Source organism: Sphingomonas sp. CFBP 13714 (assembly GCF_014842205.1).
GTDB lineage: Bacteria > Pseudomonadota > Alphaproteobacteria > Sphingomonadales > Sphingomonadaceae > Sphingomonas > Sphingomonas aerolata.
Genome location: NZ_JACYVG010000001.1, coordinates 505943 through 881940, shown reverse-complemented (window position 1 = coordinate 881940; position 375998 = coordinate 505943). Strand labels below are relative to the sequence as shown.

Annotated in this window: 345 protein-coding genes, 4 tRNA genes, 1 pseudogene and 1 riboswitch (1 of these 351 cut by a window edge); of the genes and pseudogenes, 162 read left to right on the top strand and 188 right to left on the bottom strand. The window is 67.6% G+C overall.

Annotated elements, in window-relative coordinates:
- The first annotated feature begins 86 nt into the window (after positions 1-86).
- The 4 genes from IFT54_RS04240 (at position 87) to IFT54_RS04225 (ending at position 4407) form a co-directional block, all read left to right on the top strand.
- Positions 87-1547, top strand: a complete 1461-nt coding sequence (locus tag IFT54_RS04240; RefSeq protein ID WP_197984544.1) for a hypothetical protein — start codon at positions 87-89, stop codon at positions 1545-1547.
- Between the two features lie 222 nt (positions 1548-1769).
- The gene (locus tag IFT54_RS04235) at positions 1770-2537 is read left to right on the top strand and encodes a glucose 1-dehydrogenase (RefSeq protein ID WP_192069722.1); all 768 of its coding nucleotides are present in this window, start codon (positions 1770-1772) and stop codon (positions 2535-2537) included.
- Positions 2534-3430, top strand: coding sequence for a glycosidase (locus tag IFT54_RS04230; RefSeq protein ID WP_192069657.1), 897 nt, complete (start codon positions 2534-2536; stop codon positions 3428-3430). The genes IFT54_RS04235 and IFT54_RS04230 overlap by 4 nt, the downstream gene beginning before the upstream one ends.
- A 254-nt stretch (positions 3431-3684) precedes the next feature.
- Positions 3685-4407 (top strand): HNH endonuclease, encoded by a 723-nt coding sequence (locus IFT54_RS04225; protein ID WP_192069656.1) that lies wholly within the window; start codon positions 3685-3687, stop codon positions 4405-4407.
- Positions 4408-4568: 161 nt separating this feature from the next.
- Here IFT54_RS04225 and IFT54_RS04220 read toward each other — a convergent pair.
- A pseudogene (locus IFT54_RS04220) lies at positions 4569-4895 on the bottom strand (toll/interleukin-1 receptor domain-containing protein); the annotation flags it as partial.
- A gap of 59 nt (positions 4896-4954) precedes the next feature.
- Between IFT54_RS04220 and IFT54_RS04215 the strand changes: the two are divergent.
- From IFT54_RS04215 to IFT54_RS04205, 3 genes are all read left to right on the top strand, one after another.
- On the top strand, positions 4955-6676 hold the full coding sequence (locus tag IFT54_RS04215; RefSeq protein WP_192069655.1) for an ATP-binding protein: 1722 nt from the start codon (positions 4955-4957) through the stop codon (positions 6674-6676).
- Positions 6677-6678: 2 nt separating this feature from the next.
- Complete coding sequence (locus IFT54_RS04210; RefSeq protein ID WP_192069654.1) at positions 6679-7581, top strand: hypothetical protein; 903 nt, start codon at positions 6679-6681, stop codon at positions 7579-7581.
- A gap of 229 nt (positions 7582-7810) precedes the next feature.
- Positions 7811-8941, top strand: a complete 1131-nt coding sequence (locus IFT54_RS04205) for a methyltransferase (RefSeq protein ID WP_244648507.1) — start codon at positions 7811-7813, stop codon at positions 8939-8941.
- Between the two features lie 450 nt (positions 8942-9391).
- Here IFT54_RS04205 and IFT54_RS04200 read toward each other — a convergent pair whose 3' ends face one another.
- The 9 genes from IFT54_RS04200 to dcm all read right to left on the bottom strand — a co-directional run bounded on the left by IFT54_RS04200 (position 9392) and on the right by dcm (position 22392).
- Positions 9392-10117 carry a hypothetical protein gene (locus tag IFT54_RS04200; RefSeq protein ID WP_192069652.1) on the bottom strand — a complete coding sequence of 242 codons (726 nt, stop codon included), beginning with the start codon at positions 10115-10117 and terminating at the stop codon, positions 9392-9394.
- Positions 10118-10139: 22 nt separating this feature from the next.
- On the bottom strand, positions 10140-11915 hold the full coding sequence (locus IFT54_RS04195; RefSeq protein WP_192069651.1) for an AIPR family protein: 1776 nt from the start codon (positions 11913-11915) through the stop codon (positions 10140-10142).
- Positions 11916-11917: 2 nt separating this feature from the next.
- Positions 11918-12931 carry a PD-(D/E)XK motif protein gene (locus IFT54_RS04190; protein ID WP_192069650.1) on the bottom strand — a complete coding sequence of 338 codons (1014 nt, stop codon included), beginning with the start codon at positions 12929-12931 and terminating at the stop codon, positions 11918-11920.
- A complete protein-coding gene (locus IFT54_RS20875; protein WP_192069649.1) occupies positions 12915-15731 on the bottom strand; it encodes a Z1 domain-containing protein in 2817 nt (938 codons plus the stop codon). The genes IFT54_RS04190 and IFT54_RS20875 overlap by 17 nt, the downstream gene beginning before the upstream one ends.
- Positions 15728-17230: an ATP-binding protein gene (locus tag IFT54_RS04180; RefSeq protein ID WP_197984543.1), complete on the bottom strand. Its 1503-nt coding sequence runs from the start codon at positions 17228-17230 to the stop codon at positions 15728-15730. Before IFT54_RS04180 ends, IFT54_RS20875 begins: the two co-directional genes overlap by 4 nt.
- Positions 17227-19125, bottom strand: coding sequence for a sigma-70 family RNA polymerase sigma factor (locus tag IFT54_RS04175; RefSeq protein ID WP_192069648.1), 1899 nt, complete (start codon positions 19123-19125; stop codon positions 17227-17229). The genes IFT54_RS04180 and IFT54_RS04175 overlap by 4 nt, the downstream gene beginning before the upstream one ends.
- 18 nt (positions 19126-19143) lie before the next feature.
- On the bottom strand, positions 19144-20442 hold the full coding sequence (locus tag IFT54_RS04170) for a type II restriction endonuclease (protein WP_192069647.1): 1299 nt from the start codon (positions 20440-20442) through the stop codon (positions 19144-19146).
- 276 nt (positions 20443-20718) lie between these two features.
- Positions 20719-21171: a DNA mismatch endonuclease Vsr gene (locus IFT54_RS04165; protein ID WP_192069646.1), complete on the bottom strand. Its 453-nt coding sequence runs from the start codon at positions 21169-21171 to the stop codon at positions 20719-20721.
- 3 nt (positions 21172-21174) lie between these two features.
- Positions 21175-22392, bottom strand: a complete 1218-nt coding sequence (gene dcm / locus IFT54_RS04160) for a DNA (cytosine-5-)-methyltransferase (RefSeq protein WP_192069645.1) — start codon at positions 22390-22392, stop codon at positions 21175-21177.
- A 573-nt stretch (positions 22393-22965) separates the two neighbouring features.
- Here dcm and IFT54_RS04155 point away from each other — a divergent pair.
- Positions 22966-24075 (top strand): hypothetical protein, encoded by a 1110-nt coding sequence (locus IFT54_RS04155; RefSeq protein WP_192069644.1) that lies wholly within the window; start codon positions 22966-22968, stop codon positions 24073-24075.
- Positions 24076-25673: 1598 nt separating this feature from the next.
- Here the strand turns inward: IFT54_RS04155 and IFT54_RS04150 are convergent.
- Positions 25674-25826, bottom strand: coding sequence for a hypothetical protein (locus tag IFT54_RS04150; RefSeq protein WP_192069643.1), 153 nt, complete (start codon positions 25824-25826; stop codon positions 25674-25676).
- 175 nt (positions 25827-26001) lie between these two features.
- Here IFT54_RS04150 and IFT54_RS04145 point away from each other — a divergent pair, with 175 nt between their 5' ends.
- Entirely contained in the window at positions 26002-26217 is a 216-nt protein-coding gene (locus IFT54_RS04145) for a hypothetical protein (RefSeq protein WP_192069642.1), read from the top strand.
- Positions 26218-26261: 44 nt separating this feature from the next.
- On the opposite strand, the gene IFT54_RS04140 is transcribed toward IFT54_RS04145, so the two are convergent.
- Positions 26262-26447, bottom strand: coding sequence for a hypothetical protein (locus IFT54_RS04140; protein WP_192069641.1), 186 nt, complete (start codon positions 26445-26447; stop codon positions 26262-26264).
- A gap of 60 nt (positions 26448-26507) precedes the next feature.
- Between IFT54_RS04140 and IFT54_RS04135 the strand changes: the two genes are divergently transcribed.
- Positions 26508-27062, top strand: coding sequence for a hypothetical protein (locus IFT54_RS04135; RefSeq protein ID WP_192069640.1), 555 nt, complete (start codon positions 26508-26510; stop codon positions 27060-27062).
- 247 nt (positions 27063-27309) lie between these two features.
- Positions 27310-27807: a hypothetical protein gene (locus IFT54_RS04130; RefSeq protein WP_192069639.1), complete on the top strand. Its 498-nt coding sequence runs from the start codon at positions 27310-27312 to the stop codon at positions 27805-27807.
- A gap of 301 nt (positions 27808-28108) precedes the next feature.
- On the opposite strand, the gene IFT54_RS04125 is transcribed toward IFT54_RS04130, so the two are convergent.
- The 3 genes from IFT54_RS04125 to IFT54_RS04115 form a co-directional block, all read right to left on the bottom strand.
- Entirely contained in the window at positions 28109-28798 is a 690-nt protein-coding gene (locus IFT54_RS04125; protein WP_192069638.1) for a replication protein A, read from the bottom strand.
- 19 nt (positions 28799-28817) lie between these two features.
- On the bottom strand, positions 28818-30083 hold the full coding sequence (locus tag IFT54_RS04120; protein WP_192069637.1) for a tyrosine-type recombinase/integrase: 1266 nt from the start codon (positions 30081-30083) through the stop codon (positions 28818-28820).
- A 159-nt stretch (positions 30084-30242) separates the two neighbouring features.
- Positions 30243-30329, bottom strand: a tRNA-Tyr gene (locus IFT54_RS04115).
- A 126-nt stretch (positions 30330-30455) separates the two neighbouring features.
- Here IFT54_RS04115 and IFT54_RS04110 point away from each other — a divergent pair.
- Together IFT54_RS04110 and rlmB are read left to right on the top strand one after the other, a co-directional pair.
- On the top strand, positions 30456-32105 hold the full coding sequence (locus IFT54_RS04110) for a M20/M25/M40 family metallo-hydrolase (protein WP_192069636.1): 1650 nt from the start codon (positions 30456-30458) through the stop codon (positions 32103-32105).
- Between the two features lie 21 nt (positions 32106-32126).
- Entirely contained in the window at positions 32127-32873 is a 747-nt protein-coding gene (gene rlmB / locus IFT54_RS04105; protein WP_031440547.1) for a 23S rRNA (guanosine(2251)-2'-O)-methyltransferase RlmB, read from the top strand.
- Positions 32874-32909: 36 nt separating this feature from the next.
- Here rlmB and IFT54_RS04100 read toward each other — a convergent pair whose 3' ends face one another.
- Entirely contained in the window at positions 32910-33227 is a 318-nt protein-coding gene (locus tag IFT54_RS04100) for a 2Fe-2S iron-sulfur cluster-binding protein (protein WP_031396278.1), read from the bottom strand.
- 72 nt (positions 33228-33299) lie between these two features.
- Here IFT54_RS04100 and IFT54_RS04095 point away from each other — a divergent pair, with 72 nt between their 5' ends.
- The 8 genes from IFT54_RS04095 to IFT54_RS04060 all read left to right on the top strand — a co-directional run bounded on the left by IFT54_RS04095 (position 33300) and on the right by IFT54_RS04060 (position 45518).
- Entirely contained in the window at positions 33300-33923 is a 624-nt protein-coding gene (locus IFT54_RS04095; protein ID WP_192069635.1) for a DNA-3-methyladenine glycosylase family protein, read from the top strand.
- A gap of 223 nt (positions 33924-34146) precedes the next feature.
- Positions 34147-35454 carry an Nramp family divalent metal transporter gene (locus tag IFT54_RS04090; RefSeq protein WP_192069634.1) on the top strand — a complete coding sequence of 436 codons (1308 nt, stop codon included), beginning with the start codon at positions 34147-34149 and terminating at the stop codon, positions 35452-35454.
- Positions 35455-35584: 130 nt separating this feature from the next.
- Entirely contained in the window at positions 35585-38011 is a 2427-nt protein-coding gene (locus IFT54_RS04085) for a glycogen/starch/alpha-glucan phosphorylase (protein WP_342354757.1), read from the top strand.
- Positions 38008-40170 carry a 1,4-alpha-glucan branching protein GlgB gene (gene glgB / locus IFT54_RS04080; protein WP_192069633.1) on the top strand — a complete coding sequence of 721 codons (2163 nt, stop codon included), beginning with the start codon at positions 38008-38010 and terminating at the stop codon, positions 40168-40170. Before IFT54_RS04085 ends, glgB begins: the two co-directional genes overlap by 4 nt.
- A 59-nt stretch (positions 40171-40229) precedes the next feature.
- Positions 40230-41492, top strand: a complete 1263-nt coding sequence (glgC, locus tag IFT54_RS04075) for a glucose-1-phosphate adenylyltransferase (RefSeq protein ID WP_031396272.1) — start codon at positions 40230-40232, stop codon at positions 41490-41492.
- A 43-nt stretch (positions 41493-41535) separates the two neighbouring features.
- Complete coding sequence (glgA, locus tag IFT54_RS04070) at positions 41536-42981, top strand: glycogen synthase GlgA (protein WP_192069632.1); 1446 nt, start codon at positions 41536-41538, stop codon at positions 42979-42981.
- Positions 42978-44597 (top strand): alpha-D-glucose phosphate-specific phosphoglucomutase, encoded by a 1620-nt coding sequence (locus IFT54_RS04065; protein ID WP_192069631.1) that lies wholly within the window; start codon positions 42978-42980, stop codon positions 44595-44597. The genes glgA and IFT54_RS04065 overlap by 4 nt, the downstream gene beginning before the upstream one ends.
- Positions 44598-44663: 66 nt before the next feature.
- A complete protein-coding gene (locus IFT54_RS04060; protein WP_192069630.1) occupies positions 44664-45518 on the top strand; it encodes an HpcH/HpaI aldolase/citrate lyase family protein in 855 nt (284 codons plus the stop codon).
- Between the two features lie 7 nt (positions 45519-45525).
- On the opposite strand, the gene IFT54_RS04055 is transcribed toward IFT54_RS04060, so the two are convergent.
- Genes IFT54_RS04055 through IFT54_RS04040 form a run of 4 tightly spaced genes read right to left on the bottom strand, consistent with a single transcriptional unit; the run spans position 45526 to position 49092 of the window.
- On the bottom strand, positions 45526-46116 hold the full coding sequence (locus tag IFT54_RS04055) for an ABC-type transport auxiliary lipoprotein family protein (RefSeq protein WP_081874269.1): 591 nt from the start codon (positions 46114-46116) through the stop codon (positions 45526-45528).
- 8 nt (positions 46117-46124) lie between these two features.
- Positions 46125-47087 (bottom strand): MlaD family protein, encoded by a 963-nt coding sequence (locus IFT54_RS04050; protein ID WP_031396265.1) that lies wholly within the window; start codon positions 47085-47087, stop codon positions 46125-46127.
- The gene (locus IFT54_RS04045; protein WP_031396264.1) at positions 47087-47983 is read right to left on the bottom strand and encodes an ABC transporter ATP-binding protein; all 897 of its coding nucleotides are present in this window, start codon (positions 47981-47983) and stop codon (positions 47087-47089) included. The genes IFT54_RS04050 and IFT54_RS04045 overlap by 1 nt, the downstream gene beginning before the upstream one ends.
- Positions 47983-49092 carry an ABC transporter permease gene (locus tag IFT54_RS04040; protein WP_031396263.1) on the bottom strand — a complete coding sequence of 370 codons (1110 nt, stop codon included), beginning with the start codon at positions 49090-49092 and terminating at the stop codon, positions 47983-47985. Before IFT54_RS04040 ends, IFT54_RS04045 begins: the two co-directional genes overlap by 1 nt.
- Positions 49093-49154: 62 nt before the next feature.
- On the opposite strand from IFT54_RS04040, the gene IFT54_RS04035 reads away from it, so the two are divergent.
- Positions 49155-49835 carry an HAD family hydrolase gene (locus IFT54_RS04035; protein WP_192069629.1) on the top strand — a complete coding sequence of 227 codons (681 nt, stop codon included), beginning with the start codon at positions 49155-49157 and terminating at the stop codon, positions 49833-49835.
- Positions 49836-49844: 9 nt separating this feature from the next.
- On the opposite strand, the gene IFT54_RS04030 is transcribed toward IFT54_RS04035, so the two are convergent.
- The 3 genes from IFT54_RS04030 to IFT54_RS04020 are packed head-to-tail and all read right to left on the bottom strand — an operon-like array spanning position 49845 to position 55547.
- A complete protein-coding gene (locus IFT54_RS04030) occupies positions 49845-51113 on the bottom strand; it encodes a DUF445 domain-containing protein (RefSeq protein ID WP_244648505.1) in 1269 nt (422 codons plus the stop codon).
- Between the two features lie 57 nt (positions 51114-51170).
- Positions 51171-54326, bottom strand: a complete 3156-nt coding sequence (locus tag IFT54_RS04025; protein ID WP_031440559.1) for an efflux RND transporter permease subunit — start codon at positions 54324-54326, stop codon at positions 51171-51173.
- A 6-nt stretch (positions 54327-54332) separates the two neighbouring features.
- Positions 54333-55547 carry an efflux RND transporter periplasmic adaptor subunit gene (locus IFT54_RS04020; RefSeq protein WP_107930422.1) on the bottom strand — a complete coding sequence of 405 codons (1215 nt, stop codon included), beginning with the start codon at positions 55545-55547 and terminating at the stop codon, positions 54333-54335.
- A gap of 217 nt (positions 55548-55764) precedes the next feature.
- Here IFT54_RS04020 and IFT54_RS04015 point away from each other — a divergent pair, with 217 nt between their 5' ends.
- On the top strand, positions 55765-56505 hold the full coding sequence (locus tag IFT54_RS04015) for an SIMPL domain-containing protein (protein WP_192069628.1): 741 nt from the start codon (positions 55765-55767) through the stop codon (positions 56503-56505).
- 67 nt (positions 56506-56572) lie between these two features.
- Here the strand turns inward: IFT54_RS04015 and IFT54_RS04010 are convergent, their stop codons facing one another.
- The 3 genes from IFT54_RS04010 to IFT54_RS04000 form a co-directional block, all read right to left on the bottom strand.
- Positions 56573-56830 (bottom strand): GlsB/YeaQ/YmgE family stress response membrane protein, encoded by a 258-nt coding sequence (locus tag IFT54_RS04010; RefSeq protein WP_031393003.1) that lies wholly within the window; start codon positions 56828-56830, stop codon positions 56573-56575.
- A gap of 102 nt (positions 56831-56932) precedes the next feature.
- Positions 56933-57232: a CtrA inhibitor SciP gene (sciP, locus tag IFT54_RS04005; RefSeq protein WP_031393004.1), complete on the bottom strand. Its 300-nt coding sequence runs from the start codon at positions 57230-57232 to the stop codon at positions 56933-56935.
- Positions 57233-57334: 102 nt separating this feature from the next.
- Entirely contained in the window at positions 57335-57562 is a 228-nt protein-coding gene (locus IFT54_RS04000; protein WP_031393005.1) for a hypothetical protein, read from the bottom strand.
- A gap of 136 nt (positions 57563-57698) precedes the next feature.
- Between IFT54_RS04000 and mnmA the strand changes: the two genes are divergently transcribed.
- Both mnmA and IFT54_RS03990 read left to right on the top strand, forming a co-directional pair.
- Entirely contained in the window at positions 57699-58823 is a 1125-nt protein-coding gene (gene mnmA, locus IFT54_RS03995; protein WP_192069627.1) for a tRNA 2-thiouridine(34) synthase MnmA, read from the top strand.
- Positions 58824-58838: 15 nt separating this feature from the next.
- Positions 58839-59087: a UvrB/UvrC motif-containing protein gene (locus IFT54_RS03990; protein WP_031440563.1), complete on the top strand. Its 249-nt coding sequence runs from the start codon at positions 58839-58841 to the stop codon at positions 59085-59087.
- 118 nt (positions 59088-59205) lie between these two features.
- On the opposite strand, the gene IFT54_RS03985 is transcribed toward IFT54_RS03990, so the two are convergent.
- The 3 genes from IFT54_RS03985 to pdxH are packed head-to-tail and all read right to left on the bottom strand — an operon-like array spanning position 59206 to position 61556.
- Entirely contained in the window at positions 59206-59997 is a 792-nt protein-coding gene (locus tag IFT54_RS03985; RefSeq protein WP_192069626.1) for a PhzF family phenazine biosynthesis protein, read from the bottom strand.
- 36 nt (positions 59998-60033) lie between these two features.
- The gene (locus IFT54_RS03980) at positions 60034-60981 is read right to left on the bottom strand and encodes a cation diffusion facilitator family transporter (RefSeq protein WP_037529981.1); all 948 of its coding nucleotides are present in this window, start codon (positions 60979-60981) and stop codon (positions 60034-60036) included.
- Positions 60978-61556: a pyridoxamine 5'-phosphate oxidase gene (gene pdxH / locus IFT54_RS03975; RefSeq protein ID WP_031440566.1), complete on the bottom strand. Its 579-nt coding sequence runs from the start codon at positions 61554-61556 to the stop codon at positions 60978-60980. Before pdxH ends, IFT54_RS03980 begins: the two co-directional genes overlap by 4 nt.
- 113 nt (positions 61557-61669) lie before the next feature.
- Between pdxH and ku the strand changes: the two genes are divergently transcribed.
- From ku to IFT54_RS03955, 4 genes are all read left to right on the top strand, one after another.
- Positions 61670-62569: a non-homologous end joining protein Ku gene (gene ku, locus IFT54_RS03970; RefSeq protein WP_192069625.1), complete on the top strand. Its 900-nt coding sequence runs from the start codon at positions 61670-61672 to the stop codon at positions 62567-62569.
- Positions 62570-62634: 65 nt separating this feature from the next.
- Complete coding sequence (ligD, locus tag IFT54_RS03965) at positions 62635-65136, top strand: DNA ligase D (RefSeq protein WP_192069624.1); 2502 nt, start codon at positions 62635-62637, stop codon at positions 65134-65136.
- Positions 65137-65374: 238 nt separating this feature from the next.
- Positions 65375-67882: a circularly permuted type 2 ATP-grasp protein gene (locus IFT54_RS03960; RefSeq protein ID WP_192069623.1), complete on the top strand. Its 2508-nt coding sequence runs from the start codon at positions 65375-65377 to the stop codon at positions 67880-67882.
- Positions 67879-68781 carry a transglutaminase family protein gene (locus tag IFT54_RS03955; protein WP_192069622.1) on the top strand — a complete coding sequence of 301 codons (903 nt, stop codon included), beginning with the start codon at positions 67879-67881 and terminating at the stop codon, positions 68779-68781. The genes IFT54_RS03960 and IFT54_RS03955 overlap by 4 nt, the downstream gene beginning before the upstream one ends.
- 117 nt (positions 68782-68898) lie before the next feature.
- On the opposite strand, the gene IFT54_RS03950 is transcribed toward IFT54_RS03955, so the two are convergent.
- Positions 68899-69048, bottom strand: coding sequence for a hypothetical protein (locus IFT54_RS03950; protein ID WP_192069621.1), 150 nt, complete (start codon positions 69046-69048; stop codon positions 68899-68901).
- A 92-nt stretch (positions 69049-69140) separates the two neighbouring features.
- Here IFT54_RS03950 and IFT54_RS03945 point away from each other — a divergent pair, with 92 nt between their 5' ends.
- From IFT54_RS03945 to IFT54_RS03920, 6 genes are all read left to right on the top strand, one after another.
- Positions 69141-70073, top strand: a complete 933-nt coding sequence (locus IFT54_RS03945; RefSeq protein ID WP_082451212.1) for a DnaJ C-terminal domain-containing protein — start codon at positions 69141-69143, stop codon at positions 70071-70073.
- Between the two features lie 7 nt (positions 70074-70080).
- Positions 70081-71046 carry a YihY/virulence factor BrkB family protein gene (locus IFT54_RS03940; protein ID WP_192069620.1) on the top strand — a complete coding sequence of 322 codons (966 nt, stop codon included), beginning with the start codon at positions 70081-70083 and terminating at the stop codon, positions 71044-71046.
- The gene (gene fabI, locus IFT54_RS03935) at positions 71043-71846 is read left to right on the top strand and encodes an enoyl-ACP reductase FabI (RefSeq protein WP_107930438.1); all 804 of its coding nucleotides are present in this window, start codon (positions 71043-71045) and stop codon (positions 71844-71846) included. Before IFT54_RS03940 ends, fabI begins: the two co-directional genes overlap by 4 nt.
- A gap of 77 nt (positions 71847-71923) precedes the next feature.
- Complete coding sequence (locus IFT54_RS03930; RefSeq protein ID WP_192069619.1) at positions 71924-72340, top strand: endonuclease domain-containing protein; 417 nt, start codon at positions 71924-71926, stop codon at positions 72338-72340.
- Positions 72337-73404 (top strand): chorismate synthase, encoded by a 1068-nt coding sequence (gene aroC / locus IFT54_RS03925; protein WP_192069618.1) that lies wholly within the window; start codon positions 72337-72339, stop codon positions 73402-73404. Before IFT54_RS03930 ends, aroC begins: the two co-directional genes overlap by 4 nt.
- Positions 73405-73460: 56 nt before the next feature.
- On the top strand, positions 73461-73979 hold the full coding sequence (locus IFT54_RS03920) for a hypothetical protein (RefSeq protein ID WP_192069617.1): 519 nt from the start codon (positions 73461-73463) through the stop codon (positions 73977-73979).
- 72 nt (positions 73980-74051) lie between these two features.
- Here the strand turns inward: IFT54_RS03920 and IFT54_RS03915 are convergent, their stop codons facing one another.
- The 4 genes from IFT54_RS03915 to IFT54_RS03900 form a co-directional block, all read right to left on the bottom strand.
- Positions 74052-75341, bottom strand: a complete 1290-nt coding sequence (locus IFT54_RS03915; protein WP_031440105.1) for an adenylosuccinate synthase — start codon at positions 75339-75341, stop codon at positions 74052-74054.
- 30 nt (positions 75342-75371) lie between these two features.
- Positions 75372-76472 (bottom strand): ATP phosphoribosyltransferase regulatory subunit, encoded by a 1101-nt coding sequence (locus IFT54_RS03910; protein ID WP_107930444.1) that lies wholly within the window; start codon positions 76470-76472, stop codon positions 75372-75374.
- Positions 76473-76511: 39 nt separating this feature from the next.
- A complete protein-coding gene (gene serA / locus IFT54_RS03905; RefSeq protein ID WP_192069616.1) occupies positions 76512-78089 on the bottom strand; it encodes a phosphoglycerate dehydrogenase in 1578 nt (525 codons plus the stop codon).
- Between the two features lie 194 nt (positions 78090-78283).
- Positions 78284-79438: a phosphoserine transaminase gene (locus IFT54_RS03900; protein ID WP_192069615.1), complete on the bottom strand. Its 1155-nt coding sequence runs from the start codon at positions 79436-79438 to the stop codon at positions 78284-78286.
- 234 nt (positions 79439-79672) lie between these two features.
- Between IFT54_RS03900 and IFT54_RS03895 the strand changes: the two genes are divergently transcribed.
- The gene (locus tag IFT54_RS03895; protein ID WP_192069614.1) at positions 79673-80338 is read left to right on the top strand and encodes an extensin family protein; all 666 of its coding nucleotides are present in this window, start codon (positions 79673-79675) and stop codon (positions 80336-80338) included.
- A gap of 46 nt (positions 80339-80384) precedes the next feature.
- A complete protein-coding gene (locus IFT54_RS03890; RefSeq protein WP_056407191.1) occupies positions 80385-81278 on the top strand; it encodes an LOG family protein in 894 nt (297 codons plus the stop codon).
- Positions 81279-81381: 103 nt separating this feature from the next.
- On the opposite strand, the gene IFT54_RS03885 is transcribed toward IFT54_RS03890, so the two are convergent.
- On the bottom strand, positions 81382-82086 hold the full coding sequence (locus IFT54_RS03885; RefSeq protein WP_192069613.1) for a c-type cytochrome: 705 nt from the start codon (positions 82084-82086) through the stop codon (positions 81382-81384).
- Positions 82087-82224: 138 nt separating this feature from the next.
- Between IFT54_RS03885 and IFT54_RS03880 the strand changes: the two genes are divergently transcribed.
- Positions 82225-83127, top strand: coding sequence for a prephenate dehydratase (locus IFT54_RS03880; RefSeq protein WP_037529881.1), 903 nt, complete (start codon positions 82225-82227; stop codon positions 83125-83127).
- A gap of 1 nt (position 83128) precedes the next feature.
- Here the strand turns inward: IFT54_RS03880 and nudC are convergent, their stop codons facing one another.
- Genes nudC through IFT54_RS03865 form a run of 3 tightly spaced genes read right to left on the bottom strand, consistent with a single transcriptional unit; the run spans position 83129 to position 86440 of the window.
- Positions 83129-84034, bottom strand: a complete 906-nt coding sequence (gene nudC / locus IFT54_RS03875) for an NAD(+) diphosphatase (protein ID WP_244648503.1) — start codon at positions 84032-84034, stop codon at positions 83129-83131.
- Positions 84031-85398: a serine hydrolase domain-containing protein gene (locus IFT54_RS03870; protein ID WP_192069612.1), complete on the bottom strand. Its 1368-nt coding sequence runs from the start codon at positions 85396-85398 to the stop codon at positions 84031-84033. Before IFT54_RS03870 ends, nudC begins: the two co-directional genes overlap by 4 nt.
- A 10-nt stretch (positions 85399-85408) precedes the next feature.
- Positions 85409-86440, bottom strand: a complete 1032-nt coding sequence (locus IFT54_RS03865) for an A/G-specific adenine glycosylase (RefSeq protein WP_446740655.1) — start codon at positions 86438-86440, stop codon at positions 85409-85411.
- 26 nt (positions 86441-86466) lie between these two features.
- On the opposite strand from IFT54_RS03865, the gene IFT54_RS03860 reads away from it, so the two are divergent.
- The 12 genes from IFT54_RS03860 (at position 86467) to IFT54_RS03805 (ending at position 99003) form a co-directional block, all read left to right on the top strand.
- On the top strand, positions 86467-87075 hold the full coding sequence (locus IFT54_RS03860; RefSeq protein ID WP_192069611.1) for a DUF721 domain-containing protein: 609 nt from the start codon (positions 86467-86469) through the stop codon (positions 87073-87075).
- Positions 87076-87738 carry a DsbA family protein gene (locus IFT54_RS03855; RefSeq protein WP_042466643.1) on the top strand — a complete coding sequence of 221 codons (663 nt, stop codon included), beginning with the start codon at positions 87076-87078 and terminating at the stop codon, positions 87736-87738. It begins immediately after the preceding gene.
- 19 nt (positions 87739-87757) lie between these two features.
- Positions 87758-88492: a thioredoxin domain-containing protein gene (locus tag IFT54_RS03850; RefSeq protein ID WP_031396513.1), complete on the top strand. Its 735-nt coding sequence runs from the start codon at positions 87758-87760 to the stop codon at positions 88490-88492.
- Between the two features lie 135 nt (positions 88493-88627).
- On the top strand, positions 88628-92023 hold the full coding sequence (locus IFT54_RS03845; RefSeq protein WP_192069610.1) for a chromosome segregation SMC family protein: 3396 nt from the start codon (positions 88628-88630) through the stop codon (positions 92021-92023).
- A gap of 47 nt (positions 92024-92070) precedes the next feature.
- Positions 92071-92256 carry a hypothetical protein gene (locus IFT54_RS03840; protein WP_031394247.1) on the top strand — a complete coding sequence of 62 codons (186 nt, stop codon included), beginning with the start codon at positions 92071-92073 and terminating at the stop codon, positions 92254-92256.
- Positions 92257-92317: 61 nt separating this feature from the next.
- A complete protein-coding gene (locus tag IFT54_RS03835) occupies positions 92318-93562 on the top strand; it encodes a putative DNA modification/repair radical SAM protein (protein ID WP_192069609.1) in 1245 nt (414 codons plus the stop codon).
- 63 nt (positions 93563-93625) lie between these two features.
- Positions 93626-94537 carry an HNH endonuclease gene (locus IFT54_RS03830; protein ID WP_192069608.1) on the top strand — a complete coding sequence of 304 codons (912 nt, stop codon included), beginning with the start codon at positions 93626-93628 and terminating at the stop codon, positions 94535-94537.
- Positions 94538-94636: 99 nt separating this feature from the next.
- Complete coding sequence (locus IFT54_RS20375) at positions 94637-94915, top strand: hypothetical protein (protein ID WP_056673976.1); 279 nt, start codon at positions 94637-94639, stop codon at positions 94913-94915.
- Positions 94916-94920: 5 nt separating this feature from the next.
- On the top strand, positions 94921-95352 hold the full coding sequence (locus IFT54_RS03820; protein WP_192069607.1) for a periplasmic heavy metal sensor: 432 nt from the start codon (positions 94921-94923) through the stop codon (positions 95350-95352).
- Positions 95349-95954 (top strand): RNA polymerase sigma factor, encoded by a 606-nt coding sequence (locus tag IFT54_RS03815; RefSeq protein WP_446740654.1) that lies wholly within the window; start codon positions 95349-95351, stop codon positions 95952-95954. The genes IFT54_RS03820 and IFT54_RS03815 overlap by 4 nt, the downstream gene beginning before the upstream one ends.
- An 80-nt stretch (positions 95955-96034) precedes the next feature.
- Entirely contained in the window at positions 96035-97828 is a 1794-nt protein-coding gene (locus tag IFT54_RS03810; RefSeq protein ID WP_192069606.1) for a copper resistance system multicopper oxidase, read from the top strand.
- Positions 97825-99003: a copper resistance protein B gene (locus tag IFT54_RS03805; RefSeq protein ID WP_192069605.1), complete on the top strand. Its 1179-nt coding sequence runs from the start codon at positions 97825-97827 to the stop codon at positions 99001-99003. Before IFT54_RS03810 ends, IFT54_RS03805 begins: the two co-directional genes overlap by 4 nt.
- Here IFT54_RS03805 and pnuC read toward each other — a convergent pair.
- From pnuC to IFT54_RS03790, 3 genes are read right to left on the bottom strand one after another with little or no spacing between them, the layout of a single operon-like run.
- On the bottom strand, positions 98934-99551 hold the full coding sequence (gene pnuC, locus IFT54_RS03800) for a nicotinamide riboside transporter PnuC (RefSeq protein ID WP_192069604.1): 618 nt from the start codon (positions 99549-99551) through the stop codon (positions 98934-98936). The two genes, IFT54_RS03805 and pnuC, sit on opposite strands and share 70 nt — an antisense overlap.
- The gene (locus IFT54_RS03795) at positions 99548-100699 is read right to left on the bottom strand and encodes a phosphotransferase enzyme family protein (protein ID WP_446740657.1); all 1152 of its coding nucleotides are present in this window, start codon (positions 100697-100699) and stop codon (positions 99548-99550) included. The genes pnuC and IFT54_RS03795 overlap by 4 nt, the downstream gene beginning before the upstream one ends.
- A 14-nt stretch (positions 100700-100713) precedes the next feature.
- Positions 100714-103026 carry a TonB-dependent receptor gene (locus tag IFT54_RS03790; RefSeq protein WP_192069713.1) on the bottom strand — a complete coding sequence of 771 codons (2313 nt, stop codon included), beginning with the start codon at positions 103024-103026 and terminating at the stop codon, positions 100714-100716.
- A 70-nt stretch (positions 103027-103096) separates the two neighbouring features.
- Positions 103097-103185, bottom strand: a riboswitch (TPP riboswitch).
- A gap of 164 nt (positions 103186-103349) precedes the next feature.
- Here IFT54_RS03790 and IFT54_RS03785 point away from each other — a divergent pair.
- The 13 genes from IFT54_RS03785 to IFT54_RS03725 all read left to right on the top strand — a co-directional run bounded on the left by IFT54_RS03785 (position 103350) and on the right by IFT54_RS03725 (position 116565).
- Positions 103350-104072 carry a FadR/GntR family transcriptional regulator gene (locus IFT54_RS03785; protein ID WP_192069603.1) on the top strand — a complete coding sequence of 241 codons (723 nt, stop codon included), beginning with the start codon at positions 103350-103352 and terminating at the stop codon, positions 104070-104072.
- Positions 104073-104279: 207 nt separating this feature from the next.
- On the top strand, positions 104280-105524 hold the full coding sequence (locus IFT54_RS03780; RefSeq protein WP_081874419.1) for an outer membrane beta-barrel protein: 1245 nt from the start codon (positions 104280-104282) through the stop codon (positions 105522-105524).
- Positions 105525-105528: 4 nt separating this feature from the next.
- Complete coding sequence (locus tag IFT54_RS03775; protein ID WP_192069602.1) at positions 105529-106353, top strand: SLBB domain-containing protein; 825 nt, start codon at positions 105529-105531, stop codon at positions 106351-106353.
- Between the two features lie 280 nt (positions 106354-106633).
- Positions 106634-107716: a glycoside hydrolase family 5 protein gene (locus IFT54_RS03770; RefSeq protein WP_244648501.1), complete on the top strand. Its 1083-nt coding sequence runs from the start codon at positions 106634-106636 to the stop codon at positions 107714-107716.
- 106 nt (positions 107717-107822) lie between these two features.
- The gene (locus IFT54_RS03765; protein ID WP_052381000.1) at positions 107823-109136 is read left to right on the top strand and encodes an ATP-binding protein; all 1314 of its coding nucleotides are present in this window, start codon (positions 107823-107825) and stop codon (positions 109134-109136) included.
- Positions 109120-110496, top strand: a complete 1377-nt coding sequence (locus IFT54_RS03760) for a GNVR domain-containing protein (protein ID WP_166746296.1) — start codon at positions 109120-109122, stop codon at positions 110494-110496. The genes IFT54_RS03765 and IFT54_RS03760 overlap by 17 nt, the downstream gene beginning before the upstream one ends.
- Entirely contained in the window at positions 110493-111380 is an 888-nt protein-coding gene (locus tag IFT54_RS03755) for a CpsD/CapB family tyrosine-protein kinase (RefSeq protein WP_192069601.1), read from the top strand. Before IFT54_RS03760 ends, IFT54_RS03755 begins: the two co-directional genes overlap by 4 nt.
- 11 nt (positions 111381-111391) lie before the next feature.
- The gene (locus tag IFT54_RS03750) at positions 111392-112123 is read left to right on the top strand and encodes a WecB/TagA/CpsF family glycosyltransferase (RefSeq protein WP_192008078.1); all 732 of its coding nucleotides are present in this window, start codon (positions 111392-111394) and stop codon (positions 112121-112123) included.
- Entirely contained in the window at positions 112120-112950 is an 831-nt protein-coding gene (locus IFT54_RS03745; RefSeq protein WP_197984541.1) for a polysaccharide pyruvyl transferase family protein, read from the top strand. Before IFT54_RS03750 ends, IFT54_RS03745 begins: the two co-directional genes overlap by 4 nt.
- A gap of 3 nt (positions 112951-112953) precedes the next feature.
- Entirely contained in the window at positions 112954-114408 is a 1455-nt protein-coding gene (locus IFT54_RS03740; RefSeq protein ID WP_192069600.1) for a lipopolysaccharide biosynthesis protein, read from the top strand.
- Complete coding sequence (locus tag IFT54_RS03735; protein ID WP_192069599.1) at positions 114401-115471, top strand: hypothetical protein; 1071 nt, start codon at positions 114401-114403, stop codon at positions 115469-115471. The genes IFT54_RS03740 and IFT54_RS03735 overlap by 8 nt, the downstream gene beginning before the upstream one ends.
- 296 nt (positions 115472-115767) lie before the next feature.
- On the top strand, positions 115768-116010 hold the full coding sequence (locus IFT54_RS03730; protein WP_031396237.1) for an XrtV sorting system accessory protein: 243 nt from the start codon (positions 115768-115770) through the stop codon (positions 116008-116010).
- A gap of 150 nt (positions 116011-116160) precedes the next feature.
- Positions 116161-116565 carry a hypothetical protein gene (locus tag IFT54_RS03725; protein ID WP_192069598.1) on the top strand — a complete coding sequence of 135 codons (405 nt, stop codon included), beginning with the start codon at positions 116161-116163 and terminating at the stop codon, positions 116563-116565.
- 66 nt (positions 116566-116631) lie between these two features.
- On the opposite strand, the gene IFT54_RS03720 is transcribed toward IFT54_RS03725, so the two are convergent.
- A complete protein-coding gene (locus IFT54_RS03720; protein WP_159512269.1) occupies positions 116632-117933 on the bottom strand; it encodes a UDP-glucose dehydrogenase family protein in 1302 nt (433 codons plus the stop codon).
- A gap of 223 nt (positions 117934-118156) precedes the next feature.
- Complete coding sequence (locus IFT54_RS03715) at positions 118157-119311, bottom strand: GumK N-terminal domain-containing glycosyltransferase (protein WP_192069597.1); 1155 nt, start codon at positions 119309-119311, stop codon at positions 118157-118159.
- Positions 119312-119395: 84 nt separating this feature from the next.
- Here IFT54_RS03715 and IFT54_RS03710 point away from each other — a divergent pair, with 84 nt between their 5' ends.
- Positions 119396-120526 carry a glycosyltransferase family 4 protein gene (locus IFT54_RS03710; protein ID WP_107930486.1) on the top strand — a complete coding sequence of 377 codons (1131 nt, stop codon included), beginning with the start codon at positions 119396-119398 and terminating at the stop codon, positions 120524-120526.
- A gap of 288 nt (positions 120527-120814) precedes the next feature.
- On the opposite strand, the gene IFT54_RS03705 is transcribed toward IFT54_RS03710, so the two are convergent.
- The 4 genes from IFT54_RS03705 to IFT54_RS03690 all read right to left on the bottom strand — a co-directional run bounded on the left by IFT54_RS03705 (position 120815) and on the right by IFT54_RS03690 (position 123458).
- Complete coding sequence (locus tag IFT54_RS03705) at positions 120815-120955, bottom strand: hypothetical protein (protein ID WP_156360375.1); 141 nt, start codon at positions 120953-120955, stop codon at positions 120815-120817.
- A gap of 202 nt (positions 120956-121157) precedes the next feature.
- A complete protein-coding gene (locus tag IFT54_RS03700; RefSeq protein WP_192069596.1) occupies positions 121158-121658 on the bottom strand; it encodes a PilZ domain-containing protein in 501 nt (166 codons plus the stop codon).
- 1 nt (position 121659) lies between these two features.
- On the bottom strand, positions 121660-121983 hold the full coding sequence (locus tag IFT54_RS03695; RefSeq protein ID WP_192069595.1) for a hypothetical protein: 324 nt from the start codon (positions 121981-121983) through the stop codon (positions 121660-121662).
- A gap of 83 nt (positions 121984-122066) precedes the next feature.
- Positions 122067-123458: an exopolysaccharide biosynthesis polyprenyl glycosylphosphotransferase gene (locus IFT54_RS03690; RefSeq protein ID WP_234387659.1), complete on the bottom strand. Its 1392-nt coding sequence runs from the start codon at positions 123456-123458 to the stop codon at positions 122067-122069.
- Positions 123459-124007: 549 nt separating this feature from the next.
- Between IFT54_RS03690 and IFT54_RS03685 the strand changes: the two genes are divergently transcribed.
- Together IFT54_RS03685 and IFT54_RS03680 are read left to right on the top strand one after the other, a co-directional pair.
- Positions 124008-124952, top strand: coding sequence for a GGDEF domain-containing protein (locus tag IFT54_RS03685; RefSeq protein ID WP_192069594.1), 945 nt, complete (start codon positions 124008-124010; stop codon positions 124950-124952).
- A 102-nt stretch (positions 124953-125054) separates the two neighbouring features.
- Positions 125055-125936 (top strand): polysaccharide deacetylase family protein, encoded by an 882-nt coding sequence (locus IFT54_RS03680; protein ID WP_192069593.1) that lies wholly within the window; start codon positions 125055-125057, stop codon positions 125934-125936.
- Positions 125937-125948: 12 nt separating this feature from the next.
- Here the strand turns inward: IFT54_RS03680 and IFT54_RS03675 are convergent, their stop codons facing one another.
- The 7 genes from IFT54_RS03675 to IFT54_RS03645 form a co-directional block, all read right to left on the bottom strand.
- A complete protein-coding gene (locus tag IFT54_RS03675; RefSeq protein WP_056673914.1) occupies positions 125949-127262 on the bottom strand; it encodes an HlyD family type I secretion periplasmic adaptor subunit in 1314 nt (437 codons plus the stop codon).
- Positions 127259-129019 carry a type I secretion system permease/ATPase gene (locus tag IFT54_RS03670; protein ID WP_192069592.1) on the bottom strand — a complete coding sequence of 587 codons (1761 nt, stop codon included), beginning with the start codon at positions 129017-129019 and terminating at the stop codon, positions 127259-127261. The genes IFT54_RS03675 and IFT54_RS03670 overlap by 4 nt, the downstream gene beginning before the upstream one ends.
- Before the next feature lie 3 nt (positions 129020-129022).
- Positions 129023-136246, bottom strand: a complete 7224-nt coding sequence (locus IFT54_RS03665) for a peroxidase family protein (RefSeq protein WP_192069591.1) — start codon at positions 136244-136246, stop codon at positions 129023-129025.
- 369 nt (positions 136247-136615) lie between these two features.
- Positions 136616-137290, bottom strand: a complete 675-nt coding sequence (locus IFT54_RS03660; protein WP_192069590.1) for an SCO family protein — start codon at positions 137288-137290, stop codon at positions 136616-136618.
- Positions 137287-138348, bottom strand: coding sequence for a multicopper oxidase domain-containing protein (locus tag IFT54_RS03655; protein ID WP_192069589.1), 1062 nt, complete (start codon positions 138346-138348; stop codon positions 137287-137289). The genes IFT54_RS03660 and IFT54_RS03655 overlap by 4 nt, the downstream gene beginning before the upstream one ends.
- A gap of 26 nt (positions 138349-138374) precedes the next feature.
- Positions 138375-139571: a multicopper oxidase domain-containing protein gene (locus IFT54_RS03650; protein WP_192069588.1), complete on the bottom strand. Its 1197-nt coding sequence runs from the start codon at positions 139569-139571 to the stop codon at positions 138375-138377.
- A gap of 157 nt (positions 139572-139728) precedes the next feature.
- Positions 139729-140355: a LuxR C-terminal-related transcriptional regulator gene (locus IFT54_RS03645; protein WP_192069587.1), complete on the bottom strand. Its 627-nt coding sequence runs from the start codon at positions 140353-140355 to the stop codon at positions 139729-139731.
- Between the two features lie 311 nt (positions 140356-140666).
- Here IFT54_RS03645 and IFT54_RS03640 point away from each other — a divergent pair, with 311 nt between their 5' ends.
- The 5 genes from IFT54_RS03640 to IFT54_RS20870 all read left to right on the top strand — a co-directional run bounded on the left by IFT54_RS03640 (position 140667) and on the right by IFT54_RS20870 (position 145615).
- Positions 140667-142121: an ATP-binding protein gene (locus IFT54_RS03640; RefSeq protein WP_192069586.1), complete on the top strand. Its 1455-nt coding sequence runs from the start codon at positions 140667-140669 to the stop codon at positions 142119-142121.
- Entirely contained in the window at positions 142111-142713 is a 603-nt protein-coding gene (locus tag IFT54_RS03635; RefSeq protein WP_192069585.1) for a response regulator transcription factor, read from the top strand. Before IFT54_RS03640 ends, IFT54_RS03635 begins: the two co-directional genes overlap by 11 nt.
- A 68-nt stretch (positions 142714-142781) precedes the next feature.
- Positions 142782-143150, top strand: a complete 369-nt coding sequence (locus IFT54_RS03630; protein WP_183937015.1) for a phosphonate transporter — start codon at positions 142782-142784, stop codon at positions 143148-143150.
- Between the two features lie 9 nt (positions 143151-143159).
- Positions 143160-144449, top strand: a complete 1290-nt coding sequence (locus IFT54_RS03625; protein ID WP_192069584.1) for a sensor domain-containing diguanylate cyclase — start codon at positions 143160-143162, stop codon at positions 144447-144449.
- The gene (locus IFT54_RS20870) at positions 144446-145615 is read left to right on the top strand and encodes an AMP-binding enzyme (RefSeq protein WP_192069583.1); all 1170 of its coding nucleotides are present in this window, start codon (positions 144446-144448) and stop codon (positions 145613-145615) included. The genes IFT54_RS03625 and IFT54_RS20870 overlap by 4 nt, the downstream gene beginning before the upstream one ends.
- Positions 145616-145632: 17 nt before the next feature.
- Here the strand turns inward: IFT54_RS20870 and IFT54_RS03615 are convergent, their stop codons facing one another.
- Complete coding sequence (locus IFT54_RS03615; RefSeq protein ID WP_192069582.1) at positions 145633-145800, bottom strand: hypothetical protein; 168 nt, start codon at positions 145798-145800, stop codon at positions 145633-145635.
- 200 nt (positions 145801-146000) lie between these two features.
- Positions 146001-146213 carry a hypothetical protein gene (locus IFT54_RS03610; RefSeq protein WP_192069581.1) on the bottom strand — a complete coding sequence of 71 codons (213 nt, stop codon included), beginning with the start codon at positions 146211-146213 and terminating at the stop codon, positions 146001-146003.
- A 429-nt stretch (positions 146214-146642) separates the two neighbouring features.
- Here IFT54_RS03610 and IFT54_RS03605 point away from each other — a divergent pair, with 429 nt between their 5' ends.
- On the top strand, positions 146643-147602 hold the full coding sequence (locus tag IFT54_RS03605; protein WP_192069580.1) for an alpha/beta hydrolase: 960 nt from the start codon (positions 146643-146645) through the stop codon (positions 147600-147602).
- A gap of 9 nt (positions 147603-147611) precedes the next feature.
- Here IFT54_RS03605 and IFT54_RS03600 read toward each other — a convergent pair whose 3' ends face one another.
- Positions 147612-148625, bottom strand: coding sequence for an alpha/beta fold hydrolase (locus IFT54_RS03600; protein WP_192069579.1), 1014 nt, complete (start codon positions 148623-148625; stop codon positions 147612-147614).
- 37 nt (positions 148626-148662) lie between these two features.
- Entirely contained in the window at positions 148663-149427 is a 765-nt protein-coding gene (locus IFT54_RS03595; protein WP_192069578.1) for a hypothetical protein, read from the bottom strand.
- Between the two features lie 190 nt (positions 149428-149617).
- On the opposite strand from IFT54_RS03595, the gene IFT54_RS03590 reads away from it, so the two are divergent.
- The 8 genes from IFT54_RS03590 to IFT54_RS03555 all read left to right on the top strand — a co-directional run bounded on the left by IFT54_RS03590 (position 149618) and on the right by IFT54_RS03555 (position 158201).
- Positions 149618-150958 (top strand): alpha/beta hydrolase, encoded by a 1341-nt coding sequence (locus tag IFT54_RS03590; RefSeq protein ID WP_244648499.1) that lies wholly within the window; start codon positions 149618-149620, stop codon positions 150956-150958.
- On the top strand, positions 150955-152493 hold the full coding sequence (locus IFT54_RS20865; RefSeq protein ID WP_192069576.1) for a GMC oxidoreductase: 1539 nt from the start codon (positions 150955-150957) through the stop codon (positions 152491-152493). The genes IFT54_RS03590 and IFT54_RS20865 overlap by 4 nt, the downstream gene beginning before the upstream one ends.
- 10 nt (positions 152494-152503) lie before the next feature.
- Positions 152504-153307 carry an SDR family NAD(P)-dependent oxidoreductase gene (locus IFT54_RS03580; RefSeq protein ID WP_037531123.1) on the top strand — a complete coding sequence of 268 codons (804 nt, stop codon included), beginning with the start codon at positions 152504-152506 and terminating at the stop codon, positions 153305-153307.
- Positions 153304-153816 carry a peptide-methionine (S)-S-oxide reductase gene (locus IFT54_RS03575; protein ID WP_192069575.1) on the top strand — a complete coding sequence of 171 codons (513 nt, stop codon included), beginning with the start codon at positions 153304-153306 and terminating at the stop codon, positions 153814-153816. The genes IFT54_RS03580 and IFT54_RS03575 overlap by 4 nt, the downstream gene beginning before the upstream one ends.
- On the top strand, positions 153813-154310 hold the full coding sequence (locus tag IFT54_RS03570) for a metallophosphoesterase family protein (RefSeq protein WP_192069574.1): 498 nt from the start codon (positions 153813-153815) through the stop codon (positions 154308-154310). The genes IFT54_RS03575 and IFT54_RS03570 overlap by 4 nt, the downstream gene beginning before the upstream one ends.
- A 32-nt stretch (positions 154311-154342) precedes the next feature.
- Positions 154343-154663: an HNH endonuclease signature motif containing protein gene (locus IFT54_RS03565; RefSeq protein WP_192069710.1), complete on the top strand. Its 321-nt coding sequence runs from the start codon at positions 154343-154345 to the stop codon at positions 154661-154663.
- 151 nt (positions 154664-154814) lie between these two features.
- Complete coding sequence (locus tag IFT54_RS03560; RefSeq protein ID WP_244648497.1) at positions 154815-157685, top strand: TonB-dependent receptor domain-containing protein; 2871 nt, start codon at positions 154815-154817, stop codon at positions 157683-157685.
- 150 nt (positions 157686-157835) lie between these two features.
- Positions 157836-158201 carry a DUF4440 domain-containing protein gene (locus IFT54_RS03555; RefSeq protein ID WP_192069573.1) on the top strand — a complete coding sequence of 122 codons (366 nt, stop codon included), beginning with the start codon at positions 157836-157838 and terminating at the stop codon, positions 158199-158201.
- A 38-nt stretch (positions 158202-158239) separates the two neighbouring features.
- Here the strand turns inward: IFT54_RS03555 and IFT54_RS03550 are convergent, their stop codons facing one another.
- Genes IFT54_RS03550 through IFT54_RS03540 form a run of 3 tightly spaced genes read right to left on the bottom strand, consistent with a single transcriptional unit; the run spans position 158240 to position 162236 of the window.
- The gene (locus tag IFT54_RS03550) at positions 158240-160462 is read right to left on the bottom strand and encodes a molybdopterin cofactor-binding domain-containing protein (RefSeq protein WP_192069572.1); all 2223 of its coding nucleotides are present in this window, start codon (positions 160460-160462) and stop codon (positions 158240-158242) included.
- Positions 160459-160950, bottom strand: coding sequence for a (2Fe-2S)-binding protein (locus IFT54_RS03545; RefSeq protein WP_192069571.1), 492 nt, complete (start codon positions 160948-160950; stop codon positions 160459-160461). Before IFT54_RS03545 ends, IFT54_RS03550 begins: the two co-directional genes overlap by 4 nt.
- On the bottom strand, positions 160947-162236 hold the full coding sequence (locus tag IFT54_RS03540) for a cytochrome c (protein ID WP_192069570.1): 1290 nt from the start codon (positions 162234-162236) through the stop codon (positions 160947-160949). The genes IFT54_RS03545 and IFT54_RS03540 overlap by 4 nt, the downstream gene beginning before the upstream one ends.
- Before the next feature lie 210 nt (positions 162237-162446).
- On the opposite strand from IFT54_RS03540, the gene IFT54_RS03535 reads away from it, so the two are divergent.
- Positions 162447-163469 carry an alpha/beta hydrolase gene (locus IFT54_RS03535; RefSeq protein WP_192069569.1) on the top strand — a complete coding sequence of 341 codons (1023 nt, stop codon included), beginning with the start codon at positions 162447-162449 and terminating at the stop codon, positions 163467-163469.
- Here IFT54_RS03535 and IFT54_RS03530 read toward each other — a convergent pair.
- The gene (locus IFT54_RS03530; RefSeq protein WP_192069568.1) at positions 163432-164376 is read right to left on the bottom strand and encodes a 3-keto-disaccharide hydrolase; all 945 of its coding nucleotides are present in this window, start codon (positions 164374-164376) and stop codon (positions 163432-163434) included. The genes IFT54_RS03535 and IFT54_RS03530 overlap by 38 nt on opposite strands.
- A 105-nt stretch (positions 164377-164481) precedes the next feature.
- Between IFT54_RS03530 and IFT54_RS03525 the strand changes: the two genes are divergently transcribed.
- Positions 164482-165276, top strand: coding sequence for a ThuA domain-containing protein (locus IFT54_RS03525; RefSeq protein ID WP_192069567.1), 795 nt, complete (start codon positions 164482-164484; stop codon positions 165274-165276).
- Between the two features lie 2 nt (positions 165277-165278).
- On the opposite strand, the gene IFT54_RS03520 is transcribed toward IFT54_RS03525, so the two are convergent.
- Positions 165279-165950 carry a DUF6445 family protein gene (locus IFT54_RS03520; protein ID WP_192069566.1) on the bottom strand — a complete coding sequence of 224 codons (672 nt, stop codon included), beginning with the start codon at positions 165948-165950 and terminating at the stop codon, positions 165279-165281.
- 113 nt (positions 165951-166063) lie between these two features.
- Between IFT54_RS03520 and IFT54_RS03515 the strand changes: the two genes are divergently transcribed.
- Complete coding sequence (locus IFT54_RS03515; protein ID WP_192069565.1) at positions 166064-166747, top strand: HPP family protein; 684 nt, start codon at positions 166064-166066, stop codon at positions 166745-166747.
- Positions 166748-166785: 38 nt separating this feature from the next.
- On the opposite strand, the gene IFT54_RS03510 is transcribed toward IFT54_RS03515, so the two are convergent.
- From IFT54_RS03510 to IFT54_RS03500, 3 genes are read right to left on the bottom strand one after another with little or no spacing between them, the layout of a single operon-like run.
- Entirely contained in the window at positions 166786-168606 is a 1821-nt protein-coding gene (locus IFT54_RS03510) for a methyl-accepting chemotaxis protein (protein ID WP_166746330.1), read from the bottom strand.
- Entirely contained in the window at positions 168596-170635 is a 2040-nt protein-coding gene (locus IFT54_RS03505) for a TonB-dependent receptor plug domain-containing protein (RefSeq protein WP_192069564.1), read from the bottom strand. The genes IFT54_RS03510 and IFT54_RS03505 overlap by 11 nt, the downstream gene beginning before the upstream one ends.
- A gap of 2 nt (positions 170636-170637) precedes the next feature.
- Positions 170638-171126: a YfiR/HmsC family protein gene (locus tag IFT54_RS03500; protein WP_192069563.1), complete on the bottom strand. Its 489-nt coding sequence runs from the start codon at positions 171124-171126 to the stop codon at positions 170638-170640.
- Positions 171127-171368: 242 nt separating this feature from the next.
- Here IFT54_RS03500 and IFT54_RS03495 point away from each other — a divergent pair, with 242 nt between their 5' ends.
- From IFT54_RS03495 to IFT54_RS03485, 3 genes are read left to right on the top strand one after another with little or no spacing between them, the layout of a single operon-like run.
- Entirely contained in the window at positions 171369-172454 is a 1086-nt protein-coding gene (locus tag IFT54_RS03495; protein WP_244648495.1) for a Ca2+-dependent phosphoinositide-specific phospholipase C, read from the top strand.
- Entirely contained in the window at positions 172451-172591 is a 141-nt protein-coding gene (locus IFT54_RS03490; RefSeq protein ID WP_192069562.1) for a hypothetical protein, read from the top strand. Before IFT54_RS03495 ends, IFT54_RS03490 begins: the two co-directional genes overlap by 4 nt.
- Before the next feature lie 40 nt (positions 172592-172631).
- On the top strand, positions 172632-173015 hold the full coding sequence (locus tag IFT54_RS03485; protein ID WP_192069561.1) for a barstar family protein: 384 nt from the start codon (positions 172632-172634) through the stop codon (positions 173013-173015).
- 178 nt (positions 173016-173193) lie between these two features.
- Here the strand turns inward: IFT54_RS03485 and IFT54_RS03480 are convergent, their stop codons facing one another.
- The 3 genes from IFT54_RS03480 to IFT54_RS03470 form a co-directional block, all read right to left on the bottom strand.
- The gene (locus IFT54_RS03480) at positions 173194-176163 is read right to left on the bottom strand and encodes a TonB-dependent receptor (RefSeq protein ID WP_244648493.1); all 2970 of its coding nucleotides are present in this window, start codon (positions 176161-176163) and stop codon (positions 173194-173196) included.
- Between the two features lie 134 nt (positions 176164-176297).
- A complete protein-coding gene (locus tag IFT54_RS03475; RefSeq protein WP_192069559.1) occupies positions 176298-177188 on the bottom strand; it encodes a FecR domain-containing protein in 891 nt (296 codons plus the stop codon).
- Positions 177185-177700, bottom strand: a complete 516-nt coding sequence (locus IFT54_RS03470; protein WP_183936912.1) for an RNA polymerase sigma factor — start codon at positions 177698-177700, stop codon at positions 177185-177187. Before IFT54_RS03470 ends, IFT54_RS03475 begins: the two co-directional genes overlap by 4 nt.
- A gap of 269 nt (positions 177701-177969) precedes the next feature.
- Between IFT54_RS03470 and IFT54_RS03465 the strand changes: the two genes are divergently transcribed.
- The gene (locus tag IFT54_RS03465; RefSeq protein ID WP_244648491.1) at positions 177970-179277 is read left to right on the top strand and encodes a glycosyltransferase; all 1308 of its coding nucleotides are present in this window, start codon (positions 177970-177972) and stop codon (positions 179275-179277) included.
- Here the strand turns inward: IFT54_RS03465 and IFT54_RS03460 are convergent.
- A complete protein-coding gene (locus IFT54_RS03460; RefSeq protein WP_192069557.1) occupies positions 179225-180151 on the bottom strand; it encodes a phosphatase PAP2 family protein in 927 nt (308 codons plus the stop codon). The two genes, IFT54_RS03465 and IFT54_RS03460, sit on opposite strands and share 53 nt — an antisense overlap.
- Before the next feature lie 214 nt (positions 180152-180365).
- Between IFT54_RS03460 and IFT54_RS03455 the strand changes: the two genes are divergently transcribed.
- From IFT54_RS03455 to IFT54_RS03445, 3 genes are read left to right on the top strand one after another with little or no spacing between them, the layout of a single operon-like run.
- Entirely contained in the window at positions 180366-180893 is a 528-nt protein-coding gene (locus IFT54_RS03455; RefSeq protein ID WP_037532513.1) for a sterol desaturase family protein, read from the top strand.
- Positions 180890-181675, top strand: a complete 786-nt coding sequence (locus IFT54_RS03450; RefSeq protein ID WP_342354756.1) for a fatty acid desaturase — start codon at positions 180890-180892, stop codon at positions 181673-181675. The genes IFT54_RS03455 and IFT54_RS03450 overlap by 4 nt, the downstream gene beginning before the upstream one ends.
- Positions 181672-182427: a sterol desaturase family protein gene (locus tag IFT54_RS03445; RefSeq protein WP_031393428.1), complete on the top strand. Its 756-nt coding sequence runs from the start codon at positions 181672-181674 to the stop codon at positions 182425-182427. The genes IFT54_RS03450 and IFT54_RS03445 overlap by 4 nt, the downstream gene beginning before the upstream one ends.
- Before the next feature lie 147 nt (positions 182428-182574).
- Here the strand turns inward: IFT54_RS03445 and IFT54_RS03440 are convergent, their stop codons facing one another.
- The gene (locus tag IFT54_RS03440; RefSeq protein WP_166746342.1) at positions 182575-182844 is read right to left on the bottom strand and encodes a hypothetical protein; all 270 of its coding nucleotides are present in this window, start codon (positions 182842-182844) and stop codon (positions 182575-182577) included.
- A gap of 209 nt (positions 182845-183053) precedes the next feature.
- Positions 183054-183146: transfer RNA gene (locus IFT54_RS03435), tRNA-Ser, on the bottom strand.
- Between the two features lie 162 nt (positions 183147-183308).
- On the opposite strand from IFT54_RS03435, the gene IFT54_RS03430 reads away from it, so the two are divergent.
- Together IFT54_RS03430 and IFT54_RS03425 are read left to right on the top strand one after the other, a co-directional pair.
- Positions 183309-184058 (top strand): DUF1134 domain-containing protein, encoded by a 750-nt coding sequence (locus IFT54_RS03430; protein ID WP_056407073.1) that lies wholly within the window; start codon positions 183309-183311, stop codon positions 184056-184058.
- Positions 184059-184221: 163 nt separating this feature from the next.
- Positions 184222-184572, top strand: a complete 351-nt coding sequence (locus IFT54_RS03425) for a hypothetical protein (protein ID WP_056673819.1) — start codon at positions 184222-184224, stop codon at positions 184570-184572.
- 111 nt (positions 184573-184683) lie between these two features.
- Here IFT54_RS03425 and pyrC read toward each other — a convergent pair whose 3' ends face one another.
- Entirely contained in the window at positions 184684-185718 is a 1035-nt protein-coding gene (pyrC, locus tag IFT54_RS03420) for a dihydroorotase (protein ID WP_037532401.1), read from the bottom strand.
- Between the two features lie 82 nt (positions 185719-185800).
- On the opposite strand from pyrC, the gene ygfZ reads away from it, so the two are divergent.
- Complete coding sequence (gene ygfZ, locus IFT54_RS03415) at positions 185801-186553, top strand: CAF17-like 4Fe-4S cluster assembly/insertion protein YgfZ (RefSeq protein WP_192069556.1); 753 nt, start codon at positions 185801-185803, stop codon at positions 186551-186553.
- A gap of 542 nt (positions 186554-187095) precedes the next feature.
- Here ygfZ and IFT54_RS03410 read toward each other — a convergent pair.
- The 19 genes from IFT54_RS03410 to IFT54_RS03320 form a co-directional block, all read right to left on the bottom strand.
- A complete protein-coding gene (locus IFT54_RS03410) occupies positions 187096-188220 on the bottom strand; it encodes an OmpA family protein (protein ID WP_031396246.1) in 1125 nt (374 codons plus the stop codon).
- Between the two features lie 118 nt (positions 188221-188338).
- On the bottom strand, positions 188339-188842 hold the full coding sequence (locus IFT54_RS03405; protein WP_192069555.1) for a DUF2793 domain-containing protein: 504 nt from the start codon (positions 188840-188842) through the stop codon (positions 188339-188341).
- Between the two features lie 17 nt (positions 188843-188859).
- Entirely contained in the window at positions 188860-191040 is a 2181-nt protein-coding gene (locus IFT54_RS03400; protein WP_192069554.1) for a phage tail protein, read from the bottom strand.
- Positions 191028-191453: a peptidoglycan endopeptidase gene (locus IFT54_RS03395; RefSeq protein ID WP_159512221.1), complete on the bottom strand. Its 426-nt coding sequence runs from the start codon at positions 191451-191453 to the stop codon at positions 191028-191030. Before IFT54_RS03395 ends, IFT54_RS03400 begins: the two co-directional genes overlap by 13 nt.
- Positions 191450-192283 carry a DUF2163 domain-containing protein gene (locus IFT54_RS03390; protein WP_192069706.1) on the bottom strand — a complete coding sequence of 278 codons (834 nt, stop codon included), beginning with the start codon at positions 192281-192283 and terminating at the stop codon, positions 191450-191452. The genes IFT54_RS03395 and IFT54_RS03390 overlap by 4 nt, the downstream gene beginning before the upstream one ends.
- A 240-nt stretch (positions 192284-192523) precedes the next feature.
- Entirely contained in the window at positions 192524-194800 is a 2277-nt protein-coding gene (locus IFT54_RS03385; protein ID WP_192069553.1) for a DUF2460 domain-containing protein, read from the bottom strand.
- Positions 194801-195033: 233 nt separating this feature from the next.
- Positions 195034-195588, bottom strand: a complete 555-nt coding sequence (locus IFT54_RS03380; protein ID WP_192069552.1) for a tail tape measure protein — start codon at positions 195586-195588, stop codon at positions 195034-195036.
- Positions 195581-195775 carry a phage tail assembly chaperone gene (locus IFT54_RS03375; RefSeq protein WP_192069551.1) on the bottom strand — a complete coding sequence of 65 codons (195 nt, stop codon included), beginning with the start codon at positions 195773-195775 and terminating at the stop codon, positions 195581-195583. Before IFT54_RS03375 ends, IFT54_RS03380 begins: the two co-directional genes overlap by 8 nt.
- Positions 195775-196089, bottom strand: coding sequence for a gene transfer agent family protein (locus tag IFT54_RS03370; protein WP_192069550.1), 315 nt, complete (start codon positions 196087-196089; stop codon positions 195775-195777). Before IFT54_RS03370 ends, IFT54_RS03375 begins: the two co-directional genes overlap by 1 nt.
- Positions 196090-196337: 248 nt before the next feature.
- Entirely contained in the window at positions 196338-196745 is a 408-nt protein-coding gene (locus IFT54_RS03365) for a phage major tail protein, TP901-1 family (RefSeq protein ID WP_159512218.1), read from the bottom strand.
- 13 nt (positions 196746-196758) lie between these two features.
- On the bottom strand, positions 196759-197142 hold the full coding sequence (gene gp17 / locus IFT54_RS03360) for a tail completion protein gp17 (protein ID WP_192069549.1): 384 nt from the start codon (positions 197140-197142) through the stop codon (positions 196759-196761).
- A complete protein-coding gene (locus tag IFT54_RS03355) occupies positions 197139-197486 on the bottom strand; it encodes a head-tail connector protein (protein ID WP_192069548.1) in 348 nt (115 codons plus the stop codon). The genes gp17 and IFT54_RS03355 overlap by 4 nt, the downstream gene beginning before the upstream one ends.
- Positions 197487-197597: 111 nt before the next feature.
- Complete coding sequence (locus tag IFT54_RS03350) at positions 197598-198590, bottom strand: phage major capsid protein (RefSeq protein WP_192069547.1); 993 nt, start codon at positions 198588-198590, stop codon at positions 197598-197600.
- 129 nt (positions 198591-198719) lie between these two features.
- Positions 198720-199088, bottom strand: a complete 369-nt coding sequence (locus tag IFT54_RS03345) for an HK97 family phage prohead protease (protein ID WP_192069705.1) — start codon at positions 199086-199088, stop codon at positions 198720-198722.
- The gene (locus IFT54_RS03340) at positions 199085-199390 is read right to left on the bottom strand and encodes a DUF6127 family protein (RefSeq protein ID WP_192069704.1); all 306 of its coding nucleotides are present in this window, start codon (positions 199388-199390) and stop codon (positions 199085-199087) included. The genes IFT54_RS03345 and IFT54_RS03340 overlap by 4 nt, the downstream gene beginning before the upstream one ends.
- Positions 199390-200511 carry a phage portal protein gene (locus IFT54_RS03335; protein ID WP_192069546.1) on the bottom strand — a complete coding sequence of 374 codons (1122 nt, stop codon included), beginning with the start codon at positions 200509-200511 and terminating at the stop codon, positions 199390-199392. Before IFT54_RS03335 ends, IFT54_RS03340 begins: the two co-directional genes overlap by 1 nt.
- 371 nt (positions 200512-200882) lie before the next feature.
- Positions 200883-202205, bottom strand: coding sequence for a DNA-packaging protein (locus IFT54_RS03330; protein WP_192069545.1), 1323 nt, complete (start codon positions 202203-202205; stop codon positions 200883-200885).
- Positions 202205-202762 carry a hypothetical protein gene (locus tag IFT54_RS03325; protein WP_192069544.1) on the bottom strand — a complete coding sequence of 186 codons (558 nt, stop codon included), beginning with the start codon at positions 202760-202762 and terminating at the stop codon, positions 202205-202207. The genes IFT54_RS03330 and IFT54_RS03325 overlap by 1 nt, the downstream gene beginning before the upstream one ends.
- A gap of 139 nt (positions 202763-202901) precedes the next feature.
- On the bottom strand, positions 202902-203771 hold the full coding sequence (locus IFT54_RS03320) for a 3-hydroxyacyl-CoA dehydrogenase NAD-binding domain-containing protein (RefSeq protein WP_192069543.1): 870 nt from the start codon (positions 203769-203771) through the stop codon (positions 202902-202904).
- A gap of 90 nt (positions 203772-203861) precedes the next feature.
- Here IFT54_RS03320 and IFT54_RS03315 point away from each other — a divergent pair, with 90 nt between their 5' ends.
- Entirely contained in the window at positions 203862-205013 is a 1152-nt protein-coding gene (locus IFT54_RS03315; protein ID WP_192069542.1) for a DUF1176 domain-containing protein, read from the top strand.
- Positions 205014-205136: 123 nt separating this feature from the next.
- Here IFT54_RS03315 and IFT54_RS03310 read toward each other — a convergent pair whose 3' ends face one another.
- From IFT54_RS03310 to ispG, 3 genes are all read right to left on the bottom strand, one after another.
- Positions 205137-205613: a GNAT family N-acetyltransferase gene (locus IFT54_RS03310; RefSeq protein WP_192069541.1), complete on the bottom strand. Its 477-nt coding sequence runs from the start codon at positions 205611-205613 to the stop codon at positions 205137-205139.
- Positions 205610-206512 (bottom strand): DMT family transporter, encoded by a 903-nt coding sequence (locus IFT54_RS03305; RefSeq protein ID WP_342354755.1) that lies wholly within the window; start codon positions 206510-206512, stop codon positions 205610-205612. Before IFT54_RS03305 ends, IFT54_RS03310 begins: the two co-directional genes overlap by 4 nt.
- Before the next feature lie 452 nt (positions 206513-206964).
- Complete coding sequence (ispG, locus tag IFT54_RS03300; protein ID WP_031440350.1) at positions 206965-208104, bottom strand: flavodoxin-dependent (E)-4-hydroxy-3-methylbut-2-enyl-diphosphate synthase; 1140 nt, start codon at positions 208102-208104, stop codon at positions 206965-206967.
- Between the two features lie 115 nt (positions 208105-208219).
- Between ispG and IFT54_RS03295 the strand changes: the two genes are divergently transcribed.
- The 4 genes from IFT54_RS03295 to IFT54_RS03280 all read left to right on the top strand — a co-directional run bounded on the left by IFT54_RS03295 (position 208220) and on the right by IFT54_RS03280 (position 211808).
- A complete protein-coding gene (locus IFT54_RS03295; RefSeq protein ID WP_192069539.1) occupies positions 208220-208741 on the top strand; it encodes a DUF1993 domain-containing protein in 522 nt (173 codons plus the stop codon).
- Between the two features lie 84 nt (positions 208742-208825).
- A complete protein-coding gene (locus tag IFT54_RS03290; protein WP_192069538.1) occupies positions 208826-210007 on the top strand; it encodes an acyltransferase family protein in 1182 nt (393 codons plus the stop codon).
- A gap of 8 nt (positions 210008-210015) precedes the next feature.
- Positions 210016-210945, top strand: coding sequence for an isoaspartyl peptidase/L-asparaginase family protein (locus IFT54_RS03285; RefSeq protein ID WP_192069537.1), 930 nt, complete (start codon positions 210016-210018; stop codon positions 210943-210945).
- Complete coding sequence (locus IFT54_RS03280) at positions 210942-211808, top strand: S1/P1 nuclease (RefSeq protein ID WP_192069536.1); 867 nt, start codon at positions 210942-210944, stop codon at positions 211806-211808. The genes IFT54_RS03285 and IFT54_RS03280 overlap by 4 nt, the downstream gene beginning before the upstream one ends.
- Positions 211809-212035: 227 nt before the next feature.
- Here the strand turns inward: IFT54_RS03280 and pal are convergent, their stop codons facing one another.
- The 9 genes from pal to IFT54_RS03235 all read right to left on the bottom strand — a co-directional run bounded on the left by pal (position 212036) and on the right by IFT54_RS03235 (position 220296).
- Positions 212036-212563, bottom strand: coding sequence for a peptidoglycan-associated lipoprotein Pal (pal, locus tag IFT54_RS03275; RefSeq protein ID WP_031395926.1), 528 nt, complete (start codon positions 212561-212563; stop codon positions 212036-212038).
- Between the two features lie 52 nt (positions 212564-212615).
- Positions 212616-213971, bottom strand: a complete 1356-nt coding sequence (gene tolB, locus IFT54_RS03270) for a Tol-Pal system beta propeller repeat protein TolB (protein ID WP_192069703.1) — start codon at positions 213969-213971, stop codon at positions 212616-212618.
- A gap of 200 nt (positions 213972-214171) precedes the next feature.
- A complete protein-coding gene (locus IFT54_RS03265) occupies positions 214172-215248 on the bottom strand; it encodes a cell envelope biogenesis protein TolA (protein ID WP_192069535.1) in 1077 nt (358 codons plus the stop codon).
- A gap of 27 nt (positions 215249-215275) precedes the next feature.
- A complete protein-coding gene (tolR, locus tag IFT54_RS03260) occupies positions 215276-215713 on the bottom strand; it encodes a protein TolR (RefSeq protein WP_037531582.1) in 438 nt (145 codons plus the stop codon).
- A 35-nt stretch (positions 215714-215748) separates the two neighbouring features.
- The gene (gene tolQ, locus IFT54_RS03255; protein ID WP_031440027.1) at positions 215749-216441 is read right to left on the bottom strand and encodes a protein TolQ; all 693 of its coding nucleotides are present in this window, start codon (positions 216439-216441) and stop codon (positions 215749-215751) included.
- On the bottom strand, positions 216438-216899 hold the full coding sequence (locus IFT54_RS03250; RefSeq protein WP_031440026.1) for a YbgC/FadM family acyl-CoA thioesterase: 462 nt from the start codon (positions 216897-216899) through the stop codon (positions 216438-216440). The genes tolQ and IFT54_RS03250 overlap by 4 nt, the downstream gene beginning before the upstream one ends.
- Before the next feature lie 93 nt (positions 216900-216992).
- Complete coding sequence (locus IFT54_RS03245) at positions 216993-217793, bottom strand: hypothetical protein (RefSeq protein WP_192069534.1); 801 nt, start codon at positions 217791-217793, stop codon at positions 216993-216995.
- Between the two features lie 132 nt (positions 217794-217925).
- A complete protein-coding gene (locus IFT54_RS03240; RefSeq protein WP_031440024.1) occupies positions 217926-218945 on the bottom strand; it encodes an NAD(P)H-dependent flavin oxidoreductase in 1020 nt (339 codons plus the stop codon).
- 97 nt (positions 218946-219042) lie between these two features.
- Positions 219043-220296 carry an aspartate kinase gene (locus IFT54_RS03235; protein ID WP_107931452.1) on the bottom strand — a complete coding sequence of 418 codons (1254 nt, stop codon included), beginning with the start codon at positions 220294-220296 and terminating at the stop codon, positions 219043-219045.
- 52 nt (positions 220297-220348) lie between these two features.
- Here IFT54_RS03235 and ubiG point away from each other — a divergent pair, with 52 nt between their 5' ends.
- Positions 220349-221089, top strand: a complete 741-nt coding sequence (gene ubiG, locus IFT54_RS03230) for a bifunctional 2-polyprenyl-6-hydroxyphenol methylase/3-demethylubiquinol 3-O-methyltransferase UbiG (protein ID WP_192069533.1) — start codon at positions 220349-220351, stop codon at positions 221087-221089.
- A 386-nt stretch (positions 221090-221475) separates the two neighbouring features.
- Positions 221476-222975 (top strand): glycosyltransferase family 39 protein, encoded by a 1500-nt coding sequence (locus tag IFT54_RS03225; protein WP_192069532.1) that lies wholly within the window; start codon positions 221476-221478, stop codon positions 222973-222975.
- Here the strand turns inward: IFT54_RS03225 and IFT54_RS03220 are convergent.
- Genes IFT54_RS03220 through IFT54_RS03210 form a run of 3 tightly spaced genes read right to left on the bottom strand, consistent with a single transcriptional unit; the run spans position 222857 to position 225603 of the window.
- The gene (locus IFT54_RS03220) at positions 222857-224053 is read right to left on the bottom strand and encodes a glycosyltransferase (protein ID WP_192069531.1); all 1197 of its coding nucleotides are present in this window, start codon (positions 224051-224053) and stop codon (positions 222857-222859) included. The two genes, IFT54_RS03225 and IFT54_RS03220, sit on opposite strands and share 119 nt — an antisense overlap.
- 18 nt (positions 224054-224071) lie before the next feature.
- Positions 224072-224596 (bottom strand): DUF2141 domain-containing protein, encoded by a 525-nt coding sequence (locus tag IFT54_RS03215; RefSeq protein ID WP_192069702.1) that lies wholly within the window; start codon positions 224594-224596, stop codon positions 224072-224074.
- 23 nt (positions 224597-224619) lie between these two features.
- The gene (locus tag IFT54_RS03210) at positions 224620-225603 is read right to left on the bottom strand and encodes a hypothetical protein (RefSeq protein ID WP_244648489.1); all 984 of its coding nucleotides are present in this window, start codon (positions 225601-225603) and stop codon (positions 224620-224622) included.
- Positions 225604-225781: 178 nt separating this feature from the next.
- Between IFT54_RS03210 and IFT54_RS03205 the strand changes: the two genes are divergently transcribed.
- Positions 225782-226873, top strand: coding sequence for a glycosyltransferase (locus tag IFT54_RS03205; RefSeq protein WP_192069530.1), 1092 nt, complete (start codon positions 225782-225784; stop codon positions 226871-226873).
- On the opposite strand, the gene IFT54_RS03200 is transcribed toward IFT54_RS03205, so the two are convergent.
- From IFT54_RS03200 to pyrE, 5 genes are all read right to left on the bottom strand, one after another.
- Complete coding sequence (locus tag IFT54_RS03200) at positions 226818-227885, bottom strand: AI-2E family transporter (protein ID WP_192069529.1); 1068 nt, start codon at positions 227883-227885, stop codon at positions 226818-226820. The two genes, IFT54_RS03205 and IFT54_RS03200, sit on opposite strands and share 56 nt — an antisense overlap.
- 1 nt (position 227886) lies before the next feature.
- Positions 227887-228882, bottom strand: coding sequence for a signal peptidase I (gene lepB, locus IFT54_RS03195; protein ID WP_031439337.1), 996 nt, complete (start codon positions 228880-228882; stop codon positions 227887-227889).
- On the bottom strand, positions 228879-229301 hold the full coding sequence (gene acpS, locus IFT54_RS03190) for a holo-ACP synthase (RefSeq protein WP_031396115.1): 423 nt from the start codon (positions 229299-229301) through the stop codon (positions 228879-228881). Before acpS ends, lepB begins: the two co-directional genes overlap by 4 nt.
- Before the next feature lie 135 nt (positions 229302-229436).
- The gene (locus IFT54_RS03185; protein ID WP_107045503.1) at positions 229437-230177 is read right to left on the bottom strand and encodes a pyridoxine 5'-phosphate synthase; all 741 of its coding nucleotides are present in this window, start codon (positions 230175-230177) and stop codon (positions 229437-229439) included.
- On the bottom strand, positions 230174-230758 hold the full coding sequence (pyrE, locus tag IFT54_RS03180) for an orotate phosphoribosyltransferase (protein ID WP_107045502.1): 585 nt from the start codon (positions 230756-230758) through the stop codon (positions 230174-230176). Before pyrE ends, IFT54_RS03185 begins: the two co-directional genes overlap by 4 nt.
- A gap of 269 nt (positions 230759-231027) precedes the next feature.
- On the opposite strand from pyrE, the gene coxB reads away from it, so the two are divergent.
- From coxB to IFT54_RS03125, 11 genes are all read left to right on the top strand, one after another.
- Positions 231028-232215, top strand: coding sequence for a cytochrome c oxidase subunit II (gene coxB / locus IFT54_RS03175; protein WP_426290273.1), 1188 nt, complete (start codon positions 231028-231030; stop codon positions 232213-232215).
- A 1-nt stretch (position 232216) separates the two neighbouring features.
- Positions 232217-233881: a cytochrome c oxidase subunit I gene (gene ctaD / locus IFT54_RS03170; protein WP_031393246.1), complete on the top strand. Its 1665-nt coding sequence runs from the start codon at positions 232217-232219 to the stop codon at positions 233879-233881.
- A 272-nt stretch (positions 233882-234153) separates the two neighbouring features.
- Positions 234154-234795, top strand: coding sequence for a L,D-transpeptidase family protein (locus IFT54_RS03165; RefSeq protein ID WP_192069528.1), 642 nt, complete (start codon positions 234154-234156; stop codon positions 234793-234795).
- Between the two features lie 102 nt (positions 234796-234897).
- The gene (locus IFT54_RS03160; RefSeq protein WP_192069527.1) at positions 234898-235797 is read left to right on the top strand and encodes a heme o synthase; all 900 of its coding nucleotides are present in this window, start codon (positions 234898-234900) and stop codon (positions 235795-235797) included.
- Positions 235794-235937, top strand: a complete 144-nt coding sequence (locus IFT54_RS03155) for a hypothetical protein (RefSeq protein WP_166746380.1) — start codon at positions 235794-235796, stop codon at positions 235935-235937. Before IFT54_RS03160 ends, IFT54_RS03155 begins: the two co-directional genes overlap by 4 nt.
- Positions 235937-236476, top strand: a complete 540-nt coding sequence (locus tag IFT54_RS03150; protein ID WP_031441785.1) for a cytochrome c oxidase assembly protein — start codon at positions 235937-235939, stop codon at positions 236474-236476. The genes IFT54_RS03155 and IFT54_RS03150 overlap by 1 nt, the downstream gene beginning before the upstream one ends.
- Before the next feature lie 29 nt (positions 236477-236505).
- Complete coding sequence (locus IFT54_RS03145; protein WP_031441784.1) at positions 236506-237432, top strand: cytochrome c oxidase subunit 3; 927 nt, start codon at positions 236506-236508, stop codon at positions 237430-237432.
- 280 nt (positions 237433-237712) lie between these two features.
- Positions 237713-238096, top strand: coding sequence for a DUF983 domain-containing protein (locus tag IFT54_RS03140; protein WP_031441783.1), 384 nt, complete (start codon positions 237713-237715; stop codon positions 238094-238096).
- Positions 238093-238725, top strand: coding sequence for an SURF1 family cytochrome oxidase biogenesis protein (locus tag IFT54_RS03135; RefSeq protein WP_342354751.1), 633 nt, complete (start codon positions 238093-238095; stop codon positions 238723-238725). The genes IFT54_RS03140 and IFT54_RS03135 overlap by 4 nt, the downstream gene beginning before the upstream one ends.
- A gap of 11 nt (positions 238726-238736) precedes the next feature.
- On the top strand, positions 238737-240137 hold the full coding sequence (gene thrC, locus IFT54_RS03130) for a threonine synthase (protein WP_192069526.1): 1401 nt from the start codon (positions 238737-238739) through the stop codon (positions 240135-240137).
- The gene (locus IFT54_RS03125; protein ID WP_056017567.1) at positions 240134-241009 is read left to right on the top strand and encodes a class I SAM-dependent methyltransferase; all 876 of its coding nucleotides are present in this window, start codon (positions 240134-240136) and stop codon (positions 241007-241009) included. Before thrC ends, IFT54_RS03125 begins: the two co-directional genes overlap by 4 nt.
- 123 nt (positions 241010-241132) lie before the next feature.
- Here IFT54_RS03125 and IFT54_RS03120 read toward each other — a convergent pair whose 3' ends face one another.
- Genes IFT54_RS03120 through IFT54_RS03110 form a run of 3 tightly spaced genes read right to left on the bottom strand, consistent with a single transcriptional unit; the run spans position 241133 to position 242777 of the window.
- Positions 241133-241774 (bottom strand): heme exporter protein CcmB, encoded by a 642-nt coding sequence (locus IFT54_RS03120; RefSeq protein ID WP_056407012.1) that lies wholly within the window; start codon positions 241772-241774, stop codon positions 241133-241135.
- Positions 241774-242358 (bottom strand): heme ABC exporter ATP-binding protein CcmA, encoded by a 585-nt coding sequence (gene ccmA, locus IFT54_RS03115; RefSeq protein WP_192069725.1) that lies wholly within the window; start codon positions 242356-242358, stop codon positions 241774-241776. Before ccmA ends, IFT54_RS03120 begins: the two co-directional genes overlap by 1 nt.
- On the bottom strand, positions 242355-242777 hold the full coding sequence (locus IFT54_RS03110; protein WP_244648487.1) for a metallopeptidase family protein: 423 nt from the start codon (positions 242775-242777) through the stop codon (positions 242355-242357). The genes ccmA and IFT54_RS03110 overlap by 4 nt, the downstream gene beginning before the upstream one ends.
- Before the next feature lie 47 nt (positions 242778-242824).
- Here IFT54_RS03110 and IFT54_RS03105 point away from each other — a divergent pair, with 47 nt between their 5' ends.
- Positions 242825-243121 (top strand): 4a-hydroxytetrahydrobiopterin dehydratase, encoded by a 297-nt coding sequence (locus tag IFT54_RS03105; RefSeq protein ID WP_031394518.1) that lies wholly within the window; start codon positions 242825-242827, stop codon positions 243119-243121.
- A gap of 123 nt (positions 243122-243244) precedes the next feature.
- Here the strand turns inward: IFT54_RS03105 and IFT54_RS03100 are convergent, their stop codons facing one another.
- On the bottom strand, positions 243245-244030 hold the full coding sequence (locus IFT54_RS03100) for an SDR family oxidoreductase (RefSeq protein ID WP_192069524.1): 786 nt from the start codon (positions 244028-244030) through the stop codon (positions 243245-243247).
- 53 nt (positions 244031-244083) lie between these two features.
- Here IFT54_RS03100 and IFT54_RS03095 point away from each other — a divergent pair, with 53 nt between their 5' ends.
- Together IFT54_RS03095 and IFT54_RS03090 are read left to right on the top strand one after the other, a co-directional pair.
- Positions 244084-244845, top strand: coding sequence for an ABC transporter ATP-binding protein (locus tag IFT54_RS03095; RefSeq protein ID WP_192069523.1), 762 nt, complete (start codon positions 244084-244086; stop codon positions 244843-244845).
- Positions 244842-246380, top strand: coding sequence for an ABC transporter permease/substrate-binding protein (locus tag IFT54_RS03090; protein ID WP_192069522.1), 1539 nt, complete (start codon positions 244842-244844; stop codon positions 246378-246380). Before IFT54_RS03095 ends, IFT54_RS03090 begins: the two co-directional genes overlap by 4 nt.
- A gap of 114 nt (positions 246381-246494) precedes the next feature.
- On the opposite strand, the gene IFT54_RS03085 is transcribed toward IFT54_RS03090, so the two are convergent.
- From IFT54_RS03085 to IFT54_RS03030, 12 genes are all read right to left on the bottom strand, one after another.
- Entirely contained in the window at positions 246495-249140 is a 2646-nt protein-coding gene (locus IFT54_RS03085) for a TonB-dependent receptor (protein ID WP_192069521.1), read from the bottom strand.
- Positions 249141-249205: 65 nt separating this feature from the next.
- Positions 249206-251617 carry a DUF3772 domain-containing protein gene (locus IFT54_RS03080; RefSeq protein WP_192069520.1) on the bottom strand — a complete coding sequence of 804 codons (2412 nt, stop codon included), beginning with the start codon at positions 251615-251617 and terminating at the stop codon, positions 249206-249208.
- A 389-nt stretch (positions 251618-252006) separates the two neighbouring features.
- Positions 252007-254043: an acetyl-CoA carboxylase biotin carboxylase subunit gene (locus IFT54_RS03075; RefSeq protein ID WP_192069519.1), complete on the bottom strand. Its 2037-nt coding sequence runs from the start codon at positions 254041-254043 to the stop codon at positions 252007-252009.
- Between the two features lie 55 nt (positions 254044-254098).
- The gene (locus tag IFT54_RS03070; RefSeq protein WP_192069518.1) at positions 254099-254470 is read right to left on the bottom strand and encodes a lysozyme inhibitor LprI family protein; all 372 of its coding nucleotides are present in this window, start codon (positions 254468-254470) and stop codon (positions 254099-254101) included.
- Positions 254461-255504 (bottom strand): biotin synthase BioB, encoded by a 1044-nt coding sequence (gene bioB, locus IFT54_RS03065; protein WP_192069517.1) that lies wholly within the window; start codon positions 255502-255504, stop codon positions 254461-254463. The genes IFT54_RS03070 and bioB overlap by 10 nt, the downstream gene beginning before the upstream one ends.
- Positions 255505-255617: 113 nt before the next feature.
- Positions 255618-257762 (bottom strand): methylmalonyl-CoA mutase, encoded by a 2145-nt coding sequence (gene scpA / locus IFT54_RS03060; protein ID WP_031441845.1) that lies wholly within the window; start codon positions 257760-257762, stop codon positions 255618-255620.
- 122 nt (positions 257763-257884) lie between these two features.
- Positions 257885-258670, bottom strand: a complete 786-nt coding sequence (locus tag IFT54_RS03055) for an enoyl-CoA hydratase-related protein (RefSeq protein ID WP_192069516.1) — start codon at positions 258668-258670, stop codon at positions 257885-257887.
- Between the two features lie 130 nt (positions 258671-258800).
- Positions 258801-259220, bottom strand: coding sequence for a methylmalonyl-CoA epimerase (gene mce, locus IFT54_RS03050; protein ID WP_192069515.1), 420 nt, complete (start codon positions 259218-259220; stop codon positions 258801-258803).
- On the bottom strand, positions 259217-259735 hold the full coding sequence (locus IFT54_RS03045) for a hypothetical protein (RefSeq protein WP_192069514.1): 519 nt from the start codon (positions 259733-259735) through the stop codon (positions 259217-259219). Before IFT54_RS03045 ends, mce begins: the two co-directional genes overlap by 4 nt.
- Positions 259732-259938: a hypothetical protein gene (locus tag IFT54_RS03040; RefSeq protein WP_031396136.1), complete on the bottom strand. Its 207-nt coding sequence runs from the start codon at positions 259936-259938 to the stop codon at positions 259732-259734. Before IFT54_RS03040 ends, IFT54_RS03045 begins: the two co-directional genes overlap by 4 nt.
- Positions 259935-260243 (bottom strand): hypothetical protein, encoded by a 309-nt coding sequence (locus tag IFT54_RS03035; protein WP_056406982.1) that lies wholly within the window; start codon positions 260241-260243, stop codon positions 259935-259937. The genes IFT54_RS03040 and IFT54_RS03035 overlap by 4 nt, the downstream gene beginning before the upstream one ends.
- Before the next feature lie 59 nt (positions 260244-260302).
- On the bottom strand, positions 260303-261829 hold the full coding sequence (locus IFT54_RS03030) for an acyl-CoA carboxylase subunit beta (RefSeq protein WP_192069513.1): 1527 nt from the start codon (positions 261827-261829) through the stop codon (positions 260303-260305).
- Between the two features lie 101 nt (positions 261830-261930).
- Here IFT54_RS03030 and IFT54_RS03025 point away from each other — a divergent pair, with 101 nt between their 5' ends.
- Positions 261931-263325 (top strand): helix-turn-helix domain-containing protein, encoded by a 1395-nt coding sequence (locus IFT54_RS03025; protein ID WP_192069512.1) that lies wholly within the window; start codon positions 261931-261933, stop codon positions 263323-263325.
- A 296-nt stretch (positions 263326-263621) separates the two neighbouring features.
- Here the strand turns inward: IFT54_RS03025 and IFT54_RS03020 are convergent, their stop codons facing one another.
- Positions 263622-264023 (bottom strand): acyl-CoA thioesterase, encoded by a 402-nt coding sequence (locus tag IFT54_RS03020; protein WP_031441838.1) that lies wholly within the window; start codon positions 264021-264023, stop codon positions 263622-263624.
- A gap of 170 nt (positions 264024-264193) precedes the next feature.
- Here IFT54_RS03020 and clpB point away from each other — a divergent pair, with 170 nt between their 5' ends.
- Entirely contained in the window at positions 264194-266773 is a 2580-nt protein-coding gene (gene clpB / locus IFT54_RS03015; protein WP_107930690.1) for an ATP-dependent chaperone ClpB, read from the top strand.
- Between the two features lie 73 nt (positions 266774-266846).
- Here clpB and IFT54_RS03010 read toward each other — a convergent pair whose 3' ends face one another.
- Together IFT54_RS03010 and IFT54_RS03005 are read right to left on the bottom strand one after the other, a co-directional pair.
- The gene (locus IFT54_RS03010) at positions 266847-269882 is read right to left on the bottom strand and encodes a TonB-dependent receptor domain-containing protein (RefSeq protein WP_192069511.1); all 3036 of its coding nucleotides are present in this window, start codon (positions 269880-269882) and stop codon (positions 266847-266849) included.
- 404 nt (positions 269883-270286) lie between these two features.
- Entirely contained in the window at positions 270287-273364 is a 3078-nt protein-coding gene (locus tag IFT54_RS03005; protein WP_342354750.1) for a TonB-dependent receptor domain-containing protein, read from the bottom strand.
- A gap of 367 nt (positions 273365-273731) precedes the next feature.
- Here IFT54_RS03005 and IFT54_RS03000 point away from each other — a divergent pair, with 367 nt between their 5' ends.
- A complete protein-coding gene (locus IFT54_RS03000; RefSeq protein WP_244648485.1) occupies positions 273732-274283 on the top strand; it encodes a hypothetical protein in 552 nt (183 codons plus the stop codon).
- A gap of 15 nt (positions 274284-274298) precedes the next feature.
- On the opposite strand, the gene IFT54_RS02995 is transcribed toward IFT54_RS03000, so the two are convergent.
- From IFT54_RS02995 to xseA, 3 genes are read right to left on the bottom strand one after another with little or no spacing between them, the layout of a single operon-like run.
- Positions 274299-275150, bottom strand: a complete 852-nt coding sequence (locus IFT54_RS02995; protein WP_446740653.1) for a M23 family metallopeptidase — start codon at positions 275148-275150, stop codon at positions 274299-274301.
- Positions 275147-275347, bottom strand: a complete 201-nt coding sequence (locus tag IFT54_RS02990; RefSeq protein ID WP_031441717.1) for a DUF2093 domain-containing protein — start codon at positions 275345-275347, stop codon at positions 275147-275149. Before IFT54_RS02990 ends, IFT54_RS02995 begins: the two co-directional genes overlap by 4 nt.
- A 31-nt stretch (positions 275348-275378) precedes the next feature.
- Positions 275379-276842: an exodeoxyribonuclease VII large subunit gene (xseA, locus tag IFT54_RS02985; protein ID WP_446740652.1), complete on the bottom strand. Its 1464-nt coding sequence runs from the start codon at positions 276840-276842 to the stop codon at positions 275379-275381.
- On the opposite strand from xseA, the gene purD reads away from it, so the two are divergent.
- Together purD and IFT54_RS02975 are read left to right on the top strand one after the other, a co-directional pair.
- Positions 276841-278112 (top strand): phosphoribosylamine--glycine ligase, encoded by a 1272-nt coding sequence (gene purD / locus IFT54_RS02980; protein WP_192069509.1) that lies wholly within the window; start codon positions 276841-276843, stop codon positions 278110-278112. The genes xseA and purD overlap by 2 nt on opposite strands.
- Before the next feature lie 135 nt (positions 278113-278247).
- Positions 278248-279072: a hypothetical protein gene (locus tag IFT54_RS02975; RefSeq protein WP_192069508.1), complete on the top strand. Its 825-nt coding sequence runs from the start codon at positions 278248-278250 to the stop codon at positions 279070-279072.
- A 41-nt stretch (positions 279073-279113) separates the two neighbouring features.
- Here the strand turns inward: IFT54_RS02975 and IFT54_RS02970 are convergent, their stop codons facing one another.
- Complete coding sequence (locus tag IFT54_RS02970; protein WP_192069507.1) at positions 279114-279371, bottom strand: hypothetical protein; 258 nt, start codon at positions 279369-279371, stop codon at positions 279114-279116.
- A gap of 183 nt (positions 279372-279554) precedes the next feature.
- Between IFT54_RS02970 and IFT54_RS02965 the strand changes: the two genes are divergently transcribed.
- On the top strand, positions 279555-279956 hold the full coding sequence (locus IFT54_RS02965) for a hypothetical protein (protein WP_192069506.1): 402 nt from the start codon (positions 279555-279557) through the stop codon (positions 279954-279956).
- Positions 279957-280032: 76 nt separating this feature from the next.
- On the opposite strand, the gene IFT54_RS02960 is transcribed toward IFT54_RS02965, so the two are convergent.
- On the bottom strand, positions 280033-281334 hold the full coding sequence (locus IFT54_RS02960) for a hemolysin family protein (RefSeq protein WP_056019046.1): 1302 nt from the start codon (positions 281332-281334) through the stop codon (positions 280033-280035).
- 140 nt (positions 281335-281474) lie between these two features.
- On the opposite strand from IFT54_RS02960, the gene IFT54_RS02955 reads away from it, so the two are divergent.
- Entirely contained in the window at positions 281475-282149 is a 675-nt protein-coding gene (locus IFT54_RS02955) for an OmpA family protein (RefSeq protein ID WP_056406963.1), read from the top strand.
- A 325-nt stretch (positions 282150-282474) separates the two neighbouring features.
- Here the strand turns inward: IFT54_RS02955 and IFT54_RS02950 are convergent, their stop codons facing one another.
- Together IFT54_RS02950 and IFT54_RS02945 are read right to left on the bottom strand one after the other, a co-directional pair.
- On the bottom strand, positions 282475-282903 hold the full coding sequence (locus tag IFT54_RS02950) for a nucleoside deaminase (RefSeq protein WP_192069696.1): 429 nt from the start codon (positions 282901-282903) through the stop codon (positions 282475-282477).
- Between the two features lie 79 nt (positions 282904-282982).
- Complete coding sequence (locus tag IFT54_RS02945) at positions 282983-283216, bottom strand: hypothetical protein (protein WP_031395039.1); 234 nt, start codon at positions 283214-283216, stop codon at positions 282983-282985.
- A 227-nt stretch (positions 283217-283443) separates the two neighbouring features.
- Here IFT54_RS02945 and rpmB point away from each other — a divergent pair, with 227 nt between their 5' ends.
- Positions 283444-283734, top strand: a complete 291-nt coding sequence (gene rpmB, locus IFT54_RS02940) for a 50S ribosomal protein L28 (protein ID WP_031395040.1) — start codon at positions 283444-283446, stop codon at positions 283732-283734.
- Between the two features lie 239 nt (positions 283735-283973).
- Here rpmB and IFT54_RS02935 read toward each other — a convergent pair whose 3' ends face one another.
- Positions 283974-285008 (bottom strand): esterase-like activity of phytase family protein, encoded by a 1035-nt coding sequence (locus IFT54_RS02935; RefSeq protein ID WP_320481848.1) that lies wholly within the window; start codon positions 285006-285008, stop codon positions 283974-283976.
- A 205-nt stretch (positions 285009-285213) separates the two neighbouring features.
- Here IFT54_RS02935 and IFT54_RS02930 point away from each other — a divergent pair, with 205 nt between their 5' ends.
- Entirely contained in the window at positions 285214-285600 is a 387-nt protein-coding gene (locus tag IFT54_RS02930) for a glycine zipper 2TM domain-containing protein (protein ID WP_056406961.1), read from the top strand.
- A 592-nt stretch (positions 285601-286192) separates the two neighbouring features.
- Here IFT54_RS02930 and phbB read toward each other — a convergent pair.
- The 4 genes from phbB to IFT54_RS02910 all read right to left on the bottom strand — a co-directional run bounded on the left by phbB (position 286193) and on the right by IFT54_RS02910 (position 292283).
- Positions 286193-286915 carry an acetoacetyl-CoA reductase gene (gene phbB, locus IFT54_RS02925; RefSeq protein ID WP_031439092.1) on the bottom strand — a complete coding sequence of 241 codons (723 nt, stop codon included), beginning with the start codon at positions 286913-286915 and terminating at the stop codon, positions 286193-286195.
- 34 nt (positions 286916-286949) lie between these two features.
- A complete protein-coding gene (gene hemH / locus IFT54_RS02920) occupies positions 286950-287957 on the bottom strand; it encodes a ferrochelatase (protein WP_107930706.1) in 1008 nt (335 codons plus the stop codon).
- Positions 287954-290146: a molybdopterin cofactor-binding domain-containing protein gene (locus IFT54_RS02915; RefSeq protein ID WP_192069505.1), complete on the bottom strand. Its 2193-nt coding sequence runs from the start codon at positions 290144-290146 to the stop codon at positions 287954-287956. Before IFT54_RS02915 ends, hemH begins: the two co-directional genes overlap by 4 nt.
- Positions 290147-290594: 448 nt before the next feature.
- Entirely contained in the window at positions 290595-292283 is a 1689-nt protein-coding gene (locus IFT54_RS02910) for a class I adenylate-forming enzyme family protein (RefSeq protein ID WP_192069504.1), read from the bottom strand.
- Between the two features lie 94 nt (positions 292284-292377).
- Here IFT54_RS02910 and lgt point away from each other — a divergent pair, with 94 nt between their 5' ends.
- From lgt to IFT54_RS02880, 6 genes are all read left to right on the top strand, one after another.
- Positions 292378-293286, top strand: coding sequence for a prolipoprotein diacylglyceryl transferase (gene lgt, locus IFT54_RS02905; protein WP_056407438.1), 909 nt, complete (start codon positions 292378-292380; stop codon positions 293284-293286).
- Between the two features lie 141 nt (positions 293287-293427).
- Positions 293428-294480: a class I SAM-dependent methyltransferase gene (locus IFT54_RS02900; protein WP_192069503.1), complete on the top strand. Its 1053-nt coding sequence runs from the start codon at positions 293428-293430 to the stop codon at positions 294478-294480.
- Complete coding sequence (locus IFT54_RS02895; protein ID WP_192069502.1) at positions 294477-294986, top strand: GNAT family N-acetyltransferase; 510 nt, start codon at positions 294477-294479, stop codon at positions 294984-294986. Before IFT54_RS02900 ends, IFT54_RS02895 begins: the two co-directional genes overlap by 4 nt.
- A 291-nt stretch (positions 294987-295277) precedes the next feature.
- Positions 295278-296042 (top strand): peptidoglycan editing factor PgeF, encoded by a 765-nt coding sequence (gene pgeF / locus IFT54_RS02890; protein ID WP_192069501.1) that lies wholly within the window; start codon positions 295278-295280, stop codon positions 296040-296042.
- A 76-nt stretch (positions 296043-296118) separates the two neighbouring features.
- Complete coding sequence (locus IFT54_RS02885; protein ID WP_373928262.1) at positions 296119-297462, top strand: cystathionine gamma-synthase family protein; 1344 nt, start codon at positions 296119-296121, stop codon at positions 297460-297462.
- A 148-nt stretch (positions 297463-297610) separates the two neighbouring features.
- Positions 297611-298129 carry a phosphoribosyltransferase gene (locus tag IFT54_RS02880; protein ID WP_031440516.1) on the top strand — a complete coding sequence of 173 codons (519 nt, stop codon included), beginning with the start codon at positions 297611-297613 and terminating at the stop codon, positions 298127-298129.
- Between the two features lie 181 nt (positions 298130-298310).
- Here the strand turns inward: IFT54_RS02880 and murA are convergent, their stop codons facing one another.
- On the bottom strand, positions 298311-299594 hold the full coding sequence (murA, locus tag IFT54_RS02875; RefSeq protein WP_031440515.1) for a UDP-N-acetylglucosamine 1-carboxyvinyltransferase: 1284 nt from the start codon (positions 299592-299594) through the stop codon (positions 298311-298313).
- Positions 299595-299715: 121 nt separating this feature from the next.
- Here murA and IFT54_RS02870 point away from each other — a divergent pair, with 121 nt between their 5' ends.
- Positions 299716-300504 (top strand): Crp/Fnr family transcriptional regulator, encoded by a 789-nt coding sequence (locus IFT54_RS02870; protein WP_081874263.1) that lies wholly within the window; start codon positions 299716-299718, stop codon positions 300502-300504.
- 54 nt (positions 300505-300558) lie between these two features.
- On the opposite strand, the gene clpS is transcribed toward IFT54_RS02870, so the two are convergent.
- From clpS to IFT54_RS02855, 3 genes are all read right to left on the bottom strand, one after another.
- On the bottom strand, positions 300559-300945 hold the full coding sequence (gene clpS, locus IFT54_RS02865) for an ATP-dependent Clp protease adapter ClpS (RefSeq protein ID WP_081874265.1): 387 nt from the start codon (positions 300943-300945) through the stop codon (positions 300559-300561).
- Between the two features lie 236 nt (positions 300946-301181).
- On the bottom strand, positions 301182-302066 hold the full coding sequence (gene phaP, locus IFT54_RS02860; RefSeq protein WP_192069500.1) for a phasin family protein: 885 nt from the start codon (positions 302064-302066) through the stop codon (positions 301182-301184).
- A 133-nt stretch (positions 302067-302199) separates the two neighbouring features.
- Positions 302200-303957: a PHA/PHB synthase family protein gene (locus IFT54_RS02855; RefSeq protein ID WP_192069499.1), complete on the bottom strand. Its 1758-nt coding sequence runs from the start codon at positions 303955-303957 to the stop codon at positions 302200-302202.
- Positions 303958-304222: 265 nt separating this feature from the next.
- Between IFT54_RS02855 and IFT54_RS02850 the strand changes: the two genes are divergently transcribed.
- Both IFT54_RS02850 and IFT54_RS02845 read left to right on the top strand, forming a co-directional pair.
- Positions 304223-305431 carry an LL-diaminopimelate aminotransferase gene (locus IFT54_RS02850; protein WP_166746410.1) on the top strand — a complete coding sequence of 403 codons (1209 nt, stop codon included), beginning with the start codon at positions 304223-304225 and terminating at the stop codon, positions 305429-305431.
- A gap of 271 nt (positions 305432-305702) precedes the next feature.
- Complete coding sequence (locus IFT54_RS02845; protein ID WP_192069498.1) at positions 305703-306131, top strand: acyl-CoA thioesterase; 429 nt, start codon at positions 305703-305705, stop codon at positions 306129-306131.
- A gap of 4 nt (positions 306132-306135) precedes the next feature.
- On the opposite strand, the gene IFT54_RS02840 is transcribed toward IFT54_RS02845, so the two are convergent.
- Positions 306136-306537: a winged helix-turn-helix transcriptional regulator gene (locus tag IFT54_RS02840; RefSeq protein WP_244648553.1), complete on the bottom strand. Its 402-nt coding sequence runs from the start codon at positions 306535-306537 to the stop codon at positions 306136-306138.
- A gap of 236 nt (positions 306538-306773) precedes the next feature.
- Here IFT54_RS02840 and IFT54_RS02835 point away from each other — a divergent pair, with 236 nt between their 5' ends.
- From IFT54_RS02835 to IFT54_RS02820, 4 genes are all read left to right on the top strand, one after another.
- On the top strand, positions 306774-308894 hold the full coding sequence (locus tag IFT54_RS02835; protein WP_031394869.1) for a RelA/SpoT family protein: 2121 nt from the start codon (positions 306774-306776) through the stop codon (positions 308892-308894).
- Positions 308895-309485: 591 nt separating this feature from the next.
- Positions 309486-311297 (top strand): DUF885 domain-containing protein, encoded by a 1812-nt coding sequence (locus IFT54_RS02830; protein WP_192069496.1) that lies wholly within the window; start codon positions 309486-309488, stop codon positions 311295-311297.
- Between the two features lie 71 nt (positions 311298-311368).
- Complete coding sequence (locus IFT54_RS02825) at positions 311369-312361, top strand: glycosyltransferase family 2 protein (protein WP_192069495.1); 993 nt, start codon at positions 311369-311371, stop codon at positions 312359-312361.
- Between the two features lie 858 nt (positions 312362-313219).
- Positions 313220-313459, top strand: a complete 240-nt coding sequence (locus IFT54_RS02820; RefSeq protein WP_192069494.1) for a hypothetical protein — start codon at positions 313220-313222, stop codon at positions 313457-313459.
- Between the two features lie 39 nt (positions 313460-313498).
- Here IFT54_RS02820 and IFT54_RS02815 read toward each other — a convergent pair whose 3' ends face one another.
- Together IFT54_RS02815 and IFT54_RS02810 are read right to left on the bottom strand one after the other, a co-directional pair.
- Positions 313499-314227: a class I SAM-dependent methyltransferase gene (locus IFT54_RS02815; protein WP_056406929.1), complete on the bottom strand. Its 729-nt coding sequence runs from the start codon at positions 314225-314227 to the stop codon at positions 313499-313501.
- 16 nt (positions 314228-314243) lie between these two features.
- Positions 314244-314669 (bottom strand): GtrA family protein, encoded by a 426-nt coding sequence (locus IFT54_RS02810; protein ID WP_192003263.1) that lies wholly within the window; start codon positions 314667-314669, stop codon positions 314244-314246.
- A gap of 91 nt (positions 314670-314760) precedes the next feature.
- Between IFT54_RS02810 and IFT54_RS02805 the strand changes: the two genes are divergently transcribed.
- On the top strand, positions 314761-316551 hold the full coding sequence (locus IFT54_RS02805; protein ID WP_192069493.1) for an AcrB/AcrD/AcrF family protein: 1791 nt from the start codon (positions 314761-314763) through the stop codon (positions 316549-316551).
- A 312-nt stretch (positions 316552-316863) separates the two neighbouring features.
- Here the strand turns inward: IFT54_RS02805 and IFT54_RS02800 are convergent, their stop codons facing one another.
- The 6 genes from IFT54_RS02800 to IFT54_RS02775 form a co-directional block, all read right to left on the bottom strand.
- Positions 316864-317484 (bottom strand): MarC family protein, encoded by a 621-nt coding sequence (locus IFT54_RS02800; RefSeq protein WP_192069492.1) that lies wholly within the window; start codon positions 317482-317484, stop codon positions 316864-316866.
- Complete coding sequence (folD, locus tag IFT54_RS02795; RefSeq protein WP_183936131.1) at positions 317481-318371, bottom strand: bifunctional methylenetetrahydrofolate dehydrogenase/methenyltetrahydrofolate cyclohydrolase FolD; 891 nt, start codon at positions 318369-318371, stop codon at positions 317481-317483. The genes IFT54_RS02800 and folD overlap by 4 nt, the downstream gene beginning before the upstream one ends.
- A gap of 10 nt (positions 318372-318381) precedes the next feature.
- Positions 318382-318678, bottom strand: a complete 297-nt coding sequence (locus IFT54_RS02790; protein WP_056406921.1) for a DUF167 domain-containing protein — start codon at positions 318676-318678, stop codon at positions 318382-318384.
- Positions 318675-318977, bottom strand: a complete 303-nt coding sequence (locus IFT54_RS02785) for a YggT family protein (RefSeq protein ID WP_031395935.1) — start codon at positions 318975-318977, stop codon at positions 318675-318677. The genes IFT54_RS02790 and IFT54_RS02785 overlap by 4 nt, the downstream gene beginning before the upstream one ends.
- A 179-nt stretch (positions 318978-319156) precedes the next feature.
- Complete coding sequence (gene argB, locus IFT54_RS02780) at positions 319157-320074, bottom strand: acetylglutamate kinase (RefSeq protein WP_031440509.1); 918 nt, start codon at positions 320072-320074, stop codon at positions 319157-319159.
- 218 nt (positions 320075-320292) lie between these two features.
- Positions 320293-320937, bottom strand: a complete 645-nt coding sequence (locus tag IFT54_RS02775) for a queuosine precursor transporter (protein WP_031440508.1) — start codon at positions 320935-320937, stop codon at positions 320293-320295.
- Positions 320938-321111: 174 nt separating this feature from the next.
- Here IFT54_RS02775 and IFT54_RS02770 point away from each other — a divergent pair, with 174 nt between their 5' ends.
- Positions 321112-322377 carry a NupC/NupG family nucleoside CNT transporter gene (locus IFT54_RS02770; RefSeq protein WP_031440507.1) on the top strand — a complete coding sequence of 422 codons (1266 nt, stop codon included), beginning with the start codon at positions 321112-321114 and terminating at the stop codon, positions 322375-322377.
- Between the two features lie 241 nt (positions 322378-322618).
- Here IFT54_RS02770 and IFT54_RS02765 read toward each other — a convergent pair whose 3' ends face one another.
- The 3 genes from IFT54_RS02765 to IFT54_RS02755 all read right to left on the bottom strand — a co-directional run bounded on the left by IFT54_RS02765 (position 322619) and on the right by IFT54_RS02755 (position 324744).
- Positions 322619-323173, bottom strand: coding sequence for a fasciclin domain-containing protein (locus IFT54_RS02765; RefSeq protein WP_056406915.1), 555 nt, complete (start codon positions 323171-323173; stop codon positions 322619-322621).
- 84 nt (positions 323174-323257) lie between these two features.
- Positions 323258-324205, bottom strand: coding sequence for a diaminopimelate epimerase (gene dapF, locus IFT54_RS02760; RefSeq protein ID WP_192069491.1), 948 nt, complete (start codon positions 324203-324205; stop codon positions 323258-323260).
- Positions 324190-324744, bottom strand: a complete 555-nt coding sequence (locus IFT54_RS02755) for a DUF6456 domain-containing protein (RefSeq protein WP_244648551.1) — start codon at positions 324742-324744, stop codon at positions 324190-324192. Before IFT54_RS02755 ends, dapF begins: the two co-directional genes overlap by 16 nt.
- Positions 324745-324888: 144 nt before the next feature.
- Between IFT54_RS02755 and IFT54_RS02750 the strand changes: the two genes are divergently transcribed.
- From IFT54_RS02750 to IFT54_RS02740, 3 genes are all read left to right on the top strand, one after another.
- Positions 324889-325452 (top strand): helix-turn-helix domain-containing protein, encoded by a 564-nt coding sequence (locus IFT54_RS02750; RefSeq protein WP_031440838.1) that lies wholly within the window; start codon positions 324889-324891, stop codon positions 325450-325452.
- A 49-nt stretch (positions 325453-325501) separates the two neighbouring features.
- On the top strand, positions 325502-326200 hold the full coding sequence (locus IFT54_RS02745) for an EI24 domain-containing protein (RefSeq protein WP_192069490.1): 699 nt from the start codon (positions 325502-325504) through the stop codon (positions 326198-326200).
- Between the two features lie 65 nt (positions 326201-326265).
- Positions 326266-326607 (top strand): hypothetical protein, encoded by a 342-nt coding sequence (locus IFT54_RS02740; RefSeq protein ID WP_192008188.1) that lies wholly within the window; start codon positions 326266-326268, stop codon positions 326605-326607.
- A 5-nt stretch (positions 326608-326612) separates the two neighbouring features.
- Here the strand turns inward: IFT54_RS02740 and IFT54_RS02735 are convergent, their stop codons facing one another.
- Both IFT54_RS02735 and queG read right to left on the bottom strand, forming a co-directional pair.
- Entirely contained in the window at positions 326613-327599 is a 987-nt protein-coding gene (locus tag IFT54_RS02735) for an MlaA family lipoprotein (protein ID WP_244648480.1), read from the bottom strand.
- A gap of 125 nt (positions 327600-327724) precedes the next feature.
- The gene (gene queG / locus IFT54_RS02730) at positions 327725-328876 is read right to left on the bottom strand and encodes a tRNA epoxyqueuosine(34) reductase QueG (protein ID WP_192069489.1); all 1152 of its coding nucleotides are present in this window, start codon (positions 328874-328876) and stop codon (positions 327725-327727) included.
- Between the two features lie 38 nt (positions 328877-328914).
- Between queG and IFT54_RS02725 the strand changes: the two genes are divergently transcribed.
- From IFT54_RS02725 to msrB, 4 genes are all read left to right on the top strand, one after another.
- Positions 328915-329832: an ABC transporter ATP-binding protein gene (locus tag IFT54_RS02725; RefSeq protein WP_244648478.1), complete on the top strand. Its 918-nt coding sequence runs from the start codon at positions 328915-328917 to the stop codon at positions 329830-329832.
- Positions 329829-331058: an ABC transporter permease gene (locus IFT54_RS02720; RefSeq protein WP_192069487.1), complete on the top strand. Its 1230-nt coding sequence runs from the start codon at positions 329829-329831 to the stop codon at positions 331056-331058. The genes IFT54_RS02725 and IFT54_RS02720 overlap by 4 nt, the downstream gene beginning before the upstream one ends.
- 97 nt (positions 331059-331155) lie before the next feature.
- Positions 331156-332403: a cytochrome P450 gene (locus tag IFT54_RS02715; RefSeq protein ID WP_192069693.1), complete on the top strand. Its 1248-nt coding sequence runs from the start codon at positions 331156-331158 to the stop codon at positions 332401-332403.
- A gap of 62 nt (positions 332404-332465) precedes the next feature.
- Positions 332466-332972, top strand: coding sequence for a peptide-methionine (R)-S-oxide reductase MsrB (gene msrB, locus IFT54_RS02710; RefSeq protein ID WP_031439784.1), 507 nt, complete (start codon positions 332466-332468; stop codon positions 332970-332972).
- 13 nt (positions 332973-332985) lie between these two features.
- Here the strand turns inward: msrB and IFT54_RS02705 are convergent, their stop codons facing one another.
- On the bottom strand, positions 332986-333600 hold the full coding sequence (locus IFT54_RS02705; RefSeq protein ID WP_082451190.1) for a CHAP domain-containing protein: 615 nt from the start codon (positions 333598-333600) through the stop codon (positions 332986-332988).
- A gap of 344 nt (positions 333601-333944) precedes the next feature.
- On the opposite strand from IFT54_RS02705, the gene IFT54_RS02700 reads away from it, so the two are divergent.
- Positions 333945-334733 (top strand): SDR family oxidoreductase, encoded by a 789-nt coding sequence (locus tag IFT54_RS02700; protein WP_031392879.1) that lies wholly within the window; start codon positions 333945-333947, stop codon positions 334731-334733.
- A 160-nt stretch (positions 334734-334893) separates the two neighbouring features.
- Here IFT54_RS02700 and IFT54_RS02695 read toward each other — a convergent pair whose 3' ends face one another.
- A complete protein-coding gene (locus IFT54_RS02695) occupies positions 334894-337152 on the bottom strand; it encodes an NADP-dependent malic enzyme (protein WP_031394701.1) in 2259 nt (752 codons plus the stop codon).
- Positions 337153-337303: 151 nt separating this feature from the next.
- Here IFT54_RS02695 and mutS point away from each other — a divergent pair, with 151 nt between their 5' ends.
- The 3 genes from mutS (at position 337304) to IFT54_RS02680 (ending at position 341442) form a co-directional block, all read left to right on the top strand.
- Positions 337304-339883, top strand: a complete 2580-nt coding sequence (gene mutS, locus IFT54_RS02690) for a DNA mismatch repair protein MutS (protein WP_192069692.1) — start codon at positions 337304-337306, stop codon at positions 339881-339883.
- Positions 339884-339974: 91 nt separating this feature from the next.
- The gene (locus tag IFT54_RS02685) at positions 339975-340961 is read left to right on the top strand and encodes a cation diffusion facilitator family transporter (RefSeq protein ID WP_192069486.1); all 987 of its coding nucleotides are present in this window, start codon (positions 339975-339977) and stop codon (positions 340959-340961) included.
- A 52-nt stretch (positions 340962-341013) separates the two neighbouring features.
- Positions 341014-341442 carry a glycine zipper 2TM domain-containing protein gene (locus IFT54_RS02680; protein ID WP_192069485.1) on the top strand — a complete coding sequence of 143 codons (429 nt, stop codon included), beginning with the start codon at positions 341014-341016 and terminating at the stop codon, positions 341440-341442.
- A gap of 78 nt (positions 341443-341520) precedes the next feature.
- Here IFT54_RS02680 and IFT54_RS02675 read toward each other — a convergent pair whose 3' ends face one another.
- Positions 341521-342549, bottom strand: coding sequence for a polyprenyl synthetase family protein (locus IFT54_RS02675; protein WP_192069484.1), 1029 nt, complete (start codon positions 342547-342549; stop codon positions 341521-341523).
- Between the two features lie 101 nt (positions 342550-342650).
- Between IFT54_RS02675 and IFT54_RS02670 the strand changes: the two genes are divergently transcribed.
- From IFT54_RS02670 to IFT54_RS02655, 4 genes are all read left to right on the top strand, one after another.
- Positions 342651-342929 (top strand): chorismate mutase, encoded by a 279-nt coding sequence (locus tag IFT54_RS02670; protein WP_031439230.1) that lies wholly within the window; start codon positions 342651-342653, stop codon positions 342927-342929.
- A 142-nt stretch (positions 342930-343071) separates the two neighbouring features.
- Positions 343072-343731 carry a dTMP kinase gene (locus IFT54_RS02665; RefSeq protein ID WP_192069483.1) on the top strand — a complete coding sequence of 220 codons (660 nt, stop codon included), beginning with the start codon at positions 343072-343074 and terminating at the stop codon, positions 343729-343731.
- 21 nt (positions 343732-343752) lie between these two features.
- Positions 343753-345057 (top strand): nicotinate phosphoribosyltransferase, encoded by a 1305-nt coding sequence (gene pncB / locus IFT54_RS02660; protein ID WP_192069482.1) that lies wholly within the window; start codon positions 343753-343755, stop codon positions 345055-345057.
- A 53-nt stretch (positions 345058-345110) separates the two neighbouring features.
- Positions 345111-347546: a hypothetical protein gene (locus IFT54_RS02655; protein WP_192069481.1), complete on the top strand. Its 2436-nt coding sequence runs from the start codon at positions 345111-345113 to the stop codon at positions 347544-347546.
- 22 nt (positions 347547-347568) lie between these two features.
- On the opposite strand, the gene IFT54_RS02650 is transcribed toward IFT54_RS02655, so the two are convergent.
- The 7 genes from IFT54_RS02650 to IFT54_RS02620 all read right to left on the bottom strand — a co-directional run bounded on the left by IFT54_RS02650 (position 347569) and on the right by IFT54_RS02620 (position 353230).
- Positions 347569-348888: a M20/M25/M40 family metallo-hydrolase gene (locus IFT54_RS02650; protein ID WP_192069480.1), complete on the bottom strand. Its 1320-nt coding sequence runs from the start codon at positions 348886-348888 to the stop codon at positions 347569-347571.
- Positions 348889-348954: 66 nt separating this feature from the next.
- Positions 348955-349030, bottom strand: a tRNA-Val gene (locus IFT54_RS02645).
- A 75-nt stretch (positions 349031-349105) separates the two neighbouring features.
- Entirely contained in the window at positions 349106-350056 is a 951-nt protein-coding gene (locus IFT54_RS02640) for a hypothetical protein (protein ID WP_192069479.1), read from the bottom strand.
- Between the two features lie 100 nt (positions 350057-350156).
- Positions 350157-351590, bottom strand: a complete 1434-nt coding sequence (locus IFT54_RS02635; RefSeq protein ID WP_192007935.1) for an NAD(P)(+) transhydrogenase (Re/Si-specific) subunit beta — start codon at positions 351588-351590, stop codon at positions 350157-350159.
- Positions 351591-351618: 28 nt separating this feature from the next.
- Complete coding sequence (locus IFT54_RS02630) at positions 351619-351912, bottom strand: NAD(P) transhydrogenase subunit alpha (RefSeq protein ID WP_031394789.1); 294 nt, start codon at positions 351910-351912, stop codon at positions 351619-351621.
- Between the two features lie 69 nt (positions 351913-351981).
- Entirely contained in the window at positions 351982-353103 is a 1122-nt protein-coding gene (locus IFT54_RS02625) for an NAD(P) transhydrogenase subunit alpha (protein WP_192069478.1), read from the bottom strand.
- Between the two features lie 4 nt (positions 353104-353107).
- Positions 353108-353230 (bottom strand): aa3-type cytochrome c oxidase subunit IV, encoded by a 123-nt coding sequence (locus tag IFT54_RS02620; protein WP_031396100.1) that lies wholly within the window; start codon positions 353228-353230, stop codon positions 353108-353110.
- 207 nt (positions 353231-353437) lie between these two features.
- On the opposite strand from IFT54_RS02620, the gene IFT54_RS02615 reads away from it, so the two are divergent.
- Complete coding sequence (locus IFT54_RS02615; protein WP_031439238.1) at positions 353438-354853, top strand: sigma-54-dependent transcriptional regulator; 1416 nt, start codon at positions 353438-353440, stop codon at positions 354851-354853.
- A gap of 42 nt (positions 354854-354895) precedes the next feature.
- Here the strand turns inward: IFT54_RS02615 and IFT54_RS02610 are convergent, their stop codons facing one another.
- The 7 genes from IFT54_RS02610 to glmM form a co-directional block, all read right to left on the bottom strand.
- Positions 354896-355780, bottom strand: coding sequence for a bestrophin family protein (locus IFT54_RS02610; protein ID WP_031396098.1), 885 nt, complete (start codon positions 355778-355780; stop codon positions 354896-354898).
- A 104-nt stretch (positions 355781-355884) separates the two neighbouring features.
- Positions 355885-356943, bottom strand: a complete 1059-nt coding sequence (folP, locus tag IFT54_RS02605; RefSeq protein ID WP_192069477.1) for a dihydropteroate synthase — start codon at positions 356941-356943, stop codon at positions 355885-355887.
- Between the two features lie 156 nt (positions 356944-357099).
- On the bottom strand, positions 357100-358242 hold the full coding sequence (locus IFT54_RS02600) for a site-specific DNA-methyltransferase (RefSeq protein WP_037531642.1): 1143 nt from the start codon (positions 358240-358242) through the stop codon (positions 357100-357102).
- Positions 358243-358419: 177 nt separating this feature from the next.
- Entirely contained in the window at positions 358420-359058 is a 639-nt protein-coding gene (locus IFT54_RS02595; RefSeq protein ID WP_192069476.1) for a ribonuclease HII, read from the bottom strand.
- Complete coding sequence (gene thiD, locus IFT54_RS02590) at positions 359046-359837, bottom strand: bifunctional hydroxymethylpyrimidine kinase/phosphomethylpyrimidine kinase (RefSeq protein WP_192069475.1); 792 nt, start codon at positions 359835-359837, stop codon at positions 359046-359048. The genes IFT54_RS02595 and thiD overlap by 13 nt, the downstream gene beginning before the upstream one ends.
- A 212-nt stretch (positions 359838-360049) precedes the next feature.
- A complete protein-coding gene (locus IFT54_RS02585; protein WP_031395385.1) occupies positions 360050-360265 on the bottom strand; it encodes a DUF1272 domain-containing protein in 216 nt (71 codons plus the stop codon).
- Entirely contained in the window at positions 360265-361605 is a 1341-nt protein-coding gene (gene glmM, locus IFT54_RS02580; protein ID WP_056673574.1) for a phosphoglucosamine mutase, read from the bottom strand. The genes IFT54_RS02585 and glmM overlap by 1 nt, the downstream gene beginning before the upstream one ends.
- Positions 361606-361674: 69 nt before the next feature.
- Here glmM and IFT54_RS02575 point away from each other — a divergent pair, with 69 nt between their 5' ends.
- Together IFT54_RS02575 and IFT54_RS02570 are read left to right on the top strand one after the other, a co-directional pair.
- Positions 361675-362949 (top strand): dicarboxylate/amino acid:cation symporter, encoded by a 1275-nt coding sequence (locus IFT54_RS02575; RefSeq protein WP_056406869.1) that lies wholly within the window; start codon positions 361675-361677, stop codon positions 362947-362949.
- Positions 362924-363916 carry an aldo/keto reductase gene (locus IFT54_RS02570; RefSeq protein WP_192069474.1) on the top strand — a complete coding sequence of 331 codons (993 nt, stop codon included), beginning with the start codon at positions 362924-362926 and terminating at the stop codon, positions 363914-363916. Before IFT54_RS02575 ends, IFT54_RS02570 begins: the two co-directional genes overlap by 26 nt.
- A gap of 170 nt (positions 363917-364086) precedes the next feature.
- On the opposite strand, the gene IFT54_RS02565 is transcribed toward IFT54_RS02570, so the two are convergent.
- The gene (locus IFT54_RS02565) at positions 364087-365880 is read right to left on the bottom strand and encodes a peptide MFS transporter (RefSeq protein ID WP_183936093.1); all 1794 of its coding nucleotides are present in this window, start codon (positions 365878-365880) and stop codon (positions 364087-364089) included.
- A gap of 164 nt (positions 365881-366044) precedes the next feature.
- Here IFT54_RS02565 and IFT54_RS02560 point away from each other — a divergent pair, with 164 nt between their 5' ends.
- Both IFT54_RS02560 and IFT54_RS02555 read left to right on the top strand, forming a co-directional pair.
- Positions 366045-366620, top strand: coding sequence for a nitroreductase family protein (locus IFT54_RS02560; RefSeq protein WP_192069473.1), 576 nt, complete (start codon positions 366045-366047; stop codon positions 366618-366620).
- 37 nt (positions 366621-366657) lie between these two features.
- Entirely contained in the window at positions 366658-367014 is a 357-nt protein-coding gene (locus tag IFT54_RS02555; RefSeq protein WP_031394568.1) for a GntR family transcriptional regulator, read from the top strand.
- A gap of 35 nt (positions 367015-367049) precedes the next feature.
- Here the strand turns inward: IFT54_RS02555 and IFT54_RS02550 are convergent, their stop codons facing one another.
- Entirely contained in the window at positions 367050-367880 is an 831-nt protein-coding gene (locus tag IFT54_RS02550; protein WP_192069472.1) for an arylamine N-acetyltransferase family protein, read from the bottom strand.
- 434 nt (positions 367881-368314) lie between these two features.
- Positions 368315-370027 carry an acyl-CoA dehydrogenase gene (locus IFT54_RS02545; protein ID WP_192069471.1) on the bottom strand — a complete coding sequence of 571 codons (1713 nt, stop codon included), beginning with the start codon at positions 370025-370027 and terminating at the stop codon, positions 368315-368317.
- A 46-nt stretch (positions 370028-370073) separates the two neighbouring features.
- Between IFT54_RS02545 and IFT54_RS02540 the strand changes: the two genes are divergently transcribed.
- Complete coding sequence (locus IFT54_RS02540) at positions 370074-371078, top strand: L-threonylcarbamoyladenylate synthase (RefSeq protein WP_192069470.1); 1005 nt, start codon at positions 370074-370076, stop codon at positions 371076-371078.
- A gap of 89 nt (positions 371079-371167) precedes the next feature.
- Here IFT54_RS02540 and msrA read toward each other — a convergent pair whose 3' ends face one another.
- Positions 371168-371710 carry a peptide-methionine (S)-S-oxide reductase MsrA gene (gene msrA / locus IFT54_RS02535; RefSeq protein WP_031395728.1) on the bottom strand — a complete coding sequence of 181 codons (543 nt, stop codon included), beginning with the start codon at positions 371708-371710 and terminating at the stop codon, positions 371168-371170.
- 92 nt (positions 371711-371802) lie between these two features.
- Between msrA and galE the strand changes: the two genes are divergently transcribed.
- A complete protein-coding gene (gene galE, locus IFT54_RS02530; protein ID WP_192069691.1) occupies positions 371803-372783 on the top strand; it encodes a UDP-glucose 4-epimerase GalE in 981 nt (326 codons plus the stop codon).
- A 12-nt stretch (positions 372784-372795) separates the two neighbouring features.
- Here galE and IFT54_RS02525 read toward each other — a convergent pair whose 3' ends face one another.
- From IFT54_RS02525 to folK, 5 genes are all read right to left on the bottom strand, one after another.
- The gene (locus tag IFT54_RS02525; protein ID WP_192069469.1) at positions 372796-373548 is read right to left on the bottom strand and encodes a phosphatase PAP2 family protein; all 753 of its coding nucleotides are present in this window, start codon (positions 373546-373548) and stop codon (positions 372796-372798) included.
- Positions 373549-373554: 6 nt separating this feature from the next.
- Positions 373555-373824 (bottom strand): DUF1488 family protein, encoded by a 270-nt coding sequence (locus IFT54_RS02520; RefSeq protein ID WP_031395725.1) that lies wholly within the window; start codon positions 373822-373824, stop codon positions 373555-373557.
- 175 nt (positions 373825-373999) lie between these two features.
- Positions 374000-374419: an HIRAN domain-containing protein gene (locus tag IFT54_RS02515; RefSeq protein ID WP_056406850.1), complete on the bottom strand. Its 420-nt coding sequence runs from the start codon at positions 374417-374419 to the stop codon at positions 374000-374002.
- Between the two features lie 87 nt (positions 374420-374506).
- Positions 374507-374582, bottom strand: a tRNA-Lys gene (locus IFT54_RS02510).
- Positions 374583-374601: 19 nt separating this feature from the next.
- Positions 374602-375078, bottom strand: coding sequence for a 2-amino-4-hydroxy-6-hydroxymethyldihydropteridine diphosphokinase (gene folK, locus IFT54_RS02505; protein ID WP_192069468.1), 477 nt, complete (start codon positions 375076-375078; stop codon positions 374602-374604).
- 22 nt (positions 375079-375100) lie between these two features.
- Between folK and IFT54_RS02500 the strand changes: the two genes are divergently transcribed.
- On the top strand, positions 375101-375772 hold the full coding sequence (locus IFT54_RS02500; RefSeq protein WP_192069467.1) for a uracil-DNA glycosylase: 672 nt from the start codon (positions 375101-375103) through the stop codon (positions 375770-375772).
- A 6-nt stretch (positions 375773-375778) separates the two neighbouring features.
- Here IFT54_RS02500 and aguB read toward each other — a convergent pair whose 3' ends face one another.
- Positions 375779-375998 carry the final stretch of an N-carbamoylputrescine amidase gene (aguB, locus tag IFT54_RS02495; protein ID WP_031395228.1) on the bottom strand. It continues 641 nt past the right edge of the window, so 220 of the gene's 861 nt are visible here — the last part of the coding sequence; the start codon falls outside the window, past its right edge; the stop codon is at positions 375779-375781.

The following is a 375998-nucleotide window of genomic DNA, read 5'->3' as shown; positions in this document are numbered from 1 at the left end:
CGGGTTCGCTCGACGCCCCGGGGATTACCGTAATGCCATTCCTATTGTCTCGCCTCGCTTGCGTGGCGGTTCGGTCCACGGCTCGCTTGACGTCCGTCTTTGACGCCGTGAGCGGGCGCGCAATTGGCAAGACTGCCCGGCGCTGGCTTTACCTTGTTCATCGCTGGGTCGGCATTGCCAGCTGCCTGTTCTTCGCGATGTGGTTCCTGTCCGGGTTGGTGATGCTCTACGTGCCCTATCCCTCCCTCTCTTCAGCTGAGAAGCTGACCGGGAGCGAGGCTATCGACTGGGCAGCGGTGGACGTACCGCCACCGCTTGAGGGTGGATATCTACCGCAGGAGCTTATGCTCGAAATGCGCGACGGCACGCCTGTCTGGCGCGTCGCACAGTGGGATGGATCGCATGTGACGGTCGCAGCCCATCGGGGGGCAGTTCTGCCGCTGGTTGACGCGCTGTATGCCGCTCGGGTCGCCGGTCGCTTTGCACATGCAACTGTAGAGCGCGTTGATCATCTGGCACGCGATCAGTGGACGGTTGCGGGTGGCTTTGACCGGCATCGACCGGTCTGGAAGGTCGCGCTCGCCGACGCGTCCGGCACGGAGGCCTATGTCTCCTCGAGTACGGGCGCCGTCGTGCAGGTAACAACCCGCCGCGAGAGGTTCTGGAACTGGCTTGGTTCGGTGCCGCACTGGCTTTATCCGACGGTGCTGCGACAGGATCAATCGGCCTGGCGTCAGGTCGTGCTGTGGGTGTCAGGCCCCTGTATCGCTGCCGCGGTAGCGGGCATGTGGATCGGCATCTTGCGGACGCGCATCGGCGCACGCCGCTTCAGGGGCGGACGGATGACGCCCTATAACGGCTGGATGCTCTGGCATCATATCGCAGGGATGGTTGGTGGTGTCTTCCTGATCGCCTGGATCTTCAGCGGGTGGCTGTCGGTCGACCCCGGCCATCTGTTTGGTGGGACAAAACCGGTCCAGGCCGCGATGCGCGTCTATCAGGCATCCGATCAGATGCCGGTCGTATCGCTCGACCGACTACGCGCCGTAGGTTCCGGTGCAGTGATCGCGCAACTTATTGATAATGCCGGAACGCCACTTGTGTTGCTCGCCTATCGTGACGGCCGGCGATCCGCTGTGGATGCGGTCATGCTCACCCCGTCGCGCCCGACCACGCACGCCCTGATGACTGGAGTCCGTCGTCTGGCAGGCTCCACGCGGTTGATCGCGATCGACCGCCTGACGACGCCTGATGCGTATTGGTATGCGGTCGCAACCCTGCCACAGCTGCCGGTGCTCCGGCTGCGTTTCGCTGATCCGCCACAGACGTGGTTTTATATCGATCCCGCCACCGGAGAGATTCTGAAGACCGTCGATAAGCGGCAACGGGCATACCGTTGGGCATTCGACCTCCTCCATAAATGGGATCTCGGCGTGCTCACTATGTACCGGCCGGCCCGGGATATGCTGATCTGGCTGTTCTCGATCGCAGGCGGGGTGACGTCGATAAGCGGCATCTGGCTGGGATGGAAACGGCTCAGACGATGACGGATGGACCCAGTCCCGGTCAGTCACAGGTCAATCGCCCCTTCATGAAACCGGACGTCCGTTCATCGACGATAAGTGGGCGTCCAGAACACGAATTACCCAGTTTGAAATACTCGCGCTCAAGCCCGCTCAAGCCTGCTGCAGCCGCACAGGCGAAAGGTACCTTTATGGCAGCGAATTCATGCAACTCGATGTCACGCCGCAGGTTCAGCGGTGATGACCATGTTCGACAATCAGATTGCTATCGTCACCGGCGGTGAATCCGGCATTGGTGCGGCCTGCGCCAAGTTGTTGGGCGACGCCGGGGCCCGCGTTGTGATCACCTATTTGAAGGATGCCGCCGCGGCGCACGCGGTCTGCACCTCGATCGGTGGGTCCAACCGCGCGATCGCGGTGCAAGTTGATGTCAGTGATGAAGCCGCGGTCGAACGACTGTTCGCGGAGGCCGAAAAAACGTTCGGCATGGTCAGCTTGCTGGTCAATTCGGCCGGATTGAACATGAGCGGCGTGATGCTCGTTGACATGGAACTTACGCAGTTCGACCGGGTCATCCGTTCCGATCTCTACGGTCCGTTCCTCACCTGCCGACGAATGGTGCGCGCGCTCGAGGCAAAGAACGCGACGGGGCGGATCGTCAATATATCGTCGATTCACGAACGCGCGCCGCGACCGGGCGGCGTCGATTACGACTCAGCTAAGGGTGGCCTGTCGCAGTTGACGGCCACGCTTGCACTAGAGCTGGCGCCGAAGGGCATTGCGGTGAATGGCGTCGCGCCTGGGATGATCCTTACGCCGATGAATCAATCCGCACTGGATCATCCGGACGAGCTGGCGGCGAAAGAGGCGGCAATCCCTTGGAAGCGCGCCGGTCGGCCCGATGAGGTCGCGGCGTTGGTCGCTTTCCTGCTGTCGCCAGCCGCGGACTATATCACCGGCACCACGGTAACAATCGACGGCGGCTTGTCATTGACTGTGGCGCAAGGCGCATGACGATCGCCTATGCGGTCGAGCAGCTCGACACGGTGACTATCTCCGCTACGTCTGCGATCGACGGCATGGACATGATGAGCCCGTTCGTCTGGAGGGAAGGCAATCTCTACCGGATCATGGTTCGCGGCGTGCCGCATCCGCTCGGGCCCAGCGATCCGACCGGTATCATTGCGCGCGGAGAGAGCCGCGACGGGCTGGTCTTCACTATGGATCCGGGGCTCGCAATCACACCCGGGCCGGGTGCTGAGGACATGGGCGGATGCGAGGATCCAACCGTGCTCGTTGCCGGCGACGAATATCTCGTCTATTACACTGGCGTGGACGCTGCGCGCGCGCAGGGATGCATGATTTTAGCTGCGGGGCCCGACCTGACCGCGCTGGTCAAGGAAGATCTGGTGCTGAAGGCACCACCCGGCGAAGGCAATATCAAGGAAGCGACGCTCGCACAGACTGCGACCGGAGATTGGCGCCTATTTTACGAATATGCGGCCAAGGGCGCGTCGCGGATCGGCATGGCGGGCGGGCCGACCCCGAAGGGTCCTTGGACTGTCCTCCCCGACCCTTTCGGCATCCGCGAGGACAGCTGGGACAATTGGCATCTGTCGACCGGGCCTATCTGGCAGGCGGCGGGGCAAGATCCGGTGATGTTCTACAACGGCGCGACGCACGACGCGCGCTGGCGGATCGGCTGGATCAGCTTCAGTACGGATTTCGCGCGGGTAACGGGGCGTGGGCTCGAGCCGCTGCTCGTGCCGCCACCAGCGCTGACCCGCGAGGCCACCGACATCGCGTTTGCCGCATCGAGCGTGACGGAGGGCGACCGGATCGCGCTGTACTACTCGCTAGAAGACCGGATGCTACGGCGGGCGCTAATCAGACGATATGGCGGTTAAAGAATTGAAAGCCGTAAGTGTAGATTGCGAGTCTGCGTCGTCCGCAATGACCCAGATGCGGACATTCGCGCGTGCTTTACCGCCACCTAGCTTCTGCCGTTCATTCAGCTTCCAAATTCACCTGAACAGTGCTGATGCGGCCTGGTAGAGGCGAACGCGGCGGACGCCGACCTCCGCCGGTGCTGGCGCCTCTTGTCACCGAACATCGCACGACTGTTGCCTTCAGCCGTGCGGTCCGGGCATGAACGGCTGGAATGGCAAAGCAGCAACTTAACGCGATCACACGCGAGGCGATTTGGAAGGCGCATGGCGGCCGCTGTTTTTACTGCGACCACCCCGTGCGATTTGCGGACATTGAAATAGACCATTTCATTGCGGAGTCGACATCGGTTGGTGAGCTGGAAAGATTGATTGAAGCTGGTGTGCTGCCGCATGGATTTGACATCTTAGGCCATGAAAACCTCGTTCCGGCCTGCTCGCGTCACAACTGCGAAAAGCATGACCTACAGTTTACAGACCGGTTCATCGCTTTGCAAATAGTGAGGATCGAAAAGGCAGCAAAAAAGGTGCGTCGTGACCTGAGTCACACCCGCAAGCTCTACAAGCTCGATCAAATTCTGAGGCATCTTCAAAAAGGTATTGATGACGGATCATTCTCGCCTGAGGAAGCGCTTGACTATATGCGCAAACTCGATCGCGCACCATCCATGAGTGAATTCATGAATACAGCTGTGCCGCCAGAGGGACCACAGCTCATGTTTACCGATCGCGCCATAACGCATATGCGCCAGCAAGGCCTCTCTCTTGAGCGACTGGCATACGCGCTGCAGGCGGCTGCACGCTCGCGTGGCCTGCGCATCAGATCAACGGACGATCAGGGAAACCTATTCGAGGTCCGGCTCGATCAGTCGCACCGGCTGATCTACCGCCAAGCGGGCGAGTACCTTATTGTTGAAGCGCTTGAGCGGCATCGTTGAGGCCCACAAAGCGACATTGGCGGGCAGTCGTCCGCTCCCTAAAAGCGAACGCTCGTTCATCGTTTATGCACCGGTGACGGACATCGCATTACCGGCGATCTAGGATCTCTGACCCTGCGGCCTTAATCCCCCGGCGATGGGACGGTGTTGACGTTTGACCTTTATCGATCGCGCAACTTCACCAACTCTGCGACAATTTCGGCGGTAGACATAAGGCTCGTATTGAGCGCCATACGTCCCGCCAGCGATGGTGATCGTTGCGCCACCTCATCCTTGGTCAACTTGTGCCAAATTGGTAACAGACGGCCGGTACCGCTGGTCGCCTTCTCCAGTAGTCCGTCCAGTTCGTAGTTTGGCCAAGGTTTGGCGAAAAGATCAGGTGAGAGAACTGCTACACCAAAATACGAGCCAGCAAGCCCAGCATCAATCTTTTGCCGCAAGCTGTCCCCCCACTCGATGGCGGCGGTGTCGTACCAGATGTGGAGGCCAGCCGTCTTGGCCTGTCTAGCTCTATACGTTGAGCGGCTATGTGGTTAAGTCGTCTAACATGGACGAAAATACCACGATTGATCAGGCGACTATCGAAGATGCCACCGGTTTTGAAGAGAGGGCGGACCAACTCTCCGTGAGCGAACTTCGCGGTGAAACCGTCGTAGAGGATATTTTCGACCAGATCAGACGAGAGTTAATAACCCGAGGCCTCGTCTTGCTTGAGGGGCCACGCGGTTGCGGTAAGACGCACATGATGCGGTACGTCGAGTTGGTCTGCGAGGACGAGATTAATAAGCCGTTCGCCGTGTACGTAAGCTTCAATAGGTACCTTCGCCTAGAGCCCTTGCTCGGAATCAGGACGGACGCGCTCAATCTTTTTCAATCTTGGGCACTCGCTCTTCTCGTTCGCGCCACTCATGAAAAGGTGCGGCAGCTGGCACCCGCTGCGGATTTAGATCCCGAGCGCTTGCTAAATGTCACGTCCGAGCAATTGGATCTGCTGATTGCTAGGTTAGAGCGCGGCCAACAGCCCAATCAAGAGGAAGAGCTCACGGCCGAATCCTTGAGAGTCGAGGTTGTCATCAGCTATTTAAGGCTAGCCGCCGCAGCTTGCGGGCGTCGGCGAACTGTCCTCTTGTTGGACGATGCGGCTCTGACGCTAAGTCGGGACTTGCTCATCGAATTCTTCGATCTCGTCCGCGTCCTGAAGACGCACGACATATCCCCGAAGGCCTCCGTATACCCGGGGACGACCGAGTATGGTCCGCGCTTTCATGCCGATCACGAAGGCAGGAGGGTTGCGGCTTGGTTGCCGGTGGACGATCCTCGATACCTGAACGTAATGCGCAATATTGCCGCTGTTCGCTTCCACGACGTCGGAGATGTTCCAGCGGAGGTAAACACCGTACTGATGTACGCGGCGTTTGGCGTACCGCGTGCGTATTTAACGTTGCTACGAGCTTGGCAATTGCGGAAGGGCGGGAATCCTCAGGCTGTGCTGAACGAGGTCGTACGTGAGCATAGGGATGCTCGCCTTGCTGAGTACCGGTCGCTCGCGGCGAAGTTGCCAACTCTGGCGACACTAGTGCGCACGGGAGAGAAGCTCTTCGACGAGGCGGTGGCCTCGCTGGTAAAGCAGAATCGTGAGTTGGCCGATCAGAACGAGAAGCAACTGCTGCTTGGTGTGCCATCGGCGGATCTTAGTCCGATGGCGCAGCGTATGATGAATCTCCTGAACGAAGCAGGTCTCGTTCGGCAGGAAAGTCCGGTGTCTCACGGAGAAAACCGCGTTTACATGCGGTTCATGCCGCACCTTGGAGCCTTGATTGCCGCGCGCGCCTTCGAAAGCGGAAAGGGTGGTGGTTCGCGACGGATTGTAGAAGCCCTTTCGAGGCCAAGCACGAAACACCCGGTGCGACGTTCATTAAAAAACCTTATTGGTGACTTAGTGGGCGATCTTCATCTCGACGAGCCGCCTTGCCAAAACTGCACCGCGCAGCGTCTCAGTCCTAATCAAAAGTTCTGCCACGTCTGCGGCCATAAATTGCTCGACGAATCCACTTTCGAGCGGTGTATGCGGCTGCCTATCGACGAGGTGCCGGGCCTGAGTGATTTCAAGCTTGCTCGTCTTCGGGAGCAGGAAATCACGACGATTGGCGCGCTTGTTGCGCTCTCTGATCCGGGGACGGCAATTCGTCGCGCCAGAGGAATGGGGCCACAACGCGCCGCACAGGTAATTGATACCGTCCATCAATATGTCGATGAGTTCTTAAGCTAGATATGTCGCAAATGCAGGATTGGAGAAGCATCGTCACGGTGCAAGCGATCGGACGGCCTGAAACGAAGGTCATGTTCAGACAAGAGAGAGTCGATCCCGACGCGAGTCCAATCGACGTTTTTATTCGCAACACCGTCGCGATCAACATGCTGTATATCGGACACGTGCGCGACGGCATCACCATGGCCCCCGAGCTCGGATCTTTGGTGCTGTTGGGTTACATGTCGGCCGTAGAGAGTTATTTTAGAGCTGTTCTGCGTGGCGCGATCCACATCGATCCGAAGGCTCAGAAGGCCGTCGAAGCGATGCAGGTCACGTATGGCGCGGCCCTACATCATTCACGCGAACTATTGCCCGAAGCCTTGTTCGAGGGAGTGTCGTTTGCTGGGAGGAAGGGCGCTATCGGTTTTGTTCGCGACGTGCTTGGCCTCAGCGGCAATCTGCCGGCGACGGTGGAGTCCGCGCTAGATCCCTTTCTGTCCATCTGCGAGATCCGGCATTGCTGCGTGCATCGATTCGGGAAGCTCGGCAGTCAGAACGCTATCAAGCTCGGGCTTGGCGATCATTCCACGCTTATTGAGCAACCGTTTGAGCCGACATTGGATCACCTTCAAGAGATTGCCGATGCACTTTTGACGTTTTCGAAGACCATTAACAATTGGCTCTGGACGGAGCTGTTGCGTCGAACCGTCCGCAAGACGCCGCGGGACACCGGTGTCATTGAGTGGAGCTGGTTTTGGGAAGATGATGCACAGGCGTTTCGTGAATATCACGGCCTCTTCGCCTCTACTCTCGACAGTCCTCCATCTCCTTCCGATGAGGTCGCATATACTGCATTCGCACGAGAGTTCGGGCCGCCAGGGGCGCCCTTCTTTCAGTTGGCTGAGGATAATATCGCAGACTAGGTAGAGAGAATGACGGCTATCGAGCTGCGGGAACGGACGTTGGAACCGTCGTCGACACCGCGCCGCCGCTCCCCCGAGAGTGCTGCCGAAACCTGTTGAACCGGTAGATAGTGGTGGTACCGGAGTTCTTGCAGCGATGCCGTTCCGGCGTGGCGATGATTTGCAGGTGGGAGTATGAGGCGAAGTGCTGTGCCGATTTGACAGTCCCGAATGGCTCGGGGGGTTGCTGATGGACAGCTTGAGCGTAACTGCGCCTTCGTCGATCCTCGATCTCGGTTGCGGAGGAGGTGCCCTTTCGATTGCTGCGCTGTCTCGTTGGCCAAGCGGACGCCTAATTACCGTGGACGTCGATGTAGGCACGGCGGGCGAGCTTCAGCGCGCACTCATACGTCATCCCGGGATTTCCCACCGCCACGTAGTCGCCGATATGCTTCGAACTGCGTTCGATGGCTTCCATGACATGACCGCCGGAACCGTGGACCTCGTCATCTCGAACCCGCCTTATCGGAACGCCAAATGGACGCCGGATTTAGCTCTCATTCTCGAGCGAGCCGGCCTACCTACGCCGAGCAGCATTGGTGCAGAGGTGCCGATGGACCTCATGTTCTTAGCGCAGGCTCTTCACTTTGTACGTCCTGGTGGCAGTTTGGGATTCATTCTGCCGGACTCGTTGGTCACTGGGCAAGCGATGACTCCCTTTCGCGAGGCTCTGCTCAAGCTGCACAGTGTGCGCCGGGTCATACAGCTTCCTCGGCGCGCCTTTAAGAACACCGATGCTCAAGCTTATATCGTTGTGGTGGAGCGCAGCGGGCGGGGCGCACTGGTGCGATTGGACCGAGTGGCAGCCGACGGCTCTTGGCAAGATCCGGTGCACGTCACGGGAGAGCAGGCTGTGCTCCGTCTTGATCACGGCTATCACCGCAACACGCAAACCGAGGTACGGAGCGGACGCACGTCTCTTCGGGACATAGGCGTTCAGGTTCATCGCGGGGATCTTAATTCGTCTGAAATTCGTCGTTTGGCCTGCCCGACGTTTCATACGGTGAACTTCCAGGGCTCCGGCGCCTCGGTTTTACTCGGCGGCTCCGCACCTCGCGGTGACGGCGTCTGGGCGTCGCCGGGAGACCTGCTAGTCGCTCGTGTTGATCGCAATCTCGAGAGGAAGATCGCTGAGGTCGCCGCGGGATACGCCCGGCTCTCAGACTGTGTGTTCCGATTGCGGTGTCCTGAGGGTATGACGCGGAGGGTCCTCAACGGCCTGTTGTCTTCCGAGGGTCAAGCACAGCTTTCTGCTCGTGCCCGCGGGACTGGTGCTCGGCATATTAGCATGCACTCACTATTAGATATCAGAGTTTGTTAATAGGATCCTGTTGCCGGTATGCGCCACAGCCGTTGAGCATCACCCCGAGCCCGTACGACAACAGGAGTACTACGCGGAATCTGGCTCCACGCTTCGAAGGCTAGCGGTCCAACGATCCAGCCGACGGTAATCATTGGAGCGCGTCTGTCTCGGTGAGAATGTTGTGCTAACTTACGGCTGCCAGCCGGGCATCGATCAGCGGCCACGCGTCCTAACACGCGCGGTGCAGCGCAAGTGCGGCAGCCATGCTATGCCGGTCACGCCATTCAAAAGCAGAGCGACGCTCGGCGATCGATGACGCGGCGAAGTTTGAATTTATAGATCCCATTCGCCGTCAGCGAAAAAAGCTTGGCATCCAGTCCATTAGACAAAGCTACCGAGTTTTCCATGTCCGCGCCTGTGGTATCGCTCGTTGGCGTTAGATCAGCACCCCCTACACCTCGTTCAATATCACGATCGGGGCGCAATCACCCCGCGAATGGTATGCTCGAAGCCAACTCCAGCTATTTCAGGCGGCGGCGGTTCGGGAAACGCTAGAATAATGTCGTCCCACTGCGGCTCACCGGCCGCGATCGTTGCAATTTCCTTCTGCGCAGCAGCGGCTTTACTACGAAGTGCTTCGTCGGATTGCACAACGTACATTTCCGGTTCGTCCTCCCAGCCGGCCGGTTGCTTCTCCAAATAAGTCCCGAGTTGCGATGTGAGGTCCCGGCCGGCTGCTGGATCGATGTCGAGGGCTGCAAAGCCGGATCCCGGCGCCACCTCAATACCGAACAACCAGGAAATGCGCGCCGCTGCCAGCCCGGTTCCAGGAGCCAGTACAAGCAGTACCGTACCGTCCGGTCTAAGTGCAATCAGCAGCAAAGCGCCTGCGGTCGCCCGTTCGGTTACTGGATTGTCTCTGTAATAGACACGGTATTCAGATCGCGTGGGGTGACGCGCGCGTGAGTCGTACCAGGTAAGATCGCCGCGCTCAGTCAGGAACGCTCCATCATCAGGCATCCAGACAAAATCGGTGTCGATACGACGTGGCTGCTCCGCACCAAAAGCTTCCCGCAGAGCCTTCGGTGCGTTGAATTCATGCTGGTTCGACCGTGAACGGTCGGCCTCCACCGCGGACAGTCGTTTGAAAACAACATGCGTGAATTCGGAAGCCAGAGCACCTGATATTTTCATAGTTTTTTGCTATCGTTCGTGATCATGTAAGCTCCGGTATATTCGTTGGCGGTTGGGTATATTTTCGGCTGCTCACTTCGGCCCAGCATTCTTCCTTTTTTGCCCATTCCGAAACCATCCGCTGTCCGGATGATTTACGCAGCGCCTTGTCGACTTCGCTGGCGAGCAGCGCAACGTACTGAAGCAGTGGTGTCGACAGCCCCTGCCTGACCCAGACCGCATCGAGCGACAGTTTGCCGGCCGTAAGCTGAGCCAGCGTGGCTACGGTATAGGAAACGATATTGGCCTGAAACGAGGCATAGTTACCCGACCGCACTGCTTTATGAACACCCTTGAAGAGTATCGCCTGAGCAATCAGGCGCTTGTAGCCAGTGGCGTTAACCGGATCAGGACTGGTATCGGCAATATCGGCCATGAATTTCTCAAAGTTTTTCTGAGATCCAAGAGATACCAAGTGAGGTTTCTGTTCCCATGCGTGCACATATTTTGCAAGATCGGTCTTGATTATCTTGCGGGACGGCGGAATGGCGTCTTTGAGTGCTTTAAGCCTTGCTGGCGTGTTGCCCTCGCGCGAAAGCATTACGTTGTAACTGCCGGAGGCCCGTTCATAGAACCATCGTCCGACGCCGTCAGGAAGGTATGTCGAGAGAGCGAGCTTTTCGAGTTCGATATGGAAAGGACGGTTCGCAAAAAGGTCGGAGACCTTCACTGCATTCTGTGAATTGGCGTAGCGTGATATATCGCTGATCAGCGCTTCTTCCGCCACCGGATCATGAACGCGCATCACGATGATTTTGGCCGGCACTCGCACGCGTGAAAGATCGATGTGCCGCTCTTTTCTTTCGGTAAAATATATCGACGCGGTTGTCTGACCTCCGTTGACGATCTGCATGCCACTTAGTGATGAAATGCCAACCGATCCGTCGGCCGCGCGGCTTAACGCTGCTGAATCCGCAACGAGCACGATGCCGTTATTGTATGCCATGAACCGCTCGGGAGCATCGCGCAGAGTGTCTCGTATACCGCGATTGACCTTTCCGGTCTGGCTAAGGAACGAGCGTACGTTAGCTTCCAGCAGCCGCGCGCCATAGCGCTCGTAAATGAGTCGCAGCGCCGCACCGGGAATCGCGGCAAGCGCATAGTCATAGTCCTCAGTCTCCCCGGGCACATACACGCAGGGCAGAGGGGCGCCACAGACCTCTTCAAAGTTGACGATAAGCTCGTCGCGCGGCTTCCCTTCGGCCCAGTGCCGGTACAACCGTTCAATATCCATAACCTCGAGCCGCACCGATTTACCGGCAACCTCGCGTGGTTTGAAGCTCTTCGATTTGGCGACCCGATCCGTTAGAATATAGACTCGGATCTGGTCGAGGGAGGCGTAGCAGTCCTGGATCGTCAGGATGAACTCAAGTGCGTCGTCGGCAGGATCAAGGGCGCTTGCCAGCTTACCTTCGACCGACTTTGCAAGAAAGCGAAGGCACTGGTCCGCCGCTGCCTTGATTTCGCTGTCGGGGATCGCCTCGACCGTATCGAGCCCGTCGTAGATAGTGACGAACAGATCGATCTCATCGGCATCGTCGGACACGGCAAAGCCGCTTAATCGCAGTGTAGCGTTGCCGATCTTCCGTTCAACATGCAATGTCAGCGGGTCGAACGTCATGCCAATGTCGGACATGTGCTCGGTCACGATACCGGTAAAAGCCGCGTCCGGACGAAGGTATTGGCCGGCAACCATCTTCTCGCTGACCTGCGCTCTGACATCGGCCTGCGTCTGAACAAGAAATTCCTCAAGCGTCATTTTCAAAAGACTCCGTGCGACGTCAGATCGGCAACCGTAATCGACGGCACACTGACGAGATCGAGATCGAGGACATATTCGGCTGAGCGGATTTCGGGCTTGGTCAGGCTCCGCATCAGTCCGGGAAAAAGGTCATCGACAGGAAATATGCGGATGTCGACTACCTCGAAAGCGCGGACATATTCGGCGGATACAGAGTCGAAATAGCCGGCATTAAGCAGCTGCAGTTCAAACGCGTTGATCGACACCGTGTGGGCATCCAGCAGCGCGCGGCATTCGGCGACAATCTCGGGCAGCTTGCGTCCTGTCTGCTGAATGCAGAGGCGGACTGCAGCAAGGAGAACGACCCGGCCCAAGGCCGCGTCGAGCTGCTCGAGCGAGCTGATCGACGCAGGGAAACCATTGACCGACAGGCTAGTTTTCACCTCAAGTCCATGGACCGCAAAGAGAAAATCCTGCAGCGATCGTGCCGGCCCCTGCCACGCGTCGACGACAGACCCGGCATCGGCACCAGCTGCGACCAGCGCTTCGATCATGATGAGCTCGCCAGCAAGCCCAAGCTCCGCCTCAGCAGAAAGGATGCCTGCCCGCGGCGACCGCATAAAATCCTGCCATGCTCTGATCCGCGCGAGCAGAAGGCCGAAAAGCCAGGACTCGGCGCGACCGGCATGGACGGCTAGCGATCCAACGATGTCCGCTGCCATCTGCGTGAACATATCATCGGGTGCGTTCGGCTGACGGCTGACACCGATCCACTGCGTAAAAGAGCTACCTGCTGCTTCGGGTACCGCACTGACGGTGAAGCCCCGGCCTGCCGGCAGATCCGCGCGCTTTGGCATCGTGATTCCGCTGAATCCGACAAGCAAGGTTTCGTAGCCTCCGGGGTAATGGATGCCCGCACGAAAGCGCGGTCCCGCGCCACCGAGCGGAATGGTCACCCACCCGTCAGCAACGTCCTGCCCCGCCAGTGCCGACCACGCGAGACGCAGTTCTTCCGTGTCAGTCGGCACCGCCATACTCCAGGTTCCAGGCAACATTATTCACCTTGTACTCAACCTTCACGCCTGACTTGCTCGCGGGGAAGCTGATTCCAAACGCTACGACGGGCGGCAGACCCGCCATGTCCGAACGAGCTTCCGCCGGGTCGAGCAGGTAGAGCAGCAGCAGCGCACGTTTCGGGTTTCCGGCTACGCCCTGGCCGCCCTCGCCGCGGATGCGTCGGATCGCAGGCCCAGATGGCTGTGAGGGCGCTTCGCGCGACTTAAGGCGGGCTGCATCGGCCTGCCATGCGTCTCGCGTAGCAGCGAGTGCTGCATTCCACGCCGGCTCGCTCAGATCCAGTGCTTCATCACGCGGCGAAAGAAGGCGACCGATCGCGTAACGCCCTGTCTGGTTCGACCTCCGCACAAGCATGTCGACGTTAAGCCCAGGCACGATCTCATCGGCCTGGCCCTGTCCTCCTCCAACAATCGCGACTGTCCAGTCGATCAGTTCGCCATTGCCGTTCATTGCGGTGACAAACTCCGCAAGCAATCGGCTGTTGACCTTGTAGGCGTCAGGATGTGTTCGATAGTCGGTGAGAAAAGCGATCACTTCGTCGGACGTGACGTTTTCCCAGAGCCGCCCCTTCCACGTCTGACCGGACAATCCGCGCTCGCGCACCGGATCATCCTCGCCGGCACCGAGCCGGGCAACTAGTCTTCTCGCTGCCTCGTAATTGCGCTGCAGCGTGTCCCGGTCGGAAAAGAGCGAGATGGTTTCCACGACCTGTCCCGAGAAGGACAACATCAGACTCTTTGCTGAGCGCATTTTAAGCCGTGACGTCACCATCAGCACTGGATGCGACTGTACTTTCAGGCCAAACTCACGCGGCGTTGAGCCGCTCGCGGCCATCAGGTCAAATTCCTCGCGCAGCTCTTCGGATGCATCGGCGATATGCCCGAACCACTCAGTCAGTTCCTTTGTGGTGTAAAGCCGACAAAGATCGATATAACCCGGCCGGTAGCCGAACCAGCGCCCCATCTGCATAAGCGTATCGTACATTTTGGACGTGCGCAGGAAGTAGCTGGTGCACAAGCCTTCGAGCGTAAGGCCCCGCGACAACTTATCGCCGCCAATCGCTATGACTTTGAGGCCTTTGCCCCCCTGATCGGCATAATCAAGTGCGTCTTTGGCAGTGCCGTTAATCATTCGCACGTCTGTATCGGCGATCACATCGGGCAGAACCTCGAGTACCTCTGAGAACTCGGGCAAATCAGGGATGTCGCCAAAAATCGGAAAATCTTCGCGGGCAATTGCGCTGGTCGGTATGAAGTCCGTCTCCCACAGCCGGCGCATCTGCGCTTCCGACTTTTCATGACCGACACGTCGCGTCAGACGCTGCTTTAGCGCTTTGACGTACTCCTCGACCTGACCGTGCACCGCTTTCTGAACTGAAGTGAACCGCGTGACATGGACCAGCATTGACGCGTGATCGTCGCCCTGACCGCGCAGTTTGCGCGTCGCGATCGTCAGAAAAAACGAGTCGATCGCCTCCTGCAGCGATTGCGGCATTTCACCCGGATAATGGCCGTTCTTGTGCGAATGCGGCATCCATCCGGACTTGCCGTCCTCCGAGGCGTGATCGTCAACCTCGCGGTACAGTGGCAGACCTGTTGTCCGACCTTCCGGGGAGAGAAGACCGAAGACTTGTGCAGGGCCGACATAGCTCGAGGGCGCTGCAAGGTTGACGATAAACGAGCTGGGGAAAAGATCCGGACCCTCGAGCTTCGTTTCATTCTGCTCGTGGATGAAAATGTTCGCAAAGGGCGTCGCCGTATACCCTACATAGGCGGAGCGGGTGAACGCGTGCAGAATTCGGCGCACAGCACTGTTGATCGCGGTGGGCTGATGCTCTTCGTCCGGAATGCCATCGTCATCGTACAGCTGTTCGCCAGTATCGACCGAAGCATGATCGGCTTCGTCGTCGATCAGCAGTAGCGGCAGATGCGTTACGATTTTTCGACCGGTTTCCTTCTCCTGAGCATCGGCAACATGATCATGAATCCAGCGCAGCAGCCGGTTAAGTACGGTCTTGTTCTTCTTGACCACGAACAACCAGGGACGCTGTTCGGGAGAAATTCCGAGGGAGGCGGCGCGGGTTGCGTTGAAATCGCCTTTGTCGGTGCGGTTGGTGACATAGTTTGGCCGGATCGCAGGATCCTTGTCGATCAGTCCGACGCCGATCGCGCGGGTATCCGCCGCAACCGGATGCGTTTCATAGCCGAGGAACCCCTCGTCGAGCCGCATCTGGGTCTGCGAGCGCAAATTATTGTGCAGCCCGGCGAGCACGATGATGATTTTGTAACCAGCGTCCGCAGCCTTGCAGATCAGGCCGGTATAACTCCCCGTTTTACCCGACTGTACATGGCCAACGACGAGGCCGCGCCGGTCCCATGGCCCGCCACGCCGAGGATCCTCCAGCAGACCAAGGATCGTGTCGGTCGATTTGTCGAGCGCATCAACAGCTGTCCACGACATCCGGCCCTCGAGCATCTCGCTGTACCGCCGCCAGTAGCGCCAGTCGTTCTTGCGGTCAGAGTCGAGCCAGGCGACGTGACCGACATCGCTTTGGATGGTCTTGTCGCTACCGATCCATACGCTGAACCGCCGCACCAGTTCGGCGATTGCTGTACTGCGGTCGTAGCTGTCGCGATAGCGCGGGAAACTCACGAGAAACTCGTCAATCCGTTCACTGATCAGCGCCGGACTGATCGTTTGCGGATCATCTTCGAGCAGGAGTTCTTGTGCGAACTTGACGACCTTTTCGGTGCTCACGCTGATGTCTCCGGGCTCATTTCGAGGGTTGCAATGTAGGCTGGCCAGCTGTCGAACGGCTCGGTTCGCGCAAGCTGCGCGCGTGCGGCTTCGAGTGACAGGCCTTTGTGGCGAACGAAACCAGACAGGACCCGCTGCATGAGGCGGTGAACGTCTTCCGGCGGATTGGCCGGAACCGCGATTGGCGGTGTATCGCGAGCTTCCGCCGTATCGAGCCAGATCTGCTGAACGGGTACTGTTTCTTCGATAACGCGCAGCATCGCGCGAAGAGCTCCGGCGGAAGCGCCGGCATCCTCAAGAACGGCTGCAATTGCAGGATGCGTTGTATCTATCCGGTAGCGGATGCCGTCCTTCGTCCGGTCGGCGTGCCATGCCTGAACCAGCGGCTCGCGCTTGCCGACTGCCTGCGGCTTTCCGCGGAACGCAAAGACGCGCCGCGCTCTTGCGCGCACGTCTTCTGCCAGAACAGTCAGACGTGGGCGCGCCTCAAGTGGCGGTCGTGCCGTCGACTTACGGATGTCTATCTTCCAGTCGGCATCTGCAGCGTTCGGGATATCGATTCGGATCCGGGCAAGGCGATAGGGTTCGTCCTTGGTCCATGAGCGCCCCCGGCCAAGGCCAAGCCAGCTCCCTGCCAGCAGCAGCCGGTCATTGCGATAAACGTAAAAGCCCTGTTGCGTCGTCCAGCCATGCGGTCCAGCGGCACTTTCCCAGGTTTTTGGGTCCAGCCGATCGCGATGCGGCAGGACGAAACCCTGCACCCGGATGGGGCTGCCGTTGACGGTGAACCGATCCTCGCCCGAACGCCACGTATCAAGCCGGCCTTCCAGGAACGGGTCCCAAGGGCGTACCGGATGATCGTTGATCAGGATTCTAAGTTTACGGCTTTCAAGAAAGCGGTGAAAGACCATGCCGAGATGGCGTTCGACCGCGTCCATGACGTCGAGGAACTCCTGTTCGTCATGCATTGCGGAGACGATCCGGTCAGGGATTTCCCAGAGGACCGCTGTACCTGCCTCCTTTCCCTTGAACGGCGCGAGCCGTTCATCTGACCCCGGGTGTAAGCCTTCCAACAGCGACCAGCGCCCTTTCACGTCGGCGAGCAGCACGTCGAGGTCCCACCGCAGCGCGCTGGTTTTTCCGTCACGCCTGCTGACCACGGTCAGCCGACGGCACTGCGAGAACGATGCAGTTTTCAGCCCCAGCCCGAAGCGGCCGAGATCGGCGACGCTGCGTGTCTCTAGTGGACTGCGTTCGCCGAGCCGCATTGCCAGATCAAGCTCGCTTTCGTTCATCCCGCGACCATCGTCGATGATCAGGATCGAGCTGTCAGTCCCCGCCCAGAGGAACTGAATCGACACTGTACCAGCACCGGCCGAGATACTGTTGTCGATGATATCGGCAATTGCTGTGGCGGGCGAATAGCCTAGTCCACGCAGCGCCTCGACCATCGCGCTCGCGCGCGGGGGAGCATCTCTTGATCCCGGTTGCTCGGTCATCGTAAGACACGCAAGTGCGGAGTGTTCCGCGTGGATCGCATCTTCAGCGCCTTAAGGGCCTTGCTTTCAATCTGACGAATTCTTTCCCGTGTCACCGACATTTTTGTTCCGACTTCTTCAAGAGTCTGCTCGTCTATACCTGAAATGCCAAAGCGGCAGCGGATAACGTGTTCTTGCCGAGGCGTGAGCGTTTCAAGCGTCCGAGCAATAATACGCTGATTTTCCTTTGCTACGACTGTAGCGAATGGATTTACTTCATCGTCATCAACCAGCTGGCTGACAATTCTTCGGACTTCGAGTTCCTCAATACTAACTGTGGGATGCCGCAGACGGTCGAGCAGCTCTGCTCTTGCAGGCGACACACCTACCGCCGCCGCCAGTTCGTCCGCGCGGGGTCGACGTCCGAGGCTTTCTATCAGTCGTGTCCGGGCGCGGGCTATTCGCTGGACCTGTTCGTTCAGATGCACAGGTATTCGGATCGTGCGTGCGTGATCCTCGGCGGTGCGGCCACAGGCCTGACGGATCCACCACACGGCGTAGGTCATGAAGCGGTAACCCCGGCTGACGTCAAAGCGTTCGACCGCGCGCATCAACCCAATGCTACCGTCCTGGATCAGATCCTCTAGTAAGACCCCCGGTCGCATCGACCAGTCCGCGTAGCGAAGTACAAGCGGCAGATTAGCTTCGGTCACCCGATCCCGGATCCCAAGATATTTTGCAGTAGCGGCCGTCAGCTGGCTCCGCAGTACGTCCCCTGCGGTACTTCCGGCCAGCGCCGTCGTGAACGTGGCGACCAGATGAGGATCGAGATCGAGATCGATCATGGCCTCGGCATTGGCTTTGCATGTGCCGTCGCGCGCCGCTTTCAGCGCAGCCTTAAGACTTTGCTCCGACTCCTCTTCTACTTCATTTGCAGGCAGCTCGCCCGCTTTATCGTCCGAGAGCACTTCCGCTTCGTCATCGTCCTCGGCTTCCGCTGCACCGAGGCTATGTCCAGCGAGCGGGAGCGCGTGAAGTAGTGTGGTGAACACCTGACGCTTGGCCTCGCGCAACGCGTTGAACATCGACTGTTCGGCACTGCGATCAGGCACAGGTAGTCTCGATACTTCGAGCTGGTAGAGCTCGCTGGACGGCCGCCATGTCCGAAGTGCCTCAACGGCTTCCGCGATCTCGATTGTAACCGCTTCGTCACTGTGCGCGCGAAACGGCTCCGAACTGCCGAACAGTGCCGTCTCGAAGTCTGTCGTACTGGTCGTGATGCCGAGATCTTCCAGCAGCGTTCCGAGGCCTGCGAGGCGTCGGGTAACCCTCGCCAGGTTAGGCCATCCAACGAGAGGATCGCGCAGCGCTTCCCCAATCATCCGCAAGGCGCGTGCGCTGGAATCACTGCCGGGCAGGGGCGTTACATCGGGCAGTTCAATCGCTATGTCGTGCCAGTCGGCATCAGGATTAAGCGCTCTGGCGGAAGAGATCGCCGCCTGTGTTTCGATCAGCTGGCTGAAAACCGTAGCGTCTGCTGCAGCGGCTTCGAAGACGTCCTCGGCTTCCCAGATATCGCCTTCGTCGTGCTGTCGCTCGGGCAAAGTCCCGCTTACCACGACGGCGACTGCGGGAGGTTTGGCAGGCGGCGACGGGACTGTGAGAACCTCGGCCAGGTGCCGGTGCCCGGCGTGCAGCGCCAGATCGGCGGCGGTGCGACCGCTCTGATCTGCCGCAGCATCGGCGCCCTCTTCAAGCAGCAGTCGGCAGATCTCGGCCCGCCCCGCCGCTGCTGCCAGCATAAGCGGCGTCAGGCCCTTGTCGTCACGGCCATCGAGCGGTGTCCCTCGGCGGACGTGCAGAAGCACCGACGTCAGCGACCCCTTGAGGAGCGCCATTCGAAACAACGGATTCATGCCCTGAGCCGTTGCCACCTAAGCAGCCGTCCGGTCAGCGTACGTTCCTGGCGTGGTTGGCGCCACTGTATCCACTGCAGGACCGCTTGTTCTTGCGCATTCCAGACCGCGGACGTCGCCGATGAAGCTCTCAAGTGTCTGCAACGATGGCTGGACCGATTTCGGGAATTTTTCAGTTAGTCCCGCGGGTACGACCAAGCGCACACCGGCGTTGGTCATTTCTGCGAACTGAGCTTCGGAGACACCTTCCTGTAAAGTCAGCAGATGTTTGGTCGGTATCCGATCGGCTTCGTTGAGGATCTGCCGCCACCGGTCGCGGCAGGTCGTTTTGACTGCCAGCATGCGCAGCTGACCAGCCGGAAACGAAGCGTCGCGGTAGGCCGCTGTCGAGGGAAACAGGAAATCGGGCTTTTTGCCAGGCTCCGATTCTGGCTGATGAGCGAATTGCGTGACCTCGTTCAGACCTTCTTCCAAAAAGATTGAGCGCGCATGAAGCTCGAGCGAATTTCCTGACCGAGCTTTTCTGCGCTGCAGGACCGTCTGCGCCCGGGTGAGAAAGGCATCGATCGTTGTGAACCCGGCCAGAATATGCGGAAGCTCGATTGCCTGTTCGACGCTGCGGAAGATTTCAAATTCGCACTCGCGCCTGCGCAGCAGGCGTTGATCGGGGTCGAGGCAAGTGTCATCGCGCAGCTCGCTGACTTTGCGGATGATCTCGACGCCCGTCGGGAACCTGAGCTGCCATTCTTGTGGAATCTCAGCGTCCTTAAGCCAGCAGCTTGTACGCATAGCTGGAGTTTCGGCAAACCGTCCGGCCTGGGCCGCTGGCCAGACCAGCCAGCGGCCCGGGTCGACCGGTCCGACGCGTTCTTCGACCAGCTCCTCTTCCACCGCATCGCGGCATACCCACACGTAGCAGTCAGATGTTCCGCCTATAGCGACGGCAAAGATGGTGAGAGCACCAGTGCTTTCGGGATCGAGCAACGCTGACGTGGCGCCTCCAAATCCCGTCACACGCGCTTCGTCGCGCCCGCGCTTCGCTGCCGTGTCGTGGAAGCGATTATTGTACCAGATTGCTCGTACGATCCGGCGCTCCGCATGTGAGTCAACCGACAGCTCGAACCGGGCGTCGGGATTTTTCACGTCGGGGCGGTTTAGCGTCGGAAAAACGCCAAACAGAAAATTACGGGGAATATACGGTCCCGCCTGATGGCTGTGATTGGCCAGCGTATCGTTCCCGGAGAGGCGCTTGATGTACCAGACGCGGTCTTCGCCGCCATAAACATTCAGCCATTCAAGAAGTTTATTCGCCGCCACCCGTCCCCCAGTCTCAGCTTCATCCGATAGTGCAAAGGTTTAACCATTTTCTTCGGATCCGCATCAATTTTCGGCGTAAATCCTGATCGTTGGCATCGTTTGACCAGCCGCAGTCAAAGCTGAATTTCCGGCCGGCGTAATCCGGGTTTTTCCCGGATTGCGGAGATCGCAGGTGACAGTTAAGGTCGTCTTACTGTCCTTGCCGCTATACCAGCGCGCTCGTCACACTTGGCCAGCATATGCGATTGTCACAAAGGCATTGGCGGCCGAGCGGCACTAACTGCCACGCAGCGTCATCGTTTTCTCGTCGCCTTTTATCCATGTCGCCAAGCCAAGCATCGCCGCGGAAAAGTCTGGTCTGGTCCGGCCCTTCAGCGCGCATTCCCAGACCGTTGCCACCCGCCAGTCGTTTTCGAGCAGAGTTAGTTCAGCGCGTGCGTCGTTGACGACATTGCGGTCGATCTTCGCGCGCCAAAACTCCTCCCGCGTCGCCGGCCACCGAAACAGGTGGCAGTCGTGATGATGCCAGAAACACCCGTTGACGAATACGACCGCACGGTAACGCGGAAACACAAGGTCCGGCTTCCCCGGCAGGTCTCTGACATGGAGCCTGAAACGCAGTCCGCTGGCATGCATCGCACGTCTGATCTGCAGTTCCGGACGGGTGTTGACCGCTTTGACCGCCGCCATGTTCCGGCTGCGCGTCGACGGATCGTGTACGTCGGCCACGTTTCAGGCCGCCGCACGCAACTCAGTTGCCTCTACCAGTCTCTGAATATGTGGCTGCATAATTCGGGCTACTTCCTGAAATACTGGAACCGCGACCGAATTGCCGAACTGCTTATAGGCCTGTGTGTCGGAGACCGGGATACGAAAGTCGTCTGGATATCCCATAAGCCGCGCGCACTCACGCGGGGTAAGTCGCCGGGGATTCTTATTCCTGCCCTGGCTAATTAATATTTCAGATCCGTCTTTATAATAACGGGCGGAGAGAGTCCGCGCGACATCGTTGCCGGTGACAAGGCCAAATCCAAAGCCGTTGCCGGCAGCTTTATGCTTGTCGGCATAGCTCTGCAGATACTGCCAGAGCTTATCGGAGAGCGTATATTTACCGTTCACGACAGCATTCTCGCCGAGGGTATAAGCGCTTTCGGGGGATTCCGATCCGTTGCCGGGGTGTAGAATGTCTTTCAGAAGGACGCTGCCCTTTTCAGGCAGGCTGAGGTCACCCCACGAGAAAGGAACATCGTCTCGGAAGCCGACGATTACGATGCGCTCGCGATGCTGGGGTAAGAAGTGTTTGGCATCGATAACTTTGTGCCAGACCTTGTAACCAAGCTCTTCGGTCAGCGTCTTGATGATTACCTCGAATGTCCGGCCCTTATCGTGGCTGGTAAGATTTTTGACGTTTTCGAGCATAAAGGCAGCGGGACGCCTGGCCTTAAGAATTCGGGCGACGTCAAAGAATAACGTACCCTGCGTTTCATCTAAAAACCCATGCAGTCGGCCAAGCGAATTTTTTTTCGAAACACCGGCGAGCGAAAAAGGCTGGCACGGAAAACCAGCCACCAGCACGTCGTGGTCCGGAATATCCGCAGCATGGATCTTCGTAATGTCACCGTGCAGTGGGTGATTGTCGCGAAAATTCGCCGAATATGTCTGCTGTGCGTACTTGTTCCACTCAGAGGTGAAAACGCAGTGGCCCCCGATTGCATCGAAGCCTTTGCGGAGGCCCCCGATGCCGGCGAACAGGTCGATATAGTTGAATCGACTTTGTTCGACCGGGGCAACTCCCGCCATCGACCGCAATATCCTGAGCGCCGCCTCCCGCGGCTTGCCCTCGCCATTTTCCCAACGGTACACCTGCCTCGGACTGTATCCCGTCATTGTCGCCAGTTCATCGACCGACAAACCAGCTTGTATACGAAGGGCAGCAAGCTCGTTATGCATGAAAGTCCTCTAGGGCGATTTTTGACATAGTGTCGCAATTCAACCCATAAAACAAGATAGCCGGCGCAATAAAGTTCTGCATTTGTTCCCTTTAGTGGCGGCGAAAATGGTCCTAGCTCCGCTACCTTGGGCTCGATTTTATAGGTTCACCCGAGCAGGTTTTCGATGCTGGTTGCTAGATCTGAGTTGGTCAGCGATCTCGCGCCGCTGCCCCTTACCGGCGTCAGACGTGTCCTGCGCACGCAGGCTGGCTGAACGCGTCGGCACGCTTGCGCATCAAACAAATGCTGCGACCAGCCGACACCGTCCAGCCCCTCATCGTACAAGAAATTCTCGATGCAGAGCAGCGTCCGATCGTAGATGAATCGCTCAAGTCAAAGTTACCTTGCCGATCCGCAACGACCGCACTTCCAAAAACTAATGGCGGCTGGCGCCCTCATACATCAGTGTCGCATTATGCAAGCCCACCAAGCCGTCGTGGTAGATATTCTTTGTAAGTTTCTAGAATGTGGACAATTTGACACATAAGAAGAGCCGATTTAAAAAAAAGGGCATATCTAAATGTCGCGAAGTATGTCGAAAACGCTGCGTGGAAAATCGGCGTTGGACGCCCTTGCAGCCTACTTTGCACCCGCCTCAGGTGGTTGGGGCGAACCTGAGGAGTTGCGTGGTCGTAGTCGCGACGACTACGCCAATCATCAAGCCGTATCGACATTTCTGAGAGAGCTTTTCGAGAAGCGATCGCGCCACGTCTATCTCGAAGATGGTGAAAAGATACCGCTCGGGCGGGCACGATTTCGACCATATCAGGGCGATCCTGACGTTAACGGTGACGAGGGTACTGTGGGCTTCCATCCGTACACCATTAGTCTCGACGGCATCCGCATCAGGATAAGTGCACCAGGAGTTCTCGATATGGCCGATCGCTGGGGTGATGCTGCAGGCTTTGGCACGTCGCCGGATGCCGCGTTCGATCAAGCCAACTGGGAAACCGATGAGTGGGATCTACCCGAACCGATAATGCCGTTAGCCATCAAAAACATACAGGAAAGGACACTAAAGAAATACGCATCTTCACTTTCAGCCAGATTGTTAGATCCGGGGCCAACAAACCGCCAGTATGCGGAGTTAGCGATCGTCAATCACTACCGATCCGTGTTTTCATCCGCGGACGTTCCCAAGATATACTGGTTTAATGGACCGGAGTCCGCAATTTCAGCGTTGCCATTGGAAGGCAAAGGCGGCTTGGGTAATCGAAAGACACTTCGGGATCGGGCATTGATGAAGTTCGATATGCAATCCACGGTACAGCTACTTGGTAAAAAAGATAAACTTCGCGACGATCTTTATAATTTAATTCTAAATGAGATGCATTATGATCTTGACGAAGCGTTGCTGCAATTAGTAATTAATGCAAATAGGCAAGATGCCTATTCTAAAATGGGCTTAGCAACCGATTACTCTCTGCTCGCTTGGTACGAAACATTGCAGTTGCGGGGTGTAAAATTGCCGGAGGTCGTCTTGTCCTTCATGCAGATGACTAACGAGACGTGGCTACTGTTTCCTATGCGACATGCAATACATGCAGTTGAGCGGCCGGTCTCGATCAAGACAACGAAAGAAGGCATCCGATTGGTTGGATTCTCCAATGGCGAAAGCCTAGAATTAAATAGGAGAATATGAGTCTATTCTCAGGTGCGGTCAGGGGCGGAACTTGCAGTAGACGTACGCGCCCCCACCGACGGCAAGTGCTCCAGCACCTACTCCCATTACAGCCGGTGCAGTTACCGCGCCCGCTGCAGCGCTGGCGACGCCCGCGATGCCTGCGCTAGCGGTGCTGGCAAAGCCGAGCGCGTTCGCGCTAACCGTCCCAAGCGTGCTGGCAATATAGCCCGTGCCGCCCACGCCAACAGACGAAAGAATAAATCCGCCACTGCTGTGCTCGACCGCAGCGATTCCGAAATAGCTGGCGGCGGGCCCTGCCACAGCCATGAGGCCCCCAGTACTCACCGCCGCGACCCCAGCGCGCGCAGCAGTGTTCGCACTCGCAAGCTTAGAACCGGCGATCGCACGTGCCGAATTGAGCCTGACACCGACCGTCTTGCGCCCGGAGGCGATACGGGCGGCTGCGCTATCACACCATGTGACGGTTCGGGGCTGAACCTTGCTGACATGCTTAGCATCTGCAGGTGCCGCCCAGGCCGAGCTAAGGATTAACGCAGGAGCAGCTAAGCGACTAAGGATTTGACCGGCTTTCATGACGTCTCCTAATGTTTGTCGACCAGCTTACACGCGAAACTTGGGGGCCGCGAGATGCTTCCGCGGGAGCGAGTTAGATCGCGCCAAAAGCGATCTCCTTGCCAGAAATGGCTTAGCATCAAGAAACTTTAAACGACTGCACCGTGGTTCTGACCCTCGCGCACGCCTCCAAATTACCCGTGGACAAGTCCTCTTCGAACCAAACATCCTCTACGACGTACTCTCGGCGAAATCCGCCGGCTTCGCTTACTTTGAGAACGGCACCTTTTGGCGGCAGTGCGCCGATCCTGAACGTGCGCCGACGTTGCTCGTTATCAATTAACCTCAAGTCAAACATCTAGCGCCTTTCAATGGAATCGAGAGGGTGACGCTTTAACCGATACCCGTGGCGAAAGGTGAAGGATCTAAGATCGCATCCGACGTTACCCTTTTTCTTCAGCACAGGGGCACACCGCGGACCGTGGTATCGCCCACCAAGATCTTGGCTAGGCCCGGGCCAACGATAGTGTTCACACGGCCTAGGACTGTCTCGACCGCATTGCCTGGAAAGGCGATCTCAACGACATGCGAATTGGCAACAGGCGCGCCGTCGACATCGACGACAATCGGTTGTGGCACGAGCTGGACACGGTAAATCATGTCTCCTCATAGTACTGTGGACTCATCCCGACTAGATTATGCAGGGATCGCGACGATCTGCGTCGGTTGTGATCACGACCACACCGATACCGACGTCTCAACCTTCCGATTCAGCCAGCCAGATCGCGATCAGCCCAACCTTCCCCCTTGTTCTGGGGGTGAACAACGCAAGCCAAACACGGTCGACCTTCGTAGGCTTGAAAAGTGCGATGCAACCTGCCCATGCGGCCGGTTAGTCAAGGCCCGCGAGCTGGGGCCACGACGTACAGATTACCACTGGCGCGCGTCCGGTACACCACCAGCTCAGCCGCATCGTTGCCACTGGCAATCTGTAGCCACACTGGCCCCCGTCCAGGATCAACAACCTGATAATCGGGCGCGGCCTACAGCAGGGCCTGCATGTCGTCAGGCATTGGCCTCGGCTGCATGTCAGCTACCGGATAATGGCTGGTCATGAACGGGAGCACATCATGCCCGCTGCGCAGCCGGGCCATAATGCCCGTCAATTCCCCGCTATCGCCTGCGTCGACGTTCACGTCCCTTCCCCCGGCCGTTAGCCGGCCTCTGTCCCTCCGCGATTATCAGCAGCACATCAACCGGATGTCGATGGTCGCCATCATCATCGTCGGCAACGCACAGAAGCGGCTCGCGTTAAGCTGGCCTGGCAGGCACAACCCGACAATACAAAGCGATATACCAGGGAACTGAAACATGATCGATCATCTCGCCGGCCGGCAGAAGAACCCATGGGCGATCAAGTATTCCCGCCTGAACAGTCTTATCGATGCTGCCGCGTCCATCGAGGAACGTAACGCCCTCCAAAAGGCGCTGCGCGATCATTGCGATACCCGGTTCAAGCCAGTGGTCAGCCAACGCATGCTGGAAGTGCAGACGGAACGAAACGCCATAGCGTACGCACGGCAATGACCCGATGACGATCCTGCACGGCCCGATACACCGCGGGCGGCAGGCTATCCGATCTCCTCGACCTTCTGGACACGATCGATCGTGGATCCGCCGTTGTCGATCGCCTTCCTGGTGAGCGCCGCATCGCGTGCCGCCGCCTCGTCGGCATGATGCCCCTCATAGACGCTTTCAACCCGGTTATCGTTGGGAAAGAGGCTACTCACCGTCACCTTCCAAAGCCTGTCCGTCATCGTCCCATCTCCCTATGCCGGTCGCCGTGGGCCTTATCGCCCACGCCCACGTTCCTTGCCTTGCTCGCGGTCCTGACGCTCCTTCTCGCGGCTCGCCTTGATCTTCTCCAACGCCTCGGCCTGACGCTTCTCCTGTGCGGTCTGGGGCAGCTTACCGTCGGCATCTGTCTTGCCGGCCATCCGGTCACTGATCGTCCGTCCGTCCAGAAGCGGCGCTTGCGACGGCTCAGCCAGTGCGCGATCCTGCTGAGCCGCAAGTCGCCCGTCACGCTCCGCTATGGCGCCAGTTATTTCAGCGACGTGAATCGGAAGACCGCAATTCCGCTTTCACGAAGCGCCAGCCGTGCATCCGCCATGCTGTCGTCTGAACAAACGGCGGCTCAGCGGTTCTCGCCGCCAAAAAGCAGATTGGCAGGTTTCCACCCGAAAGCATTCCTTCGGCCCCTCCCGCGCCTCCTGAACGAACGGCTGCTTACCGCCGATCGCTTCCCAAAAGCGGCCGGGCCGCTATCCACCAGATTGCGTTGGCCCGTGTCCCCCACCCAAATCCAGCGCAAGAACCCCCGCCTCGCCCGCGAGCTTTCTGCGTCTCTTTTGATGCAACTCGAATTATGATGCGAGCCTTGGGAGAATGCGGCTTTCTGGGCCCCTTTTAGAGATCCTCCCCTGATGCAGATTGATGCACCTACGCATCGATCTCGAAGCCGTTTACCGCCGCGACGGTCCTGATGCAGATTCAGAACGGAAAGCCGGCACTCGGTCCGTCGGAAGCGCAATAACTGCTACCTTGTCGGGCGGCGAAAAACGTTACAGTCCGCCAAGGTAACGACGCTCGCTAAAACACCAGGTGCTTTTGAGGCAGATGAGTATCAGCCCAGACCTTGCCACATCGCTGACAGCGATTGGCTCCATTATGGATGGGGCGACTGATCCGTGGTGGATCATCGGCAGCGCAGCGGTCGCGCTCCACGGGGCTGATCCAGATAGTGTTGGAGACGTGGACGTGCTGTTGAGCGTCGCTGATGCCCGGCGTATCTTTCCGACGATCGGCATTGAGCTTCGCAGAGGATCTGCGCATGCTTTATTCCGCTCCAGCATTTTCGGCAGGTGGACGGAGACAGCACTACCGGTTGAATTCATGGCAGATTTCTATCGCCATTCTGGCACGGCCTGGGTGCCGGTTCGCCCGACAACCCGGCAGGCGGTTGAGCTAGACGGCACTATGGTCTTCATTCCTGAGCAGGCGGAAATGGAAACCATGCTTGCAAAATTTGGCCGGCCCAAGGATATCGAACGCGCCCGCCGCCTTGCCACACAAGCTGAACGTCATTCTGGAAACCGGATCGTTTTCGGGAAATAGTGCGCTGCGGCACGTCGGCTATCGCTATCGCTATCGCTATCGCTATCGCTATCGACCTTTCCTTGAAGTGGTTCGTCCACCTTTCTCTATCCCGGACGTTCATGTGGCGCCGTGATCAGGGCATCGCCGCCTTGCCATGTGCTTGGCGCTGATACGCATCCTTCCCGGGATGCACGGGACGGCGCAAGCCGGCACGCTCACCCGCGGTCGCTGGATGCTGAACCCGTTGGGCTCGGGGCCTCTTGGGCCTAGTGGAGCTTCAAACTGCGCACGCCGTAGGCGTTCCTTCTATATTTAGATCTTACAGGGCCTCTGTGTGACCGCTTGGCGGATTTGCACTATCAACGAAGGCACGGACGCGGGCGAGGATAGCCCGAAGCTCTGGGCTCTGCACCTCGGCGATCACGTCGTCGACCGTTGCCGTGTCGAGCTTCTTCTGCCGCGCCAGCCTCTCGGCAACGGCGCGGACGAATTCGCTCGGCCGGCGCAGCAAGCGGCGGACGCACTCTCGCACCGTTGGCGGCTGCAGCAGGATGAAGGCGTTCGAGATTTGCTCGCTTTGCTGCTCGTCAGGCAGCGCGTCCTCGATCGGTACGCACCGCCGGATCCAGTCCAGGAAGCCGCACGCCTTCAGGCGTTCCAGTGCCTCTCCGACGGCGCTACGCGAGCGATGTATCCGGTCAGCGATCCACTGATAGGTAGGGTCAAGCCGGCCGTCCTTGCGGCCGCGCAGGCGAAGCAGACAGCGCAGAACCTCGAGCCCGACCGCGCCGAGGGCGCCATTGCGCTTGCCCGGCAGCTTGGTTTCATGATCGAACGCCTCGGCCGCGCGCATGCGTGCGTTATGCTCCGTCTTGGGAAACATGTTGTGCGTGCGCCAGAGGGAGACCTCCGCGCCGCCAGCGTTTCGGCTGTTGCGACGAACCGGCGAACCGGATCGAGCCCGGTCGCGAATTCCCGTGGTCACCTCGTTGAAGGAGCGCGCGGTCATGCCGCGGCTCCTTTCGAGATCAGGCGTGTTGCCGCAGCCCCGTCAAAAGCGCTTCCGCAGGGACGAGCCCCTGAACCAACATATCGGCCCACTCCTGCGCCAACTCGCGGCGTCGAGGCATATACGCGGCGCGATTGTATGCCGCCTCCACTCCTTCCGGCACGTGCGCGAGCATCAGATCGATGATCGGTCGATCGCCAACACGATTCTCCACCGCCGCCAGCTCGTTCATGATGGTCGAGTATGTCGACCGCCATCCGTGAGGGACATGCAGCCCCGAAAAGCCGGCCTCGCGGTATGCCTTGCTGACTGTGCTGTCGCTGATGGGCTTGCGCGGATGACGCACGCTCCGGAAGATTAGCGGCTGATGCGCACCGGTGAACTCCATCGCCAGCTTGACCAAAGCGACCGATTGCCGCGCCAGTGGCACGATAAACTCGAACGCTGCGTCTTCCTTGCGCTCGAGCACGAGCTTCATCTTGGCGGCCGGTATGCGCCAGATCGGATTGGCGCCGTCGAGGTCCTCGAACTCCTTCGGCTCCGCCATCCTGAGCACGCCCGAACGCACTGCCGTGAGCGCCAGCAGACGAGACGCCAGCTTGGTCAACGGGTGTCCTGGCTGGGCTTCTACCGTGCGCAGTACCGTCCGTGCAGCGTCTACCGTCCGCACAGCGGGAAACTTGCCCTTCTTGACCTTCGACAGCGCTCTGGCTGCCACAGTTGCAGGGTCGTTGGTGGCGATGCCGCTCGCTATAGCTCGCGCAAAGATTTCCGAGATCCGCTGGCGCACGCGATGAGCCGTCTCGATTGCCCCACGCTGCTCGATTGGGCGCAGGACCTGCAAAACGAGCGGCGTGGTGATCGAATCGATCGGCAAGTTGCCCAGCTTCGGGAAGACGTCCTTGTCGAGACTGCGGCGAACGATCTTCGCGTACCGCGGAGACCATGTCCGTTCCTGGCTCGCATACCAGTCGTTTGCAACCGTTTCGAAGGTACTGCCGGCCCGCGCCAGATGCGCCGCAAATCGCTGACGCTTTTCCACCGACGGGTCGATGCCGGCGCGTACCTGCCGGGCGGCGCCCTCGCGCATCCCCCGCGCCTCTGCGAGAGTAAGCTCTGGATAGGGGCCAAAAACTAGGCGTTTCTCCTTCCCTGCAAACCGATACTTCCAGCGCCAGCTCTTGTAGCCGGTCGACGTCACGTAGAGATGCAGTCCCTGTGAATCGGCCAGCTTGTACGGCTTCTCCGAGGCCTTCGCCTTTTTGCAGGCCGTATCGGTCAGCATCCGGTGCCCCCAAGGGCTTCAAGCCGTGCCCCCAAAGTGCCCCCGAATCGCGCGCGTTCCATAGACATGCTTTGGAACGCACTGACACAACGAACAAGCCCCTGGCAGGGCCTATTCGGTCTCCGAAGAGACCGAATGGGATCACATGAAATAAAGGGATGGTGGACAGGGCTGGATTCGAACCAGCGTACGGGAAACCCGGGCAGATTTACAGTCTGCTGCCTTTAACCACTCGGCCACCTGTCCAAAGGGGCCACTCTTTCGAGCGAGGCGGCTCAATGGCGAAGCTTGTCGGTGCTGTCAACGCGGGTTGCGCCAACTTCCGCCCCCGCATAGCCTTTCATGTATAAAAAATTGCCCAGGGGGACCTTCATGCACCAATCGCGCCCGTGCCGACTTGCCATTTTCGCCGCGACCGTAACGATCATCGCGCTCAGCCCCGCGGCCGCCAAGGAACGTGGCGGCACGACGAAGCCCGATCAGCCCATGGTCAACCGCATCATCGACGAAGGGACCAATCACAGCCAGGTCATGGTGACCGTCCAGCATCTGACCGACGTGATCGGCCCGCGGCTCACCAATTCGCCGTCGATGCGCACGGCGGAGGCATGGACGCAGCGTCGCTTCGCCGACTGGGGCCTTACGAATGTCCACAAGGAAGGGTTCGCCTTCGGTCGCGGCTGGTCGATCGAACGGTCGAGCGTGCGGATGACGACCCCGCGGGTGGTGCAGCTGACCGCGATCCCCGTCGCCTGGACCCCCGGCACGAACGGCACCGCGTTGAGCGCGCCCGTGATCGTCGCACCGATGGCGCGCGAACGCGACTTCGCGAAATGGCGCGGCAAGCTCAGCGGCAGAATCGTGATGCTCACGCGGCCCGGCACCGGTGACGAACCTACCGAGCCCGCCTTCAAGCGGCTGAGCGGCGAGGATATCGCGAGGCTCGACCGGTTTCAGCAGCCGAATTACGACCCCGATGCCGCCGACCGCCGGATGAAGCGGCTCGATTTCTCGAAGAAACTCGATGCGTTCCTGAAAAACGAAGGCGCGGTCGCGACCGCGACGATGGCCTATCACGACGGCAAGCTGGTCAGCGGCGAAGGCTATCTGTTCGGTGTCGGCGACACGCCCGCACTGCCGGGCGTACAGATCGCCGCGGAGGATTATCGACGCCTCGCGCGGCTCGCCAAGGCAGGCCCCGCCCCGACGCTCGAGATCGTCAGCGACGTCCGCTTCGACGACAGCGATGCGCAGGCGTACAACATCATCGCCGACATTCCCGGGACCGATCCGAAGGCCGGCTATGTCATGGCGGGCGCACATCTCGACAGCTGGGTCGCCGCGGACGGCGCGGCCGACAATGCGGCGGGCTCGGCGATGATCATGGAGGCCGCCCGCATCCTGGCCGCAACCGGCGTCCGCCCGAAGCGGACGATCCGGTTCGCACTCTGGTCGGGCGAGGAGCAGGGCATTCTGGGTTCGATGGCCTATGTCATCCGCCATCTGGCGACACGCGGCAGCCCCAACGACCCGCCGCAGACCGGGATGCAGAGCTATTACGGCTTTTCGCAGAAATGGCCGATCACACCGCTGCCGGGTCATGCCGACCTCGCCGCCTATTTCAACATCGACAATGGCTCGGGCAAATTGCGCGGCCTCTATGCGGAGACCAACCCCGCGGTCGTGCCGATCTTTCGCGACTGGCTCAGCCCGTTCGCGTCAATGGGCGCGTCGAACGTCGTCCTGCGGCCGACCGCCGGCACCGATCACGTCTTCCTGCAGCAGGTCGGCGTGCCGGGGTTCCAGTTCATCCAGGATCCGCTCGATTATGGCAGCCGGATCCATCATACGTCGGCCGACACCTTCGATCACCTGAAGGCCGACGACATGCGCCAGGCGTCGATCGTGCTCGCATCGGTGTTGCTCAGCGCGGCGAATGCGGACAAGGCGCTGCCACGCACGCCACTGCCGACCAAGCCGGTGCTGACCGACCCTTATGGATATAGCGATGACGATGACTGATATGATGACGGGAGCGCTCTGATGGCAGCACGCAAGGGCCACCGGCCGAGCAAGGCCCCCGCGGGGCGTCCGCGCTTCTGGGGCAAGCATGCGGTGGGCGCCGCGCTCGCCAATCCCGAACGCACGGTGCGCAAGATCATGGGCACGCGCGAGGCGCTGGCCGGGTTCGACCTGCCCGCCGCCGTGCCGGTGACCTTCGCCGAGGCCACCGATCTCGCGCGACTGGTGCCGGGCGACGCCCCGCATCAGGGCGTGGTGATCGAGGTCGAGCCGCTCGAGGACATGTGGCTCGCCGACCTGCTCGAACATGGCAAGGACGACAACCGTCCGCTCGTCATCCTCGACGGCGTCACCGATCCGCACAATGTCGGCGCGATCCTGCGCTCGGCGGCGGCGTTCGATGCGCTCGGCATCGTCACCCCCGACCGCAACGCGCCGCCCGAATCGGGCACGATCGCCCGTGCCGCGTCGGGCGCGCTCGAGACGGTGCCGTGGATCCGCGTCGTCAATCTCGCCCGCGCGCTCGAGGAAATCGCCGAAGCCGGTTTCTGGCGGATCGGCCTCACGGGCCATGCGACGCAGACCTTGTCCGAGGCGATGGGCACGCAGCGCGTCGCGATCGTGCTCGGCGCCGAGGGCGAGGGCATGCGCAAGAACACCGAGGATCACTGCGACGAGCTTGCCAAGCTGCCCATCTCGGAAAAGGTCGAGAGCCTCAACGTCTCGAACGCCGCCGCGATCGCACTCTACGCGGTGACGACGCGCTAACCTTCTCCCTCTCCCCCGCGAGGGAGAGGGACCGGATCAATCCTCGGCGGCGATCCGGACCTTCAGCCCGTCAAGCGCGTCGGTCATGTCGATCTGGCACGACAGTCGCGAATAGTCGTCGCGGTCGCTGGTCGAATCGAGCAGGTCGTTCTCGTCTTCGCTCATCGGCTTGAGTTTGGCCGCAAATTCCGGGTCGACATGGACGTGGCAGGTGGCGCAGGAGCAGCAGCCGCCGCACAAGGCAAGGATCTCGTCGATCCCGGCGTCGCGGATGACTTCCATGACCGAAAGACCCGTTTCGCCCATGAGCTCGCGTTCTTCCCCGTCCCGCGTCACGACGATAAGCTTGGGCATGCTGTCCTCCGAAAAACCGTGCGCGGTCCATGCCGCGCGCCGCCGCCCCGATCAAGCCGCAAGGTTCGCGTCATGGGCCTGAACGCCGACCAGTTGCAGGCTGCCATGACCGCGCTGTGTGCGATCGAACCCGCCTTCGCGGTGGCGGTCGCGAACAAGGGCTACCCTGCCCCGCGGATTAGCGAGCGCGGCTTCGCTACCTTGCTTCGCACGATCCTCGGCCAGCAGGTCAGCGTCGCCTCCGCGCAATCGGTCTGGAACAAGCTCGACGCGCTCGTCGGCGGTGCCGCGGACCCCGCCAACATCGCCGCCGCCAGCGACGAGACGCTGCGCAGCGCGGGGCTGTCGCGGCAGAAACTCGGCTATGCCCGCAGCCTCGCCGACGAGGTGACGAGCGGCCGGCTCGACCTGACGAACCTGCCCGCCGACGACGAGGAGGCGATCGCCGCGCTCGTCCGGGTCAAGGGGATCGGCCGCTGGTCCGCCGAGATCTACCTGCTGTTCGCCGAGGGCCGCACCGACATCTGGCCCGCGGGCGATCTCGCGGTCCAGATCGAGATCGGCCGCATCCTCGGCCACGACGCCCGCCCGAGCGAGAAGATGACTCGCGAACTCGCCGAAGCCTGGCGCCCGCACCGCGGCGCGGCAGCGATCTTCCTCTGGCACCATTACCAGGCGGACATGAAGGTGATCTGACCGCGACCGCTTAAGCGTGGCCATGCCCGCGAGACCCCACTCGCCCCTCCCGTCATCCTGACGAAAGTCAGGATCCAGAGCCAAGCAGGCCGGCGCCCGTAACCCTGGATCCTGACTTTCGTCAGGATGACGGAAGCAAGAAAAGCGGTGCGCCGCCCGCCCGATATCCGCCTACCAACCGAACCGCTTGTCCCCCTCGCGCGCATCCGGCAAAGCACCCGCGATGCCGCCGCCCAGTTCCGCCCTCGCCCATTCGCTGTCCGACAGCTATCGCACCGTCGCAATCCCCGAAGGCGCGCCCTTCTGGCGGCGGCTGTTCGCGTTCGTCGGGCCGGGCTATCTCGTCGCGGTCGGCTATATGGATCCGGGCAACTGGGCGACCGACATCGCCGGCGGCTCGGCGTTTGGCTACACCCTCCTGTCGGTCGTATTGCTGTCCAACCTGATGGCGATGGTGCTCCAGGCGCTGTCCGCACGGCTCGGCATCGTCGCCGGGCTCGACCTCGCCCAGGCCTGCCGCGCGCATTATTCGAAGCGCGTTTCGGTCGTGCTCTGGTTCCTGTGCGAGATCGCGATCATCGCCTGCGATCTGGCCGAAGTGCTCGGCACCGCGATCGCGCTCAAACTGCTGTTCGGCCTGCCGCTGGTCTGGGGTGTCGTGCTCACCGCGCTCGACGTGTTCCTGATCCTCGCGCTGCAACGCTTTGGCTTCCGCAAGCTCGAGGCGTTCATCGTCGCGCTGCTGGTGATCATCGCCGGCTGCTTCATCTTCGAGCTGTTCCTCGCGCGGCCCGACATGGCGGGCGTGCTCGGCGGGCTGGTGCCGACGACCGAGATCGTCACCAACCCGGCGATGCTCTATATCGCGATCGGCATCCTCGGCGCGACGGTGATGCCGCACAACCTCTATCTCCACTCGTCGATCGTCCAGACGCGCGCGTTCGCGGCGACCGAGGCGGGCAAGCGCGACGCGGTGACGATGGCGACGATCGATGGCACGATCGCGCTCGGCCTCGCCTTCTTCATCAACGCCGCGATCCTGATCCTCGCGGCCGCCACCTTTCACGTCGCGGGGCGCACCGACGTCGCCGATATCGACCAGGCGCATGCGCTGCTCGCGCCGATGCTCGGCATGGGGGCTGCGAGCGTCGTGTTCGCAGTCGCGCTGCTCGCCTCGGGGCAGAATTCGACCGTGACGGGCACGCTCGCCGGCCAGATCGTGATGGAGGGATTCCTTGATCTGCGCATGCCCGTCTGGGCACGGCGGCTCGTCACGCGGCTGCTCGCGATCGTTCCCGCGGTATTCGTCGTCGGCGCCGCGGGCGATGCGGGCGCGACGCGGCTGCTGGTGCTGAGCCAGGTCGTGCTGAGCCTCCAGCTCCCCTTCGCGGTCGTGCCGCTCGTCAAGTTCACCGGCGACGCGCGAATCATGGGATCGCTGGTCAGCCCGGTCTGGCTGAAAGCGCTCGCCTGGGTCATCGCCGCGGTCATTATCGGCCTCAACGCGACGCTGCTGATCGGCATGCTCTGAGATAAACTGACATGGATCAGGGGATGTACGGCTAACTGGCCGATCGCGTCCCGCGACCTCGCAAGTCCGCGTGACAAAGGTGTCCGCGCGGCTAGGATCACCGGTGACGACAACGAGATCCGGAATTCGCGTGACCGCAAACCCCGCCCTGCAGCGCTCCGTCCAGACGCTGGCCGATTCGATCCTCGACACGCTCGTCCACCGGATCGGCAAGGATGCGCAGGCCGCGCTTCCGCACGACTGGCTCGCGGCGACGATCCTGACGGTGCGCAACGACATCGTCGAACGCTGGATGGCATCGACCAAGGCGGCGCATGCGGCGGGCGCCAAGCGCGTCTATTATCTCAGCCTCGAATTCCTGATCGGCCGGCTGCTGCGCGATGCGGTGACCAACCTGCAACGCAGCGGCGAGGTATCGCGGGCGCTCGCGCTGCACGGCGTCGATCTTGCCGCGCTCGAGGAGATCGAGCCCGACGCAGCACTCGGCAATGGCGGCCTCGGGCGGCTGGCGGCGTGCTTCATGGAGAGCATGGCGAGCCTCGCGCTCCCTGCTTACGGCTATGGCATCCGCTATGTGAACGGCATGTTCCGCCAGCGGATCGACGATGGCTGGCAGGTCGAGATGCCCGAAAGCTGGCTCGCGCACGGCAATCCCTGGGAGTTCGAACGCCGCGAGAGCGCCTATTTCATCGGCTTCGGCGGCGAAGTCATCGCGACCGACAGCGGTCAGGTTCACTGGAGTCCCGCCGAGGCGGTCGAGGCGATGGCGGTCGACACCCCCGTCGTCGGCTGGCGCGGCGAACACGTCAACACGCTGCGACTGTGGACCGCGCGCGCGTTCGATCCGATCAAGCTCGACCGGTTCAACGCGGGCGACTTTTCTGGTGCGCTTGCGGACCAGCTCCGCGCCGAGACGCTCACGCGCGTGCTCTATCCCAATGATTCGACCGCCGCGGGGCAGGAGTTGCGGCTGCGGCAGGAGTATTTCTTCTCGTCCGCCTCGATCCAGGACATCGTCCGCCGCCACATCCAGTATTTCGGCGACATCCGCACGCTGCCCGACAAGGCTGCGATCCAGCTGAACGACACGCACCCCGCGGTGTCGGTCGCCGAGCTGATGCGGCTGCTGATCGATCATCACGAATTCGCGTTCGACGAGGCGTGGAAGATCACGCGCGCGACCTTCGGCTACACCAACCACACGCTGCTGCCCGAGGCGCTGGAGAGCTGGCCGCTGCCGCTGTTCGAGCGCCTGCTGCCGCGCCACATGCAGATCGTCTACGCGATCAACGCAAGGCTGCTGCGCGAGGCACGCGGGGTCACAGGGATAGACGACCGCGCGATCGCCGCGATCAGCCTGATCGACGAGGGTGGCGAGCGGCGCGTGCGGATGGCGAACCTCGCCTTTGCCGGATCGCACAGCGTCAATGGCGTCGCAGCACTCCATACGCAGCTGATGAAGAAGACGGTCTTCGCGGATCTCCACCGCCTCTATCCGACGCGGATCAACAACAAGACCAACGGGATCACCCCGCGCCGCTGGCTTCAACAGTGCAACCCGGGCCTCACCACGCTGATCCGCGACGCGATCGGCGACGGCTTCCTCGATGATGCCGAACGGCTGATCGATCTCGATGTTTTTGCCGACGATCCCGCGTTCAGGGAGCGGTTTTGGGCGGTGAAGCGTTCGAACAAGGTGGCATTGGCAAATCATATCAAGGACAGCATGGGGCTGCGCATAGACCCCGACGCGCTGTTCGACGTGCAGATCAAGCGCATTCACGAATATAAGCGCCAGTTGCTCAACATCATCGAGACGGTCGCGCTGTACGACCAGATCCGCAGCCATCCCGAACGCGACTGGACGCCCCGCGTGAAGCTGTTCGCGGGTAAGGCGGCGTCGAGCTATCACAATGCGAAACTCGTCATCAAACTGGCGAACGACGTCGCGCGGCGGATCAATTCTGATCCGTCGGTGGGCGGACTGCTCAAGGTAGCATTCCTGCCCAACTATAATGTGTCGCTCGCGGAGCAGATCATCCCCGCCGCCGATCTCAGCGAACAGATCTCGACCGCCGGGCTCGAGGCGTCGGGCACCGGCAACATGAAGTTCGCAATGAACGGCGCGCTGACCATCGGCACGCTCGACGGCGCGAATATCGAGATCAAGGACCGGGTCGGCGACGACAACATCTTCATCTTCGGGATGACCGCGGACGAGGTCGAAGCGAAGCGCGCATCGGGCTATGATCCGCGCAGCGTGATCGACGGGTCGAAAGAGCTCTGCCAGGCGGTCTCGGCGATCGCCTCGGGCGTGTTCTCGCCCGATGATCGTCAGCGCTACGCCGGGCTGATGGGCGGGCTGTACGAGGGCGACTGGTTCATGCTCGCCGCTGATTTCGACAGCTATGCCACCGCGCAGCGCAGCGTCGACACGCGCTGGAACGATCGCGACGCGTGGGTCGCCTCGACCGTGCGCAACGTCGCGCGCGTGGGCTGGTTCTCGTCGGACCGGACGATCCGTGAATATGCCCGCGATATCTGGACGGTAATGTGAAGCCACCCGAAGGCGCCATCGTTGCCCTGCTGGAGGGGCGTCACGACGATCCCTTCTCGCTGCTCGGCGTGCATGCCGGCCCTGGCGGCACGTTCGCGCGCGCGTGGCTGCCGGGTGCGACGACCGCTGAGGCGCATGCGCTCGACGGCAAGACGCTCGGCACGCTCCCCCGGATCGACGATCGCGGCCTGTTCGAAGGGCCGATCGACGGCGATCCGCAGCCGGTGAAATATCACGCCGAGGGCGGCGGCACGGACTGGTGGGTGACCGACCCGTACAGCTTCGGCCCGGTGCTCGGCCCGATCGACGACCTGCTGATGGCGGAGGGCAATCACCACCGCCTCCATGACAAGTTGGGCGCGCACCTGATCGAGCACGAAGGCGCGCCGGGCGTGCATTTCGCGCTCTGGGCCCCCAATGCGCAGCGCGTCTCGGTGGTCGGCGACTTCAACGACTGGGACGGCCGCCGCCACGCGATGCGCAGGCGCGGCGACGTCGGCGTCTGGGAGATCTTCATCCCCGACATCGCCGAATATCGCGCGTATAAATACGAGATCGTCGGTCCCGATGGCCGGCTCCAGCCGCTGAAGGCCGATCCCTTCGCCTTTGCCAGCGAACTGCGTCCCGCGACCGCGTCGATCACCCGCACGCTCGCGCACGAATGGGCGGATACGAGCCACCGCAAACACTGGGCCTCGGTCGATCCACGCCGCGTGCCGATCAGCATCTACGAGGTGCATGCAGGATCATGGGACCGCGATGCCGAGGGCTGGTTCCTGACCTGGGATGCGCTCGCCGACCGGTTGATCCCGTACGTGGTCGAGATGGGCTTCACGCACATCGAGTTCATGCCGATCAGCGAACATCCCTATGATCCGAGCTGGGGCTATCAGACCACCGGGCTCTATGCGCCGTCCGCGCGGTTCGGCGATGTCGAGGGGTTCGCGCGGTTCGTCGACGGCGCGCATCTGGCGGGGATCGGCGTGCTGCTCGACTGGGTTCCTGCGCACTTCCCGACCGACGCGTTCGGGCTCGCGCATTTCGACGGTACCGCGCTCTACGAACATGAGGATCCGCGGCTCGGCTTCCACCCCGACTGGAACACCGCGATCTACAATTTCGGGCGGCGCGAGGTGTCGTCCTTCCTCGTCAACAACGCGCTGTTCTGGGCTGAGCGCTATCATATCGACGGGCTTCGCGTCGATGCGGTCGCGTCAATGCTGTACCGCGATTATTCGCGCGAGGCGGGCGAATGGATTCCCAACGACACCGGCGGGCGCGAGAACTGGGAGGCGGTCGCGTTCCTGCGGGACATGAACCGCGCGGTGTATGGCCAGCACCCCGGCATCTTCACGATCGCCGAGGAATCGACCTCCTGGCCGGGTGTCTCCGTCCCCGTCGGCGACGACGGCAAGAGTGGTGGCCTGGGCTTCGGGTTCAAGTGGAACATGGGCTTCATGCATGACACGCTCCAGTACATGGCGCGCGATCCGCTGCACCGGAAGCACCATCACGGCGAGATCAATTTCGGACTCGTCTATGCGTTCAGCGAGAATTTCGTCCTGCCGCTCAGCCATGACGAGGTCGTGCATGGCAAGGGCTCGCTGCTGACCAAGATGCCCGGCGACGACTGGCAGCAATTCGCGAACCTGCGTGCCTATTATGCGTTCATGTGGGGCTATCCGGGCAAGAAGCTGCTCTTCATGGGGCAGGAATTCGCGCAGCGCCGCGAATGGTCCGAAGGTCGCGCGCTCGACTGGTGCCTGCGCAACAGCCGCAGCCATGAGGGCATCCGCAACCTCGTCCGCGACCTCAACACGGTCTATCGCGACAAGCCCGCGCTCCACGCGCGCGACTGCGAAGCCGACGGCTTCGAGTGGCTGATCGCCGACGATGCCGCCAATTCGGTCTTCGCCTGGCTGCGCAAGGCACCCGGCGCGAAGCCCGTTGCCGTCATCGCCAACATGACGCCGATCGCGCGCGCGCCTTACCGCATCCCGCTGCCACTCGACGGCCGCTGGTGCGAGATCATCAACAGCGACGCGCATGAATATTGGGGCAGCGGGCTTGGCAATCTCGGCGGCGTGGTCGCGGAGGACGGCGCGGCGTGGGTCACCTTGCCCCCGCTCGCGACGATCATGCTCGAGTTTGAGGGCTGAGACGGAACAAGCCGCGGGTAACGGGGCGTTATACGGCGGACGATTAGGGAGAGACGGACATGGTTGAACGGCGGGGACAGCCACTGGCGCGCGACGCAATGGCGTATGTGCTGGCCGGTGGTCGCGGCAGTCGGTTGATGGAACTGACCGATACCCGCGCAAAACCCGCGGTGTATTTCGGCGGCAAGGCGCGGATCATCGATTTCGCGCTGTCGAATGCGATCAACTCGGGCATCCGCCGGATCGGCGTCGCGACTCAGTACAAGGCGCATTCGCTGATCCGCCATCTTCAGAGCGGCTGGAACTTCCTGCGCTCCGAACGCAATGAGAGCTTCGACATCCTGCCCGCGTCGCAGCGGATCAGCGAGTTCCAATGGTATGAGGGCACCGCCGACGCGGTCTACCAGAATATCGACATCATCGAGAGCCACGCGCCCGAATACATGGTCATCCTGGCCGGCGATCACATCTACAAGATGGATTACGAGCTGATCCTGCAACAGCATTGCGAGACCGGTGCGGACGTCACGATCGCCTGCCTCGAAGTGCCGCGCATGGAGGCGGTCGGCTTCGGCGTGATGGCAGTCGACGAGCATGACAATGTCACCGCGTTCGTCGAGAAGCCGGCCGATCCGCCCGCGATCCCGGGCAATCCGGACATCGCGCTGGCGTCGATGGGGATCTACGTCTTCCACACCAAGCTGCTGTTCGACGAACTGCGCCGCGATGCGGAGACGCCGGGATCCGCACGCGATTTCGGCAAGGACATCATCCCCTACCTCGTCAAGCACGGCAAGGCGGTCGCACATCGCTTCTCCGACAGCTGCGTCCGCTCGGGCAGCGAGGTCGAGGCCTATTGGCGCGACGTCGGCACGGTCGACGCCTATTGGGAGGCCAATATCGACCTCACCGACGTGGTGCCCAAGCTCGACCTCTATGACCGCAGCTGGCCGCTCTGGACCTATTCGGAGGTCACCCCGCCCGCCAAGTTCGTCCATGCCGACGACGGACGCCGCGGCGAAGCGGTGTCGAGCCTGGTTTCGGGCGACTGCATCATCTCGGGATCGTCGATCCACCGCAGCCTGATCTTCACGGGCACGCGTGCGCACAGCTATTCGATGCTCGATCAGGCGGTGATCCTGCCGCATTGCGAGATCGGCCGCGGCGCGCGCCTGTCGAAGGTCGTGGTCGATCGCGGCGTCGTCATTCCCGACGGCCTCGTCGTCGGCGAGGATGCCGAACTCGACGCGCAGCGTTTCCGCCGTACCGACAGCGGCGTGGTGCTCGTAACCAAATCCATGATCGACCGGCTGATCGCGTGAGGGTGTATACGACGCTTTCTCGATCAGGACAGGGGCCCGGCTGATGCGTGTTCTCTCGGTAGCGTCAGAAGCCTATCCGTTGATCAAGACCGGTGGCCTTGCGGATGTCGTCGGCGCGCTGCCGGCGGCGCTCGCGCATCACGGCGTGGCGATGACGACCTTCCTTCCCGGCTATCCCGCGCTCGCCGCGGTCATGCGGACGGCAAAGGTCGCCCACCGCTACACCGACCTGCTCGGCGTCGAGGCGCGGATCCTCGCGGCTAGCATCGGCGACCACCCGCTGCTGATCCTCGACGCGCCCGGCCTGTTCGCGCGAGGCGGCGGTCCGTATGGCGACACGACCGGCGCCGACTGGGTCGACAACTGGCTGCGCTTTGCCGCGTTCAGCCGGGCCGCCGCCGACCTCGCCTCGGGCGTTGTCGATGGCCAGCATTTCGACATCCTCCATGCGCATGACTGGCAGGCAGCGATGGCGCCCGCCTATCTGCGCTACGCCCCCGGGCCGGGTGCGCCGGCAAAGACGATCGTCACGATCCACAACATCGCCTTCCAGGGCCGCTATGGCGCGGAGATCTTCGCCGACCTCGCGCTGCCCGACGCGGCGTTCGCGCTCGACGGGATCGAATATTATGGCGGCGTCGGTTTCCTGAAGGCCGGGCTCGAGGCTGCTGATGCGATCACCACGGTCAGCCCGACCTATGCCGCCGAGATCCGTCGCGGCGAATTCGGCATGGGCCTCGAAGGGCTGATCAACGTCCGTGCCGATCGGCTGACGGGCATCGTCAACGGCATCGATCCCGCGGTCTGGAACCCCGCCACCGATGCCGCGCTGCCGTCGCGCTACACCGCGCGCACGCTCACCCGCCGCCGCATCAACAAGCGCGCGGTCGAGACGCTGTACGGCCTCGACACCGGCGACGGCCCGATCTTCACCGTCATCAGCCGGCTCACCTGGCAAAAGGGCATGGACGTCCTCGTCGCGGCGATCGACGAGCTGGTGGCGCTCGGCGGCCGGCTCGCACTGCTCGGGTCGGGCGATAGCGGGCTGGAACACGCCTTTCTCGCCGCCGCCGAGCGGCATCCCGGCCGGGTCGGCGTTCGCATCGGCTATGACGAGCCGGTCTCTCATCTGCTTCAGGCGGGTGCCGATGCGATCCTGATCCCGTCGCGCTTCGAACCCTGCGGCCTGACTCAGCTTTACGGGCTGGCCTATGGCTGCATCCCCGTCGTCGCGCGCACCGGCGGGCTGGCCGACACGGTGATCGACGCGAACGAGGCGGCGGTCGCCGCGGGCGTCGCAACCGGTATCCAGCATGACGGCATCACGCCCGACGCGCTCAGCCATGCGCTGCGCCGAACGATCGCGCTCTATGCACGCCCCGATCGCTGGGCCATGTTGCAGCGCAATGCGATGCGCGCGGACTTCTCGTGGGACGAGAGTGGCCGGCGTTATGCGACCCTGTATTCGAGCCTTGTGGAGCCTACATGATCCGTACCGTTACTAGCACGCCTTATACCGACCAGAAGCCGGGCACATCGGGTCTGCGCAAGAAGGTGAAGGTCTTCCAGCAGGCCAATTATGCTGAAAACTTCGTCCAGTCGGTGTTCGACGTGGTCGAGGACAAGGCCGGCGCGACGTTGGTGATTGGTGGCGACGGCCGCTTTCTCAACCGCGAGGTGATCCAGGTCGCAATCCGCATGGCCGCCGCGAACGGCTTTGGCCGCGTGATCGTCGGGCGTGGCGGCATCCTGTCGACGCCCGCCGCCAGCCACATGATCCGCAAACGTGGCGCGATCGGCGGGCTGGTTCTGTCCGCCAGCCACAATCCCGGCGGTCCCAACGAGGATTTCGGGATCAAGTACAACATCGCCAATGGCGGTCCCGCGCCTGAATCGATCACCGACGCGATCAACGCACGGACGCTCGAGATCGACCGCTGGCTGACCGTCGACGCGGCCGACATCGATCTCGACCAGGACGGTGAGGTCATGGTCGGCGACATGCCCGTCGAGGTCGTCGATCCGGTCGAGGACTATGCTGCGCTGATGGAGACGCTGTTCGACTTCGACGCGATCCGCGCCGCCAGGCTGACGATGGCGTTCGACGCGATGAGCGCGGTCACCGGGCCTTATGCGACAGAGATCCTCGAACGCCGGCTGGGCTTTGCCGCGGGCACGGTGCGCAACGGCACCCCACTGCCCGATTTCGGCGGGCATCATCCCGACCCCAATCTCGTCCACGCGCATGAGCTGTACGAGACGATGATGGCGCCCGACGCCCCCGATTTCGGTGCGGCATCGGATGGCGATGGCGACCGCAATCTGATCATCGGCCGCCACCGCTTCGTGACCCCGTCGGACAGCCTCGCGATGCTGGCGGCAAACGCGCACCTCGCCCCGGGTTATGCCGGTGGCCTCAAGGGCATTGCCCGCTCGATGCCGACCAGCGCGGCTGCCGACCGCGTTGCCGAGGCTCTGGGCATTCCTGCGTACGAGACGCCGACCGGCTGGAAGTTCTTCGGCAATCTGCTCGATGCCGGCATGGCGACGATCTGCGGCGAGGAAAGCGCCGGGACCGGGTCCGATCATGTCCGCGAGAAGGACGGGCTCTGGGCGGTGCTCCTGTGGCTCAACATCCTCGCGGTCCGCGGCGAGAGCGTCGATGCCATCGCGCGCGATCACTGGGCGAAGTTCGGCCGCAACTATTACGCGCGCCACGATTATGAGGGCATCGAGACGCCGCGCGCCGACGCGCTGATGGCCGCGTTGCGCGCCAGCCTCGCGACCCTGCCCGGCAAGCAGTTCGGCGACCTCACCGTCGAGACCGCGGACGAGTTCGCCTATACCGACCCGACCGACGGCTCGATCAGCCGCAACCAGGGCGTCCGCATCCTGTTCGCAGGCGGCAGCCGCGTCGTGTTCCGTCTCTCGGGCACCGGCACCACCGGCGCGACGCTGCGCGTCTATCTCGAACGCTATGAGCCCGTCGGCGGTGATCTCGACCGCGAAACCGGCGACATGCTGGCGAGCATCGTCGCGGCGGCCGAATCGATCGCGGGGATCGCGCAGCATACCGGCCGCAGCGCACCCGACGTCGTCACCTGATCGCGTCACCCCGCGGCAGGCGGGCCGGGGTTCAAACCCCGGCCATAGTCTTCTAGGCTGGGCGTCATGACCCTTCGCCGTCGCCGCAGCGCGCTCTACATGCCCGCCTCTAACCCCCGCGCCATCGCCAAGGCCCGCAGTCTGGCCTGCGACGTCGTGATCCTCGACCTCGAGGATGCGGTGGCGCCCGACGAGAAGGCGACGGCGCGCGACCGTGTCGTAGCCGAGGTCGGCACGGGGGGTTTCGGCACGCGCGAACTGGTGGTGCGGATCAACGCGCTCGATACCCCATGGGGCGCCGACGACATCACCGCCCTGCGCGGTCTCTGCGTCGATGCGGTGCTCGTGCCCAAGATCTCCGGCGGTGTCGATCTTGCCGCCGTCCGCGGAGCATTGGGTACGGACGGGCCGCCGATCTGGGCGATGATCGAGACTTGTGGCGGCGTGCTCGAACTACCGGCGATCGCTCGTGCGGCCGCGGGATCGCGGCTCACCGCGCTGATTGCCGGCACCAACGACCTCGCCAAGGAGCTGCGCTGCCGCCCGGGCGTCGATCGAACGCCACTCATTCCCGCGCTGATGGCGATCGTGACGGCCGCACGCGCGGCCGGGCTGGTGGCGCTGGACGGCGTCTGCAACGCGCTCGACGATCCGGCGCGCCTCGCGGTGGAAGCCGAACAGGGCGCAGGCCTGGGCTATGACGGCAAGACGCTCATCCATCCGGCGCAGATCGCGGCGGCAAATATCGCGTTCGGCCCCACCCCCGACCAGCTTGCCTGGGCTCGGACAATAGTCGACGCGTTCGCGGACGGCGCCACGGCTGACAAGGGCGCGATCCGCCTGAACGGTGAGATGGTCGAACGACTCCACCTCGCCGAAGCGGAGGCGATGCTCGCGCAGGCGGATCAGCCCGAAGGCTGACCCGGGCTCAGCGCGGGCGGCCGACCCAGTCCGCGACCTGCTGTGCGACGCTATTGGCCGCGGTGTTGATCCCCGCCGCCGCGGACGGTGCATCGATCGCCGCGACCGGGACACGCGCCTCGAAGCGACGCTTCTCGACCGACTGCATCCCTGCCCGCGTCAGTGAGGCATCGAACGTCACGACCGCCTCGCGCGTCGTCGCGTCGAGCCCGAAATTGCGAAGTTCCCCGCCCAGCATTGCACTTGGATCGCCGACCGCCTGGACCGTCGACAGCACGACCATCCCGGTGCGCGCGGCGACCGTGTCGGACATCAGTCGCGCGAACAGCCGCGCGGGCGGCTCGGCCCATTGCGCGTCCTTCACATAGGCGATTGAAGTCGCGGTCGCCTGCACCGGCACGCGCGCGGTCGCCAGCGCCTGCGGCACCGTCGGCACCTGCAGCGTGATCGACTTCGACGTCGCCGAATTCTGGTTCTGCCCGACCGCGACCGCGGACTGCGTCGTCAGCGTCAGCAGGGTCGGCGGCGGGGCGGCACCAAAGCTGATGCAGGCGCTGAGCGGCAAGGCCGCGAGGAGGATGAACAGCGGTGTCTTCATGGCGGTCATCACTTACCCTTATAGTCCGGAAGCTTCTGCTGCCCGACGAGCGAGCCTGCCCCCTGCTGGTCGACACGTTCGGCAACCGAGGACAGCGCCGCGGCGGTGGTGCGCAGATCGTGGACGAGGCGGTTGGCTTCGGGAATGGTCGTCTTCGAGAAGGCCTGTAGCCCGGGCCGCGCATCGCCGATCGCCGCGTTCAGCGTTTCGGCGCTGGTCTGTGCCGACTGGATCGCCTTGTTCAGATTGGCCATCGCCGGTTTCACGTCTTCGGACAGCACCCCGTTGGTGGTCTGCGCGAGCACGCCGAACTGCTGTGCGGCATCGCCCGCCTGCTGGATCGCAACCCGCGTCTGTGCCAGCGTCGCGGCGATTTCCGGCCCGCGATCGGCCAGCGCATCGGTCAGGCGATTGGTGTTCTCGAGGATCCCGGCGATCGACGCCTGGTTGCGATCGGTCAGCAGCCCGGTCAGCCGCTCGGTCAGCGTCGACAGACGCTCGAGCAGCTGCGGTGCCGAATTGAGGATCGCGCCAAGGCCACCCTGCTTGGTCGGGATGACCGGCACGCCATACGGGCATGGCTGGCCGTTCGAATCGGGGCAGCCGACCGCGGGCGCACCCTTGCGCGCGCCATCGAGCGACACCTGGCTGACGCCGGTGAACCCGACGCCAGAGATCGACGCGGTCGTCCCCTGGAGCACGGGCGTCTCCTCGTTCACGCTGATGCGGACGCGGACGAACTGCGGGTCGTTCTTCCACAGCGAGATCGACTTCACCTGTCCCGACGGCACACCTGAAAAGGTAACGGCGGACCCGCGCGCCAGACCATCGACCGACTGGCGGAAGAAGATGTCATATTCCTTCTCTTCCGTGCCGCCGAGCCGCGCGATCCACACGGTGAACAATGCGAGCATCGCCAGCAGGATCAGCACGACGGCGCCGACAAGGACATGGTTCGAACGGGTTTCCATCAGAGCGTCCTTGCTTCTTTCTCGGCATATGTCGCGTCGGCGTCGTCCGGCGCGGACTGCTTGGACTGGACTTCGGTCGGGTGGGCATCGGCGACCGCGTCGGCGCTGCGATGCGCCTCCTTGGTCGCCACCGCGGCGCGGCCGCGCGGCCCCTTGAAATATTCCTCGATCCACGGATGGTCGAGCGCGAGCAGTTCGTCGATCGTGCCGACCGCGATCACCTTCTTGTCGGCGAGCACCGCGACACGGTCGCAGATCGCGTAGAGCGTATCGAGGTCGTGCGTGATCAGGAAGACGGTCAGGCCCAGCGTCTTCTGCAACGACTGCGTCAGCGAATCGAACGCCGCCGCGCCGATCGGGTCGAGCCCGGCGGTCGGTTCGTCGAGGAACAGCAGCTCGGGGTCGAGCGCGAGCGCGCGGGCGAGCCCGGCGCGCTTCTTCATGCCGCCCGACAGTTCGGCGGGAAACTTGTTCGCGGCATCCGCGGGCAGGCCGGTCATCACGACCTTGTACGCCGCGATCTCGGCGAGCAGCGCGGGCGGCAGGTCGGGATAGAATTCGCGCAGCGGCACTTCGACATTTTCGGCGACGGTCAGCGTCGAGAACAGCGCACCGCCCTGGAACAGCACACCCCAGCGCTTGCGGATCTCGGTCGCCTCGGTCTCCTCGCGGCCGATATTCGATTCGCCGAACACCGTGATCGCGCCTTCGGCGGGCGTCTGCAGGCCGATGATCGAGCGCATCAGCACCGACTTGCCGGTCCCCGACCCGCCGACCACGCCGAGAATCTCGCCACGCCGGACGTCGAGGTCGAGGCCGTCATGCACGACCGAATCGCCGAACTCGTTCCTCAGCCCCTTTACGGAGATGATGCTGTCGTCAGTCTTGCGGGCCATTAGTCCCAGCCGATCCAGGTGAAGAATACCGCGAAGAACGCGTCGAGCACGATGACGAGGAAGATGCCCTGCACCACCGCCGAGGTCGTGCGCAGCCCGACCTGTTCGGCGTCAGCCTCGACCTGCATGCCCTGGAAACAGCCCGCGACCGCGATGATCGCCCCGAACACCGGGGCCTTGATCAGCGCGATGTACAGATCGGTGATCGGCACGACCTCACGGATCCGGGCGATGAAGGTGACGGGCGGGATGCCGAGCTGGATCCAGCAGAGCAGCCCACCGCCGATGATCGCGATCAGCGACGCATAGAAGGCGAGCAACGGCATCATCACGATCGCCGCCAGCACGCGCGGCAGGACCAGCGCCTCCATCGGCGACACCCCGATCGTCCGCATCGCGTCGATCTCTTCGGTCAGCTTCATCGTGCCGAGCTGCGCGGCAAAGGCGGAGCCCGACCGGCCCGCGACCATGATCGCGGTCATCAGCACGCCGAGTTCGCGCAGCGTCAGACGCCCGACCAAGTTGATCGTGAACACCTCTGCGCCGAACTGGCGGAGCTGGACCGCGCCCTGCTGCGCGATGACGACGCCGATCAGGAAGCTCATCAGCCCGACGATGCCGAGTGCGGCGATGCCGACGACCTCGAACCGCTGAACGACCGCGTTGAAACGGAAACGCTTGGGGTGGCGAATGACGCTGCCGAAGGCGATCGTCGTCGCGCCCAGAAAGGCGAGCAGGCCGAGCATCGTCCGGCCGGTCAGCACGACCGCGTCGCCGATCTCGCCCAGCACGCGCTTTACCGAACCAACCGGCTTGCCGCGTGCCGCCAGCGGCTGGTCGGAGGCGACGACCTGATCGAACAGATTCTGGCCGTCGGCATCGAGCCCGTCGATCGTCGCGTCGTTGCGTGCGGCGAAGCGGTGAACGATCCAGGCGCCGATCGTGTCGATCCGGTCGACCTGGCTCAGATCGACCCGCTTGATCGACGCAGCATCGACCGCCTCGAGCCGATCGGGAAGATTTCCGATGTTGGCGAGCGACAGATCGCCGGTGAAGCGAAGCGTACCCGTGTCGGCACCGTCCTGCTGAAAATCGGCCATCGCGCTCATCGGCGGCACCTTTGCGGCAAACGGACTGGATCGGCAAGACGAATGCTGTGTAAGCCGGCCCAATGACCCAGCTTCTCGCCATCTACGACATGGACAAGACGATCACGCACGCGCCGACCTGGACGCCGTTCCTGATCCACACCACGCGGACCGGCGGCGCGCCGTGGCGACTCGCGCTGGTGCCGGTCGCGGCGCTCGCGGCGGCGGGGTATCTCGCCAAGCTGATGAGCCGGGGCCGCCTGAAGCACATCATGCAGCGGATGATGCTCGGCAAGACGCTGACCCCGGAGCAGGAGCGTCGTGCCGCCGAGGCGTTCGCCGACCGCGTGATGCGCGACGGCGTCTTCGCCGCCGCGCTCCGCCAGATCGAGGCGGATCGCGCGGCGGGATACAGGCTGGTGATGGCGACCGCCTCCTACCGCTTCTATGTCGAGTCGATCGCCGAGCGGCTCGGCTTCGATGCGGTGATCGGTACCGAGAGCCTGCGCGACGCGAACGGCCATCTGCTCGCCGGCATCGACGGCGAGAATTGCTACGGCCCCGCCAAGCTCGCGATGATCGAGCGCTGGATGGCGCGTGAGGGGATCGCGCGGCACGATGCGCATGTCCGCTTCTATTCGGACCATGTCTCCGATGCGCCGACCTTTGCCTGGGCCGACGAGCCGTTCGCGGTCAACGCGCATGGCCCGCTCCGCCTTCTGGCAAAGGCAAAGGGCTGGCCAATGCCCGACTGGGAGCGATAACCGGGGCGACTAGAGGATCCGGTCGACGGTGTGGATCACCAGGCCGACGAGGCCGCCCACGATCGTGCCATTGACGCGGATATATTGCAGGTCGCGACCCACCGCATTCTCCAGCCGGCTGGTGATCGTCTCCGCATCCCAGCCGCGCACCGTCTCCGACACGAGCCGGACGATCCCGTCGCCATAATCCGCCGCGATGCCGACGACCGCGCGGCGGACGAACCGGTTGATCGTATGCGACAGGCGCGGATCGTGGAGCAGTGTCTCGCCGAGCTGGCGCAGCACGTCGCCCAGCTTGCCCGCCATCGCCCGCTCGGGATCGCGCGCGATCGCCAGCAGCGCGCCGCGCGCCTGCTCCCACAGACCGTCGAGCCAGCGCTGCATCGCGGGGTTGTCGAGCAGGTCGTTCTTCATCGCCTCGACCCGCTCGCGCATGCGGCGGTCATATTGGAGGTCCCAGGCCAGCCGCTCGAGCGCCTCCTCTGCCTTCAGCCGCAACGGGTGCTGCGGATCCTCCGCCATCTCGGCAAGCAGGCGGTCGAACCCGTTGATCAGCTTGTCCGCGACCGTGGTGTCGAGCCCCGTCCAGCGCAGGATCGAACCCGACTTCTCATGCACCATCGCCCGGACGAGATGGTCGTTCGCGGCCAGCGTGACCGATGCCCAGCGGATCGCCGCCTCGAGCAACGGGGCGTGACGACGTTCGGCGATCGCCGCCTTGAGCAACTGGCCGAGGATCGGCGATATCTCGGTCTGGCGCAGCTTGGCGCGGATGCCGGCCTTCACCATACCGCCGAGCCGCGCGGGGTCGAGGCCTTCGAGAATCTGCGCGACCAGCTTCGACGCGCCTGACCGGAACCGCCCCCCTGCCCCTTCGGGCGGATCGGTCAGCCAGTGTGCGATCGCGCCCGCGACGTCGAGCCGACGCATCCGGCGCGAGATGACCGAGGGCAGCAGGAAGTTGTCGCGCAGGAATATTGCGAGCGTGTCGCCGATCCGGTCCTTGTTCCGCGGGATGATCGCGGTGTGCGGGATCGGCAGCCCGAGCGGATGGCGGAACAGCGCGGTGACTGCAAACCAGTCCGCCAGCCCGCCGACCATCGCTGCCTCGGCAAAGGCCCGGACGAAGCCGATCGCAGGATGCCGGTCGACCAGCGCGCGGCTGACCAGGAACACGACCGCCATCAGCACCAGCAACCCAGTCGCGACGATCCGCATGCGAATGAGAGCCGGGTTGGTCGCTTCCTTGGCCAGGCGCACGCGGGAATTCGATGTCATGTCCGAAACAATCCCCGAGCGCAGGGATAGTTCACCCGTGAGGTGTCACGCCGGCGATCATTCCGCCGGCTGTGTCCCGCCATCGCCGTCGCGAAAGCCGATCTTGGGCGATGCCGGCCCGAGCGCAGGTGCGTTGGGGCCGGCGATCCCGACCACTTCCGCGCCGTCGTCGCCGGGCCGGAAGGTGAGCAGACGACGACCCAGTCGTGGCCCCGCCCAGCGCTCGATCCCGACCGCGATGCTGAACGTCGCCGGCACGATCAGCAGTGTCAGCACGGTCGACATCACCAGACCGCCGATCACGGTGATGCCCATCGGCGCGCGGAACGATCCGTCGCCGCCGATCGACAGCGCGGTCGGCACCATGCCCGCGACCATCGCTACCGTGGTCATGACGATCGGCTGCGCGCGCTTGTGCCCGGCATCGACGATCGCCGTCCAGATATCGACGCCCTTGCCCATCTCCTCGAGCGCAAAATCGATCAGCAGGATCGAGTTCTTCGCGACGATCCCGAGCAGCATCAGCAGCCCGATATAGACCGGCATCGAGATCGGATGACCCGTCACCCACAAGGCGAGCAGCCCGCCGAGCGGCGCGAGGATCAGCGACCCCATGTTGACGAACGGCGGCAACAGACGGCGGTAGAGCAGCACCAGCACCGCGAAGACGAGCAGCACGCCGGCCACCACCGCGACGATGAAGTTGCTGATCATCTCGGCCTGCCACTTGGCCTGGCCAAGGACGAGTTCGCTCACCCCGATCGGCAGCGCGTTCATCGTCGGCAGCGCATGGATCTGCTTCTGCGCATCGCCGCTGATCACGCCAGGCGCGAGATCCGCGCCGATCGACAGCTGGCGCTGCTGGTTGACGCGGTCGATCTTGGTCGGCCCCGAGCCCAGCCCGATATCCGCGACGAGGCTGAGCGGCACCGATCCGCCCGTCGCGGTGGCGACCGGCAGGTTCTGGATCGTCGCGAGGCTCGTCCGCGCATTCTGGTCGAGCGCGACGCGGATCGGGATCTGGCGATCGCTGAGCGAGAAGCGTGCGCTGTTCTGGTCGATATCGCCCAGCGTCGCGATGCGGATCGCACTCGACAGGCCCTGCGTCGTCACGCCGAGATTGGCGGCGAGATCGAGCCGCGGTCGGATGACGATTTCAGGACGCTGCAGGTTGCCAGCGACGCGCGGTGCGACGAGCGAGGGCAGTTTCGCCATCTCGGTCACGATCTTCTGCGCGGTCGCGTCGAGCTTGACCGGGTCGTCGCCGCCCAGCGTGATCGTCACGTCGCGATTGCTGCCGCCCCAGCCGAACTGCGACCGGAACGACACACGCGCATCGGGGATCGCCGCGAGCTGCGGTGCGAGACTCCGCTCGAACGCGGTGCTCTTCATCGAGCGATCGTCCTTGAGCGTCGCGGTGACGCGGCCATTGCCGACCGCGGTGCGGGCATAGACCGATGCGACATCGGGTTGCGCCTGGAGGATGCTCGCGACCCGGGTCACGACCGCCTGAGTCTGCGCCAGCGTCGTGCCGGGGACCATGTCGATCGTCGCGGTGCTGGTGTCGCTGTCGCGCGGCGGCTGGAAGGTCGAGGGCAGGACGAAGAACATCGCGATCGTGATCGCGGTCGCCGCCGCACCCGCGACGACCGGCAACCAGCGGTGCCGCAGCGTGAAGCGCAGCGACGCCATGTACCAGTCCATCAGCTTGCCTTCGCCGTGGCTGGCGGTGCCGTGCGCCTTCAGGAAATAGGCCGCGATCATCGGCGTGATCAGACGCGCGACCGCGAGACTCATCAGCACCGAGGCGACCACGGTCAGACCGAAATTCTTGAAGAACTGGCCCGAGATACCCGGCATCAGCCCGACGGGCAGGAACACCGCGACGATCGACATCGTCGTCGCGAGCACCGCCAGCCCGATCTCGTCGGCGGCGTCGATCGACGCCTGATAGGCGGATTTTCCCATCCGCATGTGCCGGACGATGTTCTCGATCTCGACGATCGCGTCGTCGACCAGCACGCCCGCGACCAGGCTGAGCGCGAGCAGCGTCATCTGGTTCAGCGTGAAGCCGAGCAGGTCCATGAACCAGAAGGCGGGAATCGCCGACAGCGGAATGGCGAGCGCGGAGATGATCGTCGCGCGCCAGTCGCGCAGGAACAGGAACACCACGATCACCGCGAGCACCGCGCCCTCGATCATCGCATCGATTGCGCTGTGATATTGCTCCTCGGTATATTTCACGCTGTTCGAGCGCAGTACGAAATGCACTGCCGGGTTGCGCTTCTCCAGCGCCTCCAGCTTCTTGACCGCATCGTTGAACACGGTGACGTCGGACGCGCCCTTGGCACGCTGGAAGTCGAAGCTGATGACCTGGCGACCGTTGATCGCCGCCGCGGTCCGCTGTTCGGCATAAAGGTCGCGGACCTGCGCGATGTCCGCCAGCCGCACGGTCCGCCCGCCGACCGAAATCTGCGTCTGGCCAAGGTCATAGGCGTTCTTGGCATTGCCGAGCACGCGGACCGACTGTTCGGATCCAGCGATCTCCGCGCGGCCGCCCGCCGCGTTCAGATTGACCTGACGCAGCTGCGCGTTGACCTGGCTCGCGGTCAGCCCCTGGCTCTGCAGCTTGACGGGATCGAGGATCACGCGAATCTCGCGGCTCACCCCGCCATTGCGGTTGACCGCGGCAAGCCCCGATACCGACAGCAGCTCCTTGGCCACGGTATTGTCGATGTACCAGCTGAGCTGTTCGACCGTCATGTCGCTGGCGATCGCGGAATAGCTCGCGATATCCTCATCGGTGGTGTTGGCGCGGAACACCTGCGGCTCGAGGATACCTTCGGGCAGGTCGCCGCGGATCTGCGCGATCGCGTCGCGAACGTCGTTGACCGCGCGGTCGATCGGCGTGCCGATATTGAGCTGGATGACCGTCTGCGACGTGCCTTCGGTGACCGTCGAGCTGATCTGGTCGATGCCCTGCAGCGTCCGCACCGCCGCCTCGACCCGCTGCGTGACCTGGGTTTCCAGTTCGGTGGGCGCCGCGCCCGGCTGGCTGATGACGACGATCGCGATCGGGAAGTCGATATCCGGATCGTTGTTCACGTCCATCCGCATGAAGCTGACGATTCCCGCCAGCGTCAGCGCGAGGAACAGCACGATCGGCGGTACCGGGTTGCGGATCGCCCAAGCCGAGATGTTGCGGAAACCCATGGTGCGTCAGCCCCGTTTGATACTGGTGGGTGTCGTCGTCGCGCTGGTCGTCGCCTTGGTCACAGGCTTGACCTTCTGCCCCGGTGCGAGGAACCCGCCGGCCGACTGGACGACGCGTTCGTTGCCCTGCAGCCCGCCTGCGATCGTCACCGCACTGTCGGAAACCTGACCGATCTTCACGTCGCGGCGCACCACCTTGTCGTCGGGACCGACAACATACACGAAACTGCCCTTGTCGTCGCTCTGCAACGCCGAGTCGGGAAGCTGCGGCGCGACCGTCGCGCCACCGACGATCGACGCCGCGGCGAACCCGCCCGGGCGCAGCGCCGGATCATAGGCGAGCGCGATTCGCGCGACGCCCTGGCGCGTCTGCGGGTCGATCACCGGCGACACCTGCCAGACCTCTCCCTTATACCCCTTGGCCGAACCGACCGGCGTGACGGTCGCGCGCGCCCCCACCGGCAAGCCGAGCAGATCGCTTTCGGCCAGCGCTGCGCGCATTTCCATCTGTCCGCCCATCGCCATGCGGAACAGCACGCCGGTCCCCGAGCTGACGATCTGCCCGGGCTCGACGCCGCGGGTCAGCACGAGGCCGGCGGCCGGTGCACGGATGTCGAGTCGCCCGTTGCGCGCGCGGGCCTCGCCGAGCGACGCCTGCGCCACCTTCACGCGCGCCGCCGCCGCATCACGCGTCGCCGCCTTGCGCTGGAGATCCGCCTTCGAGATGAACCCACGATCGACCAGCTGCTGCGCGCGGTCGAGCTCCGCCTGCGCGATCGTCTCGTCCGACCGCGCCACGGTTACGGATGCCGACAGCGATGCCGCGGTCTCGGTCTGGACCGAGCGATCGACCGTCGCGAGCACCTGCCCCGCCGCGACCCACTGGCCAGGCTCGACCAGCACGCGCGTGATCATGCCGCCCTCGCCCGCGACGCCGACGGGCATTTCGCGCCGCGCGGCCAGCGTACCGGTCGCGGCGATCACCCGGTCGACGGTCTGGCGGCCGGGCACGATGACGGTGACGCTCGGGATCTGCTCGGTCGGTGCGCCGGGCGCCGCTGCATCCTTCTTGCCCGATCCGAACGCGAACCAGGCGATGGCCAGCGCCACGAGGATGACGACCACCGCGATGATGATGTTGCGACGGGTATGCGACGGCGGCGTCTGATCCGTCAGCACCTGCTGCGGCTCGCCGCCGATCGTCCTGGCTTCGTAGTTCATGCGCGCGCTATCCCCGTCCCGACCCGAATCCGCCGGACCACTCGCCAGCTGTATTATATAAATAGATCACCGTGCTCAAGCCCCCCGGCACGCCGCGCAGCCAAATGTCAGACATGACCAGGATCGCACCTGTCTGCAAGCTGCACGCGATGTTCAGCCTGCGTTGACCCGGCTTCGATCAATCGCGAAAGCAGGCTGACTTACAGGGAGACACGATATGACCAGGTTCACCATGATCGCGACGCTGGCGGCGGTTCCGCTCGCCGCCGCGATCCCCGCCGCCGCTTCTGCACAGGCGCAGGCGTCGACGGTCGAACCGATGGTCCCCGCGACCGGGACCGTGCTCGACGTCAGCGCCGAGGGCCGCACCACGCGCGTGCCCGATGTCGCGACGATCCGTGCGGGTGTCGTCTCGCAGGCGACGACCGCCGCGGCCGCGCTGGCGGACAATGCGCAGCGGATGAATCGCGTCCTCGCGGCATTGAAGAAGGCCGGGGTCGCGCCGCGCGACATCGCCACCGCGACGGTCGGGCTCGCGCCGCAATATCGCTATGCCGACAACCAGCCGCCGGCGGTCACCGGCTATCAGGCGACCAACAGCGTCTCGATCCGCTTCCGCGACGTGGCGAAGTCGGGCGCGATCCTCGATGCGCTGGTCGCCGAGGGCGCGAACCAGATCGACGGGCCCAATCTGTCGATCGACCAGCCTGATGCGGCGCTGGACGAGGCCCGGGCCGACGCGGTCAAGCGTGCGCGCGCCCGCGCCGAGATCTATGCGCGGTCGGCCGGCATGCGCGTCTCGCGGATCGTCTCGATCACCGAGAATGGCGAGAATGCCGGTAACCCGAACCCGCCGGTGTTCATGGCGCGCGCCGCGATGGCCAAGGACAGCACGCAGATCGTCGCGGGCGAGAAGGACGTCACCGTCTCGGTCTCGGTCCGCTTCCTGCTGAACTGAGCGCACAGAAAAAGGGCCGCCCGGTCGCCCGGACGGCCCTTTTTTCAACGCTGTGTAGCGACCGCTCTTAGCGGACGCTGCCGCGGCGCACGAGGTTGACGATCGCGAGCAGCACGATCGCGCCAAGCAGCGACACGATGAAGGAGGTCAGCGTCAGCGGTGCGCTGTTGATCGAGCCACCCGACAGGATCAGGCCGCCGATGAAGGCGCCGACGATGCCGACGATGATGTTTAGGAAGATGCCCTGCTGCGCGTCGGTGCGCATGATCATGCTGGCAATCCAGCCGATGACGCCGCCGATGATCAGCCAAAGAATGATACCCATTTTACTTTCCCTCCGTTGTTCCCGTAGCCGGGCGATGGCGGAAAGACGTGCGAGCACGGACGTTTGTTCCGCCCGCGTTTTGATTATGTAGGCTGATTCGGGTCAGTATTTTTGCTGCCTTTCGTACAGCGACTTATAGTGCTGGATCCGCGTCACGCGCAGGCCCGGCATCCCCGACCGGTCGATCGCGCGCTGCCATCCGGCAAATTCCTCGACCGTCAGTCCATAGCGGTCGCAGACCTCGTCGACCGACAACAGACCGCCATTGACCGCGGCGACGACCTCGGCCTTGCGGCGTACGACCCACCGCGTCGTGCTGGGCGGCGGCAGCGAATCCAGCGTCAATTGCTCGCCAAGCGGTCCGATGACCTTGGCAGGGCGGAACTTCTGGTTCTCGATCATTTACAACCTCTGATCGGGGCGGGGGCCCCCTCTCGATACGTGGCTACGACCCGTAGCCAAGGGAGTTGAAGAATGGCTGAAACGCCGCGGTAAACGCCGCGGTCATTCCTGTTTCCATCGCGTCAAGGCATCCGCCATTGGCCCGTTGAACGCCCCGTGGACGGGGGCGAACAGCTTGGGATCGATCGCACCCCGCGAAAACCCGGCCTGAACCGCCGCGGTCGGGCTCGCCGCCTGACGCGCGGCGATCCCGACGATCAACACCGCCAGGTCACCGGGCAGAACGGTCAGCTCGGCCTCTCGATCGAAACGGGGGAAGCTCAGATCCAACGCGACACTCGCAAAACACCAACTAGAGGTTCCGTCTAAACGCCGGGGAATGAAAACGAGGTAAAGTTCGGGACAAAGAGTTGTCGCGCCTGTCGCTTTTTTTGCAACGCCTCGTCGCAGAGCCTATGGTGTACCGATGGAACAGGCGGATTTTCAGCTCGGCGGGGCGACACCAGGGTCGGGGTCGCTGGCCGGTCGACGGATCGTCGTCGCGATGTCGGGCGGGGTCGACAGCTCGGTCGTCGCGGCGCTCGCGCATGCCACCGGCGCGGAGACGATCGGCGTGACGTTGCAGCTCTACGACCACGGCGAGGCGGTCGGCCGCGCGGGCTCGTGCTGCGCGGGCCGCGACATTCGCGACGCGCGCGCGGTCTGCGACCGGCTCGGCATCGCGCATTACGTCTTCGATCATGAATCGAGCTTTCGCGAACAGGTCGTCGACACCTTTGCCGACGCTTATCTCGCGGGGCGCACGCCGATTCCTTGCGTCCAGTGCAACATGGGGCCCAAGTTCACCGACCTGCTGAAGCTCGCGCGCGATCTCGGCGCGGACTGCCTGGCGACCGGCCATTATGTCCGCCGCGTCGAGGGTGCACGCGGCGCCGAACTCCACCGCGGCGCGGATCCTGCCCGCGACCAGAGCTATTTCCTGTTCGCGACGACGCAGGCGCAGCTCGACTATCTGCGCTTCCCGCTCGGCGGCCTGCCCAAGGCGCGCGTGCGCGAGATCGCGGCCGAACTCGGCCTCGGCGTCGCGGCCAAGCCCGACAGCCAGGATATCTGCTTCGTCCCCGACGGCGATTATGCCGGACTGGTCAAGAAGCTGCGCCCGGAGGCGGATACCGCAGGCGATATCGTCGATATCGGCGGCATGAAGCTCGGCGAGCATCGCGGGCTGATCCACTTCACCGTCGGCCAGCGTCGCGGACTGGAGATCGGCGGCAGCCCCGAGCCGCTTTACGTCGTGCGCGTCGAGCCCGACACTAGGCGCGTCGTGGTCGGCCCGCGTCGTGCGCTCGCGGTTTCGGCGGCGCAGCTGAGCGACATCAACTGGCTCGGCGACGATTTCACCGGGCCGCTCACCGCCAAGGTGCGCTCGATGGCCAAGCCCGTCCCGGCCCGCCTGATCGGCGACCGCGTCGTGTTCGACGCACCCGAATATGGCGTCGCACCGGGACAGGCGACCGTCCTCTATGCCGGCGACCGCGTGCTCGGCGGCGGCTGGATCGCGTCGACCGAGGCGGCACTCGCCGCCGCCTGACGCGTTGGGCGTGGCATGGATATCGACGACCTGCGCCGCCAGATGGAAGCCGCCGCCGCGGCGATGGACTTCGAGACCGCGGGGCGGCTGCGCGACCAGATCAGCCTGCTCCGCGGCGGCGGCACCGTCGCCGACACCGCGGGGCTCACCCGCCAGCAACCCGGCGCGATGGGTCTGGGCACCAGCCAGCAGCGCCTGACCCCGCCGCCCGGCTGGGTGAAACCCAAGAAGCCTGACCCGATGACCAAGGGCCGCAAGCGCTAGCCGCCACGCCGCTCCTCTTCCGTCATCCTGACGAAAGTCAGGATCCAGGGTAACGAAGCAAGACGATCCTGGCTCTGGATCCTGACTTTCGTCAGGATGACGTAGAGTTAGACCGTGATCACGGCAGCAGGAACGTGCCCTCGATCACCGTCACGCATGCACCGCCAAGCACCACCCGGTCGCCTTCGAGCCGGCAGGTCAGCCGCCCCCCGCGCGCGCTCGCTTGGAACGCGGTGAAACTGTCCCCCAGCATCTGCGCCCAGTACGGTACCATCACCGCATGCGCCGACCCCGTCACCGGGTCCTCGTTGATTGCATAATAAGGCGTGAAGACGCGGCTGACGATCGCGGTCGCGGACCCCTTCGCCGCGACGATCGCGACGATCGGAAACTTCGCCAGCGCGACGAAATCGGGTTTCAGGTTGCGGACGATCGCCTCGTCCTCGACGATCACCAGCGCATAGCCCTTGTCGTGCCACAAGGTCTCGACCGGCGAATCGATCGTCAGTGCCGCGACGATCTCCGGCATCGCCTTTGGCGCGGGCGCCCAGGCGGGCAGCTCGAGCGTGTATCCGCCATCCGCGCAGGCGACCTCGAGGATCCCGGCCTGCCGCGTCGCGAACCGGACCCGGTCGCGCGCACTATCCGACGACAGCACGAAATGCCCGCTCGCCAGCGTCGCATGCCCGCACAGCGCGACCTCTGCGCCCGGCGTGAACCAGCGCAGGTCGAAATCGACGCCCTCTTCGGCCGAGGGGACGATGAACGCGGTCTCGCTGAGGTTGTTCTCCTGCGCGATATCCAGCAGCACAGCATCGTCGAGCCACGCCGACAACGGCATCACCGCCGCCGGATTGCCCGCAAAGGCCGTGTCGGCGAACGCATCGATCTGCGCGAACGGTATTCTCATGCTGCTGGCCCTCTGCCCGTTGTCGATCGCCGCAGGTTAAACCCGCTTGCCAAACCAATGCGGCGTCACGTCCGCCTCGACCAGCGGATTGTCGGTATCGACATGCCCCTCGGGATCGAGGTGGATCAGCACCTCGACCTTCGGAAACGCGGTGCGAAGGTTGCGCTCGACCGCCTCGACGATGTCGTGGGCATGCGCGACGGTCAGGTCGCGCGCGACCTCCATGTGGAACTGCGCAAAATCATGGCTGCCCGACCGGCGGGTGCGGAAGTCATGGATGCCGCGGATGCCGGGCTGACGCGCCGCCACGTCGAGGAACTGTGCACGCAGATCCTCGGGCCATTCCTTGTCCATCAACTGGTCGATCGCGTTCGACGATGCCGAGAACGCACCCCAGGCGAGCCACAGCGCGATGACGATGCCGAAGATCGGATCCGCCCCGCTCCACCCCAGATACTGGTCGAGCACCAGCGCGACGATCACCGACCCGTTGAGCAGCACGTCCGACTGGTAATGGACATTGTCCGCAAGGATCGCGACCGATCCGGTCTGGCGGATGATCCGGCGCTGATAGGCGAGCAGGAAGACCGTCGCGACGATCGCGACGACCGACACGCCGATGCCGAAATCGGCGCCCGTGGTGGGCTGAGGATCGTTGAACGCGAGGATCGCGCGCCAGGCGATGCCCGCCGCCGACGCGGTGATCAACATGACCTGGAACAGCGCGGCGAGCGCCTCCGCCTTGCCGTGGCCGAAGCGGTGGTCGTGATCGGCGGGCGTCGCCGCGAGCCGCACGCCGTACAGCGTGACGAGGCTCGCGAGCAGGTCGAGCGCGGTATCGGCCAGCGAGCCGAGCATCGCCACCGATCCGGTCGTCCACGCCGCAAAACCCTTCAGCAGCAGCAGGAAACACGCCATCGCGACGCTGGCGAGCGCCGCGCGCGTCGCCAGCGGGATCACCCTGCGGCGTTCGTCCTGGGTCATGGGAACAGCAATCCTTCGGTCCAGCCTTCACCGTCGCGCACGAACAGTCGCCGCTCATGTAGGCGGTGTTCGCGGTCCTGCCACAGCTCGATGCGATCGGGCGCGATCCGGTACCCGCCCCAATGCGGCGGCCGCGGCACGTCGCCACCCTCGAACCGCGCCTGCGCCTCGGCAAAACGGCGTTCGAACGTGTCGCGCGTGTCGAGCGGGCGCGATTGTTCCGACGCCCATGCCCCGAGTTGCGAATCACGGCCGCGCGTCGCGAAATAGGCGTCCGATTCCGCATCGCTCACAAGGCTGACGCGCCCCTCGATCCGGACCTGCCGGCGCAGCGACTTCCAGTGGAAGAGCAACGCCGCATGCGCGTTCGCGGTCAGCTCGCCCGCCTTGCGGCTCTCGCGGTTGGTGTAGATGACGAAACCATCGGGGCCATGCCCTTTCAGCAGCACCATCCGCACCGACGGACGTCCCTGTGCATCCGCAGTGGCGAGGGCTACAGCGTTGGAGTCGTTGATTTCTGTTTGCCTGGCCTCGGCGTACCAGGCCTCGAACAGCGTGATCGGGTTATCGGACATGGCAGCGCCATAGCGAAACTTGGCGGGCCGGGAAACAGCGCACGGCACGGCGCTCACGGAACGACTCGCCACGCCGACGATTGAACCGGTTTCGCAACGAAGGAAACCGCACCGTGGCAGCGCGCGCCTATTGGCAGGGACAGATCCGGCTCGCGCTGGTCTCGATCCCGGTCGAAATCTACTCCGCCACCAAATCGGGTGCGGCCGTCTCGTTCAAGCAGATCCACGAACCCTCGGGCCAGCCGATCCATTACGACAAGGTCGTCACCGGTGTCGGCCCGGTCGACGCGGACGAGATCATGAAGGGCTATGAGGTCCAAAAGGGCGAATATGTCCTGCTCGACCAGGACGAGATCGACGCGGTGAAGCTCGAATCGAAGAAGACGCTCGAACTGACCCAGTTTGTCGATGCGAGCGACATCGACGTGCTCTATTATGAGAAGCCCTATTTCGTCGTCCCCGCGGACGATCTGGCGGAGGAGGCGTTCATCGTCCTGCGCGAGGCGCTGCGCCGTACGAAGAAGGTCGGGCTCGGCCAACTCGCGATGCGCGGCCGCGAATATGTCGTCAGTCTCAAGCCGTGCGGGCGCGGCCTGGTGCTCGAGACGCTGCGCTACGCGGACGAGGTGCATAAGGCGCAGGGCTATTTCCGCGACATCCCCGACGACAAGCCCTCCGAGGAGCTGCTCGAACTCGCCGAGGCGCTGATCGAGAAGCGCAGCGGCGACTTCCACCCGCAGGACTTCCACGACCGCTATGTCGACGCGCTGAAGGACCTGATCGAACGCAAGCGCAAGGCGAACGGCAAGACGATCATCGACGACAAGGACGGCGGCGAGAGCAAGGGGTCTAACGTGGTCGACCTGATGGCGGCGCTGAAGAAGTCGATGGAGAAATCGGGCGGCACGGCCGCGGCTGCGAAGAAGGCGCCCGCCAAGAAAGCCCCGGCCAAGACCGCGACCAAGACTGCGACCAAGACTGCGACCAAGACCCCGGCCAAGAAACGTGCGTAACGCCCCCTGGTGTGCCCCCGCGAAGGCGGGGACCCAGCCTGGGCTCCCGCCTTCACGGGAGACCGATGGTGGCTGACACCCCCGACCCCCTCGCGCTCTACAACGCCAAGCGGGACTTCGCGAAGACCGCCGAACCCGCCGGCACGCTGACCTCCGGCAACGGCAACAGCTTCATGATCCAGAAGCACGACGCCACCCGCCTCCACTGGGACCTGCGCCTGGAGGTCGACGGCGTCCTCAAAAGCTGGGCGGTCACCCGCGGCCCCAGCCTCGACCCGGACGAAAAGCGCCTCGCGGTCCGCACCGAGGACCATCCCCTGAGCTACGCCACGTTCGAAGGCGCGATCCCCGCGGCAGAATATGGCGGCGGCACGGTGATGCTGTGGGACCGCGGCACCTGGGCCCCGATCAAGGGGAAGTCGGCCAAGGACCTCGACAAGGGGCATCTCCATTTCGTCCTCGATGGCGAGCGGATGAAGGGCGAATGGCTGCTGATCCGCCTGAAACCCCGCGCGAAGGAAAAGCGCGAGAACTGGCTGCTCCGCAAGATCGACGACGCCGCGGCGGGCGGCACCGACACGCTGGTCGACGAAGCGCTGACGAGCGTCTCGACCGGGCGCACGATGGCGGAGATTGCCGAGGGGAAGAAGCCGGCACGCGCGAGCAAACCCGCCCCTCCCCCGTCATCTAGGCGAAAGCCGGGATCCAGAGCCAAAAGCGTCGCGGCCCATACTCTGGATCCTGGCCTTCGCCAGCATGACGGCACGCTTCCCGAATTCCGCGACCCCCAGCTCTGCACGCTCGTCGACGCCGTCCCCACCGGCACCGCGTGGCTGCACGAGGTCAAATATGACGGCTACCGCGCGCTCGTCGCGGTCGCGAACGGCGAGGCCAAGGTCTTCACTCGCACCGGCCTCGACTGGACCGACAAGTTCGCCGGAATCGCCGCCGCCGCCGCAAAACTCCCCCTGAAGTCGGCGTTGATCGACGGCGAGATCGTCGCCTTCAAGAACGGCCACCCCGATTTCTCGACGCTGAAGGACGCGATCTCCAGCGGCGGCGACATGACCTTGTTCGCGTTCGACCTGCTCGAAGTCGACGGCGAGGATCTGACCGGCCTGTCCAATCTCGACCGCAAGGCCCGCCTCGAACCGCTGATTCCGGCCGATGACGACCGCCTGCGCTATTCCGACCATGTCGTCGGCGCTGGCGAAAAATTGTTCGAGACGATGTGCCGCGAGGGCCTCGAAGGGATCGTCTCGAAACGCGCCGACGCGCCCTATCAGGGCAAGCGGACCAAGGCGTGGCTCAAGGTCAAATGCACGCACCGTCAGGAATTCGTCATCGTCGGCTGGCTCCCGTCCGACAAGAAGCGCGGCTTCAAGTCGCTGCTGCTCGGCGTCCGCGACGGCAAGACCTATCGCTATGCGGGCAAGGTCGGCACCGGCTTCGACCAGGCGCTGATGGACGAGCTCCGCGGCAAGCTCGAGGCGCTCGGCCGCAAGACGCCGACCGTCGAAGCCCCGAAAGCCGCGGTCCGCGGCGCGCACTGGGTCACGCCCGAGCTGGTCGCGGAGATCGCCTTTGCCGAAACCACCCCCGACGGCGTGCTGCGCCATTCGAGCTTCATCGGCCTGCGCGAGGACAAGGCGGCGAAGGACGTCGTCGCGGAGACCCCCGCCCCGCTCCCCGATGCCGCGCCTGACACCACGAAAAAGATCACCAACCGCGACCGCGTGATCTTCGACGAGTCCGACGTTACCAAGGGTGATCTCGCCGATTATTATACCGCGCTGTCGGGCCTCATCCTCCCCTTCGCGGGCAACCGCCCGATCAGCCTCGTCCGCTGTCCGCAAGGCCGGTCGCGCGCCTGCTTCTTCCAGAAACACGATGCCGGCAGCTTCGGCGACGCGGTCCATCAGGTACCGATCCGCGAGAAGGACGGATCGACCGAGAACTATCTCTATGTCGACGATGCCGACGGGCTGGTCGCCTGCGTCCAGATGGGGACGATCGAATTCCACGGCTGGGGATCCTCCAATCAGACGCTCGAAAAGCCCGACCGCCTCGTCTTCGATCTCGACCCCGACGAGGGGCTCGACTTCGACGATACCAAGAAGGCCGCAGAGTATCTGAAGACGCAGCTCGCCGAACTCGGCCTCGTCAGCTTCGCAATGCTGTCAGGCGGCAAGGGCGTCCATGTCGTCGTCCCGCTCACCCCCAGGGCGGAATGGCCCGCGGTCAAGGATTTCGCCGACCGTTTCGCGCGGGCGCTGGCAAGTGCCGAGCCCGACCGGTTCGTGGCATCGATGGCCAAGGCCAAGCGCAAGGGCCGGATCTTCATCGACTGGCTGCGCAACCAGCGCGGCAGCACCGCGGTGATGCCCTATTCCGCCCGCGCCCGCGCCGGCGCGCCTGTCGCCGCCCCTGTATCATGGAGCGAATTACGCGACATCGACACCGCCGCCCGCTGGGGCGTGCGCGACGCCGAAGAGCTGATCGCGCGTGCCGAGTCACGCGGGTTGAAGGGCTGGGGTGTGGCGGACCAGGTCCTGCCGGATTTCTGAAGGCGCGGCAGCCTCCCCTAACCCCCGCACTCCACCCCAGCGAAGGCCGGGGCCCAGTTGGGGGACGCCCGTGATAAAGGGTAGCAAGCCGTTACGCCCCTCCGCCCAATTGGGCCCCGGCCTCCGCCGGGGTGGAAGGCGTAGGCGAAACCCGCCCCGCAGACACGCTTTTAGGTTGCACCGCGGCGGCGAAAGGTGAAACACCCCCGCCACGCATCAAGGGCAGCAAGGCATGGAGATGGCGACGCAATCCACGCCCCCGACCGATACGGCGCAATCGAGCGCCTATGACGCGACACGCCATGCCGAGCGCTGGATCGCCGACTATTGCGCGCGCAGCACCGCCGCCGACATGCTCTGCCCCGCCGCCGACGGCAGTATCGACCCCGCCTGGACCGCGACCTTCGCCGAGCTCGCGATGGTCGCCTCGGACGATCTCGGCCATGTCCGCGAACGCGTCCAGCGTCACGCGGTCGATATCGGCACCGGCTTCCGCATCGCCGACGAACCCGACGAGCGCCCCTGGCCCGTCTCCCCCGTCCCGCTGCTGATCGAGGCGGACGCCTGGGCGCGGATCGCCGCGGGCGTGGTCCAGCGTGCGACGTTGATGGAATCGGTGATCGCCGATCTGTACGGCGAGGGAAAGCTGGTCGCGGACGGCCATATCCCCGCCGCGCTCGTCACCGGCAGCCCGTTCTTCCTGCGGCCGATGGTCGGGCTCGACCCGCCCGGCGGCCGCCACCTCGATTTCATCGCGATCGATCTCGGCCGCGGTCCGAGCGGCGAATGGCGCGTGCTCGCCGATCACCTGCGTGCTCCCGCGGGTGCGGGCTATGCGCTCGAGAACCGGCTCGCGGTCGGCCGCACGCTCGGCGGGTTGCAGGCGCGGTTGAACGTCCAGCGTCACGCGCCGTTCTTCGCCGCGTTCCGCGCGGGGCTGGCGGCGATGTGCAAGCGCACCGATCCGCGGATCGGGCTGCTCACCCCCGGCCGGTTCAACCCGAGCTATCCCGAACAGGCGCATCTCGCGCGCTATCTGGGGCTGCTGCTCGTCGAGGGCGCGGATCTCGCCGCGCTCGAGGACAAGCTCTATGTCCGCACGATCGGCGGGTTGAAGCGGATCGACGCGCTGTGGCGGCGGCTCGATCCCCGGCTGCTCGATCCGCTGGCGTTCGACACGCATTCGCAGATCGGCGTGCCCGGCCTGATCGACGCCTATGCCGCGGGCAATGTCGTGCTGTCGAACGCGCCCGGCTCCGCGGTGCTCGAGGCCCCCGCCTTCTCGGCCTTCCTGCCGCAACTCGCGCGCACGATCCTCGGCGAAGACCTGCTGCTCCCCAACATCGCGACCTGGTGGTGCGGGCAGGACGCGGCGCGGACCGCGGTCGAGGCCGATCTCGACCGGCTGCTGATCGCCCCCGCCTATCACACCCGCCCGCTCGGCTTGCCCAACGGCGCGACCGCGGGTGCCGACATCACCGGCGCCGACCGTGCCGCGCTGCTCGCCGACATGGCGCGCCGCCCGCAGGATTATGTCGGGCAGGAAATCGTTCGCCTCTCGACCATGCCCGTCGTCGTCGGCGACACGCTCGAGCCGCGCCCGTTCACGTTGCGCGTCTTTGCAGCACGCGGCGGCGACGGCGAATGGACCGTGCTGCCCGGCGGGTTCGCGCGGATCGGCGAGCATCCCGACGCACGCGCCGCGGTGATGGGCGAGGGCATCTGGTCCGCCGATGTCTGCGTCTATGGGCCCGAGCCGGTCGCACCCGTCTCGCTGCTCACCGCGCCCGATTCGCTCCACGTCCGCCGCAATCCCGGCACGCTGCCCAGCCGCGTCGCGGACAATTTCTACTGGCTCGGCCGCTATCTCGAGCGCGGCGAGGCGTTGCTGGCCGCGATCCGCGTCATGCTCGGCAATTCGATCGACGCGGACGGCGGTGCGGTGCTGTCGGCGCAGACCGTCGGCAAGCTCGTCGGGCTGATCGTTGGCAGCGGTGCCGCACCGCATCCCCCCGCACTGCGCCGCGCCGACCTGACCGCGTTCGCGCGCACCGCGATGGAGGACGAGGGCTGGCAGTCGGTCGCGACGATCAACCGCCATGCGCGTGCGATCGGCGAGGGATCGCGCGACCGGCTGTCCTCGGACATGGTCCGCCTGCTCGAGGCGCCCTTCCCCACGCATCGCGGGATGCTCGAACGCGCCGGTTCGCTCCAGCGCCGCTATGCCGCGATCGCCGGGCTGTCCGCCGAGCATATGGGACGCACCGCGGCGTGGCGGTTCCACGATCTCGGCCGCCGGATCGAGCGCGCGATGGCGATGGCCCGCGCGATCCGGCTGTTCGGCATGCCCGGCGCCTCGCCCGACGACCTGTCGGTGCTGCTCGACCTCGCCGACAGCCAGATCACCTATCGCCAGCGTTATCCCACGGGGATCGCACGCGTGCCGGTGATGGACCTGGTGGCGCTCGACCCCGGCAACCCGCGCAGCCTCGCCTTCTCCGCCGACCGCATCGCCGCGCGGCTCGCCGAGTTGCCGGTGCTGAGCGACGACGAGATGGCCGAACCGCAACAGGCACAGGCGACCGCGCTCATGGCGATCGTGATGACCGCAACCGCCGCCGAGCTGGACGCGGATACGCTGGGCGATGTCGAACGCCGGCTGGCGGGCGTGTCGGACGCGCTGGCGAGACGCTATTTCCTCCAGGGCGCAGAACCGCTCCGCACCAGCGAACTGACGCTCGCATGATCTACGACATCCGTCACGTCACCACCTTCGACTATGGCGCGAGCGTCAAGTTCGCGCGCTGCAACCTCCGGCTGAAGCCCATCGACTGGCCGGGCCAGCATCTCGACGCCTACACGCTGTCGGTGCATCCCGCGGGACGCGTCAGCCCCGCGCGCGCCGAGGCGGGGCTCGCCAACGTCACCCGGCTCGTGGTCGACAGCCCGGTCCGCCACCTGACGATCGAGAGCCGGTCGCGGATCACGGTCGACCGGCTCATCCCCGTCCCCGCCGCCGGCGACCCGACGCTCGCCGAGATCGCGGCGCTGGCGCGCGCCAGCACCGACCTGTCCGCGGCGAGCCCCGCCACCTATCTCTATCCCTCGCCGCTGATCCCGCTCGACCACGCGATCGCCGACTATTGCGCGGCCGATCTCGACCCCGCGCGCGGCGCGCTGGAGGCGGGGATCGCGCTCGCCCGCCGGATCCAGCGCGAATTCGTGTTCGATGCGGATGCGACGCTGGTCGACACTCCGCCACATGAGGCGTTCCTCCACCGCAAGGGCGTGTGCCAGGATTTCGCGCAGATCATGATCACCGGCCTGCGCGCCGCCGGCCTGCCTGCCGCCTATGCGTCTGGCTATATCCGCACCATCCCGCCCGCGGGCCAGCCGCGGCTGGTCGGCGCCGACGCGACGCATGCCTGGGTCCTGCTGTGGTGCGGGCCGGTGCATGGCTGGGTCGGGATGGATCCGACCAACGGCATCTGGATGGCCAGCGACCATATCGTCATGGCGGTCGGCCGCGACTATGCCGAGATCGCGCCGGTCGACGGCGTGGTGCTGGGCTCGGGCGCACAGAGCATGGACGTCAGCGTCGACGTCGCGCCGCTGGACGAGGCACCGGTCCGGGTCGCCGGGTAACCCGCTTCACGGTCGTCATCCCCGCGAAGGCGGGGACCCATATGCTAGAACGGTTGCGATAGTCTCGCAGGACTGCCGGTATGGGTTCCCGCCTACGCGGGAATGACAAAACGCGCGTCAGTCCTTCCCCTCATGCGGGTTCGGATAGGATCCACCGCCACTCTCGCCGCCCTTGTCCTTGGCCGGCGCATCGTTCACCCCGTCCTTCTGCTTGGCACCATCATCGCCCTCGGGCACGCCCTGCATCGGTTGCTTGTCAGCCATCATCGTCTCCTCTCGCCCGCCAAACGCACGGCACGGGAATTGCGTTGCGCCCGCGCCGGCCCCACATAGACGCGCAAGACAGAGTGGGGACCTAAGTGGCCGATCCGTACAAGACCCTGGGCGTTGCCCGCGACGCGAACGAAGCCGACATCAAGAAGGCGTATCGCAAGCTCGCCAAGGAGCTTCATCCCGATCGCAACAAGGACAATCCGAAGGCATCGGAGAAGTTCAGCCAGGTCACCAACGCGTACGACCTGCTGAACGACAAGGACAAGCGCGCGCGCTTCGATCGCGGCGAGATCGACGGCGACGGAAACCCTGCCGCGCCGTTCGGCTTCGGTGGCGGCGGTGGTGGCCGTCCGCAGCCCGGCGGCGGCTTTCGCAGCGAAGGCTATGAGAGCGGCGGCCCCGACATGAGCGACATCTTCGAGGGGCTGTTCGGCGGTGCCCAGCGCGGCGGTGGCGGTGGGTTCGCGAGCGGCTTCGGCCGGCGCCCGCAGCCCAAGGGCGAAAACGTCGCCTATCGCCTGCAGGTCCCGTTCGTCGACGCGGCGACGCTCGAGCCCCAGCGCGTCACGCTCTCCGATGGCAAGACGCTCGATCTGAAACTGCCCGCAGGCGTAGAGAGCGGCACGCAGATGAAGCTCAGCGGCAAGGGCGAGCAAGGCCCGGGCGGGGCGGGCGACGCGATCCTGACGATCGACGTCCAGCCGCACCGCTTCTTCACGCGCGACGGCGACGACGTCCGCATCGACCTGCCGATCAGCCTCGCCGAGGCAGTGCTTGGCGGCTCGATCAAGGCGCCGACGGTCGAAAAGCCGGTCATGCTGACGATCCCCAAGGGCACGACCTCGGGCAAGACGCTGCGCCTCAAGGGCAAGGGCTTTCACAAGAAAACCGGTGGCCGCGGCGATCAGCTCGTCACGCTGATGATCGACATTCCGGCCGACAACAAGGCGCTTGCCGACTTCGTCGAGGGCTGGGCGAAGAGCAATACCGGGAACCCGCGGGGGGCCATGGGCGTCTGAACGCCTTGTGAACGACAGCAATCTTACGCCCGAGGCGCGCGCCCATGATCATGGCGGCACGCGCAGGCGCCTCAATCGCGGCATGGCGAAGGTCAAGCCGGGCAGCCATGCGTTCGAGGTCGTCAAGCGTGCCGCGGTCGGCGTGTTCAACGACGGTTTCATCCACGCGGGCAACCTCGCCTATCTCGCGCTGATGACGGTCTTTCCGTTCTTCATCGTGGCGGCTGCTATCCTGTCGCTGTTCGGCCAGAGCACGGAGACGATCCGTGCGGTCGAATCCTTCCTCCATGTTCTACCCCCCAACGTCGCCGACCTGTTGCGCAAGCCGATCGCCGACGTGCTCGCCGCGCGCACCGGCTCGCTGCTGTGGCTCGGCGCGCTGGTCGGGCTGTGGACCGTCGGCAGCTTCGTCGAGACGATCCGCGACATCTTCCACCGCGCCTACGGGATCAAGGCGACCGCACCCTTCTGGAAATCACGGCTTGGCTCGTCCGCAGTGATCGTTGGCTCGGTGATCATGGCGCTGCTCTCCTTCCTGGTGCAGGGCATCCTGACCGCGGCCGAACAGTTCATCTACCGCCTCGTCCCCTTTGCGCAGGACGCCGCCGGATGGGTCGGCCTGTCGCGGTTGATCCCCGCGCTACTGATGTTCGGCGCGCTCTACATGCTCTTCTATTCCGTGACGCCGTCGCGCTATCGCTATTCGAAATGCCGCAAATGGCCCGGCGCGCTCTTCACGGCCGTCTGGTGGATCAGCGCGACCGCATTGCTGCCGATCGTCCTGTCGAGCCTGGGTGGCTATGACCTGACCTATGGCAGCCTCGCGGGCGTCGTCATCATGCTCCTGTTTTTCTACGTCATCGGTCTGGGGCTGGTATTCGGGGCCCATTTGAACGCAGCACTGGCGGAACCCCTCGAAACAGCGCTAGAGCAATCGGCTGACGAGGTAGAGGCGAAGGCGAGAACGGCGTGAACGGTTTGATGGCGGGCAAGCGTGGGTTGATCATGGGGCTGGCGAACGACAAGTCGCTGGCCTGGGGGATCGCCAAGAAGCTGTCCGAGGCCGGCGCGGAGCTCGCGTTCAGCTATCAGGGCGAGACGATGGAGAAGCGCGTCCGCCCGCTCGCCGAGCAACTGGGCGTCGCGCGGCTGTTCGACTGCGACGTCTCGGACATGGGCGCGCTCGACGCGACCTTCGCCAAGCTGGCAGAGGAATGGCCGACGATCGACTTCGTCGTCCATGCGATCGGCTTTTCGGACAAGAACGAGCTGCGCGGCCGGTTCGTCGACACGAGCCTCGACAATTTCCTGATGACGATGAACATCAGCGTCTATTCGTTCGTCGCGGTCGCGCAGCGGGCGGCGAAGATGATGAACCCGGGCGGCTCGATGCTGACGCTCAGCTATTACGGCGCCGAGAAGGTCATCCCGCACTACAACGTCATGGGCGTCGCCAAGGCCGCGCTCGAGACGAGCGTGCAGTATCTCGCGGTCGATCTCGGCCGCGACAATATCCGCGTCAACGCGATCTCGGCCGGCCCGATCAAGACGCTGGCCGCGAGCGGGATCGGCGACTTCCGCCTGATCCTGAAGTGGAACGAATTGAACTCGCCGCTCAAGCGCAACGTGACGATCGACGATGTCGGCGGTGCGGGACTGTATCTGCTCAGCGACCTGGCATCGGGCGTCACGGGCGAAACCCACCATGTCGACGCCGGCTACAACGTGATCGGCATGAAAGCCGAAGACGCCCCCGACATCGCGCTGGTGTAGGCGGAAGACGCACAGACTACCCCCTCTCCCTTTAGGGGAGAGGGAGGGGCCCGTGCGAAGCATGGGAGGGTGAGGGGATGAAACGGCCACCCGGCGTCGCAGCTCGAGACCGTCAACGTGATGCACGCAAAGCGCCCGCCGAGCCCGAACATCGCCTCTGGCAAATCCTCCGCAACCGCCAGCTGGCCGGCCTCAAATTCCGCCGCCAAGTTTGGATTGGTCCCTACATCGTCGACTTTCTTTGCGCCGAGATCGCGCTCGTCATCGAAATCGACGGCGACACGCACGCAACGCCGGATGCGCAGGCCTATGACAAACGCCGAACCGCGCTATTAGAAGCCGAAGGCTACCGGATATGCCGGTTCGGGAATGATGACGTGATGACGAATATCGATGGTGTTGCTGCGGCGATCGTCGCCCGCGCCAACGCCCCCTCACCCTCCCACCGCGTCGCGGCGGGCCCCTCCCTCTCCCCCGAGGGGAGAGGGTTTTGAGCGTCAACAGCTTCGGGCGGATGTTCCGCTTCACCACCTGGGGCGAGTCCCACGGACCCGCGCTCGGCGCGGTGGTCGACGGTTGCCCCCCCGGCATCCCCTTCACCGAAGCCGATATCCAGCCCTGGCTCGACAAGCGCCGTCCCGGCACCTCGCGCTTCACCACGCAGCGGCGCGAGCCCGATGCGGTGCGGATCCTCTCGGGCGTGTTCGACGGCCGCACGACGGGCACGCCGATCAGCCTGATGATCGAGAATGTCGACCAGCGCTCGAAGGATTATTCCGACGTCGCCAAGGCCTATCGCCCCGGCCACGCCGACTATGCCTATGACGCCAAATACGGGTTTCGCGATTATCGCGGCGGCGGCCGCTCATCCGCGCGCGAGACCGCAGCGCGCGTCGCTGCCGGCGCGGTCGCCCGGCTCGTCGTGCCCCAGGTCCGCATCCGCGCCTGGGTCGAGGCGATCGGCGGCGACGCGATCGACCCCGCCAACTTCGACCACGCGCAGATCGACCAGAACCCGTTCTTCTGCCCCGACGCCACGGCCGCGCTGCGCTGGGAAGCGCTGGTCGACGCCGCGCGCAAGGCGGGATCGTCGCTCGGCGCGGTGATCGCGTGCGAGGCGACCGGCGTCCCCGCGGGCTGGGGCGCGCCGCTCTATGCCAAGCTCGATGCCGAACTCGCCTCGGCGTGCATGAGCATCAACGCAGTCAAGGGGATCGAGATCGGCGACGGGTTCGCCGCCGCCGCGCTGTCGGGTGAGGCCAATGCCGACCCCATGCGACCGGGCGCAGAAGGCCCCGAATTCCTGGCCAATCATGCCGGCGGGATTGCCGGCGGGATCGCCACCGGCCAGCCGATCCGGCTGCGCGTCGCGTTCAAGCCGACCAGCTCGATCCTCACCCCCGTCGAGACGATCAGTCCGTCCGGCGAGGCGGCGACGATCGCTACCAAGGGCCGCCACGACCCCTGCGTGGGCATCCGCGGAGTCCCCGTGGTCGAGGCGATGGTCGCACTTGTCCTTGCCGATCAGGCGCTGCTCCACCGCGGCCAATGCGGCTGACGGGGGAACATAAGTCGAACCGGAACGCTGTGTCTCCAACACGATAGGAGAGAAACATGCGTATTCTGACCTCGATCGCAGCGGCAGCCCTGATCCTTCCGGCCGCCGCCATGGCCCAGACCACCGGCGGTACCGCAGGTGGCACTATGGGCGGCACCATGGGTGGCGGCACGATGGGCGGCGGCACGATGGGCGGCGGTACCATGGGTGGCGGTACCATGGGTGGCGGCACCACCGGCGGCGCGATGGGCGGCATGTCCACGGGACCGACGACGCAGTCGGGCACCACGGCGACCGATTCCGCGACCCAGACCCGCACCCAGCGCGGCACCCGCGCCCGTAGCCGCACGCGCGGCACGACGGGTACGACGACCGGTACGACCACGGGCCCCGATACGGTGACCGGCACCGGCACCACGACCGGCACGACCTCCGGTTCGATGTCGACCGGCAGCACCGGCCCGGGCACTATGGGTGGAACGATGGGCGGCACGGCCGCAGGTGGCACAATGGGCGGCACCATGGGCGGGACTGCAACGACCGGCGGCACCGTCGGCGGCACGCCACCACGCTGAGCCACACGGGCTGATCCCCAAAAAGAAAGGCCGGGCAATCGCCCGGCCTTTTTCGTGTCAGCGACCGTCGCCTCAGTCGGAGAACGGATCCCGTACCAGGATCGTGTCCGCCCGCTCCGGACTGGTCGAGACCAGCGCCACCGGGCAGCGGATCAGCTCCTCGATACGCCGGATATACTTGATCGCCTGCGCCGGCAGATCGGCCCAGCTGCGCGCACCGGCAGTCGTTTCCTGCCAGCCTTCCATCGTCTCGTAGATTGGCTCGACCAGCGCCTGGTCGGCGGCATGCGCCGGGAAATAATCGAGCGTCTCACCGCGCAGACGATAGCCGGTGCAGATCGACACGGTCTCGAACCCATCGAGCACGTCGATCTTGGTCAGCGCGATCCCCGTGATGCCGCCGACCGCCGCCGACTGGCGCACCAGCACCGCGTCGAACCAGCCGCAGCGACGCTTGCGCCCCGTCACCGTCCCGAACTCATGCCCGCGCACGCCCAGCCGCTCGCCGGTCTCGTTCTCGAGCTCGGTCGGGAACGGCCCCGACCCGACCCGCGTCGTGTACGCCTTGGCAATTCCGAGCACGAACCCGACCGCGCTTGGCCCCAGGCCCGAACCGCCCGCCGCAGCGCCTGCAATGGTGTTCGACGAGGTGACGAACGGATAGGTGCCGTGATCGACGTCGAGCAGCACGCCCTGCGCGCCCTCGAACAGGATCCGCTTGCCGGCCGAGCGCGCCGCGTTCAGGTCGCGCCACACGGGCTTGGCGAACGGCAGCACGAAGCCGGCAATCTCGCGCAGCTCGGCGATCAGCGCCGCACGGTCGATCGGCGGCTCGCCGAACCCGGCGCGCAGCGCGTCGTGATGCGCGGTCAGACGGTCGAGCTGCGGCCCCAGATCGTCGAGATGCGCCAGGTCGCACACGCGGATCGCACGGCGACCGACCTTGTCCTCATAGGCCGGACCGATGCCGCGGCGCGTCGTGCCGATCTTGCCCGCGCCGCTCGCATCCTCGCGCAGACCGTCGAGATCGCGGTGGAACGGCAGGATCAGCGCGCAGGTATCGGCGATGCGCAGCGTCTCGGGCGTCGCGACGACACCCTGTGCGCCGAGCCGGGCGATCTCGTCCTTGAGCGCCCAGGGATCGAGCACCACGCCGTTGCCGATGAACGACGGCGTGCCGCGGACGATGCCCGAGGGCAGCAGCGACAGCTTGTACACATTCTCGCCGACGACGAGCGTGTGGCCTGCATTGTGACCGCCCTGGAACCGCACGACCATGTCGGCACGCTCGGCGAGCCAGTCGACGATCTTGCCCTTGCCTTCGTCGCCCCATTGCGCGCCGATGACTGCTACGTTGGCCAAACTCTATCTCCTGAGAATTACCCGCAGCGCCTACAGCGCGCGGGGCGCATCCGCCACCCAAAGATGCGTGCAGACCTGCGCTTCGGGGGTATCGCCCGCGTCGAGCGCAGCGACCGTGACCCAGCCCTGCGCCCGCATCGCCGCGCCGTCGGCGGCCGGCGTACCCAGCGGCAGGAACAGGCGGCGGCGATCGACGCTGACGACCCGGTCGACCAGCGGGTCGGCGAACAGCGAGAAACCCGTCGCGGCTTCCTCGGCCCCGCTTTCATGCACCACGGTATAGGTGCCGCCACGCCCGACCTCACGCGCGCTGCCATCCGCGAACAGCGAGAAGCCGAGCCAGGTCTGATATTCGAACCCGTGCCGCTCGGTCGGGTCGAGCGTCAGGGCGACGCGGCCATCGAGCGCCGTGGCGATCCGCGTGAGCGCGTCGAGCCGCGACGCGAGCGCGCCCGTCGTATCGAACATCCGCAGCCGCTCCATCGCCGGTTCGAACGGCCCCGCCGCCTCGATCAGCGGCAGATAGGCGGGCGCGAGCGCGGCGACCGCGCCGGCATCCTTCGCGTCGAGCCGGTCGCGCAGCGTCGCGACCTGGTCGGGCGCGACCGGCAGCGGGCCCGCCGCAAGCGTCGACACCAGATCGGGGAGCGTGAAGTCGATCGACGCGCCGCGGACCTCCGCCGCACCGAGCATGTCGACCGCGACCGCGACGACCTCCTGCGCGGCGGCGACCGAATCGAGCCCGATCAGCTCGCAGCCGATCTGCCGCGTCTCGCGCGCGGGCGCGAGCTGCGACGCGCGCAGCTTTAGTACCGAGCCAGCATAGCTCAGCCGCACCGGCCGCGGATGATGCCCCATCCGCGTGGCCGCGATCCGCGCGACCTGCGCGGTGATGTCGGGCCGAATCGCGAGCGTACGCTGCGACACCGGATCGACGAACCGCACCGCATCGTGCAGCCCGCCCGCCTTCAACCGCATTTCAAGGCCGTCGGCAAATTCGGCCAGCGGCGGATCGACGCGCTCATAGCCGTGCAGGCGTGCAGCCTCGAGCACACGCGCTTCGAGCGCGGCTGCCGAATCGGCGAAGGGGGGCAGGCGGTCTCGAAAACCTTCGGGGAGCAAAGCAGTCATGCGCGTGCCTCTAACCACTTCGCCCCCCGTTCGCGAGCCTTAGAAGTTGAGACCCATCGCGGTCTTCACCCCCGGCAACGCGCGCACCTTGGTCAGCAGCTCCGGCGTCACCGCCTCGTCGACCGACAGCAGCAGCACCGCCTCGCCGCCCGCCTGGCGGCGGCCGAGATGGAAGGTGCCGATATTGACCCCCGCCTCGCCCAGCGCCGTCCCGAGACGACCGATGAACCCCGGCGCATCCTCGTTGACGACATAGAGCATCGGCCCCGCCAGATCCGCCTCGATCTTGATGCCGAGCAGTTCGACCAGACGCGGCGCCGAATCGCCGAACAGCGTGCCCGCGACCGAGCGCTCGCCATCCTCGGTCCTGACCGAGACGCGCAGCAGCGTGTGGTAATCCGCCTCGCGCTCGGTCCGCACCTCACGCACCTCGAGCCCGCGTTCGCGCGCCAGCACGGGCGCGTTGACCATGTTAACGGTGGCGGTCTGCGTCTGGAGATAGCCCGCCAGCACCGCGCTGGTGATCGGCTTGGGGTTCAGTTCGGCCGCCGCGCCCTCGGTGTGCACCGAGATCCGCGTCACCGCGCCATGCGTCAGTTGCCCGACCAGCGCACCGAGCTTTTCCGCCAGCGCCATGTACGGCTTCAGCTTGGGCGCTTCCTCCGCCGACAGCGACGGCATGTTGAGCGCGTTGGTGACGCCGCCCGACATCAGGAAATCGGCCATTTGCTCGGCGACCTGGATCGCGACATTGACCTGCGCCTCGGTCGTCGACGCGCCGAGATGCGGCGTGCTGATGAAGTTCGGCGTATTGAACAGGGGCGAGGCCTTGGCGGGCTCCTCGACGAACACGTCGAGCGCCGCGCCACCGACCTGGCCCGAATCGAGCGCCGCCTTCAGCGCAACCTCGTCGATCAGCCCGCCGCGCGCGCAGTTGATGATCCGCACGCCCTTCTTGGTCTTGGCGAGCGCCTCGGCCGAAAGTATGTTGCGCGTCTGGTCGGTCAGCGGCGTGTGCAGCGTGATGAAGTCGGCACGCGCGAGCAGCTCGTCGAGCGTGACCTTCTCGACGCCGATCTCGATCGCGCGCTCGGGGGTCAGGAACGGATCGAACGCGACGACCTTCATCTTGAGGCCACGCGCACGGTCGGCGACGATCGAGCCGATATTGCCCGCGCCGATCAGGCCGAGCGTCTTCGACGTCAGCTCGACGCCCATGAAGCGGTTCTTCTCCCACTTGCCCGCCTGGGTCGAGGCGTCGGCTTCGGGCAGCTGGCGGGCGAGCGCGAACATCAGCGCGATCGCATGCTCGGCGGTGGTGATCGAGTTGCCGAACGGCGTGTTCATCACGACCACGCCCTTGGCCGATGCGGCGGGGATGTCGACGTTATCGACGCCGATGCCCGCGCGGCCGACGACCTTCAGGTTGGTCGCATGCTCGAGGATCTCCTTGGTGACCTTGGTCGAGCTGCGGATCGCGAGGCCGTCATAGTCGCCGATCATCGCCATCAGTTCGGCGGGCGTCTTGCCGGTGATCTCGTCGACCTCGACGCCGCGCTCGCGGAAGATCTGGGCGGCGCGGGGATCCATTTTGTCGGAAATGAGGACTTTTGGCATGGGATTGCTCCTGGGAATGTCGGGGGAACGGAGGTGCGTGCTTGCTTAGAAAAGCCCTTCCTCTCCCAACCCCGTCACCCCGGCGGACGCCGGGGCCCATCGTTGCGGTCCGCGCCATGAGCGGATGCTCCGTATCCATGGGTCCCGGCGTGCGCCGGGATGACGGACAGGGGGTTGAGAAAGGCTAGGCTAGATCAGCCGGCTTTCGCCGTCGCGTAGGCCCAGTCGAGCCACGGCCCGAGCGCCACGATATCGGCGGTGTCGACGGTCGCACCGCACCAGATGCGCAGGCCCGGCGGCGCGTCGCGGTAGCCCGCCACGTCATACGCAGCCCCCGCCTTTTCAAGCGCCGACGCCATCGCCTTGATCATCGCCTCGTCCGCACCCTCGACCGTCAGGCAGACGCTCGTCTTTGAGCGCGTGGCCGGATCGGCGGCGAGATGGCCGAGCCAGTCGCGTTCCGCCACGATCTTATCCAACGCCGCGGCATTGGCGTCGGACCGCGCGATCAGCCCGTCCTCACCCAGCGACTTCGCCCATTCGAGGCTGAAGATCGCGTCCTCGACGGCCAGCATCGACGGCGTGTTGATCGTCTCGCCCTTGAACACGCCCTCGGCGAGCTTGCCCTTCGACACGAGGCGGAACACCTTCGGCAACGGCCAGGCAGGCGTGTAGCTCTCGAGCCGCTCGACCGCGCGCGGGCCGAGGATCAGCACGCCGTGTGCGCCCTCGCCGCCGAGCACCTTCTGCCACGAGAAGGTCGCGACATCGATCTTGGTCCAGTCGATGTCATAGGCGAACACGCCCGACGTCGCATCGGCGAACGACAGGCCTTCGCGGTCGTCGGGGATCCAATCCGCGTTGGGCACGCGCACGCCGCTGGTGGTGCCGTTCCAGGTGAACAGCACGTCGTTCGACCAGTCGACCGAGTCCAGATCGGGCAGCTGGCCGTAATCGGCGCGGATCACGGTGGGGTCGATCTTGAGCTGCTTGACCGCATCGGTCACCCAGCCCTCGCCGAAGCTTTCCCAGGCGAGCGCGGTGACGGGCTTGGCGCCCAGCATCGTCCACATCGCCATCTCGTACGCGCCGGTGTCGGAGCCGGGGACGATGCCGATGCGGTGCGTGCTCGGAAGCTTCAGCAGCTCACGCATCAGGTCGATGCTGTACTGGAGGCGGGTCTTGCCGATCTTCGAGCGATGCGAGCGCCCGAGCGAATCGGTGGCGAGCTTGTCCGCGGACCAGCCCGGAGGCTTCGCACAGGGACCGCTGGAGAAAAAGGGGCGTGCCGGCTTGGTTGCAGGCAGCACAGGCGCACCTGTGGCGGTGGCATAGGTCGTATCAGTCATGTATCTCTCCTCACAGAGAGCACGCGCGGCGTTGGGACCGCGTGGCCCGTCGCCGGCCCTAACGACGTGGCGCGGCGAGTCAACCTTGTCCGCGCATGCGCTTCCGTCGCCACGCTCCCCCCGTTCGCCCCGAGCGAAGTCGAAGGGCAGCGCCGCACACGCCCACGCCTCGACTCGCCGCAACGCCGCCCCGCAACGCGTGACAAGCCGGTGCCACGCGGGGATGATGGCCCCATGTACCGCGTTCTTTACCCTGTCCTGCTCGCGCTCGCGCCCATTCTCGCGCTTGCCGCCTGCGGCCGCGCCGATCGCCCCGCCGCGCCGCAACAGACCCGCCCCAACCTCTCGGTTCCGAGCAATCGCGAAACCGCGCAATGCCTCGCTGACCTGCGTCAGCTCCACGTCTCGTTCCAGCTCCTGCCCGACCGCGAGACCGGTCCCGGCTGCGGGCTCGCGGGCACCGTCAAGCTGGTCGATATCGGCGTCCCGGTCGCCAACCTCACCGCGGTCCGCTGCGGCGCGGCGCGCGCGCTGATCGGCTGGACGCGCAACGCGGTCGCCCCCGCCGCCTATCAGATGCTCGGCAGCGAACTCGCGCGGATCGACAGCATGGGCAGCTATGCATGCCGCAACGTCGTCGGCTCGACCCGCAACGCGAGCCGCCGCTCGGGCCATGCAGTCGCCAACGCGGTCGATATCGGCGGGTTCGTGCTGAAGGACGGACGACGGATCAGCATCCTGAACGACTGGTCGTCGCCCGACCCGCAGGTTCGCCAGTTCCTCCAGACGATCCGCGCCTCGGCCTGCAAGCGGTTCGGGACAGTGCTCAGCCCCGACTATAACGCCGCGCACCGCAATCACCTCCATCTCGAGGACGATCGCGCGAATTTCTGCCGCTAGTACACCGGTCTAGCCCTGCGCACGGCTTTCGACTAAATCCGCCGAAATGACAGATACCCGCATTCCCTCACGCGTTTTCGCGAACGCCAGCCAGGACGCTGAAACCGCCCGCGAGATCGTTTCCACGCCGCAGACCCAGCATCCGCATTACCGGCTCGCGTTCCAGGACATGGACTTCCTGCTCCGCGAAGACCTTCGCCCGGTGCGCTTCCAGCTCGAGCTGCTCAAGACCGAACTGGTGCTCGAGGAAGCGAAGATCGCCTCGACCTTCGTCTTCTACGGCTCGGCACGCATCCCCGAGCCCGCCAAGGCACAGGCGCTGCTCGAACTCGCCAGCGACGAAAAGTCGAAGAAGATCGCCGAGCGGCTGGTCGAGAAGTCGAAATATTACGACGTCGCGCGCGAACTCGCCGCCAAGGTCAGCGTCCTGCCCCGCGACGAGCGCGGCTGGCGTCAGTTCGTGGTGTGCTCGGGCGGCGGTCCGTCGATCATGGAGGCCGCCAACCGCGGCGCGACCGATGTCGGGGCCGAGTCGATCGGGCTGAACATCGTCCTCCCGCATGAGCAGGCCCCCAACCCGTACGTCACCCCGTCGCTATCGGTGCAGTTCCACTATTTCGCGCTCCGGAAAATGCACTTCCTGCTCCACGCCCGCGCGCTGGCGGCGTTCCCGGGCGGGTTCGGCACGTTCGACGAACTGTTCGAGCTGCTGACGCTGATCCAGACGGGCAAGATCCAGCCGATCCCCGTGCTGCTGTTCGGTCGTCAGTTCTGGGAGCGCGTGGTGAATTTCGACGCGCTGGTCGAGGAAGGCGTGGTCAGCGAGAAGGACCTGTCGATCTTCCGCTATGTCGAGACCGCCGACGAAGCCTGGGCCGCGGTCCAATCCTTCTACCGCGAGCGCGCTGCGGCCGAAGCCGCAGAAGCCGCAGGAGCCTGACCCTCTGCCCCCTCTCCCCTCAGGGGGGGGGGCGGGGTGAGGGGCCGCCAGGCAGCGCACACCCGAAACAGCCCCTCTCCTCACCGAGGAGAGGGAGCCGCGATTACTGCTCCGTCCGCGCACCCTTGCGTGCGGCTTCCGGATCGACCGATGGCGCACCCGAGGCGGCCGTGCCGGTGTTCGCGATATCGGCGGTATCGCCGCCGTTCTCGACCGCAGCCTCGGCGGCGTTGGCGGTCGCAGGCTGATCTCCAGCAGCGGCGGGTTCTGCACCGGCGGCAGGCGCTGCCGGCAAGGGCAGGTTCGACCCCTTCTGGTTGAGATACAGGATCACGTTCGCGCGGTCCTCGGCACTGCCCAATCCCGCAAAGGTCATCTTGGTGCCCGGCGCGAACTTGCGCGGGCTGGTCAGCCACGCGTTCATCTTGTCGAAGTCCCACTTGCCGCCGACGCCCTTCAGCGCGTCGGTGAAGGCATAGCCGCCCTTGCCCTGCGCGATCCCTTCGCCCAGCGTCGCGTACAGGTTCGGACCGATCCCGTTCGCGCCGCCCTGGTTGATCGTGTGGCACGCGGCGCACTTCTTGAAGACCTCGGCGCCCTTGGCAGCATCGGCGGTCGGCAGCAGCGACGCGATCGCCACCTCGGCAGCGCCACCGCCGGCACCCTCCTCGACGACGCCCTCGATCGCATAGCCCATCTTCTCGGGGCGCTCGCCGTGGAACAACATGCCCCCCACGATCGACAGCCCAAGCGCCGCACCACAACCTGCGAGCACCCAGCCGGCGATCGTATTGGTCCTGTCGTCCATAAAGCGCACCCACCCCTATTTGATTTAGGACAGCCATAGAAAAGCCTGACCGACACCGCAAGCAAACGCTGCGCCCCGTCTTGCGCGGGCGCCCCGCGCCCTTGATTGCATCCGGCCCGCTGGCTACGCGCCGTGGCGATGGAAAACTTCGCCGCCCCCGCCCGTCCGATCGTCGCGCGGATGACCCAAGCCGCGATGGCGGAGCCCGCGCGCGCGGTCGCGTTTCAGGGCGCGCCCGGCGCCAACAGCCATGTCGCGGCGACCGAGGCGTTTCCGGACGGCCTGCCGCTGCCCTGTTTTGATTTCGCCGATGCGATCGACGCGGTGAAGGACGGCCGCGCCGACTGTGCGATCATCCCGATCGAGAATTCGCTCCACGGCCGCGTCGCCGATATCCATTTCTTGCTGCCGGAATCGGGGCTGGTGATCACCGGCGAGCATTTCCTGCCGATCCGCCACGCGTTGATGGGGATCGGACCGCGCGATGGTATCCGCCAGGCGATGAGCCATCCCCAGGCGCTCGGCCAGTGCCGCCACTGGCTCAAGGCGCACGGGATCGAGCCGGTGAGCTACCCCGATACCGCGGGCGCCGCGGCCAAGGTCGCCGAGCTTGCCGACCCGACGATCGCCGCGCTCGCGCCGCCCGCCGCCGCCGCGCTCTACGGCCTCGATCTGCTCGCGACCGACATTGCCGATGCCGATCACAACACGACCCGCTTCGTCACGCTCGCGCGCGGCGGCAAGCCACCGGCGGCGCAGGAGCCGGCAGGCGGCGACTGGATGACGACGCTGATCTTCGAAGTCCGCAACGTCCCCGCCGCGCTCTACAAGGCGATGGGCGGCTTCGCGACCAACGGCGTCAACATGACCAAGCTGGAAAGCTACCAGCGCAACGGCAGCTTTGCCGCGACCGAATTCTACGCCGATGTCGTCGGCAAGCCCGGCGACGCCAATCTCGACCACGCACTAGAGGAACTCGGCTTCCATTCGAAATGGCTCCGCGTGCTCGGCACCTACCGCCAGGCGCGCACGCGCGGCTGAGTCACCCCTTCGCCCAGACGCTCAGCAGCGTGTGCGCGATCGCATAAGCTGGCGGCGGCAGGAACGGTCCCTCTTCCCCGCGCAGCACCGCGCGCACCATCTCGCGCGGCACCCACATCGCATCCTCCAGCTCGTTCACGTCGAGCGTGATCGCATCGTCCACGGCCTCCGCGACGCACGCGATCATCAGCGAGGAGGGGAAGGGCCAGGGCTGGCTCGCGACATAGCGGACACGGCCGACGCGCACGCCCGATTCCTCGGCGATCTCGCGCGCGACCGCCTCCTCGATTGACTCGCCGGGCTCGAGAAACCCCGCCAGCGCTGAATAGCGCCCCGGCGGCCACCCCTTGCCGCGGCCGAGCAGCGCGCGCCCGTCATGCTCGGCGATCATGATGACGACGGGATCGACGCGCGGGAAATGCTCGGTCGCGCAATTGGGGCATTTGCGCGCCCAGCCTGCGCGGAACATCGCGGTCGCGGTCCCGCACTTCGCACAGAAGCGGTGCCGGACATGCCAGTCGAGCACGCTGCGCGCCGCGGCATAGGTCGCCGCCTCGCCCGGCGCGAGGCTGCCCAGCACCGCCATCAGCGCGGGCGAGCGCATCGCCGGGGCGTTGTCGACCCCCATGCCCGCCAGCAACGCGGTGAAATGCGGCCGCCCGCTCTCGTCGAGGCCCAGCAGGATCGGCTCGGCATCGTCGGGCAGGTCCGCCATCGACGTCCATTCGAGCCGCCCCTCACCCGTCACGGCGGGCAACAGACCGTCGAGCGCGAGCAGCCGCGCCCGCCAGTCGCCCTGCGCCGCCGCCAGCGCGTCCGCATCGTGCCGCAGCGCATCGGCACGATCGAGCGTCCCGCCGGTAAAACCCGGTGCGACATCGGGCATGAGATCCGCGGTCAAGTTCATCGGCGCGCGCCCCCCGCGGATCCGCTTCGCGCGACATCGGCGACCAGCGCGCCGACCACCTCTTTCCGCAACGGCCATTTCTCGCCGGGGAAATAATTGACCATCACCGTGCTCCGGACATGACGGACCGGGTCGACCCAGGCAAACGTCCCCGCCGCGCCGCCCCAGCCATAGGTGCCCTTCGACGCGCCGCCCGGCACGTCGGCGAGATACACCGACCCGCCCGCGCCGAACCCCATTGCGTTACCTACAGTCGCCGCACCGGTCCCGGTGCCGATCCCGCCGAACGACACCCCCTTGGGCATCAGGTTCGACATGCCGAGCGCGACCGTCTCGGGCTTCATCACCCGCACGCCGCCCAGCGTCCCGCCATTCTGCAGCATGTGCAGGAACCGGTCATAATCGCGCGCCGACATCACCAGCCCCGCGCCGCCATAGGGAAAGCTCGGCCGCTCCGCGAACACCGACGTCGCCGCGGGGTCGAGCGGGGTACGGTTGTCGCCGACGAACGCATAGTTGGTCGCCAGCCGCTTCACCTGATCCTGCGGCACCATGAAGAAGGTCGAAGTCATCTTGAGCGGCGCGAACATCCGCGTCTGCAGGAACCGCTCGAACGACATCCCGCTCGCCACCTCGATCACCCGGCCCATCACGTCGAGCCCGATCGAATAGCTCCATTTGGTACCCGGCTCGGCGACCAGCGGCAGCGTCGCTGCACGGTTCGCGAAATCCTCGAGCGAGGTCGGGCGGACCTTGGCCATCTGCGTTTCCATCTGCGCATTGACCGACATCGGCAGCACGCCGCGCTGCTCATATTCCTTGAGCAGCGGTCCCTTCACATTGATGCTGTAGCCGAGCCCCGCGGTGTGCGTCAGCAGCATGCGGATCGTGATCGGCGTCGTCGCGGGCCGCGTCGCCAGCGACGTGTCCGGGCTGGTCGCGACCGTCATCGTCTTGAATGCGGGGATGTATTTGCTCAGCGGATCGTCGAGGTTCAGCTGACCGTCCTCGACCAGCATCATCGCCGCCATACCGGTGATCGGCTTGGTCATCGAATAGACCCGCCACAGCGAATCGGCGTTGGCGAACGGCCGCCCCGGCTCGTCGCCGATTTTGCCGCTCGCCAGGAACAGGGTCGGCCGGTCGCCCAGCCCGAACGCGCCGACGATACCGGGCATCTTGTTGTCGCGGACATAGCCGTCGAACAGCCGTTCGAGGCTCGGCAAGGCGGCGCGTGCGGGATCGCCCGCGCGTTCGGTGACGGCGATAGGGCCGGGCGCGGCCTGTCGCTGCGCCTGCCCCAAGGCTGCGGTCGTTGCCAGTGCGGCAATCACGCCGGTCGAAATCCAGTGTGCACGCGTCATGCAGGCCTCCCTATCGCGCCCGTATAGCCTGGGCGGCCTTGGCGAAAACGGTCGGCAGCCCGGCGGTATCCAGGGTCTCGACGGGCCACCATTCGCCGGGTTGATGCGCCTCCACCCGCGCCACCGCAAGACCGAGTTCGAGGTCGAAATGCGTGAAGCCATGCGTGACGCGGTCGTCGAGCATCTGCCAGTCGGCCTGTGCCGGTGCGGCCTCGAACCCCGGCGGCTGGTCGGTCCAGGGCCCGGTCGGCAGCGCGCGCATGCCGCCGAGCAGCCCGGTGTCGGGGCGACGCACCAGCAGCACCTGTCCGTCGCGCTCGAGCCAGAAGATCGTCCCGTGACGCTGCGGCTTGGCGGCCTTCTTCGCCTTGACCGGCAGCCGTTCGGGCTCCCCTTGCGCAAAGCCGTCGCAGTCGGGGCGAAGCGGACACAACAGGCATTTGGGACTGCGCGTCGTGCAGATCGACGATCCCAGATCCATCATCGCCTGCGCGAAATCGCCGGCTCGCATGTCGGGCGTGATCGTATCCGCGGCCGCACGGATCGCCGGACGCGCGGCGGGGAGCGGCGTCGTGATCGCGAACAGCCGCGCGACGACACGCTCGACATTGGCATCGACCACCACCGCCCGCTCGCCGAACGCGATCGCCGCCACCGCCGCCGCGGTATAGGCGCCGAGCCCGGGGAGCGTCCGCAGCTCGGTCTCGGTCCGCGGAAACACGCCATCATGCTCCGCGACCACCGCCTTCGCCGCCTTCACCAGGTTGCGCGCGCGGGCATAATAGCCGAGCCCCGCCCAGGCGGCCATCACATCGGCATCGTCCGCCGCGGCGAGGCTTTCGAAATCGGGCCAGCGCGAGGTCCAGGCGAGGAAGCGCGGGGTGACCGCGGCGACCGTGGTCTGCTGCAACATCACCTCCGACAGCCAGACACGATAGGGATCGACCGTCTCGCCCGGCCGAGCGCGCCACGGCAGCACGCGACGATGCGCGTCATACCAGTCGAGCAGGGCGACAGGGACCGAAGAGCGCTTGGCGTTCACGCGCCGCCTATGGCATGGGTGCCGCGATGAGCAACCCGCCCGGTATCACCACCGAACAAAAGTCCGCGACCGCGGCCAGCGCGACGGACGTTCCGCCCGCGCGCAAGACCGCCGTCCGCAAAGCTGCTGCCCGTAAACCCAAAGTCGACGCCGATGCGCCGCGCGCCAACCGGTCGCGCGCCGTCGCCGAGCTGCTCCCCGCGATCGGCGGCGCGGCGTTCCGGCGCTTCGGCTTCATCCAGTCGTCGGTCGTCAGCCGCTGGCCCGAGATCGTCGGCGAGCGCTTTTCCGGTGTCAGCACGCCCGAATCGATCCGCTTCCCGATGGGACAGAAACAGGATGGCGTCCTGACGCTGACCGTGCGCGGCGCGCATGCGCCGATGATGCAGCACGTCATTCCCGAGATCACCGAGCGCGTGAACCGCTTCTTCGGCTATGCCGCGGTCGCGCGCATCACCATCCGCCAGGGCGAGGTTGCCAAGCCGCGCGTCAAGGCGGCGCCGCCCCCGCTCCGCACCGTCCCCGCCGATCTCGGTCTCAGCCTGAAGGGCATCGCCGATCCCGAACTGCGTGCGGTCCTCGAATCCCTCGCTGCCGGCGTCGCCTCGACGAGCGGCCTTCCCAGGATCAGCTGAATGCGTCTGTTCTTTGCGTTGTTTGGTCTCGCGCTGCTCACCGCGGCCGCGCCCGCCCCGAAGCCCGTGCCCGTCACCCGCACGGCGAGCGGCACCTATGTGCTCGGCAGCCCCGCAGCCCGGGTCAAGCTCGTCGAATATGCCAGCTACACCTGCTCGCACTGTGCCGATTTCTCGACCCAGTCGCAGGCGGTGCTGAAGGGCAAGATGATTGCGTCGGGATCGACCAGCCTCGAATTCCGCCACATGATCCGCGACCGGCTCGATCTCGCCGCGGCGGTGCTCGCACGCTGCACCGGGCCACGTGGCTTCTTCCCGACATCGGCGGCGATCTTCGCGGCGCAGCCCGCCTGGCTCGAAAAGGGGATCGAGTTCCAGCAGGTCAACGCCGCGCGCATCAACCTCTATCCGCGACCGGCGCAGCTCAAGGCCTATGCCGATGGCGCGGGGCTGACCGATCTGGTCAAGGCGCGCGGGCTGTCCGCCGCCGCGATCGACGCGTGCTTTGCGGATACGGCGGAGATCGACCGGATCCTCGCCATCACCGCGGCGGCACCGCCCGAGGTCGATTCGACGCCGTCCTTCTTCATCAACGGCAAGGTCATGCCGCATGGCGGCTGGGCCCAGCTTGAACCCGCGCTGCGCACTGCCGGCGCCCGCTAATTTCGTTGGAGTATCCCGCATGAAGTTCGTCACTGCCATCGCCGTCCTGCCGCTCGCGCTCGCTGCCTGTTCGGGGGGCGACTCGTCGAACACCACCCAGGCCGCAGCCCCCGTCGCCGCGGCGACCGCCCCCGCCGGTCAGAACTGGACCGAAACCGTCGTCAAAACCGACGAGGGCTATCTGATGGGCAACCCCAATGCCCCGATCAAGCTGGTCGAATATGGCGCGCGCTCGTGCCCGACCTGCGGCGCCTTCGCGCGCGAGGCGTTCAAGCCGCTGACCGACAATTACGTCTCGACCGGCAAGGTCAGCTTCGAATTCCGCGACTTCCTCGTCCACGGCGCGCCCGACGTCGCGCTGACGCTGCTCGGCCAGTGCGGCGGGACCGCGCCGTTCTTCCCGATCCTCGAGCAGATGTACCAGAACCAGAACGCCTTCCTCGACAAGCTTCAGACGATGCCCCCGGCGATGCAACAGAGCCTTGCCAATCTCGCCCCGACCGCGGTCGCGACCAAGCTCGCCGAGCACATGGGGGCGATCGACTTCGTCAAGCAGCGTGGCATCCCCGAGGCCAAGGCGCGCGCCTGCCTCGCCGACCAGAAGCAGCTCGAGATCATGGCCAAGCCGACCGAAAACGCGATGCAGTCGGGCACCGTCACCGGCACGCCGACCTTCCTGCTGAACGGCAAGAAGATGGAAAACGTGCTGTCGTGGAGCGAGATGGAAAAGGCGCTGAAGGCCGCCGGCGCGTAAGCCGCATCCCGTCCGGCGGGCATTCGGCAGTTCGGAGTGTGTCCCTGCGAAGGCGGGGACCCAGTCCGGGCTGCCGCCTTCGCGGGAGACCAGAAGCGCGCTACGCTCGCCAATCGTGAAGGGAGAGCGCGCGCCATGCAGATCAAACGCCTCCGCATCACCGGGTTCAAGAGCTTCGTCGAACCCGCCGACCTGGTGATCGAACCCGGGCTGACCGGCGTGGTCGGCCCCAATGGCTGCGGCAAGTCGAACCTGCTCGAGGCGCTGCGCTGGACGATGGGCGAGGCCAGCGCCAAGTCGCTGCGCGGTGCCGGCATGGACGACGTGATCTTCGCCGGGACTGCGACCCGCCCCGCGCGCGATTTCGCCGAAGTGTCGATCCTCGCCGAGATCGCCGGCCCCGACGGCGCCGACGAACGCGAGATCGTCCGCCGGATCGAACGCGGCGCAGGGTCCGCCTACCGGATCGACGGCCGCGACGTCCGCGCGAAGGACGTCGGGCTGCTCTTCGCCGACGCCGCGACCGGGGCGCACAGCCCCGCGCTGGTCAGCCAGGGCCGGATCGGCGCGGTCATCGCCGCCAAGCCCGCCGACCGCCGCGCGATGCTCGAGGATGCCGCCGGGATCGCCGGACTCCACGTCCGCCGCAAGGATGCCGAGGCGAGGCTGCGTGCGACCGAGGCCAATCTGGCCCGGCTCGACGCGGTCATCGCCGACCAGGACGCACGCGCCGCCGCGCTCAGACGCCAGGCGCGCGCCGCCGAACGCTATCGCCTGTTGTCGAACCAGATCCGCGTCGCGGAGGCACGGACGATCTTCGCACGCTGGCGCGACGCCGCTGCCGCCGCCGAGTCGGCGACCGCCGACGCCGCGCAGGCCGAGGTGCGGGTGGCCGCCGCCGCCGCCGCCGAATCCCTTGCGGCGAAGGCGCAGCACGACGACGCCGCCGCGGTCGCCACCGCTCGCGCCGCCGCGCTCGCCGCGCGCGACCATGCCGCCGACACCGGCCATAGGCTGGCCGGCCTGCGGACCGAACGCACCGCGCTCGACCGCCGCCTCGCCGATCTCGCCGACTCGCGCCGCCGTATCGCCGAGGACCGGCTGCGCGAGGGTAGCCTCGCCAGCGACGCCGCCGACGCGCTCGCCCGCCTCGCGACCGAGATCGCCGCGCTCGATGCCGCGATCGCCGCCGCCACCGCCGCGCTTCCCGCGCTCGATGCGGCGCAGGCCGAGGCCGAACGCGCCGCGCGCGACGTCGAAGTCGCGCTGGCGCAGGCGATGACCCGCCATGCGAGCGATGTCGCCGAGGCGCGCGTCGCCACCGCCGCGCTCGCCGCCGCGCGCACCCGCGCCGATCGCGCCGCACGCGACACAGCGCAGGTCGATGCGGCGCACCGCGCACTTGGCGATTCCGCCCCGCTTGAGGCGGATCGCGCCGCCGCCGCCGAGGCGCGTCTCGCCGCGCTGGAGGACGCCGCCGCCGCCCGCCATGCGCTCGCGCAGGCCGATAGCGACGAACGCGCCGCAAGTGGTTTGCGCGATGCCGCCGAGACCGCGCGCGCCACCGCCCGCGCCGAGCTCGCCGCGCTCGACAGCGAGGCCGCCGCGCTCACCCGCGCGACCCAGCGCGGTGGCCGCGACCGGCTGCTCGACCATGTCACCGCCACGCCGGGGCTGGAGCGCGCGCTCGCCGCCGCGCTCGGCGACGATCTGGATACCGACCCCGCCGCCTGGGCCGGCGCTGTGCCCGCACTTGGCGATCCCGCGCCCCCGCCCGGCACCACCGCGGTTGGCGCCGACGTCGACGCACCCGCCTCCCTCGCGCGCCGGCTCGCGCAGGTCTTCGTCACCGACCGTGACGACGGCCAGCCGCTCGCGGTCGGCCAGCGCCTCGTCACCCGCGACGGCGTGTTGCGCCGCTGGGACGGCTTCGTCGCACAGGGCAGCGGCGCCGCGGCCGCCGAACGGCTCGAACGTCGCAATCGCCTGCACGCGCTGGAGGCCGCGCGCCCGGCGGCCGCCGCCGCGCTCGCGACGCACGATGCGGCGCGCACCGCGATCGACCAGCGGATCGCCGCGCACCGCCAAGCCGCCCAGGACGCCCGCGCCCACCTGTCGGCGGCTGAAACCCGCATCCGTGACGCGCAGCGCAGCGAAGATCGCGCCGCCGCCGCGCTCGAACGCCGCGCCGGACAGCGTGCCGATCTCGACCAGCGCGCGCACCGCGTCCATGCCGAACAGGCTGACGCCGCCGCGGACCTCGCCGCCGCCGACGCCGCGGCCGCGGCATTGCCCGACGGCCGCGCCAGCGCCGACGCGGTCGCGACGCTCCACCGCGACGCCGAGGCCCGCCGCGGCGCGGTCGCACAGGCGCGCAGCGACCGCGCCGCACAGGACCGGCTGCGCGCCGAAACGCGCGAACGCCTCGCCGCCGCACAGGCCGATATCCGCAGCTGGCGCGCGCGCGCGGGCGAAGCGGCAACCCGCATCACCGCCTTGGACCGCCGCGCCCGCGACGTCGCCGCCGATGCAGAGGCACTCGCGGACCGCCCCGCCACCCTCGATGCCGCGATCGCCACGCTCGATACCGAGCACACGGCTGCGCGCGCGGACGCCGACACGCTCCAGACCGCCGAACGCGCCGCCGAAGCCGCGCTCCGCACCGCCGACGACGCGCATCGCCGCGCGGCCGAAGCGCTCGCCGAGGCACGCGAGCACCGCGCCGGCGCGCTGGTGCGCGTCGATACGCAGGACCAGCACCGCCGCGAGCTCGGGCGGCTGTCGGGCGAGCGTTTCGCCTGCCCCGCCCCCGTCCTGCCCGAACGCCTCGACTTCGCGGCCGCCGATGTCCGCACCCCCGCGGACGAGAGCCGCGCACAGGACCGCCTGACCGCCGAGCGCGAGCGGATCGGCGCGGTCAATCTCGTCGCCGACCAAGAGCTCGCCGCGCTCGAGACCGAGGCAATCGACAATGCGGCCGACCGCGACGAGCTGGGTCAGGCGGTCCACCGGTTGCGCGGCTCGATCGGCACGCTCAATCGCGAGGGGCGACAGCGATTGCTCGCGGCATTCGAGACGGTGAACGGCCATTTCCAGCGGCTGTTCGCAACGCTGTTCAACGGCGGCAGCGCGCATCTCGAACTCGTCGATTCGGACGATCCGCTCGAGGCGGGGCTCGAGATCCTCGCCCAGCCCCCCGGCAAGCGGCTCCAGTCGCTGACGCTGTTGTCGGGCGGCGAGCAGGCGCTGACCGCGGTCGCACTCATCTTCGCGCTGTTCCTGACCAATCCCGCGCCGATCTGCGTGCTCGACGAGGTCGACGCGCCGCTCGACGACGCCAATATCGACCGCTTCTGTGACCTGCTCGACCGGATGGCGCGCGACACCGCCACGCGCTACCTCGTCGTCACGCACAATGCGGTCACGATGAGCCGCATGCACCGGCTGTTCGGCGTGACGATGATCGAACCCGGGGTCAGCCGCCTCGTCTCGGTCGATCTTCAGGCCGCCACCATCCTCGTCGCGGCATAAAGGCGTCACCCGCTGCGAAACGCGAGCAATCGCGCTATAATGGTCGGATGTTCCTCGACGACTCGACGATCTGGCCGCGCAAGGACGATCTCCCGCCGCGCAAACCCGCCTTCCGCCACGAGAAGGCGCTCAGCCGCATGCTCCTCGTCTATGCGCTCGCGCTGATGCTCCTCCCGATCAGCCTCGGCAGCTTCGTCGACATCATCCGCTACGTCGCTGGCCTGTTTGGATAATCCCCCGGACAGTTGATCCGCATCAATCGACAGGCCCCTGCGCGGAACGTAAGATGAACGCATGGCCCAGCTCGACACCCGTGAGAAACTCGAGATCCTGGCCGATGCCGCGAAGTATGACGCATCCTGCGCGTCGTCGGGCACCGCCAAGCGCAATTCGAAGGACGGCAAGGGGCTCGGCTCGACCGAGGGCATGGGCATCTGCCACGCCTATGCGCCCGACGGCCGCTGCATCTCGCTGCTCAAGATCCTGCTGACCAACAGCTGCATCTTCGATTGCCATTATTGCATCAACCGCAAGAGCTCGAACGTCCGCCGCGCGCGTTTCACCGCCAAGGAGGTCGTCGACCTGACGATCGCCTTTTACAAGCGCAACTATATCGAGGGGCTGTTCCTCTCCTCGGGGATCATCGCTTCGTCCAACTACACGATGGAGCAGATGGTCGAGGTCGCGCGCAGCTTGCGCGAGGATCATCATTTCCGCGGCTATATCCACCTCAAGACGATCCCCGATGCCGATCCCGAGCTCGTCCATCAGGCGGGACTCTATGCCGATCGCCTGTCGATCAACGTCGAGCTACCGACCGCAGGGGGGCTCAAGCGGCTCGCCCCAGAAAAGGACGGCGTCCGGATCGAGACCGCAATGCGCGAGGTCAAGGCCTCGATCGTCGACGGCAAGGACGCCAAGGCCAAGTACAAGTCCGCGCCCCGCTTCGCCCCCGCGGGCCAGTCGACGCAGATGATCGTCGGCGCCGATGCCGCGACCGATGGCGACATCGTCCGCAAGGCCTCGACGCTGTATGACCGGTTCGGTCTTCGCCGCGTCTATTATTCGGCGTTCAGCCCGATCCCCGACGCCAGTGCGGTGCTCCCGCTGCAGCGCCCGCCGCTGATGCGCGAACACCGGCTCTATCAGTCCGACTGGCTGATGCGCTTCTACGAATTCCAGCCACACGAGGTCGTCGCCGCGGCGGACGACGCGACCGGCATGCTCCCGCTCGACATCGATCCGAAACTCGCCTGGGCGCTGAAGTTCCGCGGCAGCTTCCCGGTCGACGTCAACCGTGCGCCGCGCGAGATGCTGCTCCGCGTCCCCGGGCTCGGCGTGAAGGCGGTCAACGGCATCCTGACCAGCCGCCGCTGGCGCCGCCTCCACCTCGCCGATGTCGCGCGGCTGACCGTTTCGGTCGCCAAGATCCGCCCGTTCATCATCGCCGAGGACTGGCGCCCCGTTGTGCTGTCCGACCGCGCCGAGCTCCGCCCGATCGTCGCGCCGAAGCCGCGCCAGATGGAAATGTTCGCCTGATCTTCCCGTCGGGGCGTGCGCTGTCGCGGCTGGTGGATCGGGAGTGATGCGCTAAGGTCAGCAATGGCCTTTGGCGTTTTCATTCACCGCTCGGACTCGATCTACGACGACAGCCCGGCCGAACGATACCAGTTTCCCGCCCAGTATCTGAGCCGTGCGCAGCCCAGTATCGGCGACTGGATCCTCTATTACGAACCCCGCAAGGTCGCCGCCACGCGCGGCTATTTCGCGGCCGCCAAGGTCGAGCGGATCATCCCCGATCCGTCGACGCCGGCAATGTATCGCGCGCTGATCGAGCCCGGCTCCTATCTCGATTTCGCGACCCCCGTGCCCTTTGCCGGCGTTGACGGTCCAGTCGAACGCGGCGTTCTCAACGATCAGGGGCGGATATCCGGCCGTGCCCAGTCGGCGGTGCGCCCGATCTCCGCTGCCGACTTCAATCGGATCGTCACGCTCGGCCTCGACGACGAGGCCCCGCTGCTGCCGCGCACCGGCGATGCCGTGGCCGACACAATAGACGATGGCCATTGGCACGAGGAGCGCAGCCCGTTCCTGATCGAGGGCGAGCGTCCGCGCATCGCCAGCCTCACCTCCCGGATAGTCCGCGACCGGATATTCCGCCGCACCGTCCTGCGCGCTTATGACGAACGCTGCGCGATCACCGGGCTGAAGCTGATCAACGGCGGCGGCCGCGCCGAGGTCGAGGCGGCGCATATCCGCCCGGTCGAGGCGAACGGCCCCGATATCGTCAGCAACGGGCTCGCGCTGTCGGGCACCGCGCATTGGATGTTCGACCGCGGGCTGTTGTCGCTCGCCGATGATCTCGCCATCCTCGTATCGCGCCAGGCCAATGATCCCGACACGATCCGCGGGGTCGTCAACGCGAGCGGCTATGCCACCGCGCCGGCCCGCGCTGCCGATCGGCCGCACCCCCATTTCCTGCAATGGCACCGCGCGCACTGCTTCAAGCAGTAGCGTCGGCATCGCGGCGGCAAGCCCATTCTCGCCAGCCGGCAAAAATCATGCGGGATCGCGCGCGGCGGTGCGTATGTCTGGATGCAGAGGGAGCAGACGATGCAGGATCCTGTCGATGAAGGACTGACCCGGCTGGCGGCGATGCCGGTGCCGCGTGCGCTCGATGGCGTCGAGGCGTCGGTGTTCGAGAGCATCGCCGAGAATGCGCGCAGTCGGCACACCAGCCTCCTGGTCGGGCGCTGGTCGGTCGGTACCGCGCTAGTGCTGGGACTGATCGGCGGGGCAGCACCGATCGGCCATGGTGCGCCGGCGCAGGCGTCGATCCCGATCGGAATCGACGGCGCGCTTGCCCCCTCGACCTTGCTGCTCGGGCAGTGACGTCCGTGGTCCGGCGTGCGGCACCGACGATCGTCCTCGCCTTCCTCGCGGCGATCGCCGGGGTGTTTATCGGCGGCTGGATCCGCGCGCCGGGTACAGCGCACGGCACCGAACTCCACACGCTGCTCCACCGCGACGTGGTGCTCGACGCCCCGCAGGAGGCGGCGCTCGACCGGCTCGAGGCCGAGTTCGCGGTCCGCCGCGCGGCCCTGGAAGCGGAACTGCGTGCCGACAATGTCCGTCTCGCCGCCGCGATCGAGCGCGAACATGCCAATGGCCCCGCGGTCGCCGCCGCGGTCGACCGGTCGCACCGGACGATGGGCGCGCTGCAAAAGGCGACGCTCGCGCATGTCTTTGCAATGCGCGGCGTGATGCGCGCCGACCAGACCGCGGCGTTCGATCGGGTCGTCGTGCAGGCGCTGACCCCCGCGCATTGATCCCGCCCCGCCCCGACAGGACCGCGCGCCGCACGAGCATCGATCTCGATGCGTATGACGACGCCGCGCTGGTCACCGCGCATCTCGCCGGGCCCGCGGCGGACCGGCAGGCGGCGTTTGCGGCGCTGATGCGGCGGCACAAACAGCCGCTCTACCGCCTGATCCTCGCGCAGATCGGCGATCCCGACGAGGCGCTCGATTTGTTGCAGGACAGCTTTGTCGCGGCGCACGCCGCGCTGTCCCGCTATGACCGCGACCGGTCGCTGCGCGCGTGGCTCGCGCGGATCGCGATCAACAAATGCCGCGACTGGCACCGTCGCCGCCGGGTCCGCCATATGCTCGCCCGCGTGTTGCCGATCGAGGCGGGCGAGCGGGTCGCGGATGGGGCGGCGGATACGGAGACGAACGCGATCGGCCGCGACGACCTCGCGCGGACGCTGGCCGATATCGCGCGGCTCCCCGCCCCGCTGCGCGAGCCGCTGCTGCTATGCACGATCCACGAGCTCAGCCAGGCAGAGGCCGCGCAGGCGCTGGGGATCAGCGCAAAGGCGGTCGAGACCCGGATCCGTCGCGCCCGCGCCGCGCTCGCCGCCGCGGCCTGATTTGTCTAACGTCATGAGGGGCAAGCCGATCGGCGGCGTATGACCTGACAGACGTGGCCGCTCCCGGCCCGAGGATCCGCATGACCCGACCGACCCGCCGCCAATTCCTCCGCGACGCCACGCTTGGCGGCGGCGCGCTCGCGCTGCCCCGGCTGCCCGCCTGGGCCCAGCCCGTGTCCACAGGGATCGCGACCCCGCTGCCGGTGCTGTCCGGCACCGATATCGCGCTGACCGTGGCGCATCTGACTCGGACGATCGACGGCACGCGCAGCCACGCGATCGGCATCAACGGCACCAGCCCCGCGCCGCTGATCCGGCTGAAACAGGGGCAGCAGGTCCGGTTGTCGGTGACCAACAGCCTCGACGAGGAGACGTCGATCCACTGGCACGGGCTGCTCGTACCGTTCCAGATGGACGGCGTGCCCGGGATCAGCTTTCCCGGCATCCCGGCGCGAACCACCTTCACCTACGACTTCCCCGTCGTGCAGGCGGGGACCTATTGGTATCACAGCCATTCGGGGCTGCAGGAGCAGATGGGGCATTACGGCCCGATCGTGATCGACCCCGAAGGTCCCGATCCGATCGTGTCCGACCGCGAACATGTGATCGTCCTGTCGGATCACAGCCCACTTCACCCGCATGCCATCTTCCGCAGGCTGAAGCTCCAGGGCGGCTATTTCAACTATCAGAAGCAGACGCTCGGCGGCCTGCTCGCGGGTCGGGATCAGCCGGCGGGCGAACGGCGGATGTGGGGCGGGATGCGGATGGACCCGACCGACGTGTCCGACGTCACGGGCGCGACCTACACCTATCTCGTCAACGGGCATGGCCCCGCGGACAACTGGACCGCGCTGTTCACGCCCGGCGAGCGCGTCCGCCTGCGCATCATCAACGCCTCGGCGATGACCAATTTCAACGTCCGTATTCCGGGGCTGAAGATGACCGTCGTGCAGGCCGATGGCCAGAACGTGCGCCCCGTCGCGGTCGACGAGTTCCAGATCGCGGTTGCCGAAACCTATGACGTGATCGTCGAACCCGCCGCGCCCGTCGCCCACACGCTGGTCGCCGAGGCCTGGGACCGGTCCGGCATGGCGCGTGCCACGCTAACGCCGCGCATCGGGATGGTCGCTGCGGTTCCTGCGCTGCGCAGACGCCCGCTCGCGACCATGAAGGACATGGGCATGGGCGACATGGCCGCGATGGATCATGGCGCGATGGGCGGCATGGTGGGGATGGACCACGGCACGATGCCGGGCATGGACAAGCCCGCGCAGTCTCCCGCCGGCGAGGCGCCGATGCCCGCTATGAGCCACAGCATGCGCGACTTTGCCAACGCGCCGGGCCTGCCGAAGACGCCGACCGTACAGACCGTCGCGCCGATGCCGATGGATCGCACCGGCGAGCCGCCGCAGGGCCTTAGCGACACCGGCCACACGGTGCTGGTATACCGCGATCTCGTCGCGCTCGAGCGCAATCCCGACCTGCGCGCGCCGTCGCGGCAGCTGCAGATCCACCTGACCGGCAACATGGAACGCTATATGTGGGCGTTCGACGGCGTAAAGCTGAACGAGGTAAAGGCGCCGATCCCGTTCCGCCAGGGCGAACGCGTCCGCGTGACTTTGGTGAACGACACGATGATGGCGCACCCGATCCATCTGCATGGCCATTTCTTCGAGCTGGTGACCGGGCACGGCGATCATGCGCCGCGCAAGCACACGATCAACGTCGCCCCCGGTGGCACCGCGACCTTCGACCTCACGGCCGATGCGGTCGGCGACTGGGCGTTCCATTGCCACATGCTCTACCACATGCACGCGGGCATGATGCAGGTCGTCACCGTCCGCCCCGACAGCGAAGCGGGAGCAGCGGCATGAAGACGCTCGCTCTCTTCCTCGCGACCGTCACGGCCACGCCCGCCGCGGCACAGATGCACGACATGCACGGAATGAAGATGCCCGGCATGGCGATGCCCGCCAAACCCGCGCCCAAAAAGCCCGCACCAAAAAGGCCGGCACCCAAAAAGACCGCCCCGGCAAAACCCGCGGTACGCAAAACGACGCCCGCGCGTGCGCGCGCTGCGAAGCCCGCTGCATCAGCAATGCCGGCGATGGACATGTCCCCGACCGCCGCCTGTTCGGCCGAGCATGCCGCAATGGGCCATTGCAAACCCGCCGCCGGTGACGCGACCGCCCCACCGCCAGCCATCTCAGCCGCCGCCGACCCGTGCCCGCCCGAACACGCCGCGATGGGCCATTGCACCCCGACCGCGTCTGACGGTCCCGCCGCCCCGGCGGGCACCGACCAGCCCGCGGGCACCGCACCGCCCCCCGCGCCGCCGACCACGCTCGCGGCGGCGCGCTTCTACGATCCCGCAACGATGGCGAAGGCCAACCGGATGATGCGCGACGAGCATGGCGGCATGCGCTTCAGCCAGATCCTCTTCAACCTCGCCGAGCTGCAGGTGCGCAACGGTCGCGACGGCTATCGCTGGGACGGCGCGGGCTGGTTCGGCGGCGACATCCACCGCCTTGTCGTCAAGACCGAAGGCGAAGGCGGTTTCGGCGACCGAGTCGAGGCCGCCGAAGTGCAGGCGCTCTATTCGCGCGCGCTCGATCCGTACTGGAACCTGCAGGCCGGCGTCCGCCAAGATCTCGGCGCAGGCGCCAAACGGACCTATGCCGCGCTTGGGGTCGAGGGTCTGGCGCCCTATTGGTTCGACGTCGAGGGCACGGTGTTCCTGTCCGACAAGGGCGAAGTGCTGGCGCGTGCGGAGGCCTGGTACGACCAGCGCATCACCCAGCGCGCGATCCTCCAGCCGCGTGTCGAGCTGAACCTCGCCGCGCAGGACATGCCCGGCAGCCGGATCGGCGCGGGGCTATCGACGGCGGAGCTTGGCGTGCGGCTGCGCTACGAGATCCGCCGCGAATTCGCGCCCTATGTCGGGCTGTCCTGGGAGCGGCGCTATGGTCCCACCGCGCGTTATGCGCGCAGCGATGGCGATACGACCGGCGGCGTCTCGCTCGCGCTCGGGGTGCGCGCCTGGTTCTGACGCGCCGCCTGCCACTGTCGATAGCCCAGCAGCGCTAGCAGGATCATCGCCGCGTAGAGACCCGCGGTCAGCATCAGCCCCTTCACGACGAACATCCCGACATAGACGATGTCGACGACGATCCACAGCAGCCAACTCGCACTGTGCCGCCGTGCGGTCCAATATTGCGCGACGAGGCTGAAGCTGCTCAGCGTCGCATCGATCCAGGGCAGCGCCGCGTCGGTATAGCGGCTCATGACGAACCCGATCACCAGCGCGGCACCCGCACCGGTGCAAAGCCCCGCCAGCGCGGGGATCGGCCGTAGCGGCACGACGGCGACGTCGCCCGCATTCTGCCGCCCACGCGTCCAGTTGCGCCACCCATAGACCAGCGCGCCGGCGAACACCGCCTGCAGCATCATGTCCGCATAGAGCCGCACGTCGAGGAACAGCTTGAAGTACAGCGCACAGGCCAGCAAATTGACCGGCCAGCACCACAGCCGCCGCACCGCGGTCAGCCAGATGCCGAGGAAACTGACGGCGACCGCGGCGATCTCGAGCATCGTCACGCGCCGTGCTCCGCATCGGCGATCCGGCGGAGGAATGCCTGCCCCGGTTCGGACAGGAACCACGCCGCATGGCCGATCAGATAGCCGTCCCAGGCCAGCGCCGCCGCGCTCATGTCGCCGAGCACCCCTGCGAAATACGCGACCTCCGACAAGGCGAATTCGAGATGCACCAGCGGCAGCAGCCGGACGAGCGTCGCCCGATCCTCCGCACCGAACGCGGTCGTCGCTGCATAGCCCGCCAGCAGCGCACACGCCGCCTCGGGCTGGCCGATCGCGGCATCCGCGCCCTGCCCGAGCGCCAGCCAGGCGACACCGCTGCGTTCGAGCGCGATCGCCAGGTCGTGCAGCGCGCAGGTCCGGTCCGCCAGCCCGAAATCGATGACGGTCCGCACGTCCTCCGCCTCCCAGAGCAGGTTGGAGGGATGCCAGTCATTATGCGTCCACAAGGGCGGCTGCGCGGCGAGCCGTGGCTGCAACCCGTCGCCGAGCGCGCCGAACAGCGATGCGAGCTCACGCCGCCACGACCGCGGGGCGAGGAACGCGGCGAGCGCCGGCCGCGCCGCGACATAGCGTTCCGCCGCCGCGATCGGGTCGGGATCGGGCAGGATGGTGAAGCTGGCGACCAGCGGTTGCGGCGGTCGCGCCGGCGCATCGAACCCCTGCGACGCGCGGTGCAGCTGCGCCAGCGCCACACCTGCCGCACGCGCCTGCGCCAGCGACAGGAACGGCGTCCAGGAGGGCCGGTCGCGATACAGATCGACGCCGGCGGCCCTGCGATGCAGTTCATAGGTCCAGTCGCCGCGGGCCAGCGCGCCGCTATCGCTGGCGGCGAGCCTCATGATCTCGGGCACCGCAATGTGCGGGCGCAGGTGCGCGATGAACCGGTGTTCCGCGCCGAGCTGATCGGGCGTCCGCATCCGGCGGTGATGCCGCTTGAGCAGGAACATCCCCTGCCCGGTCTCGATCAGCGCCGCCGCGGAGAAGGGCCGCGGCGAATGCCAGTGCACGCGCTCGAGCAGACCGGCGGCCGGAAACTGCGCGGCCACGGTCGCGGCTTCCTCGGCGGTGATCGCCGGCCAGCTTGGCGCAGCCATGTCGGTGCCCATCCCGTGGACCAGATGCGCCGCCGGCGAGCCCGCGCCGATCATCGCGCCCGCACCGGTCACAGGCCGCGCGAGATGGTCGCCATGACGGCCGCACCACTCCCGACATAATAGGTCGGCGCAGATCCCGCGATCAGCGTCCCGCCGCGCCCGATCACGTCACGCGCATTGGTCGAGACCGACTGCACGCCCGCCAGCACGCGCGGATCGGTCACGTTGATCGCGTTCAGCCGCAGGTCGGTCCGCTTGCCGTCGAGCATCGACGCCAGATGCACGCCGACCGACAGGTCGAGCGTCGCATAGCCCTTAATGCTCTCGTCATTGACGAAGGTCGCATATTGACGGCCGACATATTTCACCGCGACGCTGCCGAACAACCGTCCGTCGTCATAGGTCCCGCCGCCACCGACCTGGACGGTCGGGCTCGAGACCGCATGCCGGCCGCGGGTCGGCAGATAGTCGTCGCCGACCGGCAGGTCGTCGCTGATCCGCGCGCGCAGATATTCGCCCGAGACATAGACGCTGACGCCGCGCGCCGGGCGATAGTCGATCTCGGCATCAATCCCGTAGGAGCTCTGCCCCCCGGCATTCAGCGTCGAATTGACCAGCGCGCCACCATTGTTGATGACCGTCGCCAGCTGGCGGTTCCGGAAATCATAATGGAACCCCGTCACCGATGCGGACAGCGCGGGGCCGATATAGCGATAGCCCAGCTCCTGCGAGACCGCATATTCGTTCTTCAGCGCGGTCGTCCCCGCGCTGACGAGCGCACCGCCCGCATAGCTGTCGTAGAGCGTGAATTCGTTCGGCGTGCGGAAGTTGGTGGTGATGTTGGCGAACAGCTGCTGCCGGTCGTCGATCTCGTAATGCACCGCCGCCCGCGGCAGTGCGGCGAAGCTGTCGAGGCGAACGCGGTCCTGCGGGCCGGGCAGGTAGTTGCGCCCGCTGCGCAGCACATTGACGCCCTTGAACCCGATATCGACCGCAAGACGCGGGGTCAGCGTGATATGGTCGGCCAGGAACGCCGCCTTGGTCACCGTCACGGTCCGCTGGTTCTCATAGGCGAGCAGCCGGCCGTCCGCGGTCCGGATCGCCTTTGCGCGATAGCCCCAGCGATCGGCCGGTTCGCCGTCGGCGCCGACCGCGGTGTAGGACTGGACGACGCGGTCGGTGCCGTGATCGAACCACAGCCCCGCGGTCAGCCGGTGGATGCCGCGCTCGATCGTCAGCGTGTTGACCGTCCCGGCGCGGCGCTGGTCGCCGGTATAATTGCCCAGCGCCGTCGCGACCCCGTTGACCGCACCCGGCAGCGCGATCGGATCGGCGAGCGGCTCGATGCCGAGGAAATTGCCGGTCGTGGCAAGCTGCGTCCCATAGGGCGAATTGCCGTAGCCGAACTGCAGATAGCTGATGCTGTCGAGCGTCACCCCCGCGCCCAGCGCCAGATGCACCGGCGCCGACGCATAGAGGTTGCGGAACGGCGCGCGGTAGAGCCGCCAGTAATTGGTGTTGCCCGCGCTGTACCGCGCATCGAAGTTGAAATCGCGTCCCTGCGCGCGCCATTCGGCGAGCGTCGGGCTGCGATAGGTCGACGAGTTCGCGTCGTTGAACGACAGCGCCAGGCTCGCGCGGTTGCCGTTCCCCCATTCGCCGAGCAGCTTGGCATCGACATGCTGGCGCGTGTCATAGCCGGCACCGCGCCAGTTGTTCGCGCGCGTGTTCGAATAGGAGACGAAGGCTCGCAACCCCGTCTGGCCGATCCGCCCGGTATCGAGCCGGACGAAGCCGCGCCGCGCCGCATAGGATCCGATCGACAGGTCGACGAGCCCGCGCGGCGCCGCACTCGGATCGTCGAGCCAGAGCGACAGCGAGCCGCCCGCACCGCCCAGTGTCGGCGACGCGATATCGACCGCGCCCTGCGCCAGCGCGATCCGCTGGAGATTTTCGGTATCGGCGAACTGCGAGGGATAGGCGTAATAATAGCCGATGTCGTTCTGCGGCGCGCCTTCCATGGTCACACCGATCTCGTCCTGCCCCAGCCCGCGCAACGTCAGGCTCGAACTGGTCGACAGACCGTAGGGATCGCTCGACGCGACGGTCGCGCCGGGCAGCAGGTTGACCAGCTGGAACGCGTTGAGCGTCGGCGCCTGCTTGGTGATGAACGCAGCGGCGATCGCGCTTTCGGATTTGGGCACCGTCTGGTCGGGGAGCAGCCCCTCGGGATCGAGAAGACCGACGACGCGGATATCGACCGGGTCGGCGCCGTTTCGCGCATCCGCCTGCGTCTGCGCGCCGGCGGGGGCGAAGGCCACCACAGCAGCAAGTGCGACTGCCAGCGCACTGCATGCAACACGGGGCGGCCGGCCCGTCATCAGGTCAAATCGAAGGATCATCACGGTCTTGCGTCCACTCCACACGGAGGGACGACGGACGCGCCGCCAGCCCTCCCTACGCCGGTATCAACCGGATCAGGTTCAGCGGGTCATGGGCTGCAGCCCACCTCTCAGCCGCGCGTCAGCGGCCCCCCGGGGAGCGCGCCGTCTAGGCGGTTCGGTCCTCCGGCGATAGCGTTATTGCCCGTTTGCTCGTCCGCAGCGTCTTCCCGGCACACGCGCGACAGAATTATATGACAATCCACCCCGCCCAGACGCTTGCAGTGGGTGACAGCCGGACCGGTTTGCGCCACACAGGCTTTATGGAGCGTGTGCTGACCGACGTCGTTGCCCTGGAGAATCGGGATCTGGGACGGAACCTTACGCATGGCATGCTCGACCTGCTCGGCAAGGCCATCGTGACCGGCCAATATGCGGATCGTCCCTTCCCGACCGAGGCGGAGATCGCGGTGGCGCATGGCGTCAGCCGATCGGTGACCCGTGAGGCGGTCAAGATGCTGACCGCCAAGGGACTGGTCAGCGCGCGCCCGCGACAGGGCACGATCGTCCAGCCAGCGAGCAGCTGGAACCTGTTCGACACCGATGTGCTGCGCTGGCTGCTCGACCGCAAATTCTCGGTCGAGCTGCTCCAGCAGTTCAACCAGTTGCGGATCGGGATCGAGCCCGAAGCGGCGGCGCTCGCGGCGCTGTACCACACCGAACAGGACATGGTCGCGATCGAGGCGGGGCTGGCGCGGATGGCCGCTGCGGAGCGCAGCTATGACGATCCACTCGACGCGGACATCGCGTTCCACGTCGCCGTCCTGCGCGCGTCGCGCAACCCCTTCTACGCACAGTTCCAGTCGGTGGTCGAAACCGCGCTTCGCACCTCGATCCGCTTCACCAACCGGATCAAGGGGCGCAGCGCGAACATCGCCGACCATGCTGCGGTCGCCGTCGCGATCGCCGCGCGCGATGCCGATGGTGCGCGCGACGCGATGCGACGCCTGATCGGCGACGTTCTCAGCCTGATCGCCGAGGCCTGACACCCGAATCGTCGCGACCTGGTGTACGATCAAGGGACAGCACCGTGCGACGCCGTCACTCGACCTGATCGCGCTTTTCACTTATCGAGACGCGGTGCCCTTGGGCCCGGTGCCGCGAGTCGAGATTTGACAAGCGCCGGAATAGCTCGAAGGACGAAATGCGACCGCGCATCATGCGGGTAGCAATTGAAAACATGACGGGAAACAATGCGAAGGGCTCGAGACGAGCGAACTGCACGGATCGGCAAGGTCGCGCTCGCGGCGGCCATGACCGGCGGTTTGGTGAGCGGTGCGCAGGCACAGACGGTCAACGTCAACACACCCGTCAGCGTGCCCGTCGCGGGCAATGTCGACCGGTTTCGTGTCGTGCCGGTGATCACCAGCGTCTATGACAGCAACGTGCTGCGTCTCAACGACGCGCGCGGGAGCGGGCCGCGCGACAATATCCGCGTTTCGCCGGCGCTGGCCGTCGACCTGAATCGCATCTTCGGACGCACCCGCGTCACCGCCGGCGGCACGGTCGGCTATGATTTCAACACCCGGTTCAGCGGCCTCGATCGCGAGCGGATCAACCTTACCTCGAGCGTGACGACCCCGGTCGGCGCGCCCTGCAGCGTGACCGGCAGCGCGGCGCTCGAACGCGCGCAGTTCGATCTCGGCGACACCAACACCGTGGTGACCGAGAGCTTCCTGCGCCAGGTCTATGACGTCGGCGCGAGCTGCCGCGCCGCGGCGGGTTTCTTTCCCGCGGTGGGCGTCAACCGCGTGTCGCTCACCAACAGCAGCCGCAAGGTTCTGGACACGAATCAGTCCGCGCTGCGCGCTGGGATCGGCTATGGGCGGCCCAGCCTTGGTACGCTGCAGCTCATTGGCTCGGTTGCGAAGATCGCGCGCCCGGGTATCGAGGATCTGACCGGGATCGACGATTCGACGATGATCACCGACGTCCAGCTGGTCTTCGAACGTTCGGTCGCGCCGCGCGTCAGCTTCCGACTTGGCGGCGGCATCACGCATGCCGACCCCAAGCGCGCGGCCGTGCCGTCCTTCAGCGGCCCTTCATTCGACGCACAGGTGACGATACGCCCGGTGCCCCGGTTCACGATCGTCGGCTCCGGCCGCCGTGCGGTGCAGAATCAGAGCTCGTTTGGCGCGACCTATATCATCGCCGACAGCTATAATCTCAACGTGTCCTATCTGCTCTCGGCGCGCAGCACCGCCACGCTGTTCGCCCAGCGCGCGCGACGCGACCCGCGCGGCGAGGATCTGGCGCTCACGCTTCAGCCACCACGCGGCAAGGACAGGCTGAACGTCGTCGGCGGAAGCTATGCATTCGATTTTCACCGGTCGCTACGGCTCAGCCTGAACGTCGCTCACCAGCGCCGCACGGCTGACAATGCGATTTACGACTATACGGCCACATCCGCATCGGCGGGTGTCACGGCCCGTTTCTAAGGGGATGATGATGAAGATCCGCATGGCGCATTCGCTTGTTCTGCCGTTGCTCATGGCCGCTGCGGCCGCCGGGGCGCAGGTACCAACCGCGCGCCCGACACCCGCCCCGGCGGGTGCCGTACCCAACGACGGCTATCGCCTGGCCCCCGATGACGAGGTCGAGGTGACGATTTTCGGCCAGGGTCCGGGTCAGGTGGTCAAGACGCGCGTCAAGAGCGACGGCACGATCACCCTGCCGTTCCTCGGCGCGGTCCAGGTGCGCAACCAGACCGCGCGTGAACTGGCCGCGGACATCGCCGCCCGGCTGCGGAGCGGCGGCTATTTCGTCAAGCCCGTCGTCAATGTCGAGGTCACGCAGTTCGTCAGCAGTTCGGTGACCGTGTTCGGCGAGGTCGGAACCCCCGGCATCTATCCGCTCGATCTGCAGCTGACCGTTGGCATGACGCTCGCCCGCGCGGGCGGCACGCGTGGGACCAGCGCGGACTATGCGATCCTGAAGCGCGTCGGCGATCCGGTCGAACACCGTATCCTCCTGTCGGACCTCAGCGGCGAATGGAGCGCGGCGACGCTGCTCGAGGCGAAGGACACGCTCTTCGTTCCGGTCGCGCCCGTCATCTATGTCTATGGCCAGGTGAATTCGCCCGGATCCTTCCCGTTGAAGACCGGGATGACGGTTCGCCAGGCGCTTGCCCGCGCCGGTGGTCCGACGCTCGCCGGATCGACACGGAACGTCACGATCTTCCGCGACGGCGAGAAGCTGAAAAAGGTCGATCTCGACGGCGAACTGAAGGCCGAGGACTCGGTCTTCATCAATGAAAAATGGCTCTAAATCAGTGATCGGCGTCCGGGGGTCGGAATGTCTCGTTTCATGCGATGCCCTGCGCGTTCGTCGTCGCCAGGTCCGTTTCGCAACAGCCTGACGTCTGCGGTCACGGCCTGAGAAGAGGGCGTTCCGGCAACGGGGCGCCCTTTTTCATGCCCTACTGCCCCGCCATGTCCGTCGCCGCCCGCACCAGCACGCCTTGCCATCCGGGCCAGCCGTCGCGATTCCCCCGGCGTTGGTCGAGTGACGCTTGCACGGGTCACCGGCTTGGGTGATGGGCGTGCCGATGCGACATAACGGCCTGTTCATTGCGCTGGGAGGCGCTGCGCTGGTCGCGACGGCTGGCGTTGCGGTCATGATTGCGCCCGCGCGCACCGGTCTGCCGATCACGCTCGATCCCGCCGCCGATGCCCCCTCCGCGACAGGGCCGCGCAAGCCCGCGCATCCGCGCTATACCGGCGTCAACATCGCGACGGGCGGCTTTGCCTCCAAGCGCATTCCCGGGCGCTACGGCTTCGACTATTTCTACCCCAAGCCACAGGAGACCGCGCCCTTCGTCGCTGCGGGCATGAATGCGATCCGCGTGCCCGTTCTCTGGGAACGGCTGCAACCGCAGCCCAATGCCCCGATCGACGCCGCGGAACTCGCGCGGCTCGACGAATCGATCGCTGGGCTCGGCGGGTTCGGCCTGATCATCCTCGACGTGCACAATTACGCCAAATACCGCGGCCAACGGCTCGACCAGATCGACCCGCGCGGCGCGATGCTCGCCGACCTCTGGACCCGCCTCGCCCGCCATTATGCCGGGGACAAGCGTATCGGGTTCGGCATGATGAACGAACCCAATGGCCTGTCCGCCACGGCGTGGCGACCGATTGCGGAGGCGTCGTTACAGGCGATCCGCGCGACAGGCGCGCGCAATCTGGTACTTGTCCCGGGGACGAACTGGTCGGGTGCCCATTCCTGGACAAAAGGCAGCGACTCGAACGGCGAGGCGCTGAAAACGCTCGTCGACCCGGCGAACAACATGGCGTTCGAGATGCACCAATATCCGGATGCCGACTCTTCGGGAACGCATCCGGAATGCGTGTCGCCAAAGGCCGCCGCACAGGCATTCGACTCGGCCACCGCCTGGCTGCGCGCCAACAAGGCACGAGGATTTCTCGGCGAATTCGGCGCAAGCGGCGACCCGAACTGCCTCGCCGCGCTCGATGCGGTGCTCCGCACACTTGACGCGGGCTCGGACGTCTGGCTCGGTTGGACCTATTGGGCAGGCGGCGCCCTGTGGGGGCCGTATATGTACAGCGTGCAACCCGACAAGACCGGGGACAAACCGCAAATGTCTATCCTGATACGGCACAAATCTTAATGATCACAGGGTATAGTGGCCCCGTGGAGCCGTACGGCAATCCTATTGTGCGTTGCAGCAACGTCGCGTACCCGCTCCCCGGATCGGCAAGGCAGATACAAGAATTATGTTGAAGTCATGGATTGCATCGCTGACGCGCTGGCTGGACGGCCGCGGATGGGCCGAGCCCCCCGTGATCGAGCTGACGCATCGCTACACCCCGCCCGCCGCGCCGGTCGTCGACCTGCCCGCGGATCCCGCGCCGGCAAGCACCGCGACGCGGCTGATCGGCGACCGGCGCAGGATCGCGGACACGTTCGATGCCGCACGCCCGGTGCGGACCCGCGGCGAGCTGTTCGGACGCGCGGTCGAGCTCGACCATCTGCTCGCCGCGACGCTCGACTTTCACCAGCATGCGGTGATCCACGGAGCGCGCGGCTCGGGCAAGACGTCGCTGGTGCGCGTGCTCGGCGAGCATGCGGATGAATCGGGCGCCGTCGTGCTCTATTTCGCGTGCGAACCGCATGCGACCTTCGCCGACATCATCAGGCTCTATCTCGACGCGCTCCCGCCCGCAGCCTTCGCGCCCGGCGGACAGCGTGCCTTTGCGCAGAAGCTCGAACAGATGCCGGAGAATTTCGGCCCGCGGGCGTTCGTCGATCTGGTGGCAGACCGCGTCACCGCGCCGACGATCCTGATCTTCGACGAGTTCGACCGGATCGAGGATGCGAGCGTGAAGAGCGACGTCGCTGCGGCGATGAAGCTGCTGTCCGACGCGCTCGTGCCCGTGCTGTTCGTGCTGGTCGGAATCGCGCGGACCGTGTCCGACGTCGTCGCTGGCCACCCGTCGCTGCGCCGGCACATGCGGATCGTGTCGCTGGGCCGGATCGGCGCCGACAGCGTCGACGCGCTGATCGCACGCGGCGAGGCCAATACCGGCGTCCGCTTCGATACCGATGCGCGTGCCATGATCGCCGATGCCGCCTGTGGCTCGCCCTATCACCTGCGCATGCTGGCCGGGCATTCGTCGCTCGCCGCTGTCAGCAGCGACGCGGATATCGTCACCAAGGCGCATACCCGCACCGGCTTCGTCGATGCGTTCAGCCACTGGGCGCAGATGAACGAACCCGATGCGCGGCTGTTCGCGAAGGTCGTGCTCGGCTGCACGCTCGAACAGCGCGATGCGCTCGAGGCCTTGGCGCGCACTGCCGCGACGATGGACGTCGTTTTGCTTGATACCGATCGATATGATCGTGCCATTTCGATGCTAGACCCCGCATTGGTCCGCGAACGGGGCAATGACGGCGAACACGATGGCGTGTATTTCCGTGACAGTACCGCGCCGCAGATGCTGATCGCGCTGTTGATGACGACCCCTGTTTCCACCACGGCGGCCCGGCTTGGCGCACCGCAGGAGAGCAACCTTGCTAATACCCGCTGATCTGATCGCGTCGCTCAAGGCGCGCTGGCGTATCGAGCTGGCGATCATTCTGCTGATCGTCGTGCTGGTCGCACTCTGGACGGCCGTCACGCCCAAGACCTATGTCGCGCAGTCCTCGCTGCTGTTCGACGGCGGCCCGGCCCAGTCGGTTACCGACGAGGCGGCGCCGCAGCAGGATGGCGTGGCCGCGCTCGTCGCGACCCAGGCCGACGTCCTGCAGAGCGAGGCAATCGCCGCCGCGGTCGTCCGCGACCTCAAGCTTGCCGCCAACCCGCAGGTTGCTGACCAGTGGCGTGCGCGCACCGGTGGCACCGGCGACGTCAACGCCTGGTATGGTCGTCAGCTGCTCGGCGGGCTCGAGGTCATACCCGGCCGGACCTCGCGCGTGCTCGCGATCCGCTTCAAATCGGCCGATCCGCAATTCTCGGCCCAGGTCGCCAACGGCTTTGCCACCAGCTACCTCGATGCGCGCCTGCAACTGCAGACCGATCCCGCCCGCACCTATTCGCGCTGGTTCGAGGATCGCACGCGCGAGGTCCGCACCGCGCTCGAGCAGGCGCAGGGCCGGCTGACCGCGTTCCAGCGTCGCACCGGGATCGTCGACACGACGACCAACAACACCGACGCCGCCCGCCTGACCGAACTGTCCGGCCAGCTGACCGCGGCCGAAGCGGCGGCGGCGGATGCCGGCGCACGCGCTGGCGGCGGCAGCACCGGGCTCGACGTGCAGTCGGCCGGTGTCGTCCAGGGTCTGCGCACGCAGATCTCCGCCAAGACGGCCGAAGTCGCACAGCTCAGCGCGGATCTTGGTCCGAACCACCCGCAGCGTCAGGCCGCCGAGGCGGAACTGTCGGCACTGCGTCGCCGGCTCGCGGTCGAGACCGGGACGAGCACCAATGCGGTGCGCGTCGCCAGCGGTGCGGCGAGCAGCAAGGAAAGCCAGATGCGCGCCCTGCTGAACCAGCAGCGCGGCAAGATGCTGTCGCTGGCGGGCGACCGCGCCGAGCTCGACGTGCTCCAGCGCGACGTCGATTCGGCGCGTGCGGCCTATGACACCGTGACCCAGCGTCTCGGCACGATGCGGCTGCAGAGCGAAGCGCCGTCGACCAACGTCGTCCAGCTCGACGTCGCGCAGCCGCCGATGTTCCCCTCCTCGCCCAACGTGCCGATGCGGTTGGCGCTCGGCCTCGTGCTGGGCGGAATGCTGGCGGCGGGGACGGCGCTGGCACTAGAACTGTGGCGGCCGCGGGTGCGGACGTCGAGTGGCGCAGCGACGGCCATGGGTGTGCCCGTGCTGGGCTCGGTATCGTTTTCGCAGTCGCGCGTCGCGTCGCTGCTGGGTGGAAGGCAGACGTCATGAGGCTTCGTTCGAGCGAAACGGCAAATGTCGTTCGTCCCGCGGTCGCGCCGGGCGCCGAAGCGCCCAGCCAGCGGCAGCTTCTGGGCAAATTGCTGTCGCTGTCGCCCGAGGCGCATCGCCAGATCGAGCATCGCCAGGCTGAAACCGGGCTGTTGTTCGGCGAGGCGGCGGTCGAGCTCGGCTTTGCAACCGAGGAGCAGGTGCGCCGCGCGATCGAGCTGCAGCAGGGCTTCACCGTTCTTCCCGAGGGCGATGAGCGCGTCGATCCGCTCGTCGTCGCAGCATTCGCGCCCGACGATCCCATCGCGGTCACCGCGCGCGACATTCGCGCGATCGTGACGCGCGACGTCCGTCCCGACGGCTCCCCGCTTCAGGGGATCGCGATGATCGGGATCGACGACGAAACGCTGCATACCACCGTGCTCACCGCCAATCTGGCCGTCGCCTGCGCCCAGGCCGGCTATTCGACGCTGCTGGTCGATGGCGGCATCGGCGCACCGCGTCAGCACGGGCTCTTCCGCCTGCCCAACCGCACCGGTCTGTCGACGCTGCTGTCGTCGGGCGGCCGCGTTGAGGCGATTGCCCAGACGACCGCGATCCCTGGCCTGTCGCTGCTGTCGGCGGGTCCGAGCGTCCCCAACGCGTCGGAGCTCTTCGATCGCCAGCGGCTTGCCAACACGCTCGATCCGCTGCGCGATCATTATGGGCTGGTCATCTTCGATGCCGGCCCCGCCAGCGCGACGCAGCTCGAGGCGTGTTTCGGACTCGACGCGGCGATCATCGTCGCGCGCCGCAACCGGTCGGACGCGCGCGCGCTGCGCAACGCCGCGGCCGTGCTGCAGGAGCATGCCACCCCGGTGCTCGGCTCGATCCTGATCGATTGAGCATGGTGGGCATGATGGAGATTCGGCGAATCGGCCACATCGATGTGGTCGCCACCGATGTACCGGGTGCCGTTGCACAGGTCGTTGCCGCGGTAGAAGGCGACGGTCCGGCCATCTTCGGCTTCTGCAATGCGCACAGCGTCAACCTTGCGCGGGCGGATCCCGCCTTCGTGACCGCGACGCGGGCGGGCGTGTTCTTCAACGACGGCAGCGGCGTCGATATCGCCAGCCGGCTGCTCTACGGCACGCGCTTCCCGGCCAATCTCAATGGCACCGACCTGACGCCCGCGGTGCTCGCCGCGCTGCCGGCGGGAACGGGCGTCTTCCTGCTCGGCAGCCCGCCAGGCGTCGCGCAAAAGGCCGCTGCGATCCTGGCGGAGCGCTTCCCGAACATCCGCATCGCGGGCAGCCATCACGGCTTTTTCAGCGCCGATGAGGCACCCGCGCTGTCGGAGCGGATCCGCGCATCGGGGGCACGGCTCGTGCTCGCCGGCATGGGACAGCCGCGGCAGGAAAAATGGGCGGCCGCCAATGCGGGCACCGTCGGTGCGGTGATCCTGTGCATCGGCGCCTTTCTCGATTTCACTGCGGGCCAGTTCGTCCGCGCGCCGCTCTGGATGCAGCGCGCGGGCATCGAATGGACCTTCCGCCTTCTGCAGGAGCCCCGACGGATGGCGTCACGCTATCTCGTCGGGAACGCGACCTTCCTGGCCGCGACGCTCGGACAACGGATGAAGCGATGAAACAGATGATGCCTCCTCGCCTGCACCGCGCGCTCTCGCGTCTGCGCCATGCGCCACCGCCGTCCTATGACGACCGCTATCCGCGCGTCGACGTGTTCGAATGGCGTCCCGCGGGCAGCGCGATCAACTTCGGCGACCGGCTGGCGACGGTCGTCGCCGAGCGTGTTCTCGCGCTGCACGGCCGCAGCCTCGACGAGGAGACGGCGCGCGACGCGACGCTGTTCACGGTCGGATCGGTTATGCATTTCGCCAAGACCGGCGACACCGTCTGGGGCTCGGGCGTCAACGGCAAGATTCCCGCCGACCGCCACGCCTTCGACGCACTCGACATCCGCGCGGTCCGCGGTCCGCTGACGGCGGCGTTCCTTTCGGAGCGCGGGCTGGACGTCCCGGCGGTCTATGGCGACCCCGCGCTGCTGCTGCCGACGCTGTTCCCCGACCGCTTCAAGCGGCATAGCGCCCGGCCGGTCCTGTTCGTCCCCAACCTCCACGACCTCACGCTCGCGCCGACGCTCGGCCTGCCGTTCGTGTCGCCGCTGCGCGGCTGGAACGCAGTCGTCGAGCAGATCGTCGGCGCCGATCTGGTGCTCGCAAGTTCGCTCCACGGCGTCGTGATCGCCGAGGCCTTCGGCATTCCCGCGCGGCATGTCCGCCTGACCGAGACCGAGCCGCCGTTCAAATATGACGATTATGCGCGCGGGACCGGACGATCCGGCATCGACTCCGCGAACAGTGTCGCCGAAGCGCTCGAAATGGGGGGCGCACCGCCGATATCCTTCGATCCCCAGGCGCTGCTCGCGACATTCCCGCACGATCTGTGGGAGTGAGTCATGGCTGCCCCCTCATTAGGTAAACAGGTCGGACGCGGCGCAATCTGGTCAGTCGTCAACAGCGCGCTCGTCCAGGTCATCAACCTCCTGGTCTTCCTGGTGACCGCACGGTTCGTCCCGGTCGCCGATTTCGGCATCCTCGCCACCTGTCTGCTCTTCGTCGAGCTGTTCAAGCAGATCTCGGTCGAAAGCTTCGCCACCGCGATCGTCTCGCGCGGTGCGCCCGACGCCGGCGACTACAACGCCTGCTTCCTGCTGATCCAGATCGGCGCGGTGATCGGCGCGGCGCTGATGCTGCTGTCGGCGCAGTTCATCTCGGAGATCATGCACAATGAGCGGATCGAGTTCGCGCTCCGGCTGACCTCCGTCCTGCTGCTCAGTTCGGGACTGTCGCGCACGCATGAAGCGTGGATGACGCGCCAGTTGCTGTTCAAGCCGCTCGCGATCCGCTCGATCCTCGCGCTGCTCGTCGGCGGCGGTGCGGGCCTGTTCCTCGCGATGAACGGCTGGGGCCTGACCGCGCTCGTCGTCCAGCAGCTCACCACCTCCCTGCTGTCGACGATCCTGCTCTGGGTCGTCAGCGACTGGCGGCCGAGCCTGCGCGTCGAACGCGCCAAGCTGCTCGCGACCTGGCGCTATGGCCGCCATGTCGCGATCACCGGCTTCACCAACTTCGCCAACACGCAGAGCGACACGTTCTTCTCGTCCTATTATCTCGGCGCGTCGGCGACGGGCATCTACAACGCGGCCAAGCGCATCCTGCTCGGCCTCAACCAGCTGATGGCATCCGCACTGTCGCGCGTCGCGCTGCCGACCTTTGCCGGGCTTCGCGACGACGAGGAACGGCTCCGCGGCGCGTTTCTGAACGCGGTCTCGTTCACCACCGCGATCACCGCGCCGATGTTCCTGTCGCTCATCGCGGTCAGCGATCTGGTCGTGCGCGTCGCGCTCGGCGCGAAATGGATGGAGGCGGCACCGATCATCTCGATCATCGCCGGCACCGCCTATCTGACGACGATCGGCCAGTATAATCAGGCGATCATCCTGGTGAAGGACAAGCCGCACTGGCAGACGGTCCTCACCTCGATCTACGCGGTCAGCAACATATCGCTGTTCCTCGTCGTCGTGCGCTATGGTCTTCAGGCGCTGGCGATCGGCTTCACCGTCCGCGCCGTCCTGCTCTACCCGCTTTCGGTCGGGGCGGCCCTCCACCTGCTGAGGATAAAACCGATGGCCTATGCTGCGCGCATAGCACCCTCGCTTGCCGCATCCGCGGTGATGGTCGGGGCGCTGCTTCTGCTGCACCGGACGATCGACGTCCCCTCCCCGCTGCTCGCGCTGGTCATCCACGTCGCGGTCGGCGCTATCGTCTATGCTGCCGCACTGTTCGTGATCGGCCGCCGCGACATGCTCGCGCTCATCCGCTTCGCGCGGACGGCGGTGGCCCGTGGCTGATCCGCTCCGCGTCCTCGCCTGGCCCGCCGGTGATCCGAGCGACCTCAACCCCTATGTCCGCCGCATGTACGGCGCGTTCCGCGCGCCCGCGGCCTCGGTCACCGCGTTCCGTCCGCTGATGCGGCGCATCCCCGCCGCGGACATCTTCCATATCCACTGGCCCGAGGGAATCTTTGAAGGCTCGGGCAGCAACAACCCGGCGATCGTCGCAGCGAAGGCCGCGCGCGTGCTGAACGCCGCGCGGGGGATCCGTCAATCGGGCGGCAAGCTCGTCGTGACCGCGCACAATGTCACGCCGCACCGCGACCTGACCGGCTGGCGGCACCGGATCTGGCACTCCTATCATGCGCGGCTTCTCGGCCAGATCGATCACCTGATCGGCCTGTCCGCGGCCTCGCTCGAGCGCTATCGCGCCGCGCATCCGGCGATCGCCGCGGTCGCGGGGACGATCATCGCGCACCCGCATTACCGCGAGGACTATCCGGCGATCCCTCGGGCCGAAGCGCGCACGGCCTGGGCGATTCCCGACGGTATCTGGGTGCTCGGCATGATCGGGTCGCTGCGCCCCAGCAAGAATCTGGTCGAGGCCGCCGAGGCGTTCCTCGCGATCCGCCGGCCCGATGAGATGCTGCTGATCGCCGGCGATGCGGGCGATGACGACATCGCCGCGCAGCTGACCGCGGTCGCGGACCGGTCCGACGGGACGATCCGCATCGTGACAGGTCCGCTCGACGATGCGCGCTTCGCCTCGGCGATCGCCGCCTGCGACGCGTGCCTGATGAACCAGACGTCGACGCTCAATTCGGGGACCGCGCTTGTCACGCTGTCGCTCGACCGTCCGCTGCTCGCCCCGGCGGTCGGCACGCTGCCCAGCCTGGCGGCGGAGATCGCCGGCGGCTGGGTCACGCTGTTCGATCCGCCGCTCGCGCCGCCGGCGTTGCGCGCAAGCATCGACACGCTTCGCACCAGCCCGCCGGGCGGCCGCCCCGATCTGGAGCCGCTCGACCCGATGCGACTGTCCGAGGCAATGCTCGCGCAATTCAGGAAGGTGGCGTCGGGCTGACTTTTGGCGCGAAGCCCTTCGCATCGTCGATCTTCGCCGCCTTGCGCAGCGCCGCCTGACGCTGGCTGGTTCCCGATCGCAGCTGCGTGGTCGCCAGCCAGCTAGGCCTCGACGTTGCGCCCGCTCAGCCTCTCCCGCAGCGCGGCGGTCGTCGTCAGGGCAGTCCCAGCGCGAGAGCGGGGGCAAGAGACTGCATTTGCCCGAGACGATGAGAAAATCTAGAAGGACCGGGCATAGGGATCGCCTCTGACGGAATGTGGCGCCGGCCGGGTTCCGGGCGGCTTGGGAAGTATATCATGGAAACAATTTACGATTGGCTGAGCGTCGCGGTATTTGCGGGCCTGGCGCTGCTCTATCTGCAACGCTCGATGGAGGATGAGCCGGTCGATACGGTGTGGCATTATCTGCCGCCCGCGATCGCCTGTGCGTTGAGCAACTGGCTCGGCAACGAAGGCTATGCGATCCCCGCCGTGCTCGTGCTTGCAGCCAGTGTCGGCTATATCATCTACGTGCTGCGCCCATCCCTGCCCGGGCGCTGATCTGGCCGGCCAGACGCGCCGGCCCCGGCAGCAGCGGTTGATCATGGTAGAACAGGATCTCCATTACCCTAAACCCGCCGCTAACCAGGTTTGAAGAGACCTCCTTTGCATCGGCCGAGTGAAGGATCGGGTGCCAACGGAGAATTTCCAATGCCCCTGATCCACGACGCGCATCGCGCCGTCGCGTCCGCCGCGACGGCGCCAGCCACTCGCCCGCATGCCCTGAACCGTGTCCTGCCGTACTCTGTTTATGATGGTGGCCGACCCGGCCGCATCGGCGCTGCCCTGCGCGGCATGGTCGGCATCGCAGCGCTGGCGATGCTCGCCGCCTGCGGATCCGCGGTCGAAGCGCCCGAACAGGCGGGAATCGTCGTCGTGAGATCGGGGGCCGGACCGAGCGAACCCGGTATCGCGGTTGCGGCAGCGGCACCGCCTGCAGCGGCGACCAGTGCCGACGCGGGCACACCGGCCACCAGCGATACCGACGATGCGGTCATCCCCCCCGACACGATGCGGGACCCGGATCATATGCAATATGCCAGTCTGGTCGAATAACCGGACTGGCCCTTGGCTTAATTAGACAGGCGGCGCACCGATCGGCGCGCCGCCCGTCCCGGTCGATCAGCGGCCGACCGCGTGATAGGTCAGCCCGGCCTTCTCGACCATGTCGCGCGGATAGATGTTGCGCAGGTCGACGAGCACCGGCGACGCCAGCAGCGACTTGACGCGCTTGAAGTCGAGCGCGCGGAAAATGTCCCATTCGGTCACGATGACAAGCGCCTCGGCGCCCTCCATCGTCTCATAGGGACCGGTGCAATAGGTCACGTCCTTGATGACCGCCTTCGCCTGCTCATGACCCTCGGGATCATAGACGTTGATCGTCGCGCCCGCATCCTGCAGCGTCTGGATCAGCGCGATCGCCGGGCTGTCGCGCATGTCGTCGGTGTTCGGCTTGAAGGTCAGGCCGAGCACCGCGATCGTCTTGCCGCGAACGTCGCCACCGACGGCGGCGATGACCTTGCGACCCATTGCGCGCTTGCGATTGTCGTTCACCGCGACGACCGCCTCGACGATGCGCTGCGGCGCGTCGTGATCCTGCGCGGTCTTGAGCAGCGCGAGCGTGTCCTTGGGGAAGCACGAACCGCCATAGCCCGGACCGGCATGCAGGAACTTGGAGCCGATACGGTTGTCGAGGCCGATGCCGCGCGCAACGTCCTGCACGTCCGCGCCGACCTTCTCGCACAGATCGGCGATCTCGTTGATGAAGGTGATCTTGGTCGCGAGGAACGCGTTGCCGGCATATTTGGTCAGCTCGGCAGCACGCCGGCTCATCTCGACGAGCGGCGAACGACCGAGGGCGAGCGGACGGTAGATCTCGCGCATGACCGCAAGACCCTTTTCGTCGTCGCTGCCGATCACGACGCGGTCGGGACGCTTGAAATCGTCGATCGCGGCGCCTTCGCGCAGGAATTCGGGGTTCGACACGACCGCGAAATCGGCATCCGGATTGACCCGGCGGATGATCCGCTCGACCTCGTCGCCGGTGCCGACCGGGACCGTGGACTTGTCGACGATCGCAGTGAAGCCGTCGATCGCGCCGCCAATTTCCTCGGCGGCGGCATAGACATAGGACAGGTCGGCATGACCGTCACCGCGCCGCGACGGCGTACCGACGGCGATGAAGACCGCGTCGACACCCTTCACGCTCGCGGCAAGATCGGTACCGAAGCGCAACCGCCCGGCCTCGACGCCGCGCGCCACCAGTGCATCCAGACCCGGCTCGTAGATCGGCATGATGCCGTTTTCGAGCGCCGCGATCTTGCCGGCATCCTTGTCGATGCAGATCACGTCATGTCCGAAATCGGCGAAACATGCGCCCGACACCAAACCAACGTAACCCGATCCCACCATCGCTATGCGCATTATAATCCCTCAGACGATGTTGGTCCCTACGATCGTCGTACGGACATTGATATTCGGCGGAACTCCTAGAAGATGAACCGCCGGCCATCAATAAGGTGGTTCACCTGATGCGGCGGGCCGGTACGCTGCTCCAGCGATCCGTGCCGATACCGATCAAACGCCAATATCCGAGAGGGTTGGCGGGCCGGCCCGCGCCCGCGGGCGACGCGCCAGCCCCGCTCATTTAGTCCGCGACGATGCGGGCGTCAGGGTAGTTTTCGGGACGAAGCACGCGGTCGGCGACCTCTGTCCAGGTCGAGAAATGCCGCGCGGGCACCTGTCCCGCCAACGCCAGCGCCTTTTCGGTCGCCGCGATCATCGACGCCGGATCGTTCGACACATAGCCGGCGCGGAACGGATTCGTCCCGACCGCAAAATCGGGGCAGACCGCGGGGATCTGCAGATATTCATATTGTCCCAATTTCAGACTCGACTCGGCAAGATACTCGACCCCCGGCGCCAGCCGGTAGGGTGCAATGCCGATGCTCGCATGCTTGATATAGGGCAGCGTGGCGCGGAACGGCATTTCCTTGTGGACGAACACGTTGTCGGGCCCCTTGAAGCTCTTCCCGCAGCCGATCACGTGGAAATGCACATCGGGAAACTGCGGCGCGACCGCATGGAAGAAGCTTTCGTCGAACAGCATCGACCCGACCGCGACGGCATTGCGCTGCGCGGTATAGGGCGACGGCCCGACGGTCTCGAAGTCGGCGGAATCGATCCCGAATTCGGCGCGGTACAGGCGATCCTTCGCCCACAGGAAATCCGACACCATCTTGGTCGACCGCAGGCAGACATGGTCGATATGTCGCGCATTCTTGACCAGATGGCTGCGGACATAGGGATGCGCACCGACGGTATCGAGCCGGTCGGTGGCGTAATAGATGATCTTCGCGGTCGGGTTGAGCCGCTTGATCCGGTCGATGAAGATCGCCGCGACGCTCGATTCGATGACGATATAGTCCGCCGCCTGGAATGCGCCGTCGATATCGGCATTGGGCAGCCTGGCAAACAGCGGAAACAGCTTCGCCATCACCGCATCGGCGACCGCATTGTTGGTCGCAAAGGGATGCAGCGGCGTCCGCCAGAGATAGCAATTGACGCCGTCCACCTTGTGCCAGGCATTGGCCTGGTCCCACAGGAACAGGCGCGAATCGCCCTTCTTCTTCGAGATCAGGCTGAACCGGGTCGAGATGAACGACACGTCGCAGCCATCCTGCGCCAGCGCATGCGCGACCTGATGGATGCTGGCGCGCTTGGGCGTCCGGTAATCCTGAAATGCCGACAGGATGACGACACGGGAACGCTTTGGCTGCGCCGGCGCTGGCTTATCGGACATGCATGACACTCCATCGACTTTGGGCTGGACGGTTGGCCGTAATCAGACAAAGGGGCTGGCAATCTGGATCACGTTGGGAAGCCGATGCACGTTCTTCACGTCGTTCGTCAATTTTATCCGGCCATTGGCGGGCTGGAAGACGCCGTCAGCAATCTCGCGGTCGCGCTCAAGCGGGACTGCGGAATTACCACGTCGGTGGTCACGCTCGACCGGGAGTTTTCGCGTCTCGACGCGACGCTGCCGCCGCGCGACACCTATCAGGGCGTGCCCGTGCAGCGGATCCCGTTCCGCGGCTCGACGCGCTATCCGCTCGCGCCCACCGTGCTGCAGCATCTCGGCGAGGCGGATATCGTCCATGTCCATGCGATCGATTCGTTTTTCGACGGCATGGCGCTCACCCGTCCGCTCCACCGCCGGCCGATGGTCGCCTCGACGCATGGCGGCTTCTTCCACACCGATTTCGCCAGCCGGCTGAAGCTCGCCTATTTCGCCAGCGTCACGCGGGCGTCGTCGCTCGCCTATGACCGGATCATCGCCTCGAGCGAAAGCGACGCCGCCCGGTTCAACCAGATCGCCGCGAGCAAGACGGTGACGATCGAGAATGGCGTCAATATCGGCAAATGGCAGGGCGCAGCGTCGCCACAGCCGACCCGGACGATGATCTATATCGGACGCTTTTCCTCGAACAAGAACATCACCGGCCTGATCGACCTCGTGGCCGCGCTCGGCCGGCTTCACGGCGACTGGCGGCTGATCATCGCGGGCGGCCCGGCCGACGTCACGCCTGCACAGATCGAGGAGCATATGCGCCGGACCGGTACCGAACGGGCGGTCACGCTCGTGCCCTCGCCCAGCGACGAGGGTATCAAGGCGTTGATCGGCGAGGCCAGCTATATCGGCTCGGCGTCACGCTATGAAGGCTTCGGGCTGAGCGTCGTCGAAGGCCTGTCCGCTGGCCTGACCCCGATCGTCAGCGACATCCCGCCCTTCCGCCGGCTGGTCCGCTCGTCCGGCAGCGGCATCCTGTTCGACATTGACGATGTCGAGGCGGGCGCGGCCCGGATCGAAGCCGCACACCGCGATGCGAGCGCCGCCTATGAATCGAACCGCGCGAACAACATTGCCGCGAGTCTGGCCTATGACTGGCGCAGCGTCGCGCGGCAGTTCGCCGATGTGTATGAAGATGTCCTGCGGAAACGCGGCGTGCAGGGCTGAGAAAGTCGGGGTACTTGGCCGCGTATTCCGGGGCGATTCGCTGAGGAGGAGCGTATCGTCGCTCAGCATCGATTACGATGCCCACATCGCCAAAGCCGAGTTTACCGCGAGCGTACAGGCCCTGTTGCTTCAAGCGGGTCAGGCGAACGCTTAGGGCTGATAATCACCGCGGCACTACGGCGAAGGCGAACCGTCATATCTCGAGCGCCGAAGCATTTTGGCAATTCGACGACCGGAATCGTCAGACACAGGCGGACGCGAGATTAGCGACCGCCCATGTGCTTGAAATCAGGCCAGGAAGAATGCCATCAGGACGATCAACGCCCAGAGCGCAACGCTGACCGCGAGGCCGGTGATGAGACCGAGCACGGCCGAGGGGATTTCGGGATAGGATGGGGCCTGGATAGCCGGGCCGGGAAGCGCAGTCATGAACACTCTCCTCAGCGGTCGTTTCAACCGTCTTGTCTCAACATGGGACAGGGGTCATAAATAATCAATACTAATATCTAGACTAGCGCAAAATTAGCTAAGATCCTGAAAATCTTGTGCGTTAGGCGGCCCGGCAAGGCCGGCAAACGCCCCCGGAGCAGGGTTGCAACGCGCAGACCACCACACCGGCGTCAGCGTCAGTTCAGAACGATGAAAGTCCGCGCAGCAGCATCGTCGCGAGAGCCCAGCATGCGCAGCTCGCCACGACCAGCAGGATAAGCCGCACCGGCGCTGCAAAGCGCTGCGGCGGCGCCAGCGCCGCACCCGCGGCGGGCATGGGCACCACCGCGCTGTCGGGGATCAACGACAGGACTGCAGACTCGCAGATCGTGTGCGTGAAGGCCGACTGGATCTGGTCGTTCGTCAGCAGGGGCTGGAATGCGCAGCCATGCGCTTCGCCGTCGCGCCATGCGATCCGCGCGGTCGCCTGCCCCGCACCGGCCAGGCCGACGCGGATATGGGCGCCGACCGGCAGGACGCTGGCGCTGGAAAAACGGAAACCGCCTTCGGACAGATCCTCGACACGGACGTCGATCGCCCGCGCATCGGCCGCACGGACCGTGCTCGCGCGCGCTATTGCCGCACGACTCGGCTTTCGCCGGCGCTCGGCAACCGGCTCGATCGCCGTCATCTCCGCCCGCACGCTAGATGATCCAGGCAAGGACACCAGCGAGCGCCGCGGCGAAGACCGCCACGCCGGCGATGGTCGAACCGGCCCGGATCGCGCGTTCACCCAACGAGGCGGGCTCGACCGGAAGGAGCCAGTTCTCATAATCGATCCGGTCGCCGGCCAACGGGTTGGCGGCACGCGGGTCGACGACCTGAAGCTCGGCCGTGAGCGGGTCTGCGACGGAACGCGCCCCGTCGAACGAATCCGTCGTAGCGCCGGAAAGCGGATCGCCGCCACGAAACGCCGCATGTGGCGATACGGGGTCAGCCAGGTTAGCAAGAGGTGCGTGAAGGGGCATGACGACACCATGCCATACTGGTGGTTAAGAAAGCGTATGTTAAATTGCTGTCGCGGCATTTTTTGTACGTGTTTTACGGTGCACTAGAACGCATTGCGGTGCACAACGACCCGTACCGTAGACACGAGAATGCCAAAGTCGCGCCACACGGACCAGCCCAGGATATATTCCAGATCGGCCTGAAGGCGCTGCGTCAGATCGTCGCGGCGATGCGTCGCACCCCGGAATCCGCGCACCTGCGCGAGACCGGTGATCCCCGGCTTGAGCGCGTGACGGTGCCAATAGCGTTCATCGACCTCCCAGAACAGCTGCTGCCCCGCCAGCGACCCCAGTGCATGCGGTCGCGGCCCGACGATGCTCATCGATCCGAGCAGCACGTTCAGCAGCTGTGGCAGCTCGTCGACGCTGGTCGCGCGGATCACGCGACCGACGCGCGTGATCCGGTCGTCGGTGCGGGACGCCGAAACGCTGCCGCTCGCGTCCGACTGCTCGACCCGCATCGACCGGAACTTGAACACCTTGAACAGCGCGTTGCCCCGCCCGACGCGATCCTGCCGGAAGAAGACCGGTCCGCGGCTGTCGATCTTGATCGCGGCGGCGGTAATCAGCAGCAGCGGCAGCACGACGATCAGCGCGGGCACCGCAAAGGCCAGATCGAACGTCCGCTTGATCATCCGGTTGCGCGTGCTCAGCGGTCCGACCGCGACGACCAGCGTCGACCGCCCGACGAAAGTGTCGAGCCCGATCGCGCCGACTTGGTCGATTTCGTTCGAAATAATCTCGCCGCGAATGCCCGCCCCCTTCAGGAGCATCGCCCATTCGCGCTCCTTGTCGGGCCGGCAGGCGATCACGACGCGGTCGACACCACGCAATTGACGCGCGAGTCGATCGAGCATCATCGGATCCTGCATGTTCGGGCGAAGGTTCGCGGCCCGCGTCTCAACGACTTTGCAATGTGCAGGCACGGCGAATTCGACGTCGTCCAAGATCACCAGATCGGTGGTCACGTTGCCGCCAATCGTCAGGCGGACAAACCGGTCGATGACCAATCGAAAGACTGCCAGAAGCACGAAGCTGCCGAGCATTCCGATGCTGATGACACCACGGGATTCCGCCTGCACCGCCCGAAAATAGTAGGAGATGAACAAGAAGCTTGAAAAGGCTAGTAAAAGCGCCGTCGCCGAGCGCATGATGCCGGCCCGGGCCTTGCGCAGCACGTCAATCGAGTAGGCGCCATTGTTGAACGCCGTCAACACGTATATCGGCGCCGTGACGATGACGACGTTCATGTGCGACGTTACAGCAAAACGGCCATATTTTGCAAATATACCGAGCTCGAATGCAGCAACGACCGCGAGCAGATCAGCAAACACCAACAGGATATAAAGAGCGATGCGCAGTTGGTGACGATGCGAGGTCGAGCCAAAACGATCGAACACTGCACCGCGCGTGCCGGTAACTTTAGTATTTTCCACAGTGCCAGCTCCCTGCCCGCCACAATCTCGACTTATGCTCAGCAGGGCCAAGGCTCTGCCATAGGCGGTTTGAAGAAACCAGAGCCGAGATGCGCGGCTCATCCCATCGGGGCGCCACCCGGTCGGCACGCACCGCGCCGCCTGCGCAACGCGGCCCGCCACCGCGATGCCACCGCCACCACCTTGCCGTCGCCGCAGCACCCCCAGCATGCGCGCAGCACCGCCCAGCAGCCCGGTGCGGCTCCCCCGGCAATGGACTGAAACCGGTACGACCGGACTCCCCCCTTGGCGCAACATACCCCTCTATAGCGGACAACCGGCGCCGGCGGGCCGTCCCATCCCGGAACATGCCCCCCATCATAAGAAAAACCGCGCCGTTGCCGCCCGCGATCAGCCGCCGCCCGTAGCCGCGACACGCCCCCGAACGCGGAACCGATCGCCGCGCAAGGATTGATCGCACGCTCTTTCGCGCTAGGGGGCGTCGGAATGAAACGGACGCGCGCGATCCCGCGTTGTACATTCCAGTACATAAAAAGGTTCGAGACAAGCATGCCAGAGGCTTTTCGTGCGGCGCGCGACGCGCTCGCCTTTCTCGAGGCACATCGTCTCGCACCGGTTGCTGAAAATTATACCTTCGCGCTTGCCGTGGTCGCCGATCCCGGATCGGACCTGGCGCGCGCCGTGGCGGCCGAGACGGATGGCGGCCTGAGGCTGACCGCACGCGCGCTCGAAACGCTCAGCGAACGCCATCTTGCGATCAAGCGCGACACGACCGCCGAACGCGACAGCGCGGTCACCGCGCGCGCCAACCAGCTTGGCGCGCTGACCACCGATGCGCAGACGCTGACGCGGTCGCTCAGCCACGACGTCAGCGCGATGGCGAGCGAGGCGGAGAACTGGCCCGATGCGACGCTGCTCGTGACCCGGCTGGCCGATGCCGAACGCGAGCTGGCCGAGCTGCGCCGCGACGTCGCCCGGCTCCAGTCCGACCTCGGTTCGCTCGGTACGGCGCGGCACGATCCGATGCGCGACGCAGCCACCGGCGCGCTGACGTCCGAGGGCGCGCGGCCGATCTTCGCACAGCTGGCCGAACAGGCGCGAAGCTATGTCCTCATGATCTTCAGCGTCGCCGATCTCGCCGGGGTCAATCAGCGCTTCGGCCACGCCGTCGGCGACAATGTGCTGAGCGCCTTTGTCGCGAACCTGCGACGGGTGTTTCCCGACGAGGAGATCATTCGCTGGACCGGCAATGAATTCGTCGTGGTCGTCACCGATGTCGCCCTGACGGCAGCCCGCGATCTCGCCGACGAAGCCATCGCCGCCTTCGAAACCCGCCGCCTCAGGCTGCGCGGCAGCGGCGCATGGATCGGCCCGGTCCGCGCACTCGCGGGACTGGTCGTCGGCCAGGGCGACGACCAGGACGCCGCCCTGAGCCAGGCCCGCGCCGATCTGTACCGTGCCACCGTCGAGGGTTTCGCCCCTGTGGACAGCTGAGCGGGTCGGACCCGACGGCTCGCTCGCTCCGGCTGCGATCATGGATTCGATAAGTATCGGCATTATGGCGTTTCTATCCCGCGATCCACGCGTTCCAGCGCGATGAGCACTTCGCACCATGGCCGCTACGCCTATCGCCCGATCGTCGACCGCCCGGACTATGACTGGCCCGACGGCCGCCGCCTCGCCATCTATTTCGGGGTGAATTACGAGGTGTTCGATTTCGGCGGCGGGCTGGGTCCGGAACTGGCCCCCGCGCAGACCGACCCGGACGTGATGAACTATGCCTGGCGCGATTATGGCAACCGGGTCGGGGCGTGGCGGTTGTTCGACCTGTTCGATCGGCTGGGCCTGCGCACCACCGCGCTGCTCAACGCCGACGTCCTCGATCGCTGCCCCGGGCTCGCCGAGGCGTGCCGCGACCGCGGCGACGAGATCGCGGCGCATGGCGGCACCAACGCGACCGCGCAAGGGTCCCTTGCGCGGTCGCGCGAGAACCAGGTGATCGCCGACGTGACCGAGCGGCTGGCGACACTCGGCGTACGTCCCACCGGCTGGCTGGGTCCGTGGATCTCGGAGAGCGACGCCACGCCGGACCTGCTCGCCGAAAACGGCTATCGCTATGTCCTCGACTGGGCGCATGACGACCAGCCAACCCGGCTCGCAACCTCTCATGGCGGGCTGCTCTCCATCCCCTATTCCCAGGAAATCAACGACCTGCCCGCGATCATCGCGCGCAAGCAGGAGGCGGTGACGTTCGCGGCCATGATTCGCGACGGCGTCGAACAGCTGCTGTCCGAATGCGACCGGCGTCCACTCGTCCTCGGCATCGCGCTCCATCCCTATATCATGGGACAGGCACACCGCGTCCCCGCACTGGCCCGCGTACTGACCGAACTCCGCGCGGCGAACGATCCGCGCATCTGGTGGACCACCGCCGGCGACATCGCCGCGCATGTCGAGGCGAACGGGCTGGCCGCCTGACCCCGCACTCACTCAGGCTTCACGACCGCCGCGCCACAGGCTCTCCTTCAACGGGCCGATCAGGTAGTCGAGCGCGGACCGTTTCCGGAGCGGCACGAGGATCTCGGCGGGCATGCCCGGCGTCAGTGCGCCGGGCCCCTTCAGCGCGACGAGCGTCCGATAGCTTTCCGGCAGGAGCGACGCCTCCGCCCGGAAGAAGCGGTTGCCGGTCCGCTCCTCGGTGAAGCTGTCCGCCGACACCGTGTCGATCCGGGCGTCGAGCGCGGGCATCGCGCGGTCGTGGAATCCGGTGAAGCGGACCTGCGTCGTCTGGCCGGGGCGCATGTCGTCGGCATCGTCGGGCGAGACCTGCACCTCGATGACCAGCGCCCTGCGATCGGGGACGATCTCCATGAGCGTCTGCCCCGGCGAGACCACCCCGCCGATCGTGTAGATCGTCGGGCCGACGATCGTGCCGGCGACCGGCGCGCGCACCATCGAACGGGCGAGCTGTTCGCGCGCCGCGAGCAATTTGGGCTGCAGCTCGTTCATCCGCACCAGCAGATCGCGCAGGCTGCCCTCCACCTCCTCGATCTGGCGACGATCGACACCCGCGGCCGAGAGTTCGGCTTCGCCGATCGCATCGCGCGTCTGGAGGATCTGCGCGCCCAGCGCGCCATGCTCACCGTCGAGCGCGGCCTGCGTACGCTCGAGCGCGCGGATCCGGTTGATCGAGGCAAAGCCCTTGGCGGCGATGACCCGCATCCCCGTCAGCTCGTCGTCGAGCAGCGCGCGTTGCCGGCGGTTCGCCGCGATCTGCTCCCCGAACCCGCCAATCTGTTCGGCATTGGCGTGGGCGCGCCGCATCCACACCGCCTTCTCGGTCTGCGCGGTCCGCAGGCGCGCCGCCAGCAGCAACCGCTGCCCGCGCAGCGCATCCTCCGCCAGCACCCGGTCCGCCGCCGGCAGCGCGCGGAACTCGACCGGCTCGGCCATCACCGCGCGCCGGTCGCGTTCGGCGAGCAGGCGTTCGCGCTGCGCAAACAGCATCATCAGCTCGGCGGTCATCCCGCGTTCGAGCGCATGCAGGTCCGCCGACGCGATCTCGAGCAGCACCTGCCCGCGCGCGACCTTCTGGCCTTCGACGGCGCGCAATGCCGTGACGATGCCGCCGTCGCGATTCTGCACCGCCTGCCGCTTGCCCGACACGATCACCGCGCCGCGGGCATAGACGCCTGCGTCGAGCGGCATCATCGACGCGCCCCCCAGCAGCCCGATGAAGAACAGCGCCGCGACGCGCAGGCCGCGCCGGATCTCAACCCGCGCCGAATCGTCGATCATGCTCATGACACAGCCCCCTTCAGTCCGACGACATTGCCGCGGCTCCCGCCGGCGCGGCGCGCCAGCTCGGCCAGAACCTCCTCGGCCGGACCTTCGCAGTCGACCGACCCGGCGTTGAGCACGAGCAGCCGATCCGCGGCGGCCAGCACGCTGGTGCGATGCGCCGCGATCACGATCGTCGCGCCGCGCTGGCGACTGGTTTGCAGCGCGCGCATCAGCGCCGCCTCGCCCTCCGCGTCCAGCGCGGCATTGGGTTCGTCGAGCAGAAGGATCGGTGGGTCGTCGAACATCGCCCGCGCCAGCGCGATCCGCTGCCGCTGACCCGCCGACAGCGCCAGCCCGCCGCGCCCGATCGGACAGTCATAGCCGCCGGGCAGCGACAGGATCAGCGCGTGGCACCCCGCGACCTTGGCCGCGTCGATCACCCGCCGGTCGAACGAGACCGGGTCCACCGCGTTCGGATCGGCGAACCGGGCGATGTTCTGCGCCACCGTGCCCGTCAGAAAGCCGGGTTCCTGCGGCACATAGCCGCGATACCGCGCAAGCCGCTGCGCATCCCAGAGGATCGAGTCCGCGCCGTCGAGCAGCACCTGTCCGGATTCGGCCGCGATCCCCCCGGCGAGGATGCGGATCAGCGTCGTCTTGCCCGCCCCCGACGCGCCGACGATGCCCAGCATCTGCCCCGCCTGCAGGTCGAAGCTCACGCCCTTGAGCAGCATCGCCGCGCCATCGCCGCTGCGCGTGGTGATCTTGCGCGCGGTGATCCGGCCGAGCGGCGCCGGCAGGACGGTCGCGGGCGCCGCCGCCGCGTCCGTGTCGAACAACTGCTTCAGCGATTTCAGCGCCTCGTTCGCGCTCTGCAGGTTCGACCAACCGCCGATCAGCAGCTCGACCGGCTGCAACGCACGGCTGAGCAGCACCGATGCGGCGATGATCGATCCGACCGAGATCTGCCGCTGGACCGCGAGGATCGCGGCGAGCCCCAGCGCCAGCGACTGGAGGAACAGCCGCATGAACTTGGCGATCGCGGCATAGCGCGCGGTCGCCATCTGCGCCGCGGCCAGCGCTGCCTGCCCGTCGCTGCGTTCGGTGATCTGCCGGTTGACCATCGCCCGGCCCATGCCCAGCGCGCGGACGAGCTCGGCCTGCTGGGCGATATCCTCCTGGACGATCGCCGACCGGGCATTGGCGGTGTGCGCAACGGTCATCAGCCCGCGCGTCCCCCGCTCGGACATCCATGTCAGCACCGCGAGGCACGCGCCCGCAGCGATGATGAACAGCCCCAGCAGCGGATGGATCAGCACCGCGGCCAGAACATAGATCGGCGTCCAGGGCGCATCGAAGATCCCGACCAGCGTCGGCGCGGTGATCACCTGTCGCAGCGTGTCGAACTCGCGCATCGCCTGTGCCGTCGTCGGGTCGCGCTGCCGGGTGTGACCGCGCTCGATCAGCCGCGCCAGGATCGCCCGCGACACGCGCTGGTCGAGCCGCAGCGACACCTTGACCATCAGCCGCGACCGCAGGGCCTCCAGCACCCCGATCGTGGCGATCGCCGCCCCCAGCACCAGCGTCAGGATCACCAGAGTGACGACGCCCCCGGTCGGCACCACCCGGTCATAGACCTGCATCATGTACAGCGTCGGCGCGAGGTACAGGATGTTGACCAGCGCGCTGAACAGCAAGGCGGCAAGGAGATGCGACCGACAGCGCGTCACCGCATCCCGTACCGGCTGCGCCAGCCGGTCCCCGAACATCTGCATCATCGATCAGAACCCGAAATCGCTGTGGTCGATCGTCGTCGCGTTCACCCCGGTGAGCGTGATCGTCTGCGTGCCGATCGTGATCACCGTGTTGACGCCGACCTGCGAAATCAGCACCTGTGCCCCGAAATTGGCGGCGGTGATGCCGCAACCCGAAACATCGAGCAGGTCCTGTCCCCCGGCCGCATCGAAGTCGAAATCGACCACCGTGTCATTGCCCTGCCCGGTCACGAACACGAACACGTCGTCGCCCGTGCCCCCGGTCAGCCGGTCGCTGCCGGTGCCGCCGACGAGCCGGTCCTGCCCCGCGCCGCCCAGCAGCTGGTCGTTGCCCCCCAGCCCCTGCAACAGGTCGTCGCCGTCGAACCCGGACAGGATATTGCCCGCGCTATTGCCCGTCAGTGCGTTCGCGTCGGCATTGCCGTTGCCGTGCACCCCGGAAGTGCCCGTCAGCGTCAGGTTCTCGAGCCCGTCGGCCAGCGTGAAGGTGATGCTGCTGGTGACGAGATCGACGCCGTCCCCGTCGGTCTCGTCGACGCTGTCGCCCAGAGTGTCGACGATGTAGATATCGTCGCCGAGACCGCCTGCCATCACGTCCGCGCCGGTGCCGCCGTCGAGCGTGTCGGCGCCGCCACCGCCGAACAGCTGATCGTTGCCGGCCATCCCGCGCAGCGTATCGGCCCCCTCCATGCCCGACAGGATGTTGACGCCGGCATTGCCCGTCAGGATATTGGCGTCCGCGCTGCCCGTCGCATCGATCGCCGCCACCCCGCTCAGCGTCAGACGCTCGACCCCGGACCCCAGCGTGAAGGACACGCTGCTGGTGACCGTATCGAGACCGTCGCCGCCGGTCTCGTCGACGACGTCGCCGATATCGTCGACGACATAGCTGTCGTTGCCACGCCCGCCGGACATCACGTCCTGGCCCGTGCCGCCGTCGAGCGTATCCGTGCCCGCGCCGCCGAACAGCTGGTCGTTGCCGGCAAAGCCCGACAGCGCGTTGGCGCCGTCATTGCCGGTGATGACGTTATCGGCGGCATTGCCCCGCCCCGCGATTCCCGCCGTCCCGGTCAGGGTAAGGCGTTCGACGCCGGCGCCGAGCGTGTAGGTGATGCTGCTGGTGACGGTGTCGATACCGTCGCTGCCGGTCTCGTCGACGATGTCGCCGGTCGTGTCGACGCTATAGAGATCGTCGCCGTCGCCGCCCGTCATGATGTCCGAGCCGGTGCCGCCGTTCAGGATGTCCGCGCCCGCACCGCCGTTCAGCCGGTCGTTGCCCGACAGCCCGATCAGCGTGTCGTCGCCGTCGAGACCCGTCAGCGTGTTCGCCGCACCATTGCCCGTCAGGATGTTGGCGGCGGCGTTGCCCGTGGCGCTCGGCGAACCGCTCCCCGTCAGCGTCAGATTCTCGACACCGGCGGCGAGCGTGAAGGTCACGCTGCTCTTGACCAGGTCGACGCCGTCGCCATCACTCTCGTCCACGACGTCGCCGACATTGTCGACCGTATAGATGTCGTCACCCGTGCCGCCGGACAGGCTGTCCGCACCGGTACCACCATCGAGGTCGTCCGCGCCGCCGCCACCGAACAGCTGGTCGTTCCCCGCAAGCCCGCGCAGCGTGTCCGCTCCGTCCAGCCCGGTCAGCCGGTTCACCCCGGCATTGCCCGTCAGGACGTTCGCATCGGCATTGCCCGTCGCGTTGATCGCCGCACTGCCCGTCAGCGTGAGATTGTCCACCCCGGCCGCCAGCGCGAAGCTCACGCTGCTGTTGACCAGATCGACGCCGCCGCCATCACTCTCGTCGACGGCGTCACCGACATTATCGACCGTATAGGTGTCGTTGCCGAGCCCGCCCGCCATCGCGTCCGCACCGGTGCCGCCGTCCAGCCGGTCGTTGCCGCCGCCGCCGGTCAGCCGGTCGTCCCCCGCGAGCCCCGCCAGACTATTGTCCCCGTCATTGCCGGTGACGACGTTCGCAGCGGCGTTTCCGGTGGCGTTCAGCGCCGCGATCCCGGTCAGCGTGACGTTTTCCAGCCCCGTCGCGAGCGTGTAGGCGATGCTGCTGATGACGGTGTCGGTCCCGTCGCCCCCGCTTTCGCTGACGACATCGCCGGTGCTGTCGACGACATAGGTGTCGTCCCCAAGCCCGCCCGCCATCGTATCCGCGCCCGCTCCCCCATCAAGGAAATCGGCACCGGCGAGCCCCGTCAGTGTGTTGGCGGCACCGTTGCCGGTCAGCACGTTGTTGCCCGCATTGCCGGTACCGCTGATCCCCGCGGAGCCGCCGAGCACCAGATTCTCGACGTTCGCGCCCAGCGTGTAGCTGATGCTGCTGGTCACCGTGTCGGTGCCGCCTTCGCTGCCCTCGACGACCGTGTCGCCGCCGTCATCGACGACATAGGTGTCGTCGCCCAGCCCTGCCGCCATCCGGTCGGCCCCGCTGCCGCCGTCGAGGCTGTCGTTCCCGTCTTCGCCGAACAGACGGTCGTCTCCGTCCAGCCCGAGCAAAGTGTCATCGCCGCCGCGCGCGAAGACGAGGTCGGCGTCCTCCGTGCCGGTGAGCGCGTTGGCCTCCTCGTCGCCGAGGATCGCGTAATCGGGGATCGCGACCGCCATCGTCGCGTCGGAATAGACCACCGCCTCCGGCTGGTTCGTCCCCTGCGTGCTGAACCCGCGATTGTCGGTATAGTTGGTCGCGACGCGCAGCGGCTGGCCGATATCGTCGACCGTGACCTTGTACGTGTCGTCGGTCGCCCCCGCGATATCGACCCACGTCCCTTCGACCTGACGCTGCCACTGCCGCGCAAAGCTCGTCGTGCCGTCATAATCAATGAAGCTGCCCGTCGTGACCGTCAGCACCTGATCGATTTCCGGCTCGACGTTATCGATTCCGAAGCTGCCGACATGCTGGCGGTTGATCTCGGCGACGCTGTCGGCGAACTGGATCCGCTCGACGTTGCGCAGCATGTCGCTGCCCTCGTCACCGACATTGTCGACGACGCTGACCCGCCCGTCGGGCCGCAGCGTGATCGTGAAGTTGGAGCGGTTGCCGATATAGACCGCGGTATCCATCCCCGACCCGATCGTCGCCGCACCCGTGGCATAGCCGTTGACGGTCTCGCGGTAGACGATCTCGCGCGACGCGACGAGCTGGCCGGGGTTGATCGTCCCGTTCAGCAGCCGCGCCTGGATCTCGGTCAGCGAATCCGCGCGGAACAGCTCGGCGCCCGACCCGTCCTTGTTTTCGCGCACGCTGATGAAGACGTGCATAAAGGCGTCGCCGTCGATGATGTCGTTGCCCGCGCGCCCCTTGATGACGTCCGCACCGCCGCCGCCGATCAGCAGGTCGTCGGTCGTGCTGCCGTCCATCACCAGCGCATCGACATCGTTCGCATCCCAGGTCTTGAAGCTCAGCAGCTCGCGCAGCCCGGTGATGAGCCGCACGCCGTCCTCGTACAGGTTGTTGCCGAGGATCCGGGGATTGTCGTCGCCGAGCAGGTCCGGGAAATTGGCGCCCGTGCTGACGAGGCCGAGCGGGATCTGCCGGCCGGTCAGCGTGTCGGCATATTTCCAGCCCGACAGCGCCTCGACCAGGTCGTTGCGGTCGCGCAGCGTGAACGCCTGCTGGTTGACCGCGGCACTCAGCCCCAGATCCGAATTGGCGGCGGTCGTATCACCCTGGTGGATGACCCAGTCGAACCCGGCCATGCCGTTGTTGCGCTGGATCCCCGCCCCCTGGATCATGATGTCGTCGCCGCTCTCCCCGTCATAATCGGTGTCGTTGCCGCCGCCGTTCAGGATGTCGTGGCCGATGATCGGGCTGTTGAAGAACAGGTTCGAATTCTCGCCCGTCACGCTGTCGAAGCCGTCGCCGCCCTCGATCCAGTCGTCGCCTTCATTCCCCATCAGACCGTCGCTGCCGCTGCCGCCCAGCAGGAAGTCGTTGCCGCGGCCGGCGAACATCTCCTTCGCGTCGGTACCGCCGACCATGAAGTCCTGGCCGCCGCCACCGAACATGATGTCGAGCCCGGAGCCGCCGCTGACGACGTCATTGCCCTCGCCACCGCGCAGGAAATCGTCGCCGAACGGATCCTCGATGATGTCGTCGCCGTCGCCGGCATAGACCTGATCGGATTCCGTGCCCGCGTTCAGGTAATCGTCGCCGCCATCGCCCCACAGCGTATCGATGCCCTTGTCGCCATAGAGCCGGTCATTGCCCTCGGTCCCGCCGAGCACGACATGCTCGCCGCCGCTATATTTGAGCATCCCGCCATCGTCATGGCCGTCGCCGTCGACGTCCGCGCCCGGGGCGATCCGATCCACCTTGGGATCGAACGCCTGCTGGAAACTGTCCTCCCAGACCGGATCGAACGTGCCGCCCGCCAGATACGTGCCGTCCTCGCCGATATTGGTGACCTGCGGCGTCAGCGGATCGAGCTCGAGGATATAGTCCGCGGTGTTGAAGATCTGGCCGTCGATATGCGTCGAATGCACGTCGCCCAGATCGGAATTGCGCATCACGAGATCGGCGAAGCTGCTCTTCTCCAGCTCGTTGAGCATGTTCATGCCCTGGGTGCGGCTGAGATAATAGAAGCGGTCGCCGTTCTGCAGGCTTTCGAGCTGGTGCTCGAACACATAGTTGAACGTCGAACCCAGCATCCCGCCGAATTCCATCTTCTCCTCGGCCAGACCGCCGATCCACAGATCGACCAGGTTCAGCCCGGTTTCGTGGCTATTGACCCCGTCGACGATGCTGGGCGCCCAGTTGCCCTTGCTCTGCAGGAAGTTGAGCCGATCGGCAGGGGCCTGGAGCACATGCTCCTCGACGCCCATCGCGTCATTCGCATGGACGACGATATCCGCGCCGCCCATCACCAGCAGGGTCGCGGCGGCGCGCTTGCCCTCCAGCGTCGTCTCGCCGGTGATCAGCGGATGCGTGCCATAGGCGGCGACAAAATTGACGATCGACAGCGGGTTTTTGATGTTCTGCGCGAAGTCGAACCAGCTCGTATAGGGTTTGAGCTGCGACTCGTTGGTCGAGGCATAGAGCTGCGCACGCACCACGTTGAACGCCGCCACCCCCGCATCGCGGCCGCGCGCGATGTTGAGCGCGGCGAGGTCGAGCGGCAGCCCGACCAGGAAATTGCGCAGCGAATCGGGCACGAACTCGTCGATCTCGCTCCCCTCGACGCGCGTCATCCCGCGGATGATCGCGCCGGCGGCGATTTCGGCATCCTCCTCGCCGGTGACGGGATCCAGACCCGCTTCGCCAAAGGCCTGCGGGTTCAGGAACGCCTCGACCAGGCTCAGCGACTGGGTCGACAGCGTCGGATCGGTGATCTCGATCGTGTCGGTCAGCATCGAATGGCCGAACCGGTACACGGCATGCGCGAACTCGGCGGTGATCGCAGGATCGATGTCGGCGGTATTGCTGAAGATGAACGGATCGATATTGGGCTGGATCTGGCGCGCGAATTCCTCGAACACCAGATGCTGATACTGCATCTCGGTGCTGAACCGCCCCGCCTGGAACAGCCGCTCGCCATCCCAGTCGAGCGCGGCGATCGCCTGCGTCTTCGCCGTCCCGGTCAGCGCCTCGATCGCATCGAGCTCCGCCTGCGTGATCGCGCTGCGCGTGCCGTCCGCGACGGGCCGCAGCCATTCGTTGACGATGGCAAGGTCACCCGATGCGATGATCGTCAGCTTGTCCGCCTCGACCACGCGGTTGTGCTCGGAATGGAAGACCGTGTGGACCGCGGTCAGCCCGATATTCTCGTTGCCGCGGCCGTCGCCCGTGACGAAATGCGCGTCGAGCATCTCGTTGTCATAGGTCAGCGGGTTGTTGTCGTCGGCGATCAGGTCGCGCGCGTTGATCACGCCGTCCAGATTGACGTCGCGCAGGTCGTCGAGCGTGATCGCGTGGTCGCCATCCACATCGACGATCCGCCCCTCGCCCGCGACCAGGTCGGCCTCGTCGGACACGCCGTCGCCATTAAAGTCGAGCATGTCCGTATCGGCGGTCTGCCGCACCGCGGGCGTCGCCGGATTGTGATCGAGGTCGACCAGCACCGGCTCGGCATGATGCGCGATGTCGTTGAGGAACGCGTGGCCGGTGAAATAGGCATTGGCCGGAACCGCCACGCCCTCGGCCGTCCCCTCGAGCAGCGTGCCGTCCTTCAGCATGATCTGGGCATAGCCGTTCGCGCCGGGGATGAACCGGCCGTACGCGTCGGTCAGCAGCAGCGGCACATTGTGCACGTCGTAATCGTCGAGCCGGATGCCGAGCATCGTCAGCGCCTGCGCCTTGGTCTCGGCCCAGTTCGCCATCCCGCCGATCGCGCCGTCGAGCAGCCGCCCGGTCGAGACCGCATGCGAATCCTTCACCCCGTCGCCGTCCGAATCGACCGAGAATTTATACTCGCGCAGGAACACCTGATGCGACGCATGCGACGTATAGGTCTGGTTCTGGTCGATGAACGGCGTCGTCGTGTTGACCGTCTCGGTCCCGCCGACGACCGGGTTGCCGTTGGCGTCATATTGCGTCGACCGGGTCAGCGGCATGAAATTGGGGCCGCCGGGGACATAGAGCGGATCGTCGGGCTGCAGCGGGATCAGCACCGTGCCGTTGCCGCCCTTGGTGATCAGGTCGAGCCCATGATCGAAAAACTGGCCGAAGAACGTCATCCACGCGTTGAACGACGGCGACAGGCCGATGTCCGGCGACAGGTTCGGGATCGACGCCAGTTCCTCGTTGGTCGGGATATAGCCGTCGGGCGGCGCGTCGCCGCCATGCGCATCGGCATAGGCCGCCTGCGCATGCGCGTTGACGTACCAGGCGGCGATCGCCGCGGGATTGGTGTTGGTCATGTCGGCGATCAGGTTGCTGATCAGCCGCGGGTCGGCATCGACCACGCTGCCCGGCGTGCCGTAATCGGTGTTGGTCAGGACCGGCCCGCCGGGCCCGGTGCCGAACGTCGCGCCGTCGTTCAGGTTGCGGAACACCGGCGTCGTCAGCCGCGGCAGCAGCTGGTCCGCCGCGCCCAGCACCGCATTGCCCGGCAGCAGGTTGTTGTAGCTGCCGTCGACGGTCCGCAGACCATAGGGGATCAATTGCGCCTGGGGACCCAGGATATCCACGAGTGACTCGCCAGCGGCATTGCGCTCGCTGATCCTGATCTGCGCCAGGATGAAGTTCAGATCTCCCAGATCGACGGTAAAGTCACCAGACATGATGCAATTTCCCCTCTGAATGACGAAACGCGAAACGTCTCGAGCGATCGTGATCGGGTCGTGATCGAAGACCGGCACACGTCGTGACGCCAACCTTCCATTCTTCGTTCGGCGGGATAAGGCCCATGAAGGACCTACGCCGGCCCCTGGCAGCCTAGGCCCTGTCCTAGGCCGAACGGCCGGGTTCGGCGCCGCTTCGCCTGGCGATGGACCCGAACACGCTTCGGATCCCGGTCTGTGCGAGGTCGAGCGGGGCCATGCGCGGCGCTACCCCGCCGCCAGTGAGGGGGGGCTCGTTCCGGCGGCGGGGTCCCGATCCGGCGAGCGAGTCAGCCGGTCGAGACGATACTGGACACAAGAGCCGCCGGGTCAGCCCCGGCGGCGTGCCAGATGACGGATCATGTCCTCGAGCGCGACCGACGGCTGGTCGTGCATCGCATAGCCCGCGACACGCGTGTCGGGCGCGAGGACATAGATGAGCGAGGAATGGTTGATGCTGTGCCCCATCTCGCCGGGCCTTGGCGGGATATGCTCGCGCGCGACGTTGAACGCCTGGGTCGCGGCGGACAGCTGCGCGCGCGTCCCCGTCGCGACCACCAGCCGCCCGTCGAACTTCTTCGCCAGCGCGCGCATCGCAGCGATGCGATCGAGCTCGCCGTGGCCGTGATGCGGGGCCGCCTGCAGCGCCATCGCCGCCGCCGCGCCCGGCCGGCGGAATCGCACCACGCCGAGCGGCGGCACGTCGATGTCGACGAACAGCGCACGCGCCGCGATCCCCGACTGGCGCAGCCGTTCCGCCGTCTGCACCATCCGCGGAATGGCCATCGGGCAGCTCGCGCGGCAGCGGCTGTACCCGAAGAACAGCAGCGTCCAGCGATCGCGAAAGTCCGAAGGCCCGATCGGGCGGCCTGCGACATCGGAAAAGTCGAACGCTCCGCCCAGCTGCGTGGGCATTGCCGCATGCGTCGCATGGCCGGGACGTGCGGACGGGGGGGCGGACGGGGGGGCGGACGGGGGGGCGGATCGGGTCGGGGGTGTGGTCATGATACGACAATCTGCGTCTTGGCCACGCCGCGGCCATTGTCCTGGACGCGGCGGGTGATCCAGTGGAGATATTCGATCGTTGCGTTGATCGCGCCGCGCTGAGTCGCGGTGATCAGGAAATCGAGCCGAGCGGCGCTGGTCAGCTCGATCGGCGTGCCCGCGGGAAAGACGATCGGCGCATTCCAGTTTTCCTTGCCCAGCCGGTGCCCGTCGCACGACACGCAGGTCACCGGCACCTGGAACGTCACCCGAAGGATCGAGTAGCTCGCGTTGAGCAGCCGGATCAGGATCGTGTCGCCGACCCGCGCCTTGGCCGCGACTTTCTGATCGGTCATCGTCTTGGTCGGGAACACACCGTTGATCAGGAAATATTTGGGCTCGAACCGGTTCAGCCCGACATTCTCGCCGCACATGCCCGCATCATGGTTGTTGCTCAGCACATTGTGCCAGCGCGCATCCATGTCGTCGCACACCCAGAGCCGCTCGACCTGATAGCGCTGGTACGGCGCATTCGCCATCGGCGACGAATAGAGATAGCCGGGCCCCTCCGGCGGATCGACGATCAGCCCGCCGAACATCCCCATCTCGAAATGCAGCGGCGTGTTGCGGTGGCAGTGATAGAAGAAGGTGCCCGGGCTCGACGCTTTCCACTGATAGGTGAACTGGTTCGCCACCTCGAACGACACATGGCCGACGCCGTCATGCATCGTCGTCGGCTCGATGCCGTGATGGTGGATCGTGTGCGCATGCTTGGCGGTGAGCAAAGTGACATGCACGATCTGCCCCTGCCGCACGCGCATCAGCGGCGAGGGATAGGGCGATTTGATGCCGCTCGCCGGATCCTCGAACGCCCAGTAGCGCAGCCGTACCCCGTCGGGCGCAACCAGTGTGCCGCTGGTCGTCACCTGCCGGACGAAGCTGATGTCGGGCGTCAGCCGGTCGGGCGTCGGCAGGCTCGCCTTGAAGACGTTGCAGCCGAACGTCTGGAAATTGGTGACGCCCTGTGCCGCGGTCTTGGTCCAGTCGATCCCCGACGGACTGATACTCTCATCGCCCATGGTCATTCCCCATCGTCTCGACCGGATCAGAAGGCGTAGATCGGGCTGGTCATCGTCCAGTGCGTGACCAGTCCCTGCGGATAATTGCCCCCGCCCGCGGTCTGCGACATCTCGGTGTGGCAGTGCATCACGTATTTCAGCGGGAACGGCTCCTCCCTCGGTGGCCAGACCGGTACGTCGGGCGGCCGCTCGAACGGCAGGATCATGTCTTTGCGGTCCATCGGCTGCATGACCCACACGTCGCGTTCATAGACGTTGGTCTCGCAATAGGGGACGCCGCTCGCATCCGCCTCGGTACATTCGAACAGGTGATTGCCGTGGATGTGCGCCGAATGCGTGCACAGCCCGGCATTCATCACCCGCAACAGCGTCGGCTGACCCTGCTTCCCGACCGGCTCGATCGCCTGCGCGGCCGCCCTGTCGACGCTGGCCGTGGTGTCGTGGACCGCGGTATCGAACCCGCTCAGGCCGTTGATGTGGAAATAATCGGGCAGGAACGCATCGATCAGCGCCTGGCCCGATATCCGGTACCCCGCCGCCACGCGCGCGTTGATCGCCGAATCGGTCTGCGAGAACAGCCACAGCTTGTCGCGTGCGGGATCCCCCGCCTTCCACCGCTCGCCGGGAAAGCGCGGATGCCGCCCGAACGCATCGAACACCGCGGCGATCTGCGGCGTGTGCATCGCGCGACTGAACGGCGTGGCCGAGCCCGCAACCGTCGTGCCCAGCGCAGGGTCGACGATGAAGGCGCCGTGCAGCCCGAGGATGCGGTTGAGCGGCGGCTCATACGGGTCGTGATAGAGATAGGAGCCGCCGACCGGCGCGACGAAATCCGGCACCTGCCGCGTCTGGCCGGGGGGAATTTCAGAGACCGTCGCCTGCGGGATGCCGGTGATCGCAAAACCGTGCGGGACGAGGTCGTTGTTCGTGATGCTGATCGAGACGGGTTCGCCCTCGCGGTACCGCAACACCGGCTGCGGCTGGCCGCTTTCGTGAAAATAGAACACCATGTAGACGATCTTGCCGTCGATCATCTCCTTCTCGACCGGCTCGATGACCAGCCGGAGCGACTGCGCAAGATCGGACGCCGCCGATAGCGACATCGGCGTCGGCGCCGGGCTGCTGAGCGGCGTGTCGGTCGGCGTGATCATCTGCTGCGCCGTCGCGGCGAGCGCCACCGTCGTTGCGCCGGCCCCAATCTTCAGAAAGTCCCGGCGCTCCATCGACTATCCCCATGACGTTCGCGCAGCGCAATATCTGCCCGATTTCCCGGTATTTAGGTGCCAGACGCTGCTGCAGGATCAAGTAGGCCGCTCGGTCTAAGACCATGGACGATGCAGGGCCCGGGCGGGTCGCCGCGCGGCATGGCTGTAGGCCGGGTCAATAGGCCTGCGCATGCACCGACGCCACCGCACCGGTCCGGTTGTGCACCCCGAGCGCCTTGAACAACCCCGACAGATGCACCTTGATCGTCCCCTCGGCGAGGTTGAGCGCATGCGCGATCTCCTTATTCGACGCGCCCCCGACGAGCAGTTGCAGCACCTGTTGCTGCCGCCGGGTGAGCGCGCCCTCGGCCCGCACCGAGTCCGGTTCGGGCGCCGACAGGTCGCCGACCATGTCGGGCAGATAGATATGGCCCGCGGCGACCATCCGCACCGCCTTGGCGATCTCGTCCATCGGCATGGATTCGAGGATATAGGCGTGCGCGCCCGCGCTGATCAGCGACAGGATCTTCATCCGCTCGCGCGTCTGCCCGACGACGATGATCCGAAGGTGCGGGTAAGACAGGCGCAGCCGGCGCATCATCCCGTGACCCTGGCCGTTCAGAACATCGGTATTGATGACGGCGAGCTTGGTGCAGTGCGCCCTCAGGAGATGCGCCTGGACGCTGCTCCAGTTCGATGTCGTCAGAACCGTATCGGCTAGATGCTGCTGGCTGAGAATGCTCGATATGGCGTAGCGAAATATTTCGGCATTGCTTGCGACAATAGCGTTGGATCTATCCAATTCATCATTGTGAATGATCTGCTCATTCATGACGCCCCTCCATTGGATGTTTTTGTAATATTACGCGATAATCTTACCAAAGCTGCCTAGATCATTGACCGAGGCTGCGACCACGCCGGGTCTTAGGCAAGTCCGTACGGATACGGACCCCAGACAGTCTGTTCAGGCTTGGCACACCATGACCACCACACCGGCTTTGCTTCAATTTGAGACGGTTGCACTGCGCGAAGACCCCGGCAGGTGTCTGGAAACCCCTGTGCGGAAAGCGTAGCATTTTGGTTCTTTCCGGCGGATTCGAATTTGGAGCGATCGTGCAGCGGCTATGGGCCATCGTCGACCAGCAGGAGACCGCGTCCGACTGGCGCTGGAACCTGCTGCAGGGCGTGGGTTTCGGCAGCGCCGCGCTGGTTGCCACGGCGGTCGGCCGAAACCTGTTCGGGATCGACCTGCCCTTCACCTTCGCGCTGGCGGCGATCGCAATCGGCGCCGTCCTCGGGGGTGCGCTAACCGCATGCGTAGGCGCCGCGACGACGATTCCCACCGCACTGGTGTTCAGCGCGCACCATCCGCTCGTGACGCCGCTGAACACGCTGGTCGTGACCGGTTTTGCGATCGTCCTTGCGCTGTTCGGCGGTCGCATGACGCTGCTGCGCCAGCGCGCCGGCCTCGCGCACCGCCGGTCGCACCAGCGCGAACTCTGTCTCCACTCGATCTTCAACACCACCCCCGCAGCGATGCTCATCGTCGACGCGGCGGGCGACATCCTCGCGATCAACCGGAGCGCGCGCGGCATCCTCGGGATCACCGACCCCGATGGCGGACGCCTGCGGCTCGCGGACCTGCTTCCCGGCCTGCCCGACCTGTCCGGCGAGACCGCGACCGCGCACGAGCTGTGCCGCGCCGATGGCACGCGTCTCGCGCTGTCGCTGTCGAGCGGCCCGCTGCCGTTCGCCGCGACCGGGCTGCGCACGCTCCATCTCCGTGACGAGACCGAACAGGTCGCCGCCGCCGAACGGCTCGCGCTGCTGCAGGCGGAGCTCCACCAGCTCGCACGCGCCACCGCGCTCGGCCAGCTTGGATCGGCGATCGCGCATGAACTGAACCAGCCGCTGGCGACCGCCGCGAACTTCGCCACCGTTGCGCAGGCGGCGCTGGCGCGCGGCCGCGACACCGTCGAGGTCGGCGCGGCGCTCGACGGCGCGGTCCAGGAAATCTTCCGGGCGGCCGCCGTGCTCAAAAGGCTGCGCCGGTTCGTCGAGCGCGGCCCGCTGCAGGCGCAATGGGTCGATGCGCGCGACATCATCGCGGAGGGGGCGACGCTCGGCATGCTCGCGGTCCGTCAGGCCGGAGCGGAGCTGAAGGTCAGTATCGCGCCCGATCTCGGCGAATTGTGGATCGATGCGATCCAGATCCAGCAGGTCCTGCTCAACCTGATCGCCAATGCGGCCGATGCGGTGTCCGACACGGCGGTCCGCGTGATTGATCTGCGCGCCGTCTCGGGGCCGGACGGGCAGTGCACGATCACCGTCTCGGACACCGGCCCCGGCATCGCACCCGGCCAGGAACAGGCGATCTTCGCCCCATTCCGGACCAGCAAGCCCCACGGTCTCGGTGTCGGGCTCGCCATCTGCCGCGCGATCGTCGACGCGCATGAGGGGACGATCACCGCCGCGACGAACAGCGGCGGCGGCGCGACCTTCCGCGTCTCGCTGCCGCAGCGTCCTGGTATTGGGTCCAGTGGAGAAATGGTCGCCCATGCCGCGTGATCGGCCGATCTACATCATCGATGACGAGCCCCAGATGTGCCGCTCGCTCGAAATGCTCCTCGCGCTGGAGGATTTCGAGACCCGATCCTTCCCCAGCGTCGAGGCGTTCTTCCACGACCTCCCGCGGCTTCCGCCCGGGATCATTCTCAGCGACGTCGCGCTGGGCGGCCTCAGCGGTCTCGAGCTGTTGCAGACCCTCCCATCGCTCGACCGGTCGGACCCGGTGATCCTCGTCACCGGTCACGCGGATATCCCGATGGCGGTAGCGGCGATGAAATCGGGCGCCGCCGACCTGCTCGAAAAGCCGTTCGAGGCGCAGCGGCTGCTCGGCGCGGTGGCGGCGGTCCGCGACCGGATCCTGCAATCGACCCTGCTCGAGCAGCGCCTCGCCTCGCTCTCGCACCGCGAACGCCAGGTCCTGCGCCAGATCGTCGAGGGACTGACCGCGAAACAGATCGCGACGCGGCTGGATATCAGCCCGCGCACGGTCGAAACCTACCGCGAGCATCTCATGCGCAAGACGGGCGCGACCAGCCTGGCGCAGCTCGTCCGGTTCGCGGTCGAGGCGCGCGTCACATGCGTGCCGTTGTAAGAAACAGGTGATCTTAGGCTATGCTTAACCCCGCCGCCCCATAGCGTCGTCGCAGGGAGACCGTGGCTATGGTACTGGAACAATACAGTTTTGATAATGTCGCGCTGCCCGAGCTCGACACGATGCGCGTCGAGGACCGCGACACCCTGCCGTTCGGGGTGGTCGGGTTCGAAGCCGACACGCTCGTCCAGGTCTATAACGCGACCGAGGCGCGGATGTCGGGCCTGGATCCGGCGACCGTGATGGGCGTGCCGTTCTTCGATGCGGTGGCGCAGTGCATGAACAATTTCATGGTCGCGCAGCGGTTCGAGGACGAGCCCGAGATCGACGACATCGTCCCCTATGTCCTCACGCTGCGGATGCGCCCGACCAGGGTCCGGCTGCGTCTGCTCGCGACACCCGGCATTGCGCGCCGCTATATCCTCATCGAACGCTAAGCCGCTTCGATGAGCGATAGGTCGAGCGAGGAAGAGCTTCTCGAGTTTCTGTACGCCTGCCCCGTCGGCCTGATCGAGTGCGACAGCAGCGGCGCGATCGCGATGATGAACCCGCACGCGATGCAGCATCTCCTGCCGCTCGCCGGGCCGCGCGATCCCGGTAACCTGTTCGCCGCGCTCGAACATCATGCGCCCGAATTGCACAGCATCGTCGCGGCCTATGCGCCGGCGACGGGGCGGATCTGCGACGGCCACCGGATCTTCGTCGATCTCGCCGCGCGACGGCGCACCACCACACCCAAGGTGCTGGCGTGCACCCTGGTCAAGCTCGGCCCCGATCGGCTGATGGCGACGCTGTCCGATATCAGCGAACAGGTCGCCCAGGAGGCGCGGCTGCGTCAGGCGGATACCTGGTTTGCGACCCTGCTCGACAGCGTCAGCCATTATGCTGCGCTGACGATCACCCCAAGCGGCGAGATCCAGTCCGCCGACGCCTGCTTCGCCCGCCAGACCGGGCACGCCGCCGCCGATGTCATCGGACGCCACCTCTCCGAGATCGGCGGGAGCGAGGCGAGCGGCGGCGATCTTCGCCTCGACGAGCAGTTGCTGATCGCCGCGCGCGAAGGCTGGCATCTTCAGGAAGGATGGCAGCAGCGCGCGGATGGCGAGCGCTACTGGTGCCAGCGGCTCGTCGTCGCGCGATCCGAACGGGGCGAGCCCCGCGCCTCCGGCTTTTCCGTCATCCTGCGCGACGTGCCGCGGCGTGGCGAGGCGGCGGCGGACATGCGCCGCCTGTTGAACCATGATCACCTGACCGGCGCCGCCAACCGACGGCATTTCGGCGAGGTGCTGAAACGCGAACAGCGGCACTGGCGCGAGCTGCGGCACTCGCTGTCGCTGATCGTTCTCGACCTGGATCATTTCAAGGCGGTCAACGACACGCACGGCCACCCGGTCGGCGACACGCTGCTCCGCCGCGTTACCGATGTCTGTACCGCGCTGCTCCCGCCCTGCGGAATATTCGCGCGGCTCGGGGGCGAGGAGTTCGGCGTCCTGCTGCCGCGATATGACGAGGATCAGGCGGCGGCGCTCGCCGAGGCGATGCGCGCGGCGATCGCCGGAATCGCGGTCGACACGCCGCGCGGTGGCTTGAACGTCACCGCCAGCCTGGGCTGCGCCACGCTCAACGAAACCGACGGTTCGATCGATGCGCTGCTCGCGCTCGCGGATGATCGCCTCTACGCCGCCAAGCATGCCGGACGGAACCGGGTCCGCTCGCGCGAGACCGCGACCGCGTGACCCGGCCCGGACTGTCGCGCGCCGCGGTGCACCGCATCGCCTGCGCGGTTGTCGCGACCGAGATGGCGCGGCTGCGCGATCCGGCCCCGCCGGCTGCGACACGGGGCGACTGGCCCGAAGCCATGCCGATCGGCGACGAGGGCCTCGGGCTCGATTCGATGGAGCAGCTCGGCGCGCTGGGCGCGCTGGCCGAGGCGTTCGACCTCGACGACGATACGCTTGGCGAGGGTCCGCCGCAGACGGTCGGCGCCTGGACCGACTGGATCCTGCGTGCGCACGCTCCGGGCCCCGGCCGGATCGCGGTGCGGACGTCCGGCTCGACCGGCAGCCCGCGCCTGTGCATCCACGCCGTCCCCGACCTGCTCGACGAGGCGGCAGTCTTCGCGACACGGTTCGCCGATCGGCGCCGGGTCGTCGCCTTGGTCCCCGCCGATCATCTCTACGGGCTGGTCTGGACCGCGCTGCTGCCCGACGCGCTGGGCGTTCCCGTCGTCGTGCGGACGATCGGCGCACCGCTGTCGCTCGAGGCGGGCGATCTCGTCGTCGCGGTGCCCGACCAGTGGCGCGCGCTGTCGCGGATGATGCGCCACTGGCCGGGGGATGTCATCGGCATCAGTTCCGCCGGGCCGCTCGACGACGCCATCGCCGCCATGCTGCTCGCGGCGGGGCTTGCCGGGTTGGCCGATATCTACGGCGCCTCCGAAACCGGCGGTATCGCGATGCGCACGCTGCCCGCGCTCGATTATGATCTGCTGCCCCGCTGGCAGCTCACCGCCGCCGACCCGGATGACTGGCGGCTCGTCGACTGCGACGGCCGGCACCACGACCTACCCGACCATGTCGCGCGTCTCGGCGAGCGCGTCATTCGCCCGGTCGGCCGGCGCGACGGGGCGGTCCAGGTCGCCGGGCACAATGTCTGGCCAGGGCGCGTCGCCGGCGTGCTGCGGACGGTGGAGGGTGTCGCGGACGTCGCGGTGCGGCTGCACGGCAATGGCCGGTTGAAGGCGTTCGTCGTGCCGCACCCCGGTCAGGACCCCGCCCGGCTGTCCGCGCGGATCGAGCAATTCGCGGCGAACCGGCTCACCGATCCCGAACGTCCGAAAGCCTATCGCTTCGGCACGGCGGTGCCGCGCACGGCCTTGGGCAAGCTCGAAGACTGGGGCTGATGCGGCCCCGACAGCGTCTAGCGCCCAGTCAGCGCATAGCCGCGGGTCTTCTCGCCGAGTGCAGCAAAGATCGCGGCCTGATCGAGCAGCAGGTGACGCTGTTCGTCGGTCTTCGCAGCCGCAGCCGCGGCCAGCGCGTCGATCGTCAGCCGCTCATAGTCGGGGGTCGGGTCTTGGTCTGGCATGGGTCTGCCGTTCATTCCTCTTCACGATGTCCCGTGACGATAAATGGCCTGCCTCCGGCCGCAACCTGCTTAAAACGCTGCTTAACTGGCCAGAGAGGTCGCGCATGTCCGGGCGCCGTCGCACGGCTGCGGATACTATTCCGGCATCGGCATCGCGGATTTTCGCCGTCACGGTCGCCGTCACGGCCGTGTAATCTGAGTTAAGATTCTGACCCATATAGACGCGTGACAACAAACCCGTCCTGCCACATCGCGCGCAGCACTGGATCGAGAATCTCGTCATAGGGGCAAAGCGCGAGATGGGCGACCGGATCGCTCGCGGCGATACGGCCGTCATTTCTGGCTTTCAAACAGTCTCTTGCGAAATCCGGCATCCTGCGGCCCCACTGCTGTCGTCGCGTTGTCCGATCCATGCTCAGATCCTTACAAAAGGGGCAATGGCTTGTCCCAAACCGACACAGCGCCCCGCGCCGCGCGGGGACATGGTTCGCCACGCCGCGAGCCGCACGGTCCGCACTGTCTCTACAGAATCGACGATCGCGGCCGACGCTCTACGCAAGTACAGCCGGACCAGCGAGACTCACCCGACGGCCGGACGCGGTAGATGAACCAGCAACGCCCGCCATCGCTCGCAAGGATGTTCGCCAAACGTCTGAGCCTGTATGCCCTCCGACATTGCCGCACTGCAGCAAAGTCTGTGAACATTGCAGCGGCCATTTATCGCACCCGCCTTTAACCTTCCCCACAGCCGCCTATCTCAAGGAAAAAGCATCCGGCCACCATTGTGCAGTGATAGCGCTATCGATATCATCCCGAAAACAGTCGAAAAGGGGAGAGCGGATATGCGCATCGGATGTCGCGGCAACGAAGTCGTTCGAGGGACAGGACGTCGTCTTGCATGGCTGGTCGGCCTGACGATCGCAGTCGCCCCGCCCGCGCTGGCGCAGTCCTCCGACACCATGGCGTCGATCGCCATTCCCGCGCAGCCCGGCGCGATCGATCTCGGCACCGGGAAACTCCCCGGAGCGACCGCTCCCGAAGCCTGGCACAGTCAATATGGCAGCGTGTTCGCGCGCAACGTCACGGTCGCGACGCTGACCCCCGTCCTGCCCGATCCCGCCAAGGCCAACGGCACCGCGGTGATCGTCGCGCCGGGCGGCGGGTTCCGCACGCTGTCGATGGAAAATGAGGGCTGGGACGTGGCGCGCGCGCTCGCCGCGCGGGGCGTCGCCGCGTTCGTGCTCAAATACCGGCTGAACCAGACGCCGGCGGATCTCGAAACCTTCGCACGTCCCACCCCCGCGGGTGCCCCCCCGGGCGCAATGCCGCCACGCCGGGATCCCGCGGCGATGATGGCGGGCCTCGCGCCGCAGATCGCCGATGCGCGCGCGGCGTTCGCGCTCGTCCGCAAGCGGGCGGGCGAATGGCATGTCGATCCGGCCCGCATCGGCATGATCGGCTTTTCGGCGGGCGCGATGCTGACGATGGCGACGACACTGGCAGGTCAGGACGCGAAGCCCGCATTCATCGGCAACATCTACGGCCCGCTCGCCGCGATGACGGTGCCCGCCGACGCCCCGCCGATGTTCGTCGCGCTGGCGGCGGACGATCCGCTGTTCGGCAATGCCGGCTACGGGCTGATCGACAGCTGGCGCACCGCCAAACGCCCGGTCGAGTTTCACCTGTACGAACAGGGCGGGCACGGCTTCGGCATGTATCCCAAGACCACCACGAGCACCGGCTGGTTCGACGAATTCGCGCGCTGGATGGCAATGCACGGCTGGATCAAGCCCGCGCAGTAACCGCGCCCCTCACGACGCGATCGCCGCCTCCAGCGTCTGCAGGAACCGCGCCGGCGCCTCGACCTGCGGCGCATGACCCAGCCCCTCGAGGCGGATCAGCCGCGCGTCGGGGATGCGTCGTGCGGCGGTCACCGCCGCCTGCGGCACGGTCTGCACCTGCGCCCGCCGGTCGGGTGCCGCGCGGTTCGCCCGGAACGCGGTCAGATCACGGTCGCCAATGATCAGCCGCACGGGCATCGCCAGCCGCGGCAGCTCGGCCGCGACCGGCTGGGTCTGGATCATGTCCGACAGCCGCGCCTGCGCATCGCGCACGACATCGCCGTCAGGACCGGCATATTGCCCCGCCAGCATCGCCACCCAGCGATCATAGGCCGGGCGCCATTCCCCGTGATAATAGTTGCGCAGCTGATACGCCTTGATCGACGCGGCATCGGTCTTCGCCTCCTCGGTCCGCAGCGCGCCGAGATCGGTATAGGGCACGCCCTGCGCCAGCGTGTCGTTCAGCCCGAGCGGATTGACGAGCACGAGCCGCGCCACGCGTTCGGGATGGAGCAGCGCGAACCGGGTCGCGAGGATCCCGCCGGTCGAATGGCCGACCAGAATTACCTTGCCCGCCCCGGCCCGGTCGAGCAGCCCGCGGGTCAGTTCGGCCATCGCATTGAAGCTGTACTGATAGCCCTTGGGCTTGGACGATTTGCAGAAGCCGACCTGATCGGGCGCGATCACCCGGTAGCCTGCACCCGCAAGCCCGCGCGCGGTCTCGTCCCAGGTCGCGGCGCAGAAATTCTTGCCGTGCAGCAGCACGACCGTCGTGCCGTTCGCGCGCGCGGTCGGTGCGAGGTCGAGATACGCCATCCGCACCGCCTGCCCCTGCGACGATCCGTCATACCAGCGCAGCGACGCGGGATAGGCAAAGCGCTCGAGATTGGCGCCAAGCGGCACGGTCTGGGCAAGGCCCGGCGTGGCGGAGGCGGTGAACGCAGCGATGGCGGCGATCGCGGCGGGGATTTTGAAACGGATCATCCGCCTCTAACGACCGGCCGCGGCGAGGTGTCCCGTCCTACAGGCCCGGGCCGTCCGCGTCATATTTGAGTTCGAGATACCGCCCCTGGATCGCGATCTCGTCGAGGCTGGTCCGCCCGAGGCATTCGCCGGCGCGCGCGAGCTCGGCATCGATCAGCCGCAGTCCGTTGATCAGGTGATCGTCGGGCGTCCGGCCATCCGCCTGCATTTCGCGCCGCGCTGAAATGCCGACCATCCGCCAGCTGTCGACCAGCGCGGGCAGCTCGACCGCGACCAGCTTGCGGATCGACGCCGCGGCCGGGCTACGCGGATCGAGCCGGGCGAGGCGCGGCGCCAGCGCCTCGAACCGGCTGCCCAGGGCATCGGCGAGCCGCAGCGCGGGCAGCGGCATCCCGCGGCGTTGTGCGGCGAGCCAGATCCCCGCCTGCTCGGCGAGCCCGGCCAGCCCGGCCTCCACCAGCGCCTCGCGTCCCGGTGCGCGCGGATCGGCCTGCGCGACGATCATGATCACCAGCAGCAGCATCAGCGCCGCTGCGACGGCAAGCGCCAGCATCGCCGGCAGGACCGCGGCGAACGCCGCGCCGCCGAGCAGCGAAACAATCGCCGCGAGGACCAGCCGGACCATCAGCCGCTTCTGCCGACGCGCCCTCGCCTCGCGCTCGCGCCGCGCCTGCTCGCGGCCCTCGGGAGACAGCCGCCGGAGCAGCTCTTCGGCCTGGGTGAGCCCGACATCGGCGAACCCTGCCGCGACGCTGCGGGCACGGTCGATCATCGGGGCGCGCTGACCGCTATTGTCGTCCATCGCGCGAGGATGCCGGTCTTTGCGCGCCCGGTCCAGACCCGCGCGGTGCGACAGACGCACCCAAAGTGATCGCAGATCGACGTCAAATTGATCTATGTCAATCACGACGGCCGGTGCGATGGAACGGTTCCGCGCCTGCATCGTCCGGTAGGGGTCAGTTTCGCGAGGCCCCATGACCCCACCCACCTTGTTGTTTTTACACGCTCTTGGCGCCAGCGCGCGCGAATGGCAGCAGGTCGCCGATCACCTGTCCGACCATGATTGCGTCGCGCTCGATCTGCCGGGGTTCGGCGACGCGGCCGATACGGGGCATGCCGATGTCGGGACGATGACCGACTGGCTGGCGCAGGAGATCCGCGCCCGCGATCTCACCGCCTGCGTGCTCGTCGGGCACAGCATGGGGGGCAAGATCGCCACGCTCGTCGCCGCGCGCGCCGCCGCGGGCGAGCCGGGTCTTGCGAACATCCTCGGTGTCGTGCTCGTCGCCGCCTCGCCCCCCTCGCCCGAACCGATGGACGAAACGCGCCGGGCGGAGATGATCGGTTGGTTCGCCGATGGCCAGGCCTCGCGCGAAAATGCGGAAACCTTCGTCGATGCCAACAGCGCCGAGACGCTCCCGGAGGCGCTTCGCGATCAGGCGATCGACGACGTGCGGCGATCGAACCGCGCGGCCTGGCTCGGCTGGCTCGAACGCGGCAGCCGCGAGGACTGGGCCGTCGCGGTCGGACAGCTCTCGCTTCCCGCGCTGATCATTGCCGGGACCGAAGACGGCGATCTCGGCGAGGATGCGCAGCGCCGGCTCAACCTGCCGCATTATGCCAATGCCCGGATGCGCATCGTCCAGGGTGCCGCGCACCTCATCCCCTATGAACAGCCCCGCGCGCTCGCCGCGCTGATCCGCGAGCATGCGGCACTGGCGACGACGGCTGCGCTGCCCGAAGATTTCGCCCGGCTGCTCGACTCCGATCGCGTCAGCAGCGGAACGCGCGCCGCGATGCTCGACCGGATCTACCCGATGCCCGTCGGTACCGCGTTATGGGACGACGCCGACCATGCAACCGTCGCGGCGCTGGTGGCCCGGATCCTCCCCGATTGCGGCGCCGACCGTGCGCTGGCGGGTCGCATCCTCGACTCGGTCGCGCAGGGTGTCGGCGACGGCTGGCGCTTCGCCGAACTGCCGGACGACCGCGCCGCGTGGTCGCGCGGGCTCGCGACGCTCGATACGGCAACCGGCGGTTTCGTCGCGCTGGCCAATCCGGACCAGGACGGCTGGCTCGATCGCATCGCCGGCGGCACGGTCGGCATCGAGGAGGACGCGACCCGCCTGTCGCCCGTGCAGATGCGCCTCTGGTTCGAGGATGTCCGCGCCGAGACGGTCCGCATCTGGATGGCGCAGCCCGCGACGATGGCGGCGATCGGCTATGACGGCTTTGCGGTCGGCGGCGATGGTCCCCGCAAGCAGGGCTATACCCGCACCGGCGCTGACGATCCCGAAGCGTGGCAGCGCCCGTCGCAGGAGCGCGGGGCGTGACGACGAGGCAGTATGGAGCGAACGACGTCGTCGATGCGGTCGTGATCGGCACCGGCGCGGGCGGTGCGCCGCTCACCGCCCGGCTCGCACAGGCGGGCCTGTCGGTCGTCGCGCTCGAGGCGGGCCGCGCCTTCCGCCCCGACGAGCATGTCGCCGACGAGGTCGCGGCCGACATCTACTGGATGGAGGAACGGCTGAGCGGCGGATCGACGCCGACCGCGTTCGGGTCGAACAATTCAGGCATGGGCGTCGGCGGCTCGACGCTGCACTGGGGCGCCTTCTGCCCGCGTCCCGATCCCCGCGACCTGCGGCTCAGGACGCTGACCGGCGAAGGCGCCGACTGGCCGATCGATCCTGACGAGCTGACCCGGTACATCGTGGAGGTCGAGGCGTTTACCGGCGTCTCGGGCCCTGCCGACTATCCGTGGGACGCCACCCGCCGTTACGCCTATCCCCCGGTCGCGCGCAACGCCGCCGCCGACGCCATGGCGCGCGGCTGCGCGGCGCTCGGCATCACCGCGACCGACGCCCCCGCCGCGCTGGTCTCGCGCGATCGCGACCAGCCGCACTGGGGACAGCGCCAGGCCTGCGTCAATTGCGGTGCCTGTCACCAGGGCTGCCGCAACGCCGCCAAGACGAGCATGGACACGACCTATCTGCCCCTCGCAGTGGCGCATGGGGCCGAGATCCGCGCCGGCGCGCGCGTGATCGCGTTCGACTATGACGGCCGCGGCCGGATCAGCGCGGTGGTGTACAGCCAGAACGGGCAGGAGCATCGCCAGCTTTGCGCCGCGGTCTTCCTGTGCGCGGGCGGGGTCGAGACGCCGCGGCTGCTGCTCAACCTCGGCATCGCCAATTCGAGCGGTCAGGTCGGGCGCAACTTCATGGCGCATGTCGCAACCCAGATCTGGGGCCGGTTCGACGCCGAGATGCGGATGAACCGCGGCTATCCCTCGTCGCTGATCAGCGAGGACATGATGCGACCCGGCGATGCCGGCTGCGCGGGCGGCTATCTGATCCAGAGCCTCGGCGTGCTCCCCGTCAACCTCGCCACCGGGCTCGCCCGCGGCGCGGGCCTGTGGGGCGAACGGCTGCAGACGCTCCTGCGCGGCTATAACCGGATGGCCGGGATCGGGATCAACGGCGAATGCCTGCCGCATGCCGACAACCGGCTGACGCTCGCCGACGAGGTCGACGCCTTTGGCCACCGCAAGGCGCGGATCGACTTCAGCTATCACTCCAACGAACAGGCGATCGATCGCCACGCGCGGCGCACGCTCACCGACATCTGGGCGGCGGCAGGCGCGCAGGACATCTTTGCGGTCGATCGCTCGGCGCATACCATCGGCACCTGCCGCATGGGGCATGACGGCGACACCGCGGTGGTTGATTCCGACGGCCGCAGCTTCGACATTGCGAACCTGCGGATCTGCGACAATTCCATCTTCCCGAGCGCGCTGGCGGCCAATCCCGCGCTGACGATCATGGCGCTGTCGCTGCGCACCGCCGACCGTTTTCTCGCATCCGACGATTGAGGAGTTTCACATGGATCTGGGTATCAAGGGGCGCATTGCGCTGATCAGCGGCGCGGATTCCGGCATGGGCAAGGAAACCGCGCGACTGCTGCTCGAGGCCGGCGTGCGCGTCGCGATCACCGATCAGCCGGGCGGCACGCTCGACGCGGCGCTCGCCGAACTGTCGCCGCTCGGCGAGGTGGTCGCGGTGACCGGCGACGTCACCAGCCTCGATGATGTCCGCGCGATCTGGGCCGAGGTGCGCGAGCGGCTCGGTGATCCCGACATCTATGTCAACGCCGCGGGCGTGACGGGCGCGACCGGCGACTTTCTCGACGTCGACGATGCGGGCTGGGAGCAGACGCTCGACATCAACCTCATGGGCGCGGTGCGCATGTGTCGCGAGGCGATTCCGGCGATGCGCAAGGGCGGCTGGGGCCGGATCGTGCTGTTCGCGTCGGAGGATGCGGTGCAGCCCTATGTCGACGAACTCGCCTATTGCGCGTCGAAGGCGGGGATCCTCGCGCTCGCGAAAGGGCTGTCCAAGGCCTATGGCGGCGACAATGTCCTCGTGAACACCGTCTCGCCCGCGTTCATCGCGACGCCGATGACCGACAAGATGATGCGCAAGCGCGCCGAGGAACGCGGCGAGAGCTTCGACGCGGCGATCGACAGCTTCCTCGAGGAGGAACGCCCGGGCATGGTGCTCAAGCGCCGTGGCAAGGCCGAGGAGGTCGCCGCCGCCGTCGCCTTCCTCTGCTCGGAGCGCGCGAGCTTCATCAACGGCGCGGGCATCCGCGTCGATTCCGGCTCGGTGTTCACGATCGCCGGATGACGAAACAGCGCGTGCACCGGATCGGGTTCGGCGGCGGGTGCCACTGGTGCACCGAGGGCGTCTTTCAGGCGCTCCGCGGCGTGCAGACGGTCGAGCAGGGCTTCCTCCAGTCCGAGGCCCCGTCGGACGCCTGGGCGGAGGGCGTCATCGTGACGTTCGATCCCACCGTCATCAGCCTGGCGACGCTGGCCGAGGTGCATCTGCGCACGCATTCGGCGAAATCCGGCTATTCCCCCGCCGGCCGTTACCGCAGCGCCATCTATGTGTTCGAAGACGACCAGCGCCCCGACGCCGAAGCCGCGATCGCCCGGTTCGCGGCCGAGACGGCGGCGCCGGCCCGCACCCTGGTCCTGCCGTGTCTGGGGTTCCGGCCCTCGGACGCGCGCTACCAGGATTACTACCGGACCGATCCTGACCGGCCCTTCTGCCGCCGTTATATCGATCCCAAGCTCGACTATATCCGCACCCATTTCGCCGCCGTCGCTCTGCCCGCGGAGCCACGCGCGTGAGCGTCTTCTTCACCGCCGACACGCATTTCGGCGACCACCGCACAATCAACATCGCGCGCCGGCCGTTCGCCGACACCGCCGCGATGGACACAGCGCTTGTCGACCGGTGGAACGCGGTCGTCGGGCCGCAGGACGTGGTGTGGCACCTTGGCGACGTCGCGCGTCGCCCCACGGACGTGGCCGGGCTGCTCGCGCGGCTGAACGGGACCAAGCACCTGCTGCGCGGCAACAACGATCCCGATGCGACGCTGGCGGCGCCGGGCTGGGCCAGCGTCGCCGACTATGCGGAGATCCTGCTCGACGACCGGCGGCTCGTCCTGTGTCACTACCCGTTCCGCAGCTGGAACGGCCAGCACCGCGGCGCGCTCAACCTCCACGGGCACAGCCATGGCCGGCTGAAGCCGATGCTCCGCCAGTTCGACGTCGGCGTCGATGTCGAGGGTCACGACTATGCGCCGGTCCGGCTCGACAGCCTGCTCGCGCCCCGGCGATAGGTGCGAGGGGAATGGGCGGGCGCGTGAAACGGATGGCCGGACTGGTCGAGGCGGCGGCACGGGCCGCGCAGGCGACGGACGACCTGCCGTGCGCCCTGTGCGGCCGCCCGCTTGGCCACCGTGTCGAGCGCCATCACGTCGTCCCCAAGAGCGAGGGCGGCACACAGACCGTGCCGGTGCACCCGATCTGCCACCGCACCATCCATGCCTTCGTCGCCAACCGCGACCTCGCCACCAGTTACACGACGATGGACCAGCTCCGCGCGCGCGAGGATATCGCCCGCTATCTGCGCTGGATCGTCGACAAGCCCCCCGACTTCCGCGCCCCCACGCGCAAGCGCAGCGCCCTTTGAACGGACCTTGGTGGTGTATCCCGCAAGCAACACCCGTTTCGCAATTTACCATTGCTGATCGTAACGGAGCAGCAACATATGGTCATAAAAACCATTTTCGTCGTAACCATGGTGCACCGCCGTAAAACGGGGTGTCACAAGGGGGACAGAAATGCGTTGGACGAAATGGATGATGCGCTCGTCGCGGTTGGCGATGGGCGCGGGCCTGCTGATCGCGGCCAATGGCGCCGCGGCGCAACTGGCGACCGCCCCCCAGACGCCCACCGCGCCGGCAGCGACCGAGGCCCCCACCGAAGACATCATCGTCACCGGATCGCGCATCCGCCGCGACCCGCTCGATCAGCCATCGCCCGTCATCACCGTCGATGAGAACGCGATCGCGCGCACCGGCCTGTCGTCCGTCGCGGACGTCCTGCAGCGCCTGCCCGCCTCGTCGGGCGGCCTCAATTCGAAGTTCAACAGCTCGGGCAATTTCGGCAACCCGCCCGATGGCGGCGGCGTCGGTGCCGGCTCCGCGGTGCTCGACCTGCGCTATCTCGGCCCCAAGCGGACGCTCGTGCTCGTCGACGGACTGCGCTTCGTCAACGGCGCGTCGGCCAGCGGCATCCCGGCGACGGTCGATCTCAACTCGATCCCGTCCTCGATGATCGAACGGATCGAGGTGCTGCAATCGGGCGCCTCGACGCAATACGGGTCCGACGCGATCGCCGGCGTCGTCAACATCATCACCAAACAGAACCAGAAGGGGTTCAAGGGATCGGCGCAATATGGCCAGTATCTCGGCGACAATGACGGCAAGACGCAGGATTACCAGCTGAGCTACGGCTTTGGCAGCCAGGGCGTGCACGTCGTCGCGGGCGGCTATTACACCAAGCAGGAATCGGTCAGCGCTGCCGACCGCGACATCTCGCAATTCCCCAATCCGGGGCAGACCAGCTGCGCCGAACCCATCGGCGGCTGCTCCAGCTTCACGCCCTTCGGCCGGTTCCTGGTGAACGGCCAGAACATCACGCTGCGCGGCCCCGTCGCCAGCGGCCGGCCGGTCTATGACCCGACGCTCGCGACCGGCGACTTCAAGGCGTTCACCGCCGCCGACCGGTTCAACTTCGCCCCGCTCAACTATTTCCTGACGCCGGTCGAGCGGTTCGGCGGCTTCGTCAACACGCGCGCCGAATTTTCGGAGGCGCTCAACCTGCGCGTGAAGGCGGTCTATAACCGCCGCAATTCGCAGAACCAGGCGGCGTTCCTCCCGCTCGGCATCGGTCCCGACGTCGGCAACGGCAACATGCTCGACACGCTCTCGGTCGATGCCACCAACCCGTTCAACCCGTTCGGCGTGACGCTCGTCCCCGGGCAGAACTACACCGCGATCTTCCGCCGCCTCGTCGAGGCGGGGCAGCGCACCTACAGCCAGCAGGTCGACACCATGTCGCTGACCGGCACGCTGGACGGCAAGTTCCAGATGTTCGGCCACAACTGGTATTGGGATGCGAGCGCGGTCATCGGCTATAATGATGCCAAGCAGCTGTTCACCGGCAACATCAACGCCGCGCGCCTTGCCCGCGCGATCGGCCCGATCAGCCAGTGCACCGGGGAATGCGTGCCGTTCAACTTCTTCGGCGGGGTCGGCTCGATCACCCCGGCGATGCTCGGCTATATCGGCTTCGACGAACGCGACCGCAGCCGCCAGAAGCTGAACGACTATACCGCCAATATCTCCGGCGAGCTGTTCGACCTGCCCGGCGGGCCGGTCGGCATCGCGATCGGCTATGAGCATCGCTATCAGTTCGGCAGCTTCACGCCCGACCCGATCATCCAGGCGGGCCTCGGCGCGGACATCCCGGCACAGGCGGCGAGCGGCAAGTTCAACGTCGACGAGGTCTATGGCGAAATTCGCCTGCCGCTGCTGCGCGACATTCCCGGCATCGCCTCGCTCGAACTGAACGGCGCGGTCCGCCATTCGAACTATTCGACCTTCGGGGGCAATACGACGCTCAGCGGCGGCGCGCTGTGGAAGCCCGTCAGCGACCTGCTGCTGCGCGCCCAATATGCCGAATCGCTGCGCGCACCGTCGATCGGCGAGCTGTTCGGCGCGCAGTCGCGGTTCGACGCCTCGATTGACGATCCCTGCACCAGCGCCGCGGGCGGGCTGTTCCAGTCCAACGCGACCGTTCGCGCGAACTGCGTTGCCAACGGCGTCCCCGCCAGTGGCAGCTACGCCGAACCCTCGGGCCAGTTGCCGGTGCTCACCGGCGGCAATAGCGAGCTGCGCCCTGAAACCGCCCGGACGCTGCTGTTCGGCGGCGTCTACAGCCCCAGCTGGGCCCGCGGCGGTACGCTCTCGGCGCTCAGCCTCGAGGTCAATTATTACGACATCAAGGTCGACGACTCGATCGCCTCGATCCCGGCCCAGGTGCTGCTCAGCCGCTGCGCGCAGACCGGCGACGCGCTTAGCTGCGCGGCGGTGCGGCGTGCCCCCAGCGGCATCGTGACCGCGATCAACGGCCTGCTGCTCAACACCGGCGGCATCCGCACCAAGGGCATCGACGCGACGCTGACGGTCCGCTCGGGCGAAACGGGCGCCGGGCGCTTCGGCCTCTACGTCTCGGGCAACTATCTGCTCAAGTACAGCGAGCGCACGCCCGCGACCGACGGCTTCGTCACGACCGACTATGTCGGCACCGAACGCGGCTCGCCCGATCAGACCTATCCGCACTTCAAGGGACTGGGCACGATCGACTGGTCGGTGGGGCCGGTCACCGCCAGCGTCACCGGACGCTATATCGACAATGTCGACGAGATCGCTGCGGAGAACGCCCTGAAGAGCCGCCTCTACGGCGACGTCCAGCTCCAGTTCCGGCCGGCCTGGCTCGATTCGAAACTCGCGCTGACCTTCGGCGTGAACAACGTCTTCGACAAGGATCCCCCCGCCTGCTTCAGCTGCAGCCTGAACAACTTCGACCCGACGACCTATGACATCCCGGGCCGGTTCGGGTACCTGCGGCTCTCCTACGGGCTGTAGGACAAGGGCTGCCGACCGGCGCGTCGGTCGGCAGCCACACAGGCGTCGGAAACATAGGATGCTCCGATCGCCAAAAGACCCTCGTCTCACCGATTGTGAGGAACGAAGTAGGCCGTCCCCGCGCTCGACCCCGACAGAAGGAGACGAGCAATGGACGACACCAGGGTCTGGGCATTTGAAGAAAGCCTGTGGACGGGCGACGCGGACCAGTATCACACGCTGATCGACGACGAATGCGTGATGGTGCTCCCCGAACAGCCCTTCGTGATGACCGGCGCGCAGGCGATCGAGGCGGTCGCCGATACGCCGCGCTGGTCGGAGGTCCGGTTCAGCGAACAGCAGATCATGCGCCCGCAGGAGGGCCTGATCGCGATCGCCTACAAGGCCGAGGCGAGTCGCGAAGGCGCAACCGGCTATACCGCCTATTGCACGACGACGATGCGCCGGCTCGAGCATGAGGAATGGCGCGTGGTCCAGCACCAGCAGACGCTCGCCCCGGTCACCGGCGGCGCCTGACCCGACCAATACGGCGGTCGCCCGACGACCGCCGATGATCAGGAGCGCGTCGCCAGCCCCCCCGCCAGCGGCATGCTCCTGGTCCTGACCCCCGTCGCCGCCGCCAGCGCATTGGCGAGCGCGGCGGCGGTGGGCCCCTGCGCGCACTCGCCCGTGCCGAGAAACGGCGCACCCGGCCGGTCGATGACCTCGACGGCGACGCTGTGCGGCACGTCCGCGAACCGCAGGATCGGATAGCCGCTCCAGTCATAATCGGTCCGGCGCGTGCCGTCGTGCCCCGCAGCCTCGTAGGCGGTCCAGCTCAGCGACTGGAGCACCCCGCCCTCGACCTGGTTGCGGATGCCGTCGGGATTGACCGCCTCGCCGCTGTCGACCGCGACGACCGCGCGGTGGACGATCAGCCGCCCCTCGTCGGGGATCCGCTCGACATCGAGCGCGACGGCGCAATAAGCGCCGTGATTCTTGTAACGCGCAAAGGCGATGCCCCGCCCGCGATTGGGCCGGGGCCGGTAGCGGCTCCAGCCGAACCGCGCCGCCGCCCGTCGGATCACGTCTGTGGCGCGCGGATCGTCGAGGTGCGCCAGCCGAAACGCGACCGGATCGCGCCCCGCCGCCGCCGCCAGCTCGTCCATCGCGCTTTCGAGCGCGAAGATGTTCAGATGCGCGCCCAGCCCGCGCAACGCCGACACGCGCACCGGCATGTCGGGCAGGAAATGGCTGACGATGCTCTGGTTGGCAAAGCGATAGAGCGGGATGGCGTTGCGATCGCCGCCGCCATTGGGCTGCGGGATCGGCTTGGGCGGCGTCGGCGCGAATGGCGGCACCACCTCCACGCCTGCGAGCAGGTCGCCCGCCGCGACGGGCCGCGTGCTGTGCGTGTTGCTCCACACCTGATGCCGCCAGTCGACGATCCGTCCCGACGCATCGAGCGTCGCGTCGATCTGCGCGAGCATTGCCGGCCCGAGCGGTTCCCAGCCATGTTCCTGCTCGCGGCTCCATTGCAGCCGGACCGGAACGCCGGGCATCGCACACGCGACCAGCGCGGCATCGCCCGCGACGTCGTCCGCCCCATTATGCCCGTAACAGCCCGCCCCCTCGCGGTGGACGCAGCGGACGCGGTCGGCGGGCATCGCGACCAGCTCGGCGATCGCGGTGCGCAGCGGCTCGACGCCCTGGCTGTGCGTCCACACCGTCAGCTGCCCCTCGGCCATCAGCGCCACCGCGCAGGACGGCCCGATCGCACCGTGCATCAGATACGGCCGGTCGTACCGCGCCGACAGCCGCCGCACGCCCGGCGCGGCGGACGCGTCGCGCCGCGTGTCGATCACACTGCTCTCGCGCCGCATCTCCAGCAGTCCCGCGGGCATCGGCGGCAGCGCGGGCACGGCCGCGTCGCGTGCCCATGCGCCCTGATTGGCGACGCGCAGCGCCTGTTCGAGCGGCCATTCGCGCGGACCGACGATCGCCGCGAACCGCCCGACCTGAACAACCCGCGCGACGCCCGGCTGCCGTCGCAGCGCGGCAAGATCGGGCGTCAGCCGCGTCCCCGACGACGGCCCGCGCAGGACGCGCGCATGCACCATGTCCGGCAGCCGCATGTCCTGCACATAGCTTGGCAGCCCGGTCAGCTTGGCGGGCAGGTCGACGCGCGGGACCGGTCGCCCGATCAGACGCCGCGCCGCCACGGGCTTGCGCGGCACGTCGGCGCGTGCACGCACCGCCAGCGACGTCGACGCGGCAAGCTCGGCATAACTCGCACGCCGTCCCTGCCCGTCCAGCACGACACCGTCGCGCGTGAACAGCGTCGTCGCCGCCACGCCCCAGCGCGCCGCCGCGGTCTCGGCGAGCAGCAGCCGGACACAGGCGGCAGCATTGGCGATCGCGGTCCCGCTCTGCTCGAGCGTCTGGCTGCCCGCGGTCACGCCCTCGTTCGGGGTCAGCGCGGTATCCGCGGTGATCAGGTCGACCCGCCCGATCGCGACGTCGAGCTCGTCCGCGGCCAGCTGCGCCATCGCGGTCTTCACGCCGGTCCCCAGTTCGACCTTGCCCGTGAACACCGTGACCTGGCCATCGGCACCGATGCGGATCCACGCGTCGAGATCGGGGAATTTGGCGAGCGTCCCCGGCAAATCGGGCGCGACCGTCGGCGGTCCGCCGCTGCCCTCGCCGCCGCCGGTCTGCGCCCTCGCCGCGGTCGGCGCGAGCGCGAAGGCGACCAGCAGCCCGCCGAGTATGTCGCGCCGCGACGACTGTCCGCTCACGTCACCGGCTCCGCAGGCTCGACCACCCCGCCGCCGCGCATCACCGCCGCGCGCCGCACCGCGCGCAGGATCCGCATATGCGTCCCGCACCGGCAGAGCGACGGCGCCATCGCGCTGCGCAGCTCGGTTTCGGTCGGCGTCACCGTCTTGCGCAACAGCCCCTCGGCGCGCGCGATCATCCCGGGGATGCAATAGCCGCACTGCGCCGCCTGCTCGTGCAGGAACGCGCGCTGGACGTCGCCCGGCGCCGCCGCGCTGCCCAGCCCCTCGACCGTCGTGACCGAGCGCGCACCGACCGCACCGACGGGCAGCAGGCAGGCAAAGACCGGCCGGTCGTCGACCAGCACGGTGCACGCCCCGCACTGCCCCAGCCCGCACCCGAACTTGGCCGCATGCAGCCGCAAATCGTCGCGCAGCACATAGAGCAGCGGGGTGGCGGGATCGACATCGACGCGCGCGGTCGCCCCGTTGACGGTCAGGTCGATCATTCACCCTCCTTGCGCGCCGCGGCGACGTCTTTCTCGAGGTCCGGCCAGGCCGGCCCCGTCCCGTGCCGGGCCTGCAGATAGGCGACGATCTCCGCCACCTGCCGGTCGTCCAAGGCATCGGCAAAGGCGGGCATGTACGGCCCACGCGGTGCGACCGGCGGTTTCAGCCCCTTGAGGATGACCTGGATCGTGTCGCGCGGGTTCGCCTCGTGCAGCGGCGTGCCGAGCGGCAGCGCGGGACGCCCGGCGACCATCATCGCCGCCCCCGGCTCGTGGCAGACCGCGCACGCCCCCGCATACAGCCGCGCGCCCTCGGGATGCCGCTGGCCTGCGAGCGTTCTACGATCGGGCAGCCGCGGCTCGGCCCGCGCGGCGGGCGCAGCGCGCATCTGCCACGCATGATAGGTCGCGAGCGCGCGGACATCGGCCGGCGCCGCGCGCGCGAGATTATAGGTGACCGGCCCCATCGGCCCCGCCGCCGCGGCATGCGCCGTACTGAGCCCGGTGCGGAAATAGGCGTCGAGCCGCTCGACGGTCCAGGCACGGACCGCGGGCGAGCGCGCGTTGATCGGCGGCGCATACCAGCCGCCCGACCAGCCGCCATCATAGGCCCGGTCGCCGCGCTTCTCCTGCTGCAACAGCCCGCGCGGACTGTGACAGGCGGTGCAATGCGCCAGCGTCTCGCCGATATAACGCCCCCGGTTCCACGCGGCCGACTGGCGCGGATCGGCGACCACCGGCTGCGGATCGAAGAACAGCAGCTTCCAGCCCGCCAGCAGCGGCCGGAAACCGAGCGGCGGAATCATCCGGTTCGCGGGCGGCACCGCGCGCACCGCCGGCCGGGTCATCAGGAACGCATAAAGCGCGTCCACGTCGCCGTCCGCCACGCCCGCATAATGCGTATAGGGAAAGGCCGGATAGAGATGACTGCCGTCGCGCCCCACGCCCTCGCGCATCGCCCGGCGAAACGCGGCCGGCGACCATGATCCGATACCGGTCGCGTCATCGGGCGTGATGTTGCTGCCATAGATCGTCCCGAACGGCGTCTTGATCGGATAGCCGCCCGCATAGGGACGCCCGCCCGCCGCCTGATGGCAGCTGACGCAATTGCCCAGTCGCGCCAGATTGGCGCCGCGCGCGACCAGTACGAGATCGAACTGCCGGGGATCTGGGCGCGTCACGCGGGCGATGGCGGGCCGGTATGCGATTGCGGCAAACGCGATCCCGCACAGACCCAGCAGCACGACGGCGATGACGACGATGCGCCTGATCCCGGGTCGGCTCATCCTCGCCTAGACCCCTGAGCCGCCAAACGCCGTCCTATGCATCGTCTCGTCTCCCCCGTGTGACATCGGACGCAGGGGCCGATCGGACGGGGATTGAACGATCCGGATGCCGACAATCTCCCCGCGCCGGGAGATAATCCCGACCCGCACACCGATTCGCACCCCGCCCGCGCTGTGCTAGGCTGACCCGACACTATGCGGGGGGCGGAGATGCGCGAGATCCTGACGGCGGCGGCCCTGCTGGGCGCCGTGTTGACCGTGTCGGCGACAGTTGCGCAGACCCCCGCGCAGACCACACCCCCACCAGCCCCCGCGCAAGCACTCCGGGGAACGCTGGCCGGCCCGTTCGAACTCCGGTCGCAGCGCTTTCCCGGTACGGTCCGGCGCTACTGGGTCTATGTTCCGCCCGGCTATGATCCACGCCGCCCGCCCAATCTGCTGCTGTTCCAGGACGGACAGCGCGCGACGAATCCGGCAGGGTCGCTCAGGGTGCCCGCGGTCCTCGACACGCTGATCCTGCAGCACGCGATTCCGCCGACGCTCGGCATCTTCGTGACCCCCGGTCACCGCGCGGCGCACTATCCCGACACGCTCGGCATGGCCAACCCGGATCACCGGGCGGAGGAATATGACGCGCTGTCCGACGATTATGGCTGGATGACCCTGAACGAGCTGCTGCCCGCGGTCGCGGCACGCTGGCGGTTCGCCGATGATCCCAAGCGCCGCGCGATCGGCGGCACGTCGAGCGGCGCGATCGCCTCCTGGACGATCGCCTGGCGGCATCCGGAAGCGTTCGGCAACGTGATCAGCTTCATCGGCAGCTACACGTCGATCGGCCTCACGCTCGGCCCGGACGGCACGCCGCGCACGCTCGGCGGCGACCTCTATCCCGGGCTCATCCGCAAGAGCCCGATCCGCCCCTTGCGCATCGTCCTGCAGGACGGGGCCGCCGATCTCGACAACGAACATGGCAACTGGTTTCTCGCCAACCAGCAGATGGCAAAGAGCCTCGCCTGGGCGAACGCGCAGGCCGATGCGGAGCACCGCCCGGGCCCGCGCTACGACGTCAGGACAGCCTGGACGCTTGGTGGCCATTCGGACGCGGACGGCGGCGCGATCCTGCCCGACATGCTGCGCTGGATCTGGCGCGACCAGACCGCAGCCGCGGACGCCCCGCCCCCTACTGCCCCGGCCCCTACTGCCCCGAGACGACGATCTTCGGCAGGGTCGTGATCGGCTCGACCGTGATCGCGCGGAACCAGGTCTCGGCGCCTTCGGATTGCAGCTGGATCCGGCCATGTGTCAGCGGCTGCCGGCCGTCGGGGCCGATCGTCGCCAGATCATGCACTTCGCCGACCGGGACGCCGTTGACGACATGCACCGCGCGGTCGCCGACCACATAGAGGTCGAGCGTGTTCCAGGCGCCGATAGGCCGTTCGGCATCGGTCGCCGCCTCGACGTTCCAGGTCGGCGTGCCGTTGATGATGTCGATCTCGCGTCCCCCGGCACGGAAACGGAGATGCGGTTCGACCAGCGACGGGTCGAACGTCACCCCGGTACGGCCGCGCAGCTTGCCGCCGACCGCGACGATCATCCCGGTCGATCCGGTCATGATCTCGAACTCGACCGAGGGCCGCCACGTCCCGAAGACCTCGCCCGGCGCGCCATGCGTATGATAGAGCAGGCCATTATTGCGCGGCTGCGTCGCGCGCGGCGCCCAGGTTTTGGCGCCCCATTTGAACTGCAGCCGCAGGTGATAGTCGCGGAGGTCGGCCTGGTGGACCAGGCTGCCCCAGGTCTCGCCCTTCACCCAGATCGCCGGCGCCCCGTCGACGCTGCGCACCGCGAAATCACCCTTCGTGTCCCGGCTCGTCCCGATCGGCGGCGTGCCCGGCTTTGCCTGATAGGTGATCGACGGGTCGGGATAGCCGAGCCACGCGGTCCAGCCCTCGAGGCTGCGCCCGTCGAACAGCGCGGTCGACTTGCCCGTCGCCACGGGAACGTCGGTCAGCCTGAGCCGCTGCGCCGCCGCGGCGGGCTCGCCCGCGATCGCCCGCGCCCGGTCCTGTGACGTCTGCGCGGTCGCAGGCGTGGACACCAGCATCAGCGCGACCAGCGCGCGCTTGAATTTTCCAGACATTCGCTCTCAACTCCCCCGTCATATTTATGACCCAGCATAGCGCGTTATCGCTAACAGTTGAACTCCGATGGTCCCGCGCGCTAGGACCGGGCGGGAGATTGCACGATGCTCAAGATGTTGGCGCTGGCCGCCCTGCTCACCACGGCGCAGGCCGCGCCCGATCCGCATTTGCCGAAGGCCACGACCGACACCGTCGCCCCCGTGCTGCCCAAGGGCCTGCAACGCGCGGTGCTGATCGTGTCGAAGACCAATGGCTGGCGGCATATCGAACATATCCCGCATTCGAACCGCGTGCTCGCCGACATCGTGCAGGGCCTGGGTCGCACGAGCTACGCGACCGAGAATGCGGCGGTCTTCAACGACGAACAGCTGCGCCACTTTTCCGTCGTCGTGCTCAACAGCGCCAGCGGTGGATTCCTGACGCCAGACCAGCGCGCGGCCTTCGCCCGCTTCGTCGCGCGCGGCGGCGGCGTCGTCGCGCTGCATGCTGCGGGCGACGACAGCCACACCGACGCCTGGTATAGCGACACGGTGATCGGCACGAAGTTCATGGGCCATCCGGGCGGCGAGGATCAGTTCCAGCGCGCGCGGCTCGTCGTCGATCGCCCCGACCATCCGGTCATGGCGGGGGTGCGCCTGCCCTGGACCGCGGTCGACGAATGGTATTCGTTCAACGCCAATCCGGCCGCCCGCGGCATGACCGTGCTCGCGACGCTCGACGAGGCGAGCTACCGCCCGGGCGCCAAGCTCGCGATGGGCACGCACCCCGTCATCTGGACCAACCCGCGCACCAAAGGCCGGGTGGTCTATTCGGCGCTCGGCCATTTGCCAGAGGCCTATGACGACCCGACCTATCGGCGCGTGCTCGTCAACGCGATCCGCTGGGCGGGCCGGCAATAGCCTCATTCGATCGCGAGGAACGCGGTGACCGTCAGCCGCCCCGCCGCCGGATCCGCCGACAACACCGCATCGCCCGCGATCGCGCCGCTGTGCAGCACATAGCTGCGGTACAGCAGCGCCCGGTTATAGGCGGCATCGACCAGCGCGGTCCGCTCGAACAGCGCGGTATCGTCGGCGATATAGCCGTGCGGCGGCATCGCCGCGACCTCACGGCCGAGCCGTTCGAAAAAGTCGGGCGCGCGCGTCTCGTCGACCGTCTCGAACCCGGTGGCGCGGTGACGGAAGAAGGCGGTTCCGTCGCGGTTCGTCGGCGACAGATAATGGATCAGCGCGATCCGGTCGCGCGCATAGGCATCGACATGCGGCAGCCGTTGCCGGATCTCGAGCGCGTCGGGCGTCACCGTGACGATCGAGAATTGCGCATCGACGACATGGATGCGGCGGCACGGCCCGAAATCGCGGCCCAGCGCGCGGGCGATCCGCGGAAGCTGGTCGGCCAGATAGCGCTCGGGCAGCGCCGCGCGGAGACCGGGATAATGCTCGCCCGCGGATCCGAACGCCGCGTCCGCCGCCGCCTTGCGCAATCCGTCCGGATCCTCGGCAAAGCCATCGATGATCACGAGCGGCTCCGCCTCGCGGCCGATACGCCGCCTGGTCACATCCCCCAGCATCATGACTCGCCATCATCCATCGTCACCGTCCTCTAGCGATCCCGGTGACGCGCGACATAGCGAAATGCACGGGCGCAGCGTAGGGGCGGCACGCTCAGCCACACGGACGATCGCTCATGCCCCTGCCCCATGCCAAAGCCTTCTGGGCGAAGGCTTTTCCCGCCGACCGCCTGCTCGGGGGCGTCGGTGCCTGTATCGGCATCGCGCTGACGATGCTCGTCTGCGTCGCGCTGCTCCCCGTCGGCGACGTTCCTCAGATCGTCGCGCCGCTGGGGGCGTCGGCGGTGCTCGTCTTTGCGGTCCGGTCCAGCCCGCTGGCACAGCCCTGGCCGGTCATCGGCGGCAACACGCTGTCCGCCGCGATCGGCGTCGCCGCGTTTCAGCTCATCCCCGACGCCACGCTGGCCGCGGGTGTGGCGGTCGGGGCTGCGATCCTGGCGATGTCGCTGCTCCGCTGCCTGCACCCGCCCGGCGGCGCGGCGGCGTTGACCGCAGTGATCGGCGGGCCCGGCATCCATGCGGCGGGCTATGCCTTCGCGCTCGTCCCCGTCGCGCTCAACTCTGTCGTGCTCGTGCTGGTCGCCGGCCTCTTCTACCGCGTGACGCGGCACCCCTATCCGCATCACGCTACGCTGCCCCCCGCCGCGATCGCGGCCGAACGGCGCGCGGCTGGATTTCACCCCGACGACATCGACTCCGCGCTCGAGGACATGCACGAAAGCTTCGACATCGCCCGCGACGATCTCCACGCGCTGCTCGCCAAGGCCGAACTTCACGCGCAACGCCGCCAGCGCGGCTGAGCGCGGACCGGGTCTCGCGGCGCGTCAGTCCGAAAACGTCACGCCACCTGCCGTTGCTGCCGCTCGGGGCCTGCGTCATCGCCGAGGAAATGGCGGGTAAAGGCATGCGCGTCGTCGGCCAGTGACTGCAGCGTCCGCTTGAGCATCGCGCCGGTCCGCTGGACCTCGTCGACCGAAGCGAGGTTGCGATCGACCGACGATGCGATCTGCTGGCTCGCCTCGGTGAGCATCTGGCTGCGGTCCTCGACCGCCTCGATCCGCCCGTTGAGCTGTTCGATCGCCTGCGCCTGCGCACGCGACATCGCCGCCACCCGGCCCGCGCCGTCGTCCATGCCGTTGATCAGCGCCCCCAGACTGCCCGTGCTCGCCACCACCGACCGGATCTGGTCCTGGACCGCCTCGATCTTCGAGCGCACGTCGCCCGCGCTCGCGCCCGTCCGCGTCGCCAGCGACTTGATCTCGGCCGCCACCACCGAAAAGCCCGCGCCCGCAGGTCCCGCGCGCGCCGCCTCGATCGTCGCGTTGAGCGCGAGCAGGTTGGTCTGCTTGGTGATCGCGCTGATCACGTCGACGATCTGCTCGATGCTGCTGGCCTGTTCCTGCGACAGCGCGACGGTGTCGTTGGCACTGCGCGCATGGTCGCTGATCGACCTTGCGGCCAGGCTGGTTCCCGCCACCTCCCGGTCGATCTCCTCGAAGGTGTGCGCCAGCAGATGCGTCTCCTTGCCCGCCTCGAGCATCTCGGTCGCGAACAGCTGCGCGATCGCGTCGAGCTCCTGCGCCAGCCGGCGATTGCCCTCGATCGTCTCGTGCAGGCTGATCGCATTCGCCTCGAGCAGCGCCATCGCCTCCTGCGCCTCGCGGATGATGCCGCCGACCTGGCGTTCGAACGCCTCGGCCAGCGCGGCCAGCGTGGCCTCGCGCTCGCGCCGCGCCTGCGCCTCGACCTCGGCGATCGCGCTGGCCTGGCGCGCCTTTTCCTCCTCGGCATGGCGACGCAGCACCTCGGCCTGATCCGCGAGGCGTTTCGCATCCTCGCGCTGCGTCTGGAACGTCGTCAGCGCGGTGACGACCAGCCCCAGCTCGTCATGCCGCTTGAGCGTCGACAGATCGATCGCGGCCTCGTGCATCACCGCATCCGTCGCCGCCGCAATGTCGGTGATCGAGCCGATGATCGATCGCCCGATCACATAGGCCATCACCAGGCTGCCGCCCGTGCCGACGAGCAGGACGAGCAGCAGGATCGCGATCGTGACATGCGTGACCAGCAGCGCCCCCGATGCCGCCTGCCCGGCGCGGCCGATCCCCGCGGCGGTCACGCGCCGGATCCGCGCATCGATCTGCTGCGCATTGGCACGAAACGGGTCGACCATCGCCGCGGTGCTGGCAAAGTCGACTTCGAGCATCGACGTCAGCACGTCGACGGTCGCGGTATATCGGTCGAGATCGGCGAGCACCGGGCCCAGCTGGGCGCGTTGCCCGGCGTGGCTGCGCCGGTAGCCGACCAGCGCCGTACGGACCCGGGCCAGGTCGCGGTGAATCGCCGCCACCTGCCCGTCGACCGCGATCGTCGGCGTCGCCGCCTTCGTCACCAGCAGGTGATAGACGTTCGCGTTGGCGATATCGAACCGCTGCGTGATCGCGTTGAGCTGCTTGATATCGCGCATGTCGCGGTTGACGATGTCGTCGACGCTGCGCCCGGTGATCAGCAGCGCCGCGGTGCTGGCCAGCGCCATCACCACGAACAGCACCAGCATGATGACCGGCGTCGCTGCGACCTTGACCGCGATCGGCCGGTCGGCGAGCGCCAGCCTGCGGTCGAGCCGGTCCGACAGCCGGAAGAACGCGTTAAAGCGCAAGTCGCACCCCTGCGCGCACGCGACGATCCGCCGGGATCGGCGATACCGCGGCGCCGTCCGCCAGCGCCAGATTCTCGCCCGCGACATAGACTTCGAGCGCGGAGGTCAGCCGCAGCCCCGCCCGCGCATCGAGCGCCACCGCATCGTCGACCCGGTAGAGCAGCAGCTGCGGCGTCGACGAGAAGGCGAATTGCCGCGTCGACGACGTGTACCGGGCGACACCCGACAGCGACAGTCGCCCGATGTCATAGCCGAGCGCCAGATTGGCCTTGTGGACCGGCGTCGTCGACTTGGGCGACAGCGCATAGGGGATCGGCAGCGTCAGCGACGCCAGCTGCTCGTCGGTATGCGTCCAGGTATAATTGGCGCGCCATGTGAGCGCACCGACCGCCCCCGACGCCGACACCTCGGTGCCATAGGTGGCATAGTCGCCGATCGCCGTGAACCGCGCGACGAGCGAGGGCAGCGGGGTCAGGAACAGCTCGGTCTGCAGGCCGTCGCCCGGCGACGCGATCGCATTGTCCGTCTTCGTCACGAACGCGTTCGCCTCGATCTGCGTGCCGCCGATCGTCCGCGCATAGCCGACCTCGCCGCTCCACACGCCGACCGGATCGATCCGCGGCGATCCTGCCACGAAGATCGGCACCGGCGCCGGGGTGATGATCGGCAGGCGGATCCCGTAATTCACCAGCGACGGCAGCTGGTAGCCGCGACCGCCATTGATCCGCAGCTGGCCGCGCGCATCGGTCTGGACGAGCAGTGCGACGTTGAAGCTGAACCGGGTGAAGGCCCGGTCGAAATCGCTCGCCACGTCATAGCTCGGCTGCGCGATCGCGCCCGCCTGGTGCAGCCAGAGCCGGTCGATCCGCGCCGCCGCGGTGATCGAAACCGCCTCATCCGGATGCAGGTCGAGCATCGCATTGGCCGATCCGACGTCATACGAGATCCGTTCGGCGAACTGATAGGCCGAGCGCAGCCGGTTATTGCGATATTCGCCGCCGAGCCGCAGCGTATCGCTCTTGCCCAGCCGGACCAGCGTCGACGCCTGGGTGACGATGATCCGGTTCTTGAACCCGAGCGGCTCGGTCGCATCCGCCGTCGCGCCGACGCCATATTGCACATCGAGCCAGTTGACATAGCCGCCCAGCGTCACGCCGCCCCAGCCCGTGTCGCGCGTGGCCGAGGCATGGACGTTGTCGCTGCGATAGCGCTGGTTCGACAGCAGCTGGCTCGGCAGATACTCGGCCTGCCGATTGGTCGAATGGCCGCCGCCCAGCACCGTCTCCAGTCCGTCGAACGAACCGGTGATGTCGCCCGACACCTGGTCGCTCGCGACGTCGCTGACCATCGCCGGGCGCAGCAGCGTCGCCGGGATGCGGCGCTCGTCCTCGCGCGCGCGGACCCCGGCCAGGCGGATGCCGATTGCCGGGGTGACGGGCAGCGTCACCGACCCGGCGAGCCGGCTGATGTCGTGATTGCCCAGCTCGGCGGTCGCGGTGACGGTCGGCGTCTGGCCGACGCGCCGGGTGATGATGTTGACGACGCCGCTGGCGGCGTTGAACCCGAACAGCGCGTTCGCCGGCCCGCGCACCAGCTCGATCTGCTGGATCTCCTCGAGCTGGACGCCCAGGAGATTCCAGTCGGTCATGCCATAATGATCGAGATAGACCTGGCGTCCGTCGACCAGCACGAGCAGCCGCGCATTATAGGTCTGCACGCCGCCGCGCACCGACACGTCGCTCTGCCCCGCGGTCCAGCTGTTCACGTCGATGCCGGCATGCGTCTTCAGCAAACCGGGTACGTCGCGGGCCGGCGACCGGGCGATATCCTCGCGCGTGATGATGATCGCCGAGGCGGGCAGTTCGGACGCGCGCTGGGGTTTGCCCGTGACGCTGGTCGTCACCGGCTCGCCGATCGTCTCCTGCAACGCCTGGTAATCGACGGCCTGCGCACCTGCGACGGCCGGGCACAGCACTGCACCGGCCATCAGCATGGCGCGCAATCCGGTGGCGAAAGTCGAAACGGTCATCGTTAAATTTCCTTGATCAGCATCAGGAATGCCGACCCGAATCTGATATTGGCAGCGCGCGCCGCGGCGCGATTGACGGTGATCTGGGTCTTGGGACCCGAAGTGATGCCGACCACGCACCGCGCGGTCTGCACGCAGGCGGGATCCGACGAGATCGTCAGGACCGACGATCTGGCGGCCGCGGCGGCGATGCCGGCATGCTCCGGGCGCAACCCCGTCGTGACGAAGGCGAGGCGGAATCCGGCCAGCGACCCGATCGCGCCGACCGGCACGCGGCGGGCGCGGATCGCGCTGCGTCCGGCGGCCAGCCCCGATCCGATCGCCCGCTCGATCGCCGCCGCCTCGGCCTCCGATGCCGGATTGCCCGGCTCGAACACGATCGCCGCGGCGACCGTCCCCGCCGGACCGGGCTGAAGGAACGACACGACCCGCGCCGCGATCGGCACGTTCAGTTCCGCGGACAGCGGCGTCGCGCTGCCCAGCGCGGCCACGCCGCACATCCATATCCAAGGTCTAAACACGCTGTCCCCCACTGAGGGGACAGCGATTATCACCCGATATTGTCCAATTAGTTAATGGCTTAGAGACCGCGATACACAATCTGCGGCCCCATCCCGCGGGCCGTCGCACGCCAATTAGGACGGTCGCGTAACAGAACGGTCTTCTGCGCGTCATCTGGTGCGGCCATAGCCCCCCGACGACGCCGGCCGGGCGCCAACAGGGCAGGACAATCATGCGTATCTCGACGATGCTGCGGGCGACCGCGGCGGTTCAGGCCCTCGCCATGCTCGCAGGCCCCGCAACTGCAAAGGATGCCGCGCCGCTGCGGATCAACGACATCGCCGTCATCGGCACGCACAACAGCTACAAGCAGCCGATGCCCGCCGCGACGATGGCGAAGGTGCGCGCCGCCGATCCGGCGATGGCCGACGCGCTCGACTATGCGCATCGCAGCCTCGTCGACCAGCTCGACGCGGGCGCGCGCCAGCTCGAGATCGACGTGAACTATGATCCGCAGGGCGGGCATTATGCGCGCGGATCGTCGGATCCGAAGCTGCAGCGGCCGGGCTTCAAGGTGCTGCACATCCCCGGCATCGACAATGCGTCGAGCTGCGTCCTGCTCACCGAATGCCTGACAATCGTCCGCGACTGGTCGGCCCGCCATCCGCGCCACGTCCCGATCCTGCTGATGTTCAACGCCAAGGACGAACAGAACGCCGCGCGCGGCGGCATCGACGCGCTGCCGTTCGACGCGGCCGCCTATGACGCGCTCGATGCGGAGATCCGCTCGGTGCTGGCGCCGGGCAAGCTGATCGTGCCCGACGACGTGCAGGGACGCTATCCGACGCTGCGCGATGCCGTCCTCGCCGGCAACTGGCCGCTGCTCGAGGCGTCGCGCGGCAAGTTCCTGTTCGCGCTCGACGAGCCCCCCGCCAAGGTCGCGGTCTACCGCGGCACGCGCCGCTCGCTCGAAGGCCGGGTGTTCTTCATCAACACCGACGAGGCGTCGCCCGCCGCCGCCTATCTGACGCTCAACGATCCGGTCCGCGACGCCGAACGCATCCGCCGCGACGTGCGCGCGGGCTTCCTCGTCCGCACCCGCGCCGACGCCAACACGCGTGAGGCGCGCGCCAATGACGGCGTGCCCCGCGACACCGCGCTCGCGGGCGGCGCGCATTATGTCTCGACCGACTATCTCTGGCCCGACCCGCGCTTCGCCGGCGGCTACCGCGTCGCGCTGCCCGAGGGCGATGTCGCGCGCTGCAATCCCGTCCGCATCGCCAAGCAATGCGGCGACCTCGAAGGATCCGCCAAGTGAAGCCGGTGCTCGTCGCGACGTTGCACACCGCCCCCGACTTCCGCCGCGACATCGACGCAGCGCGCACGGAACTCGCGCACGCCGCGGGCGCTGTCCCCGATATGTCGCACTGCCGGATCGAAGCCGGCGCCAGCTAGCAGACGGACCAGCGCGCGGATGATCGACGACCCCAAGGCCATGACCCTCACCATCGCCGGCCGCGCGATCCGCGACATTGCGAGCTTCTACGACGAGATCAACCGCGTCTTCATGGCGGGCGAGGACTGGTCGCTCGGCCCCAGCCTCGATGCGCTCGACGACCTGTTCTATGGCAGCTACGGCGCGCTTGCGGGCAAGGCCCCGGTCGTCCTCGTCTGGCAGGATATCGAGACGAGCCGCGCCGCGCTCGGCATCGACGCCACCAGAGTCCATCTCCGCGCCAAGCTCCAGAACACGGCCTTCGACGCCGCACGCATCACCGCCCAGCTCGACGCGCTCGAACAGGGCCGCGGCGAGACCTATTTCGACACCATCCTGACCATCATCGCCGACCACCCCAACATCCACCTCGTCCGCGCCTGACCCGGCGCGGTCGGGTTATCGCGGCGTCACCGATGCGCGGATGTGGAACAGGTTGTCGGCGACCAGGCCGACGGCAGACAACAATGTAGCTTGGCTTTTCATGCAAACTCCCGTGGCAGCTGTGTGGAGATACGCCGTACGCCCGCGTCCGCGGCGGGGAGCGCCGCGGACGCGAAGGTCAGAAGCTGGTGGTCACGCCGAAGGTGAAGATGCGGCCGCTGCGCGTGTAGACGAGCGTCCGGTCGGCGCTGAGATCGGCGAACTGCTCGATCGGCCGGTTGGTGACGTTGATCCCCTCGATCACGAAGCGCAGATTCTCGGCCGGGCTGTAGCGGATCTGGAAATCGACGTTGTTGGTCGGCCGGATGCCGTCGCCGACATTGGCGTTGCTGCCCGCGCCGGTGATGTAGCGGCTGCGATAGGCGGTCGACACGCGCGCGCCGAACCGCTCGGTCTCGAAATACAGCGTCGCGTTGGCGGCCCATTTCGACAGGTTGAACAGCGGGATGGTCTGGGCGACGCCGTTGTAGATCGCCTTCTGATCGCCATCGATCCAGGTGCCGTTGGCGACCACGCCGAAATGGTCGAACGGCGCGGGCAGGAAGGTGAAGTCGTGCTGGACCGCGGCCTCGACCCCGCGGATGCTGGCGCCGTCGCCATTGACCGGCCGGGTATAGTTGTACGGCGTGGTGCCGTCCTGCCCCGGCAGCAGCAGCGAGACCGGAAAGCCGGTGGCGCTGTAGGGCACCTGCGACGTCTCCGAAGTGATGAAGCTCGCCAGATCCTTCCAGAACACGCCGACCGACGCGAAGCCGTTGCGATCCATGTAATATTCGAGGCCGCCTTCCACCGAGGTCGAGCGGAACGGCTGAAGGTTGGGGTTGCCGACCGACACCGTGCCGCCGAACGGCGCGACCGTCAGCGTGCCCGCGGCGGCAAGCTGCGGCAGGCCGGGACGGTTGACGTTGCGACTCGCCGACGCGCGCGCGATCAGCTTCGGCGTGAGGTCGAGCGCGATGTTGAGCGCGGGCAGCCAGTCATCGTTGCTGGTCTTGACCGTCACGGGCTGGAGCACCGTGACGCCGTTGGTCGCGGTCGCGAGCGACCCGCTGGAGACCAGCGCGGTATGGTAATAGCGCACGCCCGCATTGCCGCGCAGCCGCATCGAACCGAGTTCGGTATCGAGATCGAGCTGCGTGAAGCCCGCCCAGCTCGTCTCGCGGATACGGAAGTCGCTGCCCGCGGTCAGGTTCGCCGCGGTCAGGTTCCGGTTGTTGCCGAGCAGCGCGTAGATGCCCGCGACGTCGCCGCCGATATAGGGGATCAGGCTGTCGCGGTTGATCACGTATTTCAGCGCATCGGGTACCGCGCGGTCGCTGGTCGCCTGCGTCCCGTAGAAGATGTTGGTGAGATACTGGTACCCGCTGTTGGTGAAGCGCTTATACTCGCCGCCGAGCTCGAGCTTCAGGATCGGCGACACCGTATAGACCGCCTGGAGCTGGCCGTTGCGATAGGCGTTGTCGATCGTGTTTTCCTGCGTCACCAGCCGCTGGACGTTCCAGTTCGCCGGCTTGGTCAGGTCGAAACCATAGGTGTTGACCGGGATCGTCGGCTGCATGTCGAAACTGAACGCGGTGTTGCGCGCCTGCAGGAAGATCTTGTCGAACGTCGGCTGCGCGAACGCCGACTTCTGATAGCCGGCGAGCGCGGTCAGCGTCAGGCGATCGCCGACCTTCCATTCGGCATTGGCCACCGCCTGATAGAAATCGGTCTGGTTCTCGACCCGGTGATGCTCGGTCCGCTGGTCGATCCCGGTATAGCTGGCGGCGACGAGCGAATTGCCCTGGATCGTCGCGGAGCGGATGACCTGCGTCCCGCTGACATTGCCGGTCAGCGCGTTATAGCCGCCCGCCGCGATCGCCCAGTCGTCACGCTTGTCGGCGAGGTGTCCGTAGAGCAGGTCGACATCCAGCTTGAACCGATCGCCCGGATGATATTGCAGCGCGCTGGTGACGCCGATCCGCTCGCGGTCGGTGTACCAGGTCGAGGGCGACTGCGCCTGCGGTGCGAAGATCGTACCGCCGCGCAGCAGCGCGCGCGTCGCCGCATCGATCTCGGGCCCGATATTGTTCGCGCCGTAGGTGACCTTGCCCCAGTTCCAGTTGCGATAGCCATATTCGTTGTTGCGGATCTTCGAATAGGCGACCGAGACGAGCGCGCCGAAATCGCCCTGGCGCTGCGAGAACAGCCCGACGAGCCGCGGGGTGATGCCGCTGGTCTGGTCGTTGGTCTGGCCCTTGGCCGACAGCACGATCTTCTGCCCGTCATAGTCGAACGGCTTGGCGGTGAAGAGCTGGACCGTCCCGGCGATCCCGCCCTCGTCCTGATTGGCGGCATAGCTCTTCTGCACGCTGACGCGGTTGAACAGCTCGGACGCGAACAGGCTGAAGTCGAAGCCGCGGCTGCGGCTGACGTTGCCGCGATTGTCCATCCCCGACGCGGTATTGCCGAGCACCTCCATGCCGTTCAGCTGGGTGCGCGTGAAATCGGGGCCGAGCCCGCGCAGCGCGATCTGGCGGCCTTCGCCGGTGTCGCGGGTGATCGCGACGCCGGGGACGCGTTGCAGCGCTTCGGCGAGATTGAGGTCGGGAAAGGCGGCGATGTCGGACGCGACGATATTGTCCTCGGTCCCGACCGCGCGGCGCTTGAGCTCCTGCGCGGCGAGCAGGCTGCGGCGATAGCCGTTGACGACGATGTCGTCGGCGACCGCGACCGGCTCTGCTCCCAGCGTCGACACGCCCCCCGCGACGCCCCCCGCGACCGCCGGCGTCGCTACCGGCGCGGGTGCGCTGACGGTGCGCAGGCCCGGGCGCGGCGGCGCGCGCCGCAGGACCAGCACGCCGTTGCTCTCGACCGGGTGCAGGCCCGTGCCGCGCAGCAGCACGGCGAGGGCCGCCGGCGCGGTCAGCCGCCCGCTCACCCCCCCGGTCCGCTGTCCCTGGATCAGCGCGGGCGCCGCGATCACCTGCATCCCCGTCGCGCTCGAATAGGCCGACAGCGCCGCGGCCAGGTCGCCTGCGGGAATGGCGAACGCGCGCGTTCCCGCCGGCTGCGTGCCCGCCGACACTGCGTGTGCCGTCGCTGGCATTGTGAGCGCGCATACCGCCAGAGCGAGTGCCGACGTTCCGTAAAACCGCGTCATGATAATCCCCCGTCATGGCGCCCCCACGCGCCATTCGGGAGGAAGACGGCGCAGCCCGACGGATCCGGACAGTATTTTTTTCAGCGCGCGGTTTCGAGCGCGAGCCCCCCGTCCCGCTCGACCACCGCGAACCCGAACCCGCCGCCGATCGCCGCCAGGAGCTGGCGTGGATGATCGGTCCGGAAACGGCCGAACACCGTCGTCGAAGCGAGCGGCTCGGCAGGGCGCGCGATCCGGACGCCGCCCTGCCGGTCGAGGATCTCGACCAGATCGTCAAGCCGCATGCCCGCGGTGTCGATCCAGCCCTGACGCCAGTCGGGCAGCCCCGGATCGAAGCGCTCGGGTACCGCCGTCACGCCGCCGCGGATGCTGCTGCGATAGCCCGCGCGGACCACGACGCCGCGCCGCGCGCCTGCTGACGCGGGGTCGAGCGGGTCGAACCCGACCGCGCCGCGATAGACCGCCAGCGCGACCTGCCGCCGCGTCAGATCCAGGTCGAACGCGGTGCCGAGCACGCGCGTCCGGCTGGCCCCCGCACGCACGACGAAGGGGCGCGCGGCATCGTGGCGCACGTCGAAGAACGCCTGGCCCGCCAGCAGCCGGGCACTGCGCCCGGCGGTCGTGTAGACGACCTGCAGTCGCGTCGCACCGTTCAGCCGGACGGTGGTGCCGTCCGCCAGCGTCGCGGTCGCGCGCTCGCCGGCCCGCGTCGCGAACAGCTGCGGCGACGGTGCCACCGCGGCGGGCGGCGGGGCCATGCGGAGGCCGAGGGCGAGCAGTACGGCGACGACCGGCGCGGTCGTGGCCGCGACGACGACGGACCGCCGCCGCCGCCTGAGCGCGCGGACCTGCTCGTCCGACAGCCGGCCACAGTGCAGGGCGGCAGTCCGCAGCGCATCGGTCAGCGCGGCATCGGTCACGGCCGCGCCCCCGCCCCCGCTGCTGCTGCTGCTGCTGCTGCCCGCGGTCACGCCCCCGCCTCCATCGTGAAACCCCGCCGCGCCAGCGCGGTGCGAAGGTCGGCAAAGGCCCGGACGACATGCTTCTCGACCGCGGCGGTGCTCATGTCGAGCCGATCGGCGATCGCTGCGGTGGTGAGCCCGTCCAGCCGTCGGCGCAGGAATATCTCGCGGCGCAGCGGCGGCATGCGTTCGAGCGCGCCCGCCATCAGCGCGACCGCGCGGCGGAACGCCACCACCCGATCCGCCGCCGGCAGCGGACAGACCATCGCCTCGTCCAGTTCGACATGCGCGGCGCGCCGGGCGACGCGGTGATGATCGCGCAGCAGATTGCGCGCGATCGCGAAGCAGAGCGCCTTCACGTCCTCGACCCGCGCGCTCGCCTGATAGGTGAACAGCCGCAGATAGGTTTCCTGCACGACGTCGTCGCCATCTGCGTGATGCCCCAGCCGCCCGTGCACGAACGCACGCAGCGCGCGTGACAGCGCCGCGTCCGGGCATTGCATCGCCAGCGCCGGCGTCACCGGCCGGTGCTCCCCGACGCCCCTGAAAACCCCCGCGTCCCTGTTCACCACGCCCCCCGCTTGCGATTCGGGGCGTCTTATGCGTCCATCGTGAAGCCGGGATGACACCGCGCAGCCGCGCGGGTCTCGGCAGGCGCGACCATGCGGCGAGATCGATCCCAGGGGTAGATCGTTACCAAGTTATACTCGATCACCGTATTGCGACTATCGCGCGTCGCATCCATGCTGATAGTGGCGGCCCTACCAGACGGCGTCGGAAAGCTCCTGAATTGACTGTTGCAGGGCGGCATATCGCCATCATCGCGCCGCCGACCGCCGGGCACATCAATCCTCTGGTCGCGCTGGGCACATCGCTCGTCGCCGCGGGACACCGGGTCACGCTGGTGCATATGGCCGACGTCGCGGCGATGCTGCCCCGTGGCGATGTCGCGTTCGCGCCGCTCGACCATCCCGCCGATCGCCAGGGCCTGCTGGCCGAACATTATCGCAAGCTCGCCCAGCCCTCGGGGCCGGTCGGACTGCCGCGCATGATCCGCAGCACCGCGGCGATGACCGAGCTCCTGCTCGCGGCGCTGCCGGCCACCCTCACGCGGCTCGGCGTCGATGCGGTCGTGGCGGATTCGGTCGAGCCGGCGGGGGCGCTGGTGGCACGGCATCTCGGCCTGCCGTTCGTGACCGCGATCACCGGACTGCCGCTGCTCCGCGAGCCGATGATCCCCCCGCCCTTTCTCGGCTGGGCCTACCGGGCCGATGCGCTCGGGCGGAATCGCAACAATGGCGGCTATGCGGTCAGCGATCTGCTGATGCGCCCGGTGACCCGCATCGTGACGACCTATGCGCAGCTTTGGGGGCTCGATCCCGACCCGCAGCAGCAATGGTCCGACCGCCTGCAGATCGCGCAATGCCCCGCAGGGCTCGACTTTCCGCGCACCGCCCTGCCGCCGAGCTTCCGGTATGGCGCGCCGTGGCGCCTCGACGAACCCGTGGACGACATCCCCGAAAGCGACGGTCGACCGCTCATATATTGCTCGCTCGGGTCGTTGCAGGGCGCGCGCCGGTCGCTGTTCGCCGCGATGACCGCCGCCTGTGCCGCGGTCGGCGCGCGCGCGGTGGTCGCGCATGGTGGCGGCCTGAGCGACGGCGACGCGGCCTCGCTGCCCGGCGACCCGCTGGTCCGCGCCTTCTGGTCGCAGACGCGCATCCTGCCGCACTGTTCGGCAGCGATCCTCCACGGCGGCTTCAACACCGTGCTCGACGCGCTCGCGGCGGGCGTGCCGATCGTCACCGTCCCCTTGGCGTTCGAACAGCCGGCGACCGCGGCGCGGCTGAAGCGGATCGGCGCGGCGCGCATCGTATCCGCCGCCGACGCCGCCAAAGGCGGGCTCGAACCGTCGCTCCGCCATGTTCTTACTGATCCGGGCTATCGCCGCGCGGCCGGCCTGCTCGCGGCGGAGATGGCGATGGCGGGGGGCGCCGCCGACGCGGCCGCGTGCGTCGAGGCGGCGCTGCGCGACGACGCGGCCGTTACGCCGGCAGGCCTGGACCTGGCTGAGGACAGGGCTGCCTGCGCTGCGTGAGGCGCTGCGCCGCGACGATCGCGGGCGGCGCGAGCAGCAGCCCCATCAGCACATCGACCCCGTAGTGACCGCCGAACACCGGCGTCGCGACGATCGTCAGGATCGCCCAGCCACGGCCCGGCCCGGCAAGGCGCGGCATCGCGCCGAACGCCCAGATGAAGATCGCGGCGAGCGTCGCATGGAAGCTGGGAAAGCTGACGATCCCCATCAGCATGGTGAGATCCAGCACGCGCAGCGATCCGTCGCGCAGCCCCGAGATCAGCCCCTGTTCCATCCACGCGATCGACGGCCAGAGATGCACGTAGCGCGCCGGGTCGAACAGGTTTCCCATCGCGGGCGTCAGACCCGAGATGAGGATCGTGACGAACCCCGACAGGATCGCGGCGCACACCATCGTCCGCAGCGTGTCGAACTTCCCCATCCCGCTCAGCGCGACGATGACCACGATCATCTGCACCGTCAGGCTGTGATAGGCGAGGCCCAGCAGCCAGATCAGCGGCGGACACTGGTCGAGCAGCGCGAGCACGACCGGCCAGTCGAAGCCGACCGCACGATCCGCCGCCGCCAGCCGGGCATCCCACAAATTGCCGGACTTCGCAGCCAGCGCATAGGCGAGGACCACGCCGAACAGCGTGAACAGCGTCATCTGCAAAAAGGCTCTCGCCCCCGCGGCAAGCCGCGGTCGCGCGCTATACCGGCCGATCGCCAGCGCGCCGGCCAGCGCGAGCAGCGACAGGATCGCCGGCACCGCCCGCAGCGGATCGACAGTGAAGCGGTCATCCTGCTGCGCGACGAGGAAACTGAGGATCATGGCTGCGACCAGCAACCAGGACGGGGTGTCGCGGTGGTCGGCACGGAAATTCGAAGCGGGCATCGGGGTCGAACGCAGCGTCCCGCCCTGCGGTGCCGCGATCGATCGCATCCGTATGATTTACCTGTGTATGCTACCGCGAGCCCCAGGCTGCCGCGGCGGCGCCGCGCGTGCTTTTATGGCGGCGCGCCCTCGCATCGTCCGCCCCGAACGGTTATATATACGCCATGTTGAATGCACTGCTTCTGGTCAGCGCCGATTTGCCCGATAGCGCGTCGTGACCTGGGTCGAGAAACTGGCGATCGTCGTCGGCATGGTCCTGTTCATGGAGTGCTTCGCCTGGGCGACGCACCGCTATGTGATGCACGGCTGGGGCTGGGGCTGGCACAAGTCGCATCACGAGGAGCATGAGGGCTGGTTCGAGAAGAACGACCTTTATGCGATCGTCTTCGCGATCGTGCCGATCGTGCTGTTCGTGGTCGGGCTCTGGTACCCGGCGCTGTGGTGGGCGGCGCTCGGCATCACCGTCTATGGCGGCATCTACGCCTTCGTCCATGACATGCTCGTGCATCAGCGCGGCGGCTTCCGCTGGGTGCCCAAACAGGGCTATTTCAAGCGGCTGCTCCAGGCGCATCGCCTGCATCACGCGGTCGAGGGCAAGGACGGCACCGTCAGCCACGGCTTCCTGTTCGCGCGCAAGCCCGCGGTGCTGAAGGCGCAGTTGCGCGCCAATGCCGATGCGCAGCGTCGCGCCGCTCGCCCCGCGCGGACCCCGAACACCAGTCCGGCAGACCAGCGCGGGTGAGCATCACCGCCGCCCACCCGTCGGACGCGATGAAGCGCCAGATGCGGATCGGCGTGTCGCTGTCCGCCGCGATCATGGTCGCGTGGCTCGCCATCCACATCACCGGCATATTCTTCTGGCAGTGGAGCCTCGCGACGCTGCCGATCGCGATCCTGATGGTCCTCGTCCAGACCTGGCTCTCCACCGGGCTGTTCATCGTCGCGCATGATTCGATGCATGGTGCGCTCGCGCCCGAGCATCCAAGGCTGAACCGGGCGATCGGCGCGACCTGTCTCTCGCTCTATGCCTGCCTGTCCTATGCGTCCCTGCTCCCGCAGCATCATCTCCACCACAAGCAGACCGGACGCGCCGGGGATCCCGATTTCCATGGCGGCGATCCGCGGCTGACCCGCTGGTTCCTGCAGTTCTTCAAGACCTATTATTCGCACGGCCAGATCATCCGCATCACGCTGGTGGCGCTGGTCTATACGTTGCTGCTCGGCGCGCCGCTCGGCAACATCGTGATCTTCTGGGCGCTGCCCGCGCTCGGCGCCGTCGCGCAGCTGTTCGTCTTCGGCACCTGGCTGCCGCACCGCGAGCGCGACCTGCCCTTCGCGGATAGCCACCGCGCGCACAGCCTCGACATCGGACCCGCGCTGTCGCTGATGACCTGCTTCCACTTCGGTGGCTATCATCACGAACATCATCTCTCGCCGGGCACGCCGTGGTGGGGGCTGCCCGCGCGGCGGCGTGCGCTTGCGGTTCGCGCCGCCGACCGCCGCGGTGTAGAGGACCCCGCATGACGCTTGCCATCATCCTCTCCGCCATTGCGATGACCGTCATCGTCGGGGTCCGCTATCTGCTCGTGTCGGGCGCGTTCGCGTGGATCACGACGCGCAAGCATCCGGGGCTGTATCTCGGGCTCGATCCGCAGGTCCGGCGCGAGATCGTCTGGAGCCTCGCCTCCGCCGCGCTCTACGGCATTCCCGCCGGCGTCGTCGCCTGGGGCTGGCAACATCGCGGCTGGACCCAGGTCTATGCCGATGTCCACGCCTATCCGCTCTGGTACCTCCCGGTCTCGGTGTTCGCCTATCTGCTCCTCCACGATGCCTGGTTCTACTGGACGCATCGCTGGATGCACCGCCCCGCCCCGTTCAAGCTCGCGCACGCGCTCCATCACGCCAGCCGTCCGCCGACGGCATGGGCGGCGATGGCGTTCCACCCGATCGAGGCGCTGAGCGGCGCCATCGTCATTCCGCTGCTCGTCTTCTTCGTGCCGATCCACATTTACGGGCTGGGGGTCGTGCTGACGATCATGACGGTGATGGGCGTGACCAACCACATGGGATGGGAGATCTTCCCGCGCTTCATGTGGAGCGGCCCCTTAGGCGGCTGGCTGATCACCGCCAGCCATCATCAGCGCCATCACGAACTCTATGGCTGCAATTACGGCCTGTATTTCCGCCACTGGGACCGGCTGTGCCACACCGATCGCGGCGTCGGCGATTTCACCCGCGAACACGCCCGCGCCGCCCGGCGGGCCGATGCGGCCTGACCGGCCGACTGCGCGATAGGCGTCGCCAGCGGCGCCCGGCTCACAGTCCCCGAACGCAAAAAGGGCATCCGGGTCGCCCCGGATGCCCTTTTCTGCACGTCGCTCGGGGTCGCAGGCAGCTTGGCCCGCGCCCCTGAGCGCTGTGGCTCAGATACCGTTCGACAGATTGGTATCCGCGTCGTTGGTGCGCATGTCTTCAGCCTGGTTCTGGCCGGTCGCACGCACCGCGTCAGCCTTGTTCTCGAGGCTTTCTTCGGCTGCTTCGTTGCCCGTGACGTCGGCAGCGTCCTCGAGGTTGTCAGCGACCGCCTCGGTGTTCGACTCGATGTTGTCGGCTGCCTGCTCGCGCGGGCTGGTGTTGCAAGCTGCGAGCGAGAACAGGCCGGCAGCGACGGCGACAGCGAAAATCTTCTTCATGATCAACCCTCTTAGTGGTGCCACACGCATACACGACAACAGCCGATATTCAACGCCGATCCGTTAGGTGGGATATCGAAGCGCAGCGATGATCGAAGAGGGGCGGACGTCGAACGTCGCGCTTGGTGCACCGCGGAAGCGGCCCGCTATCCTGCGTCGTCACGCGACGATGGAGGGCACACCACCGATGACGCTGCCGGTGGGGGAAATGGCGGAGACGGAGGGATTCGAACCCTCGGTACCAGTAAACCCGGTACGGCGGTTTAGCAAACCGCTGGTTTCAGCCACTCACCCACGTCTCCGGCTGCAGCAGATGCGGGGCTATAGCGAGGGTCTGCGGCGGGGGCAACCGTCGTTACGCGGGTACCGGACGCGAATTCGACTCTTCCCGCCGTTTCATTCATTGCGGGGTCAGGCGGGGGTTTGTTAACTCACGCGCACTCGGCATTGGGGAAGATAGCATCATGCGCAGTTTCTGGCTTGGCCTCGGCGCCTTCGCAGCGTCGATCGCGAGCAGCGCGCCCGCACAGGTCCGCACGATCGATCCCAACCAGGCGATCGACGGGGATCTCGCGCCCCAGACCAGCACCACCCCATCGCGCGGGCAGCAGGTCCCCGACCAGCGCTATCCCGAGCCCGCGCCGGTCGAGCCGGTCCAGCCCGCCGCGCCGCCCCCGCCCGCGCCGGGCCCCGGTGCGACGACGCGCGCGGAGGCGACGATGAGCGCCGCCGACACCTATGAACGCGACGACCTGCTCGCCGCGGGCGAGGGCGTGTTCGGCAAGGGCGCGGCCGGGCTCGGCGGCATCCTCGAGAACATCCTCAAGGACCAGGGCCAGCCCAATGCCTATATCGCCGGGCGCGAGGCGTCGGGCGCGTTCATCCTCGGCGTGCGCTACGGCTCGGGGCTGATGAACCACAAGGTCGAGGGCGAGAAGCCGGTCTACTGGACCGGGCCGTCGGTCGGCTTCGACGTCGGCGGCGACGCGAACAAGGTCTTCGTGCTGGTCTACAACCTCTACGACACCGAGGAGCTCTACAAGCGCTTCCCCGCGGTCGAGGGCCGGCTCTACCTCGTCGGCGGATTCGCCGCGACCTATCTGCGGCGCGGCAACGTCGTGCTGATCCCGATCCGGCTCGGCGTCGGCTGGCGCGCGGGGGTGAACGTCGGGTACATGAACATCACCCACAAGAGCAGGTGGCTGCCGTTTTAAGGCGAAGCGCGGCGAGCGGCAACGCCCGCTCGACTCGCGCAAGCCCGGCCGGCGGCGCGTAGCGCCGTCCGACGACGCGGACTTTGCCCGCGGCGCGGCGCCACCCCCGCGGGACACCAGCCCCCGGTAGCGCCCACCCCCACAATCCCCTACCACCCCCGCCATGGCCAAACCCGACCGCCTCGCCCGTCTCGACGCCCAGCGCGAGGACCTCGAAACCGACTATCGCGCGACGCTGATCGCCGCGCTGGAGAAGACCGCGAACGGCGCGCTCGGGCTGTTCGACCGCAGCAGCGACCGCCGCGTCCGCACCGCGATCGCCCCGACGATCGCCGCGCTGCGTGAAATGGGCACCGAGATCGACGCGATGCGCGACCGGCTGATGCTCGACCCTTTCGCGCTCCACCGCGACTTCTTCGCCGCACGCGGGCCGGTCAGCGCGAGTGCACCCGGCGAACAGAAGGAGGCGCGGCTCTGGCTCGACCGACTCGCCCAGGAGGATCCGGCGAACTGACCCCCGACCGTCATCCTGACGAACGTCAGGACCCAGGGTCACGAACGCTGTCGCTGCTTGGCTCTGGGTCCTGACGTTCGTCAGGATGACGGGAGAAACGGACGGCGCGCCTTAGCCCGCGAACCGCCACCCGGCATCGGTCCCAGCGAGGAACGGCACGACCGACGTATCCCCCTCGCCGACCCGCTCGGGCACGATCACGCTCTCGCGCACCAGCGTCACCGTGCCCTCGTTCAGCGGCAACCCATAGAACCGCGCGCCATGTTCGGACGCGAACCCCTCGAACCGGTCGATCGCGCCCTCCGCGTCGAACACGCCGAGATACGCCTCGAGCGCGAACGGCGCGTTGAAGATCCCCGCACAGCCGCAGCCCGATTCCTTCGCGCCCACGACATGCGGCGCGCTGTCGGTACCGAGGAAGAAGCGCGGGGATCCCGACACCGCGGCCTTCCGCACCGCGAGCCGGTGGGTCTCGCGCTTGAGCACGGGCAGGCAATAGGCGTGCGGCCGAAGCCCGCCGTCGAACAGCGCGTTGCGGTTGATCAGCAGATGCTGCGGGGTAATCGTCGCGGCGATCGGATGGTCCGCCTCGGTCACGAACGCCGCGGCCTCGGCGGTGGTGATGTGCTCGAGCACGATCTTCAGCCCCGGATAGTCGCGCGTCAGCGGCGCGAGCGTCCGTTCGACGAACACCGCCTCGCGGTCGAAGATGTCGATCGACTTGTCGGTCACCTCGCCGTGGATCAGCAGCGGCATGCCGATCCGCTGCAGCGTCTCGAGCACGCCGGTCAGCGCGCGGATATCGGTGACGCCGTGCGCCGAATTGGTCGTCGCATGCGCAGGGTAGAGCTTGCACGCGGTGAACACGCCCTCGGCATGGCCGCGCTCGATCTCCGCCGGATCGGTGCCGTCGGTCAGATAGCAGGTCATCAGCGGCGTGAAATCGGCACCGCCGACCGCGGCGAGGATCCGCTCGCGATAGGCGCGTGCGGCGGCGATCGTCGTCACCGGCGGGGTAAGGTTGGGCATGATGATCGCGCGCGCGAACTGCCGCGCGCTGTGCGGCGCGACCGCGTCCAGCATCGCGCCGTCGCGCAGATGGAGATGCCAGTCGTCGGGGCGGCGGATCGTGATGCTGTCGGTCATGCGCCCTCCTACCGACGCGCGCCGGGCGACGCCAGACGGTTGCGCGCCTTGGAAATCGCCGGGCGCGCACTAGGTGAAGGAGATGACCCAGACCGACAGCGCAACCCTTCTCGCCGACCGCGCGGTGCTGCGCATCGCGGGCGAGGACGTCCGCGGCTTCCTGCAGGGGCTGGTGACCGCCGACACCGCGTTGCTCGCGCCCGGCGCGCCCGCCTGGGCCGCTTTGCTGTCGCCGCAGGGCAAGGTGCTGTTCGACTTCATCCTCTGGGCGGACGGGGCCGACGTGCTCGTCGATGTCGAGGCCTCGCAGGCCGAGGCGCTGGCGAAGCGGCTGACGCTCTACCGCCTGCGCCGCGCGATCACGATCGCGCCCGATCCGCTCCACGTCCACTGGTCGCCGACGGGGACTGAGGGCAGCCCCGACCCGCGGCTTCCCGCGCTCGGCCATCGCTGGCTCGCCCCCGCGAACGCAGCGGCAGGCGATGCGTCGCCCGCCTGGCACGCGCACCGGCTGTCGCTCGGCGTGACCGAAGGCGTCGCCGAGCTCGGCAATGGCGAGACGCTCTGGCTCGAATGCAATGCGCACGAGCTGAACGGCGTCAGCTTCACCAAGGGCTGCTATGTCGGCCAGGAGAACACCGCGCGGATGCACCACCGTTCGAAGGTCAACCGCCGCCTCGTCGTCGCCCCCTTCACCGAACCGAGCAGCCGCACCCGCGTCACCTATCCCGACCGCGCCCTGATGATCGACCACCGCCGCACCGACGCCTTAGGTGACGCCCTCATCCCGACCTGGCTCGCGCCGGCGCTGGCGGAAGACGACCCCACCGCCTGAGGCAAACCGCCCTCCCCCCACACCCGTCGTCCTGACGAACGTCAGGACCCATGGTCACGAACGCTGGCGCTGCCTGGCTCTGGATCCTGACGTTCGTCAGGATGACGAGAAGAGGGTGATGATGCCGCGCTCCAGGTACTTACGTGCTTACGACAAGGGCAACGCGACCATCCACCGCCTAGCCAGATCGAAACACCCAACCTCAACCCCGTCATCCTGACGAAAGTCAGGATCCAGGGTCACGAGCGCCGTCGCTGCTGGGCTCTGGGTCCTGACTTTCGTCAGGATGACGAGAGGGGGAGGTGACGCTCGGCTCCGGGTCCCGACGCACGCACGAAAGCAACGCCGCGCGCAGCGCAATAACAGCCCCGCCGCATCCCCCACGCCGTCCCCCCCAAAGGCTCCGCGCCTCCGCGCCTCCGCGCGAACCAAACTTCTTCCCGCCCCAAAGAACAGCAGACAAAAGAAAAGGGAGGCCGGCTCGCGCCGACCTCCCCGATCTTTTCCCGCATCCGATCCCAAAGGACCGGAAGGCGAAAGTCTTACTGGCCCGAACCCGGACCGTAGGTGACTTCCACGCGACGGTTCTGCACTTCGCGCACGCCATCGGCGGTGTCGACGCGCGGACGGCTCTCACCGAACGCTTCGGTCGAGATCACGCCATCCGGGATCGCATGCGACGACAGATAGGCGCGGACGCCGTCTGCACGACGCTGCGAGAGACCGACGTTGTACGACGCCGAACCCGACTTATCGGCGTGGCCTGCCAGCATGACCTGTGCGTTGCCGCACGACTGGTACTGCGTGACGGCGTTGTCGAGGATCGACGCAGCCTCAGGCGTGATGTCCGACTTGTCCCACTCGAAGAACACGATGAACGGACCAGGCGAGCAAACGACCTCGACCGGCGCCGGCGGCGGCGGGGGAGCCATCGGCTCGGGTGCCGGCGGCGGGGGAGGAGGTGCCATCGGCTCGGCAGGGGCGCCGAAGTTGTACGTCACACCACCAAGGATGCTGTGCGAACGGTAACGACCGTCGAACAGGCGGTTGGTGTTGTCGACCAGCTTGACGTTCTCGGCGTTGAAGAAACGATACTTCAGCGTCGCGTCGATGTGGTCGGTCAGCGGTGCACGGATACCGGCGAGGCCCTGATAGGCGAACACGGTGTCCGAATCGTTCAGGAACGAACCGTTGTTGTTGAGGGCGTAGTTCGCCTTGACGCGAGCAACACCGACACCACCGCCGACAAAGCCCTGGATGCCGTCATCCGGACCGAAGTCCAGCAGGCCGTTCAGCATGAAGCTGAGTGCCGACGAAGAACCGCCAGCATAGTCATAGTTGTTGGCCGGTGCGTTGACGAGTGCGCCTGCACCCGTGAAAGCTGGCGTGGTCGTGGTCGACGAATAGCCGTCCACAGTAGCCTTGCGGTAACCGACTTCGGTTTCGAGGCGGAAGCCACCGAAATCGTAGCCCATGACTGCGTCGACGTCATAACCATAGTCATGGTCGACCGAACCGGCATTGTTCAGAGCACCGATGTCGTAATCGATGTCTTCAACGATCATCGCACCGCCTTCGATGCCAACGTACCACGACTTGTCGCGGGCGAGGGCAGGAGTGGCGAGTGCGGTGGAGGCGAGTGCCAGAACGACGGCAAGCTTCCGCATATAAATCCCCTTTCATGAGTGTCACACGGACATCGCAAACTCCCTATCCTTCGGCTTGTTTCCACGCAAGCGCACAAAAGTTCGAGGTGTTGCTGGAACGCCACAGTTTTTAGAGTGTTTAGGCGGCGATCAATCCGTGGCTCCTCAATAGCACCAGAACGGCGGAAAGTGTAGCCCGGGCGGACGTATCGACCACGGCGCCACCGACCGGATCGGCAATTGCCGCGCCTTGCGCGCCGACCACCTGGTTACCGCCGATCACGACTCGCCCGCCGGTGATATCGGCGGCTGCCCAGCCCGTCCCGTCATGCCGGATCAGCGTCGCCAGATCCTCGCGCCACACCGTCATGCCGGCACGCGGTGCGGCGAACCGCCAGCCCCCCGTCGTCCAGCCCGCCAGCGCCTGTGCATGGCCCCCCCAGTCCCCGGTCGGCGCGGCCCCGACGATCCAGCACGCGCCGGGCGCGGGCGTGGCCGGCGGCACGTTCAGCCCGACCGTGACAACGCTCGGCTGGAGCAGCAGGTCGATCAGCGCGAGCGCCTCGTTATGCACCATCTCCTTCTGCGCCTGCCCCGGCTGCAGCAGCGGCAACCCCGTCCGCACGCTCGTCTCGTCCGTCATCGCCACTCTCCCCCTCGTCACACCATCAGTATCGCGGGCAGCGACACGCCGAAGTCGCCGCGCTGGCGCACCTCGACCCGCACCGCGCCCGCTACGCGCTCCGCCGCGGACAGCGTCGCCACCGGCGCGGTCGTCTCGACGAGGCGCGTCACCCCCGCGCCGGTCAGAACCGTCACCGCATAGGCTTCGCCGCCCTCGCCCAGCGGCACGTCACCGCCATCGATCCAGCGCCACCCCGCCCGGCTCCGCCGCGTCCAGCCGAGCGTCGCGCCGCCATCCGCCGTGATCGTCGCACGCAGCCCGACCGGCGACGGCGGCAGCACCGACGCGCCCGCCAGCACGAGCCGGGTCTCGACCGGCACCGCATCGCCCACCCCCGACGCCATCACCCGCACCGTCCCGCCGATCGCCGCGACCGGCAGGTCGATCGTCCGCACCGAATCCGCGCTGATCAGCACGAAGCCGTCGCCCGGCGCCTGCGTGCCGATCGCCGCCTCGGTCCCGCGCCGCCCGCGCAGCAACTGCGTCAGCCGCCACCGCCCGCCGCCGAGCGGCGCCGCGCGGCCGAACTGGATCAGCTCGCCCCCCGCCATCGCCAGATTGCCCCCCGCATCGAGCGCCGCCGCATCCGCGTCCGTGAGCGCCAGGTCGCCGCGCACCAGCACCACCTCGAACGCGCCCGCCCGGTCGGTCAGCGTCGCCGGCGCCGTCCCAGCGACGACCGCGATCGTCCCGATCGTCGCCGGCGCCGCACTCGCCCCCGCCGCGATCCAGCTCGCGCCGTCGTCGAGCGAATAGAGCAGCGCCGCATGCCGCCACCCCGCGCCGGTCCCCGTCGCCGCCACCGACAGCCGCGGCGCGGCGAGCGGCGCATCCTCGAGCCCCGGCGTCTCGAACGCGGCGAGCCGCGTCGTGCCGATCAGCGCATCCGCCGCACCGACGATCCGCCCGCTGCTGCCGCGCACCGGCAGCGGCGCGGGCGTGAGCGGGGTCAGCACCAGGCTCGTCACCATCGCCTCGACCCGCGTCTCGACGATCCGCCAGACGCCCGGTTCTCCCGTAATCTCGACACAGCCGCCGGGCAGCAGCGCCAGCCCCGACAGCCCCAGCCGCACCGTCCGCCGCACCCGCGCAGTCTCGGCGCGCGCGAGCAGTCCGGTCGCGATCGTCTTGGCGGTCCCGGCATCAATCACCGCCGCCACATCGACCCGCGCGTCGCGCACCCCCGCGCCCGGCCGCACCACCCGCTGCAGCCCCGCCTGGTAATCGCGCGCGGCATCATAATAGCCCAGCGTCATCGTCCGCGGCACCGTCTCGATCGCCGCCACCGTGCGCGTCCGCCGCGAGCCCGCTTCCCCCTGGCCCTCGACCACCCCCGCATCCGCAACGCCCGCGACCGGCCCCGCCGCATCGCGCATCACCAGCGCATCGCCGTCCCCCGCGGACACGAACCACGCTCCGCTCGCCTCGGCCAGCGCCGCCAGCACCGCGCCGACGCTCCCCCCCGCCGCCGCGAACCCGTCGAGCGCCAGCGCCACCGCCCCCGACACGCCCCCGTCCGACACGTCTTGCGCGATCGCCGCGACCGGCACCGGCCCCGGATCGGCGATCACCTCGAAGGTCAGCGACGGGATCCGGTTGCCGTAATCGGCCAGCGCCATCCCCTCGAACACGGCATAGGCGCAGCCGCGATGCGCGGGCGTCATCGCGCCGCCCTCCGCCGCCGCGATCAGCGGATCGACCGCCTGGTCCTCGCCGCCGGTGTGCAGCCGGAACCCGGTCGCGGTCTTGAAGTCGCCGCCCGCGCCGCGCAGCAACTTCCCCTCCGCCCAGATCCGCCCGATCCCCAGCACCGGCCGCGCCGACAGCAGCACCGCGAACGACGCGGCGTAGCTATAGGTCGACACGCTCGGCTGCCCCTTGCCGCCGCCGCTCGTCGCCCGGCTCTCGATCAGGTCGGTCGCCCAGATCACCGTCCCCGCGACGCGCATCGTCCCGAACAGCTTGGGCACCTGGCTGCCATAGCTCGAGGTCTGCACCGCCAGCTCGGTCAGCCGCGGCCCCTCGCGCCGCGCCGGGCGCAACAGCGTGCCGTCGATCGTCCGCCCGACCAGCGCGCCGATCGTCCCGCCCAGCGTGCTCCCGCCCAGCGGCCGGCCGATCACCCGCCCGACCGCGTTCAAGATCAATGTCGCCACGGCCCCACCTCCCCGCTGTTGCCTTCGCCGATCCGCCAGCAGCCCAGCACGGGCGCCTCGACCGGCCCCGGCCGCTCGACCACGCGGCGCAGTGCGGCATCGGCATGGACAAGTCCCCGCGTCGTCCTGACCGCGAAATGCAGCTGCCCCGGCCCCGTCCGCAGCATCAGCACGTCGCCCGGGCTTGCCGCGTCCACCCTCACCAGCACGCGATCGAGCCACGCCGCCACCCGCACCGGATCGCCGCCCCGCAGCGCATAGCCGGTCGGCACCGCGACCCCGCACCCGCCCGCCTTCAGCGCCAGCGCAACCAGCCCGACACAGTCGAGCCCCGTCGCCGCCACCCGGCCATGCACCCGGAACCGGCTCCCCACCGCCGCCAGCGCCGCCGCCTCGACGTTCCCGCCGCTCATGCCCCGGGATACCGCGTCAGCAGGTCGATCCCCGGCAGATAGGGCTCGCCGCGAAAATTCACCGCATTGCCGAACCGCGCGGCACAGGTCGCCAGACTCCTGTCGCACCCCTCGCTCAGCTCGACGAGCACGCCCGGCGCCACCGCCAGCACCGGCGCCCGCGCCAGCGTCACGCGGGTGGTCCCCGCCGGCCCGGCGTCGGACGCCGCGACCGCGCTCTCCAGCCCGCTGTTCGCCCCCCCGAACCACCGCAGCAGCCCGCCCGCATAGACATCGCCATCCCCGGCCGCCGCCAGGTCGAGCGTCACGACCGCCCCCTCGCACGCGGTCACCCGCGCGAACCGCCGCCGCGCCGCCATCGCCACGCGGCACCGCCGGTCGCCCAGCGTCGCGCGACATTCGGGCGACGTCTCCTCGACCACCGGCCGGTCGAACGCCGTGCTCGCGCCGCGCAGCTCGGCGGTGAACCCGTCCTCGCCCAGCTCGACCGCGCCGATCACCCCCTCGCCCAGCGTCAGCGGGTCGCGCGGATCGGTCCAGTCGACCGCGAACACGCGCACCCGCGCGCCGTCCCACCGCCCGCTCAGCAGGTCGCGCTCGCCGATCGCCGCCGAACTCAGCGCGCCCGCCACATCCATCGTATCCGCCTCCGCCCCCGGCTCGAGCACCCCAGACCGCGCGATTCCCGACGGCGTCATCCCCGGCGCCGCGCGGTGGACCAACCCGTCGACCAGCAGATCCCGGTCATGCCCCGTCAACCCCACCGCCACCCCATCCCGCCGCTCCACCCGCCAGCACAACGCCACCGTCGTCACCCCAACATCCGCCATCATCCACCACTCCCCCATTGCCTGGCCCTGGATCCTGACTTCCGTCAGGACGACGAACGCAAAAACCCCTCTCCCCTTGGGGGAGAGGGAGGGGCCCGCGCGAAGCGTGGGAGGGTGAGGGCACGTGAGGCTCGGGCCCGACGCCCAACGCCCCGCCCACCCCCCGTTCGCCCTGAGCGAAGTCGAAGGGCCCGCCCGCCAAAAGTGCTTCGACGACGCTCAGCACGAACGGCGTGAAGCCTACCCCTCCCGCACCTCCACCAGAGGCACCGAAGCCGCCACCCCCGCCAGAAACGTCGCCCGCGCCACGCTCAGCCGGTCCTCGGCAAACCGCACCGGCACGTCGAACGCGAACCCCGCGCTCACCACCGCACCCGCCGCCGGCGCCGCGTCGAGCACCACCCACCCCCCGGCCACCACCGAGAAACCCGACGTCGCAACGCCGTCGACCGCGACCGACACGCTCCCCGCCACCGGCCGCGTGATCCGCCGCGTCGCCGCGTCATAGTGCTTCACCAGCGCGAACCGCCGCGCGATCCCGTCGCCGACCCCCAGCACCTCCCCGACCGCCTCGGCATCGAACGGATCGCGCAACCGGAAGCTGCGCGCCGGCCCCATCCGCGCGCGGAAGAACGCGAGCAGCACACCGATATCCGCCTCGCTCCGCAGCCCCGGCCCGACGTCATAGCTGGTCCGCGCCTCCGCCCAGGCCGCGTTGCGCTGCTCCGCGCCCCCCGCGCTGGTCAGGATCGCGGTCGAAAATCCCGGTATCACCTCCGCCTCGCGCCCCAGCGCGAGCGGAAACAGCACGTCGTCATGCGCGTCCACGGCACCATCCCCCTCTTCGGTCTCGAAATGCACGAACCCGTCGCGCATCACCTGCGGCAGCGCCCAGACGAACGTCTCGCCGACGCCGCGCGCGCGCGCCGCCACCGCCGCCGCCTCGATCCGCGCCCAGTCGCCTGCGCGCTCGGGCACGGTCACGAACCCCGACAGATAGTGTTGCCGCGCGGCCGGATAGCCCAGCCGGCCCTCGACCAACGCGACCGCATCCGCCGACGACGCGACATCGCCCGCGGTCACCCAGTCATAATCCTCCAGCTGCAGCACATCGAACGCCGGCGACGCCCAGCCGACCGGCATGTTCGCACGCTTCGCCTCGGGCGCCCCCGCATCGAGCACCGTCGGCAGATAGGTCAGCAGATGCGTCACGCACCCGCCCGCTTCCCCCCTTACCGCCGCGACCAGGGCCGCAGTCGACGCCGCCAGACACGCCCCCGCCGCCTCCAGTGACGCGATCTGGTCTGCGCTCTTGGCCCCGCGGATGCTCGCCATCGCGACCGGCGCGAATGTCGCGACCGCGCTCGCATCATAGAGGCACGGCCGCCCGTCGGGCATCACCCACCACCAGGGCTCACCGACCTGGAACTGCGCCGGCAACCCCGCCGCCACCGCGAGCCCGACAAACGCGCGCGCCACCGCCTGCAGATACGCCATCGCCCCGCCATGCGCCGGCGACAGCAGCGTAGACGGCGGCTCCCACCCGGTCAGCGCAGGCGCGCCGTCCGCCGCGCGCTGTTTCCAGTCGTTCCAGCAATGCGCGTCGAACAGCTCGTAGCTCAGCGACCAGATCACGCCGTAGCCCAGTGCCTTCGCGCGCCCCGCGAAATCCCGGTGCCACGCTGCGCACGCCGCGTTCAGCACGCCCCCCGCCAGCGACACGTAGAATCCACCGCCCGCCGCCTCGAGCCGGAAATAATGGCTCATGCCCACATAATGGACGATGCTCCCCCGATACCCCAGGTGGAGCGCGTTGCGCAGCAGCCGCGCCGGCGTCAGGTTGTAGCTGTCGTCATAGCCGCTCGCGATCCGCAGCCCATGCTCGGGCACCACCGCCTCGCCGATCGCGAGCACCGATCCCGGCCCCTCGCACGCCATCTCGGTCAGCTCGACCCAGCCCTCGCGCATCCCCGCCAGCGGCGCGTCGACGCCGCGATAGTCGGGCGGCACCAGCGACACGAACATCCGGTCGATATCCCCCGCCCAGACGGGATCGCTGTCCTCGGGCAGGTCGAACCCGCCGACCAGCGCCGCGAAATCGAGCGACACCAGCGCATCCTCCGGCGTCCCCACCGCATAATTCCACAACCGCACATACCAGGCCCGCGCGACCCCCGCGGCATCACGCCCCTCGATCGTCAGCGTCGGGCCATTGATCGCATCGAGCGGCATCACACCCCCCGACCGCCACCGGAACCGCAGCCGACACCCCCGAAAATCCCGCGCGGTCTCGTACCGCAGCAACGGATGATCATACCGATCCTCCGCCGCCCAGATCAGCCCCGCCAGATCATCCGCCCTGTAGAACACCGCATCCACGCGCAGCGCATCCGGCCCCGTGGTCACGACGGACGCCATCATCGGCCGCGGAAAATCCACCGTCCAGAACCGCGGATCAAACCGCGACACCGTCCCCTCGACCTGCCCCGCCCGCCCCGAACACACCCACTGCGCCATGAACCATCTCCAATTCGAAGGGGGGAGGGTGAGGGGCCTTGAGGCCAGCGCCCCCGCCCAACCACCCCTCACCCCCCCGTCGCGTAACCGCTCCTCCTCCCCTCTCCCCCAAGGGGAGAGGGGGCACCAAAACCCCTCTCCCCTCGGGGGAGAGGGAGGGGCCTGCGCGCTCTTGCGCGTGGGAGGGTGAGGGCACGTGAGGCTCGCGACTCCCCCTCACTCCACCGCCCCCCTCACTCCACCGCCAGCGCCGCCCGAACCGCCCGCGCCACCTGCCGCCCCGACTGCGCGAGCACCCCCGGCGCCGCCCCCGCCGCCGCGTTGACGGTGATCGCCACCCGCACCTCCCGCACGCCACCAGCACCGCCAGCCTCGACTCGCCCACTACTGGAAGGCACGAACAGTTCAGGCCCCCGCTCGCCCACGACATAAGCCCGCCCCGGCGACACCGGCCCCCCGGTCGCGCGCCCCGGCAGCCCGCCGACCAGCCCCGCAAGCGCATCCCCGAGCCCGCCCCCGCTCGCGCCAAACAGCGACCCCATCCCCGCCTTCAACGCCGCCCCCGCAATCGCATCGAGCGCAGACAGCGCCACCCCCTTCAGCTCCTCGAACCCGAACGTCCCCGTCTTCACCGCACGCAACAGCGCGGATTCGAGCCGCAGCGCCGCACGCTCCGCCCCCACGCCCAGCACGTCGTCCAGCTCGCCGCGCATCGCCGCAACGTCGCGCGCAAACGCCGCGCTGTCGCCGCGCACCCGCACCAGCACGGGCTCCAGATCGTCATCCATCGGGAAAAGCCTCCTTCAACCGCGCGATCGCCGCCGCATCGGGCGGCGTCGGCATGTCCCCCGTCATCGCCGCGACCACCGCGCCCAGCTCGGCGGGCGTCGCGCGCCAGAACGCGTCGGGGCTCCACCCCAGCACCGCGCCGGCAAACCCCGCGAGCCGCCCCGCGGCGTCCGCGAACGTCCGCATCACCGCCCCGCCAGGATCTGCCGCAGCAGGCCGCGCAGCACCGGCGTCACCGCCGCCAGCCCCGCCTCGACCACCGCCTCCCCCAGCCGCTCGCGCGTCAGCCCCTCGGGGCAATCGCGCAGGCAATGCCAGAACAAGGCGACCATCTCGCCAATGCCCAGCTTCCCCTCCGCCGCGCGTTCAACGAGCGCGAACAAAGGCCCCAGCTCCTCCTCCGCCGCCACCAGCGCCGCAAAACTCGGCCGCACCACAAGCGTCTCCCCGGACACCCGAAGCGCCCCCTCCCCCCGAACACTATTCGCCACATCGCTCATAATATTTCTCCAAAACCCCTCTCCCCCCGGGGGAGAGGGAGGGGCCCACGCGCCCTTGCGCGTGGGAGGGTGAGGGCAAGTGAGGCCAACGACCCCGATCCCGCGCGCGCCCCGTCATCCTGACGAAAGTCAGGATCCAGGGCCACGAGCGTTGTCCTGGGCGGCTCTGGATCCTGACTTTCGTCAGGATGACGGAAATGGGTCAGGATGACGAAGGTGGCTCAGCACCACGCGAAGAGGGAAAACCCTCACCCCGCCACCACCGCCCCCGAACTCTCCAGGCTCAGCGTGTAGGATCGCTCCCCATTGAAATCCCCGGCATAATCCAGCCGCGACACGAGGAACCGCCCGGTCATCGTGTCGCCCCCCTCGAACGCCAGCCGGTAATCGTCGAGCACCCCCGACAGCGCGCTCGCCTTGATCCGAAGCTCCGCCGCCGAGCCCGTGAACACCCCCGCCCCGGACACCGAGACGCTGCGCACCCCCGCCCCCGACAGCAATTGCCGCCAGCCGCCCGAATCCTTCGTCGTCACCACGATCGCCTCGCCGTTCACCGACATCTGCGTCGTCCGCAGCCCCGCCACCGTCGCATAGACGGGCGTCGCCGCGCCGTTCCCGACCTTCAGCAGGAACGCGCTCCCCTTCTCCACCGCCATGATCGTCTCCCCCTCAACTTTCGCGGTACATCCGCACCAGAAACTCGCTCGTGCCCCGCCACCGCTCGCCGACGCGCAGCACGCGCGAGCGCAGCATCTGCACGCGCACCAGCCGCCACCCCTCGCCCAGATCCGCGTCGAGCGCCTCGACCGCCTCCTCCGCCGCCGCCAGCGCAGTCCGCAGCCGCACCGGCCGCTCCCCGCCATCGTGCAGCGTCACGACGACGCGCCCCTCGCGCCCGCGCCACGTCGTCGTGCTCCAGTCGCTCAGCACCGGCTCGTCGACCACCGCATAGGGCAGCGCGCTGCGCACCGGCGGCGCGTCATACACCCCGCCCTCCAGCACCCCCGCCAGCCGCGCGACCACCCCCGCCTGCAGCACCCCCCGCGCGCTCACGCCGCCACCTCCGGGCTCAACCGCAGCCGCCGATAGGGTCGCCACAAAGCCGCCACCGCCGCGGGCGGCACCGCGTCGCTCTCGCGGTGATCGAACAGATGCGCCGCCAGCATCGCCACGCCCTGCGCGACCGGCGCCGGCACCGCGTCCCAGGTCTCCGCCGCGCCGTCGCCCGCGACCCGCGCGACGATCGCCCCGCCGACGAACGCCTCGCACACCAGGATCGCCGTCGCACAGACCCGCCCCAGCAACGCCGCCTCCGCACTCCCCTCCAGCCGCAACACCTCCCGCACGGCCACGACCGCGTCCGCCACCACGGCCACCGGCACCCCCTGCTCACCCATAGGATTCTCCCGAAAAAACCCCTCTCCCCCCAGGGGAGAGGGAGGGGCCCACGCAAAGCGTGGGAGGGTGAGGGCAAGCGAGGCGCGAAACCCCACCCCCTCACACCCCACTCAGCTCACCGAAAACTTCATCAGCTTGATCGCCTCCGAATTCGTCACGCACCCACCGACCCGCTTGGTCGCGTAGAAATTGACGAACGGCTTGTTCGAGTAGGGATCCCGCAGGATCACCGTCTCCGCGCGCTCCGCGATCAGATACCCAGCTTTGAAATTCCCGAACGCGATCGACAGCGCATTGGCCGCGATGTCCGGCATGTCCTCCGCCTCGATCACCGGATAGCCGAGCAGCGTCGCCGGCTGCCCCGCCGCCAGCGAAGGCGCCCACACGAACGCCCCGTCGCTCGTCTTGAACTTGCGGATCCGCGCCAGCGTCGCCGCATTCATGACAAAGCTCGCCCCCTGCCGATACGGCGCACGCAGCGCCTGGACGAGGTCGATCAGCCGCTCCTGCGGACTTGCCGAGAAATCCCCCGCGGTGCCGGAGGCCAGATATTGCAGCGTCCCGAACGCCCGGACCCCGTCCGCGGTCGCCGCGGTCGGCTGCGTCAGGAACCCCTTGGGCCGCCCGCTACCCGATCCGCCGACGAACGCCGCGCCCTCGGCCTTGGCGAATTCCATCGCGATCTCCCCCGCCAGCCACGCCTCGACATCGAACGCCGCATCGTCGAGCATCGCCTGGCTCGCCGCCGGATTGGCATAGAGCTCGCCGGTCGGCGGCACGATCTCGACGAACACCGGCGTCGCCGTCTCGGGCCGCGCCGCATTCTCCGCCGCCCAGCCGGACGGCGTGCCGCCCGTCGTGACCAGCTTGCGATACCCGGCGCTGCCCACCTTCACGACATTGGCGATCCCCCGGATCGGCGAGATGCCTTTCAGCACCGCATCGATCTGCGCATCCACCTCGCGCGGCACCGCATAGCCGCCCGCATCGCCCGAGACCCCGGTAAACGCCTTCATCTCGATCGTCGCACCACTCCGCACGAACCCCGCAAACGCCCCCGAAGGCGCCGCCGCCTCCAGCATCGGCCGATCCATCACCGTCATGTCCATCTCCCTGCCAAGAACCAAAAAAAGGCGCCCCGAAGGACGCCTGAAACTACCCCTCTCCCCCAGGGGGAGAGGGAGGAGCCCACGCAAAGCGTGGGAGGGTGAGGGCACGTGAGGCTAAAACCCTCACCCCACCACCTCCACCCGAGCCAGTCCCTGCATAGGCACCCCCACCAGACTCACCTCGACCAGCTCCACCGCCTCGAGCACCCGCCGAGCCCCCTGCACGACCCGCACCGCCCGATACCCGACCGACAACCCCGCCACCGCCCCCGACCGCACCAGCCCCGCAAGCTCGGGATCCTCGACCACCCCCTCGACCCGCAACCCCCGCGCATCCTCCGCAACCGACGCCAGCACCCCCACCGCCCCACCACGATGCTGCCACAACAACGGCACCACCCCGGCCCCGGCAAAGGCCCCCCGCCGCATCACGTCGCCTGCGCGATCGACCACGTCGAACACCGCCGCATAGCCCGCAAACGCGACGCTCATTTGAGCCACGCCGCAAACCCCAGCTTCACCGCCAGCCCCGCCAGCATCAGCGCCACGAACAGCCGCGCGATCCACCCCGCCGCCGCCTTCCACACCGACCGTTTCGCATCGCGCCATGCCGCCAGCAGCTCGCGCAGCTCCGCCACGTCGCCGCGCGCCCGCTCGTCGCTCAGCCCCAGCCGCGCCAGCGCGCGCGTCGCGCCCAGCTCGCCCGCTTCCTCCGCGATCGCGCGCAGCGTGACGAGGTCCGCGCCCCGCTCCGCCCCCTGCGCCATCAGCTGCGCCAGCACATGCCCATCCATCACGCCCCCTCCTTCACATCGAGCATCGCGCGCTTCTCCGCATCGCTCAGGAACGTCGCCGCGCTGACCATCCCCCACAGCCGCTCGCGGTCCTCGACCAGCGCCGGCACCCGGTCGAGATCGACGCGCAACGCCGCCCCCTCGAACCAGCCCGACAACCCCTGCGCGATCCCCGTCAGCACGCTCGTCGCCAGCGGCAGGATCGCCAGGCGCCACAAGGCCCGGTTCGCCTCGCGGTAATTGGCGTAGCTATTGTCCCCCGGCAGCCCGAGCAGCATCGGCGGCACTCCGAACGCCAGCGCGATCTCGCGCGCCGCCGCGCTCCGCGTCCCCGCAAAGTCCATGTCCGCGGGCGTCAGGCTCAGCGCCTGCCATTTCAGCCCGCCCTCGAGCAGCATCGGCCGCCCCGCATTCCCGCTCCCCGCAAACGACGCCTCGAGCTCGCTCTTCAGGCGCGCAAACTGATCCGCCGACAGCGCCGACCCGTCCCCCGGATCATAGACCAAGGCCCCCGAGGGCCGCGCCGCATTGTCGAGCAGCGCCGTGTTCCACCGCGCCGCCGCATTGTGGATCCCGACCGCAGCGGCGGCGGCCCCCAGGCACCCCAGCCCGTAATGATCGTCGACCGGATGAAACGCCTTCAGGTGGATCACCTGCGGCCGCACCGGATCCGCCGACAGCCGCGTCACCCGCGCGCCGACCGCATAGCGATACGCCGCGGGCCACCCGCCCGCATCCGCCTCGACGCTCACCCGCTCGGGCCGCAGCGCGTACAGCTCGGCCGCGCCGCCATCGGCATCGCGCAGCACCTGGACATAGGCATTGCCGTGAAGCAGCAGCTGCGCCGCCACCGTCTCGATCAGCATCTGCCCCCCCGACCGCGCGGTGACGAGCGCGACCAGCGCGGGATCCGACCCGTCGAGCGGCGCCGACCCGACGCCCTCGACGACCAGCTTCACCGCGCGCTGCGCCACCGCATTCCCCAGATACGCCTCGCGCACCTGCGCCTCATACCCCCGCGCCCCCGCGACACCGCCCGCCCCCGCCCAGCCAAGACTCCCCGCCCCCGACAAAGCCGGCCGCGCGCCCTCCCGCCCGGACTTCCACCCGAACAACCCCATAAAACCCTCCCAAAAACCATAACAAAAACCCCTCTCCCCCGGGGGAAGAGGGACCCAAAAACCCCTCTCCCCCCGGGGGAGAGGGAGGGGCCCGCGCGAAGCGTGGGAGGGTGAGGGCACGTGAGGCTCGAAACTCAACCCCCACGGGGGAAAGGGGCACGCCCCAGCCCCCCCGTTCGCCCTGAACGAAGTCGAAGGGCAAGCCCCGCGCGCCAGTGCTTCGACTACGCTCAGCACGAACGGGAGGAGGAGAACGCAAAGCCCCCCCTCCCCCCGTTCGCCCTGAGCGAAGTCGAAGGGCCCGCCCGCCAAAAGTGCTTCGACTACGCTCAGCACGAACGGACGGGGGGGCCGGGCCGGTGCCCCCCCCCTCAAACCACCCTCACCCCCACCTTAACCCGCCGCCGCAAGCACAACTCCGTCAGCGCCCACACCAGCGCATCCGCGCGATCCGGCGAGCGCCCCGGCCCGACATACCCCCCGCTCACCAGCCCGCAGAGCTCGTCCTCGAGCGCCGGAAACGCCCCGACATGAAAGACCCGCCGCCCCTCGTACAACGTCGCCACCGGCTCCGCCCGCGCCACCTTCCCGCGGCTCGCATGGACCAGCCGCACCGGCAGCGCACAGTCCGCCGCCATCAGCACGCTGCGCACCATCTCCCCGCCCTGGTTGCACTCCGCGACCACCCGGTCCGCGCCATGCCGCGCCGCACAGTCCGCCACCGCGCGCGCCCAGCCCTCGGGCGACAGGCCCGCGACGCTCGCATCCTCGAGCACATAGGCGAGCCCGTCCTCGCCCAGCGCGACGCAGACGATGCCGCACGCATCGCCCCCCGTCCCCGCCGGCGGATCGACCCCCACGACCACCCGCACCAGCGCCGGCACCACCCCGCCGCGCTGCCGCTCGAGCAGGTCGCGCGTCCACAGCGCCCCCTCGACATCGTCGATCAGCTCGCCGTCCAGCTCCTGCCGGCCCAGCCGCGTCCCCGCATAGGTCCGGGTCATCGCCGCGACGAACGACGCCGGCAAAAACGGATTCTCCCCCGTCCCCCCGCGCGATTCAAACAGCCCCGGCAGCGCGAGCAGCCGCCGCATCAGCGGCACCGGCCGCGGCGTCGTCGTCACCAGCACGCGCGGCCGGTCGCCGATCCGCAGCCCCATCATCAGATTGTCCCAGGTCGCGTCGCCATAGCGCCACTTGGCCAGCTCGTCGCACCACGCCGCATGATGCTCGGGCCCGCGCAGTTTCTCGGGCGCCTCCGCCGAATAGACGAAGGCGCGCGCGCCGCTGTCGAACACGAACTCGCCCGCGTCGCGCCGCCAGCGATAGGTCTCGCCCGCCTGCGCCACCGCGATCAGCCCGCTCTCGCCCTCGACCATCACCTTGCGGACGTCGTCCATCGTCCCCCCGACCATCGCGATCCGCGCGCCCGGCATCGCGCGGGCCAGCGCGCTCACCCATTCGGCGCCCGCGCGCGTCTTGCCGAAGCCGCGGCCCGCGCGGATCAGCCAGACCTGCCAGTCGCCCGCGGGTTCGCGCTGCCCCGGCAACGCCCAGATCGCCCAGCTCTCGTGCAGTGTCCGCAGTTCCGCCTCGGACAGCCCGCGCAGCAGCGTCACCAGCTGCCCCCGCGGCAACCCCCGCAACCGCGCGAGCACCGCAGGATCGAACGTCGCGCCTTCGGTGGCCGCCATCACGCATCCCCCGTGACGGACGCCGCCTGCGCGTCGAGCGCATCGAGCCGCGCGACCAGCACCGCCTCGAGCTCGGCCAGCGACACGCGCTTGCACAGCGTCCCCGCCCCCGCTCCGCCAGCCGCGCCACCAGACGACCCGCCCCCGCGCTTGCGAAACCCCAGCGCCTGCACCGCGACCCGCGGATCGAAATGCGCCCCGCGCAACTCCGCCGCCGCATCCCCCTCAACGACCCCGTCAGCTTCCCCCTCAGACTCCGCCTCAGCTTCCCCCTCGCCTTCCCCCAGCGCATAGGCCAGCAACCGCGCCTCGAGCGTCTCGTACGCCGCCTCGATCGCCCCCGCCCAGTCCGCCGCGAACACCGCATCGCGCTTCTTCAGCGCATGCGCCCCACGCGGCGCCATCCCGACCGCGCGCGCCGACGCCGCGATGTTGCACGTCGCCGCCAGATGCTCGAGAAACGCCGCGCGCTTGGCGGATGTCCAGCCGCCCTTGGCGGCCTTGCGCACCTGCAACCGGCCCCCAGCTTTCCTGCCCGCCGCCCCACCCGCCGCCATGCACCATCCCCCAAATGGATCGGGCCGGTCCGCCGCCGGGGGATCACCCCGACCGCGTCCGGCCCGACTCGCAATTCGTCATCGTTCCCGTTATGTGCCAGAACAGCGTGACGATGTCAAGGGAGAATAACCGATCTGGTTAGCGCGTCGGCACCGGCTCCGCCCCCGAATAGTCGTAGAAGCCGTGCTTGGTCTTGCGTCCGAACCAGCCCGCCTCGACATATTTGACCAGCAGCGGCGCGGGCCGGAACTTGGGATCGCCGGTCCCCTCGAACAGCACGCGGGTGATCTCCAGGCACGTGTCGAGCCCGATGAAATCGGCCAGAGTCAGCGGCCCCATCGGGTGATTGAGCCCCAGCTGGCATGCCAGATCGATGTCGCGCACCCCCGCCACGCCTTCGCCCAGCGCGAAGCACGCCTCGTTGATCATCGGCATCAGCACGCGGTTGACGATGAAGCCCGGCGCGTCGTTCGCATGCACCACCTGCTTGCCGAGCTTTTCGGCAAACGCCTCGACCGCGGCGACCGTTTCGTCCGACGTGGCGAGCCCGCGGATCAGCTCGATCGGCCGCATGACGGGGACGGGATTGAAGAAATGCACCCCCATGAACCGCGCCGGATCGGGCGCCGCCTGCGCCAGCCGCGTGATCGGGATCGACGAGGTGTTCGACGCCAGGATCGCGTCCGCTTTCAACACCTTGCCGACCTCGGCGAAGATCGTCCGCTTGATCGCCTCGCGCTCGGTCGCGGCCTCGACGACGATGAAACAGTCGCCCATCTCGGCGACGCTCGCGACCGGCTCGATATTGGCCAAGGTCGTCTCGCGCAGGTCGGCGGTGATCTTCTCCTTCTCGACCAGCCGCGCCATCGCCTTGCCGATCCCCGCCTTGCCCGCCTCGGCCTGGGGCAAGCCCATATCGGCCAGCAGCACGCGGTAGCCCGCCTGCGCGGCGACCTGCGCGATCCCCGCGCCCATCTGTCCCGCGCCGATTACGCCGATCGTCTGCATCGCACTCTCCATCTCTATTGCCGGTTGTTCGACTATGGCCTCGCCCCTATCGAAGCGGGACCGTCGCCGCCAGACCGGTCAGGAGGTCGCATGCGCTATCCAGTTCTCGTTTCGCTTCTGCCCGTTTCGGTTCTGGTGGCCGCAACGGCCTGCAGCCCCAGCGGCAACACCGGCGCACCCAACGACGCCACCGTCCCGCTCGAAACCCCCGCGCGCCCCAAACCGCGCCCGATCGCGCGCGGCGCCGCCCCGCAGGCCCCCGCGGAGCCCGCCGTCGACTCGAAGGCACGCCCCCGCCCGACCAGCGTAAAGACCTTCGGCGCCTGGGGAATTGCCTGCGACAACGGTGCCTATTGCAATGCGGTTTCGATGGCGCCCGACGATTCGAGCATCGCCGAACTCTCGCTCGCCATCGAGCGCGGCCCCGCCGCCGACGCGCCCGTATCGGTGACGATCGGCACGCCGGGCAGCGCGCTGCGCCGCGTCGTCGTTGCGATCGACGGCACCCCGCTCGCCAGCGGCAATCCCGGCGACGACCGGCGCTTCACCGTCACCGGCCCGGTCGCGATGACGCTCGCCCGCCGCCTCGCCACCGGCACCGCGATGACCGCGCGACTCGACGGCCGCACGATCCCCGTCGTCATTACCGGCGCCGCCGCAGCGCTCCGCTATGCCGACGCCCAGCAAGGCCGTGCGGGCACCCCCGGCGCGCTCGTCGCGACCGGCGACACGCCGCCCGCGACCACCCCGCCCGCACTCCCGACGATCCTCGCCGCGCCGCTCACCGACCGCCGCGCGCAGCCCCCCGCCGCGCCGCTCGTCGCGCAGATGCGCCAGCGCACCGGCTGTGCCGCGGACCAGTTCGGCCCCGTCACCAACGAGACCCATGCGCTCGACGCGACCACCGATCTCGTCCTGCTATCCTGCGGATCCGGCGCGTATAATGTCATCACCCGCGCGCTGATCGTCCGCGACGGCAAGGCCAGCGAAGCGCCGTTCGACCTGCCCCCGCAATTCGGCGAACGCGGCGCCAAAGCCGCCCTCGTCAACGCGGGCTACGACCCGAAGACCGGGCTGCTCAGCTCCTACGCCAAGGGCCGCGGCATCGGCGATTGCGGCGTCGGCCAGGACTATGTCTGGGACGGCACCCGCTTCCGCCTCGCCGAAATGCGCATGATGGGCGACTGCCGCGGCGCTATCACCTGGCCCGTCATCTGGCGCACGACGGTCGCCCGCAACTAGCCCGTCATCCCCTTCTTCCGTCATCCTGACGAAAGTCAGGATCCAGAGTGACTTAGCGCCAACCTGTTTGGCTCTGGATCCTGACGTCCGTCAGGATGACGGCGCCCGCGGCTGACGACAGGCCTACCGCCCCGCCAACCGCACCAGCGCATCCCCCGTCAACCGCTGGATCGTCCAGTCCTCCATCCCCACCGCGCCGAGCTTGCGATAGACCGCGATCGCATCCGCATTCCAGTCGAGCACCGACCATTCGAACCGCGCGCACCCGCGGTCGACCGCGATCCCCGCCAGATGCGCGAGCAGCGCGCCGCCGACCCCCTGCCCGCGCGCTTCGGGCGTCACGTACAGATCCTCCAGATACACCCCGCGCTTGCCCGTCCAGGTCGAGAAATTGTGGAAGAACACCGCGAAACCGACCGGCCCGTCTGCCCCGTCCGCGATCACCGCCTCCGCCGCGGGGGCATCCCCGAACAGCGCCTCGCCCAGCGTCGCCTCGGTCGCCTCGACCGCATCGGGCTCGCGCTCGAACGCCGCAAGCTCGCGCACGAAGCGCAGGATCGTGCCGGTATCGGCGCGGGTGGCGGAACGGATCTGGGTCATGCGGCGGCCTCCATCGACGTCTGCGCGATATCGCGCCGCCGCGCCGCATACAGGCATGCGACGACGATGACACCCGCGCCGCACGCGGTGAATGCCGACACCCGCTCGCCGAACACCAGATAGCCGAGCCCGGCGGCATAGACGAACGAGCTATATTCGGTCGTCGCCAGAAATCCCGTGTCGCCGTGCGCATAGGCCCAGCCGAGCAGCCACAGCGACGCGGTCGCCAGCCCCGCCGCCAGCAACAGCCGCGGCCATGTCGCGGCATCGGGCACCACCGCCAGCCACGGCGCCGCGAGCGCGAGCGTCGCGGTCACCACCAGCGCCTGGAAGAACGCGATCTCGCCCGGCCGCGCCGCCTGCGCCTGCACCCGCGCGATCACCAGGTTGACCGCATAGAGCAGCGCCGATCCGAGCACTGCGGCGACCCCCGTCAGGCTCGCCGCCCCCGCCGCACCCTCGCGGCCATGCCCGATCATCACGATCCCGACCCCGCCCAGCGCCACGACCGACGCGACCACGACCCGGCGCCCGACCCGCTCACCCAGCGTGACGGCGGCGAGCAGCAGCGCGAGGATCGGCGAGATGTAGGTCAGCGAAATCGCCTGCGCCATCGGCACGCGCGCCAGCCCCCAGAAGAACAGCAGCGCCATCGCCGCAGTCACCAACCCCCTGGCCAAATGGAGTTTCAGCGCCCGCCCGCTCGGCCGCCCGCTCCGCCCGAGCTTCCAGGCGACCGCCCCCAGCCCGACACTCGCCATCTGCCGCCAGAGCAGCGCGTTATACACCCCGATCCCCAGCACCAGCGACTTCATCACCGCGTCCATGACCGAGAACAACCCGATCCCGAGCGCCGCGACCGCAAAGGCCAGCGCAGGCGAAACGCTACGCCCCCTCACGCCGCCCGCCCCGCCGCCGAGAAGATGCCAATACCCATCCCCCCGCTTAACCGGCATCCCCCACCGACGCCATCATCGCCCGCAGGCTGTCAGCATCCCCCACGATCGCGAGTGCCGGTTCCCCCGCGAAAGCGGGGGCCCAGAAGGCCCACCCCCACCGCAAAAACCCTGGCCTCCCGCCTACGCGGGAGAACAGCGGAGGCGTCCTCCCCGTCATCCTGACGAAAGTGAGGACCCAGAGCCAAACAACGCCACCCTCCCCGCTCGTGCTGAGCGAAGTCGAAGCACCGCCAAAACCCGAAACGTCCGTCAGCCCACCCCGTCATCCTGACGAAAGTCAGGATCCAGAGCCAAACAGCGCCACCCCCCGCAACCCTGGATCCTGACTTGCGTCAGGATGACGGAAAGTGAGGGCGACGCCCGGCTCAGCCAACCGCCTGGAAAGACCCCGCTTATTCCGCCGCCATCTCCGGCACCAGCGCCGCGACCGCCGCGTCCGCCGCCTCGATCTCCGCCGCCTTGGCCTCGACCAGCTTGACGATGTGGTTCACCATGTCCGCGTCCTGGACATGATGGTCGGTGACCCCCGACAGATACACCATGTGCTTGCCGTTGCCGCCGCCGGTGATCCCGATATCGGTCTCGCGCGCCTCGCCCGGCCCGTTCACGACGCAGCCGAGCACGCTGAGCGACATCGGCGTGCGGATATGCTGCAACCGCTCCTCGAGCGCCTGGACGGTGCGGATCACGTCGAACCCCTGCCGCGCACAACTCGGGCACGACACGACGCGCACGCCGCGGTTGCGAATGCCGAGCGCCTTCAGGATCTCGAACCCGACGCGCACTTCCTCCTCGGGCTCGGCCGAGAGCGAGACGCGGATCGTGTCGCCGATCCCGTACCAGAGCAGGCTGCCCATCCCGATCGCCGACTTGACCGTGCCGCCGACGAACCCGCCCGCCTCGGTGATGCCGAGATGCAGCGGACAGTCGACCTGTTCGGCGAGCTGCTGATAGGCCGCCACCGCGAGGAACAGGTCGGACGCCTTCACCGCGACCTTGAACTCATGAAAGTCATGGTCCTGCAGCAACTTGATGTGATCGAGCGCCGATTCGACCAGCGCATCGGGGCACGGCTCGCCATATTTCTCGAGCAGATGCCGCTCGAGGCTCCCGCCGTTGACGCCGATCCGGATCGCGCAGCCATTGGATTTCGCCGCGTCGACGACCTCCTTCACGCGGCTCGCAGACCCGATATTGCCCGGGTTGATCCGCAGGCACGCCGCGCCCGCATCCGCCGCCTCGAGCGCGCGCTTATAGTGGAAATGGATATCCGCGACGATCGGCACGCGGCTCGCGCGGACGATCTGCTTCAGCGCGCTGGTCGATTCGACGTCGGGGCAGCTGACGCGGATGATGTCGACGCCCGCCTCTTCGCAGCGGCGGATCTGGTCGACCGTCGCCTTGATGTCGTCGGTCGGCGTGTTGGTCATCGTCTGCACGGTGACGGGCGCATCGCCGCCGACGGGGACGTTGCCGACCATGATCTGGCGGCTCGTGCGGCGGGTGATATCGCGCCAGGGACGAAGGGACATGAAGATTCCTCGTGGGTTCACTGCCGTATATAGCGGCTGGACGCGGCGAGCGAAACAACGCTGGCACATGCCGCCGCACGGCCATAGGTTGCCGCATCTCAGCGGAGCCCGATCGATGACCCTGTCCCTCTACGATGCGACGATCCCCTCCAATCTCCAGGTCCTGCGCGCGCTCGATGCCCTGCTCGACAAGGCCGAAGCCTTCGCCGCCGAGCGCGGGATCGACCCCGCCACGCTGATCGACGCAAGGCTCGCCGACGACATGCTCCCCTTCGGCTATCAGGTGAAGTCGTGCGTCGCGCATTCGGCGGGCGGCGTGCAGGGCGTCCGCGACGGCGTCTTCTCCCCCGATCGCAGCGCCTGGCCGACCGATTTCGCCGGGCTCCACGCCGCGGTCCAGGGCGCGATCGCGACGCTCGAGGCCTATGACCCGGCCGAGTTCGACACGCTCGCCACCACCGCGACGAAGTTCGAATTCGGCAGCTATGTCATGCCCTTCACCGGCGCGAACTTCCTTTTGTCCTTCTCGCAGCCCAATTTCTACTTCCACGCCAGCATCGCCTACGCGATCCTGCGCGCCCAGGGCGTCCCGCTCGGCAAACGCGACTTCCTCGGCGTCCCCCGCATCGCCGCCTGACCGGGCCGGGCCGGGCGGGCCCGCGCCGGTGTGACGGGGCAGCGCGTGCTTGCAGCCCCGTCACCCGCCGCCTAGGGCGCTGCGATGACCCGGCATTACGGCATGGACTGGCTGCGGATCGGCGCCTTCGCCCTGCTGATCCTTTACCATATCGCGATGGTCTTCGTGCCGTGGAACTTCCATGTGAAGTCGACGCATGTCGAGGACTGGGTCCGGCTGCCGATGCTCGCCACCAACGCGTGGCGGCTGACGTTGCTGTTCGTCGTCTCGGGCTATGCCAGCCGCGCGCTGCTCCGCCGGTCGAGCGGCCCGGTCCGCTTCTTCGCGACGCGCTGCTACCGGCTGCTCGTGCCGCTCGCCTTCGGCATCCTCGTCATCGTCCCCCCGCAACCCTGGGTCGAGCTCGTCACCCGGCACGGCTATGCGGGCAGCTACTGGACCTTCTGGACGCACGACGCCTTCCGCTTCGCCCCGCTCGACGGACTGTGGCTGCCCGCCTGGAACCACCTCTGGTTCGTCGTCTATCTCTTTGTCTACACGACGGTCCTGACGCTCGGCGTCGCGCTGGTCCGGGGCCCGCGAAGCCTGCGCAGCCACCAGAATGTCCGCAGCCGCGGCGCGCAGCGGCTCTTCGACCGCGTCTTCGGCGGCTGGCTGGTGCTGCTCCTGCCGCTCGCCTGGCTCATCTTCGTCCATGGCTGGTGGTTCCAGATGGCGGCCGAGAGCCAGGCGCTGCTCGGCGACTGGATCGCGCACATCACCTATTTCCCCGCCTTCCTGTTCGGCTTCGGCCTCGCGCGCTCCGAACCCGCGATCGCCGCGATCGCGCGGCTGTGGAAGGTCGGCGCCGGGCTCGCGCTGCTCGGCTATGCGACGATCCTCGGCATAGAGCTTGGCTGGCCCGCCGGGGTTGCGAAGCCGCACTGGCTCTATACCGCCTACGGCATCGCGCATGCGCTTGAACAATGGGGCGGAATCGTCGCGCTGATCGGGCTCGCCGAACGCCATCTCAACCGCGACCATCGCTGGCGGCCGATGCTGACCGAGGCGGTGTTCCCCTTCTACCTGATCCACCAGACGCTCATCATCCTCGTCATGTACGCGCTGCTCCCCGCCGGCCTTCCCGGCTGGGCGGAGTTCCTGATGCTGCTCGCCGCGACGCTGATCGGCTGCTTTGCCTTCTACCGGATCGGCCGCAGGGTCGCGCCCTTGCGCCCGCTGATCGGGCTGCGTCTCCACCTTCGTCCCACTCCGCCAACCTTGTGAAAGCCCCCATGCCCCAACCCAACTGGACCCTCGTCATCCACGGCGGCGCGGGCAAGCTCGACCGCGAGATGCTTTCCGCCGACCAGGATTCGGGCGCGCGCGCCGGCCTGTCGCGCGCGCTTGACGCCGGCTCGGCCGTGCTCGCGGGCGGCGGCACCGCGCTCGACGCGGTCGAGGCCGCGGTCCGCGTGCTCGAGGATGATCCGCACTTCAATTCGGGGCGCGGCGCGGTGTTCACGCATGACGGCGGGATCGAGCTCGACGCCGCGATCATGGACGGCCGTACCCGCGCCGCGGGCGCCGTCGCTGCCGCCACCGCGACTCGCAGCCCGGTCGGCCTCGCCCGCGCGATTCTCGACGACGGCCGCCACGTCTTCCTCGCAAGTGCCGGCGCGGACGCGTTTTCGCGCGAGCACGGCCTCGAACAGGCGGATCAGGACTGGTTCGCCACCGACGAGCGCCGCCGTCAATTCGCCGAGCTTCAGGCGAGCGGCGACATGTTCGACGTCGACATGAAATACGGCACCGTCGGCGCGGTCGCCTGCGACGGTAACGGCCATGTCGCCGCCGCCACCTCGACCGGCGGCGTCACCGGCAAGCGCTGGGGCCGGATCGGCGATTCGCCCGTCATTGGTGCTGGCACCTTCGCCGACGATCGTGCCTGCGCGGTGTCGTGCACCGGCTCGGGCGAGTTCTTCCTGCGCGTCGGCGTCGGGCATGAGATCGCCGCGCGCGTCCGCCTGACCGGCGAGTCGCTTCAGGCCGCGACCGAGGCGGTCCTCGCCGAGGTCCGCGCGCTCGGCGGCACCGGCGGCGCGATCGTCGTCGCCCCCGATGGCGGCATGGCCTGGTCGTTCACCACGCCCGGCATGTACCGCGGCACCGCGTCCGCAAAGGGCGCGCGCAGCGTCGCCATCTACGCTAGTGAGCAGCCATGATTCGCAAGCCCCTGACCGCGCTCGGCCTGCTCGCCGCGACCGCGCTGACCGCCGCCCCCGCCACCGCCTATTGGGAATATGGGCATGAGACGGTCGCGCAGATCGCCTATGCCAATGTCGCGCCGCGCACGAAGGTCGCGATCCGCCGCATCCTCGCGCAGCAGGCGCTGCTCGACACCCCCGAATGCCCGGCCGGCACGATCGAAGAGGCAAGTGTCTGGGCAGATTGCATAAAGCCGCTCAAGACCGCCGACGGCAAGTCGCGCTTCGGCTTTGCGTACAGCTGGCATTACCAGAATGTCGATGTCTGCGCGCCGTTCGACCTGACGCCTGCCTGCAAGGACGGCGACTGCGTCTCCGCGCAGATCGACCGCGACGTGACCCTGCTCCGCGACCGCAACACCTCGCCGCACGACCGCGTCCAGGCGCTCGCCTTCCTCATCCACTTCGTCGGCGACCTTCATCAGCCGCTCCACGCGGGCGATCGCCACGACAAGGGTGGCAACGACGTGAAGACCGATTACGGCATCTACGCGCCCGCCCGGCTCAATCTCCACTCGGTCTGGGACGGCACGCTCGCCGAACGCGCAATCTCCGCGCCCCCCTCGCTCGTCCGCCGCTACCCCGCCGCCGAACGCGCGCGCATCGCCGCCGGTACCGTCGCCGACTGGAGCCGCGAAAGCTGGCAGGTCGCGCACGACGTCACCTATGCGTCGGCGCTCGGCGGCGACGCCTGCGCCCCCGTCCCCCCGCGCGTGAAACTCGACGAAGCCACGATCGCCCGCATCGCCCCCGTCTCGCGCGAAGAAGTCCGCAAAGGCGGCCTCCGCCTGGCAAAACTTCTAAACAAAGCCCTGACCTAAAACCCCTCTCCCCCCGGGGGGAGAGGGAGGGGCCCATGCCCCCTCGCGCATGGGAGGGTGAGGGCACGAGGCTCAAGACACCCCCAGCCCAAAGTCATTCCCGCGAAGGCGGGAACCCAGACCGGCTACCCTCGCGACCATGCCCGACCGTCAGCCAATCTGGATCCCCGCCTCCGCGGGGATGACGAAGGACGGGGCAAGGCTCCTCACGAGCCCGCCCCCAACCCTCAGTTCAGCACGATCGTAACCGCCCGACGGTTCTCCGCCCAGGCCGCATCGTCCGACCCCTGCGCCACCGGCCGCTCCGACCCATAGCTGATCGTCGTCATCCGCGACGCCGACACGCCGCGTGCCGCGAGGTAGTTCTTCGCCGAATTGGCCCGCCGGTCGCCCAGCGCCAGGTTATACTCGCGCGTGCCGCGCTCGTCGCAATGCCCCTCGATCGTGATCCGGACATTGGGGTTGCGCGCCAGCCACTCGGCCTGGCTGTCGAGGATCGCGCGCGCGGTCGGATCGATATCGTACATGTCGAGCGCGAAATTGACCGTGTTGCTCTGCACCGAGCGGCGGAAATCGGCGTCCGACCCGGGCACGATCGCGCCGTTCGCACCGCCATTGGCCAGCCCGCCGGTCGGGTCGACGCCCGCCGACGAATCGACGGGGGCGGGCGGCAGGGTCTCGGGGCGCTTCTTGGCGCAGCCCGCGACGGCGATCAGCGCGGTCGCGCACAGCAGCGTTGTCGTAAACTTGGCCATCACATCTTCTCCCGTGGTCGGAACATATTCCAACATAGATTACATAATCGGTCTAGGGCCGCAGCGGGCCCCAGGCTGGATCCGACCCGTCGAGCGGGGTCGGAATCTTGCGCTCGTTGACGCCCGTCAGGTCGACGGACCAAAGATCCGCCTTGCCCCCGCCACCGCGTCCCGAGCGGAAGAAGTTGATCACGCGGCCGTTCGGCGACCAGCTCGGCCCCTCGTCCTGCCAGTCGTTGGTCAGCAGCTTCTCGCCCCCGCCGCTCGGGCTCATGATCCCGATCCGGAACCCGCCGCCGAGCTTGGTGAACGCGATCAGGTCGCCGCGCGGGCTCCACACCGGCGTCGCATAGCGCCCGCCGCCAAAGCTGATCCGCTGCTGGTTCGATCCGTCGGCGTTCATGACATAGATCTGCTGCCCGCCCGACCGGTCGCTCTCGAACACGATCTTCGATCCGTCGGGCGAATAGCTCCCGCCGGTATCGATGCCGGGCGAATTGGTCAGCCGCTGCGGCGCGCCGCCCTGGCTCGACACGCGGTACACGTCGGTGTTGCCGCCCTGCGCCATCGAGAACAGGATGTTGCGGCCATCGGGCGAGAAGCGCGGCGCAAAGGTCAGACTGGCATTCTGCACCACGAGCCGCTGCCGCCCGGTGCCGATGTCGTAGACATAGATCGCCGGCCGGTTGTTCACATAGCTCATATACACGATCGACTGCTGGTTCGGCGCGAAGCGCGGCGTCAGCACGATCGACTGGCCATTGGTCAGGAACCGGTGGTTCGCACCGTCCTGGTCCATGATCGCCAGCCGCTTGATCCGGCGATTCTTCGGCCCGGTTTCCGACACATAGACGACGCGACTGTCGAAATAGGCGCCCTCGCCGGTCAGTCGGGTATAGACCATGTCCGCGCATTTATGCCCGGCACGCCGCCAGTCGGACGGCGGCACGACGAACCCCTGCCGGGTCAGCTCGGCACGCGACGACACGTCGTACAGATAGCAGCCGACCGTCAGGTTCCCGTCGCCATTCGCGCGGATGAAGCCCTGCACCAGCGCCTGCGCACCCGTGCTGCCCCAGTAGTCGAATCCCGGCGCGGTAACCTCGGGAAAGCCGATCGCGCGCAGCTGCCCGGGGGCGAGCGGCGTGAACAGACCCGAATTGCGCAGGTCGTTGGTGACGATATCGGCCAGCTGCCGGCCTAGCACGTCGGTCGACCCCGCCGGCGTCGACACCACCGCGGACGTCGGCATCACCGGCACCGCGATCGGCATCGGCGCGGAGATCCCGCCCGTCACGTCGACCACCAGCCCGCCGGCCTGATCGTCGGCTGCGGTGGGCGCCCCCGCCTGCGGCACGGGCGCCGGCGCATCCTGCGCACTGGCCGCACCGCCGGCAACGAGTGCCATCAACCCGACCGAAGCCAGCACCGCCCTCACCCCAGTCCCCACCCCGGCGAAGGCCGGGGCCCAGTGGGGAGACGCTGCCGCGAGCACGGTGCGCGCCGTCACGAAAACCTCTCCACCTGGGCCCCGGCCTTCGCCGGGGAGGAGGCTGGAGATCATGGCAGGCCGGCGGGGGGACAGCGATCGGAACATAACGGACATCCTCATCCGGGAAGCTTGTAACGCAGGCTGAAATTGCTCCAGCCATTCTGCACGTCATACAGGTCATCGGGCAAACCGCGCAGCGGCGAACAGCCCGTGAAGGTCGCGATCGCCAGATCGTCGACGCGATCGACATAGCGCCGGTTCTCGTCGTCGACGCCCGCATGCCCGGTGATCGTCGGCCGCGACTTCAGCGTCCCGTCGCGGTTGAGCTTCAGGTTGATCGTCACGCGGATCCGCTCCGCGCCCGGCCCCGGCGTCACCTGCCGGTTCGCGCAGGGCTGCACCTGCCGCAGGATCGCCGAGCCGATATTGGCCGCCGCCTGCGCGCCCAGCTTGGCCGCCTTGGGCGCCTCCGACTTGCTCGGCGACGGATCCGCCGACAGGCCTTTCAGGAAATTGTCGCCCAGCCGCGACCCGCGCGGCCGCGCCGCCTTCGCGTCCGCGGTCGATCCGCTGCCCTTGGTCGCCGAAGGCTTGGCGGGCTTTGCCGAGGACGCCGCACTCTTGGCGGGCGCAGCGTCTGACTTGGCCGCGCTCTTCGCCGGTGCCGCCTTGGCGGGCGATGGCTTGGCCGCCGGTTTCGCGGGCGCAGGCTTGGATTTCGCCGGGCTCGGCTTGGCCGGCGCAGGCTTGGCCACCGGCTTCGGGACGGGCGCGGGCTTCGCCACCGGCTTCGGCGGCGCGGGCCTGGGCTTGGCCACCGGCTTGGGCTCGGGCTTCGGCTCAGGCTTGGGCGTCGGTTTGGGGGGCGCAGGTTTGGGCGCAGGCTTGGGTGGGGCCGGCTGCGGCGCAGGCGGCACAGGATCCGGCTGTGGCTCGGGCTCGGCCTCCTGCGGCGCGGGCGGTGCCGCATCCTCGGGCGAACCCTCGTCGGGCGCGACCGATTCGGCGGGCGTCTCCGCCGATTGCGGCGCGGTCGCCTCGAGCGCGACGTCCGGCACCAGACTGATGTCGATCGGCTGCTGGACGGGCTTGGGCGGCTCGGGCGTGTCGAGAAACCCGACCGACAACAGCGCGAACAGCACGACATGCCCGACCAGCGCGACGCCGAATCCGATCTTTTCGGAGCGATCCATCACCAAGGGCCCATCACCGCCGCGACATCAGTTGGGGGTGCCCTCGACCGTCACCAGCGCGACGCGGTTCAGCCCGGCGCGGTTGAGCTCGCCCATCACGCGCATCACCCGGCCGTAATCGAGCTTGCGGTCCGCACGCAGCAGCACCTGTGGCTCGTTGCCGACCGCCCGGCTTGCCGCGATCGAGGCGAGCCGCACCGGCAGCGCGTCCTCGCCGATCTGGTCCTGGTCGATGAACACCGCGCCGGTCGCATCCATCGAGATCTCGACGGGTTTCTGCTCCTGGTCCAGTGCCTTGGCGCGTGCATCGGGCAGGTTCACCGGCACGCCCGCGGTCATCAGCGGCGCGGTCACCATGAAGATGATCAGCAGCACCAGCATCACGTCGACCATCGGCGTGACGTTGATGTCCGCCATCGGCGCGCGCCGCCCGCGACCGCGCCCCGAAGGAAGGTTCATCGCCATCTACGCGCCTCCCGTGCGCAGCACCGGCCGGCCGCTCATCGCGCGCCGTCCAGCTGCCGCGACAGCGTCGCGTGGAAGCCGTCGGCAAAGCGGTTGAGGCTCGCCTCGATCCGGTTGATGCCGTGGCTGAAGCGGTTGTACGCGATCACCGCCGGGATGGCCGCGAACAGGCCGATCGCGGTCGCGAACAGCGCCTCCGCGATCCCCGGCGCGACGACCGCGAGCGAGGTGTTCTGCGCCGCCGCGATGCTCGTGAAGCTGCGCATGATGCCCCAGACGGTGCCGAACAGCCCGACGAACGGCGCGACCGACCCGACCGTCGCCAGCACGTTCAGCCGGTCCGACAGCGTGTCGATCTCGTGCGCGACTGCCGCGCCCATCGTCGTGGCGAGCCGCTCGCGCGTCCCGGCCTTGTCGATCGTGCCGCCCGCGGTCGAACGCCGCCACTCGGTCACCCCGGCCGCGAACACGCGCGCCGACGGCAGGTCGGTCTCGCTCTCGGCCTTGTAGAACACGTCGATGTCCTCGGCCTTCCAGAAGTCGCGCTCGAACCGCACCAGTCCCTTGCGCGTCTTGCCCAGCCGCCGCCAGAACGCGACGATCAGCGCCCAGGTCCAGACGCTGGCGAGCAGCAGCCCGATCATCACGCCCTTCACGACCAGATCGGCCTGTAGGAACAAGTGGATCGGCGACAATGTCGCGCTATCCATAGTCAGAACCGGATTCATGCTTCCCCCTGCCAGACAAGGCGTTCGTAGATGTCAGTCCATGCGCGCGGCTGGCGTCGCGGCCGGCCGTTGGGGGCGATCAGCGCCGCCACCACGTCCGCCTCGGCCAAGACAAGCCCGCCGCACATGACTCGTTGATGAATGGCGACGCTGGCCGCGCGGACCTGCGTGATCCGCGAGACGATCACCAGCGCATCGTCCAGCCGCGCGGGCGCGGCATAGCGGATGGCGAGGCTTGCGATCGCATAGGAGCCCTCGCCCGCCTCGAACGCCGCGCGCTGGTCGATCCCGCCGACGCGCAGCATGTCCGACCGCGCGCGCTCCATGTAGCGCAGGTAATTGGCGTGGTAGACGACGCCCGACAGGTCGGTGTCTTCGAAGTACACGCGCAGCGCGAACCGGTGCTCGCGCCCCGCAAAGCGCCCTCCCGCCGGTTGATCCTGCTCTGCGTCAGCCATTCCGGGGGCTGTTAACCCAAGCATCGCCGCGAAGAAAGCATTCGCGTCGCCCGGCCCGCGGTTTCGCACCCGCGCAGGCGGATACGCCTCGTCTTATTGCAGGGCGCCCGGATCGACCTGCAGCTGCGGACGCGGCGCGGCGGGAAGCGGCGGCTGCGTGACGGGCCGGAGCTGCGCCTGCAACCCCGGCGTGGCGGCCGCGGCGGACGGCAGCGGTGCCGCGCCGGAACCGCCGACCGGCACTGTGCCGTTGCTCGCAAAGATCACGCGCTGTGCCGGAAGCGGCTGCACCGCGGTGCCGCGCCAGGCGTCGAACGCACGGTAGAAATCGGTAAAGGGCTGCTCCAGCATCGGCAGCCGCGTGGCAGCAAAGCTCGCCAGCATCGACCCCGGCACGCTCGCGCCCTCCGCGAGCACGCGCCCTGCCGCTTCGCAGAACGCATCGCGCGACGGCGACTGCGAGAAGAAATTGTACAGCCGCGTCATCGAATCGTCGTAGCGATCCTGCCAGTCGCCGCCGCCCGCGCGATATTCCGCCGAATAGGTTGCCTCGGCCTTGGCCAGCACCGGCTTCTGCGCGGCGAGCATCGCGTTGTAGCCCGCGACGATCACCGCCTCGTCGGTTCCGCGGCACGCGAGCGCCGCGACGTTCAGCGCGGCGCGCAGGTGCCAGATCTTCGCGGATTCGGTCAGGTTGCGGTTCGGCGTCGGATAGGTGCCGTCGGCGAGCACAGCGGGGATCTTCATCCCCGGAAACGCACCCTTGGGCAGCGGGGCCGCGACCGGTACCGGCGCGACCGGCGCCGGTGCGGGCGCCGCGACCTCGACCGGCTTCCGCGCGCACCCGGCGAGCAGGGCTGCGGTCACCGCAATCATCGCAAACTGACGCTTCATCGACTCAAGTCCTCGCTGTCCCCCGACCGAGACAGACCTGCCGCGATAAGGTTAACAGGGTATAAAACGCGTACGCGACTGCAACCCTAATGCGACGAACGGCACGATCGCAGCGTGTTAGGCCGGGAAGGATCAGGCCGCGCGCGCCTCGAGCGCCGCCGCGGCCTGTGCCATCAGCTCGGCGATGATGTCCGCGACCGGCTCTTCCTTCGTGACCATGCCGACCGACTGGCCCGCCATCACCGACCCATGCTCGACATCGCCGTCGACCACCGCGCGGCGCAGCGCACCCGCCCAGTAATGCTCGATCTGCAACTGCGCCTCGCCCATCGCGACGCGCCCCTCGTCGAGATGCCCCGCAACCTCGCGCTGCTTGGCCGAGAACAGCTCGCCCGCCGCATTCTTCAGCGCGCGCACGGGGATAACCGGCAGCCGCGCGTCGAGCTGGACGCTGGCGATCGCATCGCGCGCCGACGCGCGGATGAACGCCTTCTTAAAATTGGCATGCGCGATCGATTCGGTCCCGCAGACGAACCGCGTGCCGAGCTGGACGCCCGCCGCGCCCATGTCGAGATAGCCCGCGATCGCCTCGCCGCGGCCGATCCCGCCCGCCACGAACACCGGCACCAGCTCGGCGATCTCGGGCAGCATCTCCTGCGCCAGCACGCTCGTCGACACCGGGCCGATATGCCCGCCGGCTTCCATCCCCTCGATCACCAGCGCATCGACGCCGCTGCGGATCAGCTTCTTGGCCAGCGCCAGCGTCGGCGCGAAACAGATGACCTTGGCGCCGCCCGCCTTGATCGCCTCGAGGCTGCCCTTGGGCGGCAATCCGCCCGCCAGCACGACATGGCCGACCTTGTGACGCGTGCACACCGCGATCAGTTCGACCAGATCGGGATGCATGGTGATCAGGTTCACGCCGAACGGCTTGTCGGTCATCGCCTGGGTCGCGGCGATCTCGGCATCGAGCAACGCGGGCGTCATCGCCCCGCACGCGATCACCCCGAACCCGCCCGCATTCGAGATCGCGGAGACGAGATTGCGCTCGCTCACCCACGACATCGCCCCGCCAAGGATCGCGACCTCGGACCCGAGGAATGCGGCGCCGCGCGCCATGCGGCGCTGAAGCCGGTCGCTGCCGATGGTCATTACAAAACTCCCGTTCGTGTCGAGCGAAGTCGAGAAACCCCGCGCAGTATCCGTGACATATTTCCCGACAATGCTCGAAACGAACGGACGGTGTCCGTCAAGCCGCATCCTCGGCATCGAGCCCGTAAGCGGTATGCAGCACGCGCACCGCCAGCTCGGTATAATCCTCTTCGATCAGCACGCTGACCTTGATCTCCGACGTCGCGATCGCCTGGATGTTGATGCCGCGCTCGCCGAGCGTCGTGAACATCGTCGAGGCGACGCCCGCATGGCTGCGCATCCCGACGCCGACCACCGACACCTTGGCGACGCGCGTGTCATGGACCAGGCTCGCGAAACCGATCGCGTCCTTCGCCTTGTCGAGCACGTCGAGCGTGCGCGCCAGATCCGCCGAGGGCACGGTGAACGTCACGTCGGTCGACCCGGTCGAATGCGCGACGTTCTGGACGATCATGTCGACGTTGATCCCCGCATCGGCGAGCGGCGCGAAGATCGCCGCGACCGATCCCGGGCGATCGCTGACCTGGGTCAGCGTGATCTTCGCCTCGTTCTTGTCATGCGCGATGCCGGTGATGAGCTGGCGTTCCATATCGTCGATTTCCTCTTCGCCCACGATCAGCGTGCCGCGGTGTCCGTCACTGGTATCGCCATCCTCGAACGAGGACAGCACGCGCACGCGCACATTCTCTTTCATTGCCAGGCCCACCGACCGCGTCTGCAGCACCTTGGCGCCGACGCTGGCGAGTTCCAGCATCTCCTCATACGTCACCTTGCCGAGCTTGCGCGCCCGCGGCACGATCCTGGGATCGGTCGTGTAGACGCCGTCGACATCGGTATAGATGTCGCAGCGATCGGCCTTCATGGCCGCCGCCATCGCGACCGCCGACGTGTCCGATCCGCCGCGCCCCAGCGTGGTGACGCGCTGGCCGTCTGCCACGCCCTGGAACCCCGGGATCACCGCGACGACCCCGTCCGCCAGGCTCGCATCGAGCGCGACCGTGTCGATCTCGCCGATCCGGGCCGAGCCATGCGCGTCCGACGTGTTGATCGGCAGCTGCCAGCCCAGCCACGACCGCGCCTTGCAACCCGCGGCCTGCAGCGCAATCGCGAGCAGCCCGCTCGTGATCTGCTCGCCCGCCGAGACGACGACGTCATATTCCTTCGCATCGTACAGCGACGACGCCTCGCGGCAGAAGCCGACCAGCCGGTCGGTCTCGCCCGCCATTGCGGAGACGACGACCGCGACCTCGTTGCCCGCATCGACCTCGCGCTTCACGCGCGCCGCGACGTTGCGGATACGTTCGATCCCGGCCATCGACGTCCCGCCGAATTTCATCACGATACGGGCCATGGGCAGCGTAAATCCCTTTGGGTCGAAGCGGCGGCCCTGATAGGTAGCGCGCATGATACTGGCAAGTGACCGCAACGAAAGCGCAACAATCGATCCCCGGGAGGCCGCGCATTTCGGCACGATGGCGGCCGACTGGTGGAACCCGAAGGGCTCGTCCGCGCCGCTCCACCAGCTCAATCCGCCCCGCCTGCGCTACATCCGCGACCGGGTCGACACGCACTGGCACGGCGACGGCACCGGCTTCACCCCGCTCGCCGGCCGGACCGCGCTCGACGTCGGCTGCGGCGCGGGGCTGCTCTGCGAGCCGCTCGCGCGGCTCGGCGCCAGCGTGACCGGGATCGACGCCGCGCCCGAAAATATCGCCGCGGCAGAAATACATGCGGCGCAGAGCGGGCTCGCGATCGACTATCGCGCAGGCGGCGTCGAGGGGCACGACGGCCAGTTCGACCTCGTCACCAGCCTCGAGGTGATCGAACATGTCAGCGACCCTGCAGGCTTCGTCCGCGGCCTCGCGCGCGTGCTGGCCGACAATGGCCTGCTGATCCTGTCCACCCCCAACCGCACGCCCTTGTCGCGGCTCGCGATGATCACGATCGCGGAAGGCACCGGCCGCATCCCGCGCGGCACGCACGACTGGAACAAGTTCCTCACCCCCGAAGAACTGACCGCGCTGCTCCGCGACGCCGGCCTCCACGTCGTCCACACGCAAGGCCTCGGCTTCTCGCCGGCGACCGGCTTCGCGCTCAGCGATTCGACCAGCCTCGACTATTTCCTGACCGCGGTAAAAGCCTGACCCTTGCCCCGCCCGGCACCACACCGGCGGGCACCAGGTCGGCGGGCACCACCACCCCAGTCGGCACCACCACCCCGGCGGGAGCTCCCACCCCAGTGCACGCTACCACCGCGGCAGGCACTACCACCCCAGCGGGCGCGACCATCTCAGCGGGCGCTACCACCCCGGCGAAGGCCGGGGCCCAGTTGGGAAAGCCTGAGTAACGGAACGCGACCCTCAGCCATGACCGTCCCCCAACTGGGCCCCGGCCTCCGCCGGGGTGGAACCAAATCCCGCCGGGGTGGAACAGAATCCTGCCGGGGTGGAACCAAATAATGGAGCCTAGCCCGCCCCACCCCTGTTCACCCGCGAAGGCGGGTGCCCAGACTGGACACCCGCCTTCGCGGGTGAACATCCTTCTCCTTACCGCCCTGGCGACGCTCTACATCGCGCTCGCCCTCCTCCGCCCCGTCGACCACGACGAAAGCCAGTATGTCGCCGCGGCCGTCCTCACCGCGCACGGCCTGCTCCCCTATCGCGACTTCGCCTATCTCCAGACCCCGCTCCAGCCCTTCCTCCTCGCACCCATCGCCGTCCTGACCGGCGCCTGGACCTGGCCCGCCCTCCGCCTCACCAACGCGCTGCTCGGCCTCGCGAGCGTAGCGTTCGTCCACGCCGCCGCGCGCCGCACCGGTGCAAGCCCCGCCACCGCGCGCCTCTGCGCCGCCTTGTTCGCGACCACCGACATCCTGCTGTTCAGCATCGGTACCGCGCGCAACGACGCGCTTCCCGCCGCCTGCCTCGCGGCCGCGCTCTGGCTGATCCTCCGCGACAACCGGACCCGCGCCGGCGCGCTGGGCATCGGCCTTCTGCTCGCCGCCGCGGTCGCCGCAAAGATCTCCTACGCCCTCCCCGCCGCCGCCTATGGCCTCTACGCGCTGGTCCATCCCCGCCACCGCGTCTGGCTGGTCGCGCTCGGCGCGCTCCCGGTCGTCGCCTTCGTCGGCTGGACCTTCGCGCTGTCGCCCGAAGGCTTCCTGTTCGGCACGCTGCATTTTCCCGCCCAGGCGCCCGCAGAATATTACGCGGCCCGGCCCTGGAAGCTCTCGCTTGCCGCCAAGGCGCTCGATACGCTGAAGTTCCTCGCGCTCGGCGCCGCGCTTCCCGCCCTCGTCCTCGTCGCGCGCGCCGCGATCCGACGTCGGCGCGTCACCCTGCCCGACCTGCTCGTCCTCGCCGGGCTGGTCGCCGCGCTACTCCCGGTGCCGACCTGGCGACAATATCTGCTGCCGATGCTCCCCCCGCTGTTCGTCGCGCTCGCCGCCGTCTGGACCGCGCAGCCGCCGACCCGCGCAACCACCCGGATCATGACGGTCTTCGCGCTGCTCGGCCTCGCACCGACACTTGCCACGCTCGTCGAGCCCGGCCGCCTCCCGCTCGTCACCGCCATGCGCGAAGCCGCCACGCTCAGGCGAACGCTCGACGCGCGCCGGATCGCCGGCCCGATCGTCACGCTGTCGCCGCAGATCCTGCCCGCCACCGGCCGCCTGCCCGATCCCCGCTTCGCCGCCGGCCCCTTCTACTTCCGCAGCCGCACCCTGCTCGACCCTGCCGCCGAGGCCCGGCTCCACCTCGTCGCGCGCGATCGCCTGCGCCTCGCCCCCGGCACCGTCATCCTCACCGGTGGCGAATCCGCCGCGACCGCGGGCGATCCCCGGCTGGACGCCGCGCTCGAAAAAGCGGCATCCGGAACGGTCGCCGTCCCCGGCACCCGCTTCCGGCTCTCGGTCACGCCGCCAGCCGCCCCCGTCGCGCCGCGATCAGCCCGGCATAATAGTCCACCAGTTCCACCGCATGCGCGTGATCAGAGCGGACCTGCGCCGACGCCACGACCGCCGCGCGCCTGAGCATCCCGCGGTCGCGCGCGAACAGCCGCGCGATCGCCGCCGCCGCCGAGGTCGCATCGCGCGCGGTATAGAGCTCGCTGGCATGCCGGTCCGCGATCTCGGCGCACCCGCCCGTATCGGGCACGATCAGCGGCAGCCCCGACGCCATCGCCTCCGACGCGACCAGCCCGAACGGCTCGGCCTCCGATCCGTGGATCAGCGCGTCGCAGCTCGCCATGATCGCGGCCAGCCGCTCGCGATCATAGACCGGCGCGAACATCCGGATATGCGGCGACCCGCCGATCCGCCGCGCGATCGCCTTGCTCTGGCTGCCCGTGCCGAACAGGATCAGCCCGATCGGCAGGTCGGTGCCCGCGCGCGCGACCGCGTCGACGACCAGCGGCCAGCGCTTCTCGCCGTGATGCCGGCCAAGCCCGATCAGCAGCATCGCGTCCGCTGGCAACCCGCATTGCTGCAACAGCCGCCCCCGCAGCGCCTCGTCGCGCAGCCGCGGCGAGAAATGGCCGCGCTCGATCCCCAGCGGCATCGCCGCGTCGATCCGCACGCCGCGCGCGCGCAACCGTTTCTCCAGCGCGGGTCCGTTGGTGACGACCGTGTCGAACCGCGTCAGGAACCGGTTCATGTAGCGGCTGTACCAGCCGAACGCGCGCTCGATCCGGTCGTGGCTGGCGAACCCCGCGAACCAGCGCTGCGCATAGGCGGCGATATTGTCGTTGTGCATGAAGAAGGATTTCAGCGCGCGCTGCTGCCCGTCGGGCCCCGTCCAGTCGCCGACGAACCAGGCCGGCCGCCACGGCGAACAGCATTCGACGACGTCGGGATCGAGCTCGTCGAGCACCCGGTGGATCGCCGCACGGTCCCAGAACAGCCCGTAATTGCGATCGAACGGCATCCCCGGCGACTTGAGGTAGATCACGCGCCCGCCACCCGGCCGCTCCTCGACGCGGTCCTCGCGGCCCGGCGCGACGACGATCAGCTCGTGCCCCAGATCGGCGAGGATCCCCATCTTCCGGTCGATATAGGTGCGCACCCCACCGCCGGTCGGCGAGTAGAATTCGTTGACGTCGACGATCCGCATCTCAGCCCGCCCGCCCCCTCACTTGCCGTCCAATGGGCCAAACCCGCTGAGCCCGCGCAGATATTGCGCGCGGATCGTGACATGCGTGAGTCCGGGCCCGGCCTCGACGATCGCCTGATCGACCTTGGGTCGCGATCGGCCGAGCCGGTCGCCCTTCACGAACCCCGCGCCATCCGACCAGACACTGAACTTGGCCCGGCCGTCACGGTCATGCGTGAACAGCAGCGCGTAGCGGCCCGGATGCGGCACGCGGATGCACAACGCGGTCGGGCCGGTCGCGGGGGCTGGCACGCTGATGCGGCGAAACGTCTTGCCCGCCGCGATCAGCTCGCGGTCGCCGCGCAGGAAATCGGCCTCGTCGGGCGGATAGAGTTCGAGCTTCAGATTGCCCTTGCGATCCTTCAGTCCGACGATCGTCGCGGCGATCGCCGGCCCCTCGTCACGCTCGCACGCCTGCGCGTCGCTGCCGAGCATCGGCTCTTGGATCGCCGTCCGACCGCCGGCCCATGCCGGGCCGGCGCCCGCGACCAGCCCCGCCAGCATCAGTCCCGCCCCAATGAATCGGTTCACGCACGCGTCCTCATCGCGATCGCATGCCCGCTGAATATGACAATCAGAATGACATGGACGAGCAGCGTCAGCGCCACGGTGAACGCGACGAGCTCGGACAGCGCCTGGTCCTGCCCGATCAACAGGATCGCGAAATTGGCGAACAGCAGGTCCTTGTTCGGCACCAGCGGCAGCCGCGACACCAGCAGCCGCCCCGCCGCGAGGAACAGCCACATCGCGATCGACACGCCGGGCAGCGCGAAATGCCAGGCGAGCGCGATCAGCAGCGATCCGCACATCAGCCGGATGCAGTGGATCATGAACACCCACCACAGGGTCGCACGCGGCAGCGAGAAGACGCGCCGCGAGAAGATCAGGAACGGCAGCGAGATCGCAAAGGTGATCGCCGCCGACCCCAGCACCGTCTTGAACAGGTCGGGTGGCAGCAGGTCGCGGCTCAGCGGCAGCGCGATCGCCACCATCGCCAGCGTGATCGCGTTGCCCGCGATCGCCGACAGGATCGTCACGTCCTTTACCGCACCGAACGGCGACGCCACCATCCGCGCCTTCGCGCGCGCCCAGGCATAGAAATAGGCGTCGCCCGAATAGCCGAACACAACTTCGTTCGCGATCCGCTTCTTGATCAGCGCGACCAGCCCCGCGACCGGGATCCCCCACAACCGGCGGAAGATCACGTAATCCCCCGTCGGCGGCGACATGTAGAGCAGCGCGAAACACAGATAGAATCGCGGGTCGGACGGCACCGACCGCGACAGTCCGGCCAGCCCGTGCGCGAACAGCTCGCGCGCGAGCCCCGCGATCATCGCCAGCGTCAGCACCGCGCCGATGATCGCCGGCCACCGGCTGCGAAAGGTCTTGAGCGGTTCGAGCCCGACGATATCGGCTCCCGCCTGCACCACCCCCGCCTGCACCACACCCGCCGCGGAACGACCCGGCGGGTTCCCGGCCGTCAGCGCGGAGCCCGTCATACGCGTACGCATCGAACGATCCTCGTCCTGTACCGCGCACCCGGCCTTTCCGGGCATGCCATCACGCCGCGCCAATAGCCGCCCCGCCGCCGGCTTGCACGTGAAGATCGAGTCATCCGTCCCCGAACCTGCGCGGTTCGCCGCCGCTTACCCTCTCGCCATCGCGCCCCGGCCGCGCCATCTGTGCGCGATGCCCGGCGCGCACCACATCCTGACCTATGCAGACGACCTGTCCGGCGGCGGCGTCGAGCGTGCGCAGCTGCGGCTCGCGCGCGGCTGGCTCGCCGCGGGTCGCCGCGTCACGCTGGTGATCGGCGACCCGACCGGCCCGCTCGCCGCCGAGCTGCCCGATGGGCTTGCGATCGTCGCCGGCACCGCGCGCACGCTGCCCGGCCTCGTCCGCCGCATGGCCCCCGACATCCTCTTCTGCCCCGGCAATCATTATACCGGGATCGCCGCCTGGATCCGGCTCAGGCTCGGCCGCGCCTGTCCGCCGATCGTCGCCAAGATGTCGAACGCGCCCGACCGCGGCGATCATGGCCGCCTCCTCCACGCCGCACACCGCATCTGGCTCGCGCGGCACGGCCGGTTCCTCGATCATCTCGTCGCGATGACCCCCGCCACCGCGGTCCAGGCCGCCGCCGCGACGCGCATGCCGGGCCGGGTCAGCGTCATCCCCAACCCGCCGGCACTCGCGGCGCCCGGCGCGACGCTCCCCGTGCTGCCCCCGCGGTTCATCCTCGGCGTCGGCCGGCTCGAACCGCAGAAGCGCTGGGACCGGCTGCTCGCCGCGGTCGCCGCGCTCGCCGACCACGACATCGCGCTCGTCATCCTCGGCGAGGGCGCATGTCGCGGCATGCTCGCGGCGCAGGCAGCGGCACTGGGCCTCGCTCCCCGCGTGCACCTGCCCGGCCATGTCGCCGACCCGCTCCCGGCGATGGCCCGCGCACAGGTCGTCGCGCTGACCTCGGATTTCGAAGGCGTGCCGGGGGTCCTGCGCGAGGCACTGTCGGTCGGCACCCCCGTCGTCGCGACCGATTCGAGCCATGCAATTGCCGAGATCGTCGACACCCCCGCACGCGGCACGATCGTCGCGCGTGACGACGGCCCCGCACTCGTTACAGCCCTCGACACCTGGCTCACACCCGGTACGCCGCGGCCCGCACCCGTCCCGCAACCCGGCAGCGACTCGGCGCAGCGCTATCTCGCGCTGTTCGACACGCTCGTCAGTCCGCGGCCTTCTCGTCCTCGCGGTCCGACCGACGCTCGAGCGCAGTCTTGAGCATCGCGGTCAGGGGATCGGCAAGCGCAAGGCCGAGGATTCCGAACAGCGCACTCGCGAGGATCTGCGCCCCCAGCGTCAGCGCGGGCGGCAGGTCGACGGTGCGCTTGGCGACCATCGGCACGATCACATAGCCGTCGATCGTCTGCACCACGAAATAGGTGCCGATCGCCCAGTAGCCGGTGTCGACGCCCGCGCTGAAGCCGACCGCGACCATCAGCACGCCCGTGACGATCGCGCCGATATTGGGGATGAAGGCAAGAATGCCCGCGATGATCCCGAGCAGCATCGCCATCGGCACGCCGCCGATCGCCAGCGCGATCCCCGTCGCGACCCCCTCGACCGCCATGCCGAGTAGGCGCCCGGCCAGCAGCCGCCGCATCGTCTCGCCCATCGTCACCATCGTCCGGGCAAATTCGTCGCGCAGGTCGGTCGGCACCATCCACTGGACGCCGCGCGCATAGGTGCCCGGATCCATCGCGATGAACAGCCCGAGCACCAGGATCATGAACAGGCTGGTCAGCGCGCCGATCGCGGTGCCGACCCACGATGTCACGCGCCCGACCGACCCCAGCGCCTGCTTGGCGATCCCGCTCACGTCCGACACGCCCGGCATCAGCCCCTGCGACGCCAGATAGCCCGTGAACCGGTTCGCCTGCAGCTCGAGCGTCGAGCGCAGCTGCGTCACCTGTTCGGTCACCTGCACGCCGGTCAGCACGAACGTGCCGATCATGAACACCAGCACCAGCACCACGACGATCAGCAGTCGCCATCCGCGGCTGATCGGCAGCACCCGCCCGAGCAACCGGACGCCGCCGTCGAGCAGCGACGCGAACACGACCGCGGCGAAGATCAACAGCAACGGCTGCACCAGCACGATCGCCAGTGCGATCAGGCAGGCGAGCCCCAGCCAGATCGTCGCGCGCCGCACTTCGGTGCGCAGCGCCGGGTCGCGCATCTCGACCGGGCTGGCCTCGTCGACGCGCTTGGTCGCGCCGCTATCGTCGGCCATCTCAGTTCGCCGTTGCAGGGTGGAGCGACGTGCCCGCGCGATCCGACCGGAGCGATCCCCACCAGGTCAGCGGGTTGTAGGTCGCATCGCCGTCGAGGCTGAAGGTGATGAACTCCGCGCGCCCGCCCAGATTCTCGTACGGCACCGGCCCGCCAAGGCCGAGCTGCGTCAGCGCGAAACGGCTGTCCGCGGACCGGTCGCGATTGTCGCCCATCAGGAAGACATGAGCCGCCGGGATCGTGATCGGCCCGTAATCGTCGCCCGGGCTCCAGCCCATCTCGATCGTGTCGAACCGCCGGCCATTGGGCAGCGTCTCGGTGATCGTCGGCAGGCGACAGATCATCGCGCCGTCGGCCCGCGTCTCGCGCGCGCCGGGATATTCGTCCTCGCTGCACGGGCTGTTGGTGTCGACCGGGATCAGCGTGTCGTGGACGGGACCGCGCTTTACCGGCACGCCGTTCAGGATCACCGTCCCGCCGCGCACTTCCAGCCGGTCGCCCGGCAGGCCGATCACGCGCTTGATATAGTCGTTCTGCGTCCCCGGCGGCGTCACGATCACCACGTCGCCGCGCGTCGGCAGCGATCCGAACAGCCGCCCCTTGATGAAGGGGATCTGCACGCTCCAGCTGTCTTCCTGCTGGCGAAGCACGACGCTCTTGAAGATCGCGACCGGGTTCGGGATCGTCGGCGACACGAACGACCAGCCATAGGCGAATTTGGTGACGACCAGCCGGTCGCCGATCCGCAGGCCCGGCAGCATCGATTCGCTCGGGATGTAGAAGGGCTTGGCGATGAAGCTGTGGAAGCCGAGCACCACCAGCACCAGCCAGAATATGCCCTTCACCTCGCCCCACCAGTCGGTCCCGCGGCGCGCGGGTGCCGTCTTCGTGGTGGGAGGGGAACCGTCGTTGCCCGGGGGCGGGACGGGTGTGGCGCCGACCCGCGATGCTGCCGGATTCTCGAGCGACTCTTTGCCGTCCAACGCCGCTTCCTTCATCGATCTTTATCCGCGGATAACAGGGGTATAGCTTCGATTATCACAAAGGCCTGCGCCCAGGGATGATCGTCCGTCATGGTCAGGTGCACGCGTGCGGCGTGGCCTTCGGGGGTCAACGCGTCAAGCCTCGCCTTGGCCCCGCCGGTCAGGGCCAGCGTCGGCGCACCGCTCGCGGCGTTGACGACGCCGATGTCCTTCATGAACACGCCCGCGCGAAACCCGGTGCCGACCGCCTTCGAAAACGCCTCTTTCGCCGCGAACCGCTTGGCGAGCGTCCCCGCCTTGGTAAACGGCCGCCGCGCCGCCTTGGCCAGCTCCACCTCGGTAAACACCCGCTGCTCGAACCGCTCGCCGAACCGGTCGACCGATGCCTGGATGCGCTCGATATTGCACAAGTCGGACCCCAACCCGATGATCATCGCGACGCCTGGAGTCGGAAGACAAGATATGTTCTCGCGAAGGCGCGAAGGCGCGAAGCGAGCGGGAGACGCGAGCCCGGGGCGGTCTTCAGACTCTTCGCGCCTTCGCGCCTTCGCGTGAACCCCATCTGCACGCTACCGCGCCGCATCCATAGCCTCGCGCATCCGCCGCACCGCCTCGCCAAGCCCGACGAACAGCGCCTCGCCCACCAGGAAATGCCCGATATTCAGCTCGCGCACCTGCCGGATCGCCGCGATCGGCGCGACATTGTCATAGGTGAGCCCGTGCCCGGCATGCACCTCGATGCCGTTCTTCGCCGCCAGCGCCGCCGCGTCCTCGAGCCGCCGCAGCTCGACGCTGCGCGCATCACCCGACAGCTCGGCATAACGCCCCGTGTGCAGCTCGACGACCGGCACCTTCAGCCGCACCGCCGCCTCGATCTGCCGCGCGTCGGGCTCGATGAACAGCGACACACGGATCCCCGCCCCCGCCAGCGCGTCGACCAGCCGTGCCATCCGGTCATAATGCCCCGCCACGTCGAGCCCGCCCTCGGTGGTCAGCTCCTCGCGCTTTTCGGGCACGATGCACGCCGCATGCGGCCGGTGGCGCAGCGCGATGCCGAGCATCTCGTCGGTCGCCGCCATCTCCAGGTTGAGCGGGATCGCAAGCTCGGTCGACAGCCGCGCGATGTCGTCGTCGGTGATGTGCCGGCGATCCTCGCGCAGATGCGCCGTGATCCCGTCCGCCCCCGCCGCCGCCGCGACCAGCGCCGCGCGGACCGGATCGGGATAGCCCGCCCCGCGCGCATTGCGCACCGTCGCGACGTGATCGATGTTGACGCCGAGGCGCAGATGCGCGGTGCCGGGGGGGCTCATGCCGCCGCCCTGCTACCGGGCTTGATCGCCGGAATCGCCGCGAGTTCGGGGGGCAGCGCATCCGCAGCGTAGGTCGGCACGTCGAGCCGGATCAGCGGGAAGAACGGCACGCCCAGATCCGCTGCGCCGTTCGACCGGTCGACCAGCGCCGCCGCCGCGACCGTCTCGCCGCCCGCGCGCCCGATCGCCGCGATCGCTTCCTTCGACGACAGCCCGGTGGTCACCACGTCCTCCATCATCAGCACGCGCTGCCCCGGCGCCAGCCGGAAGCCGCGGCGCAGCTCGAACACGCCGTCGGGCCGCTCGAGGAACATCGCCTCGACGCCCAGCGCGCGCGCCATCTCGTGACCGCAGATCACCCCGCCCATCGCCGGCGACACCACCGCGCTGATCGACGCGCGCAGGTTCTCCGGGATCCGCGCGACCAGCGCCTCCGCCAGCCGCGCGCCACGCCTGGGGTCCATCAACACGCGCGCGCATTGCAGGTAGCGCGAGCTGCGCAGGCCCGAGGACAGGATGAAATGCCCCTCGAGCAGCGCCTCGGCAGCGCGGAATTCGGCGAGCACGTCGTCTTCGGTCATCGCGGGTCATCGCTCCAATGAAATCTGTCGCGCTGTACGATCGCGGCAAAGTCCACGCAATGACAACCGCCACCGCCCCCGCGCCGGACGTCATACGCCCCGAAAAATTTGCCGGCCCGTGCAACAAATTCAACAAAGCCCGCACCGGGGTTGAGGCTCGCCCCGCCGCCGCCTATAGCCGAATGTCAAAATGATAAGCAGACATCCGCGCGTCCGTGATACGGGTTCGCACCAAACCGGGGTCAAGAAAAACGATGCGCATACTGGGGATGAGAGGATTGGCGATCGCAGCGGGGCTCGCACTGGCGAGTCTTGGCGGCGTCGCCGGGCAGGCTGCACCGGCTTCGCAGGCCGCCGCGACCGCGCCTGACACCGGCGCCGTGGGCGCTGCACCACAGGCCGCGGCCGGCCCGGCCGGCGTGTCGAACACCGCACCCACCAGCGCTGCCGCCCCGGCGACCGCGAATCCCTCCAGCCCGGCGCTCGCCGAGGATGGCGGTTATGCGATGGCCCCGACCCCCGGCGTGGGCCAGCCCACCCCCGGCACCGTCGGCCTCCAGCCACAGGTCACCAAGAACGGCGTCTTCGCGCACTGGATGCACAATGCGATCCTGATGCCGACGATCACCGCGGTCTCGCTGCTGGTGCTCGCTTTGCTCTTCTGGGTGGTCTTCCGCTATCGCCGCGCCGCCAACCCGGTGCCGTCGAAGACCAGCCACAACACCGTGATCGAGATCATCTGGACGCTCGCCCCGGTGATCATCCTCGTGCTGATCGCGGTCCCATCGATCGGTCTGCTCTCCGCCCAGTTCAAGCCGGCGCCCGCGGGCGCGGTGACGATCAAGGCGATCGGCAACCAGTGGTACTGGACCTACCAGTATCCGGATAATGGCGGCTTCGAAGTCACCGCGAACATGCTGAAGGAGGCCAAGGACGTCGGCGCGGGCGAACGTGCGCGCACTGATGCCGACGGCCCGCGCCTGCTCGCGACCGACAACCGCATCGTCCTGCCGGTCGGCGTGCCGATCCGCCTCATCACGACCGCGAACGACGTGATCCACAGCTGGGCGGTCCCCGCCTTCTGGATCAAGCTCGACGCGATCCCCGGCCGCCTGAACGAGACGAGCTTCACGATCGACAAGCCCGGCCTCTATTTCGGCCAGTGCTCCGAGCTCTGCGGTGCGCGTCACGCGTTCATGCCGATCGCAGTCCAGGCCGTTTCGCCCGCGCAGTTCGCGGCGTGGGTCCGGGCCAAGGGCGGCTCGATGCCGACCCCGGGCCAGGCCTCCGACAAGGTCATTCCGCAGCCCGGCGCCGACGGCTCCGCGGCCAAGGTCGAGGAGGCGGCGGAAACCGCCAACGCCACCGGCCCGGTCGAAAACGTGACCACCGCAGCGCCCGCCACCACGCAGGGCGCGACCTCCAACCCGGCCGGCGCCGGCAACGCGGGACTCTAAGATGACCGACACCGCTCTCAACCCGTCGGCGTTCGTCGCCCATGATGCGCATGCGCATCATCACGACGCCGATCACAAGCCCGGTTTCTTCGCGCGTTGGTTCATGTCGACCAACCACAAGGACATCGGCACGCTCTACCTGATCTTCGCGATCGTCGCGGGGATCATCGGCGGCTCGGTCTCGGGCCTCATGCGCGCCGAGCTCGCCGAACCCGGCATCCAGTATCTGCAGGGCTGGGCCGGCATGCTCCACGGCGGCAGCGCCAGCCTCGACGAATCGCTTCACCTCTGGAACGTGCTGATCACCGCGCACGGTCTGATCATGGTGTTCTTCATGGTCATGCCGGCGATGGTCGGCGGGTTCGGCAACTGGTTCGTGCCGATCATGATCGGTGCGCCCGACATGGCGTTCCCGCGCATGAACAACGTGTCGTTCTGGCTGCTGATCCCCGCCTTCACGCTGCTGCTCGCCTCGCCCTTCTTCGGCGGCGCAGGTAACGGCTGGACGCTCTACGCCCCGCTCTCGACCTATGGCGAGCCCGGGCCGTCGACCGACATGGCGATCCTCGCGCTCCATCTCGCGGGCGCCTCGTCGATCCTCGGCGCGATCAACTTCATCACCACCATCTTCAACATGCGTGCGCCGGGCATGACGCTGCACAAGATGCCGCTGTTCGTGTGGTCGATGCTCGTCACCGCGTTCCTGCTGCTGCTCGCGCTCCCGGTCCTCGCGGCCGCGATCACGATGCTGCTGACCGATCGCAACTTCGGCACGACGTTCTTCGATCCGGCCGGCGGCGGCGATCCCGTCCTCTACCAGCATCTGTTCTGGTTCTTCGGCCATCCCGAAGTCTACATCATGATCCTGCCGGGCTTCGGCATCGTCAGCCAGATCATCTCGACGTTCAGCCGCAAGCCCGTCTTCGGCTATCTCGGCATGGCCTATGCCATGGTCGCGATCGGCGTGGTCGGCTTCGTCGTCTGGGCGCACCACATGTTCACCACCGGCCTGTCGGTGAACACCAAGATGTACTTCACCGCCGCGACGATGGTCATCGCGGTCCCCACCGGCATCAAGATCTTCTCGTGGATCGCGACGATGTGGGGCGGCTCGATGAGCTTCAAGACGCCGATGGTCTGGTCGATCGGCTTCATCTTCATGTTCACCGTCGGCGGCGTGACCGGCGTCGTGCTCGCCAACGGCGGCATCGACGACTACATGCAGGACACCTATTACGTGGTGGCGCATTTCCACTACGTGCTCAGCCTCGGCGCGGTGTTCTCGCTGTTCGCGGGCTTCTATTACTGGTTCCCGAAAATGTCGGGCAAGATGTACAACGAGTTCCTCGGCCAGCTCCACTTCTGGGTGTTCTTCATCGGCGTGAACGTCATGTTCTTCCCGATGCACTTCCTCGGCCTGCAGGGCATGCCGCGCCGTTACCCGGACTATCCCGACGCCTACGCGCACTGGAACTATGTCGCGACGGTCGGCTACATGATCATGGCCGCGGGCATGGCGATCTTCTTCGTCAACCTGATCTGGTCGCTGATCGCGGGCAAGAAGGCGGCGGACAATCCCTGGGGCGAAGGCGCCACGACGCTCGAATGGACGATCTCCTCGCCCCCGCCCTATCACCAGTTCGAGACCCTGCCGAAGATCGACTGAGGGCGGATCAGGGCCATCAGGCCCCCGCCCGGCCGGCGCGGCAACGCCGCGTCCGACGACACGGGACTTGCTCCCGTGTCGGGGCCAGCCAGAAAACGCCTCGGGGCAACCCGGGGCGTTTTTTCATATCCGCCGTCCTCCCCCAAACCGTCATCCTGACGGACGTCAGGACCCAGAGCCCAGCCGGACAGCTCGCCCGAAAATCGTCCCACCCCGGCACGCCCCGAAATCCCCCGCTAGCCAAACCCCGCGCGGGTCCCCAAACACGGCGCATGCCGACGCTCCAGCACCTCGCCGTCTCGATTCTCGGCCTGACCCTCGCCGGCGGCACCGCGATCGCGCTGACCGGCGCCCGCCCCGTGACGGCGACCCAGGACCCCGCCCTTCCCCGCACCGCGCCAAAGGCCCGCCCAGCGGCACCTGCCCCCAAACCGGCCGCCCCCGATCCCGCCGCCTACACCGTCAAGCGCATCCTCCAGATCCCGGGGCCGATGCGTCAGGGGGACCATTACTGGGACGAGACCGGCGCGCCCCAGGGCCCCGTCGTCGTCACCGTCGACCTCGCCGCGCAGACCGTCTCGGTCTTCCGCGCCGGCTATGAGATCGGCACCGCGGTCATCATCTACGGCGCGGACGAGAAGCCGACTCCCCTGGGCGTCTTCCCGATCACGCAGAAGGACGCGGATCACGTCTCCAACCTCTACAATGCGCCGATGCCGTACATGCTGCGGCTGACCAATGACGGCATCTCGATTCATGGCAGCGACGTCGGCGACGGCTATGCCACGCATGGCTGTATCGGCGTGCCCAGGGCGTTCGCGAAACGGATCTTCGACGCGGTGAAGCTGGGCGACCGGGTGATCGTCACCGATGGCGAGCGACTCGACCTCGGCCAGCCGATCACCGCCGCCTGATCGGCGCCCGCCACCATACCCGGGTTTCGATTTCCCCAGCAGAAGCCCAGCAGAACCATGGCTTTCCCCGAACCGCCGGGTCGCGTATAGGCCTGCGCAACCATGACCACTGCGACGCCCCTGCTTCCCCCCGCCGAATGGCGCGACTTTCTGGCGCTGACCAAACCCCGGGTGATGACGCTCGTCGTGTTCACCGGGCTGTGCGGCATGCTCGCCGCGCCCGTCGGCATCCATCCCGTGATCGGCTTCACCGCGATCCTGTGCATCGCGCTCGGCGCGGGTGCGGCGGGGGCGCTCAACCAATGGTATGAATCCGATATCGACGCGGTGATGCGCCGCACGCAGAAGCGCCCGCTTCCCGCCGGCCGGATGGACCGTCAGGCCGCGCTGCATTTCGGCGTCGGGCTCGCCAGCTTCTCGGTCCTGCTGATGGGGCTCGCGGTCAACCTCGCCGCGGCCGCGATCCTGACCGTCTCGATCCTGTTCTACGTCCTCGTCTACACCGTCTGGCTCAAGCGCCGCACGCCGCAGAACATCGTCATCGGCGGTGCGGCGGGCGCCTTCCCGCCGCTGATCGGCTGGGCGGCCGCGACCGGCGACGTCGCGCTGCTCCCGCTGCTGCTCTTCGGGCTCGTCTTCCTGTGGACGCCGCCGCATTTCTGGGCGCTCGCACTGTTCGTGAAGACCGATTACGCCAATGCGGGCGTGCCGATGCTCCCCGTCGTCGCGGGCGAGCGCGTCACCCGGACCCAGATCGGCCTCTACACGATCCCGATGGCCGCCGCCGCGGTGCTCCCCTGGCCGCTCGGCCTGGTCGGCAATTTCTACGGCGTCGTCGCGACCGTCCTGACCGGGATCTTCGCCTGGCTCGTGGTCGTCGTCGCGACGCGCACGACCGGCACTGACGACGCGATGAAGCCCGAGCGGCGCTTGTTCAAATATTCGATCCTGTATCTCTTTGCGATGTTCGGCGCGCTCGTCGTCGATAGGTGGCTGGCATGAACGACGACAAGACCCGCGAAGACCTGATCCGCCGCCGCCAGATGGGCCGGGCCAAGGTGATGGCGCTGCTGCTCGGCGCGTTCGTCATCCTCGTCTTCGCCATCTCGATCGCCAAGATCCAGGCGGGGATGCCGCACTGATGCGGGTCGAGCGCACCACGCGAACCGCCCTGCTCGCGGTGCTCGGTATCTGCTTCATGACCGGGCTCGCCTTTGCCAGCGTGCCGCTCTACCGCCTGTTCTGCCAGGTCACCGGCCTCAACGGCACGACGCAGCGCGGGCTCGTCGCCCCGGGCGGGACCGATCGCCAGATCCGCGTCGATTTCGACGCCAATGTGAACCCGAAGCTGCCGTGGAAGTTCGCGCCCGAAAACCCGTCGGACACGATCGCGGTCGGCGCGCGCGACATGGCGTTCTTCACCGCGACCAACACCTCGGACCGGCCGATCACCGGCACCGCGACGTTCAACGTAACGCCCGCGCAGGCCGGCAAATATTTCACCAAGATCCAGTGCTTCTGCTTCACCGAGCAGACGCTCAAGCCCGGCGAGACCGCGCGGATGCCGGTGATCTTCTTCGTCGATCCGAAGATCCTCAAGGATCCCGACGCGGCGGATATCCAGACGATCACGCTCAGCTACACGTTTTACCCGGTGGATTCCGCGAAAAACGCAAGCTAGGACAGTCGTAAAGAACATAGGGGAGTACCATGGCCGGCGCCAAGAACCACGATTATCACATCCTGCCGCCCAGCGTCTGGCCGCTGGTCGGGTCGATGTCCGCACTCGTGATGGCGGTCGGCGGCGTCATGTGGATGCATGGCGGCCATGTCGACAAGCCCAATGGCGGCGGCTGGATCTTCTTCATCGGCCTCGCCGGGCTGCTCTTCACCTTCTACAGCTGGTGGGCCCAGGTCATCGCCGAGGCACGCGCGGGCGATCACACCCCCGTCGTCCAGCTCCATTTCCGCTATGGCATGATCCTGTTCATCGCCTCCGAAGTCATGTTCTTTGTCGGCTGGTTCTGGGCGTTCTTCGACTTCTCGCTCTTCCCGACCGCGATGAGCATCGTCGACGGCCAGGTCGAACGCGCTGCCGAAGGTGCGGCTGCGGTCGCCGCACAGTGGCCGCCCAAGGGCCTCACCGTCATCAACCCGTTCGAGCTTCCGCTGCTCAACACGCTGATCCTGCTGACGTCCGGCACCACCGTCACCTGGGCGCACCACGCGCTGATCCACAACCAGCGCGGTGGCGAGAAGACCGGGCTGTGGGGCATGATCGGCGTCGGCAACCGCGACGGCGTGCTCAAGGGCCTCTGGCTGACCGTCATCCTCGGCGCGCTGTTCAGCGCGATCCAGGCCTATGAGTACATGCACGCGCCGTTCCCGTTCAAGGGGATCAACTATGGCGCCGCGTTCTTCATGGCGACCGGGTTCCACGGCTTCCACGTCCTCATCGGCACGATCTTCCTGATCGTCTGCCTCGTCCGCGCCTATAAGGGCGACTTCACCCCGCGCCAGCATTTCGGCTTCGAGGCCGCCGCCTGGTACTGGCATTTCGTCGACGTCGTCTGGCTGTTCCTGTTCGTCACCGTCTATGTCTGGGGCGGCTGGGGCGCCCCCGTCCACGGCGGTTGAGCACCGCCCGCTCCACTAGCCTCCCCCCCGGTAGGCACCACCCCGGTAGGCCCCACCCCGGTAGGCACCACCCCGGCGAAGGCCGGGGCCCAGTTGGGAAGGCCGCAGTAACGAAGCACTGCCCTGCGTTGGCAACGTCCCCCAACTGGGCCCCGGCCTGCGCCGGGGAGGTGGCCTCCGGCGAACCGCCCGCCCGCCCCACCCTGTTCTCCCGCAAAGGCGGGAGCCCAGCCTGGCTCCCCGCCCCCGCGGGGAGCCACACCGGGCAAGGCGACCGCGCATGACCCCCGACCCCTACCCCCTCGCCTCCGCCCCCCCGATCGCCCAGGTCGCGCTCAAGGGCCTCTGCCCGCGCTGCGGCAAGCCCACCCTCTTCGCCAGATGGGCCGAATTCGCCGACCGCTGCTCCAATTGCGGCCTCGACTTCAGCAAGTTCAACGTCGGCGACGGTCCCGCCGCGTTCCTGACACTAATCCTCGGCGCGATCGTCGTCGCACTCGCGATCACGCTCGAGCTGACGCTGCACCCGCCGCTCTGGGTGCACATGCTGGTCTGGATCCCGTTCACCGCCGCGGGCGTCATCCTGTCGCTCCGCGCCGCCAAGGGTGCGCTCATGTCCGCCGAATATCGCAACGCCGCGCGCGAGGGTCGCAGCCAGCCGTGACGACCACCCGGCGTTTCCCCGTCCTCCCGACCCTCCTCGTCGCCCTCGCGGTCGCGGCGATGATCGCGCTCGGCCTGTGGCAGTTGCTCGACCGCCTCCCGAAGAAGGAGGCGTTCCTCGCTCAGCTCGCCGCCAACCCCGCGCGTCCGCCGATGGCGTTCCCGCCCCTGCCCGACGAGACGCTGCTGTTCCGCCGCGCGACGGGCGTCTGCCTCGAGCCGACCGCAATCCGCCTCGCCGGCGCGGGCAAGGCGGGCTTCCGCGTCATCGCCGACTGCCGCACCGGCGCCGAGGGCCCCGGCATGATCGTCCAGCTCGGCACGACGCGCGATCCGAAGCGCAAGCCGCAATGGCCCGGCGGCGCGGTCTCGGGCTATATCACCCACGCCCCCGACGGCCGGTCGCTGATCGGTTCGCTGTTCGACCCGACCCCGGCGCGGCTGATGCTCGTCGCCGACACGCCGCCCGCCGGTCTCGCCCCCAACGGCAAGCCCGACCTCGACGCGGTCCCGAACAACCATCTCGCCTATGCCGGCCAGTGGTTCTTCTTCGCCGCCATCGCCGCGATCATTTATGTCCTGGCACTGGGCAGGCGCGGCAAGGTTGTGTCGAAAGCTGCGTCCCGCTAACCGGTTTGGCCATGCGTTACATCAGCACCCGCGGCTCGGCCCCCGTCCTCGATTTCGAAGCGGCGACGCTCGCCGGTCTCGCATCCGATGGCGGCCTCTACCTCCCCGAGACATGGCCGACGATGAGCCGCGACGAGATCGCCGCGCTCGCCGGCCTCTCCTATGTCGACACCGCGGTCGCCGTCATGGCGCCGTTCGTCGGCGACGCGATGACCCGCGACGAGCTGAAGGCGCTCTGCGACCAGGCCTATGGCCGCTTCTCGCACGCCGCGGTCGTCCCGCTGGTCCAGCTCGACCACGACCAGTGGCTGCTCGAACTCTTCCACGGCCCGACGCTCGCCTTCAAGGACGTCGCGCTCCAGCTGCTCGGCCTCTTCTTCGAACGCTTCCTCGCCGGCACCACAAAGCGCCTGACGATCGTCGGCGCGACCAGCGGCGACACCGGCTCGGCCGCGATCGACGCGGTCGCGGGGCGCGAGGGCATCGACATCTTCATGCTCCACCCCGCCGGCCGCATCTCGGACGTCCAGCGCCGCCAGATGACGACGGTGCTCAGCCCCAATGTCTTCAACATCGCGATCGAAGGCAGCTTCGACGATGCGCAGGCACTCGTGAAGGCGATGTTCAACGACCCCGGCTTCTCCGACCGGTTCGCGCTGTCGGCGGTGAACTCGATCAACTGGGCCCGGCTGATGGCGCAGGTCGTGTACTTCTTCTACGCCGCGGTCCGCCTCGGCGCGCCCGACCGCGCGGTCGCCTTCTCCGTGCCCACGGGCAATTTCGGCGACGTCTTCGCGGGCTATGTCGCCGCCCGCATGGGCCTTCCCGTCGCGCGGCTGATCGTCGCGACCAACGTCAACGACATTCTCCACCGCGCGCTGAGCAGCGGCGACTATTCGAAGACCGGCGTCGAACAGACCCCGACCCCGTCGATGGACATCCAGGTTAGCTCGAACTTCGAACGCCTGTTGTTCGACCTCGGCAGCCGCGACGGCACGGCGCTCGCCGCGCAGATGGCAGGCTTCGAATCGTCTGGCGCGATGCGGCTGACCAACGCACAGTCGCAAGGGGCGGCGGCGCTGTTCCAGAGCGACCGCGTCGATCTCGACGACATGACGCTCGCGATGCGCTGGGCGCATGAGCATGCCGGGCAGGTGATCGACCCGCACACCGCGATCGGCCTCGCCGCCGCGCTGCGCACCGAAGTTCCGCCCGGCACTCCGATCGTCACGCTCGCCACCGCGCATCCCGCCAAGTTCCGCGACGCGGTCGAGCGCGCGACTGGCGTCCGGCCTTCGCTCCCCGCACGTGTCGGCGACCTGTTCCAGCGCGAGGAGCGTTACGTCACGCTGCCCGCGACCTTCGACGCGATCACCGCCTATATCGCCGACCGCGCAAAGCCGTCGGCATGAAGACGCTCGACACCCTCATCGGCGAACCCTGGGCGGATTACGGCCTGATTGATTCGGGCCACGGCAAGAAGCTCGAACGCTATGGCCGCTTCCGCTTCATCCGCCCCGAACCACAGGCGATGTGGGCCCCCGCCTCGACTGACTGGAAGGCGCAGGGCGAGTTCGTCCCCGGCTCGGACGAGGATGGCGGCGGCCGCTGGGAATTCTCGGAACCCGTGCCCCGCGAGGGCTGGACGCTCAAGTGGAACGAGGTGTCCTACACCGCGCAGACCACCCCCTTCCGCCATCTCGGCTTCTTCCCCGACATGGCGCCGGTGTGGAGCTGGATGCGCGAGCGCGTCGCCGGGCTCGACAGTCCGGAATGCATGAACCTGTTCGGCTATACCGGCGTCGGCACGCTGGCGATGGCGACCAAGGGCGTCCGCATGGTCCATGTCGATGCGTCGAAGAAATCGGTCGAGGCGGCCAAGGCCAATGCGCGCCTGTCGGGCATGGCCGACGCGCCGATCCGCTGGATGACCGACGACGCCGCCAAGTTCGTCGCGCGCGAGGTCCGTCGCGGTCGTCGCTATGACGGCATCCTGCTCGACCCGCCCAAATATGGCCGCGGTCCCGAGGGCGAGGTCTGGCGGCTCGAGGAGGATCTCCCCCGCCTCATCGCCGACTGCCGCAAGCTGCTCGACGAGAATTCGCGCTTCCTGTTCCTCACCGTCTACGCGGTCCGCATGTCCGCGCTCGCGATCGGCGAACTGCTGAACCAGGTCTTCGCCGACCTGCCCGGCAAGGTCGAAGCCGGCGAACTCGGCGTCCGCGAGGAAACCCGCGGCCTCACCCTTCCCACCGCCATCTGGGCCCGCTGGTCCCGCGACTGACGCGGGACCACCCCTAAAATCCGTTCGTGCTGAGCGAAGTCGAAGCACAGCCCCGCCCCAACCCAAACCGTTCGTGCTGAGCGAAGTCGAAGCACCATCCCCAACACCTGCCCCAACCCCCGCCTACTCCATCCCAGCCCGCATCGCCGCCCCCGCGACGAACGGCGCCCCCGCCACCAGCACGAGGCTCACCGCGCCGAGCAGCTTGAACGCCCCCGCCCCGCCGACCGGATCGAGCCCGCCTGCGCCAAAGATCAGCAACGGCACCGCGAGCGGCAGCATCACCAGCCCCGCCACCGCGCTCCCGCCGCGCAACCCCGCGACCAGCGCCCCCGTCGCGACCGCGAGCGCGGCGAGCCCCGGCGTCCCGATCGCCAGCCCGATCTCGACCCGCAGCAACGTCGCCCCCGACAGATCGAGCAACCCCGCCGCGATCACCGCCGCCAGCATCAGCGGCGGCGCGAACGCCACCCAGTGCGCAACGACCTTGCAGGCCGCGACCAGCGCCAGCGACACCCCGCGCACGCGCAACTGGTCGAGCACCCCGCTCTCCAGGTCGGGCCCCACCAGCCGCTCGACCGGCAGCAGCGCCGCGAGCAGCGCCGCCGCCCAGATCACCCCGCCCCCGACCCGCGCGAGCACCGCCGCATCGGGCCCGATCGCGAACGGAAACAGCACCGCGACCAGCAGGAAGAACGCGACGACCAACGCCGCCCCGCCCCCCGCATAGCCGCGCCGCACGTCGCGCAAGGTCAGCGCCAGCATCACGCCGCCTCCTCACCCGCTAGATGGATCGTCTGCGCCCCCGGGATCGCCAGCGGCAGATGCGTCGCGGCCAGCACGATCCCGCCCGAGCCCCGGTGCCGCGCGATCAGCGCCTCGAGCCGCCCGACCGATGCCGCATCGAGCCCGTTGCCCGGCTCGTCGAGCAGCCAGATCGGCGCGCCCGACGCGACCACGCGCGCCATCGCCACCCGCCGCCGCTGCCCGGTCGACAACATCCGCACCGGCACCGCCGCCAGCGCCGCGAGCCCGACCGCGTCGAGCGCCTGCGCCACCGCCGCGCTATCCGCGCCGTCGAGCGCCGCCCAGAACGCCAGCCCCTCGCTTACCGTGCGCTCCGCATCCAGCGCCGCCGCCTCGGCCAGCAGCGCGATGCGCCCGGTCGCCGTCACCGCACCCTCGGCGGGCGGCAACAGCCCCGCGGCGATCCGGATCAGACTCGACTTGCCGACGCCGTTGGGCCCCGCGACGACCGCCGCCTCACCCGCCGCCAGCGCGAACGACACGTCGTCGAACAGCCGCCGTCCGCCGCGGTCGCAGGCGACACGGCGACACGCCAGGCTCACGCCGCGGCGTCTTCCAGCGCATGCATGGCGTCGTCGCTCAGCCCGAAATGATGCCCGATCTCGTGGATCGTGACATGCGCGACCAGATCGTCGAGCCGCACCCCGGTCTCGATCCATTCCTCGAGGATCGCCCGCCGGTACAAGGTGATGCGATCGGGCATCGCGCCGGTATCCATCGACGATTTCTCGCCCAGCGGCCGCCCCTGATACACCCCCGACAGGTCGAGCGGATGCTCGATGCCGAGCTCTGCCAGCGTCTCCTCGTCGGCGAATTCCTCGATAGCGAAGACGACGTCGCCCAGATGCACGCGGAATTCGGCGGGCAGCCGCGCGATCGTCGCGCGCCCGATCGCTTCGATCGCAGCCGCATCGGGCGCGAGCCCCTGCGTATCGCCATGGATTGTCGCTTGCCCGCTCATGGCTCCAGCCATACGCGTTGGCGATCCATAGCTGCAAGGGTACGCGAATGATCGAGGCACTGAACGAGACCGAGCGGGCCGAGGCGCTCGATGGACTCGACGAGTGGGATTATGACGATGGCCGCGACGCGATCACGCGGACGATCGTGTTCGCCGATTTCGTCGAGGCATTCGGCTTCATGACCCAGGTCGCGCTGATCGCCGAGCGCGCCAACCATCATCCCGAATGGAAGAATGTCTGGAACCGCGTCGAGATCCTGCTCACCACCCACGACGCCGGCGGCCTCTCCCCCCGCGACATCGAAATGGCCGAAGCCATCGACGCCATCGTCGGCGACTCCTGACCGCCGAACCGTCATCCTGACGCCCCTCCCGTCATCCTGACGAAAGTCAGGATCCAGAGCCCCAAACGGCAACGCCCGTGACTCTGGGTCCCGGATCAAACCCGGGATGACGGAAGCCCCCCCCTAGCGCTTCACACTCCGCCGCATCCGCTTGCGCAGCGACCCCGGCATCCAGCGCGCAGCGAACGCCATGCGGTGCGCGGTCTTGCCGACATAGGTGTGGACCGCGTTGCCGTGCACCGCCGCCCAGGCCGCGTCGGCGACCGCCTCGACCCCGGTCAGCTCGAGCCCCGCGCCCGTCACCGTCTCGCGGATCGACCGGTTCGATCCCCCCGCGGTCGTGTTCAACAGCGGCGTGTCGATGAAGCTCGGCACGATCGCGCGCACCTTGATCCCGTCGCCCGCCCATTCGCCGTCGAGCGCCTCGGTGATCGCGCGCACCCCGAACTTGGTCGCCGAATAGGGCGCCAGCCCCGACGAGCCATAGATTGCCGACGCCGAAGCGGTGTTGAGCAGGCACGATCCCGGCGTCCGCTTCAGATAGCCATGACCGATCTTCGCGCCGTTCAGCACGCCGACCAGGTTGACCCCGACCACCCGGTCGATCTCGGCGAAGTCGGTCGTCGCGAGCGGTCCGCCAGAGCCGATCCCGGCATTGTTGAACAGCACGTCGAGCCGCCCGCCCGTCACGGCCGTGAACGCATCGAGCGACGCCACCCACGCCGCGCGGTCGCGCACGTCCATCACATAGGTCGACGCCCCCTCGGGCAGCAGCTCCGCGGTCTCCGCCAGCCCCGCGGCGCTGACGTCGGCCAGCCCGATCCGCCAGCCCTTGCGCGCGAACAGCAAAGCGGTCGCGCGACCGATCCCCGATCCGCCGCCGGTGATGAATATGCTCTGCTGGCTCATGGCCGATCCTCTCCGTTTGATTTTGCGGTATGTTTCCCGCATCCTGCGCCCAGATGCCAGATCAATCTCCAGCGCTCGCTTTCGAACGCGTCACCAAGGCTTACGGCGCGACGATCGCGGTCGATGCGGTCTCGCTCGAGATCGCGGGCGGCAGCTTCGTCGCGCTCGTCGGCACCTCGGGATCGGGCAAGTCGACCCTGCTGAAAACGATCAACCGCCTCGTCGAGCCCAGCGACGGCCGCGTCCTGCTCGACGGCACCGACGTCACGTACGGCCCCGCGCCCGCGCTGCGCCGCCGGGTCGGCTATGTCTTCCAGAACATCGGCCTGTTCCCGCACATGACGATCGCCGAGAACATCGCGATCGGGCTGCGCATCGCCGGCCGCGGCGCCGAGGCCGATGTCGGCGCGCTGCTCGATCTCGTCGACCTGCCGCGCGCCATCGCCGGGCGCCTGCCCGACGCGCTGTCGGGCGGCCAGCGCCAGCGCGTCGGCATCGCCCGCGCGCTCGCACCCGGGGCAAAGCTGCTGCTCCTCGACGAGGCGTTCGGCGCGCTCGATCCCGTCACCCGCGACGCACTCGGCACGCGCATCCGCGAGCTTCACGACCGGCTGGGCCTCACCACCATCCTCGTCACGCACGACATGGCGGAGGCCTTGCTGCTCGCCGACCGCGTGCTCGTCATGAAGGCCGGGCGGATCGTCGCCGATGCGACCCCCGCCGCGCTCGTCGCGGGTGAGGGCGGCGACGACGCCCAGGCACTGGTCCAGGTCCCGCGCGCGCAGGCCGACCGCCTCCGGGCGCTCGTCGCATGAGTGCGTTCCTCGACGCGCTGACCCGCGTGCCGCCGCTGCTCGCCAGCCACGTCCTGCTGTCCGCGGCGGCGCTGCTGCTCGGCATCGCGATCAGCCTGCCGCTCGCGATCTGGTCCGCGCGCAACGCCGCGGTCGCGCGCGTCGCATTGGGCTTTGCCAGCCTCGTCCAGACGGTCCCCAGCCTCGCGCTGCTCGCGCTCTTCTATCCGCTGCTGCTCAGCCTCTCCGCGCTGGTCGGCGGCGGGATCCCGGCGCTGGGCTTCCTCCCCTCGCTGATCGCGCTCACGCTCTATGCGCTGCTGCCGATCCTGCGCAACGCGGTCGCGGGGCTGCAGGGGCTCGATCCCGCGGTGTCGCAGGCCGCCGACGCGGTCGGCATGACCCCCGCGCAGAAGCTCCGCCTCGTCGAGGCTCCGCTCGCCGCCCCCGTCGTCGTCGCCGGCATCCGCACCGCCGCGGTCTGGACGATCGGCGCGGCAACGCTGTCGACCACGGTCGGCCAGCCGAGTCTGGGCGACCTGATCTTCGCCGGGCTTCAGACGCAGAACTGGGCGCTGGTGCTTGCCGGCTGCGTCAGCGCGGCGGCGCTCGCGCTCGCGGTCGACGCACTGATCGGCGGGATCGAACAGGGCATCCGCGCGCGCCGCCGCTGGCTGTGGATCGCGAGTGCCGCGCTGCTGGTCGCCGGCACCGCGCTCGCCACCGCGCCGCTCTGGCCCCGCGGCGGCGGCGACCGGACGGTCGTCGTCGGCGCGAAGAACTTCTCCGAGCAATATATCCTCGCGCGGCTGATCGGCGACCGGCTGACGCGCGCGGGCTACACCGTCACCTATCGCGACGGCCTGGGCTCAGCGCTCGTCTTCGGTGCGCTCGCAGGCGGCGATATCGACGTCTATGTCGATTATGCCGGCACCATCTGGGCCAACGAGATGAAGCGCAGCGACGTGCCCGAGCGCACCAAGATGGTCGCCGATATCGGCATTTGGGCGAAGAGCACGCACGGCGTCGGCCTGGTCGGCTCGCTCGGGTTCGAGAACGCCTATGCCTTTGCGATGAAGGCGGAGCCTGCGCGCCGCCAGCGCATCGCGAGCCTCGACGATCTGGTGAAGGCCGCGCCCGGCCTGACGCTCGGCAGCGACCTCGAATTCCTCGAACGCCCCGAATGGGCGGCGGTGAAACGCGCCTATCCGCTCCGCTTCGCGCGCACCACGCCGTACAGCCCGACCTTCATGTACCGCGCGCTGCAGAGCGGGAAGGCGGACGTCATCTCCGCCTTTTCCTCGGACGGCCGGATCGCCGCGGACACGCTGACCGTGCTCACCGACCCGCGCCACGCGATCCCCGGCTATGACGCGATCCTGATGGTCGCCCCCGCCCGCGCGAACGACGCGCGCTTCACCGCCGCGCTCCGCCCGCTTATCGGCCGCATCCCGGTCGAGGCGATGCGCACCGCCAACTACCAGGTCGACCGCGACACCGACAAACAGACCCCCGAAGCCGCCGCCCGCTGGCTCGCCAGCAAGATCGGCCTGTAACCCGAACGCTGAACCGCCCCCACCCCGTCATCCTGACGAAAGTCAGGATCCAGAGCCACGGAGGGCGGCGCTGTTGGGCTCTGGATCCTGACTTCCGTCAGGATGACGCGAGCCTCAGAAAAACAGCTTCCGCACGCTCACCCGCACCGTCCGCCCCAGCGGATCCAGATAATCCGGCTGATAGGTATTCGGCACCGCCCCGCTCGCATCGGTCACCCGCTGCCGCGTGTTGAACACATTGTCGACCGACAGCGTGACGCGCATCCCGCGCAGCCACGGCCGCGCCTTCACCCATTCGAGCCGCTGCCCCAGATCCGCGAACAGCCGCACGTTTGCGGTCGCCAGCCCGCCGAAATTGAGCGTCTCGGGCGCCGCCGCGGTCCCGCCATCGACCCGGGTGCCCGCCGCGTAATTCGCCGACAGCCGCGCGCCGAGGCCGTTGTTGCTATAGCCCGCCTGCGCCTCCAGGCTGTGCCGCGCCGACCCGCCATTATTGCCGATCGCATCGCCGTCGAGCAGGTTCAGGCTCGGCCCGCCCTCCGCGACCAGCACGCGGTCGGTAAAGCGCCAGGTGTGATACAGCGCGAACTGCACACGCCCGCCGCCCTGCCCGCGCCCGCCACGCCCGAAGCCGCCGCCTCCGCCGCCCGGACCGCCCGGGCCACCGCCGCCACGTCCTTCACCCGGCCCGGCGCCTTCGCCCCGCGGTCCTTCACCCCGCGCGCCTTCACCCCGCCCGCCTTCACCCCGCGGCCGCCCGCCGCCCGGCGGCTGCATCCCGGCAAACGGATTGGGCCCCGTCCCCGCGCGAAACGCCTCGAGCTCGCGCTGGATCTTCGACTTCAGCGGCGCGGAGAAATTGATCCCCCAGCGCAGTTCGGAGCGTTCGCTGCGCGCAAAATTGATCGGCCGCCGGTCGACCTGCAACAGCGCCCCCGTTGCGTCGCGGACGAACCGGTCGGGAAACGCCGCCTCGATCGCCGCGGTCGCGGCCGGGAAGGCGGCGATCGGATTGTCGGTCCGGCTGTCGACATAATTGGCGGTCAGCGTCACCTCGCGCCCCGCCCAGGGCTTCACCGTCAACCCCAGCTTGGTCACGCGGTTATTGTCCGCACTCAGCCCGGGATTGCCGCCGCTGATCGTCGTCACCGTCGCAGTCGTGCCCTGGACATAATCGAAGACGCGGACATTGGGCGTCGTGATCGACGGATTGCCCAGCTGCTGCGCGGTCGGCGCCTGGTCGGTGTCGGTCACCGACGCGATCAGCCGCACCGCCGGGATCGGCGCCCAGTTCGCGCCGTAACCAAGCGTGGTCAGCGTGCCGAAATCCGACAAATGATCCTGCGCCAGGTTGAAGTTCGCGGACAGCGTGCCGAGGAACGGCAGCACGTCCTTAGACCGGCTCGCGATCGGCAGGTCGACATTGACTTGGCCGTTGACCGTGTCGCGCGCCACCTGCCCGCGCTGCGCGAACCCGCCGCGATCCGACCGGCTGTCGAAATCGGCGGTCTCCGCGCCCAGCTTGAGCGTCGTCGACACGTCGCCCGCGGGCAGCGCGAACAGCCGGCCATTGGCGACCGCGTCGATCCCGCCGATGCTCTGCGTCGCATAGGCGCGGTTGCCCGCCGCCGCGCCGATATCCGCCGCGGTCAGCGCGCCCAGCGGCACCGCGGTCGGATCGCCCGCCGCCAGCCGCGCATTGAACGCGCCCGCATCGACGCCCGTATCGGTGAAGGTCTGCGTGTCGCTGCGATCGTAATTGCCCGTCACCGTCCAGCGCCACGTGCCGGCATCGCCGTTCAGCGTCGTGCCCAGATGCGCCGCGATCGACGACGCGCGCTGCGCCAGCGGCAGGAAGCCCGGATCGTCGAGCGCACGGTTGATCACGCTGCCGTCCGCCAGCGTCAGCGCCGCGACGGGCAGGCCGTTCAGGCTGCGGCTGTCGGTGGATTCGAGCCGTCCGTTGATCGTCGCGCCGACATTGCCGAAGATGTTGCGCGCATAGACGCTGTTCGCGGTGAAGGTGCTCGTCTGGCCCTGCAGCGTGCGGAACGGCGTCGGATCGACGACCGTGCCGCCCGCTCCCACCGCCCCGCTGCCGTTGCCCCCCGCGATCGGCACGATGTCGCGCTCCGCCTCGGTCAGCGCCGAACTCGACGTATATTCGGCGTGCAGGTTCACCCGCCGGTCGCGCGCGATCGTCAGCAGGTCGAGCTTGGCCTGCGGCGTGTTCGTGCCCCCCTCGGTCGGCATCCGGTCGATCGCCTCCGCGGTCACCGCGCGAAAGCGGCGGCGCAGCACGAAGTTCACGACCTTCTGGTCCGCGCGATAGCCATATTTCAGCGCGACCTCCTCGGGCAGGATCTCGACGCGCTGGATCGCCTCGGTCGGGATGTCGCGGATTTCGGAGAAGCTCGAGATCCGCCGCCCGTTGAGCAGCACCACCGGCGCGCCCCCGCTACCGCGCCCGCTCGTCGTCTGCGGGCTGAGTTCGGCGAGCAGGTCGGACACCGAGCTGACGCCGTAGGAGCGGATGTCCGCCTGGCCGAGCGTCTGATCGGGCGGAATGTCGCCGACCACCGACCCCGGCAGCTTGCGCGATCCGGTGACGACGATCTCCTCGCCCTCGACGCTATCCTCCGGCTCGGCTGCAGCGCCGTCCGTCTGCGCGGCATCCGTCGCTGGCACCGGCGCAGGCGCCTGTTGCGCCGCCGCCATCGCCGGCAGGCTCACCGCCAGCATCAAACCCAGTGTACGCATAACCCTGACATCCCATCGACCTGACCCCGGCACCTAGGGGCCAATTGTCGCAGGATTATGCCGCTTCACCGCGCCGCGTCGGTCGGTCCGGCCATGATTCCGGCAGCCCCGACGGCGGGCCCGACGGCGGGCGGCGTCCCGATCAGCTCCATCCGCGTCGTCGTCGCGCCCAGATCGATCCCCGCCTCGCGGAACTGCCGCAACAGCGTGAACAGCAGCGCGCTGCGCACCGGATAGGCGTCGCGCGGGCTCGCGACATAGGCAAAGCAGTTGAGCTTCGCGCGCCCGCTATCGACCGAATCGATGAACACCTTCACCTCGGGATCGTCGAGCACCTCGCTCTGGTCGGCAAAGGCGGTGAACAGCATCGTCCGCACCGCGTCGAGATCGCTCTCGATCGGCACCGAGAATTGCAGCTGGATCCGCCCGATCGGCGCGGCCAGCGTCATGTTCTGGATCGTCTTGGTGATCAGCTCCGAATTGGGGACGATCAGCGTCGATCGGTCCGCGACCTGGATCTCGGTCGACCGCACGTTGATCCGCTTCACATCGCCCTCCTGGTTGCCGATCCGCACCCAGTCGCCGATCTTGACCGGCCGCTCGGCGAGCAGGATCAGCCCCGACACGAAATTCTGCGTGATCGCCTGCAGGCCGAAGCCGATGCCCACCGACAGCGCGCCCAGCACCACCGCCAGCTTCTCCATCCCGATCCCGAGCGCGGCGAGCGCCCACAGCACCGCGGCGATGATTCCCGCATAGCGCGCGACCATCGTCACCGAATTCTGCGCGCCCGCATCCATCGCGGTCGTCGGCAGATAGCTGTTGACCAGCCAGTGCTGCAGCCCGCGCATGATCGCCAGCGCGACGAACAGCACCGCGATCGAGCGCAGCACCGCGCCCGGCGATATCGTGATCTCGCCCACCGTGATCCCGCCCGCAAGCGTCCCGAACAGCTCGAACACCGACGTCACGCCCGCCCCGAACGGCGCCATCACCGCGCCGAACGCCAGCATGATCAGCATCAGCCGCAGCACTGCCGACAGCAGGACGCCGATCTGGTCGACCGTCCGGTTGCCGACGCCGAAGCCGCTGTTCGCGCTGCGGCCGATCCGGTTGCTGCTCGACAGCGCGGCGCGGCAGGCGTCGTCGGTGAAGGTCATCATCAGGTACAGCGTCGCGCCGACGATCGCCCCCCACACCATCCACTGCGCGGTCTTCAGCGCGAAATTGACGTATCCGGTCAGCGTCGCGACGAACGCGACCAGCACCGCCAGCCACACGACCAGCGCGACGATCGCGAGCAGGCTGTTGCGGGCGGGCTTCTCGGGATCGGGCTGAGCCGCCGCCCTCAGTCGCCCGAGCGCGACCAGCACGCCGGCGATCAGCGCCAGGTGGAGCAGCGCGATCAGCGCGTTCGCCGCGGTCGACGCCGCCGCACTCGCGCCGACCAGCGCGTTGGCGGTGATCAGCAGCTGGCCGAAGAACACCACCCCCGCCGCTGCCCAGGTGAAGGGGCGCAGCGTCTGCGCTGCGCTGTCGCCGATCGGCAACAGCCGCCAGCTCGGCTGCGCGCGCAACAGCAACGCGCCGCCCAACGCCGACAGGAAGGCCGCAAAGAACGACAATCCGACGAAACGCGCCGCGATCTGGTCGAACGCGGGCGACAGCAGGGCGGACCAGCGCAGCGACTGGACGAACGCCAGCGCGGCGAATCCGGGCAACATCGTGCCGATCACCACCAGCCACAGCGCATAGGCCGACCGCCGGATCCGCCCCCCCGGCGCATGATCGGTCGCATAGCCGCGCCCCAGCCGGTGGAGCGCACCGCGCACCGGCACGAGCAGCACCAGTGCGGCGAGCAGCCCGGTCAGCGCGATCATCGCCGCCTGCATGTCGAACCGCTGGGCGAACTGGCGCGCGCCGGTCGCCGCGAACCGGTTCAGCCGCGCGGTGTCGCGCGGCAGGTGATCGATGATCGCGGTCCACAGCGTCGGCGACAGCGGCGACGCGCTGCGCTCGGACAATTGCTGGCCCAGCTCCTCCGCCTCGGCTGCCCCGATATCGTCGATCTGCTGCTTGGCCTCGACCCCGATCAGCCGCGCGCGCTTGATCGCCGAATCGATCGCCGACTGGCTCTGCGCGAGCAATCGGCGCTGCTGGCGGATCTCGGGCGCCTCGACCACCCCCGGCGTCGCCGCGCCCAGCTCGGTCACCCTCGCCTGGACCAGCGCCATTTCGGGCGTCAGCACCCGTACCGCCTCCGCTGCGGTCGCCTGCACCGCCTCCGCCCGCGTCCGCAACGCCTGCCGCGCCGCATCGTCACGCGCCTCGACCGCCGCATCGTCGACCGCCTGCAACTCCGCCGACGCCCGCGTCAGCCCCGCCGCCACCGAGGCCACCTTCGCCTCGTCCTGCGCGAGGGCGGGCACAGCGGACACGAGCAGCAGCAACGCGGCGAAATAGCGCAAAACGATCATCCGCCCGGCTCTACAGCGTCACAGCCAAAAACGGGAGAGCCCGCCGCGATGGCCCGCCCCCCCTACACACCACCCCGGCGAAGGCCGGGGCCCAGGTGGGAAGGCTGAAGTAATGACGCGCAGCATCAGCCCAGCCACGTCTCCCAACTGGACCCCGGCCTCCGCCGGGGTGGCGCACGGAGCGATAGCCCCACCCCACCCCACCCCAAACCACCCCGGCGAAGGCCGGGGCCCAGGTGGGAAGGCTCGAGTAACGACGCGCAGCATCAGCCCAGCCACGTCCCCCAACTGGACCCCGGCCTCCGCCGGGGTGGTGGAGCCCATGTTCTCCCGCGAAGGCGGGAGCCCAGTCTGGGTCCCCGCCTGCGCGGGGACACAAGAGCTGAAACCTATTCCAGCTCCAAAATCACCTGATCCACCGCCAAGCTGTCGCCCGCCGCCGCCGATACCGACTTCACCACGCCGGTCTTCTCCGCGCGCAGGATATTCTCCATCTTCATCGCCTCGACCACCGCGAGCGCCTGCCCCGCCTCGACCCGGTCCCCCGCCGCCACGTCAAGCCGCACCAGCAGCCCCGGCATCGGACAGATCAGGAATTTCGACAGGTCGGGCGCGACCTTCTCGATCAGGTGCGCGGCATAGGGCGCGACCCGCGCGGGCAGCACGCGCGCGACATGGCTCGCGCCGCGCGTCGTCAGCCTGAACCCCGCGCGCGCCCTGGCGATGCGGATCGTGAGATGCTCGTCGCCCTCGGCCATCACCATCCGGTCCCCCGGCGTATATTCGAGCGACAAATCGAGCTCGACGCCATCGACCGAAATCCCGTCGGTCGACACGCGCACGTCGTGATCGGTCCCGCCGATGGTCACCACCCAGTCCGCGGGCGGACGCAGCCGCCGCCCGAGCTGCCCGTCGATCCGCCGCGCGCGATCGGCCTCCGCGGTCGCGGCGAACGCGGCGACCGCGGCAAGCGTCGTCAGCAACACCGCATCCGCGGGCGCGCCGTGGAAGCCGTCGGGATATTCCTCGGCGATGAACCCGGTCGTCAGCGCCCCCGACTGGAAGCGCGGATGCTGCATGATCGCCGACAGGAAATCGATGTTGTTCCCCGGCCCCTCGAGCTCGAACGCGTCGAGCGCCGCGATCTGCGCCGCGACCGCCCCCTCGCGCGTCGGCGCCCAGGTGATCAGCTTGGCGATCATCGGGTCATAGAACATGCTGACCTCGCCCCCCTCGCGCACGCCGTCGTCGACACGAACGCGGGGTTCGGCGGAGTCTACACCGTTCGTGCTGAGCGAAGTCGAAGCATTCTCGCTCAGGGCGAACGGGAGGGGCGGATTATACCGCACCAGCCGCCCGATGCTCGGCAGGAACCCGCGATACGGATCCTCCGCATAGACCCGGTTCTCGATCGACCAGCCGTTCAGCTTCACCGCGTCCTGCGCGAACCCCAGCGGTTCGCCCGCCGCAACCCGGATCATCAGCTCGACCAGATCCAGCCCGGTAATCTCCTCGGTCACCGGATGCTCGACCTGGAGCCGCGTGTTCATCTCGAGGAAGTAGAACCCCTCGCCGGTCGTATCCGCGCCCGACACGATCAACTCGACCGTCCCCGCCGAATAATAGCCCACCGCCCGCGCCAGCGCGACCGCCTGCTCGCCCATGGCTTTCCGCATCTTGGGCGTCACGAACGGCGACGGCGCCTCCTCGACGACCTTCTGGTGGCGCCGCTGGATCGAGCATTCGCGCTCGTTGAGATAGACGATGTTGCCATGCTGGTCGCCGATCAGCTGGATCTCGATATGCCGCGGGCTTTCGATGAACTTCTCGATGAACACGCGGTCGTCGCCGAACGATGCCAGCCCCTCGCGCTTGGTCGCCTCGAAGCCTTCACGGACGTCCTGCTCGCTGTAAGCCAGCCGCATGCCCTTGCCGCCGCCGCCCGCCGACGCCTTCATCATCACCGGATAGCCGATGTCGCCCGCGATCCGCACCGCCTCGTCGGTGTCCGCGATCTCGCCCAGATAGCCCGGCACGACGTTGACGCCCGCCGCCTTGGCGAGCTTCTTCGATTCGATCTTGTCGCCCATCGCCGCTATCGCGGCGGGCGGCGGCCCGACGAACGCGATCCCCGCCTCGGCACACGCCCGCGCAAAGCTCTCGCGCTCGGACAGGAAGCCGTAGCCCGGATGGATACAGTCCGCGCCCGTCTCCTTGGCCGCCAGCAGGATCAGCTCGGCCTTGAGATAGCTCTCCGCCGCGGGCGCTGGCCCCAGCCGCACGCTCTCGTCCGCCATCAGCACGTGCGGGCTGCGCACATCGGCGTCGGAATAGACCGCGACGGTCTTGATCCCCATCGCCTTGGCGGTGCGCATCACGCGGCATGCGATCTCGCCGCGATTGGCGACCAGGATTTTCTTGAACATCTCTCGCCCTAAACTGTGCCGTCTCCCCGGCTTGGCGCCGGGTGCGGACGTGTATTTACTGGTACCAGATCATCGATTTGAGCTGCGCGGTCCGTGCCTTGGTCAGGCCGGTGCGACAGCCGGCGATCGTCATCGCCTGCGCCGAACCGCCGGCATATTGCCCGCCCTCGATCACGCATTGCGTGTCGCGGAACTTCAGCCACGCGCGCTGGCTTTCGAGCAGCGATCCCGCAAACCCGAAGCCACCGCCACGCGACGTGTCCTGCGCATCGCGCCGCTTCATATAGGCGTAGGTCCGCTTCCACTGCGCGGTCATCGCCGCGTCCGCCTGCGCATAGCTGCTGCCCGCAGACCGGGTCATCTGCGCCTGCGCGTGCGACTGGGGCTGCATCGGCGCGGCGGCAACCAGGAGTGCGATCAGCAGCATGTCTTGGCCTCGCGCATCGGTTCGGCACCCGTCATCGGCGTCATCCCCAGCTTCGCCAGCAACGCCGCATCCGCGCTGTCGCCGGCATTGCCCGTCGTCAGCAGCGTGTCGCCGGTGAAGATCGAATTCGCCCCCGCCATGAAGCACAGCGCCTGGGTTGCCTCGGACATGCTCTCGCGCCCCGCCGACAGCCGCACCATGCTCAGCGGCATCGTGATCCGCGCGACCGCGACGGTCCGCACGAACTCGATATCGTCGATCTTGGCGAGCGGCGTGTCGGCGAGCATGTTGCCGAGCACCGTCCCCTTGACCGGCACCAGCGCATTGACCGGCACGCTCTCGGGATGCCGCGGCAGCGTGGCGAGCGCGTGGACGAAGCCGACGCGGTCGCCGCGCGTCTCGCCCATCCCGACGATCCCGCCGCAGCACACCGAGATGCCCGCATCGCGCACGTTCGCCAGCGTCTCCAGCCGGTCCTCGAACGTCCGCGTGGTGATGACGTTGCCGTAATTCTCCGGCGAGGTGTCGATATTGTGGTTGTAGTAATCGAGCCCCGCATCGGCGAGCTGCTTTGCCTGCTCCGCGTCGAGCATGCCGAGCGTCATGCACGTCTCCAGCCCCATCGCGCGGACGCCCTCGACCATCGCGACGACCTTCGGCATGTCGCGCGGCTTGGGGTTGCGCCAGGCGGCCCCCATGCAGAAGCGCTGCGATCCCGCCGCCTTGGCGTGCGCCGCATCGGCGAGCACCGCATCGACGTCCATCAGCTTTTCCGCCTTCAGCTGCGTGTCCGAGCTCGCCGACTGCGAACAATAGCCGCAATCCTCGGGGCACCCGCCGGTCTTGATCGACAGCAATGTGCACAGCTGCACCTCGCTCACCGCATGATGCGCCCGGTGCACGGTCTGCGCGCGGTACATGAGGTCGTCGAACGGCAGGTCGAACAGCGCCGCGATCTCCGCGCGCGTCCAGTCCATACGCACCGTGCCCCCCTCCCCTTCAGGGGAGGGGCTGGGGGTGGGGCCCGTCCGCATATCCGACGTCGCGCTCGCGGCGGAACCCCACCCCAACCCCTCCCCTGAAGGGGAGGGGCTCGCAGGCGCCCCATAGCCGTCACCGGAGGGGCTCGTGCGGATCATCGTATCGGTCATTCTGCGGCTTCCTCTTGCGGGCCCATATTATGGCCGAGGAGCTTCAACACGTCCTCGGCGGCCTGGATCAGGTTGGTGCCGGGTCCGAAGATCGCCTGGACCCCGGCATCACGCAGCGCCTGATAGTCCTGTGCGGGAATAACGCCACCCGCGATCACCTTGATATCCGCGCGTCCCGCCTCGCGCAGGTGGCCGATCAGCTCGGGGATCAGCGTCTTGTGCCCCGCCGCCAGACTCGACGCACCGACCACGTCGACGTCCTTGGCCAGCGCCAGCGCGGCGACCTCCGCCGGGGTCTGGAACAGCGCGCCCGGCACGATCTCGAACCCCAGATCGCCGAACATCGACGAGACGAGGTTGGCGCCGCGGTCATGCCCGTCCTGCCCCATCTTGGCGACCAGCATGCGGGGCTTGCGTCCCAGCCGCCGCTCGGTCGCTTCGACCCCGTCGGTCAGCCGCGTCCAGCGCGCATCATCCTCATACGCGCCGCCATAGACGCCCGACACCGGCGTCGGCTGCGTGCCATAGCGCCCGAACACATCCTCCATCGCCGACGAGATCTCGCCCAAGGTCGCCCGCGCCCGCGCGCACTCGACCGCCAGCGCGAGCAGGTTCTCGGACCCCTTCGCCCCCTCGCGCAGCGCATCCAGCGCCGCGCGGCACGCCTCCTCGTCCCGCGTCGCCTTCACCCGCGCGATCCGCTCGACCTGGCCTGCGCGCACCGCGACATTGTCCACGTCGAGGATCTCGATCGCGTCCTGCTCGGCCAGCTTGTACTTGTTCACCCCGACGATCACGTCCTCGCCGCGATCGACGCGCGCCTGGCGTCCCGCCGCGGCTTCCTCGATCATCGCCTTGGGCCAGCCCGCCGCGACCGCCTTCGCCATCCCGCCCTCGGCCTGGATCCGCTCGATCAGCGTCCACGCGCCGTCGACCAGGCTCTGGGTCAGGCTCTCGACATAGTAACTGCCGCCGAGCGGATCGACGACCTTGGTCATCCCCGTCTCCTCCTGCAGCACGATCTGCGTGTTGCGCGCGATCCGCGCGGAAAAGTCGGTCGGCAGCGCGATCGCCTCGTCGAGCGCGTTGGTGTGGAGCGACTGCGTGCCCCCCAGCATCGCCGCCATCGCCTCGATCGTCGTGCGCATGACGTTGTTGTACGGGTCCTGCTCGGTCAGCGACACGCCGCTCGTCTGGCAATGCGTCCGCAGCATCTTCGACCGCTCGTCCTGCGCGCCCAGCTCCGTCATCGCGCGATGCCAGAGGACGCGCGCCGCGCGCAGCTTGGCGATCTCCATGAAGAAGTTCATGCCGATCGCGAAGAAGAACGACAGCCGCCCGGCGAACTTGTCGATGTCGAGCCCGCTCGCGACGCCGTATTTCACATATTCCATGCCGTCGGCGATCGTGAAGGCGAGCTCGTGGAGCTGCGTCGCCCCCGCCTCCTGCATGTGATAGCCGCTGATCGAGATGCTGTTGAACTTGGGCATCTCGCGCGACGTGTAGCCGAAGATGTCCGAGATGATCCGCATGCTCGGCTCGGGCGGGTAGATATAGGTGTTGCGGACCATGAACTCCTTGAGGATGTCGTTCTGGATGGTCCCGTCGAGCAGGTGGCGGGGCACGCCCTGCTCCTCGCCCGCGACGATGAAGAAGGCGAGGATCGGGATCACCGCGCCGTTCATCGTCATGCTGACCGACATCTTGTCGAGCGGGATGCCGTCGAACAGGATCTTCATGTCCTCGACGCTGTCGATCGCGACGCCGGCCTTGCCGACATCGCCCGTCACGCGCGGATGGTCGCTGTCATAGCCGCGGTGCGTGGCCAGATCGAACGCGACCGAGAGCCCCTTCTGCCCCGCGGCAAGATTCCGCCTGTAGAACGCGTTCGACGCCTCCGCGGTCGAGAACCCCGCATATTGCCGGATCGTCCACGGCCGCCCCGCATACATCGACGCCCGCACCCCGCGCGTGAACGGCGCGAACCCCGGGAGGCCAGGGTCGGCGGTCACGTCCGCCGCGGTATAGAGCGGCTTGACGTCGATCCCCTCGGGGGTCGCCCATGTCAGGTCGGCGCCCTTCACCTCTTTCGCGGCAGCGGCCTCCCACTCGGCAAGCGTCGGATTCGGTTTATCAGTCATACTCTAGTTCCCCGGCGAAGGCCGGGGCCCAGCCCTAAAATAAATCGCGCGCGGCAGCGCGTTCGATGCTGCGCATCGAGCCTGGGCCCCGGCCTCCGCCGGGGTGGAGCGCGAACCGATCGTCACGTCCCCGTGAACACCGGCTTGCGCTTCGTCAGGAACGCGATCCCGCCTTCCATCGAATCCGCAGACCCGCGCGCGGCACGCTGGTTGACCGCCTCGGCCTCCATCGCGCCCGCATAATCGCTCGCATACGCAGCCGTGATCGCACGCCGCATCAGCCCCAGCGCCACCGTCGGCATCGCCGCCAGCCGCTCCGCCAGCGCGAACGCCTCGGCGTCGAGCGCGTCGTCCGCGACGACCTTGTGCACCATCCCCCAGTCGAGCGCCTTGGCCGCGGGCACCCGCTCGCCCAGCATCATCATCTCGGTCGCGCGCGCACGCCCGATCAGCCGCGGCAGCATCCACGACGCGCCGCCATCGGGCACCAGCCCGATATTGACGAACGCCTGGAGGAAATACGCGCTTTCGCTGGCGACACAGAAATCCGCAGCAAGCGCGAGGCTGCACCCGATCCCCGCCGCCGGCCCGCGCACCGCGCTCACCACCGGCACGCCCAGATCGGCGATCGCCGCCATCGCCGGATTATAGCTGCCCGTCAGCGCCTGATAGGTCGCCGCACCCGGATCATCCGACCCCAGCGCCCCGCCACCGACATCCGCGCCCGAACAGAACGCCCGCCCCGCACCCGCGATCAACACCGCCCGCGCACCGTCCAGCGCACCCAGCGCCGCACGCAGCTCCTCGAACATCGCCGGCGGCGCCGCATTCAGCCGGTCGGGCCGGTTGAGCGTCAGCACCAGCACGTCGCCACGCCGCTCGCTCAGGATATGCTCATAGGCGGTCATGCCAGTCTCCCCCATCGATTACGCCCCAATCCGCAAGCCCCACCCCCGCCGTTCGCCCTGAGCGAAGTCGAAGGGCCTGAGTCCCACGCACTCCGACCACGCCCAGCACGAACGGACGGAGGATGCGGGGTCAATGATCCTCCCCCGGCGTCTCCATCAGTTCGACGAGCATCCCGCCAAAGTCCTTCGGGTGGACGAACACGATCGGCGTGCCATGCGCACCGATCCGCGGTTCGCCGAGCACCGTCGCCCCCTTCGCCTTCAAGTCCGCGACCGCCGCCGCGATGTCGGGCACCTCGAAACACACATGATGCTGCCCGCCCGCCGGGTTCTTGCGCAAAAACCCCGCGATCGGCGAACTCTCGTCATAGGGCTCGACCAGCTCGATCTGCGTATTGGGCGCATCGATGAAGCACACCTTCACGCCCTGCGCAGGCAGGTCGAACGGCTCCCCGATCGCGGTCGCACCGAGCAACGACCGGTACGTCTCGACCGACTTCGCGATCGACGGCGTCGCGACCCCGACATGGTTGAGGCGGCCCAGGGTCATTGCGCATCCTCCGCCGCGGGCGGCGCAGGCGGTGGCGGTGGCACGACGCCCAGCGTGTAGCCGCACACCCCCAGCACCTGCCGCACGATCGCATCGCTCGCCGGCGCGACGAAATTGGCCTGCACCGCAAAGCCCGCGCCGTTGGTCGCCTCGACCCGCACCGTCTTCGATTTCACCAGGAACGTCGTCAGCCGCGTGATCGCCACGGGATCGGTGATGTAGGTCCCCGTCCCCGGAAACTGCCAGTTATAGGTGAAGGCCGGCCCGCCATCGAACCGCACCGCGACCGGCTTGTCCGCGCCCTGGCCGAGCGACTGCGGCTGGATGAACTGGATCGACACGATCGACTCGGTGCCGACGTCGCACTTCACCACGAACCGCGACAGCCCGTCATTGCCCGTGACCGAAGTGGAGATGCTCCGCACCCCCGTCGCATTGGTCCGGTCGGCGAGCTTCCATGCGGGCGTTGCTGTGCTTGTCGCAGCCGCGGCTTGGAGAAGCAGAAGCGCGATCATTGCTCGATCCTCGGGGTCGGCCGTATCCCCGACCGCATTTCCTCGAACGTTTCCAGGCGGATCAGGCGACCGTTGATCTGGATGACCGAGTCGACCACACGTCGCACCTGCCCGTTGGTCGCGGCAAGTTCCTCATTCAACCGTTCCACCTTGCTGCGGAGCAGGATGACGGATTCGATCGTCCGCATCGCGTCGCCGATCATGCCCATGCGGCATGCTCTGCGTCGGACAACCCGGCCTCGCGCAGCCTGGCGTCGATATCGGCGCGCAGACGCTGCTGCCCCTCGATCGCCGCATCGAGCGCGGCGTGCATCGCCGGGAGCGCCTCGTCGAGTTCATGGATCAACAGCTTGAAGCGGTCGTCCTCGGTCATGTCGCCCTCGACGACATAGCGCGAGGTCGCCTCGCGAACGACATGCCCCACGGACATGCCGTTGCTCGCCGCGAACGCGTCGAGCGCCGCCTTGTGATCGGGGGTGGTCAGAAACGTCACGCGTTCGGTCTGCATGTCACGACTCCTTCGCATGACATGATAATGTGCTTGGCATGACCCAACAAGCCGCCCGGTCAGAGCGGGATGTTGTCATGCTTCTTCCACGGATTCTCGATGCTCTTGCCGCGCAGCTTGCGCAGCCCCAGCGCGATCCGCCGCCGTGTCGAATGCGGCTGGATCACCTCGTCGATGAAGCCCTTGCTCGCCGCGACGAACGGGTTGGCGAAGCGCGCCTCGTACTCCGCGGTCCGCTCCGCGATCTCCTCGGGCGTCTTGCCGCGAAAGATGATCTCGACCGCGCCCTTCGCACCCATCACCGCGATCTCCGCGGTCGGCCATGCATAGTTGAGGTCGCCGCGCAGGTGCTTCGACGCCATCACGTCATACGCGCCGCCATAGGCCTTGCGCGTGATCACGGTGATCTTCGGCACGGTCGCCTCGCCATAGGCGAACAGCAGTTTTGCGCCGTGCTTGATGATGCCGTTATGCTCCTGCGCGGTGCCGGGCAGGAAGCCGGGGACGTCGACGAAGGTCACGATCGGGATCTCGAACGCGTCGCAGAAGCGCACGAACCGCGCCGCCTTCTTCGAGCTGTTGATGTCGAGCACGCCCGCGAGCACCATCGGCTGGTTCGCGACGAAACCGACGGTCCGCCCCTCGATCCGCCCGAACCCGGTGATGATGTTGGCCGCATGCGCCGGCTGCGTCTCGAAGAAATCGCCCTCGTCGACGACCTTCCGGATCAGCTCGTGCATGTCATAGGGCTGGTTCGCCGACGCCGGGATCAGCGTGTCGAGGCTTTCCTCGACCCGGTCCCAGTCATCCGCGGTCGGCCGCTCGGGCACGCCCGCACGGTTCGATTCGGGCAGGAAGTCGAAGAAGTCGCGCGCCGCGAGCAGCGCCTCGATGTCGTTCTCGAACGCATTGTCCGCGACCGACGTCTTGGTCGTGTGCGTCACCGCGCCGCCCAGCGCCTCCTGCGTCACCACCTCGTTCGTCACCGTCTTGACCACATCCGGGCCGGTCACGAACATGTAGCTCGAATCCTTCACCATGAAGATGAAGTCGGTCATCGCCGGGCTGTACACCGCGCCGCCCGCGCAAGGCCCCATGATCAGCGACAGCTGCGGCACGACGCCGCTCGCCAGCACGTTGCGCTGGAACACCTCGGCATAGCCGCCAAGGCTGGCGACGCCCTCCTGGATGCGCGCGCCGCCGCTGTCGTTCAGCCCGATGATCGGCGCGCCGACCTTCATCGCGCTGTCCATCACCTTGCAGATCTTCTGCGCGTGGCGTTCGCTGAGCGACCCGCCGAATACCGTGAAATCCTGGCTGAAGACGAAGACGAGGCGGCCGTTGATCGTGCCCGATCCCGTGACCACGCCGTCGCCGGGGATCACCTGGTCCTGCATGCCGAAATCGACGCAGTTATGCTCGACATACATGTCGAGCTCCTCGAACGATCCCTCGTCCAGCAGCACGTCAAGGCGCTCCCTTGCGGTAAGCTTTCCCTTGGCGTGCTGCGCTCCGATCCGCTTGATACCCCCGCCCACTCTTGCGGCTTCGCGGCGTCGTTCAAGCTCTTCGATCGTCGATGACATCGTCTCTCCGTCCTGCTGGGGGCTTTCACAGAGCGGGACGCAATGCGCAAATGCAATGTTGCAAACTTGTGCCACCCATGTTTGCAAACTACACCCTCCGCATGACCAATCCCCCACGCCGCCTCTTCGTCGGACACCGGCTGCGCGACCTTCGCGGCACGCTCGGGATCAGCCAGGCGGCGATGGCGGTCCGGATCGGCATCTCGGTCAGCTATCTCTCGCAGATCGAGAATGGCGACCGCCCGGTCAGCGAAGCCGTGCTCGTCACATTGGCACGCGAATTCCCCGCCGACTGGGGCAGCATCGACGCCGCCGACGACACCGCGCTGCTCGTCGCGACGCTCGAGGCCGTCACCGATACCAGCGTCGCGGCGCCGACTCTGGACGAAAGCGCGATCCGCCGCGCGGTGAAGCACCAGCCCTTGCTCGCCCAGCGCCTCGTCGCGATGCACGACGCCTATCGCCGCGCGCAGGAACAGTTGCGCGCGCTCGACGACCGGCTGGTGGCGGGGTCAGGCGCGCCCGGGCTGCTCCCCTGGGAGGATGTCCGCGACTGGTTTCACGCCGCGGGCAATTATGTCGACACGCTCGATCGCCGCGCGGAGGAAATCGGCGAGACGCTCGGCAGCGACCGGATCGCAGCCCTCGAGGCGCGGCTCGCGGCGCGCGGCGTCTCGGTGACGATCTCGGGCGCACTCGCCGCGCCGTTACGCGACTATGACGGCGCGACGCTGCGGCTCGACGGATCGCAGCCCGGCGAGACCACGCTCTTCTCGCTCGCGCATCAGGTCGCGCGCGGCGAATTCGCCGATCTGATCGCCGACATCGTCGCCGCCTCCGACATGGCGTCGGAGACCGCGCGCGCGCTGCTGACCGCGGGGCTCACCAACTACGCCGCAGGCGCGATCGTCATGCCCTATACCCGCTTCCGTAGCGAGGCGCGCAGCGTCCGCCACGATATCGACCGGCTGCGGCGAATCTTCGGCACCAGCTTCGAACAGACCTGCCACCGGCTCTCGACCTTGCAGCGCCCCGGCGCGCTCGGCATCCCGTTCTTCTTCTGCCGCGTCGACATGGCGGGCAACATTACCAAGCGCCACTCCGCCACTCGCCTCCAGTTCGCGCGCTTCGGCGGCGCCTGTCCCTTGTGGATCGTCCACGAAGCGGTCGCGATCCCCGACCGCATCCTCACGCAATTGCTCGAGACCAGCGACGGCATCCGCTACGTCTCGATGGCCAAGGGGCTGGTGAAACCCTCCGAGACCTATACCCGGCCCGCCCGCCGCTATGCGGTGGCGCTCGGCTGCGAGGAGGCGAACGCGTCCGAATTCATCTATGCCGACGCGCTCGGCACCGGCGGCATCGCCACCCCGATCGGCGCCTCCTGCCGCATCTGCCTGCGCCCCGACTGCGACCAGCGCGCGTTTCCGCCGGCCGCCAGCGAAATCCGCGTCGACCCCAACCGCCGCGGCGCGGTGCCGTATGAGGTGGTGTGACGACTAGGCCACCTCCCCGGCGAAGGCCGGGGCCCAGTTGGGGGCCGGAAATAACGTGAGGCGATGCGGAGTCACGAGGGCCTTCCCACCTAGGCCCCGGCCTCCGCCGGGGAGGTGGTGTACGTGGCTGAACGTTCGCCCCAATCGAGCGACCCCAGACCGACGACCGCACTCAGCCCCAAAACCTGTCATCCCCGCGAAGGCGGGGATCCAGACTGGCAAACCAAGTTGAAACCCACAAAGGCCTGCCAGTCTAGCTTCCCGCCTCCGCGGGAATGACGGCGGGTCTAGGCCCCTCAATCCTTCGGAAAGAACCGCTCCACCACGTTACTCGCCAGTCGCGAAGGCCGAAGCGTCTCCGCATCCAGGCAACACCAGCTCGACTTCACCTCGGCCAGCACATCCTCGCCACGCTTGATGATCGTCTCGTAAAACGCCCGGGCGCCCTGGACCTTCTCGAGCAGCACCGTCGCGATCACGTCGTCGTCCAGGAACGCCGGCTTGCGGTAGGTAATTTCGTGTTTCAGCGCGACCCACAAATGCCCCGCCACCGCCTCGGCCGGGGCGAGACGCTGCCAGTGATCGATCACCGCGGCCTGTACCCACTTCAGATAGTTCGCGTTGTTGACGTGACCCATGAAGTCGATGTCGGCCGGCTCGATGCCGATGGCGTAGATATGGGGAATGGCTGTTGACACCCCACCTATATAGCATGGGCGGGGGCTTATAGCGATGACGACGCTGCTTCGACACCGACAATAAACGCTATTCCGGCCCGCCGCGCTTGTCCCTAGCATGATGCAACGCCGCCCTCTTGTGTTGCCCAAATACAACACCATCTCTGGCCAAAGATCACAGGGATACGCCCATGAACATCGACAAATTCACCGACCGCGCGAAAGGCTTCCTCCAGTCCGCGCAGACCGTCGCAATCCGCATGAACCATCAGCGGATCGCGCCCGAGCATCTGCTCAAGGCGCTGCTCGAGGACGAACAGGGCATGGCCGCCGGGCTGATCGCGGCCGCGGGCGGCGACGCCAAGCGCGCGACCGCCGAGACCGATCTCGCGCTCGCGAAGATCCCCGCGGTGTCGGGCTCGGGCGCGCAGACCACGCCCGGCATCGACAATGACGCGGTCCGCGTGCTCGACCAGGCCGAACAGATTGCGACCAAGGCGGGCGACAGCTTCGTCACCGTCGAGCGTCTGCTCGTCGCGCTCGCGCTCTCGCTCAACACCGCCGCGGGCAAGGCGCTCAAGACCGGCGGCGTCACCCCCGAGGGGCTCAACACCGCGATCAACAGCGTCCGCCAGGGCCGCACCGCGGACACCGCGGGCGCCGAGGACCGCTATGACGCGCTCAAGAAATTCGCGCGCGACCTCACCCAGGCGGCACGCGACGGCAAGCTCGACCCCGTCATCGGCCGCGACGAGGAGATCCGCCGCACGATCCAGATCCTCGCGCGCCGCACCAAGAACAACCCCGCGCTGATCGGCGAACCCGGCGTCGGCAAGACCGCGATCGCGGAAGGTTTGGCGCTGCGCATCGCGAACGGCGACGTCCCCGATACGCTCAAGGATCGCCGCCTCATGTCGCTCGACATGGGCTCGCTGATCGCGGGCGCGAAATATCGCGGCGAGTTCGAGGAGCGGCTGAAGGGCGTGCTCGACGAGGTGAAGGCCGCCGAGGGCGACGTCATCCTGTTCATCGACGAGATGCACCAGCTGATCGGCGCGGGCAAATCCGAAGGCGCGATGGACGCAGGCAACCTCCTGAAACCCGCGCTCGCCCGCGGCGAGCTCCACTGCGTCGGCGCGACCACGCTCGACGAATATCGCAAGTACGTCGAGAAGGACCCCGCGCTCCAGCGCCGGTTCCAGCCCGTCATGGTCGGCGAACCCACGGTCGAGGACACGATCTCGATCCTGCGCGGCCTCAAGGAGAAATACGAGCTCCACCACGGCGTCCGCATCACCGACGGCGCGATCGTCGCCGCCTCGACGCTGTCGAACCGCTACATCACCGACCGCTTCCTCCCCGACAAGGCGATCGACCTGATGGACGAGGCCGCAAGCCGGATCCGCATGGAGGTCGAATCCAAGCCCGAGGAGATCGAGAACCTCGACCGCCGCATCATCCAGCTCAAGATCGAGCGCGAGGCGTTGAAGCGCGAAACCGACGAGGCCTCGATCGACCGGCTCGACACGCTCGAGGGCGACCTCGTCAATCTCGAGGAACAGTCCGCCGAGCTGACGACGCGCTGGAAGGGCGAGAAGGACAAGATCAACGCCGAGGCACGGCTCAAGGAACAGCTCGACGCCGCGCGATTGGAACTCGACCAGGCGCAGCGCTCGGGCGACCTCGCCCGCGCGGGCGAGCTCTCCTACGGCACGATCCCCGGCCTGCAGCGCCAGCTCGACGAGGCCGCGGGCGCGACCAAGGGCGCGATGCTGCGCGAAGAGGTCAATGCCGACGACATTGCCGGCGTCGTCAGCCGCTGGACCGGCATCCCGGTCGAACGGATGCTCCAGGGCGAGCGCGACAAATTGCTCGCGATGGAGGCGACGATCGGCAAGCGCGTCATCGGCCAGGCCCATGCGGTGAAGGCGGTCTCGACCGCGGTCCGCCGCGCACGCGCGGGGCTGCAGGATCCGAACCGGCCGCTCGGCAGCTTCCTGTTCCTCGGCCCCACCGGCGTCGGCAAGACCGAGCTGACCAAGGCGCTCGCCGAATTCCTGTTCGACGATCCCTCGGCGATGGTCCGCATCGACATGAGCGAGTTCATGGAAAAGCACGCGGTCGCGCGGCTGATCGGCGCGCCTCCCGGCTATGTCGGCTATGAGGAGGGCGGCGTGCTGACCGAGGCGGTCCGCCGGCGCCCCTATCAGGTGATCCTGTTCGACGAGGTCGAGAAGGCGCATGGCGACGTGTTCAACGTGCTCCTCCAGGTGCTCGACGACGGCCGCCTGACCGACGGCCAGGGCCGCACGGTGGATTTCAGCAACACGCTGATCATCCTGACGAGCAATCTCGGCAGCCAGTATCTCGCCAACATGGCCGAGGGCGACGACGTCTCGTCGGTCGAACCGCAGGTGATGGAGATCGTCCGGTCGCACTTCCGCCCGGAATTCCTCAACCGCCTCGACGAGGTGATCCTGTTCCACCGTCTGGGCCAGGCGCACATGGCGCCGATCGTCGACATCCAGGTGTCGCGCGTCGACAAGCTGCTGGCCGACCGCAAGATCACGCTCGACCTCACCGAAGCCGCCCGCGCCTGGCTCGGCCGCGTCGGCTACGACCCCGTCTACGGCGCAAGGCCCCTCAAACGCGCGGTCCAGCGCTACCTCCAGGACCCGCTCGCCGACATGATCCTGCGCGGCGAGGTCAAGGACGGCGCCACCGTCCATATCGACGAGGGCGACGGGAAACTGGTGCTGGCGGTCGGGTGAGCCCCCGAACGGCAGGCACAAAAAAAGGGCGGCTCCCGAAGGAGCCGCCCCGATATGTCGCGTGGGTATCGGCTTAGAAGTTGAACTTCGCGCCTGCACGATACTGACGACCGAAGATGCCGTCGCCACCCTGGATCGCATTGTACAGATACGCGCCATAGGTGACGGTATCGACCGGCGGCAGGCGATCGAAGAGGTTCAGCGCGTTGACGTAGAAGCTGAACTTGTCGGTGACCTTGAAGTTCACGTTCGCATCGACCGTGATGTAGCTCTTCACGTGGCAGTCGTTGTACACGGCAGCCTGGCCGCAATCCTTGTATTCGTCGCCCTGGTCGGTCGCCGACAGGTCATAGCCCGACGTGTAGTTGACCGTGGTGCTGACCGCGAAGTCGCCGAAGTCGAACGTGTTGAGCCAGTTGCCCTTCCACTCGAACGTCCCCGACCCTGCGGTCAGGTTGAAGTTGCCGAGCGTGCCCTCATAGCGCTGCTTCTCGCCGTCGATCGTCGTGCTGAGCTCGATGATGTAGCTCGCATTCAGGTTCGACGTCCACTTGACCGGACCGAAGTCATACGCGCCGTTGATGCCGAAATCGATGCCCGACGACTTGATCGTGTCGGCATTGATCAGCTGCGAGCGGACGAAGGCGATCTTCGGACGTGCGTTCGGGTTGTTGACGTCGGGTGCGTCGGCGATGACCTCGAACCCGGCAACCGGTGCGGCACCGGCATAATAGGCTGCGATCGCGGCCGAATTGTCCGGCGTCGTGATCGCACCGGTCTTCTTGATGTTGTAGTAGTCGACGGTCAGCGACACGCTGCGGATCGGGTCGAACTTGAGCCCGCCGGTGAAGCTGCGCGACTTTTCAGGCTTCAGCTCCGGCGATGCCAGCGTCGTCTGTCCGATCGAGTAGGACGTCAGATAGGCCGGGCACGCCGTCGGGTTCGCCTGCGAACAGCCTGCGCCATATTGGGCAAGGAACGCATCGGGGATCGCCGAGATCTGCTGCGTCACATAGCCCGTCGTCGGCAGTGCATTCGCCTCGCCGAAGCTCGGGATACGGAAGCCGCGCGAATAGGTACCCCGCACCGTGACCTGCTGGAGCGGCGTGAAGATCGCGCCGACCTTCGGCGAGAAGTTGCTCTGCCCGGTCGAATAGTGATCGTAGCGGCCCGAACCGTTGAGCGTCAGCACGTCGAGCACCGGTGCGTTGATTTCGGCGAAGGCCGAGCTCACCGTGCGGTTACCCTTGGTACCGAAGGCGTTCAGCGTGAAGTACCGCTGCGTCGCGCCGTTATAGTCGTCGTTCGCGCTGGGCGCGTCGACCGCTTCGTAGAAGATCGAGCCACCGACCGCGACGCGCAGGTCGCCGCCGGGCAGCGTGGCAAGCGACTTCTGGACGGTCAGCTGCGCCTGATAGAGATCCGACGTCGTGTCGGTGATGTTCTCGGGCGTCAGATAATCACGCACCGCCTGGGTGTTGAGGCCCGGGTTGACGAAGTTGTAGCTGCCGTCGGCAATGACGTTGAGCAGGTTCTGGATATAGACATACCCGTTGGTCTTCACCCGCAGGTCGGTGTGCATCGCCGTTGCGTTGAAGTCATAGTCGAAGCCGTTGAGGACGGTGCCCTTGAGGCCGAATGCGGCACGGTACACGCGGCTGCGGGTCTCGTTCTGCGTGACGGTATCGGGCAGCGCGCCGACGAGACGCGCGACCTGGCCCTGTGCCGCGAACGGGTTGTTCGGGTTCAGCGTGCCGTTCGTCGGACCGCAGTTCACGCGCGCGGCGCAGACATAGACCGGCAATGCCAGGACGCCCGAGCCCGCGGCCAGCGCGGCAGTCTGCGCCTGCGAGGTCGAGAACTGCGGCGAGAGGATGCCGGCCGGTGCGTTACCGCGGATGACCGACGGACGACCGGTATAGTTGCTCGCCGACTGGGCGAAATTGACCAGCAGATATGCCTCGGAGTCGGCACCGACCTTTGCGCTGAAACGGGCCGAGCCGCCGAAACGCTCGATGTTCGGCGTCACCATGTCGTACTTGTTGGTGTTGTCGACCTGGCAGACCGTGGTCGGCGTCGTCACGTTCGCCGGCGTGGCGAGCTGCGCGGCGGTCGGGTTGTAGGGGGTGCCGTTGAGGCAGCCCGCTGCCGGGTTCAGCAGCTGGTACCGGCCCGATGCGACCGTGTTCGCGGCGTCGGCCGGACGGACGTAGAAATTGCCCGTACCGATCGCGAAGCCGTTGAGGGCGCCGTTCGCGTCAAGGCCGTTCGCCGTGTTGTTCGGGCCGCACTGCGTGGTGCCGGTGCGGTTGGAACAGATCCCGGTCAGGTTGTCCGAATTGAAGGGCGCCGGCAGGTCGCGCTGGTACACGCCCTCGTTGCGGAAATAGAAGCCGCTGACATAGGCGTTGTAGCCCTTCTCGTCGAGGTCGCCGGTACCCGCGGTCAGCGTCAGCCGCTGGTTGGCGTTGTTGCCGTTCTCGGAGATGCCGGCCTCGGCGCGACCGCTGATGCCGTTGAACTTGCGCTTGGTGATCACGTTGACCACGCCTGCAATGGCATCGGCACCGTAGCTCGACGATGCGCCGTCGCGCAGCACGTCGATGCGCTCGACGATGTCGTCGGGGATGGTGTTCAGATCGACGAAGTTGCGCGATCCGTCATCCGACAGCGGGTAATAGGCGGCGCGCAGGCCGTCGAACAGCACGAGCGTCGAGTTGGTCGACAGGCCACGCAGCGACACCGAAGACGCGCCCGCGGCGAATGCGCCGTTGGCGGTGAACGAGTTGGTCAGCGCCGGGCCGTTGTTCGACGACAGCGCCTGGATGCCGGCCTGCACCGTGTTGATGCCGCGCGAATCCAAATTTTCGGTGGTCAGCGTGGTGACGGGCGAAATGCCGGTATCGGTACCGCGGATGATCGATCCGGTGACGACGATCTCGTCGCCGGCGGCGGGCTGGTTCTGCGCGGCGACGTCGCTCGACGGGACACCGTTCTGCTCGGGCGGCGTCGCCTGCTGCGCGAACGCCGGCGCCGCCATGGCGAACGCGAACGGCGTCGCAGCCGCGAGCAGGAGCGCCTTCTTGGTCAACGAAATGCTGGTCATCATGATCCCTCGCTTGAACCCGGTCGCCCGCATCGCGGTACGCCGGGCAATTTTCCGCCCCTTTCATCGCGCCGAAGCACGACCCCGAAGGACATGGCGATGGGATGGAGGTGCTGTCGCATCCTGTAAAGAATGCATCCGGGCGGCCGAATGCTTTGGCAATCTCGTGTAGCGAAAAAGACACAATCACTGGTGCTTTTTCTTACAATCTGTTGCTTTTTCCGACAGCAGATCATCGCTACGCATAATAATTAGGCAAAGGCATTTTCACGTCGCACCCGCGACAGGCGCTCGGCGAGGCCTTGGTCCGGGCTTCAGCGTCACTCCGGACCGGCCGCCCGAACCAAAAAAGGGGGCGGCGGATCCATGATCCGCCGCCCCCCCGATATTGCGTCCGGAAGGATCGCTTACATGTCGATCGTCAGGCCGACGAACAGGTACCGGCCGAGTGCATCATAGATGCCCGGATAGGTGTTGCCGTTGCCGAACGAGCCGATCGGCGAGGCCGTCGCGCTGAGGATCGGCGGCGTCTTGTCGAGCACGTTGTTGACGCCAAGGCGGTAGGTGACCTTGTCCGCGACCCGGATGGTCGCGGCGAGATCGAAATAGTCCTGCGCCTTCACGCGGCCGTCATTGGCAAAGAACGGGCCGGCCAGGTCGGCATCGCCGCTGGTCCGCTCGAACTTGGTCGCCGACAGATGGCGCCAGTTGCCCGACAGGCCGATGCCGCCCAGCGTGGTCAGCGACAGACGCGCCTGGTGACGCCACTTGGACATCGGATAGCCGCACTGTGCGCCGTACAGGCCTGCGCAATCGAACTTGGTGCCGACCTTGTCCGACGTGAACTTGTCGACATAGGTGCCGTTGAACGACAGCCCGATCGTGCCGATGCTGTCCGAGCGGTAGGTATAGCCCGCCGAGGTCTCGATCCCCTGCGTCGTCAGCGACCCTGCATTGACGTTGGTGTCGACGATGAAGCCCGCATTGCCCTGCCACAGCGTGCCGTTGGCATCGCGGTTGATCGCGCCGCAGAACTGGTCGTCCGCGGTCTGGAGGCACTGCGCGATGATCGTGTCCGCGCCGACGACGCCGATCCGGTCCTTCAGCTTGATGCGGAAGCCGTCGACCGACAGGTTGAAGCCCGGCAGGAACGACGGCCGCAGGATCACGCCCGCGGTGAACGTGTCGGCCTTTTCGGGGCGCAGGTTCGGGTTGCCGCCGAGCAGGCCGTTATACTGCTCGGACGGGTTGGCGGCGATCAGGCCGAACCGGTTCGCGGGAACGCCGGTCAGCGCGCACTGCGCGGCCGTGTTGCCGTTGACCAGACCGTTGACCGCGGCGCCGGCGCAGGGATCGGTCGCACCGTCGAGTTGGACCGACTGCTGTGCGAACAGCTCCTGCGTGTTCGGTGCGCGGACCGCACGGTTGTAGCCGCCGCGGAAGCGGACGTCGGAGATCGGCGCCCAGACCAGCTCACCCTTGTACGAATGCGCCGAACCCGCGGTGCTGTAGCTCGAATAGCGATAGCCGCCATTGACCGTCAGCTCGTTGACGAACGGGCGGTCGCTGACCAGCGGCACCTGGATTTCGCCGAACACTTCCTTGACGGTGTAGCTGCCGCGGATCGGCAGCGTCGCGCCGCCCTGGCCGGCCAGATCGCCGCTCAGGAACGCGTTGTCGACTTCGAGGCTCAGCGATTCCTTGCGGTACTCGCCACCGACGTTCAGCGCGATGCCCTCGCTCGCGAACGGCGACTGCACGCCGTATTCGGCGCCCTTGAAGGTGAAGTTCGCGTTGAGGACGGTTTCCTTGTTCTCGCCCGACTGGAAGCCCGGGGTCTGGACATAGTTCAGCGCCTCGGGCGTGATCCCGGCCGCGCCGAAGATGTTGAGCGGGACGCAGTTCGGATCGGTGCCGTCGACGACCGAGCGGCAGACCGCCTGGCCGAGCGTCGCCGAGCCGGGACGCGTGTCGGTGATCGCGTCGAGCGCGCGCGTGGTGCGCGAGATCGAGAATTCATTGCGATACACCTGGCTGAACACGGTGCTGCCGAACTGGCCATAGGCCTCGTACGAAATGCCCTTGTCGATATCGCCGGTCGCGCCCGCGACGAAGCGATACTGGGTGTGGCGAAGATCCGCCTGGCGCCCGCCGCCCTCGACGTTGCGACGGCCGATGCGGACTTTCGCCTGCTGATACTGCGAGCCGTCCGGGTTGGTCAGGTTGACCACCGCGCCATTGGCGTCGGTCACCAGGTTGGACGCACGGCAGAAGGTCGAGACCTGCGCCGCCGACAGCAGCGGGTTGTTGCAGTTCAGGACCGTCGTGTTGTTGAAATCACCTGACGGAGCGATCTGCGCGACCGAGCGATCGTCCATGAACATGAAGTCGGCATAGGGCTTGAACGCGTCGCTGACTTCATACTTGGCGAGGAAGCCCGCGGTGTAGCGCGTGTCCGGACGCTGGTAATAGTTCAGCGGGTTGGCGTTGTAGAGCGTCCGCCCCGCGACGAGCTGGCCTGCTGCGTTCAGCGTATAGCCGGTCGGCGGCCCGCCCTCGGTCGCATCGCCGAGCGTGAAGTTCGCCGGGAATGCGGTGGCCGATCCGCCGCAGACATAATCGTTGCCGACATTGCCCGACGGCGCGTTCAGCCCGCACGAGCTATAGTCGCGCGACCCCTGCAGGATCGCGCCGATCTTGCGATAGCCGCCATAGCCGACGACATGGCCGCGGCCGTCGCTGGTTGCCGCGCCGACCTTGAAGTTGATGTCGAACTGCGTGCCGTCGAACGCCTGGCCGCTCGGCGCGGGATAGCCGCTTGCCGCCGACAGCGCCTGGAACCGCTCGCTGCGGTTGTTGTGGTTGTTGATGCCGCCCGACACGTCGACGCTGAAGCCTTCGTAATCGGTGTCGAGCACGAAGTTGACGACGCCCGCGATCGCGTCCGACCCATAGACCGAACCGGCGCCGCCGGTCAGCACGTCGACGCGCTTGATCAGCGAGGCGGGGATCATGTTGACGTCGGCGGCCGCACTCGCGGTGCTGCTCGACGAGGGGTTGCCCGGCATCAGGCGGCGGCCGTTGATCAGCACCAGCGTGCGCGATTCACCTAGGTTGCGCAGGTTGATCGTCGCCGTACCGGTCGACCCGTTCGACACCGACGAGGTCTGCGTCGCGAACGACGCCGGCAGGCTGTTGAGCACGTCCTCGATCCGCGTCGCGCCGCGCAGCTTGATGTCCGCCGCGTTGACCACGGTGATCGGGCTGGCAGAGGTCAGGTTGGGGTTCGAGATACGCGATCCGGTGACGACGATGTCGGTGCCCGCGGCGGTTCCGGCTGCAGCGGGATCCTCGCTCGGCGTGTTCGAGACTGCCGGGGTCGTCGCTGCCGCGCCGTCGTCGCTGGTCGTGCTCTGCGGTGCTGGAGCCGGCTCGGCCGCCGGTGCAGGAGCCGGTGCGGTCTGGGCCGCTGCCGGAAGCGCCACGACGGCGCCCGCGATCATCGTGGACGCGAGCAGGCAATCCCGAAACATATGAGTCCGCATGTATTCATTCCCCTTTCGCGCCGTCGATCCGTGATGACTGACGCGATGTGTTGCGGCGCGCTCCGGCGCACTGACTGGGGGCCGGTTACGCAAACGGCAGCGCTTTTGTCCAAAATAAAATTGTAAAATAGTAACGGATCATCGCATTGACGTACCATTGTTACAAAAAGGCAACATCGTGAATCCGGCGCCCTGCGGCGGGTTTTCCGAAGGAATCAAAGGGGATATTCCGGGGATGGCGGGCCCTGCGCGCCCCCGCCGCGGATCGGCCCCGGATTGCCGAAGCCGATACGAGGATGACACGGACATGCACATATCGACACGACGCGCGGCCCCCGGCCTGCTGATCGCCGCGCTGCTGACCACCGCCCTGCTGATCGCGGCCCTGCCGTCCGCCGCGACCGCGGGGTCGCCCCGCGGCGGACGCGCGCCCGTGCTGGTCGCGCTCACCCAGTGCCGCACGCTGCCGGAGACCGCCGCGCGGCTCGCCTGTTTCGACCGCTCGGTCGCCGCGCTCGAACAGGCTGAAGCGAACCGGACGATCGTCATCATCGATCAGCAGCAGGTGCGCGAGACGCGACGCGCGGTGTTCGGCATCGCGCTTCCCGAGACGGGCCTGCTCGGCAAGGCCGAGGACCTGCCGCAGATCGAGGCGGTTCTCGCGGGTGCGTCGGTCGACGACTCCGGCCATTGGCGCTTCGAGCTCGCCGACGGCGCGCGCTGGATCCAGACCGACGACAATGTGATCGCCCGGCGCCCCCGCGCGAAGGATGCGGTCGTCATCAAGCGCGCCGCACTCGGCAGTTTCCGGATGAGCGTCGGCGGTCAGCCCGCGGTCAAGGTCCGCCGCCTCAACTAGACGTCGCGCGCGCTCTTACTTCATCACCCCCGCCACCAACAACGGATCCAGCTTCGCATCCCCCCAGCGCAGGCTCCAGTGGAGATGCGGACCCGTCGCACGGCCGCTATTCCCCACCGCGCCGACCGGCTGGCCCTGCGTCACCCGGTCGCCCGGCTTCACGTCGATCCGCGACAGATGCAGGAACGCGCTGTTCAGCCCCATGCCGTGGTCGATCATCAGCAGATTGCCCTCCAGCGTGAAGGGGTGATCCGCCGCCAGGATCACCACGCCGTCCGCGGGCGCGACGACGGTCGTCCCCGTCGGCCGCGCGATGTCGATCCCCGAATGATAGGATCCCGCCTCGCCATTGGCATAGACGCGCTGCGACCCGAACAGCGTCGAGATCCGCCCCGTCACCGGCCAGACGAACGCCTGACGCCAGCCGTCCGACACCGCCGCGATCCGCCGCGCCGCGACGATCTGCGCCAGTTCGCCGGGGCGCACGCGCGCGAATTCGGGCGCGGGGACCGGATATTTGGGCAGGCTCGACAGCCGCGAAATGTCCCAGCCGCGCGCTGCGATTCCCAGCGGTTGCTGCACGACGCGCCCGTCCGCCAGCGTCGCGACGAGCAGCGCCTGCGTCCCCGCATCACGGTCGAACCCCGCGACGAACCGGCGATCGGGCGCGACCGTCACCGCCCGCCCGTCGAGCGTCAGCGCGCGCGTCCCCACAGGCGCGGTGCCCAGGATCAGCCCGCCCTGGCTCAGTGTCCCGGTCCAGACGAACCCCGTCGCCGCGGGAACGGCCGCAACAGGCGCCAGCCCGGTCTGCGCGATGCCACCCGAAGCCAGCAGCACCAACGGCAGCAGCAGCGGGCGGATCACCGCGGTTTCATCGCCTCGGCGGCGCCCGCCGCGGTCGCATAGGCCTCCTGCCGCTCGACGCTCCAGTAGCGCAGATCCTCGAGCAGGATGCGGTGGCCGGTGACCGCGCACACGACATGATCCCCCGGGCTCAGCACGCGAAACCCGTTCGCCATGTAATGCAGCTTGGCGGCGCGGTCGGAATTGGACATCAGCATCGGATTTCTCTCGTCGTCACAGGGGGAAGGATCAGAACAGGGTCGGCTGGCGCGGCGCGGCACCGGCGGCAGCGGACGGGGCGGCAGACGGCGTCGGCCGGCTCGCCGGCTTCGGCTTGGCGGCGACCTCGCCCTCACCCCCATCGACGGTGGCATCGACCATCCCGTCGCGGAAATGCAGCGTCAGCGCCCCCGCTGCACGCGCCGCCGCCGCGGACGCGAGCGTCGTGCCCCCCGGAGCCCGAGACGTCACCCGCGCATACCCACGGTCGAGGATCGCATCGGGGTTGAGCGACTGGACCAGCCGCCACGTCGCATCGAGCCGTGCGCGCGCGCCCTCCAGCTTGCGCTCGAGCGTCGCCGGCCGCAGCGCCGCGCCCGACCGGTCGAGGCTCCCGCGCGCCAGCGTCAGCCGCCGCTCGAGCCCGCGGTCGAGCCGCTGCCCGGCATCGTCTGCACGCTGCCGCTGCGGCCCGAGCAGCTGGTCGCGCTTGGGCAGATGCCGAGCGAGCGCATCGAGCCGCTCGCGCCCGCGCTCGACATAGCGCCGCGCGCACCGCTCGGTCCGGTTGCGATGGCTGTCGATCGTGAGGCGAAGGTCGGCGAGCACCGGCACCGCGATCTCGGCCGCCGCGGTCGGCGTCGGCGCGCGCAGGTCGGCGGCATAGTCGCACAAGGTCGTGTCGGTCTCGTGTCCGACCGCAGAGATGATCGGGATCGAACAGGCGGCGACCGCGCGCACGACGACCTCCTCGTTGAACGACCAGAGGTCCTCGACCGACCCGCCGCCACGCGCGACGATCACCAGGTCGGGGCGCGGCACCGGCCCGCCGGGCGCGATCGCATCGAAGCCGCGCACCGCCGCGGCGATCTCGGCGGCCGATCCCTCGCCCTGCACCTTGACCGGCCAGACGATGACGTGCGTCGGACAGCGATCCTCGAGCCTATGGAGAATGTCGCGGATCACCGCGCCCGTCCCCGACGTGACCACGCCGATCACCTGCGGCATGAACGGCAGCGGCTTCTTTCGGCCCGCGTCGAACAGCCCCTCGCCGCCGAGCTTCGCCTTCAGTTTCTCGAGCAGCGCCATCAGCGCGCCCGCGCCCGCCAGCTCCATCCGGTCGATCACGATCTGGTATTTCGACCGCCCGGGATAGGTCGTCAGCTTGCCCGTCGCGATCACCTCGACGCCGTCCTGCGGCACGAAGGCGAGCCGCGCCGCGCTCCCCTTCCAGATCACGCCGTCGATCACCGCCTGATCGTCCTTCAGCGCCATGTAGCAATGCCCCGACGCGACGCGCTTCCATCCCGAAATCTCGCCGCGCAGGCGGACATGGCCGAATTCGCCCTCGACCATCCGCTTCAGCTTGAACGCGAGTTCGCCGACCGACATGGCGAGTGCGTTGTCGCCGGCGACCGGCTCGGCTACCAGCCGCCCCATATCGCTCGCCAGCATGTCGCTGGACACGACGTCATCGGAAAAGGGATCGGGCATGAACGTCCTGCTGTTGGGCTCGGGGGGCCGCGAACATGCGCTCGCGTGGAAGCTGGTGCAATCGGCCAGCTTTTCTCCAGGCCTCGATACGCTCTATGCCGCGCCGGGCAACCCCGGCATTGCCAGCCTTGCGACGCTCGTGCGTCTCGATGCGACGGATCACGCGTCCGTCGTCGCCTTCGTCCGCGAGAAAGCCATCGGCCTCGTCGTCATCGGCCCCGAGGCGCCGCTCGTCGACGGCCTCGCCGATACCCTGCGCGCCGCCGCCATCCCCGTCTTCGGTCCGTCGAAAGCGGCCGCCCAGCTCGAAGGGTCGAAGGGCTTCACCAAGGATCTGTGCGCGCGCGCCGGCATCCCGACCGCAGGCTATGTCCGCGTCGCGAGCCGCGCCGACGCCGACGTTGCGCTCACCCGGACCTTCTCGCTGCCCGTGGTCATCAAGGCCGACGGGCTCGCCGCGGGCAAGGGCGTCGTCATCGCCTTCACCCGCGCCGAGGCCGATGCCGCGCTCGACGCGCTGTTCGCGGACGGCGAGGCCGAAGCGGTGATCGAGGAATTCCTCGAAGGCGAGGAGGCGAGCCTCTTCGTCCTCACCGACGGCACCACGCTGATGCCGTTCGGCTCGGCGCAGGATCACAAGCGCGTCGGCGAGGGCGATACCGGCCCCAATACCGGCGGCATGGGCGCCTACAGCCCCGCCCCCGTCCTCACCGCCGCGCTCGAACAGCGCGCGCTCGACGAGATCGTCGCGCCCACGGTCGCGGCGATGGCGGCGGACGGGATCCCGTTCAGCGGCGTCCTCTATGCCGGCCTCATGCTCACCGCGCAGGGCCCCAAGCTGATCGAATATAACGCGCGCTTCGGCGATCCCGAGACGCAGGTGCTGATGATGCGGTTCGAGGGCGACCTGATCGCGACCATGCTCGCCGTCGCAGAAGGCCGCCTCGCCGACCTGCCCCCCGCCCGCTTCAGCGACGCCACCGCGCTGACCGTCGTCATGGCGGCCAAGGGCTATCCCGGCACGCCCAAGGCCGGCGGCGCGATCATCGGCCTCGATTCGGCGCGCGCGGCGGGCGGCACCGTCTTCCACGCCGGCACCCGGCTCGAGGATGGCGGCCTCGTCGCCGCGGGCGGTCGCGTCCTCGCGGTCACCGCCACCGGCGACGACCTCGCCTCCGCCCAGGCCAACGCCTACCGCGCGGTCGAGGCGATCGATTTCGCAGAAGGCTTCTACCGCCGCGACATAGGCTGGCGCGAACTCGCCCGCTGACCCGAAGCAAAAAGCCCCTCCCCTTCAGGGGAGGGGTTGGGGGTGGGGCGCATCCCCAAACGCAACGCCAGCGATAGCGCCGAGAACCACGCATTAAGTCTCGCCCCCCCCGACCCACCCCGCTACTATAGGCAAATGAACGAAACTTCCGCGACGTCCGCCTCGGGCGACAGCCTGCTCCCCGACGGCATCACCACGCTGACGACGATCCATTTCGCGATCATCGCGGTGCTCGCGCTCTTCGTGATCGCCGGGCTGCTCTGGGGCATCAAGGCCAAGCGCAGCCGCAAAAAGGCGTCGCGCGACGTCATCGCCAACGCGCGCGAAGCCGGCGTCGAACCCGCACCCAAGCCGACCCCCGATCTCCCCGCCGCGCCGACCTCCGCCGCCGCCCCCGCTCCCGAAACGCCCCCGGCCCCAACCCCGAAGCCGGCCCCGAAGCCGACCCCCGCACCCAGCCAGTCGCAGGTCCAGACCGCCCCGACCCCGATTCCGGTCGCGCGCCCGGTCGCGCCTGCACCGCAGCCAGTCGCTCCCGCGCCTGCTGCTGCCGCGCCCGCGCCGGCCCCCGCGCCGCTGTCCGACGAACCGATCGCCGCCGCCAGCTTCGACGCCAACCCCGCCGCCGAAGCCGCCACCCCGACCGAGGCGCCAGCCCCCACTCCGACACCCACCCCGGCACCCGCCCCGGCACCGGCTCCGACCCCGGCGGTCGACCACGCAGCCGCCCCCGTCACCCAGCTCAAGGGCCTCGGCCCCAAGGTCGCCACCCGCCTCGCGGAGCTGGGCGTCACCACCGTCGGCGACATGGCCGCACTCTCCGAAACCGAAGCGCAGAACATCGACGCGCAGCTCGGCGCCTTCACCGGCCGCATGGGCCGCGACCGCTGGATCGAACAATCCCGCCTCCTCGCCGCCGGCGACAAACCCGGCTTCGAAGCGGTCTTCGGCAAACTCTGACGCACAGGCCGCGCGTCAGCGGCCTGCGTCACCCGGACAGACTATTTCCGACCGAGCGTCTTGATCGCCGCATTGCACCATGCGGGGTCCTTCGGATGCTGGCTGCCCTTGCCGATCCGGCTGATGAGATACGGCTCGTCGGCGGCGTTGGTCTTGGCCACGGCAAGGAACATGTCCATGTCGGCCGGTGCGATGAAGCGCGAACAGCGACCCGCGATTTCCATCGTGTCGCCCAGCCCACGAAGCGGGGCGGACACCGTCCGGACATCCGCCGGCCGCACGATCACGGGTGGCGCCATCTGCCCCGAGACAGCTTGCAGCAATAAGACAAAGGCTATGGTGGTCATGGCCGACACTAGCACGAACATCCGCCACCGCCCGCGTTGACGCGGACGCTGCCTCACGCACCGTTAACGAATTTCATCCACGACAAGGAAAACTAATAAGGCGGCGGACAGGCTATGCAGCAACCACGATACGGGATGGCAAAGGGGCTGCTGATCCTTGCGTATCTGTGTCTGGGTCCGATCGTCTGCGCTGCTGTCGCCTTCGACAAGCCTGTCATTATCCTGGCGGTCGGTTTGGCCGTTGGCGTGTTCCTCGGTCCCGTCCTGCACCGTCTGGCAAACAGCGAGCATGCGGAAACCGTCGCACACGAGGAGGTCGACGCCGAAGCAAGGATCGCCATCCTCGTGTGCGCAATCCTGTTCGTCGCACTGTGCGTCTACGTCATCTATAGCTCGTGGTATGACTACCAATCACTTCGCGACGTCCCGATCTACGGGGTCGGAATGATCTATGCGCCGTCTCTTGTAGTCGGAATCGCGGTTTTTGCCTGCGTGCGGTACGTGTCGCGACGGCTTAAAATCTCGGGCAACCGCTAAGCGTCGAAACAACGAGCGCCCGGGTAAATCAACCGGGTCGGTGATCCGGCGCGTTCGGGGCCCCGCCCCCCCAGCCTCAGACCTCGCTGACGAGCAGCTTGTCGATCCGTCGCCCGTCCAGATCGACGATCTCGAACTTCCACCCCTGTTCGACGAAGCTCTCGCCCTCGCCCGGCAGATGGCGGAACACCGCGAGTGCCAGCCCTGCGACGGTCGCGTAGTCGCGGTCCTCGGGCAGGTCGATGCCCAGCCGGTCGGCCAGCGCGTCCGCCGCCATCGTGCCCGCGACCAGCAGCGAGCCGTCGTCGCGCACCACCACCGACGGCGAATCATCGGGGTCGGCATCCGACTTGAACTCACCCGCGATCGCCGCGAGCAGGTCGGCAGGCGTCACGATCCCCTCGAAATGCCCGTATTCGTCATGGATCAGCGCCATCGGCACCTCGGCCTGGCGCAGCGCGATCAGCGCGTCCATCGCGTCGATCTGGTCGATCACCACCGGCGCCTTGCGCATCAGCACGTTGAGGTCGAGCGGCTCCCCGCGGAACAGCGCGGCGGCGATGTCGCGCGCCTGCACCACGCCGCGCACCCGGTCGATCGACCCGTCGCCGACCGGCAGCCGGGTATGCTGCGACGCGAGCAGCGTGTCGCGGATCTCGTCGGCATCCCAGTTGCAGTCGAGCCAGTCGATATCGGTCCGCGGCGTCATCACCTCGCGCACCGGCCGGTCGGCAAGCCGCACCACGCCCGAGATGATCGAGCGCTCATGCTCCTCGATCACGCCCGACTTGGACGCCTCGGCGACGATCAGGTGGAGCTCCTCGGCGGTGACATGCTCCTCCGATTCGCGGTTGAGGCGCAGCGCCTTGAAGATCAGCGCGCTCGTCGAATCGAGCACCCACACGATCGGCGCGGTGATGATCGCGAGCCAGCGCATCGGCAGCGCCATGAACGAGGCGATGACTTCGGGCGATCGCAGCGCGAATTGTTTGGGCACCAGCTCGCCGATGATCAGCGAGGCATAGGTGGTCAGGCCGATCACGATCGCGAAGCCCGTGGTCTCCGCGGTGCTCGCGCTCAGCCCCAGCGCCTGCAGCCGCGCCGCGGTCGGCGTGCCGAGACTCGCGCCCGAATAGGCACCCGCGAGAATCCCGATCAGCGTGATGCCGATCTGCACGGTCGAGAGGAACTTGCCGGGGTCGGCGGCGAGCAGCAGCGCGGCGCTCGCGCCTTTCCGCCCGGTCCGCGCCAGCGCATCGAGCCGCGCACGCCGCGACGACACGATCGCAAGCTCGCTCATCGCGAACACGCCGTTCAACGCGACGAGCGCGAGGATGATCGCGACGTCGATCCAGGGGAAGGGGGGAAGCGGTGCCATTGGCTCGATCGTCTCTTGGCGCACATTCGCGCGCTTCACAACCGGTCTCGACACTTATCGTCATCCGGCGTTCAGTGCGCAGGTGGAACAATCGCCGAATATGCCGGGTTATCTGCGGCATGATCAAAAGGGACAGAGACATGAAGGCCAAGGGTATATTCATCGGCGCAGCGCTCGCCGCACTCGTCACGACGTCGGCCTGCACGACCGATCCGGAGACGGGCCAGCGGACGATCTCGAAGACCGCGCTCGGCGGCATCGGCGGCGCGCTCGGCGGCTATCTGCTCGGCGACATCGTCGGCGGCCGCAACGACCGGACCGAGAAGCTGCTCGGCGCCGGCATCGGCGGCCTCGCGGGTGCGGGCGTCGGCGCGTACATGGACAAGCAGGAGCGCGACCTGCGCGCGCGCACCGCAGGGACCGACGTCCAGGTGATCCGCCAGGGCGACGACCTCGTCCTCAACATCCCGTCGGGCATCACCTTCGCCTATGACAGCGCGACCGTGCAGCCGCAGTTCCAGCGCACGCTCGATCAGGTCGCCTCGACGCTCGGCCAGTATAACCAGACCTATATCGACGTGTACGGCCACACCGACTCGACCGGCAGCGACTCCTACAACCAGACCCTGTCGCAGCGTCGGGCGACCTCGGTCGCGGATTATTTGTCGAGCCACGGCGTCCAGTCCGCCCGCATCGGCACCCGCGGCTACGGCGAAAGCCAGCCGATCGCCTCGAACGACACCGACGCCGGCCGCGCCGCCAACCGCCGCGTCGAGGTGAAGATCGTCCCCATCACCCAGAACGACCTCCGCTAACCAACTCTGTCCGCCCGCCCCCCTCCGTCATCCCGGCGAAAGCCGGGACCCAAGGCCGCGGGCGGGCCGGCAGCAGAAGAAGGGGGTTCGCGCAGAGGCGCGGAGACGCGGAGGCGCAGAGAGAGAGAGAGAGAGAAGAACCGCATTCACGCGAAGGCGCAAAGGCGCGAAGTCATAAATTCGGGCCTCTCGGCCGGCAGACACAATTCGACTTTGCAGATGCGATTGAAATATCGCGGTTCCACGCTCGCAACATCTTTGCGCCTTCGCGCCTTCGCGTGAACCCACTCTTTCGACGCCCAGCCAAAAAGCTGCCTACAGCCCCCTAACGCCGCCCCCGGAAAAACCCCGTCAGCAACGCGCCAGCTTCCCGCTCCCCGATCCCCGCATAGACCTCAGGCCGGTGATGGCACGTCGGCTGGCCGAAGAACCGCGCGCCATGTTCGACCGCGCCGCCCTTCGCATCCGCCGCCCCGTAATAGAGCCGCGCGATCCGCGCATGCGCGATCGCCCCCGCGCACATCGCGCACGGCTCGAGCGTCACCCACAGATCGCAGTCTTCCAGCCGATCCCGCCCCAGCGCCCTGGCCGCCGCGCGAATCGCGAGCATCTCGGCATGCGCGGTCGGATCGCACAGCGCGCGCGGCGCATTGGCCGCAGTCGCGATCACCTGCCCGGCACGCACCACGACAGCGCCGACCGGCACCTCGCCCGCTGCCGCGGCATCGCGCGCGGCGTCGAGCGCGCGCCGCATCGGGTCGGGGATCGGAAACATGCCCCGCCCTGCCCTGCCTTCCCCATCAGGTAAAGCCACAGGGCAGGGCGGGCGCGGATCAGTTGGCGGGCACCTGGCCATTGTCTGCCGCGGTCCCCGGCTTGTCGACCGAGATCGTCGGCACCGCGACCGTCTTGGTCTCGGTCCCCAGCCGCACCTTGGCGACGTCCGCCTCGAATTTCGGCGTCTGGATCGCGCCGGCACGCGTCTGGTCGATGTTGATGATCCCGAAATACATCAGCGCGACGACGGCGAGCAGCGCGATCGCGACCAGAGACAAGAGCGTACGCATGGAATTCCCCTTATATAAGGCCACGACCCATGGCGGGCGTCGACCGGTTCGATGGCGTAACAACGTCGATCAACCCCGCGCGGTTGCACGCCCCGCTCTGCCGCCCCGTTCGCCGCATCCGCGTGGGCACCGATCGGCAAAAACGGGTGAATCGGTTGACGCGGCCGCGCTTGCCGGGTATCCGCGCGCCTTTCCGGGGTTCCTCCCGACACTTGATAGGTAGACAGATGTCGCGCATTTGCGAACTGACCGGCAAAGGCCGGATGGTCGGGAACAACGTGTCCCACGCCAACAACAAGACCAAGCGTACGTTCCTGCCCAACCTGCAGAACGTCACGCTGATCTCCGACTCGCTCGAGCAGAGCGTTCGTCTCCGCGTCTCGACGCACGGCCTGCGTTCGGTCGAGCATAATGGCGGCCTCGACAACTGGCTCGTCAAGACCTCGGACGACAAGCTCTCGCTCAAGGCCCGCCGCCTGAAGCGCGACGTCGTCAAGAAGATCGCCGCCGCCGCCTAACCCGCGCGACTGCGACACGGCCCCGGCCCGCGCTCCAACCGGAGCGCGGGCCGTCGGCGTTTGTGCGCCCGCCGCACGGAAACGCGCCGCCGAACCCGTTCCACCCCTCTTTCCGTTCGTGTCGAGCGCAGTCGAGACACCGCCATCCCCGCTCGACCCCCGCCGTTCGTGTCGAGCGCCCCCCTCCCGTTCGTGTCGAGCGAAGTCGAGACACCACCGCTAGCCCCGCTCGCCCCCCGCTACCCCTCCAGCCGAAACTTCAGCAACAGCGTCCGCTCCAACGCAGTCTCGTTGTCGTCCGACACGATCCACACCACCGTGTCGTCCCCCTCGCGCACCACCGCGATCCCCTCGAAATTGTCGTGCACCAGCGGCGCCGCCAGCCGCGCGATCTCGCGCCCCCGCACCACCGCCCCCGCCCGGATCGCCCCCGATTCGATCACCGTCACGGTGTTGGAAAACGCGAACGGCGCGGCAAAGGCGCGATTGAGCACGATCAGCCGCCCATCGGGCAGCTCCGCGACATCGACCGGACTGAACCCGACCGGCGGCACATAGGTGAAGCCGACCCCGCGCGCCGTCAGCGGATCACCCGCGAACAGCAGCCCCCGCCGCCCGGTCCCGCGCCCGACCCCGCCCGCGCTCGTCCGCACCCGCGGCCGCGCGGTCTCCGACAGCACGACGAATCGCCCGTCGCGCAGCCGCACCATGCTCTCGGGCCCGCCATTGTCGGGCCATTCGCGCATCGCCCGCGGCCGGACCATCCCCTCGAATCGCGCCAGCAGCGTACCGTCGGCCCCTGCGGCATAGCGCCCGACCGCGTTCCAATATTCGAACCCGACCCAGGCGGTCCCCGTCGCGGCATCGATCGTCAGCGATTCGCTGTCCCGGTCGCGCTTCGACCAGCCCTGTCCGGGACCACCCGGCAGCGCGGCAAAGCCGATCCCTGCGGGCCGCCAGTCGTCACCGATATGAAAGCGGACGATATTCCCGCCATCGCTGAGCAACGTCACCTGTGTCCGCGAAGCCCTGCGACGGACCGCGATCGAGGAATACCCGCCAAACGCCGAATCGCGACTGCGCAGCACCACCCCGCCCAGATAGGTCAGCCCGCCGAGCCGCCGCCGCGACGGATCCGCCGGATCGATCCGCACCCGCGTCGCGGTCATGTCCGCCGCCGCGCCCAGCAGCGGCAGCCGCGACGTGCCGCTCCATCCGGGCACCAGCAGGTGCACGCTCGCCAGCACGAACAACAGGGTCGGGATACGCCGCACGCCCGCCCCATAGCCGCTGCCGCGCCCGGGGGCACCCGCTTCCAGTCAGGCGCGCGCGATAGGGCGTGGGACCGGAGTCGCGCCTGAACCGTTGATAACGAACGCATTCAGGCTCGGCTCAATCCGACTCGACCATAAGGCTGTCATCAGGATCGAAGGGCCCGCCACCGGCGCACTCCCCCAGGTCCCAAATGGGAGACGTTTGATGTTCAAGACCTTCACCCTCGCCGTCAGCGCGCTCGCAATGGGCACCGCGACCCTGGTCCCCGTCGCCGCCGAGGCACAGCGCTACGGCTACGAGCGCGGCTATGACCGCGGTTACGACGGGCGCGGCTATGATCGTGGCCGGGGCTATGACCGCGAATATCGCGGCAACGACCGCCGCTACAACTACCGCAACGACCGCAACAACCGTCGCGGCTGCGACAACACCGGCGGCACGATCGTCGGCGCCCTCGCCGGCGGCCTGCTCGGCCACACGGTTGCCGGTCGCGGCAACGGCACGATCGGCGCCCTCCTCGGCGCCGCCGGCGGCGGCCTCGCCGGCAACGCGATCGATAAGTCGGACAACCCTCGGTATTGCCGCCGCTAAGCGCGAAAGCGCGGGTGCTCGCCCGGCGAGCACCTCCGGCACGGCCGGCGGGTGGCCCCAAGCCACCCGTCCGACGACGGCTTAGCCGGCGTCCGCTCCGGGCCTGCTCCAGTTCCCCCAGTTCCCTCGCGTAGCGTATCGAGGGCAGAGGCCGGTCCCCTACAAGGGGCCGGCCTCGTGTTCGTCCGGAGCCGCGCACCGCGCGGAGCCGGACCGGCCGGCGGGTGGCGCCAGCGCCAACCCGGCCGACGGCTTCGCCGACGGCAGGCCCGCCTACGCCACCATCACGCCCACCCCGTCATCACACCCCTCTTCCGTCATCCCGACGAAAGTCGGGACCCAGGGTACCACCCGCAACGCCCGCGGCTCTGGGTCCTGACTTTCGTCAGGATGACGGTGGTTTTTGGTGGCGCTGATCGACATCCCCAACCCCGTCATCCTAACGAAAGTCAGGATCCAGAGCCCAGGCCACCGTCCCCAGCGGCTCCCCCAATCCCCCCGCCGCCGGCAAAGCCGTCGGCCGGACCGGGTTGCACCCGTCCGCCGGCCGTGCCGGTTTTGGCCCGGCTGCCGCGCAGCCGGGCCAAAACCGTCAGTACATATGCTGCCCGCCATTGATGCTCAGCGTCGAGCCTGTCACGAACCCGCCCTCTTCCGAGCACAGGAACACCACCCCGCGCGCGATCTCGCTCGCCTGGCCCAGCCGCCCGACCGGGATCTTCGCGACGATCTTCTCGAGCACGTCCGCCGGCACCGCCGCGACCATGTCCGTATCGATATAGCCCGGCGCGATCGCGTTGACCGTCACGCCGGCCCGCGCACCTTCCTGCGCCAGCGCCTTGGTGAAGCCGTGGATGCCCGATTTCGCCGCCGCGTAATTGACCTGGCCATATTGCCCGGCCTGCCCGTTGATCGAGCCGATATTGACGATCCGCCCCCATTTGCGCGTCCGCATCCCCGGGAACACCGCCTTGGCCATGTTGAAGCAGCCGCCCAGATTGGTGTCGATCACCGCCTTCCAGTCGTCATAGCTCAGCTTCAGGATCGTGCCGTCGCGCGTGATGCCCGCATTGTTCACGACGATGTCGACATCGCCCAGGTCGGCCGCGACCTTCGCACAGCCCGCCTGGCATGCGTCGTAATCCGCGACATCCCATTGATAGACCGCGATTCCCGTCCGCGCGGCAAAGGCCTCGGCGCGTTCGGCATTGCCCGCATAGGTCGCCGCCACGGTCAGCCCGGTCTTCTGCAGCGCAAGGCTGATCGCCTCGCCGATGCCACGCGTTCCCCCGGTTACGATCGCGACGCGTGCCATGCCTTCTCTCCCGCCATACGTGTTTTACCGGAGGCTAACCGCGGCGCGTCCAACCTTCAAGCTCGCGTGCGAGCAGCCGCTCGAGCATCGCGATCCCCGCGGGGCCGTCGTTCAGGCACGGCAGATAGGCAAAGTCCTTGCCGCCCGCCTCCTCGAAGCTCTCGCGCCCGCGAATCGACAATTCCTCGAGCGTTTCCAGACAGTCCGCCGAGAAACCGGGGGCGAAGATCGCGACCTTGGTCTTCCCCGCCTTGGCCAGTTCGACCAGCGTCTCGTCGGTCGCGGGCCCAAGCCATTTCTGCGGCCCGAACCGCGACTGGAACGCGACCGTCAGCTCGCGCCCCATCGCCGCGCTCAGCAGCCGCGCGGTCTTCTGGCAGTGGCAATGATAGGGATCGCCCATCTCCAGCGTGCGCTTGGGCATGCCGTGGAAGCTTGCGACGATCGCATCGGGAACGAAGTCGAGCGCGGCGAGCGACGTCTCGAGATCGGTCTTCAGCGCGTCGATATACAAGGGATCGTCATAATAAGGCGGCAGCGTGCGCAGCGCGGGCTGCCAGCGCAGCCCCGCCAGATGCGCGAACGCCTTGTCGTTCGCGGTCGCGGTCGTCGCCGCGCAATATTGCGGATAGAGCGGCGCGAGCAGGATCCGCTCGCAGCCCGCCGCCTGCATCGCGCTCAGCCGCTCGGCGATCGCCGGCCGGCCATAGCGCATCGCCCAGTCGACCATCACCTCGGGGCCGAACGAATCCTTCACCGCCGCCGCCTGCAACCGCGTGATCGCGGCGAGCGGCGAACCGTCCTCGCGCCACACCTGGCTGTACGCATGCGCCGATTTCTTCGGCCGCGTGTTCAGGATGATGCCGCGCAGGATCGGCTGCCACGCGATCGCCGGGATCTCGACGACGCGGCGATCCGACAGGAATTCGCCAAGATAGCGTTTGACCGATCGCACGTCGGGGCCGTCGGGCGTCCCCAGGTTCATCAGCAGGACGCCGATCCGGGGCTTCGGAATCGCGGGATGGTCGGGGGGCAGGGTCATGTCGAGGGTCTTAAAGGCAAATCGCGCAGACGAAAGCCCGTTGCGGAGAAGATTGCATTCGCGATCGCCGGGGCGACCGCGGGCACGCCCAGCTCGCCGACCCCGCCCGGCGCCTCGTCGCTGCGGATCAGCTCGACCGTGATGTCGGGCGTGTCCGCCAGCCGCGGCAGGTGCAGGTCGCCAAAGCCGCGCGCATCGGCCAGGTTGCGCGTGAAGCCGGTCGCCGCACCCAGCGCGGTCGCCAGTCCGAAGATCAGCCCGCCCTCGATCTGCTGGCGGACCAGATCGGGGTTGATCTGCACCCCGCAATCGACCGCCGCGACCAGCCGCTCGACCACCGGCCGCCGGTCCGCGCCGAGATGCGCCTCCGCCAGCACCGCGATGAAACTGCCGCGAAAGGCGTGAGCCGCGATCCCCTGCCCGCTGCCGGGGACCCCGCCATTCCACCCGCCCAGCGACGCCGCGGTCGACAGGCACCGCGCGAGTCTCGCGCCGCCGCCCAGCATGCCGATCCGGTAGGACATCGGCTCGGTCGCCGCGATCCGCGCGAGCTCGTCGACGAACGTCTCGGTGAAGAACGCGGTATAGCCATGCGCGCCGCCGCGCAGCGCGCCGGTCGGCACGCCGATCTCGGCGGCATGATGCACGACCGCCACCGCCGGGATCGCATAGGCGGGCAGCGCACCGCCGACCGCATGCGGATCGCCGCGGGTCAGCGCGGTCGCCGCCCGGCTGGCGATGCCGGGCAGCACCCGCGCCGCGATCTCCGCGCCGGTCGCGGGCGCCGCGATCGCCGTGCGCCAGGCAAGAATCCGCCCGCGCGCATCGAGTCGCGCCGCCAGCCGCGCCGCCGCCGCGGGCCGATAGCGGTCGTGCATCAGGTCCTCGGCCCGCGACCAGACCAGGCTGACCGGGCGCTTCAGCCGCACCGCCAGCACCGCCGCCTGCGCCGCCGCGTCATGCTCCAGCGCGGCGCCGAACGACCCGCCGACCGGCATCGGATGGATCACCACCTGCGCCTCGGCGATCCCCGCCGCGGCCGCCGCCGCCGCACGCGCGGGCCCCGGCGCCTGAGTCTGCAGCCACAGCTCCAGGATTCCGTCGCGGTACGCCGCGGTCGCGCTGCGCGTCTCGATCGCCGCATGCACCGCGGGCGCGACGCGGTAGGCGGCGGTGACCACCCCCGCCCCGTCGAGCAGCGTGCCGATCTCCCCGCTCTGCGCCATCGTCGTGCCCGGCGTCTCGAACGCAGCGTCGAGCGCGGCGGCGATCGTTCCGCTGTCGACCAGCGGGCCCTGCGTGGCGAACCGCGGCGCCATCGCGGACAGCGCCTGCTGCGCCGCCCAGCCGGTCGTCGCCACCGCCGCGACCCAAGCCGGCGTCTCGACGATCTGCAGCACGCCGCGCACCCGGTCCGCGGCGGCGCGGTCGACGCCGATCAGCCGGCTATCGCCGACCGGTCCCTGCCGGATCGCCGCATGAACCATGTCGGGCAGGCGGACGTCGCCGGTGAAATTGGCGGATCCGTCGACCTTGGCGGGCGTGTCGATCCGCGGCACCGACCGCCCCGCGAGCGCGCCTGCGCCCGGCCCGCCGATAACCGGCTCGTCGGGCAAGGTCTCGCGCGCGGCGTCCTCGGCGAGCGCGGCGAAGCGGATCCGCCGCGTGCCCTGGACGACGAACCCCGCCTCGGTCCGGCAGTCCGCCCAGTCCGCGTCCCAGCGCCGCGCCGCCGCCTTGCACAGCAACACCCGCGCCGCAGCACCCGCGCTCCGGCACGCCGCCTCGAACATCCGCACCGAACTCGATCCCGCGGTCAGCATCGGCGCGGGGCCGGCGACCGCTGCGGGAACCACGCCCGGCATCCCCTCGAACAGCGCGTTCAGCCCGACCGGATTGGCATAGAGCGGGTTGAGCGGCGCGGGCTCGACGCCCACCGTCCGCCAGTCCGCACCCAGCTCGTCCGCGACGATCTGCGCCAGCGCGGTATAGACGCCCTGCCCCTGTTCGGCCTGCGGCACCGCGACGGTCACATGCCCGTCGCTGCCGATCTTCAGCCACGCCCCGAACGCGCTCTCCCCCGGATCCGCCACCAGCGTCGGCGCATAGTCGCGCGGCCACAGCCCCCAGGCCACGACCAGCCCGATCCCCACGCCGCCTCCCGCCAAAATCCCCCGCCTGCCGATCATCCCGCGCCCCTACCCCGTCTCCCCCCCGCGGTGAAGGCGCCGCAAACCGCCGGATGCGGGGCAGCGCGCCACCCCCCACTCGTCATCCCGCCGAAAGAAGTGGATCATCCGCCCGCACCTCATCCCCCTCCCGTCATCCCGACGAAAGTCGGGACCCAGGGTAACAGGCCACAACGCTGCTGGGCTCTGGATCCTGACGTTCGTCAGGATGACGGGAGTGGGTGGGTCATCCGTCCGCCCCTCAACCCCCTCCGTCATCCCGACGAACGTCGGGACCCAGGGTAACAGGACGCAACGCCGCTGGGCCCTGGGTCCTGACTTTCGTCAGGATGACGGGAGTGGGTGGGCGTGCCGGTGCCTCGCTCCGTCCGTCATCCTGACGAAAGTCAGGATCCAGAGCCCCGAACGCCACCCCCGGCCGACGCCCCGCCGGCCGAAGGCACCCCCCTCAGACCATCCCCCGATACCGCTCCCGGATCGTCACCTTGTCGATCTTCTCCGTCCCCAGCCGCGGCAGCGGCACGTCGGCGATCCAGACCCGCTGCGGCACCTTGAACGCCGCGATATGCTGGTGGAGGAACGCGCACAGATCGTCCGCACTCAGCGTCTCGCCCTCCTGCAGCACCACCACCGCGCCCGGCACCTCGCCGAACCGCTCGTCCGCCAGCCCGAACACCGCCGCCTCCGCCACCGCGGGGTTCTGGTACAGCGCCGCCTCGACCTCCTGGCACGAGATATTCTCGCCGCCGCGGATGATGATGTCCTTCTTGCGGTCGACGATGAACAGATAGCCGTCCTCGTCGAGAAACCCGATATCCCCCGTCCGGAAATAGCCGTCCGCGGTGAACGCCGCCGCGGTCGCCTCGGGCCGGTTCCAATATTCCTTGAAGTTGCACACGCTGCGGATGCCCACCTCGCCGCGCACCCCCGCGGGCTGTGCACGCCCGTCATCGTCGAGGATCGCGAGGTCGACCAGCGGCGCGCTCGCCCGCCCCGCCGAATTGGGTTTGGCGATATAATTGCTCCGCCAGTTGCCCGTCCCCACCGCATTGGTTTCGGTGAGGCCGTAGCCGATCAGCGGCGCGCTGCCGCCCATCTCCTCGCCCAGCCGCCGGACATGCTCGACCGGCCGCGGCGCACCGCCCGCGGCGAAGTCGGTCACCGTCGACAGGTCATAGTCACCGCGATCGGGGTGGTTGAGGATCTCGAAGCTCATCAGCGGCACGCCGACGAAATAGGTCACGCCCTCCGCCTCGATCAGCCGCATCGCCTCGCGCGCATCCCATTTGGGCATCAGCACCAATTTCCGCCCCATCGCGAAGCTCTGCAGGAACACCGGCACCTCGCCGGTGATGTGGAACAGCGGGATCGTCAGCAGCGTGACCGGCTGGCCGACCGGCGGGTTGCCCTGCGCGGTGGCGATGCCGAGCATCATCATCGCCTGCCCCAGATAGTTGAAGATCGCCTGGATGATCGCGCGGTGATCGCACAGCGCGCCCTTGGACTGGCCGGTCGACCCGCTCGTGAACAGGATCGTCGCATGGTCGTCGGGCCCCAGCGGCGGCAGCGCGACGCCGACCGGGTCCTCCTTCAGCAGCACGTCGAGCGCGATTCGCAACGGCAGCGTATCGTCGATCCCGATCACCGGCGTCGCCAGCCCGGCGATCTGCGCCAGCCGCTTCACGCGCGGCGGATCGGCGAACACCATGTTGCAGTCGACGTCGCGGATCGCCGCCTCGAGCTCGTCCGACTGCCACCAGCCGTTCAGCAGCGTCGCGACCCCGCCGGCCATGATGATGCCCATGTACAGCACGATCCACGACGGCGAATTGCGCATCGCGATGCCGATCCGGTCGCCGCGCTGGATGCCGTGCGCGGACACCAGCGCGCAGGCGACGCGCTCGGCGGCGTCCTCGACCTCGGCGAAGGTCAGCCGCTCGTCGCCCGCGACCAGGAACACCTGGTCGCGGTGCTCACCGGCATAATGCGCGAAATAGGCGTTGAGCGCGGGCGGCGCGACGGCGATCGTCGGCAGCGTCACGCCGAACCGCTCGATCGATCCGAGCCCGAGCATCCCGCCGGGCGCGGTCAGTGCCGCCATCGTCGAATCCATCGCCGCGTCTAGCTCGGTCCGCATATCGCTCTCCCATTGCTCCGATGACCCCGGTCTTATCGCCTTGGTCTTATCGTCACCGCTCATTATGCAGGCGCGAACGCGTGGGGAAAAGCCATTGATCCTGTCGACCTTAGCCGCCGTAGCCGGTGGCCTGCCTAGCCCCGCTACGGGCCAACATATCCGGTTCGAGGACCTGGGGCTCCACCCCGACGTCTTCTCGATCGGCTTCTTCACGCTGCGCTGGTACAGCCTTGCCTATATCGGCGGGATCCTGCTCGGCTGGTGGTATCTGCTGAAACTGCTCGCCCAGCCCGGCGCACCGATGGCGCGGCGTCATGCCGACGACCTCGTCTTCTACGCGACGCTCGGCATCATCCTCGGCGGGCGGCTCGGCTATGTGCTGTTCTACGCGCCCGAGATGATCCTGCGGCCGTTGCGCATCCTCCGGCTCTGGGACGGCGGCATGTCGTTCCACGGCGGCGTCATCGGCGTGTCGCTCGGGCTGATCCTGTTCGCGCGCAAGCACAAGCTCAACTGGCTGCGCGTCCACGATTATATCGCCTGCTGCGTGCCGTTCGGGCTGTTCTTCGGGCGGCTCGCCAACTTCGTCAACGGCGAGCTCTGGGGCAAGCCGACCGACGTCGCCTGGGGCATCGTCTTCGCGCGCACCGTCCCCTTCGGCATGATCGAACCCGCCCGCCACCCGAGCCAGCTCTACGAGGCGGGGCTCGAAGGCCTCGCGCTGTTCGCGCTGCTCTGGTTCGCCTTCTGGAAGACCAAGGCGCGCTATGACCCGGGCAAGCTCGTCGGGCTGTTCGTGCTCGGCTACGGCCTCGCGCGCTTCACCGTCGAATTCTTCCGCGAACCCGATTCGCAGCTGCGCGCCTTTGCCGAGAAGACCGGGCTCCACATGGGCCAGTGGCTCTGCGTGCCGATGATCCTCGGCGGCCTCTTCCTGATCCTCACCGCCGCCCGCCGCCGCATCCGCGTCGAATCCATCGCCGGCGCGCAGAGCGTCGCGTAGCGGACACCACCCTCACCCTCATCCCCACCCCGGCGAAGGCCGGGGCCCAGTTGGAACGTCCCTCGTGACGGGCGGCGCGCGTCGTGACATCGCCCTCCCAACCGGGCCCCGGCCTCCGCCGGGGAGGCAGAGAGCTTTACGATGACTGACACCACCCCCGACACCGCCCTCCCCGAACGCCTCGCCCGCGCGATCACCCTCGCCGGTCCCGTCCCCGTCGCGCAGTACATGGCCGCCGCCAACGCGCATTATTACGCGACCCGCGACCCGCTCGGCGCGACCGGCGACTTCACCACCGCGCCCGAGATCAGCCAGATGTTCGGCGAGCTCCTCGGCCTGTGGTGCGCCGACCTGTGGGACCGCGCCGGCCGCCCGGACGTCGCCTGGGTCGAGCTCGGCCCCGGCCGCGGCACGCTCGCCGCCGACGCGCTCCGCGCCATGGCCAAGGCCGGCCTGACGCCCCCCGTGCATTTCGTCGAGACCAGCCCCGCGCTCCGCACCGCGCAGGCCGAGCGCGTCCCCGCCGCGACCTGGCACGACGCCATCGACACGCTGCCGACCGGGCTTCCGCTGATCGTCGTCGCGAACGAATTCTTCGACGCGCTGCCGATCCGTCAGTTGCTCAAACGCGAGGACGCCTGGCACGAACGCCTCGTCGCCGCGCAGGACCTGCTGTTCCTCCCGATCGCGGGCAAGCCGCTTCCCGACGCCGTCATCCCCGAACCCTTCCGCGACGCGCCCGCCGGATCGATCCTCGAGACCGCCCCCGCCGCGGTCGGCATCGTCCGCACGCTTGCGAAACGCCTCGTCGCGCAGGGCGGCGCGCTGCTCGCGATCGATTACGGCTATGAAGGCCCCGCGCTCGGCGACACGCTCCAGGCGGTCCGCGCGCACGCCTTTGCCAACCCGTTCGAATCGCCCGGCGAGCACGACCTGACCGCGCATGTCGATTTCACCACGCTCGCCGCCGCCGCGCAGGCCGATGGCGCGGTCGCCTGGGGCCCCGTCGCACAGCGCGACCTGCTCGGCGGTCTCGGCATCGACACGCGCACCTCCGCACTCGCCAAGGCCTCGCCCGACCGCGCCGAGGCGCTCGCCGCCGACCGCCGCCGGCTGATGGACGACATGGGGTCGTTGTTCAAAGCGCTCGCGATCACGTCGCCCGGCTGGCCCAACCCGGCCGCCTTCGCATGATCGCCTATCGCGACGCACGCCCCGCCGACGGCCCCGCGCTCGCCGCGATGGCGCGCGCGTCGTTCACCGAGACGTTCGGCACGCTCTACCGCCCGCAGGATCTCGCCGCGTTCCTCGACCAGGCGTTCGGGCCGCAGGGCCTGCCGTCGCAGATCGGCGACCCCGCCTTCCGCATCCATGTCGCGCTCGACGAGGGTGCGATCGTCGGCTTCGCCAAGACCGGCCCGGTCGCCTTCCCCGGCGACTGGCCCGCCACCGCGGTCGAGCTCTACCAGCTCTATGTCCGCGCCGACCAGCACGGCGCCGGCGTCGGCCCCGCGCTGATGGACTGGGCCCTCGCCACCGCGCGCGCCGACGCCCGGACCGAGATGATCCTCAGCGTCTATGTCGACAACCACCGCGCCCACCGCTTCTACCAGCGCTACGGCTTCACCGAGATCGGCCGCTACGTCTTCATGGTCGGCGAAAAGGCCGACGACGACCGCATCCTCCGCCTGCCCCTGTGACCAGCCACCCAACCTCCACCCCGGCGAAGGCCGGGGCCCAGTTGGGAAGGCCCAGCTAATGAAGCACCGCCCCCCGTCACACCCGTCCCCCAACTGGGCCCCGGCCTCCGCCGGGGTGGTGCAACACGCCAGCGCCCCGCTCCAGATTCCCAACCCAGCCCACCCCGGCGAAGGCCGGGGCCCAGTTGGCACGTCCCCGGTAATGAAGCGCCGCCCCCCATCACAACCGTCCCCCAATTGGGCCCCGGCCTTCGCCGGGGTGGTGCTGGACCACAGACAGGACATCCGAGCATGAATCCCGCCCCCACCCCCATCCGCGCAAAATCCCTCGCCCCCATCCCCCACGGCTTCCTCACCCGCACCGGCGGAGTCTCGACCGGCCCTTACGCCAGCCTCAACACCGGCACCGGCTCCGACGACTCCCCCACCGCGATCGCCGAGAATCGCCGCCGCGCGACCGACGCCGTCCTCCCCGGCGCGCAGCTCGTCGGCCTCTACCAGATCCACTCGGCCGAGGCGGTGACGATCACCGCCCCGGTCGACGACACATTCCGCCCGCGCGCCGACGCGCTCGTCACCGACCGCCCCGGGCTCGCGCTCGGCATCCTCACCGCGGACTGCGCCCCCGTCCTCTTCGCCGACAGCGAGGCGGGGATCGTCGGCGCCGCGCATGCCGGCTGGCAGGGCGCGCTCGGCGGCGTCACCGACGCCACCCTGCTCGCGATGGAGGCGATCGGCGCGCGCCGCGACCGCATCGTCGCCGCGGTCGGCCCGTGCATCGCGCGCGCCAACTACGAGGTCGACACCGGCTTCCTCCGCCGCTTCTGCGAGGCCGATCCCGAAAACGAACGCTTCTTCGCGGATGCCCGCACCGACCATTACCAGTTCGATCTCGAGGCCTATGTCGTCAACCGGCTCGCTGCCGCGGGGGTCGGCCGGGTCGAGGCGCTCGGCCGCGACACCTACACCGAAGACGACGCCTTCTTCAGCTATCGCCGCGCGACCCATCGCGGCGAACCCACTTATGGTCGCCAGATCAGTATCATCGGCCTCTGACGCCTCCCCAAACCGGCTGCGCATCGCTAGGCTCGCCGCATCGGCCCGCACCAGACGGGTCATGCAGGAGCCCAGAATGTCCGATACCCCGACCCCCACCGGCATGCCCGCCGAGACCGAAGCCGACCTGACCGGCGTCGCCGCGCGCGTCGCCCCCAAGCCCGAGGTCGAGAAGATCGGCGGCCGCAAGCTGAAGCCCTCGACGCTGATGATGGGCCATGGTTACGACCCGTCGCTGTCGGAAGGGTCGCTCAAGCCCCCGATCTTCCTCACCTCGACCTTCGTCTTCCCCAACGCCGCCGCGGGCAAGCGCCATTTCGAGGGCGTCACCGGCAAGCGCCCGGGCGGTGCCGAGGGCCTCGTCTATTCGCGTTTCAACGGCCCCAATCAGGAGATCCTCGAGGATCGCCTCGGCGTCTGGGAAGAGGCGGAGGACGCGCTCGCCTTCTCGTCCGGCATGTCCGCGATCGCCACCTTGTTCCTCGCGATGGTCAAGCCCGGCGACACCATCGTCCATTCGGGGCCACTTTACGCCGCGACCGAGACGCTGATCGGCCGCGTGCTCGGCAAGTTCGGGGTCAAGTGGCTCGACTTCCCCGCAGGCGCCACGCGCGAGGAGATCGACGCGGTGATGACCGAGGCCGCGACCGGCAACGTCGCGCTCATCTATCTCGAAAGCCCCGCCAACCCGACCAACGCGCTGGTCGATGTCGAGGCGGTCGCCGCCAGCCGCGACGCAATATTTGGTGACGAGAAGCCGCCGATCGCGATCGACAACACCTTCCTCGGACCGCTCTGGTTCCAGCCGCTCAAGCACGGCGCGGACATCGTCGTCTATTCGCTGACCAAATATGTCGGCGGCCATTCGGATCTCGTCGCGGGCGGGGTGCTCGGCACCAAGGCGCACATCAACACGATCCGGACGATGCGCAACACGATCGGCACGATCACCGATCCCAACACCGCCTGGATGCTGCTGCGCAGTCTCGAGACGCTCGAGCTCCGCATGAGCCGCGCGGGCGAGAATGCGGCCAAGGTCTGCGCCTATCTGCGCCATCACCCCAAGGTCGAGCGCGTCGGCTATCTCGGCTTCCTCGCCGACGAACCCGGCGCCGAGCGTCAGGCCGACATCTATCGCCGCCACTGCACCGGCGGCGGCTCGACCTTCTCGCTCTACCTGAAAGGCGGCGAGCGCGAGAGCTTCGCCTTCCTCGACGCGCTCAAGATCGCCAAACTCGCGGTCTCGCTCGGCGGCACCGAAACGCTCGCCAGCCACCCCGCCGGCATGACGCACCTCTCGGTCCCCGACGCGCGCAAGCAGGCTTTGGGCATCACCGACAATCTGGTGCGCATCTCGATCGGCGTCGAGGATGCCGACGACCTGATCGCCGACTTCACGCAAGCGCTCGAAGCGATCTGACCAACCGGGCGCCCGCTAAACCAGCGGGCGCCCCCCTCCTCGTCATCCTGACGAAAGTCAGGATCCAGAGCCCAGCAAACCCACCCTACCCGAACCCGATCCGAACACCGGCTGGCCCCAGCGCCCCCCACCCGTTAAAGCGCAACGGATGCCGATCTTCACCCCCATCCCGCAGGACGATTTCGTCGCCGCGATCCACACCCTCGCCGCACAGCTGCGCGCGGACGCCGACTGGACTCCCGATTTCATTATCGGCATCGGCCGCGGCGGTCTCGTCCCCGCGGTCTTCCTCAGCCACGCGATCGGCCTCCCGACGCTCTCGGTCGACTATTCCAGCCAGGTCGAGGATTTCGCGGACCAGCCGCTCGTCAAGCTCGCCGCGCGCACCCAGTCGGGCGAACGCCTGCTCTTCCTCGACGACATCAATGATTCCGGCCGCACGATCACGCATCTGCGCACCGCCCTCGCCGCCGCAGGCGCGACGCCCGGCGCGATCCGCTTCGCGACGTTGATCGACAATCTCAGCTCCGCCGAACGCATCGACTACACCGCGCGCACGATCGACCGCCGCGACACCAAAGACTGGTTCGTCTTCCCCTGGGAAGCCGTCGCCCCCGCCACCACGATCGAACACGACGCCGCCGAAGTCCCCGACCGCATCGCCTGACGCGCGGCCAACCCCGTCATCCTGACGAACGTCAGGACCCAGGGTTACAGGCTCCGCGCATCCCCCCAAACCCGTCATCCTGACGAAAGTCAGGATCCAGAGTTACAGGCGCCGCGCTTAATGGCTCTGGATCCTGACTTTCGTCAGGATGACGGAGGAGGGACGTCCGACGCCCGAAGCCTCACCCGTCGCTGGCGCGCTCGATATCCGCCCCGACCGCGCTGAGCTTCTCCTCGAGCCGCTCATACCCCCGGTCGAGATGGTAGACCCGCCCGACCGACGTCTCCCCATCCGCCGCCAGCCCCGCCAAAATCAGGCTCATCGACGCGCGCAGGTCGGTCGCCATCACCGGCGCGCCGACCAGCTTGTCGACGCCGCGCACCACCGCGGTGCGGCCGCGCACCTGGATGTCCGCGCCCATCCGCGCCAGCTCGGGCACGTGCATGTAGCGGTTCTCGAAGATCGTCTCGGTCAGCACGCTCGCGCCGTCCGCCTTGCACAGCATCGCCATGAACTGCGCCTGCATGTCGGTCGCAAAGCCCGGATAGGGCGCGGTCGACAGCGTCAGCGGCTGGAGATGCCCGTCCGACGCGACGCGGATGCCGTCCTTGGTCGGGGTGACGCTCACCCCCGCCTCGACCAGCGCGTCGAGCGTCGCGCCCATGTCCGACGCGGTCACGCCGGTCAGCTCGAGGTCGCCGCCGGTGATCGCCGCGGCACAGGCATAGCTGCCCGCCTCGATCCGGTCGGGCATCACCGCATAGGTCGCGCCGTGCAGCCGGTCGCGGCCCTCGATCGTCAGCGTCTCGGTGCCGATCCCGTCGATCGACGCGCCCATCGCGACGAGGCAGCGGCACAGGTCGACGATCTCGGGTTCGCGCGCCGCATTCTCGATCACGCTGGTCCCGCGCGCAAGCACCGCCGCCATCACGACATTCTCGGTCGCACCGACCGACACGATCGGGAAGCGGTAGCGTCCCCCGGTCAGCCGTCCGCCTGGCGCGGTCGCCTTCACATAGCCCGCCGCCATCTCGAGCTCGGCGCCGATCGCCTCGAGCGCGCGCAGATGCAGGTCGATCGGCCGGTTGCCGATCGCGCAGCCGCCGGGCAGCGACACCGTCGCCTCGCCGCCGCGCCCGAGCAGCGGCCCGAGCACGAGGATCGACGCACGCATCTTCCGCACGATGTCGTAGGGCGCCTCGGTCGAGGTGAGATTGCCCGCGCGGATCGTCATCACCCGCCCGAAATCCTCGGGCCGCGTCCCCTGGATCGCGGTCGACGCGCCCAGCTGGTTGAGCAGATGCCCGAACCCGTCGACATCGGCCAGCCGCGGCAAATTGCGCAGCGTCAGCGGCTCCTCGGTCAGCAATGCGCAGGGCATCAGCGTGAGCGCGGCGTTCTTCGCGCCGGAAATGGGCAGGCGCCCGGTCAGGCGGTTGCCGCCGCGAATGAGAATACGGTCCATCCCCGGCTGTCTATCGCCCCGCACGATCCGCGCAAGCCCGGCCGCATGGCGGGCCTGCCTCCGCAGGCGCGCATGGCGGTCAACCAAATGCGGTCCAGACCGGCCCTATTGATCGACTTTAATGCGTAAAATCGGGGGGTTTGCTCTGTGGAGCAACGACGGGGAGCCGATCACAGTGCCGCACAGCTGCTTCGCCGAACGTCTCGGCGATTACATCACCTTGACCGAGAGCGAGACGACGGCACTGACGCGCCTCGAGGAGCGCCCGCGCGACCTGCGCCGCGGCACGATCCTGCTGCGCGAGCACGACCCGATGGCCGAGCTCTTCATCCTCCAGCGCGGCATGGCGATGAGCTATGTCCTGCTCGACGACGGCAGCCGCCAGATCCTGCGCTTCCTGTTTCCCGGCGACATGCTCGCGGTCTCGGCTTTGGTCTATCGCGACTCGCCCGAGACGATCGTCGCGATGACCGACCTGACCGTCTGCCCGTTCGACCGGACGCTGATGGCCGGGCTGCTGACCGAACATCCGCGCCTCGCCGCGGTCATCATGGTGATGAACCAGATGGAAAAGGTCGCGCTGACCGACCGGCTCGCAGCCCTAGGCCGGACCTCCGCCAAGGTCCGCGTCGCCGCGCTGCTGCTCGAGATCCGCAACCGCATCCGGCTGACCGGACAGGCCGCGACCACCGATTTCGCGCTGCCGCTCACGCAGGAGGAGATTGGCGACGCGACCGGGCTGACCGCGGTCCATGTCAACCGCATGCTCCGCCAGCTCGAGGAGGACGGGCTGATCGCGCGTGGTGCTGGCCGCGTGTCGTTCACCGACGAGACCGCGCTGCTGCGCGCCGCCAATTACGTGAACCGGTTCGACGGTCTCGACCTGCGCTGGCTCCCGCCCGCGCGCTGACCGCCCTGGCCCGCCGCCGGGTCCAGCGCCCGACGCGCCCTCACAACCGCGCGATCAGGCCTTTTCGAGCGTGCACTGCAACGGGTGCTGGTTCTGCTGCGCGAAATCCATCACCTGGCTGACCTTGGTCTCGGCGACCTCGTAGCTGAACGTCCCGCACACGCCGACGCCCTTCTGGTGGACGTGCAGCATCACCCGCGTCGCCGCCTCCATGTCCATGCGGAAGAAGCGCTGCAGGCACAGCACGACGAATTCCATCGGCGTGTAATCGTCGTTGAGCATCAGCACGCGGTACGGCGTCGGCTGCTTGGTGCGCGACCGCGTCTTGGTCGCGATGCCGACATTGCCCCGGTCGTTGCCGCCGGAATCCCCGTTGCCGTCGGAATTCCCGTCTTCGGCACGGATCCCGTCTTCAACACGGCTATAGCGTCGCTCGGTCATCGTCATCGGAACCAGTATTTTCGGTGTCAGCGCCATGACGTGAAAATATGGCACCTGATGGTCGAAGAGCAAGCCCCGCCCGCTAAAAGGGCAACCTATGAGGCCCGGCAAAAGGGCCCGGCAAAAGGGTAAGGCACAAGCGCCACGCAAAAGGGGCAGGCAAGGGATCCCCTGCCCGCCCCTCCCGTCTCGCATCCGGCCGGAGACGACGCGTAGCGCCGACCCCGGTCACCGGCTCAGTTGGCGATCTTCAGCTTCTCGGTCGCCAGCGCGACCCGGTTGGACAAAGGCTGCGTGATCTCGCCCGCCATCTTCATCATCATCTCGGTCGAACGCGCGCTGTCGGCGATCAGCGTGTCGAACGCGGTGCGCATGTAATCGCCCTGCAGCTTCATGAACTCGGTCGGCGACTTGGCCGCGGCGAGCGTCTTCATCGCCTCGGTCGCGCCCTCGAACGACGCCTTGGCATAGGCCGAAACCTCGTGCCCCAGCGTCTCGGCGCCCTTGGCGGCGATCTTCGACGATTCGACGATCGCCTCGATATTGCCCTTGGCGAACGCATTGGCGTCCTCGAACGCAGCCGCGCTCTTCTCCATCGCGCCCTTCGCGCGGGTCGAGAGGTCGGCGAACATTGCCTGGGTCTTTTCGATCGTGCCGGTGTCGAAATTCATCATGCCATCCTTTCCTGTACGCGCCGCTCCGACGGGAACGACGATGTCTGCTGGTGTCGAAACGGGTGTTGCAAGCGGCACCGCGACGCCGGTCACGGCGGGCTGCGCGTCTTCGGTACTTGCGGGTTGCGCCTCGTCGGGGCTTGCGGGCTGCGCGGCGATGTCCGCCGCAGCGATCCCCGCCGCCCCCTCGACCGCGGCGACTGCCGTCTCGGGCGCAGTCTCGGGAAGCGCGACGGGCGCGGTCTCGGGCGGTGCGATTTCGAGGGCTTGCACGGCTGCCGGAGCCGGCTCCACGATCGGGGTAGGCTCCGCGACCAGGGCCGTCTCAACCGCCGCGACCATCTCGGCCGGGGGCAACGCGACGGGCTTGGCGACTCGCTTGGCTCGCGCCGGCGCGACGGATTTGACCGTCCCGCGATCGCCCGACTTCGAACCAGACCCCCGCATCACATCTGCCCCCGCCTTATCGTGTTGCGTCGCAATATATCACAGTTGCAACGCCCCGACAATCGTCATTGTGCAGTGCAATATATTCCCCGATTCAACGTGTTGGTTAACGGGCGCTGGACGCGGCCTTAGCTCACCGCATCCGCACATAGTCTCCCGGCGACTCGCCAAGCGCGGGCAGCGCCCCTTCGCCCGGGATCCGCGCCCCCGTCGCCGCGACCGTTTCGTCCCCCATCGCGCGCAGCCACGCGACCCAGTCGGGCCACCAGCTCCCCTTGGTCTCGACCGCCGCGGCGACGAACGCGTCGAGGCTCGCCGGCGCGTCGGTGCTGGCCGGATCGAGCGTCCAATATTGATATTTCCCCGCGGCGGGCGGGTTGACCACGCCCGCGATATGCCCCGACCCCGCCAGCACGAAGCGGACCGGCCCCGACAGCGCGGTCGTCAGCTTCCACACACTCGCCGCCGGCGCGATATGATCCTCGCGCCCCGCCTGGACATAGGCCGGCGTCGTCACACGGCCGAGGTCGACCGGCGTGCCGTCCACCACCATCGCGCCCGGCTCGACCAGCAGATTGTCGCGGTACAGGTCGGTCAGATAGGCCCTGTGCCATTTCGCCGGCAGATTGGTCGTGTCGCCGTTCCAGTGGAGCAGGTCGAACGGCACATAATCCTTGCCGAGCAGATAGTTGTTGGTGACGTAATTCCAGATCAGGTCGCGCCCGCGCAGCAGGTTGAACGTCGCCGCCATATAGCGCCCGTCGAGAAACCCCTCGGGCGACAGCGTGCCGAGCAGCGCGATCTGCTCGTCGTCGATGAAATGCGCGAGCTCGCCCGCATCCGCGAAATCGACCTGCGCCGTGAAGAACGTCGCGCTCGCGACGCGGTCCGCCTGCCCCCGCGCGCTCAGCACCGCCAGCGTCGCGGCCAGCGTCGTCCCCGCCACGCAATAGCCGATCGTATGCACCGCGGGCACCTCGAGCAGGCCGCGCACCGTCTCGATCGCCTCGATCTGCGCGGCGACATAATCGTCCCAGATCACGTCCTTCATGCTCGCATCCGCGGACTTCCACGACACCATGAAGACGCTCAAGCCCTGCTCGACCGCCCAGCGGATGAAGCTCTTCTCGGGGTTGAGGTCGAGGATGTAGAAGCGGTTGATCCACGGCGGAAAGATCACCAGCGGCGTCGCCTGCACGCGCTCGGTGGTCGGCGCATAATGGATCAGCTCGTACAGCGGCGTGCGCAGCACGACCTTGCCCGGCGTCATCGCCAGGTTGCGGCCCAGCTCGAAACTGCCTTGTGCGGTGTGGCTCAGCTGCCCGCGGCCGATGTCCGCCATCATGTTCTGCAGCCCCTGCAACAGGTTGGCGCCGCGCGTCTCGATCGTCTTCTCGATCACCTCGGGATTGGTCAGCGCGAAGTTGGTCGGGCTCATCGCATCGACGAAGCCGCGCGTCGCAAAGCGCAGCTGCTCCTTCTGCCGCGGCTCCAGCCCCTCGACCGCGTCGACGCTGCGCAGCATCTGGTCGCCGATCGTCTGGTAACTCTGCCGGATCAGGTCGAACACCGGCTCGCGCCACTGCGCCGCCTTGAACCTTTTGTCGGTCGCGGGCCCGGGCTCGGGCTGGGGCGCCGCGCCGCCCCCCGCGGGCACCAGCATCTGCTGCCACAGCGCAAAGCCGTCCCGCCAGAAATCGCGCACCCGCGACAGCGTCGCCGGATCGTTGAACCCCGGCACCACCATCGCCTCGGGCACCGCCGCATCGAGCGGCGCGGTGATCGCATCGAGCCCCTGCGCCATCATCATCTGCTGCGCGCGCCCCATCACCCAGGTCCAGTGCTGCAGCTCGGCCAGCGTCGGTGCGGCAATCCCCGGCGTCTCGGACATGGGCGACCTCTCCTTTTGCCCAAGCCTAACCCACTCCCCCACCCGGCGAAAGCACCCCCGCACCCCACCCACTCCGTCATCCTGACGAAAGTCAGGATCCAGAGCCAAGCAGCGTACACGCCCGCCGCTCTGGGTCCCGGGTCGAGCCCGGAATGACGAAGAAGGGCCGGCACGCCCCCACCTTTCCCGCCAGAACCCAAACGCGGTGGATGACGCCCCCCGCGGCATACGGTACAGCACCCCTTCCTCCAGCTCGGGGCCGATCATGTCCGACGATTTCTACCGCATCAAACGCCTGCCACCCTATGTCATCGCCGAAGTGAACGCGATGCGGGCGGCGGCGCGGGCGGGCGGCGAGGACATCATCGATCTCGGCATGGGCAATCCCGACCTGCCGCCGCCCGAGCACGTCATCGCCAAGCTCGTCGAGGTCGCCAGCAAGCCCGGCGCGCACGGCTATTCGCAGTCGCGCGGCATCCCCGGCCTTCGCAAGGCGCAGGCGAACTATTACGGCCGCCGCTTCGGCGTCGATGTCGATCCCGAGACCGAGGTCGTCGTGACGATGGGCTCGAAGGAAGGGCTCGCCAGCCTCGCCACCGCGATCACGGCGCCCGGCGACGTCGTGCTCGCGCCCAACCCGTCCTATCCGATCCACACCTTCGGCTTCATCATCGCCGGCGCGACGATCCGCGCGGTGCCGACCACCCCCGACGACGCCTATTTCGAGAGCCTCGAGCGCGCGATGGCGTTCACCGTGCCGCGCCCGTCGATCCTCGTCGTCAACTATCCGTCGAACCCGACCGCCGAGGCGGTCGACCTCGCCTTTTACGAACGGCTCGTCGCCTGGGCGAAGGAGAACAAGGTCTGGATCATCTCCGACCTCGCCTATTCCGAGCTCTATTACGACGGCAATCCGACCCCCTCGATCCTCCAGGTCAAGGGCGCCAAGGACATCGCGATCGAGTTCACCTCGCTCAGCAAGACCTATTCGATGGCGGGCTGGCGGATCGGCTTCGCGGTCGGCAACAAGACGCTGATCGCGGCGATGGCCCGGGTGAAGAGCTATCTCGACTACGGCGCCTTCACCCCGATCCAGGCCGCCGCCTGCGCCGCGCTGAACGGCCCGCAGGACATCGTCGCGCGCAACCGCGAGCTCTATCACAAGCGCCGCGACGTGCTCGTCGAAAGCTTCGGCCGCGCCGGCTGGGACATCCCCTCGCCGCGCGCCTCGATGTTCGCCTGGGCGCCGCTCCCGCCCGCGCTCGCGCATCTCGGCAGCCTCGAATTCACCAAGCAGCTCCTCACCCATGCTCACGTCGCGGTCGCACCCGGCGTCGGCTATGGCGAGAATGGCGAGGGCTATGTCCGCATCGCGATGGTCGAAAACGAACAACGCCTCCGCCAGGCCGCGCGCAACGTGAAGCGCTACCTCCAGAGCATGGGCGTCAACACCCCCGCCCAGGGCGCCGGCTGACCCGCCGCCCCCACCCGTCATCCTGACGAACGTCAGGACCCAGAGCCAAACAGCACCACCCCCGCGGCTCTGGATCCCGGGTCAGGCCCGGGATGACGAAGGAGGAAGCAGCGCCCCCTCCCCACCCGTCATCCTGACGAACGTCAGGACCCAGAGCCAAGCAGCACCCCGCCCGCGGCTCTGGGTCCCGGGTCAGGCCCGGGATGACGGCGGGAAGAGCAGCCCCCCGAAAGGTTGACGCCACCCCCCGCCCCAGCCATCCCCCAAAGCCATGACCCGCCCCGGCTTCGCCTTCTCCACCACCCTGCGCGTCCGCTACGCCGAGATCGACGGGCAGAAGATCGTCTTCAACTCGCGCTATCTCGAATATGCCGATGTCGCGATCACCGACTTCTGGGACTGGAGCGGGATCGCCGCCGCGGTGCCCGGCTGGGACGACACCGAGTTCAACGTCCGCCGCACCGAGATCGACTATCTCGCGCCCTTCCGCCTCGGCGACACGATCGCGGCGCATGTCCGGATCGAGCGGGTCGGCACGTCGAGCCTCACCAAGCGGATCGAGCTGACGCATGCCGAAAGCGGCGCGCTCCACACCGTGATCACGATGGTCAGCGTCCATGTCGATCTCGCGACCGGCCGCCCCGCACCCCTGTCGCCAGCGATCCGCGACCATATCGCGCGGCTCGCCACCCCCGCCTGACCGCTCAGTCCGTCGCGCCGATCTCCCCCGGCAGCGCCCAGATCAGCTCGCCCCGGCCCAGCACGCGGCCGTCATGCGCGCGCACCGCGACCTGTTCGATCGGCTGCCGGTCGCGCGCATCGACCAGGATCGGGAAGGCCGGGATCCGCGTCTCCCACCGCTCGCCCCATTGCCGGAGCGCGATCATCGTCGGCAGCAGCGCAAAGCCCTTTTCGGTCAGCCCATAGGCGATCTTGCGGCGATCCTCGGGCAGCGGCCGCCGCGCGAGGATCCCGTGCTCGACCAGCCGCGCGAGCCGGTTCGCCAGGATGTTGCGCGCGATGCCCAGCTCGGCCTGGAATTCCTCGAAATGACGCAGCCCGTTGAACGCCGCGCGCAGGATCAGGAACGACCAGCGCTCCCCCATCGCCTCGAGCGCCGCCGGCAGGCTGCATTCGCGCAGCGGCTCGCGCAAAATCCCCCGCGAAATCCCCCGCGAAATTCCCCGCGAAATCCCCCCCGAAATCCCCATAGTCCCGGCTCCCCCCGACCCCGGTCTAGCCTATAGCATCCCGCCGCGCGATGCGCTCATCGAGTGCGTCTATCACGGTGACCGGACGCTTTTGGTTGCAAAGCAACACGCTGCGGCCCCATCTATGTCGGGTGTTGCGCCAATATGAACTCGTCGATCGAGTCCTCGATTACGATCCCGATGCCGACGAGGCCCTGCTGAACCGCGCCTATGTGTTTTCGATGCAGGCGCACGGGTCGCAGAAGCGTGCGAGCGGCGATCCCTATTTCAGCCATCCGATCGAGGTGGCGGGCATCCTCACCGATCTGCATCTCGACGACGAGACGATCGCCACCGCGATCCTCCACGACACGATCGAGGATACCGTCGCCACGCCCGAGGAGATCACGCGGCTGTTCGGCCCGTCGGTCGCGCGGCTGGTCGACGGCGTCACCAAGCTCAGCAAGATCGAGGCGCAGACCGAGAACGAGCGCGCCGCCGAGAACCTGCGCAAGTTCCTGCTCGCCATGTCCGACGACATCCGCGTGCTGCTGGTGAAACTCGCCGACCGGCTGCACAACATGCGCACGCTGCATCACATCGCCAAGCCCGAGAAGCGCCGTCGCATCGCCAAGGAGACGATGGACATCTACGCGCCGCTCGCCGAGCGGATCGGCATGTACGAGTTCATGCGCGAGATGCAGACGCTCGCCTTCGAACAGATCGAACCCGAGGCCTCCGAATCGATCAACCGCCGGCTCGAGCAGCTGAAGGACGGCGACGGCAACCGCATCGCCAAGATCGCCTCGGGGCTCAAACTCGTGCTGTCGCGCGCCGGCATCGAGGCGGAGGTCGCGGGGCGCGAGAAGCATCCCTATTCGATCTTCCGCAAGATGTCCGAACGGCACATCAATTTCGAACAATTGTCCGACGTGATGGCGTTCCGCGCGATCGTCCCGACCGAGGCGGACTGCTACGCCGCGCTCGGCATCATCCACCAGCGCTGGCCGATGGTGCCCGGCCGGTTCAAGGATTACATCTCGACGCCCAAGCGCAACGGCTATCGCTCGCTCCACACCAGCGTGATCCATGCCGACAATGCGCGTATCGAGATCCAGATCCGGACCGAGGCGATGCACGCCCAGGCCGAATTCGGCCTCGCCGCGCACTGGGCCTACAAGCAGAAGAGCGGCGGCCAGACGATCGGCGGCGGCGAGCATCAGGTCAGCTGGATCCGCGACCTGGTCGAGATCCTCGACACCGCCGAAAGCCCCGAGGAGCTGCTCGAACACACCCGGATGGCGATGTACGCCGATCGCATCTTCGCCTTCACCCCCAAGGGCGAACTGATCCAGCTGCCCAAGGGCGCGACGCCGATCGACTTCGCCTATGCGGTCCACACCGATCTCGGCGACCAGGCGGTCGGCGCGAAGATCGACGGCCGCGTCGTGCCGCTCTCGACCGTGATCGAAAACGGCAACCAGGTGCAGATCCTGCGTTCGAAGGGCCAGTCGCCGCAACCCCACTGGCTCAACGTCGCGACCACCGGCAAGGCGCTCGCCGCGATCCGCCGCCATCTGCGCCACAAGGAGCGCGTCGAGCAGGAGGCGCTCGGCCGCACGCTGTTCGACGACATCGCCTCGCGCCTCCCCGCCCCGATCGGCCCCGACGCGACCGAGCCCGCGCTCAAGCGGCTCAAATTCGCCGACGAGGGCGCGCTGATGGTCGCGATCGCGCGCCGCACCGTGTCCGACGAACAGGTGATGGAGGCGCTGATGCCCGGCTCGACCGGCGCCGATCTCGGCCACGCGGTCGCCCCGCAGTCGAGCGCGATCTCGATCAAGGGGCTGACGCCGGGCGTCGCCTATGACCTCGCCACCTGCTGCCACCCGGTGCCCGGCGACCGCATCGTCGGCCTGCGCCGCCCCGATGCGGGGATCGAGGTCCATGCGATCGACTGCCGCGTGCTCGCCGAACTCGCCGAGCGGACCGAGAACGAAACCGACTGGGTCGACGTCGCCTGGGGCGAAAAGACCGAAGGTGCGGTCGCGCGCATCTCGGTGATGGTCAAGAACGAACCCGGCTCGCTCGGCGTGGTCGCGTCGATCATCGGCACGCACATGGCCAACATCATCAACCTCCGCCTCGACACGCGCGACACCAGCTTCCACACCAACGAGATCGACGTCGAGGTCCACGACATCCAGCAACTCATGCGCCTCATGGCCGGCCTCCGCGCCGCCGACGCCGTCAACACCGTCGAACGCGTCTAACCGCCACTCCACGCCGTCCCCCGCGCCATCCCCCTCTCCGTCATCCCGACGAAAGTCGGGACCCAGAGCCCAGCAGCACCACCGCCCGCAACCCTGGGTCCCGGGTCAAGCCCGGGATGACGAAGAAGGAGCACCCCCACCCCCGTCATCCCCGCGCAGGCGGGGATCCAGACTGGCGAACGCCCGCGATCCGGCAACACCCGCATAGACTATAGATCCCCGCCTCCGCGGGGATGACGGAGCGGCCGGACAAGCCCCCGCCCCGCCCCCGCTGACGAAGCGCGCGAACGTGCCCCACCTCCCACCGTCATCCTGACGAAAGTCAGGATCCAGAGCCAAGCAGCACCCCGCCCGTGGCTCTGGATCCTGGATCAAGTCCAGGATGACGAAAGGGGAGAGCCGCCCCCTCCCCCGTCATCCCCGCGCAGGCGGGGATCCAGACTGGCGACCGCCCGCGATCCACCACCAAACGCATAGCCTATGGATCCCCGCCTCCGCGGGGATGACGACGCGGGCGGACAAGCCCCCCCGCGCTTGCCCCGCACAATTCCCCAGCTACTATCCCCCCCAACACCCCGGGGGACCCATCACATGAACCGTCGCGCCTTCCTCTCGTCCGCGAGCATGCTCGCCACCCTCGCCCTCGTCCCGCGCGCAGCCCTCGCCGCCGGCGCCACCCCCGGCGACGCGAAGCTCGACGCGCTCCTCACCTCGATCTTCGACGCGAACCTCAAATACGCCCCCGAATTCGCCACCCAGCTCGGCCTCGACAAGGGCGCCAACGCCGCGCTGAAAAGCCGGCTCGGCGATTACACCCCCGGCGCGGTCAGGGCGAACCTCGCGCGCACCACCCGCACGATCGCGCAGATCGAGGCCGTGCCCCCCGCCACGCTCTCCGACGCCGGCCGCCTCAACCGCGAGGTCGTGCTCTATTCGCAGAACCAGCAGCGCACCGCCGCCGAAAAATTCGGGCTCGGCTCCCCCACCAACCCCTATGTCATCAGCCAGCAGGACGGCGCCTATTTCGACGTCCCCGACTTCCTCGACAGCGCGCACACGATCAAGACCGCCGCCGACGCCGACGCCTATTGCGCGCGCCTCGACGCGTTCGCGACCGCGCTCGACGGCGACACCGCGACGCAGGCCGAGCGTGCGAAACGCGGCCTCGTCGCCCCCGGCTTCTCGCTCGACCTCGCGCTCGGCCAGATGGCGGCGCTGCGCGCTCCCGCGCCCGCGCAGAGCGGCCTCGTCACCTCGGTCGCGACGCGCACCAGGGCCGCCGGGCTGACCGGCGACTGGGACCGCCGCGCCACCGCGCTCGTGACGGACAAGGTCTATCCCGCGCTCGACCGCCAGATCGCACTGGTCAAGCAGCTCCGGACCACGGCCCGCGCCGAGGCCGGGCTCTGGGCGGTCCCCGGCGGCGACGCGATCTACGCCGCCGCGCTCGCCCAGGCGACCACCACCAACTTCACCCCCGACGAGGTCCACAAACTCGGCCTCGACCAGGTCGCGCAGATCGGCGCCGAACTCGACACCATCCTCAAGGCGCAAGGCCTGACCAAGGGCAGCATCGGCGCACGCCTCGCCGCCTTCAACGCCACCCCGGCACAGCTCTATCCCGACACGCCCACCGGCCGCACCGACCTCATCGCCGGGCTCAACACCGGGCTCGCCGCGATGCAGGCCAAGCTCCCCCAGGCGTTCATAAACCCGCCGTCCGCCCCACTCCAGATCCGCGCGGTCCCGACCGATATCCAGGACGGCGCCTCGAACGGCTATTACCGGCTCGCCGCGCTCGACGGGTCGCGCCCGGCGATCTACTTCATCAACCTGAAAAGCGTCGCCGACTGGCCCAAATACACGCTCCCCTCGCTCACCTATCACGAGGGCGTGCCGGGGCATCATCTCCAGCTCAGCCTCGTCGCCGGGCTCGACACGCCGCTGCTGCGCAAATTCTCGTTCTTCGGCGCCTATGTCGAGGGCTGGGCGCTCTACGCCGAACAGCTCGCCGACGAGCTCGGCGGCTATGCCGGCCCGATCGAACGCGCAGGCTATCTCCAGTCCTTCCTCTTCCGCGCCGCGCGCCTCGTCGCCGACACCGGCATCCACGCCAAGCGCTGGACGCGCGAACAGGCGACCGACTATTTCGTCGACACCGTCGGCTTCGCCCGCCCCCGTTCGCAGCGCGAGATCGAGCGTTACTGCACGATGCCCGGCCAGGCCTGCAGCTACAAGCTCGGCCACATCAGCTGGCTCCGCGCCCGCGACACCGCGAAGAAGATCCTCGGCGACAAGTTCGACGTGAAGCAGTTCCACGAAGTCCTGCGCGATGGCGCCGTCCCCCTCACGATCCTCGAACGCCTCGTCGAGGCCCGCGCGACGGCCCTCGCCAAGGCCTGACACGGGGGGCCCGACGCGGGGCGGCGATTTCGGACGATGACGCCGCGCAACGGGGCGGCTAGAGAGCGGGGATGCACCGTCCCGCGCTCTCGATCGTCGTCCCCTGCTACAACGAGGCCGCCTGCCTCGACCTCCTCCACGCGCGCATATCGGGCGCAGCGCAGAGCGCGGTCGGCGAGGATTACGAGATCGTCCTGATCAACGACGGCTCGCGCGACGAAAGCTGGTCGGTGATGCAGCGTCTCGCCGCCGCCGATCCCCGGCTCGTCGCGATCAACCTGTCGCGCAACCACGGGCATCAGCTCGCGCTCACCGCCGGGCTCGACCTGTGCGCGGGCGAGCAGATCCTGATCATCGACGCCGATCTCCAGGATCCGCCCGAGCTCCTCCCCCAGATGCGCGCCGCGATGGCCGAGCAGCAGGCCGACGTCGTCTACGCGGTCCGCCGCCAGCGCGCGGGCGAGACCGTCTTCAAGAAGGCCACCGCCGCCGCCTTCTACCGGCTGCTGACCAAGATGACCGACACGCCGATCCCGGTCGACACCGGCGATTTCCGGCTGATGAGCCGGCGTGCGCTCGACGCGTTCCTGTCGCTCCCCGAACAGGCGCGCTTCATCCGCGGCATGGTCGCCTGGATCGGCTTCCGCCAGATCCCCTTCGCCTATGACCGCGCCGAGCGGCATGCGGGCGAGACCAACTATCCGCTCGCCAAGATGATGCGCCTCGCCTTCGACGCGGTCACCGGCTTCTCGACCGCCCCCTTGCGCTTCGCCAGCCATGCCGGCCTCGCGCTCACCGGCGTCTCGCTGCTGCTGTTCGTCTACATCGCGATCGGCTGGCTCTCGGGCAGCGCGGTGCAGGGCTGGACCTCGACGATGCTGGTGACGGTGTTCCTCGGCGCGGTACAGATGTTCGTGCTCGGCATGATCGGCGAATATCTCGGCCGGCTGTACGTCGAATCCAAACGCCGCCCGCTCTACATCGTCGCCGACATCGCCGGCCCGATCCAGGGCAAGGCCACGCTGGGCTTCCGCGCCGAACCCACGGAAACCCCCCTCACGTAACCAAAAAGCCCCTCCCCTTCAGGGGAGGGGTTGGGGTGGGGCCCCACCCCGCAAGCACCGGCTCGCAAAGTCCCCGTTCGTGCCGAGCGAAGTCGAAGCACCGCCCGACACGCACCCTACACCTGAGCCCCCACCCCGCCGAAGACCGGGGCCCAGCCGGGAAGGTCAGAGTAACGAAGCGCCACACCCGTCAGCACCGTCCCCCAACTGGACCCCGGCCTCCGCCGGGGAGGAATTGGAGAGACGTCACGGGCGAACCACACCCAACCGCAGCACCGCCCCAAACCCCCGTTCGTGCTGAGCGAAATCGAAGCACCGCCCGACACGCACCCTACACCTGAGCCCCCACCCCGGCGAAGGCCGGGGCCCAGATGGGAAGGCCAGAGTAACGAAGCGCAACGCCCGTCAGCACCGTCCCCCAACTGGACCCCGGCCTACGCCGGGGAGGAATTGGCGAGACGTCACGTGCGAACCACACCCAACCGCACCACCGCCCCAAACCCCCGTTCGTGCTGAGCGAAGTCGAAGCACCCCCCGGCACGCACCCTACACCTGAGCCCCACCCCGGCGAAGGCCGGGGCCCAGATGGGAAAGCCAGAGTAACGAAGCGCAACGCCCGTCAGCACCGTCCCCCAACTGGACCCCGGCCTCCGCCGGGGAGGAATTGGCGAGACGTCACGTGCGAACCACACCCAACCGCAGCACCACCCCCCCCCGTTCGTGCTGAGCGAAGTCGAAGCACCACCCCCCCGACACCCACCCTTCGACTGAGCTCAGGGCGAACGGACATGGGGCGGCGCCTGGCCAGATTGCGGACATAAGACCGTCGTGACATGCCTTCGCGCAGAGGAGATTGGGATGACGACGGTAACAGCACGGTTGGCGAACAGGCTGCCCCCGCGGCTGCGTATGGCCATGACGCCATTTCTGTCGTTTGTGATCGGTTGGCTCGCCCTGACCGGCTTGATCGAGACCGTGCAGAACGGCGACGCTTTCGACCTGGTGAAGCTCGGCGCGCTGATCGTCGGGTGCGTCCTGGCGGCGTTCGTCCGTCCGATCCCGGACAACTATCGGCAATCACCGGACCAGCAAGAGTGAGGGAGAGCGCAGACACATCGTCGCGCTCCCCCCCAACCCCTACCCCGGCACCGCCAGCGTCACGATCGAAACCCCCGGCGTCATCGGCACCCGCCCGACCAGATGCCGCTCCAGCCGGAAGATCCGCTCGAACAGCGCGTTCAGCGGCTTGGCGGGCGGGGAATCGTCGCTGTCGTCGCGACCCGACAGCCGCCCGGCAATCCGCGCCGCCGCCGCCAGCGGGAACAGCAGCGAATTGAAATAGCCGAGCTTGTCGGGCTTCAGCCCCGCCGCCGCGATCGCGGTCTTCAGCGTCGCCTTCGAATAGCGGCGATGGTGATGGTTGACCGTGTCGTGCGCGCTCCACAGCCACTGGTGCGCCGGGACCGCGATCAGGATCTTGCCGCCGGGCGCGAGGCACTGCGCCATCGCCTTCAGCGCCGCGACGTCGTCCGCGATATGCTCGACCACGTCGAGCACCGCGATCAGGTCGTAATGCCCGCGCGGCACCCCCGGCAGCTCCGGCAAAGGCGCCGCCCCGACCGGCTTGCCGAGCCGTGCGCTCGCGATCTCGCGCGCCGCCGGGTCGATCTCGATCGCGTCGATCTCGCCGAACCCCGCCAGCATCGGCAGATTATGCCCCGTTCCGCAGCCGATCTCGAGGATCTTCGCATCCGCCGGCAGGCCGCCATAGCGCGTCAGATAATCCGCCAGGATGTCGCGGCGCGCGCGGTACCACCAATGGGTGGAATCATGCGCGGCCATCCGGTCGTAAACGATGCGGTCCATCAGCAATCGGCCATAATCAAGAGAATACCCAGAAGCGGTTGAGCACGAACGTCACGATCGCGGCAAGGAACACCGCGGGGACCAGCGGCACCCAGGGATGCAGATGAAGGAACGCGGTGCCGACCCAGGTGATCAGCGCGTTGAGCGCGAGCCCCGTGCCCTGCACCAGCACGAACTTGACGTGCTTGGCCCCGCCCGGCTCGGCGGCATGCCCCTTGAAGCTCCACCGGCTGTGCAGGAAATAGCCCGCGGTCACCGCCACCGCGAAGGCGAACGGCACCGCCGCGACCGCCTGCTCGGGCGGAAACACGAACTTGGTCAGCGGCAGATAGACGAGCGAATAGATCACGCTCGACAGCCCGCCCGCAATCCCGAAGCGGAAGAGCTGGCCGAGCACGCCGCTCGCCCGCATCTGGTCCATCTGTCGCCTGATCGCCTGCATGCCCGCCTTGTTCTTTACACGCGCGTCGATACAGCGGCGCTCAACGTCACGCCCCGCGCATTAGTCCGCGCGCGGTCAGGAGGAAAGCGTTTTGGATCAGCCCCACCAGTCCCCATGGCAGCGGGGGCGCGACCTGCTCGATCGCCACTGGGTCGCGTTGACGCTGCTGGCATGGCTCGGCGTCGCCGCCTGGTCGCTGGCCGACCGCTGGGGTCAGGTCCGCTGGCTGTCGCTCGGCGATACCGACGACAACATGCGCCTGATGCAGGTCCGCGCATGGCTCGACGGCCAGGGCTGGTACGATCTGCGCCAGTACCGGATGAACCCGCCCGCGGGCTTCGACATCCACTGGAGCCGGATCGTCGACCTGCCGATCGCCGGCCTCATCCTCTTCTTCCGCCTGTTCACCAGCAACAGCTGGGCCGAACGGCTCGCCTGCGGGATCGCGCCCTTGCTGCCGCTGTCGATCGCGATGCTCGGCATCGGCGCGACCGTGCGGCGGCTGATCCACCCGCTCGCCTGGCCGCTCGCGATCCTGTTCCTCGTCGGCGCGACCGCGACGATGCTGATGTACATGCCCGAACGCATCGACCATCACGGCTGGCAGCTCGCGATGCTCAGCCTCACGCTCGCCGGGCTCTGCGACCCGCAGGCCCGCCGTGGCGGCGCGCTCGTCGGGATCGCGAGCGCGGTGTCGCTGTCGATCGGGCTCGAACTCCTCCCCTATGCCGCGATGGCCGGCGCGATCATCGCGCTGCGCTGGGTCTGGGACCGCGCCGAGGCGCCGCGGCTCGCGGTCTATGCGCTGACCCTGGGTGGCGGCAGCACGCTCGGTTTCGCGCTGTTCGCCTCGAACGCGAACCAGGCGATGCGCTGCGACGCGCTGACGCCCGTGTGGCTCAGCGTGATGATCGCCGCCGGAATGCTCCTCTTCCTGCTCGCGCGCTTCGGCCCTGCATCGCGCGGGGTGCGTCTCGCGCTCGCGGTCGCGGCGGGCGCGGCGATCGTCATCGGCTTCGCGCTGATGTTCCCGCAATGCCTCGCCCGGCCCGAGGGCGTCTCGCCCGAGCTTCAGCGCAACTGGCTGAACAATGTCCGTGAGGCCAAGCCGATCTACAAGCACAGCTGGCGCACCGGCGTCGCGATCGCGACGCTGCCGGTGATCGGCCTGCTCGGCGCGCTGTTCGCCGCGTGGCGCGCGCGCCGCCGCCCGAGCGCGATCGGCTGGGTCGCGGTCGCGCTGTTCACCACCTTCGCGGTGCTGATGCTGTTGTGGCAGGTCCGCGCCGGTCCCGCCGCGCAGATGCTCGCGGTCCCCGGCGGCGTCGCGCTCGCCTGGGTCATCGTCCCCCGGCTGCTCGGCCACCGCTCGATGCTGGTGCGCGTGCTCGGCACCGCGGGCGCGCTGGTGATCGTCTCGGGCTTCTTCGTCGGCATCGCGCTCAAATACGTCCCCGTGGGCAAGCCCAAGGGCTATGAAAAGCGCGTCAACATGGCGACCGGCAACTGCCTGCGCACCACCGTCCTCCTCGCGCTCAACAAATACCCCGCGCAGACGATCTTCACCTTTGTCGACATGGGCCCGCGGCTGATCACGATCACGCACCACAACGCGATCGCCGGCCCCTATCACCGCAACGGCGCCGCGATCCTCGACGTCCAGCACGCCTTCGCCCGCACCCCCGACGAGGCGCACGCGATCATCAAGCGCCACGGCGCGACCATGCTGCTGCTCTGCCCCAACGCCGCCGAATCAACCAACTACAAGGCCCGCAGCCCCAACGGCTTCTACGCGCAGATGGCAAAGAACGAGGTCCCGGCGTGGCTCACCCCGCTTCCCCTCCCCCGCAACTCCCCGCTTCGCCTCTTCAAGGTCGACTAAGGTCCAGGCACCCACGCACGACGGACGCGCACGCGGACGCGCACGCGCGCCGTCATCCCCGCCCCCCAACCGTCATCCCCGCGAAGGCGGGGATCCAGACTGGCAACCGCTGCGAGTCATCGGCAAACGCATAGCCTATGGATCCCCGCCTCCGCGGGGATGACGTAGCAGGGGCGGCGACACCGTCACCTCACCCCCCGTCATCCTGACGAAAGTCAGGATCCAGAGTTACGTGCGGTATCGCTTTTGGCTCTGGATCCTGACTTTCGTCAGGATGACGGCAATCGGCGCACCGCGCACGCCGACCCCAGGCTACCGCAACACCACCGACAACCCATCCAGCACGAATTGCACCGCCAGCGCCGCCAGCAGCACGCCGAGCAGCCGCGTGATCACGGCCTCGATCTTCGCGCCCAGGATCCGCATGATCGGCCCCGCCGCGAGCAGCGCGACGAGTGTCAGCAACAGGATCGTCACCATCGCCGCCAGCACCACCGCCGAGCGCTCGATCCCGCTGTTGCGGCTCATCAGCAGCATCACCGACGCGATCGAACCCGGCCCGGCGATCATCGGCATCGCCATCGGGAAGATCGACACGTCGTCGGCCTCGGGATCGCTCGCGACCTTGGCGGCGCGGTCCTCGCGGCGTTCGGTGCGCTTTTCGAACACCATCTCGAGCGCGATCAGGAACAGCATGATCCCGCCCGCGATCCGGAAACTCGCCAGACTGATCCCCAGCCCTTTCAGCAACGCCTCGCCGAACAGCGCGAACACGAACAGGATCGCCGCCGACACGCCCACCGCGCGGATCGCCATCGCGCGCTTCTGCGTCGCCGACGCGCTCGCCGACAGCCCGGCATAGATCGGCGCGCAGCCCGGCGGATCGATCACCACGAAGAAGGTGATCAGCGACGAGATATAAAGTTCGATCATGCTCCGGCCCGGTCGAGCGCCGCCTCGTCGATCGCGACACCTTCGCGTCGCCCGGCGGACACCAGCGTATTGCGCAACAGGCACGCGATCGTCATCGGCCCGACGCCGCCCGGCACCGGCGTGATCGCGCCCGCGACCGCGACCGCGCTCGCGAAATCGACATCGCCGACCAGCCCCGCCTCGGTCCGGTTGATGCCGACGTCGATCACGGTCGCGCCGGGCTTCAGCCAGTCGCCCTTGATCATCTCCGGGATCCCGACCGCGGCGACGACGATATCCGCGGCGCCGACATGCGCGCGCACGTCGCGCGTCCGGCTGTGCACGACGGTCACCGTGCAGCTCTCGCGCAGCAGCAATTGCGCCATCGGCTTGCCGACGATGTTCGACCGGCCGACGACCACCGCCTCCATCCCGCTCAGGTTCGGCACGACGCTTTTGAGCAGCATCACGCAGCCGAGCGGCGTGCACGGCACGAACCCCGCCGACCCCGTCGCCAGCCGCCCCGCATTGATCGGGTGGAAGCCGTCGACATCCTTGTCGGGATCGATCGCCGCGATCACCGCCTGCTCGTCGATATGCTTGGGCAGCGGCAGCTGGACGAGGATCCCGTCGATCGTCGGATCGGCGTTCAGGTCCGCGACCAGCGCGAGGAGCGCCTCGGCCCCGACATCGGCGGGCAGCCGGTGCTCGACGCTCACCATCCCCGCCTCGCGCGTCGCCTTGCCCTTCGACCGGACATAGACGTTGGACGCGGGGTCCTCGCCGACCAGCACCACCGCGAGCCCGGGCGCGCGGCCCGCCGCTGCGGCAAAGGCGGTGACGCCGGTGGCGATACGGGCCCGGAGGCCGGCGGCGAAGGCCTTGCCGTCGATGATGGTCGCACTCATGCCCGCCGTCCTAAAGCGCGGCGGCGATTTCCGCCAGCGCAGGCGTGTCGCCCGCGACATGCAGGCGTTTCAGCCGCGCGGTCTCGCCCGCGACGATTCTCACCGCGCGTTTGGGCACGCCGAAGCTCTTGGCGACCAGCGCGATCAGCGCGGCATTCGCGGCGCCATCGACCGGCGCCGCCGCGAGCCTTGCGGCCAGATGCTCCGGCGTCCCCGCCGCCAGCGCATCCCGCCCGCCGCGCGGCGTCACGCGGACCGCGATCGCCAGACCGCCGTCCACCGCACGCCAGGCGGCCGGTTCGCTCACAGCCCGGGGGCGAGCAGGCTCTGCGCGATGTTGGGCACGACGATGTTGGTCAGGATGTACAGGATCAGCAGCACGACGAGCGGCGACAGGTCGAGCGTGCCGAAATCGGGCAGGATCCGCCGGATCGGCCGATAGAGCGGCTCGGTGATCCGCTGCAGCGCCTCCCATACCGACCGGACGACATTGCTCTGCGTGTTGATGATGTTGAACGCGATGAGCCACGACATCACCGCCTGGATCATGATGACCCACCAGACGAGGTTGAGCAGCAACTGGACGATCTGAAGAAGGGCGAGCAAGGCAAGGGTCTCCGCTGGTGTATGCCTTATATAAGGCAGCGGACCGACAACGAGAACCCCGCCGCCTCCAAACAACCCCCTTCCGTCATCCTGACGAAAGTCAGGACCCAGAGCCAAGCAGCACCACGGCCCGTGACCCTGGATCCCAGGTCAAGCCCGGGATGACGGCAGAAAAACCCCTACCGCGCCCCACCCCGCGCACTCACCAGCGTCCCGGCCCCCTGCCGCGTGAAAATCTCCAGCAGCATCGCATGCGGCACGCGCCCGTCGATGATCACCGCCGCGTCGACGCCCGACCCGACCGCCGCGACGCACGTCTCGAGTTTGGGGATCATCCCCCCCGTGATCGTCCCGTCGGCGCGCAGCTCGGCGATCTTCGCCGGATCCAGGTCGGTCAGCAATTCGCCCTGCTTGTCGAGCACGCCGACCACGTCGGTCAGCAGGAAGAACCGCGCCGCGCCCATCGCGGCGGCGATCGCGCCCGCCATCGTGTCGGCGTTGATGTTGTAGGTGTGCCCGTCCGCACCGATCCCGATCGGCGCGATCACCGGGATGATGTCCGCGGCGATCAGCGTGTCGAGGATCGTCCGGTCGACCGCGATCGGCTCGCCGACGAACCCCAGGTCGACATGCCGCTCGATCCCCTGCAGCTTGTCGGGCTCGCGCCCGTGCCCGACCTTCTGCGCGAGGACGAGGCCGGCGTCCTTCCCCGAAATCCCGACCGCGCGGCCGCCCGCCTGGCCGATCCAGCCGACGATTTCCTTGTTGATCGATCCCGCCAGCACCATTTCGGCGATCTGCGCGGTCTCCTTGTCGGTCACGCGCAGCCCGTCGACGAACCGCGATTCGACCCCCAGCCGCTTCAGCATCGAGCCGATCTGCGGCCCGCCGCCATGCACCACGACCGGGTTGATCCCGACCGCCTTCAACAGCACCATGTCCTCGGCGAAATCGCGCTGCAGCTCGGGGTCGCCCATCGCGTGGCCGCCATATTTCACGACGAAGGTCTTGCCGGCATAACGCTGCAGATAGGGCAGCGCCTCGGTCAGCGTCTCGGCCTTGGCGAGCAGGGCGGGATCGGGCGTATGATCGGTCATCCCGCCCCCTTAGCCAGTGCGAGGGGTTAGCGAAAGCCGCGCTGCCACCTCCCCCCCGTCATTCCCGCTCACCCACCGTCACCGGGCATCACCCAACCCGTCATTCCCGCGCAGGCGGGAATCCAGACTGGCTGGCCTGGCGGCGGACTCACCGCCGTCCGAGACTATGGATCCCCGCCTCCGCGGGGATGACAAAGAGGGGGACGCACCCCCTTCCGTCAAACCCGGTCCAGCCGCCGCCCCAGCCGCACGAAGAACGTGATCGCAAACGGCACCAGCACCACCGACAGCACCACCTTGGTCAGCATCTGCCCTGCCATCAGCTCGACGATCGGCCGCGCGCCAAGGAACGAGATGGTGATGAACAGCACCGTGTCGATCACCTGCGACACGATGCTCGCGATCATGCCGCGCAGCCACACCAGCCGCCCCTCGCCGCCGACCGGCCCCGCCAGCCGCGCGAAGATCAGCACGTTGAGCGTCTGCGAGATCCCGTAGGAGATCAGCCCCGCCATCATCATCCGTGCGCCCTGCCCGACGACGACCGGGAAGGCGTCGACCGCGGGCGGGTACATCCCCGGATCATGCGGCAGCGCGAGCACCAGCTGGATCAGCGCGGCCGACACCAGCAGCGGGATGAACCCCAGCCGCACCAGGAACGTCGCGGTCTTCTGCCCGTGCAGTTCCGAAATCGCGCTGCTGATCACCACCAGCAGCAGGAACGCGAAGATCCCCGCCTCGACCGCGAGCGGCCCGAGCGCGACCTGTTTCACCCCCAGCACGCCGGCGATGCACACCATGCCGCCATAGAGGACAGAGAAAATGAAGAGCGAACGCGGGAACGCGGGAAGGTCTGTGGTCATCGCGCCGGACGCTAGCGAAATGCCGCGCGCCGTCAAATGCCTAGCCCCCATGAAACCGCGCCGTGAAAGCGTGCAGGCGTCAAATGACTGGCGAGCACGGCGTACCCGTGTCATGTCGGCCGCTTGCGCAGCCGGGGGGCCGCGTGTGTCACCGTACCAAAACGCAGGGCGTCCATGGAAAGACTGATCATCGGCCTTGCAGGCATCGCCGTCATCCTCGGCATCGCGGTGCTGCTGTCGAGCGACCGCCGCGCGATCCGGCTGCGGATCGTCGGCGCCGCCTTCGCGCTCCAGGCGGGCATCGCGATCCTCGTGCTCTATTCCAGCTTCGGCAAGGTCGTGCTCGGCAGCATGTCGGGCGGCGTCGCCAATCTGCTCGGCTATTCGCAAAAGGGCACCGAATTCCTGTTCGGCAAGATGGCGACCCCCGAGATCGGCGGCCAGAGCTTCGCGATCGCCGCGCTCCCCGTCATCATCTTCTTCGCCAGCCTCGTCTCGATCCTCTATTATCTCGGCATCATGCAGTTCGTGGTGCGCTGGGTCGGCGGCGGCATCGAGAAGGTGATCGGCGTGTCGAAGGTCGAATCGCTCTGCGCGGCCGCCAACATCTTCGTCGGCCAGAGCGAATCGCCGCTCGTCATCCGCCCCTATCTCGCCGGCCTCACCCCCGCGCAGCTCTTCACCGTGATGACCAGCGGGATGGCGGGCGTCGCGGGCACGATCCTCGCGGCCTATGCCTCGATGGGGATCCGCATCGACTATCTGCTCGCCGCCAGCTTCATGGCCGCGCCCGGCGGGATCCTGATGGCGAAGATCATCATGCCCGACCGCGTCACGCCGCCCGAGGGCGAGCTCGCGCTCGGCGACCTGCCCGGCGAATCGTCCGCGGGCGAACCCATGCCGCAGGCGACGCATGACGAGGAAAAGCCCGCCAACCTGATCATGGCCGCGGCCCAGGGCGCGCAGACCGGCGTCCGCCTCGCGGTCGCGGTCGGCGCGATGGTGCTCGCCTTCGTCGCGCTGGTCGCGCTCGCCAACGGCCTGCTCGGCGGGCTCGGCAACATGATCGGGCTGCCGGGGCTGAGCTTCCAGGGGCTGCTCGGCTATGTCTTCGCGCCGATCATGTTCCTGCTGAACGTGCCGTGGAGCGAGGCGGGGATCGCCGGCGGGCTGTTCGGGCAGAAGATCGTGCTGAACGAATTCGTCGCCTATATCTCGCTCGGCACGCAACCCGGGCTCAGCCCGCGGACGATCGCGGTGATCACCTTCTCGCTGTGCGGCTTCGCCAATTTCTCGTCGATCGCGATCCAGATGGCGGTGACCGGCAGCCTCGCCCCCAACCAGCGCCCCATGATCGCCAAACTCGGCCTCCGCGCCCTCGCCGCCGGCAGCCTGGCGAACCTCATGTCCGCCGCGCTAGCCGGCCTCCTGATCAGCTAAACAAACCCCTCTCCCCTCGGGGGAGAGGGACGGGCCCACGCGAAGCGTGGGAGGGTGAGGGCACGAGAGGCTCGAGACCGCTCATCCCAACCACCCCTCACCCTCCCGTCGCCTAAAGGCTCCTCCTTCCCTCTCCCCCAGGGGGCGAGGGACCCCAAAACCCCTCTCCCCCAGGGGGAGAGGGAGGGGCCCACGCAAAGCTGGGAGGGTGAGGGCACGTGAGGCTCGAAACCTCACCCCCTCACGGCAGCATCACCGTATCGATCACATGGATCAGCCCGTTCGACTGGCGCACATCGGCGATCGTGATCCGCCCCTTGTGCCCCTTGCCGTCCATGATGCCCCAGCCGCTGCCCGACTTCATGAACATCAGCGGCTCACCCTGCACGGTGGTGTAACTCGCAGTCCCGCCATCCGCCTTCGCCTTGGCCGCGATGTCGGCGGCCATGATCGTCCCCGGCACGACATGATAGGTCAGCACGCCCGCCAGCTGCGCCTTGTTCTCGGGCTTGAGCAGCGTATCGACCGTCCCCGCGGGCAGTTTGCCGAACGCGGCATTGGTCGGCGCGAAGACCGTGAACGGCCCCGGTCCCGACAGCGTCTCGACCAGGTCGGCGGCCTTGACCGCGGCGACCAGCGTCGTGTGATCCTTCGAATTGACCGCATTCTCGACGATCGTCTTCGTCGGGTACATCGCGGCGCCGCCGACCATCGGGTTGGTCTGCGCGGCGACCAGCGCGGTGCCGCTGACGGCGACAGCGGCGGCAATGATCGTGGTACGAAACAGGGGGGTCATGACAGTCTCTCCTGATCGGCGCCGATGATCCGGCTGCCGCGGCGAAGATACGGCCACCCCGGCCGCAACGATGCACACGCTTTTTTACATTCCCGTGCGCAATGTTTCCCAGGCGGCAATCTCTTCGTCATGCCGCCGCGCGATCACCAGGTCGCGCGCACCCGGCTCGCCCGGATCCAGATCAACCGTCACCGACCCGGTCCATTCGACCGTCGCATTGCCCGACAGCGTCACCATCCCGTCCGCCCCCGCCTCGGCGCGGACCAGCCCGCCGCGGTTGAACACCGTCGTCGGCGTGTCGTACGCGATCCGCCCCGTCAGGCACGCGGCGAAGGTCGACGCCGCCATCGCGCTGCCGCAACTGTCGGTCAGCCCGACCCCGCGCTCATGCGTGCGGACGAACAGGTCGGTCCCGCGCAGCTCGACAAAGCTCACATTGGCGCGGTTGGGCAGCCAGTCGGGCGCCGCCTCGCACGCCTCGCCGACGCGGACCAGCTCGGCATCGTCGACCGCCTCGACGAACGCCACCAGATGCGGGTTGGGCATCGCCACCGCGGTGAACGCGCGCGTCGAGGGCAGCCCGGCGAGCGGCGTCTCGACGATCTGGTCCGCATCGACATGCATCGGCCAGGCGGCAACGTCGAGCGACGCCGGCCCCGCGGTCTCGCGCACCGTGAAAACGCCCGGCGCGATCTCCGCGTCGCGCACGACCAGCGCATCGCTCGTCTTCAGCCGCGCGGTCGCGCGCGTCAGCCCGGTCGCGGCGAACCCCGCACGCGCGACACAGCGCAGCCCGTTGAGGCACGTCTCCGATTCGCTCCCGTCCGAATTGAACATCCGCATCCCGAACGCCCGCCCCTGCTCGTCACCCGCGGTCAGCAGCAGCAGCCCGTCGCCGCCGACTGGCCCCGCGCGATCCGCCAGCGCGCGTGCGACGCGCGCCCAGTCCGCATCGCCCAGCGACAGCGCACGCGCGTCGATCAGCGGGAAATCGTTGCCGGAGCCATGACATTTGATCAGATCGAAGCGCATGCCGCGCCCTTACCCGCGTCGCTCCGCAAAGGCGAGCCGCCCCCAGCCTCGCGCCCTCCGCCCTCATAATGTGTCGCCAGCCGGTCGAGCGCGAGCGTCAGCGCCAGCCGCCCCGCGCGCGCCGGCCAGGACAGCGCGCGCTCCGCCGCGGGCAGCCCCTCGCCCGCGCACACCACACGCCACAGGATATCCGCGAGCCCCGGCCCCGCCGCCGTGATCGCCGCATCGAACCGCCGCTTCGCCGCGATCTGCGCGGCGGTCGGGTCGAGCGCGTCGTGCCCGCCGCCATCGACCCGCGGCGTCCAGCGCATCGTCACGCTCGGCGCGATCGACGCGGTCTCGTAGGCCGCGCGCAACCGCTCGCCCGCCGCAAACTGCCGCGCATCGATCAGCCCGCGCGACCGCAGCCAGGTCAGCGGCGACTCCGCCCGGTTGACCGTGACGCTCCGCCCGCCCCGGGTTACACCTTCCCTCTGCACCTCCCGGCCAGAGTCCCGCTCAACCACCCGCTCACCTTCCCTGTCAGCATCCCGCCGCATGCCCCGCCCGGCGATCGCGACCTCGATCAGATCCTGCATGCGCCGCCCTTTCCATTTGCCGAGTCCCGATTGTCTTGCCATATTCGACCAAAAATTGCAAGAGAAACTAACCTATCTGGTTTTTGCAAGCGACGGAGCCTTTCGATGATCACTGCTATCCGTGCCGTCCGCCGCGCCAAGGGACTGACGCTCGACGACGTCGCAAGGCGTTGTGATCCCCCGACAACCGCGCAGACGATCGGCCGGCTCGAGACGGGGACGCGGACCGTGTCGGTCGGCTGGCTCAACCGGATCGCCGCCGCGCTCGACGTCGCCGCGGTCGATCTCGTGACGATGCCCGAACGCGCCGATCTGCCCGTCGTCGCGATCCTGGATTCGACCGGAATTCAAGCCCCTACCCGCCCAAACCTCGCCACCCCGCCGCATGTCGAGCCGGGTCAGGTCGCGGTGACGGTGGCCGCCGGCGTCGGCGACTACCGCACGGGCGACGTGCTCTGGTGCACCACGCTCGGCCCCGACGAATTCGAGAGCGCGCTCTACCGCGACGTGCTCGTCCCCCGCCCCGCCGGCCGCTTCGCCTTTGGCCGTCTGGTCGCGCTAACCGACGGCAGTCCCACGCTTATTCCGGTCGGCGACGATGCCGCGCCGCAGCAGATCGAGCGCCCCGTCTGGATTGCCCGCGCCGTCCGCCTGATCCGCACGCTCTGAGTCGCAGCCCAACGTTGACGGCCCGGAGGCGGCGGGCCATCGCTGACGCATGATCCGCGGTTTCTTCCTCTCGCTCGGCCAGCTCGGCGATCCGCCGGTGCTGCGCGTCTTTGCCAAATCGATGGCGGTGACGTTGCTCGTCTTCGCCGCGCTCGGCCTGCTCATGTGGTTGGGCGCAAAGGCGATTTTCGCCGCCTGGCTGGGCAGCGACCAGGCCGGGATCGCCGCCGCGGTCGCGCTGTTCCTGACCATCCTCGCGGTCTGGATCCTGTTTCGCGCGGTCGCGATCGCGGTCGTCGGGATCTTCGCCGACGATGTCGTCGCCGCGGTCGAGGCGCGGCATTATCCCGCCCGTCTCGCCACCGCGCGGCCCGTACCGTTCGCGCGCAGCCTGGCGATGGGATTGCGCTCGGCGTTCCGCGTCCTCTTCGTCAACCTGTTGATGTTGCCCGTCTATATCGGCCTGCTCGTCACCGGGGTCGGGACCGCGGCGGCGTTTTTCGTGGTCAATGGCTGGCTGCTCGGGCGCGATCTCGGCGACATGGTCGCGGCGCGCCACATGGACGCCGCGGCGATGCGGGGCTGGCGTGCGACGACGCGGGCGTCGCGGTTCGTGCTGGGTCTTGCGAACACCGCGCTGTTCGTGGTTCCGATCCTCAACATCGCCGCCCCCGTGCTCGGCGCGGCGATGGCGACGCATTTTTATCACGGGACGCGCGCAGCGGTGCGCGCCCGGGGGACCAGCTGATGACGAGATCACGTGTCAACGCGTTGAAAGCCTTCGCAATCTCGCGGTCCGCCCCGGGCCTGGCGATGGCCCTCGGCCTCGCGCTCGCCGGCTGCGCCGCGCCGGTCGCGACCGCCCCGGTCGGCCGTCCCGCCATCCCCTATACCAGCGTCGGGCTCGAACGCGTGATCGGCCAGACCGCGGCCGGGCTGACCCGGCTGTTCGGCGATCCCGACGCCGATGTCCGCGAGGGCGCAGCGCGCAAGCTCCAGTTCCAGAGCGGAATTTGCGTGCTCGACGCCTATCTCTACCCCGCCGGATCGGGCGAGCCCAAGGTCACCTATATCGACGCGCGCGAGCTCGACGGCAGCACGATCGACCGCGCCAGCTGCGTCGCCGCGCTCACCCGCCGCGACGGCGGCCGCTAAGCCGCTCAGGGCCCGGGCGGCGGCACCGTTTCGGTCGCGCCCGCCGCGCCGACCGGGATCCGCGTCGCGGGCAGCGCCGCCTGGCATTCGGGCGGCGGCGCCGGCGGCCGGCGGTGGAGATGATCGATCTCCGCCTGCCGCCGGTGCAGGTAGAAGGCGCGCGACGATGCATAGGGATCGCCCACATCGTCATGCAAACACTTGAGAGTTTCGTCGAAATCGGCGCGGTGGTCGAGCGCGCCGAGCACGCCTGCCGGCACCGTGTAGCTCGCATCGGTGAACGGCGACCCGATCGCGGTCGGCAACAGCAACCGGTCGAGCGTCCCGCCGATCAGGTCGCGCACCGTCGTCGGCCCGACCAGCGGCAGGAACAGGAACGGCCCGTTGCCGATCCCGTGATACCCCAATGTGTTGGCAAAGCCGTTCGACCGGCGCGGCAGCCGGAACGGCCGCTTCTTGGCGACGTCGATGACCCCCGCCGCGCCGACCGTCGAATTGATCACGAACCGCCCGACCGTCTCGGCCGCCTTGCCCGGCTTGAACTGCAGCAGGAAGTTCACGAACACGATCGGCTCGCGCAAGTTGTAGAGAAAATTGTGAATACCCTTGCGGATCGGGCTCGGCACCTTGCGCTTGTAGACCCGCGCCACCGGCCCGACGACCGCGCTGTCGACCGCCTGCGTCGCCCCGAACGCCTGCGCATTCACGCCACGCAACGGATCGCCGGGATCGCGCGTCTGCCCGACGACGACAATGTCCTTCTGCGCAGTCGGCTCGGCGGGCACGGGCGCTGGAACCGGGACAGTCTGGGGCGCTGCAACCGGCGCTACGGGCACCACGGGCGGCGATACCGGCACGACGGGCGATTCGGGCTCGCGCTGCTCGTCCGCAACCACCGTCGACGGCGCGACCGGGACCGGCGCGACGGGCAGCGGGTCGACGGCCTGCACCGCCAGCGCGGCGACCATCGTAGCAGTGGAAAATGCCAACATATGCAATCATCGCCCCTTGGACCGCCACCGCTGTCCGCATTGCCCCCGCAAGGCAAGTCTCGAATGCGCGCCCCTACACCGGCGTTCGTGAATAATTTCTCCTGTCGCGCGTCACTTGGCCCGCGTCAGCTTAAGTTCGCCCGGTCCCATTCCGCGCGGACGCCGTCGTCATTTTCGCCGCCACGACGCTGCGCTTTCTCGGCCGCGAATCGCACCGCGTCGAGTCGCGACAAGGCCCACACCGCCGTCCCGCGCACCACCGGCGCCGGATCGCCCAGCAACGCCGCGACGCCCCCCGACAAGGCCGGATCGCCACTATTCCCCGCCGCGATCAACGCGTTGCGCACCATCTTGTCGCGCCCGATCCGCTTGATCGGCGATCCGGCAAAGACCTGGCGGAACCCCGCATCGTCGAGCGCGATCAGGTCGGCGATCTCGGGCGCAACCAGCTCGGCCCGCGGCGCAAAGGCGAGATTGGCGTTCGCGGCCGCGGCGAACTTGTTCCACGGGCACACCGCCAGGCAATCGTCGCAGCCATAGATGCGGTTGCCGATACCCGCCCGGAATTCATGCGGAATCACCCCCGCATGCTCGATCGTCAGATACGAGATGCAACGCCGCGCATCGAGCCTGTAGGGCGCCGGAAACGCATCGGTCGGGCACGCGCGCTGGCACGCGTCACAGCTGCCGCACAGATCCCGACCCGCGGCGTCACCCTTCAGCTCGAGCGTCGTGTAGATCGCGCCGAGGAACAGCCAGCTGCCCTCTGTCCGGCTGACCAGATTGGTGTGCTTACCCTGCCACCCCAGCCCCGCCGCCTCCGCGAGCGGCTTCTCCATCACCGGGGCGGTGTCGACGAACACCTTGAGATCGAACGGGTAATCGACAGAAACCGCGTCGCTCGCCAGCCATCGGCCGAGCGCCTTCAGCTGCCGCTTGATGACGTCGTGATAATCCGCGCCCTGCGCATAGACGGAGATCCGGCCGACCTCGCCCTGCTCCGCCAGCCGCAGCGGATCGTCCTTCGGCGCATAGCTCATGCCCAGCGCGATCACGCTGCGCACCGCGGGCCACAGCCCGGCAGGGCTCGCCCGCTGCGCGCGCCGCTCCTCCATCCAGATCATGTCGCCATGCCGCCCTTCGGCCAGCCACTCGTGCAGCCGTTCGCCCGCCAGCGGCGCCGCATCCGCGCGCGCAATCCCGCACGCCGCAAAGCCCAGTTCGGCCGCCTTGGCCTTCACGCGCGATTCGAGGTCGGATGGCTTGTCGTCGGGCACGTCCGCCCGCTACCACAGCCGCTCGGCTTGAAGGAAGTTTGCGCGTGGGCGAGGAATGGGCGGTCAAGGCCAGCGGGCTGGTCAAGCGCTTCGGCGACCGGCGGGTGGTCGACGGCGTCGACATCGCCGTGCCGACCGGCGCGATCTATGGCGTGCTCGGCCCGAACGGCGCGGGCAAGACCACGACGCTGCGCATGCTGCTCGGGATCATCGAGCCCGATGAAGGCGACCGCACGCTGCTGGGCTTCGACAGCCCGCGCGACGCCTCGGATCATGTCGGCTATCTGCCGGAGGAACGGGGACTTTATCCCGCGATGAAGGCACGCGAGGCGATCGCGTTCATGGGCGCGCTGCGTGGTCTCGACTGGAAGACCGGACGTGCGCGCGCGGTGACGCTGATGGAGGGGGCGGGGCTCGGCCATGCGGTCGACGAGAAGATCCGCAAATTGTCGAAGGGCATGGCGCAGCTCGTCCAGCTGCTCGGCTCGGTCGTGCATCAGCCCGATCTGCTCGTGCTCGACGAACCCTTTTCCGGGCTCGATCCGGTCAACCAGGAACGTCTTGAAAAGCTTATCCTTGTCGAGCGCGATCGCGGCGCGACGATCCTGTTCTCGACGCATATCATGAGCCACGCGGAACGGCTGTGCGACCGGCTGGCGATCATCGCCGGCGGCAAGCGCCGGTTCGAGGGCACCGTCGACGACGCGCGCGGCGTCCTGCCCCAGCGCGTTCACTACACCCCGCACCGTCCCGACCCCGCGATCCGCGGCGTGCTGCCCCCCGACGCGCTGCCCGATCGCGACGGCTGGCGGTTCGAACTGCCGGGCGGCGGGATCGAGACGCTGCTGGTCCGGCTGATCGATGCGGGATACGGCATTTCCGGGCTCTCGATCGAACGCCCCGGGCTGCACGAGGCGTTCGTGCGAATCGTCGGCCAGCAAGAGGCGCAGCCATGACCCGCTTCCGCCGCACGCTGCGCCAGACCTTCACCATCGCCCGCCGCGATTTCACCGCAACCGTCTTCACCCCGATCTTCCTGCTTTTCCTGTTCGCGCCGCTGATCATGGGCGCATTCGGGGCGGTCGGCGGGCTCGGCGCGGCCAGCGTCACCGACGGCGCGCAGGACAAGGCGCAGATCATCGCGATCCTCCCCGCCGCCGAGTCGCGCATGATCGCCGAGGCCGACACGCAGCTGCGCGGCATCTTCCGGCCAGGCGAGGGACCGCCCGACCTGACCACCCAGCCGGCCGCCGCCGATCCGGCGGCACAGGCGCGCAACGCCTTCAACCGCAACGATATCGACGCCGCCGCAGTGCTTTACGGCCCGCTCGCGGCGCCACAGATCCTCTATGGTCCACGCGGCGACCGCGCGGCGGGCTATCTCGCGACGCTCGCGCAGACCACGCTCGCGGCGCAACAGGCGGGCGGCACGCTGCCCCCGATCGACGTGACCAAGACCCGGATCACGCGGTCGCGCGGATCGGTTGGCGGCCAGCATCAGTCCGCGTTCTTCGCGGTGTTCGGGATCTTCTTCCTCACGCTGTTCCTCTCGGGCCAGGTCGTCGGCACGATGGCCGAGGAGCGCAACAACAAGGTGATCGAGGTGCTCGCCGCCGCGGTCCCGCTCGAATCGGTGTTCTTCGGCAAGCTGATCGGCATGTTCGGCGTCGCGGTGCTGTTCGTCGCCTTCTGGGGCACCGTCGTCGGACAGGTCACGACATTGCTTCCCGCAGGCGCGGCGGCGGCGATCGGCGATCTCCGTCCCGCAGTCGGCGGACCGATGTTCGCGCTGCTGTTCGCTGGCTATTTCACCATGGCCTATCTGCTTCTGGGATCAGTGTTTCTCGGCGTCGGCGCGCAGGCCTCGACGATGCGCGAGATCCAGATGCTGTCGCTGCCGATCACGATCCTTCAGGTCGCGATGTTCGGTCTCTCGTCCGCCGCGGTCTCGCGCCCCGGCAGCTGGATCGCGACGCTCGCCGAACTCTTCCCGCTCTCCTCGCCCTTCGCGATGGCCGGGCACGCGGCCAATTCCCCCGAGCTCTGGCCGCACGTCGCGGCGCTGGCCTGGCAGGCCCTGTGGGTGACGATCTTCATCGTCGTTGGCGCACGACTGTTCCGCCGCGGCGTGCTCCAGTCGGGCAGCGCGCGGCCCTTCTGGCGCCGCGCGAAACCGCACTGACACAGGTTGTTGACATCGCTGTCAGTACTTGGTCTCCTGCCTGAAAACAGGAGAGTGATGGGTGGCGACGCTTGCAGGCGAAATCACGACGGCTCCGATCAGCGAGCGCGTAACCAACGGGGCGGCAACCGGAAAACCCCCGATCGACCCGCTCGATGTCAGTCGCGCGGACCTCTACCGCGACGATGTCTGGCACGCGCCCTTCCGCCACCTTCGCGCGCATGCCCCGGTCCACCATGTCGCGAGCTCGGATTACGGCCCCTATTGGTCGGTCTCGAACTACCGGGGGATCGTCGAGGTCGAGTCGCTGCCCGATCTCTATTCCTCCGAAGCCGGCGGCATCACGCTCGCCGATTTTGACCGCGATCGCGACGTTCGCATGCCGATGTTCATCGCGCGCGATCGCCCGATCCACACCAGCCAGCGCCGCACGGTCGCCCCCGCCTTCACGCCGAGCGAGATGACCCGCATGGCGCCCGACATCCGCCGGCGCACCGCGGAGATCCTCGACGGGCTCGACTGGAACACGCCGTTCGACTGGGTCGACCGCGTCGCAATCGAACTGACGACGCAAATGCTGGCGATCCTGTTCGATTTCCCGTGGGAGGATCGGCGCAAGCTGACCCTGTGGTCGGACTGGGCGGGCGACATCGAGCTCGTCAAGAACGAGGAGACGCGCAAGCAGCGGCTCGCGCATATGTTTGATTGCGGGGCCTATTTCCAGACGCTCTGGAACGCCAAGATCGACCGGCCGCCGACCCCCGACCTGATCTCGATGATGATCCATTCGGATGCGATGGCGCATATGGAGCATCACGAATTCATCGGAAACCTGATCCTCCTGATCGTCGGAGGCAATGATACGACCCGCAACTCGATGTCGGCGCTGGCCTATGGCCTCGACGCATTTCCCGACGCCCGCGCCATGCTCGAAGCGGATCCGGCGCTCATTCCCAACGCCGTGAGCGAGATCCTCCGCTGGCAGACGCCGCTCGCGCACATGCGGCGGACCGCAACGCAAGATACCGAACTGCAGGGCCAGTCGATCAAGGCCGGCGACAAGCTCGCCCTGTGGTATCTCTCGGCGAATCGCGATGAAAGCGTGTTCGGCGACGATGCCGACGCGATCCGCGTCGACCGTCCCAATGCGCGGCGCCACCTCGCCTTCGGCCACGGCATCCATCGCTGCGTCGGGGCGAGGCTCGCCGAGATGCAGCTCGCGATCCTGCTCGAGGAGATGGCGAAGCGCCGCATGCGGATCAACGTGGTCGGCGCCCCCACCCGAGTCGCCGCGTGTTTCGTCCACGGCTATCGTTCGCTCCCGGTCGAGATCAGCCGCTACTGACTTTCATGGCCCGCCCCCGCACGCATCCTGTTCGCGGCAAGGTTCGTACTTATATCATGACCATGACACACACATCGCCCGATCGCCGCACGTTCCTCACGCTCGCCGGCGCCGGCGCCGCGGGCTTTGCCCTCTGGGGCTGCTCGTCGCAGTCCGCCCAGGCCGCCGAACGCTTCGAGGTCACGCTGAGCGATGCACAGTGGCGCAAGAAGCTGTCGCCGGATGCCTATAACGTGCTGCGCAAGGAAGGAACCGAGCGACCCTATTCGAGCCCGCTCAACGGCGAACATCGCGCGGGGATCTTTTCGTGTGCCGGCTGCGCACTGCCTGCGTTCTCGTCGAAGACCAAGTTCGAGAGCGGGACGGGATGGCCGAGCTTCTGGCAGCCCTTGCCCAATGCGGTGCGGACCCGGGTCGATTCGACGCTTGGGATGGCGCGGACCGAGGTGCATTGCCGACGCTGCGGCGGGCATCTCGGCCATGTGTTCGACGACGGCCCCAAGCCGACGGGAAAGCGCTATTGCATGAACGGCGATGCGCTGACGTTCCGGGCGATGGCGGCCCGGTAATCGCTTAACTGGTTCAGCCCGCGTCGTTTACGAGCGTGAAGATGCCGCGCGGGTCGGTCGGGCCATGCTGCACCGTGGCGAGCTGAGCGGCGTTGGCACGCTGCGTTGCGCTGGGCGCGCTGACCATCTGGAGCGACGGCTGGGCGGGGGCGTCGAGCATCTCGCCGCGCGGTGCATGGCCTGAATAGATGAAGCCCTTGGTCGGATAGGCCGAGGTACCGAGATCGCCCTGCGGCCCGTACCAGACCTTAACCATGCTCCAGTCGCCCGCGTCGGACACGTCGATCGCGCGGACATTGGTTTCGATCGCGCCGCGACGCGACCAGTTGGCATGGGTCAGGAGCACTTCGCGGTCGCTGACGACCTTCGAGACCATCGCGACATGGCCGACGCGCATCCGCGAGGTCGGCGAGAAAGCAAGGACGGCACCGGCCTTTGGTGCATGGCCCCGCTCGTAGCGGCCCTCGGCCTGGCTCCACCAGGTGTTCGCATTGCCGCGGATCTCGATGCCCGACACCGAGCGGGCAAAGGTCACACACTGCCAGAACTGGGCCGCTGCCGGTGTGGCCGTCATCAGGCCGCACGATACCACCAGCGCAAAACGCGCTGCTAACGCCTTGAAATTCATCGAGACCCCCCGGTCAAAACCCGTTCGTCCCAGTCTGGCTACGGGAGTGCGGATTTAATTGAAAGGCGTCGCGGAACCATATCCGACGAAGCGTGTTGCCGCGCCGACGAGCCCCTTTTTTAGCCGACCATGCCGCCCTTTTCCGATGTTCTGCCGCTGATGCAGCGGACACGCCCATGCGGGCCGGGATCGTTAGTCCCGCACCCATCAAGAGAGCGCAGGATGACCGGCTTTGCGATGACAGTACGGCGCACCACCTCGTCAAACCACGGCGATTCGAAAAACGGGTTTGCTACGCACGCCGCACGGCGATACCAGTCGCAAAAATCTCTGGAGGATGTCGCATGGATACGACCACCCTGTTCCGTCTCGACGGCCGCGTCGCGCTGATCACCGGCGGCAGCCGCGGCATCGGCAAGATGATCGCGGCGGGCTTCATCGCGCAGGGCGCGAAGGTCTATATCTCGTCGCGTAAGGCCGATGCCTGCGAAGCCGCCGCGGCCGAACTCGGCCCCAACTGCATCGCGCTGCCGCAGGACGTCTCGACCGTCGCCGGCTGCAAGGCGCTCGCCGCCCAGTTCGCCGAGCATGAGAGCCGACTCGACATCCTCGTCAACAATGCGGGTGCGGCCTGGGGCGTCCCGTTCGAGGAGTTTTCCGAGGTCGGCTGGGACAAGGTCATGGACCTGAACGTCAAATCGCCCTTCTTCCTGACCCAGGCGCTGCACGCAGCACTCAAGGCCTCGGGCTCGCGCGACCGGCCAGCCAAGGTCATCAATATCACATCGATCGACGGACAACGCCTCAACCCGTGGGAAACCTACAGCTATCACGCGTCGAAATCAGCACTGATCTATCTGACCAAGCGCATGGCGGCGCGGCTGGTGACTGATTCGATCAACGTCACCTCGATCGCCCCCGGCGCGTTCGCCAGCGACATGAACAAGGCGGCCCGCGATCACGGCGACGCGGTTGCGCAAGGGATCCCCGCTAAGCGGGTCGGCGTCGACGAGGACATGGCCGGCGCCGCGATCTACCTCGCGAGCCGCGCCGGCGATTACGTGATCGGCGAAACCATTACCGTCGACGGCGGCCTCGTCCACGCCTCGCTAGGCACCAGCATCGACGCCTAAGCAAAGCCCCTCTCCCCCCGGGGGAGAGGGAGGGGCCCGCCGCGAAGCGGTGGGAGGGTGAGGGGCGGTTGGGACGCGCCGTCCGAGCCTCAAAACCCTCACCCTTCCCACGGCAAGTGCCGCGGGCCCCTTCCCTCTCCCCCAAGGGGAGAGGGAGAGTTCACCGGGCAATCCCACCCGCCGCGAGCACCGCCAGCGTCACCAGCTCGCTCGCCGTGCTCGTCATCGGCGCGACCTGCACCGGCTTCTCCATGCCGATCAGCATCGGCCCGATCACCGAATCGCCACCAAGCTCGCGCAGCAGCTTGGCCGAGATATGCGCCGACTGAAGACCCGGCATGATCAGCACGTTCGCCGGCCCCGACAGTCGCGCGAACGGATAATTCGCCAGCTGCTTCGGGTTGAGCGCCACGTCGGGCGCCATCTCGCCCTCATATTCGAACCCGACCTGTCGACCGTCGAGCACCGTCACCGCATCGCGGATATTGTCGAGCCACTCGCCCTTCGGATTGCCGAAGTTCGAATAGCTCAGGAACGCGACGCGCGGCTCATGCCCCATGCGACGTGCGACCGCGGCGGTCTGCTCGGCGAAATCAGCGAGCTGTTCGGCGGTCGGACGCTCGTTGACCGTGGTGTCGGCGATGAACACCGTGTGGCTCTGCCCGACGAGCAGATGGATACCGAACGGCGTCTTGCCCGCGGCCGGATCGATCACGCGGTAGATCTGGCGCATCGTTTCGCCATAGGTGCGCGTGATGCCGGTGATCATCGCATCGCCCTCGCCGAGCTGCAGCAGCAGCGCACCGAAGATGTTGCGATCCTGGTTCACCATCCGCTCGCAGTCGCGCCGCAGATACCCACGACGCTGGAGCCGGGCGTAGAGCAGCTCGACCATCTTCGGCACCAGCGGCGAGACGCGGCTGTTGTGCAGCTCGAAGCTCTCGGGATCGGTGACGCCCAGCGCGCGCAACCGGTCGGGCACGTCGTCGCGACCGACCAGCACCGGCGTACCGTAGCCGCCCTCCTTGAACGCGATCGCCGCCCGCAGCACGACCTCTTCCTCGCCCTCGGCGAAGATGACACGCTTGGGATGCGCCCGTGCGCCCTCATAGGCCATCGACAGCACCGAGGTGGTCGGGTTGAGACGCGCGCGCAGCGACTGGCGATACGCCTCGATGTCGAGAATCGGCTTGGTCGCGACGCCCGATGCCATTGCCGCCTTGGCGACCGCGACGGGAACGACCTCCATCAGCCGCGGATCGAACGGCGCGGGGATGATATAGGCCGGACCGAAGCTGTGGCTGACACCATAGGCCAGCGCAACCTCCTCGGGCACACGCTCGCGCGCCAGCTCGGCGATCGCATTGGCCGCGGCGATCTTCATCGCGTCGTTGATCCCCGTCGCGCGGACGTCGAGCGCACCGCGGAAGATGAACGGGAAGCACAGCACGTTGTTGACCTGGTTCGGATAATCCGACCGGCCCGTCGCGACGATCGCGTCTGGGCGTGCGGCCATCGCCAGCTCGGGGCGAATCTCGGGCTCGGGATTGGCCATCGCGAAGATGATCGGCGCAGCCGCCATGTCCTTGACCATCTCAGGCTTGAGCGCGCCTGCCGCCGACAGGCCGAGGAACACGTCGGCGCCGACCAGCGCCTCGGTCAGCGTCCGCGCGCTGCTCGTCGTGGCATGCGCCGACTGCCACTGGTTCACATCGTCGCGACCCTGGTAGATCACGCCGGTACGGTCGCACATGATGACGTTGTCGGGCCGTACGCCCATGGCCTTCATCAGCTCGGTGCACGCAATCGCCGCCGCGCCCGCGCCGTTCACGACCAGCTTGATGTCGCCAAGCTTGCGCCCGGTCACGAGGCAGGCGTTGATCAGCCCGGCCGCACAGATGATCGCGGTGCCGTGCTGATCGTCATGAAATACGGGGATATTCATCCGCTCGCGCAGCGTCTGCTCGATGATGAAGCACTCGGGCGCCTTGATGTCCTCAAGGTTGATGCCGCCGAACGTCGGTTCCATCAACTCGACCGCATCGATGAAGCGATCGACGTCTTCGGTCTTCAGCTCGATATCGATCGAATCGACGTCGGCGAAGCGCTTGAAGAGCACCGCCTTGCCCTCCATCACGGGCTTCGACGCGAGCGCGCCGAGATTGCCCATGCCGAGGATCGCGGTGCCGTTCGAGATCACCGCGACCAGATTGCCCTTGGCGGTATAGTCATAGGCGGTCGAGGGATCGTCGGCGATCGCCTGCACCGGAATCGCCACGCCGGGCGAATAGGCGAGCGCGAGGTCGCGCTGCGTCGCCATCGGTTTGGACGCAATGATCTCGAGCTTCCCGGGACGGCCTTCCGAATGGAACAGCAGCGCTTCGCGTTCGGAGAACTGGAGATTATTGTCGTCGGACATAAGCGGGGCCTCGGGGGTATCTGCAGGGGGAGCCCCTGCCTTTACGAAACGCGTGGCTGTTCGTCACCCCTTGGGAACCCTTCGCAGTGCTATTGGACGTGCGGACGGTTTTCGCTACCCCGCGCCGATGTCCACTCCCGCCGCCACCCCGATGATGACGCAGTATCTCGGCCTTAAGGCCGAAGCGCAGGATTGCCTGCTGTTCTATCGCATGGGCGATTTTTTCGAGCTGTTCATGGACGATGCGCGCATCGCCGCGGCGGTGCTCGACATCGCGCTGACCGCCCGCGGGGAACATGAGGGCAAGCCGATCCCGATGTGCGGTGTGCCGGTGCACGCGGCTACCGCCTATCTCCAGCGGTTGATCAAGGCCGGGCACCGCGTCGCGATCGCCGAGCAGGTCGAGAGTCCGGCCGAGGCAAAGGCGCGCGGCGGATCGAAGGCGCTGGTCGCCCGCGCGATCGTCCGCGTCGTGACCGCGGGCACGCTGACCGAGGAAGCCTTGCTCGACGCGCGCAGCGACAATTGGTGCGTGGCGATCGGTGAAGCCGGGGGATCTGTCGCGATTGCCGCAGCCGACGTGTCCACTGGCCGGTTCGAGGTCATCGACGTTGCGGACGACGCGGTCGGAGCCGAACTCGCGCGACTTGCCGCGGCCGAGATCGTCGTCGCCGAGACGAGCGGTTTTGCAGAGGCCGCCACGACGCTGCGCCCCAGGAGCGATTTCGACAGCGGTGCGGGCGAGGCACGGCTCAAGCGGATCTACGGCGTCGCGACCCTCGACGGCTTCGGACAGTTCGGGCGGGCCGCGCTGGCCGCGGCGGGCGGTCTGGTCGCGTATCTCGAACATAATGCGAAGGGCGCGCTGCCCTTCCTGCGGCCGCCGCGAATCGGGCGGGCAGCACAGGTGATGGCGATCGACGCCGCGACGCGGGACAGCCTCGAACTGACCTGCACCACCGGCGGCGTCCGCAAGGGGAGCCTGCTCGACGCGGTCGATCGCACCGTCACCGGTGCCGGTGCGCGACTTCTCGGTGCCGATCTCGGTGCGCCCCTGATGGACAAGGCCGCGATCGACGCGCGGCTCGACCTCGTCCGGTTGTTCCATGACGACCAGGCGCTGCGCGAACGGTTGCGCGCGACGCTGCGCGCGCTGCCGGACATCGGCCGGGCGCTTGGCCGCCTCGCCGCGGGTCGAGGATCACCGCGCGATCTTGGCCAGTTGCGCGACGGCCTCGACGGCGCCTGGAACCTGGGCGAGCGGCTCGACGCGCTCACCGATCCGCCGCGCCTGCTCAGCGACGTCGCACCGCTGTTGCGCGGGCATGGCAGCCTTATCGACCTGCTCAAGCGTGCGCTCGTACCATCGCCACCGATCGAAGCCTCTGACGGGGGGTATATCGCGGCGGGATATGACGCCGCTCTTGACGACCTGCGCGATACCGGCGCTGGGGGACGCCGCGCGATCGCCGCACTGGAGGCCGAGTTTCGCACCTCGACCGGCGTGTCCGCGCTCAAGATCCGGCACAATGGCGTGCTCGGCTATCATGTCGAAGTCCCTGCACGGGCTGCCGATCCGCTGATGAAGCCCGACAGCGGTTTCACACACCGCCAGACGCTCGCAGGTGTCGTACGCTTCAACACGCCCGCGCTGCACGACGTCGCAACGAAGGTGTCGCAGGCGAGTGCGCATGCCACGGCGGCGGAATCGGCGCATCTCGAGGACCTCACCGCACGGGCGCTTGCCGGCCGCGAGGCGATCGCCGCGACCGCCGACGCGCTCGCCCGGCTCGATGTCGCCGCCGGTCTCGCCGAGCGCGCGGCCGAGGGGCAGTGGTCGCGCCCGATCCTGGTCGACCATGCCTGTTTCGAGATCGAGGGAGGCCGGCACCCGGTCGTCGAAGCCGCCGTCGCCAAGTCGGGCGACCGGTTCGTCGCCAACGACTGCAACCTGTCGGAATCCTCGCGACTGTGGCTCGTCACGGGCCCGAACATGGGCGGCAAATCGACCTTCCTGCGCCAGAATGCGCTGATCGCGGTCCTGGCGCAGGCGGGCAGCTATGTGCCGGCGACCAAGGCCACGCTGGGTCTCGTCGACCGCCTGTTCAGTCGCGTCGGCGCGTCGGACAATCTCGCGCGCGGTCGTTCGACCTTCATGGTCGAAATGGTCGAAACCGCTGCAATCCTCGCGCAGGCGACGCCGCGGAGCTTCGTGATCCTCGACGAGGTCGGTCGCGGCACCTCCACTTATGACGGCCTCGCGATCGCCTGGGCCGTGGTCGAGGCGATCCATGAGGACAATCGGTGCCGCTGTCTGTTCGCCACGCATTATCATGAGCTGACCCGGCTCGCCGAACGCTGCGAGGCACTTTCGTTGCATCACGTTCGCGCGCGCGAGTGGAAGGGCGAACTCGTGCTGCTCCACGAACTCGCCGACGGGCCGGCGGATCGCAGCTACGGCCTCGCCGTCGCGCGCCTCGCCGGCATGCCGCCTGTCACCGTGCAGCGGGCGAAAGCGGTGCTTGCCAAGCTGGAAGCCGGGCGTGCTAAAACTGGCGGCCTGGCGGCGGGGCTGGATGATCTTCCGCTGTTCGCGGCCGCCGCGCAGATCGAGGAGGTGGCGTGCGACGTGCTGCGCGAAGACCTGGCGAAGCTCGACATCGATGCGATGAGCCCACGCGACGCGCTCGACGCGCTCTACCGGTTGAAAGCGCTCGCGACCGAGGGCTGAGCGCAAACCCGGCGAAAACCACAGCATCGCGGATACTTGCATCCGGCCTGCAGTCCCATAGCGCGGCGTCCTAGTATCACATGCAAGACGGATGCTACGCGCCGGCCGAATCATTGGAGCATGGGCTTTGGGCGGACACGGGCATGCGGGACACGGGCACGGGCATGCACACGGGCATGCGGGACATGCACACAGCCATGCTCCGGCATCGTTCGACCGCGCGTTTGCGATCGGGATCGGACTCAACGTGGCGTTTGTCGCGGTTGAAGCCTTGGTCGGATTGCGGATCAACTCGGTTTCGCTGCTCGCGGACGCCGGCCATAATCTCTCCGATGTGCTGGGTCTGGTCGTTGCCTGGGGCGGGACGATGCTCGCGCGAACCGAGCCGACCAAGCGCTTTACCTATGGGCTGAAGGGGTCGACGATCCTTGCCGCGTTGACCAATGCGCTGCTGTTGCTCGTCGCGCTCGGGGCGATCCTGCTCGAAGCGACGCAGCGTTTCGCAGATCCGACGCCCACGGCGGGCCTGACCGTGTCGATGGTGGCCGGGATCGGCATCGCGGTGAACGCGATCACCGCCTGGATGTTCGCGCGTGGTCGCAAGGGGGACGTCAACATCCGTGGCGCCTATCTGCACATGGCCGCGGACGCGCTGGTATCGGCGGGGGTCGTGATCGCGGGACTGCTGATCTGGCAGACCGGGATCTCCTGGATCGACCCGGCGGTCTCCATCGTCATCGCGGTCCTGATCTTCTGGCAAACCTGGGGATTGCTGCGCGAGACTGTCGAAATGGCGCTGTCCGCGGTGCCGCGCGGGATCGAATTCGACCAAGTCGACGAGGCGCTATGCACCCTGCCCGGCGTGACGGCGATCCATGATCTGCACATCTGGCCGATGAGCACGACGGAGCCCGTCCTGACCGCGCACCTGGTCATGCCGGGCGGCCATCCCGGCGATCCGTTCCTCACCTCGACCCGCACGATGCTGCAGGAGCGTTTCGGGATCGGCCGTGCCACGTTGCAGGTCGAGACGGGCGACGGTCAGCCATGCTCGATGACGCGCCACGCGGTGATATGAACCTTTGGGGCGTTGCGCGGGTTATCCTAGTATAGTTCTGGAGTAATACCCGATGAAGAAGCATTTTATCGCCGCGCTGATGTCCGTTGCCGTGGTCGCCCCCGCAATGGTGCCTGTCGAAGCCGCTGCTCAGCGTCATGACGACCGCCGTGGCCATGACGACCGCCGGGGAAATGATTCGCGCCGCGGCAACGACCGCAACTGGCGCGGTGACGACCGCAACTGGGATCCGTCGCGCAGCTATCAGAACGGCAACTACCGCGAGCGTCGGCTCGGTCGCAACGACCGGATCTATCGCGGCAACGATGGCCGGGCCTATTGCAAGCGCAACGATGGCACGACCGGGCTCGTGATCGGCGCGCTCGGCGGTGGCGTTCTTGCCAATCTGATCGGCGGCGGCACGCTTGGAACGCTGGCGGGTGCCGGTGGCGGTGCACTGCTCGGACGGTCGGTCGACCGCGGTAACGTCAAGTGCCGCTGAGCTTTTTTGCTCGGTAAACGAAGATGCGGCGGCCGAGCGATCGGCCGCCGTTATTGTGTCTGCCTCAGCCGGCTGAACTTAGTAAGCGCGAGCCACCGCAAACTCGACCGCTTCGATCATCGCGTCCTTCGCCTCGCCATTGGCAAAGCCTGCAATCGAATCGATCGCCCGCTGACCATAATGCCGCGCCCGCGCAAACGTGTCGTCGATCGCGCGGGTTGCCCGGATCAGACGCACGGCATGCTGCAGGTCGGCATCGGTGTCGCGACGCCCCTCGACCGCATCCTTCCAGAATTGACAATCCTCGGCCGATCCGCGCGCATAGGCGAGGATCACCGGCAGGGTCATCTTGCCTTCGCGGAAATCGTCGCCCGCATCCTTGCCCATCGTATCCGCATCCGAAACATAGTCGATCGCGTCGTCGACAAGCTGGAAGGCGATCCCGAGATTGCGGCCATAGGCGTCGAGTGCCGCCTCTTCATTCTCGGGCCGATCGGCCACCACGGCAGCGATTCGGCAGGCGGCAGCGAACAGCGCCGCGGTCTTTGCGCCAATGATGTCGAGATAGCGCTCCTCGCCCAGATCGACGCGGCGGGCCGCCGTCAGCTGGTTGACCTCGCCCTCGGCGATGACCGCGCTGGTCGATGAAAGGATCTTGAGCGCCTTCAGGCTGCCCGCCTCGACCATGAGTTCGAAGCTGCGGCTGAACAGGAAGTCGCCGACCAGTACGCTGGCAGGATTGCCCCAGATGATGTTCGCGGTGCGGTTCCCACGCCGCAGGTCGGAGCCATCGACAACGTCGTCATGCAGCAACGTCGCGGTGTGGATGAATTCGACAGCCGCCGCGAGCAGGTGATGCTGCGTCCCGGCATAGTCCAGCAGCTGTGCACTCGCGAGCGTCAGCATCGGGCGCATCCGCTTGCCCCCGCCCGCGATCAGATGACCCGCCAGTTCGGGGATCAACGGGATATCGGAGGTCATGCGCGCGACGATCACCGCATTGACCTGGTCCATGTCGGTGGTGACGAGCTTGACCATCGGGTCCAGCGAAGGCTGTGGCCCGGGATTCGAACGAGGGGAGTCGAGGCGGTGGACGGTGGCGCTCATCTGCCCGTGCCTCTGACGGCTACCGCCTCGCAAAGCAACCCTTGCCGGCTCGGCAAACCCTCACCAAAAGGCAGGCGACGGCAATAGGTGGAGGTTACACGATGCCCGACGACCTGCTGAGCGGTTATCGCCAGAGCATCGACAACATCGATGCGGCACTGATTCATATGCTTGCCGAGCGGTTTAAGGTGACGCAGGCGGTTGGCCGGCACAAGGCGGAGCACGGGCTGCCGGCCGCCGATCCCGGACGTGAAGAGCGTCAGATTGCGCGGTTGCGTCGGCTCGCCGAGGAAGCCCAGCTCGATCCGGAATTCTCCGAAAAGTTTTTACGGTTCATCATCGACGAGGTGATCCGCCACCACCAGAAACTTTGCGAATGACACGCTGGGCGGTGACAGCAGCTTGAGCGCTGCACGGCATCGCCAAGGCGGCGCGGCGTCTCCGCCAGACCGCACGGCCCCGTATAATTTGCTACAGCACAGCTTTATCGACCTGCACGCGCGGGTCGGTTAGGGGAGCGCGATGAGCTTCCTCCTCGCTATCGAAGGCGCCGACGGCGCCGGTAAGGCCACGGCCTCCGCACTGGTCGTCGAGCAGTTGCAGGCCGCCGGACGCAGCGCCGCGGTCATTTCGTTCCCGCGCTATACGGACACGGTCGGCGGCTGGGCGCTGGGGGCGATGCTCGCGGGCACGCTGCCACGCGGCACGTCACCAAAGGCCGCCGCCGTGCTCTACGCGCTCGACCGGATGGAATCGCGCGATCACCTGATGGCAACGATGGCGGCGAACGACGTCGTCGTGTTCGACCGCTATATCGCGTCGAACATGGCGTATCAGGCGGCGCAGGCGCCCGTCGACGAAGCAGATACGATGATGGCCTGGATTGCGGATCTCGAGACGCGCAGCTTCGCCCTGCCGATGCCTGATCTGTCCGTCTATCTCGATACGCCGGCCGACATTGCGCGCGGGCTGATCCGCCAGAAGCGCAAGCGCTCTTACACCGACGATGCGTTCGACGCGTATGAAGCGGATACCGGGCTCCAGGACCGCGTCCGCATCAACTATGCCGCGATGGCGGCGGCAGGGCTGCTCGGCCGCTGGGCGACCGTATCGACGGTCGAGGCCGGCGCTTCGCGGCTGCCAGCGGACATTGCACGCGATATCGTTGCATTGCTGCGCTGAACGCCCCGGAAGGAGACCGGCATGGCCGTCACCGATATTGCCACGCGTACCTACGATCACGGGTTCAGGCTCGACCCGATCGTCCGCAGCCTGCTCGATACCGACTTCTACAAGCTGCTGATGTTGCAGATGATCCGTCACCTTCACCCCAAGGTGCAGACGACCTTTACCCTGATCAACCGCACGACGAGCGTGCGGCTGGCGGACATCATCGACGAAGGCGAACTGCGCGCGCAACTCGATCATGCGCGTACCGTGCGGTTCGGGAAGAAGGAGCTGATCTGGCTCGCTGGGAACAGCTTCTATGGCCAGGATCGCATGTTTGCGTCCGAATTCCTGCAGTGGCTTGCCGCCTTCCGGCTGCCCGAATACGATCTGCGGACCGTCGACGGACAGTTCGAGCTGCGGTTCGAGGGCTGCTGGGCGGAAACGACGATGTGGGAAATCCCCGCGCTTGCGATCATCAATGAATTGCGCGCACGCGTGGCGGTACGCGATCGCGGACGTTTCGTGCTCGACGTGATCTATGCGCGCGCGAAGGCCAAATTATGGGACAAGGTCGAACGGCTGAGGGATCTGCCCGATCTGGTCCTGTCCGACTTCGGTACGCGCCGCCGCCATGGCTTCCTGTGGCAACGCTGGTGCGTCGAGGCGCTTAAGGAAGGGCTTGGCAGCCGTTTCATCGGCACGTCGAACGTCTTGCTGGCGATGGATAACGATCTGGAGGCCATCGGCACCAACGCGCATGAATTGCCGATGGTCTATGCCGCACTGGCCGACGACGACCGGGGGATAGCGGATGCGCCCTACCGGGTGCTCGATGACTGGCGACGCCATTATGGCGGCAATCTGCTGATCGCGTTGCCCGACGCGTTCGGAACGAGTGCGTTCCTCGCGAACGCGCCCGACTGGGTCGCCGACTGGACGGGCTTCCGCCCCGACAGTGCACCCCCGATCGCCGGTGGCGAAGCGATCATTGCCTGGTGGAAGGCACAGGGTCGCGACCCGAAAACGAGACTCTTGATCTTCTCGGACGGCATGGATGTCGACACGATCGAAGACACCTATCGGCATTTCCACGGCCGGGTGCGGATGAGTTTTGGCTGGGGGACCAATCTGACCAACGACTTCCGAGGGTGCGACCCCGATGGCATGGCCGGACTCGAGCCGATTTCGCTGGTTGCCAAGGTCACGCAGGCCAATGGACGCCCGGCGGTCAAGCTGTCGGACAATCCAGCCAAGGCGACCGGCGATCCAGGCGAGATTGCTCGGTACCTGCGAATCTTTGGCGACGAGGGCCGCACGAACGCGAAGGTCGCGGTCTAGACCCTGCGCCACCGCCCTAAAATGGCCATGCCCTGCCGCCACGGGTAGCGCCCATGGCTGTTTCGCGATTCCCCCTCGGCGCGTCGATTACCCGGTCGGGACGCATCGCGCTGCTCTTCGCCGCGCTGCTGCCGCTCACCCCGGCACAGGCAGACCCCGCGGCCTTCGACCTGTCTGGTCCGGCGCTGAACGTGACGGTGACACACGGCGCGACGACGTTACCGATCGGGCAGGTGCCCAATCTCAGCGAAGGCGACCGGATCACCGTGAGTGCGGATCTACCCCGTGATCAGGGTGTCCATTACCTGCTGGTGGCCGCATTCCTGCGCGGCGCAACCAATCCGCCCCCCAAAAACTGGTTCACGCAGGCCAAGACGTGGGAGCGGAAGAAGAACACGCTCGACCTGACCGTGCCCGCAGGTGCACGCCAGCTGATCCTCTTTCTCGCGCCGGAAACCGGCGGGGGTTATGACTCGATCGTCGACGCCGTCCGCAAACAGCCCGGCGCGTTCGTCCGCGCCTCGCAGGAACTTAATCAGGCGTCGCTCGACCGCGCGCGGCTCGACACGTTTCTGGACTCCATCCACCGCCTCGAGCGCACGCATCCCGAACGCATCGAGGCCGTATCACCCGTCCTGACCCGCAGCCTGTCGATCACGCTCAAGGCCGAATGCCTCGAACAGGCGATCGATCTTCAGGCGGCCTGCCTGACGCAGAGCCGGAGCTCGCTGCTGCTGGCCGACAGTCACAGCGCATCGCTGACCGAAACTCTCGTCGGCGCCCCCACCGATCTGGCCTTGCAACTCGCCGCAACACCCGAGGCCGGATACGGCTATTACAGCTCCTATATCGGTGTCGTTCGCGATCTTGCCCGGATTTTCGGCGCATTCCAGTCGACCCAGTTCCAGTATATCCCCGCCCTCGGCCGCGCGGCAGAGTCGCGCTTGTCACTGTTGCTGAACGCGGCGCCTTCTTTTGCAAAGCCCAAGTCGGTCATGGTCGCGGCACTTCCGGCGATCGAGGCGCCCGAGCCGCCACCGCTGCGCACGATCGCGCCCGGTCGCGCGCTGTGTCGAGCACGAGAGTGTGTGCTGCTTCCGGTCGAAGGCGCGCCGCTGATCTATGCCACGCGCTACGCGCATGCCATGGCGGTCCGCGTGACGCGGGCCGACGGCAGCACGCTCGATCTGCCGGTCAGCGCCGATGTCGAACGCGGGGGTTTCCTTCTCGCCGGCCCGGGCAGTGACGGCGGCGACCTGCGAGCCGGTTTTGACGCCACGCTTCACGGCGTATGGGGCTTCACCCCGTTCGACGGTCCACGCTTTCGCATCCAGAGTCCGCGCGCGAACAGCTGGCGCGCGATCGAGGGCACCACGGTGATCGCCGGACGCGATAACAGCCTGACGATCGAGGGCGGAGCAGCCGCCTGTGTCGAGGACATCGCACTCGCCCGCACGTCCGGCACGACCGAGCCGCTCAAATGGGCCGCATTGCCGGATGGCCGGATCACCGCAACGATCCCGAAGGCGCAGATCGCGGCGGGGCAATTCAACCTGCTTATCCGCCAGCAAGGAATCGCAGACGTCGACACTATCGCGTTGACGGCCTTGACCGAGACGGGGCGGATCGACGCGTTCACGCTGCACGCCGGCGATCTCTACGGTGTCCTGACGGGCACGCGGCTCGACACCGTCGCCTCGCTGAGCGTCGATGGCGCGGTATTCAGCCCTGGTGCGGTGGTACGGACCGGCAAGGCCGACGAACGCGTCATGACGGTCCACACGCCTGCTCCGGTCGCCGCCTGGACCGCAGGCCAGGATCGATCCGGGCGGGTGACGCTGAAAGATGGGCGCGTGCTGCCGGTCGCCGTGCATGTCGCTCTAGCGCGGCCTTCGGTCACACTCATCGACAAGACCATCGCCCCGGCGGCGCACGCAGCGTCGCTGCCGATCACATTGCCGTCGAGCACCGTCATGCCGCTCGATGCCAGCCTGACCTTTTCAATCCGCGGCGCGGGGGCGACCCGTTTCAGCGGGCGCGAACAGGTCGAGATCGCCACGGTCGACGGACGCGCGTCGACGGTCATCGCCGCCGCGAACGGCTACCGCGTCCAGAGCGCACAAGTCGCAATTGCGACGATCGAACCGGCCAAGGCGCTGGGCGTATCGGCCTATGGCCCGCTGCGATACCGCCTCCTGCAGGACGGTGTGGAAAGCGACTGGGCGCCACTCGTCACCCTTGTCCGCCTGCCGACCATCACGGGCGTGACATGCGACAAGGGCGCGCCGCGCTGCCTGCTGACCGGTGACGCGCTGTATCTGCTCGCCGCGGTTGGCGGAGACGCGCAGTTCACCGGCGCTGCGGCAATTCCCGACGGCTATACCGCCAGTACGGTCGCAATTCCGCGTCCGACCGACACGCTGTTCCTCAAGCTGCGCGACGACGATTCAGTCGTTGCGACCGCCAAGCCGAACGTCGTCGACCGCTAGCCCAGCGAGGCGTAGAGCCTTGTCACCGATCCTTTGGCTCGCGTGAGAGGCGGGCCATCAGGATCGCGGCGCGCTTGGCCTGGCGGCGAATGCTCGCAAGGTCGACCGTCTCCCCCGGTGCATGATCGCCGCTGCTCGCGGTTCCGAGCCCGATCAGCCCGTCGACGTCACCCGCGACGAACGCAATGTCGCCCGCACCCCGCTTGAGCGGATCGAGCGCTGCCATCTCGGGCAATCCCATGTCGCGATTGACCAGATTCAACCGGTCGAGCAGCGCGCGATTTCCCGCCGTCGGCGGCATGGCGGGATAGCCGCTTTCGAACCGGATCGTCGCATTCGTACCGGGCGCATGCGCCGCGACGATCCGCTCCATCTTCGCACGGACCCGCATGGTCTGATCTTCGCTCAGGGTTCGGAAGTCGCCACGGGCGACCGCGGTTGCAGGGATGATATTGCCCTTGCCCGTTGCGCTCGCCCGGACGCCGTCGCTGTCGAGCGCCGCCGTCGCACCGCCTGCCACCACGCCCGTATTGAACGTAAGGTTGGGTTCGGGCAGATCCTTGCGAAATACCGCCAGAATCCGGGCCATCTCGTTGATGGCGCCGTCACCATAGGCGTCCGAAAAGATCAGCGACGAATGCCCGGTCTTGCCCGACGTGGTGAGCACCCATCCGTTCGACGACCGTCGCGCGATCGATCCCATGTCGCGACCCTCGACGACCGACAGGCCTTCGAAGTCGAGCGCGATGTCGGCGCGCTTGCCCGCTGCGATCAGATCGCCCCGCGCGATCGCCACCGGGTCGCCCGCATCTTCCTCATCGCCGGTCAGTACGATCTCGATATCAGCGGCGTCCAGCAGGCCGGCGGCCTTCATCGCGCGCAGCGCCGACAGCATCACGACGATCCCGCCCTTGTCGTCGCCCGCACCTGGCCCCGTCGCGCTCTCGCCTTTGCGTTCGAACCGTTGAAACGGTGAATCCTGCTCGAAGACAGTGTCGAGATGACCGATGAGCAACAAACGTTTTGCGCCAGGCTTGCCCGGGTGCCGCGCGATCAGATGTCCCGCCCGCTGCGTCTGCTGCATCGGTTTCCAGGTCACCGCAAAGCCGAGTGGTTCGAGCTCAGCACGGACCATCGCACCGACCTTGGCGACCCCTGCGAGGTTCATCGTGCCGCTATTCTGGTCGACGAGCGTCTCGAGCAGCCCGATCGAGCGCTCATGCTCGGCATCGACGGTCGCGACCGCCCGCATTTCTGCCGGCGTGAGGCGCGCCTGCGCCGCCCCTGCGAGAAGGATACCCCCGACCACCGTCGCGACCCACCAGAATTTCTCTCGTGCCATAAGCTTCACAACTCCCTTGGCAGCATGAAAGCGGGGTTCGGCCGCCGCGTCCAGTGTCGGGAGATATGGTGGGCGCTGACGGGTTCGAACCGCCGACCTACTCGGTGTAAACGAGCCGCTCTACCAGCTGAGCTAAGCGCCCTCTCGGGATGAAACCCTGAGGTGAGGGTCCGATGCCAAAGCTATGGCGTCGGGGCAAGCCCCAAAGCACATGCGTTCAGGCGATCCGCAGTTCGTTGCGCAGGACCGCGCCGAAATAGCCACGCATTGCGTCGCGCGCGGGCGGCGACAGCGCCATATAGGCGCGGCGGCGATCATGCGGATCGGGCTGACGTTCGAACAGCCCGCTATCGGTCATGCGCGCGATCCAGCGCAACGCCGTCGTCGGCGCGACGGCTGCGGCGATGCACAGGCTCGATACCGACACTCGGCGCCGCTCTAGATCGGCGGCGTAGAGATCGAGCAGCATGTCCCAGCCCGGATCCTCGAACAGCGTGCCGCCGAAAAACTGGTCGCGCAACCGCCGCGCGCGGATCGCGCGTCGAATGTCGGTCGCGTCGTGTTGCGTCGCCCCGGGCGCCGCCTGATAGGCGACCGATCGATCGCCGACGATCGCGGGGGGATCGGACGGTCGATCATGATCTGCCTGTGTCAGCCGGGCAAGCGCCTCGGCAATGCGCCCGACCTCCGCGCTCAAACGCTCCAGCCGTGCCCCGTCGCTTTCGCGGGTGACGTCGAAAACCCCGGCAGGCTGGCGCGATCGTTCGATCGCGATCGCCACCGCGGCGACGCACTCGCCGATCCCGGGATCGACGAGCAGCGATGTCGCACCGCCCAGTGTCAGCGCAGTGATCGCGTCGATCTGGTCGGGCCGCAGCGCCACCACCAGCGCAGCATCGGTATCGGCAGCCCAGGCCACGATCTGCGCCATCCGTTCGGCGAGCAGCGGCGCGTTGATCCCCACCGTATCAACCAGAATGATACGCGGTGTCGCGGACCGATCGAGCGGGGCGTGCCAGTCGATCCGGGCCATCAGGCGCCCGCCCAGCGCACCCAGCGCGGTCGCGAGCCGATCCCCTGCCCCCGCACCGCCAAGGTCCGCAATCAGAACCGCAGCGGCACCGCCATCATAGCGTATGTCCGCCGATAGCGCGTCGATCGCCGTCATTGCCGCATCCCCCGCCAGACGCGATTAGGCCATGGATCGTACCCGATTTACACGCCAAATGGGTCGGTTCTCGGCGGATCCGGCGGACAGGCAGACGCCGTCAGTCGAGCGCCTTGACGATGTCTTCGACCATCTTCTTCGCATCCGCCAGAAGCATCATCGTATTGTCGCGGTAGAACAAGTCGTTGTCGACGCCAGCATAGCCGACCCCGCCCATCGACCGCTTGATGAACAGCACCGTCTTCGCCTTCTCGACGTCGAGCACCGGCATGCCATAGATTGGCGACGCTTTGTCGGTCTTTGCCGCCGGATTGGTGACGTCGTTCGCGCCGATCACGAAAGCCACGTCGGTCTGCGCGAATTCGCTGTTGATGTCCTCAAGCTCGAACACGTCGTCATAGGGCACGTTCGCCTCTGCCAGCAGGACGTTCATGTGGCCTGGCATGCGCCCCGCGACGGGGTGGATCGCATATTTCACGCGCACCCCTTCCGCCTTCAGCTTGTCGCCCATCTCGCGCAGGACGTGCTGCGCCTGGGCGACCGCCATGCCGTACCCGGGCACGATGACGACCTGTTCGGCCTGGCTCATCAGGAAGGCGGCATCCTCCGCCGATCCGCGCTTCCAAGGGCGGTCGCTGGCCGCCGCGGGGCCGCCGGCATCGGCAGACTGTCCGAACCCGCCGGCGATCACGCTGATGAAGCTGCGGTTCATCGCCCGGCACATGATGTAGCTGAGGATCGCGCCCGACGAGCCGACCAGCGCGCCGGTGATGATCATTGCGGTATTGTGGAGCGTGAAGCCCATCGCCGCCGCCGCCCAGCCCGAATAGGAATTGAGCATGCTGACGACCACCGGCATGTCCGCGCCGCCGATCGGCACGATCAGCAGGAAGCCGATCACGAAGCTCAGGGCCGTGATCGTCCAGAAGATCCACGGCTCCTGGTTGGTGACGAAATAGGCGATCAGCCCGAGGATCGCCGCGAGCAGCGCAATGTTGATGACGTGGCGACCGGGCAGCATGATCGGCTTGCCGCCCATGTTGCCGTTGAGCTTCAGGAAGGCGATGACCGAGCCCGAGAAGGTGATCGCGCCGATCGCGACGCCCAGCCCCAGCTCGATCCGGCTGACCGGCCGGATGATCGCGACCGGATCGCCGAGCAGCGGGATCATCAGGTCCGAGATCCCGAATGCCTGCGGGTTGAGATAGGCCGCGACCCCGACGAGCACCGCGGCGAGCCCGACCAGCGAATGGAACGCGGCGACGAGCTGCGGCATCGCGGTCATCGCGATCCGCCGGGCGGTGACGAGCCCGATCGCGGCACCGATGCCGATCGCGACGACGATCTCCCAGATGCCGACGTTGAGATGCGTGACCAGCGTCGTGACGACCGCGATGGTCATGCCGATCATGCCGAACCGATTGCCGCGCTGGCTCGTCGCCGGGCTCGACAGGCCGCGCAGCGCGAGGATGAAGCACATGCCGGCGACGAGATAGGCCAGCGCGACCCAGGGGTTCACGGCTACGTCATGCATCACTCAGTTCCCCTCGGATCCGTGACGGTCACTTGGCGACCGGCCGTTCCTTTTTCTTGTACATCGCCAGCATCCGCGCGGTGACCGCAAAGCCGCCGAAGATGTTGACGCTCGCCAGCACGACCGCGAGCAGCCCGAGATATTTCGCGACCGGCGATCCCGCTGCGGCGGACGCGATCAGCGCACCGACGATGATCACGCTGGAAATCGCGTTGGTCACCGCCATCAGCGGCGTGTGGAGCGCAGGCGTCACCGACCAGACGACATAATAGCCGACGAAGCAGGCCATGACGAAGATCGACAGGATCGCGATAAAGTCCATCTCAGCCCTCCTGAGCCCCGCGAATGTTGCGAATGTTGAGACGCAAACGGGGTTTTGTATCGTGCCGGGTCATGGCTGCAAACGCGGATTGACGATCGCGCCGTCGCGGGTCAGGCGAATCGCGTCGCCGATTTCGGCATCGAGCGCCGGCCGCCCCGTCTCCTTGTCCCAGAAGGCACTGAGAAAGTTGAACAAATTGCGGCTGAACAATGCACTGGCGTCGGCAGCGAGGCGGCTGGGGACGTTGCGATGGCCGACGATCCTGACGCCGTTCACCTCGACGATCTCGCCCGCGACCGCACCCTCGACATTGCCGCCCTGTTCGACCGCCAGATCGACGATCACCGAGCCGGGCTTCATGCTCGCGACCTGCGCGGCCGAGATCAGCCGCGGCGCGGGACGGCCCGGGATCAGCGCAGTGGTGATGACGATGTCCTGCTTGGCGATGTGCCCGGAGACGAGTTCGGCCTGCGCGGCCTGATATTCGGGGCTCATCTCGCCCGCATAGCCGCCCGTCCCCTCACCCTCGATCCCGGCGACGCTTTCGACGAAGATCGGTTTCGCGCCGAGCGACTGGATCTGCTCACGCGTCGCGGCGCGGACGTCGGTGGCGGAGACCTGCGCCCCGAGCCGGCGCGCGGTCGCGATCGCCTGGAGCCCGGCGACGCCGACCCCCATCACGAACACGCGCGCGGCGCTGATCGTCCCCGCGGCGGTCATCATCATCGGAAAGGCCCGGCCATATTCGGCTGCGGCATCGAGCACCGCCTTGTAGCCCGACAGGTTCGACTGCGAGGACAGGATGTCCATCGACTGCGCACGCGTGATCCGCGGCATGAACTCCATCGCCAGCGCCTCAAGGCCCGCCGCGGCATAGGCATCGACCCGGGCGCGCTCGCCAAAGGGATTGAAGCTCGCGACGATCCAGGCGCCGGGCGCGGCGCCCGCCAGCGTTGCCGGATCGGGCGCCTGCACGCCGAGCACGATGTCCGCGCCCGAAACCGCCGCCGCCCGGTCGGCGACGCTCGCCCCCGCATCGGCATAGGCGGCGTCGGCGATCGACGCGGACTGGCCGGCCCCTGCCTCGACCGCGAGCGTCGCGCCCAGCGCGACGAACTTGCGGACGGTTTCTGGCGTCGCGGCAACCCGCCGCTCGCCGTCCACCTGCTCCTTGAGGACGGCGATCTTCATCGGATCAGGAAATCAGCCAGATGACGATCGCGACGATCACCGCACAGGCGATCGCGCCGATCTTCATCACACCGATGACGCTGTCATAGGTCGCAGCATGACCCTTGATGTTTGCATCGTCCGCCATGATCCGTCCCTCGCCATTCTGTTATCGGTGCGACCTTATCGGGCCGGTGCCCCAGCCTCAACCCCCGCGCTTCCAAACCCCGGCTTCGTGCCGTCGTGCAGCAGCGGCGGCACGGTCGGGGCGCATCGCAACCGCCCCAAAGCGATATTTAAGTCGCCCTTTACCTGAAAAGGCTAAAGACTGTCCGCAAACGGGACAGGATTCGCCATGACGCGCAACGGGCAGCGCCTGCTACTACTGATCGACAACGAGCCTGCACAACGGCGGCTGGTGTCCGCACTGGCGTCGCGTGGCGGCTGGCGGACCGTGTTCGCGAGCGACGGCGAGATGGCGATCGCCACGCTCGGCACGCAGGACGGGATGCAGCTCGACGCGATCATCCTCGACCATTCCGCACCGCATGAGGACGCATCGGCGGTGATCGCCGAGCTGCGCAATCGCCGCCCGGCGCTGCCGATCCTGATGCTGACCGCGAACGGATCGGTCGAGCATGCGGTGAACGCGATGCGCGCGGGCGCGACCGACTTCCTGGTCAAGCCGCTCGCGCCCGACCGGCTGCTCGCCTCGCTCGACGCGGTCGTCGCCGGGACGACCGCGGGCGAGCTGCGCCCGCTGACCGAGAAGATCCCCGCGCTGCTCGCGTTCGACGAGATCGTCGGCTCGTCGCCCGATTTCCGCGCCGCGCTGGCGATCGCCGCCAAGGCCGCGCGCGGCCGCGTCGCGATCCTGCTCGAAGGCGAAAGCGGGGTCGGCAAGGAGGTCGTGGCCGAGGCGATCCATGCGGCGTCGCCGCGTGCCAAACGCCCGATGATCAGCGTCAATTGCGGCGCGATCCCCGCCAATCTGGTCGAGAGCGAGCTGTTCGGGCACGAGGAAGGCGCGTTTACCGGCGCGTTCGAGCGCAAGATCGGCCGGTTTCGCGAGGCGGACGGCGGCACATTGTTCCTCGACGAGATCGGCGCGATGCCGATCGACGCGCAGATCAAGCTGCTCCATCTGCTCGATACGGGCGACGTCCATGCACTCGGTGCGCGGCATCCGCAGCAGGTCGACGTCCGGGTGATCGCCGCGAGCAACACGACGCTGATCGACGAGGTCGAGGCGGACCGGTTTCGCGAGGACCTCTATTACCGGCTGAACGCGGTGCAGGTGACGATCCCGCCGCTGCGCGAGCGAACCGGCGACATCCCGGCGCTTGCCCGCCATCTGCTCGCGCGGATCGCGCAGCAGCCGGGACTGCGTCCGCTCGGCATCACCGACGATGCGCTGGCGCTGCTGGTCCAATATGACTGGCCGGGCAATGTCCGGCAGATGCAGAATGCGCTCTTCCGCGCCGCGGTGCTGTGCGAGAGCGACGCGCTGACGCGGGCCGATTTCCCGCAGATCGCGGCGCTCGGCAGCCGTCGCCGGCCCGAGCCCGCGACCGCGGCCGGTGGCGGCGGGGTTACGCTGTTCAGTGCCGACGGGCATCTGCGCACGCTGGAGGAGATCGAATCGGACCTCATCCGGCTGGCCATCGGTCATTATCGCGGGCGGATGACCGAGGTCGCGCGGCGTCTCGGGATCGGGCGGTCGACGCTGTACCGCAAGCTCGCGGAGCTCGGGATCGACAACGTCGCCTGACCCCAGGCGACGTTGTGCTGGAGCCGGATTAAAGGCAGCGACCTACCAGAGCACGCCCTTGACCGGCTTCAGCGGCTCGGGGGCCTCGTCGCCGATCGCCTGGAGCAGGTCGATCTCGATCGTGCGGCACATCGCGTTGAGCGGCACGTCATGGATCGTGTCGGCAAACGGATCGACGAGATCGTCGCCGATCTGAAGCACCGCGAGGAACATCAGCCCTGCGATCGTCGACCCGATCGGCGTCGCGAAGCCGAGCGTCTCGACCAGCCCGATCGGCAGCAGGATGCAGAACAGCCGGGTGAAGAGCGTCGGGAAGAAGCGGTACTGGTTGGGCAGCGGCGTGTTCTTGATCCGCTCCATCCCGCCCTGTGCATTGGCGATATCGACCAGCAGCCGTTCGAACGACGCCTGCTGGATCGTGTCGATCCAGCCGTTGCGACGGGCGATGTCGATCCGCCGCCCGGTACCGTCGAGCAGGCCGTTGGCAGGATTGGTCCGCGCGAGCGCGAACGACGCCTCGTCCTCCGACAGGAACCGCAGGACATCGGGCGCGACCGGCTGGCGACGGAGCTGACAGCGCAGCGCGTTCACATAGGCGATCTGGCGCAGGACGATCGTCCGCTTGAGATCATGGCCTTCGGGTTCGGGCAGCAGGTTGCGCGTCATGCGGGCAAGGCTGCGCGAGGCGTTGGTCATCAGCCCCCAGAGGCCGCGGCTTTCCCACCAGCGCTGATAGGCGGAATTGTCGCGAAAGCCGAGGAACAGCGCGAGCGCGGTGCCGAACAGCGTCAGCGGCAGCGACGGCGCGTGAAAGGGCAGGACATAATAGGTGATGGTCACCACGACGTCCCAGACAAAGAGCCCGAGCAACGGGCGCCACACTTCGCTGAGGATCTGGCTGAGGCGCGGTGTTGCGGTAACGATCAAACGAAAGGCTCCTTGCTGACACCTTGTCTAATGCGCGATCGCGCATTTCGCTGCAATGCGGCGATATTCCGCCCCGAACATGTGACCAGAAGATCGGCGCGGGGTCAGCCGCCGACGAGTGCGAGGTCACGCATCCCGCGCCAGACGCGCAGCGCCTGAACGGTCTCGGCAACGTCGTGGACGCGCAGGATCTGGACGCCCGCCTCGACGCCCTTGAGCGCGAGCGCGAGCGATCCGGCGAGCCGGTCGCCGACCGGGGCCTCGTTCGACAGCGCGCCGATCAGCCGCTTGCGGCTCGCCCCGAGCAGGATTGGGCAGCCAAGCCCGTGAAACATCGCCAGGCCGTTGAGCAGCGCGAGATTGTCGGCGAGCGTCTTGCCGAAGCCGATGCCGGGATCGACGATGATCCGCGTGCGATCGACGCCGCCCGCGACGACCGCGGCGATCCGCGCCTCGAGCCAGTCGAAGACGTCGGTGACGACGTTTCCGTAGCCGGTCCGCCCGTGGCCGCCCTCGCGGGGGTCGGGCGAGTGCATCAGCACGACCGGACAGCCGCTGGCGGCGACGACCTCGAGCGCGCGGTCGTCCCACAGCAGGGCGGCGACGTCGTTGACGATATGCGCGCCGGCGGCGAGCGTCGCCGCCATCACGCCGGCCTTGCGCGTGTCGACCGAGACGATCGCGCCGGCGCGGGCAAGCCGCTCGACGACGGGGACGAGCCGGGCGATCTCGTCGCCTTCCCAGACCGCCGCCGCGCCGGGGCGGGTCGATTCGCCGCCGACATCGATCATCGTCGCGCCCGCCGCGGCCATGTCGATCCCGGCGGCCGCGGCGGCGGCGGGGTCGTCGACATGCTTGCCGCCGTCGGAAAAGCTGTCCGGGGTGACGTTGAGAATAGCGGCGACGAGCGGCTGGTCGAAGCGCAGCATACGCTCGCCGAGCGCGAGCGGCGCGCGCGGCGCGGTGATCAGCGCGTGGCGATGCGCGGCGCGGTCGCCCAGCGTGGCGACGTCGGCGACCGGGATCGTGCGACGGGTCCCGTGCTCGATCACCTCATAGGCGGCGAACCACTGCATCCCGCCCGCGAGCCGCGCGACGCTGCCGTCGGGATGGCCGATCGGGGTGTCGACGAACTGGACGGGGCGGAGGTGGAGGCTGGTCATGCCCCCCTTTTCCCCAAATCCGCATGCCGTTCAAACGGCTAATCCCGTTCGTCCCGTATAGGCATCGAGCACGTCGAGATGCCGTATCGAGGGGCATGTACCTCGATACGAGCCCTCGACTACGCTCGGTCTCTACTCGGCACGAACGGCAATTCTCTAGACCGTCGTCGCCAGCAAATAGGTCTGGCGGAGGTCGTCGATCGGCTTCAGCCCCTTGTCGCTCTCATAATGCCAGAAGCTCCAGCCATTGCAGGCGGGTGCGTTCTGGAGCGTCGAGCCGAGCTTGTGGATCGAGCCGATCGTGCCGCAATCGCTGAGCAGCGAGCCGTCCGCGCGGATCGTCGCGCGCCAGCGGCGCTTGCCGTCGGTCAGCACCGTGCCGGGCGCGAGATACGCATTCTCGACGAGCACGCCGAACGCGACCTTGGGCTGTGCGCGCGGGCTCATCATCGTCGCCAGCGCGGATTCGTCGAGCGGCAGCGCGGCCTCGATCCGCTCCTGCGCCGCCTCGATATACTCGCCCTCGCGGTCGATCCCGATCCAGCTGCGCCCCAGCCGCTTGGCGACCGCGCCGGTCGTGCCGGTGCCGAAGAACGGGTCGAGCACCACGTCGCCGGGCTTGGTGCAGGCGAGCAGGATCCGGTAGAGCAGCGCCTCGGGCTTCTGCGTCGGATGGACCTTGGTGCCGTTCTTCTTCAACCGCTCGGGGCCGCCGCAGATCGGGAATTCCCAGTCGCTGCGCATCTGTAGCTCGTCGTTGAGCGTCTTCATCGCGCGGTAGTTGAAGGTGTATTTCGCCTTCTCGCCCTTCGACGCCCAGATCAGCGTCTCGTGCGCGTTGGTGAAGCGCGTGCCGCGGAAATTGGGCATCGGGTTGGTCTTGCGCCAGACGATGTCGTTGAGGATCCAGTAGCCGAGATCCTGCACCGCCGCGCCGACGCGGAAGATGTTGTGATAGCTGCCGATCACCCAGATGCTGCCATCGTCCTTGAGGATCCGGCGCGCTTCCTTCAGCCAGGCGCGGGTGAAGCGGTCATAGGCGGCGAAGGTGTCGAACTTGTCCCACTCGTCGGTGACCGCGTCGACATGGCTGCCATCGGGACGATAGAGCTCGCCGCCGAGCTGGAGATTGTAGGGCGGATCGGCGAAGATCATGTCGATCGAGTTCGAAGGCAACGCCTTCATGCGCTCGATACAGTCGCCGCGCAGGATCTGGTCGAGCGGCAGCGCGGGCTGCACGGCCGGCGCCGTTCCCTTCTTTACCGCGCGCGGCCGCGCGATCGTGTCGATCAAACCCATGTTTTTGCGCCCCTTGTCGACCCCCATAGCTGCGGAATTGTCCGACTCCGTCAAGCAGAGTTTCATGAACGGCGCGCGCGCGCGAATCCGTCGGTGCGACCAAACGAGTCGCCGTCGCCCAGATGTTGAGTCGTGACAGACTCGCGCCTCAAGCCCTTGGGGTGTGGCGCGAAAGACTCAGGTCGTCGTTTCCTTCGCGAAAAGGCCCTCGCGCGTCCGATAGGCCGCCGCGACGGGGGCGAAACTGCGGCGGTGAATCGGTGTGGGACCGTGATCGCGCAGCGCCTTCATGTGGTGCGCGCAGCCATAGCCCTTGTTCGAATGCCAGTTGTACTCGGGGTGGACGTCGGCGGCGGCGATCATGATCAGGTCGCGCGTGTGCTTGGCGACGATCGAGGCGGCGGCGATCGACAGCGATTTCGCATCGCCCCCGACCAGCGGGGTGGCGGGGTAGGTCCAGCGCGGCAGGCGGTTGCCGTCGACCAGCACATGGCCCGGCGCGTGGCCGAGCTCGGTGGCGAGCGCGTCGACCGCGAGCGTCATCGCCTTCATCGTCGCCCAGTAGATGTTGAGCGTGTCGATCTCGTCGGGCTCGACGATGCCGATGCCGACGATCGCGCAGCCCTTGAGCCGCGCACAGAGCCGTTCGCGCTCGGAAGCGGAGAGCTTCTTCGAATCGTCGATGCCGCGGGGCACGCCCTTTGGCGGCAGGATCACCGCGGCGGCGACGACCGGACCGGCGAGCGGACCGCGACCGGCTTCGTCGACGCCGGCGACGGGGCCGACGCAGAGCTTTTCATGTTTCATGCCGGGCATGTGCGGTCTTTCAGCTGGTCGAACGGGCTGACGCCGAGCGCGTGCCCCATCGGCCCGTGCCCTGCGCCAAGCCCCGGCGGCTGCGCAAGCGCGGCGCGGACGAACGCGATCGCGCGCGCGATGGCTGCGTCGAGCGGCATGCCCTGGCCGAGCCCGGTGGCGATGCCGCTGGCGAGCGTGCAGCCGGTGCCGTGCGCGTGACGGGTTTCGATGCGGGGGTTGGTCCAGAGGGTTTCGCCGGCGTCGGTGACGAGGCGGTCGGTGACGCGCGGGCCTTCGGCGTGGCCGCCCTTGATGAGCACGGCGGGCCCGAGTGCGCGTACCGCCGCCTCACCGCCGAGCGCTGCGAGTTCGGGGAGGTTGGGGGTGACGAGCGTGGCGATCCGCATGAGGCGGGCGAAGGCGGCGATCGTGTCGGGGGCGGCGAGCACCGAGCCGCTGCTCGCGATCATGACCGGGTCGAAGATGATCGGTATCGGGTCGCGGGAGAACATTGACGTCAGGCGGTCGGCGACGGCGTTGGCGGTTTCTGCCGAGCCGATCATGCCGATCTTCACCGCGTCGACGCCGATGTCGGCCACGACCGAGTCGATCTGCGCGAGGACGATGTCGGTGGGCACCGGGTGGACCGCCTGTACGCCGAGCGTGTTCTGCGCGGTGATCGCGGTGATGGCGGTCATCGCGTGGCCACCGAGCATCGTGACGGTCTTGATGTCCGCCTGGATGCCGGCGCCGCCGCCTGAATCGGAGCCGGCGATGATGAGGAGTCTCGCGGTCATTGGCGGTGCCGGGCGGGGTTGGAGGTCATGGGCTGGGCTATGGCATAGTCGGTGCGGTGCGGGACAGGGAAGCGCGACATATGTGGGCATCCTCCCCGGCGGAGGCCGGGGGCCAGTTGGCAAACGGCGCTCGCTGAGCGCAGCGCTTCGTTACCGCGACCTTGCCAACTGGGCCCCGGCCTTCGCCGGGGTGGTTGAGGTTTGGAGCAAGCCTAGTGCCGCCGGCCCGAGGCGGGTCTCTGTGGCGGGGCGTCGCCGAACCGGGTCGGACGGTCGAGGAGTTCGCCGCCGCAATTGGGACAGCGCTCGTCGAGCGCGTCGGCGCAGGAGGCGCAGAAGGTGCATTCGTACGAGCAGATGAACGCGCCGGGCGCGTCGGCGGGAAGCTCGGCGGCGCAGCGTTCGCAGGCGGGGCGCATCTCGAGCATCAGGCGGCGACCTTGCGGACGGCGTCGCAGATCCGGTCGACGACGCGCCCGACCTGACCCGGATCGTCCCCTTCCGCCATCACGCGGATGACGGGTTCGGTGCCCGACGGGCGGATGACCAGCCGCCCCTTGCCGGCGAGCTCGGCCTCGGCCTGCGCGATCACCGCTTTCACCGCCTCGTCGTCGAGCGGCTTGCCGCCGCCGAACCGGACGTTCTTCAACAGTTGCGGCAAGGGTTCGAACCGGTGGAGCACCTCTCCCGCGCGCGCGCCCGAGCGCTTGACCTCGGCGAGGATCTGGAGGGCTGCGACCAGGCCGTCGCCGGTCGTGGCATAGTCGCTGAGGATGATGTGCCCCGACTGCTCGCCGCCGACATTATAGCCGCTCGACCGCATCTTTTCGAGCACGTGGCGATCGCCGACCTGGGTACGGACCAGTCCGAGCCCCTGCGCGGCGAGATGGCGTTCGAGGCCGAGATTGGACATCACGGTGGCGACGAGGCCGCCGCCCTTGAGCCGCCCCTGCCGCGCCCAGCTTGCCGCGATCGTCGCCATCAGCTGATCGCCGTCGACGATCGTGCCGGTCTCGTCGACGACGATCAGCCGGTCGGCGTCACCGTCGAGCGCGATGCCGATATCCGCGCCGCTCGCGACCACCGTCTCGGCAAGCGCCTGCGGTGCGGTCGATCCCACGCCGTCGTTGATGTTGGTGCCGTCGGGCGTCACGCCGATCGCGACGACGTCCGCGCCGAGCTCCCACAGTGCCGAGGGGGCGACCTTGTAGGCGGCGCCGTTCGCGCAATCGAGCACGATCCGCATCCCGTCGAGCCGTAGATTTTCCGGGAAGGTCGACTTGGCGAAATGGATGTAGCGCCCCTGCGCATCGTCGATCCGGCGCGCGCGGCCGATCTTGCTCGACGCGACGAGCGGCACATCACCGTCGATCAGCGCCTCGATCGCCGTCTCCGCCTCGTCGGACAGCTTGAAGCCGTCGGGGCCGAACAGCTTGATCCCGTTATCGGCATAGGGATTGTGGCTGGCGGAGATCATCACGCCGATATCCGCGCGCATCGACTGGGTCAGCATCGCGACCGCAGGCGTCGGCATCGGCCCGACCATCACCACGTCCATGCCGACGCTGGTGAACCCTGCGACCAGCGCGGATTCGAGCATATAGCCCGACAGCCGCGTGTCCTTGCCGATCACCACGCGGTGGCGATGATCGCCGCGCAGGAAATAGGCGCCCGCCGCCATGCCGACCTTCATCGCCATCTCCGCGGTCATCGGCGATGCGTTGGTGGCACCGCGAATGCCGTCGGTGCCGAAATATTTCCTTGCCATCGTCAATGCTTTCCGTCCGGTATCGCTCTCTGGCATCGCTGATAGCGCGGTGGAACACGAAGGGCGAGCATGTCGCAGACTACACGGATACTCGCAGCGCTGTTCGGCGGCATCGGGATCGGCATCGCCGCGGCCGCCTGGTCGCCGGCCCACGCGCTCGCGGCGACGGCGGTGACCCAGCCGATCGGCGCGGCGTGGCTGCACGGGTTGCAGATGGTGATCGTGCCGCTCGTCGTCGGGCTGCTCGTCACCGGGATCGGCGCGACGACCGAGGCGGCACGCGCCGGGCGGATCACGATGCGGGCGATGGTGATGATCGTCGTCATCCTATGGAGTTCGACGATCATGTCCGCGCTGGTCATGCCGTTGATCCTCGATGCCTTCCCGCTGCCGCGCGGGCTCGGCGCCGCGCTCCGCGCCGCGCTGACCGGCGCCGCCCCGGTCGGGCCGGTGCCGGGGATCGGCGCGTTCTTCGACACGATCGTGCCGACCAACATCGTCGCCGCGGCATCGAGCGATTCGTTCCTGCCGCTCACCGTCTTCGCGCTGACGTTCGCGTTCGCCGTCACGAAACTGCCCGATGATCGCCGCCGCGTGCTGACCGGTTTCTTCCAGGCGGTCGTCGACGCCTTGCTGATCATCATCAAATGGGTGCTGAAGCTCGCGCCGATCGGCATCTTCGCGCTCGCCTACGGGGTCGGCGCGCGCACCGGGACGGCGGCGTTCGGCGCGCTGCTGCATTATATCGTCTGCGTCTCGGCGATCGGCTTCATCGTCCTGCTGAGCGCCTATCCGATCGGGATGATCGGCGGCCGGGTCAGCCTGGGCCGGTTCGCGCGCGCGGTCGCGCCGGCGCAGGCGGTGGCGATCAGCACCCAGTCGTCGCTCGCCTCGCTGCCGGCGATGCTGAAGGCCTCGACCGAGCTCGGCGCGTCGCCTGCCACCGCCGGGATCGTCCTGCCGCTGTCGGTCGCGGTGTTCCGCGCGACCAGCCCGGCGATGAACCTCGCGGTCGCGCTCTATGTCGCGCACTGGCTGGGGCTGCCGATCGGGCCGGGGCAGATGGCCGCGGGCGTCGCGACCGCGGCGATCACGACGATGGGATCGATCTCGCTGCCCGGCACGATCAGCTTCGTCGCCTCGGTCGCGCCGGTCGCGCTGGCGATGGGCATCCCGCTCGAGGTGCTCGGCCTGCTCATCGCGGTGGAGACCATTCCCGACCTGTTTCGCACCGTCGGGAACGTGACGATGGACACCGCCGTCACTATCTCCGTCGCGGCGCGGTCCGATCACGGCGGCGGCGCCGAGGAGATTCCGCATGAAGTATCGCACGCTCGGCCCTGATTTCGAGGTTTCCGCGCTCGGCCTCGGTTGCATGCCGATGGCCGGGGTCGGCAAGGACATGTACGGCAGCGCCCCCGCCGACGAGAGCATCGCGACGATCCACCGCGCGATCGAGTTGGGCGTGACGCTGTTCGACACCGCCGAAATCTATGGTCCGCTGATCAACGAGGAGCTGCTCGGCAAGGCGATCCGGGGCAAGCGCGACGGCGTCGTGATCGCGACCAAGTTCGGCTTCCGCTATGACGAGAACGGCATGACCGGGGTCGACAGCACGCCCGCCAATGTGCGGCGTGCGTGCGAGGGATCGCTCAAGCGGCTCGGCGTCGAGACGATCGACCTGCTCTATCAGCACCGCGTCGATCCGGGCGTGCCGATCGAGGAGACGGTGGGCGCGATGGCGGAGCTCGTCCGCGAGGGCAAGGTGCGGCATCTGGGGCTGTCGGAGGCCGGGCTCGACACGATCCGGCGCGCCGCGGCGACGCATCCGATCGCCGCGCTGCAGAGCGAATATTCACTGTGGGAGCGCGGGGTCGAGGACGCAATCCTGCCTTTGTGCCGTGAGCTAGGGATCGGGTTCGTGCCCTATTCGCCGCTGGGGCGCGGGTTCCTGACCGGGCAGATCACCGCGCGGTCAGACCTGCCCGAGGGCGATTACCGCCGCAACGACCCGCGCTATTCGGACGAGAACTTCGCCAAGAACATGGAGATGGTCGCGGTGGTGAAGGCGATCGCCGACACGCATGGCGCGAGCCCGGCGCAGGTCGCGCTGGCGTGGCTGCTGGCGCAGGGTGACGACATCGTGCCGATCCCGGGGTCGAAACGCCGCGTCACGCTGGAGGACAGCATGAAGGCGGCCGAGATCACGCTGTCGGCGGACGATCTGGCGAAGCTTGATGCGGCGGCCCCGAGGGGTGGCACCGCGGGGCCGCGCTATGGCGAGAAGGCGCTGTCGATGACGCGGATCTGACCGGGTCATACCCTCTCATAATCGTCATTCCCGCGCAGGCGGGGATCCAGACTGGCAAGCCGTGGTCTATCACGAACCGCAGAGTGTCTGGATCCCCGCCTTCGCGGGGATGACGTATCGTTAGGGGATGACGGATCATGGGGAATGATGCGTCGGTAGGTCCAGCGGCCTTACTGGACCCCGTGCATCCACTTCTTGATCAGCGGCGAGATCAGCAGCAGCAGCACGCCGATCCCCGCCGAGACCAGCCCGATCGTCCAGAACACGCCGGCATAGGTGTCGAGGCTGACCTTGAGATTGGTCACCTGACCGCCGACCGTCTCGACGCTGGCGACCTGTGCGACGATGCCCGCGACATATTGCGCGACCGAGATCGACAGGAACCACACGCCCATCATCAGCCCGACGACGCGCGCGATCGACAGCTTGGTGATCATGCTGAGCCCGACCGGCGAGATGCAGAGCTCGGCGAAGGAGTGGATGAAGTAGAGCCCGGCGAGCCACCAGATCGCGACCTTGAACGTCGGGCCGACCATGCTCGCGCCCCAGACGAGGAACAGGAAGCCGACGCCGACGCCGATCAGCGCGATGCCGAACTTGACCGGGATCGACGGCTCGATGCCCCGGGCGGCGAGCTTGGTCCACAGGATCGACATCACCGGCGCGAGCGCGACGATGAAGAACGCGTTGAAGAACTGAGTCTGCCCGGCCGAGATGCTGAACAGGCCGAAGACGCTGAGATCGGTGTTGCGATCCGCGAACAGCGTGAGGCTCGAGCCTGCCTGCTCGAACAAGGTCCAGAACACGACGTTGAAGACGATCAGCACCATCGCCGCGAGCATCATCTGGAACTCGCGCCGCTCGCCATTGACGAACGACCAGATCAGGATGCCCGGCACCGCGACCAGGAACGTGCCGAACAGCAATTTGCCCATCAGCGACAGCGAGACGATGTAGCCGATGATCCCGGACCCCGGCACCGGCGGCTCGGCGTTCATCAGGTTGACGAACAGCAGGTAGAAGATCGGGATGCCGAGCAGCGCGAGCGCATAGATGCCGAGCGCGCGATCGGGGCCGCTGCGCACCGGCGGCTCACCGTATCCGTTCAGTTTGCCGCCATCGAACTGGATCAGCGTCCACGAGAACAGCATGCCGATCGCCGCCAGACCGAAGCCGGCCCACCAGCCGAACGCGACCGCGAGGAACGGGCAGAGCAGCTGCGAGAAGAGCGAGCCGAGGTTGATCCCCATGTAGAAGATCGTGAACCCGGCATCGCGGCGCTTGTCGCCCTGCGCATAGAGCTCGCCGACCATCGTCGAGATGTTGGGCTTGAAGAAGCCGTTCCCGACCGAGATCATGCAGAGTGCGAGCAGCATGATCGTGACGTAGAAGCTGCTGCGTTCCGCGCCCGATTCAAAGCCGCCCTTCTCCACCGTGCGCGCGACCGCGCCGTCGGCGGCGAGCAGCGAGACGGTGCCGTCGTCATTGCCCTTGATCTTCAGCTTGTTCGCGCCGTCGACGAGGTAGCGGACCTCGCTGTCGGCCTGCTCGACGACCTGGATTTCGTAGCGCTGGTTGGCGATCGTCGCATAGGGCTTGGCGGTCTCGCCGCCGAAGCAGAGCAGCAGATAGCCCATCGCCATGATGATCGCACCGAACTTCACCGCGCGCTTCGAGCCGAGATACTGGTCCGCCAGATAGCCGCCGACCAGCGGCGTCAGATAGACCAAAGCGGTATAGCCGCCGTACAGCCCGGTCGCCTCGCGGTCGCCGAACACGAAATGCTTGGTGAGGTACAGCGTGAGCAGCGCGCGCATGCCGTAATAGCCGAAACGCTCCCACATCTCGGTGGTGAACAGTCGCGCGAGCTGGCGGGGATGGCCGAACCACGTCTCCCCGCTGGCGGGGTTCACATGGGTGATATCCGGCTCTCGCGGCGTATCCGCGGTCGGGGTGTCCACCATCTTTTACGCTCCCTGAAACGCTGGGCCGCCGTCGAACGCGGCGGCTTCATTGCGGCCTTACCTAGCGGCAAAGCCGGGACTGTAAATATCGGTGGCCGCGGGACCGCCTGCTAAATCGCGGATGCGGCTGTAAATTGCCGCGCCCCGTGCCTATCTGCGGGGCGATGTTCAACGACACTTCCAGCCCGCTTTCGCTGCTCGCGACCCGCCGTTCGGGCAAGCCGCGCGACCTCGTCGCGCCCGGTCCCGATGCCGACCAGCTCGCGCAGATCCTGGCGATCGCGGCGCGCACCCCCGATCATGGCAAGCTGGCGCCGTGGCGGTTCGTGGTGGTCGGCCAGGACCAGCGCACCGCGCTCGCCGCGCTGATCATCGATGCGTACCGCGTCGAGCGGCCGACCGCGTCGCGGACCGAGATCGAGGCGCTCGACCAGTTTGCGCATCAGGCCCCGGCGCTGGTCGTCGTGCTGTCGTCACCCAAGCCGAGCCATATTCCCGTGTTCGAACAGGAATTGTCGACCGGGGCTGCGTGCATGAACCTGCTCCACGCGGTGCATGCGCTGGGCTTTGCGGGCGGCTGGCTGACCGGCTGGCCGAGCTATTCGGACACGGTGCGCGATGCGTTCGGCGAGGGCCATGAGCGGATCGCCGGGTTCCTGTTCATCGGCACGCCGTCCCGGCCGCTCGACGAACGGCCCCGCCCCGATATGGAACGTGTCGTCTCGCGCTGGCGGCCCTAGGACTCGACGAAATGGCCAATTGCTGTATTAAGGCAGCATGACAGCGCTCAGCAGCGAAGACAGCCCCGTATATCTCCGCCTCCGCGCCACGATCGCCGCCGGGATATTACGCGGCGACTATCGCGCGGGTGATCAGCTGCCCTCGGTCCGTGCCTTTGCCGCCGAGCACGGCGCCAATCCGCTGACCGTCGCCAAGGCCTATCAGACGTTCCAGGACGACGGCTATGTCGAGGTCCGGCGCGGCGTCGGCATGTTCGTCCTGCCGGGGGCCGCGGAGGCCCTGCGCGTGGCGGAACGCGAGACGTTCGTCACCACGCACTGGCCGCGCATCCTCGGGCATATCGACCTGCTCGGCCTCGACGCGCGCGACCTGCTGGCGCACGAGCGGGCCTGAGCCGCCCCGCGGGGTGATCCCGAGCGGCGGGTGACTCAGAACAGATTCAGGGCGGCGATGTCCTCGACGCTCAGGTCGATCCCGAACAACAGGCTCATGCGGATCCGGTAGACGCGCGGGTCGGTGATCTCGCCGCTCGCCGTGTCGGTGCCCGACCGCCGGCGATAGGTGCGCCCCATCAGCGACGCGAAACCGTTGGGCAGGACGATGCTGGCGATCGCGGTCTGCGTGAAGCGGCTCGCGGGCGCGGTCGACGTCCAGTGATTGCCGAGCAGCAGATCGGCATCGAACACCTCGGCGATCGTGAAGCTGTATTGCGGCTGGAACCCGCCGCTCGCGCCGCGTCCGTCGGTGGTCATCGGATCGCCGTCGCGCAGCAGCATCCAGCCCTGTTCGCCGTGATCGCGGCTGGTCGCCTCGAGCCGGAAGCGCGCGCCATCGGGCGCGGTCGCCTCGGCCCCGTCCGCGAGCGGGAGCACGGGCGTGTAGCTGCCGCCGAAGCCGGTGTCGGCGATCCAGGCCTGGCCGTCGATCGTCACCAGCGAAAAGGTGTGCGTGAGCGGCGGCACTTCGGTTGCGGCGATCCAGACGCGCGCCAGCACCGGGCGGGCGGCAAAGCCGAGTTCTGTGAGCGCATCGAGGAACAGCCGGTTATGCTCGAAGCAATAGCCACCGCGGCGCGCGGTCACGAGCTTGGCGAACACCGAGGCGCTGTCGATCGCGATGCCGCGGCCGAGCACGACGTCGAGATCCTCGAACGGGATGGCGAGCCGGTGCGCCAGCTGCAACCGGCCGAGGCCGATCGAATCGAGCGTGGGCCGCGCGGGCATGGCGACACGGGTCAGATAGGCGTCGAGATCGAACATCGGTCGGGGGGTCCTCGTTTGGGTTTGCCCTTACCGTGCGTGTGGCGCGGCCGTCGAGTGCTGAAGGGCGGGTGGGGGTAGTTGAGGAGCAGCCGCGGTTCTGGGGCACGGGTGAACATACGTCCCCCGGCCCCGCGCGCATGCGTCCCCCGCCGCCGCGGGGATACACCCCCGCCGCCGCCCCTCACCCCCGCCGTTCGTGCTGAGCGAAGTCGAAGCACCTGGGCTTGGGGCAGCCCTTCGACTGCGCTCAGGGCGAACGGAGTGGGTGTGGGAGCGGGGCGAATGGAAGCGGGGCGAACGGGGGTGGGGCGGACGGGGGTGTGCGCACCAGCCCCCTCCGTCATCCTAGGCTCGACCCAGGATCCAGAGCCACGGACGCCCGCATGCGTGGCTCTGGATCCTGACTTTCGTCAGGATGACGGGAGGGGGGCTTACGCCGCGAACAGCGCCGGTTCGATCGCGTAGAGCACCGCGGCGCTGGCGCTGGCGGCGGCGACGAGGCCCATGGCTTCGGGGACGACCTGCTCGAGGTAGAAGCGCACCGACGCCGCCTTCATCCGTCCGAAGTCGTCGGTGCCGGCGACCGTACCCTGGCGTTCCATCAGCCAGCCGCAGGTCGCGACCGACAGCATCGTCAGGAAGGGGTAGCTCGCGGCGAGCTTGTCGTCGGCGTCCGCGGTGGCGAGGCGGCGGTCGATCGCGTCGCAGGCGTCGACGAGCGCGAGCAGCCGCTCGTCCCTGGCTTCCGCGCGGATGTCGGCGATCAGCGTGGCGAACGCGCCGCCATTGTCGAGCGCGAGCTTGCGGCCGACCAGATCGGCGGCCTGGATGCCGTTGGTGCCTTCGTAGATCGGCGTGATGCGCGCATCGCGGAAATACTGCGCGGCACCGGTTTCCTCGACATAGCCCATGCCGCCATGCACCTGGATGCCGAGCGAGGCGACCTCGTTGCCGATGTCGGTGCCGTGCGCCTTGGCCAGCGGGGTGACGAGTTCGAGGCGGTTGCGCGCCGCGGCGTCGCCCATGTTGGCGCGGTCGACCTGCCCGGCGGCATAATAGACGAGCGCGCGCGCCGCCTGGGTCTGCGCCTTCATCCGCAGCAGCATGCGGCGGACGTCGGGATGCTCGACGATCTTGACCGACTCCTTGTTCGGCGAGCCCGCGCGCGCCGACTGGACGCGGTCGAGCGCATAGGCGACCGCGCCCTGAGTCGCGCCCTCGGCGACCTGGACGCCCTGAAGCCCGACATTGAGCCGCGCATTGTTCATCATCGTGAACATCGCGCGGATGCCGCCAAGTTCCGCGCCGATCAGCTCGCCGACGCAGTCGTCATTATCGCCGAAGCTCAGCACGCAGGTCGGCGAGGCGTGAAGCCCCATCTTGTGCTCGATCGAGACGACGCGGACGTCGTTGAAGTCGCCGGGCGTGCCGTCTTCGTTCAGACGATATTTCGGCACGAGGAAGAGCGAAATGCCCTTGGTACCCGCGGGGGCGCCCGGCGTCCGCGCGAGGACGAGGTGGACGATGTTCGGTGCCATGTCGTGATCGCCGAACGAGATGTAGATCTTGGTGCCCTTGATCGACCATTTGCCGTCACCCAGCGGCGTCGCGGTGGCGCGGAGCGCGCCGACGTCGGAGCCGGCCTGCGGCTCGGTCAGGTTCATCGTGCCGGTCCATTCGCCGGTCGCGAGATGCGGAAGGTAGAGCGCCTGCTGCTCCGGGCTGCCGTGATGCGCGAGCGCCTCGATCGCGCCGACGGTCAGCGTCGGGCAGAGCGCGAAGCCCATGTTCGCGCTGCCCAGCGTGTCGAGCACCGCGGTCTGGATCGCAAAGGGCAGGCCCTGCCCGCCCCATTCCTCCTCGACGCCGATCGTGCCCCAGCCGCCCTCGACATAGTCCTTGTACGCCTGCGCGAAACCGTCGGGCATGACGACGCCGTCGGGGGTCCATTTCGCGCCGACAGTGTCCCCTGCGCGGTTGAGCGGCGCCCATTCGCCCGCGGCGAACTGTCCCACGCCTTCGAGCACCGCGTCGACGACGTCGTCGCTGGCGGCGGAAAACCGGTCGGTGGCGGCGAGTTCGCCGATTCGCACGACGTGATCGAGCACGAAACGCTGTTCGGTGGTTGCTGGGGTGAAGGCCATGGCATCCTCTTATCGCTATGCTTTGCGCCCGCTATAGGCCTTCAGAATGACGCGTCCACACCCCCTGATTTTACCCTACGGCACCGCGGCGGTCGCGCAGGCGGCAGCGATGATTCGCGCCGGCGGACTCGTCGCGGTGCCGACCGAGACGGTCTACGGACTCGCCGCGGACGCGACCGACGCGCAGGCGGTGGCGGGGATCTATGCGGCCAAGGGGCGGCCGAGCTTCAACCCGCTGATCGTGCATGTCGCGGATCTCGCCGCGGCCGAACGGATCGCGGTGTTCGATGCGGATGCGCGCGCGCTAGCCGCGGCGTTCTGGCCGGGGCCGCTGACGCTGGTGCTGCCGGTGCGCAGCGATTCGGGGATCGCGGCACTGGTGACCGCCGGGCTCGACACGATCGCGATCCGGGTGCCGCGGCACCGCGCGATGCAGGCGCTGATCGCAGCATCGGGGCGGCCGCTCGCGGCACCGTCGGCCAATGCGAGCGGGGGGATCTCACCGACGACGGCGGCGCATGTCGCGGCGAGTCTGGGGGGGAACGTGCCGCTGATCCTCGACGATGGCGCGACCGAGGCGGGGCTCGAGTCGACGATCGTGGCGGGGCGGACGGTGTTGCGGCCGGGGCCGGTGACGGCGGAGTTGCTGTTAAGCCACCTCCCCGGCGAAGGCCGGGGCCCAGGTGGAGAGGTCGCTGTAACGGAGGGCGACGGGCCTCAAGATCGTCCCCCAACTGGGCCCCGGCCTTCGCCGGGGGGGCGTGCGGTTACGGCGCCCGGGCAGCTTGAAAGCCATTATGCGCCAAGCAAATTGCTTCGGTTGAACGCGCTCGATGCCGAGCCCGAAGAGTGGCTGATCGGGTTCGGGGCGGTTGCGGGGGATGTCTCGCTGTCGACGTCAGGCGACCTCGTCGAAGCCGCCGCGAAGCTGTTCGACCTGCTCCACGCTGCCGATGCGAACGACCATCCGAGGATCGCCGTTGCGCCAATTCCGTCCGAAGACATCGGCGAGGCGATCAACGACCGCCTCCGCCGTGCCGCACATCGCTAATCCTGTTCCCCCGCGCAGGCGGGGGTCCAGGAGTCGCGTTGGCATCCGGTATTTAGCTGGACCCCCGCGTCCGCGGGGGAACGGCACCGTTACGCGCTGACCGCTGCCTTCGACCGCGCGGCAAAACTCTTGCGGAGCTTCTGCAGCTTGGGGGGGATCACCGCCATGCAATAGGGGTTGGAGCGCCCCGAGGTTTCCCAATAGTCCTGGTGATAGCCTTCGGCCTCGTACCAGGTGGTCATCGGCTCGATCGTCGTGACGATCGGCTTGGCGCTGTCCGCCTGTGCACGCTCGAGCGCCGCCTGCATCTCGGCCTTCTGCGCGTCGTCGGCGGGGAACATTGCCGAACGATATTGCGTGCCGACGTCGTTGCCCTGCCGGTTGAGCGTCGTCGCGTCATGCGTCGCGAAGAAGATGTCGAGCAGGTCGCCAAGCTTCAGCTGTTCGGGATCGAAGCCGATCCGGATCGCCTCGGCATGGCCGGTATCGCCGCCGCACACCTGTTTGTAGGTCGGATCAGGCACATGCCCGCCGATATAGCCGCTCTCGGCGCTCTCGACGCCGATCACGTCCTTGAACACGGCCTCGGTGCACCAGAAGCACCCGCCCGCCAGCGTTACATAATCCGTCATCACGATCTCCTTTCCGCCAAGATAGGAAGCCGCTACCCCGCAACAAAGAGGAGACGCATGTGATCGACGGTGCAAGGCTTGATGGCAGGGTGATGGTAACGGGCGGCGCCGGCTATATCGGCAGCCATGCGGTCCTGGCGCTGCTCGACGCGGGGCATGAGGTGGTCGTGGTCGACAATCTGGTCACCGGCTTCGACTGGGCGGTCGATCCGCGCGCAACCCTGGTCGAGGCGAACGTCGCCGACGATGCGAAGGTCCGCGCGGCGATCCGCGATCACAAGGTCCGCGCGATCATGCATTTCGCCGGCTCGGTCGTGGTGCCCGAATCGGTCAGCGACCCGCTCAAATATTACCGCAACAACACCGCCGCCAGCCGGTCGCTGATCGAGAGCGCGGTGGCGGAAGGCGTGCCGCACTTCATCTTCTCGTCGACCGCGGCGACCTATGGCACGCCCGAGAAGGTGCCGGTCGCGGAGGGTGATCCGACGGTGCCGATCAATCCCTACGGCATGTCGAAGCTGATGACCGAGGCGATGCTGCGCGACGTCGCGGCGGCGCACCCGATCAACTATGCCGCGCTACGCTATTTCAACGTCGCGGGCGCGGATCCGCAGGGGCGCAGCGGCCAGTCGACGGTCGGCGCGACTCACCTGATCAAGATCGCGGTCGAGGCGGCGACGGGCAAGCGCAGCCATGTCGGCGTCTATGGCACCGATTTCGCCACCCCCGACGGCACCGGCGTGCGCGACTATATCCATGTCAGCGACCTCGCCGCCGCGCATGTCGCCGCACTCGACCTGCTGGTCGCCGAGCCGGCGAAGAGCCACACGCTCAACGCAGGTTATGGCACCGGCTTCTCGGTGCTCGAGGTGCTCGATGCGGTCGACAAGGTCACCAACATGACGATCGACCGCCGTCTCGAGGGGCGTCGCGCGGGCGATCCGGCGATGCTGATCTCGGACAACAGCGCGATCCTCGCGACGCTCGACTGGCAGCCGCGCCATGCCGATCTCGACGGGATCGTCCGCGATGCGCTGGCCTGGGAACGCACGCTCGCCGAGCGCCAGCGCTAGGAACGGGCCCGATCAGGCGTCGGCGGGCGGGCGGCCAAAGGCGTGGCGCTCGCCGCCGATCGCCGCCCGGGCGCGCGCCGTTGCGAGCCACCAGCCGAGCGCCCACAGCGTTCCGAAGCTCCAGCCGGCGAGCACGTCGCTCGGCCAGTGGACGCCGAGATAGACGCGGCTGCATCCGATCGCCCCGACCATCAGGATCGCCATGACGAGGATGTAGCGCCGCGCCGCATTCGACACGGTGACCTGCGACGCGAGTCCGGCAAGCGTGAGATAGACGATCGCGCTGTTCGCCGAATGCCCGCTCGGGAAACTCATGTTGGACACCTGGACCAGATGGTCGACGATGTCGGGTCGCGGCCGCGCAACCTCGGTCTTGACCAGCGCGACGACCATCCCGCCGCTGATACTGGCGGCGAGCGTCGCCGCCGCGCTGAGCCAGAGCCGCTGGACCGCGAGCAGCCCCGCCGCCAGGACCACGATGATCGTCAGCACGACGCCGCCGCCGAGCGCGGTGACGTCGGCGGCGACCTTGGGCAGCCAGGACGGCCCGCCCCAGGCACGCAGGTTGAGGATGATCGCGCGGTCGAAATCGAACGGCCAGTGGCCGAGCGCGAGACCGATCAGCAGGACGAGCGCGATCGCGACCGCGCCGACCGATGCGCCCGCAAGCACCACCGGCAGGCGACGGCGATGCGCCTCGCCCGGGGTGGCGACGCCGGGCGTCACGCTGCGATCACCGTCGCCACGGCCGGCCGACGCCGTCATGCGGAATTATTCCAGATCGCCCTCGTCGATGACGATGAGCGATGCGGACGGCTTCTTCATCGCGGCTTCGGCGCAGACGTCGACGATCTCGTCGCTGAAACGCTCGAACAGCTCGAGCGCGTCGTCCTCGGGCTCGTCGCCGCTGAGTTCCTTCAGCACGGCATATTTCACCGCGAAATCACGGTCGTCGCCGTCAATCTCGGCGGTGAACTCGACCTGCCGCTCGCGGTCGTTGTCGGTAAGGCTGTTCTGGTCGATTACGAGGCTGCTGGCCATGTCTTGAACTCCCGGGGTTACGCGATCGTCCCTGCCCTCGCCCCTCGTGCAGGGCAAGCCGGTAAAACGCGTTTTGCGCTTCGCCGATACAGGGTTGGTCAGGCAGCGATAACCCGTGAGCCCGGCCTTCGATCCGGGAAAGGTCCACGCTGCGGTGTTTCACCACGCCCAGCGATCAGGCGCCCCATTCGGGCCCGTCCTCGTCGCGGTAGAAGCCGTCGTCGCGGTCGGGTTCGGGCGGGGGTGGCGGCGGGCCGGGATCGGCGATCGGCGGCGGCAGCGAAGGGTCGCCCCCGCCGAAGCGGATGCGGATATAGGCGCTGCCCTGATGCATCGCCTGGAACAGCGCGCTCGTCTCCTCGGCCTGCAGCCGCCGGCCGATCATCGGCGCGCGTTCGGCGCTGATATAGCCGAGCTGGATGTCGCGTTCGCTCCACACGCCGACCGCATTCGAATCATGCGGATTCTTCGGTTCGCGGCGCAAGGTCACGCGGTCGCCCGGCGCACAGAGCAGGATTTCCATCCGCCGGTTGCTCCTGGTCTTGTCCGCATTGGGGAAGTCGATGCCGACGATCGAGGTGGTGAATTCGTCCATCGCACGACGATGCGCGCGCCGGCGCGGCCGATCAAGCGGTGCGAATGGGGGGGCGAATCGGGGGCTTGCGAGAGGAGGAGGTGCCGATGGTGGGTCCGCCGGGGCTCGAACCCGGGACCTCTCGATTAAAAGTCGCTTGCTCTACCAACTGAGCTACGGACCCGTACATCGGCTGCGAGCCACTAGGGGCGCAGCCGCGGTCGGTCAACCTTGTGCGCGAGATGGCGGACGCTTTGCCCGGTCAGAGGGTCGCGCCAGCGCGGCGCGATGCGCGCGAGCGGCGCCAGCACGAAGCCGCGGTCCCGGTAGGCGGCGTGCGGCACGGTCAGCCCCGGCCCCCTCCAAACACCCCCCGACCACAGGATGATGTCGAGATCGATCACCCGCGATCCCCAGCGGCGCCCGCGCCGCCGCCCGAACGCGGTCTCGATTCGCTTCAGCCGCGCGAGCAGCACGGGCGGCGAGTCGTCCGTCTCGATCAGCGCGACCGCATTGGCATAGCGCCGGATCGACGGCCCGAGCGGCGCGCTCGCGATGATCGGCGACACGGCGACGACATCGCCGACCGCGGCCAGCGCGGCGCGGATCGTCGCGGCGGGCGCGCCGTGGATCCCGCGCCGATTCGAGCCGAGCGCGATCGCATAGGTTGTCCGCTCCATCCGACCCGCCTAACGCACCGCGATGAACTTCGCACCCTCCCCGCTGCCCGAAACCGAGCCGCCGCACGACTGTCCCAATTGCCCGCGTCTCGTCGCCTTTCGCAACGAACTGCGCGCCGAATTCCCGACCTGGTGGAACGCGCCCGTCCCCGCCTTCGGCGATCCCGACGCATGGCTCGGCATCATCGGCCTCGCGCCCGGCAAGCATGGCGCCAACCGCACCGGCCGCCCGTTCACCGGCGATTTCGCGGGGCAATTGCTCTATGACACGCTCGGCAAGTTCGGGCTGGCGGAGGGCGTGTTCGCGGCGAAACCCGATGACGGGCTGAAACTCAACGGCGCGATCATCATCAACGCGGTCAAGTGCCTGCCGCCGCAGAACAAGCCGACCCCGGAGGAAATCCGCACCTGCCGCCCGTTCGTCGAATCGCAGCTTGCCGAGCTGCCCAAGGCGCGGATCTTCATCGCACTCGGCCAGATCGCGCACCAGACCAGCGTCAAGCTGCTCGGCGGGCGGTTACCAAAGGCGAAGTTCGGGCATCTCGCCGAGCATGTCATGCCCGACGGCCGCATCCTGATCGATAGCTATCACTGCTCGCGCTACAACCAGAACACCCGCGTCCTGACCCCCGAAATGTTCGAAGCGGTCTTCGCACGGGCGCTGGAGTTGCGGCGCAGCATCGCCGCAGCATAAACTGCGTCAGACGTCCGCGACGAGCCGCCCGTAAAGATCGGGGCGGCGGTCGCGGAAGAAGCCGAAGGCGGCGCGGTGGCGCTTGACGATGTCGAGGTCGATCGTCGCGGTGATCACGCCCTCATCGTCGCGGCCGAGCTCGGCGAGGATATCGCCGCGCTCGTCGGCGATGAAGCTGGTGCCGTAGAAGGTCTGGCCATGCTCGACGCCGACGCGGTTGGCGGCG

What these genes read in the sequence shown, in the direction of transcription:
- IFT54_RS04235 (WP_192069722.1), top strand. Translation starts at nt 1,770, where the DNA reads ATGTTCGACAATCAGATTGCTATCGTCACCGGCGGTGAATCCGGCATT.
- IFT54_RS04230 (WP_192069657.1), top strand. Translation starts at nt 2,534, where the DNA reads ATGACGATCGCCTATGCGGTCGAGCAGCTCGACACGGTGACTATCTCC.
- IFT54_RS04225 (WP_192069656.1), top strand. Translation starts at nt 3,685, where the DNA reads ATGGCAAAGCAGCAACTTAACGCGATCACACGCGAGGCGATTTGGAAG.
- IFT54_RS04215 (WP_192069655.1), top strand. Translation starts at nt 4,955, where the DNA reads ATGGACGAAAATACCACGATTGATCAGGCGACTATCGAAGATGCCACC.
- IFT54_RS04210 (WP_192069654.1), top strand. Translation starts at nt 6,679, where the DNA reads ATGTCGCAAATGCAGGATTGGAGAAGCATCGTCACGGTGCAAGCGATC.
- IFT54_RS04205 (WP_244648507.1), top strand. Translation starts at nt 7,811, where the DNA reads ATGGACAGCTTGAGCGTAACTGCGCCTTCGTCGATCCTCGATCTCGGT.
- IFT54_RS04200 (WP_192069652.1), bottom strand. Translation starts at nt 10,117, where the DNA reads ATGAAAATATCAGGTGCTCTGGCTTCCGAATTCACGCATGTTGTTTTC.
- IFT54_RS04195 (WP_192069651.1), bottom strand. Translation starts at nt 11,915, where the DNA reads ATGACGCTTGAGGAATTTCTTGTTCAGACGCAGGCCGATGTCAGAGCG.
- IFT54_RS04190 (WP_192069650.1), bottom strand. Translation starts at nt 12,931, where the DNA reads ATGGCGGTGCCGACTGACACGGAAGAACTGCGTCTCGCGTGGTCGGCA.
- IFT54_RS04180 (WP_197984543.1), bottom strand. Translation starts at nt 17,230, where the DNA reads ATGACCGAGCAACCGGGATCAAGAGATGCTCCCCCGCGCGCGAGCGCG.
- IFT54_RS04175 (WP_192069648.1), bottom strand. Translation starts at nt 19,125, where the DNA reads ATGAATCCGTTGTTTCGAATGGCGCTCCTCAAGGGGTCGCTGACGTCG.
- dcm (WP_192069645.1), bottom strand. Translation starts at nt 22,392, where the DNA reads ATGCATAACGAGCTTGCTGCCCTTCGTATACAAGCTGGTTTGTCGGTC.
- IFT54_RS04155 (WP_192069644.1), top strand. Translation starts at nt 22,966, where the DNA reads ATGTCGAAAACGCTGCGTGGAAAATCGGCGTTGGACGCCCTTGCAGCC.
- IFT54_RS04145 (WP_192069642.1), top strand. Translation starts at nt 26,002, where the DNA reads ATGATCGATCATCTCGCCGGCCGGCAGAAGAACCCATGGGCGATCAAG.
- IFT54_RS04140 (WP_192069641.1), bottom strand. Translation starts at nt 26,447, where the DNA reads ATGACGGACAGGCTTTGGAAGGTGACGGTGAGTAGCCTCTTTCCCAAC.
- IFT54_RS04130 (WP_192069639.1), top strand. Translation starts at nt 27,310, where the DNA reads ATGAGTATCAGCCCAGACCTTGCCACATCGCTGACAGCGATTGGCTCC.
- IFT54_RS04125 (WP_192069638.1), bottom strand. Translation starts at nt 28,798, where the DNA reads ATGACCGCGCGCTCCTTCAACGAGGTGACCACGGGAATTCGCGACCGG.
- IFT54_RS04120 (WP_192069637.1), bottom strand. Translation starts at nt 30,083, where the DNA reads ATGCTGACCGATACGGCCTGCAAAAAGGCGAAGGCCTCGGAGAAGCCG.
- IFT54_RS04110 (WP_192069636.1), top strand. Translation starts at nt 30,456, where the DNA reads ATGCACCAATCGCGCCCGTGCCGACTTGCCATTTTCGCCGCGACCGTA.
- rlmB (WP_031440547.1), top strand. Translation starts at nt 32,127, where the DNA reads ATGGCAGCACGCAAGGGCCACCGGCCGAGCAAGGCCCCCGCGGGGCGT.
- IFT54_RS04100 (WP_031396278.1), bottom strand. Translation starts at nt 33,227, where the DNA reads ATGCCCAAGCTTATCGTCGTGACGCGGGACGGGGAAGAACGCGAGCTC.
- IFT54_RS04095 (WP_192069635.1), top strand. Translation starts at nt 33,300, where the DNA reads ATGGGCCTGAACGCCGACCAGTTGCAGGCTGCCATGACCGCGCTGTGT.
- IFT54_RS04090 (WP_192069634.1), top strand. Translation starts at nt 34,147, where the DNA reads ATGCCGCCGCCCAGTTCCGCCCTCGCCCATTCGCTGTCCGACAGCTAT.
- glgC (WP_031396272.1), top strand. Translation starts at nt 40,230, where the DNA reads ATGGTTGAACGGCGGGGACAGCCACTGGCGCGCGACGCAATGGCGTAT.
- glgA (WP_192069632.1), top strand. Translation starts at nt 41,536, where the DNA reads ATGCGTGTTCTCTCGGTAGCGTCAGAAGCCTATCCGTTGATCAAGACC.
- IFT54_RS04065 (WP_192069631.1), top strand. Translation starts at nt 42,978, where the DNA reads ATGATCCGTACCGTTACTAGCACGCCTTATACCGACCAGAAGCCGGGC.
- IFT54_RS04060 (WP_192069630.1), top strand. Translation starts at nt 44,664, where the DNA reads ATGACCCTTCGCCGTCGCCGCAGCGCGCTCTACATGCCCGCCTCTAAC.
- IFT54_RS04055 (WP_081874269.1), bottom strand. Translation starts at nt 46,116, where the DNA reads ATGAAGACACCGCTGTTCATCCTCCTCGCGGCCTTGCCGCTCAGCGCC.
- IFT54_RS04050 (WP_031396265.1), bottom strand. Translation starts at nt 47,087, where the DNA reads ATGGAAACCCGTTCGAACCATGTCCTTGTCGGCGCCGTCGTGCTGATC.
- IFT54_RS04045 (WP_031396264.1), bottom strand. Translation starts at nt 47,983, where the DNA reads ATGGCCCGCAAGACTGACGACAGCATCATCTCCGTAAAGGGGCTGAGG.
- IFT54_RS04040 (WP_031396263.1), bottom strand. Translation starts at nt 49,092, where the DNA reads ATGAGCGCGATGGCCGATTTTCAGCAGGACGGTGCCGACACGGGTACG.
- IFT54_RS04035 (WP_192069629.1), top strand. Translation starts at nt 49,155, where the DNA reads ATGACCCAGCTTCTCGCCATCTACGACATGGACAAGACGATCACGCAC.
- IFT54_RS04030 (WP_244648505.1), bottom strand. Translation starts at nt 51,113, where the DNA reads ATGACATCGAATTCCCGCGTGCGCCTGGCCAAGGAAGCGACCAACCCG.
- IFT54_RS04025 (WP_031440559.1), bottom strand. Translation starts at nt 54,326, where the DNA reads ATGGGTTTCCGCAACATCTCGGCTTGGGCGATCCGCAACCCGGTACCG.
- IFT54_RS04020 (WP_107930422.1), bottom strand. Translation starts at nt 55,547, where the DNA reads ATGAACTACGAAGCCAGGACGATCGGCGGCGAGCCGCAGCAGGTGCTG.
- IFT54_RS04015 (WP_192069628.1), top strand. Translation starts at nt 55,765, where the DNA reads ATGACCAGGTTCACCATGATCGCGACGCTGGCGGCGGTTCCGCTCGCC.
- IFT54_RS04010 (WP_031393003.1), bottom strand. Translation starts at nt 56,830, where the DNA reads ATGGGTATCATTCTTTGGCTGATCATCGGCGGCGTCATCGGCTGGATT.
- sciP (WP_031393004.1), bottom strand. Translation starts at nt 57,232, where the DNA reads ATGATCGAGAACCAGAAGTTCCGCCCTGCCAAGGTCATCGGACCGCTT.
- mnmA (WP_192069627.1), top strand. Translation starts at nt 57,699, where the DNA reads ATGGAACAGGCGGATTTTCAGCTCGGCGGGGCGACACCAGGGTCGGGG.
- IFT54_RS03990 (WP_031440563.1), top strand. Translation starts at nt 58,839, where the DNA reads ATGGATATCGACGACCTGCGCCGCCAGATGGAAGCCGCCGCCGCGGCG.
- IFT54_RS03985 (WP_192069626.1), bottom strand. Translation starts at nt 59,997, where the DNA reads ATGAGAATACCGTTCGCGCAGATCGATGCGTTCGCCGACACGGCCTTT.
- IFT54_RS03980 (WP_037529981.1), bottom strand. Translation starts at nt 60,981, where the DNA reads ATGACCCAGGACGAACGCCGCAGGGTGATCCCGCTGGCGACGCGCGCG.
- pdxH (WP_031440566.1), bottom strand. Translation starts at nt 61,556, where the DNA reads ATGTCCGATAACCCGATCACGCTGTTCGAGGCCTGGTACGCCGAGGCC.
- ligD (WP_192069624.1), top strand. Translation starts at nt 62,635, where the DNA reads ATGGTGGCTGACACCCCCGACCCCCTCGCGCTCTACAACGCCAAGCGG.
- IFT54_RS03960 (WP_192069623.1), top strand. Translation starts at nt 65,375, where the DNA reads ATGGCGACGCAATCCACGCCCCCGACCGATACGGCGCAATCGAGCGCC.
- IFT54_RS03955 (WP_192069622.1), top strand. Translation starts at nt 67,879, where the DNA reads ATGATCTACGACATCCGTCACGTCACCACCTTCGACTATGGCGCGAGC.
- IFT54_RS03950 (WP_192069621.1), bottom strand. Translation starts at nt 69,048, where the DNA reads ATGATGGCTGACAAGCAACCGATGCAGGGCGTGCCCGAGGGCGATGAT.
- IFT54_RS03930 (WP_192069619.1), top strand. Translation starts at nt 71,924, where the DNA reads ATGAAACGGCCACCCGGCGTCGCAGCTCGAGACCGTCAACGTGATGCA.
- IFT54_RS03920 (WP_192069617.1), top strand. Translation starts at nt 73,461, where the DNA reads ATGCGTATTCTGACCTCGATCGCAGCGGCAGCCCTGATCCTTCCGGCC.
- IFT54_RS03910 (WP_107930444.1), bottom strand. Translation starts at nt 76,472, where the DNA reads ATGACTGCTTTGCTCCCCGAAGGTTTTCGAGACCGCCTGCCCCCCTTC.
- serA (WP_192069616.1), bottom strand. Translation starts at nt 78,089, where the DNA reads ATGCCAAAAGTCCTCATTTCCGACAAAATGGATCCCCGCGCCGCCCAG.
- IFT54_RS03900 (WP_192069615.1), bottom strand. Translation starts at nt 79,438, where the DNA reads ATGACTGATACGACCTATGCCACCGCCACAGGTGCGCCTGTGCTGCCT.
- IFT54_RS03895 (WP_192069614.1), top strand. Translation starts at nt 79,673, where the DNA reads ATGTACCGCGTTCTTTACCCTGTCCTGCTCGCGCTCGCGCCCATTCTC.
- IFT54_RS03890 (WP_056407191.1), top strand. Translation starts at nt 80,385, where the DNA reads ATGACAGATACCCGCATTCCCTCACGCGTTTTCGCGAACGCCAGCCAG.
- IFT54_RS03885 (WP_192069613.1), bottom strand. Translation starts at nt 82,086, where the DNA reads ATGGACGACAGGACCAATACGATCGCCGGCTGGGTGCTCGCAGGTTGT.
- IFT54_RS03880 (WP_037529881.1), top strand. Translation starts at nt 82,225, where the DNA reads ATGGAAAACTTCGCCGCCCCCGCCCGTCCGATCGTCGCGCGGATGACC.
- nudC (WP_244648503.1), bottom strand. Translation starts at nt 84,034, where the DNA reads ATGAACTTGACCGCGGATCTCATGCCCGATGTCGCACCGGGTTTTACC.
- IFT54_RS03870 (WP_192069612.1), bottom strand. Translation starts at nt 85,398, where the DNA reads ATGACGCGTGCACACTGGATTTCGACCGGCGTGATTGCCGCACTGGCA.
- IFT54_RS03860 (WP_192069611.1), top strand. Translation starts at nt 86,467, where the DNA reads ATGAGCAACCCGCCCGGTATCACCACCGAACAAAAGTCCGCGACCGCG.
- IFT54_RS03855 (WP_042466643.1), top strand. Translation starts at nt 87,076, where the DNA reads ATGCGTCTGTTCTTTGCGTTGTTTGGTCTCGCGCTGCTCACCGCGGCC.
- IFT54_RS03850 (WP_031396513.1), top strand. Translation starts at nt 87,758, where the DNA reads ATGAAGTTCGTCACTGCCATCGCCGTCCTGCCGCTCGCGCTCGCTGCC.
- IFT54_RS03845 (WP_192069610.1), top strand. Translation starts at nt 88,628, where the DNA reads ATGCAGATCAAACGCCTCCGCATCACCGGGTTCAAGAGCTTCGTCGAA.
- IFT54_RS03840 (WP_031394247.1), top strand. Translation starts at nt 92,071, where the DNA reads ATGTTCCTCGACGACTCGACGATCTGGCCGCGCAAGGACGATCTCCCG.
- IFT54_RS03835 (WP_192069609.1), top strand. Translation starts at nt 92,318, where the DNA reads ATGGCCCAGCTCGACACCCGTGAGAAACTCGAGATCCTGGCCGATGCC.
- IFT54_RS03830 (WP_192069608.1), top strand. Translation starts at nt 93,626, where the DNA reads ATGGCCTTTGGCGTTTTCATTCACCGCTCGGACTCGATCTACGACGAC.
- IFT54_RS20375 (WP_056673976.1), top strand. Translation starts at nt 94,637, where the DNA reads ATGCAGGATCCTGTCGATGAAGGACTGACCCGGCTGGCGGCGATGCCG.
- IFT54_RS03810 (WP_192069606.1), top strand. Translation starts at nt 96,035, where the DNA reads ATGACCCGACCGACCCGCCGCCAATTCCTCCGCGACGCCACGCTTGGC.
- IFT54_RS03805 (WP_192069605.1), top strand. Translation starts at nt 97,825, where the DNA reads ATGAAGACGCTCGCTCTCTTCCTCGCGACCGTCACGGCCACGCCCGCC.
- IFT54_RS03795 (WP_446740657.1), bottom strand. Translation starts at nt 100,699, where the DNA reads ATGATCGGCGCGGGCTCGCCGGCGGCGCATCTGGTCCACGGGATGGGC.
- IFT54_RS03790 (WP_192069713.1), bottom strand. Translation starts at nt 103,026, where the DNA reads ATGACGGGCCGGCCGCCCCGTGTTGCATGCAGTGCGCTGGCAGTCGCA.
- IFT54_RS03785 (WP_192069603.1), top strand. Translation starts at nt 103,350, where the DNA reads ATGGAGCGTGTGCTGACCGACGTCGTTGCCCTGGAGAATCGGGATCTG.
- IFT54_RS03780 (WP_081874419.1), top strand. Translation starts at nt 104,280, where the DNA reads ATGCGAAGGGCTCGAGACGAGCGAACTGCACGGATCGGCAAGGTCGCG.
- IFT54_RS03775 (WP_192069602.1), top strand. Translation starts at nt 105,529, where the DNA reads ATGATGATGAAGATCCGCATGGCGCATTCGCTTGTTCTGCCGTTGCTC.
- IFT54_RS03770 (WP_244648501.1), top strand. Translation starts at nt 106,634, where the DNA reads ATGCGACATAACGGCCTGTTCATTGCGCTGGGAGGCGCTGCGCTGGTC.
- IFT54_RS03765 (WP_052381000.1), top strand. Translation starts at nt 107,823, where the DNA reads ATGTTGAAGTCATGGATTGCATCGCTGACGCGCTGGCTGGACGGCCGC.
- IFT54_RS03755 (WP_192069601.1), top strand. Translation starts at nt 110,493, where the DNA reads ATGAGGCTTCGTTCGAGCGAAACGGCAAATGTCGTTCGTCCCGCGGTC.
- IFT54_RS03750 (WP_192008078.1), top strand. Translation starts at nt 111,392, where the DNA reads ATGATGGAGATTCGGCGAATCGGCCACATCGATGTGGTCGCCACCGAT.
- IFT54_RS03745 (WP_197984541.1), top strand. Translation starts at nt 112,120, where the DNA reads ATGAAACAGATGATGCCTCCTCGCCTGCACCGCGCGCTCTCGCGTCTG.
- IFT54_RS03740 (WP_192069600.1), top strand. Translation starts at nt 112,954, where the DNA reads ATGGCTGCCCCCTCATTAGGTAAACAGGTCGGACGCGGCGCAATCTGG.
- IFT54_RS03730 (WP_031396237.1), top strand. Translation starts at nt 115,768, where the DNA reads ATGGAAACAATTTACGATTGGCTGAGCGTCGCGGTATTTGCGGGCCTG.
- IFT54_RS03725 (WP_192069598.1), top strand. Translation starts at nt 116,161, where the DNA reads ATGCCCCTGATCCACGACGCGCATCGCGCCGTCGCGTCCGCCGCGACG.
- IFT54_RS03720 (WP_159512269.1), bottom strand. Translation starts at nt 117,933, where the DNA reads ATGCGCATAGCGATGGTGGGATCGGGTTACGTTGGTTTGGTGTCGGGC.
- IFT54_RS03715 (WP_192069597.1), bottom strand. Translation starts at nt 119,311, where the DNA reads ATGTCCGATAAGCCAGCGCCGGCGCAGCCAAAGCGTTCCCGTGTCGTC.
- IFT54_RS03710 (WP_107930486.1), top strand. Translation starts at nt 119,396, where the DNA reads ATGCACGTTCTTCACGTCGTTCGTCAATTTTATCCGGCCATTGGCGGG.
- IFT54_RS03705 (WP_156360375.1), bottom strand. Translation starts at nt 120,955, where the DNA reads ATGACTGCGCTTCCCGGCCCGGCTATCCAGGCCCCATCCTATCCCGAA.
- IFT54_RS03695 (WP_192069595.1), bottom strand. Translation starts at nt 121,983, where the DNA reads ATGCCCCTTCACGCACCTCTTGCTAACCTGGCTGACCCCGTATCGCCA.
- IFT54_RS03685 (WP_192069594.1), top strand. Translation starts at nt 124,008, where the DNA reads ATGCCAGAGGCTTTTCGTGCGGCGCGCGACGCGCTCGCCTTTCTCGAG.
- IFT54_RS03680 (WP_192069593.1), top strand. Translation starts at nt 125,055, where the DNA reads ATGAGCACTTCGCACCATGGCCGCTACGCCTATCGCCCGATCGTCGAC.
- IFT54_RS03675 (WP_056673914.1), bottom strand. Translation starts at nt 127,262, where the DNA reads ATGAGCATGATCGACGATTCGGCGCGGGTTGAGATCCGGCGCGGCCTG.
- IFT54_RS03670 (WP_192069592.1), bottom strand. Translation starts at nt 129,019, where the DNA reads ATGATGCAGATGTTCGGGGACCGGCTGGCGCAGCCGGTACGGGATGCG.
- IFT54_RS03665 (WP_192069591.1), bottom strand. Translation starts at nt 136,246, where the DNA reads ATGTCTGGTGACTTTACCGTCGATCTGGGAGATCTGAACTTCATCCTG.
- IFT54_RS03660 (WP_192069590.1), bottom strand. Translation starts at nt 137,290, where the DNA reads ATGACCACACCCCCGACCCGATCCGCCCCCCCGTCCGCCCCCCCGTCC.
- IFT54_RS03655 (WP_192069589.1), bottom strand. Translation starts at nt 138,348, where the DNA reads ATGGGCGATGAGAGTATCAGTCCGTCGGGGATCGACTGGACCAAGACC.
- IFT54_RS03650 (WP_192069588.1), bottom strand. Translation starts at nt 139,571, where the DNA reads ATGGAGCGCCGGGACTTTCTGAAGATTGGGGCCGGCGCAACGACGGTG.
- IFT54_RS03635 (WP_192069585.1), top strand. Translation starts at nt 142,111, where the DNA reads ATGCCGCGTGATCGGCCGATCTACATCATCGATGACGAGCCCCAGATG.
- IFT54_RS03630 (WP_183937015.1), top strand. Translation starts at nt 142,782, where the DNA reads ATGGTACTGGAACAATACAGTTTTGATAATGTCGCGCTGCCCGAGCTC.
- IFT54_RS03625 (WP_192069584.1), top strand. Translation starts at nt 143,160, where the DNA reads ATGAGCGATAGGTCGAGCGAGGAAGAGCTTCTCGAGTTTCTGTACGCC.
- IFT54_RS03615 (WP_192069582.1), bottom strand. Translation starts at nt 145,800, where the DNA reads ATGCCAGACCAAGACCCGACCCCCGACTATGAGCGGCTGACGATCGAC.
- IFT54_RS03610 (WP_192069581.1), bottom strand. Translation starts at nt 146,213, where the DNA reads ATGGATCGGACAACGCGACGACAGCAGTGGGGCCGCAGGATGCCGGAT.
- IFT54_RS03605 (WP_192069580.1), top strand. Translation starts at nt 146,643, where the DNA reads ATGCGCATCGGATGTCGCGGCAACGAAGTCGTTCGAGGGACAGGACGT.
- IFT54_RS03600 (WP_192069579.1), bottom strand. Translation starts at nt 148,625, where the DNA reads ATGATCCGTTTCAAAATCCCCGCCGCGATCGCCGCCATCGCTGCGTTC.
- IFT54_RS03595 (WP_192069578.1), bottom strand. Translation starts at nt 149,427, where the DNA reads ATGGACGACAATAGCGGTCAGCGCGCCCCGATGATCGACCGTGCCCGC.
- IFT54_RS03580 (WP_037531123.1), top strand. Translation starts at nt 152,504, where the DNA reads ATGGATCTGGGTATCAAGGGGCGCATTGCGCTGATCAGCGGCGCGGAT.
- IFT54_RS03575 (WP_192069575.1), top strand. Translation starts at nt 153,304, where the DNA reads ATGACGAAACAGCGCGTGCACCGGATCGGGTTCGGCGGCGGGTGCCAC.
- IFT54_RS03565 (WP_192069710.1), top strand. Translation starts at nt 154,343, where the DNA reads ATGGCCGGACTGGTCGAGGCGGCGGCACGGGCCGCGCAGGCGACGGAC.
- IFT54_RS03560 (WP_244648497.1), top strand. Translation starts at nt 154,815, where the DNA reads ATGCGTTGGACGAAATGGATGATGCGCTCGTCGCGGTTGGCGATGGGC.
- IFT54_RS03555 (WP_192069573.1), top strand. Translation starts at nt 157,836, where the DNA reads ATGGACGACACCAGGGTCTGGGCATTTGAAGAAAGCCTGTGGACGGGC.
- IFT54_RS03545 (WP_192069571.1), bottom strand. Translation starts at nt 160,950, where the DNA reads ATGATCGACCTGACCGTCAACGGGGCGACCGCGCGCGTCGATGTCGAT.
- IFT54_RS03540 (WP_192069570.1), bottom strand. Translation starts at nt 162,236, where the DNA reads ATGAGCCGACCCGGGATCAGGCGCATCGTCGTCATCGCCGTCGTGCTG.
- IFT54_RS03535 (WP_192069569.1), top strand. Translation starts at nt 162,447, where the DNA reads ATGCGCGAGATCCTGACGGCGGCGGCCCTGCTGGGCGCCGTGTTGACC.
- IFT54_RS03530 (WP_192069568.1), bottom strand. Translation starts at nt 164,376, where the DNA reads ATGTCTGGAAAATTCAAGCGCGCGCTGGTCGCGCTGATGCTGGTGTCC.
- IFT54_RS03525 (WP_192069567.1), top strand. Translation starts at nt 164,482, where the DNA reads ATGCTCAAGATGTTGGCGCTGGCCGCCCTGCTCACCACGGCGCAGGCC.
- IFT54_RS03520 (WP_192069566.1), bottom strand. Translation starts at nt 165,950, where the DNA reads ATGATGCTGGGGGATGTGACCAGGCGGCGTATCGGCCGCGAGGCGGAG.
- IFT54_RS03515 (WP_192069565.1), top strand. Translation starts at nt 166,064, where the DNA reads ATGCCCCTGCCCCATGCCAAAGCCTTCTGGGCGAAGGCTTTTCCCGCC.
- IFT54_RS03505 (WP_192069564.1), bottom strand. Translation starts at nt 170,635, where the DNA reads ATGACCGTTTCGACTTTCGCCACCGGATTGCGCGCCATGCTGATGGCC.
- IFT54_RS03495 (WP_244648495.1), top strand. Translation starts at nt 171,369, where the DNA reads ATGCGTATCTCGACGATGCTGCGGGCGACCGCGGCGGTTCAGGCCCTC.
- IFT54_RS03485 (WP_192069561.1), top strand. Translation starts at nt 172,632, where the DNA reads ATGACCCTCACCATCGCCGGCCGCGCGATCCGCGACATTGCGAGCTTC.
- IFT54_RS03480 (WP_244648493.1), bottom strand. Translation starts at nt 176,163, where the DNA reads ATGCCAGCGACGGCACACGCAGTGTCGGCGGGCACGCAGCCGGCGGGA.
- IFT54_RS03460 (WP_192069557.1), bottom strand. Translation starts at nt 180,151, where the DNA reads ATGCCCGCTTCGAATTTCCGTGCCGACCACCGCGACACCCCGTCCTGG.
- IFT54_RS03445 (WP_031393428.1), top strand. Translation starts at nt 181,672, where the DNA reads ATGACGCTTGCCATCATCCTCTCCGCCATTGCGATGACCGTCATCGTC.
- IFT54_RS03440 (WP_166746342.1), bottom strand. Translation starts at nt 182,844, where the DNA reads ATGAAGAAGATTTTCGCTGTCGCCGTCGCTGCCGGCCTGTTCTCGCTC.
- IFT54_RS03430 (WP_056407073.1), top strand. Translation starts at nt 183,309, where the DNA reads ATGCGCAGTTTCTGGCTTGGCCTCGGCGCCTTCGCAGCGTCGATCGCG.
- IFT54_RS03425 (WP_056673819.1), top strand. Translation starts at nt 184,222, where the DNA reads ATGGCCAAACCCGACCGCCTCGCCCGTCTCGACGCCCAGCGCGAGGAC.
- pyrC (WP_037532401.1), bottom strand. Translation starts at nt 185,718, where the DNA reads ATGACCGACAGCATCACGATCCGCCGCCCCGACGACTGGCATCTCCAT.
- ygfZ (WP_192069556.1), top strand. Translation starts at nt 185,801, where the DNA reads ATGACCCAGACCGACAGCGCAACCCTTCTCGCCGACCGCGCGGTGCTG.
- IFT54_RS03410 (WP_031396246.1), bottom strand. Translation starts at nt 188,220, where the DNA reads ATGCGGAAGCTTGCCGTCGTTCTGGCACTCGCCTCCACCGCACTCGCC.
- IFT54_RS03405 (WP_192069555.1), bottom strand. Translation starts at nt 188,842, where the DNA reads ATGACGGACGAGACGAGCGTGCGGACGGGGTTGCCGCTGCTGCAGCCG.
- IFT54_RS03395 (WP_159512221.1), bottom strand. Translation starts at nt 191,453, where the DNA reads ATGAGCGGCGGGAACGTCGAGGCGGCGGCGCTGGCGGCGGTGGGGAGC.
- IFT54_RS03390 (WP_192069706.1), bottom strand. Translation starts at nt 192,283, where the DNA reads ATGGCGGATGTTGGGGTGACGACGGTGGCGTTGTGCTGGCGGGTGGAG.
- IFT54_RS03385 (WP_192069553.1), bottom strand. Translation starts at nt 194,800, where the DNA reads ATGGCGCAGTGGGTGTGTTCGGGGCGGGCGGGGCAGGTCGAGGGGACG.
- IFT54_RS03380 (WP_192069552.1), bottom strand. Translation starts at nt 195,588, where the DNA reads ATGGATGACGATCTGGAGCCCGTGCTGGTGCGGGTGCGCGGCGACAGC.
- IFT54_RS03375 (WP_192069551.1), bottom strand. Translation starts at nt 195,775, where the DNA reads ATGCGGACGTTCGCGGACGCCGCGGGGCGGCTCGCGGGGTTTGCCGGC.
- IFT54_RS03370 (WP_192069550.1), bottom strand. Translation starts at nt 196,089, where the DNA reads ATGAGCGATGTGGCGAATAGTGTTCGGGGGGAGGGGGCGCTTCGGGTG.
- IFT54_RS03365 (WP_159512218.1), bottom strand. Translation starts at nt 196,745, where the DNA reads ATGGCGGTGGAGAAGGGGAGCGCGTTCCTGCTGAAGGTCGGGAACGGC.
- IFT54_RS03355 (WP_192069548.1), bottom strand. Translation starts at nt 197,486, where the DNA reads ATGGGTGAGCAGGGGGTGCCGGTGGCCGTGGTGGCGGACGCGGTCGTG.
- IFT54_RS03350 (WP_192069547.1), bottom strand. Translation starts at nt 198,590, where the DNA reads ATGACGGTGATGGATCGGCCGATGCTGGAGGCGGCGGCGCCTTCGGGG.
- IFT54_RS03345 (WP_192069705.1), bottom strand. Translation starts at nt 199,088, where the DNA reads ATGAGCGTCGCGTTTGCGGGCTATGCGGCGGTGTTCGACGTGGTCGAT.
- IFT54_RS03340 (WP_192069704.1), bottom strand. Translation starts at nt 199,390, where the DNA reads ATGGATGGGCATGTGCTGGCGCAGCTGATGGCGCAGGGGGCGGAGCGG.
- IFT54_RS03335 (WP_192069546.1), bottom strand. Translation starts at nt 200,511, where the DNA reads ATGGGGTTGTTCGGGTGGAAGTCCGGGCGGGAGGGCGCGCGGCCGGCT.
- IFT54_RS03330 (WP_192069545.1), bottom strand. Translation starts at nt 202,205, where the DNA reads ATGGCGGCCACCGAAGGCGCGACGTTCGATCCTGCGGTGCTCGCGCGG.
- IFT54_RS03325 (WP_192069544.1), bottom strand. Translation starts at nt 202,762, where the DNA reads ATGGCGGCGGGTGGGGCGGCGGGCAGGAAAGCTGGGGGCCGGTTGCAG.
- IFT54_RS03320 (WP_192069543.1), bottom strand. Translation starts at nt 203,771, where the DNA reads ATGCAGACGATCGGCGTAATCGGCGCGGGACAGATGGGCGCGGGGATC.
- IFT54_RS03315 (WP_192069542.1), top strand. Translation starts at nt 203,862, where the DNA reads ATGCGCTATCCAGTTCTCGTTTCGCTTCTGCCCGTTTCGGTTCTGGTG.
- IFT54_RS03310 (WP_192069541.1), bottom strand. Translation starts at nt 205,613, where the DNA reads ATGACCCAGATCCGTTCCGCCACCCGCGCCGATACCGGCACGATCCTG.
- ispG (WP_031440350.1), bottom strand. Translation starts at nt 208,104, where the DNA reads ATGTCCCTTCGTCCCTGGCGCGATATCACCCGCCGCACGAGCCGCCAG.
- IFT54_RS03295 (WP_192069539.1), top strand. Translation starts at nt 208,220, where the DNA reads ATGACCCTGTCCCTCTACGATGCGACGATCCCCTCCAATCTCCAGGTC.
- IFT54_RS03290 (WP_192069538.1), top strand. Translation starts at nt 208,826, where the DNA reads ATGACCCGGCATTACGGCATGGACTGGCTGCGGATCGGCGCCTTCGCC.
- IFT54_RS03285 (WP_192069537.1), top strand. Translation starts at nt 210,016, where the DNA reads ATGCCCCAACCCAACTGGACCCTCGTCATCCACGGCGGCGCGGGCAAG.
- IFT54_RS03280 (WP_192069536.1), top strand. Translation starts at nt 210,942, where the DNA reads ATGATTCGCAAGCCCCTGACCGCGCTCGGCCTGCTCGCCGCGACCGCG.
- pal (WP_031395926.1), bottom strand. Translation starts at nt 212,563, where the DNA reads ATGGCCAAGTTTACGACAACGCTGCTGTGCGCGACCGCGCTGATCGCC.
- tolB (WP_192069703.1), bottom strand. Translation starts at nt 213,971, where the DNA reads ATGGCACTCGTTGCCGGCGGTGCGGCCAGTGCGCAGGATGCGCCGGCG.
- IFT54_RS03265 (WP_192069535.1), bottom strand. Translation starts at nt 215,248, where the DNA reads ATGGATCGCTCCGAAAAGATCGGATTCGGCGTCGCGCTGGTCGGGCAT.
- tolR (WP_037531582.1), bottom strand. Translation starts at nt 215,713, where the DNA reads ATGGCGATGAACCTTCCTTCGGGGCGCGGTCGCGGGCGGCGCGCGCCG.
- tolQ (WP_031440027.1), bottom strand. Translation starts at nt 216,441, where the DNA reads ATGAATCCGGTTCTGACTATGGATAGCGCGACATTGTCGCCGATCCAC.
- IFT54_RS03250 (WP_031440026.1), bottom strand. Translation starts at nt 216,899, where the DNA reads ATGGCTGACGCAGAGCAGGATCAACCGGCGGGAGGGCGCTTTGCGGGG.
- IFT54_RS03245 (WP_192069534.1), bottom strand. Translation starts at nt 217,793, where the DNA reads ATGAAGCGTCAGTTTGCGATGATTGCGGTGACCGCAGCCCTGCTCGCC.
- IFT54_RS03240 (WP_031440024.1), bottom strand. Translation starts at nt 218,945, where the DNA reads ATGACCATCGGCAGCGACCGGCTTCAGCGCCGCATGGCGCGCGGCGCC.
- IFT54_RS03235 (WP_107931452.1), bottom strand. Translation starts at nt 220,296, where the DNA reads ATGGCCCGTATCGTGATGAAATTCGGCGGGACGTCGATGGCCGGGATC.
- ubiG (WP_192069533.1), top strand. Translation starts at nt 220,349, where the DNA reads ATGATACTGGCAAGTGACCGCAACGAAAGCGCAACAATCGATCCCCGG.
- IFT54_RS03220 (WP_192069531.1), bottom strand. Translation starts at nt 224,053, where the DNA reads ATGCGGATCGTCGACGTCAACGAATTCTACTCGCCGACCGGCGGTGGG.
- IFT54_RS03215 (WP_192069702.1), bottom strand. Translation starts at nt 224,596, where the DNA reads ATGCTGGCGGGGCTGGTCGCGGGCGCCGGCCCGGCATGGGCCGGCGGT.
- IFT54_RS03210 (WP_244648489.1), bottom strand. Translation starts at nt 225,603, where the DNA reads ATGCGTACGCGTATGACGGGCTCCGCGCTGACGGCCGGGAACCCGCCG.
- IFT54_RS03205 (WP_192069530.1), top strand. Translation starts at nt 225,782, where the DNA reads ATGCCCGGCGCGCACCACATCCTGACCTATGCAGACGACCTGTCCGGC.
- IFT54_RS03200 (WP_192069529.1), bottom strand. Translation starts at nt 227,885, where the DNA reads ATGGCCGACGATAGCGGCGCGACCAAGCGCGTCGACGAGGCCAGCCCG.
- lepB (WP_031439337.1), bottom strand. Translation starts at nt 228,882, where the DNA reads ATGAAGGAAGCGGCGTTGGACGGCAAAGAGTCGCTCGAGAATCCGGCA.
- acpS (WP_031396115.1), bottom strand. Translation starts at nt 229,301, where the DNA reads ATGATCATCGGGTTGGGGTCCGACTTGTGCAATATCGAGCGCATCCAG.
- IFT54_RS03185 (WP_107045503.1), bottom strand. Translation starts at nt 230,177, where the DNA reads ATGAGCCCCCCCGGCACCGCGCATCTGCGCCTCGGCGTCAACATCGAT.
- pyrE (WP_107045502.1), bottom strand. Translation starts at nt 230,758, where the DNA reads ATGACCGAAGACGACGTGCTCGCCGAATTCCGCGCTGCCGAGGCGCTG.
- coxB (WP_426290273.1), top strand. Translation starts at nt 231,028, where the DNA reads ATGAGAGGATTGGCGATCGCAGCGGGGCTCGCACTGGCGAGTCTTGGC.
- ctaD (WP_031393246.1), top strand. Translation starts at nt 232,217, where the DNA reads ATGACCGACACCGCTCTCAACCCGTCGGCGTTCGTCGCCCATGATGCG.
- IFT54_RS03165 (WP_192069528.1), top strand. Translation starts at nt 234,154, where the DNA reads ATGCCGACGCTCCAGCACCTCGCCGTCTCGATTCTCGGCCTGACCCTC.
- IFT54_RS03160 (WP_192069527.1), top strand. Translation starts at nt 234,898, where the DNA reads ATGACCACTGCGACGCCCCTGCTTCCCCCCGCCGAATGGCGCGACTTT.
- IFT54_RS03155 (WP_166746380.1), top strand. Translation starts at nt 235,794, where the DNA reads ATGAACGACGACAAGACCCGCGAAGACCTGATCCGCCGCCGCCAGATG.
- IFT54_RS03150 (WP_031441785.1), top strand. Translation starts at nt 235,937, where the DNA reads ATGCGGGTCGAGCGCACCACGCGAACCGCCCTGCTCGCGGTGCTCGGT.
- IFT54_RS03145 (WP_031441784.1), top strand. Translation starts at nt 236,506, where the DNA reads ATGGCCGGCGCCAAGAACCACGATTATCACATCCTGCCGCCCAGCGTC.
- IFT54_RS03140 (WP_031441783.1), top strand. Translation starts at nt 237,713, where the DNA reads ATGACCCCCGACCCCTACCCCCTCGCCTCCGCCCCCCCGATCGCCCAG.
- thrC (WP_192069526.1), top strand. Translation starts at nt 238,737, where the DNA reads ATGCGTTACATCAGCACCCGCGGCTCGGCCCCCGTCCTCGATTTCGAA.
- IFT54_RS03125 (WP_056017567.1), top strand. Translation starts at nt 240,134, where the DNA reads ATGAAGACGCTCGACACCCTCATCGGCGAACCCTGGGCGGATTACGGC.
- IFT54_RS03120 (WP_056407012.1), bottom strand. Translation starts at nt 241,774, where the DNA reads ATGCTGGCGCTGACCTTGCGCGACGTGCGGCGCGGCTATGCGGGGGGC.
- IFT54_RS03110 (WP_244648487.1), bottom strand. Translation starts at nt 242,777, where the DNA reads ATGAGCGGGCAAGCGACAATCCATGGCGATACGCAGGGGCTCGCGCCC.
- IFT54_RS03105 (WP_031394518.1), top strand. Translation starts at nt 242,825, where the DNA reads ATGATCGAGGCACTGAACGAGACCGAGCGGGCCGAGGCGCTCGATGGA.
- IFT54_RS03100 (WP_192069524.1), bottom strand. Translation starts at nt 244,030, where the DNA reads ATGAGCCAGCAGAGCATATTCATCACCGGCGGCGGATCGGGGATCGGT.
- IFT54_RS03095 (WP_192069523.1), top strand. Translation starts at nt 244,084, where the DNA reads ATGCCAGATCAATCTCCAGCGCTCGCTTTCGAACGCGTCACCAAGGCT.
- IFT54_RS03090 (WP_192069522.1), top strand. Translation starts at nt 244,842, where the DNA reads ATGAGTGCGTTCCTCGACGCGCTGACCCGCGTGCCGCCGCTGCTCGCC.
- IFT54_RS03085 (WP_192069521.1), bottom strand. Translation starts at nt 249,140, where the DNA reads ATGCGTACACTGGGTTTGATGCTGGCGGTGAGCCTGCCGGCGATGGCG.
- IFT54_RS03080 (WP_192069520.1), bottom strand. Translation starts at nt 251,617, where the DNA reads ATGATCGTTTTGCGCTATTTCGCCGCGTTGCTGCTGCTCGTGTCCGCT.
- IFT54_RS03075 (WP_192069519.1), bottom strand. Translation starts at nt 254,043, where the DNA reads ATGTTCAAGAAAATCCTGGTCGCCAATCGCGGCGAGATCGCATGCCGC.
- IFT54_RS03070 (WP_192069518.1), bottom strand. Translation starts at nt 254,470, where the DNA reads ATGCTGCTGATCGCACTCCTGGTTGCCGCCGCGCCGATGCAGCCCCAG.
- bioB (WP_192069517.1), bottom strand. Translation starts at nt 255,504, where the DNA reads ATGCGGACGGGCCCCACCCCCAGCCCCTCCCCTGAAGGGGAGGGGGGC.
- scpA (WP_031441845.1), bottom strand. Translation starts at nt 257,762, where the DNA reads ATGACTGATAAACCGAATCCGACGCTTGCCGAGTGGGAGGCCGCTGCC.
- IFT54_RS03055 (WP_192069516.1), bottom strand. Translation starts at nt 258,670, where the DNA reads ATGACCGCCTATGAGCATATCCTGAGCGAGCGGCGTGGCGACGTGCTG.
- mce (WP_192069515.1), bottom strand. Translation starts at nt 259,220, where the DNA reads ATGACCCTGGGCCGCCTCAACCATGTCGGGGTCGCGACGCCGTCGATC.
- IFT54_RS03045 (WP_192069514.1), bottom strand. Translation starts at nt 259,735, where the DNA reads ATGATCGCGCTTCTGCTTCTCCAAGCCGCGGCTGCGACAAGCACAGCA.
- IFT54_RS03040 (WP_031396136.1), bottom strand. Translation starts at nt 259,938, where the DNA reads ATGATCGGCGACGCGATGCGGACGATCGAATCCGTCATCCTGCTCCGC.
- IFT54_RS03035 (WP_056406982.1), bottom strand. Translation starts at nt 260,243, where the DNA reads ATGCAGACCGAACGCGTGACGTTTCTGACCACCCCCGATCACAAGGCG.
- IFT54_RS03030 (WP_192069513.1), bottom strand. Translation starts at nt 261,829, where the DNA reads ATGTCATCGACGATCGAAGAGCTTGAACGACGCCGCGAAGCCGCAAGA.
- IFT54_RS03025 (WP_192069512.1), top strand. Translation starts at nt 261,931, where the DNA reads ATGACCAATCCCCCACGCCGCCTCTTCGTCGGACACCGGCTGCGCGAC.
- clpB (WP_107930690.1), top strand. Translation starts at nt 264,194, where the DNA reads ATGAACATCGACAAATTCACCGACCGCGCGAAAGGCTTCCTCCAGTCC.
- IFT54_RS03010 (WP_192069511.1), bottom strand. Translation starts at nt 269,882, where the DNA reads ATGATGACCAGCATTTCGTTGACCAAGAAGGCGCTCCTGCTCGCGGCT.
- IFT54_RS03000 (WP_244648485.1), top strand. Translation starts at nt 273,732, where the DNA reads ATGCACATATCGACACGACGCGCGGCCCCCGGCCTGCTGATCGCCGCG.
- IFT54_RS02990 (WP_031441717.1), bottom strand. Translation starts at nt 275,347, where the DNA reads ATGCTGATGTCCAATTCCGACCGCGCCGCCAAGCTGCATTACATGGCG.
- purD (WP_192069509.1), top strand. Translation starts at nt 276,841, where the DNA reads ATGAACGTCCTGCTGTTGGGCTCGGGGGGCCGCGAACATGCGCTCGCG.
- xseA (WP_446740652.1), bottom strand. Translation starts at nt 276,842, where the DNA reads ATGCCCGATCCCTTTTCCGATGACGTCGTGTCCAGCGACATGCTGGCG.
- IFT54_RS02975 (WP_192069508.1), top strand. Translation starts at nt 278,248, where the DNA reads ATGAACGAAACTTCCGCGACGTCCGCCTCGGGCGACAGCCTGCTCCCC.
- IFT54_RS02970 (WP_192069507.1), bottom strand. Translation starts at nt 279,371, where the DNA reads ATGGCGCCACCCGTGATCGTGCGGCCGGCGGATGTCCGGACGGTGTCC.
- IFT54_RS02965 (WP_192069506.1), top strand. Translation starts at nt 279,555, where the DNA reads ATGGCAAAGGGGCTGCTGATCCTTGCGTATCTGTGTCTGGGTCCGATC.
- IFT54_RS02960 (WP_056019046.1), bottom strand. Translation starts at nt 281,334, where the DNA reads ATGGCACCGCTTCCCCCCTTCCCCTGGATCGACGTCGCGATCATCCTC.
- IFT54_RS02955 (WP_056406963.1), top strand. Translation starts at nt 281,475, where the DNA reads ATGAAGGCCAAGGGTATATTCATCGGCGCAGCGCTCGCCGCACTCGTC.
- IFT54_RS02950 (WP_192069696.1), bottom strand. Translation starts at nt 282,903, where the DNA reads ATGCGGCGCGCGCTCGACGCCGCGCGCGATGCCGCGGCAGCGGGCGAG.
- IFT54_RS02945 (WP_031395039.1), bottom strand. Translation starts at nt 283,216, where the DNA reads ATGCGTACGCTCTTGTCTCTGGTCGCGATCGCGCTGCTCGCCGTCGTC.
- rpmB (WP_031395040.1), top strand. Translation starts at nt 283,444, where the DNA reads ATGTCGCGCATTTGCGAACTGACCGGCAAAGGCCGGATGGTCGGGAAC.
- IFT54_RS02930 (WP_056406961.1), top strand. Translation starts at nt 285,214, where the DNA reads ATGTTCAAGACCTTCACCCTCGCCGTCAGCGCGCTCGCAATGGGCACC.
- phbB (WP_031439092.1), bottom strand. Translation starts at nt 286,915, where the DNA reads ATGGCACGCGTCGCGATCGTAACCGGGGGAACGCGTGGCATCGGCGAG.
- hemH (WP_107930706.1), bottom strand. Translation starts at nt 287,957, where the DNA reads ATGACCCTGCCCCCCGACCATCCCGCGATTCCGAAGCCCCGGATCGGC.
- IFT54_RS02915 (WP_192069505.1), bottom strand. Translation starts at nt 290,146, where the DNA reads ATGATCGGCAGGCGGGGGATTTTGGCGGGAGGCGGCGTGGGGATCGGG.
- IFT54_RS02910 (WP_192069504.1), bottom strand. Translation starts at nt 292,283, where the DNA reads ATGCGGACCGAGCTAGACGCGGCGATGGATTCGACGATGGCGGCACTG.
- IFT54_RS02900 (WP_192069503.1), top strand. Translation starts at nt 293,428, where the DNA reads ATGACTGACACCACCCCCGACACCGCCCTCCCCGAACGCCTCGCCCGC.
- IFT54_RS02895 (WP_192069502.1), top strand. Translation starts at nt 294,477, where the DNA reads ATGATCGCCTATCGCGACGCACGCCCCGCCGACGGCCCCGCGCTCGCC.
- pgeF (WP_192069501.1), top strand. Translation starts at nt 295,278, where the DNA reads ATGAATCCCGCCCCCACCCCCATCCGCGCAAAATCCCTCGCCCCCATC.
- IFT54_RS02885 (WP_373928262.1), top strand. Translation starts at nt 296,119, where the DNA reads ATGTCCGATACCCCGACCCCCACCGGCATGCCCGCCGAGACCGAAGCC.
- IFT54_RS02880 (WP_031440516.1), top strand. Translation starts at nt 297,611, where the DNA reads ATGCCGATCTTCACCCCCATCCCGCAGGACGATTTCGTCGCCGCGATC.
- murA (WP_031440515.1), bottom strand. Translation starts at nt 299,594, where the DNA reads ATGGACCGTATTCTCATTCGCGGCGGCAACCGCCTGACCGGGCGCCTG.
- IFT54_RS02870 (WP_081874263.1), top strand. Translation starts at nt 299,716, where the DNA reads ATGCGTAAAATCGGGGGGTTTGCTCTGTGGAGCAACGACGGGGAGCCG.
- clpS (WP_081874265.1), bottom strand. Translation starts at nt 300,945, where the DNA reads ATGACCGAGCGACGCTATAGCCGTGTTGAAGACGGGATCCGTGCCGAA.
- phaP (WP_192069500.1), bottom strand. Translation starts at nt 302,066, where the DNA reads ATGCGGGGGTCTGGTTCGAAGTCGGGCGATCGCGGGACGGTCAAATCC.
- IFT54_RS02855 (WP_192069499.1), bottom strand. Translation starts at nt 303,957, where the DNA reads ATGTCCGAGACGCCGGGGATTGCCGCACCGACGCTGGCCGAGCTGCAG.
- IFT54_RS02850 (WP_166746410.1), top strand. Translation starts at nt 304,223, where the DNA reads ATGTCCGACGATTTCTACCGCATCAAACGCCTGCCACCCTATGTCATC.
- IFT54_RS02845 (WP_192069498.1), top strand. Translation starts at nt 305,703, where the DNA reads ATGACCCGCCCCGGCTTCGCCTTCTCCACCACCCTGCGCGTCCGCTAC.
- IFT54_RS02840 (WP_244648553.1), bottom strand. Translation starts at nt 306,537, where the DNA reads ATGGGGGAGCGCTGGTCGTTCCTGATCCTGCGCGCGGCGTTCAACGGG.
- IFT54_RS02830 (WP_192069496.1), top strand. Translation starts at nt 309,486, where the DNA reads ATGAACCGTCGCGCCTTCCTCTCGTCCGCGAGCATGCTCGCCACCCTC.
- IFT54_RS02825 (WP_192069495.1), top strand. Translation starts at nt 311,369, where the DNA reads ATGCACCGTCCCGCGCTCTCGATCGTCGTCCCCTGCTACAACGAGGCC.
- IFT54_RS02820 (WP_192069494.1), top strand. Translation starts at nt 313,220, where the DNA reads ATGACGACGGTAACAGCACGGTTGGCGAACAGGCTGCCCCCGCGGCTG.
- IFT54_RS02815 (WP_056406929.1), bottom strand. Translation starts at nt 314,227, where the DNA reads ATGGACCGCATCGTTTACGACCGGATGGCCGCGCATGATTCCACCCAT.
- IFT54_RS02810 (WP_192003263.1), bottom strand. Translation starts at nt 314,669, where the DNA reads ATGCAGGCGATCAGGCGACAGATGGACCAGATGCGGGCGAGCGGCGTG.
- IFT54_RS02800 (WP_192069492.1), bottom strand. Translation starts at nt 317,484, where the DNA reads ATGATCGAACTTTATATCTCGTCGCTGATCACCTTCTTCGTGGTGATC.
- folD (WP_183936131.1), bottom strand. Translation starts at nt 318,371, where the DNA reads ATGAGTGCGACCATCATCGACGGCAAGGCCTTCGCCGCCGGCCTCCGG.
- argB (WP_031440509.1), bottom strand. Translation starts at nt 320,074, where the DNA reads ATGACCGATCATACGCCCGATCCCGCCCTGCTCGCCAAGGCCGAGACG.
- IFT54_RS02775 (WP_031440508.1), bottom strand. Translation starts at nt 320,937, where the DNA reads ATGACCACAGACCTTCCCGCGTTCCCGCGTTCGCTCTTCATTTTCTCT.
- IFT54_RS02770 (WP_031440507.1), top strand. Translation starts at nt 321,112, where the DNA reads ATGGAAAGACTGATCATCGGCCTTGCAGGCATCGCCGTCATCCTCGGC.
- IFT54_RS02765 (WP_056406915.1), bottom strand. Translation starts at nt 323,173, where the DNA reads ATGACCCCCCTGTTTCGTACCACGATCATTGCCGCCGCTGTCGCCGTC.
- dapF (WP_192069491.1), bottom strand. Translation starts at nt 324,205, where the DNA reads ATGCGCTTCGATCTGATCAAATGTCATGGCTCCGGCAACGATTTCCCG.
- IFT54_RS02755 (WP_244648551.1), bottom strand. Translation starts at nt 324,744, where the DNA reads ATGCGGCGGGATGCTGACAGGGAAGGTGAGCGGGTGGTTGAGCGGGAC.
- IFT54_RS02750 (WP_031440838.1), top strand. Translation starts at nt 324,889, where the DNA reads ATGATCACTGCTATCCGTGCCGTCCGCCGCGCCAAGGGACTGACGCTC.
- IFT54_RS02745 (WP_192069490.1), top strand. Translation starts at nt 325,502, where the DNA reads ATGATCCGCGGTTTCTTCCTCTCGCTCGGCCAGCTCGGCGATCCGCCG.
- IFT54_RS02740 (WP_192008188.1), top strand. Translation starts at nt 326,266, where the DNA reads ATGGCCCTCGGCCTCGCGCTCGCCGGCTGCGCCGCGCCGGTCGCGACC.
- IFT54_RS02735 (WP_244648480.1), bottom strand. Translation starts at nt 327,599, where the DNA reads ATGTTGGCATTTTCCACTGCTACGATGGTCGCCGCGCTGGCGGTGCAG.
- IFT54_RS02720 (WP_192069487.1), top strand. Translation starts at nt 329,829, where the DNA reads ATGACCCGCTTCCGCCGCACGCTGCGCCAGACCTTCACCATCGCCCGC.
- msrB (WP_031439784.1), top strand. Translation starts at nt 332,466, where the DNA reads ATGACACACACATCGCCCGATCGCCGCACGTTCCTCACGCTCGCCGGC.
- IFT54_RS02705 (WP_082451190.1), bottom strand. Translation starts at nt 333,600, where the DNA reads ATGAATTTCAAGGCGTTAGCAGCGCGTTTTGCGCTGGTGGTATCGTGC.
- IFT54_RS02700 (WP_031392879.1), top strand. Translation starts at nt 333,945, where the DNA reads ATGGATACGACCACCCTGTTCCGTCTCGACGGCCGCGTCGCGCTGATC.
- IFT54_RS02695 (WP_031394701.1), bottom strand. Translation starts at nt 337,152, where the DNA reads ATGTCCGACGACAATAATCTCCAGTTCTCCGAACGCGAAGCGCTGCTG.
- mutS (WP_192069692.1), top strand. Translation starts at nt 337,304, where the DNA reads ATGATGACGCAGTATCTCGGCCTTAAGGCCGAAGCGCAGGATTGCCTG.
- IFT54_RS02685 (WP_192069486.1), top strand. Translation starts at nt 339,975, where the DNA reads ATGCTACGCGCCGGCCGAATCATTGGAGCATGGGCTTTGGGCGGACAC.
- IFT54_RS02680 (WP_192069485.1), top strand. Translation starts at nt 341,014, where the DNA reads ATGAAGAAGCATTTTATCGCCGCGCTGATGTCCGTTGCCGTGGTCGCC.
- IFT54_RS02675 (WP_192069484.1), bottom strand. Translation starts at nt 342,549, where the DNA reads ATGAGCGCCACCGTCCACCGCCTCGACTCCCCTCGTTCGAATCCCGGG.
- IFT54_RS02670 (WP_031439230.1), top strand. Translation starts at nt 342,651, where the DNA reads ATGCCCGACGACCTGCTGAGCGGTTATCGCCAGAGCATCGACAACATC.
- IFT54_RS02665 (WP_192069483.1), top strand. Translation starts at nt 343,072, where the DNA reads ATGAGCTTCCTCCTCGCTATCGAAGGCGCCGACGGCGCCGGTAAGGCC.
- pncB (WP_192069482.1), top strand. Translation starts at nt 343,753, where the DNA reads ATGGCCGTCACCGATATTGCCACGCGTACCTACGATCACGGGTTCAGG.
- IFT54_RS02655 (WP_192069481.1), top strand. Translation starts at nt 345,111, where the DNA reads ATGGCTGTTTCGCGATTCCCCCTCGGCGCGTCGATTACCCGGTCGGGA.
- IFT54_RS02650 (WP_192069480.1), bottom strand. Translation starts at nt 348,888, where the DNA reads ATGGCACGAGAGAAATTCTGGTGGGTCGCGACGGTGGTCGGGGGTATC.
- IFT54_RS02640 (WP_192069479.1), bottom strand. Translation starts at nt 350,056, where the DNA reads ATGACGGCGATCGACGCGCTATCGGCGGACATACGCTATGATGGCGGT.
- IFT54_RS02635 (WP_192007935.1), bottom strand. Translation starts at nt 351,590, where the DNA reads ATGCATGACGTAGCCGTGAACCCCTGGGTCGCGCTGGCCTATCTCGTC.
- IFT54_RS02630 (WP_031394789.1), bottom strand. Translation starts at nt 351,912, where the DNA reads ATGGACTTTATCGCGATCCTGTCGATCTTCGTCATGGCCTGCTTCGTC.
- IFT54_RS02625 (WP_192069478.1), bottom strand. Translation starts at nt 353,103, where the DNA reads ATGAAGATCGCCGTCCTCAAGGAGCAGGTGGACGGCGAGCGGCGGGTT.
- IFT54_RS02620 (WP_031396100.1), bottom strand. Translation starts at nt 353,230, where the DNA reads ATGGCGGACGATGCAAACATCAAGGGTCATGCTGCGACCTATGACAGC.
- IFT54_RS02615 (WP_031439238.1), top strand. Translation starts at nt 353,438, where the DNA reads ATGACGCGCAACGGGCAGCGCCTGCTACTACTGATCGACAACGAGCCT.
- folP (WP_192069477.1), bottom strand. Translation starts at nt 356,943, where the DNA reads ATGACCAGCCTCCACCTCCGCCCCGTCCAGTTCGTCGACACCCCGATC.
- IFT54_RS02600 (WP_037531642.1), bottom strand. Translation starts at nt 358,242, where the DNA reads ATGGGTTTGATCGACACGATCGCGCGGCCGCGCGCGGTAAAGAAGGGA.
- IFT54_RS02595 (WP_192069476.1), bottom strand. Translation starts at nt 359,058, where the DNA reads ATGCCCGGCATGAAACATGAAAAGCTCTGCGTCGGCCCCGTCGCCGGC.
- thiD (WP_192069475.1), bottom strand. Translation starts at nt 359,837, where the DNA reads ATGACCGCGAGACTCCTCATCATCGCCGGCTCCGATTCAGGCGGCGGC.
- IFT54_RS02585 (WP_031395385.1), bottom strand. Translation starts at nt 360,265, where the DNA reads ATGCTCGAGATGCGCCCCGCCTGCGAACGCTGCGCCGCCGAGCTTCCC.
- glmM (WP_056673574.1), bottom strand. Translation starts at nt 361,605, where the DNA reads ATGGCAAGGAAATATTTCGGCACCGACGGCATTCGCGGTGCCACCAAC.
- IFT54_RS02575 (WP_056406869.1), top strand. Translation starts at nt 361,675, where the DNA reads ATGTCGCAGACTACACGGATACTCGCAGCGCTGTTCGGCGGCATCGGG.
- IFT54_RS02570 (WP_192069474.1), top strand. Translation starts at nt 362,924, where the DNA reads ATGAAGTATCGCACGCTCGGCCCTGATTTCGAGGTTTCCGCGCTCGGC.
- IFT54_RS02565 (WP_183936093.1), bottom strand. Translation starts at nt 365,880, where the DNA reads ATGGTGGACACCCCGACCGCGGATACGCCGCGAGAGCCGGATATCACC.
- IFT54_RS02560 (WP_192069473.1), top strand. Translation starts at nt 366,045, where the DNA reads ATGTTCAACGACACTTCCAGCCCGCTTTCGCTGCTCGCGACCCGCCGT.
- IFT54_RS02555 (WP_031394568.1), top strand. Translation starts at nt 366,658, where the DNA reads ATGACAGCGCTCAGCAGCGAAGACAGCCCCGTATATCTCCGCCTCCGC.
- IFT54_RS02550 (WP_192069472.1), bottom strand. Translation starts at nt 367,880, where the DNA reads ATGTTCGATCTCGACGCCTATCTGACCCGTGTCGCCATGCCCGCGCGG.
- IFT54_RS02545 (WP_192069471.1), bottom strand. Translation starts at nt 370,027, where the DNA reads ATGGCCTTCACCCCAGCAACCACCGAACAGCGTTTCGTGCTCGATCAC.
- IFT54_RS02540 (WP_192069470.1), top strand. Translation starts at nt 370,074, where the DNA reads ATGACGCGTCCACACCCCCTGATTTTACCCTACGGCACCGCGGCGGTC.
- msrA (WP_031395728.1), bottom strand. Translation starts at nt 371,710, where the DNA reads ATGACGGATTATGTAACGCTGGCGGGCGGGTGCTTCTGGTGCACCGAG.
- galE (WP_192069691.1), top strand. Translation starts at nt 371,803, where the DNA reads ATGGTAACGGGCGGCGCCGGCTATATCGGCAGCCATGCGGTCCTGGCG.
- IFT54_RS02525 (WP_192069469.1), bottom strand. Translation starts at nt 373,548, where the DNA reads ATGACGGCGTCGGCCGGCCGTGGCGACGGTGATCGCAGCGTGACGCCC.
- IFT54_RS02520 (WP_031395725.1), bottom strand. Translation starts at nt 373,824, where the DNA reads ATGGCCAGCAGCCTCGTAATCGACCAGAACAGCCTTACCGACAACGAC.
- IFT54_RS02515 (WP_056406850.1), bottom strand. Translation starts at nt 374,419, where the DNA reads ATGGACGAATTCACCACCTCGATCGTCGGCATCGACTTCCCCAATGCG.
- folK (WP_192069468.1), bottom strand. Translation starts at nt 375,078, where the DNA reads ATGGAGCGGACAACCTATGCGATCGCGCTCGGCTCGAATCGGCGCGGG.
- IFT54_RS02500 (WP_192069467.1), top strand. Translation starts at nt 375,101, where the DNA reads ATGAACTTCGCACCCTCCCCGCTGCCCGAAACCGAGCCGCCGCACGAC.